Origin of the sequence: Pseudomonas sp. MPB26 (assembly GCF_046605355.1) — a bacterium.
GTDB classification, from domain to species: Bacteria; Pseudomonadota; Gammaproteobacteria; order Pseudomonadales; family Pseudomonadaceae; genus Aquipseudomonas; species Aquipseudomonas cedrina.
Genome location: NZ_CP176793.1, coordinates 2,781,776 through 3,243,148, shown reverse-complemented (window position 1 = coordinate 3,243,148; position 461,373 = coordinate 2,781,776). Strand labels below are relative to the sequence as shown.

The window sequence follows — 461,373 nt, the reverse complement described above, 5'->3', positions numbered from 1 at the left end:
AGGCAACCTGCTGCTGATTGTCACGGACGGCCATTGGGCCACGCGTTTGCGCTATCAGCAAAAACGCCTGCAACGTCAACTGATGGCCTTCGATGAATTCCTCGGTTTGACGCGCATCCAGTTCAAGGTGCAACCGCCCACCACCCTGCCTGGGGTGGTGGAGCATACTCATGATCTGTCGATGAATGCGGCCGAAACCATTCAGGCTACGGCCGAGGGCATCAGCAATCCAGGCTTGCGCGCGGCGCTTGAACGGCTGGCGGCCCACGCCAGGCCCAAATCCTGATCGGCTACTTACGCTTGCTGCCGCCCAAAAGCGACCCCAACAAACCTCGCACCAATTGCCGCCCCATCTGATTGGCGGCTTGCTGCATTGCCGATTTGAGCGCCTTGCCTGCCGTTGTGCCGAGAAACGCCCCGGCTCTATCGGTGAAGCTCGGCTCGTCGGCGGATGGCTTGCCTTCCTCGGTCGGCCCCAGTTCCTTGCGTGCCATCAGCACTTCATAAGCAGATTCACGATCGATCGGTTTGTCGTATCGGCCCTTCAAGGGTGAGCCGGCCATCAGGGCAGCGCGTTCTGCGGCGCTGAGCGGCCCGATCCGCGATTGTGGCGGTGCGACCAGAATGCGCTGGACTACTTCCGGTGTGCCTTTTTCCTGCAAGGTACCGACCAACGCCTCACCGGTGCCCAGCTCGGTCAATACCGACAAGGCATCAAACGCCGGATTTGGCCGAAAACCGTCCGCTACGGCACGCAGGGATTTCTGTTCTTTGGTGGTGAACGCCCGCAGGCCATGCTGGATGCGCAGGCCGAGCTGGGCCAGCACGCTGTCCGGCAGGTCGCCTGGCGATTGGGTGACAAAATACACGCCAACGCCTTTGGAACGAATCAGCCGCACCACCTGTTCCAGACGCTCCTGCAACGCCTTGGGTGTATCGGCAAACAGCAGATGCGCCTCATCGAAAAACAGCGCGAGCAGGGGTTTGTCGGCGTCACCGCGCTCGGGCAGTTGCTCGAACAGTTCCGCCAACAGCCACAGCAGGAACGTCGCGTATACCTTCGGCGCCTCGTGCACCAGGCGGCTGGCGTCCAGCAGGTGGATGCGCCCGCGCCCGTCGGCGTTGGGCTGCAGGATATCTTCCAACTGCAGGGCCGGCTCGCCAAACAACGCCTCGGCGCCCTGCTGCTCCAGCACCGCCAGGCGTCGCAACAGTGCCTGGCTGGAACCTGTAGTCATCAACGCCGCGTCTTCGCCCAGCAGCTGCGGGTGATAGCGCAGATGGTTAAGCAATGCCTTGAGGTCCTTGAGGTCCAGCAGCAACAGGCCTTCGCGATCCGCCACCTTGAAGGCGGCATAAAGCGCCGACTGCTGGCTATCGGTGAGTTCCAACAGGCTGCCAAGCAGCAATGGCCCCATTTCGCTGATGGTGGTGCGCAACGGATGACCGGACTGCCCGTGAATGTCCCACAGCGTGACCGGATAAGCCTTGGCCGTGTAGTTGAGGAAAGGCATGCCGGCGATCCGCTCGGCCACCTTGCCCTGGGGAGTCGCCGCCGCGCCCAGGCCGCACAGGTCGCCCTTGATGTCGGCGGCAAACACGGCCACGCCCGCATCACTGAAGGCTTCGGCCAGGCGTTGCAACGTGACGGTCTTGCCCGTGCCGGTGGCGCCGGCGACCAGCCCGTGACGGTTGGCCAGGCGCATGGCCTGGGCGATGGGCTGGCCGCTAAGGTCGGCGCCGATAAGCAGTTGCGTGGAGTCAGGCATTTCGTCACCCATGGTTAATCTTTAGTGTCGCCAGGTCGATACAAGCCTATGTGAACCCCACAAAATCGAAAAACCGGTCAGACGGTTCCTACCGGGACCCACAAAGCCATCACCAGAAGTATCACACCTTTTTCAACGTTGCCATTTTGCGCCTCCCATAAGGACGCGCTTCGGATATCAAGACCTTAGCGGACCCTACGAGCCATGAATAAAAACCTGCGCTTCAGCCACAAAATCCTGCTTGCAGCCTCCCTTATCGTCATCGCCGCATTCGCGCTGTTTACCCTCTATAACGACTACCTGCAACGCAACGCCATTCGCGACGACCTCAACAGCTACCTGCACGAAATGGGCGATGTCACCGCCGGCAGTATTCAGACCTGGCTGAACGGTCGCATCGTACTGGTGGAAAACGCCGCGCAGAACATCGCCATCAACCCGGAACCCGGGGTGGTGGCCAGCCTGCTGGAACAGAAAACCCTGACGTCCTCCTTCATGGCGACCTACGTCGGCGACAGCCAGGGCGCGTTTACCATCCGCCCCGACACCAAGATGCCGGACGGCTTCGACCCGCGTGTACGGCCCTGGTACAAAGGCGCTCAGAGCAGCAACGGCTCAACCCTGACCGAACCCTACGTCGACGCAGCCACCGGGCAATTGATCATTTCCATCGCCACCCCCAGCACCAGGGGCGGCCAGGCTGTTGGCGTGGTGGGCGGCGACCTCAGCCTGCAGACGTTGGTCGAAAAAATCGGCGCCTTGAATTTCGGCGGCATGGGCTATGCGTTTCTGGTCAGCGCCGACGGCAAGGTGCTGGTGCACCCGGACAAGAACCTGGTGATGAAGACACTCGCCGACGTTTATCCGGGAAATACACCGAAAATCAGCGCCGACTTCAGTGAAGTCGAGGCCAACGGCAAGACCAATATCGTCACCTTCACACCGATCAAAGGCCTGCCCTCGGTGAACTGGTACCTGGGCGTTTCCGTGGATAAGGCCGATGCCTTCGCCATGCTCAGCGAATTTCGCACCTCGGCGGTGATTGCCACCGTGATTGCCGTAGCGATCATCATCGCGCTGCTCGGCATGCTGATCCGCGTACTCCTGCAACCGCTGCACCTGATGACGCGCGCCATGCAGGACATCGCCGACGGCGAGGGCGACCTCACGCGGCGCCTGACCATCCAGAACCATGACGAATTCGGCACACTGGGTGACGCGTTCAACCGCTTTGTGGAGCGCATCCACACGTCTATCCGCGAAGTTTCATCCGCCACCGAGCAGGTCAACGAAGTGGCCTTGCGCGTGGTCAGTGCCTCCAATTCATCGATGGTCAACTCCGACGAGCAGGCCAACCGCACCAACAGCGTCGCGGCAGCGATCAACGAACTGGGCGCGGCCGCCCAGGAAATCGCACGCAATGCGGCTCAGGCATCCAGCCAGGCCAGCGATGCGCGCCACCTGGCCGAAGACGGTCAACAGGTGGTCGAACGCAATATCAAGGCGATGACCGAGCTGTCTGCGATGATCAGCGCCTCAAGCAGCAATATCGAAGCACTTAACAGCAAAACCGTGAACATCGGCCAGATCCTCGAGGTCATCACCAGCATCTCGCAACAAACCAACCTGCTGGCGCTCAACGCGGCGATTGAAGCGGCTCGCGCCGGGGAAGCCGGACGTGGGTTTGCGGTGGTCGCGGATGAGGTACGCAACCTGGCGCATCGCACCCAGGAATCGGCGCAACAAGTGCAGAAGATGATTGAGGAGCTGCAAGTCGGCGCCCGGGACTCGGTGAGCACCATGAGCGAAAGCCAGCGCCACAGCCACGACAGCGTGGAAATCGCCAACCTGGCCGGCGAACGCCTGAACAGCGTGACCCAGCGCATCGGCGAGATCGACGGCATGAACCAGTCGGTCGCCACCGCCACCGAGGAACAGACCTCGGTGGTAGAGTCGATCAACATGGACATCACCGAGATCAACACCCTCAACCAGGAAGGCGTGGAAAACCTGCAATCGACCCTGCGCGCCTGCGCCGACTTGGAGCAACAGGCCGCGCGCCTCAAGCAACTGGTCGGCAGTTTCCGGATCTGATGCCTGGAAGGGAGCTTGCTCCCGTGGCGGTCTTGCAGGCGAAAAGCATTCAACTGGTCTATTCGTAATTTAATTGTGGGAGCGGGCTTGCTCGCGAATGCGGTGTGTCAGCGAATACATCTATTACTGATCCACCGCATTCGCGAGCAAGCCCGCTCCCACAGTTTTGACCGAGTTCGACACTCACATTGAATATGCCGCGTTTCAACACCGCCGTACGCCACTAACCCAACCGAACATCTATCCTTGCCTAAGGTCCACGTAAGGAGAGCAATGGATTGGAGGGATGTTCATCGTGCATATCGCTGACATAACCATGTTCTACGCCCCCGCCAGCGGTGGTGTAAGGACCTATCTGGACGCCAAGCACCGCCGGTTGGCGCTCAAGCCCGGTATCCGCCACAGCCTGCTGATACCCGGCGCCCACTTGGGCGAGCAGGACGGGGTGTACACCGTACCGGCCCCCCCGCTGCCGTTCGGCAAAGGCTATCGATTCCCGCTGCGCCTGGCTCCATGGCGAAATGTCCTGCACGAATTGCAGCCCGATCTTATCGAGGTGGGCGATCCTTACCTAACAGCCTGGGCGGCGCTGGATGCCAGGCGCCAACGGGACGTGCCGGTCATCGGCTTTTATCACTCCGACCTGCCGCTGCTGGTGAGCAATCGCATGGGGCCTTGGTTTACCCCCAACGCTGAAGCCTATGTCAGCAAACTTTACAAGCATTTTGACCGGGTACTGGCGCCCAGCCAGGTCATGGCCGACAAGCTCACCGGGCTTGGGGTGAAAAACGTCTTCGCCCAGCCGTTGGGGGTCGATCTGCAAACCTTCACGCCGCACGCGCGAGACCCCGGTCTGCGCGCGGAACTGGGTATAGATGAAGAGACACGCCTGTTGATCTTCGCGGGACGCGGCTCAAAAGAGAAAAACCTGCCGGTGCTGCTCAACTGCATGAAACGCCTGGGGGATGGCTACCACTTGCTCCTGGTGGGCTCCGGCATGCCCGCCAGCGTACCAGACAACGTGACCGTCATTGACGAGTTCCGCCCCGCCGAGCATGTCGCGCGGTTGATGGCCAGTGCCGATGCGCTGCTGCATGGCGGCGACCAGGAAACCTTCGGCTTGGTCATCCTGGAGGCCATGGCCTGCGGCATACCGGTGGTCGCGGTGGCCGCCGGTGCCTTCACTGAGATTGTCGATGAGCGCTGCGGCCTGCTGTGCGCGCCCAACGACCCCAAGGCGATGGCCGATGCAGTGCGTGAGTTGTTCAGCGCCGACAGCCGCCGCCTGGGGGCGCAAGCGCGGCAGCACGTAGAGCGTCATTACGCGTGGGACACCGTGGTCGACAGCCTGCTTGGCCATTATCACGCGGTCGTAGGCACCCACAAGCCGATGCTTGCCCATGGTTGAACGCTCGGTGTTGCTGGTATTGCACGACGTGGCGCCGCACAACTGGGCCGACTATCGGCCCTTTGTCGAAGCCGTGGACAAGCTGGGCGATGTTCCGATCACCTGGCTGGTGGTACCGGATTTTCATCATCACGATGCGCTGCCCGTCGACGGGGATTTCCGGCAACTGCTGGACAGCCGTGTCGCCAGGGGCGATGAATTGGCCTTGCACGGCTACTTCCACAGCGACGACCAACCGGCGCCGCGCACGCCAAAAGACTGGTTCATGCGCCGTGTCTATACCCACGAAGGCGAGTTCTACCAATTGTCAGAAACCCAGGCGCTGGCCCGCCTGCGCGCCGGCATCGACGTCTTCCAGCGCAACGGCTGGCCCCTTCACGGTTTCGTCGCCCCTGCCTGGTTGATGAGCCAAGGCACGCGCGACGCCTTGCGTCAGTTGCCGCTCAGCTACACCAGCGACCCGCAGCACCTGTATCGGCTTCCCGACTTCACCCAGGTCGATGCTCCGGGCCTGGTGTGGAGCGCGCGCGCTGCCTGGCGTCGCGGCCTGTCCAAAGTCATCAGTGACCGCCGCGCACAACGCTGGCACAGCGCCCCCGTCATTCGGCTGGGGCTGCACCCGGTGGACATGCGCCACGACTTTTCCCGCCGCTATTGGCTTGAAACGCTGCACCGCTTGCTGGACGCCGGCCGTACGCCGCAAACCAAGGTGGCCTGGCTGGCATCGCAAACATGAGCCGGTTGCTTTGGATGCTGTTGGCATTGCTGGTGGCGCTGGTCGTTCCGGTGTGGCTGGGCGGCGGTGAAGCCCTGACGCGCCTGGCGCAGTTCCCGCGGCAATTGTTATTGGTGATGTTCGCCATGATCGTGCTGTGCTGGGTCATCAACAGCCTGCGCTTGCGCCTGTTGCTGGGCGAGCACAGCGGGCAACTGACCCGGCGCAAATGCCTGGGCGTGGTGATGTCCACCGAATTTGCCCAGTGCGCCACGCCGGGCGGCAGTGGCGGCCCGCTGACGTTGATGGCCTTGCTGGCGCGCCACGGCATACGGCCGGCCCAGGGCAGCGCAGTGTTTGCAATGGACCAGTTGAGCGACCTGCTGTTTTTTCTCTGCGCATTGATGGGCATTGCGCTGTACGCCCTGTTTCACTCTCTGAACCCGCGGTTGGAGTGGCTTCTGGAGTTCAGTGCGGTGTCGATGGTGGGAGGGCTAGTGTGTTGCGTGTTGCTGGTGCGCTTTCACCGCCAGGTCATCCGCCTGAACGGCGCGCTGCTTAGAGGGCTGCGGGTACGCACCCGTCTGCGCCGACGATGGGCACGCAGGCTCCTGCATTTTCTTGCGGCATTCAGCGACACGCTGAAATTGCCGTGGCTGACATTGATCGGCGTGTTCGTTCTCACGAGCCTGCACTGGTTATTACGCTACAGCGTGCTGTACCTGGCGTTGCGCGGGCTGGGCGCGGATCTGCAATGGGCGTGGAGCTTCTTGATTCAGATGCTGTCGTTGACGGCCGGGCAATTCAGCCTGTTGCCGGGCGGGGCCGGGGCTGCGGAGTTGACCTCGGCAGCACTGCTGGCACCTATGGTGGGCAAATCAACCGCAGCAGCGGCCATTCTGATCTGGCGCGCAGTGACCTATTACTTCTACCTGCTGTGCGGGGGGCCGGTATTCCTGCTGATGGTCGGCAAACCGCTGCTCAAGCGTCTTTTCCAGAAGGCTCGCAAGGCTCAGGCGGCACCTCAGGCCTGTGCAACTGCTCCCACAACCGGGCAGCCCCCGGAAAGTCAGTGCCATCCTCGGCACCCAACGCATCCGGGTCATAGCGACTCAGACAGCCTTCGCCCACGGTAGCAGGCGCCCTGGACGTGGCTTTATCGAGCGGGTCGGTCATGGGTGTGTCCTGAAAGTGCAGTCATAAAAAAGGGCCTGCAACGATTTAACGCCCAGGCCCTTCATTCTTCAATCACCACAGGTCGATCAGAACACGACCGTCTTGTTGCCGTGTACCAGCACGCGGTCTTCCAGATGGTAACGCAGGCCACGGGCCAGGACCATTTTCTCGACGTCACGACCGAAACGCACCATGTCCTCGATGCTGTCGCTGTGGCTGACACGCACCACGTCCTGCTCGATGATCGGGCCGGCGTCCAGCTCTTCGGTGACGTAGTGGCAGGTCGCGCCGATCAACTTCACACCGCGCAGGGAAGCCTGATGGTAAGGCTTGGCGCCCACAAACGACGGCAGGAAGCTGTGGTGAATGTTGATCACCTTGCCGGCGTATTCGCGGCACAGTTCCGGCGGCAGGATCTGCATGTAGCGCGCCAGCACGACCACGTCGGCTTCATGCTGCTTGACCAGGCGCGACACCTCGGCGAACGCCGGCTGCTTGTCCTGCGGGTTGACCGGTACGTGGTAATACGGGATGCCGTGCCACTCGACCATGCTGCGCAGGTCATCATGGTTGGAGATCACACAGGCGATTTCGCAGTCGAGCTCGTCGCTGTGCCAGCGATGCAGCAGATCCGCCAGGCAATGGGATTCGCGGCTGGCCATCAACACCACGCGTTTTTTCTGCTCGGTGTCGGTAATGTGCCAGGTCATCGAAAACTCTTCGGCGATCGGTGCGAAGGCCTCGCGGAAGGCCTCGAGGCCGAAGGGCAGCGAATCGGCACGGATCTCGTGACGCATGAAGAACCAACCGCTGAGATTGTCCGAGTGATGACTCGCCTCGGTGATCCAACCGTTGTGGGAGGCCAGAAAGTTACTGACTTTGGCAACGATGCCGACCCGGTCCGGGCAAGCAATCACCAGCCGAAAAGTGCGCATTAGGGGGAAACTCCAGAACTTCGCAAAGGCCGCCATTCTAGCGATTGCGCAGCAAAACTGCAGTATTCGTTAACGTTTATTCTGATCACCGGCCTGGCCTTTGCCCCTTAATGGCCTAGGGTTTTACCACCCGCCTATGAATTTACCGCGTCATCCTGTGGGTGTTTCGCGGTTTTCAAGGAAATTATCTTAAGGTTCGTGCCCTGGTAATTAACTCGAATGGACAGCAAGGCTAGAAACATTCAAAGTAATTCACATAAATACGACCTTAAATGTTTACTTGCGCAAACCGCGTGACTATTATTGGGCCACTATCCCTGTCAACAGCGCTCTACATTAAGGTAGTCCACATGTCTCTGATCAACGAATACCGTGCCACCGAAGAAGCTATCAAAGAGCTGCAAGCCCGTTTGAAGAATCTGTCCCAAGACGACAAACTGCAAACCGAGCTGGAATTCGAAGGCAAATTGCGCACCCTGATGGGTGAATACTCCAAATCCCTGCGTGACATCATCGCGCTGCTGGATCCAGAGTCGAAAGTTAAGGCACCGCGCGGCGCTGTAAAAACGACTGGCACGAAGCGTGCTCGCAAGGTCAAGCAATACAAAAACCCGCACAACGGCGAAGTGATTGAAACCAAAGGTGGCAACCACAAAACCCTCAAAGAGTGGAAAGCCAAGTGGGGCGGCGACGTGGTTGAAGGCTGGGCTACCCTGCTGGGTTAAACCTCGCCAGGCTTGCGCCTGCTACGCATCACATTAAAAAACGCCAGCTTGCTGGCGTTTTTTATTGCCCGCGAAGTGTGTGCAAACACGCTTACAGATTCATTCTGGCGGCCAATGAGTCCGCGTATACCTGCCATTGCTCAAGCACCTGCGCCTGAAACGGCGTAGCAGTAACGGCCAACTCCTGTCGAGCCAGTTTAAATGCCGCAAGGGTATTGGGTGCGCCCCACTCAGGGTTTGACAAACGTTGCTGACAGAAAAGTTTCCAGCGTTGTTGTTCTTCACTGTTCAAGGTATTGGGGAAGTTACGCGCTCGGTAGCGAAACAATAATTCGGGCAAGCGGTGATCATCAAAAGGCCACTGCTGGCTTGCTAATTGCGCAGGCTCCGCCACCCGGACTTGTTCACATAAACGTCGATCACGATCGCCGATAAAACCATCGTAAAGCTGTTGCTCAGGGTCTGAACTCGGCGCGAAATCTTCCTCGGCGTAAATGAATGCCAACTTATCGCGCCAAAGTTCCTGTGCGTCAGTTAGCCGCAGCGCCCGTTTCTGATAAACGCTCATGTCCAAGTGCAGACGCTCACGGTCCTCTGCCCGCAGCACATTCAAGGGAGCAACCACCGGGCAACGGTTGATATGCACCAACTTGAGCGGTACCGGCAACTCGCCCTCGGCAAGATCGTCACGACGCGTATAGAGACGCGGGCGCAAGGCAGCGGCATCAAGGTCGAGCAACCCCTGGGGATCAAGCCCCAGGTCGCAGACGATCAACGCATTACGATTGCGTGGGTGCCATGCCAGTGGCAGCACGACGCCCAGGTAATGACGCTCGGCGGAGAAACGCCCGGAGATATGCACCATTGGTTGCAGCAAGCGCACCTGGTCCATCACCCGCTGCTTGCTGCGCAGTTGAAACAGCCATTCATACAACTTGGGCTGTTTTTCACGAACCAATCGAGCCAAGGCAATCGTGGCGCGGACGTCGGACAACGCATCGTGAGCCTGACCATGGTCAATGCCGTTGGCTTGGGTCAGGCGCTCCAGCTTCAACGTGACGCGCCCGTCCTGCTGCGGCCACTCAATACCCTCGGGGCGCAGCGCGTAGGCGGTGCGGACCACATCGATCAGATCCCAGCGGCTGTTACCGCCCTGCCATTCGCGCGCGTAAGGGTCGAAAAAATTGCGATACAGGCTGTAGCGCGTCATTTCGTCGTCAAACCGCAAGGTGTTGTAACCGGCGCCGCAGGTGCCCGGGGCCGCCAGTTCGGCATGGACCCTGGTCATGAAATCGGCTTCGGCGAGACCTCTTTCCGCAAGTGTGGCGGGGGTGATACCGGTAATTGCGCACGCAACCGGATGAGGCAGGATATCGTCGCCTGGCTGGCAATATAGATTGACCGGCGCGCCGATCTCGTTGAGTTCGAGGTCCGTGCGAATGCCGGCTACCTGGAGCGGACGATCACTGCGCGGGTTGATGCCGGTCGTTTCATAGTCGTACCAGAAAATGGAGGTCACGGGCTGTTCCTGTACTGAAGAACGACAAAGTCTAGGCGCTGAACGACGTCCAGGACCAGCACCAAATACACTGTACAAACATCCAGCAAACTCTTGAGTAGTTGCTTCCATCGTCGACACTGCTAGCATCCGTGTCTCCAGCCACTCTGCACTGCCAAGGATCGCGATGCCCTCAGCCCCATTGGACACCCGCTACCAGATCGAAACCCCGGAGGGTATCGACCTGCCCCTGCGCCCTGCCGGCCTGGTACCCCGCGCGCTGGCGTTTGCCTTCGACCTGGGCGCGCGCGGGGTGGTCATGGGCATCCTGCTGGTGCCATTGGCCTTGCTTGGCAATATCGGTATCGGCCTGGGTTCGCTGCTGCTGTTCCTGATCAGTTGGTGGTACATGGTGCTGTTCGAGGTGCTCAACCAGGGGTGTTCGCCCGGCAAACAGGTCATGGGGCTGCGTGTTGTACAAGACGACGGCACCCCGATTGGCTGGTCCGCGTCATTGATCCGTAACCTGCTGCGGTTTGTGGACATGCTTCCACTCGGCTACTTCCTCGGCGCTATCAGTTGCCTGCAGCACCCTAATTTCAAACGTCTGGGCGACGTTGCCGCCGGCACGTTGGTGATCTATCGGGAGCAGCCGCTGGTGCGCCCTCAGGTTCCAAAAGCGGCGGCCCTGCGCCTGCCCTTCGCCCTGGAGTTGAGTGAGCAACGGGCCATCCTTGGCTTCGCCGAACGCCAGGGTGAACTGTCCAGCGAGCGCGTTCACGAGCTGGCATCGATTCTCGCCACCCCCTTGCAGGTATCCCCGGCCCGCGCCGTGGAACAGCTCAACGGCGTGGCCCGTGGCCTGTTGGGGCCAACATGAAGCAGAGCCTTTTCGAAAGCCGCCACCAGCCGCAATGGCAGGTTTTTGCCGAACACCTGAAACAGTTGGAGCAAGGACAGGCAAAAGCCAGTGACATAACTGACTTCCCCCATCAGTACCGGCGCCTGTGCCAGCACCTGGCCCTGGCCCAGGAACGCGGCTATAGCAGCTATCTGGTCGACCCCCTGCAACAGCTGGCGCTGTGCGGCCATCAACAGCTCTACCGCCATCGCAGCCAATTGGCGGCAAATGTGCTGGGTTTTGTACTGGCCGATTTCCCCCGCCTGGTGCGGGAACAATGGCGTTTCGTCCTGGTAGCCAGCCTGCTGTTCTTCGGTAGCCTGGTGGGCATCGCCCTGCTGGTCTATCTATTTCCAGACCTTATCTACGCCATCGTCAGCCCCCAGCAGGTGGCCGAGATGCAGGGCATGTATGACCCCGACGCCAGCCGCCTGGGCCGCGCCGCCGAGCGCGCATCGAGCGAAGACTGGATGATGTTCGGCTACTACGTGATGCACAACACCGGCATCGCGTTCCAGACCTTTGCCGCGGGCTTGTTGTTCGGCCTGGGCAGTGTGTTCTTCCTGATATTCAACGGCCTGGTCATTGGTGCGGTCTCCGGGCACCTGACCGAAATCGGTTATGGGCAGACCTTCTGGTCATTCGTTATCGGGCACGGAGCGTTCGAACTGACGGCAATCGCTCTCGCCGGTGCTGCGGGCCTGCAACTGGGCTGGGCGCTGATCGCTCCCGGGCAATTGACTCGTGGCGAATCTCTGCGGCTGGCAGCACGCAAGAGCGTGCAAATGTTGTGCGGTGCCATGATCTTCCTGCTGATCGCAGCCTTTATCGAGGCTTATTGGTCATCCACCACCGTGATAGCACCTTGGATCAAATACCTGGTGGGCGCCGCGCTGTGGCTGCTGGTGGGCGCTTACCTGAGTCTTGCCGGAAGGAATCGCCATGCGCCTCAGTGATGCCAGCGTGGTAATACGCCCACGTACTGCCTGGGAAGCCATGGACCTTGGGGTATTGATGGCCCGCCAATACCGTTTGCTCCTGATGGGCAGCTGGGCATTGGTGTCCCTGCCAGTCTTCGCCTTACTTACTGCACTGCTGTGGAAGTACCCTTCCACCGCCATGTTGGTGTTCTGGTGGCTCAAGCCGGCCTTTGACCGCCTGCCGCTGTATATCCTGTCCAAGGCCCTGTTTGGCGAAACACCCGGTATCAAGCAAGCGGTGCGTGCATGGCCAAGCCTGCTCAAAGGGCAGTTGCTGGCCAGCCTGACCTGGCGGCGACTCAGCCTGAGCCGCAGCTTTATAATGCCGGTAAGCCAACTTGAGGGTCTGGATGGCCCGGCACGGCAAAAACGCCTGGGTGTGCTGCAGCAACGTAACGCCGGCGCGGCGCGTTGGCTGACGATCGTCGGCATGCACTTGGAAATGGGCCTATGGTTGGGTTGCATGGCGCTGTTCTATCTATTTATCCCGCAGAACGTCGAGATGGATTGGGACTGGCAAAGCCTGGCATTGGCGGCTAGCTCGGAAGCACTGTGGCTTGAACACCTGGGCAACGCGTTCTATGCCTTGATTCTGGTGTTCTGGGAGCCGATCTATGTCGCCTGTGGCTTCAGCCTTTATCTTAACCGCCGCACCGTGCTGGAGGCCTGGGACCTGGAGCTCGTGTTCCGCCGCCTTCGGCAACGCCTCAGCAGTGTGGCTGCGCTGTTGTTGCTGGTGATCGGCTTGACGCTGTCACCATTCAGCGCGCCCGCCATGGCCGATGCTTCGGGCTCTCACCAGCCACTGAGTACCCAGAGCGCGAACCAATCCATCAAGTCGCTGCTGGACAAGCCCCCTTTCAAAAACCCGGAAACCGTCACGCGTTACCGCTTTGGTGACGAAAAGCCTGCGGCTAAAAACAAGGCTGGCAGCAACGGTAAACTTCCAGACTGGCTCAAGGCGCTGCTCGGCAACCTCAACAGCAACACCTTCAAACCTATAGCCCAGGGCCTGGAGGCGCTGTTATGGGGCATCCTGATCGGTGCCTTGATCATGCTGGCGTGGCGTTATCGCGATTGGGCGCGCACCTTTGTCAGCCGGCGCGGGCCGCGCAAGCCTAAAGTCGTCAAACCCATACCCACACAATTGTTCGGCCTCGAACTGGGCGCCGAAACCTTGCCCGACGATGTTGCCGCCGCCGCCGAGCACCTGTGGAGCACCCAACCAAGGGAAGCCCTCGGCCTGCTGTACCGCGGCCTGCTCAGCCGCTTGCTGCATGATTTTAAGCTGCCGCTGAAAAGCGCTGACACCGAAGGCCAGGTGCTGGAGCGCGTTCACCTGTTGCAACACCCGCAACTGCTGGCGTTCAGCGACGAATTGACCCGGCATTGGCAAAACCTCGCTTACGGTCATCGCCTTCCGCCCCTCTCGGCCCAGCAAAAACTGTGCAGTGACTGGCGCAACCTGTTCAGCTCAGGGGGCAGCCAATGAACCGGCCATTATTGTGGGTGGGGCTATTGCTGGCATGCCTGCTGGCGGCGGGGGGTTATTACGCATGGAGCAAAGCGGTCCCCTACGATGAAGTGGTGGACCGCGGCCCCTCTCCGGAGGCGCTGGCCAACCCGTACCTGGCGGCCGAGCACTTTCTGCGCCAACAAGGCCTGGCCGTGGCCCATGCCAATAGCCTGGAACGCCTGGCTACGCTGCCCGCCAAGGGCAACAGCCTGCTGATGCTTGGCGAGCGCAGCAGTCTTACGCCGCGCCAAGTAGAGCAACTGCTGGCCTGGACCCGATCCGGCGGTCATCTGTTGCTGGTGGCCGAGGCCCTGTGGGATGAAGAGGCAGGCAAAAGCGGTGACCTGCTGCTCGATCGCTTGCATATCCACCAGACCTGGAGTGATGAGCCTGAAGAGCCCGCCGCTGCCAGTAAAAAGCCTCCTGAAAAGGAAGCGCCGGACCTCACCAAGCTGTACGTCGATAATGAAACCGCACCGGCTTATTTCAGTTTCGACACAGACTTCAACCTCACCGACCCCAGGCATCTGGCGCAATTTTCTGCCAACAGCGCGCAGTCGAGCCACCTGATGCAACTCAATCTGGGGCAAGGCCGCGTCACGGTGATCACCGACAGCAACCTGTGGAAAACTCCGGACATCGGTAAACACGACAATGCCTGGTTGCTCTGGTACCTGATCCAGGGCACGGACGTGACCTTGCTGTTCAATAATGATTTCGATGACCTGTTCACCCTGCTGCTGCGCTATTTCCCACAGGCCCTGGTGGCACTCGTTGCCTTGATAGCCTTGGCGCTCTGGCAGGCCGCCATGCGCCAAGGCCCGATCCGCGCTCCGGCATCCCCTGCGCGCCGCCAATTGCAGGAGCACCTCAAGGCCAGCGCCGACTTCCTGCTGCGCCGCAGCGGCCAGGGCACGCTGCTGCAAGCCTTGCAGCACGATATCCTGCGCGCGGCCCGGCGCCGTCATCCCGGTTTTGAGCACCTCGACAACGCAGATCAGCAGCGGGTGCTCGAGCACCTGACGCGCCAACCTTCTCACGTCATCAGCCAGGCCCTTGGCCCACTCCCGGCAAAACGGCTTTCCAGCGCCGATTTCAGCCGGCAGGTGGCATGCCTGCAAACCCTCAGGAATGCCTTATGAGCGAACTACCCAGCGCCACCGCCTTGAGCAGCGAAACCCTGCAACGCGCCAGCGCGCAAGCCCAGGCCCTGCGCACTGAATTGCGCAAGGCGGTGATTGGCCAGGAGCAGGTAATCGACGATGTCCTGACCGCATTGATTGCCGGTGGCCATGTGCTGCTGGAAGGCGTGCCGGGGCTGGGCAAAACCTTGCTGGTGCGCGCCCTGGCACGTTGCTTCGATGGCGATTTCGCGCGCATCCAGTTCACTCCGGACCTGATGCCGAGCGATGTCACCGGCCACGCCGTATACGACCTGCACACCGAACAGTTCAAACTGCGCAAAGGCCCGGTGTTCACCCATTTGCTGCTGGCCGACGAAATCAACCGCGCTCCGGCCAAGACCCAGGCGGCCTTGCTCGAAGCCATGCAGGAGCGGCAAGTTACCCTTGAGGGCGAGGCGCTGCCCATCAGCCAGCCGTTCATGGTGCTGGCCACCCAGAACCCCATCGAACAGGAAGGCACTTACCCTCTGCCGGAAGCGGAACTGGATCGTTTCATGCTCAAGGTGCGCATGGATTACCCCGACGCACAGCAGGAACTGAAGATGGTGCGCGAGGTAACGCGCTCATCCCGGGCCGACATGCTGGATGTACACCCGTTGCGCACGGTGTTGCAGGCTGCGGATGTGCTGCAGTTGCAGCAGATCGCAAGCGAATTGGCCCTCGACGAACAAGTGCTCGACTACGCCGTACGCCTGGCGCGTGCCACCCGTAGCTGGCCGGGACTGGCCATCGGCGCCGGCCCGCGCGCGTCCATCGCCCTGGTGCGTGGCGCGCGTGCCCGCGCCTTGCTGCGCGCAGGTGAATTCGTCACCCCGGATGACATCAAGGGATGCGCCCTGGCGGTATTGCGTCACCGGGTGCGTATCGCACCAGAGTTGGATATCGACGGGCTGGAGGTCGACCAGGTGCTTAAGCAACTGCTCGATCAAATTCCGGCACCTCGGCAATGACTCGCCCATGAAACCGACCCGCCTGCTGTTGAATTGGCTCGGCGTATTGCTGGGGTTGAACATCCTGCTGGGCACTGCCGCTGCGTTGCAGCTCAAGGTGCCCGACACCTTGCATTCAGTCGCATGGGGGCTGCTCCTGGCACTGTTGCTGCTGACCACGCTGGATGCGCTGCGCCTGCGTCGCCGTCCGTCGCCCCGAGTGCAACGGCAGGTGCCGGGCAGCCTGGCGCTGGGGCGTTGGGGCGAAGTACGCCTGGCCCTGGAGCATGATTTCCTGCAGCCGCTGACAGTGCAGGTGTTCGATCATGTGCCCGACGGGCTAACAGTAGAGAGCATACCCCAGCCCATTGACCTGCGCCCCGGTGAACGCAGTGAGCTAGGCTATCGCGTTCGCCCCCTGCGGCGCGGGCATTTCAGTTTCAGCCGCTGTGAAATCTACCTGCCCAGCCCAATGGGGCTGTGGTCAGCGCGGCGCTTTATCGAGGCGAACGACGCCACCCGCGTCTACCCGGATTTCGCCCGGTTGTATGGCGCGCAGCTGCTGGGCGTGGACAACTGGCTGAGCCAACTGGGTGTGCGTCAGCGCCAACGACGAGGCCTGGGGCTGGAGTTTCATCAACTGCGCGAGTTTCGCGAGGGTGACAGCCTTCGGCAGATCGATTGGAAGGCTACCGCGCGCCAGCGCACGCCCATCGCGCGTGAGTACCAGGATGAGCGCGACCAGCAGATCGTGTTCATGCTCGATTGCGGCCGCCGCATGCGTAGCCAGGATGACGAGCTGTCCCATTTTGACAACGCCCTCAATGCTTGCCTGCTGCTCAGCTACGTCGCCTTGCGTGAAGGCGATGCGGTGGGGCTGTGCACTTTTGCCGGTGACCAGCCCCGCTACGTGGCACCGGTGAAGGGGAGCAGCCAGTTGAACCTGTTGCTCAACGCGGTATACGACCTGGACACTACCCGACGCACCGCCGACTATCAGGCAGCGGCAAGCCAGTTGTTGGCCCGACAGAAGCGCCGAGCGTTGGTGGTCGTGGTCACCAACCTGCGGGATGAAGACGACGAGGCACTGCTGACGGCCGTCAAGCGCATCAGCCGCCAACATAGAGTGCTGGTGGCCAGCCTCCGCGAGGAAGTAGTCGATCAACTGCGCCAGGCCCCCGTGCAAACCTTGCCCGAAGCCTTGGCCTACAGCGGTACCATCGATTACTTGAATACCCGCAACCAACTGCACGACCGTCTCAGCGCGCAAGGCCTGTCGATACTCGACACCTTGCCGTCCGAACTGGGGCCGGCGTTGGTGACACGCTATCTGGGTTGGAAAAAAGCCGGTGCAATCTAAGAAAGCCCTGCGCAAGAAACCCACTGTTACGCCAGGGCCGACCACACCGAAACCGGGTCGCCAATGCGCCTAAGCCGACGCCTGCAAAGGATCAAAACTGAAGTAATGGAGCAAGACGCTGACCAATTGCCCATATTCTTCAGGGGCATGGAGCACCCTGAAGCCGGAGTCGTAATGCTGGGGGTTGATGTCCTCGTGGCTCCAGAGACAGGTTGCCGTGAGGTCAATTGGATTCCAGGTACCGTCCGCCGCAGGAATCTTCACACGCAGCTCGAAGTCCACATCGACCATCATGGGCAGCTGGCTGATTAACATCAGCCCGTCTTCCGAAACGTTGCCCAGGAACCCGATGGGTTTATCAGTAAGTCGGTTAAACACTTGCAGAAAACAAGGTAGCTGATGCCGCTCGATCCGTCGGTCGGTAAACATGGTGAAATCGCCATCCAATGGCCATGACTGCGGCCGTGCCAGTGATTCGGAACGAGCCAAAAACCGCTCGCTCTCCCTGGACTTCGGTGCGCGCACAACCAATGTTGTGCAGCAGACAGCCGCCGAGTCCGGGCTCTACATCCGTTTGCATATAAACTTGTACAAACGGACATTCAAAGGATAGCCCAAGACTGGCAGGGGGCCAGCTATGAAACGACGAATAGCATCACAAGGATGCCGGGCGGGGCTGAGCGACCTTTAAACCGGGGTAGTGCCCTAACTGTTGCAAGGTGTCCAGCCTCGCGCGAGCGCGGTAGGCGTACTCACTCGACGGGTATTGATTGATGATGAACTGATAGGTCTGCGCCGCATCGACGAACAGCTTTTGCCGCTCCAGGCACTGCCCGCGCAACATCGAGACTTCCGGTTGCACGTAGCGCCGGGTGCGACTTTTACGGTCGACCTGGGACAATTCCAGGGTAACGCGTTCGCAATCGCCGATCGTGTAGGCGCGATAGGCATTGTTCAAATGGTGGTCCATCGACCAGCGGGTGCAGCCGACAACACTGACGGCCAGGGCAGCAATGAGCAAAATTCGCATGAGGGTTCTCCTGTCTTGTGCAGTGTATCGACCCCTCGTCGAAAATCTTCAAGGATGTTCGTATTCAGCCGCAACGAAAACAAGTCAATCGTCGATAAGTAGTGCAAACGAACAATGACTACAACGAAAGAGCATAGTAGCCTTCCTCAGCGCTTGAACTCAGGAGTCTGTGCATGTCCGTCCGTCGCACCAAAATCGTCGCCACCCTTGGCCCGGCCAGCAACTCGCCGGAAGTCCTCGAACAGCTGATTCTGGCTGGTTTGGACGTAGCCCGTCTGAACTTCTCCCACGGCACCCCGGACGAGCACAAGGCTCGCGCCAAGCTGGTGCGTGACCTGGCCGCCAAGCACGGCCGCTTCGTGGCATTGCTGGGTGACCTGCAAGGCCCGAAAATCCGCATCGCCAAATTCGCCAACAAGCGGATCGAGCTGAAGATCGGTGACAAGTTCACGTTCTCTACCAGCCACCCATTGACCGAGGGCACCCAGGACGTAGTTGGCATCGACTACCCGGACCTGGTGAAAGATTGCGGCGTTGGTGACGAACTGCTGCTGGACGATGGCCGCGTGGTCATGCGTGTCGATACCGCAACCCCGACTGAGCTCAATTGCACCGTGCTAATCGGCGGCCCGCTGTCCGACCATAAGGGCATCAACCGTCGTGGTGGTGGCCTGACCGCACCGGCCCTGACCGAAAAAGACAAGGCCGACATCAAGCTCGCCGCCGAAATGGAAGTGGACTACCTCGCCGTGTCCTTCCCGCGCGACGCCGCCGACATGGAATACGCCCGTAAACTGCGCGACGAAGCCGGCGGTACTGCCTGGCTGGTGGCGAAGATCGAACGTGCCGAGGCCGTGGCTAACGACGAAACCCTCGACGGCCTGATCAAGGCTTCCGACGCGGTGATGGTTGCCCGTGGCGACCTGGGCGTGGAAATCGGTGACGCCGAGCTGATCGGCATCCAGAAAAAAATCATCCTGCACGCGCGCCGTCATAACAAAGCGGTGATCGTGGCGACCCAGATGATGGAGTCGATGATCCAGAACCCGATGCCGACCCGCGCCGAAGTGTCCGACGTGGCCAACGCCGTGCTCGACTACACCGACGCCGTGATGCTCTCGGCTGAAAGTGCTGCAGGTCCCTACCCACTGGAAGCCGTGCAAGCCATGGCGCGTATCTGCCTTGGCGCCGAAAAGCACCCGACCAGCAAGACCTCCAGCCACCGCATCGGCAAAGAGTTCGAAAGCTGCGACCAGAGTATCGCCCTGGCCGCCATGTACACCGCGAACCACTTCCCGGGCGTGAAGGCGATCATTGCCTTGACCGAAAGTGGCTACACGCCGTTGATCATGTCGCGCATTCGCTCCTCGGTGCCGATCTACGCGTTCTCCCCGCACCGCGAAACCCAGGCCCGTGCGGCCATGTTCCGTGGGGTATACACCGTACCGTTCGACCCGGCTTCGTTGCCGCCGCATGAAGTCAGCCAGGCTGCCATCGACGAGCTGATCAAACGCGGTGTCGTGGAGAAAGGCGACTGGGTCATCCTGACCAAGGGCGACAGCTATCACACCATCGGCGGCACCAACGGCATGAAGATCCTGCACGTTGGCGATCCAATGGTCTGAGTGACAGGCTGAAAACAAAAGCCCCGCCCTGTGAATGGCGGGGCTTTTTGCATTTCATGGCGGGTTGATGGGGTTGAAGGTGAAGCCCCCATCGCGGGCAAGCCCGACTCCCACAGTTCACCGCATTTCAATGTGGGAGCTGGCTTGCCTGCGATAGCGTCAGTCCAGCCACCCGTATTCAACGCCGAGCGATAAACGCCGACATCGCCGCAATCGCCTCCGGCGATCTCAACCGCTGGGTAAACAACGCCCCCTCCTCCTCGATCACTTGCCGCAACTGTTCACGATCAACGCTTTTCATCAATTGCTTGGTCACCTGCACTGCCCCCGGTGCCAGGGTTTCAAAACGCTCGGCCATTTCCCGCGCCTTGGCCAGCGCCGCCTCGCCACTGCACAGCGCCTCGGTAGCGATCCCCCAGGCCGCCGCCTGCTCGCCGCTGAACCCCTCGCCCAGCAGCAACAACTCAGCCGCTTTGGCATGCCCCAATAATCTCGGCAGGATCAGGCTCGAACCAAACTCCGGACACAGCCCGAGATTGACGAACGGCATGCGCAACCGCGCATCCCGGCTGACGTACACCAGGTCGCAATGCAGCAGCAAGGTGGTGCCGATACCCACCGCCGCGCCCGCCACGGCGGCGATCACCGGCTTGCGGCAGTTGAGCAGGCTCTTCATGAAGTGAAAGGGCGGGCTGTCGAGATCGCTCGGTGGCTGCTGGAGAAAATCGCCGATGTCGTTGCCCGCCGTGAAACAGTCACTGCTGCCGTGAAGCAGCACGCAGCGGATATTCGCATCCGCGTCGGCCTGCTCCAAGGCCTCGGCCAGTTGCGTGTACATGGCGCGAGTCAGCGCGTTCTTCTTGTCGGGGCGATTGAGCTGCAGGGTCAACAGCCCACGGTCGCGTCGGTGCAAAATGGCGTCGGTCATGGCAAATCTCGCGGATGTAGCGTTCAGCGCTCAACCACGGGACAGGAACACGTCGGCCAGCAGTTGATTGCGCGGCAGCCCGGCCAGGAACAGGCGCTTGGAAAACGCTTCGACACTGGCAGGGTGCCCGCAGAGTAAAGCCAGGGTTTGTCGCGAAACAAGCCGCAGTTGCGCCAATGCCTGGGCCGACTCGGCCGCTGTCCACAGCTCTACCGACAGGTTTGAATGCTGTGCGGCCAGCGCCGCCAAGGGTTCGGCCAGGTAATGCGCGTCGGCATCATGGGCCAGGTGAATCAGGCGAATATCGCCTTGGTGATCCTGGCGCAATGCCTCGCGCAACACGCCCCACAACGGACCCAACCCGGTGCCGGACGCCAGCAGCCAGAGCGGTCGGGATTGCCAGTCCGGGTCGTATTGCAGCGCGCCGCCGCGCACCTCGCCCAGACGCAAAGATTCGCCGACCTGCAACTGCCGGGCAAGGTCAGTGAATTCACCGGGCTGGCGGCAATCGAGATGGAACTCCAGGAACGGGTCTTCCTGAGGCAGGCTGGCCAGGGAATACGGCCTTGCCACCTGCCCCGCCCACAGCACCAAGTGCTGCCCGGCGCGGTAACGCAGACCGCGTTGCGGTTGCAGGCGCAGGCGCAACACATGGGGGGTCAGCCAATCGGCACCGACCACCTGTGCGGGCAGCCCGTCATGGAGCGGATCAAAGGTCTCAACCTTCAGATCCCCGGCGACCTGGCACTGACACGCCAGGCGCCAGCCATCCTGACGCTGCGCCGGGCTCAAGGCATCCGGTTGCCTGTCCTCGACGTCACCCTGGCAACGCACCAAACAGGCATGGCAACTGCCGGCACGGCAACTGTAGGGCACGGCCACGCCCGCCTGGTTCAAGGCCTCCAGCAGGTTGCTGCCGGCGGCTACCGACCAATGGCGTTCGCCGACGTGCAGTTCAGGCATATAAAGTCTCAGTCATTGCGATGGTCCGTAACGATAACGCAGTTTGACCATGGTCGGGTGTATCGGCCACCGTGCCGGGTTATACTGCCGCGCCTTTTTAGCGTCGCGCCTGCACCACTTGGCGTGCCTTGGAAAGGTGGGCTCAGCCGACCGATGCCACACTGAGCCCACCTTTATTGAATGTTCCCTTATAGAGGAGCGCGACTCATGACCGTGATCAAGCAAGACGACCTGATTCAGAGCGTTGCCGACGCCCTGCAATTCATTTCCTACTACCACCCCGTTGATTTCATCCAGGCCATGCACGAAGCCTACCTGCGCGAAGAATCGCCGGCGGCCCGTGACTCCATCGCCCAGATCCTTATCAACTCGCGCATGTGCGCCACCGGCCATCGCCCGATCTGTCAGGACACCGGTATCGTCACCGTGTTCGTGCGCGTGGGCATGGACGTACGTTGGGATGGCGCCACCATGGGCCTGGACGACATGATCAACGAAGGCGTGCGTCGCGCCTACAACCTGCCGGAAAACGTCCTGCGTGCCTCCATCCTCGCCGACCCGGCCGGTGCGCGCAGGAACACCAAGGACAACACCCCGGCGGTCATCCACTACTCCATCGTCCCGGGTAACACCGTGGAAGTGGACGTGGCGGCCAAGGGTGGCGGTTCCGAAAACAAGTCGAAAATGGCCATGCTCAACCCGTCCGACTCGATCGTCGACTGGGTGCTCAAGACCGTTCCGACCATGGGCGCCGGCTGGTGCCCGCCCGGCATGCTGGGCATCGGCATCGGCGGCACCGCCGAGAAAGCCGCGGTGATGGCCAAGGAAGTGCTGATGGAATCCATCGACATCCACGAGCTGATCAAGCGCGGCCCCTCCAACCGTATCGAAGAGATGCGCCTGGAGCTGTTCGAGAAGGTCAACCAGCTGGGCATCGGCGCCCAGGGCCTGGGCGGCCTGACTACCGTGCTCGATGTGAAGATCATGGACTACCCGACCCACGCCGCTTCCTTGCCGGTGTGCATGATCCCCAACTGCGCCGCCACCCGTCACGCGCACTTCGTGCTCGACGGTTCGGGCCCGGCGTCGCTGGAAGCGCCACCGCTGGACGCCTACCCGGAAATCGTCTGGGAAGCCGGCCCATCGGCCCGCCGTGTCAACCTCGACACCCTGACCCCGGAAGAAGTGCAAAGCTGGAAGCCGGGCGAAACCGTGTTGCTCAACGGCAAGATGCTCACCGGTCGCGACGCCGCGCACAAGCGCATGGTCGAGATGCTGAACAAGGGCGAATCCCTGCCGGTGGACCTCAAGGGACGCTTCATCTACTACGTCGGCCCGGTTGATCCGGTACGCGAAGAAGTGGTTGGCCCGGCAGGCCCGACCACCGCGACGCGGATGGACAAGTTCACCCGTCAGATCCTCGAGCAAACCGGCCTGCTGGGCATGATCGGCAAATCCGAACGCGGCCCGACTGCGATCGAAGCGATCAAGGACCACAAGGCCGTGTACCTGATGGCCGTCGGCGGCGCCGCATACCTGGTGGCGCAAGCCATCAAGCAATCACGCGTTGTCGCGTTTGCCGAGCTGGGCATGGAAGCGATCTACGAGTTCGACGTCAAAGACATGCCGGTTACCGTTGCGGTGGACAGCAAGGGCGAGTCCGTCCACATCACCGGTCCTGCCATCTGGCAGAAAAAGATCAGTGACAGCCTGGCGGTTGAAGTGCAGTAAGCGCTTCCCTGCAAGGATAAATGCTTGCGCCGATGAGCCCTGTGGGAGCGGGCTTGCTCGCGAAGGCGGTGTGTCAGCCATGGAATAGGTGACTGACACACCGCCTTCGCGAGCAAGCCCGCTCCCACATAAAGCCCACTTGCCACAACATTAACGTCCTGCATGCTAAGGTGCATTCCCCTCACTGCGCCTGCCCATCACCGTATGATCGTGATCCCTCGCCCCCTGCGCCTGACCTTCTATTCCCTGCTGATCATCGCCGGTGCCGTGCTGGCTGCCGCCTTGGCCACGCGCCATGCCGAACGCCAGGCCCTGGTGGACGACGCCGCCCGCGCCAATCAGCAGCTCGCGCTGTACGCCAACTCGCTGCACACCCTGATCGAACGCTACCGCGCCCTACCCGCCGTATTAGCGCTGGACTCGGAGATGATCAATGCCTTGAAAGGCCCGCTGGATGCCGCCACCCAGGACCTGCTCAACCGCAAGCTGGAACGCATCAACGGCGCCGCACAGTCTTCCACCCTGGAGTTGATGGACCGCACCGGCCTGGCCGTAGCGGCCAGTAACTGGAACTTGCCCAGCAGTTATGTGGGGCACAACTACGCGTTCCGTCCGTATTTCAGCCAGACCTTGAGCCAGGGCACCGGGCGGTTTTATGCGGTGGGTGTGACCACCGGCATTCCGGGGTATTTCCTGTCCAGCGCGGTGCTGGATGAGCATGAGCAGTTCCTTGGCGCCATGGTAGTCAAGCTGGAGTTCCCCGAGCTTGAACGCGAGTGGGCCCAGGGCAATGACCTGCTGCTGGTCAGCGATGCGCGTGGCATCGTATTTATCGCCAATCAGCCCGGCTGGCGTTATCGCAACCTGCGGCCGTTGTCGGCCGACGACCTGGCTGAACTCAAGACCACCCGCCAATACGACAAAAAACACCTGCAGGCGCTGGAGATGCAGGCGCTGCAGCGCTTTGACGAGAACAGCCACCTGGTGCGCGTCAACGGCCCGGATGGCAACGCCAATTACATCTGGGAATCCCTGCCGTTAAAGGCTGAAGGCTGGACCCTGCACCTGCTGCGCAAACCACAGTTTGCGTTCGAGGACCAACGCAACGCCGGCCTGGCCGCCGCCGGCTCATGGCTGGCGCTGGTGTTCCTGGTGCTGTTTCTCATCCAACGCTGGCGCCTGGCCCGCTTGCGTCAGCGCAGTCGCGAAGAGCTTGAGCAACTGGTGGAAGAGCGTACCCAGGCACTACGCACCGCCCAGGACGGCCTGGTGCAATCGGCCAAGCTGGCGGCGCTGGGGCAAATGTCCGCCGCCCTCGCCCACGAGATCAATCAACCGCTCACGGCTCAACGCATGCAGCTCGCCACCTTGCGCCTGCTGCTGGATCACGGCCGCATCGACGACGCCTACAAGGCCATCACGCCACTGGACGATATGCTCACGCGCATGGCCGCGCTGACCGGCCATCTCAAGACCTTCGCGCGCAAAAGCCCGAGTGGCCTGCGCGAGCGCCTGGATTTGGCCACGGTGGTCGATCAGTCCCTGCAGCTGCTCGATGCACGCCTGCGCGATGAAGCCATCGGCGTTGTGCTCGACCTGACCCGCCCCGCCTGGGTACGCGGTGACGCGATCCGCCTGGAGCAGGTGCTGATCAACCTGCTGCGCAACGCGCTCGACGCGATGGCCGACAAGCCGCGTAAACGCCTGGAGATCCGTCTGCATGCCGATGAACAGCTGTGGCAACTGACCGTCAGCGACAGCGGCGGCGGGATTGCCGACGAACACCTCAACAGTGTGTTCGACCCCTTCTTCACCACCAAGCCCGTGGGTGATGGGCTCGGCCTGGGGCTGGCGGTGTCCTACGCTATCGTGCACGAATTGGGCGGTCGCCTGATCGCCGGCAACCGCGGGGACGGCGCGCAATTCACCTTGACCCTGCCTATTGCGCTGGAGACACCTGACCTATGTTGAACGCGGTGATTGTGGTCGATGACGAAGCCAGCATCCGCACGGCCGTCGAACAGTGGCTGAGCTTGTCGGGGTTCGCGGTGCAGTTGTTCAGCCGTGCCGAGGAATGCCTGGCACAACTGCCCACGGACTTTCCCGGCGTGATCCTGAGCGACGTGCGCATGCCGGGGCTGAGCGGCCTGGAGCTGCTGGCCGAAGTGCAGCGCCGCGATGCGGATTTGCCGGTGATTTTGCTGACGGGCCACGGCGATGTGCCAATGGCGGTTGAAGCCATGCGCGACGGTGCCTACGACTTCCTGGAAAAACCCTTCAGCCCCGACGCCTTGCTCAACAGCCTGCGCCGCGCCCTGGACAAGCGCGGGCTGATCCTGGAGAACCGTCGCCTGCACCAACAGGCCGACCATCGCGCGCAGTTGGACTCGACCCTTCTGGGAGTGTCGCGAGCGCTGCAGACCCTGCGCCGTCAGGTCCTGGAATTGGCGAGCTTGCCGGTCAACGTGCTGATTCGTGGCGAGACCGGCAGCGGTAAGGAGCTGGTCGCCCGCTGCCTGCATGACTTCGGCCCACGGGCGAAGAAACACTTTGTGGCGCTCAACTGCGCGGCGATCCCCGAACAGCTCTTTGAAGCCGAGCTGTTCGGCCATGAAAGCGGCGCGTTCACCGGCGCCCAGGGCAAGCGCATCGGCAAACTGGAATACGCCCACGGCGGCACGCTGTTTCTCGATGAAATCGAAAGCATGCCGCTGGCCCAGCAAGTGAAGCTGCTGCGCGTATTGCAGGAACAGAAACTGGAGCGACTGGGCTCCAACCAGAGCATCCACGTGGACCTGCGCATCATCGCCGCCACCAAACCGGACCTGCTGGACGAGGCCCGCGCCGGGCGCTTTCGTGAAGACCTGGCCTACCGCTTGAATGTCGCGCAATTGCGCCTGCCGCCCTTGCGTGAGCGCCGCGAAGACATCCCGCTGCTGTTCGACTATTTTGCACAGAGCGCTGCCGAGCGCCTGGGTCGCAGCGTCGAGCCCTTGAGCGGGGCGCAACTGGGGCGGCTGCTCAGCCATGACTGGCCGGGCAACGTGCGTGAGCTGGCCAACGTCGCCGAGCGCAAGATACTCGGCCTTGGCGAACCGGAGCCGGAGGGCGTCGAGGCCGGACAATCCCTGGCGGCGCAGCAGGAAGCGTTCGAAGCGCATTGCCTCAAAGCCGCACTGGCTCGGCACAAAGGCGATATCAAGGCGGTGCTGGCCGAGCTGCAACTGCCGCGCCGCACCTTTAATGAAAAGATGCAGCGGCATGGGTTGGTGCGGGAGATGTTTCTCCAGCAACCTTGAGGCCGCCATCGCAGGCAAGCCAGCTCCCACTTTTGATTTGTGAACACCGTCGAATGTGGGAGCTGGCTTGCCTGCGATGGCGCCAGTAGTCATGAGCGGATTCCCGCTCATAACCCGAAAACCATCGGCAGCTTTCCGCTCAAAAAAAACCTCAACCCCCTCTATTCCGGGCCTTCACCCACCTGGCACAGCTTCTGCTATAGCCCAAGCCAGGCAGTGCTCAAGCACGCTCCACAAAAACAATTAGATGAAGGATCCTTCAATGGATAACTCCAACTCCCTGCCTCTGGGGTCGGCGGCTGCGCCGGCAAAAGCGCGCACTACTTCCAGCCGGATCAAATCGATCTTCAGCGGATCGGTCGGCAACATGGTCGAGTGGTACGACTGGTATGTCTACGCCGCCTTCTCGCTGTATTTCGCCAAGGCCTTTTTTCCCAAAGGCGACACCACCGCTCAATTGCTCAACACCGCCGCGATCTTCGCCGTAGGCTTCCTGATGCGCCCGATCGGCGGCTGGCTGATGGGCCTGTATGCCGATAAGGTCGGGCGTAAAAAAGCGCTGATGGCCTCGGTCTACCTGATGTGCTTCGGTTCGCTGCTGATTGCCCTGAGCCCAGGCTACGAAATCATTGGTATCGGTGCACCGATCCTGCTGGTGTTTGCGCGCTTGCTGCAAGGTCTGTCGGTCGGGGGCGAGTACGGTACCTCCGCCACTTACCTCAGCGAAATGGCGACCAAGGAACGTCGTGGTTTCTATTCCAGCTTCCAGTACGTGACCCTGATCTCGGGCCAGCTCATCGCCTTGGCCGTACTGATCGTGCTGCAACAAGTGCTGACCACCGAACAGCTGTACGCCTGGGGCTGGCGCATCCCGTTCGCCATCGGTGCCCTGTGCGCCGTGGTTGCGCTGTACCTGCGTCGCGGCATGGAAGAAACCGAGTCGTTCACCAAGAAGGAAAAAGCCAAGGAAAGCGCGATGCGCACCTTGATGCGCCATCCCAAGGAACTGTTGACCGTGGTCGGCCTGACCATGGGCGGTACCCTGGCCTTCTACACCTACACCACCTACATGCAGAAATATCTGGTGAACACCGTCGGCATGAGCATTTCCGACTCGACCACCATCTCAGCGGCGACACTGTTCCTGTTCATGTGCCTGCAGCCGATCATCGGCGGGCTGTCGGATAAAGTCGGCCGTCGGCCGATCCTGATTGCCTTCGGTATCCTCGGCACGCTGTTCACCGTGCCGATCCTCACCACCCTGCATACCATCCAGAGCTGGTGGGGCGCGTTCTTCCTGATCATGGCCGCGCTGATCATCGTCAGCGGCTATACCTCGATCAACGCGGTGGTGAAAGCCGAGCTGTTCCCGACCGAAATCCGTGCTTTGGGTGTCGGCCTGCCGTATGCCCTGACCGTATCGATCTTCGGCGGCACCGCTGAATACATCGCGCTGTGGTTCAAGAGCATCGGCATGGAAACCGGCTACTACTGGTATGTGACCGCGTGTATCGCGGTGTCGCTGGTGGTGTATATGACCATGAAGGACACGCGCAAGCACTCGCGGATCACCACGGACTAAAAGTTCGAGAGATAAAAACACCCAGCTTGTGTGGGAGCCGGGCTTGCCCGCGATAGCAGCACCTCGATTTTCCAGTTACACCGAGGTGATGCCATCGCAGGCAAGCCAGCTCCCACACAAGCCCGCTCCCACATTGGTTTATGATGTTTGCCCCCAATTGAGCTTGGAACAGGCCATGTCCGACGATATCCACTTCTACGAACCCGCCAACGGCCACGGCCTGCCCCATGACCCATTCAACGCCATCGTCGGTCCCCGGCCGATCGGCTGGATCTCATCGCACGACAGCGAAGGCCGCCTGAACCTGGCGCCATACAGCTTCTTCAATGCGTTCAACTACATTCCGCCGATCATTGGGTTTTCCAGTGTCGGGCGCAAAGACAGCCTGAACAACATCGAACAGACCGGCGAGTTTGTGTGGAACCTGGCCACCCGCCCGCTGGCCGAGCAGATGAACCAGAGCTGCGCGGCAGTATCGCCGCAGGTGAATGAATTCGAGTTGGCCGGCCTGACGCCGGTAGCATCGAGGATCATTGGCGTACCGCGAGTGGGCGAAAGCCCGGTGTCGTTCGAGTGCAAAGTGACGCAAATCATCCAGCTGCAACGTGCCGACAAAGCGCTGGTGCCAAGCTGGCTGGTGCTCGGCGAGGTGGTCGCGGTGCATATTGCCAAGTGGCTGCTCAAGGATGGCATCTACGACACTGCCGCCGCCGAGCCGATCCTGCGTGGCGGCGGCCCGGCGGATTACTTCCAATTGGGGCCTGAAGCGCTGTTCAAGATGTATCGACCAGGCGCCACCCCAAGCTGACTGGAATGCAATAAAAACTGTGGGAGCGGGCTTGCTCGCGAATGCGGTGGTTCAGTTAAAGATGTATTCACTGATACACCGCTTTCGCGAGCAAGTCGAGTCGTCGCACCGCCGCTCCCACATTTATCATCGCCGTCTTTAGGCCCAGGTCAACTGACCCTCTTCGTCCACATCGACCAGACGCTCCAGCTCGACAGCAGCCGCATCATCGGCAGCGGACGCGGTCTTGAACTTCTGACCGTCAAGGATCTTGTGGAACCGTGGTGCACCCATGCCATCCAGGGTCTTGACGGCGACAGCAGCGCTGTAGCCATCCTCCCCCGGCACTACGGCGGAAACGACTTCGTGGTGGGCAAATTGTTTACGTGCCATGTTGCAGGTCCTGGCCAATGGAAAGTCGGCCATTCTAAACCCTAACCGGCGAGTTGCAGGTACTCGCCATAGGCATGGGCGGCGGATGCATCGGTGAACGTTTGGAAGTCCATGCTGCGCACCACCATGTCGTTCAACAGCTCGGTAAAAATCATCAGGGCCGGCGAACTGAAGTAGGCGCTCATCGCCTGCTCGCTGCTCCAGAAACCTGTGACCAACCACACATCAGGGTCGACCTGGGAATGCTGCAACGAGAATTGCAGGCAACCCTGAGCCTGACGGCCCGGTTCGATCAAACTGCTCAAGCGTGCACCGAGTTCGGTGCTGCACCCGGTGCGGGCGCGGATAAAGGCCATATGGCTCGCGGGAATGGGGGTGGGCATGTTCGACTCTCCCGTTGAGAAGTGATGCTCGGCAAGCACTGTGGGGGTGTGCTGCCACAGGATCAACGATAACGGCGCGAGTCGCGGCGCGGTTAGTCGATTCCTGCCGGCTTATTGCACAATCCTGCGAGAAGCGTAGAGAAGACGTTTAGCAGCCGGCTTTATTCCACGGCCAACGCCTTGTTTCAGGGAGATGACAGGCGCAGCGATTGCCTGATTCGCGATAGCTCGCAGGATCAGGCAAGGATTGTGCAGAATCGACGTAACACTGTTTGAAAAGCCACCGCTAAGCTGAACCCATCGAAGTAGCCCGCAGAGGACGCTCCATGCCGTCGCCCGATCCTAAAGCCCTCCCCCTCGACGCCGATCTGGAAAAGCAGCGCGCCGAACTCGCCGGCATCGTGCAACGGCATACCTGGGAGGATGGCTCCTACGGTACGGCCATCACCGCGTTGTTTCTGAACCGCCACAACACACCGCGCGACTTCATGCCGGTGCTGGTCGAGCCTGCCCTGTGCATTCTTGCCAACGGCAGCAAGGAAGTGCGCCTGGCCGACGAGATTTTCGCCTACGATCCGCTCAATTACCTGGTGTTCTCGGTGGCGATGCCGGTGGCCGGGCGGGTCATCGAGGCTACGCCGGAAAACCCCAACCTGTCAGTGCGCATCAATATCGACCCGGCCCAACTCACCGCGCTGATTGCCGAGGCCGGGCCCATGGGCGTGCCGTCGCGCCCGACCTCGCGGGGCATGTACGTCGACCACATCGACCATCAACTGCTCGATGCCGTGTTGCGCCTGGCGCGTTTGCTGGACACACCCAAAGACATCGCCATGCTCGCGCCGCTGATTAACCGCGAGATCCTCTACCGCTTGCTGCGGGGCCCGCAGGGTTACCGGTTGTATGAAATAGCCGTGGCCAACAGCCAGAGCCATCGAGTCAGCCAGGCGATCACATGGTTGAACCGCAACTATGAGCAACCGCTGCGCATTGATGACCTGGCCAAGGAAGTGAACCTGAGCGTCTCGACCTTGCACCACCGCTTCAAGGCGATCACCGCCATGAGCCCGCTGCAGTATCAGAAGCAACTGCGCTTGCAGGAAGCGCGCCGGCTGATGATTGCCGAAGGGTTGGAAGCATCGGCGGCGGGGTATCGGGTGGGGTATGAAAGCCCGTCGCAGTTCAGTCGGGAGTACAGCCGGTTGTTTGGTGCGCCGCCCCTGAGAGACCTGGCCCGATTGCGCCAAAGCATCTAGAGACTACTGTAGGAGCGAGCTTGCTCGCGAAGATCGTTAACGATGACGAGGGAAACCTGGAGGACTGCGGCGCTCTCTGGTTTTTCGCGAGCAAGCTCGCTCCTACAATTAGTCAGCTGGCCTCAGTCCAAGCCGCGCGGCAGTTGCAACGTCACCCGCAACCCACCCTCGCGCAAATTCTGCAAACTCACTTCACCGCCATGGCTATGGGCAATGTTGCGCGCGATTCCCAACCCCAGGCCATAGCCCTGTTGCTGCCCCGCCAGGCGGAAGTGCGGTTCGAACACCTGCTCCAGACGCTGCTCCGGAACCCCAGGGCCCTCGTCATCCACGTGCAGGACGAATTGCGCGCCGTCATCCTCGATGTGCAGATGAGCGTTCTGCCCGTACTTCAATGCATTGTCGATCAGGTTGCCGATGCAACGCTTGAGCGCCAGCGGTTTACCCGGGTATGCGCTCAATGCACGACCGTACTGGGTGACGCGGCCATTGCCATTGGGCGCCACGTAAGGTTCCACCAGGCAGTCGAGCACATGATTGAGGTCCACCGGCTCGATGTTCTCGTGAATATCCGTATCTTTCACGCATTGCAGCGCGCCTTTGACCAGCAACTCCAGCTCATCCAGGTCTCGGCCGAACTTGGTTTGCAGGTTTTCGTCTTCGAGCAGTTCCACGCGCAGGCGCAGGCGGGTGATCGGGGTGCGCAAGTCGTGGGAAATGGCGCTGAACAATTGGCTGCGTTCCGTGAGGTAACGGCTGATGCGCTCTCGCATGGCATTGAACGCACGGCCCACTTCCACCACTTCACTGCCGCCGCCTTCAGCGACCGGTTCCACATCGGCGCCCAGGGACATGTCCCGCGCCGCCCGCGCCAGGCGCTTGAGGGGCCGACTCTGCCAGTGCACCAGCAAACCGATAAACAGCAACAGGAAACCGCTGGTCAGCACAATGAACCACACTTGCTGGGAAGGCAGGCCCTGTTCTTCGAGGCTGGTGTAGGGCTCGGGTAACAGCGAGGCAATATACAGCCATTCGCCAGGCGCGAGTTGGATCTGGGTGACCAGCACCGGCGGGTTCACCGGCTCCAGGGTCAGCGCGTAGTGGGCCCAGGAACGTGGCAGCTCATCGAGCTTCAGTCCGGCATTGAAAATGCGCAGGTCTTCGGCGCTGACAAACTCCACCGAGATAAGCACGTCGGCCCCCAGGGTCTGACGCAGCACTTCGTCCACCACATTGAGCACCGCTTGTTTGCGCGGCGTCTGCGGCAGTATCTCCATGTCCAGCGGCCGGTCGTTCAGGGTGACGACGAAACGCGTGCCGCCCATGCTGCGTAACTGGTCGAGGACCAATGGGCGATACGCCACGGGCAACGAACGGAAGTAACTTACGCTGGCGGTCATCGAATGCGCCAGGCTGCGAGCGCTGGTGACCAGGCCTTCCAGCTGGGTGGCACGCAATTGCGAGACCCAGATGGCGCTGGACAGCGCCTGGGCAAACAACACGGCCAGCAGCGTCAGCAGTAGCATGCGTCCCAGCAACGAGCGCGGCACGGGGAAGCGTCGGTGGCGTTCGGTTACCTGTTCAATGGGCATTGCCGGCAACCACGCTGGCTGCCAGTTGATAACCGCTGCCGCGTACGGTGCGGATCAGCCTCGGTGGTTTTTCGGTGTCGCGCAGGCGCTGGCGCAAGCGGCTGACGGCCATGTCGACGATACGGTCCAGCGGCATCAGGTCGCGACCACGGGTGGCGTTGCCAATGGTGTCGCGGTCGAGGATCTGTTGCGGGTGGTCGAGAAACAATTTGAGCAGGGCAAAGTCGGCACCGGAAAGGATGACTTCCTCACCATCCACATGGAACAGGCGGTGGCTGATCATGTCCAGGCGCCACTCATCAAACACCAGCACGTCGCCACCACTGCTGCGCTCCTGGCCAAACTGGCAACGGCGCAACAACGCCTTGATCCGCGCCTGCAACTCACGCGGGCTGAAGGGCTTGCCGATATAGTCGTCGGCGCCCAGCTCCAGGCCGATCACACGGTCGGCCTCATCGGAGCTGGCGGTGAGCATGATGATCGGTACCTGCGCCTGGCGCGGGTGCTGGCGGATCCAGCGGCAGAGGCTGAAGCCGTCTTCGTCCGGCAGCATCACATCGAGGATGACCAGGTCGCACGGCGCCTCGTTCATCGCCTGGCGGAACCCCGCACCATCCGGCACGCCACGCACCTGAAAACCGGCGCGACTGAGGTAGGTTTGCAGCAATTCGCGGATTTCCTGGTCGTCGTCGACGAGGAGAATCGATTTACTGATTACGCTCACGGGGTCCTCCTTGTTGTTATGGCCAAGCTTAAACCATCTGGCGCCTATAAGGCCGCCTTCGCGAGCAAGCCCGCTCCCACATTCAATCCCATTCCAGCTGGAGAAATACGGTCGAATGTGGGAGCGGGCTTGCTCGCGAAGAGGCCATCAGCCCCTACGCAAATGCCTGCTCAAGCGCCACACCCGCCCCAGTCAGCCCGGAATACGGCGCGGTCACCAGCCACACCGGGATGCCTTTGAAGTAGTCGCTCATGCAGCCTTTGTCGGCAAAGCTTTTGGCAAAACCGCTGGTGATAAAGAAGTCGGCAAACCTCGGAATCACCCCGCCCACGATGTACACACCGCCGCGACCACCGGTGGTCAGCACATTATTGCCCGCCACCCGGCCCAGCCAGATGCTGAACTGGTCCAGCACTTCCATCGCCACCGGGTCGCCGGCCAGGCCCGCGGCCGTGATGGCTTCGGGCGTTTCCAGCACCGGCGCATGGCCGTCGACCGCGCAGATCGCCCGGTAGAGGCGTGGCAACCCGCCACCGCTCAAGGCGGTTTCAGCGCTGACATGCCCGATCTCGCTGTAAATATGCTGCCACAGCTGGGTTTCCCGCGGGCTGCTCAGGGGCAGGTCGACATGCCCGCCCTCCCCCGGCAACGCGGCAAAGCGCCCCGCGCCCAGGTCCAGCAAGGTGCCGACGCCCAAGCCAGTACCCGGGCCGATCACCACGGCCGGCCGCAGGGGTTCCGGCGTACCTTCGCAGACCACGCGGAATTCGTCGGGCTTGAGCTGGGTCATGCCCAGGGCCATGGCCGAGAAATCATTGATCAGCAGCAGTTCATCCACCTGCAACGTCTGGCAAAACGCAGTCTTGCTCAAGCGCCAGTGATTGTTGGTGAATTTAAATTCATCGCCGCTCACCGGCCCCGCCACCGACAGGCAGACAGCGCCGATATCACCGATGTGCAGGCCTTCCTCCCTGAGGTAGACCTTGATCGCGTCCTCGGGGCTTGAATGATCCGCCGTGGCCTGCACTCGGATCGAGTGCAGTGCCTGATCGCGCCACAACGCAAAACGCGCGTTGGTTCCCCCGATATCACCGACCAGCGCTAACTTCACTTAAGCGTCTCCAAGGCACAGGTAAAGGCGCTGGCGCCCTGCTCTGCGGAGCTGGCGGCCAGGCGCATAAATGCAAACAGCTCGCGACCGGCCCCCACGTTATTGCCCAACAGGCCGGTGGCAGGCGTGCGCGCTGCAAATTCTTCGGCGTCCACCTTAAGCTCCAAGGTGCCCTTCACGCCATCCACGCGAATGATATCGCCATCGCGTACCCGCGCCAGTGGCCCGCCGCTCTGGGCTTCGGGGTTGACGTGAATCGCGGCGGGGATCTTACCCGACGCGCCGGACATACGCCCGTCCGTTACCAAGGCGACCTTGAAGCCACGGTCCTGCAAGACGCCGAGGAACGGCGTCATCTTGTGCAATTCCGGCATGCCATTGGAGCGCGGGCCCTGGAAGCGCATCACCGCGACAAAGTCTTTTTCCAGCTGGCCGGCCTTGAACGCATCGGCCAGGTCCTGTTGATCCTGGAACACCACGGCAGGCGCTTCGACGACCTGGTGCTCCGGGGCTACCGCCGACACTTTCATCACGCCGCGCCCCAGGTTGCCTTCCATCACGCGCAAGCCGCCTTCCGGGGAAAACGCACGGGCCACGGGGCGCAGGATGGTTTCGTCGAGGCTTTCGATGGGACCGTCGCGCCAGATCAGCTCGCCGTCGACCAGGAACGGCTCCGCGGTGTAACGGCTCAGGCCCTTGCCGGCCACGGTGTTGACGTCTTCGTGGAGCAGCCCGGCTTCGAGCAACTCGCGGATCAGAAACGACATGCCGCCCGCCGCCTGGAAGTGGTTGATGTCGGCCTTGCCGTTTGGATACACGTGGGACAGGGTCGGCACCACCTCGGAGAGGTCGGCCATGTCGTCCCATGTAAGGATAATGCCCGCCGACATGGCGATGGCGGGCATGTGCAGCGTGTGATTGGTGGAGCCGCCCGTAGCGTTAAGCGCAACGATGGCGTTGACGATGGATTTCTCGTCGACGATCTCGCCGATCGGCGTGAAGTTACCGTTGGCCTTGGTCAGGCGCGTGACCTGGTGCGCGGCTTCGCGGGTCAGCGCATCACGCAGCGGCGTGTAGGGGTTGACGAAGGAGGCACCCGGCAAGTGCAGGCCCATCACTTCCATCAGCAACTGGTTGGTGTTGGCGGTGCCGTAGAACGTACAGGTGCCGGGGCTATGGTAGGACTTCATCTCCGATTCCAGCAGCTCTTCGCGGCTGGCCTTGCCTTCGGCGTAGCGCTGGCGCACGTCGGCCTTCTGCTTGTTGGAAATGCCCGACGGCATCGGCCCGCCCGGTACAAAGATCATCGGCAGGTGGCCGTAGCGCAGCGCGCCCATCATCAGGCCGGGGACGATCTTGTCGCAGATGCCCAGCATCAACGCGGCGTCGAACATGTTGTGGGACAGCGCTACCGCCGTGGACATGGCAATGACTTCACGGCTGAGCAGGCTGAGTTCCATGCCGGGCTCGCCCTGGGTCACACCGTCGCACATGGCCGGGGTGCCGCCGGCGAACTGGCCGACCGAGCCGACTTCGCGCAGGGCTTTCTTTATCTGTTCAGGGAAATGCTCGTACGGCTGATGCGCCGAGAGCATGTCGTTATATGAAGAAACAATTGCCACGTTGGCGGCATTCATCATGCGCAGACTATTTTTATCTTCAGTGCCGCAACCGGCCACGCCGTGGGCGAAGTTGGCGCACTGCAGCTTGCCGCGCATCGGACCGTCGCTGGCTGCGCCGCGAATGAGCGCAAGGTAAGCCTCGCGGGTGGCGCGGCTGCGGGCGATAAGCCGTTCGGTGACCTCAAGGACGCGGGGATGCATGTGTAGAACTCCAGGCTAACGGATGTGGCGACCTGAGTGTCTATGCTGATCAAACGCCCGCAGCACATGGGATGGCAGGGAGTCGTTTGGATCATCGGACCAGTTGATTCAGGTCACTCGTTGTAGATTGAACAAAATATTGCCACTAAAAAGGCTTGTTTTCTATTTTTATGCGAATAATCTTGTAATTCTTACAACAAATCGACGATAGGCGCTTTCCAATGACTCTTCGTATCGCAATCAATGGTTTTGGCCGTATCGGCCGTAATGTCCTGCGCGCACTGTATACCCAAGGCTACCGCCAGGATTTGCAGATCGTCGCCATCAACGATCTGGGCGACAGTTCGATCAATGCCCACCTGCTCAAATACGACACCGTGCATGGCACTTTCGACGCAGAGGTCGCCCACGATCAGGAAAGCCTGACCGTCAATGGTGACCGGATTGCCGTCAGTGCCATTCGCAACCCGGCCGATCTGCCGTGGGCCGCGCACAATATCGACGTGGTGTTCGAATGCACCGGCCTGTTCACCGACCGCGACAAGGCGGCTGCACATATCAGCGCCGGCGCGCGCAAGGTGATCATCTCGGCACCGGCCAAGGGCGCGGACGCCACCGTGGTCTATGGCGTAAACCATGACATTTTGCGTCAATCGCACCAGATCATCTCCAACGCCTCGTGCACCACCAACTGCCTGGCGCCGGTTGCCCAGGTGCTGCACCGCGAGCTGGGCATCGAAAGCGGCCTGATGACCACTATCCACGCCTATACCAACGACCAGAACCTGACCGACGTCTATCACACCGACCCCTACCGTGCGCGTTCGGCCACCCAGAACATGATCCCGAGCAAGACCGGCGCCGCCGAAGCGGTCGGCCTGGTTCTGCCGGAACTGGCGGGCAAGCTGACCGGCATGGCCGTGCGCGTGCCGGTGATCAACGTGTCACTGGTAGACCTTACCGTGCAACTGAAGAAGGAAGCCACGGCAGAGGAAGTCAACGCGCTGCTCAAGGACGCCAGCCAGCATTCGAAAATCCTCGGCTACAACACCCTGCCGCTGGTTTCCAGCGACTTCAACCACAACCCGCTGTCGTCGATTTTCGATGCCAACCACACCAAGGTCAGCGGCAAATTGCTGAAGGTGCTGGCCTGGTACGACAACGAATGGGGCTTCTCCAACCGTATGCTGGATAACTGCCTGGCGCTCTGCAACGCCGAATAATTGGACAGGCAGATCCCCTGTGGGAACTGGCTTGCCTGCGATTGCATCACCTCGGTCTGGCTGAAAGACCGAGTCGTCTGCATCGCGGGCAAGCCCGGCTCCCACAGAAGCTCGATAGCATAGGTTGCATCTCAAAGTGCCACTTGCCATTTCAGTTGATGATAAGCATTATCATTAACTGCAAACCGGTCTGGTATCTCTGTGAGCCAATCTCGCTTCAACCACGTCTTTCTCACCCAACGGGTGATTCTGCTTCGTACCCTGCAGCGCATGGTGAATAACCACAGCACCGCTGAGGACCTGTTGCAGGAAACCTACCTGCGCGTCACCCGGGCCCTGAGCGAGCGGCCGATCGATCACCTTGAACCCTTCGTTTATCAGACCGCGCGCAACCTGGCGCTGGATCATCTGCGCGCGCGCAGGATCCAGGCCCGTACATTGCAGGAAGATGTACCGCTGGATGTCCTGCAAAGCGTCGTCGCTCCCATCAGTACGCCCGAAGATGCCACCCAGGCCGAGCAACTGCTGGAGCACCTGAGCGTCAGCCTCGGCCAGTTGAGCCCGCGTCAGCAGCAGATCTTCATCCTCAGTCGCCTGCACGGCTGCAGCTATCAAGAGATCGCCGACCAGTTGCACGTATCCTTGAGCACCGTGCAAAAGGAACTGAAATTGATCATGGCCATCTGTGTAGGTGTGGCCGAGCGACTGGATCGGCCTTAAGCTGCACTCGACTGAAATGTCGATACAAGCTGTAGGAAACGATGAATAGAACGTGGCGAAGACCCGAGGCACACCGTGACGGACCCGAATAAACTGCGCCCCCATGAGCTGGCTCATGAGGTGTTGCAAGACACGGCTATGGACCAGGCCCTCGATTGGCTGATCGCCTTGCAGTGCCCGCAGCCCGGCCAGCAGGCCGAGTTTGAAGCCTGGCTGGCCGGTGATCCAACCCACGCCCAGGCGTTCGCCAAAGCCCAGGCCGCCTGGGGTGGCGCGCCGGTGCACAGTGCCGCCGTTGCCCTGGCGGCGCCGCGCAAGCCCAGCGCCTGGCGCCGGATCCAGCCGCATTGGAAACCGCTGGCCACGGCCGCCGTGCTGCTGATCGGCCTGTTCAGCTTCAGCAACCTGCCGGTGCGCCTGCAAGCCGACCACCTCACGGTGGTGGGCGAACGCCAGCGCCTGCAACTGGACGATGGCTCCAAGGTGCTGCTGAACACCAACTCGGCGTTCTCCAGCACCATCCAGGACCACCAGCGCATCGCCCGCCTCTACCAGGGCGAAGCGTTCTTCGAAATAGCCCCGGGCCACGGCCTGCCCCTGGAAATCGACGCCGGCCCGGTGCGCGCCAGTGTGCGCGATACCGCCTTTGCCGTGCGCTACCTTGACGGTGAAGCCCAGGTGCAAGTGCAGCGCGGCGATGTCGACCTGAGCAACAACGTGAACGATGCCCGTGTGCGCCTGAGCGCGGGTGAAAGTATCCGCATCGGGCCCAAGGGCTTCGGCCAGCCTGCCAAGCTGGATGCCAACAAAGACCTGGCCTGGGTACAAGGCCGGCTGGTCTTCGAAAACTGCCCGCTGGGCGAAGTGCTCGCCGAGTTGCGGCGCTACTACCCCGGCTGGATCGTCAGCACCAACGACAGGCTCGCCAGCGTGGCCGTCACCGGCAATTACCGGCTCGACCAGCCGCTGGACGTGGTGCGTTCCCTGGCGCACATCACCTCGGCCAAGCTGTCGGAATATCCGGCGCTGGTCATCTTGAACTAAATGAGAATTATTTTTACTCGATAGCGGGCGGCGGTACGTCTCGTCTTAGTCAATGCAACTGATTCCTATTTGGTCAGTGCGCAACTATAAGATTCGTACCCCCGGAGCGCTCTCGATGTCCTCTTGTTTCAACCGCCGGTCTTCTTCGCCCGTCCTGTCCCTGCTGACCGCCGCTATCCTGCTGGCCGGCGTGCCGGTGATGACCGCCAGCGCCGCCGAACCTGCGTCCCGCAGCCACGGCAACTACACCTTCAGCATCGAACAGCAGCCACTGGTTTCGGCGCTCAATGCCTTTACCACGGTAACCGGCTGGCAAGTCGGCCTGCCGGCGGAACTGGGCCAGGGCGTGTCGTCGCCCGGCGTACGCGGCCCGCTGTCGCCGGAAAAAGCCCTGGACCGGCTGTTGGCGGGGACCAACCTGAGCTACCGCAAACTGGGCAATAACAACATCGTCCTGGAAAAGCGCACAGCGGGCAGCACCCTCAACCTGCAACAGGTGACCATCAGCGCCACCCGCAACGAGCAGGACGTGAGCAGCGTACCGAGCACCGTCAGCGTGCAGGAACGCGAAGCGCTCGACCGCCAGAACGTGAATAGCATTCGTGAACTGGTGCGCTATGAACCCAACGTCTCGGTAGGCGGCGCCGGGGGCCGCTCGAGCAATGCGGGCTACAACATTCGCGGCATCGACGGCGACCGCATCCTCACCCAGGTGGATGGCGTGGAAGTGCCGGACAACTTCTTCAACGGCCCGTATGCCAAGACCCGCCGCAACTACGTCGACCCGGAAATCGTCAAGCGCGTGGAGATCCTGCGCGGCCCGGCGTCGGCGCTGTACGGCAGCAGCGCCATCGGCGGCGCCGTCAGCTATTTCACCCTCGACCCGGATGACATCATCAAGCCCGGCCAAGACTACGGCGCCCGCCTGAAGACCGGCTACAGCTCCGCCGACGAGAGCTGGCTGACCTCCGGCACCGTCGCCGGTCGTGTACAGGACTTCGACGGCTTGCTGCACCTGAGCCAGCGCAATGGCCACGAAATGGAGTCCTACGACGGCAACAACGCCACCGGCCTGGCGCGCACCGGCGCCAACCCGGAAGAGGCACGCACCACCAACGTGTTGGCCAAGCTGGGTTGGAACTACGGCGATGACAATCGCCTTGGGCTGACGTACGAGAAGTACAAGGATGATCGTGACGTCAACCTGAAAAGCGCCGTGGGCGGGCCTTTCACCGGCGGGCGCGGCTTCAACTTCTACCGTGCGCGGTCCGGCAACGACACCATCACCCGCGAGCGTTTCGGTATCGAAAACCGCTTCGCCCTGGACTCGCCGATTGCCGATCAGATCAAGACCAGCCTCAACTACCAGATCGCCAAGACCGACCAGTCCACCGCCGAAATCTACCAGCCGTCTCGCCGTGTCCTGCGCACCCGCGAAACCCTGTATGAAGAAAAACAGTGGGTCTTCGATGCCCAACTGGACAAGGCCTTCAACATCGGCGATACCGATCACCAGGTGACTTACGGCACCACCCTCAAGCAGCAGAAAGTCACCGGCTCCCGCGAAGGCGCCGCCACCTGCCTGGCCGTCGGCAGCGGTTGCACGGCCATCGGCGCACCCAGCCCATCGGCCGGTGACAGCGTGAGGAAGGCCAGCGATTTCCCGGATCCGACCATCAACACTTACTCGCTGTTCGCACAGGACCAGATCGCCTGGGGCAAATGGACATTCCTGCCCGCCGTGCGCTACGACTACACCCAACTCAAGCCCAAGTTGACCGAAGAGTTCCTCAACACCGTCGACCCGACGCGGATCTACGCCCACAGTGATAAGGAAAAAACCTGGCACCGTGTAACGCCCAAATTCGGACTGACCTATGCGTTGACCGATCACTACACCTGGTTTGGCCAGTACGCTGAAGGCTTCCGCACCCCTTCGGCCAAAACCTTGTACGGGCGCTTTGAGAACCTGCAGCAGGGCTACACCGTGGAACCCAACCCGGACCTCAAGCCGGAAAGCAGCAAGGGCGTGGAAACCGGGATTCGCGGCAACTTCGATTCCGGTTCGTTTGATATAGCCGTGTTCTACAACAAATACCGCAACTTTATCGACGAGGACGCCTCCGTCGCCGGCGGTACCTCACAGCAATTCGAAGCCAACAATATCAGGCACGCCACCATCAAGGGGATCGAAGCCAAAGGGCGCCTGGACCTTGACGCGTTCGGCGCGCCGCAAGGCCTGTACAGCCAGGGTTCGATTGGCTACACCTATGGCCGCAACGACGACAATGGCGAGGCGCTCAACAGCGTCAACCCGCTCAAGGGCGTATTCGGCCTGGGCTACGACCAGGACAACTACGGTGGCCTGCTGAGCTGGACCTTGGTAAAAAAACAGAATCGCGTCGACAGCACCACCTTCCATGCGCCTGACGGCAGCACCACGGGTCCGTTCAAGACCCCGGGCTTCGGCGTTCTCGACCTGAACGCCTTCTACAAAGTCACCAACGATGTGACCGTCAACGGCGGCCTCTACAACCTGACCGACAAAAAGTATTGGAACTGGGACGACGTGCGCAGCTACGACGGCGTCGGCGAAGCCGGTGTGACCTCGCCGGCCAACCTCGACCGCTTGACCCAGCCGGGGCGCCACTTCGCGATCAACGTGATCTGGGACATCTAAGCCGCCCCACTCACCTCGTCGAAATCTCATCGGCGAGGTGAGGTTTTTTTACTGTGCCGCGTCTTCTTGTTCGTCTAGTTGATAACAGCTCTCTTTCGGGCACCCAGGCGCTTCCCTTCTCAAGGACTTTTCCATGACCGCTTCCCCTACCGCAGAACGCGCAAGCCTACGCTCCCAGCGCCTGAACCAGATCACCCATGAGCCACACACCAAACTCGACGCATTAGTCAAAGCCCACGCCCCCTTCGAAACCCAGGCCAACTTCGCGCGCTTCGTCGTGGCGCAGTACCTGTTCCAGTCGGAACTGGTAGCGCTTTACAACGATGACGAGCTGAACCAGATCGTGCCGGACCTGGCCGAGCGCTGCCGCGCCGAAGCCGCCAGGCTGGACCTGGCCGACCTGGACACCGACGTGCCGGCACCGGTCGCCGGTGCCGTGAAGCACCCCGGCAAGGCCGAAGCCCTGGGCTGGCTGTTCGTGTCGGAAGGTTCCAAACTGGGCGCAGCGTTCCTGATCAAGCGCGCCGTAGGCCTGGGCCTGAGCGAAACCTTCGGTGCCCGCCACCTGGGCGAGCCGGCGGGTGGTCGCGCCGAAGGCTGGAAACGCTTCACCCGCACCCTCGACGCCCTGGAATTCAGCGCCGAGGAAGAGGCCGCAGCGGAAAAAGGCGCGATCGACGCGTTTGTACGCTTCACCGTATTGCTGGAACAGGCGTACGCTAGCGCGCCCGAGCTGGCCTGACCCTTGGTTGGAATGCGATAAAAAATGTGGGAGCGGCGGTGCGACTTGCTCGCGAATACGGCCTGTAGTGAGCGGGCTTGCCCCGCGCTGGGCTGCGAAGCGGCCCAATAAAAACACCGCCGTCCTTTCAGGTAGAACCGAGCTGCCTGGTTGGGGCCGCTTCGCAGCCCAGCGCGGGGCAAGCCCGCTCACTACACACTGCATTCGCGAGCAAGCCCGCTCCCACACTAGATCTCATTTCATAATTGATTTTCTGTGATACCCCGACCTATCTATGACCGGCAACCTCCAACCTACCTCAAAAATCGCACAGCTCCTCTTCGGCCTGCTGGCCTACGTCAGCCTGGGCATCGGGCTGGTGGCGATTGTCATACCGGGTTTACCCACCACCGAGTTCATCCTGCTGGCCGCCTGGGCCGCCACCAAAAGCTCGCCACGCCTGAGCGCCTGGCTGGAAAACCACCGGCTGTTCGGGCCGATCCTGTCCAACTGGCGCAATGGCAGGATCATCGCCCGCCGGGCCAAGGTCAGCGCCACGCTGAGCATGCTGCTGTGCGCCATCCTGATGCTGGTAATGCTCGACCACGGCTGGCCGATCTACCTGGCGATTGCCGGGATGAGCCTGGGCAACCTGTGGATCTGGTCACGCCCGGAACGGCTTGCAGCGCCCGTATAACGCTGCGTGTAGCGTTTTCCTACCGCTCATCGCCTGCCTCTCATGAATCGATTTAAGACGCCGATGTTTCAGGTAAGGCGTCGAATGGACTTGGCCCTGCCTGCATCTCCACACGTCCATTCGCGAGTGACCTATGTTCGACACCCTCTCCATCCGCCTGAAAATCGTGCTGCTGTCCGGGCTGTGCCTGTTGGGTGTGATCGCGCTGATCATCAGCATCAACCTGTACGAAACCAATCAGAACGACCGTCTGATCAGTAATTCAAGCTCGCGAATGCTCACCAGCAGTGTGGAGAACCTGCTGCAATCCAAAGCCGCCGAACAAGCGGTGCAACTACAGAAGACCTTTGGCGAAAACCTGCTGGTGGTGACCGCTCTTGCCGATCAAGTCAAGGACTTGCGCAACCTGGCCGCCAAGCGCTCGCTGGAACCGGGCGCCCTGCGTGAAGAACTCAACCAGAGCCTTGAGACCACCTTTGAACGCAACAGCAAAGTGCTGGGCGTCTGGCTGTCATTCGAGCCCAACGGCCTGGATGGCAAGGACAGCGAATTCATCGACGACAAGGCTCGCGCGTCCAACGAAAAAGGCCGCTTCTCCAGCTACTGGAGCCGCGCCGGCGGCCAAGGCCAGAACACCATCATGGTCGAAGACGACCTGACCAAGACCACCCTCAACCTTAGCGGTACGCCCTACAACATCTGGTACACCTGCCCACGGGACACGCGCAGCGTTTGTTTGCTCGACCCGTACGAAGACACGGTGGGCGGCACGCCGGTACTGATGACGACTATTTCCTTGCCATTGATCGTGGACGGCAAGGTTATCGGTGTGGTCGGTCTCGATATTGCCCTGAACAGTCTGCAAGCCCTCACCGATGCCGCGCAAAAAACCTTGTTCGACGGCGCCACGCACCTGGAGATCATCTCCAGCACCGGCCTGATTGCCGCCTACAGCGGTGAGCCGGCCAAAGTGGGCAAGAACCTGATCGACACCCTGGGCGCCGAAGGCAAGGAAATCGTGCAACTGCTGGCCAGTAACGCTCAGGTCAACCGTGAACAAGGCGATACGATTCGTGCCGTTTATTCGGTCAAGCCCATCGCCGATGCAAAAGCCTGGGGCGTGGTGATCAAACTGCCCAAGCATGTGATGCTCGCCGATGCCTTGAAGCTGCAAGGCCTGCTCGACGAAGCCCAAGCCAGCGGCACTCTGAAGGCCTTGCTGGTGGGCGCCGGCGCAGGCTTGCTTGGCTTATTGCTGATCTGGCTGACCGCCACCGGCGTGACCCGCCCCATCAACAGCGTGGCGGCCATGCTCAAGGACATCGCCAGCGGCGACGGCGACCTTACCCAGCGCCTGGCCTACACCAAAAAGGATGAACTGGGCGAACTGGTCAACTGGTTCAACCGCTTCCTCGACAAGCTGCAACCGACCATCGCGCAGATCAAGCAAAGCATCACCGAAGCCCGTGGCACCGCTGACCAGTCATCGGCCATCGCGCGCCAAACCAGCGAAGGCATGCAAGTGCAGTTCCGCGAAATCGACCAGGTGGCCACCGCCTCCAATGAAATGAGCGCCACCGCGCACGATGTGGCCAACAGCGCCTCCAACGCCGCCAGCGCGGCACGCGGTGCCGACCAGTCGGCGCGTGAAGGCATGTCGATCATCGAGAAAAGCACCCGCGACATCACCACCCTGGCCGAAGAAGTCAGCAAGGCCGTGGGCGAAGTCGAAGCCCTGGCGGTCAACAGCGAGCAGATCGGCTCAGTGCTGGAAGTGATCCGCAGCATTGCCGAGCAGACCAACCTGCTGGCGCTCAACGCCGCCATCGAAGCAGCGCGCGCCGGAGAAAGTGGGCGAGGATTTGCCGTGGTTGCCGACGAAGTGCGCAACCTGGCCAAGCGTACTCAGGATTCGGTGGAGGAAATTCGGCTGGTAATCGAACGCATCCAGAGCGGCACGCGAGGCGTGGTGGCAACCATGCATTCGAGCCAGAGCCAGGCCCAGAGCAACGCCGGACAGATCCACCAAGCGGTGCAGGCCCTGGGCAAGATCAGCGAGGCCGTCACCGTGATCAGCGACATGAACCTGCAGATCGCCAGCGCCGCCGAGCAACAGAGCGCGGTAGCCGAAGAGGTCAACCGCAACGTCTCGGCGATCCGCACCGTGACCGAAACGCTCACTGGCCAAGCCACCGAGTCGGCGGCCATCAGCAGCCAACTCAATGCATTGGCCAGCCAGCAAATGAAGTTGATGGATCAGTTCAAGGTATAAACCGATCCCTCGGACACCAGAGATCCCCTGTGGGAGCCGGGCTTGCCCGCGATGCAGACGACTCGGTTTCCCTGAGGGTCCGAGTCGAGACTATCGCAGGCAAGCCAGCTCCCCCAGGATTGTGGTGGTTTAAACGCCGGGCCAGGCTTGTACGAAGGGCGCCAAGTCTTCTTTTGGCGCCGTACGCGGCGGGTTCTGCGGCGTGCCCAGGTAGAGGAAGCCAATCACTTCCTCGCCCGCCGTGAGCCCCAGGCCCTTGGCGACGTGGGCCGAATAGGACAATTCGCCGGTGCGCCACACCGCGCCAATCCCCTGTGCATAAGCCGCCAACAGGATGCCATGGGCAGCGCAGGCGGCGGCCAGCAGTTGCTCGGATTTCGGCACCTTGAAATGCTCCTGCAGACGGGCAATCACCACCACCACCAGCGGCGCGCGCAACGGGCCGTTCTGCGCCTTATCGATGGCCGCTTGCGGTGCGTCCGCATCCTGCAGGCGGGCCGCTTCGGCCAGCAGCATGCCCATCTGCTCGCGGGCAGCGCCTTCAACCGTGAGGAAGCGCCAAGGGCGCAATTGCCCGTGGTCGGGCGCACGCATGGCCGCGGCGAACAGCACGTCGCGCTGCTCCTGGGTCGGTGCCGGTTCCAGCAAGCGCGGCACGGAAACACGGTTGAGCAAAGCGTCGAGAGCCTGCATTGGCCACCTCCAGAGAAAAATGTGCGGTCATTCTAGCGGGAACGGATCGGATTCGACCAAACGATAATTGCTCTTATTCATTGCGCCCCGCCCTGTTAAACTTTGTGCCCTCATTTTGTGTCTTCGCTCGGGAAACTCGATGTTCCGTTCGCTTTTTCGCCTGTACGCAGCACTGCTGGCCTTGAGCCTGGCTGCCTGCGATGACGCACCTCGCTTCACCCAGGCCGAACCCGGTGAATCGCGAGCGGGCGGCGCCGCGACGGTGAACAAGCGCGACCAGAACGCGTTTTCCCTGCCTTCGGCCAACCTGTCGCCCACGCGTCGTCTGGATTTCAGCGTCGGCAATAGCTTCTTTCGCAGCCCCTGGGTGATCGCGCCGTCCACCACCACAGCGCGTGACGGCCTGGGACCGCTGTTCAACACCAATGCCTGCCAGAACTGCCATATAAAAGACGGTCGTGGCCACCCGCCGTTACCCGACGCACCCAATGCGGTGTCGATGCTGGTGCGCCTGTCGATCCCACTGTCTACCCAGGATCCGCCGGACTATGCGCGCCTCATCGAACAGACCGGCGTGGTGCCCGAACCGGTCTATGGCGGGCAACTGCAGGACATGGCGGTGCCCGGCGTCGCGCCCGAAGGCAAGGTGCGGGTCGATTACACCCCGGTCAACGTCACGTTCAAGGACGGCACGGTGGTGGAGTTGCGCAAGCCAGACCTGCAGATCACCCAGCTCAGCTACGGCCCGATGCACCCGGACACACGCTTTTCGGCACGCATCGCCCCGCCGATGATCGGCCTGGGTTTGCTCGAAGCCATCAGCGACGCCGATATCCTGCGCAACACCGACCCGAAGACCGCCGCCAAGGGCGCCATCGTCGGCCGCGCCAACCAGGTGTGGGATGACGCCCAGCAGAAAACCGTGCTGGGGCGTTTCGGCTGGAAAGCCGGTCAGCCCAACCTCAATCAACAAAATGTTCACGCGTTTTCTGGTGATATGGGCCTCACCACATCTCTCAGGCCATTTGATGACTGCACCGCCACCCAGGTCGCCTGCAAACAGGCGCCCAACGGCAATGGCCCGGAGGGCGAGCCGGAAGTCAGCGACAATATCCTGCGCCTGGTGCTGTTCTATACGCGCAACCTCGCCGTGCCGGTGCGCCGTGACGTCGACTCGCCGCAGGTGCTGGCCGGTAAGAACCTGTTCTATCAAGCGGGCTGCCAGGGCTGCCATACGCCGTCGTTCACCACGTCCGCCTCTGCCGCCGAACCTGAACTGGCCAACCAGGTGATCCGCCCCTACACCGACCTGCTGTTGCACGACATGGGCCCGGGCCTCGCCGACAACCGCACCGAATTCAAGGCCGGTGGCCGCGACTGGCGCACGCCGCCGTTGTGGGGCATCGGCCTGACGCAGACCGTCAGTGGCCACACCCAGTTCCTGCATGATGGCCGCGCCCGCAACCTGCTCGAAGCCGTGCTGTGGCATGGCGGTGAAGCACAGGCGGCGCAGCAGCATGTGTTGTCCTTCAATGCCGAGCAACGCGCTGCGTTGCTGGCGTTCCTGAATGCTTTATAAGCTTTGCCCCACTTACAGAAGGGAGCTCGACATGTTCCGTCCCAAGTTGTTGTTCACCAGCCTTGCCGCCCTTGCCCTGGGCGCCTGCTCGCCCCAGGACCCGCAAGCGGTGACCTCGGCGGCCATCGCCAAGCAAGTAATCCTGCCAACCTACAGCCGTTGGGTCGAAGCCGACCGCCAACTGGCCGTCAGCGCCCTCGCCTATTGCCAGGGCAAGGAAAGCCTGGACACCGCCCGCGCCGACTTCCTGCATGCGCAGAAAGCCTGGGCCGAGCTGCAACCGCTGTTGATCGGCCCGCTGGCTGAAGGCAACCGTGCGTGGCAGGTACAGTTCTGGCCAGACAAGAAGAACCTGGTCGGCCGCCAGGTCGAGCAACTGGTCGCCAGCCAGCCACAGATCGATGGCGCGGCCCTGGCCAAGTCCAGCGTCGTGGTGCAAGGCCTGTCGGCCTACGAGTACATTCTCTACGACGCCAAGACCGACCTCGCCGACGACGCCCAGAAAGCCCGTTACTGCCCGCTGCTGGTGGCCATCGGCGAGCGTCAGAAGGCCCTCGCCGAAGAGATCCTGGCCAGTTGGAACAGCACCGACGGCATGTTGGCGCAGATGACCAAGTTTCCGAACCAGCGCTACGCCGACTCCCACGAAGCCATCGCCGATCTGCTACGCGTCCAGGTGACCGCCCTGGACACCCTGAAGAAAAAGCTCGGCACGCCTATGGGTCGCCAGACCAAGGGCATTGCGCAGCCGTTCCAGGCCGACGCATGGCGCAGCCAGTCGTCCCTGCAGAGCCTCGAGGCCAGCCTCGCCGCCGCTCAGACCGTGTGGGTCGGGGTCGACAACAAAGGTTTGCGCGGCCTGTTGCCGTCCGAGCAGAAGCCGCTGGCCGACAAGATCGACGCCGCCTATGCCGCCTCCTTGAAACTGTTCGCCAGCAACCAGCGCACCCTCAATGAACTGCTGGCCGACGACGCCGGGCGTCAACAGCTCAACGACCTCTACGACAGCCTCAACGTTGTCCACCGCCTGCACGAAGGCGAACTGGCCAAGGCGCTGGGCATCCAACTGGGCTTTAACGCCAACGACGGTGACTGATGATGCTCAGGCGACAGGTTTTGGCCGTTGGCAGCGTGCTGCTCAGCGCGCTCACGTTGGGTGGCTGGACGCTATTCAAAGGTAAGTCCGCGGGCCCGCTGCTGCTGTCGGCGCGCGATGACGCAGACGGCAAGCACTACGCCGTGGGTTATCGCCTGGACGGTAAACAAGTGTTCGCCACCCAGGTCGGCCAGCGTTGCCACGACATCATCAACCACCCGACACTGCCGATTGCGCTGTTCGTCGCCCGTCGCCCGGGCACCGAGAGTTACCTGGTCGACCTGCGCAATGGCGCGCTGCTGCAAACCATCACCTCCAACGCCAATCGCCACTTCTACGGCCACGCGGTCATCCACAAGAGCGGTGACTGGCTGTATGCCACCGAAAACGACACCTCCGACCCCGGCCGTGGGCTGCTCGGCGTGTACCGGTTCGAAGGCGAGCGACTGGTGCACAGCGGCGAAATCTCCACCCACGGCATCGGCCCGCATCAAGTGTCGTGGATGCCCGATGGCGAAACCCTGGTGGTGGCCAACGGCGGCATACGTACCGAAGCCGAAAGCCGCGTGGAGATGAACCTCGACGCCATGGAACCGAGCCTGGTATTGATGCACCGCGATGGCAGCCTGATCAGCAAGGAAACCCTGGCCCAGCAGATGAACAGCGTGCGCCATATGGGGATCGCCAGCGATGGCACCATCCTCACCGGCCAGCAGTTCATGGGACCGTCCCAGGAGCGCTCGGAGTTGCTGGCGATCAAACGTCCGGGCCAGCCTTTCGCGGCCTTCCCGGTGGCCGATGAACAATTGCAGGCCATGGGGCATTACACCGCCAGCGTTGCCGTGCACAGCGAACTGCGCCTGGTGGCGTTGACTGCGCCACGGGGCAACCGTTTCTTCATCTGGGACATGGACAGTGGCGCGCTACGCCTGGATGCTCCCTTACCCGACTGCGCCGGCGTGGGTGCAGTGGACGATGGGTTTGTCGTGACATCAGGCCAGGGCCGTTGCCGCTTCTACGATTGCCGCCAGAAACAGTTGGCAGCCAAACCGCTGGAGTTGCCGGCTGGGCTCTGGGACAACCATCTGCACCTGGTCTAAACCTCGCACAAAAAAAGGGCCTCGCATCGCAAGGCCCTTTCCTGGGGGTTTGAATCGTTTCAACTCTGCGGCCTCATACCCTGAGACATGCCGAACATGAACAGCAACAGGTCATGATCAGGCTTGACCGCCACACTCGCCTTGGCAACGCGCGGCAGCGGGCATTGCTCGCCACTGTGCGTTGCACTGAGCACCTGTGTGCGAGGCTGTTCCCAGGCCGCCAGCGCCACGGCTGCAACGCCCAGCGCCCCGACCAGAAACAAACCTCGTGCTATTTCTAGCTTCATCTGCTTAAACCCTTGATAGCGCTGCCAAACGCCGTCTCGTAAAAGTAGCTGAGTTTTTGCCAGTCGGTATCGCTCCACGACGAATGGCGGCGCAATTGCAGCATGTCATGGGACGCTGCCCGATAAGCGGTCAGGCGCTGGCGGCATTTCTCGAAATCCAGCAGCGCCACTTGAACGCTGGCCGTGTCACCTTCGCCGGTCACCCGTACGAAAATATGCTTGATGTACAGGCAACCATGCTGCCAGCGGCCTTTGTGCATGCGCGCCAGGGTGCCGGCCAATTCCTTGAGCACACGCTCGTGTACCTCTTCACCGTAGCGCTCACGGCCGCCGGCGGCGTACCAGTTTTCAATTTCGTCGAAGCCGTCGAGGGCGGCTGTCACCAGCAGTGCCTGCCAGCGGTGCTCAGGGTCGCGACGCGCTTCGCAGAACACCATCTCCGGGACGCGCACTTCCAACAGGCGCAGGCCTTTGATGGCGTCGCGCTCGCGCAGCACGGTGGGGCGCCCGAAGGGGTGCAGCCAACTGCGGTAGATATGCCCGGTCTGGCGCTTGCTGTAGAGCAAGCGTCCATTGGCGCTGATTACGCGCTGCACGCCACTTTCACCACCCCGCCGGCGGTTGGGTTCTTCAACCCACTCGCCTTGCTGGCGCCAGAAATAATCGAATCTCTCTTCGGGAGCTACGTGACTGCCTGCTACGCACTCAACTGCCATCGTGTTACCTCTTGCGCAATACATACACCCGCCACATGGCATACAGCGGTATGAAGTCCAGGGACTCCTGAACACGAAAACCGGCTTCCTCGAATTCTGCTTCGACAGTAGCAGCCGGTAACACAAATCTGTTTTGGTAACCTTCCTGCTCACCCTTCTTGCGACGCTGCCCTTCGAGACGCTTGCGCTTCCAGGCTTTGAAATTGCCATCGACCCACAGCGAAATGATCACGCTGTCACGGGTAACGCGCTGAAACTCCCGCAATATCGCCAGCCGGTGCGCCGGGTCACCAATGTGGTGCAACAGGCGCATACAAAAAATGCTGTCGACCGAGTTATCCGGCAACTCGATATCAAACGCAGATGTCTGCAAGGGTCGTACCCGTTTCACCACTTCGGCGGGCTGGGCGACCGACGCGACCTTCAACATGGATGCAGAGTTATCGGCACCGATAATCACACGGTTGGGTTTTTCAGCCAGCAGCGGCCAGAAACGCCCGGCTCCGCACGGCAGGTCAAGCACCAGGCCGGGCTCACCCGCCATCGCCAGCGCGCCACGGGCCAATTGCTCGTCGCGCTTGTGGGACAACCGGCGCGCCAGATTGTCCTGATGCTTGAGCAAATATTCGTGGGCGTGCTCGTCGTCGTACTTGTCGGAAAATTCAAGTTTGATCGGGGTCGACATCTTGCAGATCTCCAGTTGCTGATGCCGACAACCTTAGGCAGCAGTCTGTGATCAAGAGGTCAACCCTTTGTGAAAAACTTGTCCTGTCCAATCCCCATACATTTCAAGACTTTACAGAGATAAGCAATAGCATGGGGCCATCTTCGCCGAATTGCGGGGACCTCTGGCAGGATAGCGGCAGAGGGTGGAGTCAGGCGCTGGCCTGACTCAATTGCACGTGAAAGCGACAACCATTGGGCTCCATGGTGCTGAGGCTCACGCTCCAACCCTGGTTCTCGCAGATCCGCTGGACCAGCGACAGACCCAGGCCCAGGCCGTCCCCGCGCTTCTCGTTGCCGCGCACGAACGGCTCGAACATCGCTTCGCGTTTGTCCTCGGGAATGCCGACACCGGAGTCTTCCACCACAAAACCACTCGGCTCCAGGGTAAGCCGAATGAAGCCTTGCTCGGTGTAATGCAGGGCGTTGCGCAGCAGGTTGCCCATGACGGCGTGCAGGAACGTGGCGTTATAACGGGTATCCAACGGGTCGCCCGGCTGGTAGATCAGCTCCAGGCCCTTGCGCTCGATGGGCTCACGCCAGATACCGAGCAGGTCATCGGCCACCTGCTCCAGGGTAACCTGGGGCGACATGGTGCCGTCGTCATGCTCGGCGCGGGCCAGCATCAGGAAGGTCTGTACCAGTTCGCGCATTTCTTCGCAGGCACGGGCGATGCGCTCGACCTGGTTACGGCCACGCTGATCGATCGCCGGGTTTTCCAGCAACAGTTCGCAGGAGCTGGCCAGCACCATCAAGGGCGTACGCAGCTCGTGGCTGACGTCGCTGGTAAACAGCTGCTCACGGGACAGCGCCTGGCGCAGGCGCCCCAGTGTGGCGTCAAACGCCACGGCCAGCTCTCCCACTTCATCCGCTGCGTAGTCCGGCGCCAACGGCGGTGCCAGGCCCAGCAACTGGTCACGGTGACGTACCTGGCGGGCCAGACGCACGACCGGCGCCATCACTTTGCGCGCCAACACCCAGCCAAGAAATACCGCCAACGCCAGGCTGAGCACGAAGCCCACCATGACCACCGCAAACAGCACCCGCTCGCGCTCTTCGAAGTCGCTCTGATCCTGCAACAGCACGTAGCGTCGGCCATCGACCACTTCGACCATCGCGTGGTACGACAGCGATTCGCGAAACACTTCATGGAAGCCGGGCTCAAGGTGGCGCAAGTCCTTGGGCAACTCAAAATCGCCAGGCCCGCCGCTGAAATAGAACAACTGGTCCGGCTCGGGCCGGTGCCGCCAGTCCTCGACCGTGTCCATCAGCAGCAGGCGTTGCAGGTCTCCGCCCAACCCTGCCGAAATCAGCTTCTCTTCGACCAGGTGCACGGTCGCGACGATGCCCATGGCAAAGGCCCCCGCCACCAATGCGCTCATCAACGCAAAGGCAATGATGATCCGCTGGGCAAGGCTCTGCTTAAACTCCATCACGACCCTCGGCCAGGCGATAACCGACGCCGTGCACCGTTTGCAGCAACGGCTTGGCGAACGGTTTATCGATCACTTGGCGCAGTTGGTGAACATGGCTGCGCAGGCTGTCGCTGTCCGGGCAGTCATCGCCCCACAACGCTTCTTCGAGAATTTCGCGGCGCAATACGTGAGGGCTCTTCTGCATCAGCACCGCCAAAAGCTTCAGGCCGACCGGGTTGAGCTTGAGCAGGCGACCTTCGCGGGTCACTTCCAGGGTATCGAGGTCGTAGCTCAGGTCGGCGACTTGCAGGGCGCGACGTCCGCCACCCTGGGCACGGCGCAGCACCGCTTCGATGCGCGCGGCCAGCTCCGACAGGGCAAACGGCTTGAGCAGGTAATCATCGGCACCGGACTTGAAGCCCTGCAGCCGGTCATCCAGTTGGTCTCGGGCAGTCAGCATGATCACCGGCGTGTCGCGTCGCGCATCCTCGCGCAGCCGTTTGCACAGGGTGTAGCCATCGATACCGGGGAGCATGATGTCGAGCACGATCAGGTCGTAATGCTCGGTGGCGGCCAGGTGCAAGCCCGACAAACCGTCCTGCGCACAGTCCACGGTGTAACCCTTCAACCCCAGGTAATCGGCCAGGTTGGCCAGAATATCGCGGTTGTCTTCAACCAATAAAATTCGCATGGGCAGTGTCTCCGTACGCGGTAACGGCCGTGATGGCTCGCGCAGCTTAAGGCCAAGCGGGGTTCAGGGATAGGCCGGGAAGGCTATCGATATAGGTTTTCAACCGATATTTCGACTGAACGAGATTTTCACTATACCTTCACAGACTGACCACGGTGGCGCATACAAAATCGTCGCCTATTGCCCGTTGATACGCCGCTCACTACACCGGCCTTATTCGCGCCATTAAAAAGCCCCGCCTGCATCACTGCAGGCGGGGCTTTTTCGGTACGGGGGTAAGGCTGGCTTACATCATGCCGCCCATGCCACCCATGCCGCCCATGTCTGGCATACCGCCGCCAGAACCACCGTCTTTCTTCGGTGCTTCAGCGATCGCCGCTTCGGTGGTCAGGATCAGACCGCCGATGGAAGATGCCGCTTGCAGCGCCGAACGAGTCACCTTGGTAGGGTCCAGGATGCCCATTTCGATCATGTCGCCGTACTCACCGGACGCAGCGTTGTAACCGTAGTTACCCTGGCCGCTCTTGACCTGGTTAACCACAACGCTTGGCTCGTCACCGGAGTTGGCGGCGATCTGACGCAGCGGTGCTTCAACAGCACGACGCAGCACAGCGATACCGACGTTCTGGTCAGCGTTGTCGCCGGTCAGGTTGGTCAGGGCTTCCAGAGCACGGATCAGCGCAACGCCACCGCCAGGTACCACGCCTTCTTCGACGGCTGCACGGGTTGCGTGCAGGGCGTCTTCAACGCGGGCCTTCTTCTCTTTCATTTCAACTTCGGAACCGGCGCCAACCTTGATCACTGCAACGCCGCCGGACAGCTTGGCCAGACGCTCTTGCAGTTTTTCACGGTCGTAGTCCGAGGAAGTCTCGGCAACCTGGGCGCGGATCTGGGCGATACGCGATTCGATGTCACCTTCAACGCCAGCACCGTCAACGATGATGGTGTTTTCCTTGGAGATGGTCACGCGCTTGGCGCTACCCAGGTTTTCCAGGGTGGCGCTTTCCAGGCTCAGGCCGATCTCTTCGGAGATAACGGTACCGCCGGTCAATACGGCGATGTCCTGCAGCATGGCCTTGCGACGATCGCCGAAGCCTGGTGCCTTGACGGCCGCGACTTTAACGATGCCACGCATGTTGTTCACAACCAGCGTCGCCAGGGCTTCGCCTTCAACGTCTTCGGAAACGATCAGCAGTGGGCGGCCGGCTTTGGCAACGGCTTCCAGGACTGGCAGCATTTCGCGGATGTTGGAGATCTTTTTGTCGACCAGCAGGATCAGCGGGCTGTCCAGCTCGGCAACCATGGTGTCCGGCTTGTTGACGAAGTACGGGGACAGGTAGCCACGGTCAAACTGCATGCCTTCTACAACCGACAGTTCGTTTTCCAGGCCCGAGCCTTCTTCAACGGTGATCACGCCTTCTTTGCCGACTTTTTCCATGGCTTCGGCAATGATGTCGCCGATGGAGCTGTCGGAGTTGGCGGAGATAGTGCCTACCTGAGCGATAGCCTTGGTGTCAGCGCATGGCTTGGACAGGTTTTTCAGCTCGGCAACGATGGCGATGGTCGCCTTGTCGATACCGCGCTTGAGGTCCATCGGGTTCATGCCGGCAGCGACGGCCTTGTAGCCTTCGTTGACGATGGCCTGGGCCAGCACGGTGGCGGTGGTGGTACCGTCGCCTGCGTCATCGTTGGCACGGGAGGCAACGTCTTTGACCAGCTGCGCGCCCATGTTCTCGAAACGGTCTTCCAGTTCGATTTCTTTTGCTACCGAAACGCCGTCCTTGGTGATGGTCGGAGCGCCGAAGCTTTTCTCGATGATCACGTTACGGCCTTTAGGGCCCAGGGTCGCTTTTACTGCATCAGCCAGGATGTTGACACCGGTGAGCATTTTCTTGCGGGCGGAATCGCCGAATTTAACTTCTTTAGCAGCCATGATCGATATTCCTTAAATACTTTGTAGTAACGGGAAAATGAGCGGGGAAATCAGTCTTCCAGAACGGCGAGAATCTCGTTCTCGCTCATTACCAGCAGGTCTTCGCCGTCGACTTTCACAGTGTTGCTGCCGGAGTAAGGGCCGAAAACAACCTTGTCACCCACTTTCACGGCCAGCGCACGTACTTCACCGTTTTCCAGAGCCTTGCCCGGACCCGCAGCCAGAATCACACCGTGGTTGGCTTTTTCAGCAGCCGAACCTGGCAGGACGATGCCGCCAGCGGTTTTCTTTTCTTCTTCACTGCGACGGATGACGACGCGGTCATGCAGAGGACGAAGCTTCATTGTCGATCTCTCCTAATTGTGTTTTTCATCGGCCGGTATCAATTCCGGCGGGTTAAATTCCGGCGGTGCCGGTCGCGGCTCGCGGGGCGAGACGCGGAAGTCTGTCTAGTGTCACCACCAGAAACCTTGCGGTGACCCTTACATAAGGGCGCCGGCGGTGATTACAAGGGGCTGCGGATGAAATTTTTTGTGTCTGACACGGGGTAAATGCAGCACGGCACCCGAGGGTGCCGTGCAGGTGCAGCGTTTATTTGTTGTCGCGGTGTTCGAACTCGCCTTCGATCACATCCCCTTCTCGTCCCAACGGCTGGCGCGGAGCCGGACCGCCACGGGGTTGCAGGTCATCGGCGAAGGCACGCTGGCGGATCGCGGCCTCTTCAGCACGCTGGCGCATCTTGCCGGCCAGCAGCTTTCGAGTGACCGGCAGCAACATCACCAGGCCGACCACGTCACTGATAAAGCCCGGCAGGATCAACAGGCCACCGGCCAGGGCCATCATCAGGCCTTCAAGCATGGTCTGCGCGGGCAGCTCGCCACGGTTCAGGCTTTCACGGGCACGCAGTGCCGTGGCCAGGCCGGCGACGCGCAGCACCAGGACGCCGAGCATCGAGCCGAGAATGATCAACAGCAGAGCCGGGAAAAACCCGATCGCGCTGCTGACTTGAACGAATACGAACAGCTCCAACACCGGGAACAGCAGAAAGAGCAATAAAAAAGGGCGCATCAAATGGTTCCTCAACGCAAGAATGCCTTGCCAGTCCACCTTAGATGACGTCGCCATTTCGTGAATTCAAGCGACAACGTCTTCTTTTTTCGGCCAGACCTCGGCGTGAGCCAATAAAACCAGGGCTTCGCGTACCTGTGTCGGGGTGTTGCAAGATTCTGCAAACGGCAACCAATGCAAGGACTGACCGATGCGCAGGTGCATGCCTTCGCTGTCGATGCCGGCCAACTGCGCGGGCTGCGACGCAGGCAGGCCGGCCAACTCGACGTAATGGGCCAGGGCCTTGGCGTGATCGCTGTTCATGTGTTCGACCATGCTGCGCTCGGCCTTGCCCGCGAACGGGTTGGCCAGGGTCAACTGGTCGATCCAGTGGATTGCGCCAAAGCCGCCGATGTAACGGTGGCGCACCGGCTTGAGCACCCAGAAGTCGAAGTCGTGGGCCTTGTGGTAGTTGGCCGAATCGGGGAAATAGCGGTAATAACGCTCGGCCGCCGCCTCGATGGCAACGCCCTCCTCCAGTTTTTCGGCTTGCGCCAGGTAGGTCAGGCGCCCGACCGCCTGCACGTCATCCGCGCCCCGCTCACCCACCAGCAACGAGCACTTAGGGTCTTTTTGCAGGTTATGGGTGTGCTGGGCGATACGGCTGATCAGGATCAATGGCTGGCCCTGCTCGTCGAGGCAGTACGGCACCACCGAACCGAACGGGAAGCCAGGCATGGCTTTGGAGTGTGTGGAGAGAGCCCCACGGTATTCCTTGAGCAACAGCTCTCGGGCGTTCTTGGCAACCTGTGCGCTCAACGTTTGACTCCTCGGGTATGCAGCCGCCCATGGCTTATGGGAATGGATCTCACGCAAGGTAATCAATAACCGCAAAGGTTGCCAGGCAGGCTTTGTTCGCCGGTGTTACCAGGCCACGCCAAAGCCCGCGGTGTAGCGCGTCTTGCTCAAACTGCTGTCGGAGTCGCCGCTGATAACGTCGCGCTCGGCCTTGAGGTTGAGGGAGGCCCACTCGGTGACTTTGTAGCGCAGGCCCATTTCCGCATCCAGCGAATACGCCGACGGCCCGCCGATAGGCTTGCCGACTTCGCCGTCGGTGAAGAATTCGACGGTCTTGCCGATCAGGTAGCGGTTGTAGTTCCACTTCATGGCCAGGGAATAGAAATTGTCCTTGCCGCCATCGGCGTATTCGTAGTCGGTGCGATTGACCAGCGAGCCGAGGGAGAAAGCGCCCAGCTCATCGTCCCAGAACTGATAGCCCGGGCCCGTACCGACGGTGCGCTGGCGGGCCAGGTCTTCGACCTTGTCGCGCTTGTAGGTCAAGCGCCCCTGCCAGAACCAATGTTCGGTCAGGAAGCGGTCCAGGTCGTATTCCAGGGACCAGTTGTCGGTGGTGGTGACATCGTCCTGGAATTCGCGGTTGTATTCGCCCTGCCCGGTATGGCGCCATTGACCATGACGCGCGGTGGTCTTGAAATCGACGTCGTAATCATTGGTGTCTTTGTCGGCGCGCTTGTAGTCCAGCGCCATGTCCACATTGCCTTTCCACACCAGGTCCGTGATCACAGGTTTTGGCTTGATGATCTGCTGGATGCTGGCCAGCTCGACGGTCTTGGGCGCTTCGCCATTGGCCAGCACCACTTTGCCGTCGTCGGCCGCTTTCAGCGATTTGGCCTTCTCGCCGGTGTAGGCGTCCTGCTTGACCAGCAGTTCCTGGTCGCTTTCCAGGGTTTTCACCTGCTTCCAGTCCACGGGAATGGCGCCCGCATAATCGGTCTGGATCAGCAGCTTGCCGCCGTCGAAGACTTTGATCTTGCCGGTCAGGCGGTCACCGTTCTTCAACCAGACGGTATCGGCCAGCAAGGGCGTGGAGGCGCTGAAAACAGCGAGGCATAACAGAGTTCTGGACAACATAAGCGGATTCGAGGCTCGAAGTTGGCGAAAAGAGGGCATTATCGCGTTAGCTAGGACTGACTCAAGGATTTATATTCAGTTCAATTGTCGAGGCCATGTTTACAGACGTTTCTTACATTAAGACAGACGTTCTCAACGGATACCCACAGTGAATCAACCCGCCGAGCCCCCGCAAAGCCCCGCCGAAATGCGCCGTACCGCGCTTTACCTGACCTTGGCGCAAGTGCCCGAAGGCTGCGTGGTGAGCTACGGCGAGCTGGCCCAACTGGCCGGCCTCGGTCGCGCGGCACGCTGGGTTGGCCGTACCCTGAGCCAACTCCCCGACGACACCAAATTACCCTGGCACCGCGTGCTGGGTGCCGGTGGTCGGATAAGTCTGCCGGTGGGCAGTGCCTCGGGTGACGAGCAACGCGCGCGTTTGCGCGATGAAGGCGTCACAGTCCGCAATAATCGCGTGGATATTCAGCGCCATGGCTGGCGCCCGGTAGAGCACAGCGGTTAGAGTGCGCGCTTTGTTTCCGTGAATCTGAGGCAGACTCCAGCCCATGCCCCGTAAAACCTGGCGCGCCGCGCTCGCCGCCTATGCCAGCCCCTCGACGTTAGTGCTGTTGTTGCTCGGCTTTGCCGCCGGCTTGCCTTACATGTTGGTGTTCTCGACGCTCTCAGTGTGGTTGCGTGAAGCCGGTGTGGCGCGCGAGACCATCGGCTATGCGAGCCTGATCGGCCTGGCGTATGCCTTCAAATGGGTGTGGTCGCCGCTTCTCGACCAATGGCGCCTGCCGCTGCTCGGAAAACTCGGACGCCGCCGCTCCTGGCTGGTGCTGGCCCAGTCGCTGGTGATCCTCGGATTGATCGGCATGGGTTTTTGCGACCCGCAGAAACACTTGTCCTGGTTGATCGCTATCGCCGTGGTCGTCGCCTTCGCGTCCGCCACCCAGGACATTGCGGTCGACGCCTACCGTCTGGAAATCGCCGATGACAGCCGCCAGGCCGCCCTCGCCGCAAGCTATATGTCCGGTTATCGCATCGCCGCCCTGTTGGCCACCGCAGGCGCACTGTTTTTTGCCGAAGGTTTCGGTTCCACCGGCTTCAACTATAAACACTCGGCCTGGGCCGGCACCTATGTGCTGTTTGGCGTGCTGATGATCCCGGCGCTGCTGACTACCTTGTTCATGCGCGAACCCAATGTACCGCTGCGCACCCAGCTGCAGGCCGGGCGCTACAGCTTCATGCATCAGCTCGTCTCGGTGTTTGTGCTGATCGTGTTGCTGGTGTCGGTTCCGGCGATGTTTACCCAGTTGTACAACACAGATTTCGCCAGCGTGGTGTTCCAGGGCGTAAGCCTGTGGGATTTGCTGATGGACGATCGCGCGTTCCTGCGTGCCATCCTCTATATAACTCTCACCGCGCTGTGCCTCTCGGCCATGGGGCGCCGAGGCCTGGCGCCGGTGCTCACACCGGTCAACGACTTTATCCTGCGCTACCGCTGGCAGGCGTTGCTGCTGCTGGGGCTGATCGCCACTTATCGTATGTCCGACACAGTAATGGGCGTGATGGCCAACGTGTTCTACATCGACCAGGGCTTTACCAAGGACCAGATCGCCGGGGTCAGTAAGATCTTCGGCCTGATCATGACCCTGCTCGGCGCCGGCATGGGCGGCCTGTTGATTGTGCGGTTCGGCATCCTGCCGATCCTGTTTATCGGCGGGGTGTTTTCCGCCGGCACCAACCTGCTGTTCGTGGCGCTGGCCGACATGGGCCCCGACTTGCAGATGCTGATTTTCACGATTTCCCTGGATAACTTCAGCTCAGGCATGGCGACGTCGGCCTTTGTTGCCTACTTGTCGAGCCTGACTAACCTCAAGTTTTCCGCCACCCAATACGCCTTGCTCAGCTCGATCATGCTGTTGCTGCCGCGCCTGATCGGCGGGTATTCGGGGGTGATGGTGGAAAAGTTCGGGTATCACAATTTCTTCCTGATCACTTGCATGCTCGGCGTGCCGACGCTGCTGCTGATTGCGTTGCACTGGTATCAGGAGAATCGGCGGATTCGGTTGAGTCCACCCGAGGAAGACTGACCCAACTCGGTTATGTGGGAGCTGACTTGCTTGCGATGCGCATGGGTATCTACACAACTTTCAGTTGACCAATCTCCCTGTGGGAGCTGTCGAGCTTTAGCGAGGCTGCGAAAGCGGTGGGTCAGGCGAAAAAAATGCCAGCAGTGCCGCCGCCTTCGCAGCCTCGCTGGGGCTCGACAGCTCCCACATTTTGAACCGAGTTCGACATCAATACCGGTCGGCTCTAAGGCCGCCGCGCTTTGTTTTTGTTCTTGATCTGGGGCGCCCCGTCAACCATGTGTCCGGTCCATACAGCGCTCTTCAAAAAGTGACCCGCCGTAAGGGCGGAACCCTAAGCCGCCGTTACCGCAGCAACGGATATGTACTCGGTCAAACCCAAAAAAACGGTCGGCCCGAAGGCCGCCAAGCAAGCTCCTCGCCACACACCGTTGAAAGTTGTGTAGATGCCCATGCTGCGATGCGGACGGCGCGGTGCATCTGTCGCACCGAGGCGATTTCATCGCAGGCGAGCCAGCTCCCACACAAAGCCCTGCACTTCTGACGCCTGTACTCCGACAGCAACCGCCCGTACAATCCCAAGTCATTTCAAGTCCAAGCAACCGACAACGGCCTACCATGCGTACCAGTCAATATTTGCTCGCCACACAGAAAGAAACGCCTTCCGACGCGGTCGTGATCAGCCATCAGCTGATGCTGCGCGCCGGCATGATCCGCAAGCTCGCTTCCGGCCTGTACACCTGGCTGCCCATGGGCTTGAAGGTGATGCGCAAGGTCGAAGCCATCGTTCGTGAAGAAATGAACGCCGCCGGCTCTCTGGAAGTGTTGATGCCGAGCACCCAACCGGCTGAGCTGTGGCAGGAATCCGGGCGCTGGGAAGAGTACGGCCCCGAGTTGCTGCGCTTCAAGGACCGTCACGGCCGCGATTTCTGCGCCGGCCCGACCCACGAAGAAGTGATCACCGACCTGATGCGCAACGAGCTGAGCAGCTACAAGCAGCTGCCGCTGAACCTGTATCAGATCCAGACCAAATTCCGTGATGAGATCCGCCCGCGCTTCGGTTTGATGCGCGGTCGCGAATTCATCATGAAGGATGCCTATTCGTTCCACCCTGACCAGGCATCGCTGCAGGTCACCTACGACCGCATGCACGAGGCCTACTGCAATGTATTCACGCGCCTGGGCCTGAAATTCCGCCCGGTTGAAGCGGACAACGGTTCCATCGGCGGCGCCGGCTCCCACGAATTCCACGTACTGGCCGAGTCCGGCGAAGACGACATCGTGTTCAGCAACGGTTCGGACTACGCGGCGAATATCGAAAAAGCCGAAGCCGTGCCACGGGAAACTTCGCGCCCTGCACCGGCCGAAGAACTGCGCCTGGTGGATACACCGGACACCAAGACCATCGCGGCCCTGGTGGAGAAATTCAATCTGCCGATTGAAAAGACCATCAAGACCCTGATTGTGCGCGCCGAAGAAGAAGGCAAGCTGATTGCGCTGGTGATCCGTGGCGACCACGAACTCAACGAAATCAAAGCCGCCCAGCAGCCTGGCGTGGCCAACCCGCTGGTGATGGCTACCGACGCCGAGCTGCGCGACGCCATTGGCGCCGGCGCCGGCTCGCTCGGCCCGCTGAACCTGCCGCTGCCGATCATCATCGACCGTTCGGTCGAACTGATGAGCGACTTCGCTATCGGCGCGAACATCGACGACAAGCACTACTTCGGCGTGAACTGGGAGCGCGACCTGCCGGTTCCGACCGTTGCCGATCTGCGTAACGTGGTGGCCGGCGACCCAAGCCCGGACGGCAAGGGCACGCTGGAAATCAAGCGCGGCATCGAAGTCGGGCACATCTTCCAGCTGGGCAACAAGTACAGCAAGGCGATGAAGTGCGAAGTGCTGGGCGAGAACGGCAAGCCGATCACCCTGGAAATGGGCTGCTACGGCATCGGCGTGTCCCGCGTGGTGGCCGCTGCCATCGAGCAGAACAACGACGAAAAAGGCATCATCTGGAGTGACGCGCTGGCGCCGTTCCAAGTCGCGCTGGTACCGCTGCGTTATGAAACCGAGCAGGTGCGCGAAGCCACCGACAAACTCTATGCCGAACTGACGGCGGCGGGTTTTGAAGTGTTGCTCGATGACCGGGACAAGAAAACCAGCCCGGGCATCAAGTTCGCCGACATGGAACTGATTGGCATCCCGCACCGGATCGTGGTCAGTGACCGCGGCCTTGCCGATGGCAATCTGGAATACAAGAGCCGGACCGAAGCCGAAGCTCAACCGTTGCCGGTGGCTGACGTGCTGTCTTTCCTTCAGGCGCGTATTCGTCGCTGAAAACCAGATCAAGAGAAGTCATGTTCAAGCGAAACACCAGAGCCCTGGGGGGCGCCGCGTTGTGCGGCGCCCTGCTGGTCAGCGGCTGCGCCAACCAGATGTCGCAACGCAGTGAGCACGAGGAGCGGGTCGAGCGTAAGTTGCTCGACCACAGCCTGCAGATCGATGTAGGCGAACCCAAAGTGCTGGAGCTGCCGCAACGCCGGGTTCGCATTCATGAGCAGAAGACTTTCGAGGTCACCGAATTCGAAGTCACCCGTCGCTACGACCGCTACACGCCCTACCAACCCTGGCGCAAGCTCTACGAGATGCCCCTGGGCGCGGTAGCGTTGGTGGCGGGCGCTGGTGCCAACGTGGCGAATATCTTCGCCCTCGGCAACCTGCCTACCAGCATGACCCACGATTGGCTCATCTACGGCGTGGACGGTCTCAACCCGTTCATGAACGTGCAGTCACACGGCCGTGCGCAGCAGAACCTGGCGGGTATCGATGAAGTCCAGCGCGACAAGCGTGTGGAGTATTCGAGCCTGCCGTGGAGCGAACGGCCGGTACAGGTCACCGCCGGCAAGCAGGTGCATGAGCTGACCACCGACCGCAACGGCGTGCTGCGCCTGAACCTGTTGGACAGCCCCTTTGCCGAGCAGGACCTGAACCGCGTCACCACCTTGAAAATCAGCGTGGAAGATGGCCAGGACGACGTGCATTCGGACTCGACCCTGGCGGTCAGCAACACCTTGCGTGGCAAGTTGCTGGAAGCCCATGGCCTGATCTACGACGACCTGGAAGACGACGAAGTCAGCCAGTGGGTGCACCGGGTCAAGCGCCTGTCGGAGCTGGGCCTGGAAGAAGAAGCCAGCGAACTGGAACAAAGCCTGATCGAACTGACCCGCAATGATCCGGAGTTGCAGCAGGAATTCCTGCAGGCGCTGACCAAGGATGCGGGGCGGCTCGTCGCGGACCCAGGCGCCCGCTGATATTTTGAAACTGCTGCACATTCAAATGTGGGAGCTGGCTTGCCTGCTCCCACATTTTTTGGGTCCGGTTTCTACCAGGAAAATTCGAGTTGCTCGTTGCCGCCACTGAGGTCCAGCAACCGCACCCCAATCCCCAGCAACCGCACCGGCTTGCCGCCTCGGTTGAACGCCTGCGTCATCAACTGTTGATAACTTTCCAGGTCCCGCCCCGCCCCCGCCTGTTCCAGGGTGGTCTGGGTAAAGTCATGAAACTTCACTTTGACGAACGGCTTGCCCGCCCGGTAGCTGCTGTCGATACGCGCCATGCGCCCCGCCAGGGTGTCCATCAGTTCAGGGAGTTTGGCCAGGCAGCTTGAAAGATCTGGCAGGTCTACGTCGTAAGTGTTTTCCACACTGATCGATTGCCGGCGACTGTCGTTCTGTACCACGCGATCATCTATCCCACGGGCCAGGCTCCAGAGTCGCTCGCCAAAACTGCCGAATTCGCGCACCAGCGCCAGCTTGTTCCACTCGCGAAGCTGCAGGCAGTCCTCGATGCCCAGGCGCGCCAGTTTGTCAGCGGTCACCTTGCCGACACCGTGCAACTTGCTGACCCGCAACTGCGAGACAAAATCTTCGACGTGGTCCGGGGTAATCACAAACAACCCGTTGGGCTTCTTCCAGTCGCTGGCGATCTTGGCCAGGAACTTGTTTGGCGCCACACCGGCGGACACGGTGATGTGCAGCTGGTTGGAGACGCGGCGGCGAATATCCTGGGCGATGCGCGTGGCACTGCCGCCAAAGTGCGGGCTGTCGGACACGTCCAGGTAGGCCTCATCCAGGGATAATGGCTCGATCAGGTCGGTGTAGTCACGAAAGATCGTCTGGATTTCCTTCGACGCTTCTTTATAAGCATCCATGCGCGGCTTGACGATGGTCAGGTCCGGGCACAGCTTCAAGGCGTGACGGGACGACATGGCCGAGCGCACGCCATAGGCACGCGCCTCGTAGTTGCAGGTGGCGATCACCCCGCGTCGGTCCGCCGAGCCGCCCACCGCCAGCGGTTTTTGCGCCAGACTCGGGTCATCGCGCATCTCGATGGCGGCGTAGAAGCAATCACAGTCGACGTGGATGATTTTGCGCTGCGTCATATAAACGGGGTGTGAACGTACGGGTGGCCAGTATCGCATCCGCACCTGTATATAGCACCAGTAGTTTGAATCTTCCCTCTAAGCGGTAGGAAAAGTCTCTGATGAATTTATTTTCTCAATCGAATTTGGCGTTCCGATAGAGCTGAAACCCTTGGCCGTACTGGGCCGGCGGGCATCCGACAGCCTTTTTGGAGAGCTAACCGATTGAAGCACAAGCGCTTTTCTTTAATTCACGGGTTGACACACTCGCGTTCCTCTGTAGAATGCCGACACACAGACGCGGGATGGAGCAGTCTGGTAGCTCGTCGGGCTCATAACCCGAAGGTCGTCGGTTCAAATCCGGCTCCCGCAACCAAACATCAAAAAAGGCTACTCGAAAGAGTGGCCTTTTTTGTGCGTGCTTTTTTTGTAGTGAGCGGGCAAGCCCGCTCACTACAAAAGCTTTTTCAATCGGGAACTTAGGGTGACTGGCACGCCAAATCACACTTATTTGACCGATACATCCATTAACGGTTGACACCTCGTCGCTGGACTGTAGAATGCCGGCCACAGACGCGGGATGGAGCAGTCTGGTAGCTCGTCGGGCTCATAACCCGAAGGTCGTCGGTTCAAATCCGGCTCCCGCAACCAAACATCAAGAAAGGCTACTCGAAAGAGTGGCCTTTTTTGTATCCGGTGAAAAAGTTCTTCTGAAACAATGGTATGGCATCTTTCATGAAACCCTGCGGGGTTTGTTGAGTCCATCTCCATGCGAGCTATGCTCAATGTTTTAGCGCTTCCCTCTACGACCAATGGCCGCTGTCGCCGCATCCGGCGATACGCGTTAATATTTGTAATTATTTTGTCCATAGGGATTGGTAACTTGGCTGGATACCTCCATCCTGTCGCGCACAATCCACGAGGTGATTGATGCGCGCCAACTCGTCTGAACCACAAGACACTGTCACAGCAGAACAACCGATCACACCCACTCGTTTGCGCTGGCTGGATCTGGTGAGCAAGTACCGGCAACCCATCGGGTTGGCCGTGACGTTATTGCTGTTTGCCATTGCCCTGATTGCCTGCCGACACCTGCTGTTGGAACTGGATCTTTACGCGCTCCACGATTCGATCCTGGAAGTGCCCAAGCCCGCCCTGCTCGGCGCCGTTGCCGCAGCGGTCGCCGGTTTCGTCATTCTGTTGGGCTACGAATTTTCCGGCGCGCGCTACGCGGGGGTAAAACTGCCCGCCAAGACCCTGGCACTGGGTGGCTTTACCGCATTTGCCATCGGCAATGCGATCGGCTTGTCGATGCTCTCCGGCGGTTCGGTGCGCTATCGTTTATATGCACGCCATGGCATCGGGGCTTCGGAAGTCGCGCACATGACGGTATTCGCCAGCCTGGCCCTGGGCTGCGCGTTGCCGCCCCTGGCGGCATTGGCCACCTTGAGCAACTTGCCGGCCGCATCCACTTACCTGCACTTACCGCAAAGCGTGCTCGGCGGCGTTGCCGGTGCCGTGCTGCTGTTATCGGCGGCGCTGTGCATCGGCATTTACCGCCGTCGTCTGCCGGAGCAACCTTACCCGGATAACCTGCTGGTAAAAGCCGGCCGCCGCACCCTGCGCCTGCCCGGCCGTCGCCTGACCTTCCTGCAGTTGGTCATCACCGCATTGGACGTGGCCGCCGCCGCCACCGTGCTTTATCTATTGCTGCCGGAAGCACCACCGTTCGGCCCCTTCCTGCTGGTGTACCTGCTGGCCCTGGCCGCCGGCGTGCTCAGCCATGTCCCCGGCGGCGTAGGTGTATTCGAAGCAATCCTGCTGGCGGCCTTCGCCGACAAACTGGGCGCCGCGCCATTGGCCGCCGCCCTGCTGCTGTACCGAATGATCTATGTGGTGCTGCCGCTGTTGATCGCCTGCGTGTTTCTGCTGGTCAACGAAGCGCAGCGTCTGTTCCAGACCCAGCAAAGTCTGCGGGTTGCCTCGGGGCTGGCGGCGCCAGTACTGGCCGTACTGGTTTTTTTGTCCGGCGTGGTCCTGCTGTTCTCTGGCGCCACGCCCGAAATCGACTCTCGTCTGGAAAACATCGGCTTTCTGATTCCCCACCGCCTGATTGATGCCTCGCACTTTGGCGCCAGCCTGATCGGCGTACTGTGCCTATTGCTGGCCCAGGGTCTGCGTCGACGCTTGTCGGCCGCCTGGATGCTGACCATGGTGCTGCTGCTGGCGGGCGCCCTGCTTTCGCTGCTCAAGGGTTTCGACTGGGAAGAAGCCAGCCTGATGACCATGACCGCGATCCTGCTGGCGATCTTCCGGCGCTCGTTCTACCGCGCCAGCCGCCTCACCGAATTGCCCTTCTCGCCGCTGTACCTGGTGGCCAGCGTGTGCGTACTGGGGGCGTCGATCTGGCTGCTGCTGTTCGCGTATCAGGATGTGCCCTATAGCCACCAGCTGTGGTGGCAGTTCACCCTGGACGCCAATGCCCCACGCGGCCTGCGCTCGCTGCTGGGCGCCGCCGTGCTGCTGGTGATCGTGTCGCTGACCTGGCTGCTGCGCACCGCGCGTCCGGTGATCCATTTGCCGACACCCGACGAGCTGGAGCGCGCCAGCAAGATCCTGATGGCCTCCTCCCAGCCCGACGGCGGCCTCGCGCTGACCGGCGACAAAGCGCTGCTGTTTCACCCCAATGATGAAGCTTTCCTCATGTACGCCCGCCGCGGACGCAGCCTGGTAGCCTTGTACGACCCGATCGGCCCGACCCAGCCACGGGCGGAGATGATCTGGCAGTTCCGTGACCTGTGCGACATTCACCACGCGCGTCCGGTGTTTTACCAGGTGCGTGCGGAAAACCTGCCGTACTACATGGACATCGGCCTCACCGCGATCAAGCTGGGCGAAGAAGCCCGCGTCGACCTGAAACGCTTTGACCTGGAAGCCAAGGGCAAAGAGATGAAGGACCTGCGCTACACCTGGAACCGTGGCACTCGCGATGGCCTGTCGCTGGAAATCCATGAGCCGGGCACGGCGCCGATGGACGAACTCAAGGTGATCTCCGATGCCTGGCTGACCGGCAAGAACGTGCGGGAAAAAGGCTTTTCCCTGGGACGTTTCAGCGACGAATACCTCAAGCACTTTCGCATTGCGATCATCCGCTTCGAAGGACGCCCGGTGGCCTTCGCCAACTTGCTCGAGACCTATAACCACGACCTGGCCAGCCTCGACCTGATGCGCGCCCACCCGGACGCGCCCAAGCTGACCATGGAATTCATGATGGTCGGCCTGATTCAACATTATAAGAGTCACGGCTACGCCCGTTTTAGCCTCGGCATGGTGCCGTTGTCGGGCCTGCAACCGCGACGTGGCGCCCCGCTGACCCAACGCCTGGGCTCGATGGTGTTCCGCCGTGGCGAGCAACTGTATAACTTCCAAGGTTTGCGCCGCTTCAAAGACAAGTTCCAGCCCGACTGGGAACCCCGTTACATGGCCGTGCCCGCGGGACTTGACCCGCTGGTGGCACTGGCCGATACCGCCGCCCTGATCGCGGGCGGCTTGACTGGATTGGTGAAACGCTGATGATTCGACGTTCCTGGCGGTATGTATTGGCCCTCATAGTGCTGCTCGCCCTGATCGCGGGTGGCGGCTTCTGGTACTGGAACCGCCCTGCCCCGCAGCCGGCCCTGGAGCAACTGCCCCAGGCCGACGGCTCGGTCATGACCCGTGTGACCCCCAACGGCACGCCCAAAGCCCGCGTGGCCGTGGCCGTGATGGCCGATGAACGCCTGACCGACAGCCAGCTGATTGCACTGAGCCAAGGCGGCAAGGCGCAGATTGTCCAGGTGATCCTGCCCAAGGACGATTGCAAGTTGCAGGAACAGGCGCTGCAAAGCGCGCTGGGCCAATTGAAAGGCCCGGCGACCCTGGTCAGCGGCATCGGCCCTGGCGCCGCGCTCGCCTGGCGCTGGCTCGCCAGCCAGAATGACGACAAGGCCAATGCCATCTCCGTCGGTTTCGCGTTGGTGCAGGAAGGCTGCAACGACCCCCTGCCGAAAACCGCCGCGCACGGCAATTGGTTGGTAGCCTGGAACGATAACCCTGACGATGAAAGCGCCAGTTTCGTACGCGACACACCACGCGCCACCACCAGCATCAGCGACTACGACATTCATTACCCGCAAGTGCTGAACAACGAGCTGCGCAAGCAACTGGTGGGTTCGGACAACGGCGGCCTGGCGATCCCGGTGGTTGAAGTACCGGCCGGCCAAGCCAACGACACCGTCACCCTGTTCCTTTCCGGTGATGGCGGCTGGCGTGACCTGGACCGCGACGTGGCTGCAGAGATGGCCAAGATCGGCTACCCGGTGGTGGGCATCGATACCTTGCGCTACTACTGGCAGCACAAGACCCCGGAACAAAGCGCCAAGGACCTTACCGAGCTGATGCAGCACTACCGGCAGAAATGGGGCACCAAGCGCTTCGTGCTGACCGGTTACTCGTTCGGTGCCGATGTATTGCCGGCCATTTACAACCGCTTGCCGGCAAACGAGCAGCAACGCGTGGACGCAATTATCCTGCTGGCGTTCGCGCGCACTGGCAGCTTTGAAATCGAAGTGGAAGGCTGGCTGGGTAACGCCGGTAAAGAAGCCGCCACGGGCCCTGAAATGGCGAAGCTGCCGGCTGACAAAGTGGTGTGTATCTACGGCGCCGAAGAAGTCGACGAGAGCGGCTGCACGGACAAGACGGCGGTGGGTGAAGCATTGAAGTTGCCAGGTGGGCATCACTTTGATGAGAACTACCCGGCGCTGGCCAAGCGCTTGGTGGATATCATCGTGAAGCATCAGGCCAAGGATAAAGCCGAGTAATCCCAGGCAAGGCGCAAACCAACTGTGGGAGCGGGCTTGCTCGCGAAAGCGATGTATCAGTCGCAGATGATGTGACTGATCTACAGCTTTCGCGAGCAAGCCCGCTCCCACATTGGTTTTGCGGTGTTGATAAGGGCTAGCGCGGTTCGATGTGCGCAATCATCAGTTGCACGGTTTCATTCCCGCGAAACTCGTTCACATCCAGCTTGTAGGCCAACTCCACCCAACGCACCGTCGGGTTGGGCCAGACCTCACGGTCCACCCCAAACGCAATGCCATCGAGTTTCACCGATCCGCATTCGCTCTTGAGCACCACTTTCAGGTGCCGCTCCCCCACCACCCGCTGCTCCACCAGTTGGAACACGCCATGAAACAGCGGCTCCGGAAAGTGCTGCCCCCACGGGCCGGCGTGGCGCAATGCACGGGCCAGCTCCAGGTGAAACTCTTCCACCGCCAGGGTGCCGTCGGTCAGCAGCCGGCCGGTGAGGTCCTCTTCGCACAGTTGCCGACGCACCTCGGCATCGAAGGCCTCGGCAAACAACGGGAAGTTCTCTTCACGCAGTGTCAGCCCCGCCGCCATGGCGTGGCCGCCGTACTTGGCGATCAGGTCGGGATGCTGGCTGGCCACCACTGCCAGGGCGTCACGGATGTGAAAACCCTGCACAGAGCGCCCCGAGCCCTTGAGCAGGCCATCGCCGGCATCGGCAAAGGCGATGGTCGGGCGGAAATAGCGCTCTTTCATGCGTGACGCCAGGATACCGATCACGCCCTGGTGCCATTCCGGGTCGAACAGGCAGAGCCCGTAGGGCATCGACTCCACCGGCAAGTCCTTGAGCTGGGCCAGGGCTTCGCGCTGCATGCCCTGCTCGATGGATTTACGGTCCTGGTTCATGCCGTCCAACTGCGCAGCCATTTCCCGCGCGGCGGCAACGTCGGTGGTGAGCAGGCATTCGATCCCCAGGCTCATGTCATCCAGGCGGCCAGCGGCGTTCAGGCGCGGCCCGAGGATAAAGCCCAGGTCGGTCGAGGTGATGCGCGCAGCGTCGCGCTTGGCCACTTCCAGAATCGCCTTGATGCCCGGTCGCGCACGGCCGGCCCGAATGCGCTCCAGGCCCTGATGCACCAGGATGCGGTTGTTGGCGTCCAGCGGCACCACGTCGGCAACGCTGCCCAGGGCGACCAGGTCGAGCAGTTCGCCGATGTTCGGCTGAGGTGTGTTCGCGTACCAGCCCAAGCTGCGCAGGCGCGCGCGCAAGGCCATCAGCACGTAGAAAATCACGCCGACGCCGGCCAGGGCCTTGCTCGGAAACTCGCAGCCCGGCTGATTCGGGTTGACGATCGCATCGGCCGCTGGCAATTCATCGCCGGGCAAATGGTGGTCGGTCACCAATACCTGCAGCCCTGCCGCTTTCGCCGCCGCCACGCCTTCGACGCTGGAGATGCCGTTGTCCACGGTAATCAACAACTGCGGCTCACGCTGCAGGGCCACGGCGACGATCTCCGGGGTCAGGCCGTAGCCGTACTCGAAGCGATTGGGCACCAGATAGTCGACATGGGCCGCGCCGAGCAAGCGCAGACCCAAGGTGCCCACGGTGCTGGCAGTGGCGCCGTCGGCGTCGAAGTCGCCGACGATAAGGATGCGCTGGCGCTGCTCCAGCGCCGTCACCAGCAGGTCCACCGCCGCGTCGATTCCCTTGAGCTGCTGATAGGGAATCAACCGCGCCAGGCTTTTATCCAGCTCGGCCTCGGACTGCACACCGCGCGCGGCATAAAGACGGGTCAACAGCGGTGGCAATTCACCAAGAAACGGCAGGACAGCGGGCAACGGGCGGGGATCGATACGCATGGGGTGACGGAAACTTCTCTACTGATACAACGGTTAAACAACAATCCTGCAAGCGGTACAGACCTTATGTGGGAGCTGGCTTGCCTGCGATGCGTACGGCTCGGTGAAACAGCTACAACGCGGCGATACAATCGCGGGCAAGCCCGCTCCCACACAAGCTGCTTCCCACATTTTTTAATCGCGTCCGCCGACCAGCCATTGCAATTGCACTTCATGCTGGCCACGGTCGTCAGTCACGAAGATCGTGCCTTCGCTGATCATCACATCCCACTTGATCACACGGGGCATGTCTTTGGCCAGAACCTCCAGGATCTCCTGCGGCACTGCGGCGATGTGCACGTTCTTCAGGTTATTCGCCACCGGCACCACCTTGCCTTCCCAGACACGCAGGCTGCCGTAGGCCAGCAGGCTGGTGCGTTCGGTGCGGCGCGAGCACCAGGTCAAGCGATCGGCATCGGGCTGGCCCACTTCGATCCAGTGCAACACGCGATCATCCAGGCTTTTTTCCCACAAGGCCGGTTCGTCTACATCTGACAGGCCACGGCCGAACGACAACTGCTCGTTGTACCAGAGGGCGTAGGCCAGCAGACGCACGGTCATGCGCTCTTCGGTTTCCGACGGGTGGCGGGCGATGGTCTGTTTGACGCTCTCGTACACCGAACGATCAAGGTCGGTGAGGTTGAGTTCGAATTTGTAGGTCGTGGACGGCTGGGCCATGAACGGGCTTCTAAAGACAGGGAAAGGCGGCCAGTCTAACCGATGGCGAGGCAATTCAACGAATCCTGCGCCGCATCAGGCTTATCCCTGAACGGCCTGCCTATGTTAAAAGGCATCACACCACCGCCCCGCGCAGACAAGGATCCCCATGTCGTTTAATGCCAAACCGCTTGCCGGCCTGAAAGTCATCGAACTCGGCACCCTGATCGCCGGCCCGTTCGCGTCACGGATCTGCGCCGAATTCGGCGCCGAGGTCATCAAGGTCGAATCGCCGGACGGCGGCGACCCACTGCGCAAATGGCGCAAGCTGTACGAGGGCACTTCGTTGTGGTGGTTTGTGCAGGCGCGCAACAAGCAGTCGCTGACGCTGAACCTCAAGCACCCCGACGGCCTGGCCATCCTCAAGCAGTTGCTGGCGGACGCCGACATCCTGATCGAAAATTTCCGCCCCGGCGTGCTGGAAAAGCTCGGCCTGAGCTGGGAAACCCTGCATGCGCTCAACCCAAAACTGGTGATGGTGCGCCTCTCGGGTTTCGGGCAGACCGGGCCGATGAAAGACCAGCCAGGGTTCGGCGCGGTGGGTGAATCCATGGGAGGCCTGCGCTACATCACCGGCTTCGAAGACCGCCCTCCGGTGCGCACCGGCATTTCCATCGGCGACTCGATCGCGGCACTGTGGGCAGTGATCGGCGCGTTGATGGCGCTGCGTCATCGCGAAGTCAACGGCGGCCTGGGCCAGGTCGTGGATGTGGCGCTGTACGAAGCCATCTTTGCCATGATGGAAAGCATGATCCCGGAGTTTGACGTGTTCGGCTTTATTCGCGAGCGCACCGGCAACATCATGCCGGGTATCACGCCGTCCTCGATCCATACCAGCGCCGATGGCAAGCATGTGCAGATCGGCGCCAACGGCGATGCGATCTTCAAGCGCTTCATGACAGCTATTGGTCGCGAAAACCTGGCCAACGACCCCGTGCTTGCCAGCAATGACGGGCGCGACAGTCGTCGTGATGAGCTGTACGGCGTGATTGATCGCTGGGTCAACTCACACACATTGGACCAAGTGATAGAGGCCTTGAACAAGGCCCAAGTGCCTGCCAGCCGCATCTACAGCGCCGAAGACATGCTGGGCGACCCGCAGTTTCTCGCCCGGGAAATGTTCCTCAAGGCTCAGCTTCCCGGCGGCAAGGCATTCAAGATGCCCGGCATCGTACCCAAGCTGTCGGACACGCCCGGCAGTTGCGAATGGGTCGGGCCGCAACTGGGCGAGCACAACAGCCTGGTGCTCGGTAAATTGGGGTACGACGCCGCAGCCATCACGCGGCTGCGCGAACAAGGCGCCATCTGACGCCAGGGCGTGTGAGAAAACCCAGGCAAAAAGAAACCCCGAAGCGTGGGGAGACACTTCGGGGTTAAACGTGGCCTTACAATGACCAGTACAACAAGCCACAAGCACCGGAGCACAATGCTTGCTCTTGCTGTTACAACCTCTGACCGGCCGTGTTATGGGAAGTTTCCACGTTTAAACAATTCTTCATGCGGCGACAGCGCCACGGGTCTGGGCGGCGTTACGCATCGCTGCGATGACCGAGGGTTCCAAGCGCCCTTCGGCAATTTTGATATCGCGCAACAGGCAATCGACCACGTCCACCAGCATGCGCTTGTCCATCAGTTGCACACGGTCGACTTCACGTTCGACCACGATAGCGCCGGCAGGATTCTTCACGGTCACCAGGCACTCGTCCTGCACACCAGAGGTGGTCAGCGTAACCTGATAAGGGCTCAGTGCTTCTTCGAGCAATAGGCTGATACTTTCCATCTCGATCACCACTCAATAGTTCGGGAACAATCGTTTCAACGGGTGCTGCATCTATCCTAAGTGACTGGTTGTGACGTAGGAAAGTTCGCTTTTTCGTCTTCAGGGGTTGTCGGGGGATGACGTATCCAGCATGCGCTTGCAACATGACAGGCAAAAAACGGCGACACATAACTGCTTACGCAATGGGTTGCTGTTTTGGGGTTCGCCGGGCGCGCAAGCCGGGGGTGAATCCTATACTCGGTGAGCGCTGATCACTCTGCCGCGCGGGCAAGAGCGCATGTCAAAAGGCCCTTATTGCTTAGGATGAAGATGATGTTGGAACACAATGAACAACAGGCGTCGATCGAGAAAATTCACGCAGACATATCACGTATCTATGCCGAACAACGCAAGTTCAATGCCGAGGTCCACAAAATAACCCGTGAGATCTTCTGGTACCCCGTGGGCATCGCGATAGGCTTCTTTACGGCTGTCGGTACGGTAATGGCGCTGGCGCACAAGCTGCTCACATAGGCGAGATTTCTTTCGGGCCTGCCAGAAACAAAAAACGCCGCTGACCCAAGGAAGGGAAAGCGGCGTTCTTGTCTACGCGGCCTGCCTTAAAGCGGCTTGCCCCGGTTGCCATGCTGGCTCACAAACGCCTGCACAGCCTTCAGGTCATTGGTCAGCACCGTGCAGCGCTCTTCACGCTCGAACAGGTCCGCCAGGTGCTTGGGTAGCTCCAGCGCCTTGCCAACGCCCGCCTTCTCCACCGCTTCCGGGAATTTCACCGGGTGTGCAGTGCCCAGGATCACCATCGGGATATCCAGGCTGCGACGGCATTCGCGGGCAGCCTTCACGCCGATAGCGGTGTGTGGGTCCAGCAACTCGCCGGTCTGGGCGTAGACCTGCGCGATGGTTTCGCAGGTCTGCGCATCGTCCACGGCCAGGGAATCGAACAGCTTGCGGGTTTCGGTCCAGCGCTCTTGCTCAACGCTGAAGCCGCCGCCGCGCTTGAAGGTGTTCATCAACTCGGCAATGGCCGCGCCGTTACGGCCGTGCATATCGAACAACAGGCGTTCGAAGTTCGACGAGACCATGATGTCCATGGACGGCGACAGCGTGGCGTGCAGGGTTTCCTTGACGTAGCCGTTGCCGCTCATGAAGCGGTGCAGGATGTCATTGCGGTTGGTGGCCACGATCAACTGGTTGATCGGCAGGCCCATGTTGCGCGCCAGGTAGCCGGCGAAAATGTCGCCGAAGTTGCCGGTCGGCACCGAGAACGACACCGAACGCGCCGGGCCGCCCAACTGCAGCGATGCGTGGAAGTAGTAGACGATCTGGGCCATGATCCGCGCCCAGTTGATCGAGTTCACCGCCACCAGGCGCGTGCCTTTGAGGAAGCTCTGGTCGGCGAAGCTGTTCTTGACCATTTCCTGGCAGTCATCGAAGTTGCCTTCGATGGCAATGTTGTGGATGTTCTCACCGAAGATGCTGGTCATCTGGCGACGCTGCACTTCGGACACACGCTGGTGCGGGTGCAGGATGAAGATGTCGACGTTTTCGCAGTGCTTGCAGCCTTCGATGGCCGCCGATCCGGTATCACCGGAAGTGGCGCCCATGATCACCACGCGTTCGCCGCGCTTTTCCAACACGTAGTCGAGCAGGCGACCGAGCAGTTGCAGGGCGAAATCCTTGAACGCCAGCGTCGGGCCGTGGAACAGTTCCAGCACCCACTCATTGCCGCTCAGTTGGCGCAGGGGGGCGATGGCGCTGTGGGAAAACACGCCGTACGTTTCTTCGAGAATCTTCTTGAAATCCGCATCCGGAATACTGCCGGTGACGAACGGGCGCATCACCCGGAACGCCAACTCGTGGTACGGCAGGCCGGCCCAGGAGGCGATTTCTTCCTGGGTGAAGCGTGGCAGGTTTTCCGGCACGTACAGGCCGCCGTCGGTAGCAAGGCCTGTGAGCAAGACGTCTTCAAAATTCAGGGCCGGTGCCTGGCCGCGGGTGCTGATATAACGCATGACTGGTTCCTCTAAACATTCCAGAACAGAGGCCGCCGAACGCACGGGGCCCCTTGGACAAATCGGTTAGTTCAAGTGTTCGACGCGAATCCGCACCACCGGGCCCACCACGCCCTGCAGGGCTTCCAGAGCGGCGATGGCATCGTTGATGTGCTGCTCGAGCACGCGGTGGGTCAGCAGGATCATCGGCACCTGGCCGTTTTGCTCCTCGACTTCCTTCTGCATGATCGATTCGATGTTGATCCCGCGCTCCGACAGGATGCTGGCCACCTGGGCCAACACGCCGGGGTGATCCTGGGCCTGGATGCGCAGGTAGTAGGCGCTTTCGCAGGCTTCGATCGGCAGGATCGGGTGGGCCGACAGCGAATCCGGCTGGAAGGCCAGGTGCGGTACGCGGTTTTCCGGGTCGCTGGTCATGGCGCGGACCACGTCCACCAGGTCGGCGATCACCGACGAAGCGGTCGGCTCCATGCCGGCGCCGGCACCGTAGAACAAGGTCGAACCGGCGGCGTCGCCATTGACCATCACCGCGTTCATCACGCCATTGACGTTGGCGATCAGGCGGTCGGCCGGGATCAGCGTCGGGTGCACGCGCAGCTCGATACCCGCTGGCGTGCTGCGTGCAACGCCCAGGTGCTTGATGCGGTAGCCCAGGGCTTCGGCGTAGTTCACGTCGGCGGTGGTCAGCTTGGTGATGCCTTCGGTGTAGGCCTTGTCGAACTGCAGCGGGATACCAAAGGCGATGGACGCCAGGATGGTCAGCTTGTGGGCCGCGTCGATGCCTTCCACGTCAAACGTCGGGTCGGCTTCGGCGTAGCCCAGGGCCTGGGCTTCGGCCAGCACGTCTTCGAAGGTACGGCCCTTCTCGCGCATTTCGGTAAGGATGAAGTTACCCGTGCCGTTGATGATGCCGGCGACCCAGTTGATACGGTTGGCAGACAGGCCTTCACGGATCGCCTTGATCACCGGGATGCCACCGGCCACCGCCGCTTCGAACGCGACGATCACACCCTTCTCGCGCGCCTTGGCGAAGATCTCGTTGCCGTGCACGGCGATCAGCGCCTTGTTGGCGGTAACCACGTGCTTGCCGTTGTCGATGGCCTTGAGCACCAGCTCGCGGGCCACGGTGTAGCCACCCACCAGCTCGATGACGATGTCGATTTCAGGGTTGGTGGCCACGGCGAAGACATCGTTGGTAATCGCGATACCGGTCGTTTCGAACTGAGGCTTTGGCGAACGCGTGGCAATTTGCGCCACTTCAATCCCACGGCCTGCGCGGCGGGAAATTTCCTCAGCGTTACGCTGAAGTACGTTGAGGGTACCGCCACCGACGGTCCCTAACCCACAGATGCCTACTTTGACCGGTTTCACTGAAAACTCCCCATGAAACGGCCGACGCTAGGTCGGCCGTGGAAAACAGCCGCACAACCGCGGCTTTCAATTAACGGCCCGTCGACTTGTCCACGGGCCATGATCGTCAAAGGTTCGACGATGCTGGTTTATTTGGCACTGAGCGCCAGTTTGGCAACTTGTGGCGCCGGCTGGTAGCCCGGAATGACCTGGCCGTCCGCCAAAACGATGGCCGGTGTGCCGTTCACGCCGATGGACTGGCCCAGGGCGAACTGCCGGGAAACCGGGTTATCGCATTTGGCCGCCTTGATTTCCTTGCCGTCGACCATCTTGTCCATGGCCGCCTTCTTGTCAGCCGAACACCACACGGCTTGCAGTTGCTCGTCACCCGGCGAACCGAGGCCCTGGCGCGGGAACGCGACGTAGCGCACTTCCACGCCCAGCTTGTTCAGCGCAGGCACTTCGGCGTGCAGCTTGTGGCAGTACGGGCAGGTGGTGTCGGTGAACACGGTTATGTGGGTCTTGGTCTCGCCGATGGCCGGGTAAACCACGGTTTCAGCCACGGGGATGCCGTTGATCAGCTTCGACACGCCCAGGCGCTCGGCTTTCTCGGTCAGGTTGACCGGCTTGCCGTCCTTCAACTGGAACAGGTAGCCTTGGACGATGTACTGGCCGTCGGCACTGGCGTACAGCACGCGGCTGCCCTTGAGCTTGACTTCATACAAGCCGGCCATCGGGCTGGCGCTGATGCTTTCGATTGGCGTGTCGAGCTCCAGGTTGGCCAGGCTCTTGCGGATGGTCTGCTCGGCAGCGTCATCGGCGACAACAAAGGTGGACACCAACGCAATGGCTGCGGCGGCAATGATCTGGGTCAAGCGCATGGGAACTCCTGAAGGCAGATGCAGGGACGGGTACAGAAACGCCGATTGGAAACTCGGGTGTGAACCATCGCCTTTGCTAACCGGCAAAGCCTACCACAGTTGGGCCGCGGGGCAGCCGGTGGCTGGATAAATTGGCGATTTTCAGCCGCGCGGGTGGTGCTTGGCGTGCATTTCCTGCAAACGCGCGCGCGCTACGTGGGTGTAGATCTGGGTCGTGGATAAGTCACTGTGGCCGAGCAGCATTTGCACTACGCGCAGGTCCGCGCCGTGGTTGAGCAAATGCGTGGCGAAGGCATGGCGCAACGTGTGGGGCGACAATGCCTTGCCGATCCCGGCGACCTTGGCCTGGTGCTTGATGCGGTGCCAGAACGTCTGCCGTGTCATCTGCTCTCCGCGCTGACTGGGGAACACCACATCGCTGGGACGCCCCCCAAGCAGCTCATGGCGGGCATCACGCATATAGCGCTCGACCCACACAATCGCCTCCTCGCCCATCGGCACCAGCCGCTCCTTGCTGCCCTTGCCCATCACCCGCAACACACCCTGGCGCAGGTTGACTTGCTCCAGGGTCAGGCTGATCAGCTCGGTGACCCGCAGGCCGCAGGCGTACAGGACCTCCAACATGGCGCGGTCGCGCTGACCGATGGCCTCGCTCAGGTCGGGGGCGGCGAGCAAGGCCTCCACGTCACTTTCCGACAAAGACTTGGGAAGAGGCCTACCTAACTGTGGCATGTCGACTTGTAGAGTCGGGTCGACCACTATCAGCTTTTCACGCAACAGATAGCGATAAAAGCCACGCACCCCGGAGAGAAATCTCGCAGTTGAACGTGGCTTGTAGTTCTGCTCAAGGCGCCAGGCCAAGTGATCGAGGATCAGCTCGCGTCCGGCATTGATCAGTTCAAGGTTTTTTTCCTGTAGCCAGCCATTGAACAAGGCCAAGTCACTGCGGTAAGCCTGGCGGGTGTTGTCCGACAGGCCTTTTTCCAGCCAGAGAGCGTCGAGGAAGCGGTCGATCAAGGGGTGGTCAATGGCGGGCATAGGGGCTCAAGGCAAGGTGATGTGACAGTCAGTTAAGCGAATGAGGTCTATTGTAGGAGCGAGCTTGCTCGCGAAAAACTCACAGGCGCCGCGCTCACTCGGGAAATACGCGTTATCGTTGAGTTTTTTTCGCGAGCAAGCTCGCTCCTACAGTTGGATTGCATATACCTGGGAGCCTTCTGACAAATTGCAGGCACAAAAAAGCAGCCCGCAGGCTGCTTTTTTCTGCATCGGAAAGCTGGACTTAAGCCAGTTTTTCCTTGATGCGAGCTGCTTTACCGGACAGGTCACGCAGGTAGTACAGCTTGGCTTTGCGTACGTCACCGCGACGTTTCACAGCCATGCTGTCGATCTGCGGGCTGTAGGTCTGGAAAGTACGCTCTACGCCAACACCGTTGGAGATTTTACGAACAGTGAAAGCACTGTTCACACCACGGTTACGCTTGGCGATTACCACGCCTTCGAACGCTTGCAGACGCGAACGGTCGCCTTCCTTCACTTTCACCTGAACGACAATGGTGTCGCCCGGGGCAAAGGTAGGGATCTCTTTGGTCATCTGCTCTGCTTCGAGTGCAAGGATGATTTTGTTAGTCATGCTGTGCTCCTAAGGTAAGTCAATGGACCTACCATCGATACGTTGTTAACTATCGTCCCGCGCGAGGATGTATTCCTCGAGCAGCTTCTTCTCTTCTCCAGAAAGCGAGCGGCTTTCCAGAAGATCGGCGCGTCGTTCATAGGTCCGACCAAGGGACTGCTGTAAACGCCAACGCCGGATGTGTGCGTGATTGCCACTTAGCAATACGTCGGGAACACGCTGATCCGCATACACCTCCGGTCGGGTGTAGTGCGGGCAATCCAGCAAACCATCCGTGAAGGAATCTTCCTCCGCGGAGTCCGCATGCCCTAAAGCTCCAGGCAGCAGTCGTGTAACCGCATCTATCAGGACCATTGCCGGCAGCTCGCCGCCAGACAATACATAGTCCCCAATCGACCACTCTTCATCGACATGAGCCTCAATAAAGCGCTCGTCAATGCCTTCATAGCGACCGGCAATCAGGATCAGTGCGTCCTCATTCGCCAGTTCGCGAACCCCAGCCTGTTTCAGCTGGCGGCCTTGAGGGGACAGGTAAATCACCTTCGCCTTCTCCCCGGCGGCGGCCTTGGCCTGGGCCAACGCGTCTTCCAGGGGCTTGATCTTCATCACCATGCCCGGGCCACCGCCAAATGGGCGATCGTCCACAGTGTGATGTCGATCCGTCGTGTAGTCTCGCGGGTTCCAACAGGTGAGCTGCAACAGCCCCTGTTTCACCGCCCGACTGGTGATGCCGTACTCGCTGATGGCGGAAAACATCTCGGGAAACAAACTGATCACTTCAATGCGCAAATTAGCCACGCTTAGAAGTCCGCGTCCCATTCCACCTTCATCTCGCCCGCTTCCAGGTCAACAGCCAACACGCATTGCTTCGTATAAGGCAACAGGCGTTCGCGATCATCCAGGCTGCCAGCGCAAGGCTTGACCACCATTACATCATTGGCGCCGGTTTCCAGAAGATGATCGATTTTCCCGAACAGTTGCCCGAGTTGATCGATAACCTTCAGACCTTCCAGCTGGTACCAGTAGTACTCGCCGTCGGTCAATTCAGGGAACAGGTTGCGCGGCACGCAGATCTCATAACCCGCCAGAAGACGTGCTTCTTCACGATCATCGAGACCCTTGAGCTTTGCGACCAGGAACTTGTCGCTCCCGCGTCCACTGACCAGCTCGACCTGTTTCACATTACCCTCGCGCTTGAGCGTCCAGGTTTTGTACTGCAACAGGTTTTCAGTCGGATCAGTAAAGGAATACACCTTCACTTCGCCGCGAACGCCATGAACAGAGTAAATCTTGCCGATAACGATCAAATCATCAGCAACAGTCGGCGTCGCGTTCATATTGCTCAGGCTGCGGCCTTAGCCGAGTCCTTCAACAACTTTGCAACGCGCTCGGATGGCTGTGCACCCACGCTCAGCCAGTAGGCTACGCGCTCTTGGTTCACGGACAGACGAACTTCCTGACCACGAGCAACAGGGTTGAAGAAACCAACCTGTTCCTTGTGCGAACCGTCGCGCGGGTTGCGGCTGTCGGTTACGGTCAAGTGGTAAAACGGGCGCTTTTTGGAGCCGCCAAGGGCAAGACGGATTGTTAGCATGTGAACATCGTTCCTGTAGTCGGTGCTGCAAATCTAAATGCACAGCGGGCATAGGTGCCCGAAAGGCCGCATATTCTAAGGAATATCCGGACTTTTGCAAATGTCTTTTTCCGGCGCCTATGGGCGTGCGGTTCAGATCTGCTATAGAGCCGTCGGTTAAAACGGCAGGTCAGCCCCCGCCAACGGCGGGTTTGCTGGAGATCCCACATCCCTGTGGGTCGGAGCGCAAGCCGGGCTTGCGCTCGAATACTTTACATTTTCGGCATGCCGCCGCCGGGCAACATACCGCCCATGCCGCGCATCATCTTGGCCATTCCGCCTTTTGTGGAAAATTTCTTCATCATCTTCTGCATCTGCTTGTGCTGCTTGATCAAGCGCCCGATGTCCTGCACCTGGGTGCCGGAGCCCATGGCGATCCGGCGTTTGCGCGAACCGCTGATCAGCTCAGGGTCGCGGCGCTCGGCCGGGGTCATGGAGTTGATGATGGCTTCCATCTGCTTGAACTGCTTCTCTGCCGCACCCTGGGCGTTGCCCATTTGCGCCAGGTTCACACCGCCGATGTTGGGCAGCTTGTCCATCAGGCCGCCAAGACCGCCCATATTCTTCATCTGTTGCAGCTGGTCACGGAAGTCTTCGAGGTCGAAGCCCTTGCCTTTCTTCAGCTTTTTAGCAAGCTTGTCGGCCTTGTCCTTGTCGAGCGTCGCTTCGGCCTGTTCGATCAGGCTGAGCACGTCGCCCATGCCGAGGATGCGCGAGGCGATACGTTCCGGGTGGAACGGCTCGAGCGCTTCGCTCTTCTCGCCCATGCCGATGAACTTGATCGGCTTGCCGGTGATGGCGCGTACCGACAGCGCCGCACCGCCACGGGCGTCGCCGTCGACCTTGGTGAGGATCACGCCGGTCAGCGGCAGTGCATCACCGAAGGCCTTGGCGGTGTTGGCCGCATCCTGGCCGGTCATGGCGTCGACCACGAACAGCGTCTCGACCGGGTTGATCGCGGCATGCAGCGCCTTGATCTCACCCATCATCTCTTCATCGATGTGCAGGCGACCGGCGGTGTCGACGATGACCACGTCGATGAACTTGAGCTTGGCTTCTTTAATCGCCGCGCTGGCGATGTCGACCGGCTTCTGGCTCAGGTCGGACGGGAAGAAGGTCACGCCCACTTCGCTGGCAAGCATTTCCAACTGCTTGATGGCCGCCGGGCGGTAAACGTCGGCCGACACCACCATCACCGACTTCTTCTTGCGCTCTTTAAGGAAGCGCGCCAGCTTGCCGGCGGTGGTGGTCTTACCCGCGCCTTGCAGACCGGCCATCAATACGACGGCCGGTGGCACGGCGCTGAGGTTCAGATCTTCGTTGGCCGCGCCCATCAGGCTTTCGAGTTCGGCCTGGACGATCTTCACGAAGGCCTGGCCCGGTGTCAGGCTTCGGGACACTTCGGTGCCCACCGCGCGCTCTTTGACCGAGTTGACGAAGTCCTTCACCACCGGCAAGGCCACGTCGGCTTCCAGCAACGCCATGCGCACTTCGCGCAGGGTGTCTTTAATATTGTCCTCGGTCAGCTTGGCCTTGCCGGTTACGTGGCGCAGCGTCTGCGAGAGACGGTCAGTCAGGTTTTCAAACATGCGCGATCCTTTCAGGCCCTATTCATCGAAATGCATTGGTAGACCGAGGTAATGGCGGCCCAGGCTGTGGTAAATCGCTGTTAAACACAGCGCTCGGCGAGCCTGCGGCGTGGGCAGGTCGCGGATTATAGCGAAGACTGCGCCCATGCACACCCGCTGTCTGGCCCGGGAGTCTTTCGTGCACGGCCTGGGTATGCCAAACTCAGCGCCTTTCGGGCTTGCCTATCAGGATTTATGCTCCCTTTGTCACCCAGTTTGCTACCCAGCCTCGCCGCCGCCATTTTGTATGCCGCTGCGACTCTTTATCAGGGCACTCGTCTGGCCCAAGGCACCAAGGCGGACAAACGCCTGCTGGTCGGCCTGGGCGTCCTCGCCCTGCTGGCCCACGCCGCCAGCCTGTTCACGCACCTGATGACCCCCGTCGGCCTGGGCCTGGATTTTTTCAGCGCCGCCAGCCTGATTGCCGCCGCCGTCATCGCACTGACCCTGCTGGCCTGCTACCGCATTCCCGTCGAGAACCTGCTGGTGCTGCTGTTCCCGCTGGGCATGCTGACGGTGCTGCTGGCGCACTTCGCCCCCACCGGCACCGTGCAGGTGATCGATGAAGAGCCGGGCATCCTCGCGCATATCCTCCTGTCGATCCTGGCCTACGGGATGTTCACCATTGCGGTGTTCCAGGCCCTGCTCCTGCTGCTGCAGGACCACCAGCTCAAGCACAAGCATCCGTCCGGGCTGATCAAGAACTTCCCGCCGCTGCAAACCATGGAAAGCCTGCTGTTCGGTTTCCTGTGGGCCGGCTGGACGCTGCTCTCGCTGTCGCTGATCTCCGGCTGGCTGTTCGTCGAAAACCTGTTCGCCCAGCATCTGGTGCACAAAACCTTGCTGGCGTGCCTGGCCTGGGTGGTGTTCAGCGTACTGTTGTGGGGCCGCAACCGCCTCGGCTGGCGCGGGCACAAGGCGATCCGCTGGACCCTGGCCGGCTTCTGCCTGCTGATGCTGGCCTATTTCGGCAGCAAGCTGGTCCGCGAATACATCCTGCATATCTGACGAGCAGCGATCATGGACAACTTGCCCCTGGAGCCGATGCTCGCGGTAATCGCCCTGCTGGTGTTATGGGCCGCGCTGTTTACCGCCATCGAAGCCGCACAGCAACACTTACTGGCCCTGCGCCCTGGAACACGCCAGGGCGACAAGGCTGCCGCCCGCCTGAGTTTCCCGCGCCATAGCCTGATCCTGTGCAACAGCCTGTGCCGTGCCGCGGTGGTGATTCTTTGCACCCTGCTGGCAATTTATGCCTGGGCGCAGAACGGTCCGTGGCTGGGCTGGCTGATCTCTTGCGCAATCCTGCTGATACTCGCCGACTACCTGCCTCGCGCTCTCGCCGTGCGCCATCCGCAAGCGGTGCTGGGCTTTGGCAATACGCTGTTGGGCGTGCCATTGAAAATCCTCTACCCGCTGGCCTGGCTGCTCAATGGCATCAGCCTGTTGCTGCTGCGCCCGTTCGTACGCACATCCGGCGTGGTGAAAAAGAGCGACGACCCGCTGCCCGATCACGACAACGAACCCGAACCCGAGGCCGAGGAAGACCGTACCCTCGGCATGCCCGGCATCCACGCGCTGGACAACATCACGGTCAACGACATCCTGGTGCCGCGCAGCGAAGTCGACGGCATCAACCTGGACGACTCGGTCGAGGAGATCATCGAGCAATTGCGCACGTCCGAGCGTACGCGCCTGCCGGTGTTCCACAGCGACATCAACCAGGTCCAGGCGGTGCTCAACACCCGGCAGATCCAGCACTTGCTGGCCGATGCCAGCCTGACCAAGGAGGCCTTGCTCGCCGCCTGTCACGAGCCGTACTTCGTCCCGGAAAGCACGCCGCTACAACTGCAACTGTTGAACTTCCACAAACAGCAGCGACGCCTGGGCATGGTGGTGGACGAGTACGGCGAAGTGCTGGGCATCGTGACCCTGGAAGACATCCTCGAAGAAATCGTCGGCGAATTCGAAAGCGAGCAGAGTGGCGACAATCCGCATATCGAGGCGCAGCCCGATGGCCGCTACATCATCGATGGCGCCGCCTCGATCCGTGACTTGAACAAAAGCCTCAACTGGCACCTGCCCAGCGACGGGCCCAAGACGCTCAATGGCCTGGTGACCGAGGCGCTGGAAACCATCCCCGATTGCGCGGTGTGCCTGAAGATCGGGCGCTACCGCCTGGAAATCCTCGAGACCGAGGACAACCGGGTGAGCAAGGTGTTGATCTGGCATACCAGCAGAATGCCCGTCGCCGCCTGAGTCAACTCGGTCAATGTGGGAGCTGGCTTGCCTGCGATGCCGGCGGCTCGGTCTTTCAGGTAACCCGAGGCGATCCCATCGCAGGCAAGCCAGCTCCCACATTGAACCGGTTTCAATTCAAGATCCCTGCGAGCCACTTGTTGTATCGCAAAGCCCCTTCCTATAATCCCAGCGGCTGACCAAAGCCCCGCCCGACTGCGTGCTATCCGGCCCCATGGGTGTACGACCAATAATAATCCGCGTCCAAACGCGCAATGACCGTCAGGGATACCGCCATGAGCACCACCTATAACGAGGCCGCGCCCGCCGCCCCGACCAACTCGACGGCACGGGTCGCCACGGCGAGCATCGTCGGTACCGCCATCGAGTTCTACGACTTCTACATCTACGCCACGGCCGCTGCGCTGGTGATCGGCCCGGTGTTCTTCCCTCAATCGTCCGGCACCGCGCAGATGCTGGCGTCGTTTCTGACCTTCGGTATCGCCTTTATCGCCCGCCCACTGGGCTCGGCGCTGTTCGGCCACTTTGGTGACCGCATCGGGCGTAAATCCACGCTGGTGGCGTCCTTGCTGCTGATGGGTGTGTGCACCACGCTGATCGGCTTGCTGCCGGGCTATGACAGTATCGGCGCCTGGGCGCCGATCCTGCTGTGTGTGCTGCGTTTCGGCCAGGGCCTGGGCCTCGGCGGGGAATGGGGTGGCGCGGCGCTGCTGGCCACCGAAAATGCCCCCAAGGGTAAACGCGCCTGGTTCGGCATGTTCCCGCAGCTAGGCCCTTCGATTGGCTTTTTGGCGGCCAACGGCTTGTTCCTGATCCTGGCCATGAGCCTGAACGACGAGCAATTTCGCAGCTGGGGCTGGCGCATTCCGTTCATCCTCAGCGCAGCGCTGGTGATGGTTGGTCTGTATGCACGCCTGAAGTTGCATGAAACCCCGGTGTTCGCCAACGCCGTCGCGAAAGAAGCGCCAGTGAAAGTGCCGCTGATCGAGCTGTTCAGCCAACATTGGCTGCCGGTATTGCTGGGCGCCCTGTCGATGGTGGTGTGCTATGCGCTGTTCTACATCACCACCGCTTTTTCCCTGAGCTACGGTGTTTCCACCCTGGGCTACAGCCGCGAAACTTTCCTGGGTCTGCTGTGCTTTGCGGTGCTGTTCATGGGGCTGGCGACACCGCTGGCGGCCCTGGCCAGTGACCGCTGGGGACGCAGGCCGGTGCTGATCGTCGGTGCAGTCCTGGCGATTTTGTCGGGCTTTACCATGGAGCCGCTGCTGACCCACGGTTCGACCTGGGCCGTGGCGTTGTTCCTGGCGCTGGAACTGTTCCTGATGGGCGTAACCTTCGCGCCGATGGGCGCCATGCTGCCGGAATTATTCCCGACGCGCGTGCGTTATACCGGTGCTTCGGCAGCGTATAACCTGGGCGGAATCGTGGGGGCTTCAGCGGCACCGTTCTTCGCGACCAAGCTGGTGGCGATGGGTGGGCTGAGTTATGTCGGGGGGTATGTGTCGGCTGCGGCGTTGCTCAGCTTGATTGCGGTGCTGTGCCTGAAAGAGACGCGGGATAATGATTTGAACAAGGTCGCCTGACCGATGATCGTTCCCACGCTCCGCGTGGGAATGCGGCCCCGGACGCTCCGCGTCCCAAAAGCGTGACGCAGAGCGTCACAAGAGGCATTCCCACGCAGAGCGTGGGAAAGATCAGCGTGCTACAGCTCTACTACGACGGCCTTCGAAGCACGGGTCGCCTTGGCCCGAGCCGCTTCAATCGACTCATCCCGCGCCAGCGCCACCCCCATCCGACGCTGACCGTTCACCTCAGGCTTGCCAAACAGACGCAACGCCGTGTCCGGTTCGCTCAACGCCGCGCCGAGGTTGGCGAAGGCGGTCTGGGTCGACTGCCCTTCCACCAGAATCACCGCCGAAGCCGAAGGCCCGAACTGACGGATCAATGGGATCGGCAGGCCGAGAATAGCCCGCGCATGCAGCGCAAACTGCGACAAGTCCTGGGAAATCAGGGTCACCAGGCCCGTGTCATGCGGACGCGGCGACACTTCGCTGAACCACACCTGATCACCCTTGATGAACAATTCCACGCCAAACAGACCACGACCACCCAGGGCCTCGGTCACCGCTTTGGCTACGCGCTCGGACTCGGCCAGGGCCACCGGGCTCATGGCCTGTGGCTGCCAGGATTCCTGGTAGTCGCCCTTTTCCTGGCGATGACCAACCGGGGCGCAGAAGGTGGTGCCGCCAATGTGGCGCACGGTCAGCAGAGTGATTTCGTAGTCGAAATCGATAAAGCCTTCGATGATCACCCGGCCTTTGCCCGCCCGTCCGCCTTCCTGGGCGTAATCCCAGGCTGCCTGCACGTCGTCAACGCTGCGCAGCAGGCTCTGGCCCTTGCCCGAGGAACTCATCACCGGCTTGACCACACACGGGAAGCCCAGGTCCTGCACGGCCTTGCTGTAGTCCTCGAAGGTGTCGGCAAAGTGGTACGGCGAGGTCGGCAGGTCCAGCTCTTCGGCGGCCAGGCGACGGATGCCTTCGCGGTTCATGGTCAGCGAGGTGGCGCGCGCGGTCGGGATCACGGTGAAGCCTTCGGCTTCCAGCTCGACCAGCGTGGCGGTGGCGATGGCTTCGATTTCCGGCACGATGAAGTGCGGTTTTTCCGCTTCGATCACGGCACGCAGCGCGGCGCCGTCGAGCATGTTGATCACGTGGCTGCGGTGCGCCACCTGCATGGCCGGCGCGTTGGCGTAGCGATCCACGGCAATCACTTCAACGCCCAGGCGTTGCAGCTCGATTACCACTTCCTTGCCCAGCTCACCGCAGCCACACAGCAAAACGCGGGTCGCGGTTGGCGACAATGGAGTTCCGATTCGGGTCATCTCAGGTCCTCAGGGGAGCGGATCATGGGGAGAAAGGCCGGCATTTTACATGAACGGCGGCCTTAGTTGGCGACGGCGCGCTTGCGGATGCGCCAGGCCATGATCAGCCATACCACCGTGACCCCAGCGAATTTAGACGCCAGGGCAGTGCCCACCACTGCCGGGGTCAAGGCGCCGATCAGGCCGAAAAAGATAAAGGTATCGAGGGGAATGCTCAGCGCCGAACTTATCCACAGGCGATCGTGCAGCGGACGCTTGGTGATGCTGAAAACCAGCCAGTCGATGCACTCGGACACCGCGAACGCCGTGGCGCTGGCCAGGGCGATGGCCGGGTCGGACGTCACATACGACAGCACCAGCGCGGCCAGCATGGCGATGATCGCGCCGTGGCCGAAGCGGGTTTGCACCATGTCGCGCAGGATAAACACCAGGCCGCCCCAGGCGGACCAGATGACATCCAGGTGCGGGGCGGTGGAGAAGGCGAAGTTGATCAGCACGACGCTGCTGATGTAGGCGATCAGGAAGAGCATGGGGATGGACCTGTGGGTAATGCCGCACAGGGTACTTCACAATCAGAAATATGTCGTCCGGGAGGGCCTCATCGCAGGCAAGCCAGCTCCCACATTTTGAATGTATTCACAAATCAAAATGTGGGAGCTGGCTTGCCTGCGATAGCAATGGCTCAGGCGCCAGATTTGCCGGGAGTCATCCACACCATTCCCCCTGCCACCGCCCGCTCATAGCACAACCCCAACACCACCCGGCGCTCGGCATTGTCCATGCGGCTCCAACGCGTAATCTCGTCCACCGTGCGCTGGCAACCCGTGCAGATATCGTCATCGTCCAGCGCGCAAATACTCACACAGGGCGAAGCGACCGGGCGTTCAACCGCCGTCATTCTTCCTGCTCGACCAGGTCGCTCGCATAGCGCTGCGCGTTATGCACATAGTGCGCGGCACTGGCTTCGAGCATGCGCTTCTGCGCCTCGGTCAGTTCACGCACTACTTTGCCCGGCGAGCCCATCACCAACGAACCGTCGGGAATTTCCTTGCCTTCGCCGATCAGCGAATTGGCGCCGATGATGCAATGTTTACCGATCTTCGCGCCGTTGAGGATCACCGCATTGATGCCGATCAGGCTGTAATCGCCCACCGTGCACCCATGCAACATGGCGTTATGGCCAATGGTCACGCCGGTGCCCAGGGTCAGCGGGTACCCCATGTCGGTGTGGATGACGCTGCCGTCCTGCACGTTACTGTTCTTGCCGATCAGGATCAGTTCGTTGTCGCCACGCAATACCGCGTTGAACCAGACGTTGGCGCCCTCTTCCAGCCTGACCTTGCCCACCAGCGTGGCATTGGGGGCCACCCAGCTCTGTGGATGCGTCTCGACGCGGGCGTCGCCCAGGCGGTATTTCATGGTGTTCCCTCACGGCGTTGCCATTTAAACGATGGCTTAGATATTGATAAAACTCTTGGGCGGCTGGTGCAGGCTGATCTTGGCGTCGTCATAGAGCAGGTTGATCAGCTCGACGATCATGATCGCCGTCAGCCCCCAGATCTTGTATTCGCCGAACCGATAGCTGGGCACGTACCAACTGCGGCCCTGGTAATCGATGCGGTGGGTATGTTCGCGCGGGTCCTGTCGGAAAAAGTCCAGAGGCACACTGAAAACCGCGGCGATCTCGGCATCGTTGGCCAGGTACTCGACATAATCGGGGATGACGCCGACATAGGGCGTCACCCGAATGCCGTGCAGGGAGATCAAAGGGCTCAATGGGCCGATCACCTCGACCAGTCCGGGCGGCAGGCCGATTTCTTCTTCGGCCTCGCGCAGCGCGGTGAAGATAAGGTCCGGGTCTTCGGGATCGCGGCGCCCGCCGGGAAAGGCCACTTCGCCACCATGGGTCGACAGGCCGCTGGCGCGCAGGGTCAGGATCAGCTCAGGTTCGTCACTGCGGGTAATCGGCACCAGCACCGCGGCCTCGGGGAAACGTCCGTCGGTTTTCAGCGTGTGGGGGGTGTGATTGCTTACCCGGCGAAGTAGCTCGTCCAGCATGAGTCATCTCGGTCTGTTGGCTACCTTGCATCATGCACCAAAGCGGGCGGGTGCCCAAGCCCAAAACCGGCGTGGTGTCGCTAAACGACAACTTGCAGCGCCCTGCCCGCCGCGCCAAGATAGGCGCACTTTCCAGGAACCCCAGCATGAATTTCTGCAGCCAGTGCGGTAAACCGGTTACCCAGCGCATCCCCGAAGGCGACGGCCGTCTGCGCTTTGTGTGTGATCACTGTTCGACCATCCACTATCAGAACCCCAATATCGTCGCCGGCACCGTCCCAGTGTGGGAAGGTAAAGTGCTGCTGTGCCGCCGCGCCATCGAGCCGCGCCTGGGCTACTGGACCTTGCCCGCAGGCTTTATGGAAAACGGCGAGACCGTCGAACAGGCCGCCCTGCGCGAAACCCTGGAAGAAGCCTGCGCCCGCGTGCACAACCTGAGCATCTATACGCTGATCGACGTGCCGCACATCAACCAGGTGCATATCTTCTACCGCGCCGACCTGCTCGACCCGGACTTCGCCGCAGGCATAGAAAGCCTTGAGGTGAAGTTGTTCGACGAAGCCGACATCCCGTGGTCGGAGCTGGCTTTCCGCACGGTCGGGCGTACCCTGGAATACTTCTTCGCCGACCGCCGGCTTGGTTCATTCCCGGTGCGCAGCGAGGCCGTGCCGCCGCTCGGCAACCCCGCCCCATGACACCACGGATACCGTTTTCAATGCGTTGGTTGCTTGCCCTGCTTTGCCTGTCGTTCGCCACGCTGGCCCCGGCCTCTACCCCGCAACCCCTGGGCGGCCTGCCTGTGGAAAAAGTCCTGGTGCTCAAGTCCGCTCATCAACTGCAGTTGATCAACGACGGCAAGCCCTTCAAGACCTATCGCATCTCCCTGGGCAAGAACCCCAAGGGCCACAAGCTGATCGAGGGCGACCGCCGCACGCCGGAAGGCCTGTATTGGATCGACTGGCGCAAGACCAGCGACCGCTTCAACCTGTCCATGCATATCTCCTACCCGAATATCAGCGACGCCGCGCGCGCGCGCCGCGAAGGGGTGAAGCCCGGCAGCATGATCATGATCCATGGTACCCCCGACACCGAGGATTACCCGGAGCAGTGGTTCCACACCCTGGACTGGACCGACGGCTGCATCGGCATGCGCAACGTGGATATGCGTGAAGTCTGGAACCTGGTCAAAGATGGCACCCTCATCGAGATTCGTCCGTAATCTCATACCGTTCGTAAAATAATCCAAAAATATTTACTGCCCCGCCCGGCGCCCGTCGGTGAATACCAGTTCGCCCACGCGGGCTGCGCAGTTCTGCGCGCACTAAAGACCTCTCTAATACCACTTGATACGAAGCCCCAATGCAGGGCCAATAAACCAGCGCTTGCACCGTTTTGGCCGCATTGACATGGTATTTAAGTGGTATTAATTTCCGGCCATTACCGGGCGACAACACTCCAATAACCGCATCGGAAACCTGACAGATGAACCTCATCCTGGCCCTGCGCCCCGACGACAAGCAATCCACGCCGCTGTACTTGCAATTGGCACGCAAACTGGAAGCGGCGATCCATGCCGGCCAGTGGACGTCCGAGCAGGCCCTGCCGTCGGAACGCGTCCTGAGCGAGCAATTGGGCATCTCGCGCGTCACCGCGCGCAAGGCGCTGGAAGTGTTGTTTGCTCAGGGGCTGATCCGCCGCAATCAAGGCTCCGGCACCTATATTTCGCCACGCCTGGAACAGCCGCTGTCGCGCCTGTCGGGGTTCAGCGAGATGCTGCGGCTCAAGGGCTTTGTGCCCAGTTCTCAATGGCTGGAGCGGGAAATCACCCAGCCGACCCACGAGGAACTGATCCGCCTGGGGCTGTCGCCCGCCGACAAAGTGGCGCGCCTCAAGCGCTTGCGCAAGGCCGATGACACGGTGATGGCGATTGAAATGACCACCCTGCCCGCCTCGGTGCTGCCGCATCCGCAAGCCATCGGCCACTCGCTGTATGAATACCTGGAAGGCATCGGCAAACCCGTGGTGCGTGCCTTGCAGCACATCCAGGCGATCAATGCCTCGGATGAGTTCGCCAGGCTGGTAGGTATCGCTCCCGGCACCGCCATGCTGCTGATGACGCGCGTGGGCTACACCGCCGACAACACGCCAATCGAAATCACCGACACCTACTGCCGCAACGACTACTACGACTTCGTCGCCGAGCTGCGCCGCGATGATTATTCCGCGCAATTGCGACTCTAGAGAACTGCCCATGTCCGAAGACAACATCCTCACGCCCAACGGCTGGATTCGCGGCCGCCTGGTGCATGAGCACGGCAAGGTGACCGCCCTCGAAGGCACGCCGTGCGACCCGGCTGAAAACGACCTGCCCTACCTGCTGCCGGGCTTTATCGACCTGCATGTGCACGGTGGTGGCGGCAAAGACATCATGGAAGGCTTGGATGCCTTCGAAACCATCACCCGCACCCATGTGCGTTTTGGTACCACCTCGTTGCTGGCCACGACGATGACCGCACCGGTGGACGAAATTTCCAGCGTGCTCGGCCAGCTCGGCAAATTTTGCGAGCAACGTCCTACAGGCAGCGCTCGGGTACTCGGCGTGCACCTGGAAGGGCCCTACATCAACCCAGGAAAACTCGGCGCCCAACCCAACTTCGCCCATACCGCGCTGATGGCCGAAGTGGAAGCCTACCTGCGCCTGGCGCCGATCCGCGTCATTACCATCGCCCCGGAAATCGCCGGCCACGATGCGCTGATCCGCGCCCTCAGCGAACGCGGCGTGCGCATGCAGATCGGTCACACCCTGGGCAGCTATGAAGAAGGTGTCGCCGCCCTCGCCGCCGGGGCCACCAGCTTCACGCATTTGTACAACGCCATGAGCCCGCTGCACCACCGCGAGCCAGGCATCGTCGGCGCCGCGCTGGCCCATGCCAAGTACGCCGAATTGATCCCGGACTTGCTCCACGTACACCCCGGGGCCATGCGCGTGGCGCTGCGCGCGATCCCGTGCCTGTATTGCGTCACCGACTCCACCGCCGCCGCCGGCATGCCCGATGGCGAATACAAGCTGGGCAGCCACACCGTGACCAAATGCCTGGGCGGCGTGCGCCTAGCCGACGGCACCCTGGCCGGCAGCACCCTGACTATGGACCAGGCGTTGCGCAACCTGGTGAAGATCGGCTTGCCCATCAGCGAAGCCTCACAACGCCTGTCGCAATTTCCTGCGGACTACCTGGGCCTGGAGGAACGCGGCCGCCTGCAACCCGGCAGCTTTGCCGACTGCGTGCGCCTGGACCGCTCCCTGACACTCACCGACGTCATGGTCGAAGGAGAAACCATTGAGTTCAAGAATGCTTGAAGAGGCACTGGCCTCCTGTGACGCCGTCGCGGCACAACTGCAGCGCCTGGACCCGACCTTGCAGGAAATCGCCGGCCGTCTGCGCCGCCAGCCGCCGCACGTGGCGATGACCATTGCCCGTGGCAGCTCGGACCACGCCGCCAGCTACTTCGCCTACCTGGCCATGCAGCATGTGGGCATTCCGGTGGCGTCGTTGCCGATGTCGGTGGTGACCTTGTTGCAGGCGCCGATGAAAGTCAGCGGCCAGGTGGCGTTCGGGCTCTCCCAGTCGGGCCAGAGCCCGGACCTGGTCGACAGCCTGCGCCTGCTGCGCAAACGCGGCGCCTTGAGCATCTCGCTGGTCAACGCCGAAGATTCGCCGCTGCAAGCCGCCTGTGAATTTCATGTGCCGCTGTGCGCCGGGCCGGAACTCAGCGTGGCCGCGACCAAAAGCTTTATCGCCACCCTCAGCGCCAGCGCGCAGTTGATTGGCCACTGGAACGAAGAAGCCGAGCTGCTGCAAGCCTGCCGCGCCATGCCCGATGGCCTGCGCGAAGCCGCGCAGCAGGATTGGTCGCAGGCGGTCGATGCCCTGCGCGACTGCCAGCAATTGATGGTTATCGGCCGTGGCGCCGGTTTTGCCATCGCCCAGGAAGCGGCGCTCAAGCTCAAGGAAACCTCGGCGATCCAGGCCGAGGCCTTCAGCAGCGCCGAAGTGCGCCACGGCCCGATGGCCCTGATCGACAAGGATTACCCGCTGCTGGTATTCGCCCCACGCGGCGCCGAACAGGCCGGCCTGCTGACCCTCGCCGCCGACATGCGCCAGCGCGGCGCCCGCGTGCTGCTGGCCGCGCCGGACGACATCGCCGAACGCGACCTGACCCTGAGCCGCGCCGAACACCCCAGCCTGGACCCGATCCTGGCGATCCAGAGTTTCTACGTGATGGCGGCAGGTCTGGCGGTCGCCCGGGGCATGAACCCGGACCAACCGCGCCACCTGAGCAAAGTCACTCGCACTCACTGAGTCGATTGCCGTGTTTTCCTGATGAGTACCGTGCCCATGTCTTACAACAATAATGCATTGACCCTTGGCGCCCCCTTAAGCGGGCCGGTGCTGACCCTGGGCTGTGTTCCCGACGAAGTGTTCGCCAGCGGCGCGATGGGCGACGGCATTGCCATCGACCCGTTGAATGACTGCCTGCATGCGCCGTGTGACGGGCTGATCATCCATGTCGCCCGCACCGGGCATGCGCTGACCATTCGTGCCGACAACGGTGCCGAGGTGCTGATGCATGTGGGCATCGACACGGTGGAACTCAATGGCGAAGGCTTCACTCTGCTGGTCAAGGACGGCGCCCGCGTCAGCAAGGGCCAGCCGCTGGTGCAGTTCGATCTGGACCGTATCGCGCGCCAGTGCAAAAGCCTGGTCAGCCTGATCATCCTGACCAATGGCGAAGGCTTTGAATTGCAGGCGATCGCCGGGCAAACGGTCAAGCTCGGTGAGCCGTTGCTGCAGATCGTGGCGCGCTCGCCCGCCTCGGCTCAAGCGCCTGTGGATAACTCGGGGGAGGAAGCCAGCGCACACGTACGTATCACTCATCGTGGCGGCTTGCACGCGCGTCCGGCCGCGCTGGTACGCAAGACCGCCCAGGGTTTCAGCAGCCAGGCGCAGCTGCATTTTGGCGACAAGTCGGCCGCGTGCGACAGCCTGATTGGCTTGATGGGCCTGGGGATCGGCGAAGGTGATGAAGTGCGTGTGAGCTGTCGCGGCAAAGATGCCGACGCGGCGCTGCAAGCATTGGTCGCGGCATTGACCGCCGTCGTCAGGGAACAGCATCACGCACCGGCCGTCGTTGCTCCTCGCCGGGTCAGTACTGAAGTCGGTGTATTGCAAGGTGTGTGTGCCGCGCCAGGACTGGTGTGCGGGCCGCTGTTCCGCCTGACGGGTATCGAACTGCCGGCCGACAACGGCAACCATTCTGCCGACGAACAATTGCAACGCCTGGACACAGCCCTGGAACAAGTGCGCAGCGAAATCCGCAACACACTTGAGCACGCTCGCCAGCGCAAGAATGTCGAGGAAGAGGACATCTTCGCAGCGCACCTCGCGCTATTGGAAGACCCCACCCTGTTGGACGCGGCGACAGGCGCCATCGAAAAAGGCCACGCGGCAACTCATGCCTGGCGCGATGCCATTCAAGCGCAATGCGCAGTCTTGATGGCCCTGGGAAAGCCGCTGTTTGCCGAACGTTCCAATGACCTGCGTGATCTGCAACAGCGTGTGTTACGTGCGCTGCTGGGCGAAGCCTGGCATTTCGAATTGCCCGCAGGGGCGATCGTCAGCGCCCATGAATTGACCCCGTCCGACTTGCTGCAACTGAGCGCACAAGAAGCCGCCGGTATCTGCATGGCCGAGGGCGGCGCGACTTCCCATGTGGCGATCCTGGCGCGTGGCAAAGGCTTGCCCTGCGTGGTTGCGCTGGGCGCCGAAGTCCTCGACGTGCCCCAGGGCCAGCGCGTCGTGCTGGACGCCGCCAACGGCCGCCTGGAACTGCAACCCAGCGACGCGCGTCACGCCCAGGTGCACCAGATTCGCGACGCGCAGAAATTGCGCCGCCAACAGCAACAGGCCCAAGCCCAAGCGCCGGCGCGCACCACCGATGGCGTGACCATCGACGTCGCCGCCAATGTCGCCTCCAGCGCCGAGGCCCAGGTGGCCTTTGAAAACGGCGCCGATGGCGTCGGCCTGTTGCGTACCGAATTCCTCTTCGTCGACCGCCGCACCGCGCCGGATGAACAAGAGCAACGCCACGCCTATCAAGCCGTGCTGGACGCCATGGGCGACAAGTCGGTGATCATCCGCACCATCGACGTGGGCGGCGACAAACAGCTCGATTACCTGCCGCTGCCAATCGAGGCCAACCCGGTGCTGGGCCTGCGCGGTATTCGCCTGGCCCTGGTGCGTCCCGACCTGCTCGACCAGCAACTGCGCGCGTTGCTGCAAGTCTCCCCGTTGGCGCGTTGCCGCATCCTGTTGCCAATGGTCAGCGAAGTGGATGAATTGCTGCAGATCCGCCAGCGCCTGGATGAGCTGTGCGTGGCGTTGGAACTGACGCAGCGTCCCGAACTGGGCGTGATGATCGAGGTGCCCGCCGCTGCGCTGATGGCCGAGCAGTTGGCCAAGCATGCGGACTTCCTGTCCATTGGCACCAATGACCTGTCCCAGTACACCCTGGCCATGGACCGCGACCACGCGGGCCTCGCCGCACGCGTCGATGCGCTGCACCCGGCCCTGCTGCGGCTGATCGCGCAAACCTGCGCCGGCGCGGCGAAACACGGGCGTTGGGTCGGCGTGTGCGGCGCCCTCGCCTCCGACCCGCTGGCAACGCCCGTGCTGGTCGGCCTGGGGGTTACCGAGCTGTCGGTCAGCCCGCCGCAGATCGGCGAAATCAAGGACCGCGTCCGCCACCTGGACGCGGCGCACTGCCGGCAACTCAGCCAGGGCCTGCTCGACCTGAGCAGCGCCAAGGCGGTTCGCCACGCCTGTCAACACCACTGGCCGCTGAGCTGAAAACAACAAGAATAGGGAGACACGCCATGTACCAACACTTTATCGAAGGCCTGCAACGCCTGGGCCGTGCATTGATGCTGCCGATTGCGATTTTGCCGATCGCCGGCCTGTTGCTGCGCCTGGGCGACACCGATCTTTTGAATATCGCGGTGATGCACGATGCCGGGCAGGCGATCTTCGCCAACCTGGCGTTGATCTTCGCCATCGGCATCGCCGTGGGTTTCGCCCGCGATAACAACGGCACGGCGGGCTTGGCTGGCGCGATCGGCTACCTGGTAATGATCTCCACGCTCAAGGTGATGGACACCTCCATCAACATGGGCATGCTCGCCGGGATCGCCAGCGGGTTGATGGCCGGCGGGCTGTACAACCGCTTCAAGGACATCAAGCTGCCGGAATACCTGGCCTTCTTCGGCGGGCGGCGGTTTGTGCCGATTGTCACCGGGTTTTCGGCGGTGGGCCTGGGGGTGATCTTTGGCCTGATCTGGCCGCCGATCCAGCACGGCATCAACAGCTTCGGCGTGTTGCTGATGGAAAGCGGCAGCCTCGGCGCGTTCGTGTTTGGCGTGTTCAACCGCCTGCTGATCGTCACCGGGTTGCATCACATCCTCAACAACATGGCGTGGTTCGTGTTCGGCAGCTTTACCGACCCGGCGACCGGCGCGGTGGTGACGGGCGATTTGACCCGTTACTTCGCCGGCGACCCCAAAGGCGGCCAGTTCATGACCGGCATGTTCCCGGTAATGCTGTTCGGCCTGCCGGCTGCGTGTCTGGCGATGTACCGCAACGCGCTGCCGGAACGGCGCAAGGTGATGGGCGGGATTTTCCTGTCGATGGCGCTGACCTCGTTCCTGACCGGGGTGACCGAGCCGATCGAATTTGCGTTTATGTTTCTGGCGCCGTTCCTGTATCTGATCCATGCGGTGCTCACCGGCCTGTCGATGGCGGTTACCAATATGTTGAATATCCACCTCGGGTTTACCTTCTCCGGTGGGTTTATCGACATGGTGCTGGGCTGGGGCAAGTCGACCAATGGTTGGCTGGTGTTCCCGGTCGGGTTGGCGTATGCGCTGATCTATTACAGCGTGTTCAACTACTGCATTCGCCGGTTCAACCTCAAGACGCCGGGGCGGGAAGATATCCAGGTGGTGCAGGCTGAGGTGATGACGGACAACCAACGGGCCAGTGCGTATATCCGTGCGCTGGGCGGTGCGGACAACCTGCTCAGTGTGGGGGCGTGCACCACACGTTTGCGCCTGGACATGGTTGATCGCAATAAGGCTGTGGATGCAGAGCTGAAAGCGCTGGGTGCCATGGCCGTGGTTCGGCCGGGTAATGGCGGGAGTTTGCAGGTAGTGGTGGGGCCGATGGCGGACAGCATGGCTGACGAGATTCGCTTGGCGATGCCTTCGTTTGTCGCCACTGCTGCTGTCGCGACGCCTGTGGATAAGCCGATGGCGGTGGATGTGCAGGAAGCCGAGAAATGGCTGAGCGCTTTGGGTGGTCACGCGAATGTGCGCCAACTGGAAGCGGTGGCGATGACCCGGCTGCGGGTGGAATTGGGGGATGATTCGGTGTTGTCTGAAGCTGACCTGAGTGCGTTGGGTTGCCAGGGTGTGAGCCAGTTGGACAGCGGTGTTTGGCACTTGTTGATTGGTGACAAGGCGTCCGGGTTGGGTGAAGCATTGGAAAGGTTAGTCAATGGCCGCGAGGTCGGCGCCAGGGTCTAGCGGTGTAGTGGCTGTTCTGGCCTCTTCGCGAGCAAGCCCGCTCCCACATTTCGAGTGTATTCACAAATCAAAATGTGGGAGCGGGCTTGCTCGCGAATGGGCGTTAACTGGCGCCCGATTAATTCTGCTCAGGCACCTCAACTAAATCCAGCACCCGATCCACCATCAACTGGATCCCTTCCACCATCCGATGAATCCCCAGCACGGCATCACGCTGCGGGCCGTCGATATCAAAAGCCAGATTACTTGCCAGTGCCTGCACGGATGCCAGGTCTTGGGAGGCGTTGGCGAGCAGGGTTTCGCTGCTCAGGTCGGGTAGTACGGCGAAAATCTGATCGGAAGGCGAATCACCAGCTTGGTGGGATTCGTTTTGACAAAAGGTTGAACCAGTTAGCAAGTTTTCGCTGATCATCATAAAGCTCCAGACGTAATAGGCTCCTAGTGAAATTCAGGCTTGCAGTCCTGGTCACTGAAATTGACGGCGACCGGCGAAGGTTACTGGGGCGGGTTCCGAGGGACAACCTGAAAGGGTTGTCGGAAAGTTCTGAGGCGCCTGTGCAGACGCCATCGCGGGCAAGCCCGCTCCCACAGTTGATGACATTCCAAAGTTGGAACTGGGTCGAATGTGGGAGCCGGGCTTGCCCGCGATGAGGCCCTCACAGCCAAAAAAAACCGCCGGCCAAACTGGCCCAGCGGGTATTGATCGTCCGCGCTCTCCGCAGCGTTTGCTTTATCCCCTCACAGCGCCAGCGAATCAGGGCTTTATCTCGACCCTCCATTCTTTTGACGCATCCCCGCCACCCCGCGTTGAAGCTACCAGCACGTATTTCCCAGGGCTCAAGTCGGACAAGTCGATAACATAGGTCGTGTCAAGATGAGAATCTGTATAACCGAGCTGGTCAGACCCGTTAGTAATTATGATAGGCTGGCGGGGCTGAAGCGCTTCTCCACTGACCCTGAGAGCCTTGGATGTTGTACTACCACCTTCCGGAATTGCCGTTCCATTAGGAGTACTCACACGAACGATAGTGACTGGCATGGTATCTCTCCTCGACATTTGAATTGAGACCCAAGTGAAGCGCGTTTTTTTCTAACGCATAACTGTCAGAACTAACAGGGCAGCGGCTCATTTCGATGAACGGTAAGAGCCGTTTACACGGTATTGGCAAGCCACACAAAGCCAACAAAAAACCCGCCGATCAAACTGGGCCAGCGGGTTTCTTGTTGGCGCGAGTTCCGAGGCACCTGTTCGGACGCCATCGCGGGCAAGCCCGCTCCCACAGTTTTTAATGCATTCCAAGGTTGGAATTCGATCGAATGTGGGAGCCGGGCTCGCCCGCGATGAGGCCCTCAAAGGCAACAAAAACCGCTGACCAGAACAGACAAGCAGATTTGTGTGCAGTTACCGAATCCGAACCCCGTCAACTTTCACACCTCTATACCGTTAATTCACAGGGATGCCTAAGGTTCAACGCAGCACTACAGGTCCACAGACATAGACTCATGAGATCAATTCAATGAGATAACCTTCTGAAAATTCACTGTCGGACCGAGCGACATTAAAGGAATGCATTGCCTTCGGTAAGTGGGTGACATCTATCTCAATAATGGCTCGACTTTGGCCATCGGTTGCTCCTTGCCCCAACACGCTTTTTGAAACCCTCAGCATGAAACGTTGTAAGGGGCTATCGGTTTCTACCGAAAACTGCAGATTGACCTCTTGAGTCCTTCCCCTATCCGGAATCGTATTTCCTTTGAGGTCAGTCACAGTAATAATTTGGAGTGCCATGATTGTGCCCCTCAGCAGACTCGAAGGGCCTAAGGTAAATCCCTTTTTCCCCTTTCGTAACTGTCAAAGTTGACAGGTATACCACCGTGGTCCGCCCTGCTCACCGCTCCTTGGCAAGCATGCGCCCAACAAAAAACCCGCCGACCAAACTGGCCCAGCGGGTTTCTTGTTTCTACAGCGTGCGAATCAAAAATCCGCCAACTGCCACACCTCATACGCCGGTGTCTCATACGGATGGCTCAGCTTCAAAGCAGCCACAACAGCCACGATCAACTCATCCGCCACCACCAGCTCAACTTTCCACTCTTCAACCACTTCAACCTGGCCGACCTGCCCGATATACGGCTGACTGCCGTCCAACGCGCGGAATTGCCCCTGGCCCAGCACTTGCCAGGCGCAGTGGTCGTAGTTGCCGATGCGCCCGCCACCCGCTGCGAAGACGGCGGTTTTCACCGTCTCCACGTGGCTGTCGGGTACGAAGAAGGCGAGCTTGTACACGGCCTTAGTTCACCCACACGCGCGCGTTGCGGAACATGCGCATCCAGGCGCCGTCTTCGTTCCACTCTTCCGGGCGCCACGAGTTCTGCACAGCGCGGAATACGCGCTCCGGGTGCGGCATCATGATGGTCACGCGGCCGTCGCGGCTGGTGAGGCCGGTGATCCCGCGCGGCGAGCCGTTCGGGTTGGCCGGGTAGGTCTCGGTGACCTTGCCGTGGTTGTCGACGAAACGCAGGGCCACGGTGCCGGACAGGTCGGCTTCGAGCAGGGCTTCTTCGCTGGCGAATTCGGCATGGCCTTCACCGTGGGCGATGGCGATCGGCATGCGCGAACCGGCCATGCCCTGCAGGAAGATCGAGTTGGATTCCTGCACCTGCACCATGGCGACGCGAGCTTCGAACTGCTCGGAACGGTTACGCACAAAGTGCGGCCAGAACTCGCTGCCCGGGATCAGTTCGCTGAGGTTGGACATCATCTGGCAACCGTTGCACACACCCAGGGTGAAGCTGTCGTTACGTTCGAAGAAGCCTTGGAACGCATCGCGGGCACGGCTGTTGAACAGGGCCGACTTGGCCCAGCCTTCACCGGCCCCCAACACGTCGCCGTAGGAGAAACCGCCGCAGGCCACCAGGCCTTTGAACTCATTGAGGTCAACGCGACCGGCGAGGATGTCGCTCATGTGCACGTCGATCGCATTGAACCCGGCACGGTCGAACGCCGCCGCCATTTCCACCTGACCGTTGACGCCCTGCTCACGCAGCACGGCAACCTGTGGGCGGATGCCCTTCTTGATGTAAGGCGCGGCGACGTCCTGGTTGACGTCAAAGCTGAGCATGGTGCTCAGGCCCGGGTTGTCTTCTTCCAGGATCGCGTCGAATTCCTGTTCGGCGCACTCGACGTTGTCGCGCAGGCGCTGGATCTGGTAGCTGGTCTCGGCCCACTGGCGTTGCAGCAGACGGCGCTGGCCGGCAAACACGGTGTCGCCATTGAAGGAGATGTTGACCTCACCGTTGTTGATCGGCTGACCGATCACCGCCACGCAGTCGTCCAGGCCGGCGGCGCTGAACTGGGCGAGCACGTCCGGGGTCGCGTCCTGACGCACCTGGATCACGGCGCCCAACTCTTCGTTGAACAGGATGCCGTTGATCTCGGCGGCATCCTCGGCAACGCTGTCGAGCACGATGTTCAGGCCGCAATGACCGGCGAAGGCCATCTCGACCACGCTGGTCAGCAAACCACCGTCAGAACGGTCGTGGTAAGCCAGCAGATGACCGTCGGCGTTGAGGCCCTGGATCACGGCGAAGAAGGCTTTGAGGTCTTCGGCGTCGTCGACGTCCGGGGCGAGCTTGCCGAGCTTGCCGTGGGTTTGCGCCAGGATCGAGGCGCCCATGCGGTTCTGGCCACGGCCCAGGTCGATCAGGATCAGGTCAGTGGTGCCCTTGTCCATGCGCAGTTGCGGAGTCAGGGTCTGGCGGATGTCGGTGACCGGCGCAAAACCGGTGACGATCAGCGACAGCGGCGAAGTGACGCTCTTGTCGGTGCCGTCTTCGTTCCAACGGGTGGCCATGGACATGGAGTCCTTGCCCACCGGAATGGTGATCCCCAGCTCAGGGCACAGCTCCATGCCGACGGCTTTGACCGTGTCGTACAGGCGTGCATCTTCACCCGGGTGGCCGGCAGCCGACATCCAGTTGGCCGACAGTTTGATGTCGGACAGCTTGCCGATGCGCGACGCGGCGATGTTGGTGAGGGTCTCACCAATCGCCATGCGGCCCGACGCCGGGGCGTCCAGCAGGGCCAGCGGCGTACGCTCGCCCATGGCCATGGCTTCACCGGTGTAGACATCGAAGCTGGTGGCGGTGACGGCAACGTCAGCCACCGGCACCTGCCATGGACCGACCATTTGGTCACGGGCCACCAGGCCGGTGATGGTGCGGTCGCCGATGGTGATCAAAAAGCTTTTGCTCGCCACGGCCGGGTGGTGCAGCACGCGTTCGATGCTGTCGGCCAGTTCCAGGGTGCTTGGGTCGAAATCATCGCCCAGCTCGGTTTCACGTACCGCCGAACGGTGCATGCGCGGGGCTTTGCCCAGCAGCACTTCGAGCGGCATGTCCACCGGGCTGTTGCCGAAGTGGCTGTCGGTAACGGTCAGCTGTGGCTCGGCGGTGGCTTCGCCAACCACCGCAAACGGGCAGCGCTCACGTTCGCAGATGGCCTGGAAGCGCGCAAAATCTTCAGGGCCGACGGCCAGCACGTAGCGTTCCTGGGATTCGTTGCTCCAGATTTCGTGCGGGGCCATGCCCGGCTCGTCGTTTGGAATGTTGCGCAGTTCGAAACGGCCGCCACGCTCGCCATCGTTGACCAGTTCCGGGAAGGCGTTGGACAAACCGCCGGCGCCGACGTCATGGATGAAGCTGATCGGGTTCTTATCACCCAACTGCCAGCAACGGTCGATGACTTCCTGGCAGCGACGTTCCATCTCCGGGTTTTCGCGCTGTACCGAAGCGAAGTCCAGGTCGGCCGAGCTGGTGCCGGTGGCCATGGAGGACGCCGCGCCGCCGCCCAGGCCGATCAACATGGCCGGGCCGCCGAGCACGATCAGCTTGGAGCCGACCAGGATTTCGCCTTTCTTGACGTGTTCTTCACGGATGTTGCCCATGCCGCCGGCCAACATGATCGGCTTGTGGTAACCGCGCACCTCATCGCCACGCGGGGTGGTGATGGACTGTTCGAAGGTACGGAAGTAGCCGGTCAGCGCCGGGCGCCCGAATTCGTTGTTGAACGCGGCGCCGCCCAGCGGGCCTTCGATCATGATGTCCAGCGCAGTGACGATGCGCTCGGGTTTGCCGTAGGGCACTTCCCACGGCTGTTCGAAACCCGGGATCTGCAGGTTGGACACGGTGAAACCGGTCAGGCCCGCCTTGGGCTTGGCGCCACGGCCGGTGGCGCCTTCGTCACGGATCTCGCCGCCCGAACCGGTGGCTGCGCCCGGGAACGGGGCAATCGCGGTCGGGTGGTTGTGGGTTTCGACCTTCATCAGGATGTGCACGGGCTCTTGCACCGCGCCGTACTGGCGGGTTTCCGGGTCCGGGAAGAAGCGGCCGGCGACGGAGCCGACGATCACCGAAGCGTTGTCTTTATAAGCCGACAGAACGCCTTCGCTGTGCATCACGTAGGTGTTCTTGATCATGCCGAACAGGCTTTTCTCCTGGCTCTGGCCGTCGATGTCCCAACTGGCGTTGAAGATCTTGTGACGGCAGTGCTCGGAGTTGGCCTGGGCGAACATCATCAGTTCGATGTCGTGGGGGTTGCGCTTCAAGCCGTTGAAGGCAGTGACCAGATAATCGATCTCGTCTTCGGCCAGGGCCAGGCCCAGTTCGGTGTTGGCCTTCTCAAGGGCGGCGCGGCCACCGCCGAGCACATCAATCGCGGTGAGCGGCTTGGGCTCTGCGTGGCTGAACAGGCCGGCAGCCTGTTCCAGCTGGCTGACGATGATCTGGGTCATGCGGTCATGCAGGCTGCTGGCGATCAGCTCGGCGTCGGCCTCGCTGAACTGCCCGGCGACGTAGAACGCGATACCACGCTCCAGGCGCTGGATGCTCGCCAGGCCGCAGTTGCGGGCGATGTCGCTGGCCTTGCTCGACCACGGCGAGATGGTGCCGAACCGTGGCAGAACCAGGAACAAGCGGCCGGTCGGCTCTTGCACGGGAACGCTTGGGCCGTACTTCAGAAGGCGTGCGAGCACTTGCTGTTCGTCGGCGGTCAACACGCCGCTCACGTCGGCGAAGTGAGCAAATTCAGCATACAGGCCTGTAACCGCTGGAACCTTCTGGCTCAGTTGCTCAAGGAGTTTGCTGTGGCGAAAGGCAGAAAGGGCAGGAGCGCCGCGCAGGATCAACATCTTCGGGACAGCCTCGGGAAGGGGTGTGCTTTGAGGCCGTGCATTCTAGCGTAAACCGCCGCCAACGGCACCCGAAACGCTACCGGTGGCCGCCGCCGGACGTCAGTTGGCCGGATTACACCCCGTTCGAAGGGTCATGCGGGGCATTCCGCACAGTTATTTTAACCGTCACAATCGTGCGTCAAGCCGCATTTCTGCGGGCTGCAGCACAGTTTTGCGGGCGCTAGCAGACAAGTCCCACGCTGTCGAGATATGGCGCCGTGGGCCGTTTGCGTATACTGCGCAGATGTTCTCCCCAACTGCTTTGCGCCCGCGATGCGCCAAATGGCTCATCGCAACCGGACTCTTCCTGATGCTCAGCGCCTGTGTTGATAAACCCAGCACGCTCGAGCGAATCAAGGAGGATGGCGTATTGCGGGTGATCACCCGGAACAGTCCGGCGACGTATTTCCAGGACCGCAATGGTGAAACCGGCTTCGAATACGAACTGGTCAAGCGCTTTGCCGATGACTTGGGCGTTACGCTTAAAATCGAGACCGCCGACAACCTCGACGACCTGTTCGGTCAGTTGGGCAAACCCAACGGCCCGGTTCTCGCCGCCGCCGGCCTGGTCAGCAGCGAGCAGCGCCAGGCGCAGGTCCGTTTCTCGCACCCTTATCTGGAAGTCACCCCGCAGATCATCTACCGCAACGGCCAATCGCGCCCGACGAATGCGGCGGACCTGGTGGGCAAGAAAATCATGGTGCTCAAGGGCAGCACCCACGCCGAACAGTTGGCGGCGCTTAAAAAGCAGAATCCTGCAATTGAATACGAAGAATCCGACGCCGTTGAGGTCGTCGACTTGCTACGCATGGTGGACGAAGGGCAAATCGACCTGACCCTGGTGGACTCCAACGAAGTGGCGATGAACCAGGTGTACTTCCCCAACGTGCGCGTGGCGTTCGACCTCGGCAACGCCAGCAACCAGAGCTGGGCCGTGGCGGCCGGTGACGACAACAGCCTGCTCAACGAAATCAACAGTTACCTGGATAAAGTCGAGAAGAACGGCACGTTGCAGCGTCTGAAAGATCGTTACTACGGGCACGTCGATGTACTGGGCTATGTGGGCGCTTACACCTTCGCCCAGCACCTGCAGCAGCGCTTGCCCAAATACGAGAAACACTTCCGCGCCTATGCCAAGACAGAAAAAGTCGATTGGCGCCTGTTGGCAGCCATCGGTTACCAGGAATCGCTGTGGCAGCCGGCCGTCACCTCCAAGACCGGCGTGCGCGGCCTGATGATGCTCACCCAGAACACCGCCCAGGCCATGGGCGTGTCCAACCGCCTGGACCCCAAGCAAAGCATCATGGGCGGCGCCAAGTACCTGGCCAAGATCAAGGACGAACTGGACGACAGCATCAAGGAACCGGATCGCACCTGGTTCGCCCTCGCCGCCTACAACGTCGGCACCGGCCACCTGGAAGACGCGCGCACCCTGGCCAAGCGCGAGGGCCTGAACCCGAACAAATGGCTGGACGTGAAAAAAATGCTGCCGCGCCTGTCGCAGAAACAGTGGTACAGCAAGACCCGCTACGGCTATGCGCGCGGTGGCGAGCCGGTGCATTTTGTGGCGAACATTCGGCGGTACTACGACATCCTGACCTGGGTGACCCAGCCGCAGCTGGAGGGTAACCAGGTGGTCGAAGGCAACTTGCATGTGCCGGGTGTGGATAAGACCAAGCCGCCGGAAGATACCCCGCAACTGTAAGAACACAGCAGAACCCATGTGGGAGCGGGCTTGCTCGCGAAAGCGGCCGCACAGTCGATACATCCGGTGACTGACACTCCCTCTTCGCGAGCAAGCCCGCTCCCACATTTTGATCCGCGCTTGGGTTTAAAGACCGGTGAGCAGATGAACCACCCCGCCCGTCAAGACCATCATTCCCGGCACCCCCGCAGTCTTTAACGCTGCAGCATCCACCTTCGCCGCATCCACCAACTGCACCCGCACCCGCGTCAGCGCCACCTGCTGCTGCGACTTGAGGTTACCCGCGCCACCCAGCGCACTCAGCACATCCGCCGACAACACACCCGGCGCCGCGACGGCTTCGGCGATCAAATCCGGGGTCAGCGCCTTCCAGAACGCCCTTTGCAATTTCTCGAACATGCTCAGTGCTCCACGACAGGTGAGGTTTCAACGGTGACTGCGTGGTACAGGCGCAAGGCCTCACGCACCTGACCGGCTTCTTCCAGGCGCAATACCTGGCGGGCGATGACCTGGCAGTCGGCCAGGTCCCGTTCACGCACGGCAGCCTTGATAGCGGGTATCAACGGTACGCTGACCGAGAGTTCATCCACCCCCAGACCGATCAACACCGGTACCGCCAACGCCTCGGACGCCAATGCACCGCAGACGCCCACCCATTTGCCGTGGGCATGGGCGGCCTTGACGGTGGTGTCGATCAGCCGCAGCACTGCCGGGTGGAAGCTGTCGGCCTGGCTCGCCAGGCGCGGGTGGTCGCGGTCCATGGCCAGGGTGTATTGGGTCAGGTCATTGGTGCCAATCGAGAAAAAATCGACATGGGGTGCGAAGACATCCGCCATCAACGCGGCGGACGGCACTTCAATCATGATGCCCAGCTTCGGCAACTCGGTGAGCCCGAGCGCCAGCGCCTCCTCTTCAAGCATCGCGCGCGCCAAGTGCAACTCCGACAGCAGGCTGACCATCGGCAACATGATATGCAGTCGCGCAAAACCGGCACTGGCAAGAATGGCGCGGAACTGTTCGCGCAGCAGTTGCGGGCGCTCCAGGCACAGGCGAATACCGCGCAGGCCGAGGAATGGGTTGGTCTCGGCGTCCATCGGCACGTAAGCCAAGGGTTTGTCGCCACCGACATCCAGGGTGCGCACCACCAGGTTGCGCTCACCGCCCAGGGCGCGGGCGATTGCCGTGTAGGTCGCCGCTTGCTCTTCGGGGCTCGGCGCGCGGTTGCGGTCCAGGTAGAGAAACTCCGAACGCAACAGGCCGACGCCTGCGCCGCCGAGGCTCAACGACTGCTGCACTTCCTGCAACGAGGCAACGTTGGCGGTGACTTCAATGTGATGACCGTCGCGGGAGGTTGCCGGCAAGAGCGCTTGCGCCACGTCGCGCTGGTGACGCAGCGCCTGTTGCTGGCGCGCCGCTTCCCGTTGCTCGATATCGGCCAGGTCCGGGTCCAGGTGCAACTCGCCTTTGTCGGCGTCCAGCAGCACTTGCTTGCCATTGGCCACCTCGAGCACTTGGGCCGAAACACCGCAAATAGCCGGCAGCCCGAGGGCGCGGGCCAGAATCGCGACGTGGCTGGTCGCGCCGCCGCCGACAGTGACAAACCCCAGCACCTTGCGTGTATCCAGGCCGGCGGTCTGCGAAGGCGTCAGTTGCTCGGCGATCAGGATCGCGCGCTCCGGCAAGTCCCAGGCGCTGTCCGTAATGCCCAGGATCAGTTTCAGCACGCGCTGGCCGACGTCCGCCAGGTCGGCCGCACGTTCGGCAAGCAACGCATTGCCCGAACCCTGGAACAGCCTGGCCGTGGCGACCGTGGCACGGTTCCAGGCGAATGCGGCACTCTTGCCTTCCGCCAGCAGACCATGGGCCTGGTCCAGCAACGTCGGGTCTTCGAGCAATTGCTGGTGGGCACGGAAAATGTCCGCCTGGGCGCCGCCGGCAGCCTCGTGTTGCAGGGCTTGCAGCGCTTCGGTTGCGGTGCGCAGGCCCCGCGCCAACGCGGCATGTTCGAGGGTCTCACCGGCCCCCGCTTCAGTGATATCCAGCTCGGGTTCGGTCACTTGAACAACCTGGCCAAACGCCGAACCCGGTGACGCACACACGCCGCGCAGCAACGTCGTCGACAACACCGTTGCGACCGGCTCGGCCGTGCGCGCCACCGCCTCGCCACAGCCCTCAGCCAACAAGGCAACCAGCGCGTTGATCGCCGCCTCGGCGTCTTCCCCTACCGCACTTACTTGCAAGGAATCACCCTGCACGGTTTGCAACGCCATGATCGCCACCAGCGACTTGGCGTTGGCGCTCTGGGTTTGCTTGTGCAGGTAAATACTCGCCATGAAACCCTTCGCCGCCTGGGCGAACACCCCCGCCGGGCGTGCGTGCAATCCGTTGGCGTTGGGCAGGGTCACCGGCCTGGAGAACAGCGCATCGCCCTCCTCTTCGTCCAGCGCGTCAATGGACGGTGCTGGGAATAACTGCATCAGTGGCTGACCGGTTTCTACAAGGTCGGTTGCCAGTACGGTAAACGGCTCGCCACTGACCACCAGCATCAGTGTCAGCAAGCTGCGCGCGTTAAGCGCCACGTAGTCGGCATCGAATTCGACCAGCGCTTGCCCGGCTTCCACCCGCTGGCCTTCCTGCACCCGCCGCGTGAAGCCCTGGCCCGCCAGGTTCACGGTGTCCAGGCCGATGTGCAACAGCACCTGGACGCCGTTGTCGGCGGTGATGCTGAGCGCATGCCCACTGTCCTGGATATTGCTGATCACCCCGGCCAGCGGCGCGCATAGGGTCTGCGAGGTGGGGTCGATGCACAGGCCATCGCCGATCAGGCGGCTGGAGAACACCGGGTCGGGCACCTTATCCAGCGCCAGCAGCACACCGGATAGAGGCGCCAACAGTTCCAGGGGTTGAGTTGCGGTCATGGCGTCACCTGTTGTTTTGTTCTGTAAAAATCACTGGTCGGGGGACAAAGGCTTGATCCAGAGCGCTGCACCTGTGGGAGCTGGCTTGCCTGCGATAGCATCACCTCGGTACCACTGAAATACCGAGTCGCCTGCATCGCGGGCAAGCCCGGCTCCCACATAAGCGCGTCCAGATAAGGGCTTGTTTATTTCCACCAGTACTCGACTTGCACACCCACGTTCGACCCATGCCGCGCGGTGCCATAGGAGCCGGTGTCGGACAACGCCGACCCCGCCGCCAACTCATTCGCCGCGCGCTTGGCCGCTTCGTTCCAGGTCGCATAGGTGTAGTACAAGCGCACTTCCGGCCGCGCCCAGAATTCCGGGCCTTTGGGCGACCAGGTCGGGGCGAATGTGAATTTGCTCAACTTGCGCGTGCCGCCGGTGGCGTCGACCTGGTCATGCCCAAGCTCGGCGACCAGTTTGAACTGCTCGCTGATGGCATACGCCGGGCGCACACCGAGGGACATCCAGGTCTGGTCCCGGCTGCCCGGACGAATGTCTTTCTGGTACACCGCCTCGACCTGCCCACCAAACCGCGGGGTCACCTGCCAGTCGAAGAACTCCACGGCGCGGTAACTTTTGCTGCTGCGCTCCAGGAAGGTATTGCCGGTGTAACCCAGGCCGGTGCCGGGGCCTTCGCCGTACTGCAAGGCGAACTTGTTCTTGCCGCCGAGGAAGGGCTTTTGCTCATGCTGCGCGGTGAGTGCCCAGCCGCTGTTGGTGTCGCGTCCGCCGGCTTTTTCGATGTAGCTCAAGCCCAGTTCCAACTCACCGCCGGGGTTGGTCTTGAAGCCCGCGACGTTGAAATCGTGACGGGTGGCGTATTCCTTCTGGTACAGGTTGTCCTTGCGGGAAATGGCATAGCTGTATTTGAGGCCGCCGATCAGAACATCCTCAATACCGCCGCCGGTGGCGCTCTGGTTCCAGTAGTAGAAGTCGGAGATGTGGATGTCGTTTCGTTTGTAGTAACGCCGCCCGGCCCACAGCGAGCCGCCATTGAGGCTGGGCAGGTTGGACCACTGCGCATACATCTGCGGCATGCGCGCGGTACCGTTGTTTTCGCCCTGAAACTTCAACTGGCGGTCGTACTTGTTATAGAGCGACGCCATGGCGTCGACGCTGAGCACCGAGCCGTCGTCGAAGGTCAGCAGGTCCTGGCGCAGTTCCAGCTCGCCGTACTGCTCACATTCGTTGCCCAAACGGTATTTGGTTTGCGCCCCCGGCAGTTGGAAACACTGCTGCGGGCCGCTGCCGGTTGAAGTCCCCACACCGCTGCGCAAATACCCCGAAAATTCCAAGGCCTGAGCACCCAATGGCAGGCTCAGGCAAGACGCAACGAGGCCCAGCTTTATTGTTGTTTTCATAAAGCACTCCGATTTTTATTATGTTTTTCAAAGCGCCCCGTGCTCCCACACGGGGTTACAGCGGGTCTCAATCCTTGAGGTGCAGCACAAAGGATTCGTAAGGGCGCAGCGTCACCGGGCCCGTACGCACCGGGCAGTCGGGGTAGTTGCTGATCAACAGGCGTTGCTCGCTTGCCGGGTTGATGACGCTGTGCGGCAGATGGATTTCACAGGGCGTGCCGTAGAAATTATTGAGCACCAGCAGGCGCTCGCCGTGACCTTCGCGCAGGTACGCCCAGACCTGCAGATGGTCCTGCAGCAGCGGCCGATAAACCCCTTCCTGGATCAGCGGTTCATGGCGGCGCAAGGCAATCAACGCGCGGTAGTGATGCAGCACTGAATCCGGGTCATCCCGTTGCTGTTCGACGTTGATGCTCGCGGCATTGGCCGCAATGCCGATCCAGGGTTCACCTGTGCTGAACCCAGCGTTCACCCCCGCATTCCACTGCATCGGCGTTCGCCCGTTGTCCCGCGACTTCTGCATGATCGCCGCCATGCTCGCCGCCTCGGATTCGCCCGCATCGCGCTTGAGGCGAAAGATGTTCAGGGTCTCCACATCGCGGTATTGCTCGATCCTGTCAAAGCCCGGATTGGTCATGCCCAGCTCTTCGCCCTGGTACACAAACGGCGTGCCCTGGAGGAAGTGCAACGCGGTGGCGAGCATCTTGGCCGAAACCACGCGATGCTCGCCGTCATTGCCGAAGCGCGAGACCACCCGCGGTTGGTCGTGGTTACACCAGAACAGCGCGTTCCAGCCGCCACCGGCCTGCATGCCCATTTGCCAGTCAGAGAAGATCCGCTTGAGTTGCAGAAAGTCGAAGTCGGCCTTCACCCACTTCTGCAGATTCGGGTAGTCGACTTTCAGGTGATGAAAGTTGAAGGTCATCGACAGCTCTTTCGACGCCGGATTGGAGTAGCGGATGCAATGCTCAAGGCGCGTGGACGACATCTCGCCGACGTTGATCAGGTCGTGGCCATCGAAGACTTCGCGGTGCATCTCCTGCAGGTACGCATGCACGTTGGGGCCATCGGTGTAGAAGCGGCGGCCGTCGCTGTTGTCTTCGGGGAAATCGGCGGGCTTGGAGATCAGGTTGATCACGTCCAGGCGGAAGCCGCCCACGCCCTTGTCGCGCCAGAAGCGCATCAGCTTGAACACCTCGGCGCGCACCTTGGGGTTGTCCCAATTGAGGTCGGCCTGGGTGTGGTCAAACAGGTGCAGGAAGTACTGGCCGGTTTGCGCCTCGTACTCCCAGGCCGAGCCGCCGAACTTGGACTCCCAGTTGTTCGGCTGGTCGCGCCAGATGTAGAAGTCGCGGTACGGGTTGTCGAGGCTGCTGCGCGCTTGCTGGAACCACTCGTGCTCGATGGACGTGTGGTTGACCACGATGTCCAGCATCAGCCTGATGCCACGCTTGGCCGCTTCGCTGATCAGCAGGTCGCAGTCGGCCATGGTTCCGTAGCTCGGGTCGATGGCGTAGTAGTCGCTGATGTCATAGCCGTTGTCGCGCTGGGGCGAGCGCAGGAACGGGGTGATCCACAGGCAATCCACGCCCAGCCATTGCAGGTAGTCGAGCTTGTCCACGATGCCCAACAGGTCACCGGTGGCGTTACCCGCGTGGCTGTGGAAGCTTTTGGGGTAGATCTGGTAGATCACCGAGTGTTGCCAGTTTTGCATGGGGGGTCCTTCAACTTGGAATGCGGTCAAATGTGGGAGCGGGCTTGCTCGCGAAGGCGTCAGATCAGGCGACCCTGTACCCAGGCCGAACAATCTTCATGCTCAACCCACAGGTCAGAACAAACGGCACCACCATCGCGATGACCATGCCGATCACAAACACCGCGATGGATTGCGGCACGATCGAAATAAACCCAGGCAAGCCCCCCACGCCGATGGCCGATGCCTGCACCTTGTTCAGCGACAGGAAAACGCTGCCCAACGCCGAGCCCAGCAGGGCCGCATAAAAGGGGAATTTGAAGCGCAGGTTCACCCCGAACATCGCCGGCTCCGTAATGCCGAAATACGCCGAGATCGCCGAGGTCGAGGCCATGCTTTTGTCCCGCGCATTGCGGCTGGTATAGAACACCGCAAGCGCGGCGCTGCCCTGGGCCAGGTTGGACATGACGATCATCGGCCAGATAAAGGTGCCGCCCTGGGTCGAAATAAGCTGCAGGTCCACGGCGAGGAACATGTGATGCATGCCGGTGATCACCAACGGCGCATAGAGCAGGCCGAACAGCGCCCCGCCGACCATCGGCGCCAGATCAAACAGCGTGACCATGCCTTCGGTGATCAGGATGCCGAGGTGACGGGTCACCGGGCCGATGATCGCCAGGGCCAGTACACCGGTGACGACGATGGTGGTGATCGGCACGACAAGCAGTTGGATCGCGTTGGGCACCCTGGCCCGCAGCCATTTCTCGATCACGCTCATCACATAGGCCGCCATCAGGATCGGCAGGATCTGCCCCTGATAGCCGACCTTTTCGATCTGGAACCAGCCGAAAATATCGAAGTACGGCAGGCTCTGGCCATCGAGGCCGGCCACGGCCTTGCCGTAGTTCCAGGCATTGAGCAGATCGGGGTGCACCAGCATCAGGCCCAGCACGATGCCGAGGATTTCACTGCCGCCAAAACGCTTGGCCGCCGACCACCCCACCAGCGCCGGCAGGAACACGAACGAGGTGTTGGCCATCAGGTTGATCAGGCTCCACAGGCCGTCCAGGTTCGGGTAGGCCTCCAGCAGCGTCTGCCCCTCGATGAACATGCCCTTGGCGCCCATCAGGTTGTTCACGCCCATCAACAGGCCGGCAATGATCAACGCGGGCAGGATCGGCATGAACACATCGGAAAACACCCGCACCAGCCGCTGCATGGCGTTGGTCTTATCGGCGCCTTTCTTCTTCACGTCTGCGATGGTGGCGGCGGCTAGGCCGGTCTGCTCGCGCAGGGCGGCGTAGACCTTTTCCACTTCGCCGGGGCCGATCACCACCTGGAACAGGCCGCCGGTAAAGAACGAACCCTTGACCAGGTCGACCTGGTTCAACGCGCTGCCATTGACCCGGCTCGGGTCCTTGAGCGCCAGGCGCAGGCGGGTCACGCAATGGGCAGCTTGCTCAAGGTTGTCGCGGCCCCCGAGGTGCTCGAGGACCTCGCGGGCGATAGTCGAATAGTCGTGGCTCATGCTTGGTTTCCACTTTGATTTTTTTATTGGGGGGCAGTCATTGGCAGCACGCCGAGAGCAAAAGTACTCGTACAGACGAGTTAAAGCAACAACTCGTCTGTACGAGTTACACATTGTTTAATTTTGCAGGCCGTCGAACCGCTGCAAGCCGCATGAATCAAAGGGTCTAATGGACAAACCTGCACGGTGCCACTAAGGTTCCTGCCTTGACCGCGCAGTACACCTTCATCACGCCGGGCACAGAGCCAACGCCATGAGCAAATACAACCAGATCTATACGGATCTGCTTGCCAGCATCACCACCGAACGCCTGCAGCGCGGCACGCGCCTTCCCTCCGAAACCGAACTGATGGACAGCTACCAGGCCAGCCGCGGTACCGTGCGCCGGGCCATCGAGCAGTTGCAGGAGCGCGGCTTTGCGCAAAAGATCCACGGCAAGGGCACCTTCGTGTTGTCACCCAACCCGATCGAGTTCCAACTGGGCGGCATCGTCAGCTTCCACGAAACCCACGCCGACCTGGGCGACGACGTACACACCGAAGTGGTCGAATTCACCCAATTGCCGCTCGAAGGCGCACTGCTGCAACACATCGAAGCCGAACCCGGCGCACTGATCACGCGCATCAAGCGCGTGCGGCGTATCGGCGGCAAACGCGTGATCCTCGACATCAACCACTTCGTCGCCGACGTGATTCCCGGCCTGGACCGCGTGATTGCCGAACAATCGATCTACGCGTTTATCGAACAGACCCTGCAACTGCAGATCAGCTACGCCCAGCGCACCATCGAAGCCCTGCCCCGCAGCAAGGACGACCAGGCACATCTGGACCTCGACGGGCAAAGCCATGTGATTGTGGTGAGTAACCAGACGTTTTTGCAGGATGGGCGGCAGTTCGAGTACACCGAGTCGCGGCATACGTTGGATAAGTTTTACTTTTCGGATGTTGCGCGGCGGTGAGATTTGCGCGCCAGGGGCAAACGGCCAGGGATCCACCCGCCCTTTAATCGATGGTGTAGCCCCGTCGCTGATCAAACTCCTGATATTTGCGTGAGATCACAGGATCGTCTGAGCGTCCCTCTACGGTATCCGTCGTTACTAAGCCGTTCAGGCCGCGGACGGAATGAATGGCGGCTTCCCATGCGCCCGGCTCAAGCGCTGGCTCAATAAACTCGTTTAAGTACGCATCCAGAATGTCTTTGCCAGGCGTCTCGATTTCTTGACTCAAGGCAGACAGGTAGGCCGTCTTGTCCGTCCGGCTCCAATTGATCGAGAACCCTGCGCGATGACAGAGGACTGAGTGAACCACCAGCATCGTTCTGCCATTCCCATCAAGGAATGGATGCCCGTAAGCGAAAAAACCCATCACCAGTCCTGGTGACGCTTTGAGAACGGCCTTGTTCTGCCCCAAGCGAAGCCCTTCCTCAACGGCTCTTTTGGCTTCGTACGGGAGACAGAAACAAGTGCCCGCTTTAGAGATCGCCAAGTCAGGAGAAGTCGTCATCCTGTCGCTGCCCGCCCACGAATAAAGATCGCCAAACAGCAGCGCATGGACCTGTAGAAAATCGCGGTATGTGATCGTGCGTTTCTTGATCAAGTAGGCCATCGCGTCAGCAAGGTTCGCCGTGAACAGATCATGTTCAAGCTGCTTGACGATGTTGAGGTCTTTTTCACCCACAACGTTTCTGAGATAGCCCTTCGTGTCAAAGTCCTTGAATGGATCAAACACGCTGCTTTTCCCTCAGGTAGTTGGTCAGCAGGTGAACTGCTTCCAGGCCCGTGACTTTTTTCTCTTTTTTCAGCGCAATAACCAGGTTTTCAATGACGTCGGTACGAACATCGTCCCCTGCCAGCCGAGAAACATTTTCCGCCCACTCATCCGCGTAAGTTCTGACGTAAGTGACTTGGCATGAGTCCGCCAGTTCCATTACGTAACGCCGTAGTCCCGACTTCGGAATGATCAAGGCACCCGTTTTCGGATGACGCCTTACCGAGCTTTTCGCTTTTCTGGAAGATGGGAGTTCATTGACGTAAACCACTGATCGCCCACCGAGCGACAACTTGCGTCGAATTCGACGGCTACCTTTTACGCAGATCCTCGCATCCTTTGACGCGAGCAGACGCCCGGTTCCGGATTTGGCGACCTGCACCGACGCACTCACGCCCAGCCGCTGAAACACCTCAACGGCGAGTGTTTCAAGGTCGGCTACAGGGGTAACAACGCCTGTGTAAGGGTGACGACTGGCTTTCGCATAAATGCCAATGCCCATGCGCACTATCACGCCTTTGCGCATCAACTCATCCAACGCCACAGAAACCTGTGAATGCCCTCCAAGCGCCGCGACATCCATGCGCAGGATCACGTTTCCCAGAATGCCACCAATGGCACGCTGCATACGCTCTTCCAGCTTCATGTAAAGGCCTCCAGGATTGCGACCACTCACAGCGAGCAATGCATCAGCTTGTTGACTCGATCAAGAGCGATAAGGTCGCTTTGCTTCATTTCGATTATGGGCAAGGTGAGGAAATTCTCCAACTCTTCCTGGCTTCAAGTGGAGTTTGTACGGGTCTGAGCTTGAAAGAAAGGGGCGCGAAGCAATCCGTGGCGAGGCCGTTTGCGTGCCCAGGGTCGCAAAGCGGCCCTTATTTTCCTGGCGAAGCAGATTGTATGTCCTCGTCAAGAAGGGTATTCGCTATGTCGTCACGTCTATCAACTCATACACCGAGCAACCGTACTGCGATCTACCAGAATGCTTCGCGGGCTGGATGGCCCGCGCCGATGTGGCGTCGGGTGAAGTATTCGAGCCGCGCTCCGTATTCGACCGTATTGATATCGCATCCGACACAGCGATCTGCCTGCCATTCGTGATGGACTTGCAGGAACGACGCATGATTTGGGCCGACCTGGGGCTCACTTCATCGGCGCGGTGGAACAACGTCCAGAACAACCTGAGTGGGGTATCCTTGATGCTGCAAGCCTTGGTACACACACCCAGGGCTGATCTGGAGACCCTGTTCGATTTACATGCTCGCGCACGGGGAGAACGCGCGACTTCACCGCAGCAGGCACAGGCGGTGTTTGCGCCTGATCAAGGGATGACACCGTTCGATACGGATTTGATTCGATCACAGTTTCTCTGATGCCAACTCTTGCTGTTCATTGAAAATGGCAGCTCTTGCTTCGGGGGATTTCCAAATCATGAATAGATACCTTCGCTGCCGTAGGTCCTTGGCCGGCTTCCATAAAACCTGGATGGTGATGGTCAGCGCGCTTCTCATCGCCTGCCAATCGCCGCGCGAGGCGCTGCAACAACTGGCTGACGAACACGGCCGACAATTGGAGGTCCTGCCGGGGCATGCCTTCCCCCTCTTGATCCTTGCGCCGCGCACGGCAGAAAAAATGACGCGCCTGCGTGTCTATCTGGAAGGCGATGGTCATGCCTGGGCGACGGCCACTCAACCCAGCCTGGATCCGAGCCCGCACAATCTGTTGGTGCCACGGCTGGCGGTCGATGATCCGACGCCGAATGCCTACCTGGCGCGCCCCTGCCAGTTCGTCATGACCGCAGCCTGTCAACCCTCCCTCTGGACCCATCGACGATTTTCCCAGGAAGTGGTCACCCGCCTCAGCCAGGCGCTGGACCAATTGAAACAGCGATATGGCAATAAAGAGTTCGAACTGGTGGGGTATTCAGGTGGCGCCGCTCTCGCCTTATTGTTAGCGGCGCAGCGCAATGATGTTACCCAGGTGCAAACCCTTGCTGGCAATCTCAGCCCAGGTTTGTGGGCGACGATGAAAAGACTGTCACCCCTCGACGGTTCACTGGATCCGCTGGACTATCGTGACCGACTCATCTTGATACCCCAGCGTCATCTGATCGGGGAAGAGGACCTGATTATTCCAGCTGGTTTAGCTGCCAGCTACCAACAGGCGCTGGGCTCGCCCCTCTCCCAAAGCGTCCATGTACCCGGAGCAGGCCATGACATTGGGTGGGAAGCGGCGTGGAGCAGATGGGTTAAAACGCCGCTGACGCATGAGCGATCTGAAATCAACGGCGCGCCGGTCCGTTCAAAAACACCCGGATGGCCTCCCCCCTAGAAAAAATAGGTATCCACTTTGAGGGCTTGCGAACATCTGTAGTGAGCGGGCTTGTCCCGCGCTGGGCGGCGAAGCGGCCCCAAACCAAGCGACCTGGATTTATCTGATACTCGGCGGAGTCTCTAATGGGGGCGGCTTTGAACTGGTCAAGTAATCTTGGACACTGATTACGGTTCACGCCGCCAACCTTTCCTTCATGACCGGCGACCGGTAGTCGTTGTAGCTGTGAGGCCTGCTGATGTTGTAGCGAGAGACATAGCGCTGCACGTCTGCTCGGGCCTCATGTTCCAGTTTGTAGCCCGTTTCAGGCACCCACTCTGATTTCAAACTGCCAAAGAAACGCTCCATCGGGGCGTTATCCCAGCACTCGCCTTTACGGCTCATGCTTTGCCTAAAACCCTGTTTGAGCAGCTCGTTTCGAAACTTATGACTGGTGTACTGACAACCTTGGTCAGAATGAAACAACACATTCTGGGGATGGCCGCGTAGCTCAACCGCCATGCGTAGCGCTTCGCAGGTCAGGTTGGCATCAGAAATCATCGAGAACGACCAGCCTACGATCCTGCGAGCGTACAAATCCAGAACGGCGGCGAAGTACATCCACCGCTTGCCGACCTTGATGTAAGTCACGTCGCCACACCACACCTGATTAACCGCCGTCACATCAAATTTCCGCTTGAGCACGTGTGGCGCCACCAAGGCCTCCGCGCCCGGCGACTTGTACTTATGGCGCCTGCGCTGACGACTAGCGATGCCAGCTTCGCGCATCAAACTGCGAGCCATATAACGTCCGATACGATGCCCTTTGGCTTGTAGCTCCTTGGACAATGTACGTGCGCCGGCCGACTCTCTGGACGCCTTGTGGTGCCTGACCAGCGCGGCCTTGAGCTTGTCCCGTTCAGGATTTGCTCTGCCCTGGCGCTGGCGCCAAGCGTAGAAACTACTGCGGTTGACCCCGAACGCCCGGCAACACCTTTTAACGCCGTACTGCTCGTCCAGCTCATCGATCAACGTGAATGATCTTTGGCGTCCAAAAGCAGGAGAGCACTGGCCTTTTTTAGGATTTCGATATCCAGGTCTTTCTCTCTGAGCAGAGCTTTGAGCCTCTGGATTTCTCGTTGATCAGCGGTAATCGCCTTGGCCCCTACGGGAGTCGAGCCCAAGCGTTCTTTTTGCACTTGATCGACCCAGCGACGCAGCGCTGTGGGGCCGATATCCAGGCTGGCACAGACTTCGGTAACTGGCTGACCTTCATCCAACACCATGCTGGCGGCCTTGAGCTTGAACTCACTCGAATAAGATTTACGCATATCCAAACACCTCAAATTTGGGCGCTATCATAGCGCCCGAATGAAGTGTCCAAAATCATTAGGCCAGTTCACTTCGCCACCCAGCGCGGGACAAGCCCGCTCACTACAAAGTTGTGTAGAAACCTATCCCCTTAGTGCTTCACCAAGCGAGACCGCAGCGCCACCCCTAAGTTCCGATTATTGCTGGGTAAACCAATAAGGACAAAAAATAGCTGGAGCGTCGCATTTTTTGGCTAATTTTCCATCACTGGTCATTTTTAGGATGAATTGCCCTACACGCATCGTGTAAATTTGCACGCGCTTGAATCAGCATTCACTGACAAGCTGGCAGGGAAGCCAAAAAAGACGCTGACGCGTAGGTAGTTCCCTGTCAGTTTTTTGCCCTGTAAGGATACTGCCTTGAACATTTCCCACCTGCGTCGCTCGTTGTTGGCCCTGTCCGTCGCGACTGCCAGTGCCGCAGTCCATGCCGCACCCGCACCTGACCTCAACTACGACCTGAGCACCGGGGCATACAGCAGCTCCGGTGATGTTTTCAATAACGCCACCTTCACCGGGACGTCGCAAAACGCAGATGTAAGGCTGATGAACGTGACCCTGGCAGGCAACCTGGTCAACCAGGGCAAAATCAACGTGACGGCTGCGCATCCCACCGCCTTCCCGAGCGGTATCTCCTTGGTCCTCAATTCCAACATCGCTGGCGACTTGGTAAATAATGGGGACATTACGGTTAGCGGCAACGCCGTCGTCGGGCTGGACGTGTATCTGGCGACCATCGCGGGTGAAGTGAACAACAACGGCAACATCACTGTGACTGGCGAAAAAGCCGAAGGCATGCTGTTCACCTCAACCCAGGCGCGCGTCAATAACTCGGGCACTATCACCGCGCGTGGCATCGACTCTATGGGTATCGATATCGAGAAAGCCCGCTTTACCGGTCAAATCACAGGCGCTCCCGCCAAGAGCGATATCAACAACAGCGGGACTATCTCCGCCGAAGGCATCGGTATCCGCTTTCGCAGTCTCGACACCGCCGGCGGTTCCAACAGCCTCTCCATCACGCAGACAGGCGGCCTGATCGAAGGCGGCACGGCAGCCATTTCGGTGGACGACGACAATACCTCCTCTTCGTATTTCTACTGGGAAGGTGGTCAGGTCAAGGGTGACCTGCTGGGCCTGAGTGGCGTGCTGGTGCGAGGGGACACGATGTTCGATGGTTCGACCATCCGCGCCGGTTTCGTCGATATCGACGGCGGCCGCCTGACGCTGCTTCACCCGCAGACGACGATTGTGGGCGACCTCGACCTGGACAGCGACACGGCGCGCCTGCGCCTGCTGCTGGACAACAACACACTGCCCAACGCGCCGATCCTGAAAGTCACCGGCAATACCTACTTCTCTGCAGGCAGCCAAATCGAACTGCAGGCTCGCTCCGACGACTTCCGCACGTCGGCCCAGGGCACTCGTTACACCCTCATCAACTCCGGCACGTGGGAAGACCCGCAGAACCTGTCCGTGGTTTCTTCCTCGGCGCTGCTTGAGGTGAAGAACTTCGGCATTGAAGGCCAGGACGTGAAAGCACTGGTTGCCACCCGCAGTGATGAGGTGATCACGCAAGACCTGCTGGGCGCACGTGGTTCACGCAACGCGGTAAACGCCATCAAGCCGTTCAAAAACACGGTCCTGGGCCAGATGGACGAAAGCGACCCGGTATTCCAGCGTTTCGCCAACGCCGCCACCCGCGAAGAGCTGGCCAAACTTGCCGAAACCCTGACCCCGGATGTCAGCCGTGGGGCGATCCACGCCGCCATCAACAGCCAGAACCTGGTCGCAAGCGCCATCAACCGCCGCGCCAGCAAAGCGCGTAGCGGTCTGTCCTCCGGTGACGTCCTGGCAGAACAAGGCGTATGGCTGCAAGCGCTGTCCAGCGATGCCAACCAGGACGGCCGCCACGGTATCGACGGCTACGACGCCAACACCAATGGCATCGCAGTGGGTGCCGACGGCAAGCTCAACACCGATACCACCGTGGGCCTGGCTTACAGCTACCTGACCAGCGACGTCAAATCCGACCTGGGCAGCAAAACCGACGTCAGCGGCCATGCACTGACCCTGTACGGCAACTGGGCCCGCGACAACTTCTTCGTCGACACTTCGCTGATGTATGGCTGGAACGACAACGAGTCCAAACGCTACATCGCCGGCACCCGTGCCAAGGGCGACTACGACAGTGAGATCTTCGGCGTCAACGCACTGGCAGGCTACACCTTCCAGCTCGACAAGCAGTGGCTGCTGGAACCACAGGTCGGTGCGCGCTATGCAAACGTCTCGATGGATTCGTACCGTGAAAAAGGCAGCTCAGCCGCCCTCAATGTCGGCAGCCAGCGCTATGAAATCGGCGAAATGGGCCTGGGCGCGCGTCTGGCGGCGGCTTTTGACGTAGGTGTGGGCAGTCTGGAACCGGAAGCCAAGCTGATGGCCTGGCACGACTTCATCGGCGACAAGGCCGGCACCACCTCCACCTTCGTGCTCGGCGGCACCCCGTTCACCACCACCGGCGCGACACCCGCGCGCGACAGCTACGAGCTGGGCCTGGGCGCGAACTACCGTGTGGGCGCGTGGACCGTGGGAGGCACGTACAACTACCTGACCAGCAGTGGTTTCGACGCCGACACCTTCAGTGCAAACGTGCGTTACGACTTCTGATACGTCTTCGCCAAAAACAACAAAACCCGCCAAGGCGGGTTTTGTTGTTTTAGGCGGATGGTAAAGCGATCTCTTACCTATAAAACAGGTTGTTGAAGATCGACCTTACTCCCACTCAATCGTCGCTGGCGGCTTGCTCGACACGTCATACGTCACGCGCGAGATACCTTCGATCTCATTGATGATCCGCCCGCTGACCGTCTCCAGCAGCTCATACGGCAGATGCGCCCAGCGCGCGGTCATGAAGTCGATGGTCTCCACCGCACGCAACGCCACAACCCACGCGTAACGACGGCCATCACCCACAACGCCCACCGATTTCACCGGCTGGAACACCACGAATGCCTGGCTGACTTTGTGGTACCAATCGGCCTTGCGCAGTTCTTCGATGAAGATGTGGTCGGCGCGACGCAACAGGTCGGCGTATTCCTTTTTCACTTCACCGAGGATGCGCACGCCCAGGCCCGGGCCCGGGAAGGGGTGGCGGTAGACCATGTCGTACGGCAGGCCCAGTTCCAGGCCCAGGCGGCGGACTTCGTCCTTGAACAGTTCGCGCAGCGGTTCGACCAGCTTGAGGTTCATTTCCTCGGGCAGGCCGCCCACGTTGTGGTGGGACTTGATCACGTGGGCCTTGCCGCTCTTGGCGCCGGCCGATTCGATCACGTCGGGGTAGATGGTGCCCTGGGCGAGGTACTTGATGTTGTCCAGGTGTTTGGCCTGGGCATCGAATACGTCGATGAAGGTACGGCCGATGATCTTGCGCTTCTTCTCCGGGTCGGACTCGCCGGCCAGGTTGTCGAGGAACTGCTCCTCGGCGTTGGCGCGGATCACCTTGACGCCCATGTTCTCGGCGAACATGGCCATCACTTGTTCGCCTTCGTGCAGGCGCAGCAGGCCGTTGTCGACGAAGACGCAGGTCAGCTGGTCGCCGATGGCTTTGTGCAGCAGCGCGGCGACCACGGAGGAGTCGACGCCGCCGGACAGGCCGAGCAGCACGTTGTCGGTACCGACCTGGGCGCGGACGTTGGCGATGGCGTCTTCAGCGATTTTCGACGGGGTCCACAGCGCTTCACATTCGCAGATGTCGAGGATGAAGCGCGACAGGATGCGCCCGCCTTGCTTGGTGTGGGTCACTTCCGGGTGGAACTGCACGCCGTAGTAACGGCGCTCGTCGCTGAACATGCCGGCGATCGGGCAGCTTGGGGTGCTGGCCAGGATGTGGAAGTCCTGCGGCATTTTGGTGACTTTGTCACCGTGGCTCATCCACACGTCGAGGCCGAACAGGCCGTCGGCGTCAATGTGGTCTTCGATGCCGTCCAGCAGGCGGCTCTTGCCGACCACGTCGACACGGGCGTAACCGAATTCACGCAGTTCGGAACCTTCAACCTTGCCGCCCAGTTGCTCGGCCATGGTCTGCATGCCGTAGCAGATACCGAAGACCGGCACGCCCAGGTCAAATACCGCCTGCGGGCAGCGCGGGCTGTCGGCTTCGTGCACGGACTCGGGGCCACCGGCGAGGATGACGCCCTTGGGCGCGAATTCGCGAATCGCTTCGTCATCCATGTCGAACGGGTGCAGTTCGCAGTACACGCCGATTTCACGCACGCGGCGGGCGATCAGTTGGGTGTACTGGGAACCGAAGTCGAGGATCAGGATGCGGTGGGCGTGAATGTCGAGGGCCATGAAGTCAGTCTCGTCTAATGAATCAGAAACAACTCGGGGCTGAAAGAACAGCCCCGGTTACTTAACGTTTTGCTGGAAGCCTCAACCTACGCGGTAGTTTGGCGCTTCCTTGGTGATCTGCACGTCGTGGACATGGGATTCAGCCATGCCGGCGCCGGTGATCCGTACGAACTCTGGCTTGGTGCGCATTTCTTCGATGTCGGCACTGCCGGTGTAGCCCATCGAGGAACGCAGGCCGCCCATCAGTTGGTGGATGATCGCGCTCAGGGTGCCTTTGTACGGCACACGGCCTTCGATGCCTTCCGGGACGAGCTTCTCGGCACCTGCCGAGGAGTCCTGGAAGTAACGGTCCGAAGAACCTTGCGCCTGGGACATCGCGCCCAGCGAACCCATGCCGCGGTAAGCCTTGTAGGAACGGCCCTGGAACAGTTCGATTTCGCCCGGCGCTTCTTCGGTACCGGCGAACATCGAGCCCATCATCACGCAGGAAGCACCGGCCACGATGGCCTTGGACAGGTCACCGGAGAAACGGATGCCGCCGTCGGCGATCAACGGCACGCCGGTGCCTTCAAGGGCCGCGGCGACGTTGGCGATGGCGCTGATCTGTGGCACGCCCACACCGGCGACGATCCGCGTGGTGCAGATCGAGCCAGGGCCGATACCGACCTTGACCGCATCCGCGCCAGCTTCGGCCAGGGCCTTGGCGGCGGCGCCGGTGGCGATGTTGCCGCCGATCACTTGTACGTCAGGGAAGTTCTGCTTGACCCAGCGCACGCGGTCGATCACGCCTTTGGAATGACCGTGGGCGGTGTCGACCACCACCACATCAACACCGGCAGCGACCAGGGCCGAAACGCGGTCGCCGGTGTCTTTGCCGGTACCGACGGCGGCGCCGACGCGCAGACGACCTTGGTCATCCTTGCTGGCCAGCGGGTAAGCCTTGGCTTTTTCGATGTCGTTGACGGTCATCATGCCCTTGAGGGCGAAGTTGTCGTCGACGATCAGCACGCGCTCGATGCGGTGCTTGTGCAGCAGTTCGCGCACATCGTTCTTGTCCGCGCCTTCCTTGACCGTGACCAGGCGCTCTTTAGGCGTCATCACTTCGCGGACGGTGACTTCAAGACGGTTCTCAAAACGCACGTCACGGGAGGTGACGATGCCGACCAGGTCGCCATCGTGCAGCACCGGAACGCCGGAGATATTGTGCAGGCGGGTCAGTTCGAACAGGTCACGCACGGTGGCGTCGGCTTCGATGGTGATGGGGTCTTTCACCACACCGGCTTCGTAACGCTTGACCTTGCGCACTTCGGCAGCTTGCTGCTCGATGGTCATGTTCTTGTGGATGATGCCGATGCCGCCTTCCTGAGCCATGGCGATGGCCAGACGGGCTTCGGTGACGGTGTCCATGGCAGCGGAAACCAGGGGAATATTCAGCTCGATGCCACGGGTTAGGCGGGTCTTGAGACTGACTTCGTTAGGAAGCACCTCGGAATAACCGGGCACTAGGAGAATGTCGTCGAATGTCAGAGCTTCTTGGCTGATACGCAGCATCGCGGGGGCTCCCGAGCGGGAAAATGGAAGCGCGCCATTATACTCAGACACCCCTCAGGTCTCAATGTAAAACTCTGACATATTTGGGAATAGTGATAGATGGAGAAATCTGGCTCCACCTGATCGTTCCCGCGCTCTGCGTGGGAATGCATCCTGTGACGCTCCGCGTCAGGACTTTAAGGCGGGACGCAGAGCGTCCAAGGCGGCATTCCCACGCGGAGCGTGGGAACGGTCACGGATAGGAGGGGTTAAAGCTCGACTCTGACCCAAGCGATCTTCTGGTCCAGCCAGTCGGCAAATTCGTCGATAAAGCTCTGCTTGAACCCCGCCTCCGCCCAGTTGTTGAAGATAAATCCCAGGTTGGAAAACCCGCATGCCTGCAGGAACAGGAACCCGTTGATGTCATCTTCATGCCCGCACAACGGGCAGGTGAAGTTGTCGGTGTGGCCGGGCATCCAGTCTTCCAGGCTGTCGAACAGCGCTTCGCCGACTTCTTTCAGGCATTCGGGGCAGCCGGCTTCTTCGAGAAAGCCCTTGGCCGGCGTGTAGATGCAGCGCTTGTAGATGATTTCCAGGCCATTGATCGGCTCGTTGAACGGCAACGCTTCGGGATGCAGCACCACCGCGCGGGCACCGTCGGCCAGGGCATAACCCATGCGGTTGCCGGTGCGCCCGCAGGTGGTCAGCTCTTCCTTGACGATGTTCTTGCGCACCAACCAGCGCACGATCGCCCGGGCGCGGGGCTCGTGGACGGGCAAGGTGGAGATTTTCGGGACAAGGATGCTTTGGGAGTTCATGGTACCTGGAGCCCTGCGGTGTGGCGTCTGACGCCTTCGCGAGCAAGCCCGCTCCCACATTGGACTGCATTCCTACAGGAGAAACGCGATCAATGTGGGAGCGGGCTTGCTCGCGAAGAGGCCCTGAAGGCTGGCAGCTTAATCCCTGAAAAAATCAGGTCAAGCACTCAAATACCGTCCAATCAGCGCAATCCCGCTCGCCAGCACCAACCAGGTCACCAGCCTTACAAACGCCTCACGGGACATCCGCATCGTCAGCCTGCGCCCGCACCACAACCCCAGCGCCATCGCCGGCAACAGACAAACCGCCAGCATCAACAAGGGCAGATCCGCATACACCCCGGCGATCAGGAACAGGCTCAAGCGCACCACCGTGCTGCAACTGATCAGCGCACTCTGCGTGGCCCGCGCCGCGTCCTTGGGCAGACGGCTGTTCAGGTAGATCGCATATAAAAACCCGCCGCTGCCGAACAACGCACCAAACAAGCCGCCGACCGTGCCCATGGGAATCGACCAGCCCACCGCCAACTGCGTGGGCCGCGCCTTTACCGCCAGGCTGTAGATCGCGTAGGCGCTGATAAACAGGCCCATCAGCAACAGCAACAGGTCAGAATGCAGGTTGAGCAGGAACATCACGCCCAATGTGCAGCCTATCGCCATGCACGGCAGCAATCGCAGCAGTTCTGATTTGTTCACGTCCCGCCGCGATTGCAGCAGGTTGCCGAACGCCGCCACAAAATCCAGCAGCACCAGCAGCGGGATGATTTTCGACAGTGGCATGAACAGGATCAGCAGCGGCCCCGCCACCAAGGCTGTACCGAAGCCGGCGATGCCAAACACGATGTACGCCACGACAATGCCCAGGGCGATAATCAGCCAATCCATAGCGCCAAACGACCACTGACTCATCAGCTCAACCGGGCTCATTGGGCAAATCCTTATTCGAGAGTGCTTCACTTTAGCCATTGGCGAGGGATGCGACTAATATCTTCAAAGCCCTCGACCTATCTTGAAAAGGCATGACGCGTGATTTCCACCCGCCAACTGCGTTACTTCGTTGAAATCGTCGACAGCGACAGCTTCAGTGCCGCCGCCGAGCGTCTGTTCGTGGCGCAATCGGCCTTGAGCCGGCAGATCAAGGCCATGGAAACCCAACTGCAGACCGCGCTGTTCGAACGCACCGCGCGCCAACCCCGACTCACGGCGGCGGGTGAAGCGTTCTACCCGAGAGCACGCAACTTGCTGAGTGAGTTGCTCAAGGCCAGCGACATGGCGACCCAAGTGGGCAACGGCGAACGGGGCACGCTGCGCCTGAGCCATTCGGGCACCGTGCCGATGAGCGGCCCGTTGCTGCAGGGCATCAGTACCTGGCTGGAGCGCAGCCCTGGGGTGTCGATGGATATCGCCAAGCTGTCCTCCGAAGCGCAGTTGGAAGACATCGCCGACGGCCGCCTGGACGTTGGGCTGCTGCGCCTGCCCGTGTTGCGCCAGCGTGACGGCGTACGTGTGGTGCCTTTGTACAGCGAGCCGTTATGGCTGGCGGTGCCGCCCAACCATCCCTTGGTGGGCAGCCATACGCCGGTGGAGTTGGCGCAACTCAAGGACGAGGCGTTTATCTCTATTCCTCATCCTCAGCGCGGCGGCCTGAGTTATCTGTCAGCCGAGTTGTGCATGCGCGCGGGATTTTTTCCCAAGGCCGCGCGAGTGATGTCACGCAAGACCACCCAGCTACAGCTGATCCAGGCCGGCTTCGGTATTGCCTTGTTACCAAAATCCATGCAGGACATCGCCCCGATCAACCTGCACTTTTTGCCCCTGGCCGACCCGGACTGCCTCAGCACGGTGGCCCTGGCCTGCGCGCAGGCGCCGAGCGCGCTGGTGGAGCAGTTCTGTCAAACCTTGCACGAATGCCTATAAACTGCCGCCCATGATTAAAGATCCCTTTGCCCGACTGGGCCTGGACCGCGAAGTCCTGACTGTCAGCCAGCTCAACGGCCGCGCGCGGGTGTTGCTCGAAGACGTGTTCACCAATATCTGGGTCGAAGGCGAGATCTCCAACCTCGCCCGCCCGGCTTCCGGCCACGTGTATTTCACCCTCAAGGACAGCGGCGCCCAGGTACGTTGCGCACTGTTCCGAAACAATGCGGCGCGCGTGCGCCAGGCGTTGAAGGACGGCCTGGCGGTAAAAGTGCGCGGCAAGGTCTCGCTGTTCGAAGGCCGTGGCGATTACCAACTGATCCTCGACACCGTAGAGCCGGCCGGTGACGGTGCGTTGCGCCTGGCTTTCGATGCATTGAAGGAAAAGCTCAGCGCCGAAGGCCTGTTCAGCGCCGAGCGCAAGGTGCCGCTGCCGGCGCATCCTCGGCGCATTGGCATTATCAGTTCGCCGACCGGCGCGGTGATCCGCGACATCATCAGCGTGTTCCGCCGCCGCGCACCCAACATCGAACTGACGCTGATCCCCACCGCCGTGCAAGGCCGCGAAGCCATCACGCAGATCGTCCGTGCGCTGAAACTCGCCGACACCCGCGGCTTCGACGCGCTGATCCTGGCGCGTGGCGGCGGTTCGCTGGAAGACCTCTGGTGCTTCAACGAAGAGGCGGTGGCGCGCGCGGTGGACGCCTGCGTCACGCCCATCATCAGCGCCGTCGGGCATGAAACCGATGTGTCCATCAGCGACTTCGTGGCGGACGTGCGCGCCCCTACCCCCTCGGCCGCCGCTGAATTGCTGGCCCCGGACGCCAGCCACCTGGTGCGCCAGGTCGAGAACCTGCACCGCCGCCTGGTGATGCTGATGCGTAACCGCCTGCGTCACGACCGCCTGCGCCTGGAAGGCATGGCCCGGCGCCTGCGCCACCCCGGCGAACGTCTGCGCCAGCAGGCCCAGCGCCTGGACGACCTGGACATGCGCCTGCGCCGCGCTTTCGAGCGTGGCCTCAACACCCGTCGTGAACGCCTGATCCGCCTGGAAACCCGCCTCGCCGGCCAACATCCGGGCCGTCAACTGGCCCTGCTGCGCCAGCGTCTGGACAGCCTCGCCGAACGCCTGCCCCGTGCCATGCGCGAAGGCCTCAAGGCGCGGCGCCTGCAATTGCAAAGCCAGATGCAGACGCTGCACGTGGTCAGCCCACTGGCAACCCTGGGCCGTGGGTACAGCATCTTGCTGGACGAGCGCGGCCAGGCGATTCGCAATGCAGCGCAAACCCGCACCGGCCAGCGCCTGACCGCGCGCCTCGGTGAAGGCCAATTGCAAGTGCGGGTGGAAGACAACCACCTGACACCTGTCACCCTTTCGTTATTGGATTGATTGATGCCACGTTTCTTTAGCCTGCTGATCTTGTTTTGCCTTGCCTTCAACGCCCACGCCGACAGCTACATCACCCGCACCTTGAACAAACCGGTGCCGGGTGGCGTGGCCGTGGTTGAACTGGGCCCCGCGGCAGCGGCGCCCAAAGCCACCTATCAGGGCAAGCCAGTGCTGGTGGTGAAGGAGGCGGACACCTGGCTGGCGATTGTCGGCATCCCATTGACGGCCAAGCCGGGCAACGAGCGCATCAGCAGCGGCGGACGCAGCTTGCCGTTTATCGTCGGTTACAAAAAGTACCCGGAACAGCGCATCACCCTGAAAAACAAAAGCCAGGTGAATCCTGAACCGGCGCAGCTCAAGCGCATCGAGTCGGAGCTGGCGGTGCAGATCAAGGCCTACCGCAGTTTCAGCCCGAACCTGCCAAGCAACCTGGTGCTCGACAAACCGGTGAACGGGCCGCTGTCGAGCAAGTTTGGCGTACGACGGTTCTTCAACGGTGAAGAGCGTAATCCCCATTCGGGCCTGGATTTCGCCGTGCCCGCCGGCACGCCGATCAAGACCCCGGCGAACGGTAAAGTGATTCTGGTGGGCAATTATTTCTTCAATGGCAACACAGTGTTTGTCGACCACGGCCAGGGCTTTATCAGCATGTTTTGCCATATGTCGACGATCGACGTGAAAGTCGGCCAGCAACTGGCGCGCGGCGCGGTGGTGGGCAAGGTCGGCTCGACGGGCCGCGCGACCGGGCCGCATATGCACTGGAATGTCAGCCTGAACGATGCGCGGGTAGACCCGGCGATCTTTATCGGAGCGTTCCAGCCTTGATATAAAGGGCGAGACGACAGGCCTCATCGCGGCATAGGTATCTACACAACTTTCAAAGGCCGGCGAGTTCCCCTGTGGCGAGCGGGCTTGCCTGCGATGGCGCCAGGCCAGTCGCCTCGATTGCGCGGCTGATAAACGTCACGCAAACAAAACGTGAACTCGCCGAAGTCAAAGCAATAAAATCTTGCAAATTACGCAAATAGCAGAACTTATCTCAATTTTTTCCGACTGCTTGCCATCTTTCACCCCGGCGGTTAGGGTTGAGCTTATGAAAACCTCTCACACCCTCATTCAGCTCCGCCAGCACCGCAGCCTGTGCCTCGTCAGCGCACGACTGCCAGGCTGAATCGATCTGCCTCGTCTCTAGAAAACATCCCAAAAACAGTTCTACGGCAGGCCGCCTTTTCTCGGCCCCTACAACAAAGGATTTCCCGATGAGCATGCTCAAAGACCCGTCTTCGAAGTACCGCGCGTTCCCGACCATCGATATCCCGGACCGCACGTGGCCTTCGAAAACCATCACCACCGCGCCGATCTGGTGCAGCTCCGACCTGCGTGATGGTAACCAGTCGCTGATCGAGCCTATGGATGCGGCGAAAAAGCTGCGTTTCTGGAAGACGCTGGTGGCTGTGGGCGTGAAGGAAATAGAAGCCTCGTTCCCGGCCGCGTCGCAAACCGATTTCGACTTCGTGCGCACCCTGATCGAAGACAACCACATCCCCGAGGACACCACCATCCAGGTGCTGACCCAGGGCCGTGAAGACTTGATCGCGCGCACCTTCGAATCCCTGCGCGGCGCCAAGAAAGCCATCGTGCATCTGTACAACGCCACTTCGCCGTCGTTCCGCCGCATTGTGTTCAACCAGGACAAGGACGGCATCAAGGCCATCGCGGTCAACGCCGCCAAGCTGTTCGTCAAATATGCCGCGCAGCAGCCGCAAACCCAGTGGACCTTCGAATATTCCCCGGAGACCTTCAGCGCCACGGAGCTGGAGTTCGCCAAGGAAGTCTGTGATGCGGTGATCGAGGTGTGGAACCCGACGCCCGAGCACAAGATGATCCTCAACCTGCCGGCCACCGTGGAGTGCGCCACACCGAATATCTATGCCGACCAGATCGAGTGGTTCGGTCGCCATATCAACCGCCGTGACAGCGTGATCATCAGCCTGCACACTCACAACGACCGTGGCACCGGCGTGGCCGCCACCGAGCTGGGCCTGATGGCCGGCGCCGACCGTGTCGAAGGCTGCCTGTTCGGCAACGGCGAGCGCACCGGTAACGTCGACCTGGTCACCGTGGCCTTGAACATGTACACCCAGGGCCTCGACCCACAGCTGGACTTCTCCGACATCGACGGCGTGCGCAAGGTCGTCGAGGAGTGCAACCAGATCCAGGTGCACCCACGTCATCCGTATGTCGGTGACCTGGTGCACACCGCGTTCTCCGGCTCCCACCAGGATGCGATCCGCAAAGGCTTCTCCCAGCAGAAAGACGATGCACTGTGGGAAGTGCCGTACCTGCCGATCGACCCGGCCGACATCGGCCGCAGCTACGAAGCGGTGATCCGCGTGAACAGCCAGTCAGGCAAGGGCGGCATCGCTTACCTGCTGGAGCAGGAATACGACATCAGCTTGCCGCGCCGCATGCAGATCGAGTTCAGCCAGGTGGTACAGGCCGAGACCGACCGCGTCGGCCTTGAGATGACCGCGCCGCAGATCTACGCGTTGCTGCAGCGTGAATACCTGCAAGCCAACACCCCGTACGCGCTGGTCAGCCATCGCCTGCAGGAAGAAAACGGCAACAGCTTTGTCGAGGTGGAAGTCTCGGGCAAGGGCCAGGGCGAAACCAACCTGCACTGGAAAGGCAAAGGCAACGGCGCGCTGGAAGCGCTGGTGGCGGGCTTGCCAATTGGTGTGGAGATCATGGATTACAACGAACATGCGATTGGGGCGGGCACCAACGCTAAAGCGGCGGCGTACATCGAGCTGCGCGTGAATGGCGAGCGTCCGGTGCATGGTGTGGGAATTGATGAAAACATCACGACCGCGAGCTTCAAGGCGCTGTTCAGTGCGCTGAACCGCTCGTTGAGCCAGCAGGAAGCGAAAGCGGCGTAACGGGCTGCTTAAATGTGGAAAGGCCTCTGGGTGAGAACCCAGGGGCCTTTTTTGTTGGCTGGGCTGGCCTCTTCGCGAGCAAGCCCGCTCCCACAGGTGACCGCATTCCGATGTGGGAGCGGGTTTGCCCGCGATAGCGGTCTGTCAGACAAACTGAAAGCTATCGGCATCCAGATTAGCCGGGAACTTGGTGCGATACGCCGCCAATTCGCGCGCATCCAGATTCACCAGAAACACCCCATCCGCCTCCCCCGCGCTCAGCAAGGTCTCACCCTGGAAATCCAGCACTTGACTGTCGCCGGTATACGCGAATCCCTTCCCATCCGTGCCGACCCGATTCACCGCCGCCACATAACACAAATTCTCGATGGCCCGCGCCGGCAATAAGCGGTTCCAGTGCAACCGCCGCGCACCCGGCCAGTTGGCGGTATACAGCAACAGGTCGGTGTCCTGGGCATCGCGACTCCACACCGGGAAGCGCAGGTCGTAGCAAATCAACGGACGGATGCGCCAGCCCTTCAATTCAAACTGCACCTGGCGCTCGCCGGGAGTGTAGTGATCATGCTCACCCGCCATGCGGAACAGGTGGCGCTTGTCGTAATGCAACACTTCCCCATCGGGACGCGCCCACAGCAAGCGATTGCGGTGGCTGCCGTCGGCGGCCTGGATGATCACGCTGCCGGTGATCACCGCGTTGTACTTCGCTGCCTGGGCCTGGAGCCAGTGATGGGTGGGACCGTTCTCTGGCTCGGCGAGGCTGGCCGACTCCATGGAAAAGCCGGTGGTGAACATCTCGGGCAGCACGATCAGATCGGCGCCCCTGGCCTGCTCCAGCAGTCGCTCGAAATGCTCGAGGTTGGCCTGGCGATCGTGCCAGGCCAGGGTGGTCTGAACCAAGGCAATATTCAGGTTGGGCAAAGCGGTCAAATCACGCATAGTTTTTCGGCTGCCTGTCGCAGCGTGTCCTCGCGTTTGGCAAAGCACAGGCGCACCAGGCGCTGGCCTTGGGGTGGGTTGCGGTAGAACACCGAGATGGGAATCGACGCCACGCCGTGTTCGCGCGTCATCCATTCGGACATGGCGACATCATCCAGGTCCGGACGAATCCGGGAATAATCCACCAGTTGAAAGTAAGTCCCCACCGATGGGCTGAAGCTGAACCGCGACGGCGCCAGCAACTGGCAGAACAGGTCGCGCTTGGCCTGGTAGAACGCCGGCAGCGCAACCACATGCTGCGGGTGCTCGGCCATGAAGTCGGCCAGCGCGTACTGCAACGGGGTCACGCCACAGAAACTGACGTATTGATGCACTTTGCGCAGCTCGGCCGTGAGGGCCGGCGGCGCAACCACATAGCCGGTCTTCCAACCGGTCACGTGATAAGTCTTGCCGAACGAGCTGACCACGAACGCACGCGGGTACAGCTCCTCGTGGGCTAGGACGCTGACGTGTGGCACGCCATCGAATACCAGGTGTTCATATACCTCGTCACTGAGCAGATAAATATCGCGCCCGCGAATCAGCTCGGCCAGTTGGTCCAGCTCCTCACGGCTGATCAGCGCGCCGCTGGGATTGTGCGGGCTGTTGAGCACAATCATGCGCGTGCGCGGCGACAGCGCGGCCTTGATGCGCTCGAAATCCAGGCTGAAATCCTGCAAGTCCAGCTGCACATGCACGCAGCGCCCCCCGGCCAGCTCTACCGAGGGCGCGTAGCTGTCGTAGCAAGGGTCGAAGATGATCACTTCGTCACCGTTGCGGATCACAGCCTGGATTGCGCAGAAAATGCCCTGGGTAGCGCCGGGCGTGACGGTAACTTCACGGTCGGCATCGACGCTGACACCGTAGCTGCGGGCAATCTTCGCCGCCACCTGCTGGCGCAGCGCGGGCAAACCGCTCATCGGTGCGTATTGGTTATGGCCGCTGGCAACGTGTCGACCCACGGCGTCGAGCAAGTCTTGAGGGCCATTGAAGTCGGGGAAACCCTGGGACAGGTTGATTGCACCGGTTTCGGCCGCCAACTGCGACATGCGGGTAAAAATTGTCGTGCCGACATTCGGCAGCTTGCTGGTGATCATGAAAGGCCCCTGCAGGTGAGGCCCAAGTTTTAAGCTGCTAGCTATAAGCGGGTCAACCGTCGCGCACAAAAAAGGGCTCAAAAAGAGCCCTTTCTTGCAGCGTGTAGCTTACAACGTGAAGCTGCCGCTATTTCTTGTCGCGGCGCTTCTTGTCGGCCTTCTTGTGGTGAGTCATCAAGCGACGCTTCTTGTTCACCTGACGGTCGGTCAGCGTGTTCTTGTTACCTTCGTACGGGTTCTCGCCGCCCTTGAACTCGATGCGGATCGGCGTGCCGACCAGTTTCAAGACACGGCGGTAGGTGTTTTCCAGGTAGCGCACATAGGACTTGGGCACCTTCTCGATCTGGTTACCGTGGATCACGATAATCGGCGGGTTGGCACCACCCAGGTGGGCGTAACGCAATTTGATCCGGCGGTTGTTTACCATCGGCGGCGCGTGCTCGCCCACTGCGTCTTCCAGTATCTGGGTGAGGCGGTTGGTCGGCCAGCGGGTGACCGCGGACTTGAACGAGTTCTGTACGGAGGCGTAGAGGTTGCCCACGCCGGTGCCGTGCAGCGCCGAGATGAAGTGGATATCGGCGAACTCGACGAAGAACAGGCGACGCTGCAGCTCGATCTTGACGAAATCGCGCTCGCTGGGCGTCATGCCGTCCCACTTGTTGATCGCGATTACCAGGGCCCGACCGGCTTCCAGGGCGAAGCCCAGCAGGTTCAGGTCGTGGTCCACCACGCCTTCGCGGGCGTCCATCACGAAGATCACCACGTTGGCGTCTTTGATCGCCTGCAGGGTTTTGACCACGGAGAATTTTTCAACTTCTTCGTGGATCTTGCCGCGCTTGCGCACACCGGCGGTGTCGATCAGCGTGTACTTCTCGTCGTTGCGCTCGAACGGGATGTAGATGCTGTCACGGGTGGTGCCGGGTTCGTCATAGACGATTACCCGGTCTTCACCGAGCATACGGTTGACCAGGGTCGACTTGCCGACGTTAGGACGGCCGATGATGGCGATCTTGATACCGTCTTTTTCACTAGGGCCAGGAATGCGCTTGGCTTCCTCACCTTCGGCGACGATCTCTTCCTCACCCTCTTCTTCCTCATCGTCATCCTTGGGAAAGGTGCTGAGGGCAATTTCCAGCATCTGCGTGATGCCGCGACCGTGGGCACCGGCAACCGGGATCGCGTCGCCCAGGCCCATCGGGCTGAATTCGGCACGGGCCGCCTCGGGATCGATGTTGTCGATCTTGTTCGCGACCAGGTAGGAACGCTTGTTGCGCTTGCGCAAATGCTCGCCAATCATCTGGTCGGCGGCGGTGTAGCCCGCACGGGCGTCCACCAGGAACAACACGACATCGGCTTCTTCAATGGCAAGCAGCGACTGCTCGGCCATTTTTTCGTCCATGCCATGTTCGTCACCGGAAATACCACCGGTGTCGACAATAATGTAGGAGCGCCCCTGCCACTTTGCCTCACCGTATTGGCGATCACGGGTCAGACCGGACAAGTCGCCGACGATGGCGTCGCGAGTCCTGGTCAGGCGGTTGAACAAGGTGGACTTGCCGACGTTAGGTCGGCCCACCAGGGCGATTACGGGAACCATGCGGCTCTCCACTTCGTTATTTCAGAAAATACAAAAGCCGCTGCAGGGCAGCGGCTGGTGCTCGACTGTAGGAGCGAGCTTGCTCGCGAAGAACGCAAAGGCTCCGCGTTTATTCAGACAGCACGCGTTATCGTTAACGATTTTCGCGAGCAAGCTCGCTCCTACAGGTGAAGCTGCCAGAGGGCTAAGCCCCCAAGCATAGTTCTTACTTGATGGTCAGGGCTTCCAGCTTGCCGCTGTTGCCATACACATACAGCATGTTACCCACCACCAGCGGACGCGCACGCAGGCCGTCGCTGTCGATACGCTCGCGACCGACAAAGCGACCGTCTACCTGGCTCAGCAGGTGCAGGTAGCCTTCGAAGTCACCCACGGCCACGTAGCTGGAGAACACCTCCGGTGCCGACAGTTGACGGCGAGCCAGGGAATCGTTGCTCCACAATGCAGTGGTGGAACGCTCGTCGACACTTTCAACAGTGCCGGACGCCAGGCTCACATAGACGCTGCCAAACCCTTGGGCGACACCGGCGTAGCTGGAAGCATCACGCTGCCAGTTAACGCGACCGCTCTGCAGGTCCAGTGCCGCCACACGGCCCTGGTAGGTAGCGACGTAGAGGGTTTCACCGGACAGTAGCAAGCCGCCATCGATGTCCACAACACGATCCAGCTCGGAACGACCTTGCGGGATGGCCACGCGGGTTTCCCACGCCGGCACGCCGTTGCGGGTATCCAGGGCGACCACTTTACCGGTCGACAGGCCTGCAACAGCCAGATTGTTGGTCACAATCGGACCACTGGTACCGCGCAACGTCAGCACCGCCGGGGTGCTGTCGTACAACCAGCGCTGTTCGCCAGTGCTGGCGTCCAGGCCGATCACGCGGTCATCCTGGGTTTGTACCACGACGATATCGCCGTTGGTCGCAGGCGGTGCGAGCACTTCACTGGTCACGCGAGCGCGCCATTTCTCTTCACCCGTGCTGGAATCCAGGGCCACGACTTCGCCCTTGAGCGTGCCGAGCATCACCATGCCATAGCCCACCCCTACGGCACCCGACACAGGCAATTCCAGATCCTTGGACCACTTCACGTCGCCGTTCATGCGGTCCATGGAGGTCACCACGCCGGTGACATCAGCGGCCACAATGTTGTCGCCGTCAATTGCCGGCACCAACATGTTGTACGTCTCGCCCTGACCGTCACCGATGGAGCGGCTCCACTGCTTTTGCAGGACCACTTCTTCCTTGAAGCTGGTCAGCTCCGCAGGCGGCAGTTCTTTTTTACTGTTGCTGCTGCAACCCGCGGCCAGAACGGCCAGAGCCAGCAATGCTGCATGTTTCCACCGGATCACGTCACGCATCCCCTTTGGCCAGGTCGTCCAGCTTGATTTGTAAGCCACCGACCGCCGCTTCATCAGACAGCGCCGCCTTGGCTTTTTGGTACGCAGCATTGGCTTCGTCGGTACGACCCAATTGGACCAACAGGTCACCCTTGAGCTCTTCGCGAGTGGCTACGAATGCCTTGTCAGCATCGCCGTCGAGCAGTTTGAGTGCTTCGTCGGCCTTGTTCTGTGCCGCCAGTACCTGAGCCAGGCGCTGACGTGCGATTTCACCCAGGGTCGGGTTGGTCGGCTTGTCGGCGATGGCCTTCAGCTCTGCGGCGGCGTCGTCCAGCTTGCCGGTATCGACCGCGACTTTCGCGACGAACAGGCTACCGTATTGGGCGTAGGTGCTACCGCCGAATTCGTTCTTCAGCTTGCCGGCCAGGTCCGCAACCTGCGCGGGGTCCGGTTTGCCATCCGGCGTCAGCGTGGTTTCCAGCAATTGCTGATAAACGATCGAGGCGCCCTGGGACTGGTTGGCCTGATACTTGGTCCAGGCTTGCCAGCCGAACACCACCACTAAAGCCAGCAGGCCGCCCGTGACCAAGGGCTTGCCGTTACGCTGCCACCAGTCCTTGAACTCGGCCAGTTGATCATCATCAGAACTCGACACCCCAGTACTCCTTAATCGCTAAATTCGGCTGTTCGACAGCTTCAACCCTGCACGACGCAGGTGGCCAAGTGCGCAGCGAGCGCATCAAAGGCAATGTTCTGTTGCTCGCCCTGGCCACGCAGGGGTTTGAAACCTATCACTTGCTGGGCCAGTTCGTCATCGCCGAGGATCAGCGCATACAGCGCGCCGCTCTTGTCGGCCTTCTTGAACTGGCTCTTGAAGCTGCCGGCGCCGGCGTTCACCTGCAGGCGCAGGTTCGGCAGTTGGTCACGCACTTTTTCGCTCAGGGCCAGGGCTGCCAGTTCGGCCGCCTCGCCAAAGGCGCAAAGGTACACGTCCACCTGACGGGAAATTTCTTCGGGGACCTGCTCCAGGGTCTCAAGCAGCAGGATTAACCGCTCGATACCCATGGCGAAACCTACGCCGGTAGTCGGCTTGCCGCCCATCTGCTCGACCAGGCCGTCGTAGCGACCACCGGCACACACGGTGCCCTGGGCGCCGAGTTTATCGGTGACCCACTCGAACACGGTCTTGCTGTAATAGTCGAGGCCGCGCACCAGCTTTGGATTGATGACGTAAGGGATACCGGCCGCATCCAGGCGAGCCTTGAGGCCCTCGAAGTGCGTGCGGGATTCATCGTCCAGGTAGTCGGCCATTTTCGGCGCATCGACCAGTACGGCCTGGGTGTCGGCGTTCTTGGTATCGAGCACGCGCAACGGGTTGGTCTTCAGGCGGCGCTGGCTGTCTTCGTCCAGCTTGTCCAGGTGGGCAGACAGGTACTCGACCAGCGCGACCCGGTAGCGACCACGGGACTCACTGGTGCCCAGGCTGTTGAGCTCGAGCTTGACCGCGTCGCGGATGCCCAACTGGCCCCACAGGCGCCAGGTCAGCACGATCAGCTCGGCGTCGATGTCCGGACCGTCCAGGTTGAAGACTTCGCATCCGATCTGGTGGAATTGGCGGTAACGGCCTTTCTGCGGACGCTCGTGACGGAACATCGGGCCGATGTACCACAGTTTCTGGGTTTGACCGCCACCCGTGATGCCATGCTCCAGTACAGCGCGCACGCATGCGGCGGTACCTTCCGGACGCAGGGTCAGGGAATCACCGTTGCGGTCTTCAAAGGTGTACATCTCTTTTTCGACGATGTCGGTCACTTCACCGATGGAGCGCTTGAACAGCTCGGTGAACTCGACGATCGGCATGCGGATCTGCTTGTAACCGTAGTTATCCAGCAGGCGCGCGACCGTGCTCTCGAAGTAGCGCCACAGTGGCGTCTGCTCCGGCAGGATGTCGTTCATGCCGCGAATGGCTTGCAGAGACTTGCTCACATCAAATCCTTAAATTCGTTCTTAGCCGCGCGCGATCAGCGCTGCGTCAGCCGCGACCTTTTCGGCCGCTCTCTGGCGGATCAGTTTTTCGAGCTGATCCACCAGATTGTCATTCGTTAACTTCTGCGCCGGCTTGCCGTCGATGTAGATCAGGTTCGGCGTACCGCCGGTCAGGCCCACATGGGCCTCCTTGGCTTCACCCGGCCCGTTCACCACGCAACCGATCACTGCAACATCCAGCGGCACCAGCAGGTCTTCGAGACGCAATTCCAGGTCGTTCATGGTTTTCACCACGTCGAAGTTCTGCCGCGAGCAGCTCGGGCAGGCAATGAAATTGATACCGCGGGAACGCAAACGCAGGGATTTGAGAATGTCGTAGCCGACTTTCACTTCCTCTACCGGGTCTGCCGCCAGGGAGATGCGGATAGTATCGCCAATCCCTTCGGCGAGCAGCATACCGAGACCCACCGCAGATTTCACTGTGCCTGAGCGTAAACCGCCGGCTTCAGTGATACCCAGGTGCAACGGCTGCACGATTTCCTTGGCCAGCAGGCGGTAGGCTTCTACCGCCATGAACACATCGGAGGCCTTTACGCTGACCTTGAAGTCCTGGAAATTCAGGCGTTCCAGGTGCTCGACGTGGCGCAGCGCCGATTCAACCAACGCCGCGGGAGTAGGCTCGCCGTATTTCTTTTGCAGGTCTTTTTCCAGGGAACCGGCGTTGACGCCGATGCGGATTGGAATGCCACGATCACGGGCCGCGTCCACCACCGCACGCACACGGTCTTCGCGACCGATGTTGCCTGGGTTGATGCGCAAGCAGTCCACACCCAACTCGGCCACGCGCAACGCGATCTTGTAGTCGAAGTGAATGTCGGCAACCAACGGCACCTTGACCAGTTGCTTGATACGACCGAAGGCTTCGGCCGCGTCCATGTCGGGTACGGAAACCCGCACGATGTCCACGCCAGCCGCTTCCAGACGGTTGATCTGGGCAACAGTGGCAGCCACGTCATTGGTGTCACTGTTGGTCATGCTCTGCACCGCGATGGGGGCATCGCCACCCACCGGCACCGAGCCGACCCAGATCTTGCGCGATACGCGACGTTTGATTGGAGATTCGCCGTGCATGACTATTGTCCCAACTTGATTCGAGCGGTCTCGCCGCTGGTGAACGGCGCCACGTCCACAGGCTGGCCGTTATAGGCCACTTGCGCGCCACGGGCAAAGCCCAGACGCAGCGTCAAAGGAGGCTTGCCGCCCTGCTCAAGCGTATCTCCCTTACGCTTCAGACCGCTGAACAGCACTTTGCCGTTGCCGTCGGTGAGTTGCGTCCAGCAGTCAGCGACGAACGTGATCTGTACGCGTCCATCACCGGCGATCAACGCTGGGGTGGTCGGCGGCGAAATCGCAGGGGTGGCTGGCGTGGCTGCCGCTGGCGCCTGCGCTGGAGCGGCCGGTACGTGGGCCTGGGCGGCTGGAGTGTGGGCCGGCGCGGTTGGCGTGGCGGGAGCCGGTACTGCAGCGGTCGCGGCAGGCGCGGTCTGCGGTGCCGGCTGTTCGCTGGCAACCGGCGCTTCAGGCGCGGCCTGGCTTTCGGCGACAGCCTGGTCTTCCGGCTCGTCCAGCGGATGAATCTGGGTGGTGCCGTCGGCGCTTTCGACCTCGACGTGCTCCATGGCGTTGCTGGTCAAGTCCTTGGTGCGCTGGGACGCCTGGTCCTGCCACCAGACGAAACCGCCACCGATCACGGCGATCAGCAGCAACAGGCTGACGATTCGCAAAATGGTATGGGAAACCCGCGTTGGCTCTTCAATGCGACCCAGGCCATGCACATTGCTGCCTTGGGAGTCGGTGCCGGTGAATTGGTCGAATTGCTGGACCAGGATGGCCTGGTCGATACCCAGCAGTTTGGCGTAGGCACGGATATAGCCGCGGGCAAAGGTGTGCCCAGGCAGCTTATCGAACGCGCCGGCTTCCAGGTTGCCCAGGGATGTGGTGGTCAAATTGAGCTTGAGGGCCACTTCCGCCAGCGACCAACCATTGCTTTCGCGGGCCTGACGCAAGGTGTCGCCTGGGTTTACGCGATTAGCTGCTACAACTTCCGGGTGCGCCGCTTTCATCATTGCTCCGACAGGTATTGCTGATATTCCGGCGTACCGGGATAGAGTCGTTCGAGTTGCTGGCCAAAACGTGCGGCCGTGTCGCGTTCTTCATGAACCGTCGCCAGGCGCACACCGAGCAATAGACTACGTGCATTTTGCCCACTGAGCAGGCTAAAACGCTCGTAATAGTCACGTGCCGGCACATAATGCCTGTCTTCGTAGGACAACTCAGCCATTTCGAGCAATGCCCGAGGCTGGCGACCATTCAAATGCAGGGCTTTTTCCAGCTGCTGGCGGGCACTGTCGCGCTGGCCCAGGTGTATCGAGGTCACCCCAAGGTTCTCGAACACCCGCGAACGCTCAGGGTAGAGGGTATCGGTGCTGGCCTGCTGGAAATAAAGGGCGGCCTGGTCATAGCGTTTCTGCGCGAACAGGAAGCTGCCGTAGTTGTTGAGCAGCCGCGGGTCGCCAGGGCGTGCGGCCAGGGCCTTGAGGAAATACTGTTCAGCCAGTGCTGGCTCGGCCTGGGCCTGGAACACCAAGGCCAGTGCGCCATTGGCGTCGGCATCGTCGCCGTCCAGCTCAAGGGCCTTCTTCAACGGTACCTTGGCCTGCTCGCTCATGCCTTGCTGCAGGTAACCCAAACCGAGTTGCACATAGGCAACGCGCGCCTCTTCACGGCCTTTACCGGTGTGCAACGGGCTGTCATGGCCCGATGAAACACAACCGGCCGCGAGACCGGTAACAAGCAAAAGCAGCGCAAGGCGCAAGGGCATAGAGGTCCTCTCTCAGATTCGATTTACAGCAATCAGCGGCAAATCGTCGGCGGTGTTCAGTTCGCGCCCGGCGATGTAACGCTCGCTGCGGCGGGTGCGGTCCATCACCTGCCCTACCAATTGGCCACAGGCGGCGTCGATGTCTTCACCACGAGTGGTGCGCACGGTGACGTTGTAGCCGGCCTGGTGCAGTTGATCCTGGAAACGGCGAATGGCGTTGTTGCTTGGCCGCTCGTAGCCAGAATGCGGAAACGGGTTAAACGGAATCAGGTTGATCTTGCATGGGGTGTTCTTGAGCAATTCGATCATCTCGACCGCATGCTCGACCTTGTCGTTGACGTCCTTGAGCATGGTGTACTCAATGGTCAAGACGCGCTTCTCGCCCAAGGTCGCCATATAACGCTGGCAAGACTCGAGCAGCATCTTAAGCGGATACTTCTTGTTGATCGGCACCAATTGGTTACGCAATGCGTCATTCGGTGCGTGCAGCGACAAGGCCAGGGAGACGTCGATGTGCTTGGCCAGCTCATCGATCATCGGTACCACGCCGGAGGTCGACAGGGTCACACGGCGCTTGGAGATGCCGTAGCCCAGGTCGTCCATCATCAGGTGCATGGCCGCAATGACGTTGTCGAAGTTCAGCAGCGGCTCACCCATGCCCATCATCACCACGTTGGTGATGGCACGGTCGACGGTCGCCGGGACGCTGCCAAAGGATTTGTTGGCAATCCACACCTGGCCGATGACTTCGGCGGCGGTGAGGTTGCTATTGAAGCCTTGCTTGCCGGTGGAGCAGAAACTGCAGTCCAGGGCACAGCCTGCCTGGGACGAAACGCACAAGGTGCCGCGCTTGCCCTGGGGAATGTAGACGGTCTCGACACAGCTGCCGGACGCCACGCGCACCACCCATTTGCGGGTGCCGTCGGTGGAGATGTCCTCGCTGACCACTTCGGGACCACGAACCTCGGCAATGGCCTTGAGCTTGTCGCGCAGGGCCTTGCTGACGTTCGTCATGGCGTCGAAATCGTCGACGCCAAAGTGGTGAATCCATTTCATTACCTGACCGGCACGGAAACGCTTCTCCCCGATTGAGTCGAAGAATTTCTCCATTTCCGGCTGAGTCAGCCCCAGCAGGTTGGTTTTAACAGTCGATGTCGTCATGGATTCACCCTCACTCTTTAAGCCGATGCTTAGCGAGCGGTTACTTCAGTAGCAGCGAAAAAGTACGAGATTTCGCGAGCAGCAGCGGCTTCGGAGTCCGAACCGTGTACAGCGTTGGCGTCGATGGACTCGGCGAAGTCAGCACGGATGGTGCCGGCAGCCGCTTCTTTAGGGTTGGTAGCACCCATCAGTTCGCGGTTCAGCGCGATAGCGTTCTCGCCTTCCAGCACCTGAACAACAACAGGACCGGAGATCATGAAGGCAACCAGGTCGCCGAAGAAACCACGAGCGCTGTGCTCAGCGTAAAAGCCTTCAGCTTCGGCTTTGGACAGTTGCTTGAGTTTCGAAGCTACAACCTTCAGGCCGGCTTTTTCGAAACGAGTGGTGATCTCGCCGATGACGTTTTTTGCAACAGCGTCAGGCTTGATGATGGAGAAAGTACGTTGAACAGCCATGGTGTAACTCCAGAAACGGTAATTTACGAAAAATTAAACCCGCGAATTATACGCGGGTTATCAGGTATTGCCTAACTGCGTAAAGACGGCTCAGTCTGCTTCTTCGATCCACAGGCCCTGAATCGCCTCCAGAACCTTCTCGCCACCGCGGTCAGGAACGTCGTCGAAGTCCGGCAGCTCCATGACGAGGTTGCGCAGCTTGACGAAGTTCACCGTAAGAGGATTGACCTCAGGATGAGCCTCTGCAAGTTGTATAGCGATTTCTTGTACATCAACCCATTTCAGGCTCATGACAGTTCCTTGAATCAATGCGGCGCTTCGGCTGCATGGTTGAGCGAATATTTCGGAATTTCGACGGTGATGTCTTCCGTCCCGACCTTTGCCTGACAGCTTAGACGCGAAGTCGCTTCCAGGCCCCAGGCGCGGTCGAGGAAGTCTTCTTCCAGCTCATCCGCCTCTTCCAGGCTGTTGAAGCCTTCGCGGATGATGCAGTGGCACGTGGTGCAAGCGCACACACCGCCGCAGGCGCTTTCGATTTCGATGTGGTTGTCGTGGGCCACTTCCAGGATGGACTTGCCGGTCTCAGCCTCCACGACCATACCGTCCGGGCAATGCTCGGCGTGTGGCAGAAAAATGATCTGCGGCATCAGTTAATCCTCAAGTTCATTCAGGTTGCGTCCCGCCAGGGCGGCTTTTACCGACTGGTCCATACGACGGGCGGCAAAGGCATCGGTCACTTGCGACAGACGCTTGGTCTGCTGCTCGATGGCATAGCCATCGGTGCCTTTTATCAATTCGGCCAGTTCCTGCATCTGCAGGTCGATGACCATGCGCTCCTCGGCATCCAGCAGACGCTCGCCGTCAGCCTCAAGGGCGCCCTGCACCGCTTCAAGCAGGCGCTGGGCATCCACTTGCTGCTCACGCAGCACGCGGGCGACCTTGTCGTCACCGGCGTATTGGAACGAGTCCTTGAGCATCTTGGCGATTTCGCCGTCGGTGAGGCCGTAGGACGGCTTGACCTGGATGCTGGCTTCGACGCCGGAGGCCAGCTCGCGTGCGGCGACGCTGAGCAGGCCGTCGGCGTCGACCTGGAAGGTCACACGGATCTTCGCCGCACCGGCTACCATCGCCGGGATACCGCGCAGCTCAAAACGCGCCAGGGAGCGGCAGTCGCTGATCAGCTCGCGCTCGCCTTGCAGCACATGAATCATCATGGCCGTCTGGCCATCTTTGTAAGTGGTGAAGTCCTGGGCGCGGGCCACGGGAATGGTGGTGTTGCGCGGAATCACCTTCTCCATCAGGCCGCCCATGGTTTCCAGCCCCAGGGACAAAGGAATCACATCGAGCAGCAGCAGTTCGCCGCCATCGCGCTTGTTGCCGGCCAGGGTATCGGCCTGGATCGCAGCACCGATGGCGACCACTTGATCCGGGTCGATTTCAGTCAGCGGCTGGCGGCCAAAGGCTTCGGCGACGGCGTCACGCACGCGCGGAACGCGGGTGGAACCGCCCACCATGACCACGGCACCGACGTCTTCCAGCTCGATACCGGAATCTCGCACGGCGCGGCGGCAGGCCTTGAGGCTGCGGGCGACCATGGGTTCGATCAACGCGTCAAAGGCTTCGCGCGTCAGTTGGGCCGACCAGCTACCGTAGGAAACTTCTACACTGGCGACGTCCGTCAGCGCTTCCTTGGCGGCGCAGGCAGTTTGCAGCAGATTGCGCTGCGCGCCCGGATCCAGGTCGGCGGACAAGCCAGCGCTGCTGATGATCCAGCTCGCGATGGCATGGTCAAAGTCATCACCCCCCAGGGCGCTGTCGCCACCGGTGGCCAGCACCTCGAAGACGCCGCCGGTCAGGCGCAGGATCGAAATATCAAAGGTGCCGCCGCCCAGGTCATAAATGGCAACCAGGCCTTCAGCATGCTGGTCCAACCCGTAAGCCACCGCAGCCGCGGTCGGTTCGTTGAGCAAGCGCAGCACGTTCAGGCCGGCGAGTTTCGCCGCGTCCTTGGTGGCTTGGCGCTGCGCATCATCGAAATAGGCCGGAACGGTGATCACCGCCCCCACCAGTTCGCCGCCCAGGGTGGTTTCCGCGCGCTGGCGCAGCACCTTGAGGATATCGGCCGACACTTCCACGGGGCTTTTCGCGCCCTGGACGGTGTCGATGAACGGCATATGGGATTCGCCACCGACAAAGCGGTAAGGCAGTTGGTCGCCCAGTTGCTTGACGTCGGACAGACCACGACCCATCAAGCGCTTGACCGACAGCACGGTGTTCAAGGGATCGGTAGACGCCGCCAGCTTGGCCGACTCGCCAACTTCGGTGCGATCAGCGTGATAGCGCACGGCGGACGGCAGAATCACCTGGCCGTTGGCGTCGGGCAGCGGCTCGGACAGGCCGCTGCGCACGGCAGCAACCAGGGAATTGGTGGTGCCCAGGTCAATCCCGACCGCCAGGCGACGCTGGTGCGGTTGAGGGCTTTGGCCGGGTTCGGCGATTTGCAGTAGAGCCATGGTAATCAGGTCTTATCTGTCTATCAGGCGTGCATCACGGGCAGCACACTGGGTTAATCGTCGAGGCGCTCTTCTAGCTGGCGCACTTCGTAGGTGAGCTTGTCGAGGAACTGCATGCGCCGCATCAGGCGTTCGGCCTGTTCGCGTTGCGCTGCATCATCCCAACAGGCTGCGAAGCTTTCGTTGAGCTCATCCTGGGCCGCTTTCAGACGACGCTTGAAGACTGCGACGCCGGTCACATCGGCCTGGTCCTGCAAGTCTTCGAGTTCTTCGCGCCATTGCATCTGCTGCATCAGGAAGTCCGGGTCATGCACGGTGACTTCCATCGGCAACTCGCCGCCCTTCATCGCCAGCAAATAACGCGCGCGTTTCGGCGGGTTTTTGAGCGTCTGATAGGCTTCGTTGAGGCTGGCCGATTGCTCCAGCGCCAAGCGTTGCTCACGCTCGGAAGCGTCAGCGAAGCGGTCCGGATGCACGCCACGCGCCAATTCCCGATAGCGCGCGGCAAGCTGCTCGAGGTCCAGGCGAAAGCTCGGCTGCAGCTCGAATAAAGCGAAATGACAAGGAGTACCCACGAGAAGCCTCAGATGTTGAAGCTTTCGCCGCAGCCACATTCACCGCGGACGTTGGGGTTGTTGAACTTGAAGCCTTCGTTCAACCCTTCCTTGACGAAATCGAGCTCGGTGCCGTCCAAGTAGGTCAGGCTTTTCGGGTCGATGATCACCTTTTCGCCGTGACTTTCGAACACCTGGTCTTCCGCAACCACCTCGTCGACAAACTCCAGCACGTAGGCAAGGCCGGAACAGCCCGTGGTGCGAACACCCAGACGAATCCCCTCACCTTTACCGCGCCCATTCAGGGAGCGGCGAATGTGCTGCGCTGCCGCTTCTGTCATGCTGATAGCCATCGTTGACTCCTTACTCGTCGCCAAATACTTAGATCAAGCCTTTCTTCTGCTTGTAGTCGCGAACGGCCGCCTTGATGGCGTCTTCCGCGAGCACCGAGCAGTGGATTTTCACTGGCGGCAAGGCCAGTTCTTCGGCCAGCTGGGTGTTGCTGATGGTGACAGCCTCATCCAGCGTCTTGCCTTTCATCCATTCGGTCGCCAGGGAGCTGGAGGCGATGGCCGAACCGCAGCCGTAGGTCTTGAACTTGGCGTCTTCGATAACGCCAGCGTCGTTGACCTTGATCTGCAGGCGCATCACATCGCCGCACGCCGGAGCGCCAACCATGCCGGTGCCGACATCAGGGTCTTCCGCGTTCATCTTGCCGACGTTGCGCGGGTTTTCGTAGTGGTCGATGACCTTTTCACTGTAAGCCATGGTATTGAATCCTCACTCATCAGGGCCGCTCTGGAACCCTGTAGAAACGCCTGCGTTTTCCGCCACGTTGCTACAGAGCTGGGGGTGGCGGCTTCTATAGTTAGTGTGCCGCCCACTCGATCTTGGAAATGTCGACGCCGTCTTTGTACATGTCCCACAGGGGCGACAGGACGCGCAGCTTGTTGACGGCTTCGCAGACTTTCTGCGCGGCGTAGTCGACTTGCTCTTCGGTGGTGAAGCGGCCGAACGTAAAGCGGATCGAGCTGTGCGCCAGTTCGTCGTTGCGACCCAGGGCGCGCAATACGTACGAAGGCTCAAGAGAGGCCGAGGTGCAGGCCGAACCGGACGAAACCGCCAGGTCCTTGAGCGCCATGATCAGCGACTCGCCTTCGACGTAGTTGAAGCTCAAATTCAGGTTGTGCGGTACACGGGCGGTCATGCTGCCGTTGATGTACAGCTCTTCAAGGTTTTCGACCTGCTTGTAGAAGCGGTCGCTCAAGGCCTTGATGCGCACGTTTTCGGCAGCCATGTCTTCCTTGGCTACACGGAAGGCTTCGCCCATGCCGACGATCTGGTGGGTCGCCAGGGTGCCCGAACGCATGCCGCGCTCGTGACCGCCGCCGTGCATGGTGGCTTCGATACGTACGCGCGGCTTGCGGCTCACGTAGAGGGCGCCGATGCCTTTAGGGCCGTAGGTCTTGTGGGCAGAGAACGACATCAGGTCGACTTTCAGCTTGGACAGGTCGATCTCGACCTTGCCGGTGGACTGAGCGGCGTCGACGTGCAGCAGAATGCCCTTGGAGCGGGTCAATTCGCCAATCGCTTCGATGTCGTTGATGGTGCCGATTTCGTTGTTCACGTGGATCACGGAAACCAGGATGGTGTCTTCACGCAGCGCGGCTTCGATCATGGCCGGGGTGACGATACCGTCGGTGGTCGGCTCAAGGTAAGTCACCTCGAAACCTTCACGCTCCAGTTGGCGCATGGTGTCGAGGACAGCCTTGTGCTCAATCTTGGTGGTGATCAGGTGCTTGCCCTTGGTCGCATAGAAGTGCGCCGCGCCCTTGATCGCCAGGTTGTCGGACTCGGTGGCACCGGAGGTCCAGACGATTTCGCGCGGGTCGGCGCCCACCAGGTCGGCGACCTGGCGACGTGCGTTCTCGACCGCTTCCTCGGCTTTCCAGCCGAATACGTGGGAGCGGGAGGCCGGGTTGCCGAAGTTTCCGTCAACCAGCAGGCATTCGCTCATTTTTTGCGCGACACGCGGATCAACCGGGGTGGTCGCAGAGTAATCAAGGTAAATCGGCAATTTCATGGACTTTCTCCTAAATCAGGCTGGCTGGCGCGCCGTTAGCTCTGCGGCTGTCACTCGACGGCGGACGCTTCGATCTTGTCCAGACGCGGCGCCTTGGTGTTGCAACGGCGCTGGTCCTGACGCTGGGCTACTTCTTGCACCTCACGGCGAGTCACAAGATCAGCCAAGCTGATACCACTCAAAAACTCATGGATCTGCAGGCTCAAGTCACACCACAAGTGGTGCGTGAGGCAGGTGTCGCCGGCGTGGCAGTCACCCAGGCCCTGGCACTTGGTGGCATCGACGGATTCGTTGACCGCGTCGATCACCTGGGCTACCTGGATGCCCTGCATGTCGCGGGACAGTTGATAGCCGCCACCTGGGCCTCTCACGCTGGAAACCAAATTGCTGCGGCGCAATTTGGCGAACAGCTGCTCGAGGTACGACAGGGAAATGCCTTGGCGCTCGGAGATATCGGCCAGGGACACCGGCCCAGTTTGCGCGTGCAAGGCCAGATCGAGCATGGCAGTCACCGCGTATCGGCCTTTTGTAGTCAGTCTCATGGACAAGTACCAAGGTGTTTCAGAATGGGAGCAAGTATGCGATTCCCGAGTATTTAAGTCAACTATAAGACCTAGTACTTTAGTCAGGATTACCCGTAAAAAGGGCGCGCGAATCATAGCAGGGTGGGGTGGGGACGAACAGCGGGAAGAGGACCACGCGAGGGCAGCAAGATCAACGAGGTCAAATGTGGGAGCTGGCTTGCCTGCGATAGCGGTAGATCAGCAACATCTATGGTGGCTGGCATACCGTCATCGCAGGCAAGCCAGCTCCCACAGGAAATCGCATCAAACTTCAGAACTAGCTGGCCTTGGTGGCAGCTTCGTCCTTGATCTCGGCGAAGTCTTCTTCGCGCAGCTCAGGCAGCTCTTTCGCACAGTACGGACTGCCCAGGTCCTTCAGCGCGCCGCACATGCCGTCCAGCTTGCCGTCCACCGCCTGCAGGTGGTCGAGCAACTGGCCAATGGCGCGTGCGACCGGGTCGGGCATGTCTTCGCTGACACCATAGGCATCGAAACCGATCTTCTCGGCCATGGCCTTGCGCTTGGCTTCCTGCTCGTCGCCGACTTCCGGCTTGACAATGATCCGGCCGGGAATCCCCACCACCGTCGCGCCCGGCGGCACAGCCTTGGTCACCACGGCGTTGGAGCCGACCTTGGCGCCGGCGCCGACCGTGAACGGCCCAAGCACCTTGGCGCCCGCCCCCACCACCACGCCATCGCCCAGGGTTGGGTGACGCTTGCCTTTGTTCCAGCTGGTGCCACCCAGAGTCACGCCTTGGTACAGGGTCACGTCATCGCCGATCTCGGCGGTCTCGCCGATCACGATGCCCATGCCATGATCGATGAAGAAACGACGCCCCACCTTGGCACCCGGGTGAATCTCGATACCGGTCAACCAGCGACCGAAGTTCGACACCACGCGCGCCAACCACTTCCAGCCCATGCCCCACAACGCACCGGACAACCGGTGAATCCAGATCGCATGCATGCCCGGGTAGCAGGTCAGCACTTCAAAGGCGTTGCGCGCCGCCGGATCACGGTGGAAAACACTTTGGATATCTTCTCGCAAACGCTCGAACATTTTTAATCCTTCCGCTTAAGCAGCTCGCCACGGGCCGCTTTCTGGGTTTCCGTGAGGATGCCACGCAATATATTCATTTCTGCCCGACTGACCGAGCTGCGCCCGTACAACCGGCGCAGGCGCGCCATCAAGTGCCGTGGTTTTTCCGGATCGAGAAATTCGATGGCCACCAGAGTTTGCTCCAGATGCTCATAGAACCGCTCCAGCTCGTCCATCGTGGCCAGCTCGCCACTTTTGGTCGATGCCACCTCGTCTTTCTCCATCTTGCTCGGCTGGCCTTCGGCGGCCAGCCAGGCCATGCGCACTTCGTAGGTCAGCACCTGCACCGCTGCCCCGAGGTTCAGCGAGCTGAACTCAGGGTCTGATGGAATGTGCACGTGATAATGACATCGCTGCAGCTCTTCATTGGTCAGGCCGGAGTCTTCACGACCGAACACCAGGGCGATTTCAGCACCGCCGGCGGCCTCTTCCACCACCTTGGTGCCACACTCGCGCGGGTCCAGCAATGGCCAGGGAATGCGGCGGTCGCGGGCGCTGGTGCCCAGCACCAGGTTGCAGCCGACCAAGGCGTCTTCCAGGGTGGCGACGACCTGAGCTTTTTCCAGGAGGTCATTGGCGCCGGACGCGCGGGCGTCGGCCTCATGGTGCGGGAACAGGCGCGGCTCGACCAGCACCAGGCGCGTCAGCCCCATGTTTTTCATGGCACGCGCCACCCCGCCGATGTTGCCGGGGTGGCTGGTATTGACCAGGACGACACGAATGTTTTGCAGCAAGGGAGGCGCTCTCGGACACGGGAAAGGGGAGCAAATCTTACAGAACAGCCCAAGGTTATGCCATGAAAGCTAACGTCGTCCTTCACCTGAAGAAAGTTTCTGCTAAACTGCTCGGCTTTCTTTAACAACCTTAGGTGACCTATCCATGCAGCCCATGCTGAATATCGCGCTGCGCGCCGCCCGCAGCGCCAGTGAATTGATCTTCCGCTCCATCGAGCGCCTGGATACCATCAAGGTCGACGAAAAAGACGCCAAGGATTATGTATCCGAGGTGGATCGCGCCGCCGAACAGAAAATCATCGACGCCCTGCGCAAGGCCTACCCTACCCACGGCATTCTCGGCGAAGAAACCGGGCTGCACAAAGGCAGCGGCGAAGGCGAAGACTACCTGTGGATCATCGACCCACTGGACGGCACCACCAACTTCCTGCGCGGCATCCCGCACTTTGCCGTGAGCATCGCGTGCAAATACCGTGGTCGCCTGGAACACGCCGTCGTGCTGGACCCGGTCCGCCAGGAAGAATTCACCGCCAGCCGTGGCCGTGGCGCCCAGCTCAATGGCCGTCGTTTGCGCGTGAGCGGCCGCACCAGCCTGGACGGCGCCCTACTGGGCACCGGCTTCCCGTTCCGTGACGACCAGATGGACAACCTGGAAAACTACCTGGGCATGTTCCGCGCCCTGGTTGGCCAGACCGCCGGCATCCGTCGCGCCGGCGCTGCGAGCCTGGACCTGGCTTATGTCGCCGCTGGCCGTTTTGATGCATTCTGGGAGTCGGGCCTGTCCGAGTGGGACATGGCTGCGGGCGCCCTGTTGATCCAGGAAGCGGGCGGCTTGGTAAGCGACTTCACCGGCGGTCATGACTTCCTTGAGAAAGGCCACGTGGTTGCTGGCAACACCAAATGCTTCAAGGCAGTATTGACGGCGATCCAGCCGCACTTGCCGGCTTCGCTGAAGCGTTAAGCGAGCAGGCACAAAAAAGCACCCCTAGGGGGTGCTTTTTTTATGCCTGGGATTTGGGCGATGCCGCATTTTCAGCTACAACACATACCAAATGTGGGAGCGGGCTTGCTCGCGAATGCGGTGGGTCAGTCAATAAATCTGGTGACTGACAGTACGCCTTCGCGAGCAAGCCTGCTCCCACATTTTGATTGCACCAGGCTTTAGATTACTGCTGGTTCTGACCCAGGATCAGGCGCCCTTCCTTATCCACCGGAATCTGGCCGCCTGGATCACGCTCCATACGCACGGTACCTTCCTTGCCATCCAGGTTGTAACGAACGTCGTAGCCCACAACCTTGTCGCTGATGTCGTTCACAGTGTTACAGCGAGTCTGGGTAGTGGTGTAGGTATCGCGGTTCTGCATACCTTCCTGAACCTTGTTACCCGCATAACCGCCACCGACCGCACCAGCTACCGTTGCCAGCTTCTTGCCGTTACCGCCACCGATCTGGTTGCCGAGCAGGCCGCCTGCCAGGGCGCCTACGACGGTACCAGCGATTTGATGCTGATCCTGCACCGGACGCTGCCGGGTTACGGTGACATCCTTGCAGACCTCACGCGGGGTTTTGATCTGGGTTTTTACCGGCTGCACCGCCAGCACTTGCGCATACTCAGGGCCGCTTTTTACCAGGCTGTAGGTGGCAACAGCGCCCCCGGCAGTCACACCGACAGCACCCAATACCGCACCAACCAGCAACGACTTGTTCACGTTGAACCTCCTGACCATCACAAGCGGACCGAAAGATCCGCGCTATACCCAGCCTTGGAGCGAAAAAAAAGGCACGAGTTCAATCTCGTGCCTTCTTTGTAACAGCCAATCAACGCCTGCCCATCAAGGACGGTCGTCGACCTCCTTGCCGGTGGCGGCCGGAGGGATCAAGTCTTCGCTGTTGAGGTTCAGCCAGATCAGCACCACGTTGGCGATGTAGATCGACGAGTAGGTACCCGCCAGCACGCCAATGAACAGCGCCAGGGAGAAGCCCCACAGGTTGTCGCCCCCGAAGATCATCAGCGCAGCGATCGCCAGCAAGGTGGAGATCGACGTCGCCATGGTCCGCAGCAAGGTCTGGGTGGTGGAGATGTTGATGTTCTCGATCAACGTCGCCTTGCGCAGTACGCGGAAGTTCTCGCGAACCCGGTCGAACACCACAATGGTGTCGTTGAGGGAGTAACCAATGATCGCCAGCACGGCCGCCAATACGGTCAGGTCGAAGGTGATCTGGAAGTACGCCAGGATACCCACGGTGACGATCACGTCGTGAATCAGCGAGACAATGGCGCCAACCCCGAACTTCCACTGAAAGCGGAACGCCAGGTAGATCATGATGCCAACCAGCGCCATCAGCATGCCGAGGCCGCCCTGGTCGCGCAGCTCTTCACCGACTTGCGGGCCGACGAACTCGACACGCTTAACCGACGCCGGGTTGTCGCCGCCGACCTTCTGCAAGGCCTCGGCCACCTGGTGACCCAGTTGCGGGTCTTCGCCAGGCATGCGCACCAGCAGGTCGGTGGTCGCGCCGAAGTTCTGCACCACGGCTTCGTGGTAACCGGCCTTGACCAGCTCGTTGCGCACCAGGGTAACGTCGGCCGGCTTCTCGTAGGTCAGCTCGATGAGCGTACCGCCGGTGAAGTCCAGACCGTAGTTCAAACCCTTATGGAACCAGCTGAACAGCGCCAGAACGGTAAGGAGCACAGTGGCGCCGAACGCAATGTTGCGAACGCCCATGAAGTTGATTGTACGTAACATGGCAGCCCCTTAAATCCACAACTTCTTGAAGTCACGTCCGCCAAAGATCAGGTTGACCATTGCGCGGGTCACCAGAATGGCCGTGAACATCGAGGTAAAGATACCGAGGGACATGGTTACCGCAAAACCTTTGACGGGGCCGGTGCCCATGGCAAAGAGAATCCCGCCGACCAGCAAGGTGGTCAGGTTGGAGTCGAGAATTGCGGTAAATGCCCGGCCGAAGCCTTCGTTGATTGCACGCTGTACGGTCATGCCCGCGGCGATCTCTTCACGGATCCGCGAGAAGATCAGCACGTTGGCGTCCACCGCCATCCCCATGGTGAGGACGATACCGGCGATGCCCGGCAGGGTCAGCGTAGCGCCCAGCAGCGACATCAGCGCCAGCAGCATCACCATGTTGCCCGCCAGGGCCACGGTGGCGATGACGCCGAAGAAGCGGTAGATGGCGATGATGAACAGCGACACGAACAACATGCCCCACAGCGCCGCATCGACACCCTTGGTGATGTTGTCGGCACCCAGGCTCGGGCCGATGGTACGTTCTTCAGCGAAGTACATCGGCGCCGCCAGGCCACCGGCACGCAGCAGCAGGGCCAGTTCCGAGGACTCGCCCTGACCGTTCAGGCCCGTGATGCGGAATTGCGCACCCAGCGGCGACTGGATGGTCGCCAGGCTGATGATCTTCTTCTCTTCCTTGAAGGTCTGTACCGGCACATCTTTTTCGACGCCGTTGACCATTTGCTTGGTGTAGGTGGTCACCGGGCGCTGCTCGATGAAGATCACCGCCATGCTGCGACCGACGTTGCTGCGCGTGGCGCGGCTCATCAGTTCGCCGCCGTGGCCATCCAGGCGGATGTTCACTTCAGGGGTACCGTGCTCGCCGAAACCGGCCTTGGCATCGGTCACCTGGTCGCCGGTGATGATCAAGCCACGCTCGATCAAGGCTGGAGGACGGTTGCCTTCACGGAACTCGAACTCTTCGGAAGTCGCGCGGGTAGCACCCGGCTCAGCCGCGAGGCGGAATTCCAGGTTGGCGGTTTTACCCAGGATACGCTTGGCTTCAGCGGTGTCCTGCACGCCCGGCAATTCAACCACGATGCGGTTGGCACCCTGGCGCTGCACGATCGGCTCGGCCACACCCAGCTCGTTGACGCGGTTACGCACCGTGGTCAAGTTCTGCTTGATGGAGTATTCACGGATTTCCGCGATCTTGGCCGGGCTCATCGCCAGACGCAGTACAGCCTGACCGTTGAGGTCGGCCGGTACGATGTCGAAATCGTTGAAGTTCTTGCGGATCAGTGCACGGGCCTGTTCGCGGGACGCTTCATCAGAGAAGCCCAGCTGGATGGCACCGTTGAGCTGCGGCAGGCTGCGATAACGCAGCTTCTCTTTGCGCAGCAGGCTCTTCACATCGCCTTCATACACTTTCAGGCGTGCGTCGAGGGCTTTGTCCATGTCGACTTCCAGCAGGAAGTGCACACCACCGGACAAGTCCAGACCCAGCTTCATCGGGTGCGCGCCAATGCTGCGCAGCCATTGTGGCGTGGTCTGTGCCAGGTTGAGCGCGACAACATAGTCGTCACCCATGACCTTGCGTACGACATCCTTGGCCGGCAATTGGTCTTCTTGCTTGGTCAGGCGCAACAAGCCGCCTTTGGAACCAGCTGCCAAGGTTGCCGCTTTAACCTGGATGCCCGCGTCAGTGAGCGCTTTGCTCGCACGGTCCAGATCAGCCTGATTGACCTGCAACGAAGTGCTGGCGCCAGAGATCTGGATCGCCGGGTCATCAGGATAGAGATTGGGAGCGGAATAAATAAAACCGATCGCCAGCACCGCCAGGATCAGTACGTATTTCCACAGAGGGTATTTGTTCAGCATCACGCCGCCCGCTTATAACGCGGGGCGCCTTGCGCGCCCCGTCGATTGGTAAAGGTTGTTACTTAGATCGCTTTGAGCGTGCCTTTTGGCAGCGTGGCGGCGATGGCGCCCTTCTGGAACTTCATTTCCACGGTGTCGGAGACTTCCAGAACCACGAAGGCATCGGAAACCTTGGTGATCTTGCCGGCGATACCGCCAGTGGTCACAACTTCGTCACCTTTCTGCAGGCTGCCCAGCAGGTTCTTCTGCTCTTTGGCGCGCTTGGCCTGTGGACGCCAGATCATCAGGTAGAAGATGACCAGGAAGCCGACCAGGAAAATCCACTCGAAACCACCGCCCATCGGGCCGGCAGCAGCAGGCGCAGCGGCGTCAGCCATGGCGTTAGAGATAAAAAAGCTCATTTAGCACTCCAGTTGCAAATAGTGAATCTTAGGGTCGGGAAACTCAGTCCAAGGGCGGCACAGGGAGCCCGCGCTTGGCATAGAAGGCATCGACGAAGGCGGCCAATGTACCCTGTTGAATAGCCTCGCGCAAACCAGCCATCAGGACTTGGTAATGACGCAAATTGTGGATGGTATTCAACATGCTACCCAGCATTTCCCCACACTTGTCCAGATGGTGCAGATAAGCACGGGAGAAGTTCTGGCAGGTATAGCAATCGCAGGTCGGATCGAGCGGCGAATCATCATGGCGATGGAACGCGTTACGGATCTTCAGCACGCCTGTATCGATGAACAGATGCCCATTGCGGGCATTACGGGTTGGCATCACGCAATCGAACATGTCCACACCGCGGCGCACACCCTCTACGAGATCTTCCGGTTTGCCAACGCCCATAAGGTAACGAGGTTTGTCTGCGGGCATCAGGCCCGGCAGGTAGTCGAGCACCTTGATCATCTCGTGCTTGGGCTCGCCCACCGACAGACCGCCGATGGCCAGGCCGTCAAAGCCGATCTTGTCGAGGCCTTCCAGCGAGCGCTTGCGCAGGCTTTCGTGCATGCCGCCCTGAACAATGCCGAACAGCGCCGCCGTGTTGTCGCCGTGGGCGTTCTTCGAACGCTGGGCCCAGCGCAACGACAGCTCCATGGAGACGCGCGCGACGTCTTCGTCAGCCGGGTACGGCGTGCACTCGTCAAAAATCATCACGATGTCGGAGCCCAGGTCGCGCTGCACCTGCATCGATTCTTCCGGCCCCATGAACACCTTGGAACCGTCCACCGGCGAGGCGAAGGTTACGCCCTCCTCCTTGATCTTGCGCATGGCGCCCAGGCTGAACACCTGGAAACCACCGGAGTCGGTGAGGATCGGGCCCTGCCACTTCATGAAATCATGCAGGTCGCCATGCTTCTTGATCACTTCCGTGCCCGGGCGCAGCCACAGGTGGAAGGTATTGCCGAGGATGATCTCGGCGCCGGTGGCGACGATGTCACGCGGCAGCATGCCCTTGACGGTGCCGTAGGTGCCGACCGGCATGAACGCCGGGGTCTCCACGGTGCCGCGCGGGAAGGTCACGCGACCACGACGGGCTTTGCCGTCGGTGGCCAATAATTCAAACGACATACGACTCATAGTTGTTCCTCTGGGCCGCGCGGCGCCGGGTTGCGGGTGATAAACATCGCATCACCGTAGCTGAAAAAGCGGTACTCGTTGGCGATGGCGGCTTGATAAGCCGCCATGGTTTCCGGGTAACCGGCAAAGGCCGACACCAGCATCAACAGCGTGGATTCCGGCAAATGGAAATTGGTGACCAGGCAATCGACCACATGAAACGGCCGGCCCGGGAAAATAAAGATATCGGTGTCGCCACTGAACGGCTTGAGCACGCCATCGCGCGCCGCGCTCTCCAGCGAGCGCACGCTGGTGGTGCCCACCGCCACCACCCGCCCGCCGCGCGCCTTGCACGCATTGACCGCGTCCACCACGTCCTGGCTGACCTCCAGCCACTCGCTGTGCATATGGTGGTCTTCGATGTTCTCCACACGCACCGGCTGAAACGTCCCGGCCCCCACGTGCAGGGTCACATAGGCGCTTTCGACGCCCTTGGCGGCAATCGCATCCAGCAGCGGCTGGTCGAAGTGCAACCCGGCCGTCGGCGCGGCCACCGCACCGAGGCGCTGGGAGTAAACGGTTTGATAGCGCTCGCGGTCCGCGTCTTCGTCGGGGCGGTCTATATAAGGAGGCAACGGCATATGGCCGACGCGCTCCAGCAGCGGCAACACCTCTTCGGCAAACCTGAGCTCGAACAACGCATCATGGCGCGCGACCATCTCGGCCTCGCCACCGCCATCAATGAGGATGCTCGACCCCGGTTTCGGCGACTTGCTGGAGCGCACATGGGCCAGCACCCGATGGCTGTCCAACACCCTTTCCACCAGAATTTCCAGCTTGCCGCCGGAGGCTTTCTGGCCAAACAGCCGCGCCGGAATCACCCGGGTATTGTTGAACACCATCAAATCGCCCGGGCGCAAATGCTCAAGCAAATCAGTGAATTGACGGTGTGCGAGGGCACCGCTCGGCCCGTCCAGGGTCAGCAGTCGACTGGCGCGACGCTCGGCCAACGGGTGGCGAGCGATCAGCGAATCAGGGAGCTCAAAAGTAAAGTCAGCAACGCGCATGATGGGGTTCGTCTAGCAGGGCCGGGAAGTCTAGCGGAAATAGTCAAAATTGACCATGAAACGTGATTGACCAACGGTAATCTCATCTCTATACTTCGCCGCCATTGAGCCCTGATGGCGGAATTGGTAGACGCGGCGGATTCAAAATCCGTTTTCGAAAGAAGTGGGAGTTCGATTCTCCCTCGGGGCACCATCTTAAAAAAAGACCTTGAAATTCAAGGTCTTTTTTTTCGTCTGTAGAAAAGTGGCACAGCGGATTCATCCCCCACCGCCCACTTCCAACCTGAAACACCGTCCAAATGTGGGAGCTGGCTTGCCTGCGATGACCATGGATATCTACACAATTTTCAAAGGCTGGCGAGTTCCCCTGTGGCGAGCGGGCTTGCCCCGCGTTGGGCTGCGCAGCAGCCCCTAAACCAGGCGCATGGGAATGTCTGACACTTCGCATTCGTCTTCATTAGGACTGCTTCGCAGCCCAACGCCGGTCAAGCCCGCTCGCAACAACAGCCTACTCCCCCTCCTCCATCACCCCATTCGGCAACATCCCATTCGCCAAATCATCCACCACCGCCTTCGCCATCTCGCCCAAATAATGTGCTGCCCAGGCAAAACGATCCGCACCTGTATCCATCGCCGCATCCAATGCCAGCATTTTTGAACAGTGCAGTAGCTCGGAGGCGTGCTCCAAGGCGTCACGAATGGGTACGCCGGAATTGACGCGGAATAGACGGTGGAGGTTGGGCTGCTTGCCGCAGGTGGAAAAGGTGATGACACCGAGGGTTTTGTTGAGGGGTGGGTTGATCATTGGGCACCTCCCAGGTGGGTGGAGGTGTGGGCTGTGGGATTGCGAGAGTACGACTGATCAGAAACGCTCATTGATAAGCTCCTAAGTAAGTGAGCCTATTGTTTTCGGATTATCAGGTCCGGTCGCTGGACTGGAAGCGACGGTGGAAGGTAGCGCAGGAGGGGTTGGGGCTGGAAGGCCGGATCTGTGGCGAAAGGTTTCTGACAGGCAGATCGGGATTCGGCGAGCATCGGCGGAAACGACATGGTGGTCAGCCCCTCCTATCACGCTTACCGGGTAAGGGGATACTCCGGCGGGCCGCTTTCGGCCAAAAGCGGCCACTTACGAATGAAGGCTTTCGAGTAAAAGCAATCAACCATAAATGGAGTTTTCCATTCTGCGGAAAAAAGCGCGAACATAAGGAGTCGTGGAAAATGAAATTCCTCGGCTGTGGGTTTGTGTTAAGTAATGCCAATCCAGCCACGGCCTGCAAAAACTGCAACGGCAATACGACCATAAAATTAACAGATGGGGATACTTCATTGCTGACTAATGATCGCAGCTAAAGGGGCGACGGAACGCCCCCACTGCATATGAAATAAACCGCTTCATCTCTTTTTCAAAACTTGTCTAGAACAAAGCACGGATTCTACGACTAAGAGCCTCCACGTCTAACCTATTATAAATACTGCTGCAAATTTCTCGCAAGAATTCATTTTCAGTCATGCCTTCATCAGCAATTGCAGAAACCATTCGTTGCCAAAGTTTCTTTCCTTTGCGCTCAACTCCAGCCTCTTGGTACTCAGCGATAACTTGGTCTAAAGACGTTTTCCTGTAAAATCGGTCATTTAATTCCCTGAAAAAGGAAGCATCAACATTATCAATAAGATGCTCGTGTAAGTACTTCTCAAGGCTAGGGATAGGTAAAAATGCCACATTAAGTCGCTGCAAGGCCGTATCTTTATTTTTATCTTTGTCGAAGTCATCAGCCACGTCGCCGTCCAACACAGAAATCACCTTTGTTGAATGGCTGGTAAGATTGGATTCCAGAATTTCTTTGTGAAGACGAACAGTATTTCTCCAGTCGCCACATGGAAGAATATGAATCAACTTTCCTTCATAAAGACGCTGACTTATAATAATTTTATCTATGACGAATTTAGCCAGATCATCTTCCGGCAATATTAAAATGTCATAGCCATCTTGATTGTATAAAAAGCGAGTTGCATAAGCTGGGTAGCAGGGATTGATTACCTCGATATTTTTATTCGGCAAGCCTTGCAGATAGTATATATTCTTGGGCTCAATTGATCTTAAAAGCTCGGTTGAGTGAGAAGAAAAATAGACTGACAGGTTGAATTCTGTAGATAGCTTATTGAGCAATGTAACGAGTCTGCTAATAGCGACTGGGTGAAGTGCGAGCTCTACCTCATCAATCAATATCAGTGAAATATACTTACTTCCTTTTCTTTTTTGTTGAAATATTTTGTTATTGAGAAAGTGGAGCAGACTTAAAAGCAAATTTTCGCCACTGCTTAGCCAAAACTGGCTAAGTCGCCTATCTTCATACTCCATGAAATACGGTACTGAATCAAAACCAAGCTCCTCAGCTACACGTCGGTTTTTAATTTTTTTAATTGTTGGATAAAAGCTCTTTCCATGTAAAACGTAGTTGAAATTATTATTTATAAACTCATCGGCATCAACCAAGTGCTCCTCGAGTACATTTTCCGAAAGTTTAAGAACATTTGAATCTGTAAATCTTGTTCCGTGTATAACACTACCTTCGATGAACCCATCGATCCTAATCGATTTGTTTTTCTTCCCTTGAAGTTCCCATCTTCCTTCCTCTCTAGCCCATACATCAGTGTTTCCTTCGTAGCTGTACTCGACAGCACTATCACTATTTGCATTGCTGAATATTGTCCACAACACGCTGGGCATGAAGGGTTCGGCTAACAACCCCATGATAGTGCTCTTACCTATGCCATTAGAGCCTGCAATTACGTGCAATCCTTGCTCGATTGGGATTTCAAGCGAAAAATTTTTGATGTTTTTGAGGTTCTTAATGCTGACTGTCAATTTGGACATAATTACTCGATTTCGGAAATATTGATTATAACTTTAATAAATAGGCACGTAGTGACACATGATCACTCTCTGCAGCGTATTATGTGGGGGCAGTCCAGAGGTGAAGGCGTGGCACCGAATTATTTTTCAGGATGACTCCAGACCTACCCTGCACCTGTATAAATTTAAAAACAGTGCGGTATTCAATCATTTTTTGTCGGTTATGGCATTAATAGGCCGAATCTGGAACTTTTTCGTATAGCGGTGCGATTCGAAAAAGCGTCCAACCCTGACTGCTGTTTCGATGAGTTGATCCATCGCCTCCTCAAGGCCTTCCTCTTTATAAGCAATTGAATCCTGATTGGAATAGATGCCGATGTCATCACTGATGGTTTTACATGGCACGAATGGATGAGCGATTTCTTCTAAATAGTTAAAGAAAGCATCTTTGGCAATTACCAGCCCAAACCGGCGCCAAGCATATTTCCGCCCCCAGTAGTAACCATCTGCGGCCTTATGTTTTACGCGCTCATCATTCTTGCCCTGATTTTCAGCAAGCTTATCGAGAGAGAACTGTTTGGCCGCTGAGTAGCTGAGGTATTTATTGACCGTATCGGCTTTGCCCAAGGAGGACGGTTCTATGATTTTTCTGCCACTTGCATCTTCGATGTACCCAATATTATAGCGATCACCATTTACTAGCTCGATAGCGCTACTATTTGTCTCAAATTGGTACAGCGTCTCAGTAGTCGAAGGCTTGAACTGATGAAGGAATTTTCCGCTTGGAAGTGCCGTGACAGTATAGTCTCTGACTATCAGGTCGTGAATGGTGTAAAGATTTCTCGATTTCATGTGGACCCTCCATTTCCTATGTACGTAGCTGGAGACGTTACCCGTTTTCTTGGCAGATTGCCATTATGTTGATCTGAGTGGCAGAGGCCGGAGATGTTGCGGGGGCTGTATGCTATAAACCGCATCACCAGGAGCGGGAGCACTTGCATGGGCAAATATTCGACGATGTTGTCTGAACGCGGTAAGCACACCAAGATCGTCGGCGGCTATTGCGTGATCTGTGGAAAACATGGGCTTCTCTCAAAAGATCACGTTTCCCCGCAGGGGAGCTTCACTGTTACAAAGGTAGAGCAATTTCATTTAACTGAGTGTATTTGGCCGATTGCTGCCCGTCACTAACGGCAGAAATCGGCCAAGAGCGGACGTTTTGGGCTACCCCTCGCTCCGCTAGATACCTGCATGAGACGCTTCGACCTCAGCAGACCTAATCCTCCCGTGCGGCGTAACTCACTTGCAATAGACACGCTCAGTGAGAATCGAGTAGTGTCTCAGACGAATTAGCTTAATCGTTATTCACAATTTGATTCCGGAAAATGAGTGAAGAAACTAGAAATTGGTATATCTATATTTTGAAGCTTGAACTGAACTCATGGTACGTGGGCACAGCTAAGGGGTTGAGATCAAGGCTGCGAAGCCATGGTAAGAAAAGCCCTTACTCTACATTAAAGAAAAAGGGCGTTTTCAAATATATGGAGAACGGCCTCACGGGAAAGAGAAAAGCAACTCATTTACATGCGGCTTTTCGATCAATTGGCGATTGTTTCTGGGTTACAGAGATTGAAAATACTATCACCGTAGCATTGGGCCAAAAGTATGGTTTCGATAAAGTTAGAGGTGGCTCTATAATTCATTCTTGGAATTACGAGCTAAGTGACATTGAGGTGGAAGATCTAATTCGACGATTTAGTTGCAGTGATATCAGGATTAAATATAAGCTAAACGAAATAAATTTAACTCAAGAAAAGCCATTTGTCTTCCCGCTTACTCGGCGAAGGAATACATAGCAAGGCATTCAAGCACGCTCGCCGGGACGCGCTTTCAGCGCGCCAGCCCAGCGCCAGTGAAACTGTCCGCTTTTGGCCGAAAGCCGCCCTTGACTAAGGGAAGCAGCCTTATTGCTGCGCAGTTTTTTCCCATTTCGGCGTCCCACGCGGCGATCCATGCGGTAACCAGTTGATCCATAAAGAGATATGGGTTCGCGTAACTGCAACGCTCACAGGAAAAAAACAGACGGATTTATTTCTGGGAAATGTTTCAAGTGGAGTTGAGTTTCGTCTGAACAACTCGCCCCCTAACTGAACCGCCCACCCATCCACTGGTCAGCAACGCTCGTCGATCAAGCCGAATTCTCCCTCCCCGTATGCATCACAACCATACGCACCACGCCTCCACGGCCTTCAACAGGAGAACCCACCCAATGTCCGAACCCAATAACCCCCAGCTCCAAGGCTCCCAGTCCGACGGCTCCGCCGCTGGCGGCTGGCCTGCCCTAAACGCCGTCAACAAACACCTGCTCCACCAGCACATCCTGCTCAAAGGCAACCGCACCCTGCTGTCCATGAACAAACCGGACGGTTTCGACTGCCCCAGCTGTGCCTGGCCAGATCCGAAGAAGCCGCACACCTTTGAATACTGTGAAAACGGTGCCAAGGCGCTGGCGTGGGAGTCGACCACAAAACGCGTCACGCCGGAGTTCTTCGCTCAACATACGGTCAGTGAGTTGGCCACCTGGACCGATCACGACCTGGAAGATCAGGGCCGTATCACCGAGCCGATGCGCTATGACGCGGGCAGCGACAAGTACCTGCCCGTCAGTTGGGACGAGGCGTTCGCCGAGATCGGGCAGGAGCTGCGCCAGCTGAGCGACCCGTGGAAGCTGGAGTTGTACACCTCGGGGCGTACCTCGAACGAGGCGGCGTTTTTGTATCAGTTGTTTGGCCGCCTGTATGGCATGGCTAACTTTCCTGACTGTTCGAACATGTGCCACGAGACCACCAGTGTGGCCCTGCCCGAGTCGATCGGGGTGGGCAAAGGCACCACGACGCTGGAAGACTTCGAGAACGCCGATGCCATTTTCATCTTCGGTCAGAACCCCGGGACCAACAGCCCGCGCATGATGTCGGAGCTGCACGCCGCCGCACGCCGTGGCGCGAGCATCATCTCGTTCAACCCGTTGCGCGAAAAAGCCCTGGTGCGGTTTGCATCACCTCAGGACCCGCGCGACATGCTCAGTCGCAGCGGCGTGAAGATCAGCTCCCAGTACCATCAGGTCAGAATCGGCGGCGACATGATTGCCGTGCAGGGCATCTGCAAGGCGGTGATTGAAGCGGACGATGCGGCTCAGCGTGAAGGGCTGCCCCGTGTGCTGGATGTCGCCTTCATCGACGAGCACACCCATGGCCTTGAGCCGTTCGCCGATTATTGCCGACAGTTGCCATGGGCAATCATCGAGCGTCATTCGGGCCTGACGCGTCAGGCGCTGGAAGATGTGGCGGCGGTGTACATGCGTTCGGAGCGGGTGATCTGTTGCTGGGGCATGGGCATTACTCAACACAAGCGCGGTGGCGACGCGATGCAGCAGATCATTAATCTGCTGCTGTTACGCGGCAACATCGGCAAGCTGGGCGCGGGTGCTTGCCCGATTCGCGGCCACTCCAATGTGCAGGGTGACCGCACCATGGGCATCTACGAAAAAGCCGGCGAGCCGTTCCTGGCCAGTATGAGCAAGGTGTTCGGTTTCGAGGCGTCCCGCAAAGGCGGGCATGATGTGGCCGAAGCCTGCGAAGCGCTGCTGCGCGGTGAGGTCGAAGCGTTTATTTCCATGGGCGGCAATTTCTTCCGGGCCATCCCGGATATCGACGTGGTCTGCCCGACCGTCAAGCGCTTGAAAATGACCGTGCTGGTCAATACCAAACTCAACCGCAGTGCGACGGTACATGGCCAGAAAGCCTTTCTGCTGCCGTGCATCGCCCGCTCGGAGCTGGACATGCAGAACGGTGTGGCGCAAACCGTGACGGTCGAGGACTCGATGTCGATGGTGCACGGCTCCACCGGCATGCTGGAACCTGCGTCGAAACACCTCATCTCCGAAGTGGCGATCATCGCCGGTATGGCCAAGGCGACGCTTGCGCCCAACCCCAACGTGGATTGGGACAGCTACGTGAACGATTACGCGCGCATTCGCGACAAGATCGAAGCCGTGCTGCCCGAGCAGTTTTATGACTTCAACCAGCGCATCAAGGAGCCCGGCGGTTTCCGCCTGCCCAATGGCGCCAGCGAGCGCAAGTGGAACACCGCGTCAGGCAAGGCCAACTTTCTCTTTCCTGAAGGGGTTTTTGATGAGGACGACACGCCACCGGGCGCTGATCATCTGCAGTTGATGACGATCCGCAGCCATGACCAGTTCAACACCACGGTGTATTCCAACGATGACCGTTACCGGGGTATATACGGCGACCGCATGGTGGTGATGCTCAACCCGCAGGACATCGAGCGCCTGGGACTCAAGGCCGGGGATTATGTCGAGTTCCAGACGGCGCTGGACGTGACAACACCGCGTCGTGCGCCCGGCTTCAAAGTCATCCCCTTCGACGTACCGCAAGGCTGTTGCGCTGCGTACTACCCGGAAACCAACGGCTTGCTGCCACTGGCGAATCGGGATAGCCGCAGTAATACACCGGCGGCGAAATCCATCCCGGTGAACCTGGTGCGGATGAATCCAGAGGAGACGCAAGTGGCTTTGCAACGACGCGGGTTGATTGCGGCGGCTAGTTAGGGCTCGTGGTACAGCGTTTTTCCGGTGCCGGCCAGCATGAGAGCTAGATTTTAGACTTAGGCTGCCCTGAGAAACGGGATGCAGCCTGTTCAAAACTTTGTCCTGCACGTGGATTCCACTGCACACCAGAGCGGGCTTCAATCCCGGGTTTGAGCTGCTGGTTGTCGTCATAGTCTTCACGGGGGTGAAAAAACAGCGGCTGCACCGCTTCCAAGCTTCGCAGGTAGTCAGCATATGAATTCAGATATTGCTGCCGTTCGTCATTGCTGAGCTGCGCCGGCATCCATGCAGCAAACGGCGGAAGAACGGTGAAACCGGTATAAGCCAAAATGCCGTTATGGATAGGCCAGAGTATGTGATGCAAGTCGCCATCAATGCCAGCAGGTGTATAAAGGCTGCTCGCGGTGCCCGTGGTCAGGCAAAGCATGGCCCTCTTTCCCTTGAGTAGGCCTGATCCATACTTGTGCCCCGATGAGTACGCGAACCCGCGACTTAATACCCGGTCTACCCAGCCTTTCAGAATGGCCGGCATCGAAAACCACCACACAGGAAACTGAAAAATCACCAGGTCAGCCCACATGACTTTCGATTGCTCGGCTTTGACGTCATCGGTGTGAGCGTTGTTTGCAAACGCATGTTCTTGCTCGCGGGGAAGATCGAGATAGTCAGGATCGGCGCGATTATCGGGGAAGTCACCAACGCCCAGCTCAGCCTTCCAATTCATCGCGTAGAGATCGCTCACCTGAACCTGGTGGCCGAGTTCGCGCAGCGTTTCAACAGCTACGTGCTTTAGGGCGCCGTTGAAAGAGCGTGGTTCCGGGTGCGCCAATACGATTAACGTCTTCATAACTGCAGCCTCTCTTTGCGGTTTTTCGATATTGGATAACGTCTATCGCCCCGATTCTGTCCGACCGCTTTGCTGAGACTCACCACAAGCAGGCCGACAATAGTCAGGCTTGCGCCCAGCAGGAACCCGATGCTCGTCTGCTCTTTGAGCCACAGGTAACCCATCAATACGCCAAACAGCGGACTCATGAAGGCCAGCACTCCCAGGCGAGCCGCGAGGTAGCGACGAAGCATCCAGAACCAGATCAAGTAGCTGGCCACTGACACGATCAATGTCTGGAAAACCAGGCTGGCCACTGCACCGGTTGAAAAGCTCATTGCGCTTTGGCCCGCTAGCAGGCTCAAAGGCAGCAGAAGGAGAAAGGCCCCTGCCAGTTGGTAAAACAGGGTCTGGGTTGCGGGTGCTTCACTCAGGCGACTGATACGCACCGCTACCGTCGTAAATCCCCAGGCAGCGCCCGCGCACAAGCCCAGCAGGTCACCCAGCAGGCTGTTTGTGTTGGAGGTTTGAATGGCTGTCCCATCGCGTGGCATGAGGAAGGTGATGGCAATGCCTGCGAACGCCAGCGACATACCCAACCACTGAACCGCGCTAAGCCGTTCCTCCGGCAAGCGCAGGTGCAGGCCAATGGCGGCGAATAAGGGCGCCGTATACAGGAAAACCGCCATATGCGAAGCACTCGTCCAGCGTAACCCTTGCGCGATGAACAGAAATTCACTCGCGAACAGAACGGCCACGACCAATCCGGAGCGGCACCAGACGCCGGGTAACCACACTTCCCGCATGATCGATTTTCCGATCAGCCAGACCAAGGCTGCAGCGACTCCGGAGCGAACGGCGACCTGCATGAGCGGTGCTATGTCACCGGCAACCGCCTTGATTGCCACCTGCTGGGCGCCCCAGATGAGACACAGCAGCACCATTACCGCCGTGGCAGCCCCGTCGACTGACTTCCTCACTTATCGGCACCTTTTATTTATCATTGGTTTGGACAACAATTTATTTCTCACTCGGCTGGCCAAACAGCCGATGGCGAAATTCGATTGTGGGAAAGTACGCAAGCCGCTACAAATCATATGTTTTCGATCTATAGAAGAGAAAAACTACGCCATGAGAGCTGATACGCCCCTCAGGGCCATCGCATGCTTTGACGCGGTCATGCGCACCGGCAGCGTCAGCCTTGCTGCAAGCCAGTTGTTCGTGACGCCGGGAGCGGTAGGGCAACAACTTCGCAAGCTGGAAGGTTGGCTGGGAACGCCACTGTTCATACGCAATGTGCGCAGGCTGCAACCCACGGCGCAGGCGCTGAGCTACTGGGAGCAGGTCAAGCCGGCGCTTCGCCAGCTGGAGACAGCCAACCTGGCCGTCCGGGCTCTTAGAGACAGGCAGGTACGGTTAAGCTTGCCGCCGGCGTTCGCTAATTCCTGGTTCGCAAAGCGGATGCCATTGTTCACGGAGCGTCATCCAGAGGTGCAACTGCACCTGAGTGCATCCACCGATAACGTGGATTTCAATGACGCTAACTGCGACCTGGCGGTGCGGCATTTCGATGGACATAGCAGTGACGTGAGCGCAGAACTGCTCTTGCCAGACGAGGTCAGGGTCTATTCCAGCCCGGCTTACCGCGAACGGCTCCAGTTGCGTAGCCTTGATTGTTTGCCGGGAGCCACCTTGATCTATACGACGTCTCACGGTCACTGGGCTCAATGGCTATCATCGGTCGGTATGTCCCCCGATAGCTTCTCCAGCAGCCTCAAGTTCGATCAGTCTGAGCTGGCAATCGACGCGGCGCGCCGCGATCAGGGTTTAGTGCTCACCAGCCCTTGGCTGGTTGAGGAAGACGTAGAAAGAGGCCTTCTCGTACCTGTCTTTGACGCTGTACTAAAGACTGGCAAGGGCTATTATTTAGTGCAGGCCAAAGATGTGGTGTTGGGTGAGGCAGCACAGCTGTTGCGCCGATGGCTTTGCGACGTAGCGCAGCGAATTCAAAAAAATTGATCATTTGAAGCCCAGGAAAATTAATTCCGTCGCCTTTTCGGGTTAGAGGAGACGCAAGTGGCTTTGCAACGACGCGGGTTGATTGCGGCGGCCAGTTGATCGTTCCCACGCTCCGCGTGGGAATGCCGCCCCGGACGCTCCGCGTCCTGCTTTCAGCGCAAAGCCAGGCAATTGCGCTAGAGTGACGCGGAGCGTCAAGGGGTGCATTCCCACGCGGAGCGAGGGAACGATCACATGTCTGGGGGAAAATAGAAAATCATGGCATTCACTGCTACCTGCGTTGCGTCCCTGTTTTTTTGGATTGTTGTTTCAGCCATCACAGGAGCCAAGGAGCCTTGGGATCTGGCGAGTTATTGGACCCTCATCTATCCCGCCGCGCTTGCGTTGTCAGTGATTCTTGGAGCCGTGCTAAAAAGCGCCCAGTGGTCCGCAGGCGCCGTCGTAATGCTTGCTCAGATCCCAGTGATGTTGGTTACCTCTGGTGCTTCCCCGTTGCTGGGTGTCGGTATCCTGTATGCGGCGGTTCTCTCAATTCCGGCGATAACGCTGTCATGGCTCGCCGGCAAATTGCGGCAGGCTTGAATTCAGAACAGCGCGATGACGCCTAATGAACGACTACCAATTCAAGGTGGTACGCATCGAAGGCGAATTCATCTGGCACTCCCACCCCGAAACCGACGAGGCATTCCTGGTGCTGGAAGGCACGCTACGTATCGACCTTCCCGATGGCCCGGTCTATGTGGCGCCAGGCGAGCTGTATGTGGTCCCTCGTGGGGTAGAACACCGAACGGCCGCCGAAGGCGAAGCCAAGTTGATGATGATCGAGCCACGGGGCGTCTTGAACACTGGCCATGCAGGTGGGGACCGAACCGCCTTGAATGATCAGTGGATTTGAACACTGGCTTTGGGTCTGAACGCGATTATCATCAACGCACCGCAATGAAACCGTCTCAATACCGTCGCCAACGGCCTGCACATCAAACTCAAAGGCGCCGTCAGCCGTTATCACAGCGACCTTTACCTGAGGGATGGCGACACTTACACCACGTATCGCATAAGCCTCGAACAAGTTGAAACCCGACCGCCCTTGCCGAGCGGTCGGTAAGCTTATTTCAACAGGGCGATCAGCGCGCACACCAGCGTGATCGCCAGCGCCGGCCATTGCATGGGCATGAAAAAGAAGTGATGGCGCACGCCGTCGGCGTGAACCTTTCGATTCAATACAAAGCCCAGCACAACGTTGATCGCCGAGCCAATCCCGAACCCCATCAACAGTTGCATGAGCGACGTATTGCCGGGCTTTACGCTCGGATCCGGCCATAGCCACATCACCAGCAACAACATGGCTATAGGTGTAAACAAGGTGAGCCAGCCTGCACCGCGATAGATCATCGTTCAGTCCTCATCGTTAAAGCTGCTGGCTCACGCCAGCTCGCGGGTTTGTTCCTGGGCGGCAAACACGGCATCCAGGGTATTGAGGAACAGGTCGTGGCTCAGGATGCCGGTGGCGATGGTCGACAACACAGCTTTGCCACTCTCGTCCTTGATCACCACTTTTTCGGTCCAGGCATTGAGGTCGACGGTGCGCAGCGAGGACATCGGCACGGCGCGGCCTTGGTATTCCAGGAACGCGTGGCTGACCACGATCGGCGAGGTGGTGATTTTCAGGAAGTTGCCGCTCACGCGCTTGCCCCAGACCTGCCCCGAGCTGATGCAGTTGAACGTCACCGCCCCACCCGTCTCCAACGTCGCGACCACTGCGGGCATGCGTGCGCGTACATGCAGTTCGCGCACCAATTGCTGGAATTCATAAAAGCCCTTGAGGGTTTCAATCACTCGGTGAAACGGCTCCGACGCGTTACGACGGTAGGCCACGTTGGTGATCATGCCGGTCATCACGGTTTGCCCGGAGCCGAACAGGTACAGGTCTTCGATGTCGGCAAAGGCGGTGTAGTCGCGCTGGTCGTGGATGAAGCGCTCGATGCCGTGCTCATACACGTTGTAACGCGGCGCGCGCAATTTTTTGTGCCAGACATAGCCGGCAAACACGCCCAACGCAAGAACGGTGAGCAAGGCGCTGGTGAAGTAAATCACGGTTTGAGGGCTGCTGAAGCTGAACGACATGCCGCGCGCAGTCTGGCCGACGACGGGGCCGTTACTGCCCGCCGGCAGGAGGGTGCCCAGGTACAGCACAAACACCGCGAGCCCCAGCAACGCAACGCCGAATATTAAACTGAAGATCAGGAAACCCTTGCCATGGCGAAAACTGGCGATCAGTTCGCCGGTGGCGGATGGCGCTTGGGTGGGAGATGGTTGCATGAGAGCTGCGTCCTTGTAGTGGGTTAGGCCTCGCACCCTATCCCTCTGGTGGCTGGGAGCGCTGGCACGGCGAGTTCGAACATGGCTAATTAATATCGTTCCTTGTGCGAGCGACTTTAGAATGCGAAAGCCAAACAGTTCACAACATTGGGGTCTTTTTTTTCAGATGTAGAACGGTGATCATCGCCCTCCCCCAAAGCCCCAGGAACCAAAAGCATGGAATTGACGCTGGAAGCGGTTACGCTCTTTGCACTGAAATTGGCGCACGAGACGGACGGCGGCAGCCCGGTTTTGCGGGATGATCTGGTGATGCAAGCGTATGACCGCGAGGTGTTTGGGTTGTTGGTGCGGCAGGGGGATTTGGCGGGGATCCGGTTGAAGCTCGATGAGTGCCTGACGCTGGCACTCGAATCACTGGGCGGCGCAACGACCGTGATGGGGCGCGAGCTGCAACGGCTCGCGCTGCACGTGCGCCAGGCGCCGACACTGGAAGCCCTCAATGCCCCGCTCGACGCACTCAAGGATTACCTGAAAGCCATCCTGTAACCCATGGTTACCGCCGCCCTTCCACCGCCATCCGCACCGCCAACCCCATCAACACCGAGCCCATCAGCCAGCGCTGCACCACCTGCCACCCCGGCCGGGTGACGAAAAACACGGCGATGGACCCCGCCAGGGTGGCGATCACCGCATTGACGCTGACGCTGATGAATATCTGCGTAAAGCCCAGCACCAGGGATTGCATCAGCACACTGCCCTGGCCGTTCGGGTCGATGAACTGGGGCAGCAACGACAAATACATCACCGCTACCTTGGGGTTCAGCAGGTTGGTCACCAGGCCCATGGTGAACAGTTTGCGCGGGCTGTCCTGGGGCAGACGCTGCACCTGGAACGGCGAAAGGCCGCCCGGCCTGACCACCTGCCAGGCCAGATAGGCCAGGTACAGCGCCCCGCCAAACCGCAGCGCGTCATAGGCGAAGGGCACCGCCATCACCAACGCGGTAATCCCCAAGGCCGCGCACAGCATGTAAACCAGAAAGCCCAACGCCACGCCGCCCAGGGAGATAAACCCGGCGGTGCGCCCCTGGCAGATCGACCGCGAAATGAGGTAAATCATGTTCGGGCCGGGCGTCAGCACCATGCCGAGGGATATCAGCGCATAGGCAAGCCAGCTGGACAGGTCAGGCATGGTCGGGCTCCGTGAGGGTTGTTCTGTCGACGCGAAACATCTGGTCAACGTTGTAGAGTAGGAAGCCATGGTAGGGCGTTCAAAATGTGCGCGTCAGATACAGATCCGTGATCAAAACGTCATACACCGACCGCACCACTCACCCAAAGGCAGGCACATGATCGACTTCAACAACAAGGGTTTCTTCAAACTCAAACAAAACAACGAGTACGCCGAACGCGTGGCGTCATTACTGTTGGATGACGAGGAAGTGGTCGACGCGTACAAGGCCATGCGCGATGGCGTGGTGTTCACCACCAAGCGCATCATCGCGGTGAACGTGCAGGGGATTACCGGAAGCAAGAAGGACTTCACGTCGCTGCCGTACAAGAACATTGTGGCGTATTCGGTGGAAACGTCGGGGACGTTTGATCTGGATTCAGAGTTGGAGATTTACTTTTCGTCGTTGGGGAAGGTGAAGTTTGAGTTCACCGGCAGGACCTCGATTGTGGAAATATCCCGGTTGATTTCCAAGCACTTGCTCACTTGATCTGCGGATAAAAAAGACCTCAGCGTCCCGAGGTCTTTTTACTGCCCACACGATTTGAACGGATGTACCTCGATCAAAATGTGGGAGCTGGCTTGCCTGCGAAGACGCCAGCCGCCACACCCTCAAACCACCCGCCTACACACCAGCCGCCTCACCCTCTTCAGCCACCCCGTTGGGCAACATTCCATTCGCCAAATCATCCACCACCGCCTTCGCCATTTCCCCCAGATAATGCGCCGCCCAGGCAAACTGATCCGCGCCCGTGTCCATGGCTGCATCCGACGCCAGCAGTTTGGAACAGTGCAGCAACTCGGAGGCGTGATGCAGGGCATCGCGAATGGGCACGCCGGAATTGACGCGAAATAGACGGTGGAGGTTGGGCTGTTTGCCGCAGGTGGAAAAGGTGATGACACCGAGGGTTTTGTTGAGGGGTGGGTTGATCATAGGGCACCTCCGACTTGAGCCGGAGTGTGGGTTGCGGTGTTGCGAGGGTACGACCTTTCAGAAACGCTCATTGGTATAGCTCCCATTTTTTCAAAAAGAGCTGCCTCATTCGTTTCCAGGCGAATGGTGGCAGCTGCGCGCAGGCTGGAAACCGGGGGTAATAGGCAAACCCGGCAGACTCAAGAGTCTCCCACGCACAGCCGCCATAGCACGCATATGCTGGCACAAAAAGGCGCCAGCAGTCGTGATAAATGGTGGCGCCTGTGCGCCTATACCCACGGGTTTCCAGGCCTGGTCGTCGTGAAGTGACGACGGCCACAACGTAATCCCAAAGATTCGGTCATGAAAGGGAGCTTTTGTATGTACAGATTTCCGCTGCAGTGAAAGGCGAACACCTCATTCGTCATACCCCAATCCCAACTACTGAGATCCTGTTTACTTTTCCCACACTCACGGTCGAACAATGCCAATTCCAGCCCCCTGATCGCCCCCCGTAGGCTCACTTCCTCGCACAAGGAAGTGAGCCGGTCATGTCAGAACGCTTTTACCCCCTTACCGAAGAAGAACAACGCAGGCAACGAATCCTGACGCCGCAACCATCGCGCGTGCCCTATTCGCCGGCGATTGATTTATTCGAGCCCTCCCCTGCCCCAGCCCCCACGCCAGCCAAACCTCACGGCTGCGTGTTCATCAAGCCCTGCCAACTGCCGGACGGCTTCACCCGCTATGCAGACCCCACCGGTTATGTCCCGCTGGAGCTGGTCAAGGAGTACGCCCATTTCAGCCTGTTGGGTGGGCGCGAGGTGGACGGTAAGGGCGCGGTGGCGCTGCGCAAGATCGGCGGCAACGCATTGCCCGCTGGCTTGGGGCAGTTGGCGTTGCGTTCGGCGATGTGGGAGTCGGCGGCGGCTGCCGTCGGGTCTGTCGCCGGTGGCCTGTTGACCGGTTTGGTGGCGCTGGCCTGGCCGTCTGAGTTGGGTGACAGCGCGCTCTACAGCGAGAAGCAGCTACGCGCGATGGCGCGTGCGCGGTCGCAGATGCGTTTGCATATCGAGCAACGCGAGGACGGTACGCTCAAGGGGTATGGGTTTTACACCGGCAACAATCCGAACTGGCAGATGATTGATGTGGTGCAGTTCCAAGCCCGCGACGATCAGTTTGTCGCGGAGTTGGGTGAGGGTGTCGAGCTGATCTGGACGCCTGCGGTTGATCCGGACGACACGCTGGGTATTCCGGCATTGGAGGCAGCACCGCAAGCGCCGGTCATCTGGATTTACCCGCCGACGGAGAAAGCCGCGCAGATTCTGGTGAACCCGGTTTATCCGCCGGAGTATCGGGATTTTATTCTGGTGTTCCCGGTGGAGTCGGGGGTTCGGCCGTTGTATCTGGTTGTGAGTGTTAAGGCGGGGGATCACAAGTACCACAAGGCTCCGAATACTGAACAAATTACCGGCTTTGAAAATCTGAAAAAAGCAAAACCCATGACTCCCAAACAGGGAAGTGCAGGCCTGAGAGAGCGCTGGATTGATGACAAGGGTCGAAGGATCTATGAATGGGACTCCCAACACGGCGAGCTGGAAATTTATCTAGCAAGTGATGGAAGCCATATAAGCGCGTTCAACCATCTAACCGGCGAGCAGCTAAAAGGGGCGAAAAAGAAACGAAACATCAAAAAGTATCTGTGAGGACTACATGGGACTTAAAGTGAGATTGGAATGGTTCGACAGAACCACAGAGTGGCTAAGCGGAGCGGAGGATTCAGCGGACTTAGGAGACGATTACTCCGTAATTTCTGAGCTCGGATTGTCGGTAGACGAAGACGTCAATAATGGCATGTTTGAACTGCGGCGAGAGTGGCTATCGCAGGTACAGATGTACTTCTCTCATGAGATCGCTCTTTCAGAAAGCGACTACTTCATCGCGTTTGATTACGAGGAGGCACGCAAGTAATACAAGCTAAGAGAATCCATGGGCGCATTTTTCCCTGTACCGCCGAACGTCGAGGACCGGCTGATCCAAAACGCCCAATTTACAGATAAAAAGGAACGCGACAAATGGTGATGAAAATCAGATTGCGGTGGTACGAGAAACAAAGCAATGACTTGAAGGCAGATGAGTATTCAGCGGATATCGAGGACCCATACAGTGTTTTTGAAGCGTTGGGTTTAGGCGGGGAAACCGCGATATATGCCGATGTATTCGACATGTTGCCTGACTGGACAACGATTATTCAGCCGTATTTCCAACACATGATTGAACCCGCACACCTCGACTACCAGATTTCCTTCCGTCACCAAGGCGCGTGGCCACCTCCTTCAAAGCAACCTAAGACGGGGATCTGATGCAATTGTACTCACAGGCTTTACCGTGCGAACGGTGGGCAACACCCACCGTTCAATCAACTGCGCTCACCCCTCCTTCTCTCCTTCAACCAACACCCGATTCGCCGGATCCGTAATATCAAACACCTGCTGCGCACACGCCGAATTAGTGCCTTTGAACTGAAACTCCACCAGATACACCTTCGCCTTCTGCGGGCTGAAGCTACTCACCAACGGCCCGCACCGGTAGTAAGCGCCATTGCCAATACTGCCCGCCGAGCCGGATACAGTGAGTTTCTTGCCCGGATCCGCCTGGATCTCCAACTGCGGAAAACGCTTCAAGGTCGCGCTGGCAACTGTCTGGTTCAGCTTGGCGATCCAGTTGAAAATGCGGCCTTCACCGGTGTCCACCACGGTGCCGAGGGTTTCCATGCGCTGGTCGGGGTCGCCCTCGCGCAGGATGGCGAATTCGACGGGGTTGGTGCCGCCGTAGGCCTTCATGATGACTTTGGCATGTTCGGCATCCACGGCCACGGTTTTCTGACGCAACTGTATGCCGTCCTTGAACAGGCTGGGCGATGAGTCACGTTGGTTGGATTGACACGCGCACAGCGCCAGGGTGATGAGGGATAGCAGCGCGATTCGCTTCACAGGGAATGTCCTTATCGGTGTGATGGACTGATGCCTTGACCTGCGATTAAACAGGGTTATTTCGGCTGAAACGTCTCAAGATACGCCAGGATATTCTCAATCTTCTCCTGATCACTGATGCCCCAGAAGATCATCCGCGTGCCGCTCACCACTTTCTTCGGCGCTTCGATGTACGCGGCCAGTTTGTCGCGGGTCCAGACCACGCCGGAGTTTTTCATCGCGTCGGAATACTGGTAATCCGTGGTAGTCCCGGCCGGGCGGCCGATGATGCCGTTGAGCTGCGGCCCGAAGCCTCCACGTGCGTCTTCGCCGACACTGTGGCAGCCACCGCAGGTCTTGGCGAAGAGTTTGGCGCCCGCCTCGGCATCGCCGGCGGCAAAGGCCGCCTGGGTATTGAAGATCAGGGCGAGGGTGAACAAGGCGTACTTCATGGGGGACTCCACATCGGCTGTTGCGGGCAATTATGCCTGTTTGTCAGGAGCGCAACCGCGGTTGCCGAGGGCCTTTTTTGCGTGAGTTGCAAACGCAGACATCGTGCCGCACCTGCCGGCAAGTACGCAACCTAGACCCCTTGAAGCACCACCCATCGTTTAAGCGCTATCCCAATCGAACCTATGTCGCCTCGCCCCACTCAACTGACTGAACCCTGATGGTGGAGTAAGGATCATGGCTCAGCCATCGATTTTAGTATTGGAAGACGACGAGATCATTCGGGCGTTGATGGTCGATGTATTGGAAGATTTCGGTGCACAGGTGACGTCATTTCCTTCGGCAGATGAAGGAATGATCTACCTGGAACGGGGCGATGACCCGGTGGATCTGATTGTCAGTGATATTCAAATGCCGGGTTTGCTCAATGGTTATGACCTGAGTAAGGTCGTGGCGCACCGCTGGCCGACGGTGCAAGTGGTGTTGACGTCCGGCAACACCCACCTGGCGGCGCAGTTGGGCGGCTCGGTACGGTTCCTGCCCAAGCCGTGGAGTACCCAGCACCTGATTGACTGTGTGCAGACGGCGCTGAACCAGCAGGGTTTGGCCATGCATTGATGGCGTTGCGATATCGCTTCAAGCGAACTTCCTCCTAAGTCCGCGGGTCCACTGGTGACGCAAGGAGCGACATTTCTGATCCGCTAGTCAGCCTTTTCGCTTTTCGCGTTTAGTTGCCGACTGTAGAATTGCCGCCCAATTCGCGCGTCATTCATGGCCGAGAGGCCCACAGTTCGAGCTTACTGAATGCATTCTCAGGCCCATGACGTCGATGCGCCCTCCCTGCTGGAAGCGCTGCGCACAGGCACGGCCTTGCTGCATACAGCACTGGAAAAGCGCCTGCCGTTCTTCTCCGAGCGCCTTGATGCGCAGTGGTATCGGCGCTTGCTCCAGGCGTACTACGGTTTTTATCAGCCCATGGAAGCGGCACTGTATGACAGCGCCTTGATTCCCGAAGGGTTCGATACAGCAATGCGCGTGAAAACACCGACGCTGCTGACTGACCTCTACGCCCTGGGCCTGGATGATCACGCCATCGACACCCTGCCCCGTTGCACGCAACTCCCAATGTTCGATACCCACGCCGCCTGCCTCGGTGCCCTGTATGTACTTGAAGGCGCGACCCTGGGCGGCCAAGTGCTTCGCCGGGAAATGGCTCAGCGCCTGGATGTGAATGCCGACAACGGAGGCGCGTTTCTCAATGTCTATGGGGTAGAGACCGGGCGGCGCTGGAAGGATTTTCTTGATTACCTGGGCGACCAGCCGCTGGACGCGCGCGCGCAACAACACGCCGTGGACGCCGCCCGCTCGACATTCAGCTGCTTTGAGCAATGGCTCGACAGCCAGGAGGTACTGCTATGAAACCCGAAGACTTTGAAGAGCTGCTTGCCAACTGTGCCAACGAGCCCATCCGCTTCCCCGGGGCGATCCAGCCCCACGGTGCGCTGCTGACCCTGTCGGAGCCCGGCCTGGAGATCATCCAGGTCAGCGCCAACGTCGGCACCTTGTTCGGCCATGCGCCCGAAGCGTTGCTGGGCCAGCCGCTGCACAGCTTGATCGGCGCCGAACACGCCCAGGCCGTCAGGGTCATGGCCCAAACCAATACCTTCGTCGACATGCCCCCGTTGCACGTCACCCTGAACGGCGCGGACTTCGAAGGCTTGCTGCACCGCCACCAGAATGTGCTGGTGCTGGAGTTCGAGCCGCGGCTCAAGGATTTCCGCCCACGCGCGGTGAACGGTCGCACCAGTAACCTGGGCAAGATGCTGCAACGTTTGCAGGCGGCGAAAACCCTGCAGGCGCTGTACGAAATCAGCGTGAATGAAATCCAGGCCATGACCGGCTACGACCGCGTGCTGATCTACCGTTTCGAAGACGAAGGCCATGGCCAAGTGATCGCCGAAGCGTCGGCACCGTCGATGGAGCTTTTCAACGGCCTGTTCTTCCCCGCGTCCGACATCCCGGAGCAGGCTCGCGAGCTGTATCGCACCAACTGGCTGCGCATTATCCCGAACGCGGCCTACGAACCGGTGCCACTGCTGCCCACGTTGCGCCCCGACACCGGTCAGCCGCTGGACCTGAGCTTCTCTACCCTGCGCAGTGTGTCGCCGATTCACTGCCAGTACATGCAGAACATGGGCGTGCTGTCGTCCATGAGCATCTCATTGATGAGCGGCGATAAACTCTGGGGCCTGATCAGCTGCGGTAACCGAGAACCCCTGCTGGTGCCCAATGACCTGCGAATCGCCTGCCAGACCATCGGCCAAGTGTTGTCGTTGCAGATCAGCGCCATGGAAGCGCTGGACCTCAGCCGCCAGCGTGATGAAAAACTCGACGCCCTTGCACGGTTGGATCAAGCCATGAAGGCATCGGAAGTCGGTGTGTTCGATGGCCTGGCTCAACAACCGCAATGGCTGATGGACCTGACCCTGTCCGGCGGCGTGGCGATCATCGAAGACAAACAATTGCACCGTTACGGCAACTGTCCGGAGCCGGGGCAGATCCGCGCGTTGCACAAGTGGCTGCAACAGAGCGCCGAGCCGGTGTTCTCCAGCCATAACCTGGTATCGGTGTACCCACCGGCCGCCGCGTTCCAGCAGGTGGCGAGCGGCGTGCTGGCCATGAGTCTGCCTAAGCCGGTGGACAACGGTGTGCTGTGGTTCCGCCCGGAAGTGAAGGAGAACATCCAGTGGAGCGGCGATCCGAAAAAGCCGCTGGATCTGGAAAACTCCGACGCCGGTCTGCGCCTTCGCCCACGTACCTCGTTTGAAATCTGGAAGGTCGAAATGGCCGGCATCTCCACCAAGTGGAGCCACGGCGACCTGTTCGCCGCCAACGACTTGCGCCGCTCGGCCCTGGAAAACGACCTGGCCCGCCAGGTGCTGCGCGAACAACAAGCCGTGCGCGCCCGTGAAGAGCTGGTGGCGGTGGTGTCCCATGACCTGCGCAACCCGATGACCGTGATCTCCATGCTCTGCGGCATGCTGCAAAAGGCCTTCAGCTCCGATGGCCCGCATACGTCACGGCGGATTTCCTCGGCCATCGACACCATGCAGCAGGCGGCCGGGCGCATGAATGTGCTGCTGGAAGACCTGCTCGACACGTCGAAAATCGATGCCGGACGGTACGTGGTCAAGCCAGTGGCGCTGGATGTCAGCCAAATGTTCGAAGAGGCCTACTCCTTGCTCGCACCGCTGGCGTCGGAGAAAGGCATTGACCTGTCGTTCAACGCCGAGCCGGGCCTGCAGATCAACGCCGACCCGGAGCGCCTGTTCCAGGTGCTGTCGAACCTGATCGGCAATGCCATCAAGTTCACCCCGCGCCAGGGCAATATCGGCATCAGCGCCATGAACAATGGCGAGGAAATCGTGTTCTCGGTGCGTGATACCGGCGAAGGCATTGCGCCGGAACAACTGCCTCATGTGTTTGATCGTTACTGGACCCAGACCGAAAACAACCCCACCGGTAACGGCCTGGGGCTGTACATCACCCAAGGCATCATCCATGCCCATGGAGGCAAGATCGTTGCCGAGAGTGAAGTGGGCCGAGGCAGTGAGTTCCGGTTTACGGTGCCCAGGGTGGTTGAAGACTCGCATACCTGATGCGGTTGCCGGTAAAACTTATACCGGCAATATCACCACCGCTTCCAACCCGCCGCCCTGGCGCTCGGCCAGGGTCAGGGTGCCGCCATGTTCCAGCACAATCGCTCGTGCGGTGGAGAGCCCAAGCCCGACGCCGCCAGTGCTTTTGTTGCGTGAGCCCTCCAGGCGATAGAACGGCAGGAACACGTCCTCAAGGTGCTCCTTCGATATGCCCGGGCCGCGATCCAGCACCCTGATCACCACCTCACCCTGCTTGTGCTGCAACTCGATCTCCGGTGCCGTGCCGTAGTGGATGGCATTGTCCATCAGGTTGGTCATCACCCGCTTGAGGCCCAGTGGCCGGCCGAAGTACACCAGGCGAGGCGGGCCGTTGAAGGTGAGGTCGATGGCCTGGTCACGATAATCGTCGATCAGGGTTTGCAGCAATTCCGCCAGGTCCAGTTGCGTAGCCTGTTCCAGGCGCGCGTCGTCGCGGAAAAACTCCAGGGCGGTGTTGATCATGGCCTGCATTTCATCAACGTCGCGAAACAGTCGCTGCTGCTGGTCGGTGTCTTCGATGAATTCGCCGCGCAGGCGCAGGCGGGTCAGCGGCGCGCGCAAGTCGTGGGAGATAGCGGCGAGCATTTGGGTGCGGTCCTGAATGAAGTGCCGCAACTGCGCCTGCATGCTGTTGAACGCAAGAATGGCCTGGCGGATTTCGTGAGGTCCCACCGGCTCGATGGGTGGCGCGCGAAAGTCGCTGCCAAAGCGCCGCGCACCTTGGGCAAAGTGTTGCAGCGGGTGGGCCAGGCGACGGGTCGCTACCAGGGTAACCAGTGCCGTGGAGATCAGCACCAGCAGCACCACGATCAGGCTGCGCGGTCCATCGTCCATTCCCCAGCTGCGAGCGCCGGTGCTGAACATCAGCCAGGAGCGATCGGCCAGTTGCATCAACAGCACGTACTGGCCGTTGCCGTCGGGCCAGTCGGCTGGCCCATAGACTTCCATGGGGCGCATCGGGCCTTCAAGCAGGTGCTTGAACACCTGTTCACCCGTGTTGAAGTCCGGGTCGGTGAGCACCGGTAGATCAAACGCCGTTCGCTGCGCTGCCCAGGTCACGCTGAAAGACCTGTCCCCCATCACTTGGACAAGATGCGGTCGTTGTGACGGTTCGGACGCCTCGACCACACGCACCACCATAGCGACTTTTTCCAGCAGGCCGGTTTCAGACAACGGCGGCCTGGCCCATACCCCGGCCAATTGCACGAACAAGGCGTTGAACGCCAGCGCGGTGATCATCGCTACCAGCACAGTGAGGGCGATCCAGCGCGCCACCGTGTCGTGCGGTCTGCGGCTCATGAGCGGGTCACGCTGGCGGTGAACTGGTAGCCGCCGTTGCGCACGGTGCGGATCATCGCTGGGCGCTTGGTATCGAATTCCAGCTTGCGGCGCAGGCGGCTCACTTGCACGTCGATGCTGCGGTCGAAGGCATCATGGCTATGGCCGCGCGCCAGGTTCAGCAACTGTTCGCGGGTGAGCACGCGTTGGGGATGCTCGACGAACACCAGCAGCAGGTCGAACTCGCCGGACGACAGCGGGATCATCACCTGGTCGGGCGAGCGCAACTCGCGGCGGGTGAGGTCCAGTTGCCAGCCGGCAAAGCGGATCAGCGGGCGCGCGACCTCGCCCATCGGCGGACGATTCTCACCCGCCCGGCGCAATACCGCACGCACCCTGGCGAGCAGTTCGCGGGCGTCGAAGGGTTTGCTCAGGTAATCATCGGCGCCCATTTCCAGGCCGACCACGCGGTCGCTGAGTTCGCCCATGGCAGTGAGCATGATCACCGGCGTGGCGTATTGCTGGCGCAAGCGCTGGCACAGCAGCAGGCCGTTGTCGCCGGGAAGCATCAGGTCGAGGATGATCAAGTCGGCGGGCTGCTGCTCCATGGCCGACCACAACTCGGTGCCACTGGAGACGGTCTGCACCGAATAGCCGTGTTGCAGGAAAAATTTCTTCAGCAGGGCGAGGACTTCAAGGTCATCGTCGACGATTAACAGGTGGCTCACCGGCAGGCTTCACTGGGCTGGGACAAGGCGCCATCTAAAACTATTCGACGCGGCCCGTCATATATTTCAACCGTGCAATAAAGCGTCAACAGCGCAATAAACCGGACATCTTTGCGCAAGGCGCCCATGCCAGCATCGGCCTCCTTTTTGCGGAGACTGCGCCCATGCACTCATTGACCTCCCCCCGGCATCTGGCCCGCCAGGCCGTGCTGTTACTGACGATGTCTTACCTGACCGGCTGTGCCAGCCCGGCCCCGGTAACACCCACCACCCGCTGCGCGCAGGTGGACCACCCGGTGTATGACCCGGCCGAACCGGTCAACCGCGGGGTGTTTGCGTTCAACCGTGCGGTGGATGATTACGCCCTCGCGCCTGTGGCGCGTGGTTACCGCTACCTGCCGGATTTCTTCCAGCAGGGTGTGCATAACTTCGCGAGCAACTTCAGCGAGCCGGAGGTGTTTATCAACGACCTGTTGCAAGGCAACCCGCGGCGTTCGGTCAATACCCTGGGGCGCTTCGCCGTGAACACGACAGTGGGCGTGGTGGGGCTGTTCGATGTGTCGGACCGTCTGGGCATCCCGCGCCATACCGCCGACTTCGGCCAGACATTCGGTGTGTGGGGCATGGGCAACGGCCCCATTGTCGAATTGCCCTTGCTGGGCACCAGCAACAGCCGGGATGCGGCGGGCAAGGTCTTGAGCTTCCTGGTGTCGCCACTGGGGGACAGCGATACGGTGCAAACCCTGGGCACCATCAGCCTGGTCGGCGGTACGGTGGATACACGGGCGTCACTGTTGCCGCTTACCGACAGCCTGCAAAAACTGCCGGATTACTACAGCGCATTGCGTAACGTGGTGGCGCAAAACCGGGCTGCTTTTGTGCGCGAAGGCCAGGAAGGCGCCACATCCGCGGCACTCCAGGGTTGTGTGAACAAAGCCTCGGATGATTTTTAAAACGCGCCCAACGGGAGTCACATCTTGCAGCATGGCGTTTATCGCCGACAGGCTTCGGAGCCTATAAGTTTGGGTTCACTTCGCTCCTGAAGGTGAAGTGATCCTCTACTTATAGAAGGAAATATCCATGCTTAGCGCTATCAACCACTCACTGGGCAGCTTTCATTACCAACCCCTGCAGCAGGATGCTGCGGAGCCCCAGCGCAGGAAGCGCAGCATTGACGATACGCAAATGAGCGTTGCTGACCCTAACAGCACCGGGAACACCAACACCAACAACAACCGACGCAAGCCCACAGGCCAGTTGACACGTCTGGGTGGAGGCAACCTGCTTTAATCACCTCATATGAAGGGCAGTGCACGGCCCTTCGTATCTTCATTCTTAACAAAACCATGACATTCCCTGCGTTAATCTTGCCGGTTCAATCCAGCCTGGAATCCTCGCCTGCATGTTGCACACCGACACACTGCCCGACGTACTGGCCGGCCCACTGCTGAGGCGTCTCGAATCTCGGCGCCTGGTGTTGTGGCTGGTGGGCAGCCGTGCACTGGAATTGAAGCTGAAATTGCATCTGCCCACGCAGACACTGGAAATCAACCTGGACAGCTGCCAGGTTGTCCCCGTCGGTCGGCAGGCGTTTATCCACTTGATCGATGTGCCACTGGACGACGCGCTGCCGCGTGACGTGGTGATCAGCTACGACCTGCTGGTTGACGACGCCGGCATTGCCGAGTGGGCACCGCACCTGCTGTATACCAACACCCAATACCCCAGTTTCGTATTGCACAGCCGTATCCACCAGTTGGTGCATGGTTCATGTCGCAAACCCCATCACAGTGCCGACGAGGGCTTGCTGTGTGTCGACCGCCTGCTGGCCGATGCCAGGACCCCGGCCGACCGCCCAGCCTTGCTGATGATGAGCGGCGATCAGGTCTACGCCGACGACGTGGCCGGGCCGATGCTACGCGCGATACACGCGTTGATCGCGCGCCTGGGCCTGTTCGATGAGTACCTGCAGGGTGCCGTAGTCGATGACAGCGCCAGCCTCTACGGCCACAGCGCCAGCTATTACCATCGCGCCGACTTGCTGCCGGCGCTGGACAGCAACGAAACCCTGCGCGAACGCTTCTTTGGTGGGGTAAAAAAGCCGATCTTCACCAGCAGCACCGCCGATAATCACCTGGTGACCTTCGCTGAGGTCATCGCAATGTATCTGCTGGTATGGTCGCCGACGCCTTGGACACTGATCTCGCCCGTGCCTGCGCAACTGAGCGCACAACGACAGCAACGCTACGCACGCGAACAGGTGCAGATCGACCGATTCCGCGACGGCCTGCCCGGTGTCGCGCGGGTCTTCGCTCACTTGTCGACGCTGATGATCTTTGACGATCACGACATTACCGACGACTGGAACCTGAGCGCCCAATGGGAAGAGACCGCCTACGGCCATCCATTCTCCAAGCGCATCATCGGCAATGCCTTGCTTGCCTACCTGCTATGCCAGGGCTGGGGCAACCAACCGGATGTGTTTGGCGAGCTGATCGGCCAAACCCAGGCGCTCACTGCCAAGCCCCAGGCCAACCACCTGGACGCCGCCGCGCAGGATGAACTGCTCGAAGCGCTGCTGAAATTCCAGCGTTGGCATTACGTACTGCCCACTACACCCGCCCTGGTGGTGCTCGACACCCGCACCCGCCGTTGGCGCAGCGAGTTCACTCTCAAGCAACCGTCCGGCCTATTGGACTGGGAGGCCTTGAGCGAACTGCAACAGGAACTGCTGGACCATCCGTCGGCGATCATCGTCTCGCCCGCCCCGATCTTTGGCGTCAAACTGATCGAGACCGTGCAGAAAGTCTTCAGCTGGTGCGGCCATCCGTTGTTGGTGGACGCAGAAAACTGGATGGCCCATCGCGGCGGCGCCCAGGTGATCCTCAATATCTTCCGTCACTCGCGCACGCCGGGTAACTACGTGATCCTCTCGGGTGATGTGCACTATTCGTTTGTCTACGAAGTGCTGATTCGCCATCGCAACGCGGGCCCGCGCATTTGGCAGATCACCAGCAGCGGCATCAAGAACCAATTCCCGCCGCGCCTGCTGGAATGGTTCGACCGCCTCAATCGCTGGCTCTACTCACCGCGCTCCCCCCTGAACTGGTTCACCCGCCGGCGCACCATGCAGGTGGTGCCGCATATTCCGGAGCACGCCGAGGCCGGCGAACGCTTATGGAATTCGGCGGGGATTGGCCAAGTGTTTTTCAACGAGCAGGGCCAGCCTGAGGCGATTTACCAGCACAACGCGGATGGGAGGGTGCGCACGAGGATGGTGGCGCCGAAACGGTAGCCAATAGCCATCTTTTTTAACCGTACGTCTGCCCTATTCAAAGCGCCCAAGCCCCGATGTACAGTAGCCCCAGCCACGGAGTATCGGCGACAACAGGGGCAGGCCATGAATGCCTGCCCACGCAAGGAATGCGCAGATGGACGATACCTCCGACACAAATCCGCTGAAGCAGGATTTCTCTCACTTCAACGCGGACATGCTGCACACCGTTCTCGAACTGGTCAGTGACGGGGTCTGGGATTGGAACGCCAATACTGGGTTCGTCTACCGCAACCCAGGCTGGTACGAAATGCTGGGCTATCACCGCCATACGCTGGAAAACAGCGTATTCACTTGGGAGAGCGTGATCCACCCGCAGGATTATCCCCAGGTGATGAAGCGGTTCGACGACTACATCCACCGTCGCGCCCCCTATTACCAGGCCGAGTACCGCTGCCGCAAGAAAGATGGCAGCTACCTGTGGATCGAAGACCGGGGCTACGTGATTGCGCGCAATGCTGACGGCTCGGTGGCACGCATGGTGGGCGCCCATCGCGATATTCATAGCAGAAAATGCTCCGTCGAACAGTTGGAGCGACGCAACCAATCCCTCGAGGCCCTGGTAGCCGAACGCACACGTGAGCTGTCGCGGGTCAATCGGCAGTTGCAATTGCAGCTTGATGAAAACCGCTCCCTGGCCGAACGAGATGCCTTGACCTTGGTTGCCAACCGCTACCGCCTGGAAAAAGTACTGCTGGAAGAGAGCGCCCGCGCGCAGCGCTTTCGCCTGCCGCTGGCTCTGATTGCGATAGATGTCGATGACTTCAAGCCGATCAATGACCAGCACGGCCATGGAGTGGGTGACCAGACGCTGGTGCAGTTGGCAGAATGCCTGGAAAGCTGCGTTCGCCCGGGTGACCTCCTGGCCAGATGGGGTGGCGATGAATTCATGCTGGTCCTGCCCAAGACTTCCTTGAAGGCCGCAAAGGCACTGGCGCAGAGTATCCGCCAGGCATTAAGCAACCGCCCGCACACGGGCGGTATCAAGATTACCGTGAGCCTGGGCGTGGCTGAACGCCGAATGGATGAATCCCCCGCAGACCTGATGGCCCGTGCCGATCAGGCGTTGTATCGAGCCAAGGCGGCGGGGAAGGATGGCGTGTCGGAATAACGCCTTGCGCTGTTATCGAACCGGCGGCGCGTTCATTTGAGCCGCAAACGACCCTTAGGCAAGAACTCCTTCCGATTTGGAATGACCCGGCGACTTTATTTCGTTTGCGGCAGGGACGGGCGCCCGGCTTAGATAAAAACACGCCCGCCACTGCCGAGTCGCCGATTCATGAGCCGCGAAACCATCAGCCAGTCGATTTCCATCGTTCACCCCATCAGCCTTAGCCACGGTAAAAATGCCGAGGTCTGGGACACCTCGGGCAAACGCTATATCGACTTTGTAGGCGGCATCGGTGTGCTCAACCTCGGCCATTGCCACCCCGGCGTGGTGGAGGCGATTCGTGAACAGGCCACTCGGCTGACGCACTACGCGTTCAACGCTGCCCCACATGCGCCCTACATCGAGCTGATGGACCGTCTGACCGCGTTCGTCCCGGTGGACTACCCAGTCAGCGGCATGCTGACCAACTGCGGCGCAGAGGCTGCGGAAAATGCGCTGAAAATCGTCCGCGGCGCCACCGGTCGCACGGCGGTGATTGCGTTTGACGGTGCCTTTCATGGGCGCACCCTGGCCACCCTCAACCTCAACGGCAAAGTTGCGCCCTACAAGCAAAAGGTCGGCGTACTACCCGGCCCTGTGTATCACCTGCCCTACCCCAGCGCTGATAACGACGTGAGCTGCGCTGAGGCGCTGAAAGCCATGGACCGTCTGTTCAGCGTGGAAATCGACGTCAACGATGTGGCGTGTTTCATCATTGAGCCGGTGCAGGGCGAAGCAGGGTTCCTGGCATTGGATCGCGAATTCGCCCAGGCCCTGCGGCGCTTTTGTGATGAGAACAATATCCTGTTGATTGCCGATGAGATCCAGTCGGGCTTCGGCCGTACCGGCCAGCGCTTTGCCTTCTCGCGCCTGAGGATCGAGCCGGACTTGATCCTGCTGGGTAAAAGCATCGCCGGCGGTATGCCGCTGGGCGCAGTCGTTGGGCGCAAGGCGCTGATGGACAACCTGCCCAAAGGCGGGCTGGGTGGCACCTATTCCGGCAACCCCATCGCCTGTGCGGCGGCATTGGCCACGCTGGATGCAATGACCGACGGACATCTGAAAGCCTGGGGCGTACACCAGGAAGAAGCCATCGTCAGCCGTTATGAAACCTGGCGGGCCCAAGGCCTCACGCCCTACCTCGGGCGCCTGACCGGCGTCGGTGCCATGCGCGGCATTGAGCTGGCCAACCCTGACGGTACCCCCGCGCCAAATGCGCTGGCCCAATTGCTCGGCCTGGCGCGGGACGCCGGCTTGCTGCTGATGCCCAGCGGCAAATCGCGGCACATCATCCGTTTGCTGGCCCCCCTGACAATAGAGCCTGCGGTATTGGAGGAAGGGCTGGATATGCTTGAGACGTGTCTGAAGCAGTTGGTTTAATCGCCAGTGCCTGCGCCTGATAAATCTCCCTGTAGTGAGCGGGCTTGCCCCGCGCTGGGTGGCGAAGCCGCCCCAATAAAGACAACGCCGAACTCCAGAGAAAACCAGGTCGGCTGGTTTGGGGCGGCTTCGCAGCCCAGCGCGGGACAAGCCCGCTCACTACAAGTTACTCTGCCTTGACCTGATCCCCCTCCCCCCTGAAAATGCCCGACGCTTTTTTGTCCTCGTTTACTGAAGTAGTGAAATTTCAATGTCCGATTCCTACACCCTTGAAGAATCCGTAGTCGCCTTGCGCGCCAAAGCCGAATACGAAAACGCCATCAATCTTTCACAGCACGTGCCTGCCGCCAAGATCATCAGCGAGATGGTGCTGGACGCATTCCACACCTCCAAGGAAAGCGACCAGATCCGTGAGCTGCGCGTGGCGATCCGCCAGGCCCACGATGCCTTCGACGACGACACCGCCTACGACCTGATGGGCCAGCTCAAGCAACTCAAAGACGCCGAGGCAGCCGACAACGCCGCCTTGGAAAACCTCAGCAGCCAGTTCTCCATCAGCCGCATCCTGTCCAGCTTCAAGGACGACCCCGAGTTCCAGGAATTGGTCTACGGCCTGGCATTGAAAGTGCTGAACCAGAGCCACCAGGCCATCAGCAACCCGAGCGCCGGCAAGAGCAAGGCGTCACGGCCCAAGAAAGAAGCCGAAGTGTTTGTGATCAGTAAGGACGGCATCAGCGTCACCCTGCCGCTGCGCACGCCGCGCTCAAAGCTGAACGTTGACCGCGAGGCGTTCGAGTTCCTGGGTTTCAGCTTCGTGGGTGAAGGGGATGAAGCGCAGCTGGAGGTTGAAAGCTTTGTGGATAACGCCGGCACCGAACAGCCGCTGAGCCGCAAGAGCGTGATCACGGCGTTGCAACAGCAGACGGCGTTTGAGGGGTATAGCATCGCGCAGCAATAATCAGCACTGCTGGGCATATGTGGGAGCTGGCTTGCCTGCTCCCACATTAGTTTTTGTGTTGGCTTAAACAACGCTCTTGACCTGCGCCGCAAACACCTCGCAAAACCGCGCCATCTCCCGTTTGCTCCCCACCGTCACCCGCACCCACCGCGGCCAGTCTTTCCATACCCTTCCAATCAGCACGCCGTTCGCCGCGAGGCGCTCGATTACCTGTTCGGCCGGTTGTTGCACGTCGATCATGAAGCAATTGGCCTGGGACGCTGTGCAGGTAAAACCACGACCTTTCAACCACGTCACGGTCTCATCGCGCAGTTGGTTATTGAGCGCCTTGCGCTGTGGCAACAGCTTCACATCTTCCAGGCTGGCAAGGCCGCCGAGCAGACTTGCGCCCGCCGGTACGTTGTCACCGCCAAACACCGCGAGCCGCTCCAGCAGCGCCGGGTGGCCGATCGCCAGGCCCAGGCGGGCGCCGGCCATGCCGTAGATTTTCGAAAAGGTGCGCAGCACCAGCAGGTCGTCGTGGTCCTTGACCCAACTGACAACGCTGGGCACGTCGGCGAAGTCGATATAAGCCTCGTCCACCACCAGCACACTGCCCTTGGGTTTGTCCGCCAGTGCCTGACGGATAGCGTCGACGGGCGTGACGGTGCCGGTGGGGTTGTTGGGGTTGCACAGGTACAGCATGCCGGCCTGGGGATCGGCGGCGAGCATGGCCGGGATGTCGTGGGCGTGGTCGGCGTTCAGGCTGACTTCCTTCAGTGGCGCCTTGTTCGATTGTGCCGCCTGGCGCGGCACTTCGTAGGACGGCGTGGCCATCACCAGGCCGCGGGTCTCGCTGGTAAAAGCCAGCACTGCATAGCGCAAGGCGGCCATGGAGCCTGCAAACACAGCCACCTGCTCTTCGGCAATGCCCTGCTGCTGGGCAAACAACCCGGCCAACGCATACATGTGGCCGTAAGGATAACGTGCGCAGGTGGCGATGCCCTGCTGCATCGCCTCGCGCGCGGCGCTGGAGGGGCCGTAGGGGCTCTCGTTGTAGTTGAGCCGCACCTTGTCGGACTTGGCCGGCGGCGGTGCCGCAACCGCCCAATCCAGGCGTCCCAGCAATGGCAGGGCAGCGCCCACGGCGAGAAGGGTCCGACGACTAACGCTGACCATGTGACAACTCCTTGTTGTAGGCAGGTAATGGATTCGCACAGCTCGTACAGGGAGGTATGACGAGAAAAGCATCTGCGAATTTAAACCTGCGCCCAAGAAAAAGCCCCGCGCTTCTCTCGAAGGCGGGGCTTTTTCACTCGGGACTCTTCAGTGAGCGGCGGTCAGTGAGCGGAGGTCAGCAACAGCTCTTTCGGCACTTGGAAATCCAGGGACATCATCACGCTGAGCGCGGTGATGGTGAAGATCGAGAACACGAACAACTTGCGCGCCCAGACGGTGTCATCCACCGCCTTGTAGCCGGTCCAGGCCATGTACAACCAGTACATGCCCATGGCCGCGGCGACGGCGAGGTAGCTCATGCCGGCGTAGCCACTGAAGGTCAACATCAAGGTCGCCACGAGGAAGGCCAGGATGTAGAGCAGGATATGTTTCTTGGCCACCTGGATGCCACGCTTTACCGGCAAGACCGGAATAGAAGCAGCCAGGTAGTCATTGAAGCGGAAAATCGCGATGGCGTAGGAATGCGGCATCTGCCACAGGCTGAACATCACCAGCAGCACCAGCGCGGCCATGTCGAAGCTATTGGTTACAGCCACATAACCAATCACCGGCGGCATCGCCCCCGACAGACTGCCCACCAGCGTGCCGTGCACCGACTTGCGCTTGAGGTAGAGGCTGTAGAGGCCGACGTAGATGACAAAGCCGATCACGGCAAACAGCGCCGCCAGCGGGTTGGCCACCTTGTACAACAGCACTACACCGGCAACACCCAGGACGGTCGCGAAGATCAGTGCCAGCTTCAGGGAGATAAGCCCCTGGACCAGCACGCGATTCTTGGTGCGCTCCATCTTGATGTCGATGTCACGGTCGATGCAGTTGTTGAACACGCATCCGGAAGCTACCACCAGGGACGTGCCGATCATTGCAGCCAGAAAGATGGCCAGATCGACATGCCCCTTGGAGGCCAGGAAGAAACCGCCCGCCACAGAAAGCACGTTACCGAAAATGATCCCCGGTTTGGTGATTTGGATAAAGTGCTTAAGCGACATCGGGTTTTACCTCACTTCGCCATCATGTAGGTGTGGATGCTGAACATGATCCACAGCGACAGACCAACCAGCAGAACGATCACCAGGCCTGCGAACACGAACGCAATCACGTTCTCGCGCTGCTCTTTGGAACGATCCAGGTGCAGGAAGTACACCAGGTGAACCAGGACCTGAATCACCGCGAACGCCAGGACGATCATCAAGGTGATCGACTTCGGCAGGGTTGGGTACATCACCAGGCCGAACGGGATCAGGGTCAGGATGACCGACAGGATGAAGCCGATGGCGTAAGACTTTACGCTGCCGTGGCTCGAATCGTGGCTGTCATGGGAGTGTGCATTAGCCATTACAGAGTCCCCATCAAGTAAACGACGGTGAATACGCAGATCCAGACCACGTCCAGGAAGTGCCAGAACAGGCTCAGGCAGCTCAGGCGGGTCTTGTTGGTGTTGGTCAGGCCGTGCTTATTGACCTGATACATCATCACCGCCATCCACAGCAGGCCGGCGGATACGTGCAGACCGTGGGTGCCCACCAGCGTGAAGAACGCCGACAGGAAACCGCTGCGGTGCGGGCCGTAGCCTTCGGAGATCAGCAGGTGGAACTCGTTGATCTCCATGCCGATGAAGCCCAGGCCGAACAGGAAGGTCAGTGCCAACCAGCTCAGTACGCCTTTCTTGTTGCCCTTGTAGAAGGCCAACATGGCGAAGCCGTAGGTGATCGAACTGAACAACAGCAAGGCGGTTTCGCCGAGCACGTAAGGCAGTTCGAAGATGTCGTGGCCCGACGGGCCACCCGCTACGTTGTTTACCAGTACCGCGTACACCGCGAAGATCGACGCAAACAGGATGCAGTCGGTCATCAGGTAGAGCCAGAAACCGAAGACGGTCATTGGCCCCGAGTCGTGGTGATGGTCATCGTGCCCATGGTCATCGACATGGGCGTGTCCAGCATTGGTCACTAAGTTCGACATGGTTTAAGCCTGTTCCAACGAGGTTTCTACACGGTTGGCCGGGATTTTCTTCTCGGCGACCAGGCGAGCGTGCTGCTCGGCTTCGATGCGCTCGATCGTTTCGACCGGCACCATGTAGCCTTGATCATCACGTGCTGCGTGGACAATGAAGTAGCCGATGGTGCCCACCAGGCTCACGATTGCCAGCCACCAGATGTGCCAGATCATCGCGAAACCGAACACGGTCAACAGCGCACCCATCACCACGCCAGTGGCGGTGTTGCTTGGCATGTGGATCGGTTCGTAGTGCTTGGGCTGCTGGTACGCAGTACCGTCTTCCTTGGCTTCGGTGAACGCATCGATAGTGTTCGCAGTCGGGATCACGGCGAAGTTGTAGAACGGCGGTGGCGAGGAGGTCGACCATTCCAGGGTGTGGCCATTCCATGGATCGCCCGATTCGCACATGTTCTGCTTGCGATCACGCACGCTGACATACAGCTGGATCAACTGGCAGGCGATGCCCACAGCGATCATCACCGCACCGAACATGGCGACGTACAGGTACGGCACCCACTCAGGGTTGGTGGTAGCGTTCAGACGACGGGTCATGCCCATGAAGCCCAGTGCATAGAGCGGCATGAACGCGACGAAGAAGCCCGAGATCCAGAACCAGAATGCAGCCTTGCCCCAACCTTCGTGCAGCTTGAAGCCGAACGCTTTCGGGAAGTAGAAGCTGAAACCAGCGATGTAACCGAATACCGCGCCACCGATGATCACGTTGTGGAAGTGAGCGATCACGAACAGGCTGTTGTGCAGTACGAAGTCAGCACCCGGGATGGCCAGCAGTACGCCGGTCATGCCGCCGATGGCGAACGTCACCATGAAGCCCAGGGTCCACAGGACCTGGCTGGTCATGCGCAGACGACCGTGGTAGATGGTGAACAGCCAGTTGAACAGCTTCACCCCCGTCGGGATGGAAATCAGCATCGTCGCCAGGCCGAAGAAGGCGTTGACGCTGGCCCCCGAACCCATGGTGAAGAAGTGGTGCAGCCACACCATGAAGCCCAGTACCGAGATCGCGCCCGAGGCGTAGACCATCGAGTGGTGACCGAACAGGCGCTTGCCGGTAAAGGTCGAGATCACTTCGGAGAAGATACCGAACGCTGGCAGGATCAGGATGTACACCTCAGGGTGACCCCATGCCCAGAACAGGTTCACGTACATCATTGGATTGCCACCAAGTTCATTGGTGAAAATGTGGAAATCCAGGTAACGGTCAAGCGACAGCAGCGCCATGGTAGCGGCCAGGATCGGGAACGAAGCCACGATCAGGACGTTTGCCCAGGTGCAGGTCCAGGTGAAGATCGGCATGTCCATCAGTTTCATGCCAGGGGCGCGCATTTTCAGCACGGTGGCCAGGAAGTTGACCCCCGTCAGCGTCGTCCCGAGCCCTGATAACTGCAGCGCCCAGATGTAGTAGTCCACACCCACGCCAGGGCTGTATTGCAGGCCCGACAGTGGCGGATACGCAACCCAACCGGTCTTGGCGAATTCGCCGACGCCCAGGGACACGTTGATCAGCACCACACCGGACACCAGCAGCCAGAAGCTCAGGGAGTTCAGGAACGGGTAGGCAACGTCACGGGCGCCGATCTGCAGCGGCACCGCAAGGTTCATCAGGCCGGTAAAGAAAGGCATCGCCATGAAAATGATCATGATCACACCGTGGGCGGTGAAGATCTGGTCATAGTGTTCAGGTGGCAGGTAGCCAGGCGAGCCCTCGGTGGCCATGGCCAACTGGGTACGCATCATGATGGCGTCGGCAAAACCACGCAGCAGCATGACCATGGCAACGATGATGTACATCACGCCGATTTTCTTGTGGTCGACCGAAGTCAGCCACTCGGTCCACAGGTAGGTCCACTTCTTGAAGTAGGTGATACCCGCAAACAGTGCCAGACCACCCAGCGCGATCATGGCGATGGTAATCATCACAATCGGCTCGTGGAACGGGACCGCATCCCAACTTAATTTACCAAACATCGTTTACTCCTCTGCCCCAGCAGTTGAATGCGCGCCCGTGTCAGAACCTTCAACCGCGGCCACTTCTTTCTTCTCGTGCTTGACCGGCTTGCCTGGCTTCATACCTTCGTACTTGTCGACGATTTTTTGAAACAGGTTCGGCTCAAACGCGGAGTACAGGGCGACTGGGTTGTTCTGGCTTGGTTTGGTCAGGGCGTCGTATTCAGCTTGATCAAGCTGTTTAGGTGCGGCCTTGACTTCGGCTACCCAGGCGTTGAAGTCTTCCTGGCTCGTCGAGATCGCTTTGAATTTCATGCCGGTGAAGCCAGCGCCGCTGTAGTTGGCGGAGATGCCTTCCATTTCAGCTTTCTGGTTGGCGATCAGGTGCAGCTTGGTCTGCATGCCTGCCATCGCGTAGATCTGACCGCCCAGGGCCGGGATGAAGAACGAGTTCATCACAGCGTCGGAGGTGATCTTGAAGTTCAGCGGGGTGTGCTCCGGGAACCGGATCTGGTTCACAGTGGCGATACCCAGGTCCGGGTAGATGAACAGCCACTTCCAGTCCAGCGCGACCACTTCGATGTTGATCGGCTTGACGTCGGATTCCAGCGGACGGTACGGGTCCAGTGCGTGGGTGGACTTGTAGGTCACGTAACCCAGGGCAATGATGATGAGGATCGGGACCAGCCACACCGCGATTTCGATCTTGGTGGAGTGCGACCACTTCGGCGCGTAGGTGGCGCTGGTGTTCGACGCGCGGTATTTCCAGGCGAAGGCGAAGGTCATGATGATCACAGGCACCACGACCAGCAGCATCAGCAGGGTGGCGGTGATGATCAGGTTTCGTTCATCCAGACCGACCTGTCCTTTTGGGTCGAGCAAGGTCCACTTGCAGCCTCCCAGCATTAACATCATGCCAAGCAGCGGCAAAAAGCCTAGTAATCGGGGGTACCTGTTTTTACTCATCTCACGACCTCTAAAGCAGCTTGCGCAATGCAGTTGGGTTTTGATCGCCAACACTTCACCCTGCCAAGGGTTGGCATTTCTCTTCGATTGAATAAGAGCCTGCCCATCACGTCATAAAGGAACGTTTCACGGACCTGCGGTGAGTTCTTATTCGATTTCGTGGTTAAAGGCCTTATTACAGACCAATTCCATTTGGTGCGGATAGTTGGAAGGCTGCCGGAACCTTGGGGTCGCACAGAGCCATCCATCTGCCCCTCGACCGCTCCAGTGCTCAAAGATTGAACGGCACCGGACATTCAGTGCGGGCGATTGTAGTTAGCTGGCGATGTATAAACCATGTCTGATAAAGAAATAATTTTTATCGATTACAGCAATAATCCTTCACCAATATTGCAAAGGTTCGCGATCTTATCGCGTTCGATTCTCAACAAAAACCACAAAAATCGCCGTGTTATAGGGCAATACATCGCCCCCCTTACCCTGCGTAAGGGCCTGCCAAACCGAAGCGAGCCCCCATAAATCAAGGCATTGGGACATCACAAAATTCCTGGCACGGCGCGAGATTGGCGAGATCGAAAGGACTATAAACTGACAGCACATCTTGGCCGTTTTATGCAAATCCAAGGGCCTGGCCGGGCGCTCGGAAATGGCCTGCGGCAGCTTCCGTGTGACAACATGTCGCACACTGCGCGCACCCGAAATTGCCCGGCGTCACGTTCTGTTCACAAAATTCCTGCAAGCAAAAACGCCCCGGCCTTCCTTCAAGAAAGACCGGGGCGTTTGCGCGGATCAGCGTCAGGCGTTGCGCTGGCGATTTCGATAGATGCCCAGGGGCACCAGGATCACGGTCAGCACGAACGCCACGAGCGCCCACTGTGCCAGTGACAGGCCCAGCACGGGTGGGTAGGGGGTGCTGCAGAAGCCATCGACCTGGAAGCCCAGGGGAAACACCTTGGCCAGGGGCAAGTCGTCGACGATAGGTTGCAGCACATCGACGCCGCAGCTGACCTGCGGGAAAAATTGGGTGTACACATGGTGACCGGCTGCCGCCACACCGCCGAGGGCGCTGAGTATCACCAGCCCTTCAAAAAACGTGAGGGCGCCCTTGGTGCGCATGCCCGCGCCGATGAACGCGAAGACCGCGATCAACAGCAAGGCGTAGCGTTGCAGGATGCACAGCGGGCACGGCGCCTCGCCCAGCACCACCTGCATGTACAGCGCACCGCCGATCAGCGCCAGGCAGATGATGCCCAGCAACACCAGAAAGCGCCGCTCCCTGCCTAATCGCAATTCGTCACTCATCTCCGGTTCCCTTTGTTTGGTTGTGCCAATGGCCGCAAGTTTACACACAGGGAGTGGTTTAAACAGAGGGGGGTTAACGGGGGATTAATCGAGGGGAATGCAGAACCAAATGTGGGAGCGGGCTTGCTCGCGAAAGCGGTGTGTCAGTTAGCCTATAAATGACTGATTAACCGCATTCGCGAGCAAGCCCGCACACATTGGACAGTGTGAACCGTTAGATTTTATTCCAGGGCAGCAGCCGGGCCGAAGAATTCATAGCGACTCTGCTTCTCCGGCACGCCCAGCGCCTTGAGGTGGCGCTTGACCGCCGCCATGAAGCCTTTAGGCCCCAGGAAGTAAGCATCGATGTCGCGTTGCTCGGGCAACCAGGCGGCCAGTTGTTCCTGACTCAACAGGCCGACCTTGTCCGCCGCCGGGCTCACGCCGTCATCTTCGGCATAGCAATAGAAGCGCTTGAGTTGCGGATGTTTGGCCGCCAGCGCATCCACCCAATCACGGAATGCATGCACCCCGCCATTGCGCGCGCAGTGGATAAAGTGCACCGGACGCTGGGTGGCCAGCGCAGCTTCGAGCATTGGCAAGGTGGGTGTGATGCCCACACCGCCGCTGATCAGCACCAGCGGTTTTTCGCCGGGCGCCAGGGTGAACTCGCCCGACGGCGGGAACAGGTCAATCGTGGCACCGACCTGCAGCTGATCATGCAAGTAGTTGGAGACCCGCCCGCCGGCCTCGCGCTTGACGCTGATGCGGTACTGGCCCGCATCGCTCAATGCCGACAGCGAATAGTTGCGGCGTACTTCTTCGCCGTCGAGCACCAGTTTCATGCCGATGTATTGGCCCGGCGCTGCGGCAAGGATCGCCCCGTTGTCCGCCGGCGCGAAATAGAACGAGGTAATCTCGGCGCTCTCCTCCACACGTTTGACCACGGTGAACGCCCGCGCACCGCGCCAGCCGCCCGGGGCCTGGGCTTTCTCTTCATAGATAGCGGCTTCGGCGCCGATCAGGATGTCCGCCAGTTGCCCATAGGCATTGCCCCAGGCCGTCATCACCTCGGGGGTCGCGATCTCGCTGCCCAGCACTTCGGAAATAGCGCGCAACAGGCAGGCCCCGACGATCGGGTAATGCTCCGGCAGGATCTGCAGGGCCACGTGCTTGTTGATGATCTTGGCCACCAGGTCGCCCAGTTGATCCAACTGGTCGATATGCCGCGCGTACATCAACACGCCGTTGGCCAAGGCACGCGGCTGGTCGCCGCTGGCCTGGTGGGCCTGGTTGAACAGCGGGCGAACCTCGGGGTACTCGGACAGCATCATGCGGTAGAAATGGGTGATCAGCGCTTCACCGCCGCTTTCCAGCAGGGGCACGGTAGATTTGACGATGGCACGGTCTTGGGCGCTTAGCATGGGAGCCTCCTGGGCTTCTTCACTGATTATCCTGGTGTACTCAGTATTCGTGCCAACTTATAAATCCTTAATTTTCAATGAGTTAAATTATAAGTAGTCAGTATGACACCCTACACCTTATAGTCATAAGGACTACAAAAGGGGTCATTATGACTGCGCAACCGCTGCTCACCACCCTGCTGCCATTGGTCGCCGACCTGTCCCGCGAACTGCCCGAAGGCGAGCGTTACCGCCGCCTGTTGCAAGCCATGCGCGCCCTGCTCCCTTGCGACGCCGCCGCGCTGTTGCGGCTGGACGGCGAATGGCTGGTGCCACTGGCCGTGGATGGCTTGAGCGCCGACACCCTCGGTCGACGCTTCAGGGTCAGCGAGCACCCGCGTTTTGCCGTGCTGCTGAGCAGCCCCGGCCCCACGCGTTTTGACAGTGACAGCGAGTTGCCAGACCCCTACGACGGCCTGGTCGACGGGCTGCACGGGCACTTGGAAGTGCACGACTGCATGGGTTGCCCGCTGTTCGTCGATGACCAGCCCTGGGGCCTGCTGACCCTGGACGCGCTCGACACCGAGCGCTTCAAACGCGTAGAACTGGACGCCCTGCAAGCCTTCGCCAGCCTCGCCGCTGCCACCGTCAACGTCGCCGAACGCATCGAGCGCCTGGCGTTGCGCGCCGAAGACGAGCACCAGCGCGCCGAGATCTACCGCCAGGCCAGCGGCCAGCAGCACAAGGAAATGATCGGCCAGAGCAAGACGCACAAGCGCCTGGTCGAGGAAATCAAGCTGGTAGGCGGCAGCGACCTGACCGTACTGATCACCGGCGAAACCGGCGTGGGCAAGGAACTGGTGGCCCAGGCCATTCACGCCGCCTCAACCCGCGCGGACAAACCACTGATCAGCCTCAACTGCGCCGCCCTGCCGGAAACCCTGGTGGAAAGCGAACTGTTCGGCCATGTGCGCGGCGCCTTCACCGGCGCATTGAACGAGCGCCGCGGCAAGTTCGAACTGGCCAATGGCGGTACGTTGTTCCTGGATGAAGTCGGCGAGCTGTCGCTGACGGTACAAGCCAAGCTGCTGCGGGTGCTGCAAAGCGGCCAGTTGCAGCGCCTGGGGTCGGACAAGGAGCACCAGGTGGATGTGCGCCTGATCGCCGCCACCAACCGCGACCTGGCCGGCGAAGTGCGCCAGGGTCGCTACCGCGCCGACTTCTACCACCGCTTGAGCGTATACCCGCTGCAAGTCCCGGCGCTGCGCGAACGCGGGCGCGATGTGTTGCTGCTGGCCGGTTTCTTCCTTGAACAGAACCGCTCGCGCATGGGCCTGGGCAGCCTGCGCCTGACCAGCGATGCCCAGGCGGCGCTGCTGGCTTATAACTGGCCAGGCAATGTGCGCGAGCTGGAACATTTGATCGGACGCAGCGCGCTTAAAGCCCTGGGTAACTGTCGCGAGCGTCCGAAGATTCTCAGCCTGAGCGCCCAGGACCTGGATCTGCCCGACGTCAGCGCGCCGTTGGTCGAAGAGCAGTCTGAGGTTGTGCCCATTGTCAGCGGCGACCTGCGCCAGGCCACCGAGCATTATCAACGCCAAGTGATCAACGCTTGCCTGGAACGCCATCAGCACAACTGGGCCAGCGCCGCCCGCGAACTGGGCCTGGACCGCGCCAACCTCGGCCGCATGGCCAAGCGCCTTGGCCTCAAGTAGGAGCGAGCTTGCTCGCGAAAAACTCAAGAACACCGCGTTCATTCAAGATGGACGCGTCATTGTTAACGACCTTCGCGAGCAAGCTCGCTCCTACAAAGGTCTACTGCTGGCTTCGGCTTTCGAAACACCAACACATTCCCCACCATCACCAACACCAACCCCATCAACGCCGGCGCCGTCCACTGATAGCCCTCGACAAACGCCGACACATTCAACGCCACCACCGGAAACAGTACCGTGCAATACGCCGCCCGCTCCGGCCCCATCCGCCCTACCAGCGTCAGGTAAGCCGTAAACCCGATCACCGAGCCCGGGATCACCAGGTACCCCAACGCGCCGACATACCGCGCGCTCCAGTCCATCTCGAACGGGATCCCACGCACCGTGCAGTAGGTCGCAAGCATCAAGGCGCCATACGCCATGCCCCAGGCATTGGTGGTCAGAGGCCTGAGGCCCGCCTTTTGCTGCAAGCTCGACAGCATATTGCCCGCCGAGAAACACATCGTGCCCAACAAGGCCAAGCCCAGGCCAAGCAAGGTCTGCGGGCTGGCGGTGTGCCCCGCCAGTTCCGGCCAGAACAGCAAGCCCAAGCCCATCAAGCCCATCCCGCCGCCCATCAACACATTGCGCGCCACGCGCTGGCCGAAGAACACGCGGGCGTTCAGTGCGTTCCACAGCGTGGCGGTGGAAAACACCACCGCCACCAGACCGCTGGGGATCCACTGGCTGGCCGTAAGAAAGCACATGAAGTTCACGCAAAACAGGCACAGCCCCTGGGCCACGCAGATCAGGTGCCCACGCCGGTTCATCACCTGCAACTTGCGGCTGAGCAGCAACAACGCAAACAGCACCAGCGCCGCCAGGCCGAACCGATAAACGATCGACACAGGAATCGCCACCACGCCCAGCTGCCATTTAAGGGCGATCCAGGTGGTGCCCCAGATCAGCACGGTGAGTAAATACAAGGAAAGGTTCATAGCGGGCTCCATCGGTTGAGCCGCAGTGTCGCGCCTGGGCCGTGTTGCGCTCTTGCACATTCTTGCGCTTTTGTCGGGCGACGGGATCACAGCGCCCACCGCGGGGAGTAGCATGCAAGGCGTCGGAGAAATGAACCATGCCTGATCTGCAATCGCTGCACGTTTTCCAAGCCCTTAACCGCTCGCCCCACGCACGCCTGGAAGCCTGCGCCGAGCTCGGTGACGGCGTGTCCGCGGCTTTGTGGAGCAATCACCATGACGCGCAGGATTACCAGGCCCCCAGCCATCACACCTTGTCCTGCTACATCGGCGGCGGCACCGGCACCTTTCGGCGTGACCAGCCGGGTACCAAGGGCGGGCCCGACAAGCTGTGCATCCTGCCCGCCGAGCATCAGTCGGCCTGGGTGATCAACGGCGAGATCCGCCTGGCCCACGTGTATTTCAGCCCGGAGCAGTTTGCCCTGGGCTGCGTCACCCTCCTGGACCGCGAACCGCGCACGCTGCAACTGCGCGAGAGCACCTTTCTGGAAGACGCCGGCCAGGCGCGGCGCTTTCACCGGTTGATCGCGCTGAACTGGCACGAACCCGCCGAGCGCTTGCTGACCAGCAGCCTGGCCCATGAACTGCTCAGCCACACCCTGCTCAGTCAGGTGGGTGCCCGCGACGGGCTGCGCCTGAAGGGCGGGTTGGCGGCGTATCAACGGCGATTGCTGGTGGAGTATGTCGAGCAGCATCTGGAGGAGCCGATCACCCTGGGCCAACTGGCCGGGCTGTGTGCGTTGTCGGAATACCATTTCGCGCGGATGTTCCGCCAGAGTTTCGGCCTGCCGCCCCATCAATACCTGCTGGCGCGACGGCTGGCCCGTGCGCAGGCCCTGCTACGCGGTGGCACGCTGGCCTTGGGGGAGGTTGCCTTGATGTGCGGGTTTTCCAGCGCCAGCCACTTCACCCACCGCTTTCGCCAGGCCATGGGCGCCACCCCCGGCGAGTACCGTCAGGCGTTCTGCGCCTAGGTCATCAACCCCAGGGTTTTCGCCTTGGCCACCGCTTGCGTACGCCGCTCCACCCCTAACTTGCTGTGGATGCGCCGCGCATGAGTCTTGACGGTGTGCAAAGAGATGAACAGGCGATCGGCGATTTCCAGGTTGGAGTTGCCGAGGGCGATTAATTGCAGTACTTCCAACTCGCGCTGGCTGAGGGGATTGTCCAGTGCGCCCGAAGTCGACACCGCCGGTTCCATGCCCAGCTCGCTCAACAGCGCCGGTGAACGCAGCCGCAGTTCGCGGATCGCCTGCTGCACCTGGCAACGCGTCGCCAGTTCCAGCCCGGTTTGCAGCGAGCGACGCGCCAGGACAGGGTCGCCGACGTGCCAAGCGACTTCGCCCAGCACCAGGTGCAGCTCGGTTTCCAGGCAGAGCATGCCGCGTTGACGCGTGGTTTGCAGCAGGGCGTTGAGCCGCGCCAGCGGCTGATCGGCACAACCCAGTTTCACTTCCGCCAGCACCAACAGGTATTCCAGGCGCGGGATCAGTTCCAGGGTGGCCGGCGGCGCTTGCTTGGCCTGGGGCCCGCGAAAATGGCGAAGCACGCGGCGCATCGCTTGTGCGGTCAATTCGGCGCGGCCCTGCTGCAACCAGAAGTGCCCGCTGACCAGCAGCAACACCGCGCGGTAGACCGTGTCGGGTACTTGGCGTTGCTGCATCAGCCGTTCGGCCTCACGCAGTTGTACAAACGCCTGGGCATAGTCGCCACGGTTGGCGGCCAACAGCGCCAGGCCGAGAAACCCGTAGAGCACACGCTTGTCCTGGCTGTGCAGGCAGATCTTCAAGCCGGCCTCGAAGCACTCGGCGGCCAGGCTGTCGTGCCCTTGGCGCAACGCCAGATGCCCGCGCCGCAGCGCGATACGCCCAACCAATGGTCCGGCGGTGAGTTGCTGTTTGAGCAGCATCGCCTGCACGTTTTCCAGCAGGCTCTGGGCGCGATAGGGGGCACCGCGCTGTTCCAGTAATTGCGCGTGATCCAGCTCGAGCAAGGCTTCGAGCAACAACGAGCCGTGGGCGCGGGCCAGGCACAACGCCTCGCGGTTGAGGGTCTGGGCCACGTCCAGTTCACCGCGCAGCAAGGCTTGTTGAGTCAGCCCCGACAAGCACATCAACCGCGACGTCCAGGCACTGTCGGGCAAGGCTTGAAGTGCTTCGATGAAATGTTCGCGCGAACGCTCGGCATCGCCGTCCAGATGCAGCAGCCAACCCCACTGCGCCTGCCACCGCGCCAGCAAGTGCCGCTGTTGCGCCGCCGTCGGTTGCGGCGCGAACCGCGCAAGCTGATCGATACACTGCGCGGCCTGCTCGAAACGCCCGGCAAACAGCAGCGCCGCCGTTACCAGCCCCACCAGTTGCGCCGAACCGAGCATCAATTCATCGCCATGCTCTTCATGCAGGCGCAGCAGCAATACGGCGTTCTGCTGGCGGAACAGGTCTTCGAAACTGAAGTGCTGCAACAGGCTGACCGCCACTTCGTATTCTTCGGCCAGCAGCGCCTGTTCAAACGCCGCCTGCCAGTCCTGTTCGGCGGTGAACCATTGGCACGCGCGCCGGTGCCAGGAGCGCTTGGCCGGCCAGGGTTCATCGCGCAGCAATTGCGCAAGCGGAGGGAAAACCTGCAGCCAGTCGGTGTCTTCCCAAGACTGGATAAACGCGCCGAGGGCCTGTAGCTCGCGCAGGTATTGGCCACCGTCGCCGGCGCCGAACAGGTGCTCGCATAATCCCGGATTGAAACGCGGCAGATGCGCCAGCACGCGCCAGGCTTCGGCCAGCTCGGGCGCCAAGGTGTTGAACAGCTCGTGCTGCAAATAATCGAGCAAGGTCTTTTGCGGATGGCCGTCCCCCAGCAATGCGATACGCGCACCGGCGCACCAGCCGGCACTGAACTGCATGACGCTGTCGACGGATTGTCCTGGGGAATGAATGAGCAGTTGCTGGATCTCGGCAGGGTTGAATGCCAGGTCGGCGCCACACTCCAGCAGTTCGTCGTCGAGCAGCAACCGGGGCCAATTGCACAAGGGCCGGCGCCGCGCGCCGAGCCACCAGGTCAGGGCCGGACTGCTGATGGTCAGCAGGCGGTCGAGCAACGCATCGGTTTCGGGGGTGGGCAAACGACAGAAGTCATCGATGAACAACCATGCCGGGGCCTGCCAGCGAGCCAGGTCCAGCAGCAACGTCGCTTCATCGCTGAACGGCAGGCCGAGGTGCTGCGCCAGGCGCCGGCAAAAGTCGCTTGGGCCAAGGGCAACGCCATTGAGCGCCAGCCAGTACACCTGGCAGCCGGCCGGCGCCTGTAACGCGCATTCGGCCAGCAACGCACTTTTGCCGCTGCCGCCAGGCGCACACAGCAACTTGACCCGTACCGGCGGCGCCAGCAACGGCTCGGCCAAGCGCGGGCGCAGCAGATGGTGGGCGGACAGCCGAGGCATGAATCCAGGACGGTCCAGGCAGCGTGTCATGGCGGTCATTGCTGCATCCTGCGTTCTTATTGTTATGCAACCTGACCGCTACCCTAGTCCTGTGGTTGGCGTTTGTTGAAGAAAGATTCAGCACAATGATTGAAAGACATGCACAAAACCCACTGTGGGAGCTGGCTTGCCTGCGATGGCGGTGGTGAATTCACTACCGCTATCGCAGGCAAGCCAGCTCCCACATTTGGATTGTATTTCAGGTGAGGATCAGCGAACGCCTTCAGCCCTCAGTGCCGCCGGGGTGTAGTCCGCCGCCCTGGCATTGAAGCCGAACACGAAGCTGCTTTTCTCTTCATTCTTCATGCCCAACGCGAGGTAGCGCCCGGCGATGATGTCGTACAGGGTTTCCACGGTGTAGGCCGGGGTCTGGTGGTTGTAGTAGAACTGCGCATGGCCTTCGGCAACCCGCCACAATTGGCCACGGCCATCGTAGTGATCCACCAGTGCCACCTGCCAGCTGTCTTCGTCAATGTACATGTGGCGTTTGGCGTAGATGTGCCGCTCGCTCGGCTTGACCGTGCCCACCACTTCCCACACGCGGTGCAGCTCATAGCGGGTCAGGTCCTGGTTGATGTGGCCGGCCTTGATGATGTCGTCGTACTTGAGCGTCGGCTGGTCGAGCTTGTAGCTGTTGTAGGGGATGTACATCTCTTTCTTGCCCACCAGCTTCCAGTCGTAACGGTCCGGGGCGCCGGAGAACATGTCGAAGTTGTCGGAAGTGCGCAGGCCATCGGACGCAGTGCCCGGCCCGTCATACGCAACTTGCGGCGCTCGGCGTACGCGGCGCTGGCCGGCGTTGTAGATCCACGCCAGGCGCGGCTCTTTCACCTGGTCGAGGGTTTCATGCACCAGCAGCACGTTGCCCGCCAGGCGCGCCGGCGCGGTCACCGACTGTTTGAAGAAGGTCAGCACGTTGGCGCCCTTGGCCGGGTCCATGTCGGGGATCAGTTGCGGCACCGCCACTTCTTCTTCGAAACGGATCGGCGTGTAGCTGCCGTTGGTCTGCGGCGTGGCCTGGGTGATGATGCGGCGCAGGTTGCCACCGTGGTAGCGGGTGATGTGGTTCCACAGCACCTCCACGCCATTCTTCGGAATCGGGAAGGCGTAGTAGCGGTTGCCAGTGAAGTTTTCCAGGCCGTTGCCGTCGTTGATCGCCTTGACGTTCAGCGCGCTGCGCTTGATCGACTCATAGATGTCGGGCGGCAGGTTGACCGTGCGGTGGGTCGGGTAGACCGGGATCTTGTAGGTTTCGGGGTAGCGCTTGAACATCGCGACCTGGCCGTCGGAGAGTTTGTCCTTGTACTTGTCGACCGTGGCCGCGGTGATCACGAACAGCGGCTTTTCACTGGCGAACGGGTCGGCGAGGAAGCCTTTGCTGTCCACCGCGCCGGCGTTTTTCGGAATGCCGCCGGTCCACGCCGGGATCGAGCCATCGGCATTACCGGCTTTTTCGGCGCCTACCGGGGTCAAGGTGGTGCCCAGCTTGGCCGCCTCGTCCGGCGACACAGCGGCCATTACGTTGGCAGCCAACAGGCTGAGGGCCATTACCGCAAATATCTTACGCATAGAGTCTTGTCCTTCTTTAAGCCAAATCAGAAGTTCACGCCGAAGCTGAGGGCGAGGAAGTCACGGTCGGTCAGGGTGTTGTAGTCACCGCCAAAAAAGTCGGTGTAGCTGAGGCTGGCGGTGTAGGTGTTGCGGTAGTCCGCGTCGACACCTGCGCTGATGGCCTTGGCGCCTTTGTTGAACAGGCCGTTGGGGCCGTAGCCGGCGACGTCGTGGGACCAGGACAGGTTGGGCTTGAGGTTGATCCCGGCGATCACATTGTTGTAGTCCAGGATCGCCCGCGCACGGTAGCCCCAGGAGGTGGAGGTGACGAAACCGTCGGTGTCGCCCTGGAAACCATAGGCGCCGTACACCGAGTCCCGGCCGTAGCGCAGCTTGGATTTATCCTCCAGGCCGCCGACGTGCACGATCGCCGCTTCGCCCACCAGGGTCAGGCGCTCGGCGCCCAGGACCTGGTCGAAGAACTGGGTCATGCTGCTTTGGATCTGGGTGATTTCCTTGCGGCGATAGCCTTTGTTGTCGGAACCGAAATTGCTGCGGATGGGTGAGGCCAGTTGGCCGGCGACGGGATTGATCAGGGCCAGGGTCAGGTCGGTGGTGTTCAATTGCACCGGCGCATTCGGACGGTAGCTGATTTCCCCGGTCCATGCCGTCCCAGTGGGCAAGGTTGTGGAGAAACTGGCGCCGAACAGGCGGATATCTTCTGGATAGTCGAGGTAGTACTGGCCACGCCCAAGCATCAGGCTCTGGACCAGGCCGGCACCGGAGCCTGGCGCGATGGCGTTGGCGGTGCCGGAGATCGCGCCGAGCGTAGCCAGGCTGGTCGTGTTGGTGATGGTGCCCACAATGGGCGTACGGCTGTGGTAGTTCATGAAGTACAGGCCGTACTCCGTGTCGTCCCCCAACCAACGCAAGGCCGTACCGAACTGGCCTGAATCGCGGGCATCACGGTCGCCGGCGCGACGCACGATCACTCCTTCATTGACCACGCCAAACCCTTGGCCAAACGCAGCGGCCACCGGTTGCAGCGGCGCGATCGCGGGGTTACCCACGGTGTAATTATTGGTGCAGCCATCCGCCGCCACATCGCCGCCAAAGAACGTGCCGCAGTTATCCAGCACCGTCTGGTCCCATTCCAGCTGGTAGAACCCTTCGACGGTCAGTTGGTTGGTCAGGCCCTGGGAGGCGAACAGCATGTTCACCGGGATCAGGCCTTCCTTGATTTCGGCACCTGGGCGGCGAAACGCCGAGACGTCGATGGGGTTGATGCTGTTGATGGAGTTGCCGATGAAGGTACTTTCGCCCCAGCTCACCACCTGCTTGCCGGCACGCACGGTGCCCGGCAGGTCGCCCAGCGAGTAGTTGTGATAGACAAAGGCGTCGAGGATCTGCGCACCGCTGGATTTGGCGCCTTCCTTGCGGTTGTGGTCGCTGATTGGCTTGAACTCGCGGTCTTCGTCCTTGAGTTCGAAGTCGTACCAATATTTGCCGCGCACAAACACGCCGGTGTCGCCGTATTTCAATTCAAGGTCGTGCAGGCCCTTGAAGATCTTGGAGAAGGTCTCGCCCTTCTTGAAATTCAAGCGCCCGTCATCACCGGTGGACGCTTGGCCGGTACCGCCATTGACGGTACCCACCAGTTTCTTGTCGGCATCGCGCATGCCCCAACTCGAGCCTACCGACAGCGAGGAATCGAATTGCCCTTCGATCTCGCCAATGTTGAATGAAACAGCCTGTGCCTGGGCACAGCAACCCAATGCAACCGCAGCGGCCAGCGCCTGTGGCTTGAAGATGGCGCGCATTGTTGTTTTTGTCATGCGTCTTCCCCGGTGAGTGACAGAAGGCCCCACCCTACTGCCGCCCGTCAGGAGCGATAAGCGCACCAAGGAGGGATTCGTGTTGTCGCTCGAAAGGATTAGCGGGCGCTCTGGCCTGGGTCTGGGCGCGGGCATGCGCCGCGTGGATTACGGGTTATCAGGAGAATGGATGGCGCGCGCTGTCACTGTTGCGGTTTGCGTAACAGTCCTTGTCATGAACCGGCATTACTCATCTTGTTACAAGCCACTATGCTTAGCGGGCTTTCAGGGCCAACGGCCCACTTCCACCGCTGGAAGAAAAGCCAGACTTGAATGGATTGATGATTTTTTTCAATTCGTTAACGGTGTTCACTGACGTTGATTTGTCGCTCCTTGATCCAACGTCTTACTTCGGCCGCTGCCTATGCAGCGGCCTTTTTTATGCCAAAAATAAAACGGGGCGCCATCAGCGCCCCGTAGGATTCAAGCTTTTTCAAGCAATGATCACAGGCTGTATTTCTGCAAATTGGCCATCATCTCCTTCAAGGCCTCGATGTTGTCCTTGGGATGGGCGGCCCCTTCGAAATCGCAGATCTGCTGCCAATGCGCCGCCACATCTTCGGGAGAGAACCCGGCTTCGGGGTCAAAGCCCACGCCCAGGCTGCGCTCCCAGCGGGTCTTGCCGATCCAGCCGCCGCCGACTTCAAACAGGCCTGAGGTTTCCTGGCAAGCCTCGCTGCCCAGATACACCACCAACGGGCTGACCAGCTCCGGCTTGAGGCGCTCGAACACTTGCGGCGGGATCAGGCCTTCGGTCATGCGCGTCGCGCCGGTAGGGGCAATCGCATTGACCAGGATGTTGTTCTTGCGCCCTTCCAGCGCCAGGGTGCGCGTCAGCCCATACAGGCCGAGCTTGGCCATGCCGTAGTTGGACTGGCCGAAATTGCCGTAGATGCCCGAGGTGGACGCGGTAAAGATCACCCGGCCGTAGCCTTGCTCACGCAGGTGGGGCCAGGCGGCGCGGGTGACTTTGTAGGCGCCTTCGACATGCACCCGGTAAACCAGGTCCCAATCGCTGTCGTCCATTTTGTGGAAGGTCTTGTCGCGCAGGATTCCGGCGTTATTGACCACTACATCGATACGGCCGAAAGCGTCGAGGGCGTTCTGCACGATCTTGTCACCTTCGGTGACAGAGTCATGGTTGGCCTCGGCAATGCCGCCGGCTTCACGAATTTCGGCCACGACCCGGTCGGCGGCCGAGGCACTGGCGCCTTCGCCCTGGGTGGAGCCGCCCAGATCGTTCACCAGTACCTTGGCGCCGTGCCTGGCGAACAGCAGCGCATGGGCCCGGCCCAATCCGCCGCCGGCCCCGGTGACGATCACGACCTTATCCTGGAACTGCACTGACTCACTCATACCGAACTCCAATGGCGATAATGGGAATGGGTCGAGTGTCAGGCACCGGGGCGCGGGTCACAATAGAAACGGCTGAGGCTGAATGGTGCCCGATAAGGCGCAGGGATGATGGCGCTGAGAGCTGGCTTGTGTGGGAGCCGGGCTTGCCCGCGATAGGATCGCCTCGGTGTGCCAGTTACAGCGCGGTGATACTATCGCAGGCAAGCCAGCTCCCACATAAGTCTCTACATCTGGTGGGGATTTGCTCTCAGGAACAGGCCGCGCGCGACACCGGGCAACTGATCCGCTCACGAAACGCCAGGTAATGCTTGAGCACCTGCACCGGCGCTTCGATCTGCGGATAGTGGCCGATATTGGCCAGCAGCACCGTGTCGGCGTGGGGCACCAACTGGTGGTAGCGCTCCACCATATGGGCGCCGGAGATCGGGTCAATCTCGCCGTCGATCACGCGCAACGGCACTTCGCCGTGTTGCATCGCCGCGACCCAGCGCTCACGCAGTCGCTGCCGTTGGGGAAGGTAGCCGATGAGTTTGTGCAGGATGCGCGTACCTTCGTGGCACTCGATCAGACTCCAGAAATCATCCAGGACGCTTTCACTGGGGCGGGTACTGGGGCCGAATATCTGGTTGAAGCTGTTCGCCAAGGCATTGCGCCCGAAGGCGCGGCCGACCATCCACCCCAGGGGGCTGAGCAAGAGCTTTTGCACCAGCGCCGGCCGATGGGTTTCAGGGAACAAACCACCGTTGAGAAACACACAGCTGGCCATGTGAAAGCGACCTTCGTAGTGCCGAGCCAGCAATTCCTGGGCAACGCTGTCACCGTAGTCGTGTGCCAGCACGTGCACCGGTTGCTCAACGCGCAAGTGCGCCAGCAGCGCCTGCTGCAAATCCGCTTGTTCCAGCAGGCAGTAGCCATGGTCCAAAGGCTTGGCCGAGTCGCCAAAACCGAGCATGTCGCAGGCAATCACCAGGTTGCGCTGGGCCAGGGGTTGCCACAGGTAATGCCAGTCCCAACTGGCGGTGGGAAAGCCATGGATCAACAGCAGCGGCTCACCCTGCCCCGCTACCCAGTAACGGATGGTGCGGCCGTGGAAGTCGAATGTCTGGCTGCGCTTGCGCCAGACGCTGAGCGGGATCTCGGCGAGCGGCATCAGTTTTTATACCCTGGGTCCCGACTGTCCAACGTACGCAGCAGCGCCGGCCAGGCCAGCGCGCCCCCCATGCCTTGCGCGCTCTTGGTGACCGCCGCCACCATCGCCTTGGCGCCTGCGAGTATCTGCGGCCCGATGGGTATCAATTGCGCGCCGCCGTTTTGTGCCAGGACCTGGATATCGCAGGCGCGCTGGAAGGTAAACATCATCAAAAAGGTGTCGGCAATGGTGCTGCCGCAGGTCAGCAGGCCATGGTTATGCAGCATCAGGAAATTGTTTTGGCCTAGATCGGCCTGCAAGCGCACCTTCTCTTCAGGGTTCAACGCCACCCCTTCGTAGGCGTGATAGGCCAGGCTCGACAACACGAATATCGATTGCTGGCTGATCGGCAACACGCCTTGCTTCTGCGCCGCCACCGCGACACCGGCGGCGGTGTGGGTATGCAACACGCAGGTCACATCATGACGCACTTCGTGGATGGCGCTGTGAATGGTGTAGCCCGCCGGGTTGATCTCGTAGGGGCTGTCCATCAGCTTGTTGCCCGCCTGGTCGACCTTGACCAGGCTCGACGCGGTGATCTCGTGGAACATCAGCCCATAAGGGTTGATCAGGAAGTCATCGGTGCCCGGTACCTTGGCCGAGATATGGGTGAAGATCAGGTCGTCCCAACCGTGCATCGCCACCAGGCGATAACAGGCTGCCAGGTCGACGCGGGCTTGCCACTCGGCAGCGCTGACCTGATCTTTGACATGCAGTGATGCAACGGGGGCTAGGCTCACGTTAACGACCTCCTTGGCGCACTTTCTTATTATTTTTTGAGTGAGGGGCCAGTCTAGTCAGACCTCAACGCCGCCGTAGTTGCCTTGGCAGCCAGCTTGATGACCCTGCGAGTCAGCGTTGAGAATAGTCCAAATTTGTGCAAGTGACGCCAGAGAAGTGCCGTCAACAAAGCCACGCAATGGCGTTGCCGCGGGCGTTTGCGGTCAACCGCGTAGTGCAATGATCAGTTCGGCCAGCCACGGTTCGGCGTCCGTTTCCGGAGTGACGCTTTCGCTGGCGTCCAGGCGCAGCATTGGCAGCACTTCGCGCACGCCCAGCTCACTGAACAACTCGCGCATGTGCTGGCCACCGGCGCAGAACGTATCGCCATAGCTGGCGTCGCCCAGGCCGATCACCGCACCAGGCAGGCCGCGCCAGGCGGCGGGCAGTTGGTCGCGGATACTCGAATACAGGGGGTGCAGGTTATCGGGCAACTCGCCCATGCCGGTGGTGGACGTGACCGCCAGAAAGGCGTCCGGTGCAAATGCCTGCACATCCGCCAGGCTGGCTCGCGGGTTGTGCCAGGCCTCGAAACCGGCGGCATTGAGGATACCGGCGGCGTGGCGGGCCACTTCTTCAGCGGTGCCGTAGACCGAGCCGGAAAGGATGGCGACTTTCATCAATCTGATCCTGTAGTTGAGCGAAAGCCTGGGATATTAGCAGCTGACGCAAATTTTTCAGCGCACCCCGTGCAACATTCAGGCATTGCCATAAACTCCAAGCTCCACAACAAGCCATGGACCGCTCAATGATTAACGCCAAGCTGATGCAACTGGTGATCAACGCCTCCAACGACGGCATCGTCGTCGCCGAACGGGAAGGCCTGGACAAGCCGCTGATCTATGTCAACCCGGCATTCGAACGCATGACCGGCTACACGCTGGATGAAATCCTCTATCAGGATTGCCGCTTCCTGCAGTCGGGCGACCGCGATCAGCCGGCGCTGATGGCGATTCGGGAGGCGTTGGAAAGTGGCGGGGCCTGCCGCGAAATCCTGCGCAATTACCGCAAGGACGGCAGCCATTTCTGGAACGAACTGTCACTTTCAACGGTTTATAACGAGACCGACAGGCAGACCTATTTCGTCGGTGTGCAGAAGAACGTCACCTTGCAGGTCAAAGCCCAGCAGCGCGTCACCCAGTTGGAAGCCGAATTGGCCCAGGTGAAAGCCGAGCTGGCGTCGCTCAAAACGACGAGCGGATCTAACAAAATTTAGAAAAAGCAGTCAGTAAAGGGGATAATGGCATTTTAACACTCCACCTATTGAGCAATGGCGATGCAACGCGACGCGCTTCTGACCCAGGATGAGCTGGAGTTCATTCAGAACATGCAGCACAACCCGCAACTCAACGTGCGGGATGCATCGTCGAGCCTGACGGTCAACGGTGGCGCGCAGATCCGCGACTTGCTCACCCGCCTGGCCGCTCATGACCATGTCACCATCCAGGCCCAGTTCGACAATCAGCAACTGACGTTTCCACTGCAGCTGGTGGAGGATGAGTTTCACGCGGTCCATCTGCGCCTGGGCGTGCCGAGTATCTTCGAGGATGGGCCGATGATCCGGCCGTGGCGCCTGGAGCTGGAAACACCGGTGGCCCTGGAGAATATCAAGGGCAACCCAGGCGCGTTATGGGTGCGCGAAGTGTCGTTCAAGGGGGTGCTGATAGAGATTCGTGGCCGGATCAAACCGCCCAAGACCTTTTCGCTGTGGTTCAGCCCTTCGGGCTATGAACGCATTGCGCTGCGCGGATCGTTCGAACGGGAAACCGCGCGCGGGCTGTTCGCCTACCGACTGGGCCAGGGCAACGCCGATGAAACCGAGCGCCTGCGCCAGTTCATCCTGCACCAGCACCGACTGGTTTACCCGCAAGTACATGCCTGAAATCAGGTGTCGAGGCTACCGCTCAGGAAGAGCTGCAAGCGGCGCTGCATCAGTTGCCCCTCATTACCCAGGCAGCCGATTGACGAGCCCGCCAGGCTTTCCTGCGCCAGGTCCGCTGCATCACCGGCCAGCAACAGCGGGCAATTCAATGTCAGCGCCAGGCGCTTGAGCCGCTGCGGCAGATCACTGCCGGGGGCACGGTTGGAAAACAGCACCAGGGCTTGCGGCTGGGTCTTTTCACAGACCAGGGTCAACTCATCGAACGGCTGGCCGACGCCCAGTAGTTTTACCGCAAGTTTGTCCGCCGCCATCAACAGGCCCGCGACCAACAACTCCAGCTCACGGCATTCCCCGGCAATCGCCGCCACCAGCACGCGCGGCCCCGGCACGGCGGCGGCTGCCTGGAGGCGCTGCGCGGCACGCGAGCGCAGGAAGCTGTCGAAGAACAGCCATTCGCTGGCTTGGCCGAAATGCCCCTGGTGACGCAACAACTCCTGCCAGAGCGGCATGAGGATGTCTTGAAACACGATAGGCAGCGGATAATCGCAACAGAGCTGGCCGTAGAGCAGGTCCAGCTGGCGGTCATCGAATGCGCTGGTTGCCATGCGCAGTTGGCGTTGCCACTGGCGCCACTGCAGCGCAGCCTCGGAAACCGCGCCAGGTTCGCCGAGCCGCTCGCCTCGCGCGAGGATCCTGGCGACTTTACTCACCGCCACGCCACGTTCGATCCAGTCGAGAATCCGGTGCACCGTGTCGATGTCGTTGCGCGAATACAACCGGTGCCCGCTTTCGGTGCGGGTGGGCTGGATAAGGCCGTAGCGCCGCTCCCAGGCACGCAAGGTCACCGGGTTGACGCCGGTCAGCCGAGCGACTTCACGAATCGGGAAAAGGTCAGCGCAAGCGGGTGCGTTCACTGGGGATGTTTCGCGCTGGGGAGCAATAATTTCGGGCATTAGAGGTCAAGAACATCCGTGTCGATGTGGGGCCTATTTAACGCTTATTCGGCGGGCCGATTCAAGTTGCACGATGGGCCGAGCAAAGTATCTGGCGTATTTCGCTGAAACAGGAATAATCCTTGCCTGTTATTTCAGCAAAGCTGCAGCACCCCGCAGCTTCGTTTGTGCGCCGCCTACCCGACCCAGCGCACCCGTCTATCTGGAGATACACAATGTCTACCTCTCCCGTCACCCTGATGGTTGCGCGCCGCGTGGCCAAGGGTCGCTACGAAGAACTGATGGCTTGGCTGCGTGAAGGCGAGCAATTGGCCACCGACTTTCCCGGTTACCTGGGCTCAGGCGTGCTTGCACCGCCGCCCCATGATGATGAATTCCAGATTATCTTCCGCTTTGCCGATGAAAAAACCCTGCATGCCTGGGAGTTTTCCGCATCCCGCAGTGCCTGGCTGGGCCGTGGCAGCGAATTGTTTGCCGACCCGTCCGAGCACCGCGTACGCGGCATCGACGGCTGGTTCGGCGCGGCAGGCGCGCGGCCACCACGCTGGAAGCAGGCTGTGGCGATCTGGCTGGCGTTTTTCCCGGTATCGCTGCTGTTCAACTTTGTGCTGGGCCCGCTGCTCAATGAACTGGCGCTGCTGCCCCGTGTGCTGGTCAGCACCCTGGCGCTGACGCCCTTGATGGTTTACCTGTTTATTCCATTGTCCACGCACCTGTTGGCGAACTGGCTGCACCCGAGCCCGGCGCGCAAGGTTCGTGAAGCCGCGGCTTGAGCACAGGGGCGACGCGCGCTGGTATAGTTTCACCCTGCCAGCGACCCGAGCCTCCCATGACTGCAACGAACGCCCCGATCCTGATCACCGGTGCCGGCCAGCGTGTTGGCCTGCATTGCGCCCAACGCCTGCTGGACGAGGGCCACCCGGTGATTTTCAGCTACCGCAGCGAGCGGCCCGGCGTGCACGCGTTGCGCGAGCGCGGCGCGATCGGCATCTTCGCGGACTTCAGCGATGAAGCCGGGATCCTGGCGTTTATCGCTGAACTGAACACCCATACCCAAAGCCTGCGGGCGATCATTCACAACGCCTCAGCCTGGGTCGCTGAAACGCCTGGCGACGAAAGCCGCGCCTTCGTCGACATGTTCAGCGTGCACATGCTTGCGCCGTACCTCATCAACCTGCATTGTTCACCCTTGCTGCAACGCTCGACACCGGCCGACATCGTGCACATCAGCGACGACGTCGTGCGCAAGGGCAGCCGTCAGCACATCGCGTACTGCGCGACCAAGGCCGGCCTCGACAGCTTGACGCTGTCATTTGCCGCGCAGTTCGCACCCTTGATCAAGGTCAACGGCATCGCCCCGGCGATGGTGATGTTCAACCAGGGGGATGACGACGCCTACCGCGCCAAGGTACTGGCCAAATCGGCCCTGGGCATCGAGCCCGGCCCCGAGGTGATCTACCAGAGCGTGCGTTACCTGCTGGACAACCCCTATGTCACCGGTACCACCCTGACCGTCAACGGCGGGCGGCATATCAAGTAGCCGTTTTTGAGGATGTTGTATGACTTTGTCCCTGCCCCAACACTACCGCGAGATCCTCAAAGGCCTGGGTGAAGATCCGGAGCGCGAAGGCTTGCTCGACACGCCCAAGCGCGCTGCCAAGGCCATGCAATACCTGTGTCATGGCTACGAACAGAACCTGGAAGAAATCGTCAACGGCGCGCTGTTCGCGTCTGACAATGACGAGATGGTGATCCTCAAGGACATCGAGCTCTATTCATTGTGCGAACACCACCTGCTGCCCTTTATCGGCAAGGCCCATGTGGCCTATATTCCGACCGGCAAGGTGCTGGGCCTGTCGAAACTGGCGCGCATCGTCGACATGTTCGCCCGGCGTCTGCAGATCCAGGAAAACCTCACGCGGCAAATCGCCGACGCCATCCAGGATGTGACCCAGGCCGCCGGCGTGGCCGTGGTGATCGAGGCCAGGCACATGTGCATGATGATGCGCGGCGTGGAAAAACAGAATTCAACCATGAACACCTCCGTGATGCTCGGCGCGTTCCGCGAGTCGACCACCACGCGCATGGAGTTCCTGCAACTGATCGGACGGAGCAAGTAGCAATGCCACAACTTCAACCAGGCATGGCACGCATCCGGGTCAAGGACCTGTGCCTGCGCACCTATATTGGTATTAACGAGGACGAAATCCTCAACAAGCAGGATGTGCTGATCAACCTGACCATCCTGTATGCCGCCCAGGAAGCCGTGCGCGACAACGACATCGACCACGCGCTGAACTACCGCACCATCACCAAGGCGATCATCGCCCATGTCGAAGGCAACCGCTTTGCCCTGCTGGAGCGCCTGACCCAGGAATTGCTGGACCTGGTGATGGGCAATGAATCGGTGCTGTACGCCGAGGTCGAAGTGGACAAGCCCCATGCGCTGCGGTTTGCCGAATCGGTGTCGATTACCCTGGCGGCCAGCCGCTAACCCTGAACCTGCAGTGAGCCTTATGAACGATCAACAACGCCTCGAACTCGAAGCCGCCGCTTTCCGCCGGCTGGTGGCCCATCTGGACAGCCGCAAGGATGTGCAGAACATCGACCTGATGAACCTCTCGGGCTTCTGCCGCAACTGCTTGTCCAAGTGGTACAAGGCCGAAGCCGATGAGCGCCAGATCGAGCTGAGCCTCGATGACGCCCGCGAAGTGGTGTACGGCATGCCCTACGCCGAATGGAAAGCCCAGTACCAGAAAGAAGCCAGCGCCGACCAGCAGGCCGCGTTTGCCAAAGGAAAAACCCATGACTGATTTGAATATCCTGCGCGCCAGCCTCGACAGCGGCGAACATGTTTTTGCCGACACCCTGGCGTTTGTTGCTGCCGGTTACGACTATCAGCCGCAAGCCTTTACCAATGGCGATGTGGAAAACGCTGCCGGGCAGAACGAAGGTTCGTGCAAGACCTTGGGTCTGGCGTTGCTGGAAGGGTTGAGCGATCAGCAAGCGCTGCTGGCGTTTGGTGAGCATTACCGTTCGGTGGTGGCCACGCCTGAGGGCAGTGACCATGGGAATATTCGGGCGTTGATGACTCATGGTCTGGCGGGCGTGAAGTTCGCTGCGCAGCCCCTCACTCGCCGCTAAGCTTCCCGTAGGAGCGAGCTCGCTCGCGAAAAACCTGAGTACGCTACGGAGTATCAGGTTTCCCCTCATTATCGTTGACGCTTTTCGCGAGCAAGCTCGCTCCTACAGAAATCCCGCGCATAAAAAAACCGGCCTCGCAGCCGGTTTTTTTGGTTCAACAGGTTCAGAACGTAGCGTTCTGCAGGCCGTCGAGGTAACGCTCGGCATCCAGTGCCGCCATGCAACCGGCGCCGGCCGAGGTGATAGCTTGGCGGTAGACGTGGTCGGCCACGTCACCGGCGGCGAAGATACCTTCGATGTTGGTCGCAGTGGCGTTGCCTTCACGGCCGCCCTGCACCACCAGGTAACCGTCCTTGGCTTCCAGCACGCCTTCGAACAGCGAGGTGTTCGGAGTGTGGCCGATGGCGATGAACACACCGTCGACTGTCAGCTCGTCGAAGCTGCCGTCGTTGTTTTTCAGGCGCGCACCGGTCACGCCCATGTTGTCGCCCAGGACTTCGTCCAGGGTGGCGTTGAGCTTGAGGATGATCTTGCCTTCAGCGACACGGGCGTGCAGCTTGTCGATCAGGATCTTCTCGGCGCGGAAGGTCTCGCGACGGTGAACCAGGGTCACGGTACTGGCGATGTTGGCCAGGTACAGTGCCTCTTCCACGGCGGTGTTGCCGCCGCCAACCACGGCGACCGGCTTGTTGCGGTAGAAAAAACCGTCGCAGGTCGCGCAAGCCGAAACGCCTTTGCCCATGAACGCCTCTTCCGATGGCAGGCCCAGGTAACGGGCGCTGGCGCCGGTGGCGATGATCAGTGCGTCACAGGTGTACACGCCGCTGTCGCCGGTCAGGCTGTAAGGCTTTTTGGAAAAGTCGACCTGGTTGATGTGATCAAACACGATCTCGGTTTCAAAGCGCTCGGCGTGCTCTTTCATACGCTCCATCAGTACCGGGCCGGTCAGGCCGTGGACGTCGCCCGGCCAGTTGTCGACTTCAGTGGTGGTGGTCAACTGACCGCCCGCCTGCATGCCGGTGATCAGCAGCGGCTTGAGGTTGGCCCGGGCAGCGTAGACGGCAGCGCTGTAACCGGCAGGGCCGGAACCGAGAATAATCACTCGCGAATGACGGGTAGCAGACATGACTCACTCCTATCGACCGCCCGGACTACAAGGCGGCTGGAATAAAAAAGGGACCACGAAGCACTTGGGGAAGGCTTGAACTCGCGGGCCCTGAAAATAATGGGTGCAGCGTATCGAGGGGGGCAAGATTAAGGAAATACGCAATAACAATCCAGCTCATAGGCGGTCTCTATGCAGTCGAGCCGGTTGATCGACAGGTTTGTTTCTGCTGATGTCGCCGCTTTCGCCCAAGAGGTAAAGCCGGTAAGGTCGGCGCGTTCGTCCCTTTGCTCGGAGTTCTCCATGCCCGCCCCTGTTCTTTCCGGCCCGCAATACCTGCGTGAAGGCCTCAAGCTGGTATTGAGCCCTGGCTTGCGCCTGTTTGTACTGCTGCCGCTGGCGATCAACCTGGTGCTGTTCATCGGCTTGATCTATTTCGCCGGTCATCAGTTCAGCCTATGGGTCGACCACCTGATGCCGACGCTGCCGAGCTGGCTGAGCTTCCTGAATTACCTGATCTGGCCGCTGTTTGTGGTGCTGGTGGTATTGATGGTGTTTTTCACCTTCACCATGCTGGCCAACATCATCGCGGCGCCGTTCAATGGCTTTCTCTCGGAGAAAGTCGAAGTGGTGGTGCGCGGCACCGATGATTTCCCGGCCTTCAGCTGGGGCGAGCTGATCGCCATGGTGCCGCGCACCCTGGCGCGGGAAATGCGCAAGCTGGGCTACTTCCTGCCGCGGGCCATCGGCTTGTTTATCCTCTCGTTCATTCCCGTGGTCAACCTGATCGCCGCGCCGTTGTGGCTGTTGTTTGGCGTGTGGATGATGGCGATCCAATACATCGACTACCCGGCCGACAACCACAAGCTGGGCTGGAACGAAATGCTCGCCTGGCTGCGCCAGAAACGCTGGCAGAGCCTGAGCTTTGGCGGCATCGTTTACCTGGTGTTGCTGGTGCCGGTGGTCAACCTGCTGATGATGCCGGCGGCAGTGGCCGGCGCGACGTTGTTCTGGGTGCGCGAACAAGGGGCCGAGGCGATGGCGCAGCAGCAAAAAGTGACCCAGTCATAAATCCATCATGCCAATGACACAATGACGACATGGCCCACGACGACACTGTGGGTCATGACGACAGCTTCGCTCCACATTACGCTCATCACCGAAACCTTCCCGCCAGAGATCAACGGGGTGGCCAATACCCTTGGCCGCCTGTGCGAGGGCCTGCGTGCACGCGGCCATCAAGTCGAGCTGGTGCGACCGCGCCAGGGCGCCGACCAGAGCCGTCCCAGCGACGACGCATTGCTGCTGTGCCGCGGCTGGCCGCTGCCGGGTTACCCAGGCCTGCAGTGGGGCCAGTCGTCGATGCACAAGTTGCTACGACGCTGGACGCGCCAACGCCCGGACGTGTTGTATATCGCCACCGAGGGGCCGCTGGGGCTGTCGGCGTTGCGTGCGGCGAGGCGCCTGGGGATCAGCGTCGTCAGCGGCTTTCATACGAATTTCCAGCAGTATTCGAACCAGTACGGCTTGAGCTTGCTAAGTCGTATGGTCACCCACTACCTGCGCTGGTTTCATAACCGCTCGAGCCTGACCCTGGTACCCAGCGCCAGCCAGCGCCTGGAGTTGGAGCGCAAGCATTTCGAACGGCTGGGGATGCTGTCGCGCGGCGTGGACAGCCAGTTGTTCCATCCAGCGAAACGCGACGGCAACCTGCGCAAACATTGGGGATTGGAGAGCGACGATATCGCGGTGCTGCATGTTGGACGCCTGGCCCAGGAAAAGAACCTCGGCCTCCTCAAGCGCTGTTTTGATGAGCTTCAGAACACCTACGCAAGACGGCGCCTGAAACTGATCATCGTCGGTGACGGCCCGCAACGCCCGGCACTGGAGCGCGAGTTGCCCGATGCGGTGTTCTGCGGTACCCAGCGAGGCGAAGAACTGGCGCGGCATTACGCCTCGGGTGACCTGTTCCTGTTTCCCAGCCTGACGGAGACGTTTGGCAATGTGGTGCTTGAAGCGATGGCCTCGGGACTTGGCGTGGTGGCGTACGACCAGGCGGCTGCGACCCAGCATATTCGCCATGGCTACAACGGCGTCCTGGCAATGCCAGGGGACGAGGCTGCGTTTTGCGACGCGGCTATCTGGCTGCTGGAGGAGCGCGAGACCCTGCGCAGGGCTCGCCTGAATGCGCGGCAACATGCCAGTCGTCAAGGCTGGCCGGCGATTATCGAGGCGTTTGAAAACCAGCTGCGCGGCGTGTGCAGTGAGCGCGTTGCAACGCCTGGCGCAACGCTATCCCCGGCAAGCGAGCCACTTGACAGCACCTGCAAAGATTTACCTGATATTTAAAATGGGAACGACCGGCTCCCGATTGCCATTCATTGATACCTGCCGATGCGAGCAGGCTTTTTAATCGATGGAGGGTGAGGAATGGAAACTTATGCAATGGCCACACACAGCAGCGCAAACCTATCGCTGCAGGAAAGAAACCGTCAGCGGCAGATTCTGGATGGCTCCCGCACGGAACCGACGACATATGACCAGTCTCACCGTCAAACCGGGATAGGAACCCACCAACATCACCTGCCCAACAAGAAGCTGCAATACTAAACCCTGAGGTAATTTGAGCGCCCTGCGGTCGTCGCAAGGCGCTTTCTTTTTACACCAAGGTCGTCAACGCCTCACGACTGAACGGCAGAATGTCACCCTCGCGACCTTCGCGCACCTTCACCGCCCAATCCGGATCCACCAGCAGCGCGCGGCCCACGGCGACCAGGTCGAACTCGTTGTTGTTCAGGCGCTCCAGCAGTTTCTCCAGGCTGGCCGGCTGCGCGACCTTGTCGGTGTTGACCATGAACTGCAGGAACTCGCCGTCCAGGCCAACGCTGCCGACGGTAATGGTCGGCTTGCCGGTGAGCTGGCGGGTCCAGCCGGCCAGGTTGAGGTCGGAGCCTTCGAATTCCGGCTCCCAGAAGCGACGGGTGGAGCAGTGGAAAATGTCCACACCAGCATCAGACAACGGCTTGAGAAATTCGCCCAGCGCTTCGGGGGTTTGCACCAGACGCGCGGTGTAATCCTGCTGTTTCCACTGCGAAAAGCGAAAGATGATCGGGAAGTCCGGACCAACCGCGGCGCGGGTGGCCTGGATCAACTCGATGGCGAAACGCGAGCGATTGGCCAGGCTGCCGCCGTATTCGTCGGTACGCTGGTTGCTGCCTTCCCAGAAGAACTGGTCGACCAGATAGCCGTGGGCACCGTGGATCTCCACGCCGTCCATGCCGATGTCCTGGGCGTCCCTGGCGGCTTGGGCAAAGGCGTTGATGACGTCCTTGATATCCTGGGCGGTCATGCCATGCACCACCACATTGCCGTCCTTGAGTTTTTCCATCGGGCCGTAGGCCGGCACGCGGCCATCAGGCTCGGTGCCGAGACGGCGAACGCTGCCCACGTGCCACAGCTGCGGGACGATTTTGCCGCCTTCGGCATGCACCGCGTCGACGACTTTCTTCCAGCCGGCCAGCGCGGCCTCACCGTAGAAGTGCGGCACGTTGGGGTAGCCGTTGGAGGCTTGATGGCCGACCACGGTGCCCTCGGTGATGATCAGGCCCACGCAAGCGGCCGCACGGCGGCGGTAGTACTCGATGACTTGGGCATTCGGCACACCGCCTGGAGAGAACGAACGGGTCATCGGCGCCATGACGACGCGGGTCGACAGTTGCAATGCGCCCAGCTGGAAAGGTTTGAACAAGGCTTGGACAGGCATGGGAGCACTCCACAGGGAACGGGGTTTATGATGCGGATAATATGCAGAGCGTTGAGCCCCTGATAGCACTATTGATCTGGGTGATTAAGGGGTAAAAGTGTTAAGGCATTCGGGCTGCTGAGCAGCCCGTCGCGGGCAAGCCCGCTCACTACGGAGATAGGGATTCAGCTCAGGGCTTTTTCGATGGCCTGGACGATCGAGGGGTCTTCCGGTGGGGTGCGCGGCGAAAAGCGCGCCAGGACACGGCCATCTTTGCCGAGCAGGAATTTTTCGAAGTTCCAAGTGATATCCCCTGGGAACTCGGCGCCCTCGCCCGCCAGCAAACGGTACAGCTGGTGACGGTCAGGGCCGTTGACCTCAAGCTTGCTGCCCAGCGGGAAAGTCACCCCGTAGTTGAGGCTGCAGAATGCCCGGATCTCTTGCTCGCTACCCGGTTCCTGGCCTGCAAATTGATTGCAGGGCAGGCCAAGCACGGTGAACCCCTGGCCTTTGTACTGCTGGTAGAGGTTCTCCAAAGCCGCATACTGCGGGGTCAAGCCACATTTGGAGGCCACGTTGACCACCAGCACCACTTGCCCCTTGAACGGCGCCAGCGGCAGCTCTTGTCCGTCCAAAGCTTTGAGTTTCAGGTCGTGGAAAGCACTCATGACGAACTCCAGATATCCATGTTTTCGCATTGCCGCGTTTCGAGATTACAACCCGCAAGCCTGCAATCATAGACGCCGATTGCAAAAATCGCCTGCAGGTTACTGAGCGGTCGGCCAGGGCAAAATCGGAATCGCCGTCACGGCGTTCTGCGGGCTGCCTTCGATCAGGCGGTCGCTGTAGACCAGGTACACCAGGGTGTTGCGCTTCTTGTCGAGGAAACGCACCACCTGCATGGTCTTGAACACCAGGGACGTGCGCTCCTTGAACACTTCGTCGCCATCCTTGAGTTCGCCCTTGAAGCGGATCGGCCCGACCTGACGGCAGGCAATCGAGGCTTCGGCGCGGTCCTCGGCCAGGCCCAGGCCGCCTTTGACGCCGCCGGTCTTGGCGCGCGACAGGTAGCAGGTCACGCCGTCGACCTTGGGATCGTCAAAGGCTTCAACGACAATTCGGTCGTTGGGTCCTACAAACTTGAACACCGTCGAGACCTGGCCGATTTCTTCGGCGGATGCCAGCAGCGGCAGGGCCAACAGCAGGCCGAGCAATCCCTTCATTAAACGCATCGTGTATTCCTTTGGTTAGACCAGAATCAGGTTGTCGCGGTGAACCAGTTCCGGCTCGGCCATGTAACCCAAGATTCCGACAATCGCATCGGACGATTGTCCAATGATCTTCTGCGCTTCGAGCGCACTGTAGTTGGCCAGGCCACGGGCGATCTCACGACCATCCGGCGCGACACACACCACCATTTCGCCACGGCGGAAGCTGCCCTGCACCAACTTGACGCCCACCGGCAGCAGGCTCTTGTTGCCTTGGGACAGGGCCGACACCGCGCCGGCGTCCAGCACCAGGGTGCCACGGGTTTGCAGGTGACCGGCCAGCCACTGCTTGCGCGCCGCCAGCATGCCGCGTTCCGGCGACAACAGGGTGCCGATGCGCTCGCCGGCCTTGAGACGGTCCAGCACGCGCTCAATACGCCCGCCAACAATGATGGTGTGGGCACCGGAACGCGCGGCCAGGCGCGCGGCGCGCAGCTTGGTCTGCATGCCGCCACGGCCCAGGGCACCGCCGACGCTGCCGGCCACAGCATCCAGTGCCGGGTCATCGGCGCGGGCTTCGTAGATCAACTGGGCGTCCGGGTTGTTGCGGGGGTCGGCGTCGAACATGCCGTCGCGGTCGGTGAGGATCACCAGCAGGTCGGCTTCCACCAGGTTGGCCACCAGGGCGGCCAGGGTGTCGTTGTCGCCGAAGCGGATTTCATCGGTGACCACGGTGTCGTTTTCGTTGATCACCGGGATGACCTTGAGCTCCACCAGCGCGCGCAGGGTACTGCGGGCGTTGAGGTAGCGCTTGCGGTCGGACAGGTCGTCGTGGGTCAGCAGGATCTGCGCCGTGTGGCGGCCATGCTCGGCAAAGCTGGATTCCCAGGCTTGCACCAGGCCCATCTGGCCGATGGCGGCGGCTGCTTGCAGCTCGTGCATCGCGCTGGGTCGCGCGGTCCAGCCGAGGCGGCTCATGCCGGCGGCCACAGCCCCGGACGAGACCAGCACCAACTCCACACCGGCCTCATGCAAGGCCACCATCTGCTCGACCCAGACGCTCATGGCTGCGCGATCCAGCCCCTTGCCATCGGCCGTCAGCAGCGCACTTCCGATCTTCACGACCCAGCGCTGCGCACCTGTCACTTTGCTCCGCATCATCTTCAACCTTAGATTGAGGGCTGCGCGACCCAGCGCGGCCCATAACGTTATACCCGGATACCAAAACGCCGCTCCAAAGGAGCGGCGTTCAAGTTTATCGCAACGAATCAGTCGCGCACGTAAATGATTTCCGGACCGTCTTCATCATCCACGTCTTCTTCGTCCCAATCATCGTCGCCGATGTCATGGACCGACTTCACGCCGCTGCGGCGCAGGGCACGTTGGTCGTCCAGGGCCTGCAACTGGGCACGGGCTTCGTCTTCGATCTGCTGGTCGAGTTCGGCCAGCTCTGCCTTGAACACAGGATCGGCCGCGAGGCGGTCGGCACGGTCTTCGAGGTAGCGCATGATGTCTCGGGTCAGGCGCTCGGTGCCTTCTTTGGCGATGGCCGAGATGACGTAGACCGGACCTTCCCACTCCAGGCGGTCGACGATTTCCTTGACGCGCTCTTCGTGCTCTTCTTCCAGGATCTGGTCGCATTTGTTCAGCACCAGCCAGCGATCACGTTCGGCCAGGGCCGGGCTGAACTTGGTCAGTTCACTGACGATCACTTCAGCGGCGTCGGCAGCGCTGGTGTCATCCAGTGGCGCCATGTCGACGAGGTGCAGCAGCAAACGGGTACGCGACAAGTGCTTGAGGAAGCGAATCCCCAGGCCGGCGCCATCGGAAGCGCCTTCGATCAGACCGGGAATGTCGGCGATCACGAAGCTTTTCCAACGGTCGACGCTGACCACGCCCAGGTTGGGCACCAGGGTGGTGAACGGGTAGTCGGCAACTTTCGGCTTGGCGGCCGAGACCGAGCGGATGAAGGTACTCTTGCCAGCATTCGGCAGGCCCAGCAGGCCCACGTCGGCGAGTACTTTCATCTCCAGCTTGAGGTCACGCTGCTCGCCCGGCTTGCCAGGGGTCGTCTGGCGTGGCGCGCGGTTGGTACTGGACTTGAATCGGGTGTTACCCAGACCGTGCCAGCCGCCCTGCACCACCATCAGCTTCTGGCCGGCCTTGGTCAGGTCGCCGATGACTTCCTGGGTAGCGGAGTCGATGATCGTGGTGCCGACCGGTACGCGCAGCACCAGGTCTTCGCCTTTTTTACCGGTGCAGTCGGTGCTGCCGCCGTTGGAGCCACGCTCGGCATCGAAGTGCCGGGTGTAACGGTAGTCGACCAGGGTGTTGAGGTTTTCATCGGCCATCATGTAGATAGAACCGCCGTCACCGCCGTCACCGCCGTTGGGGCCACCGTTTTCGATGAACTTTTCGCGGCGGAAACTCATGCAACCGTTACCGCCGTCGCCTGCTTTTACTCGGATGGAAACTTCATCAACGAACTTCATAACAAAACGCCTCTCGCCGCACGGACGAGCTTAAAAAACCAAGACATAAGACTCTTGCAAAAATGAGCGTAGCGACCTCAATCAGCGACCGCAAATCCAGCCCGAGAGCCCATCACAAACAGCTTTGCAAGAGACTCACCCCACAAACGAAAAAGCCCCGTCGCGAGACAGGGCTTTTCCAGCGATCTCGCAGTTAGGCTGCGACAACGCTCACGTAACGGCGGTTGAACGCGCCTTTTACTTCAAACTTGATCACGCCTTCGATTTTCGCGAAGAGGGTGTGATCCTTACCCATGCCTACACCGTAACCGGCGTGGAATTGGGTGCCGCGCTGACGCACGATGATGTTGCCCGGAATGATTTTCTGGCCGCCATACATCTTAACGCCAAGGCGTTTGGCTTCTGAGTCGCGACCGTTACGGGTACTACCACCAGCTTTTTTGTGTGCCATGAGTCAATTCTCCTAGTGAGGAATTAGGCTGAAATTAAGCCTGAATACCGGTGATTTTGATCTCGGTGTACCACTGGCGGTGGCCCATACGCTTCATGTGGTGCTTACGACGACGGAACTTGATGATGCGGATTTTATCGTGACGACCTTGGGAAATCACTTCAGCCACAACGGTAGCGCCAGCAACCACTGGAGCGCCGATGTTCACGTCATCGCCATTGGCGACCAACAGAACGCGATCAAAAGTCACGGATTCGCCGGTGGCGATTTCCAGTTTTTCGATCTTCAGGTATTCACCTGGGGCGACCTTGTATTGCTTGCCACCAGTAACAATTACTGCGTACGACATGGTATTTCTCCGATAATCCTGCTCACCCAGCGCTTTATAAGAAGAGGTATTGGCTGGCATGGCTGCATGGGATGGACGTCCCGAATGCAATTGCGTAAGGCAGGTGCTGCCCAGGAAGTTCAGGGTGCGCGATTGTACGCAAGGCGTTGATGCGTTGCAAGTGGCCGTCTATCGCGCCTTGACACTGCGGACCCTGGGTCCTAGCATGCCGCGCAACCCTTCTGGAGCGACTGTCGCTGATGCAACCCCAAGCTTTCTACCGCGCGGTCGCGGACGATTTTAGCGCCGTCGACGGTATCATCAAGAAGCAACTGACTTCTAAAGTGCCGCTGGTCTCCAAGATTGGCGACTATATTACGTCGGCGGGCGGTAAACGCCTGCGTCCTTTATTAGTGTTGCTCTGCGGCAAGGCACTGGGCCGCGAAGGCGATGACCTGCGCCTTCTGGCCGCCACCATCGAATTCCTGCACACCGCCACCTTGCTGCATGACGACGTGGTCGACATGTCCGGCATGCGCCGTGGCCGCGAGACCGCCAACGCCATGTGGGGCAACGCGCCCAGCGTGCTGGTGGGCGACTTCCTGTACTCGCGCTCGTTCGAAATGATGGTTGAACTCGGCTCGATGCCGGTGATGAAGATCCTCTCCCAGGCCACACGCATCATTGCCGAAGGCGAAGTGTTGCAACTGTCCAAGGTGCGCGACGCCAGCACCACCGAAGAAACCTATATGGAAGTGATTCGCGGCAAAACCGCGATGCTCTTCGAAGCCTCGACCCATAGCGCCGCTGCGCTGTGTGGCGCAACGGCCGAACAGGCCGAAGCCCTGCGCACCTTTGGCGATCACCTGGGCGTGGCGTTCCAACTGGTGGACGACCTGCTCGACTACCGTGGCGACGCCGAAACCCTGGGCAAGAACGTCGGCGACGACCTGGCCGAGGGCAAGCCGACCTTGCCGCTGATCTACACCATGCGCGAAGGCACGCCGGAACAGGCCGCCCTGGTGCGCAAGGCGATCCAGAAAGGCGGGATCGAAGACCTGGAAGCCATCCGCGCCGCCGTCGAAGCGTCGGGGTCGCTGGAGTACACGGCGCAGCTGGCGCGCGATTATGTGGCCCGTGCGATCAAATGCCTGGACGCCCTTCCGGCCAGCGAATACCGGGATGCACTGGTGGAGCTGAGTGAGTTTGCGGTAGCGCGTACGCACTGATTCCGCCCTGCTGGGGGAGCTGGCTTGCATCTTTGTAGTGAGCGGGCTTGTCCCGCGCAGGGCTGCGAAGCGGCCCCAATAAAGAAACAGCAGTGCTCCAGATGGAACCAAGGCGCCTGGTTTGGGGCGGCTTCGCCACCCAGCGCGGGACAAGCCCGCTCACTACAGGGTTTTGCGGCGCCGCCCCCAAATAGGCAATAAACCCTATATAATGTGCGACTTTTTAGCCATCCTGACTCCCAAGGAGCTTTAGTGAGCACGTTGCCACCCTGCCCGAAATGCAATTCCGAATTCACCTACGAAGACGGCACCCAGCTGATCTGCCCGGAATGCGCCCATGAGTGGTCCGCCAACGGCGAGACCGAGGCGGCCGGCGATGAAACCGTCAAGAAAGACTCTGTGGGTAATGTCCTGCAGGACGGCGACACCATCACCGTGATCAAGGACCTCAAGGTCAAGGGCACCTCACTGGTCGTCAAGGTCGGCACCAAGGTCAAGAACATCCGCCTGTGCGACGGCGACCACGATATCGATTGCAAGATCGACGGGATCGGCCCGATGAAGCTCAAGTCCGAGTTCGTGCGCAAAGTCTGAACCCCGCTGCCTCCATCCCGCGCCCGCCGCGGGATGGCGTTTCGCCCTCTCCTTGATCGAACACACTGCCCATCCAGAAAAAACCATAAACCGCCAATAGGCGCTTGCTATTCTATGAATAAGAATTATTCTCATTGAAACCGATCAAGGAGAACGCCCATGACTTATTTGATAGATGCCTGGCTGGACCGCCCACACCCTTACCTGCGGATCCTGCATCGGGAAACCGGTGAAGTCTGTGCGGTACTGGAAGAAGAAGCACTGAACGAGCTGCAAGACCAGGGCGATCTGGACGTGAATGGCTTGAGTTCAAGTGAACCGGGAGTGCTGAAGGAGGTGGTGCGCAATCTGTTTCTGTTCTGCTATGCCCGAGCGTTGCGCCCGGCGACGGAGCTGCATGGCAAGTTTCATCCATGAAAAACCACGCACAGTCTGTGGAAATGGGCTTTATGTGGGAGCGGGCTTGCTCGCGAAGCAGACAACTCGGTGTATCAGACAGACCGAGTTGATGCATTCGCGAGCAAGCCCGCTCCCACACAAGCCCAACACCCGCAGAAATCAGCAGGCCTTACAGAACGTCGAGCAGCTCGACGTCGAACACCAGAACGCTGTGCGGCGGGATGCTGCCAACGCCTTGAGCGCCGTAGGCCAGTTCGCTCGGCACGTACAGGCGCCATTTGCTGCCGGCATTCATCAGTTGCAGGGCTTCGGTCCAGCCGGCGATCACGCCGCCCACCGGGAATTCCGCAGGCTGGCCGCGATCGTAGGAGCTGTCAAACACAGTGCCGTCGATCAGGGTGCCGTGGTAGTGGGTACGTACCTGGTCTTCGCGGCTTGGCTTGGCGCCTGTACCTGCGGTCAACACTTCGAATTGCAGGCCGGACGCCAGGGTGGTGATGCCCTCGCGCTTAGCGTTTTCAGCCAGGAAGGCCAGGCCGGCGCCGGCAGCGGCTTCAGCCTTGGCAGCCGCTTCGGCTTGCATGATTTCGCGAATCACCTTGAAGCTGGCAGCCATTTGCTCTTGGTCAACACGGCTTGGCTTGCCAGCGAACGCGTCGGTCAGGCCGGCAAGGATCGCGTCCAGGCTCACGCCTGGCGGCGGGTTATCGCGCAGTTGGTCGCCCAGTTGACGGCCAATACCGTAGCTGACGCGGGTTTCGTCGGTGGACAGATTGACTTCGGGCATCAAATGGCTCCGCTGTAGGGCGGGTACGAAAACCACTGTTTTGCGTGCCGCCCAGAACTAAAAGGGCCAGCAGACTAGCACACATGCCCGCTCTTGATGAGCAACCGCGCCGGCAACTACGTATCTACTACCGAGCCCAAGGTTGCGGGCGACAAGCTGAAGCTCCCAAACATCACGGAGCTTCAGCATGATCCCAACCCCACTTGATCGCCCCCCGACGTTCGAAGAAATACGCAACGATCTGGGGCAGATCAGCGATTACCTATTGCAGGGCGACCCCATAAAGACGCAGGCCAAACCTGATGAACTCATGGAGTTGGAGCGCCTGAATCAGGTCCTCAAAACCCACAACCAGGCACTGCTGCACAGCGCCCGCGCCTTGTACCAATCCGTTGAAGAAAGCAGCCTGGATACCGAGGCAGGAAAGGCACTGCTCATCCAGTTGAAGACTGACCTGAACACCAAGCTCATCGAGTTGGATGAACATACGCCGGTCGAGAACAAAAGCCGCAAGACCTACCTCACATTCGATGCCGGCATCGCTGCCTTGGAACAGGAGGCCAAACTGCGCGTCAAGGACCGGTTGCTGCATCCGCAATGGAGCCAAAAAATTGAACATATATCCCTGGGTCCTCAGTTGCGCCCTGGCCTGTATGCGCTGACCTTTACCTATCAGGACACACGTGTCGAAGTCGCCGGCGCCTTTGTGCTGACTGAACAGGCGATGCCTGCGGTCGCAGACCTGAGCGACGACGTCAGTGTCGGCCCCGTACTGTTATTTTTGCCCTCGCGCGGCCTGGAGGCCTTTGATTCGTTGGCGCAGATTGATACCTGGCTACAGCACATCCTGGGCAGTGCCACCCAACGCCAAGCGTTCATCGAATGCCTGCCCCAGCAATACCATGAACTAAGCACGGCCGGAATCTGGCCCCTGACCCTTGAGAAAATTGACAGCGCCCCTCTTTTTGAACACCTTTACAACGCTCGTATTGACAAGCGCACGCTGGATATCGCGCGGGCGCTGAGCCTGGTCGATAACCCCGAGCGCAGCGCAAAGCAGCTCTATCAACAGTTGGACCAAGCCACTCGCGCCGTGCTCCTCACTTACGACCAACGCCTTGAACTGCGCGCCCAAGCCTTGCTGGAACGCAGCCTGCGCTACAGCGCACCAGACTGGTATCGCAGCGCCAATACCGCCAGGCGCACGTTGTTGGCCGAGCACATCCAGCAATACAACCAAGCCCGTCAGGCGCTGATCGATTTTATGGGCCCCGCCGCGTCACCGCAGGCGCTGGCACGCTATCAACTGATCGAACAATTGGAAGTCGATCTCGACATTCAGGATTTGAATCCCGATCAACTGATGGTCACCACGCGACGTCATGTACCGCGTGTCGGCGACTATAGGCATAAAAATACCCTGACCGACCTGGCCCTTCGCGGCCTGCATGGCAGCGACGAGAATCCGGGGTCGGACTTTCTGGAAAAAACCACCTTCAGCTATGCGGGAGAGCCACTGCCTGAGCGTTACGAAGACCTGACGCCCACCTATCTGGCACAACGGCTGAAAACCCTGCAGCCACGCCTGGCATTCACCCAAGTCCAGCGTGATCTGCACAGCAAGCCGGAACTCAAGAACCTCATCCAGCACATGCTGGATCGGCGCATCAACTGCCTGGCCTACGCCGCACTGCTGCAACATCACATCACCGAGCGGGACTACCAACTGATCCAGGACCTGCGCCAGGGCAACGATCCGCACCTGAGTGCATCAACCCTCTCCGTGCATAACGCCCAACTCCAGGACCTCTGGGTGCTGCGCCAGTTCGACAGCGGCGGCAAGCCCGTGCGCGTGCTGCTGTGTACGCCGTTCGCGCCCAGGCCGGAACAATTCATGGCGTTCGACAGTGAGATCGCCTGCCAGACCCACGTGCTGGGCTGGAGCCGAGACAACGGCGCCGCATCCGGCAAGCAAACCATGACCGATTACCTGCTGGCCCGCGTTGCCCTGCGGTTTCGCGAGGCCATGGCAAAAACCCTGATGGGCCTGAGCTTCAAGCCCCACGAACAGGAATACAAGGAAATCAAATTCGACACCCCCTGCAGCCATGACGATTGTCTCGTCAGCATGGCGGGCCACTTCCTCGCCACCCAGGTGGACGACCACGACTCCAGCACCCCGCTGTGGTACAGATCGACCACTGCGGCCAACCGCAGCACATTGCTGACATTGGCCGATGACGCCGAGGGCGCGCTGCGTCTCTACAACGCCGATCCGCAATCGGATTATGCCTTTGCAGGCTTCGAGACTTATGTGCATCAACAGGCGAAAATCACCCTTAATCGCCTGCTTGGGCGTCGGCAAAACGATGTCGACCCAAACGAAGTGCTGGCCTATTACCCCAAGCGCCTTGTGACTTCCACGCCAGCGCCTGTCACCTACACCACCCTTTACCGCGATGGTTATGATGACAGCATCGGTTTTTTAAACGAGTCGTTTGCTGAGTCTGCAACCTTCAAAGGCCCGGAAGGCGTCGACCTGAGCCCGCTGACCGCGCAGAAGGTGGCGCTCTCGGTTCGCGGCACGTGGCTCGGCCAACGCTACATCGACGAAGTACGCGCCAAGCTGCAAAACGCCAACAGCCCTGGCTACCTAAAACGCCGCGATGCGACCCTGGCAATCACGCAACTGCAGATGCGCAATGCCGCACTGGAATGTCAGCTCAGGGGTCATATCAGCAGCTTTGACCTGGCTTGGCTTGACGCCAGCATTCAAAGCATGGGGGACACCTCGGTCGCCGTTCGCGGTCGATACGCCATTCATCGCGTGGTGATAGACGGTGACTGGATCATAGATACGTTCCTGTTCAGCCACGCTGACAATCCGGTGCTGCTCTACACCCCCAATGCCCCCGACCACATCACGTTTCGCGAAGCACGGCTGTTCAACTACACCCTGAAAAAAATCAGTGCCATGGTGGGTTACTTGAGCACGCGCGCGCCCATCCAGTCCCAGGCGCGCGTCGCGCAATTGCTGACCACCGCGCGCCAGCAACTACCCGAGCACATCGATAGAACCACACCCAGCCCGCCGCGCTATGACAGCCTCGCACGCGTCAAGCCACTCACCGACCTGCGTCACGAGTTGTACAACATGAAGCTGCAACGCCGGATCGATAACGTCCTTGCCACGACCCACAGCCGCACACAGATGATCATGGACATTGTGTGGACCTGCGTTGAATGGACGGCGGCGATTGCTACCGCGCCGTTCCCGGTGCTGAGCCTGGCCACCGGCTTGCTACTGGCCTTCAAGGACGCGATGTTGGCCTTGGACGCTTACCTTCAGGGCGATAACGACGCCGCCATGCAACATTTGATCGGCTATCTACTCAACATCGCCGGCGCTGCCTTTACCGACCTGCGGCCTGCCCTGGGCTCGATAAAGGCCTTGAGCAAGCCAAGGCGCCCAAGCCTTCATGGCACGCCAGACGACCAGGCCATCGCATTGAGTCGCCAACTGCGCACAGCGCTACCGTCTCCCGAAGACATGCGCCCCGTCTTGTTCAACGGCCAAGCGTATTGGGCGCCGACAACCCCGGACCGACTGGGGCGCTATCTGTTGTTTATCAATGACGCCTCGAGCGGGCAAATGAAATCGACAGGACGCCTGGTCCAGCCCGCCGCTGATGGCACCTGGAAACGCTCGGGTGTAGCGGGTGGCGCGCCGAAGTCCCAAAAGGTACCGGAGACGGATAACCCGCTTAAAGCCTACGACCTCGATGAGAGCGACTGGCGCGATGTCGAGCCGCTTCTCACCCCCGACTTCAAGCACAACCTGTTAAAGCAATACGAATGGCTGGATCTGGATGCATCCGAGGGGGTGATATTGGCCCGTGAACAGCTGCAACCCTTGCACGAGCGTTACCTTCAACACGTCGAAAAACTGAGCCAGGACGCCCAGGCTTTTTTCAACACACCGCCCGTCGTACCGCGCCCGTCATTGCCAGCACTGGTACCTGGTGCCTCCACGGAGCGATTCATTGAAAGTCTTTTTAAGAAAACCAAGGGCCTGGTTATCGGCGAAACGCCTGAGTCGCTTGCCAGCAAACAGTTCTTGATCGACCACATGGGCGTCCTGGCTCGGCAAGGCGTCAAGCGCCTGTACATCGAACACCTGCCCCGTGACGTATTCCGGTACAAGCTGCAAAAACTCCACACCAAAGGTGCATCCCGACATATCGAACAGCATTTAAGCGTCGTGGACAGCGCCTTCAATCTGCCCGGTGCGACCTCCCCGTCCTATCTGAACCTGATGAAAGAAGCCCGCAAACACGGGATCGAACTCAAGGCCATCGACGGCTGTGCCTCCTATGACCTGAGCGCGGCATTCGATATCAGTGCCCAAGCGCCTCCCCCGCCTCGGTCCAATACCTTGCGCAACTTTTATTCGCATAAAGTGATCGCCGCCGATCTGGCTGATCAGCCAGACAGCCCCTGGGTCGCACTGGTCGATCACAGTCGCGTGCGTACTGGGGACCAAGCGCTTGGGCTGGCCGATTTGCAAGGGGCCATCGGGCTGAGGATCGACGATGTGGCCGCCGACGCGCAAGTCGGCATCTGGGCGGATCCGACGGATTTCAAACTGGCGCTCAGGACTGCCGACACGCCAAAAACGCCGCCGCCCCTTTCCACACCGGGCACATCCTCGTCTCTGCCGACAGCCTCGCACTACAACAACTACGATATTGCACCGTCGCTCAGGGAAAGCCTGCGCAAGCTGGCTGGCATGCGCAGGGGCCTGCACACCACGTATGGCGGCCATAACAGCCCGTTTCCGGAAGCCTACAAGGCGTTTGAAACAACACGCAAACGCCTCAACGCCGACGCGGAGCGCTTCTTTGAAGATTACGTACTGCCTGCTCGCCCCGCCTTGCCGGATGCAGCCTTGTTCAAAACGCCGCAGAATTTCCTCGACCACGCGTATCGCGATTCGTCCGGCCTGGTTATCGGTGAAGCGCACACCAGCGAGGCTGCCAAGAAGTTTTTCATCAAGCATATGGGCGATCTGAAAAAACAGGGTGTAAAGACACTCTATATCGAGCACCTCCAAACCGATTTGCACCAACTTGAGCTCGACACCTTCAAGCAGCGCTCAAAAATGCCTGATACCTTGAAAGCGTTTGTAAAGGAACAAGACCTTAACCAAATGCGCTTTTATGATGGCAAGACGAACAGGTACAAAGGCCCCAATACCTATACCAACATCCTGCAGGCCGCCAATAAACATGGGATTCGGGTGCAGGCCATCGATTGCAGCGCCAGCTATTACGTCAAAGGGCTAGGTGATAGCGGAAAAGCGCGCATCACGATGTTCAATTACTTCGCCAAACACGTCATCGAACATGATCAGGTTGCACAGGGGCCGCACAAGTGGGTGGCGTTCGTAGGCAGCGCGCATACGGATACCTATCTCGGCGTTCCGGGCCTGGCACCGATGCTCGGGACGCTCAGCCTGCACATACGCGATACCGCAACCAGCCTGGCAAAAGGCTTTGAATCGGGTGCCTGGCAGGTGGCCAGTGAAACCAAGTGGCATGCCTTGCGCAGTGACTTTGTCCTGAATGTAGGGTTCAAGCGCATAAAAGACCCAGCGCCCTTCGTACCCGAAGACCGCTCACGCTTGAAGAAAATCGGCGATTTTCTGATCGAGCGGCCCAACTCTAAACAGACGTTTCTTCTGCACAAATCCAACAGCGGTCAGATTGTTTCCACGCCCGTCCAGATAGATGACACCGGACACTTTTTTATCGACCGCTGGGACGAACTGAAGGATAAGCGGTTCTTGTCGCAGGACACGCTGATCCAGGCACTCAGGTATGAGATACACCTGACCCCCGTGTAACGACAACCTCGACGATTGCCTCCACCAGGAGGCAATTTCCCCATTCGTCGGGGTACCCCTGCGCAAGTAAAAAAATTACTACAGCTCAAGGGCTTGCGGCCGATACGGACGTACACACTTGTGTGCTGGCATCAACAACAAAAACTTCCAGCTCCAGAAAACAAATCGACTGCGTGCCTGGAGGCATAGTAATGAACAGCTGGTTCGGTAACATCAGCGTCAACCTCAAACTCGGCCTGGGCTTTGGCTTGGTGCTGGTTCTCACCTCGATCCTGGCCCTCACCGGCTGGACCAGCCTGGGGGGCCTGATCGACCGCAGCAATTGGATGAGCGACATCACCCAGCTCAATGCGTCGCTGACCAAACTGCGCGTCGTGCGCCTGCAGTACATGCTGGCCAATGGCGACGAGACCGTGGCACAGAACGTACAGACCAATTTGGACGTCTTCGCCGCCCAGCAGCAGAAGCTGCTCGACAGCTTCAAGAGCCCGGAAAACCTCAAGCTGCTCAACCAGCAGAAAGCGGTTATCACCGCGTACCAGCAGTCGTTGAACAAAATGCGTGAGGCCTACCGTAATGGCAACGCCGCGCGCCAGGTGATGGGGGACAAGGCCGAGATCGCCAATACCCAGATTAATGCCCTGGACGCCAGCGTGCAGCAGATGGCCGACAGCCCGGAGCGCTTCGCGCAGTTCCAGGCGGTAACCCACGCCAAAGAAGAATTCCTGATGGCCCGCTATGAAGTGCGCGGCTACATCGCCAATGTCAACGCCGACACCGAAGCACAGGCCGCCGCCCAGATTGAAAAAGCCATCAACGGCTTGAAAGGCCTCGGCGCCGTGTTTGGCGCCAGCCAGCAAAGCGCGCTGGCCTCCCTGGAAACGGCCCTTGGCGCCTATCGCACTGCGGTGCAGAACTACAAGGCCGCCAATGCCAATATCGTCAGCGCCCGCGCCGAAATGACCACCCAGGGCACCGACATCGTGACCCTCAGCGACAAGCTCTACGACATCCAGCTGGAACGCCGTGATATCGAAAGCGCGCAGGCCCGTAGCCTGCAACTGATCAGCACCCTGCTGGCCCTATTGGTCGGTGTCATCGCCGCATGGGTCATCACCCGCCAGATCACCCGCCCGCTGCAGGAAACCCTGGCCGTGGTCGATCGCATTGCCTCGGGCGATCTGAGCCATACCATCCAGGTCACCCGCCGCGACGAATTGGGCGTGCTGCAACAAGGCATCCAGCGCATGGGCACCACCTTGCGTGAGTTGATCAGCGGTATTCGTGACGGCGTGACCCAGATCGCCAGCGCCGCCGAAGAGCTGTCGGCCGTGACCGAGCAGACCAGCGCCGGGGTCAACAGCCAGAAGATCGAGACCGATCAGGTTGCCACGGCCATGCACGAGATGACCGCCACCGTGCAGGAAGTCGCGCGCAACGCCGAACAGGCTTCGCTGGCCGCCGCCGATGCCGATGGCCAAGCCCGCGCAGGCGACAAAGTGGTGGCTGAAGCCATCGCCCAGATCGAACGCCTGGCCGCTGAAGTGGCGCGCTCCACCGATGCCATGGCGCACCTGCAACAAGAGAGCAACAAGATCGGCAGCGTGATGGACGTGATCAAGGCCGTGGCCGAACAAACCAACCTGCTGGCGCTCAACGCGGCGATTGAAGCGGCGCGAGCCGGTGAAGCCGGCCGTGGGTTCGCCGTCGTGGCCGACGAAGTGCGCGGCCTGGCCCAGCGCACGCAGAAGTCCACCGAAGAAATCGAAGGCCTGGTGGCCGGTTTGCAGAACGGCACCCAGCAAGTGGCCAACGTGATGAACAACAGCCGCAGCCTCACCGACAGCAGCGTCGAGCTGACGCGCAAGGCCGGTGTGTCGCTGGAAAACATCACGCGTACCGTGTCGAATATCCAGTCGATGAACCAGCAGATCGCCGCCGCCGCCGAGCAGCAAAGTGCCGTGGCCGAAGAAATCAGCCGCAGCATTGTGAACGTGCGCGATGTGTCCGAACAGACCGCCACGGCCAGTGACGAGACGGCCAAGTCGAGTGTGGAACTGGCGCGCCTGGGCAGCCAGTTGCAGCAGATGGTCAGTCATTTCCGGGTGTAGCGACCGGCGCATTCAATGTGGCGAAGGAGATTCAGTGTGGCGAGGGAGCTTGCTCCCGTTGGGCTGCGTAGCGGCCCCAAAATCCTGGGAGCGCTTCGCACTCCAACGGGAGCAAGCTCCCTCGCCACAGGCAAACTTAGACATACTCGGCCCTCCGTGAGTTGGGCCTTACCTCCAGCGCACTTACCGGAACACGTGGGCCTTCAGATGCACGTCAGTGCTCCTGTGAGAGCGCAACCCCAGCCGCAAACTGGGATTGCAATAAAAAACCGCCCTATCAAGGCGGTTTTTTATTGCCCGCAAATTACCCCTCAGCCCTCACCTTCCTCGACAAACACCACCCGATTCCCAAACGGATCCTTGATGCTCATTTCACGCGAGCCCCACGGCGTTGCTTCGACCTCAGGCTTGGCATAACGGTAATCTTTACCCAGCAATTGCTGCTGATACGCGTCCACGCCTGGCGCCTGGATCCGCACCGCCGCGCCCGGCGACGCATCGCCATGGTGCTCGGACAAATGCAGCACGCACTCACCCAACGACACCTGCAGATACAGCGGAAAATTGACCTCGAAGCGATGCTGCCAATCGACCTTGAACCCGAGAAAGTCGACGTAGAATTCCAACGCCTTGGCCTCGTCGAAAATCCGCAGGATGGGGGTGACTTTTCCTAAGTGCATGGCGACCGCTCCGTGTATGAGGTCGCCCACTATAAAGCTGAAAACCCGCCACGCAAATCCCCGCTGCGTGCCAGGAACCGGCCCGGCCGCTGACCGTTGGCCTGCCCGTCGCGGTAGCTCAGCACGCCATTGACCCACACCCCGTCAATGCCTTCTGCCGCACGCTGCGGCGCCTTGAAATCCGCCACATCGCGCACACGCAAAGGGTCGAACAACACCAGGTCGGCCCAGTGCCCTTCGCGAATTTCGCCTCGCTGCGCCAGGCCAAAACGCGCCGCCGACAGGCCGGTCATTTTGTGCACAGCGGTATGCAATGGGAACAACCCGACATCGCGACTGAAGTGCCCCAACACCCGTGGAAACGCACCCCACAAACGCGGATGCGGGAACGGGTCTTCAGGCAACCCATCGGACCCCACCATCGACAGGGGATGCGCGAGGATGCGCCGCACATCCGCTTCATCCATGCCGTAATACACCGCTCCGGCCGGTTGTAGCCGACGCGCTGCCTCCATCAGCGAAACGTTCCAGCCGCTGGCGATAGCCTGCAAGTCGCGCCCGCCCATGCCCGGGTGCGGCGTCGACCAGGTGATGGTGATACGGAACGCATCGGTGACTTGCTTGAGGTCCAAGGTCGAAGAACTGGCGGCATAGGGATAACAGTCGCAGCCCACCGGGTGGGTTTTCGCCGCCCGCTCCAGCGCTGCCAGCAGTTGCGGACTGCGCCCCCAGTTTCCCGCGCCCGCGCACTTGAGGTGGGAAATGATCACCGGCGCCTGGGCATGCCGACCGATCTGGAAAGCTTCGTCCATCGCCTCCAGCACCGGCTCGAATTCGCTGCGCAAATGGGTGGTGTACACCGCGCCGAAGGCCGTCAGCTCTTCGCTCAGTTGCATCACCTCATCGGTCTCGGCGTTGAACGCACTGGCGTACGCCAGACCTGTGGATAAACCCAGGGCGCCGGCGGCGAGGCTTTCCTGTAACTGCACGCGCATGCCAGCGATTTCAGCCGGCGTGGCGGTGCGGTGCAGATCGTCCATATGGTTGCTGCGCAATGCCGTGTGGCCGATCAAGGCTGCGACGTTCACCGCAGGGTGGGCGCTTTGCACCGCGGCGCGATAGTCGGCAAAGCGTGGATACACGAACGCTTCACGCTGGCCCAGCAGGTTCATCGGGTCTGGCGGATCACGCTGCAAACTCACCGGCGAGGCGCTGATGCCGCAGTTGCCGACGATCACCGTGGTGACGCCCTGGCTGAGCTTGGGCAGCATCTGCGGGTGACGGATCACCACGGTGTCATCGTGGGTGTGCACATCGATGAACCCCGGCGCCAAGACGCGGCCGGCGGCATCAAGCACTTGCTCGGCGCTGGCCGCCGACAACTCGCCGATCGTTGCGATGCGGCCATCGCGCAGCCCCACATCGGCCAGGTAGCCGGGGGCGTTGCTGCCATCGATGACCAGCGCCTGGCGGATCAGCGTGTCGTACTTCATATCAGTCTCCGAGCGGCAGGCTGTCGGGGCCGCCGCGATAATCGTCGAGGGCCAGCTTGATCCGACGCAGGCGTTCCTGGTTGGCGTCCGGCAGGGCCAGCGCCAGTTCGGTGGCGAGCAGATCAATGGCCAGCAACATGCCGTAGCGCGCCGCCGTGGGTTTGTAGATAAAACTGGTTTCGGCTGGCTGCAATGGCAGCAAGACATCCGCCAACAGGGCCAAGGGTGAATCGGCCAGGGTGATGGCGACAATGCGCGCGTCGTAATTGCGCGCCAGCTCCACCACGTCCAGCAGTTCGGGGGTGAGGCCAGTCAGGGAACACACGATCACCGCATGCTCCGGGCCCAGGGTCGCCGCCGTGATACGCATCATCACTGGGTCATGGCAGGCGGCGATCGGATAACCCAGGCGCACCAGGCGCACCTGCAATTCATCGCTGCACAGACTCGACGGGCCGCCCATGCCGAACGCATGAATCATCCGCGCCTTGCCCAACAGGCTGACTGCATCGGCGAAACCCGTCTGGTTGAAGCCCGACAAGTGCTGACGCAACGTCGCCTCGATGTCGCCCAGGATCTGCCGATGAAACGCCGACTGTTCCGGCAACCCCGCCGGGTCGAGGAAGCGACTGCCCACGCCACTGGCCTGGGCCAGTTGCAGGCGCAAGTCGCGCAAATCCCGGCACCCGACACTGCGCGCAAAGCGCGACAAGGTCGCGGTGCTGACCTCGGCCCGTTGGGACAAGGCCTCCAGGCTGGCCGACGCGGCAAAGCCCACGTCATCGAGCATCAGCCTGGCGATACGCCCCTCCCCCGCGCTGAAAGAAGCCTGGCGGGCGCGGATCTGGTAGAGGATGTCCATGGGGTCTCCGGGTTAAAGAGCAGGGCTCATAACAACAGTGAAAAGCCGTACGTCAGGCCGAAGGCGACCAGCGAGATCAGGGTTTCCAACACGGTCCAGGTCTTGAAGGTCTGAATCACCGTCATATTGAAGTATTCCTTGATCAGCCAGAAGCCGCCGTCGTTGACATGGGAAAAGATCACCGAGCCCGCGCCGGTCGCCAGCACCAGCAATTCCGGGTGTGGATAACCCAGGCCCATGGCAACCGGCGCCACGACGCCGGACGCGGTGGTCATGGCGACGGTGGCCGAGCCCGTGGCAACACGCATCAACGCGGCGAACAACCAGCCCATCACCAGCGGCGACAGGTGGAACGCATGGGCCAGGCCGAGGATCTCGTTAGTCACGCCCGCGTCCACCAGGATGCGATTCAACCCACCGCCCGCCCCCACCAGCAAGGTAATGCTGGCCGTTGGCGCCAGGCATTCATTGGTGAACTTGAGGATCGACTCGCGGTTGAAACCCTGGGCGATACCCAAGGTCCAGAAGCTGACCAATGTCGCCACCAGCAACGCAATCACCGAGTTGCCGATGAACAACAGGAACTGGTTGAACGCCGTGCCTGGCGTTGCGATCACGTTGGCCCAACCGCCGATCATCATCAACACCACCGGCAGCAGGATTGTGCCCATGGTCAGCGCGAAGCTGGGCAGGCGGGTGCGCGGCTCGCGCTCGATGAACTGGCGTTCCAGCGGGTTTTGCGCCGGCAACTGGATACGCGGCACGATGAACCTGGCATACACGGGGCCGGCGATGATGGCCGTGGGGATGCCGATCAGGATCGCATACAGCACCGTCTGCCCCACCGACGCGTTATAGGCCAGCACCGCCATCATCGCCGCCGGGTGCGGCGGCACCAGCGCATGCACCACCGACAAACCGGCGACCATCGGCAAGCCGACCATTAAGATTGAAACGCCCACACGCCGCGCCACGGTAAAGGCGATCGGCACCAGCAACACAAAACCGACTTCGAAAAACAGCGGCAGCCCCACCAGGAAGGCAATGCATACCATCGCCCAATGGGCATTGCGCTCGCCGAACCGGTTGATCAACGTACGCGCCACCTGCTCGGCACCGCCGGATTCGGCCATCATCTTGCCGAGCATGGTGCCCAACGCGACGACCAAAGCGATGTGCCCCAGGGTCTTGCCGACGCCCGCCTCGTAGGAGCCCATGATGGTGTCCGCCGGCATCCCGGCCGTCAGCGCCAGGCCGATGGACACCAGGGTGATGACGATAAACGGGTTGAGCCGGTAACGTGCAATCAGCACGATCAAAGCAATGATGGCGATGGCAGCGTATGCCAATAGCCCGAAGCCCAGTGATGCGGCCATGCGGTACTCCTCGGAAAGGGTCACGTCAGATCTGTTGTGAAACTCATAAATCATTACCGAGGCGTATTTTCAATTTTAATGAAACTAATTTTCGCCCACAGATAAGCCCTGTCGCGTTGGGATACGCCCAAGGCTCGTCAATGAAAATTCAGGGAGTGTTCTTACACGAAGATCAGACAGGGCTGGAAACTCACCGCACGCGGTCGGGGTCTTAGCCTGCGCATTCACTGACGCCAGGAAAATCCACCATGAACCACACGATACTCGCCGCCGGCGCCCTGCTGCTGGCCCTGTACGGCGCCGCAGCCGCAGCGGACAGCCCGGCGTTGAAAAAATGCATGGACGGCGCCAGCACGACCGCGGACATGGTCGGTTGCAACGTCAAGGAGGCCAAGGTGCAAGACGCGCGCCTGAACAAAGCCTACAAGGACGCCCTCGCCGCCCAGGAAGGCAACCGCAGGCAGCAACTGCAAGACGTGCAGCGCCTGTGGATAAAGTACCGCGATGCCAATTGCGGTTTCATCGGTTCGGCCACTGGCGGCACCATCGATCAGGTCAATGGCTCCGGTTGCGTGCTGGACATGACCCAGGTACGCGCCCAGGAGTTGGAAAACCTCGTCGGGCCTTGATCAGTCGTGATGCACCCTGGCGCGCTTGAGCAACTTCTTGCAGCGCTCCGACAGATGCAACACCCGCAGGTGCTTGCCTGCCTTGCTGTAGCGCTCGCGCAGGGTCATCAGCGCGGCAATCGCTGAGTAGTCGACAAAGCTCAGGTGACGGCAATCCAGCGTCACCTGGGCCGGGTCGTTGGCCGGGTCGAATTGGTTCAGGAACGGCGTGGTCGAGGCAAAGAACAAGGTGCCATGCAGACGATAGAGCTTGCTGCCATCGGCTTCCAGATGCTCATCGGCATACAGTTCGCGCGCTTGCTGCCAGGCAAAGTTCAGCGCCGCAATCACAATCCCGCACAGCACGGCGGTGGCCAGGTCGGTAAAGACGGTGATCACCGTCACCGCAATGATCACCAGCACATCATTGAGCGGCACCTTGTTGATCACCCGCAACGACGCCCAGGCAAAGGTCTGCTGCGATACCACGAACATCACCCCGACCAGCGCCGCCAGCGGAATGCGCTCGATCAGCGGTGACAGGAACAGGATAAACAACAGAATCATCACCCCGGCAAACACCCCGGAGAATCGCCCGCGCCCGCCGGAACTGAGGTTGATAACGGTCTGCCCGATCATCGCGCAGCCGCCCATGCCGCCGAAGAGCCCCGACAGCATGTTCGCCGCGCCCAGGGCCACGCTTTCCCGGTCGGGGTAGCCACGGGTCTCGGTGATTTCGTCGGTCAGGTTCAGAGTGAGCAGGGTTTCCAGCAGCCCGACCATGGCCATCAGGAAAGCGTAGGGCGCGATGATGCCGAGGGTTTCCAGGGTCCAGGGGATCTGCGGCCACGCAAAGGTCGGCAGGCCGCCGGCGATGTGGGCCATGTCGCCGAGGGTGCGGGTTGGCAGGCCGAGCAGATAGACCGCCAGGCCCACGCCAAGGATCGCCACCAGCGCGGGCGGCACGGCGCGGGTGATGCGCGGCAACAGGTAGACGATGGCCATGGTCACGAGCACCAGGCCGGCCATCACGTACAGCGGCGTGCCGCTGAGCCAGCGTTCGCCGTTTTTGAAATGCTCCAGCTGCGCCAGCGCAATGATGATTGCCAGGCCGTTGACGAACCCCAGCATAACCGGGTGCGGCACCATGCGCACCAGTTTGCCCAGGCGCAGCAGACCGAAGGCGACCATGATCAGCCCGCCCAGCAATACGGTGGCCAGCAAATATTCAACGCCGTGTTGTACCACCAACGCCACGATCACCACCGCCATCGAGCCTGCCGCGCCGGAGACCATACCGGGGCGACCGCCGAATAAGGCGGTCAGGGTGCAGATGATAAAGGCGCCATAGAGCCCCATCAGCGGGTTGAGATGAGCCACCAGGGCAAAGGCGATGCACTCGGGCAGCAAGGCAAAGGACGTGGTGAGGCCGGCCAGGGCATCGGCGCGCAGACGGGTGAGGTTCATGAGGTACCGGGGTCATGCGGGGGATAAGGCGGGGAATGGTACGGAATTGAAGGGGCTGGGGCTAGTCTGGGAGATCGGGGTGCCTGCGATGGCCATAGGCATCTAAGGTTGAAAATCTCTCTGTAGTGAGCGGGCTTGCCCCGCGCTGGGCTGCGAAGCGGCCCCAATAAAGACACCGCCGAGTTCCAGATGGAACCGAGCCGTCTAGTTTGGGGCCGCTTCGCAGCCCAGCGCGGGGCAAGCCCGCTCACTACAAAGATGTGTAGATACCTATGGCTGCGATGGCAACACCTGGGTCTCAAGCGAACATCACACCATCTCGTTACGAATCCATTCCACGACTGAAGTCCGCTTCGGCACCCAGCCCAGCCATTCACGAGCATGCTTGCCCCGCACCCGGCTGTTGGAACCCAGGCCATAGTTGGCCATTTCATAGCCCCACTCGGCCTCGGCCTCCGCCAATGTCCAATCCTGCGGTTGACCCAGTTTCAGCGCGTCGGCGATGGCGGCGGTCATGTCGACAAACGCTGCCTCGCTGCTTTCCACGAAGTAAAACGTACCCGGTACATTTTTGGTCAGTGCCAGCAGGTACAGCGCCACCACGTCCTCAATGTGCACGTTGGACCAGATGTTCTGGCCACTGCCCACATGGCGGACCACCCCGCTCTTGCGCGCCTGCTTGAGCAAGCGCGGCAATTGCACACTGTCGCGCTTCACGCCCAGGCTGTGACCGTAGATCAGGGTGTTGCAGATCACGGCCGAATTCACGCCATCGCGGGCGGCGGCCAGGATCAGGTTGTCGATGGCGACGCGAGCGGCCTTGTCGACCGTCGGTTCCGGCAGGTTGTCTTCGTGGTAGATGACGTCACTGGCCTTGCCGCCCGACGCATCGCCGACGATGCTCGAACCGCTGGTGTGCAGGAACGGTTTGTTCGACCCCTTCAGCGCCGCCAGCAGGGTTTCGACGCCAGCGCGATGGTCGCTGCTCGCGGCATTGATCACCGCATCGGCCTTTTGCGCCTGTTCGGTCAGCACGGCGGCGTCATCGAGACTGCCGATCACTGGCGTGATGCCCAGGGCGCTCATTTCGGCGGTTTGGTCGGCGCTGCGCACCAGGCCGGTGACGGTGTGGCCAGCCTTGATCAGGCCGGTGGCGATGGAACCGCCGATAAAACCTGCGGCGCCGGTGACGAATACGTTCATGGAGTGTTCTCCTGACTGGGTAAGTGATGCGTCCAGTATCCAGGGCCCACCCGTGCCGAATAAGCCCCCGGCGGCCAATTCAGTCTTGCGCCCCAATCACGAATCAGCAGGCATAGCGCGCCAGCTTGGCCTGGATAAAATCCAGGAAACACTGGATACGCAGCGCCAATTGCGAGTTACGGTAGAACACCGCGTGGATCGGCTGGCGATAACCACTGTTGAAGGTTTCCAGCACCGGCACCAGGCGCCCGGCGTCAATGTCGGCGGCGGTCATGAAGTTCGACAGGCAGCAGATGCCCTGCCCTTCCAACGCCAGTTGGCGCAGGGTTTCACCGCTGGACGCGCCGATGCCGGGCTGGATCAGCCAGCGGTCGCCTTCCACATGACGCAGCGGCCAATGGTTGAGGGTTTCGGTCTGGGTGAAGCCGAGCAGGGTGTGGTCCGCCAACTCGGCAACCGTGGTCGGCGTGCCGTGTTGCTCAAGGTAATCGGGGCTGGCAAGAATATGCAGCGGCGTACAGCCGAGGGCGCGCGCATGCAGGGTGGAGTCAGCCAGGGTACCAATGCGAATGGCGATATCGGTGCTTTGCTCGAGCAGGTCGATGATCACGTCATCGCTGTTCAGCTCCAGCTGAATTTCGGGATAGAGGCGGCGAAACTCGGCGATATACGGCACGATCCCGTGCAGCATGAACGGCACCGCGGCATTGATGCGCAGGCGCCCCGCCGGTTTTTTCTGGCGTGACGACAGGCGTTCTTCCAGCTGATCCATCTGCGCCAGGATCAGCTTGGCCTGCTCGAAGAAGTACTTGCCCTCTTCGGTCAGGTCCATGCGCCGCGTGGTGCGGTTGATCAGCGTGGTGTCGAGCTTGGCTTCCAGGCGCGACAAGGTGCGGCTGACCGCGGACGGCGTCTGCCCGACCTGCTCCGCCGCCGCGGAGATCGAACCGCACTCGATCACGCTGACGAAGATCTGTAGCTCATCGGATCGGGCTTTCACAGGGCGCTCCTCGTTATCGGTTCACAAGAGCTTACACCGGGAGATTGAACACCTGCGCCAGATGCTGCTCGTAGCGTGCCACGTCAGCTTCGATGGCCGGGCGCTTCATCACGTCCACGCAGAGGAAGGTTGGCAACGCGGTCATGCCGAGGAACTCGTGGGCCTTGTGAAACGGGAAGTACACCGCATCCACGCCCTTGGCTTCAAAGAAGTCGTTCGGGTCGTCGAAGGCTTGCTGCGGCGCATTCCAGGTCAGCGACAGCAGGTATTGCTTGCCCTGCACCAAACCGCCGCTGCCGTATTTCTGCGAGGCATCGGAACGGGTGCGGCCATCGCTGGCGTACAGGCTGCCATGGCCTTCGGTAAAGACTTCGTCGATGTACTTCTTCACGATCCACGGTGCACCCATCCACCAGCCGGGCATCTGGTAGATGATCACGTCGGCCCAGAGGAATTTGGCGACCTCTTCGGCGACGTCGTAGCCTTCATCGATATGGGTGACTTTGACGTCGATGCCGCCACGGTCCAGCACAGCCAAGGCGGCGTCATGCAAGGTGCTGTTGTAGCGACCGTCGGAGTGGGCGAACTTTTTGCCGCCGTTGAGCAGGAGTACTTTTTTCATGGGAGCTATCCAGAAGTGAAAATCTCTGGACGCAGACTATCGACATTGCCCCTGCGGAATAAGCGACGGCGCGGCAAAATACCTTTGACTGGGATGCACGAATGTTCGGCTATTGTTAACCGCTGATCAGCAGGTGGCCGCCCAACAGCGCCATGCCGATGAAAAATACCCGCCTGAATAAAGCTGCACTGATGCGCTGGCGCACCACCTGGCCGAGCCACATCCCCAGCAGCGCCGGCACCAGCGCCAGCAGCGACGCATTGATCTCACCCGTGCCCAGGTTGCCGCGCCAGGCCAGCCCGGCGGCGAGCGCCAGGGTGGACACGGTGAACGACAGCCCCAGCGCCTGCACCAGCTGATCGCGGTTCAGCCCCAGCGCTTGCAGATAGGGCACGGCAGGAATCACGAACACACCGGTCGCCGAGGTAATGACGCCCGTGATCACCCCACACACAAGGCCCAGCCAGCGTTCGGTCTCGGGCGTTACCCTGAACGACGGCAGGAACAATCCGCTGAGCGCATAGACCAGCAACGCCCCGCCCAGCGCATGGACCACCCAGCCAGCGCCGTCCATGCCCAGCCACAGCGTGCCCAGCCCGGTGCCGAGAAAAATCAGCAGCAGCATGGGCCACAGGCGTTTGACCAGCCCGCGCAGATGACCGCCGAATGCCAGTTGCCAGAGGTTGGTGACCGTCGACGGAATGATCAGCAACGCCGCTGCCTGCGCCGGCAGCATAGCCAGGCCGAGCAGGCCCATGGCGACTGTCGGCAGGCCCAGGCCGATCACGCCCTTGACGGTACCGGCCAGCAGGAAGGTGCCGATTACCAGCAGGGTCAGGGCGGGGCCGATGGTTTGGTAGAAGCCGAGGAAGGTATTCATGGGGCCATTGTGGGGCTTGTGGGTGAGGAGTGAAATTCGCCATATACTGAGGCAGACTCTTGTTTTGCATGAGGCTGAAATGGCCATCGCAGGCAAGCCCCGTCACCCGAGAACCTCAGCGATGCCCTTTGACCTGATCGACCTGCGCCTCTACCTGCACATCCTCGACAGCGGCAACATCACCGCCGGCGCGGCCCGCAGTCATCTCTCCCTGGCCGCCGCCAGCGCGCGCATCCGCGCCATGGAAGCTGCGCTGGGCATCGAATGCCTGGAACGCGGCCGCCGCGGCGTTGCGCCAACCGCCGCCGGCAAGGCCCTGGCCCGTCACGCCCGCCTGCTGCTGCAACAGGCCGAGCATCTGCAACAGGACCTGGCCGAATACGCCAACGGCGTCAAAGGCCAAGTGCGCCTGCTGTGCAACACCACGGCCTTGAGCGAATACCTGCCGGAATTGCTCGCGGACTTCCTACGCGAGCGTCCCAACCTCGATATCGACCTGCAAGAGCTGCCCAGCCTGCGTATCACCCAGGCCTTGCGCCAGGGCACGGCCGACCTGGGGATTATTTCCGACGCGGTCGACACCCATGGCTTGCAGACCTTGCCCTTTCGCGATGACCCGCTGATGTTGATCATGCCGCTGGATCATCCACTTGCCACGCAACACGTGAGCTTTATCGACAGCCTGCAACACGACTATGTGGGTCTGGCTGCCCACAGTGCGTTGGCGGTGTACCTGGAGGAACAAGCGTTGCACGCCGGGTTCCGCCTGCAGACACGCATCCGCGCCGACGGGTTCGATGGGTTGATGCGTATGGTCGCCGGCGGCGCAGGCCTGGGCATCGTGCCCCAGGCCGCACTCAAGCGTTGGCCGGCAGAGCGTCGCTTTAAAACCCAGCCGCTCAGTGAGGACTGGGCCTGCCGCACGCTGCTGTTGGCTGCGCGCTCGTTCGAACAATTGCCGGCATACGCCAACGCCTTGCTTTCTGCGCTCACCTTCCCGTGTAGGAGCGAGCTTGCTCGCGAAAGTCGTCAACGATAACGCAGCGCTATCTGGTAGCCCGCGTTGCTGATGGGTTCTTCGCGAGCAAGCTCGCTCCTACATTTTGATCTCAGTTGTTTTTTAACGGCTGCGCATGCGCGGGCGGATCAGATACTTGATGGCGCTCAGCTGTATTACGAAAAGTTTACGCAGAGTAATATCTGCCCCCTCAGCACTTCAGAGGGCGATGCGGCATGCATCCCCCTCAAGAAAACACGTAAAAGGGTATGTTAATGGCGGATCACATGGTTAACCCGGCAGGCCTCAAGCGCGGCCTGAAGAACCGGCATATTCAGCTGATCGCCTTGGGCGGGGCGATCGGCACGGGGTTGTTCCTCGGCTCGGCCGGGGTGCTCAAGTCGGCGGGACCGTCGATGATCCTGGGCTACGCGATCGCCGGTTTTATCGCGTTCCTGATCATGCGCCAGCTTGGCGAAATGATCGTCGAGGAACCGGTGGCCGGCTCCTTCAGCCACTTCGCCCACAAATACTGGGGCGGTTACGCGGGCTTCCTGTCGGGTTGGAATTACTGGGTGCTCTATGTGCTGGTGGGCATGGCCGAACTGACCGCGGTGGGCAAGTACATCCAGTTCTGGTGGCCGGAAATTCCGACTTGGGTCAGCGCACTGGTGTTCTTTGCCGCGGTGAACCTGATCAACACTCTGAATGTGAAGGTCTTCGGTGAAGCAGAATTCTGGTTCGCGATCATCAAGGTGGCGGCGATCATCGGCATGATCCTGCTCGGTTGTTACCTGCTGTTCAGCGGCAGCGGCGGCCCGCAAGCAAGCGTGAGCAACTTGTGGAGCCACGGCGGGTTCTTCCCGAATGGCGGCATGGGGCTGTTGATGTCCATGGTGTTCATCATGTTCTCGTTCGGCGGCCTGGAACTGGTGGGCATCACCGCCGCCGAGGCCAGCGAACCGCGCAAAGTGATCCCCAAGGCCATCAACCAGGTGGTGTACCGCATCCTGATTTTCTACGTCGGCGCCCTGGCCGTGCTGCTGTCGCTATACCCCTGGGATCAACTGCTGCAAACCCTCGGTGCGTCGGGCGATGCCTACAGCGGCAGCCCGTTTGTGCAGATCTTCTCGTTGATTGGCAACGACACCGCCGCACACATCCTCAACTTCGTGGTGCTGACTGCAGCGCTGTCGGTGTACAACAGCGGCGTGTACTGCAACAGCCGCATGCTGTTCGGCCTGGCCGAGCAAGGTGATGCGCCCAAAGCGCTGATGAAACTGAACAAGCAAGGCGTGCCATTGCGGGCGCTGGCGGTTTCGGCGTTGGTGACAATGTTGTGCGTGGTGGTCAACTACGTGGCGCCGCACAGTGCGCTGGAGTTGTTGTTCGCGCTGGCGGTTGCTTCGCTGATGATCAACTGGGCGCTGATCAGCCTCACCCACATCAAGTTCCGCAAGGCCATGGGCGAACAAGGCGTGACGCCGTCCTTCAAGACCTTCTGGTTCCCGTTCAGCAACTACCTGTGCCTGGCGTTCATGGCGGTGATCATCAGCGTAATGCTGGCGATTCCGGGAATTAACATGTCGGTGTACGCGATGCCGGTTTGGGTGGGGCTGATCTACGTTGCCTACCGGTTGCGAGTCCGCAACAGTAATGCGGTGGTAAGCGCACCGTAATACCTGTGGGAGCCGGGCTTGTGGTGATTCGAAGATCATCAGGGGCCTGCGCTTCTGGGCATCCCGGTGTCGAGTTCAGACCACTGGCGCAACGCCCAAGGCCGTAGGGTGGATCTTTCCACTCACTGCCCTGGAGCCATCATGTCCAAGCCCATCACCATACTGCGCGACACCCACCCACTGCCGGTCCTGGATGCCTGCAAATGGGAGAAACTCGAAGGCGACCCGCACACCGTCAACCTCAACGCCTACACCAGCGAAGACGGCAGCAAGATCATGGGCACCTGGATCTGCACACCGGGCAAGTGGTACGTGGACTACGTGAAGTGGGAGTACTGCCACTTCCAGGAAGGCTACTGCATCATCACCCCGGAAGGCCTGGAGCCGATTCACCTGCGGGCTGGGGATATCTTTGTGGTGGAACCGGGAATGAAGGGGACATGGGAAGTGGTGGAGACGGTGCGTAAGTATTTTGTGTTTGCTTAAAACCGGGTTCGCGAACGAAAAAAAACCGCCCCTAACGGCGGTTTTCTATCGTGTTGCTCAGCGGACCTGGCCAGCCAGGGGGCCTGTTGGCTCCATGTCCTTACCATGCTTAATAGCCACGCTGAAAAATCTTTTCTGGTTGGCAGATGTCGAGTCACCAAGCTTTTTATAAGCCTCGGCACCAAACATCTCGACCCATTGCGCGCTTGCCTTGCGGGCAGCTGTTTTCATAAATCCAAGCCTCCGTAAGCCTTGTACATGCGCCCCATACTAGGTGCCCTCCACTGAAATCACAAGGCGCAGCTGTTCGTCATAACTGAAGCCAAGTCGCTCATAAGTGGGTACGGCTTCAAGCCGTGGCTCTTGAATTTCGATGCGAGAGCACCCGATCACACGACATCGAGCCACTGATGGCCCAATGCAGCCCACTGATCGACAAATGACGCCAGCGCCGACTTTTTCGATTGGGACTGAAAGACCAGGTATTTGAGCGAACGCGTGTATCGACGTGCCATAACGATCAAAGTCTTTGCGTGCTGTGGAAAGATCAGAACGCCGCGTTTGCAGCGAAAGGGCGCAAACGGTAGCAAGATCGGGTGTAGCCTTGGGCCAACGATGAATTCAAGATTTTTCCGGCGGATTCGCCACGCGCAATGGAGCCCTCCCATGACGGCTGACCTTGAAAGGCAAAAGATCGTTGTCTTCAGCGGTTCCGGCATCAGTGTCGAAAGTGGCCTGGACACGTTCAACGACGAAAACGGGCTGTGGATGAACCATCGCATCGAAGACGTAGCCACCTCCCAGGCATGGCATAAGCATCCTGCGCAGGTCCTGGCGTTTTATAACGAGTTGAGACAAAAGGCATCTACTGCACAGCCCAATGCCGCGCACTCTGCCATCGCGCAGTTAGAGTCTCGGTTTGATGTCGTGGTGATCACCCAGAATGTCGACGATCTGCATGAGCGTGCAGGATCTACGTGCGTCTTGCATCTTCATGGTCAAATCAAGGTGGCGCAAAGCTCTGTCGATGAGCAACTGGTTTACAAGATAGACGACCAACCGATCTTGCTGGGCGACGTGTGCGAAAAGGGCAGCCAATTACGTCCCCACGTCGTCTGGTATGGGGAAAACGTACCGAATATCGGGGAGGCGCAACAGCATTTCAAAAACGCGAAGAAAGTTCTGGTTGTGGGAACATCACTGACCACTCAACCGGCCGCAGGCTTGGTGACCAAAGCCAGTTATGCGGCTGAAAAGGTTCTGATCGGACTGGCCATGCCGCGCAAACCCTATGGCTATGAATTCATGCGAGGAAAAGCCTCAAGCCTGGTGCCTTACGTGGTGGGATGCTGGCTGAAAGGCCAGAAGGCGCGCTGAGCCGCAAAAACCCGGGAGCCCCACGCATAGGCCCCCGGAACCGCCTTATTCAGGCTTGCGGTAACTGTTGATGATCGCCGAGAAGTCCTTGCCCCCTTCCCCACGTTGACTCATCGATTGATACAGCTGCTGCGCCACGGCGCCGAGGATTACCGGCTGTTTCGCCTGACGCGCCGCCTCGGTGGCCAGGCCCAGGTCCTTGAGCATCAGGTCGGCACCGAATCCGCCGGTGTAGCCGCGCGATGACGGCGCGGTTTCGATCACGCCCGGCCAGGGGTTGTAGGTGTCGGAGCTCCAGCAGCGCCCGGTGGAGCTGTTGATGATCCCCGCCAGCACGTGTGTGTCGATGCCCAGCGCATCGCCCAGGGCCATGGCTTCGCTGACGCCGATCATGCTGATGCCCAGCAGCAGGTTGTTGCAGATTTTGGCGATTTGCCCGGTGCCTACCTCGCCGCAGTGCACGATGTTGCGGCCCATCTGCGCCAGCACCGGTTGCAGGGTGGCGAACAGTGCCGGGGTGGCGCCGACCATGAAGGTCAGGGTGCCGGCCTGGGCGCCGCCGGTGCCGCCGGAGACGGGGGCGTCGGCCATCACCACGCCTTGCCTGGCGGCGGCCGCCGCGACGTCGCGCGCGGTCTGCGGGTCGATGGTGCTGCAATCCACCGCCGGCACGCCTTGGCCGATGCCGGCGAGCACGCCGTCCTCATTCAGCCACACGCTGCGCACATGGGCAGCAGCCGGCAGCATGGTGATCACGAGCTCAGCGCCGCTGGCCGCATCTCGCGGTGAGTCGCTGATGCTGCCACCCAGGGCGGCGAGTTCGTTGAGCACCGTTTGGTTCAGGTCAAACAGGTTCAGCGCGTGACCCGCCTTGATCAGGTTGCGGGCCATGGGCGCGCCCATGTTGCCCAGGCCGATAAATGCAATCTTCATGATCGTCTCCCGGAATCAGCGCAGGTTGATGGTGGTGTTGACGCCATCGTTGACCGTATCGTCATCGAACCAGCGGCTGGTGACGGTTTTGGTCTGGGTGTAGAACTGCACCACTTGCTTGCCGTACGGGCCCAGGTCGCCGAGCTTGGAACCGCGGGAACCGGTGAAGCTGAAGAACGGTACCGGCACCGGGATCGGGATGTTGATGCCGACCTGGCCCACGTCGATCTCGCTCTGGAACTTGCGCGCCGCCGCGCCGCTCTGGGTAAACAGGCCTGTGCCATTGCCGAACGGGTTGGCGTTGACCAGGGCGATGGCCTGGTCGAGGGTGTCGACTTCCAGCACCACCAGCACCGGGCCGAAGATTTCCTCGGTGTAAATGCGCATGTCGGTGGTCACGCCCGAGAACAGCGTCGGCCCGACGAAGTTGCCCTGTTCGTAGCCCGCAACCTTGATATCGCGGCCGTCCAGTTCCAGCTTGGCGCCTTCTTTCACGCCGCTTTCGATCAGCTCCAGGATGCGTGCCTTGGCGCGCTTGGAGATCACCGGACCCACGTCGGTACCGGCTTCGCTGCCGGCGTTGACCTTGAGTTTCTGCGCCAGCGCCTTGAGATCCGGCAACCATTGTTTCGACGCGCCCACCAGCACCACCACCGAGGTGGCCATGCAACGCTGGCCCGCCGCACCGAAACCGGCGCCGACCAGGGCATTGAGGGTGTGTTCGCGGTTGGCATCCGGCAGCACCACGGCGTGGTTCTTGGCGCCCATCATCGATTGCACGCGCTTGCCGTGCTTGCCGGCCAGGTCATACACATGCGTGCCCACGGCGGTCGAACCGACGAAAGACACCGCCTTGATGTCTTTATGGGTACAGAGCGCATCCACCACGTCCTTGCCGCCGTGCACCACGTTGAGCACGCCGGCCGGTACACCGGCTTCCAGCGCCAGCTCCACCAGCAGCATGGTCGACAGCGGGTCCTGCTCGGACGGTTTGAGGACGAAAGTGTTACCGCAGGCGATCGCCATGGGGAACATCCACAGCGGAATCATCGCCGGGAAGTTGAACGGGGTAATACCGGCACACACGCCGATCGGCTGGCGCAGGGTGTAGGTGTCGACACCACCGGCGACGTTCTCGGCGAACTCGCCCATTTGCAGGGTGCCGATGGAACACGCGTGTTCCACCACTTCCAGCCCGCGGAAAATATCGCCCTCGGCATCGGCAATGGTCTTGCCCTGCTCGTTGCTGAGCACCACGGCAATGCGCTTGGAATGTTCGCGGATCAAGGCTTGCAGCTTGAGCATGATGCGCATGCGCGCGCCGATTGGCGTCAGCTTCCAGGTCTGGAAGGCGCGATGGGCGGCGTCGATGGCAGCGTTGACTTCATCGGCAGTGGCGAACGGGACTTTGGCCAGCACTTGCTGGGTGGCCGGGTTGACGATGTCCTGCCACTCGGTGGTCTTGGACTCGACCCATTCGCCGTCGATCAGCAACTTGACCTGTTGCACGGAAATATCGGCAGATGCGTTCATGTGGTCTCCAATCTTGTAGTTATGCAGAGACAAGGCGCGTGAATCGCCTTGGGAATGAGGCGTTTTTGGAGTATAGATGTGCAAATCTCTAATAAGAACGCACATAAAAGCCGGACCAATATGCAAAAAAACATCACGTCGCTGGGTTCCCTGAACTGGGATGACCTCAAGTTTTTCCTCGAAGTGGCCCGCACGCGCAAGGCCAGCGTCGCCGCCAAGCGTCTGGCGGTGGACTACACCACGGTGTCGCGGCGCATCAGTTCACTGGAAGTGTCGCTCGGTACGCTGCTGTTCGAAAAATCCCGGACCAACGGTTTTGTCCTCACCACCGAAGGCCAACGTTTGCTCGGCTACGCCGAGTCCATCGAAAGCACCCTGCACATGGCCTGCGAACAAGTGTCCGGCTCCGGCGTGGCGCTGTCCGGCCATGTGCGCATGGGCTGCACCGAAGGTTTCGGCAGCTTCTTCGTGACGCCGCAGTTGAGTCATTTTGTCGACACCTACCCGGCAATCTCGGTGGACATCCTGCCCCTGCCCCACTTCATCAGCCTGTCCAAGCGCGAAGCCGACATCGTCATCGCCCTGGAACGCCCGGAACATGGGCCTTATGTGTGCTGCAAGCTGTGCGACTACAAACTGCAGCTCTACGCGACCCAGGACTACCTCGACCAACACCCGCCTATCCGCAAATCGGCGGATTTGGCCGAGCACCCGTTTATCAGCTATGTGGATGATCTGGCGTTCAGTTCGGAGCTGTTGTACCTGGCGAATGTGGTGCCGGGCGCCAGCGCGAGTTTGCGCAGTACCAGCGTGATTGCGCAGTACGTGGCGGCGCAGCAGGGCCGGTCGATGGCGATATTGCCGTGCTTTCTGGCGGCGCAGGATCCGCGGTTGCTGCCGGTGCTGGGGGATCAGATTGCGATTAAGCGCCAGTTCTGGATGTATTGCCGGGAGGATTTGCGCAAGTTGAAGCGGATCACGTTGTTGTGGGATTACATCAGGGAGGTGACGGAGCAGAATCAAGGGCTGTTGATGGGGGAGACGCGGGAGATGCGGTTTGCGGATTAAAGGGTATGAGATGGGCAAGCCAGTGGTGGCTGACTTGACGCAGGCGATGACACCGAGCCGTTAAGTGATCGAGGTTTCAAGTACAGCGCAAATAAAATGTGGGAGCGGTGTGGTGAGCGCAGATATCACAACCGGCACAAAATAGTGTGGGAGCTGGCTTGCCTGCGATGGCAGTGTGTCAGTCAGTACATCCAGTACTGAACACCGCTATCGCAAGCCAGCTCCCACATTCTGATTGCATTGAGATTGAGGCTGGTGAGTTTGCTCAGTCGGCTATCACCACAATCGACACCCGGCGATTCTCGGTTCGCCCATCGACAGTGTCGTTGGACGCCACCGGGTGGCTGCTGCCCAAGCCGCGCAGTTGGACATTTTGTTCTTTCATGCCCACACCGGTCAGCACCGTGACCACGCTTTTGGCGCGGCGCAGGGACAGTTGCTGGTTGTAGGCCTCTTTGCCCGAAGCGTCCGTATGGCCGTCGATACGCACGCGTTCGATACCCACGCCCAGCAAGGCCTTGCCGATGCGCTGGACGATCTCGGTGCTGGCGGGGTTGAGGGCTTCTACGTCACTGCCAAATAGCACTTTGCCCGACAGGCCGAAGGCCCAGCCTTCTTCGGTCAGTTCAAAGCCTTGCTGTTTGAGCACCGCCACCTGCGCCGGAGTCAGGCCCTTGGGGGGCGCTGTCTGGCAGCCGCCAAGGGCGAGCAACGCCACCAGCAAGGTGATGAACATAAAACGCGCAGTCAAAAACAAGGGATCAACTCCTGTGTGGAACGTTGACGGCGCAATGCTCCGATTCCGCCGTTTGCTGGCCGCCCGAGGCCAGGCGCTTGGCCTGGTACATCGCCGTGTCGGCGGCATTGAGCAAGGTGCCGGGGGTGGCGCCATGATCGGGGTAGACCGCGATACCGATACTGAGTGAGGTCAATACCTGAGTGTTGCCGGGCACGGCGATCGGCGAGTCCATGCTGGCGATGATCTTGTCGGCAATGCGCTCGGCATCTTCGACCTTGTGCAACGGCGCCAGCAGGATGGCGAACTCATCACCGCCCAGACGCGCCACCAGATCATCTTCACGCAGCTGCGCACGTACACGCTCGGCGATGGCCACGAGGACGGCATCGCCGGCGGCATGGCCAAAGCTGTCATTGATCTCTTTGAAACGGTCGCTGTCGAGGTAAAGCACCGCCACTTGTTCCTTGGCTCTGGCGGCGATGCGCAGGGCACGGATCAAACGGCTTTCGAAGAATGCGCGATTGGGCAGGCCGGTGAGGCTGTCGTGGTTGGCTTTGTGGGCCAAGGATTCGTTTTCGCTTTGCAGGTGGTTTTGCCAGGCTTGCATCTCGCCCAGCAAGGCGTTGAAGTCGCTGCCCAGGCTGTCGAGTTCGGCGATGCGCGCAGGCGGCACGCGGCGCTCGAAGTCGCGCTGGCTGCGTGCCGCATGGGCGACGGCGGCGAGGCTTTGCAGCGGCCCGGTAATACCGCGCAACAAGCGTCGCGCAAAGTGCAGGGCGACCCACGCGCTGAGGGCGGTGCAAATGAGGATCCCGGCCAGCCCGCTCAACAGGAAGCGCAGCAGGCTACCGCCGTGGCCGGTGAGATGAATGCTGCCGATGGCCTGTCCCTGGTGCAGGATTGGCTGACTGATCGGTTGATCAAGCAGCGCATGGGCGAGCTCCAATTCCACCCGCGAGAGCAGGCCGGTATCCGGGCGTATCCACTGCGCCAACAACTTGCCATTGGCATCGAAGACTTCGGCTTGGGCCACCTCTTCGGTGGAGGCGATCAGGCTCAGGGCTTCGGTGGCCGCTGCACTGTCGTTGAACACCACCGCAGCTTCCACGGTGTAGCTGATGGAGCGCGCGATCAGGTGCAGGTTGTGTTCGGCATAGACGCGCAGCGCGAGCACGCCAAGCAGGGTCAGTGAGATGCTCGCCAGGGTCACCGCCACCAGCGCCAGGATCAAGTGTCCTCGGCCAATGACCGAGCGCAGGGTCGGTCGCACCTTGACTGCGGTCATGACGCAGGCGCTCGGCGACGCGATAACTGCAGCACGCTGGGATGAATGCGCACGCCGCTGCGGGCGACCGAATCGAGGTTGACTTCGAAGGATACTTGCTCATCGCCCACCCGCAGGCAGAACAGACTGCCCACGGTGCACTGATCGCCGCCCTCGCTGATGCTGAGCACCGGGTGGCCGGCTAATGAAGTGAACAGTCGGCTGCGCTCATCCGCGGTGAGTTTGCCGATGTACACCGCATCACAGGCATCGACGATATCGGAACGATCGGCCAGCAAGCGCTGCACCACCACCGGACGACCGGTGGCCTGGGTGGTGCCCTTGATCAGGTCATCGGTGTATTGGGTCGGGCCGACAATGCACAGGCGCAGTTGCGCAGGCTCCACCGGCCACCGGGCGTAACTGAGGATACCCAGCACCACTTGGGTCACTGCCTGGGCGCGATGTTCTGCAAGGCCCATGGGATCCGCAGCCTGGGCGAAGGCGTGCGGCGCAAGCACCCACAGGATCGCCATCGGCAGCATGCGTCTCCAGCTCAAACTGCGCTCTGTAGGCGAGACAGCCAAGTTCATGCAGCGATACTCTCAGGTGTGTTCGGGTGGATGCCGCAACGATAGCACAGCGTCGGACACTTCTGACGGCTGCTCCAACTCCAGCATCAAGCCACTCAAGCGCTTGACCTTGCGCCGCACCGCTTCTTCAAACACGCCGCCACGGGGCTCGATCAGGCTGAACCAGCGCTTGGCCCGGGTGATGCCGGTGTAGATCAACTCCTTGGTGAGCACCGGATTCAACGCATCCGGCAGGATCAACGCCGTGTGGGTAAATTCCGAGCCTTGGGATTTGTGCACAGTCATGGCGTACACGGTTTCCACATCATTCAGACGGCTGGGCAACACAAAGCGCACGCCGCCCTGGCCATCGTTCCGTGGGAAGGCCACGCGCAGCACCTGGGGGCCGCCGTCGCTTTCGGGCAGTTTGAGGGCGATACCGATATCGCCATTCATCAAGCCCAAGCCGTAATCATTGCGGGTCATCAATACAGGGCGGCCTTCGTACCAATGTTCGTCGCCTTCGATCAGCCGCACCTTGCGCAAGGCGGCGGTGATACGTAGGTTCAGGCCTTCCACGCCCCATGGGCCCTTACGCACCGCGCACAGCAGTTGGAACGCATCGAAGGCTTGCAGCAGTTGCTGCGCCCAGTGCGTCCAGGCGGGGTGTTCGCGCGGGGTGTCGGGCCCGGGCCGCGCACTTTGCAACAGGTTGAGGTAGTAACGATAACCTTGGGCGCCATCGCTGCCGTGCCCGTCCAGGAGCAGACGCTCCAAGGCATGATCGTGCTCGCCCTTGAGGCTGAGGCAGAACAAGTCGTTGTGACTGCCAGCGGCCAGCAGCCTGCGCGCCTCTTCGGCGTTTTGCTGGTTGACCCAACGCGCCAGTTGGCCGATGCCGCTGCCCTCGCCGAAACGGCGCGAATAACGCAGCATCACCACTTGCTGGGCCAAAGGGTGGCTGGCGTCGAGGTCTTCGTGCAAGCCGCTGCCACTGAGGTCTTCGCCGCTGACGGCTTGCAGCCATTGGCGGGTTTGCGGGCTGTACCAACCCGCTTCGGCGTCGCGGCACAAATCGCCGAGCACGGCACCCGCCTCGACCGACGCGAGTTGGTCCTTGTCGCCCAGCAGCACCAGGCGTGCATGGGCCGGCAAGGCGTCGAGCAGGTTGGCCATCATTTCCAGGTCGATCATCGACGCTTCGTCCACCACCAGCACATCCAGGGGCAGTGGGTTGCCAATGTGATGGCGGAAGTGCCGTGTGCCAGGACGGCTGCCCAGCAGGCGGTGGACGGTGGTGACCTGGGTCGGGATTTTTTCCTTGACGCTGCCCGGCACTTGCAGCGACAGCACTTGCTGGCTGATGGACTCGGTGAGCCGTGCGGCAGCTTTACCGGTGGGCGCCGCCAGACGGATGCGCAACGGATTGCCGGTCTCCACTGCCGGCGCCTGTAACAGCGCGAGCAAACGCACCACAGTGGTGGTCTTGCCAGTGCCGGGGCCGCCCGTGACGATACTGAACGCACCACGAGTGGCCAGGGCGCAGGCGAGCTTTTGCCAGTCGATCACGCCGTCGGGCGGCGGTTGGTCGAACAAACTGTTCAGGCGCTGCGGCAAATCGGCGGCGACCGTTTCCTGGGTGGCGAGACGCAAGCGCAAGGCGGTGTCGATGCGTCGCTCGTAGGTCCAGTAGCGGCGCAGGTACAGGCGCTTGCCGGACAGCACCAACGGGCGGCTTTGGGCGGACTCACTGCCGTCCACGGCCAGCGCGACCAGGCGGCTTGAGGCCAGCGCATGGCACCAATGGGCGCCATCGAGCCCATCCAGCAACTGCGAGGGCAACAGCATGGCCCCGGTTTGAAGGTCACCTTCTGGCGGCAGAGACAGGGCGAAATCCGGCGCCTTGAGGGTTTCGAACACGTCGAGGCAGACATGGCCGTGGCCCAACTGGTGACTGGTCAGCGCCGCCGCCAGTAGCACCAAAGGATCGGACTGTGGATCAAGTTCGTGCAGGAAGCCGACGAAGGCTTTATCCAGGGCGCGCAACCAACCGCGATCGACCCAACGTTCCAGCAGTTGCACCAGGTCGGCGGCGCGGCTCAGGGGCGCCAGTTCCTCGAGCGGTAACGGCGACAGGCTCATAACAACACTCCTTGTTCCCAGGCAGGCTCAACCTTGGGCGGTATGGGCTTGCCCTGAAACAGCAGGTCCAGGCCTTCGATCAATTCCCGTGGCGGCCGGGTGAAATACGCCCCCTGGCTGGCGGACTGGGTGCCGCGCAGGAACAGGTACAGCGCGCCGCCGACATGGCGCTCGTAGTCATAGTCGGGCAGACGCGCCTTGAGTTGGCGGTGCAGGGCCAGCAGGTAAAGCACGTATTGCAGGTCGTACCGATGCTCAAGGATCGACTGTTCCATGGCGTCGTGTGTGTAGGCCGAATCGTCGGGCCCCAGCCAATTGGATTTGTAATCGGCCACGTAATAGCGGCCGTCATGTTCGAAGGTCAAATCGATAAAGCCTTTGAACATACCGTTGAGCAGCACCGGTTCAGCCGCGACACGGGACACACCGTTGTGGGTGTACTGGCACACCAGCTTGTCGAGGGCCAGCACGTCGACCTTATGGCTGGCGAACCAGAACTCCATTTCGATCTGGTACTGCTGCAAACCGCTGAGGGCGACGCGACCGTTATCCACAGGCAATGGCGTTTGCAGCAGGTGGCCGAGCCAACCGCTGAGGGTGATGATCCAGCCTTCCCAGTTACGGCGGTTGCAGCGGGCGCCCACGGCTTTTTCGATAGCCTCGGGGGTGACGTTGAAGCGCTCTTCGCCCGCCCATTCCAGCAAGCCGTGAAGGAAGGTCCCAGGGTTGGGCCCACGTGGGAAACGGTGAATGTCGCCGCCGGACGCCGCCACTTCACGCGGTGCATCGGGGTCGAGGCGTTCGTCATCAAACAGCTTCTGGGCTTGTGGGCTTTCCGGTGCTTCGGGGCTGGCCGCGCTCAAGCTGTCGCCGATACGCAAGGCACTGTAGGAAGCAATCCACCAGTTTTCGGCGGCCTTGCGCTTGGGCAGCAAGGCCGCTCGCAGCGTGGCTTCGTTGCGCGGCGGGTGAAAGAGGATGTCTTGCGCCTCGGGCACCTGGCCATAGTCGATGGCGGCGCAACCTTTCTGCAGGTCCAGCAACCAGCGCGCCAGGCCTGCGGATTCCCCCAACGGTGCACCCGCGCCAAGCAAATAGCCCAGCGCCGAGAGGTGCAGCACCGAACTGCTGCTGTTGCCGCGCTTGAGGTCGGCGATGCCGAGCCAGCACGCATGTTTGGCACGGGTCAGCGCCACATAGAACAGGCGCAGGTCTTCGGCGAGGCGCTCGTCGTCAGCCTGGGCGATCAACTCAGGCGTAGGGCGCAGGCTGACCTGGGATTTGCCGTGTTCGTCGTGGTAATGAAGGGGCAAGCGACTGCCATCGACCGGCTTGGCTGAGCAGATGAACGGCAGGAAGACCAGGTTGTATTCCAAGCCTTTGGATTTGTGGATAGTCACCACCTTGACCAGTTGCTCGTCGCTTTCAAGGCGCAGAATATGCTCCTCCCCTGCCTGTCCGGACAGCGCCAAGTGCTCGGCCAGATGACGGATCAGCGCCTGTTCGCCGTCCAGCTCGGAGGCCGCCTGCTGCAGCAGTTCGCTGAGGTGCAGCAGGTTGGTCAGCACCCGTTCGCCGTCGCTGCGCGCGACCAGGGTTTGCGGCAGTTTGAAGTCGTGCAGCAGACGACGCAGCATCGGCAGCACGCCTTGGGTGCGCCAGATCGCACGGTAGCCACGGAACTGCATGACGCGGCTTTCCCACGCGAGCTCGTCCTGATTCAGACGTTCCAGTTCCGGCAGGGACAGGTTCAGCGTGACGCAGGCCAGGGCGGCGCGCAGCGGGCGTTCGACATCCGGTTCGGCGCACGCCTTGAGCCAGGCCAGCAGGTCGTGCGCTTCCTGGGCCGCGAAGACCGAGTCTTTGTCGGACAGATAAACACTGCGCACGCCGCGTGCGGCCAATTCGGCGCGCACCGCCTGGGCTTCCTTGCCGTCGCGAACGAGGATGGCGATATCTGATGGAAGCACGCCGTCGAAGCTCGCGTCCGGCTGCAGGAAACCGGCAGTGCCTTGTTGTCCGCCATTGAGCAGCTCGACAATGTGCGTGGCACAGGCCGCCGCCAATTGCTGACGATAAACCAGGTTGGAAACGGGCTGATCGGTCGGCAGGTGCCAGAGGTTCAGCGCCGGCAGCGTCTGGCCATTAATTTGCAAATGTTCCTTGCGGCCTTGGGACAACACCGAGTGAAACGGCACCGGGTTTTCGCCGTCCGGTTGGCGGAACAGGAACGCGCCACGGCCCTTTTCCGCACGCTGAAACACGTGGTTCACCGCCTCGACCATCGCATGGCTGGAGCGGAAGTTGGTGCCCAACGTGTGGTGGCGGCCGGTCGTGGACTGGCGGGCGCGCAGGTAGGTGTAGATGTCCGCGCCACGGAAGGCATAGATCGCCTGCTTGGGGTCGCCGATCAGGAACAGGCCACTGTCGGGGTGGTTTTCTTCGATGCGGTAGATACTGTCGAAGATGCTGTATTGCACCGGGTCGGTGTCTTGGAACTCGTCGATCAAGGCCACCGGGAATTGCTCGCGAATCACGCTGGCCAAGCGTTCGCCGCCGTCTGCCTGCAGCGCGGCGTTGAGACGGATGAGCATGTCGTCGAAGCCCATTTCGGCGCGGCGGCGTTTTTCTTCTTCGAAGCGTTTGCCCACCCAGCCGGCGGCGTGTTGCAGTACGGCGGCATCGGGCGTTGGCAGCGCATCAAGGGCCTGCTTGAGGCCGGCCATGGCGTCGATACCGGGATGCCGCGGTGGCTCGCCCTTCCAGGCTTCGGCCATGCCTTCGGGCGTCAGGCGAATGAAGCCGGTGCCGATGTCCAGTTGCTCCAGGGATTCGTCAGCGGCCCAGGAACTGATTTTCTCAAACCAGGGTTCAAAGTATCGCGCTTGCATCTTGCGGCCGTCGACGGCTTTGGCGGCGACCGCTTGCAGGCAGAGGTCGCGTAGCTCGGCGGCCCATTGCAGCCAAGGCGCCTTGAGAGTTGTGAGCGCTTCGCGACGCTCTTGCAGGCAGGCCGTGATCAGTTTGGCCGGCTCGCAGGTTTCATCCGTGGGCCGTTCGCTGCCGAACAGCGCGCGTACGCGCGGCATCAAGGCGGCCGGGCCACCCCAATTGTTGCGCACCCAGTTGAGCGCGTCGTCGTGCATCGGGTAGCAGAACAATCGCCAGTAATCGCGCAGCACTTCGCCAAGCAAGTCGCTATGATCGGTTTCCAGGGTTTGGGTGAACAGGCTGCCGCTGTCGAAGGCGTGTTCGCGCAGCATGCGCTGGCACCAACTGTGGATGGTCGAGACGGCGGCTTCGTCCATCCATTGCGCAGCGATGTCCAGGCGGTTAGCGCAGGCGGGCCATTGTTCGGCTGGGTAGTCGTCGCGCAGGTCAGCGATCAGGGCGTCGGGTTGTTCGACTTCTGCGCGAAAGAAGCGTGCGGCTTCAGTCAGGCGGATGCGGATGCGTTCGCGCAGTTCCTTGGTGGCGGCGTCGGTGAACGTCACTACCAGGATTTGCGGCGGTAATAGCTCGCGACCAAAGCCTGATGGGTCACCACCATGGCCGAGCACCAGGCGCAGGTAAAGCGCAGAGATGGTGAACGTCTTGCCCGTGCCGGCGCTGGCTTCGATCAGTTGGCTGCCTTTGAGAGGGAACGCCAGGGCCAAGGGTTTGCCGATCATGCGCATGCCTCGCTGGTGAGGGATCGCCAAGCGGCCTTGATCAGTGGGCGGTACAGGGTTTCGCACCAGCCTTCGAATTCTTCACTCGCGACCAGCGCGGCGTAGTCGGGAAATTGCCGGGTGAGCGCCGGAGTTTCGCGACGTTCGCCGTCGGTGGTCAAGCCATCGCCTTCGTAGGCTTTACAGGCTGCTGCTTCGGCTTTGACTGGATCGGTTTGGCCGAGCCAGGCAAAAGCAGTTTTGACCGCCACAGGCAGCGGTTTACTCATGCCGGTGTGCCAGGCGAGCAGTAGATGGCCAAGGATTTCCTGGGCAACGGGTTTCTCCAACGGAGGCAGCAACAAGGTGTCGTCGCTGGCCACCAGGCCGGTACTCAACGGCAGGCCGCAGGCGCAGGCCACCACGTGATTGACCCAAGGGCGAATCAGTCGATGCCACTTGCGGGTCTTGATCGAGCCAATGCTGTTGGGAATGGTGGTGACGCTTAGCAGGCCGCCATCACTGCGTCTATGCAGACCGCTGATCCAGCCTTCCAACTGAACACCTTGATGCTCAAAACTGACCGGTTCGGCAGCGGTGTGCGGGGTGGGCCAAAGAGCCAGCAATTGCTGATAGCGGTGCAGCAGATCGGGCAATGGCTCAATCAGTTCGTTGCGCAGGCATTCACCGAAACCAACCATCGGCAACAGGCCACTGCCTTGCAGACGCAATGCCTGGGCATCGAGGGCGCGCTCGAGTTGATCGGGCTGGGTGAGTGCAGCGTTCAGCAGGCTGTCACTCAGGTTGTAGCGCTGCAGTGCGTCGAGAACGAAAGGCTCTTCGTCGGCCAGCGGCACTTCGGCGGCTTCGAAGAATACTTTCAGGCGCTGGCTGAAGAAATGTTTGACCGGGTTGCGCAGGAAGTCCTGGAGTTGGCCAAGGCTCAGGGGTTCTTCCTGTTCGTGCGGGGTCAGGTTGTGTCCTGTCGGGACGGCGTCGGATGCTTCGTGGAGCAGTTGCCATTCGCGGGCGTAGCTGAATAGCGCGTCGCCTTCATGGAAGTAGCGGGCGCTGAACGGCTGCAACGGGTGCTCTAGGGTCATGGCCTCGATAAGGGGTTGGTCGTTGTTTGCGTGATGCCAGCCACTGGCGAGATGGTCGCGCAGTTGGCCGATCAATACCGAAGCCGGGCGGTCGCTGTTGTCGCGGATGCTACGGCCCACCCAACTGACGTAGAGCTGGTCGCGGGCTGACAGCAGGGCTTCGAGCAGCAGGTAACGGTCGTCTTCACGGCGCGAACGGTCGCCGGGGCGATAGTCGCTGCCCATCAGGTCGAAGTCCAGCGGTGGTTGGGCGCGCGGGTAATCACCGTCGTTCATGCCGAGCAGGCAAACGAGCTTGAACGGGATTGCACGCATGGGCATCAAGGTGCAGAAATTGACCGCACCGGCGAGAAAGCGTTGGGACAGGCGGCCTTGGTCCAGACCCGCCAACCAGGCTTCACGGACTACGGTGAGGGGTAACTTGTCCTGTAGGCCTACGGACTCGCAGGTTTCCAGCCAGGTTTCGCGCAGTTGCTCGAGTTGGCCCAGCAGGTAGTCGTCGTGCTCGCTGCTCGGCAGGAAAAAGAGCTGCATCAGGCGTTGCAGGCGTTCGCCCCACTCCGTTGGCGGTGCGGGTTGCGACAGTGCGTGATGCGCGTCATTCAGTGCGTCGAGCAAGGCGACCAACGGACCGATCAGGGCCGCGTCGAGGCCGCCGATTTCGTCGTAGGGTTCGATTCCGTCACAGGCAGTACCGGTGCCTACGGCGTAGCCAAGCAACATCCGGCGCAGGCCGAAACGCCAGCTGTTTTGCTCCAGTTCCGCTGGCAGGCCGAGGCCGGCGCGCTGCTCGGCGTTGAGGCCCCAGCGGATGCCGGCACCCTCGATCCATCGGTGCAACGTGGGCAGGTCACGCTCCTTGATGGCGAAGCGTTCGCGCAGAGCCGGAACGTCGAGCAGGTCGAGGATTTCGCTGACGGGGAAGCGGCTGTCCGGGAGTTTCAGCAGGTGCTCGACGGCGATCAGCAGCGGATCGCGGCCGCGTTGGCCTTGGTCGGTAAGGGTGAACGGGATGAAGCGTGAGTCATTGCGCTCAAGCTGACCGAAGACGGCACGGATGTGCGGTGCGTAGCTGTCGACATCAGGGACCATGACGATGATGTCCCGGGGGCGTAGCGTGGGGTCGGCGCTGAAGCGTTGGAGCAGTTGGTCATGGAGGATTTCCACTTCGCGTTGGGCGCTGTGGGCAATGTGGAAGCGGATGGAGGTGTCATTTTCCAGGTCGACGGCAGGCCATCGCTCACGGGTTTCATTGAGCGGGCGCAGTTCGAGGATATCGTCCTGAAGCTGGTTGAGCAGTGTGGTGGGTTCGCTGTCGCTGAACAGGTCGATACGGCCATCGCGGAAGGCTGCGCGGTAGCTATTCGGGTCGTCATAGCTATCCAGCAAGCTGATGTAGTCACGGCCTTGCTTGCCCCAGGCAGCCAGTAACGGGTGCGCGTGCTGATGCAGGGTTTGCGGGTCTATGGTGACAGGCATGCCGGCTTTACGCGCCTGGCGTTTGTATTCGTTACGCAGCAGGTCTTTGTCGGCAACAATGTCGGACCAATGGTGGCGACACGGGTTGTGCACGCAGAGCAGAACTTGACTGAAGCGTGCAAGACCGGCGAGGGCTTCAAGCGCCTGGGCCGGCAACGAAGAAATACCGAAAACGATGACTCGGGATGGAAGGCTCGCGGGGGCTTCCTCAAGCGTATTGATGCGTTCGATGAAACGTTGGTGAACGCCGGCGCGGCTTTGGGCCATGCCTGTTTCACCGACGTCCAGCAGCAACGCGCGCCACAGTTCGGCTTGCCAGCAGTTGGCGGGGTTGAGCGGTTTGGACTCGCCTCGGCCGTTGCGCAGTTGGTGGCGCCCGGCAGCCCAGTCTTCCAGCCAGTCGGCGCGGTAGACTTGGTATTGGTCGAACAAGTCAGCCAGGCGCTCAGCGAGTTGGTAGCGTTTGCGCAGGTCTGTGTCATGGGTGAGGAAGCGCTGCAGGGGTTCGAAGTGTGGTTGATCGATGAGTTCCGGGAGCAGGCGCATCAGGCGCCAGGTTAGGGGAGCTTTGTCGAGCAGCGACTTTGGCGGGATTTCGTCACGGCCCAAGACCATGCGATAAAGCTGCCACATGAAGCTGCCGGGAAGTTGCACGTCGATTGCTGCAGCGATGCCGCAGCCGCCCATGTCGTCATCTTCCGGATCTTCAGCCAACGCCAACTTGAGCCATTGGGCGATACCGTTGCTTTGTACCAGGGCGATTTCGTTTTCCAGAGGCGCCAATGGATAGCGACGCATCCAGCTGACCACCAGGCTGCGCAGTTCGTCCAGGCGGTTGCCGTGAACCACCATAAATCCAGCACTGAGGGACGTCGCATCCGGCATAACGGCTTCCTTGGGAAAAGCAAAATCGAAGGTGCGACTTTAGCACTGTGGGCCGTTATTAGCGGAAATGGGATGTTAGATGTCTTTTCGACCGCCCAAAACAAAACCCCATTTGCTTTCGCAAATGGGGTTTCGGAATTTAATCTTGACGATGACCTACTCTCACATGGGGAAACCCCACACTACCATCGGCGATGCATCGTTTCACTACTGAGTTCGGGATGGGATCAGGTGGTTCCAATGCTCTATGGTCGTCAAGAAATTCGGGTACTGAGTCGTTGCCGGATGGCCTCGCTTCAGCAAATTGGGTATGTGACAGCTGTCGGTGTTTTGTGAGCGTCGAACTTTCGGTTCATCTCGTCTTCACACACCGCAATCTGATGCTCGTTAGAGTAGTCAAATTGCTTGGGTGTTATATGGTCAAGCCTCACGGGCAATTAGTATTGGTTAGCTCAACGCCTCACAGCGCTTACACACCCAACCTATCAACGTCGTAGTCTTCGACGGCCCTTCAGGGAACTCAAGGTTCCAGTGAGATCTCATCTTGAGGCTAGTTTCCCGCTTAGATGCTTTCAGCGGTTATCTATTCCGAACATAGCTACCCGGCAATGCCACTGGCGTGACAACCGGAACACCAGAGGTTCGTCCACTCCGGTCCTCTCGTACTAGGAGCAGCCCCTCTCAAATCTCAAACGTCCACGGCAGATAGGGACCGAACTGTCTCACGACGTTCTAAACCCAGCTCGCGTACCACTTTAAATGGCGAACAGCCATACCCTTGGGACCGGCTTCAGCCCCAGGATGTGATGAGCCGACATCGAGGTGCCAAACACCGCCGTCGATATGAACTCTTGGGCGGTATCAGCCTGTTATCCCCGGAGTACCTTTTATCCGTTGAGCGATGGCCCTTCCATACAGAACCACCGGATCACTAAGACCTACTTTCGTACCTGCTCGACGTGTCTGTCTCGCAGTCAAGCGCGCTTTTGCCTTTATACTCTACGACCGATTTCCGACCGGTCTGAGCGCACCTTCGTACTCCTCCGTTACTCTTTAGGAGGAGACCGCCCCAGTCAAACTACCCACCATACACTGTCCTCGATCCGGATAACGGACCTGAGTTAGAACCTCAAAGTTGCCAGGGTGGTATTTCAAGGTTGGCTCCACGCAGACTGGCGTCCACGCTTCAAAGCCTCCCACCTATCCTACACAAGCAAATTCAAAGTCCAGTGCAAAGCTATAGTAAAGGTTCACGGGGTCTTTCCGTCTAGCCGCGGATACACTGCATCTTCACAGCGATTTCAATTTCACTGAGTCTCGGGTGGAGACAGCGCCGCCATCGTTACGCCATTCGTGCAGGTCGGAACTTACCCGACAAGGAATTTCGCTACCTTAGGACCGTTATAGTTACGGCCGCCGTTTACCGGGGCTTCGATCAAGAGCTTCGCGTTAGCTAACCCCATCAATTAACCTTCCGGCACCGGGCAGGCGTCACACCCTATACGTCCACTTTCGTGTTTGCAGAGTGCTGTGTTTTTAATAAACAGTCGCAGCGGCCTGGTATCTTCGACCGGCATGAGCTTACGGAGCAAGTCCTTCACCCTCACCGGCGCACCTTCTCCCGAAGTTACGGTGCCATTTTGCCTAGTTCCTTCACCCGAGTTCTCTCAAGCGCCTTGGTATTCTCTACCCAACCACCTGTGTCGGTTTGGGGTACGGTTCCTGGTTACCTGAAGCTTAGAAGCTTTTCTTGGAAGCATGGCATCAACCACTTCGTCGTCTAAAAGACGACTCGTCATCAGCTCTCGGCCTTAAGATCCCGGATTTACCTAAGATCTCAGCCTACCACCTTAAACTTGGACAACCAACGCCAAGCTGGCCTAGCCTTCTCCGTCCCTCCATCGCAATAACCAGAAGTACAGGAATATTAACCTGTTTTCCATCGACTACGCTTTTCAGCCTCGCCTTAGGGACCGACTAACCCTGCGTCGATTAACGTTGCGCAGGAAACCTTGGTCTTTCGGCGTGGGTGTTTTTCACACCCATTGTCGTTACTCATGTCAGCATTCGCACTTCTGATACCTCCAGCAAGCTTCTCAACTCACCTTCACAGGCTTACAGAACGCTCCTCTACCGCATCACTTACGTGATACCCGTAGCTTCGGTGTATGGTTTGAGCCCCGTTACATCTTCCGCGCAGGCCGACTCGACTAGTGAGCTATTACGCTTTCTTTAAAGGGTGGCTGCTTCTAAGCCAACCTCCTAGCTGTCTAAGCCTTCCCACATCGTTTCCCACTTAACCATAACTTTGGGACCTTAGCTGACGGTCTGGGTTGTTTCCCTTTTCACGACGGACGTTAGCACCCGCCGTGTGTCTCCCATGCTCGGCACTTGTAGGTATTCGGAGTTTGCATCGGTTTGGTAAGTCGGGATGACCCCCTAGCCGAAACAGTGCTCTACCCCCTACAGTGATACATGAGGCGCTACCTAAATAGCTTTCGAGGAGAACCAGCTATCTCCGAGCTTGATTAGCCTTTCACTCCGATCCACAGGTCATCCGCTAACTTTTCAACGGTAGTCGGTTCGGTCCTCCAGTTAGTGTTACCCAACCTTCAACCTGCCCATGGATAGATCGCCCGGTTTCGGGTCTATTCCCAGCGACTAGACGCCCTATTAAGACTCGCTTTCGCTACGCCTCCCCTATTCGGTTAAGCTCGCCACTGAAAATAAGTCGCTGACCCATTATACAAAAGGTACGCAGTCACCCAACAAAGTGGGCTCCCACTGCTTGTACGCATACGGTTTCAGGATCTATTTCACTCCCCTCTCCGGGGTTCTTTTCGCCTTTCCCTCACGGTACTAGTTCACTATCGGTCAGTCAGTAGTATTTAGCCTTGGAGGATGGTCCCCCCATATTCAGACAAAGTTTCTCGTGCTCCGTCCTACTCGATTTCATGACTAAGAGATTTTCGCGTACAGGGCTATCACCCACTATGGCCGCACTTTCCAGAGCGTTCCGCTAATCTCAAAGCCACTTAAGGGCTAGTCCCCGTTCGCTCGCCACTACTAAGGGAATCTCGGTTGATTTCTTTTCCTCAGGGTACTTAGATGTTTCAGTTCCCCTGGTTCGCTCCATACACCTATGTATTCAGTGTAAGGTAACCATCTTATGATGGCTGGGTTCCCCCATTCAGACATCTCCGGATCAAAGTCTGTTTGCCGACTCCCCGAAGCTTTTCGCAGGCTACCACGTCTTTCATCGCCTCTGACTGCCAAGGCATCCACCGTATGCGCTTCTTCACTTGACCATATAACCCCAAGCAATCTGGTTATACTGTGAAGACAACATTCGCCGAAAATTCGAATTTCTCGTTTAAGAGAACTCACAAATTTTACCTTAGCCTGAGCCGTTACCAGTGAAAGTAACGTCCAGTCTATCTTTCTATCACATACCCAAATTTTTAAAGAACGATCTAATCAAAGACTAGAAATCAACATTCACCATCATCACGATGGAATGCTCATTTCTAAGCTTTCATAACGTCAGAAGCAGTAGTGGTGGAGCCAAACGGGATCGAACCGTTGACCTCCTGCGTGCAAGGCAGGCGCTCTCCCAGCTGAGCTATGGCCCCGTATTTCTACAGGCGTTTCCCACACAAAATTGGTGGGTCTGGGCAGATTCGAACTGCCGACCTCACCCTTATCAGGGGTGCGCTCTAACCAACTGAGCTACAGACCCAATTTCGGGCTGCTTCTTTATCGTCTTCTTCAATGAATCAAGCAATTCGTGTGGGAACTTATGGAGCAGCTGATGTCGTCGATTAAGGAGGTGATCCAGCCGCAGGTTCCCCTACGGCTACCTTGTTACGACTTCACCCCAGTCATGAATCACACCGTGGTAACCGTCCTCCCGAAGGTTAGACTAGCTACTTCTGGTGCAACCCACTCCCATGGTGTGACGGGCGGTGTGTACAAGGCCCGGGAACGTATTCACCGCGACATTCTGATTCGCGATTACTAGCGATTCCGACTTCACGCAGTCGAGTTGCAGACTGCGATCCGGACTACGATCGGTTTTGTGGGATTAGCTCCACCTCGCGGCTTGGCAACCCTCTGTACCGACCATTGTAGCACGTGTGTAGCCCAGGCCGTAAGGGCCATGATGACTTGACGTCATCCCCACCTTCCTCCGGTTTGTCACCGGCAGTCTCCTTAGAGTGCCCACCATAACGTGCTGGTAACTAAGGACAAGGGTTGCGCTCGTTACGGGACTTAACCCAACATCTCACGACACGAGCTGACGACAGCCATGCAGCACCTGTCTCAATGTTCCCGAAGGCACCAATCCATCTCTGGAAAGTTCATTGGATGTCAAGGCCTGGTAAGGTTCTTCGCGTTGCTTCGAATTAAACCACATGCTCCACCGCTTGTGCGGGCCCCCGTCAATTCATTTGAGTTTTAACCTTGCGGCCGTACTCCCCAGGCGGTCAACTTAATGCGTTAGCTGCGCCACTAAGAGCTCAAGGCTCCCAACGGCTAGTTGACATCGTTTACGGCGTGGACTACCAGGGTATCTAATCCTGTTTGCTCCCCACGCTTTCGCACCTCAGTGTCAGTGTTGGTCCAGGTGGTCGCCTTCGCCACTGGTGTTCCTTCCTATATCTACGCATTTCACCGCTACACAGGAAATTCCACCACCCTCTACCACACTCTAGTCAGTCAGTTTTGAATGCAGTTCCCAGGTTGAGCCCGGGGATTTCACATCCAACTTAACAAACCACCTACGCGCGCTTTACGCCCAGTAATTCCGATTAACGCTTGCACCCTCTGTATTACCGCGGCTGCTGGCACAGAGTTAGCCGGTGCTTATTCTGTCGGTAACGTCAAAATTGCAGAGTATTAATCTACAACCCTTCCTCCCAACTTAAAGTGCTTTACAATCCGAAGACCTTCTTCACACACGCGGCATGGCTGGATCAGGCTTTCGCCCATTGTCCAATATTCCCCACTGCTGCCTCCCGTAGGAGTCTGGACCGTGTCTCAGTTCCAGTGTGACTGATCATCCTCTCAGACCAGTTACGGATCGTCGCCTTGGTGAGCCATTACCTCACCAACTAGCTAATCCGACCTAGGCTCATCTGATAGCGCAAGGCCCGAAGGTCCCCTGCTTTCTCCCGTAGGACGTATGCGGTATTAGCGTCCGTTTCCGAACGTTATCCCCCACTACCAGGCAGATTCCTAGGCATTACTCACCCGTCCGCCGCTCTCAAGAGAAGCAAGCTTCTCTCTACCGCTCGACTTGCATGTGTTAGGCCTGCCGCCAGCGTTCAATCTGAGCCATGATCAAACTCTTCAGTTCAAACATCTTTGGGTTTTTAAGAAACCCTAAACTTGGCTCAGCAATCGTTGGTTACATCTTTGATTTCTCGCGGAGTAACTTGTGATGCTGATAATCTTGTTGACTATCAGTCTGACTCCACAAGCACCCACACGAATTGCTTGATTCAGTTGTTAAAGAGCGGTTGGTTAAGATCTTTCGTCTCAACCGAGGCGCGCATTCTACAGCAGCCTCATTTGCTGTCAAGTGATTATTTTCAGAAGTTTTCGAAGAATTCTTCAACAACTTCAACCACTTGCGCTTCCGATCTCTCGTTAGCGGGAGGCGAATTCTACAGCGTTACACGCTGCTGTCAACACCTCTTTTTATCCGCTTTCGACCGAGAAGATCGAAACGTTAATAGAGCCAGACAAAACCGCTCTACCAACTCCTTCTGGGCTTCGATGAACTGAAGCCTGTCGCTGTCGAATCTCGCATAACCCTTTGTTTATCAAGGAGTTTTCCGTTTCGACTGCGCCGGAAGTGGGGCGAATTATAGACTTCCAGAATCTGCCGTCAACCGTTAATTACGCTTTTGTTGCAGAAAGTGGTTTTTTCGCAATAAGGCGGGGGATTCGCCGCATTACCGGCGGTATCCGCAGCACCAGCAGCAGCGCACCTATAGACGCATAGGTAACCCACTCCTTCAGATCCGCCCGCACGATCCACAACATATGCAGCAAGCCAAGCCCAAGAATTACATACACCAGGCGATGCAGCTTCTTCCAACGACTGCCGAGCCGACGCTGACTGTAGCGATTCGACGTCACCGCCAGCACCAGCAACGACAGGAACCCCAACGCACCGACAATAATGTAGGGCCGCTTGCGCAGTTCCACGCCCAGCTGCGACCAATCCAGGCCGAGTACAAATACGCAATAGGCTGCCAGGTGCAGCACCGCATAGGCGAAGCACCACAACCCCAGTTGCCGGCGCACCGCGATCCACCCCGGCCAACCGCTAAGCTTCTGCAGTGGCGTCATTCCCAGGGTGATCAGCAACAAGATCAAGGTACCCAGCCCCAAACGATCGACCAGTACCTTGCCTGGATCAGGCCCCAGAGCAAAACTCCAGGCTTCATACAACCAATACAGCGGCCATATCGCCGCCGCTATAAAGACACCAATGCGCCATGCCGGATAGCGCATCAGTAGTTCTTCCGTAAATCCAGATCGGTATAAAGAGAAGCCACCTCATCGGCGTAGCCGTTGAACATCTGCGTCTCACGCACATTAGGGCTGAACAAGCCGCTCGGCAGACGACGCTCCCGCGCCTGGGTCCAGCGCGGATGGTCCACTGTAGGGTTCACGTTCGCGTAGAACCCATACTCATCCGCAGCAATGCTCTGCCAGGTGGTTTTCGGCTGCTCGCTCACGAGGCTGATCCGTACAATCGACTTCACACTCTTGAAGCCATACTTCCAAGGCACCACCAAGCGCAGCGGCGCGCCGTTCTGATTAGGCAATTCGCGCCCATACATGCCCACAGCCAGGATCGCCAGAGGATTCATCGCCTCATCCAGCCGCAAGCCTTCTACATACGGCCAGTCGATCAGACCAAAACTCGAACGCTGCCCCGGCATGCTCTTGGGATCCTGCAGCGTTTCGAAACGGATGTATTTGGCTTTGGAGGTCGGCTCAACCTGCTTGAGCAACGCCGAGATCGGGAAACCGATCCATGGAATAACCATCGACCACGCCTCCACGCAGCGCAGGCGGTAGATGCGCTCCTCCAACTGGTAGGGCTTCATGAAGTCTTCCAGGGCATAACGGCCCGGCTTCGCCACCTCGCCGTCAATCACCACACTCCACGGCTCGGTCTTCAGTGAACCCGCATTGGTTGCCGGGTCGCCCTTGCCGGTGCCGAACTCATAGAAGTTGTTGTAGTGAGTCGCATCTTTGAACGGCGTGATCGCTTCATCTTTTACCGTGATCGCCTGCCATTGGGTGCCCGGCAGTTTTTCGGTAAACCAGTTCGGCGCCCTGCCCGCCTCTACATCAGCATAGCGCGAGGCCTCGGCAGCATTGGCCCAACGCGGCAAGCTGCTGGCTGCGATGCCGGCGAGCGCACCACCGAGCAAGCTGCGGCGGGAAAGATAGAAGGACTCTGGTGTGATATCCGATTCGGGGCAATCGGACGCTTTGGGCAATTTGATTAACATGGCAACTCCGCAGCATTGGAGAACAGATGCACCAATAGACTGCGGAGTATGGGCGAAATTACATTAAGGCAATGTTTTGTCGCGGCGCAAGTGCAGCAAATATTGAACCGGCCCCGAAGCGGCGTAGACCAGGAACGCCAGCAGCAGAATGCGCGGAGGATCACTGAACACTACGGCAAATACCAGTACCACCGCCAGGATTGCCACAAAAGGTACGCGCCCCTTGAGGTCCAGCTCCTTGAAGCTGTTGTACTTGATGTTACTGACCATCAGCATGCCGGCCGCAGCCACCATCAAGGCCACCAGGAACGACATCTTCGAACCCTGGATGCCGTAATCACTGAACGCCCAGACGATACCCGCCACCACACCCGCAGCCGCTGGGCTGGCCAGACCGATGAAGTAACGCTTGTCGGCAGTTCCCACCTGGGTGTTGAAGCGTGCCAGGCGCAAAGCCGCGCCCGCGACATAAATGAAGGCAACCATCCAGCCGACTTTGCCCATGTCACCCAGCGCCCAGGCAAATGCCAGCAACGCAGGCGCGACACCAAACGCGACCATGTCCGACAACGAGTCGTACTCGGCACCGAAGGCACTTTGCGTATTGGTCATGCGCGCCACGCGACCATCCAAGCCGTCGAGCACCATGGCCACGAAAATGGCGATGGCCGCAAAACCGAAATATTTGCTGGCGCTTGCCGCATCACCTGCCGCAAGGGCGCTTTGGGCACTCATGGAGTTGATGATGGAATAGAAACCGGCAAACAGGTTCGCCGTGGTGAACAGGTTGGGCAGCAGATAGATGCCACGATGCCGAACCTTGCGACCTTCCGCGTCATGTCCTTCTTCGACATGTTCATCTATGGGTAGCAGGCTTTCGGCGTCAGAAGCCTGGCTTGGCTCTTCGGGACGTTCGCTCATGGACTTTACCTTGCAACGGGGTGAAAAAAATTCGACAAATACTTGCGGCGAGTGTTCGCCCGCAAACGATGCAGCTTTATACCAGAACCTGCCTGCCAAACGAAAAAACGCGGCCTAAGCCGCGTTTTCTGTTGATACGTACGACTTAGTTCTTGGCTTTGTCGACGATCTTGTTGGCACCGATCCACGGCATCATGGAGCGCAGTTGCTCACCGATGATCTCGATACCGTGAGCGGCGTTGTTACGACGCTTGGCGGTCATCGAAGGGTAGCCGGTAGCGCCTTCGCTGATGAACATTTTGGCGTATTCGCCGTCCTGAATACGTTTCAGGGCGTTGCGCATAGCCTGACGGGATTCGGCGTTGATCACTTCCGGGCCGGTCACGTATTCGCCGTATTCAGCGTTATTGGAGATCGAGTAGTTCATGTTGGCGATACCGCCTTCGTACATGAGGTCAACGATCAGCTTCAGTTCGTGCAGGCATTCGAAGTAGGCCATTTCCGGCGCGTAGCCAGCTTCAACCAAGGTTTCGAAACCGGCTTTCACCAATTCAACGGTACCGCCGCACAGTACGGCTTGTTCGCCGAACAGGTCGGTTTCAGTCTCGTCCTTGAAGGTGGTTTCGATGATACCGGTACGACCGCCGCCGACACCGGCAGCGTAGGACAGCGCAACGTTCTTGGCGTTGCCCGAAGCGTCCTGGTAGATCGCGATCAGGTCAGGGATACCGCCGCCCTTGACGAACTCGGAACGCACGGTGTGACCCGGAGCCTTCGGCGCGATCATGATCACGTCGAGGTCAGCGCGTGGCACTACCTGGTTGTAGTGGATCGCGAAACCGTGGGAAAAGGCCAGGGTCGCGCCCTTCTTGATGTTCGGCTCGATTTCGTTCTTGTACAGCGCGGACTGGAACTCATCCGGAGTCAGGATCATGACCAGGTCTGCGGCCGCAACAGCGGAAGCAACGTCGGTCACTTTCAGGCCGTGTGCTTCAGCCTTGGCAACGGTAGCCGAGCCTTTGCGCAGACCAACGGTAACGTCAACGCCGGAATCTTTCAGGTTGCACGCTTGAGCGTGGCCCTGGGAGCCGTAACCGATGATGGCGACTTTCTTGCCCTGGATGATCGACAGGTCACAATCTTTATCGTAATAAACTTTCATGAGGTTCCTCTATATATCCAGGCCGTAAGGCCATTCGCGAATTTGGGTTAGATGCTGAGTACTTTGTCGCCACGGGCGATCCCGGTGACACCACTGCGTACGGTTTCCAGAATCGAGGCCGTCCCGATCGACTGGATGAAGCTGTCCAGCTTGTCGCTTGTACCGGTCAGTTGCACGGTATAAACACTGGCGCTCACATCAACGATCTGCCCGCGATAAATGTCGGTGGTGCGCTTGATCTCGGCACGCTGGGCACCCGTGGCCTTGACCTTGACCAGCATCAGCTCGCGCTCGATGTGGGCACTTTCCGACAGGTCGACCAGCTTGACGACTTCGATCAGCTTGTTGAGGTTCTTGGTGATCTGCTCGATCACCTCATCGTGGCCCACGGTGGTCAACGTCAGGCGCGACAAGGTCGGGTCTTCGGTCGGCGCCACGGTCAGGCTCTCGATGTTGTAGTTGCGTTGCGAAAACAGGCCGACAACACGAGACAGAGCGCCGGGTTCGTTCTCCAGAAGCAGGGAGATAATATGCCGCATGATTAAGTACGCTCCGTCTTGTTCAGCCACATGTCGCGCATAGAGCCGTCTTTGATCTGCATCGGGTAGACGTGCTCGCTGGTATCCACCTTGATATCGATGAACACCAGGCGGTCCTTCATGGCGAACGCTTCTTCCATCTTCGGCTTAAGATCTTTCAAATCGGTGATGCGCATGCCGACGTGGCCATAGGCTTCAACCAATTTGACGAAATCCGGCAACGATTCCATGTAGGAATGGGAGTGACGGCTACCGTAGCTCATGTCCTGCCACTGACGAACCATGCCCAGCACGCCGTTGTTCAGGCAGACGATCTTCACGGGAAGGCCGTACTGCAGGCACGTCGACAGTTCCTGGATGTTCATCTGGATGCTGCCTTCACCGGTGACGCACGCGACGTCCGTCTCCGGGAAGCTCAGTTTCACACCCATGGCCGCAGGGAAACCAAAGCCCATCGTGCCCAGGCCACCGGAGTTGATCCAGCGGTTAGGCTTGTCGAATGTGTAGTACTGCGCCGCGAACATTTGGTGCTGGCCCACGTCGGAGGTCACAAAGGCGTCGCCCTTGGTCACTTCGCACAGGGTCTCGATCACGGTTTGCGGCTTGATAACGCTGCCGTCGCCCTTGTCGTAAGGGAACAGGCCGCGGTCACCGCGCCATTCGTCGATCTGCTTCCACCAACTGGCGACGGATTCCTTGTTCGGCGTTTCGCCGATGTCCTTCAGCGCTGCGACCATTTCGGTCAAGACGCTTTCAACAGGACCTACGATCGGCACGTCGGCCTTGATGGTCTTGGAAATGGACGCCGGGTCGATGTCGATATGGATGATCTTGGCATTCGGGCAGAACTTGCTCGCGCCATTGATCACGCGGTCATCGAAACGTGCGCCCACCGCCAGGATCACGTCGGCATGGTGCATGGTCAGGTTGGCGGTGTAGCTGCCGTGCATGCCGAGCATGCCGACGAACTGACGGTCCGAACCCGGGAATGCGCCGAGGCCCATCAAGGTGTTGGTCACTGGCAGGTTAAGCAGCTTGGCCAGTTCGGTCAGCGGTGCGGAACCACCGCCCAGAATTACACCACCGCCGGAGTACAGCACAGGGCGCTTGGCCGCCAGGAGCATTTCTGCGGCCTTGCGGATCTGCCCCGAGTGCCCACGAACGGCCGGGCTGTAGGAACGCAGCTTGGCTTTCTTCGGGAAGATGTATTCGAATTTTTCAGCCGGGTTGGTCATGTCTTTCGGGATATCGACCACTACAGGCCCCGGACGACCGGACTGTGCGAGGTAAAAGGCCTTCTTCATGACTTCCGGGATTTCCGAGGCATGCTTGATCATGAAGCTGTGTTTCACGATCGGCCGGGAGATACCGATCATGTCGGTTTCCTGGAATGCATCGGTACCGACCATGGTGCTCGCGACCTGGCCAGAAATGATCACCATCGGAATGGAGTCCATGTACGCGGTCGCGATGCCAGTAATGGCATTGGTTGCGCCCGGGCCGGACGTTACCAGGACCACGCCGGCTTTACCGGTGGCACGGGCATAACCGTCAGCCATATGGGTCGCGGCCTGTTCGTGGCGAACCAGGATGTGGGTAACAGCCGGTTCCTTGAACAGTGCGTCGTAGACATGCAGCAGAGCACCACCTGGGTACCCGTAGATATAGTCGACGCCTTCGTCACGCAAAAAGCGGACGAGCATCTCACCGCCAGATAAAAGCTCCACGTTGTTCACCTCTAAAACGCCAGAATACCGTCCGTTGAAAACCGACGGGTCTTAATAGGTTTACTTCTCAACAGAGCATGAGCGACGGTGGTCGCCGACTACGTCAGCACTGACTGAGCAAGTATTGGGATCGTCCCAAGTGTTGCGGGCTTTTCCCACCCAGCGCGAGGTAACGCGTTGCGGGTGTTACAGGTCGGCGCGGATGTGCGCCTCATGATCTGCTGAGCGGGCCTGCTTCTGGCAGTCCCGATACAGCGGACTTTGGATTCTTCTGTTTCAGGCTCTTCAAGTCAAGCAATAATTGCGCTTTTTTCCAACTAAGCGCATGAGAACGTAGAAGAAAGGGCTTTGAGGAGGGATAAAACTCGCCTGAATGTCGTCAAGCGGTAGAAATGTGCGCAAGACTGCCGGAAATCCCGGCAGTCAGGCAATTAACGAGCGTCGGCGATCAATTGGTCGAACTTTTTCAGCGCGTTGCGCAATCCGAGGCTTTCAAGCGGGCGATCGGCATACACCATCTCGGCCATTTCCAGGATGCCCGACGCATTGGGCAATGGCAGGTCCTGCTCGAGAATCTGCTTCATGCGCACCAGGAAGATCCATTGCAGCCACTGGTGAAAGTCCAGGGTATCCACCGAAAAAGGCTCGACACTGCTGAGCGCCTCGGCGCTGGGGGACACTTCGTCCCACCAGCCTTGCACGCGCAACTCACGCTCAATCAGCAATAACTGTTCGGCAATCGCCGGAAAGCGTGCATCCATCAGAGGCTGACCTTGGCTTTCTGTCGCGCCTGGGCAGCACCGGCGGCATCGCCCTGTGCGGCGCGCGCGTCACCAATCAACGCCCACAGGCTGGCTTGCAGGTCGGGACGACCGTTGGCCAGGGACAAGCCACGACGAGCGAACTGCTCCGCTTGAGGTGCGTCGCCCTGGGCCATGCGCACCTGTGCCAGGCGATACAGCACTTGCGGCTCGCGCGGGGCAACGCGCTGGGCACGTTCGAGACTCGACGATGCACCGTTCAAATCGCCACCTGCCTGCTGCTGCTGGGCAGTGGTGAGCAGGGCCAGCACCGGGCCGTCCAGTTGCTCGTCAGCCGACAGGCCGCCGGCGCTGGAGGACGATGGAATGCCGCTCGGCGTCGAAGGCATGTTGTAGGTGCCCTGGTTGATCGGTGCGGTTTGAACCGGTGCGGTATCGATCGGTCCGGAAGCGCTTGGCCCTGGGGTCCACGGCTCGGCACTGATCGGCGCGGAGGTGGCGGAGCCGGCCCCCGGCACCATCACCACCACGCCCGAATCCTGCGGCACCGCTTGGGGCGCGGCCTGGGCAGGGCGATTGGTCACGGTCTGGCGGAAACCGCCATTGGCCGAAATCCGATCGCTATTGGAGACGGCTGTGCTCGAGTCCACCACGGGAATGGAGCCGCGTTGCACGCTGGAGCAACCGCTGAGCAAAGCCAGAGCTGTAATCGCTGGAATCCACCACTTGTTCACTTGAAACCCTCTCTGCTTAATTCATCCAGCCCTTGACCCAATCCATCACCGATTCCGCGTCAGCAGGGGCACCGCCACCGCATGCGGCACCGGGTGGCGGTTCGCTGCCGCGAATATACGGCATCTGCACCGCTCCCGGACAGTTGGCATCGGAGCCTTGACCCGTGTGCGGATCTATCCAGGCCTGCACGATGTTATCCGGCTGCGGCATATTCAGCGGCAGCGGGTCGGCCTTGCGCATGAAACTGGTCCAGACTTGCAGCGCACCGGTAGCGCCGGTAAACGGGGTCTTGCCGTTATCGTCGCGCCCCAGCCACACCACCGCCAGCACATCCTGGCCGAAGCCAGCGAACCAGCTGTCGCGCGAATCGTTACTGGTACCGGTCTTGCCTGCCAACGTCAGGTTGGACGGCAGAACTTTATAGACGGAGCTGCCCGTACCTTCACGCATCACACGCTGCATGGCGTTCTGGATCAGGTAGATGGAGCCTGCATCGAACCGCTGCTGAATCTGGAACGGATAACGCTTGAGCGGCTCGCCCTCGGCGGTCAGCACACTGCGGATGCCGCGCATCGGCGTATTGAAACCACCGTTGGCGAGGGTCTGGTACATGGTCGCCACTTCCATCGGCGTCATGGCACCGGCCCCTAGCAGTATAGAAGGGAAGGCTGGGAATTCACGGGTGATCCCCAGGCGCGCCAAGGTCTTCAGGACGTTCGGGACACCGACTTCAAGCCCAAGGCGTGACGTGGAAATATTGTAGGAGTGCGCCAGCCCCTGGTAAAGAAACACCGTACCGTGGGAACGCCGATCGAAGTTCTGCGGAGTCCATACTTGCCCATCCCCCCCTTTGACCGACAAGGGGTCATCCGACAGCCAACTGGTCAGGGTGTACTTGCTCGGTTTTTCCAACGCGGTCAGGTAAACGGCCGGTTTGACCAGCGAGCCGATTGGCCGCACCGCATCCAGCGCGCGGTTGAAGCCGGCGAAGCTGGCCTGGCGACTGCCGATCATGGCTTGCACTTCGCCGGTTTCCGGATTGGTCACGACCATGGCCGCTTCGACTTCGTCCGAGCCTTTACGGCCCGTCAGGCGCTTGAAGGTGTCGTTGACCGACGCCTCGGCTTTCATCTGCAAAATCGGGTCGAAGCTGGTGAAGATCCGCAGGCCTTCTTCGGTCAAGTCTTCGTCGCGGTAGTCTTCACGCAGTTGGCGTTTGACCAGGTCGATAAAGCCCGGGAAGGAGCTGTCCGCCAGCTTGCCGCGCGTGGTAACGCCCAGCGGCATTTTCTTCGCCGCAGCCACTTGTTCCGCCGTGGCCACGCCTTGTTGTTCGAGCACATCGAGCACCAGGTTGCGGCGTTCCAGCGCACGCTCAGGGTTGCGGCGCGGGTTGTAGTAGGAAGGCCCCTTGACCATGCCCACCAGCAACGCGACCTGATGCAACTTCAGTTCAGACAGCGGTTGGCCAAAGAAGAACTGGCTGGCCAGGCCGAAACCGTGCACCGCGCGCTGGCCGTCCTGGCCGACGAATACCTCGTTGAGGTATGCCTCGAGGATTTCCTGCTTGCTGTAATGCAATTCAAGCAGCATCGCCATCATGGCTTCGGTGAGCTTGCGGGTCAGGCTCCGCTCGCTGGTCAGGTAGAAATTCTTGACCAATTGTTGCGTAAGCGTACTGCCGCCCTGGGTCATCTTGCCGCCGGAGGTGTTCACCCAGACTGCGCGGGCGATCGACTTCGGCGAGACGCCCCAGTGATGATAGAAATCGCGGTCTTCGACGGCCACCAGGGTTTCGAGCAGGAACGGCGGCACTTGATCAAGCTTGATCAGTATGCGGTCTTCGAGGTTTTTCGGATAAATGCCGCCGATCATCAGCGGTTCCAGGCGAACCACGGGCAGCTTGGAGCCATTGAGTGACGATAACTCCGCAACATAATCGCCGGAAAACCGCACGCGCACCGGCTGGGCTTTTTCCAGGCCTTCATAGAACTGGAAGCCACGGGTATTCAGGTCGACGGTATTACCGCTGACGGCGGCCGCCCCCGGACCATTGCTCACGGGTTCGCGGCGATAGCCCAAGGCGTCGAGTTCGGTGAGGAAGTCGTCCTTGCTCAGTTTCTGGCCGGTGAACAGTTCCAGCGGGCGCGCGTACACCTTGGCCGGGATGGTCCAGCGCTTGCCGGAGAATTTCTCCTGGACCACGGCGTCGAGGTACACCGCAAAGCCTGCGAGCACTACAAGCCCCACCAGGCCGAGCTTGAGCGCCCAGCCCAGCCAAGGGCGCAGGCCGCGGGAAGGAGGTTTTTTACGGGAACGGGGAGATCGGGTTCGAGTCATGGCGGCGGATTATACGCACTTTATTGAGGATCAACATGAGCCGGACAGCGGTTTGCACGACCGGCCGCAGCAGCCATAATGCCCGCCATGTTTTCCCCCAGACTCTGAAGGATCGCCCGTGAGCCAGTCCCTGATCGCTGCCCTGCAAAATCCGGCTTTATACCCGCACCCGGTTGAAGCGTTCCAAGTCATCGAGACCCATATTTCCTGGGTCGTACTGACTGGCCCGTATGCTTATAAATTGAAGAAACCGATGAACTTCGGCTTTCTGGATTTCACCGACCTGGAAAAGCGCGGCCACTTCTGCTGCGAAGAACTGCGCCTCAACCAGCGCCTGACGCAAGATTTGTATCTCGACGTGTTGCCGATCACCGGCACCGCCGAAGCCCCGCAGTTGGGCGGCGAAGGTCCGGTCATCGAATACGCATTGAAAATGCGCCAGTTCCCGCAGAGCCAATTGCTCAGCACCTTGCAGGCCAATGGCGAACTGACCAGCGCGCACATCGATGAGATGGCCAGGCAGATCGCGCACTTCCACCTGACTGCGCCGAAAGTCCCGCAGGAACACCCAGCCGGCACGCCGGAAGAAGTGATGGCGCCGGTTCGCCAGAACTTCGACCAGATCCGCCCGTTCCTCAGTGACAAGGCCGACCTGGTTCAGTTGGATGCCTTGCAAGCCTGGGCCGAAAGCAGCTTCGAGCGCCTCAAGCCACTGCTTGCCCAGCGCAAAGTGGAGGGTTTCACCCGCGAATGCCACGGTGATATTCACTTGGGCAACGCCACCTTGATCGATGGCCACGTGGTGATCTTCGACTGCATCGAGTTCAACGAGCCCTTCCGTTTTACTGACGTTTACGCCGATACCGGCTTCCTGGCGATGGACCTGGAAGACCGCGGCCTCAAGTCACTGGCGCGGCGCTTTATCAGCCAATACCTTGAGTTGACCGGTGACTATCAGGGCCTGGAAGTACTGAACTTCTATAAAGCCTACCGCGCCCTGGTACGCGCCAAGGTCGCGTTGTTCAGCATGCCGAGCGAGGCCAGCCCGGTACAACGCGCCACTACCCTGCGCCAGTACCGTAACTACGCCAACCTGGCGGAAAGCTACAGCACAATTCCGTCGCGCTTTATGGCGATTACCCATGGTGTTTCGGCCGTGGGCAAAAGCCACGTGGCGATGCGCCTGGTAGAGGCACTGGGCGCCGTGCGACTGCGCTCGGACGTGGAGCGCAAGCGCCTGTTCGGCGAGCAGCAGGTTGAGAACACGCCGCAGGCCGGTATTTATGCGGCCGACGCAAGCGCGGCGACTTACACACGCTTGAATGAAATCGCCGCTACCGTACTGCGCGCCGGTTACCCGGTGGTGCTGGATGCGACCTTCTTGAAGCGCGAGCAACGTGGCGCAGCGGCGAAGGTTGCCGAGGCGACCGGCGCGCCCTTCCTGATTCTGGATTGCAATGCGCCCCAAGCGGTCATCGCCAGCTGGTTGGCACAGCGTCAGGCGGACAAAAACGACCCTTCCGACGCAACACTGTCGGTGATCGAAGAACAGCAGGCGAATCGCGAGCCACTGACCACCGAGGAACAGTTGCTCAGCAAGCGTGTCGAAACCAATGAAAGCGGCACCCTTGATGCATTGGTGGCGCATATACGCCAGCGCCTCCCAGGCCTGTAAGAAAAATTTCTTGATCGTGTCGTCTACTAAGGCGCACGATCGAGCAATAGTGGCACTATAATGGCGCCATAAATCCAACAGGAGTCGCCGTCATGAGTCAGCCCAAGCTTCTCGATTCTCCCCTCTACTCGCTCCTGCATAAAGATGATATCCGGGGCTTCAACCAGGAACGCCCAGACAACGGCGTCATCGACATGCGCGGTGGAGACTTCCGTGGGTTGGACTTGCGTGAGCTGAACGCCGCGGGCGTGGATTTCACCGACGCTTATTTCCGCTCCGCCGATTTGCGCGGCCTTGACCTTCGCGACTGTCCGCTGGAAGGCGCAAGCCTTGCCCACGCGCAAATTTCCGGCACCTACTTCCCGCCGGAACTGAGCGCTGACGAGATCCTCATGTCGGTCAATTTCGGCACCCGCCTACGCTACCGCACTCGCTGAACCCGCGCTTTTTCGCCCCGCCTGGCGCCCGCCTTGCGGGGATTGTCTGGCATCTGACGCCCCCTTTCTTATCAGTCTTTAGGCCGTTTCCGACTAAAGAACTGCGTTTTTCCTACTGAGCGCTACACTCCTCTCAGGCTTGCATGGTCACGATACCCACCGAACCATTAGGCCATCGCAAGGAGGTTTGATGAACGATGAGCTGCAACTCCTGAAAAACCTCGGCAAGACGTCGGCGCAGTGGCTGCATGCGGTGGGCATCCATAGCGCGTCAGACTTGCGCCGCCTGGGCGCAGTCGATGCGTACCGCGCCGTGCGCACACGCGGGTTCCGCGCCTCGAAAGTACTGTTGTATGCCATCGAGGGCGCCTTGATGGATGTGCACTGGAACGACGTTCCTGCCGAGCGCAAGGAGGCGTTGAACCGTCAGTTGGACGCTCTATCGACCCGTCAGAAAAGTTGAGCACCGCTCGGTATCTGCATGCCTTCCGAACAGGTGTTTGAGAAAACGCGCAGAACGGCTAAAAACAAAGGTTGACTCTCAAATGAGAATCGTTATGATTATCACAACTGGTCGCGAGATCAGCCGATAACTGAAAGACCATTGGTTCGGACTCTCAGATTATCTCCTCATCAGGCTAATCACGGTTATTTGACCCGGCTTTTGCCGGGTCTTTTTTTACCTGTCGAAAGCTGCCTGCAAACGCCGGCTTCAGCGCGCAATGATCAGCGGATGCCCACGCTCCGGGTGTGGCTGCACCAGCACATCCAGGCCAAACACGGTTTTGAGCGGCTCAGGCTGCATCACCCGCGCGGGCGTATCCAAGGCATGGGGGCGGCCGGCCTGCAGCAGCAGAATGCGATCACAGTAACGAGCCGCCAGGTTCAAGTCGTGAAGGATGACCAATACCGCTGCCCCTCGATTGGCAAAGCTACGAATGGCCTGCAGGGTGGTGTGCTGATGCAAGGGATCCAGCATCGACGTCGGCTCATCCAACAGCAACGTCTGCCCCGCCTCGCCCGGCCACAACTGCGCCAACACCCGCGCCAGGTGCACCCGTTGCCGTTCTCCGCCCGACAACGCCAAGTAGCTGCGGCCGCTCAAATGGCCGACATCCGCCGCTTGCAAGGCCGCCTCGATAATCTCGTCATCGCGCATGCGCCCGGTCTGGTGGGGCAGGCGGCCCATGCCTACCACCTCTTCGACACGGAAGGCGAAGTCCAGCGTCGAGGCCTGTGGCAATACCGCCAGGCGTTGTGCGCGCTGCGCGCCAACCCAATCAAACAATGGACGTTGATCCAACAACACCTTGCCCTGGGCGGGATGCAACTCACCGCACAAAGCACCGAGCAACGTACTCTTGCCCGCGCCATTGGGGCCCAGCACGCCCAGCACTTCACCGGGCAACAGATCGAGCGTGACATCCGCCAGCACAGTTTTACGACCGCGACGGATCTGCAGGTCTTCCACACGCAGCATCAGGCACGCCCCCGCAACAACAGGTATAGAAAAAACGGTGCGCCGATAAACGCAGTGACAATGCCGATGGGCAATTCAGCCGGCGCCAACGCCAGGCGCGCAACCAGATCGGCAACCAGCAACAGGCTTGCACCCGCCAATAACGATGCCGGCAGCAAGACTCGATGATCCGGCCCCGCCAGCAATCGCACCAGATGCGGAACCACCAGCCCCACAAACCCGATCATGCCCGCTGCGGCCACCGCAGCACCCACGCCTAAGGCGGTGCAGAACACCAACTCGCGCTTGAGCCTCTCTACATCAATACCGAGGTGACCGGCCTCCGACTCACCGAGCAGCAATGCATTCAGCGCCCTGGCTCGGCGCGGCAACCACAGCGCGACGCCCGCGCTCACCAGCAACAACGGCCACAAGCGCGAATAGCTGGCGCCGTTGAGGCTGCCCAGGTTCCAAAACGTGAGAGTGCGCAAGGTGGCGTCGTCGGCCAGGTAGGTAAACAGGCCCACCGCCGAACCGGCGAGCGCCGTCAAGGCAATGCCGGCAAGCAACATGGTCGCGACGTTGGTCTGGCCGTTGCGCCGTCCGAGGCGATAAACCAGCGCCGTAACGCCCAAGCCGCCAAGGAATGCGCACACAGATAAAACATAAGGCCCGAACGCCTCCGGCAAACCACCAAAAAACGAACCACCGACAATCGCCACCGCCGCGCCCAGCGCAGCACCACTGGAAACCCCGACCAACCCCGGATCAGCCAGCGGATTGCGAAACAATCCCTGCATCGCCACGCCCGACAGGGCTAGCACGCCGCCGACTGCCAAGCCCAGCAATGTACGCGGCATACGGATCTGCCCCAGGATCAGTTCAGCCTGCTCCAACCCCTGGGCCTCCATCGGCAGCCCCATCAAACGCAATGAGGCCTTGAGCGTATCCAGCAATGGCAGACTGACCGGCCCCAACGCCAGGGATAACCAGATGGCCAGTAAGCACAGCAGTGCCAACCCGATAAACAAGGTCTTGGGTTTAACCAGCGTGGTCATGGGGCAGGCTTAGGCTGGGACGGATAAAAACCGGCAGAGAGTTCCACCAGGCTTTGCGGCAGACGCGGCCCAAGCCCGCCGACCAGCAAAGTGGGGTCCACCTCAAACACACGCCCGTCATGGGCGGCCGGCGTCGACGCCAGGATCGGATTTTCCTTGAACAATGCCGCACGCGCCGCTTCACCGGTCAGGGCGCGGTCGGCAAACACCAGCACATCCGGGCTCAACCCCGCCAATGACTCCATGGAAAACGGCTTGTAGCCGCTATGGGTTGCCAGATTACGTCCGCCCGCCTGTTGCAGCATCCAGTCAGCCGCCGTGTCTTTGCCTGCAATCAGCGGCTTGCCGCCCGCATGGCCAAGCAATAGCAATACGCCAGGCGTCTTTTGAGTGGACTGGGCCTTGGCCACCCAACGTTTCTGCTGCTCCAGTGCCTGCTCATATCCGGCAAACAGCTCGCTGGCCTTGGCGCCATTGCCCAGCAACTTGCCCAAGTGCTGAAGGTTGTCTTTCAACGCCTGCAGGTCCGGCTGCGCCGAAAACATCTCTACCTGCACACCCGCGTTTCGGACCTGCGCCAGCACCGGCGGTGGGCCCATTTCTTCGGTACCTACCAGCACCTGCGGACGCAGACTCAGAATGCCTTCCGCCGACAATTGCCGCTGGTAACCGATGCTCGGCAGCGCCCTGAGGGACTCGGGATGCTGGCTGGTGGTGTCCACCCCCACCAATTTCGATTCGCCATCCATGGCCGTTACCCATTCTGACAGCGCCCCACCGGCACTGACCCAGCGCTGCGGCAGTTCCGAGGCCTGGGCTCCATGATTGACCAGCAGGGAAGCAACAAGCGCGATAGCGCTGGCACTCAGGCGCATAACAGGGTTTCCTTCCAAGGGCAGGGCCGCTCAAGCACTCATCGATGTGACAGATAACCCCTGCCCGGCATCGTATTGAGCGCCCAGTCAGCTAACGGGCGAAGCCGGCATTTGATAATTGTTTGCATTTGAACGTCAAGGCACTTAAGGATTGAAATGAAGTTTCTCTGCCCCTCCAACGCGCTCGCGCCCGACTGCAGCCTCGGTTTTGACATCGACGGCTGCAAGCTGCTGGCGGTGCGCCGGGACGGCGTTGCCTACTTCTATATGAACCGCTGCCCTCATCGCGGCATCCCGCTGGATTGGCAGCCCGGCCAGTTTCTCGACGCCAGCGCCAGCCTGATCCAATGCGCCACTCACGGCGCCCTGTTCCTGATCGAGAGTGGCGAATGCATTGCCGGGCCGTGCGCCGGGCAAAGCCTTAGCGCCCTGCCCGGCCGCGAAGACGCCCAGGGACTGTGGGTGGAACTCTAGTCGAACAACACGTCCAGACGCCGGTCCACGCAGATCTCCTCAGATGTCACCCGCACCCCATAGGCCAACACTTCCACCCCTGCCGCCTTGGCTTCGCGCAGGGCAGCAGCGTAGGCCGCGTCGATTTCCACGGCCGGGCGCACGGCATCGATCCCCGAAAGATTAACGCAATACAACTGCACCGCCCGTACCCCGCTGCGCGCCAAGTAGGCGAGCTCGCGCAAGTGCTTGGCGCCGCGCTGGGTGACGGCATCGGGAAAGGCCGCAATCGAAGAGCCATCAAAGCCCAAGGTCACGCTTTTGACTTCGACAAACGCGGCCCCATGGGGGTAGTCCAGGCGAAAGTCGATCCGGCTTTTCTCCTGACCGTAAGGCACTTCACGCTTCAATGCGGTGAAACCGTTGAGCTCCGTAATCACCCCGGCACGCAACGCCTCTTCCACCAATTGATTGGCCCGCGCCGTGTTCACACACGCCAGACGCCCCTGGGGCGTCTCGGCGATTTCCCAGGTGCCAGGCAACTTGCGCTTGGGATCATTGGAACGACTGAACCAGACCTGACCGCCCTCGACCATGCAATTGAGCATTGAGCCGGTGTTCGGGCAATGAATAGTCAACAACTCGCCGGTAACAGTTTCGATATCGGTAAGAAAACGCTTGTAGCGGCGGATCAGCCGAGCTTCTTCGAGGGGAGGATAAAAATGCATCAGCCTTGCCAACTCCGCAATCCACGGGCGATTCGCTCCACCGCCTGCTGTAGCCGATCAATGTTTTGCGTATAGGCAAAGCGCACATGGTGACCGGCCTGGTAGCGTCCGAAATCCAGACCGGGCGTAAAGGCCACATGTTCGGTCTCCAGGAAATGACGACAGAACGCGAAGGCATCCCCGCCGAATGCGCGGATATCCGCGTACAAATAGAACGCACCTTCCGGTTCAACGGCGATGCCGAAGCCCAGCTCGCGCAGGGCCGGTAGCAGGAAGTCGCGACGGCGGCCAAATTCGGCGCGGCGCTCTTCCAAGATGCCCAGGGTCTGCGGGGTGAAACACGCCAGCGCCGCATGTTGGGCCATGCTCGGCGCACTGATGTAGAGGTTTTGCGCCAGTTTCTCCAGCTCACCCACTGCCGCCGGTGGCGCCACCAGCCAACCCAGGCGCCAACCGGTCATGCCGAAATACTTGGAAAAACTATTAAGGACGAACGCATCATTGTCGACTTCCAGCACGCTGGCGGCGTCGGTGCCGTAGGTGAGGCCATGATAAATCTCATCCACGACCAGATGACCGTTACGCGCGTTGATTGCCCGCGAAAGCGCGGCCAATTCATTACGGGTGAGGATCGTCCCGGTCGGGTTGGCCGGGGATGCCACCAGTGCGCCGACGCTGTCCTGATTCCAGTGCCGGGCCACCAGATCGGCGGTCAGTTGATAGCGCACGTCAGGGCCGACCGGCACCAACTGCGCCGCGCCTTCCACCAGCCGCAGGAAATGGCGGTTGCATGGGTAACCGGGGTCTGCGAGCAGCCAATGCTTGCCCGGATCCACCAGCAAGCTGCTGGTCAGCAACAGCGCACCGGAGCCACCGGGGGTAATCAGGATGCGCTCAGGGTCCACGTTCAGCCCGTAGCGCTGTTGATAAAAACCGCTGATGGCGTCGCGCAGTTCCGGCAGGCCACGGGCCGCCGTGTAGCGGGTCTTGCCATTGGCCAATGCCGCCTGGCCGGCCTGGATGATCGGCTCGGCGGTGGTAAAGTCCGGCTCGCCGATTTCCAGGTGGATCACGTCATGGCCGGCGGCTTGCAGCTCATTGGCCCGCGCCAGCAATGCCATGACATGAAAAGGTTCGATGGCGCGACTGCGCGCACTGTAGGGCTGAGCCATTAGCCTTCCTTACCGGTGAGGACAAAATTCGGATTCTACCGAACCCCGGCGGTAAAACATGTTCTATTGCCTGTCCGGCGGCGCATGCAGGTCGGGCAAGCGCCTGCAAAACGACTAAAATCAACATCCGGGGCAACACATACCCAGCAACGGCGGGCTGATGCAGTTTGCAACCCCTTTGCCGAGGGCCTCGACAACCGGGAGTGGCGCACCCCGAATCTATCTGGTAAGTTCGCCCGCTTGCAGCCGCAGGGCCGGCAGGTGTCGGTGACGTTGAAATCCTGCGCAATGGATTAGAAGAGTGAGAGGCGGTCTATTCATGTCCACCCAAGCAAAGCAACAGCAGCAGAGCCTCAGCGGCTTCACACCTTACGTCGAAGCGAAGGGTGAGGAGTACATGAGCAAGCCCATGCGCCAGCACTTCACCAAGATCCTGCAAAAATGGAAGCAGGACTTGATGCAGGAAGTGGACCGCACGGTAGACCACATGAAGGACGAAGCCGCCAACTTCCCTGACCCGGCAGACCGTGCCAGCCAGGAAGAGGAATTCGCCCTCGAACTGCGCGCCCGTGATCGTGAGCGCAAGCTGATCAAGAAAATCGACAAGACGCTGCAACTGATCGAAGACGAAGAATATGGCTGGTGCGAATCCTGCGGTGTCGAGATCGGTATCCGTCGCCTGGAAGCCCGCCCGACCGCGGACCTCTGCGTAGACTGCAAGACCTTGGCCGAAATCAAGGAAAAACAGGTCGGCAAGTAACTCAGCCGATCTGAACAATGGGGCGTGCGAACGCCCCATTTTTGTTTCTGGCGTTCACCGAATTTCCAGTAGTATCCGGCCCATGACAGCCTCTACCTATATCGGGCGCTTTGCCCCCACACCCAGCGGCCATTTGCATTTCGGCTCCCTGGTCGCCGCCCTCGCCTCCTACCTCGACGCCCGCGCCAACAGTGGCCGCTGGCTGATGCGCATGGAAGACCTCGACCCGCCCCGCGAAGAGCCCGGTGCCCAGGCGGCGATCCTGCAGGCGCTGGAAAGCTACGGCTTTGAATGGGACGGGGAAACAGTCCGACAAAGCGAGCGGCACGAAGCCTACGCCAAAGTGCTGAACGACCTGTTCAACCACGGCCTGGCCTACGCCTGCACCTGCTCGCGCAAACAACTGGAACCCTACAACGGGATTTACCCTGGCCTGTGCCGCAATGCCGGCCATGACCAGCAAGATGCCGCTATCCGTTTGCGTGTGCCCGAGCTTGCGTACCACTTTACCGACCGCGTTCAAGGCGAGTTCCGACAGCACCTGGGCCGCGAAGTCGGCGATTTCGTCATTCGCCGGCGTGACGGCCTTTATGCTTATCAACTGGCGGTGGTTCTCGACGATGCCTGGCAAGGCGTGACCGATATCGTGCGCGGCGCCGACCTGCTGGACTCCACGCCACGCCAACTGTATCTGCAGGAATTGCTGGGCCTGCGCCAACCGCGCTACCTGCACGTGCCGCTGATCGTCCAGCCGGACGGCAACAAGTTGGGTAAATCCTACCGATCGCCGCCGTTGACACCCGACCAGGCCACGCCCCTGCTAGTGAGAGCACTGCGCGCCCTTGGCCAGCAACCCGGCGCCGAACTGCTGCACGCCAGCCCGCGTGAACTGCTGGATTGGGGCGTCGCCCACTGGGACGCCACACGGATCCCCCGCACACTGACCCTGGCCGAAGCGCAATTGAGCTGAAGGCGCTTGCAGCTTGCCAGCCATCCGTTACCATCGCCGCAGTTTTTCATTCAGAGGCCAACATGTATATCTATCGATTGGTCCTGCTGCTGGTCGTCGGGATCTACCTGTTTTCCCCCGCCATCATGGATTGGTGGATCGACGCCACGGGCGCCTGGTATCGCCCTTATCTGCTGTGGCTGATCCTGATCGTCGTGACTTTCATCCTGCAGAGCCAAAAAGATGCCGATGAGCTTTAGCCTCACCCAGATGCTGCTGATCAGCGCCGCCTACCTGGCCGCGTTGTTCGGCGTCGCCTGGATCAGTGAGCGCGGAATGATTCCGCGGGCGATCATTCGCCATCCGTTGACCTATACCTTGTCCCTGGGCGTGTACGCCAGCGCCTGGGCGTTTTATGGCACCGTGGGTCTGGCCTATCAATACGGTTATGGCTTCCTGTCCAGTTACCTCGGGGTGTCCGGCGCGTTTCTGCTGGCGCCGGTGCTGCTGTACCCGATCCTGAAGATCACCCGTACCTACCAGCTGTCGTCGCTTGCCGACCTGTTCGCCTTTCGCTTTCGCAGCACCTGGGCCGGCGCGCTGACCACGATTTTCATGCTGATCGGCGTCTTGCCGTTGCTGGCCCTGCAGATCCAGGCTGTGGCCGACTCCATCAGCATCCTCACCCGCGAACCCGTGCAGCATCGCGTTGCGCTGGCTTTCTGCGCGCTGATCACGCTGTTCACGATTTTCTTCGGCTCGCGCCATATCGCTACCCGCGAGAAACACCAAGGCCTGGTGTTCGCGATTGCCTTCGAGTCGGTGATCAAGCTGATCGCCATCGGCGGCGTCGGCCTGTATGCGCTCTACGGCGTATTCGACGGCCCGCAGCAGCTGGAACTGTGGCTGCTGCAAAACCAGACCGCCCTCGCCGCCTTGCACACCCCCCTGCAGGAAGGCCCATGGCGCACCCTGCTGCTGGTGTTCTTCGCCTCGGCAATCGTGATGCCGCACATGTACCACATGACGTTCACCGAAAACCTCAACCCGCGCTCGCTGGTCAGCGCCAGTTGGGGCTTGCCGCTGTTCCTGCTGTTGATGAGCCTGGCGGTACCGCTGATCCTGTGGGCCGGCTTGAAACTGGGGGCCACCACCAACCCCGAGTACTTCACCCTTGGCGTGGGCATTGCCGCCAATAGCAAATCCCTGGCATTGCTGGCGTACGTGGGCGGTTTGTCCGCTGCCAGCGGCTTGATCATCGTCACGACGCTGGCGTTATCGGGCATGGCGCTCAACCATCTGGTACTGCCGCTGTACCAGCCGCCGGCCGAAGGCAATATCTACCGTTGGCTTAAATGGACACGGCGCGCGCTGATCGTCGCGATCATCATGGCCGGCTACGGGTTCTACCTGTTGCTCGGCCCCGGGCAAGACCTGGCCAACCTGGGGATCGTCGCGTTCGTCGCCACCTTGCAGTTCCTGCCGGGGGTGCTGTCGGTGCTGTACTGGCCGACCGCTAACCGTCGCGGCTTTATCGCCGGGCTGCTGGCGGGGATCCTGGTCTGGATCGTCACTATGTTGCTGCCGCTGGTCGGTAACCTGCAGGGCTTCTATATCCCCTTGCTGAACATAATTTACGTGCTGGACGACACCAGTTGGCACATGGCAGCGATTGCCTCCCTGGCCGCCAACGTCTTGATGTTCACCCTGATCTCGCTGTTCACCAACGCCAGCCCGGAAGAAACCAGCGCCGCCGAAGCCTGCGCTGTGGACAACGTGCGCCGCCCGCAACGGCGTGAACTGCATGCGGCCTCGCCCCAGGAGTTCGCCACGCAACTGGCCAAGCCCCTGGGCGCCAAGGCCGCACAGAAGGAAGTGGAACAGGCACTTCGCGATCTCTACCTGCCTTTCGACGAGCGCCGCCCTTACGCCCTGCGTCGCCTGCGTGACCGTATCGAAGCCAACTTGTCGGGGCTGATGGGGCCGAGCGTGTCCCAGGACATGGTGGAAACTTTCCTGCCCTACAAGGCCGGCGGCGAAAACTACGTCACCGAAGACATCCATTTCATCGAGAGCCGGCTGGAGGATTACCACTCACGCCTCACAGGTCTCGCCGCCGAACTCGATGCCTTGCGCCGCTACCACCGCCAGACTCTGCAGGAGTTGCCGATGGGCGTGTGCTCCCTGGCCAAGGATCAGGAGATCCTGATGTGGAACAAGGCCATGGAAGAACTGACGGGCATCGCCGCGCAGCGGGTGGTTGGTTCACGCCTGAATACCTTGGGCGAACCCTGGAAAGAATTGTTACAAGGATTTATCGACCTGCCCGACGAGCACTTGCACAAGCAGCACCTGGCCCTCGATGGCCAGACGCGCTGGCTGAACCTGCACAAAGCTGCGATTGACGAACCCCTGGCGCCCGGTAACAGCGGCCTGGTGTTGCTGGTGGAAGACCTGACCGAAACCCAAATGCTTGAAGACAAGCTGGTGCACTCCGAGCGCCTGGCCAGTATTGGCCGGCTGGCGGCGGGCGTGGCCCACGAAATCGGCAATCCGATCACCGGTATCGCCTGCCTGGCGCAGAACCTGCGGGAAGAGCGGGAAGAGGATGGCGAAATTATCGAAATCAGCGGCCAGATCCTCGAACAGACCAAGCGCGTGTCGCGCATCGTGCAGTCGTTGATGAGCTTCGCCCACGCAGGCGGCCATCAGAACCAGGACGAAGCGGTGTGCCTGGCCGAGGTGGCGCAGGATGCCATTGGACTGCTGGCCTTGAACCGGCGCAATTTCGAAGTACAGTTCTTCAATTTGTGCGACCCCGACCATTGGGTGGATGGCGACTCACAACGCCTGGCCCAGGTACTGATCAACCTGCTGTCCAACGCCCGCGATGCAACGCCAGCCGGCAGCGCGGTACGCGTCAAGACCGAGGCTTTCGAACATACGGTCGATCTGATCGTCGAAGATGAAGGTAGCGGTATTCCACAGAACATCATGGACCGATTGTTCGAACCCTTCTTCACCACCAAGGACCCCGGTGAAGGTACCGGTCTGGGCCTTGCACTGGTCTATTCCATCGTTGAAGAGCATTATGGACAAATCACCATCGACAGCCCGGCTGACACCGAAAGCCAACGCGGCACCCGTATCCGGGTGACCTTGCCGCGTCATGTCGAAGCGACGTCCGCTGTGAACTGAGACCGTCGAGAGAATTGAATCAATGCCGCACATTTTGATCGTCGAAGACGAAACCATCATCCGCTCTGCCTTGCGTCGCCTGCTTGAACGAAATCAGTACCAGGTCAGCGAAGCCGGCTCGGTGCAGGAAGCCCAGGAGCGTTTCAGCATTCCCACGTTCGACCTGATTGTCAGCGACCTGCGCCTGCCTGGCGCGCCTGGCACCGAGTTGATAAAGCTTGGCCAGGGCACCCCGGTGCTGATCATGACCAGCTACGCCAGCCTGCGCTCGGCGGTGGATTCCATGAAGATGGGCGCGGTGGACTACATAGCCAAGCCTTTCGACCATGACGAAATGCTTCAAGCCGTGGCCCGCATCCTGCGTGACCGCCAGTCGGCCAGCAGTGCGCCGGCCGAACCGCGCCCGGCAGGCAAAACCGCCGACAAGCCCAGCGTCGACAACAGCAACGGCGAGATCGGCATCATCGGTTCCTGCCCACCGATGCAGGACCTGTACAGCAAAATCCGCAAAGTCGCTCCGACCGACTCCAATGTATTGATCCAGGGCGAATCAGGCACCGGTAAAGAACTGGTGGCGCGCGCCCTGCACAACCTGTCCAAGCGTGCCAAGGCGCCGATGATCTCGGTGAACTGTGCGGCGATTCCCGAATCCCTGATCGAATCCGAATTGTTCGGTCACGAAAAAGGCGCGTTCACCGGCGCCAGCGCCGGGCGTGCGGGCCTGGTGGAGGCGGCGGACGGTGGCACCTTGTTCCTTGATGAAATCGGCGAACTGCCCCTGGAAGCCCAGGCGCGGTTGCTGCGCGTGCTGCAGGAAGGCGAGATCCGCCGCGTAGGCTCGGTGCAATCGCAAAAGGTCGATGTACGCCTGATCGCCGCTACCCACCGCGACCTGAAGAGCCTGGCCAAGATCGGCCAGTTCCGTGAAGACTTGTACTATCGCCTGCACGTGATCGCCCTCAAGTTACCGCCCCTGCGTGAACGTGGCGCCGACGTCAATGAGATCGCCCAGGCGTTCCTGCTGCGCCAGAGCGCGCGCATCAACCGCACCGACCTGAAGTTCGCCGCGGACGCCGAGCAGGCGATTCGGCATTACTCGTGGCCGGGCAACGTGCGCGAGCTGGAGAATGCCGTCGAGCGTGCGGTAATCCTCTCGGAAAGCCCGGAGATTTCCGCCGAGCTGCTGGGCATCGATATCGAACTGAGCGACCTGGACGACGACGATTTCGTCGGTCTGGCCCCCCAGCAGGGCGGCGGTAGCAATACCAGCCATGAGCCGACGGAGGACCTGTCACTGGAAGATTATTTCCAGCACTTTGTCCTTGAGCATCAGGACCATATGACCGAGACCGAGTTGGCGCGCAAACTGGGCGTAAGCCGTAAATGCCTGTGGGAACGCCGCCAGCGCCTGGGCATTCCACGCCGCAAGACGGGTGTAGCCAGCGAGAGCTGAGGGTGCGCCCCTACAGGTAACACCCACAGATGTGAAAAAACTGTTACCGCGGATATTTCGCGTAACAAAAGCCGGGGCTTACGGTAACGAAGCCCCGGTTTTTTTTGGCCCGTCAAAAACCCGAAACCGCCTCAACCCCCCGGTTTTACTGGCCGACGCAAAAGTTGGCACGCACCCTGCTATATGCTTAGTACAAAAACAATAACAAGCTCAGTACAAGACAATAAAAATAAGACGAATCGACTCACGCATAACAAAAACAACACGGCGGAGGCGCAGCTAACTGATTCTTTTGGAGAGGCGTTGCATTTGGGGCTTGCCCCGCAACCAGGCCGAGAACAACAAAAACTGCCCTAAGGCAGAGCCTGAACTGGTTGGATCGTAGATCAGCAACACAGCGACCAAAGCAATCCGTTTGCTCTTGGCTCCCGATTGGGAGTGTCATGAAGGTGAAGCTTCATGGCGAGGGCGATCAACAAAAACAAGAAGCCCGCAACCCATAATAAAAATAGAGCACGCAACTACTTCTGGGGGAGCTTCGGCTCCCCTTGTAGTTTCCGCTGTTCCGCGCCGTTTTGATGCTCAAACGCTTTTGACGCAAGGCTCGCAGCTTGTTCCTACACCATCCCCCGACTAAATGCTAGAATCCCGGCCCATCATGCGGTCATTCTTCGTTATGGCCGAACATTCCTTCAAACAGTGCATCCCATGCTGAAGAAGTTGTTCCAGTCATTCCGTTCTCCCTTGCGTCGTACGCAACACATTCGCAGCACGCCTGAAGTGCTTAACAGCAATCAGCATTCATTGCAGCGCGCTCAATTCAGTCGCTATGCGGTGAACATCGTCGAACGTTTGCAGAACGCCGGCTACCAGGCCTATCTGGTGGGCGGCTGCGTACGCGACATGTTGCTCAACATCACCCCCAAAGACTTCGACGTCGCCACCAGCGCCACGCCCGAGCAGATACGCGCCGAGTTTCGTAACGCGCGGATCATCGGTCGCCGTTTCAAGCTGGTGCATATCCACTTCGGTCGCGAAATCATCGAGGTCGCGACGTTCCGCGCAGGCCACCCGCAAAACGATGAAGAGGAAGACACCAATCAGTCTTCCCGCAACGAGAGCGGACGTATCCTGCGCGACAACGTCTACGGCACCTTGGAAGAAGACGCGCAACGCCGCGACTTCACCATTAATGCCCTGTACTACGACCCGGTCAGCGAGCGCATTCTCGATTACGCCAATGGCGTGCACGATATTCGCAACCATCTGATCCGCCTGATCGGTGATCCGGTCAAGCGTTACCAGGAAGACCCAGTGCGCATGCTGCGTGCGGTGCGTTTCGCCGCCAAGCTGAATTTCGGTATCGAGAAACACACCGCTGCGCCGATCCGTGAGCTGGCCCCAATGCTGCGGGAAATCCCCTCGGCGCGCCTGTTCGAAGAAGTGCTCAAGCTGTTCCTCTCGGGCTATGCCGCCGACACCTTCGAAATGCTCGTCGACCTGCAATTGTTCGACCCGCTGTTCCCGGCCAGTGCCGAGGCGCTGGAATACAACCCGACCTATACCCATACGTTGATCAGCGAAGCGCTGATCAACACGGACCTGCGCATCAAGCAGAACAAGCCGGTAACCCCGGCGTTCCTGTTTGCCGCCCTGTTGTGGCCGGCCTTGCCGAAACGCGTATTGCGCCTGCAAGACCGTGGCATGCCGCCGATCCCGGCTATGCAGGAAGCCGCGCATGAGCTGATCGCCGAGCAGTGCCAGCGCATTGCAATCCCTAAACGTTTCACCATGCCGATCCGCGAGATCTGGGACATGCAGGAGCGCCTGCCGCGCCGCAGCGGCAAGCGTGCCGACCTGTTGCTGGACAACCCGCGTTTCCGCGCCGGCTATGACTTCCTGCTGCTGCGTGAAAGCGCCGGCGAGCAAACTGACGGCCTCGGTGAATGGTGGACCGACTACCAGGACGCCAATGACAGCGAGCGCCGCGACATGATTCGCGACCTCGCCGGCAAAGGCGATGGCGTTGGCGAGGGGCCGAAGAAGCGCCGTCGCAGTGGCACCAAACGCAAACGCAGCGCCGCTGACGCGTCGGGCGCCGCAGGCGACTAAACGTGGAACATATCTACATCGGCATGGGCAGCAACCTGGCGGCCCCGGACAAGCAATTGCGCAGTGCTATCGAGGCACTGGCGCGATTGCCAGGCACTACAGTCACTGGCGTCTCCGCCTTCTATCAAAGTGATTCCCTGCTCCCGGGCCAGCCGCGCTACACCAACGCGGTTGCGGCCTTGGACAGCAGCCTTGCGCCTCTGGAGCTGCTGGATGCGCTGCAAGCCATCGAAAACGCTCAAGGCCGCGAACGCCTTGAGCGCTGGGGCCCACGCACCCTTGACCTGGATATTTTGCTGTTCGGGGATCGCCTGATCGATGAGCCGCGCCTGAAGGTGCCGCATTATCAGATGCACCTGCGGGCGTTTGTGCTGTACCCGTTGGCTGAACTGGCTCCGGCAACGCTGCAACTGCCCGATGGTCAAACACTCAGCAATTTGCTCGCCGCCTGCCCGTTTGTCGGCTTGGAACGCCTTCCCCAAGACTGACTCGGTCAATGTGGGAGCTGGCTTGCCTGCGATGCAAGCAACTCGGTCCTTCAGTGAGAACGAGGTGATGCTATCGCAGGCAAGCCAGCTCCCACATTTCGATCTCATGTAGTTCGAAACGACTGGCCAAGTGCTGAATCGCATCAGTAACAGCGGTAACACCGCCCTCGTAACAATGCGGTAACACATCCAATTGACTTCCCGTGTCCTCCTCACGACTATAGGCGTCCCGCTGCCGCCAACCCGGCGCTGAAGGGCGCAATCCAGGCCTTATAAGCACTGCTCTCAAGACAGTGCGCCTGTATAAACGAAGACTCACGCGCGTTACTCGCTGTTTCCATGCGCCTGAACGAGGACCCTTTTCATGCCAGACATTACCCTGACCACCTTGCAGAGCCTCAAGCTCAAAGGTGAAAAAATCACCATGCTGACCTGCTATGACGCCACCTTTGCCCACGCCAGTTGCCAGGCCGGGGTCGAAGTGTTGCTGGTGGGTGACTCCCTGGGCATGGTGCTTCAAGGGAATGACAGCACACTGCCCGTGACCACCGATGAACTTGCCTACCACACCGCCAGCGTCAAGCGCGGTAACGATGGCGCCTTCATCATCGCCGACATGCCGTTCATGGGTTACGCCACACTCGAACAGACGTTCCAGAATGCCGGCAAGCTGATGCAAGCCGGTGCGCATATGGTCAAAGTGGAAGGCGCCGTATGGCTGGCCGAATCGATCCGCCTGCTGGCGGAGCGCGGCGTGCCGGTGTGTGCGCATATGGGCCTGACGCCGCAGTCGGTCAATCTCCTCGGCGGCTATAAGGTACAAGGCCGCAATGAAGCCCAGGCGCGCCAGATGCGTGCCGACGCCATCGCCCTGGAACAAGCGGGCGCAGCGATGATCCTGCTCGAATGCGTACCCAGCGAACTGGCGGCCGAAATCACCCAGGCGGTGAAAGTGCCGGTGATCGGGATTGGCGCGGGTTCCGCTACCGATGGCCAAGTGCTGGTGCTGCACGACATGCTCGGCCTGTCGATCAGCGGCCGCGTGCCCAAATTCGTGAAGAATTTCATGGCCGGCCAAACCAGCATCCACGATGCATTGAGCGCCTACGTGGCTGAAGTCAAAAGCGTGACCTTTCCAGGCGCCGAACACGGATTCTGCGCATGAACACCGTTAAAACCCTACGTGAACTACGGGCTGCCGTGACCCATGCCCGCAGCGCCGGCAAGCGCATCGGCTTCGTACCCACCATGGGCAATCTTCACAGCGGCCACGCCACCTTGGTGACCAAGGCTGCCCAGCAGGCGGATTTCGTGGTCGCCAGCATCTTCGTCAACCCGCTGCAGTTCGGCGCCGGCGAAGACCTGGACAAATACCCCCGCACCTTGGCCGCCGACCAGGAAAAGCTGCTGCAAGCCGGCTGCAACCTGCTATTCGCGCCCACCGTCGAGGAAATGTACCCCGGCGGCACCGCCGGCCAGACCCGTGTCAGCGTGCCGCAGCTGTCTGAAGGCCTGTGCGGCGCCAGCCGTCCGGGGCACTTCGAAGGCGTGGCGACGGTGGTCAGCAAGCTGTTCAACATGGTCCAGCCGGACATGGCGGTGTTTGGCCAGAAGGACTACCAGCAACTGGCGGTGATTCGCGCCATGGTCCACGACCTGAACATGCCGATCCAGATCATCGGCGAGCCCACCGTGCGCGCCGACGATGGCCTTGCGCTGTCATCGCGCAACGGCTACCTCACCGACGAACAACGCGCCGTCGCGCCGGTGCTGTACCGCTGCCTCAGCCAGATTGGCGCGGCAATCAAAGCCGGTGAGCGTGACTTTGCCAGGCTGCGCGCCGAGCAGGTCGGGCAGATCGAAGCCGCCGGGCTGCGCCTGGATTACCTCGAAGTACGCCAGGGCGTACATCTGCGCCCGGCCACGGCCGAAGACCGCGATATCGTGATCCTGGTCGCGGCGTACCTGGGCGCCACCCGCCTCATCGACAACCTGCACCTGACCCTCGACTGACCCTCTCTCGTCGCGGTTCCCGTTGCTCTTCTCGTTGCGCCGGTATAAAAAAGTACCGGCCACAGCGCAGACAAAGCCAAGACATATCGACACGCTAGGTTTAATGTAATCGCCCTGCGCTATGGTTAGCGCTGTCCGGAACCCATTGCCTGATGAAAATTTGGACGTTCCGGACCCAGAAGTGTCCTAAAGGCAGTCCCCGTAATAAAAAGGAAACCCGCAGCGATGGCGTACTACCGCACTCCTCATGACGTTACCGCTCTGCCCGCCTGGCAAGCGCTCAATCAACATCGCCAAGCCATGCAGGATTTCAGCATGCGCGAAGCGTTCAATGCCGATCCGCAGCGTTTTTCACAGTTCACCTTGAGCAGCTGCGGACTTTTCCTCGATTACTCGAAAAACCTGATTACCGGCGAAACCCGTGACCTGCTGGTGGCGCTGGCCAAGGAAGTCGACCTCAAGGCGGCGATCGACGCGCTGTACAACGGCGAACCCGTCAACTCTTCAGAACACCGCCCAGCCCTGCACACTGCGCTGCGCCGCCCTGTGGGTGACAAGTTGTCGGTCAACGGCGTGAACATCATGCCGGACGTGCACAAGGTGCTGAACCAGATGACCGACCTGGTCGGGCGCATCCATGACGGCCTGTGGCGTGGCTACACCGAGAAGCCGATCACCGACGTAGTGAATATCGGTATCGGTGGATCGTTCCTCGGCCCGGAGCTGGTCTCCGAAGCGCTGCTGTCCTATGCCCACAAAGGCGTGCGCTGCCACTACCTGGCAAACATCGACGGCAGCGAGTTCCACGAACTGACGATGAAGCTGCGCGCCGAGACCACGCTGTTTATCGTCTCGTCGAAATCCTTCAACACCCTGGAAACTCTTAAGAACGCCCAAGCCGCCCGCGCCTGGTACTTGGCCCAGGGTGGCTCGGAAGCCGAGCTGTACCGGCACTTCATCGCCGTATCGAGCAATAACGCGGCAGCGGTCGCCTTCGGCATCCGCGAAGAGAACATCTTCCCGATGTGGGACTGGGTGGGCGGGCGTTACTCGCTGTGGTCGGCCATTGGCTTGCCAATCGCCCTGGCCATCGGCATGTCCAACTTCAAGGAACTGCTGTCCGGCGCCTACACAATGGACCAGCACTTCCAGAACGCGCCGTTCGAACAGAACATGCCGGTACTGCTGGGCCTGCTGGGCGTGTGGTACGGCAACTTCTGGGGTGCGCAGAGCCATGCGATCCTGCCGTACGACCACTACCTGCGTAACATCACCAAGCACTTGCAACAGTTGGACATGGAATCCAACGGCAAGAGCGTGCGCCAGGACGGTACGCCGGTGGGCACCGATACCGGCCCGGTGATTTGGGGCGGCGTGGGCTGCAACGGTCAGCATGCCTACCACCAGTTGCTGCACCAGGGGACCCAACTGATCCCGGCCGACTTCATCGTGCCGATCGTCAGCTTCAACCCGGTGTCCGACCACCATCAATGGCTGTATGCCAACTGCCTGTCCCAGAGCCAGGCATTGATGCTCGGCAAGACCCGCGGCGAAGCCGAAGCCGAGTTGCGCGACAAGGGCATCCCGGAAGAAGACGTGCAGAAACTCGCCCCGCACAAGGTGATCCCGGGCAACCGCCCAAGCAACACCCTCGTGGTCGAGCGCATCAGCCCGCGTCGCTTGGGCGCGCTGGTCGCCATGTATGAGCACAAAGTGTTCGTGCAGAGCGTGATCTGGGGTATCAACGCCTTCGACCAATGGGGCGTGGAACTCGGCAAAGAGCTGGGCAAGGGCGTCTACAACCGCCTGACCGGTGCCGAGGAAACTGTGGCTGACGATGCGTCGACCCAGGGCCTGATCAACTACTTCCGTGGTCGCCACCGCGGCTGATCCAGGTTTTGCAGGGCCAACGTCCGTTTGGAGGTTGGCCTTGAACCCTCCCCTTACAGGGTGCATCTTTATGACTTGTCGCAAAAACAAGAATAAGGATCGCTCATGTTCGATATCAGCACGTTTCCCACCGCCGATGCCGTCCGCCGGGCTGCGCAACTCAGTCAAGAGGACTATCAGCGCCTCTACCGCCAATCCATCGAACAGCCGGACACGTTCTGGGCTGAACAGGCCAAGGGCTTTCTCGACTGGATTACCCCCTGGCACAGCGTTCATCGCTCAGACATCCATACCGGCGCCGCCCAATGGTTTGCCGGCGGTCAGCTGAACGTCAGCTACAACTGCATCGACCGTCACCTGGCGCAACGCGCCGATCAACCGGCCTTCATCTGGGAAGGCGATGATCCGACAAAATCCTCCAACATCACCTACCGCCAACTGCACCAGAACGTCAGCCGCCTGGCCAATGTGCTGAAAAGCCGTGGCGTAAAGAAAGGCGATCGGGTGTGCATCTACATGCCGATGATTCCGGAAGCCGCCTACGCCATGCTGGCCTGCACACGCATTGGCGCGGTGCACTCGGTGGTATTTGGCGGATTCTCACCGGATGCCCTGCGTGACCGGATCCTCGACGCAGACTGCCGCACCGTCATCACCGCCGATCAGGGCGTGCGCGGCGGCAAGCCGGTGGCGCTGAAACAGAATGTCGACAAGGCGCTGGCCAGTTGCCCCGATGTCAGCACGGTGCTGGTGGTGGAGCGCACCGGTGCGACCGTCAATTGGACCGAAGGCCGCGATCTCAAGTATCAACAGGCCCTCGACGCCGCCAGCGACGATTGCCCACCCGAGCCGATGGACGCCGAAGACCCGCTGTTCATCCTCTACACCTCCGGCAGCACCGGCAAACCCAAAGGCGTGCTGCACAGCACCGGCGGCTACCTGCTGCAAGCGGCCATGACGTTCAAATACGTACTCGACTACCGCGACGGCGAAGTGTTCTGGTGCACCGCCGATGTGGGCTGGGTCACCGGCCATAGCTACATCGTCTACGGTCCGCTGGCCAACGGCGCGACCTCGCTGATGTTCGAAGGCGTGCCGAGCTACCCGGACAGCTCGCGCTTCTGGCAGGTGATCGACAAGCACAAGGTCAATATCTTCTACACCGCGCCCACGGCCTTGCGCGCGTTGATGCGTGAGGGTCATGGCCCACTGGAAAACACGTCCCGCGCCAGCCTGCGCTTGCTCGGCAGCGTGGGCGAGCCGATCAACCCGGAAGCCTGGGACTGGTACTTCAATGCAGTTGGCGAACAGCGCTGCCCGATCGTGGACACCTGGTGGCAGACCGAGACCGGCGGCATCATGCTCAGCCCATTGGTGAGCGCCCAGCGGATCAAGCCCGGCTGCGCAACCCAGCCGATGTTCGGCGTGCAGCCCGTATTGCTCGACGAGCAAGGCAAGGAAATCAGTGGCGCCGGCAGCGGCGTGCTGGCGATCAAGGCCAGCTGGCCGGGGCAAATCCGCAGCGTGTACGGCGATCCGCAGCGCATGGTCGACACCTATTTCAAACCCTACCCCGGTTATTACTTCACCGGTGACGGCGCGCGGCGCGATGAGGACGGCGATTACTGGATCACCGGGCGCATCGACGATGTGATCAACGTCTCCGGCCACCGCATCGGCACCGCCGAGGTGGAAAGTGCCCTGGTGCTGCACGACCAAGTGGCCGAAGCCGCCGTGGTGGGCTATCCCCATGACGTCAAAGGCCAGGGCATCTATGCCTTTGTCACCCCCATGAATGGCGTGGAACCCAGCGAAACATTAAAAAAACACTTGCTGGAATTGGTCAGCAAGGAAATCGGCAGCTTTGCCAAGCCGGAACTGATCCAATGGGCACCGGCCTTGCCGAAAACCCGTTCCGGCAAGATCATGCGCAGGATTTTGCGCAAGATCGCTTGCAACGAACTCGACAGCCTCGGCGATACTTCGACCCTGGCCGACCCCAGCGTTGTAGAGGGTCTGATCGACAAACGCCTGAACCGATAGGAACCCCTGAGTCGCCATGGAATTTATCCGCAGCCGTATCGAAACCCAGTTGCTGAGCCTGACCGGCCTGGCGCTGGGCCAGCTGGACCTGGAAAACCCCAAGGGCGACCCGGGCCTGTTCGGGCCGGACTCGGTGAGCTGGCAAGTCCATGGCGATTTCAGCAGCATGCTCATTGGCGGCATCAGTGCCTTGATGCTGCAAGCCTTGCACCCGTTGGCCCTGGCCGGCGTGTGGGACCATTCGAATTTTCGCCAGGACATGCTCGGGCGCTTGCGGCGTACCTCGCAGTTCATCTCGGGCACCACCTTTGGCTCGCGCAAAGACGCCGAATGGCTGATCGAAAAAGTCCGCACCATTCACCTGCAGGTGGTGGGGCATGCGCCTGACGGGCGGGCTTACGCGGCCAGCGATCCGGACCTGCTGACCTGGGTGCATGTGGCGGAAGTCAGCAACTTCCTGGCCGCGCACCTGCGCTACCGTAACCCGCACCTTTCGGGTCCGGACCAGGACCGCTACTACAGTGAAATTGCCTTGGTGGCGGAACGCCTGGGCGCGCTGAATGTTCCGCGTTCTCGCCAGGAAATATCGGATTACATGGCCCGCATCCGCCCGCAATTGCTGTGCGACGACCGCAGCCGCGAAGTGCTGCGTTTGCTGCTCGATGCGCCCGCCCCCAGCCTGCTGGCCAAACCCTTCGGCAGTTTGATGATGCAGGCCGGGATCGACCTGCTGCCGGATTGGGCCAGCGCCATGCTCCAGCAACACCAGAGCCCGCTGCAGCGCCAGATGGTCCGTGCCGGGGTCAAGCGCAGTGCGCCGATGCTGCGTTGGGCGATGCGCAACGGTTCGGTGCAACGCGCCCATCGGCGGATGGGGTTGATGTAGGCGACGGCGCATAGCTGTTAAACTCCGCGCCCTCATTGCCATCCATTACTTAGCCAGGCGCGCTCCATGTCTTCCCTGAATCAGGCGCTGCGCGCCGCCCTCGACCATCGCCAAGACCTGATCGGCGAATTGTACGCCCAGGGCACCGACTGCTACCGGCTGTTCCATGGCAGCCAGGAAGGCGCCGGCGGCCTGACCATCGACCGCTATGGCCCGCAATTACTGGTGCAGAGCTTCCACAATGCCCTGGAAAGCGCAGACCTGCTGGCCCTGCATCAGCAGGTCAACCAGCATTTGGGCCTGGAACTGCTGCTGGTGTACAACGACCGCTCCCATGGCAATTCGCGCATCGACCGTCAGGACACGGTATACCGCGCAGAACCCGCGGCGCTGGACGATCTGATTGGCCACGAATGGGGCCTCAATTACCGCGTGCGCGGGCGGCATGCGGGGCAAGACCCGCTGCTCTTCCTGGATCTGCGTAACACGCGGGGCTGGGTCAAGGCAAACAGCGCCGGCAAAAGCGTGCTGAACCTGTTCGCCTACACCTGCGGCGTGGGCCTGAGCGCCGCCGCCGGGGATGCCCGCGAGGTATGCAACATGGATTTTGCCGAGGGCAACCTGGCGGTCGGCCGCGAAAATGGCCTGCTGAACCCGCAGTTGCCGACCATGCAATTCGTGCAGTCCGACTACTTTCCGGCGATCCGCCAACTGGCCGGTCTGCCGATTACCCAGCGGCGCGGGCAAAAGCTGCCCAGTTATCCGCGCTTGGAGCAGCGCCAATACGACCTGGTGCTGCTCGACCCTCCGGCCTGGGCCAAGAGCGCGTTCGGCACCGTCGACCTGCTGCGCGACTACCAGAGCCTGCTCAAGCCGGCGCTGCTTGCCACCGCCGACAACGGCGTGCTGATTTGCTGCAACAACCTGGCGAAAGTCAGCATGGAGGATTGGCGTGAACAGGTGCTGCGCTGTGCGGAAAAAGCCGGGCGCCCGGTGCGTAACTGGGAAATCATGACGCCCGGCGCGGACTTTCCCTCGCAGGATCAACAGCCGCCATTGAAAACATTGATACTTCAGCTGTAAGAGGTTTCCCAAAGGCCCAGCGCTTCGGAACCGAAAAGCCGTGCCATACTCCAAGGCACTCCTGTTTGACATAGATGGCGCCGCCCCATGCCCAAAGGATTGATCCGCGCCGCTGGCGCGTTGTTGACTGCCCTTGCCCTGTACAGCTTGCTGGGCTTTTTGATTCTCCCCGGTATCGCGCTTCGCATTGCCAACCAGCAGTTGGCCAATTACGCCACGGCGCCGGCGCGAATCGAGCGGATCGAGCTCAACCCGTTCAGCCTGGAGGTGACAGCATGGGGGCTGAAAATCGGTGAGCCCGGCAAGGAACAGGTGGGTTTCGAGCGTCTCTACGCCAACCTGCAGATCGACAGCCTCTGGACCCGCGCCCTGCACTTGGCTGATGTGCAACTGGATAAGCCCAAGACCGAGCTGTTGTTCAACAAATCCGGCCAACTGAACCTGGCGCAGCTGTTCAAGCTGCCACCCAGCGAGCCAACCCGGAGCGATCCTGATGCCAATCCGTTTCCGTTGCGTATCGACAGCATCAAGTTGGCGGGCGGTTATGTGCACTTCGAGGACTTGCGACCCAGCGAGCCCATCGAATTCCTCTACGACACCCTCGACTTCGAACTGAAAAACCTCAGCACCCTGCCGGAAGACAATGCCGACATGACGCTGGTGGCAGCCGGGCCTGAAGGCGGGCAGATCGACTGGAAAGGCAACTTCAGCCTGGTGCCGATCACCTCCGAAGGCACCTTGAAGGTCACCGATGGCAAGATGAAAGCCTGGTGGCCCTATGTACGCGACGCGCTGCCCCTGGTGCTGGAAGATGGCGTGCTCAACTTCAGCACCGAATACAAGTTCAGCCTGGCCAAAGAGACCGAGCTGAAGCTGACCAACACCGCCGCCAGCATTGCGCCATTTGCCATGAAGGCACCGGACGGTCGTCCATTGGTGCGCCTGGAACGCCTGGATGTCAGCGAGACCACAGTGGACCTGGCCAGGCAGCAGGTGGTGGTCGGCAAGATCCGCAGCAACAAACTGGAAACCTGGGCGGCCCTTGAGGCCGATGGCCAACTGGATTGGCAGAAACTGTTCACCAGCCAACCCAACAAACCCGCCAAGGCGCCGGAGCCGACCACTGCGCCGGCCACTGCCGACTCGCCAAAAGCTGAACCCGCCGCACCAGGCAAGCCCTGGCAAGTGCTGCTCAAGGACGTGCAACTGCGTAACTATCAGGTGCACCTGGCAGACCGCCGGGCCAAGCCTGCGGTCGCGCTGGAACTGGGTCCGTTGAATGTCGATGTGCAGAACTTCGATAGCCTCAACCAGAGCCCGTTTACCTTGAAGGCCGACACGGGCCTGGGCAAGCAAGGCAAGCTCCAGGCGAGCGGCACGGTCAATCTCAACCCGGTCAGCGCCAAGCTGAACGTGAACACCCAGGACATCGACCTGAGGGTTGCCCAGTCCTATATCAGCCCCTTCATCCGTCTGGAACTGCGCAGCGGCATGCTCGGCAGCAATCTCGATGTTGACCTGAAGAGCACTGATCCCTTGAAGCTGCAGGTCACGGGGCGGGCGCAGGTCGACCAGTTGCATACGCTGGACACCCTCAAGACCCGCGACTTCGTCAAATGGCAGCGACTGGTGCTCGAAGGCGTTAATTACCAGCACGGCGACAGCCTGTCGATCGACAAGGTCAACCTGCTGCAGCCCTATGTGCGCTTCATGATCAATGATGACCGCACCACCAACGTCGATGACCTGTTGATTCCGCAACCGGCCGACAAAAGCGCCAAGCCCGCCAGCAAGGAAAAGCCTTTGGGTATTCGTATCGGGCAGATTGCGATCAACGACGGTTCGGCCAACTTTGCCGACTTCAGCCTTACACCAAACTTCGCCACCGCCATTCAACAGCTCAACGGGCAGATCGGCACGATTGACAGCCGCCAGGCCAAACCGGCCAGCGTTGATATCAAGGGCAAGGTCGACCGCTACGCGCCGGTTACTATCAAAGGCAGCGTGAACCCGTTTGATCCCATGGCGGCGCTGGACATCGCCACCAGTTTCAAACGTGTCGAACTGACCACCCTGACCCCCTATTCCGGCAAGTTCGCCGGGTTCCGTATCCGCAAGGGGCGTCTGAACCTCGACCTGCACTATGTGATTACCAAGGGCCAGTTGAAGGCCGAAAACAAAGTGGTGGTCGAGCAATTGCAACTGGGTGAGAAAGTCGACAGTGACGATGCGGTGGACCTTCCAATTCGCCTGGCGGTCGCGCTGCTCAAGGATACAAATGGCAAGATCACCATCGAATTGCCGGTGACAGGCGATCTGAACAACCCGCAATTCAGCGTGATGCCGATTGTTTGGCAGACCCTGCGTAATCTGGTGCTGCGCGCGGCAACGGCGCCCTTCAAGTTTATCGGCGGGCTGGTGACCGGCGGGGGTTCGGAAGACCTTGGCAATGTGTCGTTCGCTGCTGGATCCAGCGAGTTGAACAAGGACGCCGAGGGCGCCTTGAATACCCTGGCCAAAGCCTTGAGAGAACGCCCTGCGCTGCGCCTGGAAATCGAAGGCACCGCCGCCGCCAGCAGCGATGGCCCGCTCCTCGCCGAACAGCGACTGGAACGTGAATACCAATACAACTACTACAAGATCCTCCAACGCCGTGGCGACAAGGTGCCCGCCCAGGCGTCGCTGCTTGTCGTACCCGAAAAAGAAAAGGCACCCTTGCTGGAAGGCATCTACCGCACCCGCCTGAAACAACAACCACCGGCCGAGTGGAAGGACCTGAGCAGCGACGAACGCAGTGCGAGGCTTCGTGACGGCGTGATCAAGTTCTGGAGCGCCAGTGATGTGTTACTGCGCCAACTGGGCCAGGACCGCGCCAGCACCATCAAGGATTATCTGGTGGATAAAGGGCAGTTGGAGGATGACCGGGTGTACTTCATTGATGCGCAGTTGGGGCAGGCTGAAAAAGATGGGCGGGTGGTCACGCCGATGCATCTGGATGCCGAATAACTGTTGAGCGACCCATCAAAATGTGGGAGCTGGCTTGCCTGCGATGCAGACACCTCGGTCAATCAGATGAACTGAGGTGATGCTTTCGCAGGCAAGCCAGCTCCCACATTGATCTTTATCGGTCTCAAGACTTCGATTCAAGCCCACAATAGAACAGGCCCCGACACAAGTGCCGGGGCCTGTAATGACCACATCCGTGTGGTCGATCGCATGAACCTGTGAGGTGCATTGAGTGGATATCTAACTCACTCGTTGCCGCCGACTTCTAGTTCAGACGAACTGTTGAGCGTTACTCTGCTTTCAGGCCGTCAGCCGATACAGCTTTAACGCCTTTGATCTTCTTGGTGATGGCTACTGCGGTTTCTTTCTGCGCTTCAGTCACGGCAGTAGAGGACGACAGGGAGACAACACCCTTGTTGGTTTCGACTTTAATGTCGGTACCAGGAATACCTTTCTCGGTAACCAAGTCAGCTTTTACTTTGGTGGTGATCCAAGTATCGCTAGTCGCTTCGCCAGCGTTATGGGCTGCGCCTTTGGTTTTGTCGATACCGTCAGCCTTGGTAGCGCCGCCAGCCAGCAGGCCGTCAGCAGAAACAGCAGTCACGCCTTTGATTTTCTTGGCGATGGCTACAGCGGTCGCTTTCTGCGAGTTAGAGATGGCTACGTCGGAAGACAGGGAAACCACGCCTTTGTTGGTTTCAACCTTGATATCCGAACCTGGAATGCCTTTTTCAGTCAGCAGGTCAGCTTTGACTTTGGTGGTGATCCAAGTATCCGAAACGCTTTCCTTAGCCTGGGTGGCTTCGCCGGCCGCCAGAGTCATAGGGGCCTGGGAAGTCTGAGCAAAGGCTACGTTAGCACCCATGGCCAGAGTCAGAGCGGTAGCAGTAGCGAGAGCGAACTTCTTCATACGAGTAACTCCTGTTTTATTAAAAGACCGCAGTACCTAAACCTCGATACTGCAGCGCTAACAGGGATATTGCAGGCAATGTGCCAAGTCACGCCGCTCAATTAAAACCTTATAAATCAATACGTTATGGAAATACCAAATTTTCGGAATCGTGCAACTTGCATGATGCCAAGCACCACTGCATGCAAGTTGCGGCTTTTTACCGCTCAGTAAGCTCCTGATTTCTCGGCATTTTCCTGAAGCCATAAAAAAAGGACTCCGAAGAGTCCTCTTGTTCAGCGTAACGCTCAGGGGTAATTAAACGCCCGAAGCCTTGGCTGCTGCTACGTCCTTGATGGACAGTTTGATACGGCCGCGGTTGTCCACGTCCAGTACCAGCACTTCAACTTCTTGGCCTTCTTTGAGAATGTCGGTGACTTTCTCAACGCGGGCATCGCTCAGCATGGAGATGTGAACCAGACCGTCCTTGCCCGGCAGGATGTTCACGAATGCGCCGAAGTCGACGATGCGCTCAACCTTGCCGACATAGATCTTGCCGATCTCGGCTTCAGCGGTGATGCCCAGAACACGCTGGCGCGCAGCCTCTGCAGCTTCCTTGGTTTCGCCGAAGATCTTGATCGAGCCGTCGTCTTCGATGTCGATCGAAGCCTTGGTTTCTTCGCAGATCGCACGGATGGTCGCGCCGCCTTTACCGATGACATCACGGATTTTGTCGGTGTCGATTTTCATCGCGATCATGGTCGGAGCATTTTCCGACAGCTCGGTACGCGACTGACCAATGATCTGGTTCATCTGACCGAGGATGTTCAGGCGCGCTTCCAGGGCTTGGCCCAGGGCGATCTCCATGATTTCTTCGGTGATGCCTTTGATCTTGATGTCCATCTGCAGCGCGGTAACACCTTTAGCGGTACCGGCTACCTTGAAGTCCATGTCGCCAAGGTGGTCTTCGTCACCCAGGATGTCGGTCAGGATGGCGAATTTCTCGCCTTCTTTAACCAGGCCCATGGCGATACCGGCAACCGGTGCCTTCATCGGCACACCGGCGTCCATCAGTGCCAGGGAAGCGCCGCAGACCGAAGCCATGGAGCTGGAACCGTTGGATTCGGTGATTTCCGACACCACGCGGATGGTGTACGGGAACACGTCGGCAGCCGGCAGCATCGCGGCGATCGAACGGCGGGCCAGACGGCCGTGACCGATTTCGCGACGGCCAGCGCCACCCATGCGACCACACTCGCCCACCGAGAACGGAGGGAAGTTGTAGTGCAGCATGAACGGGTCTTTTTTCTCGCCTTCCAGGGTGTCCAGCAGCTGTGCGTCACGGGCGGTGCCCAGGGTCGCGACAACCAGTGCCTGGGTTTCACCACGGGTGAACAGCGCCGAACCGTGAGTCTTCGGCAGCACGCCGACTTCGATGTTCAGCGGACGTACAGTGCGCGTGTCGCGGCCGTCGATACGCGGCTTGCCGTTAACGATGTTTTCGCGAACGGTGCGGTATTCGATTTCACCGAAAGCCGCTTTGACTTCGCTGGAAGAAGGCTGGCCTTCTTCACCGGACAGCTTGGCGACGACTTGGTCCTTCAGCTCGCCCAGGCGAGCGTAACGGTCGGCCTTGACGGTGATGGCGTAGGCCTGGGAGATCGCGTCGCCGAACTCGGCACGGATAGCGGCCAGCAACTCGGTGGCTTCAGGCTGTGGAGCCCAAGTCCAGGTTGGCTTGGCAGCTTCAGCGGCCAGTTCCTTGACGGCGTTGATCACCACCTGGAACTCGTCGTGAGCGAACAGTACGGCGCCCAGCATCTGGTCTTCGGTCAGCTCTTTGGCTTCCGATTCAACCATCAATACGGCTTCCGAGGTACCGGCAACGACCATGTCCAGGCTCGATGCTTTCTGTTGCTCGTAAGTCGGGTTCAGCAAGTAGCCGGTGCTTTCGTGGAAAGCAACGCGGGCAGCGCCGATCGGGCCATCAAAAGGAATGCCGGAGATAGCCAGGGCAGCCGAGGTGCCGATCATCGCAGCGATGTCCGGATCGGTCTTCTTGCTGGTGGAAACGACGGTGCAGACAACCTGCACTTCGTTCATGAAGCCTTCTGGGAACAGTGGACGGATCGGACGGTCGATCAGTCGGGAAGTCAGGGTTTCTTTCTCGGAAGGACGGCCTTCGCGCTTGAAGAAACCGCCAGGGATCTTACCGGCGGCGTAAGTCTTTTCCTGGTAGTGAACGGACAGAGGGAAAAAGCCTTTGCTCGGGTCAGCGGTCTTGGCGCCAACAACGGTCACCAGTACGGTCACGTCGTCGTCAACGGTAACCAGCACTGCGCCGGAGGCTTGACGGGCGATACGGCCTGTCTCGAGGGTAACGGTCGACTGACCGAACTGGAATTTTTTGATAACCGGGTTCACGGTGTCCTACCTTCTTTGTGGCTCTTGGGGAACTTGTTTTCTTGCGAAATTCTTGGGCAATGTCGGGAATCGGCCCGACCCTCGTCCAGGGTAAAACGTGTATCCAGATAAAACTTGAGGCTGGGAGCCTGCCATGGGCCAGCGGGAATCCCACTGACACACGGCAGACAACCAACCTCTAGCGCAATCGCTGATTAGCGACGCAGACCCAGGCGACCGATCAGAGCCTGATAACGACCCAGATCCTTGCCTTTCAGGTAGTCCAGCAGCTTACGGCGCTGGTTTACCATGCGGATCAGACCACGACGGGAGTGGTGATCTTTACCGTTGGCCTTGAAGTGACCCTGCAGCTTGTTGATGTTGTGGGTCAGCAGTGCAACTTGCACTTCTGGCGAACCAGTGTCACCAACAGCTTGCTGATAGTCAGCTACGATTTGTGCTTTTTCTTGAACGTCGAGAGCCATGAGGCAATCCTTTTTTTCAGGAAACCACCCAAAGGGCAGTTTCAACAGGCCAGGGACAAATCCCTGTATCTAAAAATGAGTGTTGACCATGCCTGTTAACAGCCACACTCGTCCGGTCATTCTGACCGAATCAGTCGACGTGGCGCGATGCGCCCGTCTTCGCTCACTTCACCGATACCGATAAAGCGACCATTATGATCCTGTACCCGCACCATACCGAATTTCGGTGCATCCGGGGCACGTACCGGTTGGCCGTTTAGCCAATAGAACGCGCTGTGCTCCGAGAAGTGCAGCAATGGCCAGTCCAGCAGTCCGCTGTCCGACGGCATCAGGAAGCGATCAACCGCTTCGTTGCCGCCTTCGGCGTGTACCGCTTCCAACTCTTCCAGCGTGACCGTCTGGGCCAGGCTGAAAGGGCCGGCCTGGGTGCGTCGCAGTTCTGCAACGTACGCGCCGCAACCGAGCTTTTCACCGATATCTTCCACCAGGGTACGGATATAGGTGCCTTTGCTGCAGTCGACGGCCAGGCGGGCAGTGTCACTTTCACAGGCGAGCAATTCGAGCCGGGCAATAGTAACAGAACGCGGTTCGCGCTCCACTACTTCACCCGCACGTGCCAGCTTGTAAAGAGGTTGGCCATCACGCTTGAGCGCCGAGTACATCGGCGGTATCTGGCTGATCTGCCCACGAAAACCGGGCAAGGCAGCTTCAATATCGGCACGACCAACGGTCACATCGCGCACCTGCAGCACATCACCTTCGGCGTCGGCCGTGGTGGTGGTCTTGCCCAACTGCATCAGGGTCTCGTAACCCTTGTCGGAATCAAGCAGGTATTGCGAGAACTTGGTGGCCTCGCCAAAGCACAACGGCAATACGCCGGTGGCCAGGGGATCGAGGCTGCCGGTGTGCCCGGCCTTCTCGGCGTTGAGCAGCCAGCGGACCTTCTGCAACGCGGCATTGGAGGTAAAGCCAATGGGCTTGTCGAGCAGAATGATGCCGCTGACGTTGCGACGGATACGTTTGACCTGAGCCACCGCTTACTCCTTGGCGTCTTCAGGCGTGGACGGATGCTGGCTGTCTTCAGCCACGGCGCGCTCAATCAACGCCGACAGGTGCGCACCCCGCACGACGCTTTCGTCGTAGTGGAAATGCAACTGGGGCACGCTGCGCAGCTTCATTTCACGGGCCAACTGCATGCGCAGGAAACCCGCGGCAGCGTTGAGCACCTTGATGCTTTGCGCGATTTCTTCGCTGCTGTCCTGCCCCATCACGGTGATGAAGATCTTGGCGTGGCCTACGTCACGGCTCACTTCAACCGCAGTGATAGTGACCAGGCCAACACGTGGATCCTTGACTTCGCGACGGATCAGTTGGGCCAGCTCGCGCTGCATCTGATCGCCGATACGCTGGGTACGGCTGTATTCTTTTGCCATGTCTTGTTACCTGTTACTGCCACACGGTGAAACCCGTGGGGTCTGAAAGCGGCAAACGCCCGGCCTGACAAAAGCCAGACCGGGCGTTGCGTTTAGAGTCCGGACACCGCGCGGGGCATCTGCATGCCCACACGCCGTGTGGCTCCTGAAGTGCGCGAGTCAGAGGCTGCGAGCAACCTGAACCTTCTCGTAGACTTCGATCTTGTCGCCAGGCTTGACGTCGTTGTAGCTCTTGACGCCGATACCGCATTCCATGCCGGCACGTACTTCGGAAGCGTCATCCTTGAAGCGGCGCAGGGATTCCAGCTCGCCTTCAAAGATAACGATGTCTTCACGCAGTACACGGATTGGACGGTTACGGTGCACAACACCTTCGATAACCATGCAACCGGCGATCGCGCCGAATTTCGGCGAGCGGAACACGTCACGCACCTCGGCCACACCCAGGATGTTCTCCCGAACGTCGCTGCCAAGCATGCCGGTAAGGGCTTTCTTGACGTCTTCGATGATGTCGTAGATGACGTTGTAGTAACGCATGTCCAGGCCTTCCTGCTCGACGATCTTGCGAGCGCCAGCATCGGCACGCACGTTGAAGCCGAACAATACAGCGTTGGAAGCCAGAGCCAGGTTGGCGTCGGATTCAGTGATACCACCGACACCGCCACCGACAACACGCACTTGCACTTCGTCGTTACCCAGGCCGTTCAAGGCGCCATTCAACGCTTCGAGGGAGCCACGGACGTCGGATTTGAGGACGATGTTGAGCGTCTTCTTCTCTGCCTGGCCCATGTTTTCGAAGATGTTTTCCAGCTTGCCTGCGTGAGCACGCGCCAGTTTTACTTCGCGGAACTTGCCTTGACGGAACAGAGCCACTTCACGGGCTTTCTTCTCGTCGGCAACCACGCTCATCTCGTCGCCAGCATCCGGGGTACCGTCCAGGCCGAGGATCTCGACAGGGATGGAAGGACCGGCTTCCTTGATTGGCTTGCCGTTCTCGTCGAGCATGGCACGTACGCGGCCGTAGTTCGAACCGACCAGTACCATGTCGCCTTGGCGCAGGGTACCGTCTTGAACCAGGACGGTTGCAACCGGGCCACGACCTTTGTCGAGACGCGATTCAACCACAACACCGCGGCCTGGAGCCGATGGGGTTGCCTTGAGTTCGAGTACTTCGGCTTGCAGCAGGACCGCTTCGAGCAGTTCGTCTACACCGGTACCGACTTTCGCCGAGACCGAAACGAACGGCGTATCACCGCCCCACTCTTCGGAAGTCACGCCGTGAACCGACAGTTCGCTGCGGATGCGATCAAGATCGGCGCCCGGCTTGTCGATCTTGTTCACTGCAACAACCAGTGGAACACCGGCAGCCTTGGCGTGCTGGACAGCTTCAATGGTCTGCGGCATCACGCCGTCGTCCGCTGCAACCACCAGGATCACGATGTCAGTCGCCTTGGCACCACGGGCGCGCATCGCGGTAAACGCGGCGTGACCTGGGGTGTCGAGGAAGGTGACCATGCCGCGCTCGGTTTCAACGTGGTACGCACCGATGTGCTGGGTGATGCCGCCGGCTTCGCCAGCAGCTACCTTGGCACGACGGATGTAGTCGAGCAGCGACGTCTTACCATGGTCAACGTGGCCCATTACGGTCACAACTGGCGCACGGGAGAACGTCTCACCTTCAAACTTCAGGGACTCGGCCAGGGAATCTTCCAGGGCGGTGTCGCTGACCAGGGTCACTTTGTGGCCCAGTTCTTCGGCTACCAGTTGAGCAGTTTCCTGATCAAGCACCTGGTTGATGGTCGCTGGAGTACCCAGTTTGAACATGAACTTGATGATTTCAGCAGCCTTGACCGACATCTGGTTGGCAAGATCGCCAACGGTGATGGTCTCGCCGATCTGCACATCACGCACGACAGGGCCGGTTGGGCTCTGGAAACCGTGGGCGTTGCGTTTTTTCAGCTTGGCCTTGCCGCGACCACCACGACGGAAACCGTCGCTTTCTTCATCGGTAGTACGTGGTGCAACGCGTGGCGCAGGCGCTTTCTCTTTGACCGAAGCACGATGCGGAGCGTTCTTGCGCTCGCCATCACCGCCGCCACCGCGACGATTGTTATCGTCAGCACGCGGCTTGTCCGGACGACGAGGTTCGTCGCGCTTGCGGGCGTCAGCAGCCGGCGCTGGTGCAGGGGCCACCGGAGCGGCCTCACGCACAGCTTCTACCGGTGCACCAGGCGCGGCAACCGCGTCAGTGCCAGCAGGTTGCGCAGCAGCAGGCTGGCGACGCGCTTCTTCTTCGGCGCGACGCTTGGCTTCTTCTTCAGCCTTCTGACGTGCAGCATTTTCTACTGCGCGACGTTCTTCCAGATCGCGCTTGCGCTCGGCTTCGATTTCTTCCGGGCTGCGTTGTACGAAGACTTTCTTCTTGCGTACTTCAACGCTGATGCTCTTGCTACCCGCAACACGCAGGGTGCTGGTGGTTTTGCGCTGCAATGTAATCTTGCGCGGTTCTTCCACTTTCGCCTTGTGGCTGCTCTTCAAGTGAGTCAGCAAAGACTGCTTCTCACTGTCGCTCACACCTTCATCGGCGGCGGTGTGCGGCAGACCTGCCTCACGCATCTGCTGCAACAGGCGCTCTACCGGTGTTTTGACCTCATCGGCCAGTTGTTTCACCGTGACTTGCGTCATGCACTTCTCTCCTCAGGCCGCGCCTAGTTACTCGAACCAATGGGCTCGGGCGGCCATGATCAACTTGCCGGCACGATCATCGTCAATGCCGTCGATGTCGAGCAGATCGTCAATAGACTGCTCGGCCAGGTCTTCGCGGGTAATTACGCCGCGCACCGCCAGTTCCATCGCCAGATCCTTGTCCATACCCTCAAGCGAGAGCAGGTCTTCGGCCGGATGGGCGTCTGCCAGCTTTTCCTCAGTAGCGATGGCTTTGGTCAACAAACGATCCTTGGCCCGAGCGCGAAGCTCGTTGACGATATCCTCGTCAAAGCCGTCGATGTTGAGCATCTCCTCCACCGGTACGTAGGCAATCTCTTCCAGGCTGGTAAAGCCTTCGTCCACCAGCACCTGCGCCAGTTCTTCATCGACTTCAAGCTCTTCGATAAAGTTGCGCAGGATGTCGCCGGTTTCCGCTTGCTGTTTAGCCTGGATGTCCGATTCGGTCATCACGTTCAGGGTCCAACCGGTCAGTTGGCTGGCCAGACGCACGTTCTGCCCACCACGACCAATGGCCTGAGCCAGATTGTCTGCGCCAACGGCGATGTCCATTGCATGGGCATCTTCGTCAACGATAATTGCCGCCACTTCAGCCGGCGACATGGCGTTGATCACAAACTGCGCCGGGTTATCGTCCCAAAGGACGATGTCTACACGCTCACCGCCCAATTCGCCCGACACTGCCTGGACACGCGAACCGCGCATACCGATGCAAGCGCCTTGCGGGTCGATTCGTTTGTCCTTGGAACGGACCGCGATCTTGGCGCGCGAACCCGGGTCGCGGGACGCTGCCATGACTTCGATCAGGCCTTCGGCGATTTCCGGCACTTCGATACGGAACAGCTCGATCAGCATTTCCGGCGCGGTACGCGACAGGATCAGCTGGGGGCCGCGGTTCTCGGTGCGGATTTCCTTGAGCAGCGCACGCAGGCGCACGCCGACACGGAAGGTTTCGCGAGAGATGATGTCTTCACGGGCCAGCAACGCTTCAGCATTGTTACCCAGGTCAACGATCACGTTGTCGCGGGTGACTTTTTTCACGGTGCCGGAGATGATTTCACCCAGGCGCTCGCGATAGGCGTCAACGACTTGCGCGCGCTCGGCTTCGCGAACCTTCTGCACGATGACCTGCTTGGCAGTCTGTGCAGCGATACGACCGAACTCGATCGATTCGATCTTTTCTTCGACAACATCACCGACCTGGGCGCCAGGATGCGTTTGCGCAACCTTGCTCGGCCAGGTTTCGATGGCCGGATCATCAAGATCGGCTTCTTCGACGACCGTCCAGCGACGGAAAGTCTCATAGGCACCGGTGTGGCGGTTGATTTCCACACGCAGATCAACTTCGTCTTCAAAACGCTTTTTGGTCGCAGTGGCCAGGGCCAGCTCCAGCGCTTCAAAAATCACGTTTGCCGGTACGCCCTTTTCATTGGATACCGACTCAACAACCAGCAGTACTTCTTTGCTCATCGTACGCCTCGCCTTTCGCAAGCCATTGGATCCGCGGGATCCGCGTCTCAGTCAAAACTGGGAATAATGTTGGCCTTGTCGATCATATCGATCGGCAATAGGAACTCATGGTCTTCTACCTGCACCACGACATCCTGTTCTTCTACACCGCGCAGAAGGCCCTGAAAGTTGCGTCGCCCTTCGAAGGGAGAGCGCAGCTTGATCTTCACTTGTTCACCGGCAAATTTTGCAAACTGATCAATAGTGAACAGTGGGCGTTCCATGCCTGGCGAGGAAACTTCGAGGGTGTATTCAACGGCGATTGGATCTTCAACATCCAGCACACCGCTGATCTGGCGGCTGACAATGGCGCAATCGTCCACCAGCACACCGCCCTCTTTATCGATATAAACGCGCAACATTGAGTGGCGACCTTGAGCCGAAAACTCAATACCCCAGCATTCATAGCCTAGGGCCACGATCACCGGGGCCAACAAGGCCTGCAACTCTTCTAGCTTGCTCGACACCTGAACCCCCTCGTGCATGTATGTGCATGCTGTGCAAAATAAAAAAATGGGCGAAACGCCCATCCTTGAAACGCCGTCGAACAGCGGCGTTGAAAGTGTCCAGCTAACAAAAAGCCCCTTAAAAGGGGCTCCGCTAAAACTGGTTGCGGGGGCCGGATTTGAACCGACGACCTTCGGGTTATGAGCCCGACGAGCTACCAGACTGCTCCACCCCGCGACAAAGCTGGGGCGGAAGTATACGACCGATCCCTTACAGGGTCAATGTAACCTTCCACCTACAAGAAAGCCCGCAACAGCGGGCTCTCCTGATAATTGGTACCGAGAAGGGGACTCGAACCCCTACACCCTATGGGCACAACCACCTCAAGGTTGCGTGTCTACCAATTCCACCACCTCGGCAATACAGCACTTACAACCTTCTTACTTCTGCTCTTGAGCTGGAGGTACGTCAGTCGCTGGAGTAGCCGACTTTTGCTCTTGAAGCACCGGGACATCATCAGAAGCCGGTTTTGCTTTCGGTACTTCCAACACTGCTGGGTTCGGGAGACCTACTTGAGTCAGCACATGAGCTTTCTCTTTAGCAAAGTAACCTAACCCCAAGCTGGTTATGAAGAAACCGGCGGCAAGTATAGCAGTAAACTTACTAAGAAAGGTAGAGGAACCTTGGCTTCCGAATACAGTATTTGAAGCACCTGCACCGAAAGACGCACCAGCATCCGCACCTTTACCCTGTTGCAACAAAACCAGGGCAACTACGCCCAGGGCAGCCAACAGATGAAAAACGACTACGACTGTTTCCAGCATTTTTTCAGTTTCCCGCGGCGCGACAGATCGCACCGAACTCATCTGCATTCAGGGACGCTCCACCAATGAGCCCCCCATCGATATCCGGCATGCCGAACAGTTCGACCGCATTGGCCGCCTTCACGCTGCCGCCGTATAGAAGACGCACACCTTGTGCGACTTCAGAATTCTCTGCCGCCAACTGCGCGCGGATGGCTGCGTGCACATCCTGCGCCTGTTGCGGTGTAGCAGTCAGCCCGGTACCAATGGCCCAGACCGGCTCGTAAGCAATGACCGCCTTCGCAAATGCACCGACACCCAGCTCTTCGATGATACTGCCCAGCTGACGCGAGACAACTTCAAGCGTCTTGCCCGATTCGCGCTGCTCCAGGGTCTCCCCTATGCACAACACCGGGATCAAGCCACAAGCCTGTGCCGCTGCGAACTTGCGATTGAGCACTTGATCGCTTTCACCCATCAACTGGCGGCGCTCGGAGTGCCCGACAAGCACATAGGCACAACCTGCATCAACCAACTGACTCGGCGCAATCTCACCGGTCAACGCACCTTGGGCGGGTTCCACCGCAGAATTCTGCGCGCCGACCTGAATCGACTGACCTTTCAAGCCATCAACCACTTGGCCGATATGCAGGAAAGGCGGGAAAACCGCGACATCAACACCGCCAGGCAAGGCCAGGTGACGAAGGCCATTGATCAGCTCAGCGACACTGGCGCGGGTACCGTGCATCTTCCAGTTACCAGCTACCATAGTGCGACGCATGCTGTACCCCGTCGGTCAAAGTGGGCGCAGATGTTACCCAACCACATCATCACTGGCAAGCCGAATTCAGGCGCAAACTTCAGTTACCAGTTTTGCCAGGTCTTCAGCATGGCCGCGAACTTGCGTTTCGTCATCACCTTCGACCATGACACGCACCAGAGGCTCTGTGCCGGACTTGCGCAACAACACGCGACCACGCCCCGCCATTGCAAGGGTCACGCGCTCGCACGCCTCTTTGACAGCCGGGTGCTCGATCGGGTTTTCGCCACCGCCAAAACGCACGTTGAGCAGCACTTGCGGACACTTGCGCAGCGCCTGGCGCGCCTGTGCCAGGCTCTCTTGGCGACGACGCAGCGACAGCAGCACCTGCAGCGCAGCGATGATCGCATCACCGGTGGTGGTGTGCTGGAAGCAGACAATATGCCCGGAGTTCTCCCCCCCCACCAGCCAGTTACGCTCAAGCAGCTCGGCGATCACATAACGGTCACCGACGTTGGCGCGCACGAACGGAATACCCAGGTCGGCCAAGGCCAGCTCAAGCCCAAGGTTGCTCATGAGCGTGCCGACGACGCCGCCTTGCAGCTTGTTACGCTCGTGCAGGTCACGGGCAATGATGAACAACAGATCATCACCGTCAACGATAGCCCCGGTGTGATCCACCATGAGTACACGGTCACCGTCACCGTCGAAGGCAATGCCCAGGTCGGCATGCTCGGCGAGAACGGCCGCCTGCAACTGCTCCATGTGCGTGGAGCCGCAGTTGTCGTTGATGTTCAACCCGTTAGGCTGGGCCGACAGCACCGTGACGTCCGCGCCCAATTCCTTGAATACGCTGGGTGCCACTTTGTAGGTAGCACCATGCGCGCAATCGACCACAATTTTCAGGCCTGCGAAATTGGTGCTGCTGGGCACACTGCTCTTGCAGAATTCGATATAACGGCCGGATGCATCATTGATACGCGATACCTTGCCCAGCTTGCTGGACTCAACCACCGTCATCGGCGCATCCAGCAGCTCTTCGATCATCAACTCGATTTCGTCCGGCAGCTTGGTGCCCTGGCCCGAAAAGAACTTGATGCCGTTGTCGTCATGGGGATTGTGCGAGGCGCTGATCACGATACCGGCCTCAGCGTGAAAGGTACGCGTGAGGTAGGCGATCGCTGGCGTAGGCATCGGCCCCAGCAGCATCACATCGGCACCCGCCGCGGACAGGCCCGCCTCCAGCGCGGACTCGAACATATACCCCGAGATGCGGGTGTCCTTGCCCACCAGGATGCGGCACGCGCCCATGCTGCGGAACGCCATGCCCGCCGCCCAGCCCAGCTTGAGCATGAAATCGGGGGTAATCGGGAATTCGCCGACCCGACCACGGATACCGTCGGTGCCAAAGTATTTTTTAGTCATAAGTGCTCCATCATTCTTATTCGGCTGATTCTACCGCGCTAATCATACGCACCACATCCACTGTCTCGGCGACATCGTGCACACGCAAGATACGTGCGCCCTTGGCTACCGCAAGCGCCGCCAGTGCAAGTCCACCGTACAACCGCTCGCCCACCGGACGATTCAGGGCGAGCCCTATCATGCTCTTGCGCGAAACGCCGACCAGCAGCGGCCGCCCAAGGCGATGCAAGGACTCCATATGCTTGAACAGGCTTAAATTGTGCTGCAGGGTCTTGGCAAAGCCGAAGCCGGGGTCGAGGATGATCTTATGCGCAGCAATCCCGACGGCAGCGCACTGAGCCATTCGCTCGGCGAGAAAACCACTCACTTCGCCGACTAGGTCATCATAGTGAAGACTGTCCTGCATATTGCCGGGCTCGCCGCGCATATGCATCAGGCATACCGGCAAACCGGTCGCGGCAGCGGCATCAAGGGCACCGTCACGCTGCAGAGCGCGCACATCGTTGATCAGGCCTGCTCCCAGGCGCGCAGTTTCGCGCATCACCGCAGGCGTCGACGTATCCACCGAAATGATCACGTCCAGTTCACGCGCAATACGCTCTACGATTGGCGCCACCCTCTCCAGCTCCTCCAAGGGAGAAACCGCGCGCGCACCAGGCCGGGTCGACTCACCGCCCACATCAATCAGCGTCGCGCCCGCCGCCGCCATCGCCTCGGCATGACGCAAGGCAGCATCAAGCTGGCTGAAGCGGCCGCCATCGGAAAAGGAGTCAGGAGTTACGTTAAGGATGCCCATGACATGCGCATGAGCCAAATCAAGAACCCGGTTGCCGCAAGGCAACCGGGTGGAGGACGACACAGAAGTCATTTCAAACCTTAGACGTCAGCTGCGGGGCCGCCGATCGGAGTTTCTGGGCGTTCATTCTGTACCACGGGCGGAGTGCCCGAGGTGCCCGAACCACCTTCCCAATCGCGAGGCTCGCGCGGGGTACGGCCGGCCATGATGTCGTCGATCTGGTCGGCGTCAATGGTCTCGTACTTCATCAACGCATCAGCCATGGCGTCCAGCTTGTCACGGTTGTCGGTCAGGATCTGCTTGGCGGTGCCATAGCACTGGTCAATGATACTGCGCACCTCGGAATCGATCAGCTTGGCGGTCTCGCCGGAGAAGCTGGCGCTTTGACCGCCGCCGCCACGACCCAGGAACACCTCACCTTCTTCCTCGGCATACATCAACGGGCCAAGTTTCTCGGACAAGCCCCATTTGGTCACCATATTCCGCGCAATTTGACTGGCACGCATGATGTCGTTGGAGGCACCTGTCGTCACACCGTCAAAGCCCAGGGTCATTTCCTCGGCGATACGACCGCCGTAGAGGGAGCAGATCTGGCTGATCAACGCACGCTTGGAGAGGCTGTAACGATCCTCTTCCGGCAGGAACATGGTGACACCCAGCGCCCGCCCACGAGGAATAATCGACACTTTGTAGACCGGGTCGTGCTCAGGCACTACGCGTCCGACGATTGCATGACCCGCTTCGTGGTAGGCCGTGTTCTGCTTCTCTTTCTCGGACATGACCATGGATTTGCGCTCGGCGCCCATCATGATCTTGTCTTTCGCCAGTTCGAACTCTTTCATTTCAACGATGCGCTTGCCGGTACGGGCGGCGAACAGCGACGCCTCGTTGACCAGGTTGGCAAGGTCGGCACCGGAGAAACCCGGTGTACCACGGGCAATCACGGCCGGAGCCACATCATCACCCATGGGCACTTTGCGCATGTGTACTTTCAGGATCTGTTCGCGACCGCGGATATCCGGCAAGCCCACCACAACCTGACGGTCGAAGCGGCCTGGACGCAGCAACGCCGGGTCAAGTACGTCCGGACGGTTGGTGGCGGCGATGACGATGATGCCATCGTTCATTTCGAAACCGTCCATCTCGACCAGCAATTGATTGAGGGTCTGCTCACGCTCATCGTGACCACCGCCCATGCCGGCGCCACGATGGCGACCGACGGCGTCGATTTCATCGATAAAAATGATGCATGGCGCGTGCTTCTTGGCCTGTTCGAACATATCGCGAACACGGCTGGCACCCACGCCGACGAACATTTCGACGAAGTCGGAACCGGAGATGGTGAAGAAAGGCACCTTGGCTTCGCCGGCAATCGCCTTGGCCAGCAAGGTCTTACCCGTACCCGGAGGACCGACCATCAATACGCCACGAGGAATGCGGCCGCCCAGGCGCTGGAACTTGCCCGGATCGCGCAGGAACTCGACCAGCTCGCCGACTTCTTCCTTGGCTTCGTCACAACCGGCAACGTCAGCCAGGGTAGTCTTCACCTGATCCTCGGAGAGCAGGCGCGCCTTGCTCTTGCCGAAACTCATGGGCCCGCCCTTGCCTCCCGCGCCGCCTTGCATCTGGCGCATGAAGAACATGAACACGGCGATGATCACCAGGATCGGGAAGCTGGCCACCAACAGTTGGGTCCAGATGCTCTGCTGCTCGGGCTGCTTGCCTTCCACAACGACCTTGTTGTCCACCAGGTCGCCGATCAGACCGTTGTCCTGGATTGCCGGACGAATGGTCTTGAAGCTGTCGCCATCAATTCGCTTGCCGGTAATCACGTAGCCATCTACCGCTACGCGCTCGACCTTGCCATCCTTAACTTGCTGGATGAAGTCTGAATAGTTGAGGGTCTGCGGCTCGTTAGGGCTGGAGAAGTTGTTCATCACCGTCACCAGGACAGCCGCGATGATCAACCACAGGATCAGATTCTTTGCCATATCGTTCAATTAACTACCCTCTGAAGCAAGCTCCGCTACTGGCGCGTGCTTCGCATGATATTCACCGGCCTAACTTACTACATTACCTACAACTCTGGCAGGCGCCGTCTGTAACCCTTTGTGAAACTTTGACTACACAATATTCGTAAAGCTTCGTGACGAAAGCGAAATAAAAAAACCTATCGCCCTCCTCGAATTCCTTAAAAACGCTCTTCGCTCGCAGCGCCTTCTACGCCGCGGAAGCCGCGGCAGAGCAGATATTGCTCCCGAGACCGGTCCCGGGAAGAGTCAGGCTTGCGCGTCTGCACCTTGTCGAACAGCTTGCGGATGTTCTTGTGGTACTCGTCAAACCCTTCGCCCTGAAAGACTTTCACCAGAAAATCACCACCAGGACGCAGAACCCGACCCGCCAAATCCAGCGCCAGCTCACAAAGGAACATCGCGCGCGGCATATCGACGGCCGGTAATCCACTCATATTGGGGGCCATGTCGGAAATCACAAGGTCCACCTGGGAATTTCCCACAGCCTCGAGAATCTGTGCGAGCACGGTGTCCTGGGTGAAATCGCCGTGAACAAAGGTCACATCCGGGATGCTGTCCATCTCCAGGATGTCGGAAGCGATCAAGCGTCCCTGCCCACCAATCAGACGACTGGTCACCTGGGACCAGCCACCCGGCGCCGCGCCCAGATCAATAACGCTCATGCCGGGGCGGATCAATTTGTCCTTGTCCTGGATCTCCAGCAGCTTGTAGCTGGCCCGGGAACGGTAGCCGTCCTTTTGCGCCTTTTTGACGTAAGGATCGTTGAAATGTTCTTGTAGCCACTTAAGGCTGGTTTTGGAACGGGCCACGGGCCACCTCGAAAAATAAAACGGGTCGTGATTAACTGGGCGGTCCCGGACTCGCTCGGGTAAACTGGCCGCCGCTTTTTACAAGATCAGACGCAGGGGTCAGATTATGCCGCTCACTCAAGAGCAGAAGAAACAGTACAAGTCCATTGGCCACCATCTGAAACCAGTTCTGATTGTGGCAGATAACGGCTTGACTGAAGGTGTGTTAGCCGAATTTGAACGCGCACTGAACGATCACGAACTGATCAAGATCAAGGTCAACATCCTGGATCGCGAAGCGCGCCTGGCTGCCGTTGCAGAACTGTGCAAGGTGGGCAAGGCGGACCTGGTTCAGGTCATCGGCAAGATGGCGCTGCTGTATCGCAAGAACTTCAGCGTCAACAAGCAGTTGTCGAACGTTCATCGCTTCAAGTAAAACAAGGGTCAGGGGCGTGCTTCGCGCGCCCCGCCACTCCATCCCGGTGCGGGTTGTACAACCAGTACCAGGCCGGAGAACCCTAGCACAAGATAGCTGAATAGCTGCCAGCGCAACGCTTGCGGCAACAAGACATGCACAATGCAATACATTGCGCACGCATACAGCGCCATCAACAGCAGTTGCCCGCGAATATCCCGCCACAAACTCTCCAAGCCCTCGGCCTTGACCAGCACCAACGCCTGGAGCGTCACGCACGTCGCCGCAAAAGCCACCAGCAACGCACTGAGCAATCCATCGATCTCATCGATCAGCAACGGCGCCAGGCCAATCAGGCCCAGCGCCGGTAATACACCAATGTGCAGCAACCACAGGCCGCCGACCCAGAGCATCTGGGAGAGCTGCCAGAGCATGGCGCCCGCACGAAGCGGGCGCCGTCTTTCAGATGTGACGAACTTCAACAATCTCGTACTCGATCACGCCGCCAGGGGTTTTCACGGACACCACATCCCCCTCTTCCTTGGCAATCAAGGCACGGGCAAGGGGTGAACCGACGGAGATCTTGCCAAGTTTGAAGTCAGCCTCGTCTTCACCCACGATTTGGTAGACCACGCGCTCGTCTGTCTCGACGTTGGCGATTTCCACGGTGGTGCCGAAAATCACCTTACCGGTATGAGGAATGGTCGTTACGTCGATGATCACCGCGTTCTGCATGCGGCCTTCGATGTCACGGATGCGCGCCTCGACCATACCCTGCTGCTCGCGAGCAGCGTGGTATTCGGCGTTTTCCTTCAGGTCACCCAGTTCCCGGGCCGTACCGATATCCTGGCTCAGCTTTGGACGAACGACCTTGGTCAGGTGGGCGTGTTCCTCTTCCAGGGCGCGAGCGCCCTGAACGGTCATCGGGTATTTGGTTATGCTCATGCCTTCAATCCTGCGTGTAGATCTTGCAAGCGACGCACGGTCTTTTCCGGACCGAACTTGAGCGCTTCGCAGATAGCTTCGCCAGCAGCAATAGTGGTGGTGCAGTAGATCTTGTGCTGCAAGGCATTACGACGAATGGAGTAGGAGTCCGCGATCGACTGGCGACCTTCGGTGGTGTTGATGATCAAGGTGACTTCGTCGTTCTTGATCATGTCGACCACGTGCGGACGGCCTTCCGTCACCTTGTTCACGCGACGCACTTTCAGGCCTGCGGCTTCGATCAGCTTGGCGGTCCCGGCAGTGGCCACGATTTCGAAGCCCAAGTTGATCAGATCACGGGCCACGCCTGCAACCAGTGGCTTGTCATCATCACGCACGCTGATGAACGCAGTACCGCCGGTCGGCAGCACTTCGCTGGCGCCCATCTGGGCCTTGGCGAACGCTTCGCCGAAGGTGTCGCCCACGCCCATCACTTCACCGGTGGACTTCATCTCAGGGCCCAGGATCGGGTCCACGCCAGGGAATTTGGCGAAGGGGAACACCGCCTCTTTCACGCTGTAGAAGTTCGGAATGATTTCCTTGGTGAAGCCGATTTCCTTCAGGGTCTTACCGGCCATCACGCGGGCAGCGATCATGGCCAGGGACACGCCGATGCACTTGGATACAAACGGCACGGTACGCGAAGCACGTGGGTTGACCTCGATGACGTAGATGTCTTCGCCTTGCAGCGCCAACTGCACGTTCATCAGGCCGACCACGCCCAGTTCCAAGGCCATTTTCTTGACCTGTTCGCGCATCTCGTCCTGGATGTGCGCCGGCAGCGAGTACGGCGGCAGCGAGCACGCGGAGTCACCGGAGTGAACGCCCGCCTGTTCGATGTGCTGCATGATCGCGCCGATCACCACATCGGTACCGTCGCAAACCGCATCCACGTCCATCTCGATGGCGCAGTTGAGGAAGTGATCGAGCAGCACCGGGCTGTCGTTGGACACTTTCACCGCGTCACGCAGGTAGCGCTTGAGTTCTTCTTCTTCGTAGACGATTTCCATCGCCCGGCCGCCCAGTACGTAGGACGGACGCACCACCAGCGGATAGCCGATCTTGCTGGCGGCGCGGATGGCTTCGTCTTCGCTGCGCACGGTGGCGTTTGGCGGCTGACGCAGGTTCAGGCGCTCAACCATTTGCTGGAAGCGCTCACGGTCTTCCGCACGGTCGATGGCGTCCGGGCTGGTGCCGATGATCGGCACGCCAGCCGCTTCCAGGGCGCGCGCCAGTTTCAGTGGGGTTTGGCCACCGTACTGGACGATCACGCCTTTGGGCTTCTCGACGCGACAGATTTCCAACACGTCTTCCAGGGTGACCGGCTCGAAGTAAAGACGGTCGGAAGTGTCGTAGTCAGTGGAAACGGTTTCCGGGTTGCAGTTGACCATGATGGTCTCGTAACCGTCTTCGCGCAGCGCAAGGGCGGCGTGTACGCAGCAATAGTCGAACTCGATGCCCTGGCCGATACGGTTCGGACCGCCACCCAGGATGATGATCTTGTCGCGGGTCGACGGCGCGGCTTCGCACTCCTCCTCATAGGTGGAGTACATGTAGGCAGTGTCGGTGGCGAACTCAGCGGCACAGGTGTCCACGCGCTTGTAGACCGGAAAGATATCCAGCTTGTGGCGATGGGTCCGCAGGTTTTTCTCGGTCACACCCAGCAGCTTGGCCAGACGCTGGTCGGAGAAGCCTTTGCGCTTGAGGCGGAACATCAGGTCGCGGTCGATGGACGACAGACCGAGGGTCTTGACCTTCTCTTCTTCCTTGATCAGATCTTCGATCTGCACCAGGAACCACGGGTCGATCATGTTCATGCCGAAGATGTCTTCGACGCTCATGCCGGCGCGGAAGGCGTCAGCCACGTACCAGATGCGCTCGGCGCCCGGTACGGTCAGCTCACGCTTGAGGATGCTCATGCTTTCCGGGTTGCTCAGGTCGAGCTTCTCGTCCAGGCCGCAAACGCCCACTTCCAGGCCTCGCAGGGCTTTCTGCAGGGATTCCTGGAAGGTGCGGCCGATGGCCATGACTTCGCCGACCGACTTCATCTGAGTGGTCAGGCGCGCGTCGGCCTTGGGGAATTTCTCGAAAGCAAAGCGCGGCAGCTTGGTGACAACGTAGTCGATAGACGGCTCGAAAGACGCCGGCATGGCGCCGCCGGTGATTTCGTTTTGCAGCTCGTCCAAGGTGTAACCGATTGCCAGCTTGGCCGCGATACGCGCGATCGGGAAGCCGGTCGCTTTCGATGCCAGCGCCGACGAACGCGATACACGCGGGTTCATCTCGATCACGACCATGCGGCCCGTGTCCGGGCAGATGCCGAACTGAACGTTGGAGCCGCCGGTTTCAACGCCGATCTCACGCAGTACCGCCAACGAGGCGTTACGCATGATCTGGTATTCCTTGTCCGTCAGGGTCTGCGCCGGAGCAACGGTGATCGAGTCGCCGGTGTGCACGCCCATCGGGTCGAAGTTTTCGATGGAGCAGACGATGATGCAGTTGTCCTTTTTGTCGCGGACTACCTCCATCTCGTACTCTTTCCAGCCGATCAGGGATTCGTCGATCAGCAGCTCTTTGGTCGGCGACAGATCCAGACCACGGGCGCAGATTTCTTCGAATTCTTCACGGTTGTAAGCAATGCCACCGCCGGTGCCGCCCATGGTGAAGGACGGACGGATAATGCACGGGAAGCCCAGCTTTTCGAGAACCGCGTTGGCCTCTTCCATGCTGTGGGCGATACCGGAGCGCGGGCAGTCAAGGCCGATGGACTTCATCGCCTTGTCGAAACGCGAACGGTCTTCGGCCTTGTCGATGGTGTCGGCGTTTGCGCCGATCATCTCCACGCCGAACTTTTCCAGGACGCCTTCGCGCTCCAGGTCCAGGGCGCAGTTCAGGGCGGTCTGGCCGCCCATGGTCGGCAGCAACGCGTCCGGACGCTCTTTCTCGATGATCTTGGCAACGGTCTGCCACTTGATCGGTTCGATGTAGGTGGCGTCGGCCATGTCCGGGTCGGTCATGATGGTGGCCGGGTTGGAGTTCACCAGGATGACGCGGTAGCCCTCTTCGCGCAGGGCTTTACAGGCCTGGGCGCCGGAGTAGTCGAATTCGCAGGCCTGGCCGATCACGATCGGGCCAGCGCCGAGAATCAGGATGCTTTTTATGTCTGTACGTTTTGGCATGGGTTTGTCACTCAAATCCGCAGGTCAGTCGGCAAGCCGTCTTGAACACTCTTTGAAAAACCTGCGGGGGCCACCGCTATTCGGGGCCGCCCGCAGGCTGCTCAGTCAGCGTCGCTTGGCCATCTCATTGATGAAACGGTCGAACAGCGGCGCTACGTCGTTCGGGCCGGGGCTGGCTTCAGGGTGGCCCTGGAAGCTGAACGCGCTCTTGTCGGTGCGCTCGATGCCTTGCAGGGAACCGTCGAACAGCGACTTGTGGATGGCGCGCACGTTCGCCGGCAGGGTCGCTTCATCCACCGCAAAACCGTGGTTCTGGCTGGTGATCATGACGATGCCGGTGTCCAGGTCTTGCACGGGGTGGTTGGCGCCGTGGTGGCCGTGACCCATTTTCAGGGTCTTGGCGCCGGAGGCCAGGGCCAGCAACTGGTGGCCGAGGCAGATACCGAACACCGGAATGTCGGTTTCCAGCACGTCCTTGATGGCCTGGATGGCGTAGTCGCAGGGCTCCGGGTCACCGGGGCCGTTGGACAGGAACACGCCGTCCGGCTGCAGGGCGAGCACGTCGCTGGCAGGAGTTTGCGCCGGCACTACGGTCACGCGGCAGCCGCGCTCAACCAGCATGCGCAGAATGTTGTACTTCACGCCGTAATCGTAGGCCACAACATGGTAAGGCAACTCAGCGGCATCGATCGTCGCATGGCTGTCGGTCTTCAGGTCCCAGACAGTGGAACGCCACTCGTACTTCTCTTTGACACTGACGACTTTCGCCAGATCCATGCCTTTAAGGCCAGGGAAACCTTGCGCAGCGGCAATCGCCGTCTCTTCGCAGATATTCTCACCGACCATGATGCAGCCGTTCTGCGAGCCTTTTTCACGCAGGATGCGCGTGAGGCGGCGCGTATCGATACCGGCGATCGCCACAACGTTGTTGGCTTTCAGGTAATCGGAGAGCGACATCGTGTTACGCCAGTTGCTCGCAACCAGTGGCAGGTCACGAATCACCAGACCAGCCGACCAGACACGATCAGACTCGACGTCTTCCGGTGTAGTACCGGTGTTGCCGATGTGCGGATAGGTCAGGGTAACGATCTGTTGGGCGTAGGAAGGATCGGTAAGGATTTCCTGATAGCCGGTCATGGCGGTGTTGAACACCACCTCTCCAACGGTTTGACCGTCGGCTCCAATGGCTTCGCCGCGAAAAATGCTGCCATCAGCAAGGGCGAGTATGGCTGGCTTAGTCAAGAAGACCTCCCGTAAATAAAGCCTGAAAGGGCGATCGCAGGTTGCAAAAAAGCGGAGTGACGTATGGACACGTCACCCCGCTTCTTCACTGAATTATTCTGCGCGCTTTTAGTGGACACACTAAAGCTGTAGCTTACAGAAAAAGGCTTTTTTGGTCCACCGCTAATGAGCCTTAAAGGCAGGGGAATGCGACAGGGCGTCGCTTAGCGGGTAAAAACGGGCCCCAAGCATAAGCTTGAGGCCCTGTTTTAGCTACTGATTAGTGCAGATCCAGCACATCACGCATGTCGTACAGGCCCGGCTCGCGGCCTTCCAACCAGAGCGCAGCACGTACCGCCCCCTTGGCAAAGGTCATGCGACTGGACGCCTTGTGCGTGATTTCCAGGCGCTCGCCTTCACTGGCGAACAACACGGTGTGATCACCGACCACATCGCCACCGCGCACCGTTGCAAAACCAATGGTGTCACGCGCACGCGCACCGGTATGGCCTTCACGACCGTACACCGCCACTTTCGACAAATCGCGGCCCAACGCATCGGCAATCGCCTCGCCCATGCGCAAGGCAGTGCCCGACGGCGCATCGATCTTGTGACGGTGATGGGTCTCAATGATCTCGATATCCGCCTCGTCACCCAACACCCGCGCCGCGAGGTCGAGCAATTTGAGGGACAGGTTCACGCCGACGCTGAAGTTGGCGGCGAAGACGATGGGAATATCCTTGCCCGCGTCCGCCAGCAAATGCTTTTGCTCTGCCGTCAACCCGGTGGTGCCGATTACCATGGCCTTGCCCGCCTTACGGCAGAACGCCAGGTTTTTCAGCATCACTTCCGGCAGGGTGAAATCGATCAGCACATCGAACTCATCGGCCACCTGCTCCAGGTTGCCGGACAACGAAACGCCGATACGCCCCAATGAAGCCAACTCACCCGCGTCCGCGCCGATCAACGTGCTGCCCGGACGAACAATCGCCGCCGTCAGGCCAGAGGCCGGCGAACGCAGCTGTACCGCCTCCACCAGCGTCTTGCCCATGCGCCCGGCTGCGCCCATTACGGCTATACGTCGCATATTCAATTCCTTACAGGTCGCCGAAGAAGCGCTTCACGCCATCGAAGAAGCCCGTGGTTTTCGGCGAGTGCGAGTCATCGCCTTCCAGGGAGCTGCGGAACTCTTCCAACAGTTCGCGCTGACGCCGCCCCAGGTTGACCGGCGTTTCAACCGCGACGCGGCACATCAGGTCACCCGCTCCACCACCGCGCACCGGCGCAACGCCTTTGCCACGGATACGGAACTGCTTGCCGGTTTGAGTCCCCTCAGGGATCTTCAGTTTGACGCGACCATCGAGCGTCGGGATTTCCAGCTCGCCACCCAAGGCTGCATCGACAAAGCTGATCGGCACTTCGCAGAACAGGTGCTTGCCGTCGCGCTGGAAGATCGAGTGCTCACGCACACTGATCACCACGTACAGATCGCCTGTAGGCCCGCCCTGGGCACCCGCCTCGCCCTCACCCGACAAGCGAATGCGGTCACCGGTGTCCACGCCCGCCGGCACTTTCACCGACAGCGTCTTGTACTCTTCGACGCGACCTTCTCCGTGGCAGGCGTCGCACGGGTCGGAAATGATCTTGCCCTGGCCATGGCAACGCGGGCAGGTCTGCTGCACCGAGAAGAAGCCTTGCTGCATGCGGACCTGGCCGATACCGCCGCAGGTCGGACAGGTGATCGGCGATGAGCCTTTCTTGGCACCCGAACCATCGCACGGCTTGCAATTGACCAGCGTTGGCACGCGGATATTGACGCTGGTACCGCGCACGGCTTCTTCCAGGTTCAATTCCAGGGTGTAACGCAAATCGCTGCCGCGCTGGGCGCCACCACGCTGGCCGCCCCGGCCACCGCCGAAGAAATCACTGAATACGTCGCCGAAAATGTCGGAGAAGTTCTGACCGCCAAAACCGGCACCGCCGCCGCCCATGCTCGGGTCGACGCCCGCATGGCCATACTGGTCGTAGGCCGCACGTTTATTGGGATCAGACAGGCATTCGTAGGCCTCGTTGGCCTCCTTGAACATCTCTTCGGATTCTTTGCTGTCCGGATTACGGTCCGGGTGGTGCTTCATCGCCAGGCGACGGTAGGCCTTCTTCAGGTCCGCCTCGCTGGAGCCGCGCTCCACACCCAACACTTCGTAATAGTCACGCTTTGCCATAAGTCTTTGCACTCTTAAGGACGTTCGGCCAGACCCTCCTGAGCCCCGCCAAACTCGTTGAGCCCCAATACAGGCCCGGACCCAACTCACGTCAATTCAACGATCCTGGTCGTTACTACTTTCAGCCAGGGACCCGGCCAAAACGCGGTATTTATTGCTCGGAAAGCAGGAGCATTCCCGATCACACCGCCAGCATCCGCACGTTGTCGCATGCTGTAAAAATTCGCATACCCCAGACACGCCAACGCGGGAGCAAGCTCCCGCGCGGCGACATCCTACCAGTCACCGCTTGAAAGCGGCCAACCGGACAACCCAATTACTTGTTGTCTTTGACTTCTTCGAACTCGGCATCGACAACGTCGTCGTGCTTGGCTTCAGGCTCTGCCTGTTGCGCCGCGGCGTCAGCTGGCTGACCTTGTTCGGCATACATTTTCTGAGCAACCGGGGCAGAGACTTTGGACAGCTCCTCGATCCTGGCTTCGATAGCGGCCTTGTCGTCGCCTTTGACAGCGGCTTCCAGGGCAACCACGGCAGCTTCGATCGCGACCTTCTCTTCCGCAGTCACTTTGTCGCCAGCGTCAGCGACCATTTTGCGCGTCGAGTGAACCAGCGCATCACCCTGGTTACGGGCACCGGCCAGTTCGGCAAACTTGGCATCCGCATCGGCGTTGGCTTCAGCATCACGAATCATCTGTTGAATTTCTTCATCAGACAGACCGGAGTTGGCCTTGATGGTGATCTTCTGCTCTTTGCCGGTCGCCTTGTCTTTCGCGCCGACGTGCAGGATGCCGTTGGCATCGATGTCGAAGGTTACTTCGATTTGTGGCACGCCACGCGGTGCTGGTGGAATCTCGGCCAGATCGAACTTGCCCAGGGACTTGTTCTGAGCAGCCTGCTTACGCTCACCTTGCAGCACGTGAATGGTCACAGCGCCCTGGTTGTCGTCGGCAGTCGAGAACACCTGGGATTTCTTGGTAGGAATCGTGGTGTTTTTCTCGATCAGCGCGGTCATCACGCCACCCATGGTTTCGATACCCAGGGTCAGCGGGCTCACGTCCAGCAGCAGCACGTCCTTCACGTCACCGGCCAATACCGCGCCTTGGATGGCAGCACCCATGGCAACCGCTTCGTCCGGGTTCACGTCTTTACGTGCTTCCTTGCCGAAGAACTCGGTAACTTTCTGCTGCACCAGCGGCATACGGGTCTGGCCACCGACCAGGATCACGTCGTTAATGGAACCCACGTCGATACCGGCGTCTTTCAGGGCAATGCGGCATGGCTCGATAGTGCGCTGAACCAGATCTTCAACCAGTGCTTCCAACTTGGCGCGAGAAATCTTCACGTTCAAGTGCTTAGGACCGGTGGCATCTGCAGTGATGTACGGCAGGTTCACGTCGGTCGACATGCTCGAGGACAGTTCGATCTTGGCTTTCTCAGCGGCTTCTTTCAGGCGCTGCATCGCCAGCGGGTCACCCTTGAGGTTCATGCCGCTTTCTTTCTTGAATTCGTCAACGAGGTAGTCGATCAGACGAATGTCGAAGTCTTCGCCACCCAGGAAGGTGTCACCGTTGGTGGCCAACACTTCGAACTGGTGCTCGCCGTCAACTTCAGCGATCTCGATGACGGAGACGTCGAAAGTACCACCACCCAGGTCATAAACGATCACGGTGTGGTCGCCTTTGGCCTTGTCCATACCGTAAGCCAGGGCAGCTGCGGTTGGTTCGTTGATGATACGTTTTACGTCCAGGCCCGCGATACGGCCGGCGTCTTTGGTTGCCTGGCGCTGGCTGTCGTTGAAGTAGGCCGGAACGGTGATCACCGCTTCGGTCACTGTTTCACCGAGGTAGTCTTCGGCAGTCTTCTTCATCTTTTTCAAGACTTCAGCCGAGATCTGCGGCGCGGACATCCGAGTGCCATTTACCTCAACCCAGGCGTCACCGTTGTCGGCCTTGGCGATTTTGTAAGGCACCATCTTGATGTCTTTCTGTACGACTTCTTCGTCGAACTTACGACCGATAAGACGCTTTACCGCGTACAGGGTGTTGTGCGGATTGGTGACAGCCTGGCGCTTGGCCGACTGACCCACCAGGATCTCGCCATCATTCGCGTAAGCGATGATCGACGGCGTGGTACGCGCGCCTTCGGCGTTCTCGATAACTTTGGCTTTGCCGTTTTCCATGACCGAGACGCACGAGTTGGTGGTCCCCAGGTCGATGCCGATAATTTTACCCATGATTGACTCTCCCGAAACTTGAATTTGGTTGCCGCAGCAGTGGTGGCTAACTGCGGTAGCACTTAAACGCTTGACTTATAGATGGGGGCCTTACGGCGTATTTCAAGCCTGCTCATCAATAGAAGGCGAAACGGGTGCCGGAGCCTTGCTCACCACCACCATCGCCGGGCGCAGCAAGCGGCCATTGAGCAGGTAACCTTTCTGGAAGACTTTCAATACGCTGTTTGGCTCCAGGTCATGGCTTTCCTGCATCGCCATGGCTTGGTGATGTGCAGCGTTGAACGGTTCGCCGCCTTCTGGGTCGATGGCTTCCAGCTGATAACGCTTGAGGGTGTCCTGGAACATTTTCAGGGTCAGCTCGATCCCTTCGCGCATCGCGCGGATGTTTTCGTCGTCCGGGTTGGACAACTCAAGACCGCGCTCCAGACTGTCGATGATCGGCAGCAAATCTGCAGCGAATTTTTCCAGTGCGAATTTGTGAGCCTTCTCTACGTCCTGCTCGGCACGGCGGCGGACGTTCTGCAGATCGGCGGCAACACGCAAAGACTGATCCTGCGCAGCGGCCAATTGCTCTTCGAGCACTTGCACACGGGTCGTCAGCTCATCGCCGACAGCCGAATTGGCGTCTGGAGTTTGCGTATCCTGCGTCTGTTCGTCAGCCATAGTGTTCTCCTTTCAAATCATGCGCGAACTCAACTCGCGCTTCTGTTCCGGTATATGGGGCCACAATTTCCAGGTTCAAGGGCACGGGCGTTACCAAAAGTCTTTCAATTGACCTTCATCAATTCTTGCTCGGTCATTCCCAATTGCGCCTAAAAAACGCTCAAACAAAGCAAATCAAGCTAAGCATCAGGATTGTCAGCCTCGAACAAAACACTGTATAAATAACCAGACCTAAAGCCTGGGAGCGGCCGTCATGCTCGTGCACTTGTCCGTACATAACTACGCCATCGTTGAACACCTGGATCTTGAACTGGATCGCGGGATGAGCGTAATCACAGGCGAAACCGGCGCCGGCAAGTCGATCATGCTCGACGCTTTGGGCCTGGCCCTGGGGGATCGTGCCGACAGCGGCGTGGTGCGCCCCGGTGCGGACAAGGCTGACATCCTCGCCACTTTCGACCTGGCGGATATCCCCGAGGCCGAAACCTGGCTGGCTGAACGCGACCTTAATAATGAAGGCCCGTGCATCCTGCGCCGGGTCATCACGGCGGAAGGCCGCTCACGCGGGTATATCAATGGCACACCTTGCCCACTTGGCGACCTGAAGGCGCTGGGCGAGCTGCTGATCGACATCCACAGCCAGCATGAACATCAGTCCCTGCTGAAAACCGACACCCACCGCCGCCTGCTCGATGAATATGCGGGCGCCACCGACCTTGCGCGCCAGGTACAGCTTGCCGCTCAGCGCTGGCGCCAGACCCGCCAGGAACTGGAGCGACTCTCCAATTCCGGCGATGAACAACGCGCTCGCCACCAATTGCTCAGCTATCAGCTCGAAGAGCTGGAAAGCCTCGGCCTGGGCGAGACCGAGCTTGAACAACTCGAACAGGAACACAAGAACCTCACCAACGCCGAAACCCTGCTGGGGATTTGCCGCCAGGTGGTGGAGCAATGCAGCGAGAGTGATTCCGGCAACGTGCTCAACGCACTGACCGCCAGCCTCAATCGCCTGTCCAGCGTGAACAACGCCTCCAGCTCGCTAAGTGAAGCAACGACCTTGCTCACCAGCGCGCAAATCCAAGTCGAGGAAGCCGTCGGCGAACTCAATCGCTTCCTGGATCACTTCGATGCCGACCCGGCACGCCTGCAGGAAATAGAGGAACGCCTGGACACCATCTATACCCTGGCGCGCAAACATCGCATCCAGCCCACCGAAGTAGCGGCAATGCAGCAAAAGCTGATGGATGAAATCGAAACGCTGAACGCCAACGATGAATCCATCGAACGCCTGGGTGAGGAGCTCGCTTCTTTCGCCCGCCATTATCAGGAGAAAGCGCGCGAACTGAGCGACCTGCGCCAGCAAGCGGCCACCGGCCTGGCGAGCGCGGTGGAATTGGAAATTCAGCGCCTGGGCATGCCGGGCGGGCGTTTCTCCATTGAATTGCGCGCCAACGCCAGCAACGAACTGCAACCTCATGGCCTGGAACAGGTCGAACTGCTGGTCAGCGCCAACCCCGGCCAGCCGCTCAAGGCGCTGGCCAAAGTGGCATCCGGTGGCGAACTTTCGCGGATCAGCCTGGCCATCCAGGTGATCACCGCACAAACCTCTCGGGTTCCGACGCTGGTATTCGACGAAGTCGACGTAGGCATTGGCGGCCCGACGGCGGAAATTGTAGGCCAACTGCTGCGACGCCTGGGGGATCGAGGCCAGGTGCTTACCGTGACCCACTTGCCGCAAGTGGCGGCCCAAGGGCATCAGCACTTGTTTGTGCATAAGGTACGAGGCAGTGATGCGACGCGTACGGCCGTGTCCAAGTTGAACAAGTCGGAGCGTGTGGAGGAAGTGGCGCGCATGCTCGGTGGTATTGATTTGACCAAGGAATCGCTGGCGCACGCGAAGAAGATGGTCGTGGCGGCGAAGGCCTGACAGGGCGAATTTACCTTTTATAGAAAGCACGAAGGCGACCCTAAGGTCGCCTTCGATCGTTTTGCAGCGTAAATCTGCAGCACTTTTTACTTTTTCTTACGGATGTACAGCACCAGGTTATGGTCGACCAAATCGAAGCCGTGCTCTTCAGCAATCTTATGCTGAAGCGCTTCGATCTCAGGGCTGGTGAACTCGATAACTTCATTGGTATCCAGATCAACCATGTGGTCGTGATGACCACCGTCAGCCAATTCGAACACTGCATGACCGCCGTCGAAATTATGACGAACCACCAGCCCAGCGGCTTCAAACTGGGTCAGCACACGATAAACCGTGGCCAGACCAACGTCCTCGTTAGACTCCATCAGCGCCTTGTAGACATCCTCGGCACTCATGTGGCGCTGCTCAGCAGAATCGAGCATTTGTAGAATCTTGACGCGTGGCAGAGTCACTTTGAGACCGGCTTTGCGTAGTTCGCTATTTTCAACCATGGTTAGCTTTCTCGCGGATGCTGCTTCGCAGCTTCTCTTAATACGGGTATGATCGGCGTTTACGTTGTCCCAGCCAAGATAGTGGAAGTCGCCCACCGATGCAAAACACCAAGCTCTTGCTAACCAGTTTCACCTTTGTGGGACTGCTCGCACTCGCCGGTTGTTCATTCCCCGGGGTTTACAAAATCGACATCCAGCAGGGCAATGTCGTCACGCAGGACATGATAGACCAGTTACGCCCCGGAATGACCCGACGGCAAGTACGGTTTATCATGGGTAACCCCCTGCTGACCGACACTTTCCATGCCGATCGCTGGGATTATCTCTACAGCCTCCAGCCTGGTGGCGGTGAACGCCAGCAGGAGCGTGTCAGTGTCATTTTCAATGGCAATGACCAGCTCGTCAGCCTGTCCGGTGACTTCATGCCCGGCGTAAGCCGTGATGAAGCCTTGCTCGGCAAGGACAACGGCACCAATGTCACCGCGCCTGCGAAGGAAGGCGAGCAGCCGAAGTCCGAAGTTCCGGCCAAGCCTGGCTCCTTGCTCGACAAGATCCAGAAGGATGTCGACGGCGTCGAAACTGTGCCCGTCCCGACACCGCAACCTCTGGACACCAGCCCGCAATAAGCGAGCGGCGCTCAACAAAAAGCCCGGCATGCCGGGCTTTTTTGTTGCCTGCCGATTGACCGGCTTATGAATTCTGCTGCCTGGCAAGCGCCGCCTTGGCTGCGCGCAGTCGGCGCACTTCTTTCGGGTCCGCCAGCAACGGCCGGTAAATCTCAATACGATCACCCGCCTGTACGGCACGCACATCAGGGTCCGCGACTACCTTGCCAAATATACCCAAAGGGCAATCAGCCAGGTCCAGGTCGGGAAACTGCTGCGCAATACCTGACGCCTGCACGGCTGCCCGCAGACTGATGTCCACCGGCACCGCCACCGTCAACAACACCTGGCGGTCTTCGGCGGCATACACCACCTCAACCTCAACCATGCAGTTGCTTGGCCCGTTCGCAGAACGCATCGACCAGTGTATTGGCCGCCTGATTGAACAAAGGCCCCAACGTCGCTCGAATGATCGGCCCGGCGTAATCAAAAGAAAGATCCAGGCTGATTTTGCAGGCCTTATCCGTCAGCGCCTTGAATACCCAGACCCCGTGCAGCTGGGTAAACGGCCCCTCCTGCAGATTCATTTCGATGGACTTCCCAGGCACCAGTACATTGCGCGTAACAAAGTGCTGGCTAAGACCGCCCTTCGCGACCCCGACACTGGCGACCATGTGCTCATCACTGCTTTCCAGCACCTCGGCCGTTGAGCACCAAGGCAGGAATTCCGGGTAACGCGCCACGTCGTTGACCAGGTCATAGAGCGCCTGTGCCGGATAGGGCAGCAGCGCCGAACGTTGAATATGCGTCGTCATGTGTGCGTTATTTCCACTGCTGAGGCAAAACATCGCGAAAGAACAGCCCGATCCGCGAGAGAAAAAAACCAGAGAACTGCCCGCATTGTCCGGGATTCGTCCAACACGCTCAAGCACGCAGGTTGACCGTAGCCTACTCGCGCGCAACTCCTTATAATGCCGCCCCTATGGCTAAACAAAAGAAACACCCTACAGGGACCATCGCGCAAAATAAAAAGGCGCGACACGATTACTTCATCGAACATCGGTTCGAGGCTGGTCTGGTCCTGGCCGGCTGGGAAGTAAAAAGTCTGCGTGCCAGCAAGCTGCAGCTGGTCGACAGTTATGTGCTGCTCAAGGACGGCGAGGCGTGGCTGCTCGGCAGTCATATTACCCCGCTGACCACGGCGAGCACCCACGTGATTGCCGACCCGGTGCGCACGCGTAAGCTGCTGCTCAACGCGCGCGAACTTGAAAAGCTCGCTTCCGCCGTACAGCAGAAGGGCTATGCCTGCATCTGCCTGTCCTGGTACTGGAGCAAGCATCTGGTCAAGTGCGAAATTGCCCTGGGCAAGGGCAAGAAGGAGTACGACAAGCGTGATACCGAACGCGAGCGTGACTCCAATCGTGAGCTGCACCGCGCCGTGCGCAACAAGGGCAAGGAAGACTGACCCTTGCCGTGATGTAGCCTAGGGAGGCTCCCTCGGCTACATCCCCTTGCGCCGCTCCGCACGCGCCACGCGCTGTACCTCTTGACGCACCTCCTCCAACACTTCCTGCACATACAGCAGGTGCCGTGTTGAAACCTCGCGCGCCTGCTCGGCCCGCCCTTCGATAATCGCCAGGTACAAATCCCGGTGCTGACTAATCAGCATGTCGCGGGTTTCCGTACGCTGCTGATACATGCCGCCGATGTTGGTCACCACGTTACGCTTGAGCAGGTCGAACAGACCACGAATGGTGTGCAGCAACACGGCATTGTGGCTGGCCTCAGCGATCGCCAAGTGAAACCTCGCATCCGCCGCGCCCTCCTCCAGTCGACTCACTTCGTCGGAGCGGGTGTAGCAGTCCTGCAGCGCTTCGAACGCCGCCGTAAGCCGCTCGCGATCGACTTCGGTGGCGCGCTGCGCTGCGTAATAGGCACAAGAAGCTTCAAGGGTCTGACGAAACTCCAGCAGATCACGCTGAGCCTCGGGGTTGTTTTCCAACAGGTGCAGCAGCGGATCACTGAACGTGGAGCCCAGCGATTCAGCCACATAGTTGCCACCGCCCTGACGACTGACGAGCAAGCCTTTGGCCGCCAGTTTCTGGATCGCCTCCCGTAAAGAGGGGCGCGACACACCAAATTGCTCGGCCAACGCACGTTCGGCCGGCAAGCGCTCACCCGACTTCAGCGTGCCCTCAAGGATCATGCCCTCGAGTTGCTCGACGATATCGTCAGACAAACGGCGCTGACGCACCTGATCAAACCCCATCACTCACTCTCCACCGTCCCGACCACTCGCCGGCGGCTCCATTCTGGCCTATCGCAGCGCTCGCAGCACCTATCAGAACGCCTTCATTTCAGCCGATCAGCGCGCCCCGCTCGACCACTTACGACCAAAGTTTCGTAAGCGGCAAATTGACACATCCCTGCCAAGGCTTTTACTCTAGCCCACAGCGACTGTAAATTGGTATTACCAATTACCCAAGCTAACCAAACAACAACAATCAGGGCCACCCCCATGCAAACCTGGCAACAGCTCTACAGCCCGCTCGGCAGCCTCGGCCTGTCCGCACTGGCGGCCGTTATTCCGATCGTATTCTTCTTCCTGGCCCTGGCCGTGTTTCGCCTCAAAGGCCATGTGGCCGGCAGCATCACCTTGGCGCTGTCGATCCTGGTGGCGATCTTTGCCTTCCAGATGCCGGTGGACATGGCACTCGCCGCCGCCGGTTACGGCTTTGCCTATGGTCTGTGGCCTATCGCGTGGATCATTGTCGCTGCGGTTTTCCTCTACAAACTCACGGTCAAAAGCGGCCAGTTCGAGATTATCCGCAGCTCCGTGCTGTCGATTACCGATGACCAGCGCCTGCAAGTGCTGCTGATCGGTTTCTGCTTCGGCGCCTTCCTCGAAGGCGCGGCCGGTTTCGGTGCTCCCGTGGCGATCACCGCCGCGCTGCTGGTCGGCCTGGGGTTCAACCCGCTGTACGCCGCCGGCCTGTGCCTGATCGCCAACACCGCCCCCGTGGCCTTCGGCGCACTGGGCATCCCGATTATCGTGGCCGGCCAAGTGACCGGCATCGACGCCTTCAAGATTGGCGCCATGACCGGCCGCCAACTGCCACTGCTGTCCCTATTCGTGCCGTTCTGGCTGGTGTTCATGATGGACGGCGTGCGCGGCGTTCGCGAAACCTGGCCGGCGGCATTGGTTGCGGGCCTGAGCTTTGCCATCACCCAGTACTTCACCTCCAACTTCATCGGCCCGGAACTGCCGGACATCACCTCGGCGCTCGCCAGCCTGATCTCCCTCACGCTGTTCCTGAAAGTCTGGCAACCCAAGCGCACCGCCGGTGCGCAGATTGCCGGCGCCACCTCCAGCGCAGCGGTCACCGCCAGCGCCGGCGGTTTCGGCCTGCCACGCAACACAGCGGTCTCACCCTACAGCCTGGGGCAGATTTTCAAAGCGTGGTCGCCGTTCCTGACTCTTACCGTGCTGGTCACCCTTTGGACGCTCAAATCGTTCAAGGCGATGTTCGCCGCCGGCGGCTCGATGTACAGCTGGGTGTTCAACTTCGCAATCCCTCACCTGGATCAACTGGTGGTCAAGGTCGCACCGATCGTGACCAACCCCACCGCGATCCCGGCCGTATTCAAGCTGGACCCGATTTCAGCGACCGGCACGGCGATTTTCTTCTCCGCCCTGATCTCGATGCTGGTGCTGAAGATAGACATTAAAACTGGTCTTACCACTTTAAGAGAGACCTTCTACGAGCTACGCTGGCCGATCCTGTCCATCGGCATGGTGCTGGCGTTCGCCTTTGTCACCAACTACTCCGGCATGTCTTCAACCATGGCATTGGTGTTGGCCGGCACAGGGGCTGCCTTCCCGTTCTTCTCGCCTTTCCTCGGTTGGCTGGGGGTTTTCCTGACAGGCTCCGACACGTCGTCCAACGCCCTGTTCAGCTCGCTGCAAGCCACCACCGCGCATCAGATCGGCGTAAATGACACCTTGCTGGTGGCCGCGAATACCAGCGGCGGCGTCACCGGCAAGATGATCTCGCCCCAGTCGATCGCCGTGGCCTGCGCCGCCACCGGCCTGGTGGGCAAGGAATCCGACCTGTTCCGCTTCACGCTCAAACACAGCCTGTTCTTTGCCACGATCGTCGGGCTGATCACCCTGGCCCAGGCGTACTGGTTCACCGGTATGCTGGTGCACTAGGCCTGCACGTAACAGAGTAAGAATCGACGCCGGACAACGATGCCGGCGTCAGCTATTTCTGGAGGACCGATGAGCCTGCCTGCTGCTTTCCTGAGCGACGTCGCACACCTGATTCCGAACGATCGGCGTTTCGACGATCCACTTTCCACCCTCGCTTTCGGCACCGACGCCAGTTTTTACCGACTGATCCCACAGCTGGTGATCCGCGTGGAGTCGGAAGATGAAGTCGTGGCGCTGTTACAGCTGGCCCAACGCGAGCGCGTACCCGTGACCTTCCGCGCTGCCGGCACCAGCTTGTCCGGACAGGCCATCAGCGACTCGGTGCTGATCGTACTGGGTGACAACTGGAACGGCCGCGAAATTCGTGGGCAAGGCACGCAGATTCGCCTGCAGCCCGGTGTCATCGGCGCCCAGGCCAACGCATGGCTGGCGCCGTTCGGGCGCAAGATCGGGCCAGACCCGGCGTCGATCAACGCCTGCAAAATCGGCGGCATCGTCGCCAACAATGCCAGCGGCATGTGCTGCGGCACGGCGCAGAACACCTACCACACCCTGGCGGGCATACGCCTGGTACTGGCTGACGGCAGCCGCCTGGACACTGAAGATGCAAACAGCGTCGCAGCGTTTCGTGAACAGCACGGGCCGTTGCTTGAACGCCTGGCGTCGCTGGGCCGCGAGACCCGGGCAAATGCCGAATTGGCAGCCAAAATCCGCCACAAATACCGTCTGAAAAATACCACCGGGCTGTCACTCAATGCCTTGGTGGATTTCGATGAGCCGCTGGATATCCTCAGCCATCTGCTGGTCGGCTCCGAGGGAACGCTCGGCTTCATCAGTGCAGTCACCTACGACACGGTGGTCGATCACCAGAACAAAGCGTCGGCGTTGATCGTGTTCCCGGATGTCGAGACCTGCTGCAACGCGGTCACCGTTCTCAAAACCCAACCGGTCTCCGCCGTTGAGCTGCTGGACCGACGCAGCATGCGCTCGGTACAGGACAAGCCGGGCATGCCCGCTTTCGTACAGCAACTATCGGAAAATGCCTGCGCACTGCTGATCGAATCCCGCGCTGCTTCACCGGCCTTGCTGCATGAGCAACTGGCGCTGATCATGGGTTCCCTGGCCGGTTTCCCCGTGGAAAAACAGGTCGACTTCACCGAAGACTCACTGGAAAACGCCCGCCTGTGGGCAATCCGCAAAGACACCTTTCCCGCCGTCGGTGCCGTACGTAAAACCGGCACCACAGTGATCATCGAGGACGTGACCTTCCCGGTCGAGCAACTGGCAATCGGGGTCAATCGCTTGATCCAACTGTTCGACAAACATCACTACGACGAAGCGATCCTTTTCGGACACGCACTGGAAGGCAATCTGCACTTTGTCTTCACCCAGGGCTTCAACAGCGCGGAAGAAGTCACACGCTACCAAGCGTTCATGGACGACGTGGCGCAACTGGTGGCGGTGGAGTTTGGCGGTTCGTTGAAAGCCGAACACGGCACCGGCCGTAATATGGCGCCGTTCGTCGAGCTGGAATGGGGCAGCGACGCCTACCAATTGATGTGGCAACTCAAGCGCCTGCTCGACCCCAACGGCATCCTCAACCCGGACGTGGTGCTCAGCGAAGACCCGCAAATTCACCTTAAACACCTCAAGCCGCTGCCCGCCGCCGACGAACTGGTGGATAAGTGCATCGAATGTGGCTTCTGCGAACCGGTGTGCCCCTCGAAAGGCCTGACCTTGAGCCCGCGCCAACGCATCGTGATCTGGCGCGACATTCAGGCGAAGAAACGCGCCGGCGTCGATACCACCGAACTGGAAGCCGCTTATCACTACCAAGGCATCGACACCTGCGCCGCCACCGGCCTGTGCGCTCAACGCTGCCCCGTGGGAATCAACACCGGCGACCTGGTGAAAAAACTGCGCAGCCGTAAAGCCGACCGTACGAAAACGGCCGAATGGCTCGCCAGCCATTTCTCCACTGCGTTGCAAGGTGCGCGCTTTACGCTGCATGTGGCCAATGGCGCACGCATGCTGCTGGGCGCGCCGCGTCTGGCCAAGCTATCGACCACTGTCACCCGGTTGTCCAAAGGGCAGATCCCACAGTGGACCAACGCCATGCCCCAGCCGGAAAAAACCATCCGCTTCAGCCCGGCCGTGACGGACGAACGGCCAAGGGTGGTCTACCTGGCTGCCTGTGTCTCCCGCGCCATGGGCCCGGCGGCGGGGGATAAAGAGCAGATGTCGCTGTACGACAAAACCCGCGGCCTGCTGGAAAAAGCCGGTTACCAAGTGGTGCTCCCCGAGAACCAGGACAGCCTGTGTTGCGGCCAGCCCTTCGCCTCCAAAGGCTATGCCGAACAAGCCGAACACAAGCGCCAGGAACTGCTCGGCGCCCTGCTCCACGCCAGCCGCGGCGGGCTCGACCCGATCTACTGCGACACCAGCCCCTGCACCCTGCGCCTGGTGCAGGACCTGGGCGAAACGCGCCTGGACCTCTACGACCCCGTACGCTTTATCCGCACGCACCTGATGGATCGTCTCGACTTCACGCCCCAGGAAGCGCCCATCGCCGTGCACGTCACCTGCAGCACCCAACACCTGGGCGAAAGCCAGGCCCTGATCGACCTGGCCCGGCGCTGCGCCAAAACCGTGGTGATCCCGGAAGGCATCCACTGCTGCGGATTTGCCGGCGACAAAGGCTTCACCACACCGCAACTCAACGCCCACGCACTGCGCAGCCTCAAGGACGCCGTGCAATATTGCAGTGAAGGCATTTCTACCAGCCGCACCTGCGAGATCGGCCTGAGCCAGCATGGCGGCATCGATTATCACGGTCTGGTCTACCTGGTCGACCGCGTCACCCAGGCCCGCGCCCATTGATCCAGCAAAAAAAACAGAACCCTTAAGCGCTGGCGTAGTCATCTGCATAGGCCTCGACACACGAGGCCCATCAGTGATGTCGCTGGCAGCCGTTGAACGCCAGCAGCGTCGAGCCCTTTTGCGCAAGGAGATACCTTATGAAGCGTTCCGCTCTTGCTGGCTTGTTCATTACCGCTGCGATGCTGGCGTCCCCTGTGTTTGCTGCGGGCGATAAAGACCTCTGCGAGATCAACCTGAACAAAATCAACAACGGCAAGGCACTGCTCGCCACCGACACCAGTGGCAAAAGCGGCGAGATAGACAACGCCGTGTCCCAAGCCAAGGCCGCCCACGCCGCCGGCGACGACAAGAAGTGCATCGAGATCACCTCCAAAGCCCTGCAAGACCTGCAGAACAGCGAAAAAGGCGATCAGTAAACGTCCCGCCAGCGCAAAGCCAACCTTCGGGTTGGCCTTCCGTGACGGTTTGGAGTACACTGCACAAGCTTGTCACTCACTATGAAACAACGAGTTACAAGCACGGGGCCGTTTAGGATTCGACGCCGGTCGCGAAACTTTAGGTGCATGCCGAGTTGGTAACAGAACTCGTAAATCCACTGTTGCAACTACTTATAGTTGCCAATGACGAAAACTACGGCCAGGAATTCGCTCTCGCTGCGTAAGCAGCCTTAGCCCTGAGCTTCTGGTACCTTCGGGTCCAGCAATCACCAGGGGATGTCTGTAAACCCAAAGTGATTGTCATATAGAACAGAATCGCCGTGCAGTACGTTGTGGACGAAGCGGCTAAAACTTACACAACTCGCCCAAAGCACCCTGCCCTTCGGGTCGCTGCGGGTTAACTTAATAGAAACGGCTACGCATGTAGTACCGACAGCGGAGTACTGGCGGACGGGGGTTCAAATCCCCCCGGCTCCACCACTTCAACATCTAAAGACGTCCACGGACGTCTTTTTTTGTGCCTGGAATCCAGTGAATACGCGGGTTTCAGCGCCATCAGCGTCCACGAACGTCCAAGAGCAGCTACCCTTTATGGCATTCCAATTGGCATTCCAAGCCCAACAGTGCTAATTTTTGGAATGCCAACCCCACCCTGGAATGCCAATGTGCGCACAAGCGGTTCGCCTCTCTGAGCTCAAAATCAAATCTGCCAAGCCTGCTGAAAAGGACTACGTCCTGTTCGACGGCGGCGGACTTCAAATGCGAGTGAGAAGTAATGGCTCAAAGCTATGGAACTTCAACTATCGACACCCCGTGACGAAGAAGCGAATCAACATGGGCCTCGGTACCTTCCCTGAAGTCTCGCTAGCGCTGGCACGAAAAGGCTCCATTGCAGCTCGGGAAATACTTGCCCAAGGCCTCGATCCCAAAGAACAACGGGATGCAGTGCTGCAAGCAAAGCAAGCTGAAACCGAGCACACATTCCAGAATGTCGCGACGTCCTGGTATGAACTGAAGAAGGATGCGGTGACACCAGCTTATGCCGAGGACATCTGGCGTTCGTTGACGCTGCACGTTTTTCCAGACTTGGCCACCACACAGATTTCAGCAATCAGCGCACCACAAGTCATCAACCTTCTTCGACCACTCGAAACCAAAGGTAGCCTTGAAACCGTTAAACGGCTGTCACAGCGACTCAATGAGATCATGACTTACGGGGTCAACTCAGGACTGATACACGCGAACCCACTCAGCGGGATTCGCTCCGTCTTCAAGAAGCCGAAAAAGAAAAACATGGCGGCACTTGCTCCAGATGAGCTGAAAGAGCTCATGGTGGCAATTGCTAATGCCAGCATAAAAAGAACTACGCGCTGTCTGATTGAATGGCAGCTCAATACCATGACTCGCCCAGCGGAGGCTGCAACCACGCGCTGGGTCGACATCGACTTCGAGAAGAAGATCTGGACGATTCCTGCTGAGCGCATGAAGAAACGCCGCGTACATATCGTGCCGCTCACAGATCAAGCATTGGGACTGCTGGAGGCAATCAAACCCTACAGCGGACACCGAGAGTATGTATTTCCTGCAGACCGGGACCCTCGGACCCATTGCAACAGCCAGACCGCCAACATGGCGCTAAAGCGCATGGGCTTCGAAGGTCGGTTGGTGAGCCATGGCATGCGATCAATGGCCAGCACTACTCTCAACGAACACGGCTGGGATCCTGAGTTGATTGAGGTAGCGCTTGCACACGTCGATAAAGACGAGGTCCGCAGCGCCTATAACCGAGCGGACTACATCGAGCGCAGGCGTCCAATGATGAAGTGGTGGAGCGAACACATCCAAGAAGCAGCTACCGGCAATCTTTCGATCTCGGCCATCCAGAGCAACCGAGACACGAAGGTCGTCTCAATACGCTAACGAAGTAGCTTCGACAGGTGATAAGTAATCACCAGACCATGACCGTCGTCTGCCTGGATTGTGCATCGGGCTTGCTCCCCCACCTCTCAGGGTGCCAAGCAGCCGACTCAAGCGATACAGCCATCTAAAGACACTGTTCATCGAATAGAACTTGCAGCACATAGCCGTACGAAAAAGAGTAACGTCTATGTCTGCAAACTGCGTTCAACTAGCCTGCGAAGACATGCTTGATCAAAAAGGCTTCCAGCCCGTCTTCCAAGACACGCACAATGCCGCCATTCGGTGTAGCCCAAACCAGAAGTTTTCGTGCCTGGTTGTCGTACAGGTAGTATTGACCATCACCAATCTCCAGCAGTGGCACAGTATTTTTCGGGTAGGTCGGGTCACGGCCCAGGTCCGAGAATGCGGCAAAGACATTCAGGTAATAGTCGTCAGGCACGCCTAGGCCATAAGTTTCGTAGGCGTCAAAGACAATGACTCCAAAAGCCGACAGGTAGCGCTTGTATTCGTCAGACAGTGCGAATCCCAGTTTCTCCTCAAGATTCTGGATGCTGGCGGTATCTACTGGCCGGGTGTTGGCCTGATGGAGATCAACGAGTTGTTCAAGTTTTTTCATAAGATTCGCCCTCAGCGCTGATTCTCAATCTGTTCGGCTCGCGCCTTCCAGTAGTCTTTTCGCTCTTTATCGAAGTCCTCGCGATTGATCTCGGACTCCTTCTGTTTGTTGTGCAGCACGTTATCGTTTCCGTTGCCACGGTGCTCAGCGCTGGTCAATTCTGCCAATGGCGAGTCCTGTTTCTGGCCGATGTGATGTAACTCGATCGGCTTTCCGTTGGCATCCAGCGGAGCCCTTCCCGACTTCATCCGGTCCAGGTTGGTGGTACCCATATAATCTTTTTGATCGTAATCGATGTCGGTACGAATCAGTGCATCCTTGCCATTGACCTCGGCCGGTTCCAGATTCGCGCCTTCATAGATTTTCGCTTCGGCTTCACTACCGATAGCATCCAGAACCTCTTTTGGAACGCCCAGCAGTTTAAGCCGCTCACGGGTTTCCGGCGACATTTGCGGTAGCTCCAGGCGGGTTTCCTGGGTGAGCACGATAGGTCGATCAAGCTCGACAACGATCAGGCAGCGGTCCGGCATTTCGCGCGCCAGTAACGCCAGGTTGGACGGAACCTCGGTTTTTCCAGCAAAGAAATTTTCAAAGTTCACAGAACGCTCCCTGTTTCGAGGCGCGCACGCCATGCAGAATAAATATCGATATGGCTCTCGTGCTGGAGGCTGTAATCCTTCATCAAGCATTGCTGGGTCGCCAGGGCCAGCTCAGTGCTCAAGTCTGTCGCTCGCTCGTGGAGCAGCTGGTCCAGTTGATTGCTGAGTTGCCCGTAATCGGTCGCCGTTTGAATGATCTGCTGAACCTGCTGCCGGCAACCGAGCACATCGACCACCAATTGTGCGGCGTAGGCAAATGCCTCGGGCTTGCACAGCGCCGACGGCTTCTCTTCTTTGTGGGCATTGAGCGCCTCGAACAGCGCAATTTTGCTGCGAGCCAGCAACGGCAATTCCCACAAGCCATTTTCCAGCAACGCTAAATCCAAGGCGACTGGCGTGCGGATACGGTTGCTCAGCAGAAGGTTGAGTACCTGCAGGTTGAAATCCTGGCTACGCACGGCGCGCTTGTCATTGGCGGTATACACATAAGGGGTTTCATACCCGGCGAATTTCTTCACCTGACACAGCACCGGCTCCAGCCAGTCATTTTGATAAACGATGGCGACGCCTTTGGGTAACTTGGCGATTTCTTCAAGCTGGTCATCACGCAACGCCACCGACTTGCCGATTAAACGACGGTCCATTTCATCCGGCAGGCGCATGATTATTTTGGTGTTGGTGTTGCGAATCGCGGCGATATCCACCGCATGGGGCGACTGGTCGGCAATGATGAAACCTTCACCATAGGTGCGCATTTCGGCGATGGCATTGGTCAGCATCTCCACTGACTTGCCGACCACATTTGCCCCTTCAGCACCGCCTTCGGACGGGCTGCGCTTGAGGATGTTGTGCGCTTCCTCAAGGACTGTGACGTGGCGCAGCGGCTGGTTCATGCCACCACAGGCCATTCGGTGCTCACTCAGGCGCATCACCAGGATCCCCATGATCAGGGCCTTGGTCTCGGACGAGCCGACGCGGCTCAGGTCCACGATTGCGCTCTGATCAAACAGCACTGCGCTGTCGATTTCGTTAGCGGTAAAAATCTGCCCATTCAAGCCATTGGTCAGGGATTTGATCCGCGTGGACAGCGAACCGATGTAGTTACCTTTGAGCTCCTGGGAGTACGCGGAGGCCTCGATCACGCTTTGCAGGGTACTGAGCAGGTCACTGAACGTCGGAAACAATGCATCGCTGTAACGGTTGATCGACGCGTCCAAGTCCCAACCACATTGCTGATACGCCTGCAGGATTGCCTCTTTGAGTACGGCAGGCATTGCGGCATACATCGGCCAGCAGACGTTGAAGATTTCCACGAGCCGATCAACGTGCTCCAGCACATGAATGGCCAACGGGAAGCGGAACGGGTTGATGCGCAACAATTCAAAGTGGGCCGGATGCGTGCCGAATACATTGACGTCATCGCGATGACCAAAGACGTGTTTGTACTCGCCCTTGGCCGGCTCAATCACCAGGAATGGCACGCCGGCGGCGCTAATTTGGCTGAGCATTTCATACAGCGTGTTGCTTTTACCGGCACCGGTCGAACCACTGACAAACACATGGCTGGCCAATTGATCGAGGCTCAACTCGATCTTTTGCGGCAGGTTTTCCCACAAGTGGCGGATGTTGCCCAAGGTCAGTGTCTTGCCCTTGCCTGGCTCACTGCTGTGACCATCCAGGCGCTGCACCTTGCGGCCGAACGCCTGGGTTTCCAGCACGGCCACCGTGGAGGTGGAGCGTCGGGGCAGGCTCAATTGGATCGCCATTTCCTTACCAGACACCAGCGTGGCGGGCGTGAGGTAACTGATCGGGATCTTTTTCGAAAACCCCGGCTTCAATTGCGGATGGCTGAACGCGGTGAGCCAGTCCAGCACAGCGGACTTGTTGGCAGATTTCCAGGTGGTCAGGGCGAAGTCTTCATGGCTGGACTTGCTGCCGCGTACCAGCCCAAGAAAGATACTCGCCAACGATTCGGACGACGCAGTGCTGTCACCGATGAAATACGCCGCCGAGTTCCAGCCGCCGTATGTCTTGGCTTCGTCGATACGCTCGAGGTGGTGATCGATTTTGCTGAGCAACTGCTCGATGGTCTTGTCCACGGTCTCAATCGAAATCTGCCGATTAGAGCCCAGGGTTTTGTTCAACGAATGAGTGTCGGTGGTGCTGGTGGTGTGTGTGGTCGAGGTGGTCTTCGACGCGGCCTCACTGAAGGACGTGCCGTGGCTTTCATTGCGACCTGTGGACGTCGACTGACTGGTGCCGGTGGTGCGTTGTTCGTTGAGCAGCGCTGCAGCGGCCGAGCCGATCTGACTACCGAGCATCGCGCCGAATGGCCCCAATGTCGCACCACCCACCATACCGAGCACATTGGCACCGATAGCGACCGTTTTCGAGGTCAGGGTCTGCGCACTAAACGATTCGCTGGTACCGGTGGTGTCAGTGGTAGATGTACCCAGCGTTGTCGAAGTACCCTTGGTCTCGGTCAGCCCAAGGCTGTGCCCAAGGGAGTCACTTAAGCCCTGGCTGATGCTCAGCCCAACGGAATCGCTGTCCTGCTCGCCGAACGATAATTGTTGCTTGAGCAAGGGCGAAAGGTGTGTGGCCACTTGCTCATAACCGGCACGAATTAGGTCAAGGTTTTGTGACGAAACCGGCTCAGCAAGGATTATCGCATGATACACACGGCGCTCAGCCGCATCGATAAAGCGCTCGAGCCCTTGCATGAAGTGCTCGCGGTTCTCCGTCGACAACGCAGGAACACCTGTGACCGCCGTGATACTCGCCGAAGGGTTAGCCTTTTCGGCCTGGACCGCCCCCAGCAAGACGTCAGCCTCTTGTTGCTGCAGCGGCACTAATGAGCTGCCCGAGAAGTGTCCCTTGAAAGTCTCCCGCAGCAACTCGCCGGAACTGTGCCCGAGAGTTTTGCCGGGCTCCCCCCGGGTACCGATATATAGGTCGGTTTCAATACCGTTAGAACGCAATATCAAGAAAACCGAGTAACCCGCAGCACCCAGTGCGGTGTAAGCGGCCGTCGTGCTTTCAAGCACGGATTGTTTGTTGTCTTGGACGATGCGCTCGACGCGGAAAATCCGCGCATCACTGGCCGCATTGAACCGCAGCCCCTTCTCCGCGAAGGCATGGACCGGATAACGTTCCAGTTCCGACAGGTAACTGCGATTGATCAGTGCGCGCCCTGCCTCAAGGGTCAGGCCAGCGTTTTCACGTATGTCCTGCAGTGCGGTTCGGGTCAGTATAGAAGTTGTCATACGCTCACCGAACCAATGCCACAAGGAACACGACCACCGCGGCAATCGCACCGCCAATTAGCAGTGCGGTCCTGAAGGCGGGGTTGCGATCCGGTGCGGTGTCGGGAATAGCCTGGCGGGAGCTGCGAGGTGATGCTTGAGCCACCGCAGGAGCGGAATATGCACCGGTAGTTTGTTTTGGCGCTGCCGCCTTAGTCGAAGCAAAGCCCTCGACAGCACTATTGCGCAACAGATCGCGAACTTCGATCAAATGCACAAATCGCTGTTCTGAAAAGTTAGTTTTCAGGTATGTAACCTGGAGGTCGTAGTAATCCTCGGTCCATTGTTTCTGATCTGCAACAGGTTCGCGCGCAAAAGCCCCCTCTGCGTAGGTCTCGAAAATTCCGGGGACTTTGCCTTTGATCCACACAAGTGCAGCATGCAAATCGGCGCCATCCAGACGACGATCATTGAGTTCCAGATGCAACGCCGTTCGGATCGTCAGCAAGTCGCCTTCGTCGACAAACTGCTTGAGGTTGCTGGAAGGCTGGTAGTCAAGGGAGGCATTGTTCATCGGTGTTTTTCTCGCTGGTGAAACGGAATCTGTGGGTGTGAACCCCTTTTCGTTTCTTTGACGAAACACATCGCGAACCTGAATTAAATGTTCCAGCCGCTCCGCGGAGAAATTGCGGGCGGCGAAAAACTTTTGCCGGCTGAAATAGTCCGGGTTCCAACTCACCGGATCCACATCGATAGCGCGAGTGATGCGATCCACCTCGTGAGCGTCCATCACTCCTGGGCGCTGTCGCGCTGCATCCACCATCTGTTGCAACAGTTCAGTGCCGACCTGTGTGTCATCGAGCGCCGCCAAGAACTGCTCACGGACTTTTCCAATCATTGCGGTGTTAGTCGTCATAGAAGCTCCGAGGTCAAACCGCTAGGGTTTCGTCGAGTTTTTCTTTGAATTGGTTGATCCACGCTTGCAACTCACGAGCCTCTTCAAGGGCTTGTTTACGAACGTCGCGATCGGTCATTTTTTCTTTGAGCGAGTCGATCAATTCATTGAACTTGGTTTCGAACTCACGCCCCATGAAGGCAATGAACTGATCAATCAGGACGGTCTTGCCATTGTCGATTTCTGTGCGAGCGGCCACGACCAGTCGAGCAAACTCAGTATTTATACGGGTGCTGCGGGGATTCCAGAGCTTGGCCAGGTCAACCGACTTCTCTTCGCCATATTTGTAAACCGTACGGGTAGAGCCCCATGAAAAAGGGTTGTACCAACTGCTGTCGCTGACTTCGTAACGGTCAATCACAACCCGCTTGGTTTGCACCTCATCACTCTTGATGGTGAGATTGAAGGAGATATCACCCGCGGCTTTTTGAAGGCTGTCCAAAATCGGCAACTTCAAATGCTGGCAGTCCTTGAACAGATCCACGATATAACGCTGATACTCCGCCTGGAGATCATCACGGATGACTTGTTGGCTCGTGATAAATACGGCCTCGTAGGCATTGATGAGTTTCCGGTACTGGAACTGGAGTTCCTCTTCAACCTCCTTGACCCGCATTTCAGCGATCCGCGGCTCAACCTCCCCGATAAACCGCTCACTGACCGACCGGAGATACTTACCCGAAGCATTTTCCAAGGTCGCGAGTTCATCTTCGGTGGCCCGTGGCAACACCTTGCCTTCACGCGCTATTTTGTCCTTGTAGGCCTGCGTATCGAACCCCTGCTCCTGCCGAAGCTCCAGCGCCAGGATCTCTTCATTGATATGCGCCAGCGTCTTTTCGTCCTGATCCAGTTGCTCGATCAGTTGGGTTTCGTTAAGTCCGACTGCAATGGCCTTGATCATCGCGTCATAGGCGCGCTTGACCCGATGTGGAAAATTGTACTTGTCGATGTACTCGTCAATCATCGCCTCCACCGCCGGCAATCCGCTGCTCAGCACGATCTCGGGAAGTTTCTTTTCTTGCAGGCTACGTTTGACCCGCTCGGTAATCGGCATGTATTGCAGCAGGTTCATGCTCGGCTCTTCGCCAAACATGTCCATCATGGAGTTCAACTCACCGCGTTCCTTGCGTGAGTGCAAGTGCTGAGGCTTGCGCAGCAGCCGCGTCAGGTTGGCCGATACCGGGTAGATCAGCGGGTTGAAAATACCGTTTTCAACCAGGTAGTTTTTGACGCGGGCCAGCACGGATGGCAGGTCCTCGCCTTTCTCAGGGTCGAACACATCCATCTTGTTGATGACAAAAATGAACCGATCCTTGCTCTGCTTTCCGCCCTTGCGCATGGTTTCGGCGACCAGCCCCAATAGGTTTTTGTCGTCGTTGGTGCCCAATTGGCTGGCATTGAGCACATACAGAATCAGCGGGTTGCGCTGAGAGTCCTGAATGAAACTCATCGTTTTGAGCTGATGCTTTGCATCCTGGCTGTTGTTCGGGCCCGGCGTGTCGGTCAATACCAGGCGTACGCTGTCACGGTCTTGAATCGCGTGAATTTTGCCTTCGATATCGATGCGCATCGTATCGGGCAGGTTGTTCCATGCCTGGAGCACTTCCAGGCTTACGTTGTCGCTGTTTTCCGCAACGCGGTGATCATTCGTCACGCGCTGGGCTGCGAAGCGTTGACCCATTAATGCATTGTCGGTGATCCGCGCAATGGTTGCGGTAGTGGCTTCGTTGGCCGCCGGTAACAGGTCCTGGCCAAGCATGGCGTTGATCAGCGTCGACTTGCCCGAGGACATAGTCGCCACCACATACACGTCAAAATCCTTATTGAACGCTTCTTCAAAGGACTGGCTGACATCGGCATTCTCGCGAATGAAATGCTCAAATTCAGGATGGAGCTTGGCCTCCTCCATCAGCTCACGAATACGGGTCAGGCGCTCTTCGGCCGGGTCCGCTTCGATAAACTGCAGGGTGACCTGCATGCCTTTGCCCATCGCCACTTTTGCGGCGTCAACCACGTCCAGATAATCCGACTCGACGCCTCTGAAAGTGACCTCAAAGTTATTGTCACCATTGAACAACTGGCTCAACTCATCAAACAGCTTCTCAATCCACACTTGCAGCCGCGATTCTTTATAGCTCGACAGCTTGCAGCCTTCGGCCGGCGGTTGGCCACTGATCAGGAACTGAGTCTCGACGATGAAAGGGTTATGGATAATTTCAATAGTATTCATGGTTGCTCATCTAATCGGCGCTGATGATGGATAAGGGCTTCAACGGTTTTAAGCCCACTGATGGTGACCAGTTGCTGCAATCGGTTTTTATCGTAGGCTCGGGTATCGAATTCCTTGGCCTGCAGTTTGCGTTCGAGGTTATAGAGCGCCTTGCCGACGCGACGCTTGATCAGGTCTGGTGCGACTGTGGCATTGAGCAATGCGCACTTGTTGACATCCAGGTCATCGAGCACTTGGCGCAACTTAGAGCGCTGCGCACGCGTGAGTGTTTCGGCACTCAGGGCCTTGCGCGCGTACAGCGCTGCACTGGCCATTGTCGGAATGATGATCGGCTGTTCAAAACCGATATCGCGCAAATAACGCTGAGCGTTGTGCACATAGCCCTCAATGCTTTCGCCCTTCTCCGGATCGAGCAAATCCACTTTGTTGAGGATGAAATAGATAGGCTGGGCAGGCTTGGCGGCGAGTTCTTCGCGCAACTGTTCGAGTAGCAACCGATCGTCACGAGTCCCCAGTTGACTAGCGTTGAGCACGTAGCAAAGCGCCTTAAACGACACGTTGCGGATTGCCTCCAGCGTCAACCGGGCATGGTTTTCATCCTGGCTGTTATTTGGCCCTGGCGTGTCGTGAAGCACCAAACCGGGTGCCGGGCGCGGCACCACGTTGAAGGTTCCCGCCAGGCTGATGCGCTTGACCTCGACATTGGCGTTCCAGTCCTGCAGCAGCGCTACTGACGGCGAAGGCTGGGAGGCCAATTCGGTGTCGTTGTAGCAATAGCAGGCACCACTGAATCGCCGCGCGCCCTGACGATGCTCTATACGGGTCACACAGGCAGTGGTGGCCTCATTGGCGGTATGCAGCAGTTCCTGGCCAATCAATGCGTTGATAAACGACGTTTTGCCTGCGCTCATTGTGGCCAACACCAATACATCGAAGGTGGCGTTGCCAGCAGACACCGAGCTTCCGACTTTTCGGGATTTGAGGGGCGTAACGGTTGAGCGCGTCATCAGTTTCTGTCCCTTTCGCCCGGCGCCTTGAGCACCTGACAAGCGTTAATCCATTGGCAATCAAACGGCCGCAGTCTTCCATGGCCATGCGACAGTTCATGTCGCGTGGTCAACTGATGTGTAGAGGTTTTGCATACCGTGCAACCTGGCCCCTATCTCATCGACCCACACCTGTGGCCCATGCACGCGGATGTTGTCGTTCAGGCCAAAGATCCACCACAGCGTTTCACGATCCAGCGGCACCTGGGCGCGTAAACGCTTCCAGGTATGCGAGGGGATATCGCTCAAGGTCTGCTCATGACTCAGCGGAGTCTCTCCAAGCAGGAAAGCAATCTGCGGATGAACATCCGCGATCAGCTCTACCTCTATGCCGGTTTGACGATGGCTGAATATGCCGGTCGCGATGTAATCGTCCACATCAAAGGCCGCATGCAAAACGGACGGCTCATCGAGTACACGAACATGCTGAATACGGTGCAGGGCAAACTGGCGCAAGTCGCCGTAGCCATCTACGGAAGCCAGCAAGTAGCTGATGGCATGCCGCGATACCAGGCCTGCCGGATGAAGGCGAAACTGTTTGAGTTCGCCCTTGCTCCGACTCTGATAAGTCACTTGCAGTTGCCGGCGCTCCAGCAAAACGGTAGACACTTGCCCCCAGACGTCGGGATCGATCGCAGCAGGCAGCAAGGTTCTCCCATTGGGAATCGCCCGAACTCGTCGCGCCCAATCGGCCAATCCGTTGTGGCCCAGATCACCCAGGAAGTTACGTGCGCGTCGAAATTGTGGACCGAGCTGGTCCAGAACAGTCTGCGGCAACAAAGTAGTCAGATGGCTCTCCGACAGATACAAGGCCAGTGCGGTGGAGGCATCCATATCCTCCAATCTGAGCGGCGCATCCCGCGTGAAGCTCCAACGAAACGGGATCTCGCTCTCGTCGCATTGCAACGAAAAAGGCGTCGACAACCGGTTCAAATCACGCTGAACCGAGCGAAGTGTTACGGAAAACCCTCTATCGCGAAGCTTTTCAAGCAGGGTCGGAGCTGCAATTCGCTGCGGTTCTGTGGGGATCAGGCGCAGTAATGCGAATAGCCTGAGCAGCGTATCCTTCGCTTGGGACATGATGACTACCTTGTTCTGCGGGTCAACTGATAAGCAGGAGGCTGCCGTCAATTTGGCGTCGATGCTACTGATTAAAGTAGCGTTTTGCCATCAATTGTAATCGACATAAGGCATAAGCCTTTCGGCAGTGGTGTGCGGAACTTGAGGTTCTACCCTTAATTCAGGAGGGAGAAGACTGGCGCGCGTTCCTTTCGCGCTTCAGTTCGCTGTACTCGCGATACAGTTCATAGCTTTTCTTTAGCACCACACAAAGTCCTATGACGGCAAACAGGTTTTTCATAATCGTAACCTCCTAGGTCTTTTTGACCATTTACCGGGGCAGAGCGACAAAAGGTGTCGCGACTTTAAACGTCAATCGTTGAGGCTTAGGAATTGTTCCAGGCGGGTTCTGAGGATCTCATGTCGATTGGCCTCCAGCCCCTCCAACGAAGGGGTATGACACTCAGGACAAAGGATGAACGCAGCTGGGCCGAGCGATGCCAAATCGTTGTGAGGCAGAACCGTTTTTCTCCAAGAACAGTGAGCACAGACAAGGGTGAACGGGCGCGGGGAAATTGGCATAGCGATGTCCTACGGCTGTCGAATGGCGCTAGCTTGACTGGTAGGTACGACAATGTGTGTCGCCTCGCTTAGCAGACACAACTCATCATAATTGCGGTCCAATACAGGCGGCTGGATGCGTTCGCTGCCATAGCGACCAAAACACGCGCCCAAAGGCGTATTGATTCGATTCAAAAAAATCTCAACTCTACATAACAGCAATGACACCACTACCAGGAGGGTTCATCCCATGTCATTGCAGTGTCCTCGCTGTCACTCCCCAAAAGTTGCTTCTTTCCATCACGCTATGAAAGTCGGCGCGGCCATCGGCACAGTAGGTGGTGCCGCGCGTGGCGTCAGCGCAGCTCTAGCAGGTGGTCAGGCTGGTGCGCTAATCGGCGCTATTGCCGGGCCCGTCGGCATAACTCTCGGCTCAGTGTCAGGTGCCATCCTCGGCGGACTGGCCGGCGGTGTCGGCGGCTGCGCTCTCGGCGCCCAACTGGGTGAGTCGCTTGATCGCCACGTCCTAGCCCACAACGTCTGCTTGCTCTGCGGTCACCGCTTTAACCTTCCGGCCTGATCTGGCAGGACCACACCTTTTCTATCCATATCGTCCGGACGGTGCTGCGCTGGGCGCGGCGCTTTATGCCGGCCTGCACCCAAAGGAATCTCAACCATGGCCCATCTCGTCGAAACTATGGCCTACGCTGGCGCTGCACCGTGGCATGGCCTAGGTAATCAACTCACCCAGAAACAACCCATCGAAGTCTGGCAACGCGAAGCCGGCATGGACTGGGCGATCCAGGAAAGCCCCGTACTTTTCAAATCAGAGACCGTCGGCCACCTGGGCGCGATCCATTCCTTCTCCGAGCAGAAGGTACTCTTCCGTTCGGACACCAAGGCACCGCTGTCGGTGGTCTCCCAGCGCTATCACACCGTGCAGCCTCGGGAAGTGTTGGAGTTTTATCGTGACCTTACCGAGGTTTCCGGCTATGAGCTGGAAACCGCCGGCGTGCTCAAGGGTGGTCGAAAATTCTGGGCGCTGGCGCGTACCGGGCAAGGCGCAGCGCTCAAGGGTAACGATCAGGTCAACGGCTACTTGCTACTGGCTACATCCTGCGACGGCACCCTGGCCACCACAGCAACACCAACCACCGTGCGAGTGGTGTGCAACAACACCCTGACTATCGCCCTGGACGGCAACAGCCGCGCGATCAAGGTGCCGCACAACACCCGCTTCGATCCGAAAGCAGTGAAGAAGCAGCTCGGCATCGCCGTCTCGCAGTGGGATGAGTTTATGTACCGCATGCGGGCCTTGTCTGAGCGTAAGGTGCAGTGGCATGAGGCGTTGGGGTTCTTCATGTCCGTGTTGTGTGAGACGAGTCCAACCGGCGCACTGCCGGAGGTACTGCCCAACGAACGCGCTCTGCGCAAGGTTCAGGAACTGTACGAGGGTCGTGGTCGGGGCAGTCAGCTCGACTCGGCACGTGGCACTGCATGGGGCCTGCTCAATGCAGTGACCGAGTTTGTCGATCACGAGCGCCGCGCCCGCAGCAACGAATACCGCATGGACTCGGCCTGGTTCGGCCAAGGTGCGCAGATCAAGCAACGCGCCCTGGACACCGCTTTGCAACTGGTGACCTAACCGCTTACCTCCTCCACTCCATAACGCCCGATCAGCCTGGTTGCTGATCGGGCGTTTCTATTTCCACAAGGTGAACGCTATGAAAGCTACTTCGTTGAGCCGCGCCAGCAAGCCGCGCCCGGCGCTGCGTTTAATCAGTACCAAGGAACTGCCTCGTGAAGATTGGCTGATGGTGCGTAAACAGGGCATCGGCAGCTCGGATGCTGGCGCTGCAGTAGGCCTAAATCCCTACAAGTCGCAGCTAGAGCTGTGGCTGGAGAAAACAGGTCGCGACACCACCTTGCCTAAGGCCGATCCGCACGATGAGGAAAGCCCGATGTACTGGGGCAATGTGCTGGAGCCGATCGTGGCTTGGCATTACAGCAAGCGCACCAGCAAACGCGTACGGCGCATCAACGCCGTACTGCAGCATCCAAACCCTGAGTTGTCCTGGATGCTGGCCAACATCGACCGAGAGGTAATCGGTGCTGACGATGTGCAGATCCTCGAATGCAAGACAGCCGGCATAAACGGCGCACGCCTCTGGAAAGAAGGCGTGCCCGAGTATGTGCAACTGCAGGTAATGCACCAGCTTGCAGTCACCGGCAAGCAAGCTGCGGATGTCGCTGTATTGCTGGGCGGCCAGACCCTAGAGATCCACCGCATCGAACGGGACGAGCTGATGATTGCCCGCCTGATCGAGCTGGAGCGTAAGTTCTGGCACTACGTCGAGACAGACACACCACCGCCTGCTGATGGTTCAGCCTCGGCTGAAATGGCACTGCGTGCGCTCTATCCGAAGGACAACGGCCAGACCGCTGATTTCAGTGGCCGCGCTGGTTTGGTAGCGGCCTACCTAGAGCTCAAAGCTGTGCGCCAATCCATCAGCGAAAAGGAAACGCGCGAAGCCCAGCTAAAGCAGTTGCTGCAACAGGCCATGGGAGATGCCACCCGCGCGGAGTTCAGCCACGGCTTTATCAGCTGGAAGAAATCCAAAGACAGCAACGTGCTCGATGTTGAACGCATGCTGAAGGACAAACCCTACCTGCGGGTTCGCTACACCAAGCTCAAGGAAGGCAGCAGGCGCTTTCTGGTCGGCTAATCCAATCACGCCTAACCATTTCCTCCCTTTCGCCAGCCCATACAGTTAACGCTGCGTGGCTGGCCTTTTCTCGTTTGTAGGAGAACCACCATGCTCAAAGGTCTGGCTATCACCCCGCCGGTACTCGGGCGAATTTCCATAGGCAAAGTCATCGAGAAGAACGGCAAACGCCTGCCGGAGAAAGATGACCAGTTCACCATCACTTCACAGGTGCAAGGCAAGGACGGCTGGCTGCTGCACCCGTTCAACGATGAGCTGCGCAAAAGCCAGGAGTACAAGCTACGCAGCATCCCGGTACGTCTGCTGTTCAACGAACCTGAACTGAATTTTCGCGCCGACTACACGCTGTTCGACCGGCAATCCGGGCGGCCGCTGTGCGTGGGCAATGGCGAGACCTGCAAGCGTGTCACCCGAGACGGCATGCAATCGTTGCCCTGCCCATCGCCTGATGCCTGCCCGCTGGCCAAAGGCGGTGCCTGCAAACCCTACGGCCGGCTGAATGTACTGATCGGCGATGACGATCCGCTCGGAAGCTTTGTGTTCCGCACCACCGGCTTTAACAGCATCCGCACCTTGGCCGCACGCCTGCATTACTTCCAGGCTATGTCGGGTAACCGACTAGCCTGCCTGCCGCTGGAGCTGCGTCTGCGCGGCAAGTCAACTCGGCAGAGCCATGGCACGCCAATCTTCTACGTCGACCTCACCGTACGCACCGGCATGGATATGGCCGAGGCGCTGCTGACTGCCAACGAACTGGACGCACAACGGCAGACTGCTGGCTTCAATCAGATTGCGCTGGATGAGGCAGCACGACGCTGCTTTGGTAACGGTGCGTTCGAGGACAACGAGGAAGACAGTAGCGCCGTGATTGAAGAGTTCTTTTCAGTTGAAGCCAATGCCGATCAACACCCGTCCAAACCTCCACCGCAGCATTCAAGCAAACCAGACCTAGCTGAAAAGCTTGCAACCCAATGCCAGGCGCAATCCGTTACTACCTAAACCGGCCCAAGGAGCAATAGATGAAACTGCATAAGCTAAAAGCCGGAGAAGCCACCGGCACCTACCTGGTAGATGTCAGGACACGCGACCACATCGTGATCGGGAACGAGGATTGCGTGCCGATGGCCGTGCGGGGGCACTTATGAAACCTTTGCTGTTAGAGGTACTCAAGCTTCTCGCTGCTGTGTTCGCCTTTGTCGGAGTCCTGGCTGGTTGCCTAGCGGTGATGCTTATGCTGCTGATGCTGCTACGCGTGCCTGTTGTGCTAGTGGCGATATTGCTTGCGTCCTTTATTTTCATCACCTTGCAGCACCTCAAACAGAAACGAAGCCGTTGAGCTATCAGTCAATGAGCGGGCAGCCTCAAGGCTGCTCACTCATTAAACGCGTTCTTTTTTGGTCATCCAAGCACACAATCTCAAAACTCCAGGCCTAACTTCAGATCATGAGACGACAAACCCTTGCCTTAGCAACTCCTCCAAAGGGGGGCGACGCGTTCAGCCGATCCGGAACCTCACCGAGAGCTCAGGATCGGTTGCGGATGAACGCCAAATAACTGTATACACATACAGCTAAAACTCGTAGAGTCTCGAACTGGAGTAATCCACCAGTTCGCGGTAAGCTTGAAATCATGAAGAATACAAACACCAAACCTAACCGAATAGCATCCGTGCACCTCTCCGGACATGAAACGTTTCCTCTTCGCCAAATGTGGCTTAAGAAAGCGTTCGATCAAGCGAGCAATGACGGACTGATTACCAAATCAACCTTCACCGATGAGTCTGCAATCGCAGCCTTCGGTGTTGGTAAAAACATGGTTTCATCGATTCGGCATTGGGCATTGTCATGCGGGATCATGGCCGAAGAAGGCGATGCGTTCCGCGTAAAAAGCCTGGCAATGGAGATACTGCGAAATGGAGGTCTCGACCCCTATGCGGAGAACCCGTCTACAGCATGGCTCGTACATTGGCGCCTCGCCGGGCGGCACCACCGCTCGACCACATGGTATTGGCTCTTCAATCACGTGACAGCTCCAACCTTTACACGCCAAGAACTCGAAGAGCCTTTGGCCCTGTATGCCCGAAGCCTAGATCCCAAGCACCGCCTTTCTTCAGCAACTATTTCGCGTGACTTGGAGACCTGTCTACGTAGCTACGCGCCACGGGCAGCAACCGGTTCTCCAGAGGATTTTGCCGAGCCTTTACTCGGGGAATTGGGGCTGCTGCAAGAAGTACACAAGGGGCAATATGCATTCCGACGCGGCCCCAAGGCTGCACTTCATGATGGTGTCTTCACTTATGCCCTCATGGATTTTTGGCGCAGAACTGCAGACAGCCAAAGTTCGCTAGCTTTCGAGACCATCGCATATGCAGAAGGCTCTCCAGGTCGAGTCTTTAAGCTCGACGAAGAGTCGATAGCCCAGCGCTTGATCTCTTTGGCCGATCTGACCGGAGGCAAGTTAGCGTGGTCCGACTCCGCTGGCCTTCGCCAAGTCCACAAAAAAAACCTCTCTGATGACGATCGACAAGACATGGTTAGGCGCGCATATGACTGAGGTAAGAGAGGCAGTGCTCGCCGACATCGTCCAGATTTCTCACCAGTACCAAAGATCAATCCGTATTGATGCGGACATTGGCCGATCCGACGCACTCGACGGGTATATCTTCCATTCGACCGCAGCGACTGTGGTAGAGGGCATGAGTAGGCAGCTTGCCGCAACCAATCAGCGCAGCTTCACTTGGACAGGCCCCTTCGGCGGCGGAAAATCATCTCTGGCCGTAGCTTTGGCGAGCGCCCTCCATACTGATAAGAGCCTTCGCGCAAAAGCCCGATCTACATTAAATTTGGACTCGAAGCCAAACTTTGACAGTGCTTTTCCAGTTCAAGACGGGTGGCTCGTAATCCCAGTGGTTGGCCGGCGCGGTAGTGTCGTCAAGGAACTGGACTTAGCCCTTCGCAAGGCTCAGGACAAGGGTTTTGAAGGTCGCAACAAACCCAATGCACAGCACGTCATCAATGAACTGATCGCCGAAGCCAAAGACCGCCCGAACGATGGTGTCTTGGTGTTCATTGATGAGATGGGCAAGTTCCTTGAAGCTTCGGCCTTAGGCGTGGGCGACGATGTCTACTTCTTCCAAGAGCTCGCAGAAGCATCTGCCCGCGCTGAAGGCAGACTGGTTGTGATTGGAGTGCTGCATCAATCTTTCGCACAGTACGCCAACCGTCTTGGTATCGACACTCGTGACGACTGGGGCAAGGTTCAAGGCCGTTACCTTGACCTCCCTTTCGTGGCGGCAAGCGACGAGGTTGTCGAGCTTATCGGCCGTGCAATTGATGCAAAGCGGCGACCCGAGTGGATACGGGGGGCCTCTGATTCTATTGCCGATGCCGTCAGGTCACGTCGCCCAGCCGTCGGCAATGATTTCGCTGTTGCTTTAGAACGCTGCTGGCCGCTGCATCCAACCATGGCTGCATTGTTGGGTCCAATATCGAAGCGGCAGTTCGGTCAAAATGAGCGGAGCACCTTTGGCTTCCTATCTTCAGTCGAGCCTTATGGGTTTCGCGCCTACCTACAATCGACTCCGCTGAACCAATCGAACTGGTATCGCCCTAGCGACTATTGGGAATATCTGCGTGCGAACCTAGAGCCTGCCATCCTAGCTTCTGCAGATGGGCACCGCTGGTCCCAAGCTGTAGAAGCTGTGGAGCGCGCTGAGGCCAAATCTGGTGACTTGCTGCAGGTGTCTCTGATTAAAAACATCGCCGTCATCGACCTCTTCCGCACTGGTTCAGGGCTTGCCGCCGACTTACCAGTCTTGTCGACCCTTTTCCACAGCGTGCCACAGGATGAGATCGAGGCCGCACTGAAGAAACTGGCCTCGCTCAAAGTGGCTCTGTTCAAGAGCTATACCGGAGCTTGGTCAGTTTTCGAAGGTAGCGACTTCGATATCGATGCAGCTATTGCCCAAGCTGTAGCGTCATCTCCTGGCATTGACTACGCCAAATTATCCCAGCTTATGGGAATGCACCCAGTGGTCGCCAAGCGGCACTACCACGAAACGGGCTCAATGCGCTGGATGGAAATTTCTCTGCGAAGCATCGAGCAAGCGGAAAAGATTGCAAGTACTTACAAACCCCAGCGGGGAGAGTTCGGCCAGTTCATCCTTGCGCTTCCCGGCCGAGACATGCCTCTTCGTGAGGCTCGAAAGCGAGCTCAGGCCTGTGCTTACGAAGAACCTTGGCCGGTGCTAGTAGGCATCCCGGATAATCATGCCCGCATCGCGGAACTATCGACCGAATTGGTTGCATTAGAGCAGGTAAAGGAACGCCACGAGCTCGGAGGAGACCCTGTCGCCCGCCGCGAAGTATTCGCCCGCTTGGCCGCTACTCGCTCCGACCTTGAGGACCAACTTCAAGCTGCTGCCTCACTGTGCAAATGGCATGATGGTAACGACCAGGTTATTGAGCCTGGTGCAAAGCTATCACCTATTGCTTCAGACCTCGCCGACGACCTCTATGAGCATTGTCCTCGAGTGTGGAGCGAGCTAGTTAATCGCGATAGTGTGTCGAGCAATAGCGTTAAAGCCCGCCGTGATCTGTTACACGCAATGATCAACGCCGAAGGCCAAGAGCGGTTAGGTATTGAAGGCTTCCCTGCCGAGCGCGGCCTTTTCGAAACACTGCTCGTGGCATCACATCTATACCGTAAAGAGGGAGAGGCTTGGCGCGTCTGCGAGCCATGCGAGGCCTCACCCAAAGGCTTTTCCGAGTTCTGGGCGTTCACTCAGCAACTCTTTGCCGATACCAGCGCCCGCGTAAGCGTTAGCACCATCTATGACCATTGGAGCATGCCGCCGTACGGCATGAAGCGGGGCATACTGCCAGTTTTTCTGACAGCATTCTTGTTGGTGCACAAAGCCAACATCGCCGTATACAAGGAAGGCATGTTCATCTCTCGACTCAGCGATGCTGACATCGACGAGTGCCTCCAAGATCCGACCCGCTTTACGCTCCGCTGGATCGCGATTGATGAGGATAAGAGCCGAATTTTAGATGGCATCTCTCATCTCCTCGAGGAAGTTGGGGAAATAGGAGGAGCTGCTGATCCTCTAGAGGCGGCGCGTGGCCTTGTGGCGTTAATTTTTAATTTGCCAGAGTGGTCTCGGCGCACACAGCGGCTGGGTGAAACTGCCAAAGCAATTCGTGACATGCTGCTAAAGGCCAGCGACCCGCACAAAGTTCTGTTCGTCGACTTACCAACGCTGCTGGAGGTAGCCGATGGCAAAGCCTACGTGAATGCTCTGCGCGCGCCCCTGAAAGAAATCGCAACAGCTTATGCAATGATGCTATCCGAAGTAGAAGCCAAGATGCTTAAAGCGCTCGATGCGCCTCTCGACAACTTGGAATCACTCCGTGAAAGAGCACGGGCCGTAGCAGGCGTTTCAGGCAACTTCAGGCTCGATGCATTCTCGACAAGACTGGCGTCTTACGATGGCAGCCGCTCCGTCTTGGAAGGTATTCTGAGCCTAGCCGCCGATAAACCACCACGCGACTGGGTTGACCGCCATATCGACGCTGCGGTGCTCGAACTCGTCCAATTCGCAAGACGTTTCCGCGAGGCTGAGGCCTTCGTCGCTGTCAAAGATCGTCCAGCACAAAGTGAAGCAATCGCAGTTGTCATTGGCGTAGGAGCGGAAACAACGACGATTTCTAGATCCTTTTCTATTTCAGAACGTCACCGTAAAACAGTAGAAGAAAAGGCCAGTGAAATAGCCAAAATGCTGGAGGATCAAGGTCTTGATACTGACATCTTACTTGCCATCTTGGCCAAAGTCGGAATGAATCTGGTTATCGAAGAGGAACAGATGGATGACTGAGCGACACGTACTGGGTTTATCCGGAGGAAAAGATAGTGCAGCTTTGGCAGTGTGGATGCGTGATCACCATCCCGAGCTGGATATCGACTACTTCTTTACGGATACCGGCGAGGAGCTTCCCGAGGTCTACGAGTTCCTGGGACGACTCGAAGGCTATTTAGGCAAGCCCATAGAGCGACTTAATCCCCGTCGGGACTTCCGCTTTTGGCTGCGTGAATACAACCATTTCCTCCCCAGCGCACAGACTCGCTGGTGTACGCGTCAGCTCAAACTGGCACCGTTCGAACAGTGGGTCAAACCATGGCTGGCAGCAGGAGATAAAGTTTTCTCCTATGTAGCGATCCGGGCTGATGAGGAGTACCGCGAGGGGTACTCAGCAAAAGCCGAAAACATGCTTGTGAAATTTCCCTTCCGTGAGGCGGGCGTCGACAAAGCTAGTGTCGTCGATATTCTCGAGTCCTCGGGATTGGGTTATCCAAAGTACTACGAATGGCGCTCTCGCAGTGGCTGCACATTCTGTTTCTTCCAACAGAAGATCGAATGGGTTCGCCTCAAAGAGCGTCACCCCGAGGACTACGAAAAAGCCAAGGAACTTGAGAAAGATGCATTGGAGCATGGCTCTCCTTTCACTTGGTCTAAGGGAGAGTCGCTTTGGGATCTAGAAAAGCCCGCTCGGATTATTGAGATAAAAGCCGAATATGAAGTTCGCCGTGCGCGCCTTCGTAAAAATATCCCTATAAACCCACTCCGCCCAGTAAAAAGTTTCCCGGAGGACATCGATGACGTTTACGGAGACGACGAAGGCAATAGCTCCTGCCTCATCTGTCACAAGTAAATCCATGGCAAACGGCCAGATGAACTCAGACGATCCCAAACCCAACATCCAACAACCCTGTCCAATTTGCGCAGAGACTAGGGGGCTTGCTGAACACTTGATCGAAGTGGGCTTGGCTGCTGACTACCTTGGAAATACGTCGTCTTACGTGAGCGAGCATGGAACAGCAACGATCAAAACGGAGACGATCGGAGACTGGCTCAGGCTAGCCGCTCAGCTCGAGAAAGTCGAAGTCGACACTTGGAAGTTCGAATCACCGGACGCCGGCCTTTACTGCGAAACCGTGGGCGACAACATCGATGCCCACGCGAAGCATTACACGACTCATGCCACCGGGCTCACGCGCTTCATGTTCGTCTGCAATGGCTTGGAAGAGGCCTATCGCTTCATTGATCACTTGTATGGCCCCTTGTCAGTCCGCAAGGGCGTAGCCAAAAGACAGCTCAAAAGGGCGAGCAGCCTGCGGACAGTCGCACTTCTGGATGATCTCTTTGATAGCAAAGGGGTATCAGCTGCGCCAAAGGACTTCCAACATCACTGCGGCAATTTCATCGAGCTCTTCGCTCGATACAAAGCCGAGCACAATGCTGCCGTTCACGGGCTCGACTTGGGAGCCGAAAGCCGATTGACCTATGCGCTGCAGCTAGTGCGCAACCTTCGAAATCATGTCGCGCATGGCACTTTCCCCTTGGGACCTCCTGCGGACTATGGTGGCTACGAGGACAGCGAAGAGCTGGTGTTGATGCTAAAACATGCATGCAGAGTTTCAGCCCTCTACATACAGATCATCCTCAGATGGTTCGCCCAAGGATTTGAATCCTATGACTACAACTCCATCCGAGATGCCTATGCCAAAGAGTTCGATCGCTTTATAGCTAACTGCACGCTCGAATACGTCCAAGATCTTCATGTGAAGAGCGAGTTCGCTCTTCACAAAGACCTTTACGACTACGAGCGCGATGAAGACGATGATGACTAGCGGTCGAGCCGAGTGCTGCGCAACCCCGGGATGGTTTAACGCAACCAGGCGTCAAGCTTGTCGAACACACGCTGACACAAGTGCTCGGAGCGCGTCGCAATGAAAGCGTCATCCCAATGGAGGCCATGCTGTCCTCTCAACGCAAGAGGAGCTAAGTGTGAGAGGTAGTTCGAAGCACCGACCAAAGACGAAAGGGCTGGAGGTACGCTGCCAATTCCGAGTGAGGCAGCGAGAGAGACTCCTGTGGTGCCTGCTGCCGTCGATCCTGGTGTTGTGAGATTCCAGTAATAGAATGCCTTGTCGGGCCACTCGGAATAGATTGACGAATTTACCGGCCCAGAGAGGAGGGTCAGGTTGCCGATTTTATCGACGATAGAATAGTTGCCAGGATAAATCGTGGCAAAGAAGTGTGCAGGGAACTTGATCAACGATGGCCGCTCGCGAGTAGCAACGTGCTCGATAACCTCATATTCGCTAGAATGCCAGACTCGACAATTAATCAAATCGGCGGAGTTCGGCATCCCATTGGTGAAGAGCCCCTCGTTAGCGGCCGTAAGGTCTGGTGCAGCGTCATGAGCTGAAACAAACAGCGCAAACCGGCAAACCGCCTTTCGAGAATACCAGGCGTTCTCTTTAGCCAGGTCCACCCAGATTTTACGAGCTGCGACTGGGTCCGCTGCGTCATAGACCTTCTGATTTCCCAATGCCTGCCTGAACCCTGCTTTAACGAAAGCGGCCGTCTGATTCGATGCGCCATTTGCGAACGAGATGTTCCCTGCGGTCGACTGGAACAAGGCTCGGTAATCTGAGTCAGGGAAGCGTCCCTGCTGCGCCCCCATGTAGAGCGTGAAGAAAGCAGCCGTTGCCTCGCACACCGTTACGAACTCAGTCGCAGCAGCTACCTTAGCGGCCGCACTGGCCTGCGCGCGCAGCAGCTTGGAATAAAAGACGCTCAGCACAGCGTGCGCGAACTGATGACCGGCGTCTTTGAGATAGAACACACAAAGTGCAGCACGGTCAGCCTGCTGTGGCGATAGCCCCATGGTCAACAAGTGGTTACACAAGCCGAATGTGGCAGAGTTTTTTGGAGACCTCCGCGGCTTAACGAAGGTTAGGAAGTACTCTGCCTGATCCGCGATAGATGTTATGAAATCGACCGACTTCTGCGTCGGCACGCCTGCGGCAAGAGACCCTTCAAGTGTGTCGGTCAGCCAGTCACGCTCTTCACTAAAGCGCCGGCTTCGCTCCATCCCATTAAATACCAAGGCTGAGGACACGATAACCTTGTCGGTCAGCTCCTCTTTGTCTGACGAATTGCTCTCGGTCTCAAACACCCTCTCGATGCGATCTACCTGCGGCTTGATAACTGTGGCGTAACCTGCGTCCCAGGCTTTAACAATCTGCGGTTTGAACACTTCGAATGCGGTCAGCGGAGTACCTGTAGCATTCAGCGACTGGAACATGTCGAAAGCCAAGCCAAGATCCAAACACTCGATCACAACCAGATGGCATGAATTCTTCAGGAACGAACAGACTGCCAATAACAACATCCCACCGTAGTAGAGAGATTGCTCATCTGGCGGAAGGGTGTGGATATTCGCCCAGATAGGGGGATAAGCCATAAAGTTGGACAGACTTCCATCGGTGACACAATTCGCCGAAAACAACCCAGTTGCAAGCGATGCGTCCGCCGCCTTGATCTCTTCGCTGATTTTCTGTCGAAAAACCTCCGATACCGATCGTACCCGCTCGTCTGTCGAGATCGAATCGATAGCTATACCTGCGATGAAACTCGAGAGGAAACTCGATGTATTGGACCGATAGTAATGGTTGATGTCTCCGCAGAGAGTCCATTGATCCGAAACCGGATTCGAGGAGATGTCGCCTGCTCTAATAATCTTCGGCTTCAACTTCGGCTGCGCACCGGTTTTCGTGATTTCAACTGCGTAAAACGGGCGAATGTTCGGAAGCTCATCAGTCAACTCGGTGGCCAGCGTAGTGAACTCCGGCGCGGAACCTGCAAGCGCCTTGAGCTTAGGCACCATCTGATTGATCTGTTCTTCGATAGCGCAAGCGAGAATAGAGATCGAGGTGATGCGTTGCTGACCATCGACAACGTTAGCCACCTTAGTCAACAAATTTGGAGTGTCGGAGTGGATGCCTGTCTGCACATTCTTCTCTTCATGAAGAATGACCGTCCCCAGAAAGATGCTATTTTCGGGCTTTGTCAATGTGCGTTTGATGCTCGAGAAAATGTCTTCAATGAGCTTCGTAGCGTTCTCCTCGTCCCATGAGTAGTTGCGCTGATAGTAAGGAACGTAAAAGCCGCGCCCTCCCTGGGAGAAGAAGTCGTAAAGGCTAGCTGCATCGTGTTTGAAAGGTTGCGCCACAAATAAATTTCTAAGTTACTGGCTTGAGTTATCAGCTCGGATTGCGGCCACAGCCGCCTCGATATCTTGATCTGACAAAAAAGGAGCCTGCGCGAAAACAAGGCCCTGCTCCCCGTTGAGCTTGGCGGCCAGATGCCCTCGGCCCAGCAACAATTCAGCTCCTGGCCGGTCGAGCGCAATCTTGGATGTGGCCTCGCTGGAGACCTTCAAGATCAGCCGATTGCCCAAATTTTCTCGCAGTTGCATCGGCATCACATCCTTGTCTGGACGCTGTGCCGCGAAGATCAAATGAATACCTGCCGCACGTGCCTTTACGCCCAGCCTCTGAACTGCCGTACCGACTGCGGATTTATAAGCATCGTCGAGCATCCAGTCTGCAAATTCGTCGTGGATCAGGAAGACCATTGGCAGTCGCTCTTCGGTCGATACTTTCGAGTTATAGGTCGGTAAATCGCGAGCTCTGGCTTTCGCAAAAGCGCGGTAGCGGTCCTCCATCTCCTCAACCAGAGCGTCAAGAACCTCGGATGCTTTCTCCTTGGTGGTTACGATTTCATCCCGCATGTGCGGCAAGTCGGCCAATGGCGCGTAGTCAACCCCCATCTTAGGATCAATCAAGATGATTTGGGCTAGCTCCTTAGGATTGGTCGCAGCGATATCTAATATAAGGGCCTGGATGAGCACCGATTTGCCGCTGCCCGTACCTCCAGCCACCAATGAGTGCGGTTCATGCGATGAAAGCCCACCAAACTCAGCGCCCAAATTCAGATACAGCAACGCGCCATTAATCTCCTGGAGCCCCAGTAGAAATGAGGTGTTGATACCCGCAACATTTCTATTGAGGTCTCGACGCGACCAGAGCTCCCAAAGGGACACAGCCTGCCTCTTTGCGCCAGCGACCGTAACCACGATCTCGCCTGGCTTAGGTTGGACAGTTACTAGGTTGATGGCGTGAGTAGTAAGGAGTTGTGTACGTTTATTCTCGATATCTTCGACACGCAAGCGATCAGAACCTGCCAAACGAACTAGGCAGCCGTTTGGAGTCAAGCGAGTGCCTAGAACAGCCGCCTGGAGACCGTAGCTATTAAGCGCAGATTTAAGCCTCTTTGTGACCTCTTTAGCCCATTCCTCCCGTTCGACATCGGCTTGCGCACCACCGGAGAACTTTGACGCGACCAGATCAGAGAACCCGCCCCCGAAGCTGGAGCTCGTAACAGAAAGCTGATCTGAAGTTGAATCTGCAATAGCTACGGATGCAAGAACCGGCTCCTCTGTCAGTACTGGAGGCGCAACCACTGGACAACTCGGCGCAGCCATCTCGGCGTCGTTACCTAACGAAGCGGCTTCTTCAGCAAACGTATCAATCTGCCCACTTGATAGCTGACCTATTGCGGCCAACCATGGCACTCGCGGGGCGGGCAATTTAAAACAGTGCCCTTCCCAAGGCTGCTGGGCCCCAATACCTGATCGAACCTCGTGACCTCCAGAGCCTTTAGCATAAGCTTCGGCGAGTTTTCGCAAGTCCGGCCGATCGAAAACCTCCTGCCAAGCCATAACGCCCCCTGTCTCATCAAGAAGCTCCTGCTCAGACGCCGAGGCGGAACCTGCGTCCGAGGTGTGAACGTAAACGTGCGAGTACCCACGCAGGGAAATCTCTACATCGCCATCTCGCAACTTGGCGCGAGCACGCTCCATCAAATCCGTCATACCGGGCGGGATGTCCGCATCTATAAGCATATCGGCCAAGCGGGCCAACCAAATATCCCGATCAAGGCGACCAGGATCACCGAAGAGCGCCTCACGGAACATGCCTAATGTTGCTAATAGTTGATTCTTGGAGCCTCGTCGCGCCTGAGCCACCCCATCGGCTCCAACATATTTTGCCTCAACAATTGAAATGACGACGCGAACAGTCTCCTCGTACTCCTCAACGTTGAGCGCCAAAATATCCGCGATACGGCTTTCAGGTTGAGATAGCCAGCTTGCGTAATCGTCGAGTAGGAAATAGGCGGTCAATACCTGCCTACCATTCGCTGAGGCTTGGAACTCCTCTGCAAGCAAGTAACGACTTAGCACAAGGCCTAGCATTTCTCCTGCAGATACACCTCGCTTGGCTGCACGCAGTACGATATCTCCGGAGACTGAAAGTGCGTCGCGCTTCGCCTTGTCGACAGCGATTTGAATCTCGTCGGATCCGAGCTGGAGATTCAACTCATCCAAGCGTCTACGAACCAACACGCTCAACAACCGAAGCTCCGAGGTCGAGCTAACAATCATATTGCGGCCATTAGTCGAGCCTCTACGGTAGCGCACCACCGTAATGTTGTTGTGCTGAAGCTGGCGCTTGTCGAGAAGCTCGTCGTAGGTGGCTACCCATTCGGCCAACTCGTGAGCGTCCCTGATTATTTCAGCCAGAGCTGGGCTTTGAAGGGAAATGCGGCGTGCAGGCAGTAATCGCTCCCCTGGCATAGCGTCCGTCTGCCGGCAAACTGCGGCGACAGCCGACACGTACGCCCAACCTGATGCCGTTTGCCATGGGCAAACTAGGAATGTGGTCGACTTCAGCTCGTTCTCACCTGACACGCTCCGGTAAGACCAGCGGGAAGGCGCATGATCCAAGTTCGGCCGATCGTTGGTCCACTGCACTGGGAGCCATTCTGTTTGGGCCTCGCGCGCGACCACGTCATGCAGGAAAGCCACATCGAAAGCCTTAAAACCCAGCGCACTCTCTCTTGGAGTCGCCGAGAGGGGCATTACAGAAATACGCAGCTTCGAGATGAAGTTTTCGCTGGTTTCGCTGACTACTGGCAGATCGGGATCATCACCAGCCTTGTTGACCAGCTCGCCATAGACTCGCCGCAGCTTTCCTTGATCTGAGTGGCGTACCGAAACGCTGCATTGGAGCTTGCCATCCTCTTGTATAGAGGAGAGCTCGCGCACTGTGGCCAGCGGCAACTCAGCTGCATCTGCGTTATAAAGCACAACGCTAAGGTTGCTTGCCTCGTGGGGCTGCAGCCCAACATAACGCTCCAAGAGCTCGCGCGCCTGTTTGGCTGCAGCCGTTGGATCGACATCGGTCATGGCTTCCTCAGCGCCACGCGTCGGTGACTCCAAAAGACTATAACCGTTAACCGTGCTGCTCTCCGAGACAAGCGTCAAAGCGCCGCCCCGATTGAGAACCGCAATCTCTGGATAGAACGGATGAGCGATCTCGTCGGTAAGTTCCCGCATAAAAATCTCGCGGTCACCATAGAGAATGCTAGCGCTGGAGAGCAAGTGTGTAGCGAAACCGGCAACGCGTCGCGTCTTTACCGCAAGAGCCTTCATTCGTTCTGGATGCCAAGGCGGGATGATAACTGCTGGGTTCTCGCCGGCAACACGCACCGTCCCGACCGATAGTATTTCAGCGACCAGCCGCGAGCGACACACATCACCACGAGCATTTACCATCAAGGTGTTCAACAGTTCGGCGTAAGACTCCGCTTGACGCATAACGGCATCGCCATGTAGCCCAGTCGTGACGAAGTCCTCCATCGCCTTGATGTAATCCTCCTCGAACTTATCCCACGATACCTTTACCTCGCTCTGCTGATGAGCCGTCAGCCTACCCTGCTCGGCGAGCTCTTTGATCCGGGTCTTAATCACATGGCGCAGGCTTTGGAGCTTGCTGGCCGAAGAAACCAGCGACCCCGCATCAGTCGAGTAAGTCGCCTCCAGCGTCCCGGTGTCGAGCAACGAGACGTTTTGTACCCCACCCTTCTTGCTTACTAACTTGCGGGGGACTTCGGTACAACCTACCGCGCCCTTCTCCAAGAGGCGGCCCATGTCTGCGACCATCGACAAGCCAATTGACGTGGGCCTGTAGCTCCAAAGGAGCTGCGTTTTAGCTAACACTGCCTCTTTGTCCTTAGCGATCTGGATCAAGGCAACGTCAAACTTGATCTGCAGGGCTAGGCGCGATAGCGACGGGTTCGGACGAACCTTGCTCTTCTTATCATTGCGAAGCTCCTTCTCCTTAGCGAAGAAGGCCTCATAGTCGAAGAGGGGATCGGGTAAGTTTGCATTGCCCAACCGCTCGACCTTCCACTCTACCTTGGAGCCCATGAGCTCCTTTAAGCCGCGGTACATAGCCGAGAAGTAGCTGCCGGCGTCGTAGTTGAATCGCTCGCGCCACTCCTTACGGCCTTTGGTCACAGTGAAACGTAGGATCCGCTCTCCTTCCGAATCACGCAGGCCGGCATGCAAGCTATTAACCACTCGAGCGAAGCCTTCGAAGAAGTCATTGCAGTCAATGGGCTTGCCATAGAGAGCTTTTTCCCAGCGCGAGCAAAGTTTGCTGTCTTGCTCCAAGAGCCTTCGCTGCTTAACGAAAAATTCTTCGTCCTCCTCCGTGAAGTCAGAGCGACGCTCACGCCCCTTCAAGTCCTCCAATAGCTTGCGACCCTCGGCATCGAGTGAGTCCTCCTGATCACACTCATGATCGAAGAAACGGATCGTGGACTCTGCTAAGCCAAGTTGCTTTTCTTTCGGTTTGTCAAAGGCAAGATAAACGCCATCGCTTTCCCACTCGAATTGGGCGAGGGCATCGGATGCCTCTTGATCTCCAGCAGGAGCTGCGACGAATGCATCAAGGGCTTGGCGGGCCCCCTCCGAAATTTCTGCAGTATTAGCCTCGACTCGCTCAGTAATCTCCTCCGAGTCAAGAGGCTGGCCATTCTGGCGGAGTTTTTTAAGCAGCGGCGCACGCTGAGCAAAGAGTTTGGTGAAAGCCTTGTGCCATGGTTTACGCGATGCTGAGAAAGTTTTGGCATTCGAGAAGAAGGCGCTGTCTCTGGGGAGTCCCGCGCATGGTAAGGCGTAACCAACAGCATCACGGATGGGCAGCCCGTGCGTGGCGATAGCCTCGACAATTGCAGAACAAAACTCGCCAAGCTGCACTAACGAAAGTTCCGAGGATGCTAACAATCCGGCTAGGGCTGAATGGAACACCGATCGGTCGTCGAGGACTGGTGCAATACCGCCCGAATGAAGCGTGGCCTCGACCCACGGATCAGGGTCAGCCCGCATCTCCTTGGCGCCAATGGCCATGACATGACCCAATGTGTCCGCGAGGTTGTGCTCGTTGCCATTGGCAGTCAGGATCGCCGCTTTGGCGGTCAAAGCGTTATTGCGCACATAGCCTGCGTTATGTGGAATCAGAATGTCAGACGGTAGGCCTTGGCCTTCTACCAAGGCCTCCGGGATCATGAGTTCTACCCGGGCAAGCAGGTCCGGATTGGCAAGGATGGCTCGTGCGACTGCCCCGATCTGACTGGATGAAAGCTTGTCTAGCCTGAAGAGCGCAGCCAAATCACCAGACTGGCCAGGATTAGATATGCGTTGGGCGAGAATATTCGCGCCGACACGCCCAATAATGCGATCAGTCAGCATGCCGCTTCTCCCTGAAACGCAAACGGGTTTTCTACAAATGAGCAGGAGTCAGAAAGCCTGCGAACCAAGCCCAAGCTGACGAGACGGGCCTCAAAATTGTTTCGGTTCTCGCTGAGTTCTTCTTGGTCTACTAACTTGGCGCTGACTAAGCGCGCACCCTCTGCGTCACCAATTACCAGGCCATATCGGCACTTGGCTTCGGCGAGAAACTCATCGAACTGCATCCTGTCTTCCACGATGGAAACCACAATCGACTTGAGTAACCTATCGTTCGGCGCATAGCGGGTGCGTCTCGATAGTCTGCGTGAGCTGAGCCCGATAGCACGCGACCATGACGCATGAATTTTGCCGACATGCTGCTGATGGCGTGCCAAAGCATTATCAGCCAGTTTGGTAACCAACTCATCTGGACTCTTATCGGTGGAGTCCTCGTCGTCGCCACCATCAGTCGGCGGCCACTGGAAGCACTCACGCATGAGTTTTACACGCTCAGCATCCGGAAACTCTGCAGATTCAGCTGCAGCCCATTCAACATTCAACCGGATCGACTCAACATGAGCCCGCACCGCCTTTGCTGGCAGCCCTTGATTGAATTGATAGCTATCGCCAGAAAGCGCTCGCACCTTCGTTCGCTCCTTGGAGACGATTTCGCAGATAATCTCGACCGGATCGTCATCACCAGCAACCCGCTTAGCTCGTTCCAAGAAATAGAGCAGCATGTTCAGGCCAGTGATCGCGATCAAATGCTCCAATGCATCATAGATCGGCATATCCCTGTCCAAGATCGACAACCAGTCGTCGCAGATTTGATCGAAACGATTATTGGCAATTTCGGGTAGATAACCCGAAAGCCGGGGCTCTTCGACACCCTGCGGCGTACCTTGCAGAGCCCTAATCAAACGATTCATCGTTGCTTCGTTATCGAATAGGCGCTTGGCAAGGCTGTCACCGAGCTCCGCTCCACGCTTAGCCCGTGTGAGCATGAGATAGAGCAGCTCGCCTGTACGAGCAAAGAAGCGACGATCGTTGCTCATATTTCCTTTTGCATTGATCGCCAAGTCCTCATAAAGAGCGTCTGGGCCGAAAGGAAAGACGAACTTGGAACTCCAACGCTTGTTACTGCGAGACTCGAATGACGAGGAACGCAGCAGTTCGATAGCCTTTGCGAAGTCATCAAAGCTAGTGAATGAGCGGCGCAGATAGGTCATGTCTTCATCACCATTACCTGTGGCTCCCTGTCCAAAGCGCTCAAACCACTGCTTCCACTTCTCCTCATCAGACGCGGCGCTCTCCGCAATCGATTCGACGTATGGGTTGTTGAACAGTAACCCACGCAAACGGACTTGCCGCTGCGGCTTGAACATAACTGAGCCGCCCTGATCCTGGTGAGGCCTGAGCGGCTGATCCAAATTCGAGCCGAGTACGCCCAAGAACTCTAGAACAGTCAGGTGAGGAAGCTGCTCGTCATAAAGGCGATGACCCCAAATGTTCTCGTCGACGCAAAAATCGACGCTTTTAATCTCAGGCCTCTTGATTATTCCACTCATTCCGAGATCCTCACCGTCACAGGACGTGAAAAGCCGCGACCACCTGGCTCAATATCGATGAAGTTGAGTGTCAGCATGGCGGTCTCACTACCTACTTCATCATCATCTCCTGCTAGGCTGGCTTTCTTGACGATCTCTGCCTTCCGTAAGAGCTTCGCCTTGAAAGCCAGCAGATCTTCGAGGCACTCATTGGAGAAGCTCGCTGGCAAAGCCCCCTCAGCCACACGCGAGAGAAACTCATGACGGATAGGGGTCAAGTCGAAAGCAACCGAATTGCCCGGGCCCGCAGCGAGCGAAACGTCGAGTCGAGGGCGGCCCGTATCCTCGACAAGCTTGATCGCCATACCTACGCCGCCCTGCCTGCGGGAGAACGTCTCGTGGTCACAAAGCACGCTGACTCGGCTTTGAGTGAAACCGCCCGAACTAGCGATGAAGATGCGATCTTCGTTTTCGAGAAGGAGACCTGTTAATACGCGGTTAAGGCCCTTAGCAAGGCGCCCGCGGACTATCTCGCTAACGGGCTTCTGCGCCTTGAGCGCTTCGATGATTTCCAAGTAGTCCCCAGCAAAGCAGAATGCTGTCATCGACCAATGCGGATAACCTCTTTCCCCATCCGGAAGTGTGAAGAAGAGCCTGCGTCGCTGGTCTTGAAGCATCGTAAGGAACTCGGCCGCCTCTCCTTCCAAGCGTGCCCCCTCATACCCTTCCAAATAGGAATTTTGGGCAGCGCGGAAGGCAGTCGTGGCCCCATAGATAGGATCGATCGCGACCAAACGCTCGAAGTCGGCTTGCAGCCGCAAATCGTCCTTCCCATAAACCAGCAACCCATCAGCAGCATTGGTGGACTCATCGCCCACGCCAAAGCTGGACATCGCCTTGAAGATAGGGCGGTCAGAGGTCCTTCGCTTAAGGAGATTGGCTCCGAAGGCGTTGGCATAGACACTAGCCGCCCCAAGAGTGCCTCCTTCCTGAATCTTCGCGACATCGGCACAGGTCAGCAGGTTGTCCTTGGCCTGCTTGGCATCGGAGCAACCGAGGATCATATTTGAACAAAGCGCAAGTAAGTCGCGTATAGGTAGATGCAGCCCATTGTGCCTGGCGATTTCAACCAAATCGCCCAAGCGACGAGAGAGCTGTCCACCATCCGCCTCACCCAAAAGCCTGCGGCGATTCTCGTCGATGGGACAAACTTTACCGTCGGCCTGAAGTGCACAGCGTTTGCAGTTGTCCCACTCGGGATGCCCCGCCACAGCCATAGCCACCTCATCTAACGTTTTGCGGCTAGTCGAGCGACTAAGATCGAACACAGCCAGGCGCTCAGGAGCTGGCCCGGCCTGTAAGAAGCGCTCTTGCAGCGGCTTGCGAAGTGGATGATCACGCTCCTGGCGACGGCCTAGATCACGTAGACGATCAAGAATTTGGCCATGGTTTGCGGCAAGAATCACTACCTCAGAATCATCGCCTTCTAGCACCGATCTTTCCAGTCGCCGCAATGGCAGATCGCTCTCGTCGCCATTGAGCTCGGAAAGATCCTTGATAAAGACAGCCAAGCGACCATCCGCCAGATGTAACTCTTTCACGTTGCCCTTGGCGGCCCAAGCCTTGGGGTCCCCCCCAATGCGCTCCCACAGGGCACGGCAATGGTACGTCTTACCATCACCAGCTGTTCCAGCTATCAAAATAGATCCTGGCGCCTTGGATTCAATGTGCCCCACCATGTCCTCTAATAGAGGTGTCGACAGGCTAATCGGCTTTACTCCTGCCTGTGCCAACGCCCTCGAAACGTACTCGTCGAACATCGCCAGATTGCTCGATGACGGCCCATAGCTACGTAGGAATTGAACCCAATCACTTGCCGGTGGAACCTCAATGTCAGTACGCCGTACAGAGCCGCCACGACCTTTACCGGCCTGCAACACCCCCTGTCCTATCAGGGCGTCACGCGTCTGCCAATAAAACTCATCTCTTAGCTGTGGAAACTGAATCCTGAGGTGCTCTAGCAACGACTGGTTTCCAATACTGGAGCCATCGGAGGGAACGGCGGCCAGCAAGGCCTCAACCAACTCATTCATGCACCAAACCCCCTCTGGCACCAGTCTTGACAGGTACCATCAAAATCAATCAAAGACTGTCGGGGATCAGAGGGGAGGTGTACTGTAAGGCTGCGACAGCAGCACATATTGAAAACCATCCCTGCTGTACCGCGACCTTCCATTTGCGATGTTCGTTACCTTATCTACTGACCAAGCACGGGTAAAGACATGCTCGGTTTTTTTGGCAACATACTCAGGCGCCAGCATGTAGGAGTAATAAGATGCCTAGTGTAGCGTTAACGCAACGGAGGCCGTTGCCTCGCGTTCGGCTAGCGTCAAGCACGGACGCGATCAGGCCCATGGATTAACAGGCCTTCCCTCCTCCTTGAACGGCGGCCCAACCTTGGCCTGGTTAAGACTCTTCAGCCTGGGACATCGCCTGCTAGCACGGGTACGACATTAGGCTCACGCGCACGATGATCAGCAGCCATGCTGCTGACCATCAATAGCCTTGGAAAGGGTGATCGTTCCGCTCCGCACTTGCCAAACCATGTTGAGGTTTCAAGTCGGCCAGGAAACGTCATGGATGGGACTTGCCACGTATGCCATTCAGATTTAGCACGCGTAGCGCAGAACGTTAACCGCTGGGCTGGAGTGGCCCGTGCTGAATTCAGCACTGCGCACCGGATTGTGATTGCATAGCGCGTTTTCATGGCTCATACGCCAAATCCAAACCTTCTTCTCACCGATAATTCGTTGGTTATCATGGCAATCTGCTGGCAACTCAAGCCGCCAGGATTTAGCATCTGGGTCAGCCACAGAACATCACCACCCTGAGCACAGGACACGGACTGTGACACGCCTGGCCGGCCAGGCGATGCCCAATTGAAACAAGGAGAGCCTCAATGAGTTTCAGTGATGCCCACGACGTTGCGACTGAGGCACTGGAAACCTTTCACAAGATTGAGGATGGTGCAGCGCGACTTCTAGCGGCACGTAGCGGTGAGGCGTCCGACGCCCTGGCAGTGATCAACACGTTCACCAACACTGCAGCTGTAGCCAAAATCGCATCTATTAGTGACGCCACAACCAAATCGTTGCTCAGCCTCGTCCGCGAACCTGCAGTCTCACGTGTGGTTGCCGAGACTGACGAAGGCGAGGTGGTCACCTACTATATCTGCCGCACGACCAACATCACGGTCAAAGGGACAATGCTGGCGGGCTACCGTACACCTATCGGCCGCCTGGCCGTCTTCGATGTTGGAGAAAGTGTCGAGCTTGAGGTTGCTGGGAAGCAGAAAGGCTATCGTATTCTCGAAAAGCTGGAGCTGAAGCCTCTAAAGAGAGACGACGTTTGGGATGCCATCGATAGCATTTGGCGCCGCCAGCGTGCAACTCCACAGACAATCGCTTCCCTTCGAAAGCTCGTTCAGCCCGTCGACGACAATGCATTCCTTGCGATGCTGGACGGCGCATCTGAGGAAGAGAAAATCCGGGAGGGTGTAGTCCATGAAATACGCAGAGCCATGGCTTTGCGAGACCAGGCCATTCTCGACAAAATCCAGGACGAAATTTTCCGGCTGTCGATTGATCATCAGCTGATCATTCTCGGCCCTCCAGGTACCGGCAAAACCACAACATTGATCAAACGCCTTGGGCAGAAACTCGACGTGCAGGCATTAAGCCCAGACGAGCAACGGCTGCTTGGATCATCGACAAACCGCCAACGCTGGATGATGTTCACACCCTCCGACCTGTTGAAGCACTACGTCAAAGAGGCATTCAACCGGGAGAATGTTCCCGCGTCTGACGATCACATCAAAACCTGGAACAAGCGTCGGCATGATCTGGCCAGGTCAACATTTGGCATTCTGAGAACCGGCAATAGCGGTAGCTGCATTCTCAAGGAGGATCGCCGCTACTCCAGCTTTTCGGTCAGTGATGATCCTCGTCAATGGTTTGCCGACTTTAAGGCGTATCACCAAAACCGTCTGCTCAGCTCACTCAGGGAGGGCGCTGGCCTCCTGAAAGATTCGGCGCCGAACCTCTCGGATCCAGTCGTGGAAGAGCTGCTCACCACGGTAGATGAACTGAGTCCCGAGGGGTTGCTCGGTGCATACGCGATCTGGAACAGAATCGAGGCGAGGATCGAGCCGCTGCTCAAAACCAGCCGCAAGACGACCGACAAGCTTATCCAGCAGCAAGGTAGCCTGCTCTACAACAGGAATAAATCTGTTTTCGTTGAGCTCGCTACCGTCCTCGAAAGCCTGGGGCAAAGCGAGGATGAAATCGAAGAAGGTGAAGAGTTCGACGACGACACTGGCACCGATGGCACGAGCACACCTAACCACACTGCGGAGCGCAGGGCGTTTCAGGCGTATCAGCAGTTCCTGCAGAGCCACGCGCGCACCCTGTATCGAAACGGCAGCCTTGGGAAGTCGAGTCGGGCAGCCCGGATTCGTGACTGGCTCGGAGATAGGGTTCCGCCAGCTGAATGGCTGAAAACGCTGGGTCGCGAAATGTGCTTCCAGAACGCTCTGCGGCGGTTCAGGAATGCGTGGAAACGTTACGTTCTGGAAGTCCCTACGAGCTATCGCGCGTTCCGCCGAGAGTGCCTCGCACTTGAACTCTATGACTACCAGAAGCCTGACACCCCCGCGCACATCGACGAGACCGAGCTGGACGCTATCCTGCTCCTGATGCTCCGGTCAGCGCGCGAACTCATTCGGCAGGAGTTCGTGAGACGATACCTTGATGATCCGCGCTTCGCAGAGCTAGCCAAGATTTCTGACCAGTTCCTGCACCAAGTGCTGGTCGATGAAGCGACTGACTTCTCTACCCTTCAGCTTGCCTGTATGGAAAGCCTGACTGACCTGTCGACCGAATCGTTCTTCGCGTGTGGTGACTTCAACCAGCGAATCACCGGACATGGCCTGAAACGCATTGACCAGCTTGAGTGGATTTCCCCGCGCCTCAAGCCTCGGCGAATCAACACTGTCTACCGTCAAAGTCGGCTGCTGAACACCTTTGCTATCAAACTTCTCGATCTCATGCAGGGAGATACAGAAGCTGTCGGCACCCTGCCAGAGCACTCTAACCACGAAGGCGTCCAGCCCGTGCTAGGTGAGCACCTGAGTGAAGACGACGCGTCCACTTGGGTCGCGGATCGCATCATCGAGATCGATGCGCGGATGCGTTCCAAAGGTGAGAACATTCCGACCATCGCGGTACTGGTCACCTCAGAAGATCACGTCCGGCCGATGGCGGATACGCTTACCAAGAAGCTGGAACAGATCAGCCTGCGAGCCACTCCATGCGCGGACGGCCAATCTTTGGGCAATCAGTCAGACATCCGGGTATTCGACGTCCAGCACATCAAGGGCCTCGAATTTGAAGCTGTGTTCTTCGTCGGAGTCGATGGCCTCGCTGAGGCTAACCCGGGGTTGTTCGAACGCTTCTTGTATGTCGGGGCTACCCGGGCCGCCACCTACCTGGGCATGGTATGCCATGGGGAGCTGCCGGCAAGACTGGAAAATATCCGTCCATTCGTAGCCACGCACTGGTGGTGATCGTGGGTTAAGCCTGGCAGCCCATTTCCTGCAGGTGGGCTGAGAGGTCGCATTAACCTTAAGAGATGGAGCTGGGCATCAAAACAAGACGGTCATCGCTCATGGGCCCGGCGCATCGTAATGCCGCAGCCCATCGGCTCACGATCCTTGGGTTGCCTCTCACGTTTCAACCAGGCTTTCCTGCTTCTCCATCCACTCGATCATCAGCTCGCCCCATGCAATGTCAGCCTGCATAGCTGCTTTCGCATCGGTCGAGTCCCGCTTGCCATTTCAGTCCTCCATTGACGTCGAGCTAGATGTTATCCCTCACCGACTGCCGACACAGCGGGCCAGTGAAATCGGGCAGTTGCTACCGCATCAGTGGATGCCGGCCTGACTTACGCAAGGTGAGTTGGGCGGACGCTTACTTTGATCAGCCATCAGCGCTCGTAGTACCGCAACCTACTAGCGCGGTAACTGGCAGGCAGCCTCCCGTAACGTGTTGATACGATGGAGCCAGACCTCACGGGTAGGCAATTAGCCCCTGCTGCTTCCGAACCCATGATGATTATCCCCGTAGGACTTCGTAGCTCCCTTGCATAGGTAGCTGGACCGCAGAAATAACTCCGGTAGCTCATCCATCTTGCCGTCGGGGACGTCCCGGTAGATTCTATACGTGGCATCGTCGGTGATATTCACCAGCCCACCGACTTGATCGACCGATAGCCGCAAAGCGCTGGCCCAAGCCTCCTGCAGGCGCGCAACGAGATTTCGCCTCGTAGATTGCAGCCGCCCCGGCCTGTGATAAGCATCATGATTCAGCAGGAATACCAGGTGGTAGTGCGGCCTTCCCTTCATTCCAACCTCCCTTGCCCAGGCATAACGGACCCTGCAACTACGAGTGTCCTTCTTTTGCTCACGCAGCTGACTTCGGTGGTGTTCGATCTTGGAGCCAAAGGACTCGATGAATCTGCTGATGACCTTGTTGGTATCTGCGTAGTTGGACAGATCGATATCCTTCGGCAGGTTTAGGTCCACCCTGAATGCCATGACCCTCGGATACTGGGCCAGTGCCAGCTCGATAACACGCAGGAGACGAAATAGGTACTCTTCTACAAATGGCCCCTTGCCGACCATCAAGGACAGACCACGGTAGGTCGGTTGGCGGTACAGGTGGAGGTTTGTGTTACCTGGATGACGAAGCATGGGTATGACTCCTGGGTGAGTTTCATACCGATTTTCATCATGTGGAATTTTTAACCGTTATCTCCTAGTGCTCTTGATCCCTCGCTGGATATGCAGTGGTCAGTGCCTGCAACCCGCATCAGCAACGCGGTGCACCCTACCGGTGGGAATAGCTAGTAAAAGCATAATACTCGTGCCGCAGATGATGTTCTCGACTGCACCGTGATCGCGGAATGCCTTTTCACGGCCACTCCGTGAATTTCTTCAGGGTATCTACTCCGGAAATAAACCATCGCTTTGCTCGGCCTACTGGGGCGTCCGACGTGGGACTTCAGCCTACCTAGCATAATCGCCATGACCAGCCATAACTGGTCATGGCGGTTATGCTGGCTTTTAACGGGCCATGCTCAGGTGACCTGTAGACCTCACTGCAGAGCTCTCGGTCAGATCACGCTCCTCAATCCTTGCCAAGATCCAATCGTGCACCTCGCTCTCGACCCAGCCGACGCAGCGGTCGCCCAGAGATACCGGTTTCGGGAAGGTGCCTTCCGCGATGTATTTGTAGATGGTCGACCGGGCAAGACCTGTCGAGTCGATGACTTCCTTCAGACGGATGATTCGCATGAGCAGGCTCCTCTGTGGCTCAGAGGATGTGCAGGGGACGTATAAAAAAACCGCGCAGAGCCGCGATTCAATCCGCGTCCCAATCGAGCTGGGGGAAATACATGCCCCACCTCATGCTCGTTAAAACCAGATAAGGAAGTAATTCAAATAGTCTGCTATTTTCGCTATAGGCTAGCGAAAATAGCGGGTAAAAATTATCAATACATATGATGAAGAACTTGAAGCCATTGGCAGTGAACCAATTACCTACCAGAACGGCTGGCCCTGTTTCCGCGAGCACAGCTTGGTAGAGGCCGCTGTAACTGAGGCTGCCCGAGAGCTGCAGGTTTCCCGAGAAATGGCAATGATGTGCGCCTTCGGGGCCATGGCCACCGCTTGCCAGAAACGTATCGATATACGAATGCCAACCGGACACCAAGTGCCAACCTCACTGATGCTGCTGACCATCGCGGACTCCGGTGAACGCAAGACCACCACACAGAACAATTTTTTCGAGGCGATTAACGACCTGAATGATGTAGCGCATCGAGCCTACGAGGTCGCCTTAGTGGAGCATCGGGTCGAACAGCAGCTATGGAGCACGCGCAAGAGACACCTGGAGCGTATGTACAGCAAATACGCAGCCCAAGACGACGCCGCCGCCACGCGCGCGGCCCTAGAGACTGTCGCTGAGCATGTAAGAGCTGAACCGCAATCCGCCCGCTCGGGCAAGTTCCTTTATGAAGACACCACCCCGCAGGCCCTTGTGCAGATGCTTTACGAAAACACGCCCAATGGCTGCCTGCTGACTAGCGAAGCCAACAGTATTTTCAGCGGCAAGGCCTTGGGTGAGCTCGACAAAATCAATACTCTCTGGGATGGCAGCAGCGTTATCGTCGATCGCATTTCCAGAGAAGGCTTCATTCTCCAAAATGCCCGCCTCACCTTGTCACTAATGGCACAACCTAGCGTGATCGCGCGCTTCATGGGCAGGCGCGGGGAGGAGGCTCGCGGCACGGGCTTTCTCGCCCGCTTCCTGGTCGCCAAGCCCCGCTCAATGGCTGGCCAACGTACCGATCAAAAACTATCTGAACTGCCTCGCCTACAGGCCTTCAATGCCCGCATCCGCGAATGCTTGGCCCCCTCCGTTTCGCCTGATCGCCAAGTACTACGTTTCTCGGAGCCGGCCGCAAATCTCTGGTATCAGTACAGTCGGCAACTCGAACAACAAATGCAGGAAAACGGCCTATACCACTACGCTAAGGATCACGCTTCCAAGTTGCTGGAAAACACGAGCCGTTTGGCGGCCATCCTACATACGTTCGAGCGCACCTCAGACAGCGATATCGAGATCGACTACCTTACCCTGGAGTTCTGCTGGAAGTTCGCTCAGAACTGCTCAAAGCACTTCATCGAGCACTTGGCCAACGAGCCGCAGCTCGTGACGGATGCGAACCAACTGGCACACTACCTACTGAAAACCGCCCACAAAGAAAGCCCTCTCGCAGACAGACCTACAAACAGGAACAGAAACGACCCCTCACCCAACACGCGCCTCTCATCGACGCCACCTAACGATCTGATGACAGGGCAACGAACCACTTTCACACTAACCCAGGTAAAACAGTACGGCCCCAGTAGTCTCAGGGGACGGGCCAATACTGAGCGTTTGGAGGCAGCCATTGAACTGCTGACCAAGCTGGGACATATCGCCAAGGAAGGAGGCCGCTACCGGTTCCAAGAATCGATCCTGCTCAAAAGAGGAGAACCTGAACTGAAGAACGGCGAAACGCTCACTATCAAGGAGCTTCCTCTGTTCAGCGAACAAGAGTATTGGAAGCCTGAGGTAAGAAGCGGGTTTGGGGCTCAGCCGAGCTACTTCATCAAAATCCGCGATTAGCGGGTAAGCTGTAGCTGGAAAACATCCCCCTCGCTGAGCTAAAGAGAACCAGAACACAGACTGGGAGCTCCATGCGCAAGCCGGCACAGCAATGGGGAATCGCGCGCGATTGTCACGTTTATGCACGAGATTAAAAAATTAGAGTTAAAGGTTACGTTATAACATGTATCAATGAGAGGCTTGGCGAAAACGGATCTGACCTCCAGATAGCCTTTGCATCAAATAGGAGCCGCCCCCATGAAAAATGGCTAACAGGTCCGACTCGAGCGGCGGAAAAAGAAAGCACCGACCTCAGCGGAAGCCGTTCACCCTGAGGAAGATATTTACGTGAGAAGAAACGTCTATCTAGTCCATTCAGCCCTCAGCGGTATGACTGGAAGGGATACCGCTGCAAGTCACCGAGAAATGAAAATGACACAATCTCGGAGGGCGACGTTCCTGCTCAGCCTCAGCGCTTCACTTACCAGCTAAAGCCTGATAAGTAGCAGAGAGGCGGTATAGCAATCGCACCCTATCAAGACGCCCCAGGGTACCAAGCAAATGTCATTAGCATTCCAAATGGCATTCCAGGCAAAAAACAAAACCGTCATTTTATTTCAATATCAACAACTTACTCCACCTGTTCAGATTACCCCGGCTCGAAAAAAACGTCCACGGACGTCCTTTTTGTTCTTGAAAACTCAGCACACGTGCAAGAGGAGGTTTGGATCAAAACTTAACGCGAAACCCGAATTGTCGCTGCATGGAACTTCGGAATTTTCCTGCAAGGTGTAGCGCTATTGATGAACTGGCACGCTTCGACCGATGCGCATAACCTTCACCCGTCGCTGCAAAATCAGCGACCGGGTTTAGCAGCTCGGTTAATATCAAGGCCTGCAAAGCCACCCTTCGTACAAGCGATGCTTTCAGCATCCGCTGGTTCGTATTATGGCGGCTGTGCGTGGGGCACTTTCGGGTGCGCTGGGTTCCTTGATTCCTGGTCTGCTAACCCGCGTACGGTCGCCACCCTTTTCGTTTAGCAGCGATGTCTGGCGACTCCATCAATCAAGGAGTTTCAGCCATGAAAAAAATCACGCCCAATCCTCCAACGTCTCTCTTCACCGTCAACGAAACCATCGATCCCGAAACCCTGCTGATCCAGGCCAGCGAAACCCTGTCCTCGCTGGACGCAATCATCACCGACCTGGCCTTTGAACTCGATGGCATAAACCGCCAAAAACTCTTGGGTAGCCAGCAACTCGTGGTGCTGGGCGGATTACTCGTCGAACGTGTGCTGGCCACGTTGGCACCCACCACCGATGCGCAACCTTTCCCGACGTGATCTCAGTAGCAAGCGAGCCGCGCACAGGCCACCGCCGCGGATGACTGACCCTGAACTCGCCCAAGCAATCGCGACGTCATACTGCGTAGAAGGGACAGACTTATTTCAGAAAAATAAATCTGTCCCTTTTTCTTCGGCATCATCATCTAAAGACGTCCACGGACGTCTTTTTTGTGCCTGGAATCCTTCAGTCTAAGCCTACTAGGATAAGCTTCTCCCCCCACCCTGACATCCCGCCAGCCGCACATCGCAACGGAAGCACCAAGCATGCACTCACGGACGTATCTTGCAATCGCCCTATTACTGACCGGCGCTCAAGCCGTTGCGGAAGATAAAGGTTCCTACCAGAACTCAATGATGATGATAACGCTGGCGCCCACCGCCCTACTTAGCGCAACCAGTGGCCTTACGATGCTGGCTACAAAAAACTTCAAGCCAGCCAAGGCTGACGCGCTAACCTTCATCGGCACGGATGGGGAAATCCGCGGCGCTCAGTTTGAGCAAGCCGTACGCTTTTACCGAACGACGTACAGCCCGCCGTTGATGACTGACCATCAGCTCGCCCTGGCAATCGCAACTTCATACTGAGCTCAAGCTTTCACATTCCTTTCACACTCGAGCATTTATGGTTACCCCAGCTCCTTGTGAACATCCCTTTCAAGCCCGCTTTTCCCCATCGCGGGCTTTTCTTTGCCTGGAATTTGCCCTCGCCTCATTTCCCACCGCCAGCCTCCCGCGCTCGTTGCAGCTCACGCGCATCATGGCTACAAAATATATCCACCGCCGCGCCTCCATCAGCCGCCAACTGGCGCAGCCTCTGCTGGTTATGCAGCCGCGCCTGGCGGTCAGTGTCCATCATGCTCTGGTAGAAGCGCATCCCAGGTGGGCAGCGGCGTTTGGGTAGATGCACTTCGTCATGATGAAAGTAGGCATCGCCAGCATGCAGTTTCCAGCCCTCGGCGGTGCGGATGGCGATGCCTGCGTGGCCGGCGGTGTGGCCGCGCAGGGGCACCAGCAGGATGTCTTCTTCCTGGGCGCCGACCAAGGCGCGTACCGAGTCGAAGCCGAACCAGGTGTCGCCGTGCGGGGCGTACAGTTGCCAGCCGGCGACGTCGCGCCATTGCGCGGGCAGGAAGCGGCGCTGTTCGATCCAGCCATTCGCCAGGGTGGCGTGGTTGAGTTCCTGGTGCATCACGTGCACGCGCGCGTTCGGGAAGTCTTGCAGGCCACCGGCGTGGTCGAAATCCAGATGCGTGAGCAGGATGTGGCGGACGTCGTTGGGATGGAAGCCCATCAAGCGCAGTTGCTCGAGGGCGGTGAAACGGTGCTTGAGCTGGATGTTATTGAATGACCGGAAAAACCGGCTCAGGCGCTCGGGATGCTCGACGTCCTGCTGACCGAAACCGGTGTCTACCAGGATCAGGCCATTGGTGGCGGTCTCGATCAGCAGGCAATGGCACACCACCGAGGCGGTGAGGCCGCGGCTGTAGCCATCGAACAGGGCGCCGCCCAACGGGCACATGCAGCCACAATTGAGATGATGCACACGCAGGCCCTGGGTCATGGCTGCAGATCCGGGTCGGTATCCACGTGCGGCTGCTTGATCGGGTCGATGGGGGGTTTGGCGCCGGGTTGGCGGTCGATGTCCGGTGGTGGCGTCAGTTGCAGCAACTCGCTGGTGTAGCGCCATTCCTCCACGACTTTGTCGGGGTGTTCATTCAAGTGCGTGCCGTAGCTGGGTACGATTTGGCGCAGCTTGTCCTGCCAGGGCGCGCTCGCCAGTTTGTCCTTGAACACCCTCTGCATCAGGTCGAGCATGATGGGCGCTGCGGTCGACGCTCCTGGGGAAGCCCCCAGCAAGCCGGCGATGCTGCCGTCCTTGGACGCCACCACTTCGGTACCCAGCTTGAGCACGCCGCCCTGGTCTTCATCCTTCTTAATGATCTGCACGCGCTGCCCGGCTTGCCACAGACGCCAGTCTTCCTTTTTGGCGTTGGGGAAATACGCTTTCAGCGCATCGAAACGGTCGTCGTCCGATTGCATCAATTGGCCGGCCAGGTACTGCACCAGGTCGAACTCGCGCACACCGACGCGCATCATCGGCCAGACGTTGTGCAAGGTCATGCTGGCGGCCAAATCGAAGTAGGAGCCTTCCTTGAGGAATTTGGTTGAAAACGTCGCAAACGGACCAAACAGAATCATCCGTTTGCCATCGAGTACACGGGTGTCCAGGTGCGGCACCGACATCGGCGGCGCGCCCGTGGAGGCAATGCCGTAGGCCTTGGCCATGTGTTGCTCGGCCACCTGCGCATTGTCGGTCACCAGGAAAGACCCGCCCACCGGAAAGCCGGCGTAATCCTTGGCTTCCTCGATGCCGGATTTCTGCAGCAACGGCAACGCCGCGCCGCCCGCCCCGATGAACAGGAATTTCGCATCGGTGGCGCCGGTCGTGCCGTCCTTGAGGTTTTTGTATTCGACGTGCCAGGAGCCATCGTCGTTGCGCGTAATGTCGCGCACTTCCGTCGACAGTCTGAGGGCGAAGTTCTGGCGGGTTTGCAGGTGGCTGACGAACTGCCGGGTGATTTCGCCGAAGTTGACGTCAGTGCCGATGGGCGTCCAGGTCGCGGCGATTTTTTGCGAAGGATCGCGGCCCTCCATCATCAGCGGCACCCATTGCTTGATCTGCGCCGGGTCTTCGGAATATTGCATCGGCCGGAACAGCGGGCTGGCCTGCAGCGCCTCGTAGCGTTTTTTCAGGAAGCGGATGTTGTCGTCGCCCCACACGAAACTCATGTGCGGCGTGGAGTTGATGAACGAGCGCGGGTTGTGCAGCACGCCGGTTTTCACTTGCCAGGCCAGGAACTGCCGGGTGATCTGGAACGCTTCGTTAATTTCGACGGCCTTGGTGATATCGATCTTGCCGTCTTTTTCCGGGGTGTAGTTCAGCTCGGCGAGCGCCGAGTGGCCGGTGCCGGCATTGTTCCAGCCGTTGGAGCTCTCCTCGGCGACCTTGTCCAGGCGCTCGACCATCTCCATCGACCAACCCGGCTCCAGTTCACTGAGCCACACCGCCAGGGTCGAACTCATGATCCCTCCCCCCACCAGCATCACATCGACGCGCTTGGTTTCAGCGGCGTACGCGTGCGGGATGCCCAGCGACAGGGCCAGGGCGGTCAGTGCCCCTTTGAGGGTCGGGTTGTTCATGTTGCCTCCAAGACACGACGGTCGGTTTATTTCGGGGGGGACGTCGACTGCACCGCATCGATGCACAGGTCGATGGCCACGGTGTCGAGTCGATCGCGTTGCTGGGCTGCAAGGCTTTGCAGCGTTTTCGCGTAGACCGCGTCTGCGGCGTCCTTGAGCCGCTGCCATTCCTCCAGGCTGATGATCTCGCGCAGCACCAGCTCGTCGGCGCGGTTGATGAGGGTCCGATAAAAGTCGTCAGGCTGATCCAGGCGGTAGCTGTCGTCCTCGAGCAATAGGTGCCAGGCCCGAATCTCCATCGCTTTTTCGCTTTTTTCCATGCTCGCGCTCCTGCTGAGTAAAAAGCCCGTGCGCCTCAGTAACGCAATACAGCCGCCGCGCGGGTGTCGGTGGGCATCGAGCGCTCGGCAGGCACCACCACCACTTCGCCGCCCTGGCGGATAACGGCCAAGATCAGCTCGTCCAGCGCAGCGTCTTCCTCCGCGACCTGGACGCCTGGCTCGCTGCCGTCAGCCTCCACCAGCAACAACGCCACCCGGCCTTCCAGCGTCGCATGCTCGATGTCCACCAGCCGCGAGGCATAAAGCCGCTGCCCTACGGCCACGCCAAATCGATCAAACGCGGTGTTCAGGGAATCCTCGTAGCGCTTGCTCATCACGGCGGTGCAGGCTTGCGCCAACTCGGCTGGCGACAGCGTGGCGGGGTCGGTACGCACGCCGTCCGCCAGCAGGAAAGGGTTATGACTGAGCGCCCTGAACACGGCCTGGTTCTCGGGCAGCGCCACCAGCACTAACGGCAGTTTGCAGACGCGCGAACAGTGCTCGGTGATCGCTTTGTCGACGGCACGGAAGAACCGTTCGCGATCCAGGTTCACTTCGTCCTGCTTACCGCCGCCGCCCGACTCATGCATCATCGGATCGCCGCGCTCACCCGCGCCGCTGAACCCGTCGGGGTGGCCTTGCTGGTCGCGGGAGGTCAGTTGATCGCCTAGGGCATCGGCCTGGGAAGTGGGCACCGCCTCCGGCAATTCGATTTCCTGAAGTGTCTGCGCGGCGCCCTCGTAAACCCGCACGCTGTCCCGCGTCAGGCACAGCGCCTGGTAGCGTTCGGTCATCGGCGCCTGGCGCAGCAGCGGCCTGAGGTAGGGGTGGCGGTTGACGATGGCGGTTTCTTGAACCGGCCGGTGCAACCCCACCACCAGAAAATGCTCGGCGCCGCCAAAGATCGCGATCGAAGGCGGGCAGCTATTCCAGAATTCCGTGTCGGCCACCAGGTCATGAAACGGTGCAAGCAGCGTCTCGGCCTGCGCCTGATCAGCCAGCAGGCCTTCGAGATCTTTGATGAGGTTCTTCAAGCGAATCGGGTTTTGCGTGCGTTCGGGGAACGTCTGCTGGGCGGGCATGTAGACACTCAAGTTAGTGCGATCCGCCAGGGCCAGAAGCGTGTTCAGGGTGTCGCGGGTAAAGGTTTGAACGTGGACCATGGGAAGGCTCCTCAGTGTTTGTCCAGATCAGCTTGCCTGGCCAGGAAATCGTCTTCGAGCAGCGCGTCGATCTGCGCCGGCGATTCTTCCTGGACCGGGGGCGCCGTCAGATGCCCGGTGGACTCGATTTTGGGCGACAAGCGTCCCATCAGATGTTCCAGCGCGTGGTGGATTTTCCGGGCGGCGCCAGCGACGGCCAGCTCCAGGCTTTCCGCCTGATGCGTAACGGACAATGAGCTGTGGCCCTTGGGGCGCACTTCGATCTGGCAACGTTTGTCTTGCGGACCGGACTTCTGCGCGTTCACGTCGCCCACGTGGATTTCCACACGGGTCAGTACCGAGCTGTAGCGCTCCAGCTCGTCCACCACCGTACTGCCTACCCACGCCTGAAGATCGGCACTGCCTTCAATATGATTACTGTCTACCTGTACCAGCATGGTCAATTCCTCTTCTGTCCTGAAAAGTAGGTTCGCCCCAAGGGCGTCAACGGCTATGTAAGGTTCGAACCGAGGCTATTCTCACGCGTTCGTTCGGCAAACGGCGCAGGCCGATCAACGGCGTACTCCGCTCCGAGCACGCTCAGGCATCAGAGGTCCTGGACCATCGTCTGCATCTGCCAGAGCGTGCGGAAACGTCCCTGGCGGCGACGCAGTTCATCGGGTGCGCCGTCCTGAACCACCTTCCCCTCCTCCAGCACCAGCACCCGGTCGAAGCTGGCGATGGTCGAGAGTCGGTGAGCCACCGCAAGTACCGTCCTGCCGCGCATCAGGTCCATCAGCGCGCACTGGATGATGGCCTCGGAATCGGAATCCAGTGCGGAGGTCGCCTCGTCGAGGATCAAGATTGGCGCGTTCTTCAGGAACGCCCGCGCCAGCCCCAGGCGCTGGCGTTGCCCGCCGGAAAGCGTCACGCCACGTTCCCCCACCAGCGTGTGATAACCATCAGGCAGCGCCTGCACGAACTCATCGCAGTAGGCCCGCCGGGCGGCATCAATAATCTGTTGCTCGGTCGCGCGCGGCAGGCCGTAGCCGATGTTTTCCAGGATGCTGCGATTGAACAGCGCCGGCTCCTGGGGTACCACGGCGATTTGCCGGCGCAGGCTGTCCTGGCTGACCGAGCGGATGTCCCGGTCGTCGATCAGGATCGCCCCGCTGTGCACGTCATCCAGGCGTTGCAGCAAGCTGAGCAGTGTGGATTTTCCCGACCCCGAGGTACCGGCAATCCCGACGCTCTGGCCCGCCGGAATGTCCAGGAATAAATGCTTGAACACCTGGCGCCCGCCGGGGTACGCATAGCTGACGTCCAGCAGTTTTATGCTGCCCCGGGTCGGCGCGAGTTCTTCCGGCGCATCGCTGAGTTCGTGCGGCTGCGCGATGATGCCGAGCGTTTCGGTGATGACGCCCATCTGCTGGCTGGCTTCCACCAGCGCCAGCGCCAATTCGCGCGAGCCGTGGAGGATACGAAACGTCAACGCGCTGACCATGACCACATCGCCCGCCGTAACCTGGCCCTGGCGCCACAGCAGGATCGCCCAACCCAGCATTGACCCGGCCATGATGGACAGGCAGATATCGTGGAGCACCCGTGCCTTTTCCAGGTAGATCCAACTGCGCCGATGGGCCCCCGCCTCGACGCCGATCTCCCGCTCCAGCCTGACGCGCTCGCGCTCGCGCCCGGAGAACGCCTTGATCGTCCAGACATTGGACACCAGGTCGACAATCTCGCCCCCGACCCGCGCCGACTGTGAGGCGAAGGCGATATGCCGGTTCCTGCCACGCACGCCAACCACGGTGATCAACGCGGCTACCAGCACCACGCACGCGATCAGGGCCAATGCCATTGAGCCGCGCACGGCGAACAACACCACTACGGCACCGATAAAATCCACGCACGGCGGTACGATGCGCCACGCCAGGCCGCCGTATATCTTGTCGGCGGCCGCGCCGGCCGAAGACACTCGATTGGCCAGCGAACCGGCAAAATGCCGGTTGAAATAGCGCATCGGATGGCCGGTCAGGTGATGAAAAAGGTCAACGCGCAGGTCGGCGCAACTGCCTACCACGGTATGACAGCCAACCCAACCGCCCAACCGCCACAGCACGTTTTCCAACACGATCAACCCGATGAACAGACTGAACGCATGCCACACCTGGTCGGCCTGCGACTCTCCGGCCATGGCGTCCACCAGCAACTTCATGCCGTACTGTACCGCCACCGCGCAGCAGGCCGCGCCGATCACCAGTGACAACATCGCGCTGAAATGCAGCGGGCGTACCCTCACGTAGCGCCATAAAAACGCGCTGGCTGTCGCCGGCAAAGGCTCGTCGCGCAGGCGCTGGAAGATCATGTGCGCAGCCTCTGCGCCCGCCTTGCATCAAGCTCGCGCAAGCGTGCTTCGATACGCTCGGGAACGGCTTTGAGCTGCAGGTGCAGCGGGTGGAAAGGCGCGCGTTCGCCCTCTCCGTCGGCGTAGCCGAAGACGCCGGTGGGGCAATAGCGGCCATCATCCCAGCCGGGGTAATCGAGAAACGGGTACCAACAAATGCCTTGCACCGGCACCCCACGTTCCAGCGCCATCAGCACCTGGTCCACGACATAGCTCAACCAGGGCAAACGTTCCTGGTCCTCCGCCCCGGTTTCGGAGATCAGCAGCGGCCGCTGGTAGCGTTGATGCAACTCTTTGAGCATACCGGCGAGCGGGCGGTAATTCGACTCACCCAGCGCAATGCGCCCGCCGTGGAAATACCACTGGTTATGCGGGTAGAAATTCGCGCCGATGATATCCAGGTAATCCTCCTGCCCGCCCAGGCCCGGCCACTGGCGCCCGATCAGCATGTCCCAGGCCTCGAATTGGGCCACCCGGTAGCGTTCGGCGTTTTCAATGTCCTCGCTACGCTGCGACTCGGAGACCACATTGATCAGCGGATCGCACTGCACGAAACGCGCAGCCGGCGCGCGTTCGCGAATCGCCTCGATCGCGGCGATGCTGGCGCGCACCAACTGGTGCTTGAGCTCCTGCCCGCGCCCGTGGGCATTGGGGTTGAAATAACCGACGTCGCCCCCCGCCCAGCTCCAGAACGATATCTCGTTGACCGGCGAATAAAACGGAACGCTGATGCCTTCATCCGCCATCAGCCCCGCCACCGCCCCGGCAAAACGTGCGAACCGGTCGACAAACGACGGGCGCCAGACGTCCAGGTCATCCGGATACCCGTAGTGGCAAAGGTCCCAGATCACTTGCACCTGGTGATCGCGCGCAGCCCTGAGCATCGGCAGGAAACTGCTCCAGTCGTAGCGCCCCGGGCTGCGCTCGATCAAGTGCCAACGCAGGCCGTCACGGGCGCAACGCACATTCAGGCCCGCCAGTTGCGCGTAGTCCTTGTGTGCCCAGCGCGCGTGCCCGGTGGCGGCCAGCAAGTCCAGGCGCCGACCATCCTGGCGGCGCTGGCTGGAGCACTCGTAGCCCGCCATCACGAAGCTGTTGAAGAGCGCGTGATGACCGCGCTCGCGGGGCGCAAGTTGGCTCTCCTCCGGCAGCGCACTCATAACGCATCGAGCCCGGCTGCAACGGTGGCTTCGCTGCTCGCGGCTTCAATGTCGCGGTACAACGCAAGCGCCTGGCCCACCACCTGGTCCATGTTGTAGTACTTGTAAGTACCCAGGCGCCCGAGAAACGTCACATTCGGCGTCTGCTCCGCGAGGGCCTTGTACCGCTTGTACAGCTCGACGTTTTCGGCGCGTGGAACCGGGTAATAAGGGTCGCCCTCATCGCAGGGAAACTCGCGAGTAATGCTGGTGCAGGGGTGGACCTGACCGGTCAGGTGCTTGTACTCGGTGATGCGCGTGTAGGGCACCTCCGGGTCCGGGAAGTTGACCACCGCCACCGGCTGATAGCGCTCCTGCTCGAGCGTCTGGTGCTCGAACCGCAACGAACGGTAGGGCAAGCGTCCCAACTGGAAATCAAAGTATTCGTCGATCGGGCCGCAATAGATCACGTGGTTGAATTTCACCTCATCGCGCACGTCCTTGAAGTCGGTATCCAGCAGCACGTCGATCCGGGGGTGATCGAGCATCTGCTCGAACATGCGCGTGTAGCCATCGCGGGGCATCATCTGGAAGGTGTCGGTGAAATAGCGGTCGTCTTCATTGGTGCGCGTGGGGATCCGCGAGGTCACCGACTTGTCCAGCGCGGAAGGGTCCAGGCCCCATTGCTTGCGGGTGTAGCCACGGAAGAACTTCTCATAAAGCGTGCGCCCGATCTGATTGACCACCACGTCTTCCGACGTGCGAATCGTGGCCACAGGTTCCGCGCGCTCGGCGAGGAACACCTCGGCTTGCTCGGACGTCATCGACAAACCGTACAGTTTGTTAAGCGTGGTGAGATTGATGGGGATCGGCACCAATTGCCCATCGACCTGCGCCAGCACACGGTGCTCATAGGGCCGCCACTCGGTAAAGCGCGACAGGTAGTCGACGATCCGCTGCGCGTTGGTGTGGAAGATATGCGGACCGTAGCGATGCACCAGTACCCCCGCCGCATCCGGGTGATCGTATGCGTTGCCGGCGATATGCGCGCGTCGGTCGATCAACAGCACGTTGCGCCCCAGCCCCTGGGCCAGCCGTTCGGCGATGACACTGCCGGCAAACCCGGCGCCGACGACCAGGTAGTCATAGACGCCGCGCCCGGGTTGACGGGACGGACCGGACTTGGCGGTTTCAAGGTTTATCTGAGGCATTCGATCTGCTCCTTCATAAAGCGGCACGTGTTATCCCAGGACATCCCTTCAAGCGCCGCATCGGCGCGTTTCAGGAAGTCGGGCGTACCTTTGAGGCGCAGCGCGCCTTCGATGGCGCTGACAAACGCGTCGGCAGTGTCGGCGATAAATACGGCACCGCTTTGGCCGTAGCCATTGACCACATCGCGTATTCGCGTCGAGACCACGGGGCAGCCGCCGGCCAGGTACTCGGGGGTCTTGGTGGGGCTGATGAAACGGGTGGACTCATTGAGCGCGAACGGCATCAGGGCCACGTCCCAGCCGCTCAGGTAAGCCGGCAGCTCGGCGTATTGCCGCCCGCCCAGATAATGAATATTGGGGCGTCGCGGCAGGGTCTGCGGATCGATCTTGACCACCGGCCCGATCAGTACGATCTGCCAGTCGGGACGCTGCGCCGCCACACGGTCAACCAGCTCGATGTCAAAGCGCTCATCGATCACACCGAAAAAGCCCAGGCGTGGTCGCGCGATCGGCGCCTGGTCGGCAGGGTCCGCCAAGGCGTTTCGCGCCTGCGCAAAATGCCCAATGTCGACGCTGCTGGGCACCGGGTGCGCATTGCCGTGCTGGTGCTGCTTGACCTCCCAGAGGCTGAAACCGCCGGTGAACACCACGTCGGCCTTGTCCATGAGCAGCCGCTCCATGTCCACCAGCCGTGCGGGCGCACCCTTGAACGCAGACAGCTCATCCATGCAGTCGAACACCGTGACCCGCGCCTGGAGGTGGTCGGTAAACGCCAGGCTCATGGGCGTGAAATACCAGAGCAGGAGATCGCCTTGCAGGGCCTCGGCGAGACGTTCATCCAGCAACTGACGTTGCGCCTCGATCATGGCCTGCTCACCCAGGCCCTCGGGCAGGTGCGGAACAACCACCTGGATGCCTGCAGACGGGCTCGACGCTTCAAGCCGGGGAGGCTCGCTACCGCCCACGACCGGTTCTTCAAAGAAGATCACGTCATAGTCTTTCGCCAGGCGCGACATCACATGCTGCGGACGCTGGTAGACGAACCCCCAGCGCAAATGGGACAGGCACACCAGCGTAGGACGGGCCTGGCTGGGGGATTCAACAGGGCTTAGCCCACTCACTTGGGCAAACTGCCCGGGCTGTTCTGCAAGGTTCATATCAACGTCCTTATCAAGCGAAAAGATGACGGCTCATGCATCGAGCCCCTGGCCATACCGTGTCGATACGGCAAGTGCACCACAGCCCTTATCCAGGCTATTGGGCTCTTGAAGGTTGGAAGCACGGTCGTCGCGGGGCGTTCACCGCAAGAGTGAGCGAAGCCGATGAACTGCACATACCGGTCAGTCAACCGGTTTGAACTCCTCGTAAAAAGCGCCCCCTACCTTGAACAGTCAGCGCAGAAACAGCGCTGACCGAACTGAGGAAACAGGCATCGGGCAGATGCCAGGGCGAACGAGGGCGAGCGCATGATCTTGATTACGGGCGGTGCGGGATATATCGGTGCGCACGTTGCATTGGAATGGATGGTCCGAGGCGAAGAGGTGTTGATACTGGACAACTTGTGCAATAGCCATCGCTCGGCGATCGACCGGATAAGCACCTTGGCGGGCAAGCGGCCGGGGTTCATTTATGGCGACGTACGTAATCGACGTTTGCTCGACACCCTGCTGCGTGACTACCCCATCGATGCCGTGGTGCATTGCGCGGGTTTGAAAGCCGTCGGCGAAAGCGTGCGCGAGCCGTTGCGCTACTACGACACCAATGTCGGCGGCAGCGTGGTGCTTTGCCAGGCTATGGCACAGGCCGGCGTGTTCCGGCTGGTGTTCAGTTCATCCGCAACGGTGTATGGGGACTGCACCCGCATGCCGATCAACGAAGCGTGCGCCACCGGGCAACCGACCAACCCGTACGGGATGTCGAAGCTGATGTGCGAAAACGTCATGAAAAGCGTGGCCAGCTCCGACCCGCGCTGGTCGATAGGCCTGCTGCGCTACTTCAACCCGATCGGAGCCCATGCCTCCGGCCTGCTGGGCGAGGCGCCGACCAGCACACCGAACAACCTATTGCCCTATCTGCTTCAGGTTGCCAGCGGCGAGCGCCAAGCGTTGTCGGTCTACGGCAAGGACTACCCCACCCCGGACGGCACCGGCGTTCGCGATTACATCCACGTCGTGGACCTGGCCCTGGGTCATATCCGCGCGCTGGAAGCATTGCGCGAGCGCCGCGGCGTCAGTATCTGGAACCTGGGAACGGGGCGAGGGTATTCGGTGCTCGACGTGATCAACGCCTTTGAAAAAGTGAGCGGCGTCCGGATCCCCCTGAACTTCGAAGCGCGCCGCCCAGGCGACATAGCCTGCTGCTGGGCCGACCCGCAAAAATCCATCGACGAGTTGGGCTGGCAAGCGCGCTATTCGTTGGAGCAAATGCTCGCCGATGCGTGGCGCTGGCAATGCAACCAGCGCGAGCATGAGGAGGTTCGGCAGGCGAATTGAAGCGCGCGTATTGGCGGGGGACATTGACTGTCGGTTCAGATCACACGGGAGTCAGCGCTGGAACAGAAGAAGATGCGTGAGGGCGTCTTCTTCTGGGCTTGATGCGCGTGGGGTAGGGCATCTGATGCGGACTACTGCCACTTACATCGGCCGACGGAAAATTCCTGCAAGTTGGTGTGCCTAAGATGAACTGGCGCGAAGTGAATAGCTCGAATACGCTTCAGACGACAGCTCGTCTGACCATAGTTGAACGCAACTATTTGAGCGCCCACACTCCAGCCCCCTACCCACGACAAGGAGGCCCGTCATGCAAAGCACTGTTTCGCCCAGCCCCCTTGTGGGTGTTGGTCTCTATACGCTCGGTGAAGCCTCGCTGTATACCGGCATCCCCGCCTCAGACATTCGTAGATGGTTGTTCGGCTACAGTAATAACGGCATTCATCATCCCGGTCTTTGGCAATCGGAACTGGCGGATGTAAGAGATTGCGTACTGGGTTTCCATGATCTGCTGGAAATACGCTTTGTGCATGCATTCCGTCAGTACGGAGTCAGCCTGCAGGCCATTCGCAGCGCGTCCAGGCAAGCAACGGAGCTCTTCGGTCAAGCCTACCCGTTCACTTGCAGGCGCTTCCAAACAGACGGCCGCAGCATCTTTGCCACCGTTCTGGATGAAACGGGCGATGAGGCACTTTTGGATCTGATCAAAAAACAATACGCATTCAAGCAGGTCATCAGTCCGTCGCTGTATGAAGGGATCGACTACACCGTTATAGGTTCGGCCCAACGCTGGTATCCGATCAAACGTAGCAAGGCCGTGGTATTGGACCCTGCCAGGAATTTTGGAAAGCCCGTACTGACCGTGACCGGTATCGACACCGCCGTGCTGTTCAGTGCTTATGAAGCGGAAGGGCAGGATACAAAACGCGTTGCCCTGCTCTACGAAATCCCTACATCCGCTGTAAAAGCCGCGATCAATTTCGAACAAAGGCATGCGGCTTGAATTTCCTTCTGGACCACAACCTGCCACCGGCGCTGGGACGCACTAAAGCCTTGGACGCCAAACAATCCCTATCTGGAATCCCCCCGCACTTCCCATTACCCTGACCCCCTCTATCAGACAACCGGAAGTCCGATACCCGTGCTCAAGCCACTTGCTGTTCTCGCACTCGCCTGCGCTCCACTGCTTGCCAACGCCGACGACCTGGCCGGTGTCTGGAGGGGCACCTTGGGCAAATCCGCGATCACCGTCTGTTTCAACGGCGCCCATGGCTCCAATGGCAGTTATTACTACCAGCGCATTCTCACGCCCATCCAATTGACGCAGGCCAACGCCAGCGAGCCGTGGGCCGAAGAAGGGCAAACCGGTTTCTGGCAGTTGGACGACCCTCAGGGTGACACGTTGACGGGGACCTGGAGCAAAACCCTGGGCGGTAAAAACCTGGCGCTCAGGCTCAAACGCGCTGACACCGACGGTTGCGCCAGCGACGCCTATAACAATGCGCTTGAAGCGGTGCCGCCTGCGGTAAAGGTGGAGAGGAAGACGTTCGGCGAACATGCCTATCAAGTCAAAACCCAAGGCGGCCAGGTCATCCTGCAACTCGAAGGCGACGGTGCGGCCATCGACGAGATCAACCGAGACCTTGCGCGCATGGCCATCAACCCGGACGGCCAGACCGAGTTCTACACCGAGCGGCGTAATGCTCTGGAGCAAAGCGGCGGTACCACCACGAGCGAGATCACGGTCGAGCCTTTTTATTGGTCCTCGCACTGGATTACCGTGCGTTTCTACCGCTGGTCGGCAGGTTACGGACGCGGCGGCATCAGTTGGGGCCTGCACAGCTGGAACCTGCGGACCGGCGAACGCGTCGACCCCTGGACGTGGCTGGGCGGCCAGCAGGAATGGGACAGTCCCTACTCCGGCCAGGTCAAACTGCCCGCCGCCTTCAGCGCATGGCTGGCCAAGCAGACCAGCACCGACGAAGGATGCCCGGCCGTGACCAGCTATACGACGTTCGACTTGAGTTTCAACACCCAGGGCCTGCAACTCTCGACACCCGCCCAAGGCGACGGCTGTGACAACGAACTGAGCTTTACCTGGGAAGAACTGGAACCGGTGCTGACGGCGCAAGGCAAACAGGCGGTGCCCAGCTTGAAAATGCCGTGACCCGCCTCTAAAAATTCCCGATTCGTTCACGAAATGTTCAGAAGCACAGACAGATACTATCCAATTGCAATGACCGTTACCCGGACGGTCCTTCTGCCTTGGTAGCCCCACCCATGACGCGTCCCGCTCCTCTGCTGCTCCTGCTTGCTGGCTTGCTGTTCTTTTTCGCCCTGGGTAACCATGAGCTGCAAGGCTCCACCGAAGCCCGCGTCGCCGGGATCGCCATGGCCATGCACCTGGACAACAACTGGGTGGTGCCCCAATTGTTTCGTGAGCCCTTCCTGGAAAAACCACCGCTGAGCCTATGGATCGACGCGGGGGCCATTCGCCTGTTTGGCGGCACCACTTGGGCGGTGCGGCTGGCTTCGGCGTTTGCCGGTTTGTTCAGCGTGATGCTGCTGTACGCCATGTTGCGACGGTTTGGACGCCCGCAAACGCTGGCCTTCAGCGCGGCATTGATCCTGGCGACCATGGCCAGCTACTGGAGCAACGTGCGCGGTGTGGGTGAAGATTCGTTGCTCACACTGGGCGTGACCGCTGCCCTGCTGGCGTTTTACCAGGCCGTACGACCTGATCGCGAAGGCTCCAGTGCAGGCGCATGGGCGCTGTTTACCGCCGGGATGGCGATTGCCACGTTGAGCAAAGGGGTGCTGGGCCTGGCCATGCCTGGCATTGTGATTTTCGTGTACCTGGCCAGTACCAGCCTGATGGACAAGCGCGTGCGCCTTGACGCCTGGCTCAAGCCTGCGCTGTTCACCCTGCTGGCATTGGTGCCGCTGGTGATCTGGCTGGGCTTCCTGTTCCAACGCGGCGGCATGCAGGCGGTGGCCGAAGTGTTGCTGACCAATAGCGTCGGTCGGTTCAGCGGTTCGTTCGTCGAAGCAGGGCATTACGAGCCATTCTATTACTACATCGCCAAGCTGCCAGAGGCCTTTCTGCCTTGGAACATCCTTGTGTACCTGGGCCTTTGGCACTTTCGAAAAAGCCTGGTGCGCAACCGCTACCGCCTGTTCTTCAGTGTCTGGCTGGTAGCGCAGTTCACCCTGCTGAGCCTGGCATCGAGCAAACGCACGGTGTACCTGATGGCACTGACACCGGCTGCCGCCGTATTGGCTGCGGAATTTTCGCGCGTGTTGCTGGGTTGGTTGCAAGCGCACAAGCCCGCGTTGCACAAACACCACAAAACCCTGGTGGGCAGTGTGTTCACCCTGGCCGTGGCTTGCTACCTGATAGCGGCGTTCTGGTTCGCGCCCAAGGCGGATGCACGCCAGTCGTTCATACCGGTGATCAGCCAGGTTCAGGCGTTAAAGGACGACGGCAAGGAGGTGGTGCTGTTCCAGCCCAACGAGCGCATCGCCGGGGCCAGTGTGTTTTACCTGCGGGCCTACCTGCCGATACTGCAGACCGAGGCCCAGTTGCATGACTACCTCGCCGCCAAGCCCGGCAACATTGCGTTGCTGGACCATACCAACGGCTTGGCCACGCCGGTGAAAGTGCTCAAGGAAATGTCGATCAACCGCCAGCCTTACTATTTTGTGGAACAGTAAGGCCGGCGCCGGGCATCAATGCTTGGTGAGCTTGTCCAGATAGCCCATGGCAAAGGCTGAAACCACGAAGGTCATGTGGATGATCACGTACCACATCAGGTGCTGGGGATCGACGTTCTTGGCGTCCATGAAGATGCGCAGCAGGTGGATGGACGAAATGGCCACGATGGAGGCCGCGACCTTCATCTTCAGCGATGAAGAGTCCATGGTGCCGAGCCAGTTGAGCTTTTCTTTGTTTTCATCGATATCCAGCTGCGAAACGAAGTTCTCGTAGCCGGAAATCATCACCATGACCAACAGGCCGCCGACCAGCGCCATGTCGATCAGCGATAAGAGCAGCAGGATCACCTCGGCTTCCAGCATGGTGAAAATGTTGGGAATCACGTGAATGATTTCCTGGAAGAACTTCAGCGCCAGGATCAGCAAGCCCAGGGACAGCCCGAGATAGATCGGCGCCAGCAGCCAGCGTGAGGCGTACATAGTGTTTTCGATAAAGCGTTCCATGGGATCTCACACAGCTTGGCTAGAAATGACGGCGAGTATACCAGCCGCTACAAGCCACCTGTAACCACGAGAAAACTGACCGGGGCGGCATCTGTAAGAGAATTTTTCTGCTAGTGTCGAGCCCAATAACTCGGCTCGATGACGTCGGACAGGAAAAACTCAGATGATGGATGTGCGATTCCCTTTGGCCGGTATCGGCCTGTGCACGGTATTGCTGCTGGCCGGCGGGTGCTCCCCCAGCGACGAGCAGAAGCAGGCCTCCCTCGAAGAGAAAACCGCAACGTTCGAACAGTCCCTCGACAGCATCCACGACCCCAAGCTGCGCGACGCCATCGCAGACCTCGGAGGCTCGCTGCTGTTACTGGAGCGGGCGCGGACCAAGCTCGCCAGCAAGCCCATCGAAACCGAATACGGCGAAGACGCCCTGGCCTTGCTCAAGCATTACCCCACGCCCCAGGCACTGGTGGACACCTACATCAATGGCCTGTTTGTGCTGCGCAAGACCTCCCACTCCGACTACCTGACGGACCTGCAGCCGGTCTTCCCCTTCAATTTCGGCATGCCCGACGCGTTTCCCTTCCCTCATGGCCTGGAATGGCAGTCGGTGACCTTGAGCAACAACAAAGTCATCCCCTTTCAGCCGGAATGGTCGGAAACCGATCCTGGCATCCAACTGAGCCCCAGCAGTTCCAACCTGACCAACCCCGACGACCTGACGGTGACCTACCCCTTCTTCGACGGCATCGAGACGGAAAACAAGAGCCAGCCACAGCCGGTCAGCCTCAAAGGCACGGTTGAAGTGGTTGCGCCGGGCAAGGTGTTGACATTCGAGCTGTCGAAACAGGACGTGGGCCACACGCGCACCGAAGGCAATATCACCCTCACCCTGGTGCATCTGGACAAAAACTACGCCGAAATCGAGATGACCAACAGCCTGCCACTGGCGCCGCAAGTGGGCGAAGAATCGCCTAATCCCCTGCTGGTACAGGCACGCGACAGCACCGGGCAATTCCTAACACGTTCTGGCTCGATCAACGAAAGCAGCGCGCAGGTGGCGTTCTACGAGAAGCAACTGGCCGAGATGCAGAAGCAGGACGCATGGTCGGATGCGCTCGAAAAAAAGCTGACCGAGCAACAGAAAGCCTTCGAACACCAGCAGAGCAGTCATTACGCCAAGGTGTATTTCAACGGGCTGGTCGACAACCTGCAAGTTAACGTGCTGGATTTTTCCAGCGCTACGCTGACCCGCAAGGACCTCGACCTGCCGGTGCTGCGCTTCGACAAGAACAGCCTGCAGCCAACCGTTCAGGCGTTACCGATGCCGGTCACCGTCTATGACGATGGCGCCGCCAGCTGGCTCAAAGGCGCGAGCCTGACCGAAGAGCAGCTGAAAAACAGCGTCACCATCAGCCAGTCGGTGGAAGACGCCAGCGCCGCGCACATCGCGTTCGACCACCCGTTCACCTTCAACGATGACCTGATCGGCAGCGAGCGCACCAGCAGTGAGTCACCGGTGACCTTCTTCACCGCCGACGAAAAAGGCGAACGCGGCGAGCCGATCGAGTTGCCGACCGAAGCCTTCGAACTCAACCCCACGCGCGGCACCCTCACCTACGACCTGAACCTGTTTCCGGAAGACCCGGCCTTCGTGGTGGGCTCGATTCCGCTGTTTCTGGCGACCATCGAGAAGGGCGAGATAGACGTAGCCAAGCTGCCCAAGGGGCTATCGCTCAAGGACAACGCGCTGATCGTCGACCAGAAGGAGTTCCCCGCCGACAGCTGGCGCTTCTACGCCAAAGACGCCAGTGGCAATTACCTCAAGGAAATTCTCGGGGTCAGCCACCGTGCCGAGGAGTACGGCACGGCGATGTTTGACGTGCACTACTTCTACGGCCAGCCGACATCCCTGGAAAGCTACCAGCGCACCGACCTGGGCACCGTGCAATACGGCTTTGAAGTCAAGTTGGACAAGCCCGAGAGCAAATAAACGGCGGCTATCAGGCCAGCTGTTCGTGCCTCGCGTTGAGCTGGCGCAGATAGGCCTGCAAATGCAGGCACCAGATCTGCGGGTCGCGCGCCAGCTCATAACCGCATAAGGTCAAGTTGTCCACGATAGCTTGCAGCATGTGTTGCGCCACGACCGGCCCGGCAAACGGGCCTTCGGACTTGATGGTGGAAGGCTGTTCGCCGGTCATTCCGGCGGCGAATAATAAAGTCCACAGCCCGTTATCCCCCGCAAGAGGGCGAATGGCACATTCGATACGGGTGACCAGGCCAAAGCACTGGCGGGTAAGGCAAAGGTTGCGCGGCATGGCGGCGACCCTCGGTAGGTCGGTGTCCAGCCTCAGCCTGGGGCAAGGCTGTTTCTATCCAGCGATTCCTGTGGATATCCCTGAATCAAGAATAGAAGAAAGCCACGACAAACCAAGGTTGTAGGGACCAACGGGCGTTGGCCCCTCAGGATGGAGTCAATTTAATGACGAGCCTTGCAAGCGATCCAACCACACCGCAGGCCCATCTGGAGTGAGCGGGCTTGGCGAATCGTCGCACCGCCCGCGCTGGTTGGCGGAGCCGCCCCAATAAAGACACCGCCGAGTTCCAGATTGAACCGGGTCGCCTGGTTTGGGGCGGCTTCGCCACCCAGCGCGGGACAAGCCCGCTCACTACAGAGATGGCTATAGCAGGCAAGCCAGCTCCCACTCGGCCATGATTTTGGCAAAATAATCAGCTCGGCTTGGCTTCCGCCAACGCCTGTAGCGCCAACTCTTTTTCAGCCTCCTTCAAGTCTTCTTCACTGATCATCTCGGCAATCGCGCGTAACCGCTCGACCACGCGTGCATTCACCGAGCCTTCGGGAAATTGCCCCTCGGCATCCGGCTCACCGGCAGGCTCACCCACCAGCAGGCTCAAGGCCTCGTCCGCCTGGCGCACGGCATAGATGTGGAACTGTCCGGCGCGCACGGCCTGCAGGACTTTTTCATCGAGCATCAGCGTGGCGACGTTGGCCTGGGGAATGATCGCACCCTGCTCCCCGGTCAAACCGCGCGCTTCGCAGAGACGGAAGAAACCTTCGATCTTCTCGTTGACCCCGCCTACGGCCTGCACTTCGCCAAACTGGTTGATCGAGCCGGTGATGGCAAAGCACTGCTTGAGCGGCGTTTTCGACAAGGCCGAGATCAAGGTGCACGCTTCGCCCAGGGACGCACTGTCGCCGTCCACATAACCGTAGGACTGTTCCAGCGCGATACTTGCCGAGATCGCCAGCGGGAATTCCTGGGCATAGCGGCTGCCCAGGTACCCGGTGAGGATCATCACGCCCTTGGAGTGGATGGGCTGGCCAAGGTTGACCTCACGCTCGATGTCGACAATGCCGCTGCCGCCCGGGTACACCGTGGCGGAAATCCGTGCCGGCACGCCGAAGGCCGAGTCGCCCACCTCCAAAACTGTCAGGCCGTTGCACTTGCCCACCGCCGCGCCCGCGGTGTCGATCAGGATGACCCCGGCGAGCATGTCGTCGAGAATCCGCGCCGAGACCCGCCCGGTGCGCGTGGCCTTGGCCTTGAGCGCGCGCTCGATGTGGCCGGCGTCGGTCATTTCGTCGCCCGCCAGGTGGCGGATGAAGTCCGCCTCGCTCACCAACTGGAACAAGTCGCCGATGCGCGCCGACAAACGCCCCTGGTGTTCGGCCAGCCGCGCGCTGTAGGTGGCCAGGCGCGCCACCGCATCCGACGTCAGCGGCGCCATGCCCTCTTCCGAGGTGCGGGTTTTGAGCAACTGGGCGAACTGCTCCAGGCTTTCGTCGACCATCGGGATGTCTTCGTCGAAGTCCACCAGCACCCGGAACATCTCCTGGAAGTCCGGATCGGCGTCCTGCAACGCGTAGTACAACTGGCGCGAACCGATGATGATCACCTTGACCTGCAACGGAATCATCTGCGGGTTGAGGGTCACGGTGGCCAGGCGGCCCAGCTCGCCCAGCGGCGACTCCATCTTCAGCTTGCGCGACTGCAGGGCACGCTTGAGCGCGTCCCATACGAACGGCTCGCTGAGCATTTTCTCGGCTTCAAGAATCAGGAAACCGCCGTTGGCACGGTGCAAGGCGCCCGGACGCAACTGGCGATAGGTGGTGTAGAGCGCGCCCTGGTCGGTGCTGTATTCGATGCGGCCGAACAGGTTGTCGTAGGTCGGGTGCGGTTCAAACACCACCGGTGCGCCGCCGTTGACTGAATGGCCCACCACCAGGCTCGGGCAGTATTGCTCTTCGAGCAGCTTGCGCGCCTGGGCGTCGGTCTTGGCATCATCGACCAATTGCTCGACCACTGTTTTGAGCAGGTACACCTGCATCGCTTGCAGGTAACCGCAGACGGCGGCGTTTTCCGCGTACTTTTCCGACAGCGGTGCGAGCAACGGCTGCAGGGCCAGGGTGATGGTTTCTTCGTTGAACTGACGCAGTTGGTTGTTGGACTCACGCTTCCACTGCGGCAGGCTTGCCAGTTCTTCGTTGAGGCGCTCTTCCAGCTCGGAAATGTCGGTGTGGAAACGCTCGCGATCGGCTTCCGGCAACTGCGAGAACTCGGCCTCGTCCAGCGCTTTGCCGTCGAGCATCGGGGTAAACGCGATATTGCTGCTGTCGCGGTACAGCGCCACGTCTTTTTCCAGGGCCAGGCGCTCGATCACGTCCAGGGCCTTGTCGTAGCGCTGGTTGAAGGCGCGGTCGATGGCGCTTTTGCGCTGCTGGTAGGTGGGATGCTCGAAGGCCGCCGGGAAAGTGGCAACCAGGTTGTCGATCAGAGCATTGATATCGGCGATGAACGCCGCCGCCGCGCCGCCCGGTAATTCCAGGGCTCGGGGTTCGCGTGGCTCATCGAAATTGTTCACATAGACCCAGTCAGCCGGGGTCTGCAGGCGCTTGCCTTCGGCCTTCAGGTAGCGTTTGACGAACGAAAAGCGGCCGGTACCGGGCTCGCCCATGACGAACACGTTGTAACCGGGGCGTGGCATGGCCACACCGAACTGCAAGGCTTCAACCGCGCGTTCCTGGCCAAGCACACCGCGAAAAGGCTCCAGATCATTGGTGGTCGAGAAGCTGAACTGTTCAGCGGAGAAAGGGCGAGTCAGCGCTTCGGGCGCTAGACGCAAGCTGGCAGCAACAGGATCAGGCATCGGGCTTCCTTACATCAGGCGGGGCAGATGGGGCATTCTGGCTCCCGGTCACGCGCTCTGGCAAGGCGCGCTTTTCAGGAAAGCAGAGACGCGGGATGCGTCCTGCAAAAATATCGTGACATCATTCATTGTTTTATAAAAAACTCACGGAACCCTTGGAACGTGCCTAAACTCCAAACTGCGCGGGTTGGACTAATAACCGATCCCTAGGGCGCTATGAAGTGCCTGAACCCTTGTCCATTGGTTTGCACACAAAGAGAACAAAGCTATGAAACGGATCCTTCTCGGTACTCTCTTCACCGTCGTATCCCTCAATGCAATGGCAGAAGCACCCGGTGGCCCGAACTGCGGTTGGGGCAACATGTTGTTCGAAGGCCAGCGCGGCACTCCAGCTCACTTCCTGGCTTCCACCACCAACGGTACTTCGGGTAACGCCACCTTCGGCATGACCTCGGGCACCAACGGTTGCAGCACCAACAGCGCGCTGTCCTACGGCGGCAAGTCCTGGATTGCCATGAATGGCATGATGAACGAGCTGTCCGAAGACATGGCCAAGGGTAATGGCGAAGCACTGACCACCTACGCGGTGGTACTGGGCGTTGCACCGGAAGACCGCGAGCACTTCGCAGCCGTGACTCACGAACACTTCCAGCAAATCTTCAGCAAGGCTGACGTGACTGCTGACGATGTGCACAACAACACCATTGCCGTACTGAAAAGTGATGCCCGTCTGGCGAAATACGCGACCCAGGCTTAAGCTCGACCCGCCCGCGCCTACCAAGGCGCGGGCTCTTTTTTGGACCCGCCTCCCCTTTGGGTCTTTATTTCTTCCGACTTAAGTTGCCCCTATGCTCAAACGCTTTGCCTGGCTGGCACTCTTTACCTGCGCCCCGCTGTACGCGGCGCCGCCTATCGATGATCAACGTTTGCAGCACCTGGCCAATGATCCGTTCTGGCTCTCTCTGGGCCATTACGAAGCCGGTAAAATCAGTGGCTGGCGCAGCTATGTCAGCGATAAGAAGTTTTTCCTCGCCGCCGATGGCGCCCACCATCCCGACGCCGAACTCAAGGCCACCGTTGATGCGCTCTACGCACCGGCCAGCCTTGGCGAAAAACATGCCCAATGCGTTTATCCCGCACGCACCCGTTGGCTCAAGGACCAGTTGCACCTCACTGACCTGCCTGCGGTGGACTGCACAGAATTCAAGCAATGGTTCAAGGACGTCGCCCCCCACAGCGCGGTGATGATCTTCCCGGCGGCCTACCTCAACAGCCCGTCCTCGATGTTCGGCCACACCCTGCTGCGCATCGACCAGGCCGACGTACAGAGCAACAACACCGCCCTGCTCAGCTACGCGATCAACTTCGGCGCCTATATCGAGGGTTCCGACAACAGCATCCTCTATGCCTGGAAAGGCCTGATGGGCGGTTATCCCGGGCTGTTCGCCCTGGTGCCCTATCAGGAAAAACTTTCCGAGTACCGTAGCCTCGAAAACCGCGACCTGTGGGAATACCGTCTGAACCTGACCGAAGTCGAGACCAAACGCATGGTCGAGCACGTGTGGGAGCTCAAGCAGATCCAGTTCGACTATTTTTTCTTTGATGAAAACTGCTCCTATCGCCTGCTTGAACTGTTGCAAGTGGCGCGCCCCGGCTTGCGCCTGACCGAACAGTTTCCGCTGACCGCCATCCCTACCGACACGGTCAAGGCCGTGAAAGACGCAGGTCTTGTAGAAAAGATCGATTACCGGCCGTCCCGTGAACGCGAGCTGCTCGAACGCGCCAAGCCGTTGGACGGTGATGAGCAGCAATGGGTGCTCAAAGTCAGCGACGACCAGAAACAATTGCAGGACCCGACCTTCAAAGCGTTGCCCCGCGAGCGCCAGGCCTTGATCATCGACGCAGCGTATCGCCTGGGCCGCTATCGCGCCAATGGCCTGGAACGCGACAGCGCCCGCTCCCAGCGCAGCTTCGAACTGCTGCGCGCGATCAACCAGAACCCCGCGCCCGACCTGAAGATCACGCCCCCAGGCCTGCCGGAGAACGGCCATGAATCGCGCACCTGGCAAGCCGGCATCGGCACCCGTGGCGACAAGGCATTCGGCGAATACGGCCTGCGCATGGCCTACCACGACCTCAACGACAACGCCGAAGGCTTCCCACTCGGCGCGCAGATCGAAATCCTGCAAATGAAACTGCGCCAGTACGAAGGCAACCACTGGCAACTGCAGCAACTGGACCTCGCCACCATCCGCTCCCTGACCCCGCGCAACGCCCTGTTGCAGCCCTGGTCATGGCAAGTCACCGGCGGCCTCGAGCGCGTACCCGGCAAACACGATGACGAAACTTTGGTCGCCCACGTCAACGGCGGCGCCGGCGGCACCTGGCAACTGCGCGACGACATGCTCGGCTTCGCCCTCGGCACCGTGCGCGTGGAACACAACAATGACTTCAACGAAGCCATCTCCCCGGCGGCCGGGTTCAACACCGGTGTGCTATGGAAAAATCCGCTGGGCAATCTGAGCCTGGAAGCCAAGGGTGATTTCTTCACCAATGGCGAAGTGCGCCGCAGCATCAGTCTCAACCAGCAATGGGAACTGTCACGCAACCTGGGCCTGCGCCTGAGCGCGCAGCGCGAATACAGCCACTTGTCGACACCGGTGAATGAAGTGATGCTTGAAGTGAAGTGGTATCACTACTGATTGAAGCCTGGCCAAGATCAAAATATGAGAGTTCCACTACCGCTTCGACGTAGCGCTGTCGCGCAGCAAACTGGGTCCTCTGTGGCGAGCGGGCTTGCCCCACGTTGGGCTGCGCAGCAGCCCTAAAACCCGGCGCAGAGGTAGGCCTGATCCACCGCATCGCCTTCATTGGGGGCGCTTCGCACCCCAGCGCGGGGCAAGCCCGCTCGCCACAGGAATGCAGTCGACCGCTTATGCAAGATTCAAGCAACGAAGCCCGCTCCCACATTTGGTTCTGAGTTCGGCCAGGACCATCGTGCGGTTTGCGCCCGCCACACATTTCTCACAGCGCTTTCACATCTCCCCAACGAATCCCAATCTAGACTTCTCCCTATAAGCCGTGAAACGGCCAGGGAGTACGCCATGTGGCGGTCTGCGGTATTGCTGTGTGCAGTGATGATGTTGTCGGGTTGCCAGTCAACTCACCAGGATTTGCTGGCCAGGGGTTACCCACCGGCTTTTGCCGACGGCTTCGATGATGGCTGCAGCAGCGGTCGCCAGGCCGCCGGGGTGATTACCGGTGAGTTTCGCAAGAACGTTGTTCGCTATCTCAAGGACCGGCAATACGCCGAAGGCTGGGAAGACGGTTTTCGCCAGTGCAAGGCGATGCGCGAGAACGAGGATCTGCGCGACTATAAGGAACGCCACTGGGATGACCGGGATCGGGCGTGGCAACAGGAGAAAGACCGCGACGCCGCCAGGGCTTATCGCTCGCAATAGGCCGCTTTCAGATATCCATCGAAACTAAAGCGCGGTGAACATGGCCCAAACTCCATTGAGGGAGAACACCATGAGCCGTGCATTTGTAAATGAAGACAACGCCGCCGCCCAGGCTGATCAGCCAGTGGAGCGTCAGGTCAGTGACCAGCCCAATCGCCTGACCGCGCAAGGGCTGGCGCAGTTGCAGGCCAAGGTCGCGCAGTTGCAACAGGCATACAGCACCGAATCCACCAAGGGCGAGAAGGCTGATAAACAGCGCCAGGCTGATCTTGAACGGGATCTGCGTTACTTCAACCAGCGCGTACAAAGCGCCCAGGTCGTGGTACCGGCCACGTCCACCGACAAGGTACAGATTGGCAGCTGGGTGACCTTCGCCACTGAACAGGACGAACAGCAGCGCATCCAGTTGGTCGGCGAGGACCAGGCCGATGCGGGCGCCGGCTTGATCAACTGGGGCTCGCCCCTGGGCCGCGCGTTGCTGGGTGCCCAGGTAGGCGACGAGGTGTTGTGGAAACGCCCCGTCGGCGATCAGTTGATTGAAGTGCTGCGCATCGAGCCCGAGGTTTAGACGATGCCTTGGGCCAGCATCGCGTCAGCGACTTTGACGAAGCCCGCGATGTTTGCGCCTTTGACGTAGTTGATCCGGCCGTTTTCTTCGCCGTAATGCACGCAGGCGTGGTGGATGGACTGCATGATGCTGTGCAGCTTGCTGTCCACTTCACCGGCGGTCCACAGCAGGCGCATGGCGTTCTGCGACATTTCCAACCCGCTCACTGCTACGCCACCGGCATTAGAGGCCTTGCCGGGGGCGAAGAGAATCCCTGCCTCGATAAAGATATCCACAGCCGCGAGCGTCGTAGGCATATTGGCGCCTTCGGCCACGCAGATGCAGCCGTTGCGCAGCAGCGTGCGTGCGGCGTCGGCGTCGAGCTCGTTCTGGGTCGCGCAGGGCAATGCGATGTCGCAGGCCAGTGCCCAAGGGGCCTGGCCTTTGAGGAACTCCAGGCCGAAACGCTCGGCCAGTTCGCTGATGCGACCGCGCTGCACGTTTTTCAGCGCCAGCAGCGCCGACCATTGTTCTTCGGTCAAGCCGTTTTCGGCGTACAGCGTGCCTTCGGAGTCAGACAGGGAAATCACTTGGCCGCCCAGGTCCATGACCTTGCGCGCCGCGTACTGCGCCACATTACCGGAGCCGGACACGGCCACGCGCTTGCCTTCAACCCGCTGGCCGTTGCGCTTGAGCATTTCTTCAGCGAAGTACACGCAGCCGAAACCGGTAGCTTCCGGGCGGATCAGGCTGCCGCCGTAGGTCATACCCTTGCCGGTCAACACCGAGGTGAACTGGTTGCTCAGGCGTTTGTACTGGCCGAACAGGAAGCCGATTTCACGGGCGCCCACGCCGATATCGCCGGCCGGTACATCCACATCAGCGCCGATATGGCGGTACAGCTCGCTCATGAACGCCTGGCAGAAACGCATGACTTCAGCGTCGCTCTTGCCCTTGGGGTCGAAATCCGAGCCACCTTTCCCGCCGCCCATGGGCAGCGAGGTCAGGGAATTCTTGAAGGTCTGTTCGAAGGCGAGAAACTTCAACACCCCCAGGTTCACCGAAGGATGGAAGCGCAGGCCACCTTTGTAAGGGCCGATGGCGCTGTTCATCTGGATACGGAAACCGCGATTGACCTGAACCTTGCCCTGATCATCCACCCACGACACCCGGAAAGTAATCGCACGTTCCGGTTCGCAAATGCGCTCCAGAATACCGGCGCTCAGGTAGTGGGGGTTGGCTTCGAGAAACGGCCACAGGCTGCGTAGGACTTCTTCTACGGCCTGGTGGAATTCCGGCTGGTCGGGGTCGCGTTTCTTGAGGCGGGCGAGGAAGGACTCGACGGATTCGGTCATGAAAAGTCTCGGCAAATTGATTGTTGTTAAGGGAGATTGAGCCGGACTTTATCAATTCATTTCGCACTGCGACAGGGCAAAATGTCGCCTTTGTGAATTTAAATGGTGCATTGCATATAAATAAGTGCGCTTTATCGCACCAAAAAAGGGATTCCAGCTTAGAGCACGCACCAACAGTTAAACCGCTTTCGCGAGCAAGCCCGCTCCCACATTCGATCCCGTTCCAATTATGGAATGCGGTCAAATGTGGGAGCGGGCTTGCTCGCGAATGAATTCATTGTGGTATCCCTGAAAAACACCCAAAAAAACGGAGCCCCGAAGGCTCCGCTCTTTCAAACCACCAACCCGAATCAGGCCAGTTTTTTATGACGTACGCGGTGCGGCTGGGCAGCTGCTTCACCCAAGCGCTTTTTACGGTCCGCTTCATACTCGGTGTAGTTGCCTTCGAAGAACACCGCTTGGGAATCATCTTCGTACGCCAGGATGTGCGTCGCGACGCGGTCAAGGAACCACCGATCGTGAGAGATCACAATGGCGGCGCCCGGGAAGTCCAGCAGGGCTTCTTCGAGGGAACGCAGGGTTTCAACGTCGAGGTCGTTGGACGGTTCGTCGAGCAGCAGGACGTTGCCGCCCTCTTTCAGGGTCAGGGCCAGGTGCAAGCGACCACGCTCACCACCGGACAGGTCCTTGACGAACTTCTGCTGATCGCCGCCCTTGAAGTTGAAACGGCCGACATAAGTGCGCGCCGGAATTTCATAGTTGCCGATACGGATCTGATCGGAACCGTCGGAGATCTGCTGGAACACGGTCTTGCTGCCATCCAGGTCTTCACGGCTCTGGTCCACACAGGCCAGTTGCACGGTTTCGCCGATCTCGATGCTGCCGGAGTCCGGGGTTTCCTTGCCCATCAGCATGCGGAACAGCGTGGATTTACCTGCGCCGTTACCGCCGATAACGCCGACTATCGCGCCTTTTGGCATGGAAAACGACAAGTTGTCGATCAACACACGGTCGCCATAGCCTTTACAGACGTTCTTGAACTCGATGACCTTGTCACCCAGGCGTGGACCGGCCGGGATGTAGATCTCGTTGGTTTCACTGCGCTTCTGGAATTCCTGCGACTGCATTTCTTCGAAGCGTTGCAGACGGGCCTTGGATTTGGACTGGCGAGCCTTGGCGCCCTTGCGCACCCACTCCAATTCTTCCTTCATGGCTTTTTCGTGGGCCGACTGCTGCTTGGATTCGGCGGCCAGACGGTCGGACTTGGCTTCCAGCCAGCCGGAGTAGTTGCCCTCGTAAGGGATACCGGCGCCACGGTCGAGTTCGAGGATCCAGCCGGCCACGTTGTCCAGGAAGTAGCGGTCGTGCGTGATCGCAACCACGGTGCCCGGGAAATCGTGAAGGAAATGTTCCAGCCAGGCGACGGAATCGGCGTCCAGGTGGTTGGTCGGTTCGTCTAGCAGCAGCATGTCCGGGGCTGACAGCAGCAGGCGGCACAGGGCCACACGACGTTTTTCACCACCGGACAGGTGCTCGACCTTGGCGTCCCACGCCGGCAGGCGCAGCGCGTCGGCGGCGACTTCCAGCTGGCGCTCCAAATTGTGACCGTCGCCAGCTTGCAGAATGGCTTCGAGCTTGGCCTGTTCGGCGGCAAGCTTGTCGAAATCGGCATCCGGTTCAGCGTAGGCGGCGTAGACCTCGTCCAGGCGCGCCTGGGCGTCCTTGATCACGCTGACGGCTTCTTCAACCACTTCACGCACGGTCTTGGTCGGGTCGAGGATCGGCTCCTGTGGCAGGTAGCCGATGTTCAGGTCGGGCATCGGGCGGGCTTCGCCCTCGAACTCGGTATCGACACCGGCCATGATTTTCAACAGCGTGGATTTACCCGAACCGTTGAGGCCGAGCACGCCGATCTTGGCGCCAGGAAAAAAGGACAGCGAGATGTTTTTAAGAATTTCCCGCTTCGGCGGAACAACTTTGCCCAGCCGATGCATGGTGAAGACGTATTGAGCCAAAATGGAGCCCTCTGATGAACTGCATAAACAAAGGCAGGTATTCTACGTCAAGATGATCCTGTGCACAGATGCAGAACGCCGACCGGCGTCGCTCAAGATCCTCAGAATAGCTTGAGCGCCAGCACCTTCAGGTCCAGCGTGCTGTGCAGCAGCATCACCAGCAGGATCGCCGAGGTGCATAGCGCTTGCCCCAGCACCCCGCGATGGATCTGCCGCGCCGCCGGTTGCCACTGTTCGGCATCAGGGGTGCTGGCTTGCAACACCTCGTGCGCAGGCTCGCGCCAACGCTTCTCCACTGCCGAATCCAGCACGAACAGGGCCACACTGAGCAAAAACCAGAGTTCGAAGCAGCGCTGCCACTCCTTGAGCCAAAACATCAGGATGCCGCTCAGGATCAGCCCCCAACCCGCTACATTATAGAAGCGATCGGTAAACGTCAGACCGCGCAGCAGTAATGGCTTGTTGTCATGACTGCAGTGTTTGAGCTGGGCGGACAGCCATGGGGCGACCAGCAGCGGTCCGGTTGCCGCGACCGCTGCCAGCGCGTGGAAGATTTTAATTGCGTCGTAGTCGATCATCAGGCCCAACCTCATCGGATATGAGCCTTCACCCTAAGGCAGCGGCATCCTGTCCAAAATGGTTCAGTCAGCCACAAAGCCGAACGAAACGGACAGTCTCAAGCCGCTCTTGCAGCGACGCCCTGCAGACTGCTGCGCACTTTTCCCGGGCTGCTGCCGGTGACGCGGCGAAACCAATGGCCGAATGAATCGCTGGAGGCAAACCCCAGGTGGTGCGCAAGGCGCTCGTTGGTAGGTTCGATCATCAACCCGCGATAGGCCTCGACGAGTAACAGGCGGTTATACCATTGGGTGTAGCACAACCCGGTTTCCTTGCGAAACAGGCGAGTCAGCGTGCGCTCGGTGGCACCGACTTCATTGCCCCACTCCGCCAGGCTCTTGCGCAACCCTGGCCGGGCAATCAACTGGTCGGTCACGCGTTTGAGCCGCCCGTCACTGGGCAAAGGCAACACCATATTACTGGCCGAGAGTTCGGTGATGTCCTGTAACAACAATTGCAGAATGCAGTTGCGCTGCGCCTCCGACAGCGGCCGGGCAGCCTCTTCAGCCAGTCGATCGCACAGCGCAATGATCAGCGCCGAGGATTCAATCAGTTTGAGGGTGGTGGAGAACCCCTTCGACTGTTCCCGGCCCAGGTACAACACGGTCAGGTCAACCTGGCTGTACGCAACGCCTGCATGCAGGGTATGCGGCGGGATCCACACGGCCATGCCGGGTTTGAGCAACCAGCGTTGGTCCTCCGTATGGCCGTAGAGCATGCCTTTTTTCACTAATACAAATTGGCCGACCGGGTGCCTGTGGGGCTCCCCTTCGTCCTTGATGTTCGTTAACTGCCGCTCAATGACCAATGCTGAATAATGTGTTTCATCGTGATGCATGCCTACCCCGGTCAGTCTTCTCGTAATCCATGTTTTACAGGCAATCCGTAGGCGAAGAATAAACCGCATCCCATGACAAGACCAAGCAGCAGGAAGGTGCCTGGATAGGCACTCTCCGAAGGCAGATGAAGCGCCACGGCGACCATGCCGTTAACACCAAACGCCGCACCCAGACTACGCAGGAATTGTACCGTGGAGGTGTAGGCACCCAACTGATCCGGGGGCGCGCAGTTCTGCGCAAAAACCAGGGTGGTGGTCGCGGTGAAGCCCATGCCGGAGCCAATCAATACCTGGCCGACGGCAATGGCCGGCCAGAACGCCCAGCGCAGGCCTGCCGCGACGCACAGGCAGCCGAGCAGCAGCATCGACATACCGCCCGCCGCCATGGGCCTGAAGCCCACGCGCGCCAGACGCTTGCCGCAGAATGTCGCGCCAGCCACCCAGCCCAGCGCGGCCAGCATGATCAGCGCGCCGCTCGACAACGCCCCACCGGTGCCATGACTGAGGGCAATCGGCAACAGACTGACCGAGGCATAAAGACCGATGCTTGAAGTGATCACCAGCACCAGGGTCGCCCCCAGCGCTGGTTGAGCGAAGAAACCCAGGGGCACTGGGCTGCTGCGCGGAATCCTGCGCACACGCACCAGCAATACCAACAGGCTGATGAGCATGATGACCACCAGTGTCGATATGGGATACGCCATCCATGCCAGCGGATGGCCGCTCAGCAGGAACAACCCGGCACACGCCAATATCGCCAGCGCACTTTGCGCCAGCGCATCGACATGCCGGCTCGATTGGCCACGCCCCACCGTCGGGGCAAAGCACAGCGCCAACAAGGCCAGCGCCCCCAACGGCAAGTTCAGCCAAAAGACCGCGCGCCAGCTCAAAGTGCTGCCCAATACCGTCCCCGCGACCGGCCCCAGAATGGCGGCCAGGCCCCATACGCCGCTGAGCATGCCTTGCATATTCGCGCGCCGTGGCCCCTCGAACAGGGAAGCCAGCAATGAATAGGACAGCACAATGATCCCGCCCGCGCCCATGCCTTGCAGCGCCCTGCCGACAATCACCATGAGCATGCTCTGGCTGCTGGCGATCCAGGCCGAGGCGCCAATGAATACCAGCAGGCTGACTTTCATCATTGCGCTGACCCCGAAGCGGTCGGCCAAGGCCCCCGCCAACGGTGCGATCAGCGCCAAGGGTAACAAGAAGCCGGAAACAACCCACGGATACAGCGTCGTGTCCTGCAACTGCGCATTGATCTGCGGCAGGATGGTACTGACCGCCGTGCTGTCCATCGCTGCCAGAAACAGCGCAACAAGCACTGCCACGACACTCAACGGGTACTTCCCTTGGTTCACCGATGCCTGTGCGGCAAGTGTTTGCGGCTTCATGTGGCAACCCTCAATGAAAGTACTGGGTATGTATCGCGCTGGCGCTGGAGAACGCTTTGACGATGCCCGCCGTGTCCACGTCCATGTGCTCGTCGACCGTGCGAATCAAATCCTGAGACTGCACGATTTCACGAAACCGCAGCGTCATGTCCAACTGGGTCTCGGCGGCCCTGTTGTTTTGCGTGTAGTCCAGATTGAATGCCGCCTTGATCTGCTCGCCGCTGGTGATAGCCAGTTGCGTGTTCATCGCCTCGGTGTCGTGAATCAACTGGTGCATGCGTCGACGCTCGGAGACGGTGAGCGACGGAATCACGTGTTCGAAGATGTAATGATCGAACTGGATATGCCGTGCCTCATCCAGGCCATGAAAATGCAGGAGACGCGTCAGCAGGCTACGCTGCATCGGGTCGAGCACCTTCAAACGACGTTCGAACACGGTAATGATTGATTCACCCACATAGGCGGTGGCACAGAGTGCGGCCAGTTTGATCCGCGGCGAGTCGTTTTCGTCATAGAGTGCGCGACGCTCGTTGAACAGGTTGTCCTTGAGCTTGATGTCACGCCCGGACAAATGCCGGATGTACTGATAGAAGCTGCTGGCGTGGTTGATTTCTTCGGCGGCGAAACACGACAGCGCGCCATACAGGGCGTCCCCCGCGCCGAGCGTATCGTGGTCGGCCTGCGCTTCGCAGAGTATGCGCGTCATGGTATTGGCGACATGCATCTCGATTTCGGCCAGTTGCCCCAGTTCCTTGTACAGATAAGCCACTGCTTTTTCTTCCTGGCCAGCCTCCCCGACCAGCGCGGTGGAGAGGAACTGCAACTCGGCATCGGTGCGGGCGGCGGCCCACTCCATGCGGTTGGGGTGCAAGTAATTGATATGAGCCAGTTCGTTAATGTTCTTCAGAGCGTTCATCGCGGTGTTCTCAATGGGCATAGGAAAGGGCGTTGAAGATGGTGCGGGCCGGGTCGTCGATCGCTCGACGCCCGTGCATGACACGGGTGTTGTCGATCAGCACCACGTCGCCGTGCTGCCAGCCGACGTCGACGGTGAAGCGCTCGCACACGGCCTCCACGGCGAGCAACAGCTGCGGATCGATCGGTTCGCCATCGACAAAGGTGATGCGTGGCGCTTCGTAATGGTTGGAGGGACCGAAAATACTGTTGGCGAAACTCGGCCCAATCTCGTCTGAAAGCCGGCTGTTACGCACGGCGGGGGTGCGAAAGCGGTAAGTGATCGAATCGTCCGCGTTGAGCTCGATCTGCGCGCCAGAGGTGCCGGCGGTGAGCGAGACCAAGTCCTGCAGCACGACGGACTCAATGCAGGCCGGTGCGCCTTCGCTGTGGGCCAACGCATGAAAGGCATAGGTCTTCCATTTAATGGCCTCCACGCGGCGGGCGTACAGGATGTCGCGCTCGCTGAACGCCGCGCGATGTTCGGGCGCGAGATGCCCATACACCGCCTTGCCGTCGCACAGGGTCGTCTGGGAACCGCGCGCCGGCGGCACTTGGCAATAGAACCAGCAGAGGTCTGGCCAGAAGGGGCTGTTGCCGTTTTCACAGTGCAGGCCCACGGCGCCCAGTCCGGCGTCGACTTTCTGCGCCGTGTCGCCATCGAAACTGCGTGCGGGGTCCAGGCTGATTCGACTGCTGCTCTGGCGAACCAATCGGGAGAACGCGTCAATGCTGTGGTCAAAGCCGCGCAGTACCAGGTAACCGTGGGTGATCAACCACTGTTTCAGCATGCCGGGTTCCAGTGCATGCAGTGCCTGAGGCTTCTCGGGCACGACGATCAGGCCAGCGTGGGCGGTGTGGGGTGAAGTCATGAGCTTCATGCGCGAATCCTCGCGGTGCAGTCATTCAGGAACGCGGGCAACTGGTCGCGACGGGGCCGTCCAGTCACGGTGAACAATCGACGCATGGCCTCTTCACTGCGCGGAATCAGCAGCGGCTGCGCAATCTGTTCAATTTCGTTGAGGTGTGTGCGGGCGAACGCTGCGATGGCGGCGCCGACGTCGGCCGGGTCGGCCTGGGCGTCGATGATGAACACGCCTCCCATGAACGCCTGCCGGTCGCCGTAGACAATCGCCTGCTCGACACCCGGCACTTGCCGATAAGCGGCTTCGAGCCATTCGGGAGACACGTTGCGGCCATTGCCGGTGATGATCATGGTTTTTTTGCGACCGATGATGCTGACGAAGCCGTCTGCGTCGATCCGCGCCAGGTCGCCGGTGTGCAACCAGCCTTCATCATCGAGGGCGCAACTGCTGGGGTCTTCATTGGTGTACCCGGCAAACAGCGAACTGCTGCGCAGCAGCAGCTCACCGTCCGCGCCCAGGCGCAACGTGACATGCGGCAATGCTTGCCCGACGCTGCCCACGCGGTTCGCGCCACGAAAGTTCCAGGTGGCCACCGAACTGTTCTCGCTGAGGCCATACCCTTGGAATACATCAATGCCTGCTCGCTGCAGGCGCAGCAGGACCTCGACGTCCACTGGGCCGCCACCGGCCGCCAGCAGCGGCAATCGCGGCGTACCGAATAACCCTTCGATGCGCTCGATGGCCCCCAGGGTTTCAGCGCGCCGGGCAATCGCCTCGACCAGCGCCGGGGTCAGTGTCATGGCCGTGGGTCGTGCCTGGCGGATCAAGTCCAGGCGGTCTTCGGCGATCACTCCCGGACTGCCAAGGGGAGCGAGGCTGGGCGCGGGCAACAGCACGGCACCGCCAGACGTCAAGGGCATATAGAGCGCGGTGACCTGTTCGATCAACAGGCTCAATGGCACCAGAACCAGATAGCGCTGATAATCATCGCGCCGCGCCCGTTGCCACAGCGCCTCGACCAATGCGCCCAACCCGTCGCGCCGGATCTTCACACCTTTGGGCCGGGACGTCGTACCGGAGGTGTGAATCACCTTGATCACGCTGTCGGTGGCGGCGCCCGCGGCGGGCATCGACACCCGGCCCGGCGCAGGCTCATTGACCACCGAGACGCTGCGCACCGCCGCGGACAGCCTCAGCCCGGCGCAACGCCACATATCCAGGGTGCGTTCGCCCGCTTCGTCGACCAGAACCAGCGCACACCCCTGCAACAGATGCCGCGCCTGATCCACGGAAAACGCCAGGGGTACAGGCACCTCGACCCGTGCAGCAAGCATTGATGCCAGATCGGCCACCACCCACTCGACGCTGTTCCCCATCACCAGGCCCACCTGGCCGGCGGCGGGCGTCTCATCGATCAGGACGCTCGCCAACCGTTGTGCCTGGGCCACCAGTTGTCGATAGGTAAGTGCCACCGCCTCGGGCGCCGTACAATCCGCCGCCAGTTGCACCACGGCAGGCGCATCCGGTGTGCGCAGCGCCTGCGCCATGATTTCACTCAGGACATTCATGCCGCCACCTGCTCGGTATGGGCGATCAGGTGATCAAACGCAGAAAACTTCAACCGGCCGCAGTACTGGTTGAACAGATGCGAGCACTCTTCGAGCAGAATCACGCCGGTCTGCGGCGATTGCGCATAGTAAGTGCCCCACTGCTGCAGTTCCTGCGGCGACAGCCGAGCACTTTCGGCCTCGCCCATGACCCGCAGCGGAATGCCGTGGTATTTGAGCAAAACGCGCAACCTGCGCGTCGACGTGCACAGGATGGCTTTAGCGCCCATGAACCAGGCGAGTATCGGCAATGCCTTGATAATTTCCGCGGCGGCATGGGAGTCGTCAGACGCCAGCGAGCCGATCTCAACGATGTGTTCACGCCGCAGTACCTGCTTGCTCAGCCCCGCCAGCACGGTTTCGATCGGTGTGTCGAAATAGCGCTCGGAAAAAAGTGGCCGGGCAGGCGACGCGAAGGAGATGCCCGCGCAGGCGGTCAACGCACCACTGGCCAGGTTGCGACGCGCCACCAGCCAATCGGAACCGGGCGTCATCTCGGCCCCGTAATGGCGCTGATAAATATCCTTGATATAGGCTAATGTTTCTGGTGCACCCTGCTCGCTTCTTCTAATTATTTCGAACCGTGCATGATCATTTTCATCTTGGCTTGAAGTGTGCAGAAAACTATTCATGACGTATCCCTGTGAACGGCATTTGCCGATCACAAAGCTACGTAACCGCCACTCGGACGAAAATGCTCAGCCAGGACAACAAGTCGATTGAAACGGACGACTGACATAATCAGACACAAAAACGTTCAGCCGAGCGGGGCTGGCACTTTGCCACAAGTCAAGGCATGCTAGCCGCCCTCCGGGCGTCCGGCTTATAGTGCACGTCGCGCGCCAGTCCAGCCAAACCGCAGGATCACAGCTTGTCCAAAGTCACGCCGCCAACTCCCCTGCGCGCCGCTCATATAGCGCCGGGAGCGCCCCTGCACGGCACCCTCAAAGGCGCGTTGGCGACGCTTGTCCTCATGCTGCTCGCGCTGTTGTTCTGGCAGCTGCTGGATCAACTGCAGCAGAACCAGAAGGACCAGCAGCAATACACCATCGACTACAGCGCCGACCTGGCTGAACAGATCAGCCAGAACATGGCCCTCAGCGCCAAAATCGCCCTGAACCTGCTCCCGATGGTCGAGCCTCCCCGCGACAGCGAGCAGCAAGTGGCCTTGATGCGCATGCTGCAGCGCTCGCTGCCTGAGCTGCGCAGCGTCGCCCTGCTCGCACCCAGCGGCGCGATGATCAGTGACAGCGCCCCTGACAGCCAGGATGGCGCCTGGCTCGAAGAGCTGGTTCAGCGCAGCCACTCCCAATCCTATTACCTGAGCAACAGCAACGACGGCAGCCTCATCTATCTGCTGCTGCACCAGCCCAGCGGCGGCTCGAGGATGTATTGGGCACTGCGCCTGACGCCCAACTACCTGGCCAGCCTGACGCGCCAGGACAGCCAGGGCCAACGCCCGACATGGGTTATTGAGAATCGCCTCAACCATCGCGTCGTCAGCCGTGACAGCGGCATGCCAGCGCAATGGGCCGGCGCGCTGACGCCGGACGAAATGAACAAAAGCGTACTGGTCACGCCCCTGAGCAAAAGCGACTGGCAATTGCGCGGGCTGTTCGACCGCACCGCCGTGCTGGAACAACTGTTGCCGGCGTTTATCGGCAAATGCCTGCTGGGCCTGGCGTTCTCACTGATCCCTGTGATCGTGTTGCTGAACATGCGCCGCCGTCAGCGCCAGGTCAATGAGGGCCGGCGGCGCTACCAGGACATTTTCGAGGGCACCGGCGTGGCCCTGTGCGTGCTTGACCTGTCTGGCCTCAACGCTTTTTTCGATAAGACCTCGTTGCAGACCCGCGAACAATTGCATGCCTGGCTCCAGGACAACCCCGACGAGCGCAAGCGACTGCTCAAGGAGCTGCGCGTCACCGAGGTCAACCAGGTGGCGGTGCGCCTGTTGAATGTGAGCTCCTGCGAAGAAGCCTGGGACCGCCTGATCGATGACTGCCCGCACAACGCCACCGCGATCGGTTACTCGATACTCGAGGCAGTCCTGGCCCGCCAGAACCAGTTGGAGCTTGAGATCCAGCTCAAGGACGTGGCCGGCAACGACCAATACCTGTGGCTGGTCATGCGCCTGCCGGAGCAGCAGGACGATTTCAAGGCAGTGATCCTCAGCATCAGCGATATCACCAGCCGCAAGCTGATCGAGCTGTCGCTGGTGGAGCGTGAGGGGTTCTGGTCGGACGTGGTCCGCACCGTTCCAGACCACCTGTATGTACAGGACGTCATCAGCCAGCGCATGATCTTCAGCAACCACCATTTGGGGCACACCCTCGGTTACAACAAAGCCGAACTGCAGCAAATGGGCGAGTACTTCTGGGAAATCCTGCTGCACCCCGAAGACGCCGAGCATTATCACGACCTGCGCCAGCAACAGCGCCAGATCGGCTACACCACCCAATTGCAGTGCCAGTTGCGCTTCCGCCATCGCAATAACCAATGGCGCCGCTTCGACATTCGCGAACAAGCCCTGGCGCGCGACAAGACGGCGCAGATCACCCGCATTATCGGCGTGGCCAAGGACATCACCGACCAGATCGAAGCCAGCGAATCCCTGCGCGACAGTGAAAAGCGCTACCGCATGCTGGCCGAAAGCATCAGCGACGTGATCTGCTCCACCGACAGCCAACTGGCCCTCAACTACATCAGCCCTTCGGTCAATGCGGTGCTGGGCTATGACGTGGACTGGGTGTTCAAACACGGCTGGCAGTCGATCATCGCCAATCCAAAGCAACTGAACGGCATTTATAGCCTGATGGAACAGGTCAGCCGCGCGCTGGGCAATCTCGAGGCGCTGAACACGCTGCGTGATGAAATTCAAACCCAACTGTTCCTGTTCGACTGCCTGCGCGCCGACGGGCGCAAGGTGCCGATCGAGCTGCGCCTGGTGCTGGTATGGGATGAGCACGGCGCTTTCGAGGGCATCCTTGGCGTGGGTCGCGATATCAGCCAGCAACGCCGCGCCGAAAAAGACCTGCGCATGGCGGCGACGGTATTCGAACATTCCACCTCGGCGATCCTGATCACCGACCCGGCGGGCTATATCGTGCAGGCCAACGAGGCGTTCAGCCGGGTCAGTGGTTACGCCGTAAGCGATGTACTCGACCAGTTACCGAACATGCTCACCGTCGACGAACAGCAGGAAGCGCACCTGCGCTACGTGCTCAAGCAATTGCACCAGCACAGCACCTGGGAAGGCGAAGTGTGGCTCAAGCGCCGCAACGGCGAGCATTACCCGGCGTGGGTCGGCATTACCGCTGTGTTCGACGATGAAGGCGATCTGGCCAGCTACGTGTGTTTCTTCAGTGATATCAGCGAGCGCAAGGCCAGCGAACAGCGCATCCACCGCCTGGCCTATTACGACGCCCTGACCCACCTGCCCAACCGCACGCTGTTCCAGGACCGCCTGCATACCGCGTTGCAGGCGGCCGAACGACAGAAGTCGTGGGTGGTGCTGATGTTCCTCGACCTCGACCGTTTCAAACCGATCAACGACTCCCTGGGCCACGCCGCTGGCGACCGCATGCTCAAGGAAATGGCCACACGCCTGCTGGGCTGCGTGGCCGAAGACGACACAGTGGCACGCATGGGCGGCGACGAGTTCACCTTGCTGCTGCAACCGCGGGTCAACCGTGAACTGGCATTGAACCGCGCGATTCATGTGGCCGAACAGATCCTCGCCAGCCTGGTGAAGCCCTTTGTATTGGAAGGCCGCGAGTTCTTCGTGACCGCCAGCATCGGCATCGCCCTCAGCCCCCAGGACGGCAACGAGCTGAGCCAGTTGATGAAGAACGCCGACACGGCGATGTATCACGCCAAGGAACGCGGCAAGAACAACTTCCAGTTCTACCAGGCCGACATGAACGCCAGCGCGCTCGAACGCCTGGAGCTGGAAAGCGACTTGCGCCACGCCCTGGAACAGAACGAATTCGTGCTGTATTACCAGCCGCAGTTCAGCGGCGACGGCAAGCGCCTGACGGGCGCCGAAGCCCTGCTGCGCTGGCGCCACCCTCGTCGCGGGCTGGTGCCGCCAGGCGACTTCATCCCGGTGCTGGAAGAGCTGGGCCTGGTGGTCGACGTCGGCGACTGGGTCATCAGCGAAGCCTGCCGCCAGCTCAAGACCTGGCACCAGAACAAGGTGCGCGTGCCGAAAGTCTCGGTGAACATCTCGGCGCGGCAGTTCTCCGACGGCCAGCTCGGGACGCGCATTGCCACCATTCTCAAGGACACCGGCCTGCCGCCGGCCTGCCTGGAGCTGGAGCTGACCGAAAGTATCCTGATGCGCGAAGTCAACGAGGCCATGCAGATCCTCGACAGCCTGAAGAACCTGGGCCTGAGCATTGCGGTGGACGACTTCGGTACCGGTTACTCGTCGCTTAACTACCTCAAGCAATTCCCTATCGATGTGCTGAAGATCGACCGCACCTTCGTCGATGGCCTGCCGTCCGGCGAGCAGGATGCACAGATCGCCCGTGCCATTATCGCCATGGCCCACAGCCTGAACCTGGCGGTGATCGCCGAGGGCGTGGAGACCCATGAACAGTTGGATTTCCTGCGTGAGCATGGCTGCGATGAGGTGCAGGGTTATCTGTTCGGGCGGCCAATGCCGGCGAATCGGTTCGCGGCGCAGTTCAGCAATGATGCGCTGTTCATGTTCGACTGAACCTTTTCAGTGCGGCTGATGGCCCCTTCGCGAGCAAGCCCGCTCCCACATGGACTGCATTTCAAGGATGGAACTCGGTCAAGTGTGGGAGCGGGCTTGCTCGCGAATAGGCCCTCACTGGCACCACTCATCCCAAGTGAACCCCACTTGTCCGCGACATGATGTCCTTTCATATGCCATCTAAAACCCATTGGGTTAGAATGCCCTCCTTTTCTGCCCCCGATCCTTGAGGACCGCCATGTTCAGCCGTGATTTGACTATTGCCAAGTACGACGCCGATCTCTTTGCCGCCATGGAGCAAGAAGCCGTGCGCCAGGAAGAGCACATCGAGCTGATCGCTTCGGAAAACTACACCAGCCCTGCGGTGATGGAGGCTCAAGGTTCGGTGCTGACCAACAAGTACGCCGAAGGCTACCCAGGCAAGCGCTACTACGGCGGTTGCGAGTACGTCGACGTGGTTGAGCAGCTTGCGATCGACCGTGCCAAGGAACTGTTCGGCGCAGATTACGCCAACGTCCAGCCCCACGCCGGTTCCCAAGCCAACAGCGCCGTGTACCTGGCCCTGCTGCAAGGCGGCGACACCATCCTGGGCATGAGCCTGGCCCACGGCGGTCACTTGACCCACGGCGCCAGCGTTTCTTCCTCCGGCAAGCTGTACAACGCCGTTCAATACGGTATCGATGCCAACGGCCTGATCGACTACGACGAAGTCGAGCGCCTGGCGGTCGAGCACAAGCCAAAAATGATCGTGGCCGGTTTCTCTGCCTACTCGCAGATCCTGGACTTCCCACGCTTCCGCGAAATCGCTGACAAGGTTGGCGCCTACCTGTTCGTCGACATGGCCCACGTGGCCGGCCTGGTCGCTGCTGGCGTCTACCCGAACCCGGTGCCTTACGCTGACGTGGTCACCACCACCACCCACAAGACCCTGCGCGGTCCACGTGGCGGCCTGATCCTGGCGCGCGCCAATGCCGAGATCGAGAAGAAGCTGAACTCCGCAGTATTCCCGGGCGCCCAGGGTGGCCCGCTGGAGCACGTGATCGCTGCCAAGGCGATCTGCTTCAAGGAAGCGTTGCAGCCTGAGTTCAAGACCTACCAGCAACAAGTGGTCAAGAACGCCAAGGCCATGGCTGGCGTGTTCATCGAACGCGGCTTTGACGTGGTCTCCGGCGGTACTGAGAACCACCTGTTCCTGCTCTCGCTGATCAAGCAGGACATTTCCGGTAAAGATGCTGACGCTGCCCTGGGCAAAGCCTTCATCACCGTGAACAAGAACTCCGTGCCGAACGACCCACGTTCGCCGTTCGTCACCTCCGGCCTGCGCTTCGGCACCCCGGCGGTGACCACTCGCGGCTTCAAGGAAGCCGAGTGCAAGGAACTGGCCGGCTGGATCTGCGACATCCTGGCGGACCTTTCCAACGAAGCCGTGATCGATGCGGTGCGTGAAAAGGTCAAGGCTATCTGCAAGAAGCTGCCGGTGTACGGCGCGTAATAACAAGAAGCCCACTGTAGGAGCGAGCTTGCTCGCGAAGAACGTCAACGATAGCGCGTGCATCCTGGATGCACGCGGTGCCTATAAGTTCTCCGGGAGCGAGCTCGCTTCTACAAGTGGGCTTTTTTATGCCAGGTAAACGCGCTCGAATCCGTCACGGATTTTCTGTTCGGGCAACTCATCGGCAATAAACACAATCACACTCTCCCGCGCCTCACCCTCCTCCCACTCAGTATCCCAATCGAAACCGTAAAGCTTCAGCACGCCCTGGAACACCATGCGCCGCTCTTCCCCGGCGATGTTCAGCACGCCCTTGTAGCGCAGCAGTTGCTTGCCGTGGTCTTCCAGCAGTTCGTTCATGAACGCACTGAGCCGGTCGATGTCCAGCGGCTGGTCGGTGCGCAGTACCAGGCTTGAGATGCGGTCAATGGACGGCGCGGCGCTCACCGGGCGCAGGCTCATGCCCGCGTTGAGGTTGAAGCCGCGCACATCGAGCAACTCGGCCAGGTCAATATTGCCGTGGTCCACCACGCGGATCGGCGCACGAGGGTTGATGCGGGTCAGGCGCTCGCTGAGGGCATCAAAGGTGACGTCATCCACCAGGTCGCGCTTGCTGACCAGCAGGCGGTCGGCAAAACCGATCTGGGCCTGGGCGATGGTCTGGGTCAGGTGATGCTCGGCGTGGGCGGCGTCCACCAGGGTAATGATGCCGTCGAGGATGTAGCGCTCGCGCAGTTCCTCGTCGATGAAGAAAGTCTGGGCGACCGGGGCCGGATCGGCCAGGCCGGTGCACTCGATCACCAGACGGTCAAAAGCAATTTCACCGCTGTCCAGCCGCTCAAGCAACAGGTACAGGGCTTTGGTCAGGTCGGTGTGGATGGTGCAGCACACGCAGCCATTGGACAGGGTCATGACTTGCACCGGCTCCGCGCCCAACAGTTGGGTGTCGATACCGGCGTCACTGAATTCATTTTCGATCACGGCGATTTTCAGGCCGTGCTCGGCCTTGAGCAGATGGCGCAGCAAGGTGGTCTTGCCGGCGCCGAGGAAGCCGCTGAGGACGGTGACGGGGATGGGAGAGGACAAAGACAGTTCTCCTTATAACTGAAGGAACACAAAACAAATGTGGGAGCGGGCTTGCTCGCGAAGGCGGCTTATCAGTCAGCATATGCATCACTGAACGACCGCCTTCGCGAGCAAGCCCGCTCCCACAAGGGATCACCGCAACCCTAACTACCGGGTCAGCAGCACTTGGGCCCACCCTTGCCGCCGTAACGGGCTTCCTGGCGTTCGCGGAAGAACGCCTTGTAGTCCATCATCGGTTTGTCCGGGTGTTTGGTTTGCATATGCTCGACGTACGTATCGTAGTCGGGCATGCCGACCATCAGGCGCGCGGCCTGACCGAGGTATTTACCGAGGCGATTGATGTCATTGAACATGGTTGCAATCCTCGGTCACGCGTCCGGTACAGCCTGGAACGGGGCTTCTTTATCCGTACGTTCCTTGTTACCCCAGGCGGCTACGCCGACCTTGAGCGCAAAGAACAGGATGCTGAATACCACGAACAGGAACAGCGCCGTCAGCGTTGCGTTGGTGTAGGCGTTCCAGATCACGTGCTGCATCTGGTCGATGTTCTTGGCCGGGGCGAGGATCTGGCCGTTGGCCAGGGCATCGCTGTACTTCTTGGCCAGCGACAGGAAGCCGATCGCCGGGTTGGCGTCGAACAGCTTGATGAAGCCCGCCGTGGTGGTGCAAATCAGCAGCCAGACCGCCGGCAGCAGGGTCACCCAGATGTAGCGTTGACGCTTCATCTTGATCAGCACAACGGTGGCCAGCATCAGCGCGATACCCGCCAGCATCTGGTTGGAGATACCGAACAGCGGCCACAAGGTGTTGATGCCGCCCAGTGGATCGATCACGCCCTGGTACAGCAGGTAACCCCACATGGCCACGCAACCGGCGGTCGCGATCAGGTTGGCGGTCCAGGACTCGGTGCGTTTGAGCGCCGGGACGAAGGAGCCGAGCAAGTCCTGCAGCATGAAACGACCGGCACGGGTACCGGCGTCGACGGCCGTCAGAATGAACAGCGCTTCGAACAGGATCGCAAAGTGGTACCAGAATGCCATGGTGTTTTCACCTGGCAGCACACTGTGCAGGATCTGCGCGATACCCACCGCCAGCGTCGGTGCACCGCCGGCACGCGCCAGGATGGTGGTTTCACCGATGTCATGGGCCACGGCCGACAGCGCCTCAGGCGTAATCGCAAAGCCCCAGCTGCTGACGGTTTGCGCAACAGTGACCACATCGGTGCCGACAATGGCAGCCGGGCTGTTCATGGCGAAGTACACGCCAGGCTCGATCACCGAAGCGGCAACCATGGCCATGATGGCCACGAACGACTCCATCAACATGCCGCCATAGCCGATATAACGGGCATGGCTCTCACTGGCCAGCAACTTGGGCGTGGTGCCCGAAGAGATCAACGCGTGGAAACCCGAGACCGCACCACAGGCGATGGTGATGAACAGGAACGGGAACAGGCCGCCCTTCCACACCGGGCCGGTGCCGTCGATGAACTGGGTCAGTGCCGGCATTTTCAGGTCTGGCATGGTGACCAGGATGCCGATCGCCAGGGCGATGATGGTGCCGATTTTCAGGAAGGTCGACAGGTAGTCCCGTGGCGCCAGGATCAGCCAAACCGGCAATACCGCAGCGACGAAACCGTAGCCGATGAGCATCCAGGTGATCTGGATACCGGTAAAGGTGAAGGCCTTGGCCCACACCGGGTCAGCGGCAATTTGCCCGCCCAGCCAGATCGAACCCAGCAGCAACAGCACGCCGATGATCGAGATTTCACCGATGCGGCCCGGGCGGATGTAGCGCATGTAAATGCCCATGAACATCGCAATCGGGATGGTCGCCATCACCGTGAAGATACCCCACGGGCTCTCGGCCAGGGCCTTGACCACGATCAGCGCCAGCACCGCAAGGATGATGATCATGATCAGGAAGCAGCCGAACAGCGCGATGGTCCCCGGGATGCGGCCCATCTCTTCGCGAACCATGTCCCCCAGGGAACGGCCGTTACGACGCGTGGACAGGAACAGGATCATGAAGTCCTGCACCGCGCCGGCCAGCACCACGCCGGCAATCAGCCAGAGCGTGCCGGGCAGATAACCCATTTGCGCCGCCAGTACCGGGCCGACCAGCGGGCCTGCACCGGCAATCGCCGCAAAGTGGTGACCGAAGAGGATGTGTTTGTTGGTCGGCACATAATCCAGACCATCATTGTTGAGCACTGCGGGGGTGGCCCGCCGTGGGTCGAGTTGCATCACGTTGTTAGCGATGAACAGACTGTAGTAACGGTAAGCAACCAGATAGATGGCAACCGCGGCAACCACAATCCACAAGGCGTTGATCGCCTCGCCGCGGCGCAAGGCCACTACGCCCAGGGCGCACGCTCCTACGATTGCCAGCACCAGCCAGGGTAAGTGGCGTAGCAGGCTATTATTATTTTTCATTTTTATATTCCAGCCAGGGTGGACAGAAAGGACAGCCAACCGGAGTTTAGCGCTACTGGCCTTAAAGGCCACCCCCCTACGTTGGTCTAGAGCCTTGCCCAAGTAAAAAAAGCAGAAAAACCGGGCCCATGATGGCGCAGGGCTACACTTCGTCTATTCACAGGGGCGACCAAAAAGAACGTGTGCGAGAACTCGGCGGGTTACTTGTAGCGATTCAGGGAAACGCCGCACGCGTGGGGAAATCGCTTTCCATGTCCCAATAGCCTTTTTTCTGAGTCGACGCGTCCTGCCATTGCCCGTCGACAAAACGGTAAGTCTGGTAGCGGGTGATGAAGTCATCCTCGCCTTCGCCGTCCATGAAGCAAGACACCTGCAACAGTTCATCCGCGCCAGCGGCCGGGCTAGCAACTTTCCAGTCGGCCTTGCCGGTATGCGCCAGGGTCAGAGGTTCGACCGTACCGTCGGCGCGGGTGTAGTTGATCGGTTTGAGTTGCTGTTTGGCCGGCTGTAGCAGTTGAGTGGCCGGCCCGCTGTAACTGCCCATTGGCGCGGTCTGGTCAACGATCAAAAAGTACACGGCTTCGGGCAGTCCCTTGAGCGGAGCTTTTTTGACCTCGGCCAGCGGATAGCCAAGGTCTTCGTGCGCAATCACATCACCGGAAGCCGATACCAGACGCACCTGGGCTTCGAGCAGCGGATGGTCCGCAAGTGCGTCGGGGTCGTCGAACGAATCCTCATCCAGCCCGCTACCCCAACTGTCTTTATGCATCTGGGCGCTGATGCGCTGGTCCTCCAGTATCTGCAATTGACCGCCATCTTCGATGACTTGGTGTTGCGCCAGGCGATAGCCGGACGGCAGCTCAGCAGCCCACGCCACGGCGGACGACCCGGCGAAGGCGATAAACAGGGCAGCGATTGCCCAGTGATTCGGTCGTTGCATGGTGTCGATCCCTGATCTATTCGAAAAGTGCATCCAGTGCCTGCTCCAGGCGTGTCACCGCAATCACCTGCAACCCCGGCGGCGCTTCCTTCGGCGCGTTGCCCTTGGGCACAATCGCGCGTTTGAAGCCGTGCTTGGCGGCTTCCTTGAGGCGTTCCTGGCCGCTGGGCACCGGGCGGACTTCGCCGGACAGGCCGACTTCGCCAAACACCAGCAGGTCGTGGGGCAACGGTCTGTTGCGCAGGCTCGACATCACCGCAGCCATCAACGCCAGATCGGACGCTGTCTCCAACACCTTGACCCCGCCGACCACGTTGAGGAACACGTCCTGGTCGTGGGTCGGAATACCACCGTGACGGTGCAACACCGCCAGCAGCATCGCCAGACGGTTCTGATCCAGACCCAGGGTGACGCGCCTTGGGTTGGCCAAATGGCTGTCATCTACCAACGCCTGCACTTCGACCAACATCGGCCGGGTGCCTTCCCACGTTGCCATTACTACACTGCCCGGGACTTCTTCCTGGGCACGGGTCAGAAAGATCGCCGAAGGATTGGAGACTTCTTTCAGCCCCTTGTCAGTCATCGCGAACACACCCAACTCGTTCACCGCACCGAAGCGGTTCTTCACCGCCCGCAGCAAACGCAGACGACCGTCGGACTCGCCTTCGAAATACAACACGGTGTCGACCATATGTTCCAACACCCGTGGCCCGGCCAGCGCGCCCTCTTTGGTCACGTGGCCGACCAGGAAGATCGCCGTGCCGCTCTGCTTGGCATAACGCACCAGCAGCGCCGCGCTTTCGCGCACCTGGGACACGCCGCCCGGCGCCGATTGCAGTTGCTCGGTGAAGATGGTCTGGATCGAGTCGATCACCATCACCTTGGGCTTTTCGATGCGCGCCGTGGCGATGATGCTTTCGATGCAGGTTTCGGTCATCACCCGCAGCTGGTCCTGGGGCAAGCCCAGGCGACGCGCGCGCATGGCCACTTGTTGCTGGGATTCTTCGCCGGTGACATACAGCGCCGGCATGCGGCTGGCGATGCTGCACAGGGTTTGCAGCAGGATCGTCGACTTGCCGATACCGGGGTCGCCGCCGATCAGCACCACCGAACCGTCCACCAGGCCGCCGCCGAGAACGCGGTCCAGCTCGCCGGACGCAGTGGAAAAGCGCGGGATCTCTTCGACGCTGACTTCGGCCAAGGTCTTGATCTGCGCCTGTTGCCCGGTCCAGCCGGCTCGACCGGTCGGCGCCGCCGCGCCGCCGCTTTCGATCATGGTCTCGGTCAGGGTGTTCCAGGCTCCACACTCGGTGCATTGGCCGGCCCATTTGGGAAAGGTCGCGCCGCACTCCGTGCAGCCGTACATGCGCTTGGCCTTGGCCATTTGAGAACCTCCAACCGAAAAACCGCGATGATAGCTCAGCGCGGCGCCGGGGTCCGGATTTCACCGCTGGCCAATCGTGAAGCACTGTTGCCGACCGGGTCCTCGGCGTTGAGGTCGGCGCCCTTGGCTTTGAGTTCGTCCAGCAGCTCGACACGCTTGAACAGCCCGGCGTACATAGCGGCGGTCTGCCCGGCGCCGTTGCGTTGGTCGGGGTTGCAGTCGGTGGCCAGCAGGCGCTGGGCGATTTTCAACTCGCCCTTGAAAATCGCCCCCATCAGCGCGGTATTGCCGCGTTTGTCTTGCACACAGGCGTCGGCGCCGGCACTGAGCAGACGCTCCACGAACGGTCCCTGGCCGTGATAGGCGGCGAGGATCAAGGCGGTGTAACCCTTGTCGTCCTGAGTATTGAGGGCGTAGCCCGACTCAATGAAGGTGTCGAGCATATCGAGGTCGCCACGGCGGGCGGCGTCGAAATAATAGTCCTGAAGCTGCGCCTTGAGCGCACCGGGGTCATTGGATAGGGGTTGGTCGGCCAGCACACTGAACGACCAGCAGGCCAAGAGTGCCCATATGAACGTACGCATGATCAAGATCCTCGAGGAAGCTTCCTTGTAGGAGCGAGCTTGCTCGCGAAGCACTCAAAGGCAGCGCATGAATCCAGGATGCACGCGTTATCGTTGACGTTTTTCGCGAGCAAGCTCGCTCCTACAGCGGGTAGCGGTTAATCGCTCAGTTTGTCAGCCAGCGCTTTCACGCGAGCCAGGTCGCCCTTGGCGACCTTGGCCACGCCGGTGCCGTACTCCGGGTCGGCCTTGTAGAGGAAGGATAGGATGATGTGCTTGCTCTCCTCGTCGGTGGTCGCCAAGGAGCCGCCGAAGTTGTCGATCAGGTCCTGACGCTCTTTCTGGCTGTAGGAACGATACAAATCCCCAGCCTGCTTGAAGTTCTGCTCACGCTGGATCTTCGCCTGCTGGGTACTGCCCGACAGGGCCGACTGGCTATAGCGCGCGGTCTGCGGTTCTTCGCGCGGCTCCAGGCGGCTTGGCTGGTAGTTAACGCCCGAGGTGGTCTTGCCGACGTTCAGCGCGCCGTCCTGGTTACCGTTGTTGACGGTCACCCGTGGCGCATTGATCGGCAGTTGCAGGGCATTGGCGCCCAGGCGGTACATCTGGGTGTCGGCGTAGGAGAACACTCGGCCTTGCAGCAGGCGGTCTTCCGACGGCTCGATACCTGGCACCAGGTTGGCCGGGGCCATGGCCACTTGCTCGGTCTCCTGGAAGACGTTGGCCGGGTTGCGGTTCAGCACCATTTGCCCGACTTTACGCTCGGGCACACCCGGCCAGATCTTGGTGGCGTCCAGCGGGTCGAAATCGAACTTGGCCAGGTCCTCCGGCTTGAGCACCTGCACATACAGGTCCCACTTGGGGAAGTCGCCCTTGTTGATATGGGTGACCAGGTCGTTGGTCATGTGGCTGTAGTCACGACCCTGCACGTCGGTGACCTGCTTGGGATCCAGGTTCTTGATGCCTTGCAGGCTCTTCCAATGGAATTTGACGTAGTGCACTTCACCCTTGGCGTTGATCAGCTTGTAGGCATGCACACCGTTGCCGTCCATTTCCCGGTAGCTGGCCGGGGTGCCGGAGTCGGAGTACAGCTCGGTCAGGGTGCGAGTGGATTCGGGTACGTGAGAGAAGAAGTCGAAGCGACGGGAATCGTCGTCCAGATTGGTACGCGGATCTGGCTTGAACGCGTGGACCATGTCCGGGAACTTGATGGCATCGCGGATAAAGAACGTCGGGAAGTTATTGCCGACCAGGTCCCAGTTGCCATCGGCGGTGTAGAACTTGGTGGCGAAACCGCGCGGGTCACGCAGGGTTTCCGGGGAATGGTTGCCGTGGACCACGGCGGAAAAGCGCACGAACACCGGCGTGGCTTCGCCGGCGGCGAACACTTTTGCCTTGGTCAGGTCGCTGAGGCTGTCCGTGACCGTGAAGGTGCCGTGGGCCCCGGTGCCACGGGCGTGAACCACGCGCTCAGGGATGCGTTCGCGGTCAAAGCGTTGCAACTTCTGGATCAGTTGCACGTCCTGCAGCAATACCGGGCCATTGGCGCCGGCAGTTTGCGAGTTCTGGTTGTCGCCCACGGCGGCGCCGTTATCGCGCGTCAGGTTGGCGGCTTGCACAGAGAGGGAAAGCAGGCTGGCGGTCACCAGTATCAGCACGGATCGCGCTGCAACAGGCCCGCGGCTCTTTGGATTTTTCATCGAGGTTTCCTCTGGTTTTTTTAATGCACATTCAGTTGTGCTTGCCAGAGGCTAGTGACCCGCGAGTCAGAATATAAATAGAAAAGCCGTACCACCTCGATTAATAAAATAATCTGGTAAACCCATGATTTGGCGAGTATTTCGCGCGCGATTGGTGGCACTTTGCAAACTATTTGCGATTTAATGTGTCGATTGAAACTAACAGTGTTAACAGTTGTGTCGGGCAAGCCCGGTACGACTGACTTACACTTAGCCCCACCCTTCTCATCTGTAACAAGGAATAACCTATGGGCGTGATCAGTGAGTTCAAGGCCTTCGCGGTCAAAGGTAATGTGGTCGACATGGCCGTCGGTATCATCATCGGCGCCGCCTTCGGCAAAATTGTTTCATCCTTTGTAGGCGACGTGGTGATGCCGCCACTCGGCCTGTTGATCGGCGGCGTGGACTTCGGTGACCTGGCCGTGACACTCAAGGCGGCACAGGGCGACGCACCTGCGGTAATCCTGGCCTACGGAAAATTCATCCAGAGCGTGGTGGACTTCCTGATCGTCGCGTTCGCGATCTTCATGGGCGTAAAAGTCATCAACCGCCTGAAGCGCGAAGAGGCCGTTGCGCCAAAGCTGCCACCGGTGCCGACCAAGGAAGAAGTGTTGCTGGGCGAGATCCGCGATCTGCTCAAGGCACAGCATGACAAGCCGCTGCAGTAAACGCCGGCTTGGACAAAAGGCGCCTGTTCGAGGCGCCTTTTTTATTACCAGTAGTTTTCGACCGCCACTTGACCAGGACGGCGGCTCAAGCTCAGGTTCATATCACGCCGCTTGAGCAACTGCCGCGTGTCATCGACCATCTGCGGGTTGCCGCAAATCAGTACGCGGGAATGTTCCGGGGTCAACTCCACGCCGGCCGCGCTTTCCAGTTCGCCATTTTCGATCAGGGTGGTGATGCGCCCATTCAGCGCGCCTGGATGTTGTTCACGGGTGACGATGGGAACGTAGATGAGCTTGTGCGCGTATTCGGCCAGGTACTCGCGCTCACCCAGTTCCTTAATCAGTGCCTGATAGGCCAGCTCCCTGGCTTCGCGTGCGCTGTATACCAGGATGATGCGCTCAAATTTTTCCCAGACTTCGAAGTCCTGCAAAATCGACAGGAACGGCGCGACCCCGGTGCCGGTGCCCAGCATCCACAAATCGCGGCCGTCCACGAAACGACTCAAGGTCAGGAAGCCTGTGGCCTGGCGTTCCACCAGCAGCGTATCGCCCACCCGCAGGCGGCTGAGTTCACTGGTGAACTCACCGCCCGGGACGACGATGGAGAAGAAATCCAGATGCTCATCAAACGGCGAGGACACCAGCGAGTAAGCACGCCATACGGTGCTGCCATCCGCCTTGGTCACCCCCAGGCGCACGAATTGGCCAGCCGTGAAACGAAACCCCGGATCGCGGGTGGTGCGCAGGGTAAACAGGCTGGGGGTCAGCGATTGCACATCGAGCAAGGTCTGGCGGGTAAATTTCTCAGCACTGGCCGTCATGGGGGCCTCCGTTCAACAGGTGGCCTAGTGTCTCTCAAAGTGGCCCGTGGAAACACCTACGGCGAGTAGTGGCATCCCGCCAACAGCAGTAGTGGCTATATAATTTCACCGCTAATCAATTCGCTATTAGCCTTTCCAGAAACTTTATAAAGAAGGTGTTAATTGATCGTTACAACGTGCCTCAACCTATTAATAAGCCGTGATTTCCAAAGGCCCGCTGAGGAACCTCTGCGGATAGCCTTGCAGAAAAAATTCTAAAATTCAGCGGTGCAATAACGAAATTTTCCTCGTGAAATATAGCCCTTGTCCTACACTCATTTCCGTGCAGCGTTTGGCATTCAGGAAATACCTCAAGCACGGAAAACGGCATGGGATGGAGAGTTATCAATGATCCACTGGAAAAACACGCAAAGTACCCTCTTCAAACACAAGGACGAGGGCGGAGCCGCCAAAGCTTTTGACGGGATGATAAATAAAACCTATGAACTTGGTTTCCAGTATTGTTCCTTTAAGATGAGTTCCAACAAAGAGCACTCTCCTCCAATTGAATATAGTAACTATTCAGCTGAATGGAGAAGAACGTATTCCCTGGCACAGTTCTCCTTAGTAGATCCCGTCATGAAGTATTGCAAGGAAAACGTATTACCCCTTGTATGGCAAAAAAAACATTCGCGAACGTACCAGGCCTTTGGGAATTGGCGCAAACCTTGGGTGTGCACAACGCAGTGACCTTGCCGGTGCATGATTTCCGGGGCATATGCAGCATTTTGACTCTCAGCCGCGGCAAAGGCGCGGTTACGCCGGAAGAACTCTACGAAAAAGCGGGCCTGATGCTATGGATCTGCAATGATATGCATGAGGAACTGGCGAAGCAGTATGCCGACAAACCCAGCGCCCACCCTGTCATTAAACTGACCCCAAGGGAAACGGAAATCCTCATGTGGTCAGGCAAGGGAAAAACTGCGGCGGAAATCGCCGCTATCCTTTGCTTGTCCGAACGAACCGTGGGCTTTCATGTTCGCAGTTGTCTGGTAAAACTGAAAGTCAATAACAAGATCGCCGCCGTGCTGCGCGCCGCGCAAGATGGCATTATTTAACCGGCCAATAGAAACACCGCATGTAATCCCACTGAAAAAAACGTAACATTTATGGCCAAATCTGAGTGTTGAGCAGCCCCATCGGTGCAGCACGCAGTTCACTCAGACGGTTCGGCCGGCCACTGCCGAACACTCATCGTTTACCCAGAGCCTCCCCCGCCATGCCCCTGCTTGAAAGCCCCTTCGCCCAGCTCGATCTGATCCGCCAGCCAGAGCAACACAACGATCCGCTGCAAGCGTTCGATGCCGCTGACGAGTACCTGCTCAATCATCTGGCCGAACAACAGCCATCTGCCGCGACCCGCGTGCTGGTGCTCAACGACAGCTTCGGCGCGCTGGCGGCCAGCCTAGAGGGCCATTTGCAGGTCACCTCCAGTGGCGACTCATTCCTGGCGGCCCAGGGCCTGGAGAAAAACCTGATACGCAACGGCAAGGGCTTTGACGCTGTGCCGTTCATTCCGGCCAGCCAGACAGCCGCCGGGCCTTTCGATTGCGTGCTGATTCGCGTGCCGAAAACCCTGGCGCTGCTTGAAGAGCAATTGATCCGCCTGCAAGGGCACTTGGCGCCGGGTGCCCAGGTCATCGCCGGGGCGATGATCAAGCACTTGCCAAGGGCGGCAGGCGAGTTGCTGGAGCGCTATATCGGGCCGATGCAGGCGTCGCTGGCGGTCAAAAAAGCACGCTTGCTGATCGCCACGGTGCAAGACCGCCCGGTTGCCGTCTCGCCTTACCCCACCCGCTACACGCTGGACGCACCGGCCATCGAGTTGCTGAACCACGCCAACGTGTTCTGCCGCGAAAACCTCGACATCGGCACCCGCGCGTTCCTGCCGCACCTGCCGCAAAACCTCGGCAACGCGCGTGTGGCCGACCTGGGTTGCGGCAACGGCGTACTGGCCATCGCCAGTGCGCTGCAAAACCCTGACGCGCAATACACCTTGGTGGACGAATCGTATATGGCCGTGCAATCGGCAGCCGCCAATTGGCAAGCCGCGCTCGGTGAACGCGACGTCGTCGTGCGCGCCGCCGACGGCCTGGCGGGCCAAGCCGCCGATTCTCTGGAGGTGGTGCTGTGCAACCCGCCGTTTCACCAGCAGCAAGTGGTCGGTGATTTCCTCGCCTGGCGCATGTTCCAGCAGGCGCGGGAAGCGCTGGTAGTGGGCGGTGCGCTGTATATCGTAGGCAACCGGCATTTGGGTTATCACACCAAGCTGGCGCGCTTGTTCCGTGGTGTCGAACACGTCGCCACCACGCCAAAATTCGTGATTCTCAAGGCGCGCAAATAAAAAAGGCCCTGCCACTCCTAAGAGAGACAAGGCCAAAAACCGTGCCGCAAGGCAACGGGATGGGAAGTCAGTGCGTGGTCAGGCCGGCCGCGTTCATGAACATGCGCATCAGGCTGGCCACCACGAACAGAGCCAGCACGCTGCCGGTCCAGATCAGCGCCAGCCACCCCAGGCGCCGCCACAACGGCCGTTTCTCGGCCTGTTCAATCTCGTGCAACGAAGGTTTGCCGGACATGGAAATACCCTCCTAGTGATAACCGTCTTCGTGGGTGACCTTGCCGCGGAACACGTAGTAGCTCCAGAAGGTGTAACCCAGGATGAGCGGGATGATGAATAACGTGCCCACCAGCATGAAGCCCTGGCTTTGCGGCGGCGCGGCGGCGTCCCAGATCGACACCGACGGCGGGATGATGTTGGGCCACAGGCTGATCCCCAGCCCGCTGTAGCCCAGGAAGATCAGCACCAGCGTCAGCAGGAACGGCGTGTAATGCGCATGCCGTGCCACGGCGCGGAACAGCCCGTACAGGGTCACCAGCACCAGGATCGGCACCGGCAGGAACCAAAACAGGTTCGGCAGGGTGAACCAGCGCGAGGCGATTTCCGGATGCGTCAGCGGCGTCCACAGGCTGACGATGCCGATCACCGCCAACACCACAAGCGCCAGCGGCCGCGCCAGGTTGTGCATCTTTTCCTGCAGCGGCCCCTCGGTCTTCATGATCAGCCAGGTGCAGCCAAGCAGCGCATAGGCCACGATCAGTGCCACGCCGCAGAACATCGTGAACGGCGTGGCCCAGTCCAGCGAGCCGCCGGCGAACTGGCGGTCGACCACCTTGAAGCCATCAATGAATGCGCCCAGCGCCACGCCCTGGAAGAAGGTGGCGGCAATCGAGCCGCCGATAAACGCCTTGTCCCACAGGTGCCGCTTGTCGTCCTTGGCCTTGAAGCGAAACTCGAAGGCCACGCCGCGAAAGATCAGGCCGATCAGCATCAGGATCAGCGGCAGGTACAGCGCCGACAGCACCACCGAATAGGCCAGCGGGAAGGCGCCGAACAACCCCGCGCCGCCCAGTACCAGCCAGGTTTCATTGCCGTCCCACACGGGCGCTACGGTGTTCATCATCACGTCGCGGTCGGTCTTGCCCGGAACGAACGGAAAAAGAATGCCGATGCCCAGGTCGAAGCCGTCCATGATCACGTACATCATGATGCCGAAGATGATGATCACGGCCCAGATCAGCGGAAGATCAATACCCATCTCAATGCCCCTTATGCTGGATGTCGTCGTGATGGTCGGATGGAACATCATTCTCGGTGCCATCATCGGCAGCCGACAACGGACGCGCCGGTGTGCGTTTCTGGCCGGGCCCGCCATGGGTTGGCTCAGTAACGTCATGGGTGACCGGGCCTTTGCGCACCAAGCGCATCATGTAGCCAAGGCCCGCCCCGAACAGCGCGAAGTACACCACCACGAACAGCACCAGGGTGATAGTCATCTGGGCCAGGCTATGCCCGGATGAAGCATCCGCCGTGCGCATCAAGCCATAGACCACCCACGGCTGGCGGCCGATCTCGGTGGTGAACCAACCCGCAAGGATCGCGATCAGGCCCGACGGGCCCATCCACAACGCCAGGTACAGGAACGGCCTGGAGGTGTACATCTTGCCGCCCCGGCGCAGCCAGAGGCTGAACAGACCGGTGAAGATCATCAGGAACCCCAGGCCGACCATGACCCGGAACGACCAGAACACCACAGTCGAGTTGGGGCGGTCCTCGGGTGGAAACTCCTTGAGCGCCGGCACCTGCTTGTCCAGAGAGTGGGTGAGGATCAAGCTGCCCAGGTAAGGGATTTCCACCGCGTATTTGGTTTTTTCAGCCTTCATGTCCGGCCAGCCAAACAGGATCAGCGGCGTCGGCTCGTTGCCCTTGTTTTCCCAGTGGCCCTCGATCGCAGCGATTTTCGCCGGCTGGTGTTCCAGGGTATTGAGACCATGGAAGTCACCGATCACCGCCTGGATAGGCGCCACGATCAGGGCCATCCACATGGCCATGGAGAGCATTTTGCGGATCGCCGGGTTGTCCTTGCCACGCAACAGGTGCCAGGCCGCCGAGGAGCCGACGAAGAACGCGGTGGCCACAAAAGCGGCCGTGGCCATGTGCGCCAGGCGATAGGGGAACGACGGGTTGAAGACAATGGCAAACCAGTCGGTGGGAATCACGCGGCCGTCGACGATTTCAAAGCCCTGGGGCGTCTGCATCCAGCTGTTGGACGACAGGATCCAGAATGTGGAAATCAAGGTACCCACGGCCACCATGACCGTGGAGAAGAAGTGCAGGTTGCGCCCCACCTTATTCCAGCCGAACAGCATCACGCCCAGAAAGCCCGCCTCGAGGAAGAACGCCGTGAGCACTTCGTACATCAGCAGCGGCCCGGTGACGGCGCCGGCAAAGTCCGAGAAGCGGCTCCAGTTGGTGCCGAACTGGTAGGCCATGACCAGGCCGGACACCACACCCATGCCGAAGTTGACGGCAAAGATTTTCGACCAGAAATGATAAAGGTCGCGGTAGGTGTCGTTTTTGGTCTTGAGCCACAAGCCTTCCAGCACCGCGAGGTAACTGGCCAGGCCGATGGTGATCGCCGGGAACAGGATGTGGAAAGAGATGGTGAACGCAAATTGGATTCGGGCGAGATCTAGCGCCTCCAAACCGAACATAAGTCTTCCTCTGTCAGGTGATAGCGGTTGCGGGCGCAAGCCTGCACCCACTGCCCCCCCACGGATATGGAGTCTGGCGAATTTCAATTCGTTTCTTTTTTTAACCTGCCGTGCAGGCCCTGCGGCTGCCAGACCAACGTGCGGACATTGATCTGGATCAAGCATTGCTGAAAGAGTAGTCCCATTTTCGATGAAGGGCGGCGTGGTCTTTTGCCGCGTGACAGACTGTCTCAGCTCAGTTGGCGCAACTATCTGTTACAACTTAATGATAATCTCGGCGCTTCCTCCGGCCCTGACCTGAACTCCCAATGCCCAGTGAACCCGCGTTGTTGTTGCGTCACCACCGCCCTTTCATCGCGTTCTGGCTGGCGCGCATCTTTACCGCCAGCGGCTTCCAGATGCTCACCGTGGCCATCGGCTGGAACCTCTACCAACTGACCGGCAATGTGCTGGACCTGGGATTGGTCGGGTTGGTGGAATTCGTACCGCGCGTGTTGTTCATGCTGCACACCGGGCATGTGGCCGACCGCTATGAGCGACGCAAGGTCGCCGCCATCTGCCAGACCGTGCAGGCGTTGATTGCCCTGTCATTGGCCATCGGCGGCCTGACCGGCAACGTGACCCGCGAGATGATTTTTATCCTCGCCTTCCTGCTGGGGGCCGCGCGCTCGTTCGAAATGCCCACCACCCAGGCGATGCTCCCGAGCATCGTGCCCAGCGCGCTGTTCCCGCGGGCAGTGGCTTCGTCGCAGTCGGCCCAGCAACTGGCAACCATTGTCGCCCCAGCCCTCGGCGGTTTGCTCTATGCGTTTGGCAGCGTGTGGGTGTATGGCCCCACGGTGGTGCTGTACCTCATTGCCTGCGCACTGACCCTGAACCTGCCCGCGCGCCAGACACCGCTGAATAAAGCCAAGGCGACCATGGATTCGTTGTTGGCCGGCATCCGCTTCATCCGCAGCCGCCCGGACATCCTCGGCGCCATCTCCCTCGACTTGTTCGCGGTGCTGCTGGGCGGCGCCACCGCCTTGCTGCCGGTGTTCGCCAAGGACATCCTGCTGACCGGCGCCTGGGGCCTGGGCCTGCTGCGTTCGGCACCGGCGGTGGGTGCGTTGCTGATGTCCTTGTGGTTGGCGCGGTTCTCTGTCGACCGCCACGTCGGCCGCGTGATGTTCACCGCCGTCGGCGTGTTCGGCGTGGCGACCATCGCCTTCGGGCTGTCCACTTCGTTCTGGTTTTCCCTGGCGGTGCTGGTGGTGCTGGGCGCAGCCGACATGATCAGCATGGTGATCCGTGCGTCGTTCGTGCAGCTCGAAACGCCGGATGAAATGCGCGGGCGCGTCAGTGCGGTCAACGGCTTGTTTATCGGCGCGTCCAATCAGTTGGGCGAGTTTGAGTCCGGAATTACCGCCCACTGGTTCGGCACCGTGCCCGCCGTGGTCATGGGCGGGATCGGTACGCTGGTGGTGACCGGGGTGTGGATCAAGTTGTTTCCGACCCTGGCCAATCGGGATCGGATGCATGTGCCGGTGGAAGAGCCCAAGGTTTAGGCCCGCCGCCATCTTATTGTTGGAATACAGTAAATGTGGGAGCGGCGGTGCAACGATTCGACTTGCTCGCGAAAGCGGTGGATCAGCCAGCCCATCAGGTGACTGACCCACCGCTTTCGCGAGCAAGTCGAATCGTCGCACCGCCGCTCCCACATTTTTGGATCTTCGGTGGGTTGAGGATCGGGGCTAGAGCACCTTATCCAAGGTAATCGGAAACTCCCGCACCCGTTTGCCGGTGGCGTGATAAATCGCATTCGCCACCGCCGCCGCTACGCCGACAATGCCGATTTCCCCAACCCCCTTGGACCCCAGGGCGTTGACGATCTCGTCGTGTTCTTCGACAAACACCACATCAATCTCGCCGATATCGGCGTTTACCGGGATGTGGTACTCCGCAAGGCTATGGTTCATGTAGCGCCCCAAGTGATGGTCGATCTGGGTCTCTTCGTGCAGGGCCATGCCGACACCCCACACCACCCCGCCGAGGATCTGGCTACGGGCCATCTTTGGGTTGACCACCCGCCCGGCGGCGATGGCGCTGACCACGCGACTGACCTTGATGGTGCCCAGGTCCTCATCCACGCGCACCTCGACAAACACTGCCGAATGGGTCGCCGTGGCGTAGCCTTCACGCTTCTTGTCCGGCTCACTGTCGACTTGCACCTCCATTGCGTCTTGGCCGCTGTCCTTGACCAACTGCGCCAGCGACACACTCACGTCGCCGGCGTGGAGATGGCCCTCTTCGAAGCGCACGGACTCGGCATCCTTGAACACCGGGTACGTCTGGCGGGCGATTTCCAGCAGCTTGGCGGCCAAGGCTTCACAGGCTTGCTGCACGGCCGTGCCGACGGAGGACACGGTAAACGAGCCGCCCTGCAGCGGCGCTGTGGGCAAGGAGGAATCACCCAGCACAAATGTCACATCGTCGACCGATACGCCGCTGGCCTGCGCCGCGATCTGGGTCATCACCGTGTAAGTGCCGGTACCGATATCGGTGGTGGCGCTGCTGACAGTGAGCTTGCCATGCACGTCGATCCGCGCCTTGGCGCTGGCCTTCATCTGCATGGCCTCCCACACGCCGCCGGCCATGCCCCAGCCGATCAACTGGCGGCCATCGCGCATGCTGCGCGGTTCCGGGTTGCGCTGGCTCCAGCCGAAACGCTCAGCACCTTCGCTGTAACACTCGCGCAGGGCCTTGCTCGACCAGGGCTTGTCTTCGTTCTGGTTGCGCTCGGCGTAATTGATCAAGCGCAGTTGCACCGGGTCGATGGCCAAGGCACAGGCCAGTTCGTCCATGGCGCATTCCAGGCCGATCACCCCAAGGGCTGCACCCGGCGCGCGCATGTCCAACGGCGTGAACACGTCCAGTGGCGCCAGCTTATACGTCAGCTGCACATTGTCGCAGTGGTAGAGCATGCCGCTCCATTCCACCACATGCTCACTGAAGTCCTCGAAGCGCGACGTCTGGCCGATAGCAGTATGCCCCAATGCCAGCAGACGCCCGTTGGCGGCGGCGCCCATTTGCAAGCGCTGCAAAGTGCGCGGGCGATAGCCGAAGGTGAACATCTGCTGGCGCGTCAGCGTGACCCGCACCGAACGTTTAAGCGCCAGGGAGGCCATCACCGCCAGGGGCAATTGATATTGCGGACGCAGGCCGGAGCCAAAGGCGCCGCCGACGAACGCGGCAAAAATGCGTACCTGGCTTTTATCCAGACCGAACACTTTCTGCACATAGGCCTGGCAGTTCTGCGGGCCCTGGGTCTTGTCATGGATATGCAGGGTGCCGTCCGCCTGGTACAGCACGGTGCTGGCGTGGGGCTCCATGGGGTTGTGGTGTTCGACCGGCGTGCTGTAGTGCAGGTCGAGGCTGATGGCGGCGCCGGCCCATTCGGCCTGGAAGTTGCCGCGCGGCCCGGGCGGGGTTTGCGGTGAGGGGTGGGCCTGTTCCTGCACTGCCGCCAGGTCGGTTTCGAACGCCTCGGTTGCGTACTCGATCTCCACCAGGGAACCGGCATGTCGCGCCAGCTCAAGGTTGTCGGCGATCACCAGGGCCAGGGGCTGGCCGCTGTACAGCACGCGGTCGTTGTAGAGCGGGCGAAACGGCGAACCGTCGGCCGCATCCGCGTCCTGAAAGGCATCGTCGTAGCTCGCGATTTTAGGCCGGTTAAGGTGGTGGATGACCTCCACCACGCCCGGCAACACCAAGGCTCTGGACGCATCGATCTTAATCACGCGGCCCTTGGCAATGCTGCTCGACACGACGCTGCCGTGGAGCAAGCCTTGTTCAGGAAATTCACCGGCATAACGCGCCTGGCCGGTGACCTTGAGCAGACCGTCGACACGGTCCAGGGGTTTTCCGATAGCGGTCATGGGCGTTCTCCTGCGACAGCGGCGTCACTCAGGGCACGAATAATCCCCCGGCGTGCCAGCTTGATCTTGAAGCCGTTGTGCACCAGCGGCTCAGCGTCCTGCAGCAGCGCGTCGGCGGCCTGGCTGAAGGTATCGCGGCTGACCTCCTGGCCGATCAACGAGGCTTCCACCGCGCGGTCACGCCAGGGTTTATGAGCCACGCCGCCCAACGCCAGGCGCGCGTCGATGATGGTGTCGCCGTCCAGCTCGAGCGCCGCGGCCACGGACACCAGGGCGAACGCATAGGAGGCGCGGTCGCGGATCTTCAGATAATTGCTATGGCTCGCCAGGTTGTCGGCGGGCAGTTCGATGGCGGTGATCAACTCGTCATCGGCCAATTGGTTGTCGCGCTGCGGGGCATCACCGGGCAAACGGTGGAAGTCGGCGAACTCGATGACCCGCGCGCCGCCACGACCTTCGACATGCACCCGCGCTGCCAGCGCTGCCAGGGCGACGCACATGTCTGAAGGATGGGTCGCGACGCACTGTTCACTGGCGCCGAGAATCGCGTGGATGCGGTTCAAGCCGGTGCGCGCCGGGCAACCACTGCCGGGCTCACGCTTGTTGCAGGGCACGCTGGTGTCATAGAAGTAGTAGCACCGTGTGCGTTGCAACAGGTTGCCGCCGGTACTGGCCATGTTGCGCAGTTGCGGCGAGGCGCCCGCGAGGATCGCCTGGGACAGCAGTGGGTAACGCTGTTCGATCAGCGGATGCCAGGCCAGATCGGCGTTGCTCACCAGCGCGCCGATCAGCACGCCGCCCTCGGCCGTCTCCTGAATGTGGTTTAACGGCAACCCGGTGATATCGATCAGATGCTCGGGGCGGCTGATGTTTTCTTTCATCAGGTCCAGCAGGTTGGTGCCTCCGGCGATAAAACGTGAAGCGCCACTGCTCAGGTGCACGGCCTCCTGCACATCGACCGGCTTGCTGTAATGGAAGGGATTCACTGCTCACCTCCCAAGACTTCCTGCACGGCATCGCGAATATTGTTGTAGGCCCCGCAGCGGCACAGGTTGCCGCTCATCAGTTCCTGGATTTGCGCGCTGTCATGGGCGCGGCCTTCGTTGACCAGGCCGACGGCCGAGCAGATCTGGCCGGGGGTGCAATAACCGCATTGGAAGGCGTCGTGCTTGATGAAGGCCTGCTGCATCGGGTGCAGTTGGTCACCGGTGGCCAGGCCTTCGATGGTGGTCAGCTCGGCGCCGTCGCACATCACGGCCAGGGTCAGGCAGGCATTGATCCGTTTGCCATCGCGCAACACCGTGCAGGCACCGCATTGGCCGTGGTCGCAGCCTTTCTTGCTGCCCACCAGGTCTAGCTGTTCGCGCAAAAGGTCGAGCAGGGTGGTCCAGGGCAGCACATCCAGCTGGCGATCCTGGCCGTTGAGGCTCAGGCGTATGGAGTGGCTGACGAACGGTTGATCCGCCGCGCCATTGGGGGTCGCGCTCATAAACACCTCACGGGTTGGTGTACATCCGCGGCGTTCTGGGAAGTCGCCGTCTCAGGGGTACGACTTCCTGGGGTTTTGAGCGTTCAAGCGGATTGATCAGCGGATATCGAGCAGCGTCTTGAGGGTGTTGCGCGGTGGGTTGATCGAGGTGTTGCTGTATTCGAACCAGCCTTGCGCCTGCACATTCAGATCAAACACGTAGATATAGCCCATCAGCGCACCCGCCCCGCTGCAGGCCTGGCTGATGCTGCCGACTTGGCATACAGCGGTTCGCTGGCCATCGAGCACGGCACCATTGAAGAGGCCAACCGGATTATTGCCCAGGCCGACTTCCATCACGGAGACCTTGGTGGCTCCGCGGTGCGTGCACATCTGCGTGGTGTTCACGCGTTCAGGGATGGTTTCGGTGCAACCCGCCGACTCAACCTTGAACACACGCACCTCGCTCAAGGGCGGTGCAGTGGCGCCCCACGCCGGTGCTGCGCCGAGGCACAGGCTCAGACAAGGGATCAGGGCTAGACTCCACAGGTTGGCTTTTTTCATGGGGCGGATGACCTTCGTTTAAACGTCGGCGCAGTATGCCTCAAGGCCTCGGCTGCTGGTATGATGCGCCGCTTTTTCCGATCCTCTCTGAAACCACAGGCGCTTGGCGCAGTTTGTGCTTTGACTTAGAGGTCAACAAATCACGGCGCAACCAAGCGTCACAGGGAGCAGGCATGCTGGAAAAGCTGTTTCAACTCAAGGCACACAACACCAACGTGCGCACCGAGATCCTCGCGGGCATCACGACATTCCTGGCCATGGCCTACATCCTGTTCGTGAACCCGAGCATCCTCGGCGAGACCGGCATGGACAAGGGCGCGGTGTTCGTCGCGACCTGCCTGGCGGCCGCCATCGGTTCGACCGTGATGGGCCTGATCGCCAACTACCCGATCGCCCTGGCGCCGGGCATGGGCCTCAATGCCTTCTTTACCTACACCGTGGTCCTGCACATGGGCCACACCTGGCAGGTGGCGCTGGGCGCGGTGTTCATCTCGGCGGTGCTGTTCTTCCTGTTGTCGATTTTTCGCATCCGCGAATGGATCATCAACGCCATTCCGCTGCCCCTGCGCTCGGCGATTGCCGCGGGTATCGGCCTGTTCCTGGCGCTGATCGCGCTGCATAACGCCGGCATCGTGGTGAGCAATCCCGCCACCATGGTGGGCCTTGGCGATCTGAAACAACCGGCGCCGATCCTGGCCACTCTGGGTTTCGTGCTGATCGTCGCGCTGGAAGCCCTGGCCGTGCGCGGCGCGGTGCTGATCGGCATCCTGGCGGTGACCATCGCCTCCATCGTATTGGGCTTTACCCCATTCATCGGCGTGACCTCGGTACCACCGTCCCTGGCGCCAACCTTTCTGCAACTGGATATCAAGGGTGCGCTGGATATCGGCCTGGTCAGCGTGATCTTCGCCTTCCTGTTCGTGGACTTGTTCGATAATTCCGGCACCCTGATCGGCGTGGCCAAGCGTGCCGGCCTGATGGGCAAGGACGGCCATATGCCGAAAATGGGCCGTGCGCTGATCGCCGACAGTACCGCCGCCATGGCCGGTTCCCTGTTGGGCACGTCGACCACCACCAGCTACATCGAATCCGCCGCGGGCGTGAGCGCCGGTGGCCGTACCGGTTTGACCGCCATCGTGGTCGCGATCCTGTTCCTGCTGGCGTTGTTCTTCTCGCCACTGGCAGCCAGCGTGCCGGCCTACGCCACGGCACCCGCGCTGCTGTTTGTAGCGGTGCTGATGACCCAGGGCCTGGCCGAAATCGACTGGGACGACATTACTGTGGCAGCGCCGGTGGTGATCACCGCCCTGGCGATGCCCTTCACTTACTCCATCGCCAACGGCATCGCCTTCGGTTTCATCGCCTGGACCGCCATCAAGCTGCTTTCGGGCCGCTACCGTGAGCTGAACCCGGCACTGGTGATTCTGTCGATTCTGTTTGTGATCAAGCTGGGCTGGTTCAACGCATGACTTTTGACGCCACACGCTACACCGCTCAACTGCAGGACAAGGTCACGCGCTTGGGTGATCTGTTGACGCCGTTCGACGCCCCAGAGCCGCAGGTATTCGACTCACCGCTGCAGCACTTCCGCCTGCGGGCGGAGTTCCGCCTGTGGCGCGAGGACGGCGAGCGCCACTATGCGATGTTCTCGCAGGACGACAAGCGCACGCCGATCCTGATCGAAGACTTCCCGATTGCCAACCAACGCATCAACCAACTGATGCCGCAACTCAGGGCCGCCTGGCAAGCCAGCGCCGCCCTGAGCCACAAGTTGTTCCAGGTGGAGTTCCTGACCACCCTGGCCGGCGACGCGATGATCACCCTGTGCTATCACCGCCCGCTGGACGAGCATTGGCATAGCGCCGCGAACAAGCTGGCAACGGACCTGAACGTGAGCATCATCGGCCGCTCCAAGGGTAAGCGCGATGTGATCGGCCAGGACTACGTGGTGGAAAAACTTGAAGTGGGCGGCCGTACTTTCAGCTATCGCCAACCTGAAGGCGCGTTCACCCAGCCCAACGGCACCGTGAACCAGAAGATGCTCAACTGGGCATACGAAGCCTTGGGTGATCGCCCGGACGATCTGCTTGAGCTGTACTGCGGCAACGGTAACTTCACCCTGCCGCTGGCGACCCGCGTGCGCAAAGTGCTGGCCACCGAGATCAGCAAGACCTCAGTGAATGCCGCGTTGAGCAACCTTGATGAAAACGCGGTGCATAACGTCACCCTCGTGCGCCTCTCTGCTGAGGAACTCACCGAAGCCCTCAATGAAGTGCGCCCGTTCCGCCGCTTGCACGGCATCGACCTGAAAAGCTACGAATTCGGCAGCGTGTTCGTCGACCCGCCGCGCGCCGGAATGGACCCAGACACCTGCGAACTGACCCGACGCTTCGACAACATTCTGTACATCTCCTGCAACCCGGAGACGTTGGCGGCGAACATTGCGCAGTTGCACGACACCCATCGTATTACCCAATGCGCGATGTTTGACCAGTTCCCGTGGACGCACCATATGGAATCCGGGGTGTTGCTGACCCGGCGATAAGCTGGCCCAACACCACCAATCCCCTTGTGGGAGCTGGCTTGCCTGCGATAGCGGTGTATCAGCCACACACCGGTTGGCAGACCGTCTGCTATCGCAGGCAAGCCAGCTCCAACACGGGAATTTCATACATCCGGTGAATCGCCGGGCTCCACGACTTCCTTGCGGGGCCGACCACCCTTCTTGCCATTGGCCCGGGCGGCGGCCGATTTGGCGGCGCTACGTTTGCGGCCATTACGGGAGGCTACCAGGCTTGTCGCAAGGTCCATCAGCGGCTGGCTTGTCGCGATCAGGCCCGTGATCGAAACGTCCAGATCCTGGGCCTCGCAGCAAAGCGCCTTGCCGCCGAAACCCACTTCCAACTGCTGGAAGTCCTGCGCGGAAAACCCCTCGAACTCCGGCAGACCGGCCACCGGCAACATGACCCGGCTGCCGTCGCTGAAGCCAATGGAGATGCAGTCGTCTTGATAGCGCACGTTGCTGGCGTTGGCGTACAGACGCTTGAGCTTGCGCCCACGGGCTATTGCCTTTTCGACATCAGCGTCGGTGAGGGGGACATAGGGTATGACTTTGGCTTTTACGATTTTCATAGATTAATTCCCACGTTATCAGGCGCTCTTACCAGATTCAAAATTGTCCGTTGCTCTACTACGTCGTGCCGGGCGTTTGCAATGACATAGACACCACGTCGAATGACCAGCCCAGGAACCAATTCACCAGCGTCCCAATCCCAGGAATGATTCTCCAGGCAAACCGTTTGCAGGTTTTCCCACCAGATCCTGCGTGCCCGCGCCAGATAGTGCCGCTGCATTATTGCTTCGCGTATGTCCTTCAGCACCGCTGTGGGTGGCCGGCTGCGTTCAGGGTTTACATCCCACAACTCCACTTCCCCATCCAGAAAACTGAAACGAAAACGCGCATCCCATACCGGTCCCCTGACATGCACATGGGGTGGGCAATGCTCATCCCTGAGAAACACTGAAATTACATATCCTTTGTAAGCGCCTACTCTCATGCTAACCCATCCGTTAGGTTATTTTCCGTCAGGTGACAATTTTTCCGTGCCACCCGACAACCGGCTCCTTTTTCCGAAGCTGCTTCACAGACTAGTAATCCCTAAAAAACCGGCGAACGTGGGGTTGTAACCACGTATGCCAACGGCTGGAAACACGCGGCTAACGCTCGCCAATCCTGCTCGCCCAGCAATCCCCCGTAATACCTTGGCTTCTTCGGACGGAAATTAAAGGTTCGATAATCGAACATATCCGCCCACACCAATTGACCAAATTAACCAGCCAGTACATTTTGTCCACACAACTGGCAAGAACTGTGGAGACTCCTTATGCCGCCCCTCGTGCTGGTGCTCAACGGCCCCAACCTGAACCTGCTCGGTACCCGTGAGCCCGCTACTTACGGCCATGAAACCCTGGCCGATGTCGCCGCCCTGTGTGGCCGCAGCGCCGAACAACTGGGGCTGAAAATCGAATTCCGCCAGACCAACCACGAAGGCGAATTGCTTGACTGGATCCACGGTGCCCGCGGGCGTTGCGCCGGCATCGTGATCAACCCGGCGGCCTGGACCCACACGTCGGTGGCGATTCGTGACGCACTGGTCGCCAGTGAAGTGCCGGTGATCGAAGTGCATCTGTCCAACGTGCATGCCCGGGAAGCGTTTCGTCATCACTCGTTCGTCTCGCCCATCGCCAAGGCGGTATTGGCCGGGTTCGGCAGCCAGGGCTACCACTTGGCAATGGAACATTTCAGCCATCTGTTCAAGGGGTCGGCACAATGAAACCGCGCATCCTCGCCGGCCTGATCGGCGCCGGCATCCAGGCCTCCCGCACGCCCGCCCTGCATGAACAGGAAGGTGACGCCCAAGGCCTGCGCTACCTGTATCGCTTGATCGACCTTGAGCCACTGCACCTGGACATCAACGCCCTGCCCGACCTGCTGGAAGCCGCCGAGTTGATGCAGTTCACGGGGCTGAACATCACTTACCCGTGCAAACAGGCCATTCTGCCGCTGCTCGATGAATTATCCGACGAGGCCCGCGGCATTGGCGCGGTCAACACCGTGGTGTTCAAGGACGGCAAACGCATCGGCCACAACACCGACTGCCTGGGGTTCGCCGAAGGGTTTCAACGCAATTTGAATGATGTGCCCCGCCGGCGTGTAGTGCAGATGGGCGCCGGCGGGGCTGGCGCGGCGGTGGCGCATGCGTTGCTGGCAGAAGGCGTGGAGCAATTGAGTATTTTCGATGTGGACGTCACACGCGCCCGCGACCTTGTTAATAACCTTGCGCGGCATTTCGGCACCGGTCGCGCCCAGGTTGGCGGCCACTTGGAAAACGCGATGGCCGAGGCCGATGGCGTGGTCAACACCACGCCGATGGGCATGGCCAAGCTGCCCGGAACGCCGGTGCCAGCGGCGCTGTTGCGGGCAGAGCTTTGGGTGGCGGAAATCGTCTATTTTCCTTTGGAAACCGAACTGCTACGCGATGCCCGCGCCTTGGGTTGCCGCACACTGGATGGCGGCAACATGGCGGTGTTTCAGGCGGTGAAGGCGTTCGAGTTATTCAGTGGGCAGGCGGCGGATGCGCAACGCATGCTGGCGCACTTCCAGAGCCTGAATAGCTGACTGCCGAAACCGAACCAAAATGTGGGAGCATTCCAGCCTGGAGCGTTGCGTGTACTCAGGCCTGCAAGTAGCGCAACACCGAGTCGCAAATCATGTCCCGATGCCGCTGTTTGACCGCCTCATCCGACAGCTCGATCTGAAAGATCTCGCTGAACGTATGGCGGTTGGACACGCGGTAAAAGCTGAATGAGTTGATCAGCAGGTGCACGTCCAGCGGCTGCAGCCCTTCCCTGAATACGCCCATTTGCGCCCCACGGCGCAACGTTGCGCCCAACGCTTCGAGGATGTTGCTGTTCATCGCCTTGATCGCATCCGAGCGCTTCACGAATTCGGCGTTGTGGATATTCTCGATGCTGACGATGCGCACGAAATCCACGTTCTGGTCGTGGTGATCAAAAGTGAACTCCACCAGCCGACGGATCGCTTCGCGCGGTTCCAGGGCCGTGAGGTTCATGCGGGTCTCGGTGTTGCGGATATCGCCGTAGAGCTTCTCGAGCACCTCGACGTACAACTGCTCCTTGCTGCCGAAGTAGTAGTAGATCATGCGTTTTGAGGTATGGATGCGCTCAGCGATTGCGTCCACGCGAGCGCCGGAAAGGCCCTGTTGGACAAACTCGACAATGGCTTCCTGGAGTATGTTCTCGCGGGTCTTTTCCGGATTGTTCTTACGACTCTTGCGGGGTGCCTCGGAGGTCATGGTGCGCTCACGGCCAGTGTATGCAGGCCATGATTATGGGCCGCGATGCGCAACGAAAGGAAGCACCTCGCCCGCCGTTATAAACGTGCCTGACGCACCGCACCGCTGCGCGATTTGGCCATCGCCGCCAGGCGCACCGCCACGTTGGCCGCGCCATAGCCGGCATAGCCGTTCTTGCGCTGGATGATCTCGAAGAAAAACCGCCCCTCGAAAGGTTCGGTGTACACATGAAACAACTCGCCGCCCTGCGCGTCGCGGTCGTACAGTACGTTGTAATAGGCCAGCTCGCTGAGGAACTCCTCGTCAAAATCGAAGCGTGCCGCCAGGTCGTCGTAATAGTTGAGCGGGATATCCAGTAGCGGCACTCCGGCCTCTTTGGCGCGGCGCACCTCGGCGAAAATATCGGCGCAGTCGAACGCAATGTGATGCACGCCCGAGCCGCGATAGCTCGACAATGCGTGGGAAATGGCCGTGTTGCGGTTTTCGGAGATATTCAGTGGCAGGCGAATCGAGCTGCAACGGCTGCGCAATGCGCGGCTTTTGACCAGGCCATAAGGGTCGGGCAACACCACTTCATCGTCGGCTTCGAAGTCCAGCAGGCTCTTGTAGAACAGCACCCAACTGTCAAGGCTGTCGGCCGGCAGCGCCATGGCCATGTGGTCGATGCGCAGCAAGCCACCGCTGGATGACGATGCGGGTTGCAGGTTGAAATCCGTGTCGTACAGGCTGCCTTCGCTCGGGTCCACCAGGTAAATCAGGCTGCCGTCCGGCGCGCGCACCGCCGCCAGCTCCAGCTCGTTGGGCCCGACCAGGCCGCGATACGGCTGGCCCTTGTAGGCCACCG

The 461,373-nt window shown here is 59.7% G+C and carries 397 protein-coding genes, 7 tRNA genes, 3 rRNA genes, 1 other RNA gene and 3 pseudogenes (2 of these 411 only partly in view); 167 read left to right on the top strand and 244 right to left on the bottom strand.

The window, feature by feature from the left end; translation table 11 throughout:
* Positions 1 to 286, top strand: the 3' portion of a protein-coding gene (locus ACLH0H_RS14915) for a DUF721 domain-containing protein (RefSeq protein ID WP_411378607.1). The gene continues 170 nt to the left of window position 1, outside the view; 286 of the gene's 456 nt are visible here — the last part of the coding sequence; its start codon lies off the left edge, out of view; it ends in the stop codon at positions 284 to 286.
* Between the two features lie 4 nt (positions 287 to 290).
* On the opposite strand, the gene ACLH0H_RS14910 is transcribed toward ACLH0H_RS14915, so the two are convergent.
* A complete protein-coding gene (locus tag ACLH0H_RS14910; RefSeq protein ID WP_411382416.1) occupies positions 291 to 1,769 on the bottom strand; it encodes a helicase HerA-like domain-containing protein in 1,479 nt (492 codons plus the stop codon).
* A gap of 204 nt (positions 1,770 to 1,973) precedes the next feature.
* Between ACLH0H_RS14910 and ACLH0H_RS14905 the strand changes: the two are divergent.
* The 5 genes and pseudogenes from ACLH0H_RS14905 to ACLH0H_RS14885 all read left to right on the top strand — a co-directional run.
* Positions 1,974 to 3,005 (top strand): annotated as a pseudogene (locus ACLH0H_RS14905) (cache domain-containing protein); the annotation flags it as partial.
* A gap of 93 nt (positions 3,006 to 3,098) precedes the next feature.
* Entirely contained in the window at positions 3,099 to 3,863 is a 765-nt protein-coding gene (locus ACLH0H_RS14900) for a methyl-accepting chemotaxis protein (RefSeq protein ID WP_370879639.1), read from the top strand.
* A gap of 286 nt (positions 3,864 to 4,149) precedes the next feature.
* Entirely contained in the window at positions 4,150 to 5,271 is a 1,122-nt protein-coding gene (locus ACLH0H_RS14895) for a glycosyltransferase family 4 protein (protein WP_411378606.1), read from the top strand.
* The gene (locus tag ACLH0H_RS14890) at positions 5,264 to 6,007 is read left to right on the top strand and encodes a DUF2334 domain-containing protein (protein WP_411378605.1); all 744 of its coding nucleotides are present in this window, start codon (positions 5,264 to 5,266) and stop codon (positions 6,005 to 6,007) included. Before ACLH0H_RS14895 ends, ACLH0H_RS14890 begins: the two co-directional genes overlap by 8 nt.
* On the top strand, positions 6,004 to 7,122 hold the full coding sequence (locus ACLH0H_RS14885; RefSeq protein WP_411378604.1) for a lysylphosphatidylglycerol synthase transmembrane domain-containing protein: 1,119 nt from the start codon (positions 6,004 to 6,006) through the stop codon (positions 7,120 to 7,122). Before ACLH0H_RS14890 ends, ACLH0H_RS14885 begins: the two co-directional genes overlap by 4 nt.
* A 126-nt stretch (positions 7,123 to 7,248) precedes the next feature.
* Here ACLH0H_RS14885 and purU read toward each other — a convergent pair whose 3' ends face one another.
* Positions 7,249 to 8,097: a formyltetrahydrofolate deformylase gene (gene purU / locus ACLH0H_RS14880; RefSeq protein WP_076949769.1), complete on the bottom strand. Its 849-nt coding sequence runs from the start codon at positions 8,095 to 8,097 to the stop codon at positions 7,249 to 7,251.
* A gap of 350 nt (positions 8,098 to 8,447) precedes the next feature.
* Between purU and mvaT the strand changes: the two genes are divergently transcribed.
* Positions 8,448 to 8,822 (top strand): histone-like nucleoid-structuring protein MvaT, encoded by a 375-nt coding sequence (gene mvaT, locus ACLH0H_RS14875; protein ID WP_005790963.1) that lies wholly within the window; start codon positions 8,448 to 8,450, stop codon positions 8,820 to 8,822.
* A gap of 91 nt (positions 8,823 to 8,913) precedes the next feature.
* On the opposite strand, the gene sbcB is transcribed toward mvaT, so the two are convergent.
* Positions 8,914 to 10,341 carry an exodeoxyribonuclease I gene (gene sbcB / locus ACLH0H_RS14870; RefSeq protein WP_411382415.1) on the bottom strand — a complete coding sequence of 476 codons (1,428 nt, stop codon included), beginning with the start codon at positions 10,339 to 10,341 and terminating at the stop codon, positions 8,914 to 8,916.
* A 166-nt stretch (positions 10,342 to 10,507) separates the two neighbouring features.
* On the opposite strand from sbcB, the gene ACLH0H_RS14865 reads away from it, so the two are divergent.
* The 6 genes from ACLH0H_RS14865 to ACLH0H_RS14840 are packed head-to-tail and all read left to right on the top strand — an operon-like array spanning position 10,508 to position 17,190.
* Positions 10,508 to 11,200 (top strand): RDD family protein, encoded by a 693-nt coding sequence (locus tag ACLH0H_RS14865; RefSeq protein ID WP_411378603.1) that lies wholly within the window; start codon positions 10,508 to 10,510, stop codon positions 11,198 to 11,200.
* Complete coding sequence (locus ACLH0H_RS14860; RefSeq protein WP_411378602.1) at positions 11,197 to 12,177, top strand: stage II sporulation protein M; 981 nt, start codon at positions 11,197 to 11,199, stop codon at positions 12,175 to 12,177. Before ACLH0H_RS14865 ends, ACLH0H_RS14860 begins: the two co-directional genes overlap by 4 nt.
* On the top strand, positions 12,164 to 13,693 hold the full coding sequence (locus ACLH0H_RS14855) for a DUF4129 domain-containing protein (protein WP_411378601.1): 1,530 nt from the start codon (positions 12,164 to 12,166) through the stop codon (positions 13,691 to 13,693). Before ACLH0H_RS14860 ends, ACLH0H_RS14855 begins: the two co-directional genes overlap by 14 nt.
* Positions 13,690 to 14,859 (top strand): DUF4350 domain-containing protein, encoded by a 1,170-nt coding sequence (locus ACLH0H_RS14850; protein WP_411378600.1) that lies wholly within the window; start codon positions 13,690 to 13,692, stop codon positions 14,857 to 14,859. The genes ACLH0H_RS14855 and ACLH0H_RS14850 overlap by 4 nt, the downstream gene beginning before the upstream one ends.
* Entirely contained in the window at positions 14,856 to 15,851 is a 996-nt protein-coding gene (locus ACLH0H_RS14845) for an AAA family ATPase (protein ID WP_411378599.1), read from the top strand. The genes ACLH0H_RS14850 and ACLH0H_RS14845 overlap by 4 nt, the downstream gene beginning before the upstream one ends.
* Positions 15,852 to 15,858: 7 nt before the next feature.
* A complete protein-coding gene (locus ACLH0H_RS14840) occupies positions 15,859 to 17,190 on the top strand; it encodes a DUF58 domain-containing protein (protein WP_411378598.1) in 1,332 nt (443 codons plus the stop codon).
* A 69-nt stretch (positions 17,191 to 17,259) separates the two neighbouring features.
* Here ACLH0H_RS14840 and ACLH0H_RS14835 read toward each other — a convergent pair whose 3' ends face one another.
* On the bottom strand, positions 17,260 to 17,619 hold the full coding sequence (locus tag ACLH0H_RS14835) for a PilZ domain-containing protein (protein ID WP_411382414.1): 360 nt from the start codon (positions 17,617 to 17,619) through the stop codon (positions 17,260 to 17,262).
* A 226-nt stretch (positions 17,620 to 17,845) separates the two neighbouring features.
* Positions 17,846 to 18,220, bottom strand: a complete 375-nt coding sequence (locus tag ACLH0H_RS14830; protein ID WP_076949778.1) for a hypothetical protein — start codon at positions 18,218 to 18,220, stop codon at positions 17,846 to 17,848.
* Positions 18,221 to 18,393: 173 nt separating this feature from the next.
* On the opposite strand from ACLH0H_RS14830, the gene pyk reads away from it, so the two are divergent.
* Positions 18,394 to 19,845 (top strand): pyruvate kinase, encoded by a 1,452-nt coding sequence (gene pyk / locus ACLH0H_RS14825; RefSeq protein ID WP_076949779.1) that lies wholly within the window; start codon positions 18,394 to 18,396, stop codon positions 19,843 to 19,845.
* 178 nt (positions 19,846 to 20,023) lie between these two features.
* Here the strand turns inward: pyk and ACLH0H_RS14820 are convergent, their stop codons facing one another.
* Both ACLH0H_RS14820 and ACLH0H_RS14815 read right to left on the bottom strand, forming a co-directional pair.
* A complete protein-coding gene (locus ACLH0H_RS14820; protein WP_411378597.1) occupies positions 20,024 to 20,773 on the bottom strand; it encodes an enoyl-CoA hydratase-related protein in 750 nt (249 codons plus the stop codon).
* A gap of 30 nt (positions 20,774 to 20,803) precedes the next feature.
* Complete coding sequence (locus ACLH0H_RS14815) at positions 20,804 to 21,736, bottom strand: iron-sulfur-binding ferredoxin reductase (protein WP_411378596.1); 933 nt, start codon at positions 21,734 to 21,736, stop codon at positions 20,804 to 20,806.
* 207 nt (positions 21,737 to 21,943) lie between these two features.
* Between ACLH0H_RS14815 and ACLH0H_RS14810 the strand changes: the two genes are divergently transcribed.
* The 5 genes from ACLH0H_RS14810 to ACLH0H_RS14790 all read left to right on the top strand — a co-directional run bounded on the left by ACLH0H_RS14810 (position 21,944) and on the right by ACLH0H_RS14790 (position 29,156).
* Positions 21,944 to 23,467 carry a fumarate hydratase gene (locus ACLH0H_RS14810; protein ID WP_411378595.1) on the top strand — a complete coding sequence of 508 codons (1,524 nt, stop codon included), beginning with the start codon at positions 21,944 to 21,946 and terminating at the stop codon, positions 23,465 to 23,467.
* Between the two features lie 204 nt (positions 23,468 to 23,671).
* Positions 23,672 to 25,438: an ATP-binding protein gene (locus ACLH0H_RS14805; protein ID WP_411378594.1), complete on the top strand. Its 1,767-nt coding sequence runs from the start codon at positions 23,672 to 23,674 to the stop codon at positions 25,436 to 25,438.
* Positions 25,432 to 26,766 carry a sigma-54-dependent transcriptional regulator gene (locus tag ACLH0H_RS14800; protein WP_411378593.1) on the top strand — a complete coding sequence of 445 codons (1,335 nt, stop codon included), beginning with the start codon at positions 25,432 to 25,434 and terminating at the stop codon, positions 26,764 to 26,766. The genes ACLH0H_RS14805 and ACLH0H_RS14800 overlap by 7 nt, the downstream gene beginning before the upstream one ends.
* A 262-nt stretch (positions 26,767 to 27,028) precedes the next feature.
* A complete protein-coding gene (locus tag ACLH0H_RS14795; RefSeq protein ID WP_411378592.1) occupies positions 27,029 to 28,348 on the top strand; it encodes an MFS transporter in 1,320 nt (439 codons plus the stop codon).
* 175 nt (positions 28,349 to 28,523) lie between these two features.
* Positions 28,524 to 29,156, top strand: coding sequence for a flavin reductase family protein (locus ACLH0H_RS14790; protein WP_411378591.1), 633 nt, complete (start codon positions 28,524 to 28,526; stop codon positions 29,154 to 29,156).
* 138 nt (positions 29,157 to 29,294) lie between these two features.
* Here ACLH0H_RS14790 and ACLH0H_RS14785 read toward each other — a convergent pair whose 3' ends face one another.
* Positions 29,295 to 29,528 (bottom strand): hypothetical protein, encoded by a 234-nt coding sequence (locus tag ACLH0H_RS14785; protein WP_411378590.1) that lies wholly within the window; start codon positions 29,526 to 29,528, stop codon positions 29,295 to 29,297.
* A gap of 41 nt (positions 29,529 to 29,569) precedes the next feature.
* Positions 29,570 to 29,911: an antibiotic biosynthesis monooxygenase family protein gene (locus tag ACLH0H_RS14780; RefSeq protein ID WP_411378589.1), complete on the bottom strand. Its 342-nt coding sequence runs from the start codon at positions 29,909 to 29,911 to the stop codon at positions 29,570 to 29,572.
* Positions 29,912 to 30,237: 326 nt separating this feature from the next.
* Between ACLH0H_RS14780 and ACLH0H_RS14775 the strand changes: the two genes are divergently transcribed.
* Positions 30,238 to 31,167, top strand: a complete 930-nt coding sequence (locus ACLH0H_RS14775; RefSeq protein ID WP_411378588.1) for an AraC family transcriptional regulator N-terminal domain-containing protein — start codon at positions 30,238 to 30,240, stop codon at positions 31,165 to 31,167.
* A 122-nt stretch (positions 31,168 to 31,289) separates the two neighbouring features.
* Here the strand turns inward: ACLH0H_RS14775 and ACLH0H_RS14770 are convergent, their stop codons facing one another.
* The 4 genes from ACLH0H_RS14770 to edd all read right to left on the bottom strand — a co-directional run bounded on the left by ACLH0H_RS14770 (position 31,290) and on the right by edd (position 36,417).
* Positions 31,290 to 32,717 carry an ATP-binding protein gene (locus ACLH0H_RS14770; RefSeq protein WP_411382413.1) on the bottom strand — a complete coding sequence of 476 codons (1,428 nt, stop codon included), beginning with the start codon at positions 32,715 to 32,717 and terminating at the stop codon, positions 31,290 to 31,292.
* Positions 32,718 to 32,748: 31 nt separating this feature from the next.
* Positions 32,749 to 33,483, bottom strand: coding sequence for a response regulator (locus ACLH0H_RS14765; protein WP_015885655.1), 735 nt, complete (start codon positions 33,481 to 33,483; stop codon positions 32,749 to 32,751).
* 154 nt (positions 33,484 to 33,637) lie between these two features.
* Positions 33,638 to 34,594 carry a glucokinase gene (locus tag ACLH0H_RS14760; RefSeq protein WP_411378587.1) on the bottom strand — a complete coding sequence of 319 codons (957 nt, stop codon included), beginning with the start codon at positions 34,592 to 34,594 and terminating at the stop codon, positions 33,638 to 33,640.
* Positions 34,591 to 36,417 carry a phosphogluconate dehydratase gene (edd, locus tag ACLH0H_RS14755; RefSeq protein WP_411378586.1) on the bottom strand — a complete coding sequence of 609 codons (1,827 nt, stop codon included), beginning with the start codon at positions 36,415 to 36,417 and terminating at the stop codon, positions 34,591 to 34,593. Before edd ends, ACLH0H_RS14760 begins: the two co-directional genes overlap by 4 nt.
* 221 nt (positions 36,418 to 36,638) lie before the next feature.
* Here edd and gap point away from each other — a divergent pair, with 221 nt between their 5' ends.
* The 8 genes and pseudogenes from gap to ACLH0H_RS14715 all read left to right on the top strand — a co-directional run bounded on the left by gap (position 36,639) and on the right by ACLH0H_RS14715 (position 45,774).
* Positions 36,639 to 37,640 carry a type I glyceraldehyde-3-phosphate dehydrogenase gene (gap, locus tag ACLH0H_RS14750; protein ID WP_076949794.1) on the top strand — a complete coding sequence of 334 codons (1,002 nt, stop codon included), beginning with the start codon at positions 36,639 to 36,641 and terminating at the stop codon, positions 37,638 to 37,640.
* A 201-nt stretch (positions 37,641 to 37,841) separates the two neighbouring features.
* On the top strand, positions 37,842 to 38,360 hold the full coding sequence (locus ACLH0H_RS14745; protein ID WP_076949795.1) for an RNA polymerase sigma factor: 519 nt from the start codon (positions 37,842 to 37,844) through the stop codon (positions 38,358 to 38,360).
* A gap of 75 nt (positions 38,361 to 38,435) precedes the next feature.
* Positions 38,436 to 39,404 (top strand): FecR family protein, encoded by a 969-nt coding sequence (locus ACLH0H_RS14740; protein ID WP_411378585.1) that lies wholly within the window; start codon positions 38,436 to 38,438, stop codon positions 39,402 to 39,404.
* A 115-nt stretch (positions 39,405 to 39,519) separates the two neighbouring features.
* Positions 39,520 to 42,084, top strand: coding sequence for a TonB-dependent receptor (locus ACLH0H_RS14735; RefSeq protein WP_411378584.1), 2,565 nt, complete (start codon positions 39,520 to 39,522; stop codon positions 42,082 to 42,084).
* Positions 42,085 to 42,217: 133 nt separating this feature from the next.
* Positions 42,218 to 42,826, top strand: coding sequence for a biliverdin-producing heme oxygenase (locus tag ACLH0H_RS14730; protein ID WP_411378583.1), 609 nt, complete (start codon positions 42,218 to 42,220; stop codon positions 42,824 to 42,826).
* 274 nt (positions 42,827 to 43,100) lie between these two features.
* Entirely contained in the window at positions 43,101 to 43,502 is a 402-nt protein-coding gene (locus ACLH0H_RS14725; protein ID WP_411378582.1) for a YbaN family protein, read from the top strand.
* Positions 43,503 to 43,635: 133 nt separating this feature from the next.
* A pseudogene (locus ACLH0H_RS14720) lies at positions 43,636 to 44,916 on the top strand (HAMP domain-containing protein); the annotation flags it as partial.
* A gap of 102 nt (positions 44,917 to 45,018) precedes the next feature.
* A complete protein-coding gene (locus ACLH0H_RS14715) occupies positions 45,019 to 45,774 on the top strand; it encodes a methyl-accepting chemotaxis protein (protein WP_411382412.1) in 756 nt (251 codons plus the stop codon).
* 129 nt (positions 45,775 to 45,903) lie between these two features.
* Here ACLH0H_RS14715 and ACLH0H_RS14710 read toward each other — a convergent pair whose 3' ends face one another.
* Positions 45,904 to 46,467, bottom strand: coding sequence for an NAD(P)H nitroreductase (locus ACLH0H_RS14710; RefSeq protein ID WP_411378581.1), 564 nt, complete (start codon positions 46,465 to 46,467; stop codon positions 45,904 to 45,906).
* A 139-nt stretch (positions 46,468 to 46,606) separates the two neighbouring features.
* On the opposite strand from ACLH0H_RS14710, the gene ACLH0H_RS14705 reads away from it, so the two are divergent.
* From ACLH0H_RS14705 to ACLH0H_RS14695, 3 genes are read left to right on the top strand one after another with little or no spacing between them, the layout of a single operon-like run.
* On the top strand, positions 46,607 to 48,046 hold the full coding sequence (locus ACLH0H_RS14705) for a di-heme oxidoredictase family protein (protein WP_411378580.1): 1,440 nt from the start codon (positions 46,607 to 46,609) through the stop codon (positions 48,044 to 48,046).
* A 31-nt stretch (positions 48,047 to 48,077) separates the two neighbouring features.
* The gene (locus ACLH0H_RS14700) at positions 48,078 to 49,142 is read left to right on the top strand and encodes an imelysin family protein (RefSeq protein ID WP_186690471.1); all 1,065 of its coding nucleotides are present in this window, start codon (positions 48,078 to 48,080) and stop codon (positions 49,140 to 49,142) included.
* A gap of 2 nt (positions 49,143 to 49,144) precedes the next feature.
* Complete coding sequence (locus tag ACLH0H_RS14695) at positions 49,145 to 50,242, top strand: DUF1513 domain-containing protein (RefSeq protein WP_411382411.1); 1,098 nt, start codon at positions 49,145 to 49,147, stop codon at positions 50,240 to 50,242.
* A gap of 59 nt (positions 50,243 to 50,301) precedes the next feature.
* Here the strand turns inward: ACLH0H_RS14695 and ACLH0H_RS14690 are convergent, their stop codons facing one another.
* The 10 genes from ACLH0H_RS14690 to ACLH0H_RS14645 form a co-directional block, all read right to left on the bottom strand.
* Positions 50,302 to 50,529, bottom strand: coding sequence for a hypothetical protein (locus ACLH0H_RS14690; protein ID WP_076949806.1), 228 nt, complete (start codon positions 50,527 to 50,529; stop codon positions 50,302 to 50,304).
* On the bottom strand, positions 50,526 to 51,245 hold the full coding sequence (locus tag ACLH0H_RS14685; protein ID WP_411378579.1) for a lipopolysaccharide kinase InaA family protein: 720 nt from the start codon (positions 51,243 to 51,245) through the stop codon (positions 50,526 to 50,528). The genes ACLH0H_RS14690 and ACLH0H_RS14685 overlap by 4 nt, the downstream gene beginning before the upstream one ends.
* 4 nt (positions 51,246 to 51,249) lie before the next feature.
* Positions 51,250 to 51,930: a class I SAM-dependent methyltransferase gene (locus tag ACLH0H_RS14680; RefSeq protein WP_076949808.1), complete on the bottom strand. Its 681-nt coding sequence runs from the start codon at positions 51,928 to 51,930 to the stop codon at positions 51,250 to 51,252.
* 190 nt (positions 51,931 to 52,120) lie between these two features.
* Positions 52,121 to 53,401 carry a sensor histidine kinase gene (locus ACLH0H_RS14675; protein WP_186690463.1) on the bottom strand — a complete coding sequence of 427 codons (1,281 nt, stop codon included), beginning with the start codon at positions 53,399 to 53,401 and terminating at the stop codon, positions 52,121 to 52,123.
* Positions 53,391 to 54,074 (bottom strand): two-component system response regulator ColR, encoded by a 684-nt coding sequence (colR, locus tag ACLH0H_RS14670; protein ID WP_026136965.1) that lies wholly within the window; start codon positions 54,072 to 54,074, stop codon positions 53,391 to 53,393. The genes ACLH0H_RS14675 and colR overlap by 11 nt, the downstream gene beginning before the upstream one ends.
* 286 nt (positions 54,075 to 54,360) lie before the next feature.
* Positions 54,361 to 56,007, bottom strand: a complete 1,647-nt coding sequence (gene groL, locus ACLH0H_RS14665) for a chaperonin GroEL (RefSeq protein ID WP_076949810.1) — start codon at positions 56,005 to 56,007, stop codon at positions 54,361 to 54,363.
* A 50-nt stretch (positions 56,008 to 56,057) separates the two neighbouring features.
* Positions 56,058 to 56,351, bottom strand: coding sequence for a co-chaperone GroES (locus tag ACLH0H_RS14660; protein ID WP_057723898.1), 294 nt, complete (start codon positions 56,349 to 56,351; stop codon positions 56,058 to 56,060).
* A 247-nt stretch (positions 56,352 to 56,598) separates the two neighbouring features.
* The gene (locus ACLH0H_RS14655) at positions 56,599 to 57,075 is read right to left on the bottom strand and encodes an FxsA family protein (RefSeq protein ID WP_186690459.1); all 477 of its coding nucleotides are present in this window, start codon (positions 57,073 to 57,075) and stop codon (positions 56,599 to 56,601) included.
* 66 nt (positions 57,076 to 57,141) lie between these two features.
* A complete protein-coding gene (locus ACLH0H_RS14650; RefSeq protein WP_411378578.1) occupies positions 57,142 to 57,873 on the bottom strand; it encodes a HugZ family protein in 732 nt (243 codons plus the stop codon).
* A gap of 105 nt (positions 57,874 to 57,978) precedes the next feature.
* Positions 57,979 to 58,986, bottom strand: coding sequence for a DUF481 domain-containing protein (locus ACLH0H_RS14645; RefSeq protein ID WP_411378577.1), 1,008 nt, complete (start codon positions 58,984 to 58,986; stop codon positions 57,979 to 57,981).
* Between the two features lie 187 nt (positions 58,987 to 59,173).
* Here ACLH0H_RS14645 and ACLH0H_RS14640 point away from each other — a divergent pair, with 187 nt between their 5' ends.
* The 4 genes from ACLH0H_RS14640 (at position 59,174) to ACLH0H_RS14625 (ending at position 64,369) form a co-directional block, all read left to right on the top strand.
* Positions 59,174 to 59,488 carry an MGMT family protein gene (locus ACLH0H_RS14640; RefSeq protein WP_189672136.1) on the top strand — a complete coding sequence of 105 codons (315 nt, stop codon included), beginning with the start codon at positions 59,174 to 59,176 and terminating at the stop codon, positions 59,486 to 59,488.
* 43 nt (positions 59,489 to 59,531) lie between these two features.
* Entirely contained in the window at positions 59,532 to 61,064 is a 1,533-nt protein-coding gene (locus tag ACLH0H_RS14635; RefSeq protein WP_411378576.1) for an AmpG family muropeptide MFS transporter, read from the top strand.
* Positions 61,065 to 61,679: 615 nt separating this feature from the next.
* Positions 61,680 to 63,395, top strand: a complete 1,716-nt coding sequence (locus ACLH0H_RS14630) for a proline--tRNA ligase (RefSeq protein WP_411378575.1) — start codon at positions 61,680 to 61,682, stop codon at positions 63,393 to 63,395.
* A gap of 20 nt (positions 63,396 to 63,415) precedes the next feature.
* Positions 63,416 to 64,369, top strand: a complete 954-nt coding sequence (locus tag ACLH0H_RS14625) for a hypothetical protein (protein ID WP_076949817.1) — start codon at positions 63,416 to 63,418, stop codon at positions 64,367 to 64,369.
* Positions 64,370 to 64,440: 71 nt separating this feature from the next.
* On the opposite strand, the gene dinB is transcribed toward ACLH0H_RS14625, so the two are convergent.
* Positions 64,441 to 65,499 carry a DNA polymerase IV gene (dinB, locus tag ACLH0H_RS14620; RefSeq protein ID WP_411378574.1) on the bottom strand — a complete coding sequence of 353 codons (1,059 nt, stop codon included), beginning with the start codon at positions 65,497 to 65,499 and terminating at the stop codon, positions 64,441 to 64,443.
* Between the two features lie 278 nt (positions 65,500 to 65,777).
* Here dinB and ACLH0H_RS14615 point away from each other — a divergent pair.
* The 4 genes from ACLH0H_RS14615 to ACLH0H_RS14600 all read left to right on the top strand — a co-directional run bounded on the left by ACLH0H_RS14615 (position 65,778) and on the right by ACLH0H_RS14600 (position 70,337).
* Positions 65,778 to 65,854, top strand: a tRNA-Met gene (locus tag ACLH0H_RS14615).
* A 198-nt stretch (positions 65,855 to 66,052) separates the two neighbouring features.
* Positions 66,053 to 66,129, top strand: a tRNA-Met gene (locus ACLH0H_RS14610).
* 279 nt (positions 66,130 to 66,408) lie between these two features.
* Positions 66,409 to 69,051, top strand: a complete 2,643-nt coding sequence (gene mprF / locus ACLH0H_RS14605) for a bifunctional lysylphosphatidylglycerol flippase/synthetase MprF (RefSeq protein ID WP_411378573.1) — start codon at positions 66,409 to 66,411, stop codon at positions 69,049 to 69,051.
* A complete protein-coding gene (locus ACLH0H_RS14600; protein WP_411378572.1) occupies positions 69,051 to 70,337 on the top strand; it encodes a virulence factor family protein in 1,287 nt (428 codons plus the stop codon). The genes mprF and ACLH0H_RS14600 overlap by 1 nt, the downstream gene beginning before the upstream one ends.
* A gap of 136 nt (positions 70,338 to 70,473) precedes the next feature.
* On the opposite strand, the gene recJ is transcribed toward ACLH0H_RS14600, so the two are convergent.
* Positions 70,474 to 72,183: a single-stranded-DNA-specific exonuclease RecJ gene (recJ, locus tag ACLH0H_RS14595; RefSeq protein ID WP_076949821.1), complete on the bottom strand. Its 1,710-nt coding sequence runs from the start codon at positions 72,181 to 72,183 to the stop codon at positions 70,474 to 70,476.
* Between the two features lie 174 nt (positions 72,184 to 72,357).
* Positions 72,358 to 72,900, bottom strand: a complete 543-nt coding sequence (locus ACLH0H_RS14590; RefSeq protein ID WP_076949822.1) for a YaeQ family protein — start codon at positions 72,898 to 72,900, stop codon at positions 72,358 to 72,360.
* Positions 72,901 to 73,048: 148 nt separating this feature from the next.
* Here ACLH0H_RS14590 and ACLH0H_RS14585 point away from each other — a divergent pair, with 148 nt between their 5' ends.
* Positions 73,049 to 74,248, top strand: coding sequence for a CaiB/BaiF CoA transferase family protein (locus ACLH0H_RS14585; RefSeq protein WP_411378571.1), 1,200 nt, complete (start codon positions 73,049 to 73,051; stop codon positions 74,246 to 74,248).
* A 186-nt stretch (positions 74,249 to 74,434) separates the two neighbouring features.
* Here the strand turns inward: ACLH0H_RS14585 and ACLH0H_RS14580 are convergent, their stop codons facing one another.
* Positions 74,435 to 74,719: a DUF3509 domain-containing protein gene (locus tag ACLH0H_RS14580; RefSeq protein ID WP_307389475.1), complete on the bottom strand. Its 285-nt coding sequence runs from the start codon at positions 74,717 to 74,719 to the stop codon at positions 74,435 to 74,437.
* 312 nt (positions 74,720 to 75,031) lie between these two features.
* On the opposite strand from ACLH0H_RS14580, the gene ACLH0H_RS14575 reads away from it, so the two are divergent.
* The gene (locus tag ACLH0H_RS14575) at positions 75,032 to 75,232 is read left to right on the top strand and encodes a hypothetical protein (protein ID WP_057723913.1); all 201 of its coding nucleotides are present in this window, start codon (positions 75,032 to 75,034) and stop codon (positions 75,230 to 75,232) included.
* An 86-nt stretch (positions 75,233 to 75,318) separates the two neighbouring features.
* On the opposite strand, the gene thrC is transcribed toward ACLH0H_RS14575, so the two are convergent.
* From thrC to ffh, 9 genes are all read right to left on the bottom strand, one after another.
* Positions 75,319 to 76,728, bottom strand: a complete 1,410-nt coding sequence (thrC, locus tag ACLH0H_RS14570; RefSeq protein WP_411378570.1) for a threonine synthase — start codon at positions 76,726 to 76,728, stop codon at positions 75,319 to 75,321.
* A gap of 66 nt (positions 76,729 to 76,794) precedes the next feature.
* Positions 76,795 to 78,099: a homoserine dehydrogenase gene (locus ACLH0H_RS14565; RefSeq protein ID WP_076949826.1), complete on the bottom strand. Its 1,305-nt coding sequence runs from the start codon at positions 78,097 to 78,099 to the stop codon at positions 76,795 to 76,797.
* Between the two features lie 128 nt (positions 78,100 to 78,227).
* Complete coding sequence (locus ACLH0H_RS14560; protein ID WP_411378569.1) at positions 78,228 to 78,959, bottom strand: thioredoxin fold domain-containing protein; 732 nt, start codon at positions 78,957 to 78,959, stop codon at positions 78,228 to 78,230.
* 141 nt (positions 78,960 to 79,100) lie between these two features.
* Complete coding sequence (xerD, locus tag ACLH0H_RS14555) at positions 79,101 to 79,997, bottom strand: site-specific tyrosine recombinase XerD (protein ID WP_411378568.1); 897 nt, start codon at positions 79,995 to 79,997, stop codon at positions 79,101 to 79,103.
* Between the two features lie 244 nt (positions 79,998 to 80,241).
* A complete protein-coding gene (gene rplS, locus ACLH0H_RS14550; RefSeq protein WP_003175895.1) occupies positions 80,242 to 80,592 on the bottom strand; it encodes a 50S ribosomal protein L19 in 351 nt (116 codons plus the stop codon).
* Between the two features lie 45 nt (positions 80,593 to 80,637).
* Positions 80,638 to 81,411, bottom strand: coding sequence for a tRNA (guanosine(37)-N1)-methyltransferase TrmD (trmD, locus tag ACLH0H_RS14545; RefSeq protein WP_178115171.1), 774 nt, complete (start codon positions 81,409 to 81,411; stop codon positions 80,638 to 80,640).
* Positions 81,393 to 81,929 carry a ribosome maturation factor RimM gene (rimM, locus tag ACLH0H_RS14540; protein ID WP_411378567.1) on the bottom strand — a complete coding sequence of 179 codons (537 nt, stop codon included), beginning with the start codon at positions 81,927 to 81,929 and terminating at the stop codon, positions 81,393 to 81,395. Before rimM ends, trmD begins: the two co-directional genes overlap by 19 nt.
* Positions 81,930 to 81,934: 5 nt before the next feature.
* Positions 81,935 to 82,186, bottom strand: coding sequence for a 30S ribosomal protein S16 (gene rpsP, locus ACLH0H_RS14535; RefSeq protein ID WP_003175899.1), 252 nt, complete (start codon positions 82,184 to 82,186; stop codon positions 81,935 to 81,937).
* A 251-nt stretch (positions 82,187 to 82,437) separates the two neighbouring features.
* Positions 82,438 to 83,814 carry a signal recognition particle protein gene (ffh, locus tag ACLH0H_RS14530; protein WP_411378566.1) on the bottom strand — a complete coding sequence of 459 codons (1,377 nt, stop codon included), beginning with the start codon at positions 83,812 to 83,814 and terminating at the stop codon, positions 82,438 to 82,440.
* A 234-nt stretch (positions 83,815 to 84,048) separates the two neighbouring features.
* Here ffh and ACLH0H_RS14525 point away from each other — a divergent pair, with 234 nt between their 5' ends.
* From ACLH0H_RS14525 to ACLH0H_RS14515, 3 genes are all read left to right on the top strand, one after another.
* Positions 84,049 to 84,861, top strand: coding sequence for an inner membrane protein YpjD (locus ACLH0H_RS14525; RefSeq protein ID WP_076949832.1), 813 nt, complete (start codon positions 84,049 to 84,051; stop codon positions 84,859 to 84,861).
* A 12-nt stretch (positions 84,862 to 84,873) separates the two neighbouring features.
* The gene (locus tag ACLH0H_RS14520) at positions 84,874 to 86,112 is read left to right on the top strand and encodes a transporter associated domain-containing protein (RefSeq protein WP_411378565.1); all 1,239 of its coding nucleotides are present in this window, start codon (positions 84,874 to 84,876) and stop codon (positions 86,110 to 86,112) included.
* 275 nt (positions 86,113 to 86,387) lie between these two features.
* Positions 86,388 to 87,698, top strand: a complete 1,311-nt coding sequence (locus ACLH0H_RS14515) for an MFS transporter (protein WP_307389446.1) — start codon at positions 86,388 to 86,390, stop codon at positions 87,696 to 87,698.
* 119 nt (positions 87,699 to 87,817) lie between these two features.
* On the opposite strand, the gene purT is transcribed toward ACLH0H_RS14515, so the two are convergent.
* The 5 genes from purT to ACLH0H_RS14490 all read right to left on the bottom strand — a co-directional run bounded on the left by purT (position 87,818) and on the right by ACLH0H_RS14490 (position 91,057).
* Positions 87,818 to 88,999 (bottom strand): formate-dependent phosphoribosylglycinamide formyltransferase, encoded by a 1,182-nt coding sequence (gene purT / locus ACLH0H_RS14510; protein ID WP_411378564.1) that lies wholly within the window; start codon positions 88,997 to 88,999, stop codon positions 87,818 to 87,820.
* Between the two features lie 62 nt (positions 89,000 to 89,061).
* Complete coding sequence (locus ACLH0H_RS14505; protein ID WP_032890779.1) at positions 89,062 to 89,529, bottom strand: VUT family protein; 468 nt, start codon at positions 89,527 to 89,529, stop codon at positions 89,062 to 89,064.
* Between the two features lie 152 nt (positions 89,530 to 89,681).
* The gene (locus ACLH0H_RS14500; protein ID WP_411378563.1) at positions 89,682 to 89,897 is read right to left on the bottom strand and encodes a DUF1289 domain-containing protein; all 216 of its coding nucleotides are present in this window, start codon (positions 89,895 to 89,897) and stop codon (positions 89,682 to 89,684) included.
* Entirely contained in the window at positions 89,894 to 90,418 is a 525-nt protein-coding gene (locus ACLH0H_RS14495) for a gamma carbonic anhydrase family protein (RefSeq protein ID WP_411378562.1), read from the bottom strand. Before ACLH0H_RS14495 ends, ACLH0H_RS14500 begins: the two co-directional genes overlap by 4 nt.
* A 36-nt stretch (positions 90,419 to 90,454) precedes the next feature.
* Positions 90,455 to 91,057, bottom strand: coding sequence for a CoA pyrophosphatase (locus ACLH0H_RS14490; protein ID WP_411378561.1), 603 nt, complete (start codon positions 91,055 to 91,057; stop codon positions 90,455 to 90,457).
* Between the two features lie 146 nt (positions 91,058 to 91,203).
* Here ACLH0H_RS14490 and ACLH0H_RS14485 point away from each other — a divergent pair, with 146 nt between their 5' ends.
* The 7 genes from ACLH0H_RS14485 (at position 91,204) to nagE (ending at position 99,695) form a co-directional block, all read left to right on the top strand.
* Complete coding sequence (locus ACLH0H_RS14485; RefSeq protein ID WP_411378560.1) at positions 91,204 to 91,752, top strand: NUDIX hydrolase; 549 nt, start codon at positions 91,204 to 91,206, stop codon at positions 91,750 to 91,752.
* 20 nt (positions 91,753 to 91,772) lie between these two features.
* Positions 91,773 to 92,276 carry a L,D-transpeptidase family protein gene (locus tag ACLH0H_RS14480; protein WP_411378559.1) on the top strand — a complete coding sequence of 168 codons (504 nt, stop codon included), beginning with the start codon at positions 91,773 to 91,775 and terminating at the stop codon, positions 92,274 to 92,276.
* A 263-nt stretch (positions 92,277 to 92,539) separates the two neighbouring features.
* Positions 92,540 to 93,298 (top strand): GntR family transcriptional regulator, encoded by a 759-nt coding sequence (locus ACLH0H_RS14475; protein ID WP_411378558.1) that lies wholly within the window; start codon positions 92,540 to 92,542, stop codon positions 93,296 to 93,298.
* Positions 93,299 to 93,308: 10 nt separating this feature from the next.
* On the top strand, positions 93,309 to 94,415 hold the full coding sequence (gene nagA, locus ACLH0H_RS14470; RefSeq protein WP_411378557.1) for an N-acetylglucosamine-6-phosphate deacetylase: 1,107 nt from the start codon (positions 93,309 to 93,311) through the stop codon (positions 94,413 to 94,415).
* On the top strand, positions 94,408 to 95,418 hold the full coding sequence (locus ACLH0H_RS14465) for an SIS domain-containing protein (protein ID WP_411378556.1): 1,011 nt from the start codon (positions 94,408 to 94,410) through the stop codon (positions 95,416 to 95,418). The genes nagA and ACLH0H_RS14465 overlap by 8 nt, the downstream gene beginning before the upstream one ends.
* Positions 95,419 to 95,454: 36 nt before the next feature.
* Entirely contained in the window at positions 95,455 to 97,965 is a 2,511-nt protein-coding gene (gene ptsP, locus ACLH0H_RS14460) for a phosphoenolpyruvate--protein phosphotransferase (protein ID WP_411378555.1), read from the top strand.
* Positions 97,966 to 97,991: 26 nt separating this feature from the next.
* The gene (gene nagE / locus ACLH0H_RS14455; protein WP_411378554.1) at positions 97,992 to 99,695 is read left to right on the top strand and encodes an N-acetylglucosamine-specific PTS transporter subunit IIBC; all 1,704 of its coding nucleotides are present in this window, start codon (positions 97,992 to 97,994) and stop codon (positions 99,693 to 99,695) included.
* 118 nt (positions 99,696 to 99,813) lie between these two features.
* On the opposite strand, the gene ACLH0H_RS14450 is transcribed toward nagE, so the two are convergent.
* From ACLH0H_RS14450 to purL, 4 genes are all read right to left on the bottom strand, one after another.
* Positions 99,814 to 100,107, bottom strand: coding sequence for a DUF6124 family protein (locus tag ACLH0H_RS14450; protein ID WP_411378553.1), 294 nt, complete (start codon positions 100,105 to 100,107; stop codon positions 99,814 to 99,816).
* 1,089 nt (positions 100,108 to 101,196) lie between these two features.
* Entirely contained in the window at positions 101,197 to 101,484 is a 288-nt protein-coding gene (locus ACLH0H_RS14445) for a hypothetical protein (protein ID WP_411378552.1), read from the bottom strand.
* 186 nt (positions 101,485 to 101,670) lie between these two features.
* On the bottom strand, positions 101,671 to 101,982 hold the full coding sequence (locus tag ACLH0H_RS14440; RefSeq protein WP_411378551.1) for an NGG1p interacting factor NIF3: 312 nt from the start codon (positions 101,980 to 101,982) through the stop codon (positions 101,671 to 101,673).
* A 4-nt stretch (positions 101,983 to 101,986) separates the two neighbouring features.
* Entirely contained in the window at positions 101,987 to 105,883 is a 3,897-nt protein-coding gene (purL, locus tag ACLH0H_RS14435; RefSeq protein ID WP_411378550.1) for a phosphoribosylformylglycinamidine synthase, read from the bottom strand.
* A 286-nt stretch (positions 105,884 to 106,169) separates the two neighbouring features.
* On the opposite strand from purL, the gene mltF reads away from it, so the two are divergent.
* Entirely contained in the window at positions 106,170 to 107,630 is a 1,461-nt protein-coding gene (mltF, locus tag ACLH0H_RS14430) for a membrane-bound lytic murein transglycosylase MltF (RefSeq protein ID WP_411378549.1), read from the top strand.
* 126 nt (positions 107,631 to 107,756) lie between these two features.
* On the opposite strand, the gene ACLH0H_RS14425 is transcribed toward mltF, so the two are convergent.
* From ACLH0H_RS14425 to treP, 5 genes are all read right to left on the bottom strand, one after another.
* Complete coding sequence (locus ACLH0H_RS14425) at positions 107,757 to 108,029, bottom strand: PTS transporter subunit EIIB (RefSeq protein WP_411378548.1); 273 nt, start codon at positions 108,027 to 108,029, stop codon at positions 107,757 to 107,759.
* A 2-nt stretch (positions 108,030 to 108,031) separates the two neighbouring features.
* Complete coding sequence (gene ptsP, locus ACLH0H_RS14420) at positions 108,032 to 110,548, bottom strand: phosphoenolpyruvate--protein phosphotransferase (RefSeq protein WP_411378547.1); 2,517 nt, start codon at positions 110,546 to 110,548, stop codon at positions 108,032 to 108,034.
* 185 nt (positions 110,549 to 110,733) lie between these two features.
* Positions 110,734 to 111,954: a maltoporin gene (locus ACLH0H_RS14415; protein ID WP_411378546.1), complete on the bottom strand. Its 1,221-nt coding sequence runs from the start codon at positions 111,952 to 111,954 to the stop codon at positions 110,734 to 110,736.
* Between the two features lie 67 nt (positions 111,955 to 112,021).
* Positions 112,022 to 113,668, bottom strand: a complete 1,647-nt coding sequence (treC, locus tag ACLH0H_RS14410; protein ID WP_411378545.1) for an alpha,alpha-phosphotrehalase — start codon at positions 113,666 to 113,668, stop codon at positions 112,022 to 112,024.
* A 64-nt stretch (positions 113,669 to 113,732) separates the two neighbouring features.
* Positions 113,733 to 115,175 carry a PTS system trehalose-specific EIIBC component gene (treP, locus tag ACLH0H_RS14405; protein WP_411378544.1) on the bottom strand — a complete coding sequence of 481 codons (1,443 nt, stop codon included), beginning with the start codon at positions 115,173 to 115,175 and terminating at the stop codon, positions 113,733 to 113,735.
* Positions 115,176 to 115,428: 253 nt separating this feature from the next.
* Here treP and treR point away from each other — a divergent pair, with 253 nt between their 5' ends.
* Positions 115,429 to 116,133: a trehalose operon repressor gene (treR, locus tag ACLH0H_RS14400; protein WP_076949858.1), complete on the top strand. Its 705-nt coding sequence runs from the start codon at positions 115,429 to 115,431 to the stop codon at positions 116,131 to 116,133.
* A 43-nt stretch (positions 116,134 to 116,176) separates the two neighbouring features.
* On the opposite strand, the gene ACLH0H_RS14395 is transcribed toward treR, so the two are convergent.
* Positions 116,177 to 116,902, bottom strand: a complete 726-nt coding sequence (locus tag ACLH0H_RS14395; protein WP_411378543.1) for a Fic/DOC family protein — start codon at positions 116,900 to 116,902, stop codon at positions 116,177 to 116,179.
* Positions 116,895 to 117,587, bottom strand: coding sequence for a hypothetical protein (locus ACLH0H_RS14390; RefSeq protein ID WP_411378542.1), 693 nt, complete (start codon positions 117,585 to 117,587; stop codon positions 116,895 to 116,897). The genes ACLH0H_RS14395 and ACLH0H_RS14390 overlap by 8 nt, the downstream gene beginning before the upstream one ends.
* A 250-nt stretch (positions 117,588 to 117,837) precedes the next feature.
* Between ACLH0H_RS14390 and ACLH0H_RS14385 the strand changes: the two genes are divergently transcribed.
* A complete protein-coding gene (locus ACLH0H_RS14385) occupies positions 117,838 to 118,314 on the top strand; it encodes a hypothetical protein (RefSeq protein ID WP_411378541.1) in 477 nt (158 codons plus the stop codon).
* 58 nt (positions 118,315 to 118,372) lie between these two features.
* Positions 118,373 to 119,272 carry an alpha/beta hydrolase gene (locus ACLH0H_RS14380; RefSeq protein WP_411378540.1) on the top strand — a complete coding sequence of 300 codons (900 nt, stop codon included), beginning with the start codon at positions 118,373 to 118,375 and terminating at the stop codon, positions 119,270 to 119,272.
* A 174-nt stretch (positions 119,273 to 119,446) separates the two neighbouring features.
* Here ACLH0H_RS14380 and ACLH0H_RS14375 read toward each other — a convergent pair whose 3' ends face one another.
* Positions 119,447 to 120,283: an IS3 family transposase gene (locus ACLH0H_RS14375; RefSeq protein ID WP_411378539.1), complete on the bottom strand. Its 837-nt coding sequence runs from the start codon at positions 120,281 to 120,283 to the stop codon at positions 119,447 to 119,449.
* Positions 120,280 to 120,582 (bottom strand): transposase, encoded by a 303-nt coding sequence (locus ACLH0H_RS14370; RefSeq protein ID WP_014717988.1) that lies wholly within the window; start codon positions 120,580 to 120,582, stop codon positions 120,280 to 120,282. Before ACLH0H_RS14370 ends, ACLH0H_RS14375 begins: the two co-directional genes overlap by 4 nt.
* 399 nt (positions 120,583 to 120,981) lie before the next feature.
* Here ACLH0H_RS14370 and ACLH0H_RS14365 point away from each other — a divergent pair, with 399 nt between their 5' ends.
* Positions 120,982 to 123,288, top strand: a complete 2,307-nt coding sequence (locus ACLH0H_RS14365) for an autotransporter domain-containing protein (protein WP_411378538.1) — start codon at positions 120,982 to 120,984, stop codon at positions 123,286 to 123,288.
* 105 nt (positions 123,289 to 123,393) lie between these two features.
* Here ACLH0H_RS14365 and guaA read toward each other — a convergent pair whose 3' ends face one another.
* The 4 genes from guaA to ACLH0H_RS14345 all read right to left on the bottom strand — a co-directional run bounded on the left by guaA (position 123,394) and on the right by ACLH0H_RS14345 (position 128,246).
* Positions 123,394 to 124,971, bottom strand: a complete 1,578-nt coding sequence (gene guaA / locus ACLH0H_RS14360; RefSeq protein ID WP_076949860.1) for a glutamine-hydrolyzing GMP synthase — start codon at positions 124,969 to 124,971, stop codon at positions 123,394 to 123,396.
* An 81-nt stretch (positions 124,972 to 125,052) separates the two neighbouring features.
* A complete protein-coding gene (guaB, locus tag ACLH0H_RS14355; protein WP_124424893.1) occupies positions 125,053 to 126,522 on the bottom strand; it encodes an IMP dehydrogenase in 1,470 nt (489 codons plus the stop codon).
* Positions 126,523 to 126,770: 248 nt separating this feature from the next.
* A complete protein-coding gene (locus ACLH0H_RS14350; protein WP_411378537.1) occupies positions 126,771 to 127,319 on the bottom strand; it encodes a sugar ABC transporter ATPase in 549 nt (182 codons plus the stop codon).
* Between the two features lie 159 nt (positions 127,320 to 127,478).
* Positions 127,479 to 128,246, bottom strand: coding sequence for a sulfite exporter TauE/SafE family protein (locus tag ACLH0H_RS14345; RefSeq protein ID WP_411378536.1), 768 nt, complete (start codon positions 128,244 to 128,246; stop codon positions 127,479 to 127,481).
* 99 nt (positions 128,247 to 128,345) lie between these two features.
* Here ACLH0H_RS14345 and ACLH0H_RS14340 point away from each other — a divergent pair, with 99 nt between their 5' ends.
* From ACLH0H_RS14340 to leuA, 4 genes are all read left to right on the top strand, one after another.
* The gene (locus ACLH0H_RS14340; RefSeq protein WP_411378535.1) at positions 128,346 to 129,236 is read left to right on the top strand and encodes a LysR family transcriptional regulator; all 891 of its coding nucleotides are present in this window, start codon (positions 128,346 to 128,348) and stop codon (positions 129,234 to 129,236) included.
* A 10-nt stretch (positions 129,237 to 129,246) separates the two neighbouring features.
* The gene (xseA, locus tag ACLH0H_RS14335; RefSeq protein WP_411378534.1) at positions 129,247 to 130,626 is read left to right on the top strand and encodes an exodeoxyribonuclease VII large subunit; all 1,380 of its coding nucleotides are present in this window, start codon (positions 129,247 to 129,249) and stop codon (positions 130,624 to 130,626) included.
* Between the two features lie 3 nt (positions 130,627 to 130,629).
* A complete protein-coding gene (locus tag ACLH0H_RS14330) occupies positions 130,630 to 131,451 on the top strand; it encodes a peptidoglycan DD-metalloendopeptidase family protein (RefSeq protein WP_411378533.1) in 822 nt (273 codons plus the stop codon).
* A gap of 434 nt (positions 131,452 to 131,885) precedes the next feature.
* Positions 131,886 to 133,565 carry a 2-isopropylmalate synthase gene (gene leuA, locus ACLH0H_RS14325; protein WP_078734566.1) on the top strand — a complete coding sequence of 560 codons (1,680 nt, stop codon included), beginning with the start codon at positions 131,886 to 131,888 and terminating at the stop codon, positions 133,563 to 133,565.
* Positions 133,566 to 133,709: 144 nt separating this feature from the next.
* On the opposite strand, the gene ACLH0H_RS14320 is transcribed toward leuA, so the two are convergent.
* The 21 genes from ACLH0H_RS14320 to trmJ form a co-directional block, all read right to left on the bottom strand.
* Positions 133,710 to 134,501 carry an amidohydrolase gene (locus ACLH0H_RS14320; protein WP_411378532.1) on the bottom strand — a complete coding sequence of 264 codons (792 nt, stop codon included), beginning with the start codon at positions 134,499 to 134,501 and terminating at the stop codon, positions 133,710 to 133,712.
* Positions 134,489 to 135,637, bottom strand: a complete 1,149-nt coding sequence (locus tag ACLH0H_RS14315; RefSeq protein ID WP_411378531.1) for a pyridoxal phosphate-dependent aminotransferase — start codon at positions 135,635 to 135,637, stop codon at positions 134,489 to 134,491. Before ACLH0H_RS14315 ends, ACLH0H_RS14320 begins: the two co-directional genes overlap by 13 nt.
* A 127-nt stretch (positions 135,638 to 135,764) precedes the next feature.
* On the bottom strand, positions 135,765 to 137,234 hold the full coding sequence (gene der / locus ACLH0H_RS14310) for a ribosome biogenesis GTPase Der (RefSeq protein WP_122540547.1): 1,470 nt from the start codon (positions 137,232 to 137,234) through the stop codon (positions 135,765 to 135,767).
* Between the two features lie 205 nt (positions 137,235 to 137,439).
* The gene (bamB, locus tag ACLH0H_RS14305; RefSeq protein ID WP_076949871.1) at positions 137,440 to 138,591 is read right to left on the bottom strand and encodes an outer membrane protein assembly factor BamB; all 1,152 of its coding nucleotides are present in this window, start codon (positions 138,589 to 138,591) and stop codon (positions 137,440 to 137,442) included.
* Positions 138,584 to 139,225, bottom strand: coding sequence for a YfgM family protein (locus ACLH0H_RS14300; protein WP_076949872.1), 642 nt, complete (start codon positions 139,223 to 139,225; stop codon positions 138,584 to 138,586). The genes bamB and ACLH0H_RS14300 overlap by 8 nt, the downstream gene beginning before the upstream one ends.
* Positions 139,226 to 139,266: 41 nt before the next feature.
* Complete coding sequence (gene hisS, locus ACLH0H_RS14295; RefSeq protein ID WP_076949873.1) at positions 139,267 to 140,556, bottom strand: histidine--tRNA ligase; 1,290 nt, start codon at positions 140,554 to 140,556, stop codon at positions 139,267 to 139,269.
* A 21-nt stretch (positions 140,557 to 140,577) separates the two neighbouring features.
* A complete protein-coding gene (gene ispG / locus ACLH0H_RS14290; RefSeq protein WP_411378530.1) occupies positions 140,578 to 141,687 on the bottom strand; it encodes a flavodoxin-dependent (E)-4-hydroxy-3-methylbut-2-enyl-diphosphate synthase in 1,110 nt (369 codons plus the stop codon).
* 2 nt (positions 141,688 to 141,689) lie between these two features.
* The gene (locus ACLH0H_RS14285) at positions 141,690 to 142,679 is read right to left on the bottom strand and encodes a RodZ domain-containing protein (RefSeq protein ID WP_411378529.1); all 990 of its coding nucleotides are present in this window, start codon (positions 142,677 to 142,679) and stop codon (positions 141,690 to 141,692) included.
* Positions 142,679 to 143,437 (bottom strand): type IV pilus biogenesis/stability protein PilW, encoded by a 759-nt coding sequence (gene pilW, locus ACLH0H_RS14280; RefSeq protein ID WP_186691277.1) that lies wholly within the window; start codon positions 143,435 to 143,437, stop codon positions 142,679 to 142,681. Before pilW ends, ACLH0H_RS14285 begins: the two co-directional genes overlap by 1 nt.
* Before the next feature lie 12 nt (positions 143,438 to 143,449).
* Entirely contained in the window at positions 143,450 to 144,598 is a 1,149-nt protein-coding gene (rlmN, locus tag ACLH0H_RS14275) for a 23S rRNA (adenine(2503)-C(2))-methyltransferase RlmN (protein WP_411378528.1), read from the bottom strand.
* A gap of 29 nt (positions 144,599 to 144,627) precedes the next feature.
* Positions 144,628 to 145,053: a nucleoside-diphosphate kinase gene (ndk, locus tag ACLH0H_RS14270; protein WP_003175956.1), complete on the bottom strand. Its 426-nt coding sequence runs from the start codon at positions 145,051 to 145,053 to the stop codon at positions 144,628 to 144,630.
* Positions 145,054 to 145,143: 90 nt separating this feature from the next.
* The gene (gene iscX / locus ACLH0H_RS14265; protein ID WP_057021707.1) at positions 145,144 to 145,344 is read right to left on the bottom strand and encodes a Fe-S cluster assembly protein IscX; all 201 of its coding nucleotides are present in this window, start codon (positions 145,342 to 145,344) and stop codon (positions 145,144 to 145,146) included.
* A gap of 14 nt (positions 145,345 to 145,358) precedes the next feature.
* On the bottom strand, positions 145,359 to 145,700 hold the full coding sequence (gene fdx, locus ACLH0H_RS14260; RefSeq protein WP_057723961.1) for an ISC system 2Fe-2S type ferredoxin: 342 nt from the start codon (positions 145,698 to 145,700) through the stop codon (positions 145,359 to 145,361).
* A 3-nt stretch (positions 145,701 to 145,703) separates the two neighbouring features.
* On the bottom strand, positions 145,704 to 147,566 hold the full coding sequence (gene hscA / locus ACLH0H_RS14255) for a Fe-S protein assembly chaperone HscA (protein WP_411378527.1): 1,863 nt from the start codon (positions 147,564 to 147,566) through the stop codon (positions 145,704 to 145,706).
* A 53-nt stretch (positions 147,567 to 147,619) separates the two neighbouring features.
* A complete protein-coding gene (gene hscB, locus ACLH0H_RS14250; RefSeq protein ID WP_411378526.1) occupies positions 147,620 to 148,141 on the bottom strand; it encodes a co-chaperone HscB in 522 nt (173 codons plus the stop codon).
* Between the two features lie 8 nt (positions 148,142 to 148,149).
* Positions 148,150 to 148,473, bottom strand: a complete 324-nt coding sequence (gene iscA, locus ACLH0H_RS14245) for an iron-sulfur cluster assembly protein IscA (RefSeq protein WP_003175963.1) — start codon at positions 148,471 to 148,473, stop codon at positions 148,150 to 148,152.
* A 28-nt stretch (positions 148,474 to 148,501) separates the two neighbouring features.
* On the bottom strand, positions 148,502 to 148,888 hold the full coding sequence (iscU, locus tag ACLH0H_RS14240; RefSeq protein WP_003175965.1) for a Fe-S cluster assembly scaffold IscU: 387 nt from the start codon (positions 148,886 to 148,888) through the stop codon (positions 148,502 to 148,504).
* A gap of 100 nt (positions 148,889 to 148,988) precedes the next feature.
* Positions 148,989 to 150,203, bottom strand: a complete 1,215-nt coding sequence (locus ACLH0H_RS14235; RefSeq protein WP_065951249.1) for an IscS subfamily cysteine desulfurase — start codon at positions 150,201 to 150,203, stop codon at positions 148,989 to 148,991.
* Between the two features lie 50 nt (positions 150,204 to 150,253).
* Positions 150,254 to 150,745: a Fe-S cluster assembly transcriptional regulator IscR gene (gene iscR / locus ACLH0H_RS14230; RefSeq protein ID WP_003194020.1), complete on the bottom strand. Its 492-nt coding sequence runs from the start codon at positions 150,743 to 150,745 to the stop codon at positions 150,254 to 150,256.
* Between the two features lie 298 nt (positions 150,746 to 151,043).
* A complete protein-coding gene (gene cysE / locus ACLH0H_RS14225) occupies positions 151,044 to 151,826 on the bottom strand; it encodes a serine O-acetyltransferase (protein ID WP_076949879.1) in 783 nt (260 codons plus the stop codon).
* A gap of 2 nt (positions 151,827 to 151,828) precedes the next feature.
* A complete protein-coding gene (gene trmJ, locus ACLH0H_RS14220; protein ID WP_057723966.1) occupies positions 151,829 to 152,599 on the bottom strand; it encodes a tRNA (cytosine(32)/uridine(32)-2'-O)-methyltransferase TrmJ in 771 nt (256 codons plus the stop codon).
* A gap of 145 nt (positions 152,600 to 152,744) precedes the next feature.
* On the opposite strand from trmJ, the gene suhB reads away from it, so the two are divergent.
* Positions 152,745 to 153,560, top strand: coding sequence for an inositol-phosphate phosphatase (gene suhB, locus ACLH0H_RS14215; RefSeq protein ID WP_003175971.1), 816 nt, complete (start codon positions 152,745 to 152,747; stop codon positions 153,558 to 153,560).
* Positions 153,561 to 153,765: 205 nt separating this feature from the next.
* Here the strand turns inward: suhB and ACLH0H_RS14210 are convergent, their stop codons facing one another.
* The 6 genes from ACLH0H_RS14210 to queA all read right to left on the bottom strand — a co-directional run bounded on the left by ACLH0H_RS14210 (position 153,766) and on the right by queA (position 159,839).
* The gene (locus ACLH0H_RS14210; protein WP_005791197.1) at positions 153,766 to 154,308 is read right to left on the bottom strand and encodes a glycine zipper 2TM domain-containing protein; all 543 of its coding nucleotides are present in this window, start codon (positions 154,306 to 154,308) and stop codon (positions 153,766 to 153,768) included.
* A gap of 123 nt (positions 154,309 to 154,431) precedes the next feature.
* On the bottom strand, positions 154,432 to 155,346 hold the full coding sequence (secF, locus tag ACLH0H_RS14205; protein ID WP_186691276.1) for a protein translocase subunit SecF: 915 nt from the start codon (positions 155,344 to 155,346) through the stop codon (positions 154,432 to 154,434).
* A 9-nt stretch (positions 155,347 to 155,355) separates the two neighbouring features.
* Positions 155,356 to 157,224: a protein translocase subunit SecD gene (gene secD / locus ACLH0H_RS14200; RefSeq protein ID WP_411378525.1), complete on the bottom strand. Its 1,869-nt coding sequence runs from the start codon at positions 157,222 to 157,224 to the stop codon at positions 155,356 to 155,358.
* A 62-nt stretch (positions 157,225 to 157,286) separates the two neighbouring features.
* On the bottom strand, positions 157,287 to 157,625 hold the full coding sequence (gene yajC / locus ACLH0H_RS14195) for a preprotein translocase subunit YajC (protein ID WP_003175975.1): 339 nt from the start codon (positions 157,623 to 157,625) through the stop codon (positions 157,287 to 157,289).
* Positions 157,626 to 157,668: 43 nt separating this feature from the next.
* Positions 157,669 to 158,784, bottom strand: a complete 1,116-nt coding sequence (gene tgt / locus ACLH0H_RS14190; protein ID WP_162276164.1) for a tRNA guanosine(34) transglycosylase Tgt — start codon at positions 158,782 to 158,784, stop codon at positions 157,669 to 157,671.
* 5 nt (positions 158,785 to 158,789) lie between these two features.
* On the bottom strand, positions 158,790 to 159,839 hold the full coding sequence (gene queA / locus ACLH0H_RS14185) for a tRNA preQ1(34) S-adenosylmethionine ribosyltransferase-isomerase QueA (protein WP_065935087.1): 1,050 nt from the start codon (positions 159,837 to 159,839) through the stop codon (positions 158,790 to 158,792).
* 108 nt (positions 159,840 to 159,947) lie between these two features.
* Here queA and ACLH0H_RS14180 point away from each other — a divergent pair.
* Positions 159,948 to 160,032: transfer RNA gene (locus tag ACLH0H_RS14180), tRNA-Leu, on the top strand.
* 315 nt (positions 160,033 to 160,347) lie between these two features.
* On the opposite strand, the gene ACLH0H_RS14175 is transcribed toward ACLH0H_RS14180, so the two are convergent.
* From ACLH0H_RS14175 to ACLH0H_RS14165, 3 genes are all read right to left on the bottom strand, one after another.
* Entirely contained in the window at positions 160,348 to 160,644 is a 297-nt protein-coding gene (locus ACLH0H_RS14175; protein ID WP_411378524.1) for a DUF3077 domain-containing protein, read from the bottom strand.
* 609 nt (positions 160,645 to 161,253) lie between these two features.
* Entirely contained in the window at positions 161,254 to 162,714 is a 1,461-nt protein-coding gene (locus ACLH0H_RS14170) for an AAA family ATPase (protein ID WP_411378523.1), read from the bottom strand.
* A gap of 186 nt (positions 162,715 to 162,900) precedes the next feature.
* Positions 162,901 to 163,545 carry a hypothetical protein gene (locus ACLH0H_RS14165; protein ID WP_411378522.1) on the bottom strand — a complete coding sequence of 215 codons (645 nt, stop codon included), beginning with the start codon at positions 163,543 to 163,545 and terminating at the stop codon, positions 162,901 to 162,903.
* Between the two features lie 147 nt (positions 163,546 to 163,692).
* On the opposite strand from ACLH0H_RS14165, the gene ACLH0H_RS14160 reads away from it, so the two are divergent.
* The 3 genes from ACLH0H_RS14160 (at position 163,693) to ACLH0H_RS14150 (ending at position 167,320) form a co-directional block, all read left to right on the top strand.
* Positions 163,693 to 163,884 (top strand): hypothetical protein, encoded by a 192-nt coding sequence (locus ACLH0H_RS14160; RefSeq protein ID WP_411378521.1) that lies wholly within the window; start codon positions 163,693 to 163,695, stop codon positions 163,882 to 163,884.
* 194 nt (positions 163,885 to 164,078) lie between these two features.
* The gene (locus tag ACLH0H_RS14155) at positions 164,079 to 164,549 is read left to right on the top strand and encodes a GIY-YIG nuclease family protein (protein ID WP_411378520.1); all 471 of its coding nucleotides are present in this window, start codon (positions 164,079 to 164,081) and stop codon (positions 164,547 to 164,549) included.
* 413 nt (positions 164,550 to 164,962) lie between these two features.
* Positions 164,963 to 167,320 carry an FdhF/YdeP family oxidoreductase gene (locus ACLH0H_RS14150; protein WP_411378519.1) on the top strand — a complete coding sequence of 786 codons (2,358 nt, stop codon included), beginning with the start codon at positions 164,963 to 164,965 and terminating at the stop codon, positions 167,318 to 167,320.
* A 43-nt stretch (positions 167,321 to 167,363) separates the two neighbouring features.
* On the opposite strand, the gene ACLH0H_RS14145 is transcribed toward ACLH0H_RS14150, so the two are convergent.
* Both ACLH0H_RS14145 and ACLH0H_RS14140 read right to left on the bottom strand, forming a co-directional pair.
* On the bottom strand, positions 167,364 to 168,167 hold the full coding sequence (locus ACLH0H_RS14145) for an NAD(P)H-dependent oxidoreductase (protein ID WP_411378518.1): 804 nt from the start codon (positions 168,165 to 168,167) through the stop codon (positions 167,364 to 167,366).
* Entirely contained in the window at positions 168,164 to 169,072 is a 909-nt protein-coding gene (locus tag ACLH0H_RS14140; protein ID WP_411382410.1) for a DMT family transporter, read from the bottom strand. Before ACLH0H_RS14140 ends, ACLH0H_RS14145 begins: the two co-directional genes overlap by 4 nt.
* Here ACLH0H_RS14140 and ACLH0H_RS14135 point away from each other — a divergent pair.
* The 3 genes from ACLH0H_RS14135 (at position 168,954) to ACLH0H_RS14125 (ending at position 171,060) form a co-directional block, all read left to right on the top strand.
* On the top strand, positions 168,954 to 170,165 hold the full coding sequence (locus ACLH0H_RS14135; RefSeq protein ID WP_411382409.1) for a LysR substrate-binding domain-containing protein: 1,212 nt from the start codon (positions 168,954 to 168,956) through the stop codon (positions 170,163 to 170,165). The two genes, ACLH0H_RS14140 and ACLH0H_RS14135, sit on opposite strands and share 119 nt — an antisense overlap.
* A gap of 258 nt (positions 170,166 to 170,423) precedes the next feature.
* Positions 170,424 to 170,747: a hypothetical protein gene (locus ACLH0H_RS14130; protein WP_411378517.1), complete on the top strand. Its 324-nt coding sequence runs from the start codon at positions 170,424 to 170,426 to the stop codon at positions 170,745 to 170,747.
* 25 nt (positions 170,748 to 170,772) lie between these two features.
* Entirely contained in the window at positions 170,773 to 171,060 is a 288-nt protein-coding gene (locus ACLH0H_RS14125; protein ID WP_411378516.1) for a cupin domain-containing protein, read from the top strand.
* 212 nt (positions 171,061 to 171,272) lie between these two features.
* Here ACLH0H_RS14125 and ACLH0H_RS14120 read toward each other — a convergent pair whose 3' ends face one another.
* Together ACLH0H_RS14120 and ACLH0H_RS14115 are read right to left on the bottom strand one after the other, a co-directional pair.
* The gene (locus ACLH0H_RS14120; RefSeq protein ID WP_411378515.1) at positions 171,273 to 171,557 is read right to left on the bottom strand and encodes a hypothetical protein; all 285 of its coding nucleotides are present in this window, start codon (positions 171,555 to 171,557) and stop codon (positions 171,273 to 171,275) included.
* Positions 171,558 to 171,587: 30 nt separating this feature from the next.
* A complete protein-coding gene (locus ACLH0H_RS14115; RefSeq protein ID WP_411378514.1) occupies positions 171,588 to 172,484 on the bottom strand; it encodes a hypothetical protein in 897 nt (298 codons plus the stop codon).
* A 216-nt stretch (positions 172,485 to 172,700) separates the two neighbouring features.
* Here ACLH0H_RS14115 and ACLH0H_RS14110 point away from each other — a divergent pair, with 216 nt between their 5' ends.
* Positions 172,701 to 173,030 (top strand): hypothetical protein, encoded by a 330-nt coding sequence (locus tag ACLH0H_RS14110; protein ID WP_076949899.1) that lies wholly within the window; start codon positions 172,701 to 172,703, stop codon positions 173,028 to 173,030.
* 7 nt (positions 173,031 to 173,037) lie between these two features.
* Here the strand turns inward: ACLH0H_RS14110 and ACLH0H_RS14105 are convergent, their stop codons facing one another.
* Positions 173,038 to 173,673: a LysE family translocator gene (locus ACLH0H_RS14105; RefSeq protein ID WP_411378513.1), complete on the bottom strand. Its 636-nt coding sequence runs from the start codon at positions 173,671 to 173,673 to the stop codon at positions 173,038 to 173,040.
* Positions 173,674 to 173,830: 157 nt separating this feature from the next.
* On the opposite strand from ACLH0H_RS14105, the gene ACLH0H_RS14100 reads away from it, so the two are divergent.
* Entirely contained in the window at positions 173,831 to 174,202 is a 372-nt protein-coding gene (locus ACLH0H_RS14100) for a PH domain-containing protein (protein ID WP_411378512.1), read from the top strand.
* Positions 174,203 to 174,337: 135 nt separating this feature from the next.
* Here ACLH0H_RS14100 and ACLH0H_RS14095 read toward each other — a convergent pair whose 3' ends face one another.
* Entirely contained in the window at positions 174,338 to 174,646 is a 309-nt protein-coding gene (locus tag ACLH0H_RS14095) for a DUF3077 domain-containing protein (RefSeq protein ID WP_411378511.1), read from the bottom strand.
* 530 nt (positions 174,647 to 175,176) lie between these two features.
* On the opposite strand from ACLH0H_RS14095, the gene ACLH0H_RS14090 reads away from it, so the two are divergent.
* The 3 genes from ACLH0H_RS14090 to ACLH0H_RS14080 all read left to right on the top strand — a co-directional run bounded on the left by ACLH0H_RS14090 (position 175,177) and on the right by ACLH0H_RS14080 (position 176,988).
* On the top strand, positions 175,177 to 176,331 hold the full coding sequence (locus ACLH0H_RS14090; RefSeq protein WP_411378510.1) for an S-type pyocin domain-containing protein: 1,155 nt from the start codon (positions 175,177 to 175,179) through the stop codon (positions 176,329 to 176,331).
* 7 nt (positions 176,332 to 176,338) lie between these two features.
* A complete protein-coding gene (locus tag ACLH0H_RS14085; RefSeq protein ID WP_186691244.1) occupies positions 176,339 to 176,596 on the top strand; it encodes a colicin E3-like toxin immunity protein in 258 nt (85 codons plus the stop codon).
* A 104-nt stretch (positions 176,597 to 176,700) separates the two neighbouring features.
* Positions 176,701 to 176,988 (top strand): colicin E3-like toxin immunity protein, encoded by a 288-nt coding sequence (locus ACLH0H_RS14080; RefSeq protein WP_411378509.1) that lies wholly within the window; start codon positions 176,701 to 176,703, stop codon positions 176,986 to 176,988.
* A gap of 66 nt (positions 176,989 to 177,054) precedes the next feature.
* Here ACLH0H_RS14080 and ACLH0H_RS14075 read toward each other — a convergent pair whose 3' ends face one another.
* Positions 177,055 to 177,618, bottom strand: coding sequence for a hypothetical protein (locus ACLH0H_RS14075; RefSeq protein WP_411378508.1), 564 nt, complete (start codon positions 177,616 to 177,618; stop codon positions 177,055 to 177,057).
* A 56-nt stretch (positions 177,619 to 177,674) separates the two neighbouring features.
* On the bottom strand, positions 177,675 to 178,049 hold the full coding sequence (locus ACLH0H_RS14070) for a c-type cytochrome (protein ID WP_411378507.1): 375 nt from the start codon (positions 178,047 to 178,049) through the stop codon (positions 177,675 to 177,677).
* A 235-nt stretch (positions 178,050 to 178,284) separates the two neighbouring features.
* Between ACLH0H_RS14070 and ACLH0H_RS14065 the strand changes: the two genes are divergently transcribed.
* The 3 genes from ACLH0H_RS14065 (at position 178,285) to ACLH0H_RS14055 (ending at position 181,706) form a co-directional block, all read left to right on the top strand.
* A complete protein-coding gene (locus ACLH0H_RS14065) occupies positions 178,285 to 178,665 on the top strand; it encodes a response regulator (RefSeq protein WP_186691240.1) in 381 nt (126 codons plus the stop codon).
* A gap of 186 nt (positions 178,666 to 178,851) precedes the next feature.
* A complete protein-coding gene (locus ACLH0H_RS14060) occupies positions 178,852 to 179,466 on the top strand; it encodes a biliverdin-producing heme oxygenase (protein ID WP_411378506.1) in 615 nt (204 codons plus the stop codon).
* Positions 179,463 to 181,706, top strand: a complete 2,244-nt coding sequence (locus ACLH0H_RS14055) for an ATP-binding protein (protein WP_411378505.1) — start codon at positions 179,463 to 179,465, stop codon at positions 181,704 to 181,706. Before ACLH0H_RS14060 ends, ACLH0H_RS14055 begins: the two co-directional genes overlap by 4 nt.
* 18 nt (positions 181,707 to 181,724) lie before the next feature.
* Here the strand turns inward: ACLH0H_RS14055 and ACLH0H_RS14050 are convergent, their stop codons facing one another.
* Positions 181,725 to 183,044, bottom strand: a complete 1,320-nt coding sequence (locus ACLH0H_RS14050; RefSeq protein ID WP_411378504.1) for a sensor histidine kinase — start codon at positions 183,042 to 183,044, stop codon at positions 181,725 to 181,727.
* Complete coding sequence (locus ACLH0H_RS14045; RefSeq protein WP_411378503.1) at positions 183,041 to 183,751, bottom strand: response regulator; 711 nt, start codon at positions 183,749 to 183,751, stop codon at positions 183,041 to 183,043. The genes ACLH0H_RS14050 and ACLH0H_RS14045 overlap by 4 nt, the downstream gene beginning before the upstream one ends.
* A gap of 164 nt (positions 183,752 to 183,915) precedes the next feature.
* Here ACLH0H_RS14045 and ACLH0H_RS14040 point away from each other — a divergent pair, with 164 nt between their 5' ends.
* From ACLH0H_RS14040 to ACLH0H_RS14015, 6 genes are all read left to right on the top strand, one after another.
* Positions 183,916 to 184,704, top strand: coding sequence for a VacJ family lipoprotein (locus ACLH0H_RS14040; RefSeq protein ID WP_411378502.1), 789 nt, complete (start codon positions 183,916 to 183,918; stop codon positions 184,702 to 184,704).
* A 127-nt stretch (positions 184,705 to 184,831) separates the two neighbouring features.
* On the top strand, positions 184,832 to 185,041 hold the full coding sequence (locus ACLH0H_RS14035; RefSeq protein ID WP_411378501.1) for a hypothetical protein: 210 nt from the start codon (positions 184,832 to 184,834) through the stop codon (positions 185,039 to 185,041).
* Between the two features lie 112 nt (positions 185,042 to 185,153).
* Positions 185,154 to 187,046, top strand: coding sequence for an alkaline phosphatase family protein (locus ACLH0H_RS14030; protein WP_411378500.1), 1,893 nt, complete (start codon positions 185,154 to 185,156; stop codon positions 187,044 to 187,046).
* 136 nt (positions 187,047 to 187,182) lie between these two features.
* Entirely contained in the window at positions 187,183 to 188,196 is a 1,014-nt protein-coding gene (locus tag ACLH0H_RS14025; RefSeq protein WP_411378499.1) for a diguanylate cyclase domain-containing protein, read from the top strand.
* A gap of 168 nt (positions 188,197 to 188,364) precedes the next feature.
* Positions 188,365 to 189,615 (top strand): aspartate aminotransferase family protein, encoded by a 1,251-nt coding sequence (locus ACLH0H_RS14020; protein WP_411378498.1) that lies wholly within the window; start codon positions 188,365 to 188,367, stop codon positions 189,613 to 189,615.
* A gap of 250 nt (positions 189,616 to 189,865) precedes the next feature.
* The gene (locus ACLH0H_RS14015; RefSeq protein ID WP_411378497.1) at positions 189,866 to 190,573 is read left to right on the top strand and encodes a hypothetical protein; all 708 of its coding nucleotides are present in this window, start codon (positions 189,866 to 189,868) and stop codon (positions 190,571 to 190,573) included.
* Positions 190,574 to 190,636: 63 nt separating this feature from the next.
* Here the strand turns inward: ACLH0H_RS14015 and ACLH0H_RS14010 are convergent, their stop codons facing one another.
* From ACLH0H_RS14010 to hmpA, 8 genes are all read right to left on the bottom strand, one after another.
* A complete protein-coding gene (locus ACLH0H_RS14010) occupies positions 190,637 to 191,731 on the bottom strand; it encodes a pyridoxal phosphate-dependent aminotransferase (RefSeq protein ID WP_411378496.1) in 1,095 nt (364 codons plus the stop codon).
* Between the two features lie 161 nt (positions 191,732 to 191,892).
* Positions 191,893 to 192,780 carry a heme o synthase gene (gene cyoE / locus ACLH0H_RS14005; RefSeq protein ID WP_076949921.1) on the bottom strand — a complete coding sequence of 296 codons (888 nt, stop codon included), beginning with the start codon at positions 192,778 to 192,780 and terminating at the stop codon, positions 191,893 to 191,895.
* Positions 192,781 to 192,791: 11 nt separating this feature from the next.
* The gene (cyoD, locus tag ACLH0H_RS14000; RefSeq protein WP_003194051.1) at positions 192,792 to 193,127 is read right to left on the bottom strand and encodes a cytochrome o ubiquinol oxidase subunit IV; all 336 of its coding nucleotides are present in this window, start codon (positions 193,125 to 193,127) and stop codon (positions 192,792 to 192,794) included.
* Positions 193,127 to 193,753: a cytochrome o ubiquinol oxidase subunit III gene (locus tag ACLH0H_RS13995; RefSeq protein WP_024077337.1), complete on the bottom strand. Its 627-nt coding sequence runs from the start codon at positions 193,751 to 193,753 to the stop codon at positions 193,127 to 193,129. The genes cyoD and ACLH0H_RS13995 overlap by 1 nt, the downstream gene beginning before the upstream one ends.
* Positions 193,754 to 193,756: 3 nt before the next feature.
* Positions 193,757 to 195,775, bottom strand: coding sequence for a cytochrome o ubiquinol oxidase subunit I (gene cyoB / locus ACLH0H_RS13990; RefSeq protein ID WP_076949923.1), 2,019 nt, complete (start codon positions 195,773 to 195,775; stop codon positions 193,757 to 193,759).
* 3 nt (positions 195,776 to 195,778) lie between these two features.
* Positions 195,779 to 196,720, bottom strand: a complete 942-nt coding sequence (gene cyoA, locus ACLH0H_RS13985) for a ubiquinol oxidase subunit II (RefSeq protein WP_057724001.1) — start codon at positions 196,718 to 196,720, stop codon at positions 195,779 to 195,781.
* 795 nt (positions 196,721 to 197,515) lie between these two features.
* A complete protein-coding gene (locus ACLH0H_RS13980; RefSeq protein ID WP_076949924.1) occupies positions 197,516 to 198,022 on the bottom strand; it encodes a disulfide bond formation protein B in 507 nt (168 codons plus the stop codon).
* Between the two features lie 221 nt (positions 198,023 to 198,243).
* Positions 198,244 to 199,425 (bottom strand): NO-inducible flavohemoprotein, encoded by a 1,182-nt coding sequence (hmpA, locus tag ACLH0H_RS13975; RefSeq protein WP_411378495.1) that lies wholly within the window; start codon positions 199,423 to 199,425, stop codon positions 198,244 to 198,246.
* Between the two features lie 149 nt (positions 199,426 to 199,574).
* On the opposite strand from hmpA, the gene norR reads away from it, so the two are divergent.
* The gene (gene norR, locus ACLH0H_RS13970) at positions 199,575 to 201,119 is read left to right on the top strand and encodes a nitric oxide reductase transcriptional regulator NorR (RefSeq protein WP_411378494.1); all 1,545 of its coding nucleotides are present in this window, start codon (positions 199,575 to 199,577) and stop codon (positions 201,117 to 201,119) included.
* A gap of 62 nt (positions 201,120 to 201,181) precedes the next feature.
* Here norR and ACLH0H_RS13965 read toward each other — a convergent pair whose 3' ends face one another.
* Positions 201,182 to 202,096: a DMT family transporter gene (locus ACLH0H_RS13965; protein WP_411378493.1), complete on the bottom strand. Its 915-nt coding sequence runs from the start codon at positions 202,094 to 202,096 to the stop codon at positions 201,182 to 201,184.
* 137 nt (positions 202,097 to 202,233) lie between these two features.
* Between ACLH0H_RS13965 and ACLH0H_RS13960 the strand changes: the two genes are divergently transcribed.
* Complete coding sequence (locus ACLH0H_RS13960; RefSeq protein WP_411378492.1) at positions 202,234 to 203,109, top strand: helix-turn-helix domain-containing protein; 876 nt, start codon at positions 202,234 to 202,236, stop codon at positions 203,107 to 203,109.
* Here the strand turns inward: ACLH0H_RS13960 and ACLH0H_RS13955 are convergent.
* From ACLH0H_RS13955 to ACLH0H_RS13925, 7 genes are all read right to left on the bottom strand, one after another.
* A complete protein-coding gene (locus tag ACLH0H_RS13955) occupies positions 203,106 to 205,607 on the bottom strand; it encodes a LuxR C-terminal-related transcriptional regulator (RefSeq protein WP_411378491.1) in 2,502 nt (833 codons plus the stop codon). The two genes, ACLH0H_RS13960 and ACLH0H_RS13955, sit on opposite strands and share 4 nt — an antisense overlap.
* Before the next feature lie 210 nt (positions 205,608 to 205,817).
* On the bottom strand, positions 205,818 to 207,176 hold the full coding sequence (locus tag ACLH0H_RS13950; protein WP_411378490.1) for a DUF1329 domain-containing protein: 1,359 nt from the start codon (positions 207,174 to 207,176) through the stop codon (positions 205,818 to 205,820).
* 26 nt (positions 207,177 to 207,202) lie between these two features.
* The gene (locus ACLH0H_RS13945) at positions 207,203 to 208,993 is read right to left on the bottom strand and encodes a DUF1302 domain-containing protein (RefSeq protein WP_411378489.1); all 1,791 of its coding nucleotides are present in this window, start codon (positions 208,991 to 208,993) and stop codon (positions 207,203 to 207,205) included.
* A gap of 483 nt (positions 208,994 to 209,476) precedes the next feature.
* Positions 209,477 to 210,388 (bottom strand): SDR family oxidoreductase, encoded by a 912-nt coding sequence (locus ACLH0H_RS13940; protein ID WP_411378488.1) that lies wholly within the window; start codon positions 210,386 to 210,388, stop codon positions 209,477 to 209,479.
* 247 nt (positions 210,389 to 210,635) lie between these two features.
* On the bottom strand, positions 210,636 to 211,538 hold the full coding sequence (locus ACLH0H_RS13935) for an alpha/beta fold hydrolase (RefSeq protein WP_411378487.1): 903 nt from the start codon (positions 211,536 to 211,538) through the stop codon (positions 210,636 to 210,638).
* Positions 211,538 to 212,317: a class II aldolase/adducin family protein gene (locus tag ACLH0H_RS13930; protein ID WP_411378486.1), complete on the bottom strand. Its 780-nt coding sequence runs from the start codon at positions 212,315 to 212,317 to the stop codon at positions 211,538 to 211,540. The genes ACLH0H_RS13935 and ACLH0H_RS13930 overlap by 1 nt, the downstream gene beginning before the upstream one ends.
* A gap of 204 nt (positions 212,318 to 212,521) precedes the next feature.
* The gene (locus ACLH0H_RS13925) at positions 212,522 to 212,977 is read right to left on the bottom strand and encodes a flavodoxin (RefSeq protein WP_411378485.1); all 456 of its coding nucleotides are present in this window, start codon (positions 212,975 to 212,977) and stop codon (positions 212,522 to 212,524) included.
* Between the two features lie 128 nt (positions 212,978 to 213,105).
* Between ACLH0H_RS13925 and ACLH0H_RS13920 the strand changes: the two genes are divergently transcribed.
* Together ACLH0H_RS13920 and ACLH0H_RS13915 are read left to right on the top strand one after the other, a co-directional pair.
* On the top strand, positions 213,106 to 213,573 hold the full coding sequence (locus ACLH0H_RS13920; protein ID WP_411378484.1) for a PAS domain-containing protein: 468 nt from the start codon (positions 213,106 to 213,108) through the stop codon (positions 213,571 to 213,573).
* 60 nt (positions 213,574 to 213,633) lie between these two features.
* Positions 213,634 to 214,239 (top strand): hypothetical protein, encoded by a 606-nt coding sequence (locus ACLH0H_RS13915; RefSeq protein WP_186694515.1) that lies wholly within the window; start codon positions 213,634 to 213,636, stop codon positions 214,237 to 214,239.
* A gap of 2 nt (positions 214,240 to 214,241) precedes the next feature.
* On the opposite strand, the gene ACLH0H_RS13910 is transcribed toward ACLH0H_RS13915, so the two are convergent.
* Positions 214,242 to 215,192: a MerR family transcriptional regulator gene (locus tag ACLH0H_RS13910; RefSeq protein WP_411378483.1), complete on the bottom strand. Its 951-nt coding sequence runs from the start codon at positions 215,190 to 215,192 to the stop codon at positions 214,242 to 214,244.
* Between the two features lie 215 nt (positions 215,193 to 215,407).
* Between ACLH0H_RS13910 and ACLH0H_RS13905 the strand changes: the two genes are divergently transcribed.
* Genes ACLH0H_RS13905 through ACLH0H_RS13880 form a run of 6 tightly spaced genes read left to right on the top strand, consistent with a single transcriptional unit; the run spans position 215,408 to position 218,336 of the window.
* The gene (locus ACLH0H_RS13905) at positions 215,408 to 215,965 is read left to right on the top strand and encodes an antibiotic biosynthesis monooxygenase (RefSeq protein ID WP_411378482.1); all 558 of its coding nucleotides are present in this window, start codon (positions 215,408 to 215,410) and stop codon (positions 215,963 to 215,965) included.
* Positions 215,966 to 216,021: 56 nt separating this feature from the next.
* The gene (gene folM / locus ACLH0H_RS13900; protein ID WP_411378481.1) at positions 216,022 to 216,732 is read left to right on the top strand and encodes a dihydromonapterin reductase; all 711 of its coding nucleotides are present in this window, start codon (positions 216,022 to 216,024) and stop codon (positions 216,730 to 216,732) included.
* Between the two features lie 19 nt (positions 216,733 to 216,751).
* Positions 216,752 to 217,312: a GTP cyclohydrolase I FolE gene (folE, locus tag ACLH0H_RS13895; RefSeq protein ID WP_076949940.1), complete on the top strand. Its 561-nt coding sequence runs from the start codon at positions 216,752 to 216,754 to the stop codon at positions 217,310 to 217,312.
* A gap of 2 nt (positions 217,313 to 217,314) precedes the next feature.
* Positions 217,315 to 217,686, top strand: a complete 372-nt coding sequence (folX, locus tag ACLH0H_RS13890) for a dihydroneopterin triphosphate 2'-epimerase (protein ID WP_033896194.1) — start codon at positions 217,315 to 217,317, stop codon at positions 217,684 to 217,686.
* A gap of 22 nt (positions 217,687 to 217,708) precedes the next feature.
* On the top strand, positions 217,709 to 218,005 hold the full coding sequence (locus ACLH0H_RS13885) for a DUF1244 domain-containing protein (RefSeq protein ID WP_010206472.1): 297 nt from the start codon (positions 217,709 to 217,711) through the stop codon (positions 218,003 to 218,005).
* A complete protein-coding gene (locus ACLH0H_RS13880) occupies positions 217,998 to 218,336 on the top strand; it encodes a HopJ type III effector protein (protein ID WP_411378480.1) in 339 nt (112 codons plus the stop codon). Before ACLH0H_RS13885 ends, ACLH0H_RS13880 begins: the two co-directional genes overlap by 8 nt.
* Before the next feature lie 163 nt (positions 218,337 to 218,499).
* Here the strand turns inward: ACLH0H_RS13880 and trxB are convergent, their stop codons facing one another.
* A complete protein-coding gene (gene trxB, locus ACLH0H_RS13875; RefSeq protein ID WP_076949943.1) occupies positions 218,500 to 219,462 on the bottom strand; it encodes a thioredoxin-disulfide reductase in 963 nt (320 codons plus the stop codon).
* 282 nt (positions 219,463 to 219,744) lie between these two features.
* Here trxB and cysZ point away from each other — a divergent pair, with 282 nt between their 5' ends.
* Together cysZ and ACLH0H_RS13865 are read left to right on the top strand one after the other, a co-directional pair.
* On the top strand, positions 219,745 to 220,512 hold the full coding sequence (cysZ, locus tag ACLH0H_RS13870; protein WP_411378479.1) for a sulfate transporter CysZ: 768 nt from the start codon (positions 219,745 to 219,747) through the stop codon (positions 220,510 to 220,512).
* Positions 220,513 to 220,566: 54 nt separating this feature from the next.
* Entirely contained in the window at positions 220,567 to 221,790 is a 1,224-nt protein-coding gene (locus ACLH0H_RS13865; protein WP_411378478.1) for a glycosyltransferase family 4 protein, read from the top strand.
* A gap of 310 nt (positions 221,791 to 222,100) precedes the next feature.
* Here the strand turns inward: ACLH0H_RS13865 and ACLH0H_RS13860 are convergent, their stop codons facing one another.
* From ACLH0H_RS13860 to rplU, 7 genes are all read right to left on the bottom strand, one after another.
* Positions 222,101 to 223,204, bottom strand: a complete 1,104-nt coding sequence (locus ACLH0H_RS13860) for an NADH:flavin oxidoreductase (protein ID WP_411378477.1) — start codon at positions 223,202 to 223,204, stop codon at positions 222,101 to 222,103.
* Between the two features lie 164 nt (positions 223,205 to 223,368).
* A complete protein-coding gene (locus ACLH0H_RS13855; protein WP_411378476.1) occupies positions 223,369 to 223,851 on the bottom strand; it encodes a glutathione peroxidase in 483 nt (160 codons plus the stop codon).
* A 99-nt stretch (positions 223,852 to 223,950) separates the two neighbouring features.
* Positions 223,951 to 224,415 (bottom strand): CreA family protein, encoded by a 465-nt coding sequence (locus ACLH0H_RS13850; protein WP_076949948.1) that lies wholly within the window; start codon positions 224,413 to 224,415, stop codon positions 223,951 to 223,953.
* 15 nt (positions 224,416 to 224,430) lie between these two features.
* The gene (proB, locus tag ACLH0H_RS13845; protein WP_411382408.1) at positions 224,431 to 225,549 is read right to left on the bottom strand and encodes a glutamate 5-kinase; all 1,119 of its coding nucleotides are present in this window, start codon (positions 225,547 to 225,549) and stop codon (positions 224,431 to 224,433) included.
* A 110-nt stretch (positions 225,550 to 225,659) separates the two neighbouring features.
* The gene (cgtA, locus tag ACLH0H_RS13840; RefSeq protein WP_065883536.1) at positions 225,660 to 226,883 is read right to left on the bottom strand and encodes an Obg family GTPase CgtA; all 1,224 of its coding nucleotides are present in this window, start codon (positions 226,881 to 226,883) and stop codon (positions 225,660 to 225,662) included.
* Between the two features lie 193 nt (positions 226,884 to 227,076).
* Positions 227,077 to 227,334 carry a 50S ribosomal protein L27 gene (gene rpmA, locus ACLH0H_RS13835; protein ID WP_003176049.1) on the bottom strand — a complete coding sequence of 86 codons (258 nt, stop codon included), beginning with the start codon at positions 227,332 to 227,334 and terminating at the stop codon, positions 227,077 to 227,079.
* A gap of 34 nt (positions 227,335 to 227,368) precedes the next feature.
* Positions 227,369 to 227,683 (bottom strand): 50S ribosomal protein L21, encoded by a 315-nt coding sequence (gene rplU, locus ACLH0H_RS13830; RefSeq protein ID WP_003230856.1) that lies wholly within the window; start codon positions 227,681 to 227,683, stop codon positions 227,369 to 227,371.
* A gap of 239 nt (positions 227,684 to 227,922) precedes the next feature.
* Between rplU and ACLH0H_RS13825 the strand changes: the two genes are divergently transcribed.
* The 3 genes from ACLH0H_RS13825 to ACLH0H_RS13815 all read left to right on the top strand — a co-directional run bounded on the left by ACLH0H_RS13825 (position 227,923) and on the right by ACLH0H_RS13815 (position 229,902).
* On the top strand, positions 227,923 to 228,891 hold the full coding sequence (locus tag ACLH0H_RS13825) for a polyprenyl synthetase family protein (RefSeq protein WP_411378475.1): 969 nt from the start codon (positions 227,923 to 227,925) through the stop codon (positions 228,889 to 228,891).
* Between the two features lie 252 nt (positions 228,892 to 229,143).
* Positions 229,144 to 229,485 (top strand): zinc ribbon domain-containing protein YjdM, encoded by a 342-nt coding sequence (locus tag ACLH0H_RS13820; RefSeq protein WP_034100559.1) that lies wholly within the window; start codon positions 229,144 to 229,146, stop codon positions 229,483 to 229,485.
* Positions 229,486 to 229,644: 159 nt separating this feature from the next.
* Entirely contained in the window at positions 229,645 to 229,902 is a 258-nt protein-coding gene (locus tag ACLH0H_RS13815) for a hypothetical protein (protein ID WP_017735021.1), read from the top strand.
* 151 nt (positions 229,903 to 230,053) lie between these two features.
* Here the strand turns inward: ACLH0H_RS13815 and ACLH0H_RS13810 are convergent, their stop codons facing one another.
* Positions 230,054 to 230,671, bottom strand: coding sequence for an FKBP-type peptidyl-prolyl cis-trans isomerase (locus tag ACLH0H_RS13810; protein WP_411378474.1), 618 nt, complete (start codon positions 230,669 to 230,671; stop codon positions 230,054 to 230,056).
* 187 nt (positions 230,672 to 230,858) lie between these two features.
* On the opposite strand from ACLH0H_RS13810, the gene ACLH0H_RS13805 reads away from it, so the two are divergent.
* From ACLH0H_RS13805 to ACLH0H_RS13795, 3 genes and pseudogenes are all read left to right on the top strand, one after another.
* A complete protein-coding gene (locus ACLH0H_RS13805) occupies positions 230,859 to 236,576 on the top strand; it encodes a dermonecrotic toxin domain-containing protein (protein WP_411382361.1) in 5,718 nt (1,905 codons plus the stop codon).
* 191 nt (positions 236,577 to 236,767) lie between these two features.
* Positions 236,768 to 237,784 (top strand): annotated as a pseudogene (locus ACLH0H_RS13800) (methyl-accepting chemotaxis protein); the annotation flags it as partial.
* Between the two features lie 39 nt (positions 237,785 to 237,823).
* Positions 237,824 to 238,687, top strand: coding sequence for a methyl-accepting chemotaxis protein (locus ACLH0H_RS13795; RefSeq protein WP_370879637.1), 864 nt, complete (start codon positions 237,824 to 237,826; stop codon positions 238,685 to 238,687).
* 311 nt (positions 238,688 to 238,998) lie between these two features.
* Here the strand turns inward: ACLH0H_RS13795 and ACLH0H_RS13790 are convergent, their stop codons facing one another.
* Genes ACLH0H_RS13790 through ACLH0H_RS13775 form a run of 4 tightly spaced genes read right to left on the bottom strand, consistent with a single transcriptional unit; the run spans position 238,999 to position 243,098 of the window.
* On the bottom strand, positions 238,999 to 239,367 hold the full coding sequence (locus ACLH0H_RS13790; protein WP_411382360.1) for a glyoxalase superfamily protein: 369 nt from the start codon (positions 239,365 to 239,367) through the stop codon (positions 238,999 to 239,001).
* Between the two features lie 29 nt (positions 239,368 to 239,396).
* Entirely contained in the window at positions 239,397 to 240,860 is a 1,464-nt protein-coding gene (locus ACLH0H_RS13785) for a D-aminoacylase (protein WP_411382359.1), read from the bottom strand.
* A gap of 1 nt (position 240,861) precedes the next feature.
* Positions 240,862 to 241,722: a MurR/RpiR family transcriptional regulator gene (locus tag ACLH0H_RS13780; RefSeq protein WP_411382358.1), complete on the bottom strand. Its 861-nt coding sequence runs from the start codon at positions 241,720 to 241,722 to the stop codon at positions 240,862 to 240,864.
* 26 nt (positions 241,723 to 241,748) lie between these two features.
* Positions 241,749 to 243,098, bottom strand: coding sequence for a gluconate:H+ symporter (locus ACLH0H_RS13775; RefSeq protein WP_411382357.1), 1,350 nt, complete (start codon positions 243,096 to 243,098; stop codon positions 241,749 to 241,751).
* A gap of 248 nt (positions 243,099 to 243,346) precedes the next feature.
* Here ACLH0H_RS13775 and ACLH0H_RS13770 point away from each other — a divergent pair, with 248 nt between their 5' ends.
* A complete protein-coding gene (locus ACLH0H_RS13770; protein ID WP_411382356.1) occupies positions 243,347 to 243,727 on the top strand; it encodes a lysozyme inhibitor LprI family protein in 381 nt (126 codons plus the stop codon).
* Here ACLH0H_RS13770 and ACLH0H_RS13765 read toward each other — a convergent pair whose 3' ends face one another.
* From ACLH0H_RS13765 to ACLH0H_RS13745, 5 genes are all read right to left on the bottom strand, one after another.
* Positions 243,728 to 245,173 (bottom strand): SulP family inorganic anion transporter, encoded by a 1,446-nt coding sequence (locus ACLH0H_RS13765; RefSeq protein WP_411382355.1) that lies wholly within the window; start codon positions 245,171 to 245,173, stop codon positions 243,728 to 243,730. It lies immediately after the preceding gene.
* A 309-nt stretch (positions 245,174 to 245,482) separates the two neighbouring features.
* Entirely contained in the window at positions 245,483 to 246,376 is an 894-nt protein-coding gene (locus ACLH0H_RS13760; RefSeq protein ID WP_411382354.1) for an NAD-dependent epimerase/dehydratase family protein, read from the bottom strand.
* Between the two features lie 103 nt (positions 246,377 to 246,479).
* Positions 246,480 to 247,376 carry a LysR substrate-binding domain-containing protein gene (locus ACLH0H_RS13755; RefSeq protein WP_411382353.1) on the bottom strand — a complete coding sequence of 299 codons (897 nt, stop codon included), beginning with the start codon at positions 247,374 to 247,376 and terminating at the stop codon, positions 246,480 to 246,482.
* Between the two features lie 31 nt (positions 247,377 to 247,407).
* Entirely contained in the window at positions 247,408 to 247,998 is a 591-nt protein-coding gene (locus tag ACLH0H_RS13750; RefSeq protein ID WP_411382352.1) for an NAD(P)H-dependent oxidoreductase, read from the bottom strand.
* Positions 247,999 to 248,113: 115 nt separating this feature from the next.
* On the bottom strand, positions 248,114 to 248,878 hold the full coding sequence (locus ACLH0H_RS13745) for a sulfite exporter TauE/SafE family protein (protein ID WP_411382351.1): 765 nt from the start codon (positions 248,876 to 248,878) through the stop codon (positions 248,114 to 248,116).
* Between the two features lie 121 nt (positions 248,879 to 248,999).
* On the opposite strand from ACLH0H_RS13745, the gene ACLH0H_RS13740 reads away from it, so the two are divergent.
* The 3 genes from ACLH0H_RS13740 to ACLH0H_RS13730 all read left to right on the top strand — a co-directional run bounded on the left by ACLH0H_RS13740 (position 249,000) and on the right by ACLH0H_RS13730 (position 252,040).
* A complete protein-coding gene (locus ACLH0H_RS13740) occupies positions 249,000 to 249,917 on the top strand; it encodes a LysR substrate-binding domain-containing protein (RefSeq protein ID WP_411382350.1) in 918 nt (305 codons plus the stop codon).
* 233 nt (positions 249,918 to 250,150) lie between these two features.
* On the top strand, positions 250,151 to 251,554 hold the full coding sequence (locus ACLH0H_RS13735; RefSeq protein WP_411382349.1) for an amino acid permease: 1,404 nt from the start codon (positions 250,151 to 250,153) through the stop codon (positions 251,552 to 251,554).
* A gap of 141 nt (positions 251,555 to 251,695) precedes the next feature.
* Positions 251,696 to 252,040 carry a cupin domain-containing protein gene (locus tag ACLH0H_RS13730; protein WP_411382348.1) on the top strand — a complete coding sequence of 115 codons (345 nt, stop codon included), beginning with the start codon at positions 251,696 to 251,698 and terminating at the stop codon, positions 252,038 to 252,040.
* Positions 252,041 to 252,097: 57 nt separating this feature from the next.
* On the opposite strand, the gene ACLH0H_RS13725 is transcribed toward ACLH0H_RS13730, so the two are convergent.
* Entirely contained in the window at positions 252,098 to 252,271 is a 174-nt protein-coding gene (locus ACLH0H_RS13725; protein WP_411382347.1) for a hypothetical protein, read from the bottom strand.
* A gap of 435 nt (positions 252,272 to 252,706) precedes the next feature.
* Here ACLH0H_RS13725 and ACLH0H_RS13720 point away from each other — a divergent pair, with 435 nt between their 5' ends.
* The gene (locus ACLH0H_RS13720) at positions 252,707 to 253,417 is read left to right on the top strand and encodes an SIR2 family NAD-dependent protein deacylase (protein ID WP_411382346.1); all 711 of its coding nucleotides are present in this window, start codon (positions 252,707 to 252,709) and stop codon (positions 253,415 to 253,417) included.
* A 45-nt stretch (positions 253,418 to 253,462) separates the two neighbouring features.
* On the opposite strand, the gene mmsB is transcribed toward ACLH0H_RS13720, so the two are convergent.
* Both mmsB and ACLH0H_RS13710 read right to left on the bottom strand, forming a co-directional pair.
* The gene (gene mmsB / locus ACLH0H_RS13715; protein WP_411382345.1) at positions 253,463 to 254,350 is read right to left on the bottom strand and encodes a 3-hydroxyisobutyrate dehydrogenase; all 888 of its coding nucleotides are present in this window, start codon (positions 254,348 to 254,350) and stop codon (positions 253,463 to 253,465) included.
* 15 nt (positions 254,351 to 254,365) lie between these two features.
* Entirely contained in the window at positions 254,366 to 255,883 is a 1,518-nt protein-coding gene (locus tag ACLH0H_RS13710) for a CoA-acylating methylmalonate-semialdehyde dehydrogenase (protein WP_411382344.1), read from the bottom strand.
* Positions 255,884 to 256,003: 120 nt separating this feature from the next.
* On the opposite strand from ACLH0H_RS13710, the gene ACLH0H_RS13705 reads away from it, so the two are divergent.
* Entirely contained in the window at positions 256,004 to 256,951 is a 948-nt protein-coding gene (locus ACLH0H_RS13705; protein ID WP_411382343.1) for a LysR family transcriptional regulator, read from the top strand.
* Between the two features lie 265 nt (positions 256,952 to 257,216).
* Here ACLH0H_RS13705 and ACLH0H_RS13700 read toward each other — a convergent pair whose 3' ends face one another.
* From ACLH0H_RS13700 to mrcB, 20 genes are all read right to left on the bottom strand, one after another.
* The gene (locus tag ACLH0H_RS13700; protein ID WP_411382342.1) at positions 257,217 to 257,708 is read right to left on the bottom strand and encodes an OmpA family protein; all 492 of its coding nucleotides are present in this window, start codon (positions 257,706 to 257,708) and stop codon (positions 257,217 to 257,219) included.
* 4 nt (positions 257,709 to 257,712) lie between these two features.
* On the bottom strand, positions 257,713 to 258,975 hold the full coding sequence (locus ACLH0H_RS13695; protein WP_186694761.1) for a diguanylate cyclase domain-containing protein: 1,263 nt from the start codon (positions 258,973 to 258,975) through the stop codon (positions 257,713 to 257,715).
* Positions 258,972 to 259,547 carry a YfiR family protein gene (locus tag ACLH0H_RS13690; RefSeq protein WP_411382341.1) on the bottom strand — a complete coding sequence of 192 codons (576 nt, stop codon included), beginning with the start codon at positions 259,545 to 259,547 and terminating at the stop codon, positions 258,972 to 258,974. The genes ACLH0H_RS13695 and ACLH0H_RS13690 overlap by 4 nt, the downstream gene beginning before the upstream one ends.
* A gap of 12 nt (positions 259,548 to 259,559) precedes the next feature.
* Entirely contained in the window at positions 259,560 to 261,668 is a 2,109-nt protein-coding gene (gene recD, locus ACLH0H_RS13685) for an exodeoxyribonuclease V subunit alpha (protein WP_411382340.1), read from the bottom strand.
* Positions 261,665 to 265,339 carry an exodeoxyribonuclease V subunit beta gene (recB, locus tag ACLH0H_RS13680; RefSeq protein WP_411382339.1) on the bottom strand — a complete coding sequence of 1,225 codons (3,675 nt, stop codon included), beginning with the start codon at positions 265,337 to 265,339 and terminating at the stop codon, positions 261,665 to 261,667. The genes recD and recB overlap by 4 nt, the downstream gene beginning before the upstream one ends.
* Positions 265,336 to 268,785, bottom strand: a complete 3,450-nt coding sequence (gene recC, locus ACLH0H_RS13675; RefSeq protein WP_411382338.1) for an exodeoxyribonuclease V subunit gamma — start codon at positions 268,783 to 268,785, stop codon at positions 265,336 to 265,338. Before recC ends, recB begins: the two co-directional genes overlap by 4 nt.
* 143 nt (positions 268,786 to 268,928) lie before the next feature.
* Positions 268,929 to 269,044 (bottom strand): 5S ribosomal RNA (gene rrf, locus ACLH0H_RS13670).
* Between the two features lie 157 nt (positions 269,045 to 269,201).
* Positions 269,202 to 272,093: ribosomal RNA gene (locus ACLH0H_RS13665) — 23S ribosomal RNA — on the bottom strand.
* 248 nt (positions 272,094 to 272,341) lie between these two features.
* Positions 272,342 to 272,417 (bottom strand) — tRNA-Ala (locus tag ACLH0H_RS13660).
* Between the two features lie 30 nt (positions 272,418 to 272,447).
* Positions 272,448 to 272,524, bottom strand: a tRNA-Ile gene (locus ACLH0H_RS13655).
* Positions 272,525 to 272,607: 83 nt separating this feature from the next.
* Positions 272,608 to 274,144, bottom strand: a 16S ribosomal RNA gene (locus ACLH0H_RS13650).
* Together the 16S, 23S and 5S rRNA genes with 2 tRNA genes alongside form the textbook arrangement of a ribosomal RNA operon.
* 545 nt (positions 274,145 to 274,689) lie before the next feature.
* Complete coding sequence (msrQ, locus tag ACLH0H_RS13645; protein ID WP_411382337.1) at positions 274,690 to 275,310, bottom strand: protein-methionine-sulfoxide reductase heme-binding subunit MsrQ; 621 nt, start codon at positions 275,308 to 275,310, stop codon at positions 274,690 to 274,692.
* Positions 275,310 to 276,323: a protein-methionine-sulfoxide reductase catalytic subunit MsrP gene (msrP, locus tag ACLH0H_RS13640; protein ID WP_411382336.1), complete on the bottom strand. Its 1,014-nt coding sequence runs from the start codon at positions 276,321 to 276,323 to the stop codon at positions 275,310 to 275,312. Before msrP ends, msrQ begins: the two co-directional genes overlap by 1 nt.
* Positions 276,324 to 276,386: 63 nt before the next feature.
* Positions 276,387 to 277,244, bottom strand: coding sequence for a CDP-diacylglycerol--serine O-phosphatidyltransferase (gene pssA, locus ACLH0H_RS13635; protein ID WP_076952869.1), 858 nt, complete (start codon positions 277,242 to 277,244; stop codon positions 276,387 to 276,389).
* Positions 277,245 to 277,389: 145 nt separating this feature from the next.
* Positions 277,390 to 278,406 carry a ketol-acid reductoisomerase gene (gene ilvC / locus ACLH0H_RS13630; RefSeq protein ID WP_003212125.1) on the bottom strand — a complete coding sequence of 339 codons (1,017 nt, stop codon included), beginning with the start codon at positions 278,404 to 278,406 and terminating at the stop codon, positions 277,390 to 277,392.
* Between the two features lie 47 nt (positions 278,407 to 278,453).
* A complete protein-coding gene (ilvN, locus tag ACLH0H_RS13625) occupies positions 278,454 to 278,945 on the bottom strand; it encodes an acetolactate synthase small subunit (protein ID WP_003176102.1) in 492 nt (163 codons plus the stop codon).
* 2 nt (positions 278,946 to 278,947) lie between these two features.
* Positions 278,948 to 280,672, bottom strand: a complete 1,725-nt coding sequence (locus ACLH0H_RS13620; RefSeq protein WP_076952885.1) for an acetolactate synthase 3 large subunit — start codon at positions 280,670 to 280,672, stop codon at positions 278,948 to 278,950.
* Between the two features lie 431 nt (positions 280,673 to 281,103).
* Entirely contained in the window at positions 281,104 to 281,433 is a 330-nt protein-coding gene (locus ACLH0H_RS13615; protein WP_411382335.1) for a YqcC family protein, read from the bottom strand.
* Complete coding sequence (locus ACLH0H_RS13610) at positions 281,433 to 282,167, bottom strand: tetratricopeptide repeat protein (protein ID WP_411382334.1); 735 nt, start codon at positions 282,165 to 282,167, stop codon at positions 281,433 to 281,435. The genes ACLH0H_RS13615 and ACLH0H_RS13610 overlap by 1 nt, the downstream gene beginning before the upstream one ends.
* Positions 282,168 to 282,183: 16 nt before the next feature.
* Positions 282,184 to 284,508 carry a penicillin-binding protein 1B gene (gene mrcB / locus ACLH0H_RS13605; RefSeq protein ID WP_411382333.1) on the bottom strand — a complete coding sequence of 775 codons (2,325 nt, stop codon included), beginning with the start codon at positions 284,506 to 284,508 and terminating at the stop codon, positions 282,184 to 282,186.
* 118 nt (positions 284,509 to 284,626) lie between these two features.
* Between mrcB and ACLH0H_RS13600 the strand changes: the two genes are divergently transcribed.
* The 3 genes from ACLH0H_RS13600 to ACLH0H_RS13590 all read left to right on the top strand — a co-directional run bounded on the left by ACLH0H_RS13600 (position 284,627) and on the right by ACLH0H_RS13590 (position 287,083).
* Positions 284,627 to 286,183: an AAA family ATPase gene (locus ACLH0H_RS13600; protein ID WP_411382332.1), complete on the top strand. Its 1,557-nt coding sequence runs from the start codon at positions 284,627 to 284,629 to the stop codon at positions 286,181 to 286,183.
* Between the two features lie 92 nt (positions 286,184 to 286,275).
* Entirely contained in the window at positions 286,276 to 286,620 is a 345-nt protein-coding gene (locus ACLH0H_RS13595) for a pentapeptide repeat-containing protein (RefSeq protein ID WP_169377632.1), read from the top strand.
* Positions 286,621 to 286,810: 190 nt separating this feature from the next.
* On the top strand, positions 286,811 to 287,083 hold the full coding sequence (locus tag ACLH0H_RS13590; protein WP_411382331.1) for a TfoX/Sxy family protein: 273 nt from the start codon (positions 286,811 to 286,813) through the stop codon (positions 287,081 to 287,083).
* A 249-nt stretch (positions 287,084 to 287,332) separates the two neighbouring features.
* Here ACLH0H_RS13590 and ACLH0H_RS13585 read toward each other — a convergent pair whose 3' ends face one another.
* From ACLH0H_RS13585 to ACLH0H_RS13575, 3 genes are read right to left on the bottom strand one after another with little or no spacing between them, the layout of a single operon-like run.
* Positions 287,333 to 288,100, bottom strand: coding sequence for a heme ABC transporter ATP-binding protein (locus ACLH0H_RS13585; protein WP_411382330.1), 768 nt, complete (start codon positions 288,098 to 288,100; stop codon positions 287,333 to 287,335).
* Positions 288,100 to 289,137, bottom strand: a complete 1,038-nt coding sequence (locus ACLH0H_RS13580; protein WP_411382329.1) for a FecCD family ABC transporter permease — start codon at positions 289,135 to 289,137, stop codon at positions 288,100 to 288,102. The genes ACLH0H_RS13585 and ACLH0H_RS13580 overlap by 1 nt, the downstream gene beginning before the upstream one ends.
* Positions 289,134 to 290,012 (bottom strand): hemin ABC transporter substrate-binding protein, encoded by an 879-nt coding sequence (locus ACLH0H_RS13575; protein WP_411382328.1) that lies wholly within the window; start codon positions 290,010 to 290,012, stop codon positions 289,134 to 289,136. Before ACLH0H_RS13575 ends, ACLH0H_RS13580 begins: the two co-directional genes overlap by 4 nt.
* Positions 290,013 to 290,168: 156 nt before the next feature.
* Here ACLH0H_RS13575 and ACLH0H_RS13570 point away from each other — a divergent pair, with 156 nt between their 5' ends.
* On the top strand, positions 290,169 to 290,486 hold the full coding sequence (locus tag ACLH0H_RS13570) for a Rieske (2Fe-2S) protein (protein ID WP_411382327.1): 318 nt from the start codon (positions 290,169 to 290,171) through the stop codon (positions 290,484 to 290,486).
* Here the strand turns inward: ACLH0H_RS13570 and sfsA are convergent.
* Both sfsA and ACLH0H_RS13560 read right to left on the bottom strand, forming a co-directional pair.
* Positions 290,483 to 291,193, bottom strand: coding sequence for a DNA/RNA nuclease SfsA (gene sfsA / locus ACLH0H_RS13565; protein WP_411382326.1), 711 nt, complete (start codon positions 291,191 to 291,193; stop codon positions 290,483 to 290,485). The two genes, ACLH0H_RS13570 and sfsA, sit on opposite strands and share 4 nt — an antisense overlap.
* Positions 291,193 to 292,365, bottom strand: coding sequence for a pyridoxal phosphate-dependent aminotransferase (locus ACLH0H_RS13560; protein ID WP_411382325.1), 1,173 nt, complete (start codon positions 292,363 to 292,365; stop codon positions 291,193 to 291,195). The genes sfsA and ACLH0H_RS13560 overlap by 1 nt, the downstream gene beginning before the upstream one ends.
* A 319-nt stretch (positions 292,366 to 292,684) precedes the next feature.
* On the opposite strand from ACLH0H_RS13560, the gene dksA reads away from it, so the two are divergent.
* The 14 genes from dksA (at position 292,685) to ACLH0H_RS13490 (ending at position 312,246) form a co-directional block, all read left to right on the top strand.
* Entirely contained in the window at positions 292,685 to 293,125 is a 441-nt protein-coding gene (dksA, locus tag ACLH0H_RS13555; protein WP_169377624.1) for an RNA polymerase-binding protein DksA, read from the top strand.
* 82 nt (positions 293,126 to 293,207) lie between these two features.
* Positions 293,208 to 294,095, top strand: a complete 888-nt coding sequence (gluQRS, locus tag ACLH0H_RS13550; protein WP_411382324.1) for a tRNA glutamyl-Q(34) synthetase GluQRS — start codon at positions 293,208 to 293,210, stop codon at positions 294,093 to 294,095.
* Positions 294,096 to 294,157: 62 nt separating this feature from the next.
* Entirely contained in the window at positions 294,158 to 294,334 is a 177-nt protein-coding gene (locus ACLH0H_RS13545) for a hypothetical protein (RefSeq protein WP_003176118.1), read from the top strand.
* Entirely contained in the window at positions 294,318 to 297,272 is a 2,955-nt protein-coding gene (locus ACLH0H_RS13540) for a sensor histidine kinase (RefSeq protein ID WP_411382323.1), read from the top strand. The genes ACLH0H_RS13545 and ACLH0H_RS13540 overlap by 17 nt, the downstream gene beginning before the upstream one ends.
* A 22-nt stretch (positions 297,273 to 297,294) precedes the next feature.
* Positions 297,295 to 298,725, top strand: a complete 1,431-nt coding sequence (locus tag ACLH0H_RS13535) for a sigma-54-dependent transcriptional regulator (protein ID WP_076952853.1) — start codon at positions 297,295 to 297,297, stop codon at positions 298,723 to 298,725.
* Positions 298,726 to 299,433: 708 nt separating this feature from the next.
* A complete protein-coding gene (locus ACLH0H_RS13530) occupies positions 299,434 to 300,837 on the top strand; it encodes a polynucleotide adenylyltransferase PcnB (protein ID WP_186694395.1) in 1,404 nt (467 codons plus the stop codon).
* 2 nt (positions 300,838 to 300,839) lie between these two features.
* Positions 300,840 to 301,325, top strand: a complete 486-nt coding sequence (gene folK, locus ACLH0H_RS13525; protein WP_411382322.1) for a 2-amino-4-hydroxy-6-hydroxymethyldihydropteridine diphosphokinase — start codon at positions 300,840 to 300,842, stop codon at positions 301,323 to 301,325.
* Positions 301,326 to 301,689: 364 nt separating this feature from the next.
* A complete protein-coding gene (panB, locus tag ACLH0H_RS13520; protein ID WP_411382321.1) occupies positions 301,690 to 302,490 on the top strand; it encodes a 3-methyl-2-oxobutanoate hydroxymethyltransferase in 801 nt (266 codons plus the stop codon).
* A complete protein-coding gene (gene panC, locus ACLH0H_RS13515) occupies positions 302,487 to 303,338 on the top strand; it encodes a pantoate--beta-alanine ligase (protein ID WP_411382320.1) in 852 nt (283 codons plus the stop codon). The genes panB and panC overlap by 4 nt, the downstream gene beginning before the upstream one ends.
* A 225-nt stretch (positions 303,339 to 303,563) precedes the next feature.
* The gene (gene pgi, locus ACLH0H_RS13510) at positions 303,564 to 305,228 is read left to right on the top strand and encodes a glucose-6-phosphate isomerase (RefSeq protein WP_076952848.1); all 1,665 of its coding nucleotides are present in this window, start codon (positions 303,564 to 303,566) and stop codon (positions 305,226 to 305,228) included.
* Between the two features lie 105 nt (positions 305,229 to 305,333).
* On the top strand, positions 305,334 to 307,271 hold the full coding sequence (acs, locus tag ACLH0H_RS13505; protein WP_411382319.1) for an acetate--CoA ligase: 1,938 nt from the start codon (positions 305,334 to 305,336) through the stop codon (positions 307,269 to 307,271).
* A 16-nt stretch (positions 307,272 to 307,287) separates the two neighbouring features.
* Complete coding sequence (locus tag ACLH0H_RS13500) at positions 307,288 to 308,157, top strand: oxygenase MpaB family protein (RefSeq protein ID WP_411382318.1); 870 nt, start codon at positions 307,288 to 307,290, stop codon at positions 308,155 to 308,157.
* Positions 308,158 to 308,223: 66 nt separating this feature from the next.
* Entirely contained in the window at positions 308,224 to 309,240 is a 1,017-nt protein-coding gene (locus ACLH0H_RS13495; protein WP_411382317.1) for a class I SAM-dependent rRNA methyltransferase, read from the top strand.
* 87 nt (positions 309,241 to 309,327) lie between these two features.
* The gene (locus tag ACLH0H_RS13490) at positions 309,328 to 312,246 is read left to right on the top strand and encodes a DUF748 domain-containing protein (RefSeq protein WP_411382316.1); all 2,919 of its coding nucleotides are present in this window, start codon (positions 309,328 to 309,330) and stop codon (positions 312,244 to 312,246) included.
* 289 nt (positions 312,247 to 312,535) lie between these two features.
* On the opposite strand, the gene ACLH0H_RS13485 is transcribed toward ACLH0H_RS13490, so the two are convergent.
* The 16 genes from ACLH0H_RS13485 to rlmE form a co-directional block, all read right to left on the bottom strand.
* A complete protein-coding gene (locus tag ACLH0H_RS13485; protein WP_411382315.1) occupies positions 312,536 to 313,156 on the bottom strand; it encodes a BON domain-containing protein in 621 nt (206 codons plus the stop codon).
* Between the two features lie 297 nt (positions 313,157 to 313,453).
* A complete protein-coding gene (gene pnp / locus ACLH0H_RS13480) occupies positions 313,454 to 315,559 on the bottom strand; it encodes a polyribonucleotide nucleotidyltransferase (protein WP_076952842.1) in 2,106 nt (701 codons plus the stop codon).
* Positions 315,560 to 315,753: 194 nt separating this feature from the next.
* Positions 315,754 to 316,023: a 30S ribosomal protein S15 gene (gene rpsO, locus ACLH0H_RS13475; protein ID WP_003176135.1), complete on the bottom strand. Its 270-nt coding sequence runs from the start codon at positions 316,021 to 316,023 to the stop codon at positions 315,754 to 315,756.
* A gap of 116 nt (positions 316,024 to 316,139) precedes the next feature.
* Complete coding sequence (truB, locus tag ACLH0H_RS13470) at positions 316,140 to 317,057, bottom strand: tRNA pseudouridine(55) synthase TruB (RefSeq protein WP_411382314.1); 918 nt, start codon at positions 317,055 to 317,057, stop codon at positions 316,140 to 316,142.
* 3 nt (positions 317,058 to 317,060) lie between these two features.
* The gene (rbfA, locus tag ACLH0H_RS13465) at positions 317,061 to 317,456 is read right to left on the bottom strand and encodes a 30S ribosome-binding factor RbfA (protein WP_057725021.1); all 396 of its coding nucleotides are present in this window, start codon (positions 317,454 to 317,456) and stop codon (positions 317,061 to 317,063) included.
* A 159-nt stretch (positions 317,457 to 317,615) separates the two neighbouring features.
* Positions 317,616 to 320,141 (bottom strand): translation initiation factor IF-2, encoded by a 2,526-nt coding sequence (gene infB / locus ACLH0H_RS13460; RefSeq protein WP_076952840.1) that lies wholly within the window; start codon positions 320,139 to 320,141, stop codon positions 317,616 to 317,618.
* Positions 320,142 to 320,168: 27 nt separating this feature from the next.
* On the bottom strand, positions 320,169 to 321,650 hold the full coding sequence (gene nusA / locus ACLH0H_RS13455; protein ID WP_076952839.1) for a transcription termination factor NusA: 1,482 nt from the start codon (positions 321,648 to 321,650) through the stop codon (positions 320,169 to 320,171).
* A 47-nt stretch (positions 321,651 to 321,697) separates the two neighbouring features.
* Positions 321,698 to 322,156, bottom strand: coding sequence for a ribosome maturation factor RimP (rimP, locus tag ACLH0H_RS13450; RefSeq protein WP_034117933.1), 459 nt, complete (start codon positions 322,154 to 322,156; stop codon positions 321,698 to 321,700).
* 140 nt (positions 322,157 to 322,296) lie between these two features.
* A tRNA-Met gene (locus ACLH0H_RS13445) sits at positions 322,297 to 322,373 on the bottom strand.
* A 96-nt stretch (positions 322,374 to 322,469) separates the two neighbouring features.
* Positions 322,470 to 322,555, bottom strand: a tRNA-Leu gene (locus ACLH0H_RS13440).
* Positions 322,556 to 322,576: 21 nt separating this feature from the next.
* Positions 322,577 to 322,960 carry a preprotein translocase subunit SecG gene (secG, locus tag ACLH0H_RS13435; RefSeq protein ID WP_010206600.1) on the bottom strand — a complete coding sequence of 128 codons (384 nt, stop codon included), beginning with the start codon at positions 322,958 to 322,960 and terminating at the stop codon, positions 322,577 to 322,579.
* Positions 322,961 to 322,964: 4 nt separating this feature from the next.
* Positions 322,965 to 323,720, bottom strand: coding sequence for a triose-phosphate isomerase (gene tpiA, locus ACLH0H_RS13430; RefSeq protein ID WP_076952837.1), 756 nt, complete (start codon positions 323,718 to 323,720; stop codon positions 322,965 to 322,967).
* 66 nt (positions 323,721 to 323,786) lie between these two features.
* Positions 323,787 to 325,124, bottom strand: coding sequence for a phosphoglucosamine mutase (gene glmM / locus ACLH0H_RS13425; protein ID WP_411382313.1), 1,338 nt, complete (start codon positions 325,122 to 325,124; stop codon positions 323,787 to 323,789).
* 16 nt (positions 325,125 to 325,140) lie between these two features.
* Positions 325,141 to 325,992 carry a dihydropteroate synthase gene (gene folP, locus ACLH0H_RS13420; RefSeq protein WP_411382312.1) on the bottom strand — a complete coding sequence of 284 codons (852 nt, stop codon included), beginning with the start codon at positions 325,990 to 325,992 and terminating at the stop codon, positions 325,141 to 325,143.
* An 8-nt stretch (positions 325,993 to 326,000) separates the two neighbouring features.
* On the bottom strand, positions 326,001 to 327,911 hold the full coding sequence (ftsH, locus tag ACLH0H_RS13415; RefSeq protein ID WP_076952834.1) for an ATP-dependent zinc metalloprotease FtsH: 1,911 nt from the start codon (positions 327,909 to 327,911) through the stop codon (positions 326,001 to 326,003).
* 200 nt (positions 327,912 to 328,111) lie between these two features.
* Entirely contained in the window at positions 328,112 to 328,762 is a 651-nt protein-coding gene (rlmE, locus tag ACLH0H_RS13410) for a 23S rRNA (uridine(2552)-2'-O)-methyltransferase RlmE (RefSeq protein WP_015885924.1), read from the bottom strand.
* Between the two features lie 106 nt (positions 328,763 to 328,868).
* Between rlmE and ACLH0H_RS13405 the strand changes: the two genes are divergently transcribed.
* Positions 328,869 to 329,177, top strand: a complete 309-nt coding sequence (locus ACLH0H_RS13405; protein WP_003176146.1) for a YhbY family RNA-binding protein — start codon at positions 328,869 to 328,871, stop codon at positions 329,175 to 329,177.
* An 8-nt stretch (positions 329,178 to 329,185) separates the two neighbouring features.
* Here ACLH0H_RS13405 and ACLH0H_RS13400 read toward each other — a convergent pair whose 3' ends face one another.
* From ACLH0H_RS13400 to grpE, 8 genes are all read right to left on the bottom strand, one after another.
* Positions 329,186 to 329,590, bottom strand: coding sequence for an MFS transporter (locus ACLH0H_RS13400; protein WP_411382311.1), 405 nt, complete (start codon positions 329,588 to 329,590; stop codon positions 329,186 to 329,188).
* A gap of 28 nt (positions 329,591 to 329,618) precedes the next feature.
* Positions 329,619 to 330,095: a transcription elongation factor GreA gene (greA, locus tag ACLH0H_RS13395; protein WP_076952884.1), complete on the bottom strand. Its 477-nt coding sequence runs from the start codon at positions 330,093 to 330,095 to the stop codon at positions 329,619 to 329,621.
* A gap of 2 nt (positions 330,096 to 330,097) precedes the next feature.
* A complete protein-coding gene (carB, locus tag ACLH0H_RS13390; protein ID WP_411382310.1) occupies positions 330,098 to 333,319 on the bottom strand; it encodes a carbamoyl-phosphate synthase large subunit in 3,222 nt (1,073 codons plus the stop codon).
* A gap of 105 nt (positions 333,320 to 333,424) precedes the next feature.
* Positions 333,425 to 334,561 carry a glutamine-hydrolyzing carbamoyl-phosphate synthase small subunit gene (gene carA, locus ACLH0H_RS13385; RefSeq protein ID WP_411382309.1) on the bottom strand — a complete coding sequence of 379 codons (1,137 nt, stop codon included), beginning with the start codon at positions 334,559 to 334,561 and terminating at the stop codon, positions 333,425 to 333,427.
* Between the two features lie 259 nt (positions 334,562 to 334,820).
* Positions 334,821 to 335,627 carry a 4-hydroxy-tetrahydrodipicolinate reductase gene (dapB, locus tag ACLH0H_RS13380; RefSeq protein WP_076952830.1) on the bottom strand — a complete coding sequence of 269 codons (807 nt, stop codon included), beginning with the start codon at positions 335,625 to 335,627 and terminating at the stop codon, positions 334,821 to 334,823.
* Positions 335,628 to 335,637: 10 nt separating this feature from the next.
* Positions 335,638 to 336,762: a molecular chaperone DnaJ gene (dnaJ, locus tag ACLH0H_RS13375; protein WP_169377600.1), complete on the bottom strand. Its 1,125-nt coding sequence runs from the start codon at positions 336,760 to 336,762 to the stop codon at positions 335,638 to 335,640.
* 316 nt (positions 336,763 to 337,078) lie between these two features.
* Positions 337,079 to 338,995: a molecular chaperone DnaK gene (gene dnaK / locus ACLH0H_RS13370; protein WP_411382308.1), complete on the bottom strand. Its 1,917-nt coding sequence runs from the start codon at positions 338,993 to 338,995 to the stop codon at positions 337,079 to 337,081.
* Positions 338,996 to 339,097: 102 nt separating this feature from the next.
* Positions 339,098 to 339,658: a nucleotide exchange factor GrpE gene (gene grpE / locus ACLH0H_RS13365; RefSeq protein WP_411382307.1), complete on the bottom strand. Its 561-nt coding sequence runs from the start codon at positions 339,656 to 339,658 to the stop codon at positions 339,098 to 339,100.
* Positions 339,659 to 339,911: 253 nt separating this feature from the next.
* On the opposite strand from grpE, the gene recN reads away from it, so the two are divergent.
* On the top strand, positions 339,912 to 341,585 hold the full coding sequence (recN, locus tag ACLH0H_RS13360) for a DNA repair protein RecN (protein ID WP_411382306.1): 1,674 nt from the start codon (positions 339,912 to 339,914) through the stop codon (positions 341,583 to 341,585).
* 86 nt (positions 341,586 to 341,671) lie between these two features.
* Here recN and fur read toward each other — a convergent pair whose 3' ends face one another.
* Positions 341,672 to 342,076 carry a ferric iron uptake transcriptional regulator gene (gene fur, locus ACLH0H_RS13355; protein WP_003194220.1) on the bottom strand — a complete coding sequence of 135 codons (405 nt, stop codon included), beginning with the start codon at positions 342,074 to 342,076 and terminating at the stop codon, positions 341,672 to 341,674.
* Between the two features lie 98 nt (positions 342,077 to 342,174).
* Here fur and ACLH0H_RS13350 point away from each other — a divergent pair, with 98 nt between their 5' ends.
* Complete coding sequence (locus ACLH0H_RS13350; RefSeq protein WP_076952825.1) at positions 342,175 to 342,702, top strand: outer membrane protein assembly factor BamE; 528 nt, start codon at positions 342,175 to 342,177, stop codon at positions 342,700 to 342,702.
* Between the two features lie 64 nt (positions 342,703 to 342,766).
* Here ACLH0H_RS13350 and ACLH0H_RS13345 read toward each other — a convergent pair whose 3' ends face one another.
* Positions 342,767 to 343,069, bottom strand: a complete 303-nt coding sequence (locus tag ACLH0H_RS13345; protein WP_411382305.1) for an RnfH family protein — start codon at positions 343,067 to 343,069, stop codon at positions 342,767 to 342,769.
* The gene (locus ACLH0H_RS13340; protein ID WP_076952823.1) at positions 343,062 to 343,496 is read right to left on the bottom strand and encodes a type II toxin-antitoxin system RatA family toxin; all 435 of its coding nucleotides are present in this window, start codon (positions 343,494 to 343,496) and stop codon (positions 343,062 to 343,064) included. The genes ACLH0H_RS13345 and ACLH0H_RS13340 overlap by 8 nt, the downstream gene beginning before the upstream one ends.
* A gap of 167 nt (positions 343,497 to 343,663) precedes the next feature.
* Between ACLH0H_RS13340 and smpB the strand changes: the two genes are divergently transcribed.
* Complete coding sequence (smpB, locus tag ACLH0H_RS13335) at positions 343,664 to 344,146, top strand: SsrA-binding protein SmpB (RefSeq protein WP_049711476.1); 483 nt, start codon at positions 343,664 to 343,666, stop codon at positions 344,144 to 344,146.
* A 36-nt stretch (positions 344,147 to 344,182) separates the two neighbouring features.
* Here the strand turns inward: smpB and ACLH0H_RS13330 are convergent, their stop codons facing one another.
* Entirely contained in the window at positions 344,183 to 344,950 is a 768-nt protein-coding gene (locus tag ACLH0H_RS13330; RefSeq protein WP_076952822.1) for an FCD domain-containing protein, read from the bottom strand.
* Positions 344,951 to 345,199: 249 nt separating this feature from the next.
* Here ACLH0H_RS13330 and ACLH0H_RS13325 point away from each other — a divergent pair, with 249 nt between their 5' ends.
* The 5 genes from ACLH0H_RS13325 to ACLH0H_RS13305 all read left to right on the top strand — a co-directional run bounded on the left by ACLH0H_RS13325 (position 345,200) and on the right by ACLH0H_RS13305 (position 352,131).
* Complete coding sequence (locus tag ACLH0H_RS13325) at positions 345,200 to 346,894, top strand: lactate permease LctP family transporter (protein WP_411382304.1); 1,695 nt, start codon at positions 345,200 to 345,202, stop codon at positions 346,892 to 346,894.
* A 69-nt stretch (positions 346,895 to 346,963) separates the two neighbouring features.
* Positions 346,964 to 349,774, top strand: a complete 2,811-nt coding sequence (locus ACLH0H_RS13320) for an FAD-binding and (Fe-S)-binding domain-containing protein (RefSeq protein ID WP_411382303.1) — start codon at positions 346,964 to 346,966, stop codon at positions 349,772 to 349,774.
* Between the two features lie 137 nt (positions 349,775 to 349,911).
* Positions 349,912 to 350,190: a hypothetical protein gene (locus tag ACLH0H_RS13315; protein WP_411382302.1), complete on the top strand. Its 279-nt coding sequence runs from the start codon at positions 349,912 to 349,914 to the stop codon at positions 350,188 to 350,190.
* Between the two features lie 104 nt (positions 350,191 to 350,294).
* Positions 350,295 to 350,691, top strand: a transfer-messenger RNA (tmRNA) gene (gene ssrA / locus ACLH0H_RS13310).
* Positions 350,692 to 350,874: 183 nt separating this feature from the next.
* Positions 350,875 to 352,131, top strand: a complete 1,257-nt coding sequence (locus tag ACLH0H_RS13305; RefSeq protein ID WP_143979014.1) for an integrase domain-containing protein — start codon at positions 350,875 to 350,877, stop codon at positions 352,129 to 352,131.
* 208 nt (positions 352,132 to 352,339) lie between these two features.
* Here ACLH0H_RS13305 and ACLH0H_RS13300 read toward each other — a convergent pair whose 3' ends face one another.
* From ACLH0H_RS13300 to ACLH0H_RS13270, 7 genes are all read right to left on the bottom strand, one after another.
* Positions 352,340 to 352,747, bottom strand: coding sequence for an SMI1/KNR4 family protein (locus ACLH0H_RS13300; RefSeq protein WP_024657960.1), 408 nt, complete (start codon positions 352,745 to 352,747; stop codon positions 352,340 to 352,342).
* Positions 352,748 to 352,758: 11 nt separating this feature from the next.
* Positions 352,759 to 353,346 (bottom strand): HNH/ENDO VII family nuclease, encoded by a 588-nt coding sequence (locus ACLH0H_RS13295; RefSeq protein ID WP_411382301.1) that lies wholly within the window; start codon positions 353,344 to 353,346, stop codon positions 352,759 to 352,761.
* Positions 353,343 to 356,612 carry an ATP-binding protein gene (locus tag ACLH0H_RS13290; protein ID WP_411382300.1) on the bottom strand — a complete coding sequence of 1,090 codons (3,270 nt, stop codon included), beginning with the start codon at positions 356,610 to 356,612 and terminating at the stop codon, positions 353,343 to 353,345. The genes ACLH0H_RS13295 and ACLH0H_RS13290 overlap by 4 nt, the downstream gene beginning before the upstream one ends.
* Before the next feature lie 4 nt (positions 356,613 to 356,616).
* Positions 356,617 to 357,507 carry a hypothetical protein gene (locus tag ACLH0H_RS13285; protein ID WP_122500324.1) on the bottom strand — a complete coding sequence of 297 codons (891 nt, stop codon included), beginning with the start codon at positions 357,505 to 357,507 and terminating at the stop codon, positions 356,617 to 356,619.
* Positions 357,508 to 357,520: 13 nt separating this feature from the next.
* The gene (locus tag ACLH0H_RS13280; protein WP_411382299.1) at positions 357,521 to 359,659 is read right to left on the bottom strand and encodes a dynamin family protein; all 2,139 of its coding nucleotides are present in this window, start codon (positions 359,657 to 359,659) and stop codon (positions 357,521 to 357,523) included.
* A gap of 113 nt (positions 359,660 to 359,772) precedes the next feature.
* The gene (locus tag ACLH0H_RS13275) at positions 359,773 to 360,783 is read right to left on the bottom strand and encodes a dynamin family protein (RefSeq protein WP_250925269.1); all 1,011 of its coding nucleotides are present in this window, start codon (positions 360,781 to 360,783) and stop codon (positions 359,773 to 359,775) included.
* A gap of 96 nt (positions 360,784 to 360,879) precedes the next feature.
* On the bottom strand, positions 360,880 to 361,902 hold the full coding sequence (locus ACLH0H_RS13270; protein WP_250925270.1) for a helix-turn-helix transcriptional regulator: 1,023 nt from the start codon (positions 361,900 to 361,902) through the stop codon (positions 360,880 to 360,882).
* A gap of 847 nt (positions 361,903 to 362,749) precedes the next feature.
* Here ACLH0H_RS13270 and ACLH0H_RS13265 point away from each other — a divergent pair.
* The 10 genes from ACLH0H_RS13265 (at position 362,750) to ACLH0H_RS13220 (ending at position 372,857) form a co-directional block, all read left to right on the top strand.
* A complete protein-coding gene (locus ACLH0H_RS13265; protein ID WP_250925338.1) occupies positions 362,750 to 363,022 on the top strand; it encodes a hypothetical protein in 273 nt (90 codons plus the stop codon).
* Positions 363,023 to 363,118: 96 nt separating this feature from the next.
* A complete protein-coding gene (locus ACLH0H_RS13260; protein ID WP_192552863.1) occupies positions 363,119 to 364,087 on the top strand; it encodes a DUF932 domain-containing protein in 969 nt (322 codons plus the stop codon).
* A gap of 79 nt (positions 364,088 to 364,166) precedes the next feature.
* Complete coding sequence (locus ACLH0H_RS13255; protein ID WP_250925272.1) at positions 364,167 to 365,168, top strand: YqaJ viral recombinase family protein; 1,002 nt, start codon at positions 364,167 to 364,169, stop codon at positions 365,166 to 365,168.
* Between the two features lie 90 nt (positions 365,169 to 365,258).
* A complete protein-coding gene (locus ACLH0H_RS13250) occupies positions 365,259 to 366,167 on the top strand; it encodes a hydrolase or metal-binding protein (RefSeq protein WP_192552861.1) in 909 nt (302 codons plus the stop codon).
* Between the two features lie 20 nt (positions 366,168 to 366,187).
* The gene (locus ACLH0H_RS13245; RefSeq protein WP_263974438.1) at positions 366,188 to 366,313 is read left to right on the top strand and encodes a hypothetical protein; all 126 of its coding nucleotides are present in this window, start codon (positions 366,188 to 366,190) and stop codon (positions 366,311 to 366,313) included.
* Positions 366,310 to 366,504 carry a hypothetical protein gene (locus tag ACLH0H_RS13240; protein ID WP_192552860.1) on the top strand — a complete coding sequence of 65 codons (195 nt, stop codon included), beginning with the start codon at positions 366,310 to 366,312 and terminating at the stop codon, positions 366,502 to 366,504. The genes ACLH0H_RS13245 and ACLH0H_RS13240 overlap by 4 nt, the downstream gene beginning before the upstream one ends.
* Positions 366,505 to 366,797: 293 nt before the next feature.
* Positions 366,798 to 367,721: a DUF4007 family protein gene (locus tag ACLH0H_RS13235; protein ID WP_192552859.1), complete on the top strand. Its 924-nt coding sequence runs from the start codon at positions 366,798 to 366,800 to the stop codon at positions 367,719 to 367,721.
* A complete protein-coding gene (locus ACLH0H_RS13230; protein WP_225739942.1) occupies positions 367,681 to 371,043 on the top strand; it encodes an ATP-binding protein in 3,363 nt (1,120 codons plus the stop codon). The genes ACLH0H_RS13235 and ACLH0H_RS13230 overlap by 41 nt, the downstream gene beginning before the upstream one ends.
* Positions 371,036 to 371,878, top strand: a complete 843-nt coding sequence (locus ACLH0H_RS13225) for a phosphoadenosine phosphosulfate reductase family protein (protein ID WP_024657948.1) — start codon at positions 371,036 to 371,038, stop codon at positions 371,876 to 371,878. The genes ACLH0H_RS13230 and ACLH0H_RS13225 overlap by 8 nt, the downstream gene beginning before the upstream one ends.
* The gene (locus ACLH0H_RS13220) at positions 371,823 to 372,857 is read left to right on the top strand and encodes a hypothetical protein (RefSeq protein WP_411382298.1); all 1,035 of its coding nucleotides are present in this window, start codon (positions 371,823 to 371,825) and stop codon (positions 372,855 to 372,857) included. Before ACLH0H_RS13225 ends, ACLH0H_RS13220 begins: the two co-directional genes overlap by 56 nt.
* A gap of 35 nt (positions 372,858 to 372,892) precedes the next feature.
* Here the strand turns inward: ACLH0H_RS13220 and ACLH0H_RS13215 are convergent, their stop codons facing one another.
* The 4 genes from ACLH0H_RS13215 to ACLH0H_RS13200 are packed head-to-tail and all read right to left on the bottom strand — an operon-like array spanning position 372,893 to position 384,293.
* Complete coding sequence (locus ACLH0H_RS13215; RefSeq protein WP_236277579.1) at positions 372,893 to 375,247, bottom strand: DUF262 domain-containing protein; 2,355 nt, start codon at positions 375,245 to 375,247, stop codon at positions 372,893 to 372,895.
* Between the two features lie 15 nt (positions 375,248 to 375,262).
* Positions 375,263 to 380,674, bottom strand: coding sequence for an FtsK/SpoIIIE domain-containing protein (locus ACLH0H_RS13210; protein ID WP_411382297.1), 5,412 nt, complete (start codon positions 380,672 to 380,674; stop codon positions 375,263 to 375,265).
* The gene (locus ACLH0H_RS13205; RefSeq protein ID WP_411382296.1) at positions 380,668 to 382,221 is read right to left on the bottom strand and encodes a hypothetical protein; all 1,554 of its coding nucleotides are present in this window, start codon (positions 382,219 to 382,221) and stop codon (positions 380,668 to 380,670) included. The genes ACLH0H_RS13210 and ACLH0H_RS13205 overlap by 7 nt, the downstream gene beginning before the upstream one ends.
* Positions 382,218 to 384,293, bottom strand: a complete 2,076-nt coding sequence (locus ACLH0H_RS13200) for a hypothetical protein (protein WP_411382295.1) — start codon at positions 384,291 to 384,293, stop codon at positions 382,218 to 382,220. The genes ACLH0H_RS13205 and ACLH0H_RS13200 overlap by 4 nt, the downstream gene beginning before the upstream one ends.
* An 866-nt stretch (positions 384,294 to 385,159) precedes the next feature.
* On the opposite strand from ACLH0H_RS13200, the gene ACLH0H_RS13195 reads away from it, so the two are divergent.
* The gene (locus tag ACLH0H_RS13195; RefSeq protein ID WP_411382294.1) at positions 385,160 to 387,823 is read left to right on the top strand and encodes an ATP-binding domain-containing protein; all 2,664 of its coding nucleotides are present in this window, start codon (positions 385,160 to 385,162) and stop codon (positions 387,821 to 387,823) included.
* Between the two features lie 516 nt (positions 387,824 to 388,339).
* Here ACLH0H_RS13195 and ACLH0H_RS13190 read toward each other — a convergent pair.
* The 3 genes from ACLH0H_RS13190 to ACLH0H_RS13180 all read right to left on the bottom strand — a co-directional run bounded on the left by ACLH0H_RS13190 (position 388,340) and on the right by ACLH0H_RS13180 (position 390,026).
* Complete coding sequence (locus ACLH0H_RS13190; RefSeq protein ID WP_143979031.1) at positions 388,340 to 389,008, bottom strand: inovirus Gp2 family protein; 669 nt, start codon at positions 389,006 to 389,008, stop codon at positions 388,340 to 388,342.
* Between the two features lie 372 nt (positions 389,009 to 389,380).
* Positions 389,381 to 389,611 (bottom strand): helix-turn-helix transcriptional regulator, encoded by a 231-nt coding sequence (locus ACLH0H_RS13185; protein WP_143979032.1) that lies wholly within the window; start codon positions 389,609 to 389,611, stop codon positions 389,381 to 389,383.
* Between the two features lie 67 nt (positions 389,612 to 389,678).
* Positions 389,679 to 390,026 carry a hypothetical protein gene (locus ACLH0H_RS13180; protein WP_411382495.1) on the bottom strand — a complete coding sequence of 116 codons (348 nt, stop codon included), beginning with the start codon at positions 390,024 to 390,026 and terminating at the stop codon, positions 389,679 to 389,681.
* Between ACLH0H_RS13180 and ACLH0H_RS13175 the strand changes: the two genes are divergently transcribed.
* The 3 genes from ACLH0H_RS13175 (at position 389,949) to ACLH0H_RS13165 (ending at position 393,399) form a co-directional block, all read left to right on the top strand.
* The gene (locus ACLH0H_RS13175; RefSeq protein WP_411382293.1) at positions 389,949 to 391,490 is read left to right on the top strand and encodes a YfjI family protein; all 1,542 of its coding nucleotides are present in this window, start codon (positions 389,949 to 389,951) and stop codon (positions 391,488 to 391,490) included. The genes ACLH0H_RS13180 and ACLH0H_RS13175 overlap by 78 nt on opposite strands.
* Positions 391,491 to 392,550: 1,060 nt before the next feature.
* Positions 392,551 to 392,811 carry a DUF6124 family protein gene (locus ACLH0H_RS13170; protein ID WP_411382292.1) on the top strand — a complete coding sequence of 87 codons (261 nt, stop codon included), beginning with the start codon at positions 392,551 to 392,553 and terminating at the stop codon, positions 392,809 to 392,811.
* 267 nt (positions 392,812 to 393,078) lie between these two features.
* A complete protein-coding gene (locus ACLH0H_RS13165) occupies positions 393,079 to 393,399 on the top strand; it encodes a DUF2388 domain-containing protein (RefSeq protein ID WP_411382291.1) in 321 nt (106 codons plus the stop codon).
* 124 nt (positions 393,400 to 393,523) lie between these two features.
* On the opposite strand, the gene ACLH0H_RS13160 is transcribed toward ACLH0H_RS13165, so the two are convergent.
* The 9 genes from ACLH0H_RS13160 to ACLH0H_RS13120 form a co-directional block, all read right to left on the bottom strand.
* Positions 393,524 to 394,363 carry an MBL fold metallo-hydrolase gene (locus ACLH0H_RS13160; RefSeq protein ID WP_411382407.1) on the bottom strand — a complete coding sequence of 280 codons (840 nt, stop codon included), beginning with the start codon at positions 394,361 to 394,363 and terminating at the stop codon, positions 393,524 to 393,526.
* Between the two features lie 8 nt (positions 394,364 to 394,371).
* Positions 394,372 to 396,015, bottom strand: coding sequence for a malate dehydrogenase (quinone) (mqo, locus tag ACLH0H_RS13155; protein WP_411382290.1), 1,644 nt, complete (start codon positions 396,013 to 396,015; stop codon positions 394,372 to 394,374).
* A gap of 26 nt (positions 396,016 to 396,041) precedes the next feature.
* On the bottom strand, positions 396,042 to 396,335 hold the full coding sequence (locus tag ACLH0H_RS13150) for a hypothetical protein (protein ID WP_411382289.1): 294 nt from the start codon (positions 396,333 to 396,335) through the stop codon (positions 396,042 to 396,044).
* A 35-nt stretch (positions 396,336 to 396,370) separates the two neighbouring features.
* On the bottom strand, positions 396,371 to 397,498 hold the full coding sequence (locus ACLH0H_RS13145; RefSeq protein WP_411382288.1) for a hypothetical protein: 1,128 nt from the start codon (positions 397,496 to 397,498) through the stop codon (positions 396,371 to 396,373).
* Positions 397,499 to 397,509: 11 nt separating this feature from the next.
* Positions 397,510 to 397,935, bottom strand: a complete 426-nt coding sequence (locus ACLH0H_RS13140; RefSeq protein ID WP_411382287.1) for an HPF/RaiA family ribosome-associated protein — start codon at positions 397,933 to 397,935, stop codon at positions 397,510 to 397,512.
* A 149-nt stretch (positions 397,936 to 398,084) separates the two neighbouring features.
* On the bottom strand, positions 398,085 to 399,845 hold the full coding sequence (locus ACLH0H_RS13135) for an ABC transporter ATP-binding protein (protein WP_411382286.1): 1,761 nt from the start codon (positions 399,843 to 399,845) through the stop codon (positions 398,085 to 398,087).
* A complete protein-coding gene (locus ACLH0H_RS13130) occupies positions 399,842 to 401,044 on the bottom strand; it encodes a beta-glucosidase (RefSeq protein ID WP_411382285.1) in 1,203 nt (400 codons plus the stop codon). The genes ACLH0H_RS13135 and ACLH0H_RS13130 overlap by 4 nt, the downstream gene beginning before the upstream one ends.
* Positions 401,041 to 402,234 (bottom strand): UDP-galactopyranose mutase, encoded by a 1,194-nt coding sequence (gene glf, locus ACLH0H_RS13125; protein WP_411382284.1) that lies wholly within the window; start codon positions 402,232 to 402,234, stop codon positions 401,041 to 401,043. Before glf ends, ACLH0H_RS13130 begins: the two co-directional genes overlap by 4 nt.
* Positions 402,222 to 403,391 carry a glycosyltransferase family 1 protein gene (locus ACLH0H_RS13120; RefSeq protein ID WP_411382283.1) on the bottom strand — a complete coding sequence of 390 codons (1,170 nt, stop codon included), beginning with the start codon at positions 403,389 to 403,391 and terminating at the stop codon, positions 402,222 to 402,224. Before ACLH0H_RS13120 ends, glf begins: the two co-directional genes overlap by 13 nt.
* Positions 403,392 to 403,700: 309 nt before the next feature.
* Between ACLH0H_RS13120 and galE the strand changes: the two genes are divergently transcribed.
* From galE to ACLH0H_RS13100, 4 genes are all read left to right on the top strand, one after another.
* Complete coding sequence (galE, locus tag ACLH0H_RS13115; protein WP_411382282.1) at positions 403,701 to 404,726, top strand: UDP-glucose 4-epimerase GalE; 1,026 nt, start codon at positions 403,701 to 403,703, stop codon at positions 404,724 to 404,726.
* 307 nt (positions 404,727 to 405,033) lie between these two features.
* The gene (locus ACLH0H_RS13110) at positions 405,034 to 405,726 is read left to right on the top strand and encodes a DUF433 domain-containing protein (protein ID WP_411382281.1); all 693 of its coding nucleotides are present in this window, start codon (positions 405,034 to 405,036) and stop codon (positions 405,724 to 405,726) included.
* 138 nt (positions 405,727 to 405,864) lie between these two features.
* Positions 405,865 to 406,890, top strand: coding sequence for a hypothetical protein (locus ACLH0H_RS13105; RefSeq protein WP_411382280.1), 1,026 nt, complete (start codon positions 405,865 to 405,867; stop codon positions 406,888 to 406,890).
* 113 nt (positions 406,891 to 407,003) lie between these two features.
* Positions 407,004 to 408,437 (top strand): ArnT family glycosyltransferase, encoded by a 1,434-nt coding sequence (locus ACLH0H_RS13100; protein ID WP_411382279.1) that lies wholly within the window; start codon positions 407,004 to 407,006, stop codon positions 408,435 to 408,437.
* Between the two features lie 15 nt (positions 408,438 to 408,452).
* Here ACLH0H_RS13100 and ACLH0H_RS13095 read toward each other — a convergent pair whose 3' ends face one another.
* The gene (locus ACLH0H_RS13095) at positions 408,453 to 408,941 is read right to left on the bottom strand and encodes a TIGR00645 family protein (RefSeq protein ID WP_005791582.1); all 489 of its coding nucleotides are present in this window, start codon (positions 408,939 to 408,941) and stop codon (positions 408,453 to 408,455) included.
* A 163-nt stretch (positions 408,942 to 409,104) separates the two neighbouring features.
* Between ACLH0H_RS13095 and ACLH0H_RS13090 the strand changes: the two genes are divergently transcribed.
* The gene (locus ACLH0H_RS13090) at positions 409,105 to 410,928 is read left to right on the top strand and encodes a hypothetical protein (protein ID WP_411382278.1); all 1,824 of its coding nucleotides are present in this window, start codon (positions 409,105 to 409,107) and stop codon (positions 410,926 to 410,928) included.
* Positions 410,929 to 410,938: 10 nt separating this feature from the next.
* Here the strand turns inward: ACLH0H_RS13090 and ACLH0H_RS13085 are convergent, their stop codons facing one another.
* Both ACLH0H_RS13085 and ACLH0H_RS13080 read right to left on the bottom strand, forming a co-directional pair.
* The gene (locus ACLH0H_RS13085; protein ID WP_411382277.1) at positions 410,939 to 411,253 is read right to left on the bottom strand and encodes a hypothetical protein; all 315 of its coding nucleotides are present in this window, start codon (positions 411,251 to 411,253) and stop codon (positions 410,939 to 410,941) included.
* A 412-nt stretch (positions 411,254 to 411,665) separates the two neighbouring features.
* A complete protein-coding gene (locus ACLH0H_RS13080) occupies positions 411,666 to 414,104 on the bottom strand; it encodes a Lon protease family protein (RefSeq protein ID WP_411382276.1) in 2,439 nt (812 codons plus the stop codon).
* A 268-nt stretch (positions 414,105 to 414,372) separates the two neighbouring features.
* On the opposite strand from ACLH0H_RS13080, the gene ACLH0H_RS13075 reads away from it, so the two are divergent.
* From ACLH0H_RS13075 to ACLH0H_RS13060, 4 genes are all read left to right on the top strand, one after another.
* A complete protein-coding gene (locus tag ACLH0H_RS13075; RefSeq protein ID WP_010206666.1) occupies positions 414,373 to 414,861 on the top strand; it encodes a DUF3015 domain-containing protein in 489 nt (162 codons plus the stop codon).
* 91 nt (positions 414,862 to 414,952) lie between these two features.
* Positions 414,953 to 416,806, top strand: a complete 1,854-nt coding sequence (locus ACLH0H_RS13070) for a DUF4105 domain-containing protein (RefSeq protein ID WP_411382275.1) — start codon at positions 414,953 to 414,955, stop codon at positions 416,804 to 416,806.
* A gap of 402 nt (positions 416,807 to 417,208) precedes the next feature.
* Entirely contained in the window at positions 417,209 to 417,565 is a 357-nt protein-coding gene (locus tag ACLH0H_RS13065) for a hypothetical protein (RefSeq protein ID WP_411382274.1), read from the top strand.
* Between the two features lie 70 nt (positions 417,566 to 417,635).
* On the top strand, positions 417,636 to 418,133 hold the full coding sequence (locus ACLH0H_RS13060; protein ID WP_411382273.1) for a GreA/GreB family elongation factor: 498 nt from the start codon (positions 417,636 to 417,638) through the stop codon (positions 418,131 to 418,133).
* Here ACLH0H_RS13060 and gdhA read toward each other — a convergent pair.
* From gdhA to ACLH0H_RS13015, 9 genes are all read right to left on the bottom strand, one after another.
* A complete protein-coding gene (gene gdhA / locus ACLH0H_RS13055; RefSeq protein WP_411382272.1) occupies positions 418,130 to 419,467 on the bottom strand; it encodes an NADP-specific glutamate dehydrogenase in 1,338 nt (445 codons plus the stop codon). The genes ACLH0H_RS13060 and gdhA overlap by 4 nt on opposite strands.
* A gap of 350 nt (positions 419,468 to 419,817) precedes the next feature.
* Complete coding sequence (ettA, locus tag ACLH0H_RS13050) at positions 419,818 to 421,482, bottom strand: energy-dependent translational throttle protein EttA (protein WP_411382271.1); 1,665 nt, start codon at positions 421,480 to 421,482, stop codon at positions 419,818 to 419,820.
* Between the two features lie 101 nt (positions 421,483 to 421,583).
* Positions 421,584 to 422,060, bottom strand: coding sequence for a hypothetical protein (locus ACLH0H_RS13045; protein ID WP_411382270.1), 477 nt, complete (start codon positions 422,058 to 422,060; stop codon positions 421,584 to 421,586).
* Positions 422,061 to 422,158: 98 nt separating this feature from the next.
* Entirely contained in the window at positions 422,159 to 422,938 is a 780-nt protein-coding gene (locus tag ACLH0H_RS13040) for an AraC family transcriptional regulator (RefSeq protein ID WP_411382269.1), read from the bottom strand.
* Between the two features lie 11 nt (positions 422,939 to 422,949).
* On the bottom strand, positions 422,950 to 424,332 hold the full coding sequence (locus tag ACLH0H_RS13035; protein WP_411382268.1) for an MFS transporter: 1,383 nt from the start codon (positions 424,330 to 424,332) through the stop codon (positions 422,950 to 422,952).
* Positions 424,333 to 424,342: 10 nt separating this feature from the next.
* Entirely contained in the window at positions 424,343 to 425,248 is a 906-nt protein-coding gene (locus tag ACLH0H_RS13030; RefSeq protein ID WP_411382267.1) for a diiron oxygenase, read from the bottom strand.
* 10 nt (positions 425,249 to 425,258) lie between these two features.
* On the bottom strand, positions 425,259 to 426,167 hold the full coding sequence (locus ACLH0H_RS13025; protein ID WP_411382266.1) for a TauD/TfdA family dioxygenase: 909 nt from the start codon (positions 426,165 to 426,167) through the stop codon (positions 425,259 to 425,261).
* Entirely contained in the window at positions 426,164 to 427,720 is a 1,557-nt protein-coding gene (locus ACLH0H_RS13020) for an AMP-binding protein (protein ID WP_411382265.1), read from the bottom strand. The genes ACLH0H_RS13025 and ACLH0H_RS13020 overlap by 4 nt, the downstream gene beginning before the upstream one ends.
* Positions 427,717 to 428,391, bottom strand: coding sequence for a thermostable hemolysin (locus tag ACLH0H_RS13015; protein ID WP_411382264.1), 675 nt, complete (start codon positions 428,389 to 428,391; stop codon positions 427,717 to 427,719). Before ACLH0H_RS13015 ends, ACLH0H_RS13020 begins: the two co-directional genes overlap by 4 nt.
* Positions 428,392 to 428,630: 239 nt before the next feature.
* Here ACLH0H_RS13015 and ACLH0H_RS13010 point away from each other — a divergent pair, with 239 nt between their 5' ends.
* Both ACLH0H_RS13010 and glyA read left to right on the top strand, forming a co-directional pair.
* Complete coding sequence (locus ACLH0H_RS13010; protein ID WP_411382263.1) at positions 428,631 to 432,482, top strand: EAL domain-containing protein; 3,852 nt, start codon at positions 428,631 to 428,633, stop codon at positions 432,480 to 432,482.
* Between the two features lie 238 nt (positions 432,483 to 432,720).
* The gene (gene glyA, locus ACLH0H_RS13005; protein WP_076952735.1) at positions 432,721 to 433,974 is read left to right on the top strand and encodes a serine hydroxymethyltransferase; all 1,254 of its coding nucleotides are present in this window, start codon (positions 432,721 to 432,723) and stop codon (positions 433,972 to 433,974) included.
* Between the two features lie 126 nt (positions 433,975 to 434,100).
* Here the strand turns inward: glyA and yjiA are convergent, their stop codons facing one another.
* From yjiA to katB, 7 genes are all read right to left on the bottom strand, one after another.
* Positions 434,101 to 435,060, bottom strand: coding sequence for a GTPase (gene yjiA / locus ACLH0H_RS13000; RefSeq protein ID WP_411382262.1), 960 nt, complete (start codon positions 435,058 to 435,060; stop codon positions 434,101 to 434,103).
* A 155-nt stretch (positions 435,061 to 435,215) separates the two neighbouring features.
* Complete coding sequence (locus ACLH0H_RS12995; protein ID WP_033901562.1) at positions 435,216 to 435,413, bottom strand: YbdD/YjiX family protein; 198 nt, start codon at positions 435,411 to 435,413, stop codon at positions 435,216 to 435,218.
* 15 nt (positions 435,414 to 435,428) lie between these two features.
* Positions 435,429 to 437,495: a carbon starvation CstA family protein gene (locus tag ACLH0H_RS12990; RefSeq protein ID WP_076952732.1), complete on the bottom strand. Its 2,067-nt coding sequence runs from the start codon at positions 437,493 to 437,495 to the stop codon at positions 435,429 to 435,431.
* 214 nt (positions 437,496 to 437,709) lie between these two features.
* Positions 437,710 to 438,435, bottom strand: coding sequence for a hypothetical protein (locus ACLH0H_RS12985; protein WP_411382261.1), 726 nt, complete (start codon positions 438,433 to 438,435; stop codon positions 437,710 to 437,712).
* Between the two features lie 16 nt (positions 438,436 to 438,451).
* On the bottom strand, positions 438,452 to 439,819 hold the full coding sequence (gene radA, locus ACLH0H_RS12980) for a DNA repair protein RadA (RefSeq protein WP_411382260.1): 1,368 nt from the start codon (positions 439,817 to 439,819) through the stop codon (positions 438,452 to 438,454).
* Positions 439,820 to 439,854: 35 nt separating this feature from the next.
* Positions 439,855 to 440,403, bottom strand: a complete 549-nt coding sequence (locus tag ACLH0H_RS12975; protein ID WP_411382259.1) for an ankyrin repeat domain-containing protein — start codon at positions 440,401 to 440,403, stop codon at positions 439,855 to 439,857.
* A 137-nt stretch (positions 440,404 to 440,540) separates the two neighbouring features.
* Complete coding sequence (gene katB, locus ACLH0H_RS12970) at positions 440,541 to 442,082, bottom strand: catalase KatB (protein WP_411382258.1); 1,542 nt, start codon at positions 442,080 to 442,082, stop codon at positions 440,541 to 440,543.
* 287 nt (positions 442,083 to 442,369) lie between these two features.
* On the opposite strand from katB, the gene mscL reads away from it, so the two are divergent.
* On the top strand, positions 442,370 to 442,789 hold the full coding sequence (mscL, locus tag ACLH0H_RS12965) for a large-conductance mechanosensitive channel protein MscL (protein WP_169377537.1): 420 nt from the start codon (positions 442,370 to 442,372) through the stop codon (positions 442,787 to 442,789).
* A 44-nt stretch (positions 442,790 to 442,833) separates the two neighbouring features.
* Here mscL and ACLH0H_RS12960 read toward each other — a convergent pair whose 3' ends face one another.
* Positions 442,834 to 443,610 carry a ferredoxin--NADP reductase gene (locus ACLH0H_RS12960; protein WP_411382257.1) on the bottom strand — a complete coding sequence of 259 codons (777 nt, stop codon included), beginning with the start codon at positions 443,608 to 443,610 and terminating at the stop codon, positions 442,834 to 442,836.
* Between the two features lie 387 nt (positions 443,611 to 443,997).
* Between ACLH0H_RS12960 and ACLH0H_RS12955 the strand changes: the two genes are divergently transcribed.
* From ACLH0H_RS12955 to ACLH0H_RS12945, 3 genes are all read left to right on the top strand, one after another.
* Positions 443,998 to 444,339, top strand: a complete 342-nt coding sequence (locus ACLH0H_RS12955; protein ID WP_411382256.1) for an autoinducer binding domain-containing protein — start codon at positions 443,998 to 444,000, stop codon at positions 444,337 to 444,339.
* Complete coding sequence (locus ACLH0H_RS12950) at positions 444,264 to 444,707, top strand: LuxR C-terminal-related transcriptional regulator (protein ID WP_411382255.1); 444 nt, start codon at positions 444,264 to 444,266, stop codon at positions 444,705 to 444,707. Before ACLH0H_RS12955 ends, ACLH0H_RS12950 begins: the two co-directional genes overlap by 76 nt.
* A 161-nt stretch (positions 444,708 to 444,868) precedes the next feature.
* Positions 444,869 to 445,993, top strand: a complete 1,125-nt coding sequence (locus ACLH0H_RS12945) for a methyltransferase (RefSeq protein ID WP_411382254.1) — start codon at positions 444,869 to 444,871, stop codon at positions 445,991 to 445,993.
* A gap of 67 nt (positions 445,994 to 446,060) precedes the next feature.
* Here ACLH0H_RS12945 and ACLH0H_RS12940 read toward each other — a convergent pair whose 3' ends face one another.
* From ACLH0H_RS12940 to ACLH0H_RS12930, 3 genes are read right to left on the bottom strand one after another with little or no spacing between them, the layout of a single operon-like run.
* On the bottom strand, positions 446,061 to 446,228 hold the full coding sequence (locus ACLH0H_RS12940; RefSeq protein WP_411382253.1) for a DUF2474 domain-containing protein: 168 nt from the start codon (positions 446,226 to 446,228) through the stop codon (positions 446,061 to 446,063).
* 12 nt (positions 446,229 to 446,240) lie between these two features.
* The gene (gene cydB / locus ACLH0H_RS12935; RefSeq protein WP_411382252.1) at positions 446,241 to 447,248 is read right to left on the bottom strand and encodes a cytochrome d ubiquinol oxidase subunit II; all 1,008 of its coding nucleotides are present in this window, start codon (positions 447,246 to 447,248) and stop codon (positions 446,241 to 446,243) included.
* Position 447,249: 1 nt separating this feature from the next.
* The gene (locus ACLH0H_RS12930; protein WP_411382251.1) at positions 447,250 to 448,704 is read right to left on the bottom strand and encodes a cytochrome ubiquinol oxidase subunit I; all 1,455 of its coding nucleotides are present in this window, start codon (positions 448,702 to 448,704) and stop codon (positions 447,250 to 447,252) included.
* Positions 448,705 to 449,012: 308 nt separating this feature from the next.
* On the opposite strand from ACLH0H_RS12930, the gene ACLH0H_RS12925 reads away from it, so the two are divergent.
* A complete protein-coding gene (locus ACLH0H_RS12925) occupies positions 449,013 to 450,251 on the top strand; it encodes an MFS transporter (RefSeq protein WP_411382250.1) in 1,239 nt (412 codons plus the stop codon).
* A 186-nt stretch (positions 450,252 to 450,437) separates the two neighbouring features.
* Here ACLH0H_RS12925 and ACLH0H_RS12920 read toward each other — a convergent pair whose 3' ends face one another.
* The 4 genes from ACLH0H_RS12920 to ACLH0H_RS12905 all read right to left on the bottom strand — a co-directional run bounded on the left by ACLH0H_RS12920 (position 450,438) and on the right by ACLH0H_RS12905 (position 454,653).
* On the bottom strand, positions 450,438 to 452,621 hold the full coding sequence (locus ACLH0H_RS12920) for a xanthine dehydrogenase family protein molybdopterin-binding subunit (protein ID WP_411382249.1): 2,184 nt from the start codon (positions 452,619 to 452,621) through the stop codon (positions 450,438 to 450,440).
* Positions 452,618 to 453,607, bottom strand: coding sequence for an FAD binding domain-containing protein (locus ACLH0H_RS12915; RefSeq protein WP_411382248.1), 990 nt, complete (start codon positions 453,605 to 453,607; stop codon positions 452,618 to 452,620). Before ACLH0H_RS12915 ends, ACLH0H_RS12920 begins: the two co-directional genes overlap by 4 nt.
* On the bottom strand, positions 453,604 to 454,110 hold the full coding sequence (locus ACLH0H_RS12910; RefSeq protein ID WP_238340239.1) for a (2Fe-2S)-binding protein: 507 nt from the start codon (positions 454,108 to 454,110) through the stop codon (positions 453,604 to 453,606). The genes ACLH0H_RS12915 and ACLH0H_RS12910 overlap by 4 nt, the downstream gene beginning before the upstream one ends.
* Positions 454,111 to 454,206: 96 nt before the next feature.
* The gene (locus tag ACLH0H_RS12905) at positions 454,207 to 454,653 is read right to left on the bottom strand and encodes a DUF4879 domain-containing protein (RefSeq protein ID WP_411382247.1); all 447 of its coding nucleotides are present in this window, start codon (positions 454,651 to 454,653) and stop codon (positions 454,207 to 454,209) included.
* Positions 454,654 to 454,826: 173 nt separating this feature from the next.
* Here ACLH0H_RS12905 and ACLH0H_RS12900 point away from each other — a divergent pair, with 173 nt between their 5' ends.
* Both ACLH0H_RS12900 and trmA read left to right on the top strand, forming a co-directional pair.
* On the top strand, positions 454,827 to 456,122 hold the full coding sequence (locus ACLH0H_RS12900; RefSeq protein WP_076952715.1) for an NCS2 family permease: 1,296 nt from the start codon (positions 454,827 to 454,829) through the stop codon (positions 456,120 to 456,122).
* Positions 456,119 to 457,198: a tRNA (uridine(54)-C5)-methyltransferase TrmA gene (gene trmA / locus ACLH0H_RS12895; protein ID WP_411382246.1), complete on the top strand. Its 1,080-nt coding sequence runs from the start codon at positions 456,119 to 456,121 to the stop codon at positions 457,196 to 457,198. The genes ACLH0H_RS12900 and trmA overlap by 4 nt, the downstream gene beginning before the upstream one ends.
* Positions 457,199 to 457,320: 122 nt before the next feature.
* Here the strand turns inward: trmA and ACLH0H_RS12890 are convergent, their stop codons facing one another.
* Both ACLH0H_RS12890 and ACLH0H_RS12885 read right to left on the bottom strand, forming a co-directional pair.
* Complete coding sequence (locus tag ACLH0H_RS12890) at positions 457,321 to 457,785, bottom strand: DUF2442 domain-containing protein (protein ID WP_411382245.1); 465 nt, start codon at positions 457,783 to 457,785, stop codon at positions 457,321 to 457,323.
* Positions 457,782 to 458,210 (bottom strand): DUF4160 domain-containing protein, encoded by a 429-nt coding sequence (locus ACLH0H_RS12885; RefSeq protein WP_411382244.1) that lies wholly within the window; start codon positions 458,208 to 458,210, stop codon positions 457,782 to 457,784. Before ACLH0H_RS12885 ends, ACLH0H_RS12890 begins: the two co-directional genes overlap by 4 nt.
* Before the next feature lie 327 nt (positions 458,211 to 458,537).
* On the opposite strand from ACLH0H_RS12885, the gene aroQ reads away from it, so the two are divergent.
* Positions 458,538 to 458,987 (top strand): type II 3-dehydroquinate dehydratase, encoded by a 450-nt coding sequence (aroQ, locus tag ACLH0H_RS12880; protein ID WP_411382243.1) that lies wholly within the window; start codon positions 458,538 to 458,540, stop codon positions 458,985 to 458,987.
* Entirely contained in the window at positions 458,984 to 459,832 is an 849-nt protein-coding gene (locus ACLH0H_RS12875; RefSeq protein WP_411382242.1) for a shikimate dehydrogenase, read from the top strand. The genes aroQ and ACLH0H_RS12875 overlap by 4 nt, the downstream gene beginning before the upstream one ends.
* 55 nt (positions 459,833 to 459,887) lie before the next feature.
* Here the strand turns inward: ACLH0H_RS12875 and ACLH0H_RS12870 are convergent, their stop codons facing one another.
* Together ACLH0H_RS12870 and quiC are read right to left on the bottom strand one after the other, a co-directional pair.
* Complete coding sequence (locus tag ACLH0H_RS12870) at positions 459,888 to 460,529, bottom strand: TetR/AcrR family transcriptional regulator (RefSeq protein WP_411382241.1); 642 nt, start codon at positions 460,527 to 460,529, stop codon at positions 459,888 to 459,890.
* A 77-nt stretch (positions 460,530 to 460,606) separates the two neighbouring features.
* Positions 460,607 to 461,373, bottom strand: the end of a protein-coding gene (quiC, locus tag ACLH0H_RS12865) for a 3-dehydroshikimate dehydratase QuiC (RefSeq protein ID WP_411382240.1). 1,135 nt of this gene lie beyond the right edge of the window; the window shows 767 of its 1,902 coding nt (coding positions 1,136-1,902); its start codon lies off the right edge, out of view; it ends in the stop codon at positions 460,607 to 460,609.

Excerpts from the sequence above, each read along its gene's own strand:
- ACLH0H_RS14380 (WP_411378540.1), top strand. The coding sequence starts at position 118,373 with ATGAATAGATACCTTCGCTGCCGTAGGTCCTTGGCCGGCTTCCATAAA.
- ACLH0H_RS13880 (WP_411378480.1), top strand. The coding sequence starts at position 217,998 with ATGACTGATTTGAATATCCTGCGCGCCAGCCTCGACAGCGGCGAACAT.
- pgi (WP_076952848.1), top strand. The coding sequence starts at position 303,564 with ATGGCGTACTACCGCACTCCTCATGACGTTACCGCTCTGCCCGCCTGG.
- ACLH0H_RS14515 (WP_307389446.1), top strand. The coding sequence starts at position 86,388 with ATGAGCACCACCTATAACGAGGCCGCGCCCGCCGCCCCGACCAACTCG.
- ACLH0H_RS14445 (WP_411378552.1), bottom strand. The coding sequence starts at position 101,484 with ATGGCACTCCAAATTATTACTGTGACTGACCTCAAAGGAAATACGATT.
- purU (WP_076949769.1), bottom strand. The coding sequence starts at position 8,097 with ATGCGCACTTTTCGGCTGGTGATTGCTTGCCCGGACCGGGTCGGCATC.
- ACLH0H_RS13065 (WP_411382274.1), top strand. The coding sequence starts at position 417,209 with ATGTGGCGGTCTGCGGTATTGCTGTGTGCAGTGATGATGTTGTCGGGT.
- ACLH0H_RS13850 (WP_076949948.1), bottom strand. The coding sequence starts at position 224,415 with ATGCGTTTAATGAAGGGATTGCTCGGCCTGCTGTTGGCCCTGCCGCTG.
- ACLH0H_RS14580 (WP_307389475.1), bottom strand. The coding sequence starts at position 74,719 with ATGGAAAGTATCAGCCTATTGCTCGAAGAAGCACTGAGCCCTTATCAG.
- trmA (WP_411382246.1), top strand. The coding sequence starts at position 456,119 with ATGACTTTTGACGCCACACGCTACACCGCTCAACTGCAGGACAAGGTC.
- guaA (WP_076949860.1), bottom strand. The coding sequence starts at position 124,971 with ATGGCCCTCGACATTCACGCCCACCGCATCCTGATCCTCGACTTCGGT.
- cgtA (WP_065883536.1), bottom strand. The coding sequence starts at position 226,883 with ATGAAGTTCGTTGATGAAGTTTCCATCCGAGTAAAAGCAGGCGACGGC.
- ACLH0H_RS12990 (WP_076952732.1), bottom strand. The coding sequence starts at position 437,495 with ATGAAAAATAATAATAGCCTGCTACGCCACTTACCCTGGCTGGTGCTG.
- hscA (WP_411378527.1), bottom strand. The coding sequence starts at position 147,566 with ATGGCTCTACTGCAAATCGCCGAACCCGGCCAAAGCCCTCAACCGCAC.
- nagE (WP_411378554.1), top strand. The coding sequence starts at position 97,992 with ATGTACCAACACTTTATCGAAGGCCTGCAACGCCTGGGCCGTGCATTG.
- ACLH0H_RS14635 (WP_411378576.1), top strand. The coding sequence starts at position 59,532 with ATGCCCCGTAAAACCTGGCGCGCCGCGCTCGCCGCCTATGCCAGCCCC.
- bamB (WP_076949871.1), bottom strand. The coding sequence starts at position 138,591 with ATGCGTGACGTGATCCGGTGGAAACATGCAGCATTGCTGGCTCTGGCC.
- ACLH0H_RS13810 (WP_411378474.1), bottom strand. The coding sequence starts at position 230,671 with ATGCCCGAAGTCAATCTGTCCACCGACGAAACCCGCGTCAGCTACGGT.
- ACLH0H_RS13945 (WP_411378489.1), bottom strand. The coding sequence starts at position 208,993 with ATGACAAAAACAACAATGCGCGCCATCTTCAAGCCACAGGCGCTGGCC.
- ACLH0H_RS13980 (WP_076949924.1), bottom strand. The coding sequence starts at position 198,022 with ATGAGTGACGAATTGCGATTAGGCAGGGAGCGGCGCTTTCTGGTGTTG.
- ACLH0H_RS13905 (WP_411378482.1), top strand. The coding sequence starts at position 215,408 with ATGTCTACCTCTCCCGTCACCCTGATGGTTGCGCGCCGCGTGGCCAAG.
- ACLH0H_RS14475 (WP_411378558.1), top strand. The coding sequence starts at position 92,540 with ATGAACCTCATCCTGGCCCTGCGCCCCGACGACAAGCAATCCACGCCG.
- ACLH0H_RS13935 (WP_411378487.1), bottom strand. The coding sequence starts at position 211,538 with ATGCCGCTCGCCGAGATCCCGCTCAGCGTCTGGCGCAAGCGCAGCCAG.
- ACLH0H_RS12950 (WP_411382255.1), top strand. The coding sequence starts at position 444,264 with ATGGCAAAAAAAACATTCGCGAACGTACCAGGCCTTTGGGAATTGGCG.
- ACLH0H_RS13345 (WP_411382305.1), bottom strand. The coding sequence starts at position 343,069 with ATGGTTGAGGTTGAGGTGGTGTATGCCGCCGAAGACCGCCAGGTGTTG.
- ACLH0H_RS13590 (WP_411382331.1), top strand. The coding sequence starts at position 286,811 with ATGAACGATGAGCTGCAACTCCTGAAAAACCTCGGCAAGACGTCGGCG.
- ffh (WP_411378566.1), bottom strand. The coding sequence starts at position 83,814 with ATGTTTGAAAACCTGACTGACCGTCTCTCGCAGACGCTGCGCCACGTA.
- ACLH0H_RS13260 (WP_192552863.1), top strand. The coding sequence starts at position 363,119 with ATGGCCCATCTCGTCGAAACTATGGCCTACGCTGGCGCTGCACCGTGG.
- rpmA (WP_003176049.1), bottom strand. The coding sequence starts at position 227,334 with ATGGCACACAAAAAAGCTGGTGGTAGTACCCGTAACGGTCGCGACTCA.
- grpE (WP_411382307.1), bottom strand. The coding sequence starts at position 339,658 with ATGGCTGACGAACAGACGCAGGATACGCAAACTCCAGACGCCAATTCG.
- ACLH0H_RS13885 (WP_010206472.1), top strand. The coding sequence starts at position 217,709 with ATGAACGATCAACAACGCCTCGAACTCGAAGCCGCCGCTTTCCGCCGG.
- rbfA (WP_057725021.1), bottom strand. The coding sequence starts at position 317,456 with ATGGCAAAAGAATACAGCCGTACCCAGCGTATCGGCGATCAGATGCAG.
- ACLH0H_RS14860 (WP_411378602.1), top strand. The coding sequence starts at position 11,197 with ATGAAGCAGAGCCTTTTCGAAAGCCGCCACCAGCCGCAATGGCAGGTT.
- ACLH0H_RS12925 (WP_411382250.1), top strand. The coding sequence starts at position 449,013 with ATGCCCAGTGAACCCGCGTTGTTGTTGCGTCACCACCGCCCTTTCATC.
- ACLH0H_RS13205 (WP_411382296.1), bottom strand. The coding sequence starts at position 382,221 with ATGAGTGGAATAATCAAGAGGCCTGAGATTAAAAGCGTCGATTTTTGC.
- ACLH0H_RS13595 (WP_169377632.1), top strand. The coding sequence starts at position 286,276 with ATGAGTCAGCCCAAGCTTCTCGATTCTCCCCTCTACTCGCTCCTGCAT.
- gap (WP_076949794.1), top strand. The coding sequence starts at position 36,639 with ATGACTCTTCGTATCGCAATCAATGGTTTTGGCCGTATCGGCCGTAAT.
- ACLH0H_RS13095 (WP_005791582.1), bottom strand. The coding sequence starts at position 408,941 with ATGGAACGCTTTATCGAAAACACTATGTACGCCTCACGCTGGCTGCTG.
- ACLH0H_RS13135 (WP_411382286.1), bottom strand. The coding sequence starts at position 399,845 with ATGATCTTCCAGCGCCTGCGCGACGAGCCTTTGCCGGCGACAGCCAGC.
- norR (WP_411378494.1), top strand. The coding sequence starts at position 199,575 with ATGACTGCGCAACCGCTGCTCACCACCCTGCTGCCATTGGTCGCCGAC.
- ACLH0H_RS13910 (WP_411378483.1), bottom strand. The coding sequence starts at position 215,192 with ATGCCCGAAATTATTGCTCCCCAGCGCGAAACATCCCCAGTGAACGCA.
- ACLH0H_RS14590 (WP_076949822.1), bottom strand. The coding sequence starts at position 72,900 with ATGGCCCAGCCGTCCACGACCTACAAATTCGAACTCAACCTCACCGAC.
- ACLH0H_RS12890 (WP_411382245.1), bottom strand. The coding sequence starts at position 457,785 with ATGAAAATCGTAAAAGCCAAAGTCATACCCTATGTCCCCCTCACCGAC.
- folM (WP_411378481.1), top strand. The coding sequence starts at position 216,022 with ATGACTGCAACGAACGCCCCGATCCTGATCACCGGTGCCGGCCAGCGT.
- ACLH0H_RS13790 (WP_411382360.1), bottom strand. The coding sequence starts at position 239,367 with ATGCACTTAGGAAAAGTCACCCCCATCCTGCGGATTTTCGACGAGGCC.
- ACLH0H_RS13495 (WP_411382317.1), top strand. The coding sequence starts at position 308,224 with ATGTCTTCCCTGAATCAGGCGCTGCGCGCCGCCCTCGACCATCGCCAA.
- ACLH0H_RS13045 (WP_411382270.1), bottom strand. The coding sequence starts at position 422,060 with ATGATCGACTACGACGCAATTAAAATCTTCCACGCGCTGGCAGCGGTC.
- ACLH0H_RS14525 (WP_076949832.1), top strand. The coding sequence starts at position 84,049 with ATGCTCCCTTTGTCACCCAGTTTGCTACCCAGCCTCGCCGCCGCCATT.
- der (WP_122540547.1), bottom strand. The coding sequence starts at position 137,234 with ATGGTTCCCGTAATCGCCCTGGTGGGCCGACCTAACGTCGGCAAGTCC.
- ACLH0H_RS13250 (WP_192552861.1), top strand. The coding sequence starts at position 365,259 with ATGCTCAAAGGTCTGGCTATCACCCCGCCGGTACTCGGGCGAATTTCC.
- sfsA (WP_411382326.1), bottom strand. The coding sequence starts at position 291,193 with ATGCATTTTTATCCTCCCCTCGAAGAAGCTCGGCTGATCCGCCGCTAC.
- tgt (WP_162276164.1), bottom strand. The coding sequence starts at position 158,784 with ATGTCGTTTGAATTATTGGCCACCGACGGCAAAGCCCGTCGTGGTCGC.
- mqo (WP_411382290.1), bottom strand. The coding sequence starts at position 396,015 with ATGAACAACCCGACCCTCAAAGGGGCACTGACCGCCCTGGCCCTGTCG.
- ACLH0H_RS14815 (WP_411378596.1), bottom strand. The coding sequence starts at position 21,736 with ATGCCTGAACTGCACGTCGGCGAACGCCATTGGTCGGTAGCCGCCGGC.
- ACLH0H_RS13305 (WP_143979014.1), top strand. The coding sequence starts at position 350,875 with ATGTGCGCACAAGCGGTTCGCCTCTCTGAGCTCAAAATCAAATCTGCC.
- ACLH0H_RS13265 (WP_250925338.1), top strand. The coding sequence starts at position 362,750 with ATGAAAGTCGGCGCGGCCATCGGCACAGTAGGTGGTGCCGCGCGTGGC.
- ACLH0H_RS14690 (WP_076949806.1), bottom strand. The coding sequence starts at position 50,529 with ATGAAGCTAGAAATAGCACGAGGTTTGTTTCTGGTCGGGGCGCTGGGC.
- ACLH0H_RS13130 (WP_411382285.1), bottom strand. The coding sequence starts at position 401,044 with ATGAGTGCGCTGCCGGAGGAGAGCCAACTTGCGCCCCGCGAGCGCGGT.
- queA (WP_065935087.1), bottom strand. The coding sequence starts at position 159,839 with ATGCGCGTTGCTGACTTTACTTTTGAGCTCCCTGATTCGCTGATCGCT.
- edd (WP_411378586.1), bottom strand. The coding sequence starts at position 36,417 with ATGCATCCCCGCGTCCTTGAGGTCACCGAACGGCTTATCGCCCGCAGC.
- cyoE (WP_076949921.1), bottom strand. The coding sequence starts at position 192,780 with ATGTCGCTTAAGCACTTTATCCAAATCACCAAACCGGGGATCATTTTC.
- ACLH0H_RS14155 (WP_411378520.1), top strand. The coding sequence starts at position 164,079 with ATGAGTGAAGAAACTAGAAATTGGTATATCTATATTTTGAAGCTTGAA.
- thrC (WP_411378570.1), bottom strand. The coding sequence starts at position 76,728 with ATGCGTTATATCAGCACCCGCGGCCAGGCACCGGCCCTGAATTTTGAA.
- ACLH0H_RS14575 (WP_057723913.1), top strand. The coding sequence starts at position 75,032 with ATGTTGGAACACAATGAACAACAGGCGTCGATCGAGAAAATTCACGCA.
- ACLH0H_RS13740 (WP_411382350.1), top strand. The coding sequence starts at position 249,000 with ATGCCCTTTGACCTGATCGACCTGCGCCTCTACCTGCACATCCTCGAC.
- ACLH0H_RS13020 (WP_411382265.1), bottom strand. The coding sequence starts at position 427,720 with ATGAATGTCCTGAGTGAAATCATGGCGCAGGCGCTGCGCACACCGGAT.
- acs (WP_411382319.1), top strand. The coding sequence starts at position 305,334 with ATGTTCGATATCAGCACGTTTCCCACCGCCGATGCCGTCCGCCGGGCT.
- pilW (WP_186691277.1), bottom strand. The coding sequence starts at position 143,437 with ATGCCCTTGCGCCTTGCGCTGCTTTTGCTTGTTACCGGTCTCGCGGCC.
- ACLH0H_RS13085 (WP_411382277.1), bottom strand. The coding sequence starts at position 411,253 with ATGCCGCGCAACCTTTGCCTTACCCGCCAGTGCTTTGGCCTGGTCACC.
- ACLH0H_RS14120 (WP_411378515.1), bottom strand. The coding sequence starts at position 171,557 with ATGATCTATCGCGGTGCAGGCTGGCTCACCTTGTTTACACCTATAGCC.
- ACLH0H_RS14885 (WP_411378604.1), top strand. The coding sequence starts at position 6,004 with ATGAGCCGGTTGCTTTGGATGCTGTTGGCATTGCTGGTGGCGCTGGTC.
- ACLH0H_RS14560 (WP_411378569.1), bottom strand. The coding sequence starts at position 78,959 with ATGCGCTTGACCCAGATCATTGCCGCCGCAGCCATTGCGTTGGTGTCC.
- ACLH0H_RS12945 (WP_411382254.1), top strand. The coding sequence starts at position 444,869 with ATGCCCCTGCTTGAAAGCCCCTTCGCCCAGCTCGATCTGATCCGCCAG.
- ACLH0H_RS14015 (WP_411378497.1), top strand. The coding sequence starts at position 189,866 with ATGTCCGATTCCTACACCCTTGAAGAATCCGTAGTCGCCTTGCGCGCC.
- ACLH0H_RS14730 (WP_411378583.1), top strand. The coding sequence starts at position 42,218 with ATGACCGCTTCCCCTACCGCAGAACGCGCAAGCCTACGCTCCCAGCGC.
- ACLH0H_RS13080 (WP_411382276.1), bottom strand. The coding sequence starts at position 414,104 with ATGCCTGATCCTGTTGCTGCCAGCTTGCGTCTAGCGCCCGAAGCGCTG.
- ACLH0H_RS13545 (WP_003176118.1), top strand. The coding sequence starts at position 294,158 with ATGTATATCTATCGATTGGTCCTGCTGCTGGTCGTCGGGATCTACCTG.
- rpsO (WP_003176135.1), bottom strand. The coding sequence starts at position 316,023 with ATGGCTCTCGACGTTCAAGAAAAAGCACAAATCGTAGCTGACTATCAG.
- ACLH0H_RS13070 (WP_411382275.1), top strand. The coding sequence starts at position 414,953 with ATGCTCAAACGCTTTGCCTGGCTGGCACTCTTTACCTGCGCCCCGCTG.
- ACLH0H_RS14165 (WP_411378522.1), bottom strand. The coding sequence starts at position 163,545 with ATGAAATCGAGAAATCTTTACACCATTCACGACCTGATAGTCAGAGAC.
- ACLH0H_RS14390 (WP_411378542.1), bottom strand. The coding sequence starts at position 117,587 with ATGAAGCTGGAAGAGCGTATGCAGCGTGCCATTGGTGGCATTCTGGGA.
- ACLH0H_RS14035 (WP_411378501.1), top strand. The coding sequence starts at position 184,832 with ATGCTTAGCGCTATCAACCACTCACTGGGCAGCTTTCATTACCAACCC.
- ACLH0H_RS13780 (WP_411382358.1), bottom strand. The coding sequence starts at position 241,722 with ATGGACATCCTCTACCAGATCCGCGCCCGCCAGGCTTCTTTCAGCGCG.
- ACLH0H_RS13015 (WP_411382264.1), bottom strand. The coding sequence starts at position 428,391 with ATGAATAGTTTTCTGCACACTTCAAGCCAAGATGAAAATGATCATGCA.
- ACLH0H_RS13580 (WP_411382329.1), bottom strand. The coding sequence starts at position 289,137 with ATGACCACGCTGGTTAAACCCAAGACCTTGTTTATCGGGTTGGCACTG.
- ACLH0H_RS13255 (WP_250925272.1), top strand. The coding sequence starts at position 364,167 with ATGAAAGCTACTTCGTTGAGCCGCGCCAGCAAGCCGCGCCCGGCGCTG.
- ACLH0H_RS14465 (WP_411378556.1), top strand. The coding sequence starts at position 94,408 with ATGCTTGAAGAGGCACTGGCCTCCTGTGACGCCGTCGCGGCACAACTG.
- ACLH0H_RS14130 (WP_411378517.1), top strand. The coding sequence starts at position 170,424 with ATGGCATTCACTGCTACCTGCGTTGCGTCCCTGTTTTTTTGGATTGTT.
- ACLH0H_RS14150 (WP_411378519.1), top strand. The coding sequence starts at position 164,963 with ATGTCCGAACCCAATAACCCCCAGCTCCAAGGCTCCCAGTCCGACGGC.
- ACLH0H_RS13170 (WP_411382292.1), top strand. The coding sequence starts at position 392,551 with ATGAAAAAAATCACGCCCAATCCTCCAACGTCTCTCTTCACCGTCAAC.
- ACLH0H_RS13585 (WP_411382330.1), bottom strand. The coding sequence starts at position 288,100 with ATGCTGCGTGTGGAAGACCTGCAGATCCGTCGCGGTCGTAAAACTGTG.
- recC (WP_411382338.1), bottom strand. The coding sequence starts at position 268,785 with ATGCCGGATGCGACGTCCCTCAGTGCTGGATTTATGGTGGTTCACGGC.
- ACLH0H_RS13145 (WP_411382288.1), bottom strand. The coding sequence starts at position 397,498 with ATGGTCCACGTTCAAACCTTTACCCGCGACACCCTGAACACGCTTCTG.
- ACLH0H_RS13805 (WP_411382361.1), top strand. The coding sequence starts at position 230,859 with ATGATCCCAACCCCACTTGATCGCCCCCCGACGTTCGAAGAAATACGC.
- ACLH0H_RS13090 (WP_411382278.1), top strand. The coding sequence starts at position 409,105 with ATGATGGATGTGCGATTCCCTTTGGCCGGTATCGGCCTGTGCACGGTA.
- dnaJ (WP_169377600.1), bottom strand. The coding sequence starts at position 336,762 with ATGGCAAAGCGTGACTATTACGAAGTGTTGGGTGTGGAGCGCGGCTCC.
- ACLH0H_RS14820 (WP_411378597.1), bottom strand. The coding sequence starts at position 20,773 with ATGACCGACGCCATTTTGCACCGACGCGACCGTGGGCTGTTGACCCTG.
- ACLH0H_RS13940 (WP_411378488.1), bottom strand. The coding sequence starts at position 210,388 with ATGAGTGAGTCAGTGCAGTTCCAGGATAAGGTCGTGATCGTCACCGGG.
- glmM (WP_411382313.1), bottom strand. The coding sequence starts at position 325,124 with ATGACTAAAAAATACTTTGGCACCGACGGTATCCGTGGTCGGGTCGGC.
- mrcB (WP_411382333.1), bottom strand. The coding sequence starts at position 284,508 with ATGACTCGAACCCGATCTCCCCGTTCCCGTAAAAAACCTCCTTCCCGC.
- secG (WP_010206600.1), bottom strand. The coding sequence starts at position 322,960 with ATGCTGGAAACAGTCGTAGTCGTTTTTCATCTGTTGGCTGCCCTGGGC.
- ACLH0H_RS14055 (WP_411378505.1), top strand. The coding sequence starts at position 179,463 with ATGAAACCCGAAGACTTTGAAGAGCTGCTTGCCAACTGTGCCAACGAG.
- ACLH0H_RS13025 (WP_411382266.1), bottom strand. The coding sequence starts at position 426,167 with ATGAAGCTCATGACTTCACCCCACACCGCCCACGCTGGCCTGATCGTC.
- ACLH0H_RS13030 (WP_411382267.1), bottom strand. The coding sequence starts at position 425,248 with ATGAACGCTCTGAAGAACATTAACGAACTGGCTCATATCAATTACTTG.
- ACLH0H_RS14425 (WP_411378548.1), bottom strand. The coding sequence starts at position 108,029 with ATGTTCGAGAAATTGCAAAGGGCGTTCTGGAAGGCGCTGACCCCGGAT.
- ACLH0H_RS14030 (WP_411378500.1), top strand. The coding sequence starts at position 185,154 with ATGTTGCACACCGACACACTGCCCGACGTACTGGCCGGCCCACTGCTG.
- ACLH0H_RS13770 (WP_411382356.1), top strand. The coding sequence starts at position 243,347 with ATGAACCACACGATACTCGCCGCCGGCGCCCTGCTGCTGGCCCTGTAC.
- suhB (WP_003175971.1), top strand. The coding sequence starts at position 152,745 with ATGCAGCCCATGCTGAATATCGCGCTGCGCGCCGCCCGCAGCGCCAGT.
- ACLH0H_RS13220 (WP_411382298.1), top strand. The coding sequence starts at position 371,823 with ATGACGTTTACGGAGACGACGAAGGCAATAGCTCCTGCCTCATCTGTC.
- ACLH0H_RS12900 (WP_076952715.1), top strand. The coding sequence starts at position 454,827 with ATGCTGGAAAAGCTGTTTCAACTCAAGGCACACAACACCAACGTGCGC.
- ACLH0H_RS14600 (WP_411378572.1), top strand. The coding sequence starts at position 69,051 with ATGATTCGACGTTCCTGGCGGTATGTATTGGCCCTCATAGTGCTGCTC.
- folX (WP_033896194.1), top strand. The coding sequence starts at position 217,315 with ATGCCACAACTTCAACCAGGCATGGCACGCATCCGGGTCAAGGACCTG.
- ACLH0H_RS13535 (WP_076952853.1), top strand. The coding sequence starts at position 297,295 with ATGCCGCACATTTTGATCGTCGAAGACGAAACCATCATCCGCTCTGCC.
- radA (WP_411382260.1), bottom strand. The coding sequence starts at position 439,819 with ATGGCCAAGGCCAAGCGCATGTACGGCTGCACGGAGTGCGGCGCGACC.
- ACLH0H_RS13860 (WP_411378477.1), bottom strand. The coding sequence starts at position 223,204 with ATGCCTGTCCAAGCCTTGTTCAAACCTTTCCAGCTGGGCGCATTGCAA.
- treP (WP_411378544.1), bottom strand. The coding sequence starts at position 115,175 with ATGAGCCACGACTATTCGACTATCGCCCGCGAGGTCCTCGAGCACCTC.
- ACLH0H_RS13140 (WP_411382287.1), bottom strand. The coding sequence starts at position 397,935 with ATGCTGGTACAGGTAGACAGTAATCATATTGAAGGCAGTGCCGATCTT.
- ACLH0H_RS14050 (WP_411378504.1), bottom strand. The coding sequence starts at position 183,044 with ATGAGCCGCAGACCGCACGACACGGTGGCGCGCTGGATCGCCCTCACT.
- ACLH0H_RS13230 (WP_225739942.1), top strand. The coding sequence starts at position 367,681 with ATGACGATCGACAAGACATGGTTAGGCGCGCATATGACTGAGGTAAGA.
- ACLH0H_RS13320 (WP_411382303.1), top strand. The coding sequence starts at position 346,964 with ATGAGCCTGCCTGCTGCTTTCCTGAGCGACGTCGCACACCTGATTCCG.
- treR (WP_076949858.1), top strand. The coding sequence starts at position 115,429 with ATGAGCAAATACAACCAGATCTATACGGATCTGCTTGCCAGCATCACC.
- aroQ (WP_411382243.1), top strand. The coding sequence starts at position 458,538 with ATGCCGCCCCTCGTGCTGGTGCTCAACGGCCCCAACCTGAACCTGCTC.
- tpiA (WP_076952837.1), bottom strand. The coding sequence starts at position 323,720 with ATGCGTCGCACTATGGTAGCTGGTAACTGGAAGATGCACGGTACCCGC.
- cyoD (WP_003194051.1), bottom strand. The coding sequence starts at position 193,127 with ATGGCTAATGCACACTCCCATGACAGCCACGATTCGAGCCACGGCAGC.
- ACLH0H_RS14655 (WP_186690459.1), bottom strand. The coding sequence starts at position 57,075 with ATGCGCCCTTTTTTATTGCTCTTTCTGCTGTTCCCGGTGTTGGAGCTG.
- ACLH0H_RS14115 (WP_411378514.1), bottom strand. The coding sequence starts at position 172,484 with ATGCAACCATCTCCCACCCAAGCGCCATCCGCCACCGGCGAACTGATC.
- ACLH0H_RS12940 (WP_411382253.1), bottom strand. The coding sequence starts at position 446,228 with ATGTCCGGCAAACCTTCGTTGCACGAGATTGAACAGGCCGAGAAACGG.
- fdx (WP_057723961.1), bottom strand. The coding sequence starts at position 145,700 with ATGCCGCAGATCATTTTTCTGCCACACGCCGAGCATTGCCCGGACGGT.
- ACLH0H_RS13775 (WP_411382357.1), bottom strand. The coding sequence starts at position 243,098 with ATGGCCGCATCACTGGGCTTCGGGCTATTGGCATACGCTGCCATCGCC.
- ACLH0H_RS13235 (WP_192552859.1), top strand. The coding sequence starts at position 366,798 with ATGAAGAATACAAACACCAAACCTAACCGAATAGCATCCGTGCACCTC.
- ACLH0H_RS14775 (WP_411378588.1), top strand. The coding sequence starts at position 30,238 with ATGCCGTCGCCCGATCCTAAAGCCCTCCCCCTCGACGCCGATCTGGAA.
- ACLH0H_RS13225 (WP_024657948.1), top strand. The coding sequence starts at position 371,036 with ATGACTGAGCGACACGTACTGGGTTTATCCGGAGGAAAAGATAGTGCA.
- ACLH0H_RS14495 (WP_411378562.1), bottom strand. The coding sequence starts at position 90,418 with ATGAAATACCGCCTGGGCGACGCCCGCGTCGAGACGCATCCACAGAGC.
- ACLH0H_RS14490 (WP_411378561.1), bottom strand. The coding sequence starts at position 91,057 with ATGCTGGACGAGCTACTTCGCCGGGTAAGCAATCACACCCCCCACACG.
- ACLH0H_RS13950 (WP_411378490.1), bottom strand. The coding sequence starts at position 207,176 with ATGCGTAAGATATTTGCGGTAATGGCCCTCAGCCTGTTGGCTGCCAAC.
- xerD (WP_411378568.1), bottom strand. The coding sequence starts at position 79,997 with ATGCCCGCCATTGACCACCCCTTGATCGACCGCTTCCTCGACGCTCTC.
- ACLH0H_RS13705 (WP_411382343.1), top strand. The coding sequence starts at position 256,004 with ATGCAAAAAAACATCACGTCGCTGGGTTCCCTGAACTGGGATGACCTC.
- ACLH0H_RS13270 (WP_250925270.1), bottom strand. The coding sequence starts at position 361,902 with ATGTCCCAAGCGAAGGATACGCTGCTCAGGCTATTCGCATTACTGCGC.
- nagA (WP_411378557.1), top strand. The coding sequence starts at position 93,309 with ATGTCCGAAGACAACATCCTCACGCCCAACGGCTGGATTCGCGGCCGC.
- ACLH0H_RS14865 (WP_411378603.1), top strand. The coding sequence starts at position 10,508 with ATGCCCTCAGCCCCATTGGACACCCGCTACCAGATCGAAACCCCGGAG.
- ACLH0H_RS13165 (WP_411382291.1), top strand. The coding sequence starts at position 393,079 with ATGCACTCACGGACGTATCTTGCAATCGCCCTATTACTGACCGGCGCT.
- ACLH0H_RS14805 (WP_411378594.1), top strand. The coding sequence starts at position 23,672 with ATGATCGTGATCCCTCGCCCCCTGCGCCTGACCTTCTATTCCCTGCTG.
- ACLH0H_RS13725 (WP_411382347.1), bottom strand. The coding sequence starts at position 252,271 with ATGAAAACAGCTGCCCGCAAGGCAAGCGCGCAATGGGTCGAGATGTTT.
- ACLH0H_RS13825 (WP_411378475.1), top strand. The coding sequence starts at position 227,923 with ATGCAACCCCAAGCTTTCTACCGCGCGGTCGCGGACGATTTTAGCGCC.
- ACLH0H_RS14235 (WP_065951249.1), bottom strand. The coding sequence starts at position 150,203 with ATGAAATTGCCGATTTACCTTGATTACTCTGCGACCACCCCGGTTGAT.
- ACLH0H_RS13075 (WP_010206666.1), top strand. The coding sequence starts at position 414,373 with ATGAAACGGATCCTTCTCGGTACTCTCTTCACCGTCGTATCCCTCAAT.
- ACLH0H_RS14450 (WP_411378553.1), bottom strand. The coding sequence starts at position 100,107 with ATGATCAGCGAAAACTTGCTAACTGGTTCAACCTTTTGTCAAAACGAA.
- panB (WP_411382321.1), top strand. The coding sequence starts at position 301,690 with ATGCCAGACATTACCCTGACCACCTTGCAGAGCCTCAAGCTCAAAGGT.
- ispG (WP_411378530.1), bottom strand. The coding sequence starts at position 141,687 with ATGCACGGCGAATCTCCAATCAAACGTCGCGTATCGCGCAAGATCTGG.
- ACLH0H_RS14785 (WP_411378590.1), bottom strand. The coding sequence starts at position 29,528 with ATGGCACGTAAACAATTTGCCCACCACGAAGTCGTTTCCGCCGTAGTG.
- ACLH0H_RS14850 (WP_411378600.1), top strand. The coding sequence starts at position 13,690 with ATGAACCGGCCATTATTGTGGGTGGGGCTATTGCTGGCATGCCTGCTG.
- ACLH0H_RS14125 (WP_411378516.1), top strand. The coding sequence starts at position 170,773 with ATGAACGACTACCAATTCAAGGTGGTACGCATCGAAGGCGAATTCATC.
- ACLH0H_RS14330 (WP_411378533.1), top strand. The coding sequence starts at position 130,630 with ATGCCACGTTTCTTTAGCCTGCTGATCTTGTTTTGCCTTGCCTTCAAC.
- ACLH0H_RS14700 (WP_186690471.1), top strand. The coding sequence starts at position 48,078 with ATGTTCCGTCCCAAGTTGTTGTTCACCAGCCTTGCCGCCCTTGCCCTG.
- ACLH0H_RS14285 (WP_411378529.1), bottom strand. The coding sequence starts at position 142,679 with ATGAAAGCGGCGCACCCGGAAGTTGTAGCAGCTAATCGCGTAAACCCA.
- dnaK (WP_411382308.1), bottom strand. The coding sequence starts at position 338,995 with ATGGGTAAAATTATCGGCATCGACCTGGGGACCACCAACTCGTGCGTC.
- ACLH0H_RS13690 (WP_411382341.1), bottom strand. The coding sequence starts at position 259,547 with ATGAACTTGGCTGTCTCGCCTACAGAGCGCAGTTTGAGCTGGAGACGC.
- ACLH0H_RS13615 (WP_411382335.1), bottom strand. The coding sequence starts at position 281,433 with ATGGATGCACGCTTTCCGGCGATTGCCGAACAGTTATTGCTGATTGAG.
- ACLH0H_RS14085 (WP_186691244.1), top strand. The coding sequence starts at position 176,339 with ATGGGACTTAAAGTGAGATTGGAATGGTTCGACAGAACCACAGAGTGG.
- ACLH0H_RS14675 (WP_186690463.1), bottom strand. The coding sequence starts at position 53,401 with ATGGAGTTTAAGCAGAGCCTTGCCCAGCGGATCATCATTGCCTTTGCG.
- iscR (WP_003194020.1), bottom strand. The coding sequence starts at position 150,745 with ATGAGACTGACTACAAAAGGCCGATACGCGGTGACTGCCATGCTCGAT.
- ACLH0H_RS13290 (WP_411382300.1), bottom strand. The coding sequence starts at position 356,612 with ATGACAACTTCTATACTGACCCGAACCGCACTGCAGGACATACGTGAA.
- ACLH0H_RS13575 (WP_411382328.1), bottom strand. The coding sequence starts at position 290,012 with ATGCGCCTGAGTGCCAGCGCTATCGCGCTTGTTGCTTCCCTGCTGGTC.
- ACLH0H_RS13735 (WP_411382349.1), top strand. The coding sequence starts at position 250,151 with ATGGCGGATCACATGGTTAACCCGGCAGGCCTCAAGCGCGGCCTGAAG.
- cysE (WP_076949879.1), bottom strand. The coding sequence starts at position 151,826 with ATGTTCGAGCGTTTGCGAGAAGATATCCAAAGTGTTTTCCACCGTGAT.
- gluQRS (WP_411382324.1), top strand. The coding sequence starts at position 293,208 with ATGACAGCCTCTACCTATATCGGGCGCTTTGCCCCCACACCCAGCGGC.
- ACLH0H_RS12875 (WP_411382242.1), top strand. The coding sequence starts at position 458,984 with ATGAAACCGCGCATCCTCGCCGGCCTGATCGGCGCCGGCATCCAGGCC.
- trxB (WP_076949943.1), bottom strand. The coding sequence starts at position 219,462 with ATGTCTGCTACCCGTCATTCGCGAGTGATTATTCTCGGTTCCGGCCCT.
- ACLH0H_RS14800 (WP_411378593.1), top strand. The coding sequence starts at position 25,432 with ATGTTGAACGCGGTGATTGTGGTCGATGACGAAGCCAGCATCCGCACG.
- pyk (WP_076949779.1), top strand. The coding sequence starts at position 18,394 with ATGTCCGTCCGTCGCACCAAAATCGTCGCCACCCTTGGCCCGGCCAGC.
- ACLH0H_RS13400 (WP_411382311.1), bottom strand. The coding sequence starts at position 329,590 with ATGCTCTGGCAGCTCTCCCAGATGCTCTGGGTCGGCGGCCTGTGGTTG.
- ACLH0H_RS13915 (WP_186694515.1), top strand. The coding sequence starts at position 213,634 with ATGCAACGCGACGCGCTTCTGACCCAGGATGAGCTGGAGTTCATTCAG.
- rpsP (WP_003175899.1), bottom strand. The coding sequence starts at position 82,186 with ATGCTAACAATCCGTCTTGCCCTTGGCGGCTCCAAAAAGCGCCCGTTT.
- ACLH0H_RS12870 (WP_411382241.1), bottom strand. The coding sequence starts at position 460,529 with ATGACCTCCGAGGCACCCCGCAAGAGTCGTAAGAACAATCCGGAAAAG.
- ACLH0H_RS12975 (WP_411382259.1), bottom strand. The coding sequence starts at position 440,403 with ATGCGTACGTTCATATGGGCACTCTTGGCCTGCTGGTCGTTCAGTGTG.
- cyoA (WP_057724001.1), bottom strand. The coding sequence starts at position 196,720 with ATGAGTAAAAACAGGTACCCCCGATTACTAGGCTTTTTGCCGCTGCTT.
- ACLH0H_RS14105 (WP_411378513.1), bottom strand. The coding sequence starts at position 173,673 with ATGCCTGACCTGTCCAGCTGGCTTGCCTATGCGCTGATATCCCTCGGC.
- ACLH0H_RS14070 (WP_411378507.1), bottom strand. The coding sequence starts at position 178,049 with ATGAAGTACGCCTTGTTCACCCTCGCCCTGATCTTCAATACCCAGGCG.
- iscA (WP_003175963.1), bottom strand. The coding sequence starts at position 148,473 with ATGGCTATCAGCATGACAGAAGCGGCAGCGCAGCACATTCGCCGCTCC.
- ACLH0H_RS14520 (WP_411378565.1), top strand. The coding sequence starts at position 84,874 with ATGGACAACTTGCCCCTGGAGCCGATGCTCGCGGTAATCGCCCTGCTG.
- ACLH0H_RS14790 (WP_411378591.1), top strand. The coding sequence starts at position 28,524 with ATGTCCGACGATATCCACTTCTACGAACCCGCCAACGGCCACGGCCTG.
- ACLH0H_RS13490 (WP_411382316.1), top strand. The coding sequence starts at position 309,328 with ATGCCCAAAGGATTGATCCGCGCCGCTGGCGCGTTGTTGACTGCCCTT.
- ACLH0H_RS13750 (WP_411382352.1), bottom strand. The coding sequence starts at position 247,998 with ATGAAAAAAGTACTCCTGCTCAACGGCGGCAAAAAGTTCGCCCACTCC.
- ACLH0H_RS14855 (WP_411378601.1), top strand. The coding sequence starts at position 12,164 with ATGCGCCTCAGTGATGCCAGCGTGGTAATACGCCCACGTACTGCCTGG.
- ACLH0H_RS14660 (WP_057723898.1), bottom strand. The coding sequence starts at position 56,351 with ATGAAGCTTCGTCCTCTGCATGACCGCGTCGTCATCCGTCGCAGTGAA.
- ACLH0H_RS13150 (WP_411382289.1), bottom strand. The coding sequence starts at position 396,335 with ATGGAAAAAAGCGAAAAAGCGATGGAGATTCGGGCCTGGCACCTATTG.
- msrP (WP_411382336.1), bottom strand. The coding sequence starts at position 276,323 with ATGTTAATCAAATTGCCCAAAGCGTCCGATTGCCCCGAATCGGATATC.
- ACLH0H_RS13955 (WP_411378491.1), bottom strand. The coding sequence starts at position 205,607 with ATGACCGCCATGACACGCTGCCTGGACCGTCCTGGATTCATGCCTCGG.
- ptsP (WP_411378555.1), top strand. The coding sequence starts at position 95,455 with ATGTCTTACAACAATAATGCATTGACCCTTGGCGCCCCCTTAAGCGGG.
- ACLH0H_RS14500 (WP_411378563.1), bottom strand. The coding sequence starts at position 89,897 with ATGACGGCGGTTGAACGCCCGGTCGCTTCGCCCTGTGTGAGTATTTGC.
- ACLH0H_RS12995 (WP_033901562.1), bottom strand. The coding sequence starts at position 435,413 with ATGTTCAATGACATCAATCGCCTCGGTAAATACCTCGGTCAGGCCGCG.
- ACLH0H_RS12960 (WP_411382257.1), bottom strand. The coding sequence starts at position 443,610 with ATGACGGCCAGTGCTGAGAAATTTACCCGCCAGACCTTGCTCGATGTG.
- ACLH0H_RS13965 (WP_411378493.1), bottom strand. The coding sequence starts at position 202,096 with ATGAACCTTTCCTTGTATTTACTCACCGTGCTGATCTGGGGCACCACC.
- ACLH0H_RS13325 (WP_411382304.1), top strand. The coding sequence starts at position 345,200 with ATGCAAACCTGGCAACAGCTCTACAGCCCGCTCGGCAGCCTCGGCCTG.
- ACLH0H_RS14315 (WP_411378531.1), bottom strand. The coding sequence starts at position 135,637 with ATGATCACCAGCAAGCTGCCGAATGTCGGCACGACAATTTTTACCCGC.
- ACLH0H_RS14835 (WP_411382414.1), bottom strand. The coding sequence starts at position 17,619 with ATGTTTACCGACCGACGGATCGAGCGGCATCAGCTACCTTGTTTTCTG.
- guaB (WP_124424893.1), bottom strand. The coding sequence starts at position 126,522 with ATGCTGCGTATCAGCCAAGAAGCTCTGACATTCGACGACATTCTCCTA.
- purT (WP_411378564.1), bottom strand. The coding sequence starts at position 88,999 with ATGACCCGAATCGGAACTCCATTGTCGCCAACCGCGACCCGCGTTTTG.
- ACLH0H_RS12905 (WP_411382247.1), bottom strand. The coding sequence starts at position 454,653 with ATGAAAAAAGCCAACCTGTGGAGTCTAGCCCTGATCCCTTGTCTGAGC.
- recJ (WP_076949821.1), bottom strand. The coding sequence starts at position 72,183 with ATGCGTATCGATCCCCGCCCGTTGCCCGCTGTCCTGCCGTTTCTTGGT.
- xseA (WP_411378534.1), top strand. The coding sequence starts at position 129,247 with ATGATTAAAGATCCCTTTGCCCGACTGGGCCTGGACCGCGAAGTCCTG.
- galE (WP_411382282.1), top strand. The coding sequence starts at position 403,701 with ATGATCTTGATTACGGGCGGTGCGGGATATATCGGTGCGCACGTTGCA.
- ACLH0H_RS13300 (WP_024657960.1), bottom strand. The coding sequence starts at position 352,747 with ATGAAAAAACTTGAACAACTCGTTGATCTCCATCAGGCCAACACCCGG.
- ACLH0H_RS13340 (WP_076952823.1), bottom strand. The coding sequence starts at position 343,496 with ATGACGACGCATATTCAACGTTCGGCGCTGCTGCCCTATCCGGCACAG.
- ACLH0H_RS13960 (WP_411378492.1), top strand. The coding sequence starts at position 202,234 with ATGCCTGATCTGCAATCGCTGCACGTTTTCCAAGCCCTTAACCGCTCG.
- rplU (WP_003230856.1), bottom strand. The coding sequence starts at position 227,683 with ATGTCGTACGCAGTAATTGTTACTGGTGGCAAGCAATACAAGGTCGCC.
- ACLH0H_RS13315 (WP_411382302.1), top strand. The coding sequence starts at position 349,912 with ATGAAGCGTTCCGCTCTTGCTGGCTTGTTCATTACCGCTGCGATGCTG.
- ACLH0H_RS14065 (WP_186691240.1), top strand. The coding sequence starts at position 178,285 with ATGGCTCAGCCATCGATTTTAGTATTGGAAGACGACGAGATCATTCGG.
- ACLH0H_RS14040 (WP_411378502.1), top strand. The coding sequence starts at position 183,916 with ATGCACTCATTGACCTCCCCCCGGCATCTGGCCCGCCAGGCCGTGCTG.
- ACLH0H_RS14320 (WP_411378532.1), bottom strand. The coding sequence starts at position 134,501 with ATGCGTGATTTGACCGCTTTGCCCAACCTGAATATTGCCTTGGTTCAG.
- ACLH0H_RS14685 (WP_411378579.1), bottom strand. The coding sequence starts at position 51,245 with ATGGCAGTTGAGTGCGTAGCAGGCAGTCACGTAGCTCCCGAAGAGAGA.
- iscX (WP_057021707.1), bottom strand. The coding sequence starts at position 145,344 with ATGAGCCTGAAATGGGTTGATGTACAAGAAATCGCTATACAACTTGCA.
- ACLH0H_RS13855 (WP_411378476.1), bottom strand. The coding sequence starts at position 223,851 with ATGAGTGCTTTCCACGACCTGAAACTCAAAGCTTTGGACGGACAAGAG.
- ACLH0H_RS13920 (WP_411378484.1), top strand. The coding sequence starts at position 213,106 with ATGATTAACGCCAAGCTGATGCAACTGGTGATCAACGCCTCCAACGAC.
- ACLH0H_RS14630 (WP_411378575.1), top strand. The coding sequence starts at position 61,680 with ATGCGTACCAGTCAATATTTGCTCGCCACACAGAAAGAAACGCCTTCC.
- ACLH0H_RS12955 (WP_411382256.1), top strand. The coding sequence starts at position 443,998 with ATGATCCACTGGAAAAACACGCAAAGTACCCTCTTCAAACACAAGGAC.
- ACLH0H_RS13530 (WP_186694395.1), top strand. The coding sequence starts at position 299,434 with ATGCTGAAGAAGTTGTTCCAGTCATTCCGTTCTCCCTTGCGTCGTACG.
- ACLH0H_RS13035 (WP_411382268.1), bottom strand. The coding sequence starts at position 424,332 with ATGAAGCCGCAAACACTTGCCGCACAGGCATCGGTGAACCAAGGGAAG.
- smpB (WP_049711476.1), top strand. The coding sequence starts at position 343,664 with ATGGCTAAACAAAAGAAACACCCTACAGGGACCATCGCGCAAAATAAA.
- ACLH0H_RS13040 (WP_411382269.1), bottom strand. The coding sequence starts at position 422,938 with ATGCATCACGATGAAACACATTATTCAGCATTGGTCATTGAGCGGCAG.
- trmD (WP_178115171.1), bottom strand. The coding sequence starts at position 81,411 with ATGGGACGCGGACTTCTAAGCGTGGCTAATTTGCGCATTGAAGTGATC.
- ACLH0H_RS13815 (WP_017735021.1), top strand. The coding sequence starts at position 229,645 with ATGACTTATTTGATAGATGCCTGGCTGGACCGCCCACACCCTTACCTG.
- mvaT (WP_005790963.1), top strand. The coding sequence starts at position 8,448 with ATGTCTCTGATCAACGAATACCGTGCCACCGAAGAAGCTATCAAAGAG.
- ACLH0H_RS13190 (WP_143979031.1), bottom strand. The coding sequence starts at position 389,008 with ATGCTTCGTCATCCAGGTAACACAAACCTCCACCTGTACCGCCAACCG.
- infB (WP_076952840.1), bottom strand. The coding sequence starts at position 320,141 with ATGACGCAAGTCACGGTGAAACAACTGGCCGATGAGGTCAAAACACCG.
- ptsP (WP_411378547.1), bottom strand. The coding sequence starts at position 110,548 with ATGACCGCAACTCAACCCCTGGAACTGTTGGCGCCTCTATCCGGTGTG.
- ACLH0H_RS14080 (WP_411378509.1), top strand. The coding sequence starts at position 176,701 with ATGGTGATGAAAATCAGATTGCGGTGGTACGAGAAACAAAGCAATGAC.
- ftsH (WP_076952834.1), bottom strand. The coding sequence starts at position 327,911 with ATGGCAAAGAATCTGATCCTGTGGTTGATCATCGCGGCTGTCCTGGTG.
- gdhA (WP_411382272.1), bottom strand. The coding sequence starts at position 419,467 with ATGACCGAATCCGTCGAGTCCTTCCTCGCCCGCCTCAAGAAACGCGAC.
- ilvN (WP_003176102.1), bottom strand. The coding sequence starts at position 278,945 with ATGCGGCATATTATCTCCCTGCTTCTGGAGAACGAACCCGGCGCTCTG.
- ACLH0H_RS14625 (WP_076949817.1), top strand. The coding sequence starts at position 63,416 with ATGTTCAAGCGAAACACCAGAGCCCTGGGGGGCGCCGCGTTGTGCGGC.
- cydB (WP_411382252.1), bottom strand. The coding sequence starts at position 447,248 with ATGGGTATTGATCTTCCGCTGATCTGGGCCGTGATCATCATCTTCGGC.
- pssA (WP_076952869.1), bottom strand. The coding sequence starts at position 277,244 with ATGAGCGAACGTCCCGAAGAGCCAAGCCAGGCTTCTGACGCCGAAAGC.
- ACLH0H_RS13100 (WP_411382279.1), top strand. The coding sequence starts at position 407,004 with ATGACGCGTCCCGCTCCTCTGCTGCTCCTGCTTGCTGGCTTGCTGTTC.
- ACLH0H_RS13795 (WP_370879637.1), top strand. The coding sequence starts at position 237,824 with ATGGGCACCACCTTGCGTGAGTTGATCAGCGGTATTCGTGACGGCGTG.
- treC (WP_411378545.1), bottom strand. The coding sequence starts at position 113,668 with ATGCAAAACTGGCAACACTCGGTGATCTACCAGATCTACCCCAAAAGC.
- ACLH0H_RS14705 (WP_411378580.1), top strand. The coding sequence starts at position 46,607 with ATGTTCCGTTCGCTTTTTCGCCTGTACGCAGCACTGCTGGCCTTGAGC.
- glf (WP_411382284.1), bottom strand. The coding sequence starts at position 402,234 with ATGCCTCAGATAAACCTTGAAACCGCCAAGTCCGGTCCGTCCCGTCAA.
- iscU (WP_003175965.1), bottom strand. The coding sequence starts at position 148,888 with ATGGCTTACAGTGAAAAGGTCATCGACCACTACGAAAACCCGCGCAAC.
- purL (WP_411378550.1), bottom strand. The coding sequence starts at position 105,883 with ATGTTGATCCTGCGCGGCGCTCCTGCCCTTTCTGCCTTTCGCCACAGC.
- yajC (WP_003175975.1), bottom strand. The coding sequence starts at position 157,625 with ATGAGCTTTTTTATCTCTAACGCCATGGCTGACGCCGCTGCGCCTGCT.
- ACLH0H_RS13245 (WP_263974438.1), top strand. The coding sequence starts at position 366,188 with ATGAAACTGCATAAGCTAAAAGCCGGAGAAGCCACCGGCACCTACCTG.
- recD (WP_411382340.1), bottom strand. The coding sequence starts at position 261,668 with ATGAGCCTGTCGCCGTTACCGCTCGAGGAACTGGCGCCCCTGAGCCGC.
- ACLH0H_RS13785 (WP_411382359.1), bottom strand. The coding sequence starts at position 240,860 with ATGAAGTACGACACGCTGATCCGCCAGGCGCTGGTCATCGATGGCAGC.
- dksA (WP_169377624.1), top strand. The coding sequence starts at position 292,685 with ATGTCCACCCAAGCAAAGCAACAGCAGCAGAGCCTCAGCGGCTTCACA.
- recB (WP_411382339.1), bottom strand. The coding sequence starts at position 265,339 with ATGATCGGCAAACCCTTGGCCCTGGCGTTCCCTCTCAAAGGCAGCCAA.
- ACLH0H_RS14370 (WP_014717988.1), bottom strand. The coding sequence starts at position 120,582 with ATGCGTAAATCTTATTCGAGTGAGTTCAAGCTCAAGGCCGCCAGCATG.
- ACLH0H_RS14840 (WP_411378598.1), top strand. The coding sequence starts at position 15,859 with ATGAAACCGACCCGCCTGCTGTTGAATTGGCTCGGCGTATTGCTGGGG.
- leuA (WP_078734566.1), top strand. The coding sequence starts at position 131,886 with ATGAGCATGCTCAAAGACCCGTCTTCGAAGTACCGCGCGTTCCCGACC.
- ACLH0H_RS14110 (WP_076949899.1), top strand. The coding sequence starts at position 172,701 with ATGGAATTGACGCTGGAAGCGGTTACGCTCTTTGCACTGAAATTGGCG.
- carB (WP_411382310.1), bottom strand. The coding sequence starts at position 333,319 with ATGCCAAAACGTACAGACATAAAAAGCATCCTGATTCTCGGCGCTGGC.
- msrQ (WP_411382337.1), bottom strand. The coding sequence starts at position 275,310 with ATGCGCTATCCGGCATGGCGCATTGGTGTCTTTATAGCGGCGGCGATA.
- ACLH0H_RS13745 (WP_411382351.1), bottom strand. The coding sequence starts at position 248,878 with ATGAATACCTTCCTCGGCTTCTACCAAACCATCGGCCCCGCCCTGACC.
- cysZ (WP_411378479.1), top strand. The coding sequence starts at position 219,745 with ATGCCCGCCCCTGTTCTTTCCGGCCCGCAATACCTGCGTGAAGGCCTC.
- ACLH0H_RS14345 (WP_411378536.1), bottom strand. The coding sequence starts at position 128,246 with ATGAGCCCGGTTGAGCTGATGAGTCAGTGGTCGTTTGGCGCTATGGAT.
- ACLH0H_RS14480 (WP_411378559.1), top strand. The coding sequence starts at position 91,773 with ATGCGTTGGTTGCTTGCCCTGCTTTGCCTGTCGTTCGCCACGCTGGCC.
- ACLH0H_RS14010 (WP_411378496.1), bottom strand. The coding sequence starts at position 191,731 with ATGGTCAGCGTTAGTCGTCGGACCCTTCTCGCCGTGGGCGCTGCCCTG.
- ACLH0H_RS13730 (WP_411382348.1), top strand. The coding sequence starts at position 251,696 with ATGTCCAAGCCCATCACCATACTGCGCGACACCCACCCACTGCCGGTC.
- ACLH0H_RS14505 (WP_032890779.1), bottom strand. The coding sequence starts at position 89,529 with ATGCTCTTCCTGATCGCCTACATCAGCAGCGTCGTGCTGATCAACTTC.
- ACLH0H_RS14715 (WP_411382412.1), top strand. The coding sequence starts at position 45,019 with ATGCAAGTGCAGTTCCGCGAAATCGACCAGGTGGCCACCGCCTCCAAT.
- ACLH0H_RS12930 (WP_411382251.1), bottom strand. The coding sequence starts at position 448,704 with ATGTTCGGTTTGGAGGCGCTAGATCTCGCCCGAATCCAATTTGCGTTC.
- mmsB (WP_411382345.1), bottom strand. The coding sequence starts at position 254,350 with ATGAAGATTGCATTTATCGGCCTGGGCAACATGGGCGCGCCCATGGCC.
- secD (WP_411378525.1), bottom strand. The coding sequence starts at position 157,224 with ATGCTGAACAAATACCCTCTGTGGAAATACGTACTGATCCTGGCGGTG.
- ACLH0H_RS13405 (WP_003176146.1), top strand. The coding sequence starts at position 328,869 with ATGCCGCTCACTCAAGAGCAGAAGAAACAGTACAAGTCCATTGGCCAC.
- ACLH0H_RS14780 (WP_411378589.1), bottom strand. The coding sequence starts at position 29,911 with ATGCCCACCCCCATTCCCGCGAGCCATATGGCCTTTATCCGCGCCCGC.
- ACLH0H_RS13765 (WP_411382355.1), bottom strand. The coding sequence starts at position 245,173 with ATGAACCTCACCCGTCTGCGCGCCGATGCCCTGGCCGGCCTCACCACG.
- ACLH0H_RS13285 (WP_122500324.1), bottom strand. The coding sequence starts at position 357,507 with ATGACGACTAACACCGCAATGATTGGAAAAGTCCGTGAGCAGTTCTTG.
- ACLH0H_RS13240 (WP_192552860.1), top strand. The coding sequence starts at position 366,310 with ATGAAACCTTTGCTGTTAGAGGTACTCAAGCTTCTCGCTGCTGTGTTC.
- nusA (WP_076952839.1), bottom strand. The coding sequence starts at position 321,650 with ATGAGCAAAGAAGTACTGCTGGTTGTTGAGTCGGTATCCAATGAAAAG.
- ACLH0H_RS14900 (WP_370879639.1), top strand. The coding sequence starts at position 3,099 with ATGGTCAACTCCGACGAGCAGGCCAACCGCACCAACAGCGTCGCGGCA.
- ACLH0H_RS14810 (WP_411378595.1), top strand. The coding sequence starts at position 21,944 with ATGACCGTGATCAAGCAAGACGACCTGATTCAGAGCGTTGCCGACGCC.
- colR (WP_026136965.1), bottom strand. The coding sequence starts at position 54,074 with ATGCGAATTTTATTGGTTGAAGACAACCGCGATATTCTGGCCAACCTG.
- mltF (WP_411378549.1), top strand. The coding sequence starts at position 106,170 with ATGTTCTCCCCAACTGCTTTGCGCCCGCGATGCGCCAAATGGCTCATC.
- folE (WP_076949940.1), top strand. The coding sequence starts at position 216,752 with ATGACTTTGTCCCTGCCCCAACACTACCGCGAGATCCTCAAAGGCCTG.
- ACLH0H_RS13120 (WP_411382283.1), bottom strand. The coding sequence starts at position 403,391 with ATGAACCTTGCAGAACAGCCCGGGCAGTTTGCCCAAGTGAGTGGGCTA.
- cyoB (WP_076949923.1), bottom strand. The coding sequence starts at position 195,775 with ATGTTTGGTAAATTAAGTTGGGATGCGGTCCCGTTCCACGAGCCGATT.
- secF (WP_186691276.1), bottom strand. The coding sequence starts at position 155,346 with ATGTTACGTACAATCAACTTCATGGGCGTTCGCAACATTGCGTTCGGC.
- recN (WP_411382306.1), top strand. The coding sequence starts at position 339,912 with ATGCTCGTGCACTTGTCCGTACATAACTACGCCATCGTTGAACACCTG.
- mscL (WP_169377537.1), top strand. The coding sequence starts at position 442,370 with ATGGGCGTGATCAGTGAGTTCAAGGCCTTCGCGGTCAAAGGTAATGTG.
- ACLH0H_RS12885 (WP_411382244.1), bottom strand. The coding sequence starts at position 458,210 with ATGAGAGTAGGCGCTTACAAAGGATATGTAATTTCAGTGTTTCTCAGG.
- ACLH0H_RS13275 (WP_250925269.1), bottom strand. The coding sequence starts at position 360,783 with ATGACGCGCTCAACCGTTACGCCCCTCAAATCCCGAAAAGTCGGAAGC.
- ACLH0H_RS13760 (WP_411382354.1), bottom strand. The coding sequence starts at position 246,376 with ATGAACGTATTCGTCACCGGCGCCGCAGGTTTTATCGGCGGTTCCATC.
- ACLH0H_RS13570 (WP_411382327.1), top strand. The coding sequence starts at position 290,169 with ATGAAGTTTCTCTGCCCCTCCAACGCGCTCGCGCCCGACTGCAGCCTC.
- ACLH0H_RS14025 (WP_411378499.1), top strand. The coding sequence starts at position 187,183 with ATGGACGATACCTCCGACACAAATCCGCTGAAGCAGGATTTCTCTCAC.
- ACLH0H_RS13865 (WP_411378478.1), top strand. The coding sequence starts at position 220,567 with ATGACGACAGCTTCGCTCCACATTACGCTCATCACCGAAACCTTCCCG.
- proB (WP_411382408.1), bottom strand. The coding sequence starts at position 225,549 with ATGCGGAGCAAAGTGACAGGTGCGCAGCGCTGGGTCGTGAAGATCGGA.
- ACLH0H_RS12985 (WP_411382261.1), bottom strand. The coding sequence starts at position 438,435 with ATGCAACGACCGAATCACTGGGCAATCGCTGCCCTGTTTATCGCCTTC.
- ACLH0H_RS14585 (WP_411378571.1), top strand. The coding sequence starts at position 73,049 with ATGTCGTTTAATGCCAAACCGCTTGCCGGCCTGAAAGTCATCGAACTC.
- ACLH0H_RS14145 (WP_411378518.1), bottom strand. The coding sequence starts at position 168,167 with ATGAAGACGTTAATCGTATTGGCGCACCCGGAACCACGCTCTTTCAAC.
- ACLH0H_RS14795 (WP_411378592.1), top strand. The coding sequence starts at position 27,029 with ATGGATAACTCCAACTCCCTGCCTCTGGGGTCGGCGGCTGCGCCGGCA.
- ACLH0H_RS14890 (WP_411378605.1), top strand. The coding sequence starts at position 5,264 with ATGGTTGAACGCTCGGTGTTGCTGGTATTGCACGACGTGGCGCCGCAC.
- panC (WP_411382320.1), top strand. The coding sequence starts at position 302,487 with ATGAACACCGTTAAAACCCTACGTGAACTACGGGCTGCCGTGACCCAT.
- hmpA (WP_411378495.1), bottom strand. The coding sequence starts at position 199,425 with ATGCTAAGCGCCCAAGACCGTGCCATCGTCAAATCTACCGTGCCCCTG.
- ACLH0H_RS14735 (WP_411378584.1), top strand. The coding sequence starts at position 39,520 with ATGTCCTCTTGTTTCAACCGCCGGTCTTCTTCGCCCGTCCTGTCCCTG.
- rlmN (WP_411378528.1), bottom strand. The coding sequence starts at position 144,598 with ATGACGACATCGACTGTTAAAACCAACCTGCTGGGGCTGACTCAGCCG.
- dinB (WP_411378574.1), bottom strand. The coding sequence starts at position 65,499 with ATGACGCAGCGCAAAATCATCCACGTCGACTGTGATTGCTTCTACGCC.
- ndk (WP_003175956.1), bottom strand. The coding sequence starts at position 145,053 with ATGGCTGTTCAACGTACTTTCTCCATCATCAAGCCTGACGCTGTTGCA.
- katB (WP_411382258.1), bottom strand. The coding sequence starts at position 442,082 with ATGAAAAATCCAAAGAGCCGCGGGCCTGTTGCAGCGCGATCCGTGCTG.
- ACLH0H_RS13195 (WP_411382294.1), top strand. The coding sequence starts at position 385,160 with ATGAGTTTCAGTGATGCCCACGACGTTGCGACTGAGGCACTGGAAACC.
- ACLH0H_RS13695 (WP_186694761.1), bottom strand. The coding sequence starts at position 258,975 with ATGACCGCAGTCAAGGTGCGACCGACCCTGCGCTCGGTCATTGGCCGA.
- glyA (WP_076952735.1), top strand. The coding sequence starts at position 432,721 with ATGTTCAGCCGTGATTTGACTATTGCCAAGTACGACGCCGATCTCTTT.
- ACLH0H_RS14680 (WP_076949808.1), bottom strand. The coding sequence starts at position 51,930 with ATGTCGACCCCGATCAAACTTGAATTTTCCGACAAGTACGACGACGAG.
- ACLH0H_RS14645 (WP_411378577.1), bottom strand. The coding sequence starts at position 58,986 with ATGTTGTCCAGAACTCTGTTATGCCTCGCTGTTTTCAGCGCCTCCACG.
- ACLH0H_RS13350 (WP_076952825.1), top strand. The coding sequence starts at position 342,175 with ATGCAAAACACCAAGCTCTTGCTAACCAGTTTCACCTTTGTGGGACTG.
- ACLH0H_RS14485 (WP_411378560.1), top strand. The coding sequence starts at position 91,204 with ATGAATTTCTGCAGCCAGTGCGGTAAACCGGTTACCCAGCGCATCCCC.
- ACLH0H_RS14895 (WP_411378606.1), top strand. The coding sequence starts at position 4,150 with ATGTTCATCGTGCATATCGCTGACATAACCATGTTCTACGCCCCCGCC.
- ACLH0H_RS13330 (WP_076952822.1), bottom strand. The coding sequence starts at position 344,950 with ATGGGGTTTGATCAGGTGCGTCAGCGCCGTTTGTCTGACGATATCGTC.
- ACLH0H_RS13995 (WP_024077337.1), bottom strand. The coding sequence starts at position 193,753 with ATGTCGAACTTAGTGACCAATGCTGGACACGCCCATGTCGATGACCAT.
- ACLH0H_RS13560 (WP_411382325.1), bottom strand. The coding sequence starts at position 292,365 with ATGGCTCAGCCCTACAGTGCGCGCAGTCGCGCCATCGAACCTTTTCAT.
- ACLH0H_RS14100 (WP_411378512.1), top strand. The coding sequence starts at position 173,831 with ATGATCGACTTCAACAACAAGGGTTTCTTCAAACTCAAACAAAACAAC.
- ACLH0H_RS13925 (WP_411378485.1), bottom strand. The coding sequence starts at position 212,977 with ATGAAAGTCGCCATCCTTTCCGGCTCGGTCTACGGCACCGCTGAAGAA.
- ACLH0H_RS13540 (WP_411382323.1), top strand. The coding sequence starts at position 294,318 with ATGCCGATGAGCTTTAGCCTCACCCAGATGCTGCTGATCAGCGCCGCC.
- ACLH0H_RS12910 (WP_238340239.1), bottom strand. The coding sequence starts at position 454,110 with ATGAGCGCGACCCCCAATGGCGCGGCGGATCAACCGTTCGTCAGCCAC.
- ACLH0H_RS13185 (WP_143979032.1), bottom strand. The coding sequence starts at position 389,611 with ATGCGAATCATCCGTCTGAAGGAAGTCATCGACTCGACAGGTCTTGCC.
- ACLH0H_RS14060 (WP_411378506.1), top strand. The coding sequence starts at position 178,852 with ATGCATTCTCAGGCCCATGACGTCGATGCGCCCTCCCTGCTGGAAGCG.
- ACLH0H_RS14845 (WP_411378599.1), top strand. The coding sequence starts at position 14,856 with ATGAGCGAACTACCCAGCGCCACCGCCTTGAGCAGCGAAACCCTGCAA.
- ACLH0H_RS14725 (WP_411378582.1), top strand. The coding sequence starts at position 43,101 with ATGACCGGCAACCTCCAACCTACCTCAAAAATCGCACAGCTCCTCTTC.
- ACLH0H_RS13485 (WP_411382315.1), bottom strand. The coding sequence starts at position 313,156 with ATGAAGAAGTTCGCTCTCGCTACTGCTACCGCTCTGACTCTGGCCATG.
- dapB (WP_076952830.1), bottom strand. The coding sequence starts at position 335,627 with ATGCGACGTATAGCCGTAATGGGCGCAGCCGGGCGCATGGGCAAGACG.
- groL (WP_076949810.1), bottom strand. The coding sequence starts at position 56,007 with ATGGCTGCTAAAGAAGTTAAATTCGGCGATTCCGCCCGCAAGAAAATG.
- folP (WP_411382312.1), bottom strand. The coding sequence starts at position 325,992 with ATGACTTCTGTGTCGTCCTCCACCCGGTTGCCTTGCGGCAACCGGGTT.
- ACLH0H_RS14640 (WP_189672136.1), top strand. The coding sequence starts at position 59,174 with ATGCGCCGTACCGCGCTTTACCTGACCTTGGCGCAAGTGCCCGAAGGC.
- ACLH0H_RS14170 (WP_411378523.1), bottom strand. The coding sequence starts at position 162,714 with ATGTCCAAATTGACAGTCAGCATTAAGAACCTCAAAAACATCAAAAAT.
- ACLH0H_RS13110 (WP_411382281.1), top strand. The coding sequence starts at position 405,034 with ATGCAAAGCACTGTTTCGCCCAGCCCCCTTGTGGGTGTTGGTCTCTAT.
- ACLH0H_RS12920 (WP_411382249.1), bottom strand. The coding sequence starts at position 452,621 with ATGACCGCTATCGGAAAACCCCTGGACCGTGTCGACGGTCTGCTCAAG.
- ACLH0H_RS14095 (WP_411378511.1), bottom strand. The coding sequence starts at position 174,646 with ATGATCAACCCACCCCTCAACAAAACCCTCGGTGTCATCACCTTTTCC.
- ACLH0H_RS14910 (WP_411382416.1), bottom strand. The coding sequence starts at position 1,769 with ATGCCTGACTCCACGCAACTGCTTATCGGCGCCGACCTTAGCGGCCAG.
- ACLH0H_RS14160 (WP_411378521.1), top strand. The coding sequence starts at position 163,693 with ATGGGCAAATATTCGACGATGTTGTCTGAACGCGGTAAGCACACCAAG.
- ACLH0H_RS14710 (WP_411378581.1), bottom strand. The coding sequence starts at position 46,467 with ATGCAGGCTCTCGACGCTTTGCTCAACCGTGTTTCCGTGCCGCGCTTG.
- ACLH0H_RS14090 (WP_411378510.1), top strand. The coding sequence starts at position 175,177 with ATGTCAGAACGCTTTTACCCCCTTACCGAAGAAGAACAACGCAGGCAA.
- ACLH0H_RS14350 (WP_411378537.1), bottom strand. The coding sequence starts at position 127,319 with ATGAACTCCCAAAGCATCCTTGTCCCGAAAATCTCCACCTTGCCCGTC.
- ACLH0H_RS13720 (WP_411382346.1), top strand. The coding sequence starts at position 252,707 with ATGACGGCTGACCTTGAAAGGCAAAAGATCGTTGTCTTCAGCGGTTCC.
- ilvC (WP_003212125.1), bottom strand. The coding sequence starts at position 278,406 with ATGAAAGTTTATTACGATAAAGATTGTGACCTGTCGATCATCCAGGGC.
- ACLH0H_RS14415 (WP_411378546.1), bottom strand. The coding sequence starts at position 111,954 with ATGAAAACAACAATAAAGCTGGGCCTCGTTGCGTCTTGCCTGAGCCTG.
- ACLH0H_RS14175 (WP_411378524.1), bottom strand. The coding sequence starts at position 160,644 with ATGATCAACCCACCCCTCAACAAAACCCTCGGTGTCATCACCTTTTCC.
- ACLH0H_RS13210 (WP_411382297.1), bottom strand. The coding sequence starts at position 380,674 with ATGCTGACTGATCGCATTATTGGGCGTGTCGGCGCGAATATTCTCGCC.
- ACLH0H_RS14830 (WP_076949778.1), bottom strand. The coding sequence starts at position 18,220 with ATGCGAATTTTGCTCATTGCTGCCCTGGCCGTCAGTGTTGTCGGCTGC.
- fur (WP_003194220.1), bottom strand. The coding sequence starts at position 342,076 with ATGGTTGAAAATAGCGAACTACGCAAAGCCGGTCTCAAAGTGACTCTG.
- ACLH0H_RS13200 (WP_411382295.1), bottom strand. The coding sequence starts at position 384,293 with ATGAATGAGTTGGTTGAGGCCTTGCTGGCCGCCGTTCCCTCCGATGGC.
- rplS (WP_003175895.1), bottom strand. The coding sequence starts at position 80,592 with ATGACTAACAAAATCATCCTTGCACTCGAAGCAGAGCAGATGACCAAA.
- ACLH0H_RS13175 (WP_411382293.1), top strand. The coding sequence starts at position 389,949 with ATGGCAATGATGTGCGCCTTCGGGGCCATGGCCACCGCTTGCCAGAAA.
- ACLH0H_RS13500 (WP_411382318.1), top strand. The coding sequence starts at position 307,288 with ATGGAATTTATCCGCAGCCGTATCGAAACCCAGTTGCTGAGCCTGACC.
- ACLH0H_RS14020 (WP_411378498.1), top strand. The coding sequence starts at position 188,365 with ATGAGCCGCGAAACCATCAGCCAGTCGATTTCCATCGTTCACCCCATC.
- ACLH0H_RS13710 (WP_411382344.1), bottom strand. The coding sequence starts at position 255,883 with ATGAACGCATCTGCCGATATTTCCGTGCAACAGGTCAAGTTGCTGATC.
- ACLH0H_RS13060 (WP_411382273.1), top strand. The coding sequence starts at position 417,636 with ATGAGCCGTGCATTTGTAAATGAAGACAACGCCGCCGCCCAGGCTGAT.
- rimM (WP_411378567.1), bottom strand. The coding sequence starts at position 81,929 with ATGAACGCGACGCCGACTGTTGCTGATGATTTGATCGTTATCGGCAAG.
- mprF (WP_411378573.1), top strand. The coding sequence starts at position 66,409 with ATGCGCGCCAACTCGTCTGAACCACAAGACACTGTCACAGCAGAACAA.
- ACLH0H_RS14695 (WP_411382411.1), top strand. The coding sequence starts at position 49,145 with ATGCTCAGGCGACAGGTTTTGGCCGTTGGCAGCGTGCTGCTCAGCGCG.